The organism is Asticcacaulis sp. SL142 (genome assembly GCF_026625745.1).
Classification (GTDB): Bacteria; Pseudomonadota; Alphaproteobacteria; order Caulobacterales; family Caulobacteraceae; genus Asticcacaulis.
This window is the reverse complement of record NZ_CP113061.1, coordinates 1-461,373: the sequence shown is the minus strand read 5'-3', so window position 1 is coordinate 461,373 and position 461,373 is coordinate 1. Positions and strand designations below refer to the sequence as shown.

Sequence of the window (461,373 nt, the reverse complement as noted above, 5' to 3'; positions counted from 1 at the left end):
CCAGATGCAGCAAAGGATGCTCCAGCCCCGCTGAAAACCGGATAGACTTTATGCCATAAGCCTCCGGCAGCAGATCCAGATCCGGCACATCACAATTGGCCATCCAACGCACCCCAAGTTCAGGGTAGGTTTGCCGGTAAATATCCTGCCAGCCATATCGCGCACCCCACTGCCCCCGTGCGGGTTTTAGCTTTTTGCCGACATAACTCAGTATACCCTTCGTGGTCGCCAATCCCCGCTCGGCCTTCTGGCCCGGACTGATGCCGTACATCATTGTTTCTATCACAGCGAACTGGCTTCGGTAGCGCTCAACCACGGCCGACGACAGCCCCGGCACCGTGCTGGCCCCACTGATAACACAAAGATTTTCGGCCTTGGCCTGATCATCAAGGCGGGCAATGCCCGTGACAAACTCACGGCCATCGGCCAGATCGATATAGTGAATACCGGCAGCGATACAGGCGCGGGCGACATGGTAATCCTGCCCCTGGAACGGCCCGACCGTATTGACCACAATCTTTGGCGACAGATTTTTTAGCGCCTCAATCAGTCCATCGTCAATATTGACAAAAGCCGACCCCACCTCCGCATTAGGCACCATAGCCTTAAGCCGATCCGCTAGCGACTGCGCCTTAATCAGATCCCGTCCGGCGATAATCACTGGCACATTTGACCGGATCAGCGCCTCGGCAATCCGCTTACCGAAATTGCCGTATCCCCCAAGGATCAGAACCTTACCCATCAGCTTAAACGCATGTCCGTGACCGTGAATGTACCGCTATAGGCATAGATGCGGCCAAACCAAACGTGACGCAGATCCATATACATCTCAAACTGCGCGTCATCTATGGCCCGCTCTTCGGCATAGCCGCGGCCGATCAGCCATTCCAGCGGAAACGGCAATAACACCCCAAATACACGCACTTTGTAACCCCTATGGTGCATCGTCACCTTTTCACCATCAAAGCCATATCGCGCGTGCCAGCCTATGCCCGACGGCATCCATTCAATAATATCGCCTTCCCCCGCGGCCACCATGCGCGAGCGAAAATGATAGGGTTTACGCTCGGGAAATCTGAATTCCCGATCAAAGCGAAAGCCATCGCCATCAGGTTCGCTGCTGAAAATCACCGTCACCGGAATATTCTCGCCCGATTGCGGCACCAGGGCCTTGGTTAGCCGCATTAACGGCGACAGTGCTTTTGCCAGGGCCGACAACTCAACCTTCATAAGGCCATCAACCTGCACCTTGTCGTTACTGAACGGACGGTTGGCATAATGTGCTTTGAAAACCGGCGGCAAATGGGGCCACGCGCCTCCGAACACAGCTTCAAAAATAGGCTTATCGGTCACGCGGGTTCACCTTAATATCAATCGGACGCCTTCGGGATCAGGATCATCACGCACGTCCAGGCTTCCTCGCTATCGCAATCTGTTTGATATAGCGTATTAAACCTGCCATCTCCAGCCACTTGGCAGGTAAAGGAAAACCATGAGCTACGAGCTGATCAAATGGGTGCATATCTTAAGCTCGACCATACTGTTTGGCACAGGCATAGGCAGCGCCTTTTACATGTTCGTGGCGAATCGAAGCAAAGACACGCGTGATATTTATTTCGCGGTGCGTCATGTGGTCATTGCTGATTGGCTATTCACGACGCCTGCGGTGATCGTGCAGCTTTTGTCGGGATTATATATGGTTCACATGGCGGGCTACAGCCTGATGGATGTCTGGATATTGTGGGGGCTTTTACTCTACGTCTTCGCGGGCGCGTGCTGGGTGCCGGTGGTGTGGATGCAAATCAAGATGCGCGATATGGCCCGGATTGCCGTTGATACCGGCACGCCATTACCTGAGCATTATTGGAGATTAGATCGCTGGTGGATTACCCTGGGCAGCCTCGCCTTTCCGGCGATTGTCGTCGTATTCTGGCTGATGGTCTCTAAGCCGGTTTAGTTGGCCGAAGCGTAGCGACTAGCGACCAAGTGGGAGCGCAGGCTGCGCGCCGCCGAGCGGCCTTGCCGCTGAGCGCTATTAGAAGTCCATATTTATCGGAGAGAAATTTGGTGCGGTCGAGAGGACTCGAACCTCCACGCCTCTCGGCGCTGGAACCTAAACCCAGTGCGTCTACCAGTTCCGCCACGACCGCATTGGCACTGGCGATAGACGGATCAGATGCGCTTGACAAGGGCTTTGTTGCGACCGTTCACAACAAAGAGCCACAAAACCTTCGCAGAGACGGTGTAAAGCAACATCATTCGACGGAGTGTGCTCCGGGTATGGCCCGGATCGCAAAAATGATTTCAAAAGCAATCACTTCGCTCAATTTATATCATTTCAGAGGCGGTTTTCAGGTAGAAAACGCCTATTCTGACTTAAAATGATCGCCAAAGCGATTTTGCGTTTGAAATCTGTTGGCTTTGCATCTTATTGCCTTGCCACATCATTTCACGCAAAGTAATGAATTCTTTCAGTCATGTGAGCCGGACTTTTGTAAAACTTTCTTGCATTCTTGCGCAATGCAAACAAGTTACGCGATTGAACGGTCGCTCGTTTCAGGATTGCTCATGAAAAAGATCGAAGCTGTCATTAAGCCCTTTAAACTCGATGAAGTGAAGGAAGCCCTTCAGGAAATCGGGGTCCAAGGTATGACCGTGCTGGAAGCCAAGGGATACGGCCGCCAGAAGGGCCATTCCGAACTCTACCGGGGTGCGGAATATGTCGTTGATTTTCTGCCGAAGATCAAAATCGAACTTGTCGTGGCCGACGATCTGGCGCCCGCAGCCCTGGAAGCCATCCAGACCGCTGCCCGCACTGGCAAAATCGGTGATGGCAAAATTTTTGTAAGCGACATTATCGATGTCGTGCGCATTAGAACCGGAGAATCCGGCCCACAGGCCGTCTAATTTCTCTTCATTATTAAACTCAAGGTTTCGGGGCGTCTCAAATGACTGCAAATGAAATTCTAAACCTCATCAAGGAAAAGGACGTCAAATATGTTGACGTTCGCTTCACTGATGTCCGCGGCAAAATGCAACACGTCACTTTTGACATCGGTCTGGTCGACGAAGAGTTCCTCGAAGACGGCACCATGTTTGACGGTTCGTCCATCGCAGGCTGGAAGGCGATCAACGAGTCGGACATGAAGCTGCGTCCCGACCTGAAAACCGCCTACATCGATCCGTTCTATCAGCAGACCACCCTGTTCCTGTTCTGCGACGTTGTGAACCCTGACACCAACGAGCCCTACAACCGCGATCCGCGTTCGATGGCGAAAAAGGCTCTGGCCTATCTGGCATCGTCCGGCATTGGCGATATCGCCTTCTTCGGCCCGGAAGCTGAATTCTTCATCTTTGATGACGTGCGCTGGTCGATTTCGCCGGACAACACCGGCTATGCGTTCGATTCGACCGAACTGCCGCACAACTCGGCTAAGGTTTACCCAGAAGGCAATATGGGCCATCGCCCGGGTCCAAAGGGTGGCTACTTCCCGGTCAACCCTATCGACTCCTGCCAGGATCTGCGCGGCGAAATGCTGGCCGTGATGGAAGAACTCGGTATGGAAACCGAAAAGCACCACCACGAAGTGGCTCCGGCTCAGCACGAACTGGGCCTGAAGTTCTCGGACATGCTGACCATGGCTGACCGTCTGCAGCTCTATAAGTACGTCGTTCAAAACGTAGCCCATGCCTACGGCAAATCGGCCACCTTCATGGCCAAGCCGATGTTTGGTGACAACGGTTCGGGCATGCACGTTCACATGTCGATCTGGAAAGGCGGCAAGCCGTCGTTCGCGGGCGATAAGTATGCTGGCCTGTCGGACATGTGCCTGTGGTACATCGGCGGCATCATTAAGCACGCCAAAGCCATCAACGCTTTCGCCAACTCGACCACCAACTCTTACAAGCGTTTGGTTCCAGGCTACGAAGCGCCAGTTAAGCTGGCCTATTCGGCCCGCAACCGTTCGGCCTCGATCCGTATTCCATGGGTATCTTCGCCGAAGGGCAAACGCCTCGAAGCCCGCTTCCCCGATCCGATGGGCAACCCATACCTGACCTTCGTGGCTCTGCTTATGGCTGGTCTTGACGGCATTGAAAACCGTATCGATCCGGGCGCACCTGCCGATAAGAACCTGTACGACCTGCCACCTCAAGAGCAAAAACTGGTGCCGGAGGTTTGTGGTTCGCTGCGTGAAGCCCTCAACAGCCTCGACGCTGACCGCTCCTTCCTCAAAAAAGGCGGCGTGATGGATGACGATTTCATCGACTCCTACATTGAGCTTAAGATGGAAGAAGTGATGAACATGGAACTGCGTCCACACCCGGTCGAGTTTGAAATGTACTACAAGTGCTAAGATAAAGGTCGTAACCTTTTGAATTAGTTGAATAAGCCGCCCCAAAAGGGCGGCTTATTTTTTGCCGGAAAACGCGAAGTCATTTAATTTCAAATGATACATATTTAATTTCAAAAGATACCATTTCCAAAACATGCCTTTCCATACCAATTAGGCCCAAATTGACACATAAATGACGCAATTGCCCCACCCGTGTCCCTTTACGTATCTTTAACATAATAAAAACCCTTTGAGTTGAAGGCATAAGGCGGCACTGTTCGCCTGTGCAACATCCGCTTAACCAAGGGGGATACTTTGAAAACGTGGATTAAATTATCGAGAGCCGCAGCCTGCGCTGCCGCACTCATGCTGGCGGCACCCGTCGCTGGCACGGCTATGGCAGCGGCCCCCGTCGCTGCCGAAATGGCCTCTGAAGCAACAGAAACCATGTCTGAAGCGGCTTCGGCGGTCGAAGCTGCAGTCGCTCCTGAAGCTGAAGCGGCCCCCACCCTGTCTTCACATCAGGCGCCGCTGGAAATAAACGAAGCCGCTACGGCTTGGATCATTGTCGCCACGGCCCTTGTGCTGATGATGACGCTTCCGGGCCTAGCTCTCTTCTACGGTGGCATGGTTCGTAAGAAAAATGTCATCGCTACGGTAACCCAGTCGGTTGCCGTGACATGTGTTGTTGCGGTGCTTTGGTACGTTATCGGCTACAGCATATCTTTCGGCGTGCCTACAACGGACATCTTTGGCATTCCGGCCAAAACCGCCCACATGTTCATGGGTGGGTTTGATGTTCTCATGCTTAAGGGTGTGACGACCTCAACAGCCTATTCAGCAGCACCCTACCTGCCTGAAATGCTGTGGATCGCCTATCAGATGACGTTCGCCATTATTACACCGGCTCTGATAACCGGCGCTTTTGCTGAGCGTATTAAACTGTCTGGGCTCATTCTTTTTATGTCCCTGTGGACCGTCTTTGTTTACGCACCCATCTGTCACCAGGTCTGGGGCGGCGGCTACATGTTCGATATGGGCGTACTTGACTTTGCCGGTGGCGCAGTCGTTCACGTTAATTCCGGCGTGGCCGGTCTGGTCGCGGCCCTGTTCCTTGGCCGTCGTAAGGGCTATGGCACCGAAGAAATGCCCGCCAATAACCTAGTCTTCGTGATGATCGGCGCTTCTCTGCTGTTCGTCGGCTGGATAGGTTTCAACGCGGGTTCGGCGTGGGTAGCTGATGGCATAGCCTCGGCAGCGCTCCTCAACACCATGCTGGCCGCCTGTGCTTCAGGTCTGACCTGGAAGCTTGTTGAATGGACTATCCGCCGTAAGCCGTCTTTGCTGGGCATCTTGTCGGGCATTGTGGCCGGTCTTGTGGCTATCACTCCGGCGGCAGGCTTTGTAAACCCGACTGGTGCTCTGATTATCGGTCTTGCCGCTGGTCCATTCTGCTACATGTTCTCAGTATGGATCAAAAAGATGCTGGGCTACGACGACTCTCTCGACGCTTTCGGCATCCATGGTGCAGGTGGGGTTCTGGGAGCGATCCTGACGGGGCTTCTGGCTGATCCGGCTATCAATGCCCTCGGCGAGGGAGCGAATGTCATCACACAATTGAAAGGCCTCGGCTTTACTATTGCGTGGTCGGCCATCGGCACTCTGATCATCCTGATCATCTGTAAGTTCACGACCGGCCTGCGGGTTTCGGAAGCGGACGAAGAAGCGGGTCTCGACTCGTCACTGCACGACGAAGCCCTTCATCACTAAGCCTATCCACATCTGATTTCAGATGAGCTTATAAGGCGTCCGGTAACGGGCGCCTTATTTGCGTTTACAGCACTGACTTATTTATCACGTCACGCACCGCAACAACCCGTTAAAAAGTAGCAATCGAAACCAAATAATTGCATAATTGCCACATAGTGCGTGTTTAAACATACACACTCTTGGCAGGAACGGTTAATTCTGTATGGTCATATTGCAAAGTCACAAAAACTACATAAATGACGCAAAGCAGGAAACGCCCTCGGTAACGGGACTTATAAAAACAACCCATCTGAGGATATGGATATGAAAAAGATTTTGTTTGCTGCCGCCGCTTCGGCTGCGCTTCTGGCTTCGGGTTCGGCAATGGCCGAAGGCGAGTTCAGCTATAATGTTGCCGCCACCACCGACTATGTATGGCGCGGTGTTTCGCAAACCGACGAAAACCCAGCCATCTCTGGCGGCATCGACTACAGCAACGGCATCTTCTATGCTGGCACCTGGGCGTCTAACGTCGATTTTGGCTCGGACGCTGATTACGAACTGGACCTGTACTCTGGCGTGAAGCCAACGGTGGGTAACTTCTCCTTCGATCTAGGCGTCCTGTACTATGCCTACCCGCAGGAAGACGACATCAACTTCACTGAAGTTAAGGCCGCCGTCAGCTACCCGCTGGGTAAGGGTTCGATCGGCGCTGCCGCTTACCTGAACACCGACGATGATTTCGAAGACTACTTCGAAGTTAACGGCGCTTACCCGCTGACCGACAAGATCAGCGTTTCGGGCGCTTACGGCGACTACGGCAACTATAATACCTGGAACCTCGGCGGTAGCTACGCCCTGACAGACATTCTGTCGGTTGACCTGCGTTATCATGACACCGACGTCGACACCCCGATCTCGGACGAGCGCGTTGCCCTGACCCTTAAGGCCGCTTTCTAATCAAGCGCCCTTAATCAGGTAATTTTTAAGAAGACAGCTCCATTTCGGGGCGGTCTTTTTTATTTACCTTTGCTCTGCTTACACTACGGGAACGGCATAGCAAAATCCCTTATCTCATAATGTTTATAGCTAACAATCTCCCGCAAACCTGCCCGTTAACATTGCGTTGCAAAATTGCACCAAGCCGTGGCAAACAATGATCATCAGGATCGCTGGCACTAGGCTTGCGACAAAAAAATGTTACATTCGCTAAGGTTTTCTAACACTAACTACGTAACCGCGCGTGCTTTCTGACGACCTCCTTGGAAAACGCGTTAACAACACAACAGGATTAAAAAATGAAAAAGTCCCTCCTCGCCGCTGCTACCGCTATGGGTCTGGTAATCGCCGGTGGCACGATGGCCGAAGGTGCCCTCAGCTACAACATTGCGGTCACCAATGACTACGTATGGCGCGGCGTTTCGCAAACCGGTCGTCAAGAAGCAGTTCAAGGCGGCATCGATTATGCCAACGGCATTTTCTACGCAGGCGCCTGGGCGTCGAACGTAGATTTCGGCGACGACGAAACCGATCTTGAAGTTGACGTCTACGCTGGCGTAAAGCCGACCTATAAGGACTTTTCGTTTGATTTCGGCGGCGTCTACTACGGCTACCCCAACCAGCCCGATGACACCAACCTGTCGTTCGGTGAGCTGAAGGCCGCTGTCAGCCACCCGATCGGCGCGGGTGCCATCGGCGCGGCCGCCTACTATTCGATGGATTTCGGTGGCGCAGGTGAGTCGCTCTACTCGGAACTGAATGCCTCTTATCCGATCACGGAAAAGCTGTCGGTTTCCGGCGCTATGGGCAAGCAATATATCGAGGACGGCAATGACTACACCGCTTGGAACCTTGGCGCAGGCTATGCCCTGACCGAAGCTCTGTCGGTTGACGTCCGTTACTGGGACACCGGCGACCACGACCTTGGTTCAAACTACAAGGACCGTGTTGCCGTAACGCTTAAGGCCGCTTTCTAAGCCCACGCCTTATGTGCTAAGTTTAAAGGCCGCAAGCCCACAGGGTTTGCGGCCTTTTTCTTTCTAATATCCCGAATCACAGCAATATAGGGTTTATGTCCACATCTGTACCCCAGCCGAATCTATTCGATAACGGAGCCGCACCCGCGTCACAGGATGCTGCCCAGCCTCAACCTGCCGCTAATCCGGCCTTAAGTCCGGCCAATGACGCGCCGCCTGAAAAAGCGGTTAAAGCCAAAGCCCCCGCCACGTCCCAACCCGACGCCATGACGGCCGAAGGCTATGGTGCCAATGCTATCGAAGTACTGGAAGGGCTGGAACCTGTCCGCAAACGCCCCGGTATGTATATCGGCGGGACCGATGAAAAAGCGATGCACCATCTGTTCGCCGAAGTCCTTGATAACTCTATGGATGAAGCCGTGGCGGGTCACGCCAAGGCGATCTGGGTGGAACTTGATGCGGACGGCTATCTGAGTGTGCGTGATGATGGTCGCGGCATCCCCGTCGACCCGCACCCCAAATATCCCGGCAAATCGGCCCTCGAAGTCGTTATGACGGTTCTGCACTCCGGCGGAAAATTTTCGGGCAAGGCCTATGAAACCTCCGGCGGTCTGCACGGGGTCGGGGTATCGGTGGTGAACGCCCTGTCAGAGCGTCTGGAAGTCACTGTCTGGCGCGACGGTTATGAGTGGCAGCAGGTGTTCTCCAGAGGCTTGCCCCAAGGGCCAATTGCCCAATTGGGCCCCTCGAAAAAACGCGGCACACGCGAACGCTTTATTCCTGATCCGGAGATCTTTGGCGAAAACGCCCACTTCCGACCTGCACGTCTATACCGCATGGCCAAGGCCAAGGCCTATCTGTTCCGCGGCGTCCAGATTTACTGGAAATGCGCACCGTCCCTGATCCACGATACGACGCCCGCTGAAGACAAGTTTTACTTCCCGAACGGCTTGGCCGATTACCTGGCTGAGCGGGTGGTCGATACCGAAACGGTCAGCGAAATCTTTTCGGGCCGCGTCGAGCGTAAAGGCGAAGGCGGAGCCGTCGAATGGGCTGTGGTCTGGTCCGCCGCAGGGTTTGGCGAGCATGACGGCTTTGCCCAGTCTTACTGTAACACCATCCCCACACCCGATGGCGGCACCCACGAAGCGGGCTTAAGAGCCGCCCTCACCCGCTCCCTGAAATCCTATGCCGAAATGACCGGCGATAAGCGCGGCGCTATCGTCACCGCCGAAGATGTCGCGGCTCAGGCCGGCATCGTCATTTCCGTATTTATCAAGAATCCGGAATTTCAGGGCCAGACCAAGGATCGCCTGTCCTCATCCGAAGCCCAAAAACTGGTGGAAAAGGCTCTGGCCGATCCGTTCGACCACTGGCTGACCTCATCGCCTAAGCAGGCCGACAAGCTGCTGCAATTCATCGTCGAACGCGCCGAGGAACGCCTCAAAAAGCGCAAAGACAAGGAAGTCCAGCGCGCCTCAGCGACCCGTAAGCTGCGCCTGCCCGGTAAGCTTGCCGACTGTGCCCGCCAGGACGCTAAGGACACTGAACTGTTTCTGGTCGAAGGGGATTCGGCTGGCGGTTCAGCTAAACAAGCGCGTAACCGTAATACTCAGGCCATTCTGCCGCTGCGTGGTAAAATCCTCAACGTGGCCTCGGCCACCGGCGATAAGGCTAAGGCCAATCAGGAACTGTCTGATCTGGGGCTGGCGTTGGGCGTACAACCCGGTGCGCGCTTTAAGGAAGAAGACCTGCGCTATGAACGCATCGTCATAATGACCGATGCCGACGTCGACGGCGCCCATATCGCGTCCCTGCTGATCACCTACTTCTACCGGACCATGCCCGCCATGATCCGCAACGGAAACCTGTTCCTGGCCATGCCGCCACTCTACCGCATCAGCCATGGTTCCAAGACCGTGTATGCGCGTGATGACGCCCATCGCACTGAGATTCTCGAAAAAGAATTCAAGGGCAAGAAACCTGAAATCGGCCGATTTAAGGGTCTGGGTGAAATGATGCCGGCTCAGCTCAAAGAAACCACCATGGACCCCAAAACCCGCACCCTGGCGCGGGTGGTTCTGCCTGAGAGCGAGGATGCGGTCGAAAGTCTGGTCGAGACCCTGATGGGCCGCAAACCTGAATTGCGCTTTCGCTATATTCAGGAAAATGCAGAGTTCGTCAGCGAGGATCTTGACGTTTAAGCGGTCTGAATTTGCTCGCAAAGCTTTAAACTTCAAAGAAACCGGCTTTTTCACAGAATAGCTGTTACACCAAACGGCTATTCTGTGTATAAGGCCGGTTTATCGCGTACGCCCCCGGTTAAAGAGTTTCATGACAAAGTTCACCGATCTTGGATTAAGCCCCGAAGTTTTAAAGGCCATAGCTGAGACCGGCTATGACACGCCGACGGCTATTCAGGAACAGGCGATCCCCGTAGCCCTGACCGGCCTTGATGTCCTTGGCATTGCGCAAACCGGAACGGGTAAGACCGCCGCCTTCACTCTGCCCATGATCGAACGACTGGCCGCGGGCCGGTCGCGCGCCCGTATGCCACGCGCCATCGTTCTGGCCCCTACCCGCGAACTGGCCGATCAGGTATCCGAAGCTTTTGAAAAATATGCCAAGTATCATAAACTTAACTGGGCGCTGCTGATTGGCGGCGTGTCGATGGCCGATCAGGTGTCTAAGCTTGATAAGGGCGTGGACGTTCTGATTGCTACACCGGGCCGTTTGCTCGATCTGTTTGAGCGCTCAAAAGTCATGCTCAATGGTGTGCAAATCATGGTGGTTGACGAAGCTGACCGGATGCTGGACATGGGCTTCATTCCTGACATTGAGCGTATTTTTAAGCTCACCCCGCCAACGCGCCAGACCCTGTTCTTTTCGGCGACTATGGCCCCGGAAATCACTCGTATCACTCAGGCTTTCTTGAAAAACCCTGTCCGTATCGAGGTCTCGCGCCCAGCAACCACGGCTGAAAATATCCGCCAGTTTGTGTACCGTGTCCCCGGCAACAATGCCCTGAATGCAGCCAAGGCCAAGCGCATCGCGTTGCGCGCTATTATTTCAACACTGGAAATCAAGAACGGTATCGTGTTCTGCAACCGCAAAACCGACGTTGACATCGTAGCCAAATCCTTATCGGTTCACGGCTTTAACGCAGCCCCAATACACGGCGACCTTGACCAAGCCCTGCGTATGAAGACGCTTGATTCCTTCCGCAAAGGCGATTTGACCTTGCTGGTAGCGTCCGATGTGGCCGCGCGCGGGCTTGATATTCCTGATGTCGGTCATGTGTTTAACTTTGATGTGCCCCATCATGCCGACGATTATGTTCACCGCATTGGTCGTACCGGTCGCGCAGGCCGCTCCGGGGAAGCCTACCTTCTGCTCTCCGGCGCCGATGAGAAGAACTACGATAAAGTTCTGAAACTCACCAAAAAAGAGCCGGAAACGCTTTCACTTGAGGTAGATTTCAGCGCACTATCTGAGGACGATACCCGACAATCCAGTCGTGACCGTAAACCGCGTCGCGGCGAAAAGGAAAAACCTGCCAAAGCGGCCCTCAAAGCCGCGCCTGTGGCGGAATCTCCGCCTGTGGACAATGACAGCGTACTTGTTAGTATCGAAGACGCGCCCAAGCGTTCAAGACGCCGCTCTAAGACCGAGAAACCCGCTGATACGCTCGAGCCTGTGACTCAAGTCGAAGCCGAGAACTACGGTTGGCACGTACCGGCCTTTCTGTTACGCAGCGTCAATCAGAAATAATAAAAATTTAGAAAAATTCTCAATCGCGTTAACCGCCTGTCAGAGAAGTTGGGCTAAAGTCGCTCCTGTCACATAGAATCAGGTGACGCAAGGAAGACCAAATGAACAACGACATAGAAGTAAGTGTCCGTGGTCCAAACTCATACGCCTTAGCGCAGGACGCGCTGAAGCTTATGGAAGAACATGGTGTGTGGCCGACGCCACTCAACTATGAAATCTGGCTCTATGTTGCCGGTGACCCGCAGTGCGCTTTGGCTCAGGAAGTCCTGAGACTGGTTGCCAGCGGTGAGAAAATTACTGAAGAAATCAGCGACAGTCTGGCCTCCAAGTTCATCGCACGCCTGAAACTCAATGATGAAGTTCGTGATGCGGGCTTGAAATTGTCCAAGGAACTGCACACCATCACCGAAGTGATCAGTGATGTGCAATCCACTCAACTAAGCTATTCGACCACCCTTGAAAGCGCGCGTAAGTCATTGACGCTAGCCGATACCGGAGTGTTGAAAAATCTGGTCGACAATTTATCGGCGGCAACTAATGTGGTACTTGACCACCACCAATCTCTGCAAAGTCGCTTGAGCGATTCATCCCGCGAAATCAACCGCCTGCGTAAACACCTTGATCAGGTGCGTATGGAGGCGATGACAGATGCCCTGACCAATCTGGCCAACCGTAAAGCCTTTGATGAACAACTCGACAAGCAGTGCGAGAGCGATGATATTTCAAAGCCGATGACCCTGGCGGTCATTGATATCGACCATTTCAAGCGTTTTAATGATACATGGGGCCATCAAACTGGCGATCAGGTTCTGCGCTATGTCGCCAGCGTTCTGGCGCGTATTGGACGTCCGCCAGCCCTTGCTGCGCGCTATGGTGGCGAAGAATTCGGGATGCTGTTTCCAGGTCAGACGGCTTTGGAAACCTCCCGAATCCTAGATGAAGCACGCCAGGAAATTTCTACCCGCGTGCTTAAACGCCGCTCGACCAACGAAGATTTAGGTACCGTGTCGATATCGATCGGCATCGCGCAACGTGAATATGGCGAAGATCCGTTCGATCTGATGGATCGTGCCGATAAGGCGCTTTATATGTCCAAAAACAATGGTCGCAACATGGTGACCATCGCTGACGCCACTCAGGTCAAGGATTTTAATGTCGCCTGACGTTCGTTAAGGGACGCTCGCAAAACGGGTCAAAGTCCTGTACCTCTTTGCGGATTATGTCTCTAAGGCTTGACCATGCGCAGTTTCCTGTTCGCAGCCGCCTACTGGCTGTTTTCACTATTCTACAGCCTGCTGGCGCTGGTTTTTACTATTTTACCCGGTCGACGCCCGGTGCTTTGGGTTATTCAGCGCTATACACGCCGTATGGTCTGGGCGATGGAGCACCTGGCCGGTATCCGGCTTGAGGTCAGAGGCCGCGAGCATATACCGTCACAGCCCGTCATCTTTGCCGCCAAGCATCAATCATGGGGCGATGGCTATTGCATCTATTCCCAATTTAACGATCTGGCATTTGTGACCGGCGATCACCTCGAAAAATTTCCGTTCATGTCGACCATTCTGCGTAAGCTGGGGGCGATTGTCGTCAATAATTGCGGTGGCATCGAAGCCCGCAAGGCGCTGGCCGACCGTTCACAAAAAGCCAATGATGATGGCCGTCATATACTGATATACCCGGAAGGCCATTTGTCCGCCCCCGGCACCTATCACCGCTATCGCTCAGGCGTATGGCACATGTACCGGAATTTCAATCGACCGGTTGTGCCGGTGGCGACCAATCTGGGGCTATTCTGGCAGGAAGAACGCTACGAGAAATCACCGGGAACCACCGTGCTGCAGTTTATGGAACCGGTCCCAACCGGCCTTGATAAGGCGGAGTTTATGGCGCGTCTGCAGCAAGTGATTGAGACCCAGACCCAAACCCTGATCAGCGAAGCCACCGACAACCCGTATCAACCATCTAAACTAGTTCCTGATTAAAACCACTTGGGAAACAATAGGTTTTGAGACTTTGTTAAGGCTGGAAAACGATTGGCGTTCAGACGGCCGTTAATAGGCACCTAACCGCTAATCCGCCTTTACAGGCGTGATTGTCACACTCTCACCACACCCGCAGGCATCGGTTTCATTCGGGTTATTAAACACGAATTTCGAGGACAATTTCGTCGTCTCATAATCAATGACTGTACCGACCAGATAAAGCACGGCTTTAGGCTCGATCAAAATAGTAACGTCCTTATCGGTCACAACCTCATCCAACGGATCAGCCGCTTCGGCATAGCTTAAAACATATTCCTGCCCTGCACAGCCGCCCGCCTTAACCCCTACACGCAGGCCCGCGTAAGGCTTATCGGCTTTCGCCATAATCGCCTTGACTTGCTTCGCCGCCGCGTCCGTCAGACTGACGATCGCGGGTCTTGGGCGGCGGGGATGAAAAGAAACAGCGGTTTCCATGACTTAACTTTCTGTAGCGTAAGGGGGCACATGGGGGAAAAACGGTTTTCCCCCATGACATCAAAACACATTAAGCTGAAGCTTGGCTTCGTCGCTCATTTTCGATGAATCCCACGGCGGCTCAAAGATCAGATTAACATTGACACTGTTAACGCCTTGCACGCCCATGACGGCCTGCTCGACCCAGCCCGGCATCTCACCGGCCACAGGGCAACCAGGCGCCGTCAGGGTCATGTCCACGGCCACATCGCGGTCATCGGACACATCGACGCGGTAGATTAGCCCCAACTCATAAATATCAACCGGAATTTCCGGATCATAAACGCTTTTGAAAGCCGCAATAAGATCTTCGGTCAGGCGCGACAGTTCGTCCTCAGACAAACCGGACGGGGACTCGCGCGCGAACAGTTCCGCCTGCGGATGCTCCGGTTCCTCATGAAGATTGATGATGTGGTCGTTCATATAGGTAACCTTACTCAAAAAAACTTTGGGCTTTTTGGACCGCCGCAATCAGAGCGTCGATCTCATCTTCGGTATTATAAAGCGCAATCGACGCCCGCACGGTTGAGGTCACCCCAAGGCGCGCCATCAGCGGTTCGGCGCAATGTGTACCGGCCCTAACCGCTATATTGTAGCGATCAAGGATTTGTGCAACGTCATGAGCGTGCGCCTGCCCCAAAGAAAAGGTCAGGATCGAACCTTTATGAGCCGCATGGCCATGGACCTGCAGGCTATTAATGCCCCGCAAACCCTCATAGGCGCGATCATATAGCGCCATTTCATGGGCAATAGTCGCGTCACGATCAAACTGCGACAACCATTCTATCGCGGCCGTCAAACCGATGACCTCAAGGATCGCCGGCGTGCCCGCTTCAAACCGATGGGGCGGTTCAGTGTAGGTGATGCGATCTTTGCTGACATGGGCAATCATCTCGCCCCCCCCCTGATAAGGCGGCATAGAAGCCAGCAGATCGTACCTGCCGTACAGCACACCTAAGCCCGTCGGGCCGTAAAGCTTATGCGCCGAAAAGACATAGAAATCACAATCCAGCGCCTGAACATCAACCGGCAAATGGACCACGCCCTGACAACCATCAATCAGAACCTTGGCGCCCACCGCATGAGCCTTAGATACAATCTCTGACACCGGATTGATGGTGCCCAAAACATTCGACATATGGGCGATGGCGACCAGCTTGACCTTATCCGTCAACAGTTGATCAAAGGCCGCTATATCGAGGCTGCCGTCATCCAAAATTGGCACCCATTTCAGTATAGCACCGGTGCGCTCCGCCAGCATATGCCACGGTACGATATTGGCGTGATGCTCCATTTCGGAGATTAGGATTTTATCGCCGGCTTTGATGAAAGTGCCAAAACTAAAGGCAACCAGATTGATGGATTCAGTCGCTGACTTGGTAAAGATGACCTCCTCATTGTGCGCGGCATTGATAAAATGCGCCACGGTCTCACGGCCTTTTTCAAAGGCATCGGTCGTTTCATTCGCCAGCGTATGCAAGCCCCGGTGGACGTTAGCGTAGGAGGTCGCCGCATGCGCGCTCATCGCCTCAAGCACCTGACGCGGCTTTTGCGCGCTGGCTCCGCTGTCGAGATAGATCAGGGGCTTACCCTTGATCTCACGCTTAAGGATCGGAAAATCGGCGCGAGCGAGATTGACGTCAAACGCCATAAAAGCCTCCGGCCTTGGCTTCAACGAACTCCAGCACGGCCGCGCGTAGTTGATCGTCGTCAATGGCCTCGATCACCGGCACAATAAAGGCCTGCATCAAAAGACCGCGAGCCGTCGCTTCATCCATGCCGCGCGACATGCAGAAAAACAGCGCATTTTCGTCGAGATTACCGATGGTGTTGCCGTGCGCGCATTGCACGTCATCGGCATAGATTTCCAGTTCCGGCTTGGCACGCACCCGCGCCCCGTCGTTCAAAATCAGGGCCTGATGACGCATACGGGCATCGGTGCCGTCGGCACCCTTTTGCACTAAGATACGCCCTTGAAATACGACCTGAGCCTGATCCTTGACCAGCCCCTTAATGGCCTGCGTCGTCACACCATTGATATATTGATGGTCAAGACGCGTGGTATAATCGAAATGGGTTTTATTCTTCAAAAGGTACGCGCCGTCCATACGCACTTGCGCCCCATGCCCCGCGTGGGTGACATGGCTTTCAAAACGCTGAAAGGCAGCCCCGGTCGATACCACGGTCTGCACATAGTGAGTGTTCGGCGCTGTATCAATTGTTGATTGACGCACAGAGGTGGCCGTTTCTGGCTCATCCATGACCACGACCCGTTCAAGACGTGCACCGTCAGCCAGAGTGAACTCAAGCTCACTGTGAACGGCGTAGTTACCTTTACCTTCGTAGGTCTCAAACAAGATCAGATGCTCACCAGCCGCAAGTTCGATCCGGCCTGTGTTCTGGAACCCGGCTACACCGTCCAGACGCCCGCGCGCCCAGTGCCGCAGCCACAACTTGCCATTCGCCGCCTTAACCGCCGCCTCAAGGCCGCTATAGTCTGCCCCAAAGACATTATGGATATGAAACCCATCCAGCGTCAGGGCGGGGGCCGCGATATCCGTTGAAACCTCAAGCGCGCGCGGCGTGATGCGCAGATGACGCGCCAGATCGGAATATTTCCATTCCTCGTCCCGTCTCGTCGGCCAGGTTATGGGATCGAACAGATCGAACGCCATTATGCCGCCTCACCTAAGTACTCGTCATAACCGCGCGCTTCTAACTCATGCGCCAGTTCCGGCCCGCCGGAATGGACAATGCGGCCATCGACCAGAATATGAATCCGGTCCGGCGTGATATGATCGAGCAAGCGCTGATAATGGGTGATGACCAGCATCCCGCGATCGGGGGCGCGCAAAGCATTGACGCCCTCAGACACGACCTTAAGCGCGTCAATATCGAGGCCGGAGTCGGTTTCATCAAGGATCAGAAACTTCGGCTTGAGCAGCGCCATTTGCAGCACTTCCATGCGCTTCTTTTCGCCGCCCGAGAAGCCCACATTGAGCGGACGCTTAAGCATGTCCATGTCGATTTTCAGCGACTTAGCCACTTCGCGGGTGGTTTTCAGGAACTCAGGCGCCGACATTTCGTCTTCACCGCGTAGTTTACGCTGAGCGTTCAAAGCCGTGCGGATAAAGGTCAGGGCTGGGACACCGGGGATTTCGAGCGGATACTGAAACGACAGATAAAGCCCGGCGGCAGCGCGTTCATGCACGTCCTTATCCAGCAGATCTTCGCCGTTGAGCGTGGCTGTTCCGGCCGTCACCTCATAGCTGGAACGGCCTGCCAGTGTATAGCCGAGCGTCGATTTACCGGCACCGTTAGGCCCCATGATAGCATGGACTTCGCCTGCGGGCACATCGAGCGTCAGGCCCTTAAGGATGGTTTTGTCGTCAACGCTGACGGTGAGGTTTTCAATATTAAGCATTGTCATTATTCTCTTTTTAGCCGACCGAGCCTTCAAGGCTGATGGCCACCAGTTTTTGCGCCTCAACGGCAAATTCCATAGGCAGTTCCTGCAACACATCGCGCACGAAGCCATTGACCAGGAGAGCCACCGCCTCTTCCTGTGACAACCCGCGCTGCATGGCGTAGAACAATTGATCCTCAGACAGCCGCGTGGTCGTGGCTTCGTGTTCAAACTGCGCCTTGGCGGTATCGGCTTCGACATAGGGCACGGTGTGCGCCGCGCAGGTCTTACCGATCAGCAGACTATCGCATTGGGTGAAGTTACGCGCCCCCGCCGCCCGCGCATGGGCAGAGACCAGACCGCGATAGGTGTTAGACGACTTGCCCGCCGATATGCCTTTGGAGATAATGCGTGAGCGGGTATTTTTGCCCAAATGGATCATCTTGGTGCCGGTATCGGCCTGCTGCATACCGTTAGTAACCGCGATCGAATAGAACTCACCGACGCTGTCGTCACCGCGCAGAATGCACGACGGATATTTCCAGGTAATGGCCGATCCGGTCTCAACCTGCGTCCACGACACCTTGGCGCGTGGTTCACGGCAATCAGCGCGCTTGGTGACGAAGTTATAGATGCCACCGCGCCCGTCAGCATCACCGGGATACCAGTTCTGCACGGTCGAATATTTAATCGACGCGTCCTCTAAGATAACCAGTTCAACGACGGCGGCATGAAGCTGATTTTCATCGCGCATAGGGGCGGTGCAACCCTCTAGGTATGAGACGTAAGACCCTTTATCCGCGATAATCAACGTGCGTTCAAACTGACCGGTTTCCGATGCATTGATGCGGAAATAGGTCGACAACTCCATTGGGCAACGCACACCCGGCGGAATATAGACAAACGATCCGTCCGAAAACACCGCTGAATTAAGGGCCGCGAAATAGTTATCTGACTGCGGCACCACGCTGCCCAGATATTTACGCACCAGTTCAGGATGTTCGCGCAATGCTTCTGAAATCGAACAGAAAATCACGCCTGACTTACTCAGTTCATCCTTAAAGGTCGTCACAACCGACACCGAGTCAAACACGGCATCTACGGCATAGCGCGGCGCACCTTCGACACCGGCCAGAACCATCTGCTCTTTGAGTGGAATCCCCAGTTTCTCATAAACGCGCAGCAGTTCCGGATCGATCTCATCCAGCGATTTGGGTGCGACTTTTTGCTTGGGCGCTGCGTAATAATAGAGATCCTGATAATCGACGCGTTTGTAGTTTAGCTTGGCCCAATCGGGCTCATCCATCGACTGCCAGCGCTCAAACGCTTCCAGACGCCATTGCAGCATCCATTCCGGCTCATTCTTTTTCGCAGAAATGAAACGCACGATATCGGCATTGAGACCCTTCGGCGCAAATTCCATCTCGATATCCGAGACGAAACCGTGCTCATAGGTCTCAAGTTTTTGAACCGTATCAATGGTTTCCTTAACGGCAGCCATCAGGCTTGTTCCTTTATATTCAACTTAGTCGACTGGCGGGCGCGAAACGCTTTGTAGCCGCCCGACCACACTTCAAAAAACCGATCCCAGTCCGCAGGCTGGCTAGACCAACCGGTCGATATACGCAAGACCCCGCCCGACAGGTTTTCCAGCCCCATAGCGTTCAGGACACGGCTGTGTTTGACCTTGCCGGATGAACAGGCCGAGCCTGAACTGACGCAAATCCCGGCCATATCCATATGGATCAACTGCAATTGTGACGACCAGTCCGGCACCGCCAGACAGGTGATACCCGGCACCCGCGCCACGTCCCCGCCGATGATACGCGCGTCAAGCTCTTTTAGAGCCGCCTCAACTGCGGTTTGTTGAGGCAACCGCTCACAAAGCTGCACCGCCAAAGCTGCCGCCCCAAAGGCTGCCAGCCCCGCAACATTTTCAGTCCCGGCTCGCAAGCCCTGCTCCTGACCGCCGCCGGTGATCATAGGGATAATGGTATGGTCGCCATTATACACCAAGGCGCCGACACCAACCGGGCCACCAATTTTGTGCCCCGTTAAGGTCAGGCTATCAGCGCCCAACACATCAAAATCAATATTGATTTTTCCCGCCGCCTGCACGGCATCAACGTGCAACCAACCGCCAGCGGCACGGACAATCTCAGCAGCATCAGCCACCGGCTGAATAATGCCGGTTTCGTTGTTGACCAACATCAGCGCCACAAAGGCCCTACCCTCGACCTGCGCCAGCAGCGTTCTTAAGGCCTCAAGATCGGCCAACCCCGATGGCAACAGCGGCCATTTTAGAACCGGCTTACCCACGTAATTCGCAGCGGTGTAAATGCTGTCGTGTTCACCGTCGCTGATGATCAGATGAGTGATGTCCTCACGAACCCGCGCCTGATGCAGCGCCATATTGTTGGCTTCAGTGCCGCCAGATGTGAATATCAGCTTGGCGCCATAACCGCCGACCAGATCAAGCACCTGTGCGCGCGCCTCTTCGACGATCATCTTCGCCCTGCGCCCCAGGCTATGCACGGAGGAGGCATTGGCTCCAAGTTCAAGTGCCGTAAGCATGGCCTCACGCGCCTGCGGCCTGAGCGGCGAGGTGGCGGCATGATCCATATAAAGCACGGTTGAGGCGGACATAGCTTAAGACACCATCTCCTGATCGCGGGCGATCTTATCAATATTGATTTTAACGCCTGCAAATGACGATGGCATATTTAAAGCATCGCCATCCGTCGTTTTACGGGTGCGCTTGAGGATCACGTCGCTCAACGACACCTTCGCCAGATAGTCATGGATGGCGAGGCCCAGATCTTCCCACAGATTATGGGTAAGGCAACGCTGACCGCCAGGCATACAACCGATCTCGCGCGCCGCATTTTCTTTGGAAAGCCGCTTATTAGCCCCAAGCTTATTGGACGTCAGGGCGCAGCGTGTGGCCTTAATCGGCTCATCAACCGCCACCACGATTTCGGCAACAAACAAGGCATCCGATGACCGGGCCAGCGAATAGCCACCACCGGGGCCGCGCGCGCTTTTGACCAGTCCGGCTTTGCGTAAACGGGCAAACAATTGCTCAAGGTAGGACAGCGAAATCTGCTGGCGTTCCGAAATCTCAGACAACGATATGGGCTTACCCTGACCATGCAGCGCCAGATCCGTCATCGCCATCACGGCATAACGCCCCTTGGTTGACAAACGCATATGAAATCCTTCGCCAAAAGCCTGAACCGGACTGTCATTTGCACAAATAGGCGGTGACGGACGGCCACTGACTAAAAATCTGCGCAAACTGAAAACTTTGTGCTATGACCCGCGCAGATAGCGGACAAAATGCCCGACTAATGCGCTAGGTTATTTGGACTTAATAATTCCGACCGCGTTAGTCAAGTAATTTGGCCGTCAAGTTTCGTATATTTGTCACAAGGTGAATTAATGCCCGAAGTCATTCTGGCCGGAGCCGCAGGTCGCATCGAAGCCCGCTATACGCAAGGCAAGACGGAAAACGCCCCGATCGCCCTCATCCTGCATCCGCACCCCAAGGCGGGCGGCCACATGAATAATCCGGTCACGGTGCAATTATTCCACCTGTTCATGACGCGCGGATTTTCGGTTCTGCGCTTTAATTTCCGCGGCGTCGGCAAATCCCAGGGCGAATTTGATGCGGGCATTGGTGAACTGGCCGATGCGGCCACCGCACTCGACTGGCTGCAGGCCAAGAACCCGACGGCGGCGCAATTCTGGGTCGCCGGCTATTCGTTCGGCGCCTATATTGGTATGCAGCTTTTGATGCGTCGGCCTGAGACCGATGGCTTTATTTCAGTATCGCCTCCAACCAATGCCTATGATTTTAGCTTTTTGGCCCCCTGCCCGGCCTCTGGCCTGTTCGTCAATGGCGCCAATGACAGCGTGGTGCCGCCGTCTGAAGTTGACCGCGTGGTGGCCAAGTTGCGCAGTCAAAAAGGCATCGTGATTGATCATGAACTGGTGCCGGACGCGACGCACTTCTGGGTCGATCAGTTGCCTGAAATCGAGCAGCGCGTCGGATCTTACCTCGATAAGCGCCTGTCGGACGCCTGACAACCTTCAGCGGGCGGAGGGTAGATTCAGCCGCCCGCCCGTTAAAGCTTGAGGCACACCGGTCGTTGTGGGGAACGAGATAGGCAAAGACCGCAGTGAGCGCACGGCCATATAGGCAAAGGCCTCGGCCTCGATCGCCCCGCCACGCCAACCGAGGTCTTCGGATAGATAAATCTGGGTTTTCAGATCAAGTTTTGCGCGTAATCTGTTGACCAGATACGTATTTTGCCGACCACCACCGGCCAAAGCAACAGCCTTGGGAGCGACACCCGACATCCGAATGGCGAGCAAAAGACTTTCCAGCGTAAATTCGCACAAGGTTGCCAAACCGTCTTCGAACCCTAAACCCTCGACACCGGCGAGCGTAAAATCATAGCGATCCAGCGATTTTGGGGCAGGTGCTGAAAAATACGGATGGCTGAGATAGGCTGTGACCCGCTCCGGATCCACCGTCCCAAGTGCTGCCCACACACCACCCGCATCATAGTGCCCCCGGCCATGCTTTTGCACCCACTGGTCCATCAGGCCATTGGCCGGCCCCGTATCCATGGCCGATATATCGCCCGCCTCATCAATGACCGTGATATTGGCAACCCCGCCCAGATTGACGATGACCACCGGCAATTCAAGGCCCGCCTGCGCCACCAGAGCGCGGTGATAGACGGGGGCCAGAGGCGCGCCTTCTCCACCTGCGGCCACATCGTTGATGCGGAAATCGGACACCACCGACACATCGGTCAGGTCGGCAAAGGCTTGCCCGTCAAACAGTTGCACGGTACGCCCGGACACACCTGCTTTAGGGCGCTCATGCAGCACGGTTTGGCCATGCACTCCCAGCAGATCGAAATCGCTAAAGCTCAGGCCCTGTGCAGCCAGAAACCCTTGCGCCGAAGCGAAATGGTAATCCGTAATGACCTTACGGGCTTCGTTGAAAATCTCAGGTTCCGGCACACCGCGCGGCCACCCCAGAGCGGTCTTTACCGTGGCTTGGAGCATAGACCGCACATCATCTGGCATGGGGTACTCGGCCCACGGCCCGAAGGTCAGGCGCTGCTCACCATCGGTCTCCAGCACCGCCATGTCTATGCCATCCAAAGATGTGCCGGTCATGAAGCCCAGAACCTTAAACACACCCGTCCCTGACATACGATTCTTCCCTATGGTTTTCGCGCAGGTCTATGTTATGACGCCTTTCCCTTAAGGTCGAGGCCCATTAGTCCCGCTCTTTTTCTCCAACCATTCGATAGAGATATGACCGCAACCAGCTTCAAATCCGATTTCCTCAAAGTCTTGAGCGAGCGTGGCTTCATCCACCAGTGCACCGACGCAGAGGCCCTTGATACGCTCCTTCTTGCGGGGCCGATCACGGGGTATATCGGCTATGATGCTACGGCGTCGTCGCTGCACGCCGGCCATCTGGTGCAGATCATGATGCTCTATTGGCTGCAAAAGACCGGCAATAAGCCGATCGTGCTCATGGGCGGCGGCACCACCAAGGTTGGCGACCCGACATTCAAGGACACTCAGCGCCCGCTTTTGACCGATGAGCATATCCAGTCGAACATGGACGGAATCAAAAGCGTGTTCAACAATTTCCTGACCTTTGGGGACGGCAAAACCGACGCCATCATGGTCAATAATGACGACTGGCTTTCGGGCTTTGGCTATATCGAGTTCCTGCGTAAGTTCGGCACGCACTTCACCATCAACCGGATGCTGACCTTTGATTCGGTCAAGCTGCGCTTAGAGCGTGAACAGCCGATGACCTTCCTTGAGTTCAACTACATGCTGATGCAGGCGGTCGATTTCCGCGAACTGAACTCAAACTATAACTGTACCTTACAAATGGGCGGCTCCGATCAGTGGGGCAATATCATTAACGGCGTTGAACTGACGCGCCGGATAAATCAGTCGGCCGCGTTTGGGCTGACGACACCGCTGCTGACGACTGCATCAGGCGCCAAGATGGGTAAAACGGTTGGCGGGGCTGTGTGGCTCAATGCCGATGCGCTGAGCCCCTATGATTACTGGCAGTACTGGCGCAATGCCGAAGACGCCGACGTCGGTAAGTTCATGCGTCTGTTCACCGACCTGCCCATGGATGAGATCGCCCGCCTTGAAAAGCTGGAGGGTGCCGAAATCAACGAAGCCAAGAAAATCCTGGCCGATGCCGCCACCCGCATGGTTCACGGCGAAGCGGCGGCAGCTACCGCCCGCGACACCGCCCAGAAAGCGTTTGAGCAAGGTGTGCTGTCCGCAGACCTGCCGACGGTTGAGGTGGAAAACTCAACCCTTGAGGCCGGGATCATGCTGGCGGCCTTGACGACTCAAATCGGGCTTACCCAATCCAACGGCGAGGCCCGCCGTCTGGCTCAAGGCGGGGGCCTGCGCGTCAATGACATCGCCATCACCGATGGCAACCAGAACATCACTTTGGCCGACCTAAATCCGGACGGGGTTATCAAGATCAGTCAGGGTAAGAAAAAGATCATTCTGGTTAAGCCTGTCTGATCAAATTTCGGGGTTTGGGGGCATTGCCCCCAAGCCTTTTTAGAACGCGCATTTGGTTCCAAAAACCGCTGCACACTTTTTGGAATGCGCTCTAATCTTTCTTTTTTCGCTCATCCGGCAGGTTGAGCGAAGGGATTTCGTCCTCAAAATCCTTATCAAACCACTGCCGCAAGAAACCAGGTATGACCAGCGAGAACGGATCGACCTCGACCTGCGGCGTCGGCGGACGCCCCCGGACGCGGTATCTTAAGCCCACCAGCCCCTGCCCCTTTTTTGCTACGTCCCCAAACATGGAATTGACGGCATAGACCGGCAGCAGGCTGCCACGATAGTCGATATAGTTATTATCGCGATCGAACGTGCCCCAGACATTGATGCCAACAGCCTCGCCCTTGGCGTAACCGTCCTTAATGAACAAAAGCTGGTCGCTTACCCGATAACGCACAGGCAGTTCATACTCATCAAAGGTAATGCCTTCGCCGGTCAGGGTATTGGCCAGCCCCTGCAATGACCCTACCGTCAGCAATTGCGCCAGTATAGGGATCTGGCGCACCTGAATATGCTCACCGCTGATCGTGGCATCGACCTGGCCGCAGGTAAATACCCCCTTGATCTCGGTTTCACCCTGATGAACCTGAGTGGTCGCAAAGGCCGTTTTCAGAGCGTCACCGGTATCGGCAATTTCCCCCTCAAAGCGGCTATAGGCGGGCTGCCCCGCCGTATCGGCCTTAGCTTCAAATCGAATAAGGCTGTTGTTTTCTGTACGCGTGTTTAAGCTTCCATCAAGGCTATTAGCCCCATCCCAATCCATATTGATTTTAACGTCATGAAACGCGCCGTCGCGTGAGAGTTTCAGCGTTTGCACATCCGCCACCAGACGGGTCGGCACTGCCGGAGACGGCGAGGCCGGCACGTCCGTCGGCTGATCGTGGGGAATATCGGCCACTATGGGCGGAGTCTGGTCTTTGGCCTTCGGCATAAGCCAGGGGCGCAGGTCAAAGTAACGGCCGCTTGCCGATATCAATCTTGGCCCGCCCTGCGACGCCTCATAATATTTGACTGAACCCTCCGCTAAGTTTTTCAGATAAACCTCTGACAAATCAGCAAATTCAATCTTGCCATCGCCATCCAAAGAGGCGCGCCCCTCCAGTTTTACCGACGCCCCATTGCCATAGATGCGCGCGATGTTCATACCTTGCCCAGCACCCTTATCGTCAATCTCAAAGGCGAAATCGGCAGCCTCTCCGGCGGGCTTAACCCAATCACTACCCAACACCTTAAGCTCGGCGTCCTGAGCATAGACATTGACCACGGTTACGTTGCGGTCGCCGCGCCGGTAAAGACTGGTGACCACATCGGCCTGCCCCGTCAGTGTCAGACGATCATGGGTATAGCCCAGCAGCGTCAAAAGCCCGTCATTGACGCGGGTGCGTATCTGGGCCTGATAACCGTTCGATCCGACAATACTGTCCGGCACCGTAAAGTCGATAATATGGCCTTTCAGATCGATCTGCCCGCTCATGGCCGCCCCGGTTTGCAGCCACTGAGCCTTGGCATCGATAGTTTCCGACGGCTTGAAAAAGGCTTCGGGCAGCCCAAGTGATGCCCAATCCTGCGGCGCAATTTTGGCGGTCAGGGTGCGCGCAATATCGTCGCTGGCATCGCGCTTGGCCCAACCGAGTTTCGCCTCAAACTGATCAATCCGGATAAGCGCCTCACGGGTTTGATCGTCGAGACCGATGTTAAGACTAAGCCGCCTTTGGGTTCTAAACAGCGGTAATCCGTTCAGCCCCAGATCGCGGGCGTCATCCGGTGTAATCACAGACTGATAAACCAGCCGAGGCTTTGCGCCCTCGATATAAGCCAGATCCCCGGAGAACGCCTGCGCCTGAATTTCACCGCTCCAGATATCGCCGGACCGGATGAGCGATACCTGGGTGGGCACTTTCGGGCCCAGGTGCTGAATGAACGGCAGGCCTTGCGCGGCCATGCCTTTAGCGTCCGTTTCACCGCGAATAGTTACATGGTTCGGGCGTTCATCCGTGCCTTCCCACGCCACATCGCCGTCAAATATGCCTGAGCGTATGTGACCTGAACCTTGCGTGCCCTCATCGCTTCCGCCGGTCAGGATGAACTCGCCTTCAATCGGCACCGGCTTATCCGGCGCACCGCCGAACGGCTCAGCATCAAACTGCCCTTTGAAAGTCACCTTGGGGTCGGTCTTGTCAAAGGCCGTGTGATAGGCGATTTCGCCCCGGTATGGGCCAAGCACGCCCGGCCCCGACGCTACAATCCGGTTAGCGCGCAAATCACCGTCAACACGGATCGTCGCGTCCGTCAGATCCCACCCCAGCGCGGCCTGCTTCAGGGACGCATCGGTCAGGTCGGCATTGAAGGTCAGATCAAACGTGTCTGTACTCAGGTTCTGAAAGGTCGGGAAGCGGATATCAACGCGCACATCCGCCTGACCGCTAAGACGTTCACGGTTAAGACCGTTCTTCGCCAGATCGCCACCGGCGATAGGATCAACCGCTTCGATCACATCGACAGCATCAGCCTGCGCTTTGATCCAGATGTGGGTCAGGCTGCCTCTGCCTGAGCGACTGGAGTGGAAGCTCGGCACCAGCACCTGCCCGTCCGTGATCGCCGCCTTATCCAGCCAGCCGGATTCAACATCCAGATCAAACCGGCTGCCCATCAGCACAGCATGGCCCTTGAGGCCCGTTCCGTCCTTAAGGCGCGGATCAAATTCGATCGTCGCATCCCGAAAATCAAAATCGAGCCGCAAGTCCTCATTGCGCAGATTATCAGCCGTCAGATATCCTGGCGGTGCTGACAAGGTGAAATCAGCGTTAGATAAGGTGCCAACCTTAATCCGATCGATCAGGTTCAGCCGCATTTCACGCGTCAGACCTTCGGGCCAAAACGCAAAGACGGTTTCTTTGGTAAAATCACCGTCGATTCGGGCCGTCAGATTGGCCCCCAGTCCCTTATCGTCCGCATAAAGCCGCCCTTTGGTGGTCACAATTGCCCGGTCGAGGCGACCGCGGCCGGACTTGATGAACAATTCTTCCGTTTCCGGCGAATAGGCGCCGACAAAATGTACATCGTTTAAGGTCTGAACCCTAAAATCGTCAGCCAGTTTTCCGGTCGCCTTTGGCCCCTTGAAATCAAAATCTATCAGAAGTTTCCGGCCGACCTTCGCATCAGACGGCCAGATCTTGACATGACCAAACAGGTCCGCTTCCAGCATTGGCGACACCACTCGAAAGCGCTTGAAATCGATGCGTTTCGTGCGGCGGGCATAGGTGGCCACGACATTCATGGCCTCAAACGATTGTTTGGATTTTCCGAAATCGTAATAGCCCTTACCGGCTGAGATATCGAGATCGGTCGTCTCAAAGCCGTGGCGGGCGCTGTATTTCACGGTGCCAGTGCCGTTGACCGGCGCATGAAATCCGGCCATCGGTCGGGTCATGCCTACCGACGGAAATACAGCCGACGGGATAAGATTGCTGATCTGGGCCTCAATGGCTGCGGTTTTCAGGCCTTCGGTCGCACTGGCCCGCGCCGTCAGTTTCGATATTTGATTTCCACTTTTGATCGATAGCCCCAGATTGGCACGGATACGGCCTTTATGCTTTGTATAGTCGATACTGCCAATATCCGCCGACCAGGCCAGATTGGAATTGACCTGACGCAGATCAAGGCGACCCTGACGCAGGGCAAACTGGCGGGTATAGCTGATGGGTGAGCCTAGCTTCTCCGGCCCGACCAGTTCACGGAACAGCCGATCAAGCGCTACACCACCGCGCGCCTGCGGCTGCCCCTTAGCCTCATATCCCAATTCATAACGCCCGCGCTCAGATACCGTCGCCGCCAGAAAAAAATCTCTGGCCGTCAGACGCGCGGGCGCGATATGCAAGGCAAACAGACTATCGATCGCAAGGGCCGCTTCAAGGGATTTAGCCGACGCCACGACACGCTTCTTACTGTCGCGAATAGTCAGCCCTTCAAAACGCCACCCCAACGCATTGGCATCATGAAACCACACCAGATCCATGTGACCGATATCGGCCTTATGTCCCGGCAAGGCATTTTCCAGTCGCGAAATAATGATCGGCTTAAAATTATCAAGTCTGACCGGCGCCGAATATATACGCAATCCACCCGCGATCAGGCACAGGCCCGACAAAACGGCAAGACTTAACCGCCAGCGCTTTTTCACAAGGCGGGTTAAAGGCATCACAAAACTTGAAACTTCACGAGTAATCAGCAGAACCCTGCGGCGAAAATTTTTTAAGGATTTAGGGGTGTCAGCAGAACCAATTTGGCACACAAACGTACCTGAATCGATTATGTCATCCTTACGCATCCATAAAGGCTATGTCATGGCAAAAGCACAGATAAATCAAAACGAATTTGAACCTTTTACAGCGCCGGATTTCACTCTGCCCTCATCTAAGGGCGGCGAGGTTAGTTTGCGCGACCTCAAAGGCCAGTGGGTGGTGCTGTTTTTCTACCCCAAGGACAATACCGAAGGCTGCACCATCGAGGCCCGCGACTTTTCAGCTTTGGCTGATGAGTTTGGGGCGCTGAACACCGCTCTGTTTGGCATTTCAAAAGACAACCTCAAAAAACATGCCAATTTTATCAATAAGTTCGATCTCAATCTTACACTGTTGGCTGATGAAAGCACGCAGACCATTCAAGCCTATGGGCTATGGGCCGAAAAGACGCTGTACGGCAAAAAATATATGGGCACGGAACGAGCGACCTTTTTGATCGATCCGGATGGAAGGGTGCGCAAAGTCTGGCGCAACGTCAAGGTGGGTGGCCACGCCATCGAGGTATTATCGGCCCTGAAAGGCTTCAAGCCCTGACGCCCTTTTGCGGCACCGATTTTGATACTCAAGGTACAGCCTTCTCAAAACGGGACGAAACATCACAGAAGTGACATAAATTCCTTAATTTCAGACGGTTTTGGATGAAATTTCATCCAAAGCCAAAGAAACGCGGATTTATGGTCTTGCGCAATGGCGATGTTAAGGCATAGTTAACCAAGCTATCGGGTGCTGGCGGTGATGAGTAAGAAAAGCTTTGGACGCCTTCATGACGTGCTGGAACAAACCTTTCCAGAGCGTCATCTCTATATTCGCTCAAACGGCGAAACCCGTGGCTATGTCCTGAGCACAGGCAAGCAATTTGGGTTTACCGTGCTAGCTTCGGTCGCGGTGACATGGCTTGCCATATCCACAGGCGCCGTGATCTTCATTGCCCTGTCTGAGAGCGCCTCCGAGCGACAAATCAGTCTGATGAAGGCCCAATCTGAACGCTGGGTGGCCGACCGTCAGGCCCGCCTCGACAGCGCCACCAAGCAACTGACGCAGGCATCAGGATCGCTTGATGAACTGGCGTCAACCGTTGAAAAACGCCACGGCGCATTGATCCATATTCTGAAAGATTTCAAAAACGTACCGGGCGCTTCTGCCACCCTGTCTCCGGCACCCGTCGATGAGACCTTGCCGCCTATCGAGCGTATTTACGCCGTCCGTGCCGAGCAGGAACGCATGGTGGGTAAGGCCGAGAATTTTGCCAAATCCCGCGCCGAACGATTAAGACTGGCCTTCCGTCTGGCCGGGCTTAATCCCGCCGCCTATGCGCAGGGCGGCTCAAACGCCAATCCGCTGCTGGAAGCCAAGGATTCCAAAGAACTGGCCCAATATCTTGAAGTCGACGAAGGTTTTGCCTCACGCATACGCAATGCCGCCATTAACCTGAATGATATGCGCGGCTTGCAAAAGTCATCTGAGGCCCTGCCCTTTAACCGTCCAGCTTACAATATTCGCACCACATCGGGCTTTGGCGTACGCTTTGATCCCTTTACGGGACGGCCCAATCGCCATCTTGGCCTCGATTTTGCAGGCCCATACCTTACCCCCATCTACTCAACGGCTCCCGGCATAGTAGCATTTTCGGGTGTGCGCAGTGGCTACGGGAACGCGGTCGAAATCGACCACGGCAATGGATTTAAAACTCGCTACGCCCATATGCAGTCTTTATCTGTGCGCACCGGCCAACGTGTGGCGGTCGGTCAAAGACTAGGCGCTATGGGTTCTACTGGTCGCTCGACCGGCGTCCACCTTCATTACGAAGTGTGGCTCAATGGTCGTCCTCAAAACCCTGCACGCTTTGTAAAGGCTGGAGACTATGTTCAACAAAACTAAACCCACCCGCGCCCAACAACCCGAAGCGGCTGTAGCTCCTCCGCTGGACCTCAATTCGGTCAATATGAATTCATCGAAATCAACGCCGATGGCAGCTCCTGCCCCTAAGGTGGGTTCGGTGTTGTCATCAACCCTGATTATCGAAGGCAACATCACCGGCTCCGGCGATCTGCACCTGGAAGGCACTGTACGCGGCGACGTTAAGGCCGGTCATCTGGTCGTTGGCGAAGCGGGCAATGTCGAAGGTTCGATCGAAGCCGAAACCATCGAAATCCGCGGCCGTGTGGTCGGCGGCATTTCAGGTAAGCAGGTTCGCTTATCGGCCACGGCCTATGTCGAAGGCGACATCACCCATGAACAGTTGTCGATTGATGTCGGCGCTTACTTCGTCGGCCGTTGCCTGCAATCGCGCGCCCGCCCGGAAACCGTTCATACGGCCCCAGCCCCGGCTCAACCCGCAGCCGCCCAGTATGCAACCACGCCTGACTACGGCACACCGTCGCTGAGCAGCTATGATATGAATGCCCTGTCAGACCTTAAGCCGTCTTACTAAGCCGTCCACGCTAAGACATTGATGCATTAATGACCGCAGGGAATTTAATTTTCCTGCGGTCTTTTTTATGGAGATTTAATCGCACAATCGTCAACGGCACCTGTATGATGAGACATTAAATCACGGACTCTCATGCCTGAAGCTTCATCTGACAAACCCGAACTTACCCTTAAATTCATGTGGCGATTGCTGCGTGAGACCTTTCTTGAATGGCTGGATGACAAAGCGCCGCGTCTGGGGGCAGCGCTTGCCTTTTACAGCGTCCTGTCGATCGGCCCGCTATTGCTGATCGTCGTCTCCGTAGCCGGGCTGGCGTTTGGCGAAGACTCCGTGCGTCTTCAGCTTGTCGGTGAAATAAGAAACCTGATTGGCGACACCGGGGCGCAGGCTATCGAAACCATCATGACCAGCTCCAAAGACCGGGACGCCGGCATTGTGGCCACTGTGATCGGGTTTGCCACGCTGATTATCTCGGCTACCGGGTTTTTTGCTCAGCTACAGGACGCTCTAAATGCGATCTGGAATGTCGAAAGTAAGGAAAATGATCATTGGACGTGGTTTTTAAAAAAACGCGTCCTGTCGTTTGCCCTGATTGTGGGCATTGGGTTTTTGCTGTTGATATCGCTTGTCATTTCGGCAGCGCTGGCGGCTTTTAGCGGGATGTTTGCCGATGTGCTGCCCGCTTTTGTGTTGTACCTACTCAACCTGGTCATATCATTTGCCGTGACCACATTCCTGTTTGCCATGACGTTCAAGATGCTGCCCGATGCTCACATAGAATGGCGGGATGTGTGGGTGGGGGCCGTCATCACCGCCTTGCTGTTCTCAGTGGGCAAGCTGTTAATCGGGATATATCTGGGACAAAGCGCCCTCAGCTCTACCTACGGCGCCGCCGGATCGCTGATGGTTGTGCTGGTCTGGATCTATTATTCGACCCAGATTTTCTTTTTCGGTGCCGAGTTTACGCAAGTGTACAGCCGCTATTTTGGCTCGCAGATTACAATCAAATACCGGCGCAAGAAAAAAATACCCAAAACCCCTGAGATGTAATCTCAGGGGTTTTGATTCCAAATTTAGGCTTCAGCAGCATCTCGCGTTGCCCCGACCCTTTGAGCCAGCGATGCGGCCATGAAGGGATCGAGATCACCATCCAGCACAGCTTGCGAATCCGAAGTCTCGACATCGGTGCGCAGATCCTTGACCATCTGGTAGGGGTGCAGAACATAGGATCGGATCTGGTGCCCCCAACCGATATCGGTTTTCTGATCTTCCAGCGCTTGCTGCGCCGCTTCGCGCTTTTGCAACTCGACCTCATAAAGCCGCGCCCGCAGCATCTTCCAGGCTTCATCGCGGTTGGCGTGCTGAGAGCGTCCGGCCTGACAGGCAACGGCAATACCGGTCGGAATGTGCGTCAAACGCACCGCCGAGTCGGTCTTGTTGATGTGCTGTCCACCTGCCCCTGACGCGCGGTAAGTATCGGTGCGCACATCCGCCGGGTTGATATCGATGACGATGGCATCATCGACCACCGGATAGACCCAGACTGAGGCAAATGAGGTATGACGGCGCGCATTGGAATCGAACGGTGAAATCCGCACCAGACGATGCACCCCGCCTTCGGTCTTGAGCCAGCCATAGGCGTTAGTGCCCTTGACGGTCAGAGTCACCGACTTGATGCCCGCCTGCTCACCCGGCGTTTCTTCCTCGACCGATACCGTCATGCCGTGCGCGGTCGCCCAGCGCATATACATTCGCATCAAAATACCGGCCCAGTCGCAGGATTCCGTCCCGCCTGCGCCGGAATTGATTTCGAGATAGGCGTCATTGCCATCGGCTTCACCTGACAGCAGGGCCTCAAGCTCGGCACGGCCCGCATAGTCCTTGAGGGTCTTCAGCATGGCGCGCGCCTCTTCCAGAAGGTCTTCGTCGCCTTCCATATCGGCCAGTTCAGCGTAATCGAGCGCGTCTTTGAGTTCCTGCTCCAGCTTTTTGACGGCATCCACAGAATTGCCAAGCCGGGTACGCTCACGCATGACGCTCTGCGCCATTTCAGGATTGTCCCACAGCGTCGGGTCTTCGACGCGCGCATTCAACTCATCGAGACGTCTTAAAGCGACATCCCAGTCAAAGACGCCTCCTGAGCAATCCAATGGATTGCTCGATGTCGCGGGCCTGAGCCTCAACATCCAGTCGCATACCAGTATCCTTATGAAATTAAGAGGGCGGGATACATCCCCGCCGTCCTCAAGGCAAGTTAATAAAGAATGGGCTCAGCCTCATCCACATAGGGCTTGCGCTCAGGAGCGGCGTCCTGAGACGGCACCTCTTCGGTCAGGCCATCGCGCCAAACCTCGGTATAGGGCTTGGGCCCTTCGATGTCGGAAGGTGCCGCCGTCACGACCGGCTTGGGCTCAGTACCCGGCCGGAACGCTTCTTCATAGCCGCGCACCGAAACAAAGACCGCATCCTTGGGCTTCATGAACGGTTTAACGGGCTTGTTCTTCAATGCCTGCTGCATGAAATCGACGAAGATAGGCAAGGCCGAAGCTCCGCCTGTCTCCCCCTCACCCAGTGAGCGGTTATCGTCAAAACCGACAAAGACGCCGACCACCAAATCGGGTGAATAGCCAACAAACCAGGCGCTGCGGTATTCATTGGTGGTGCCGGTCTTACCCGCAATCGGGCGCCCCAGAACCGAGGCCCGTGCGGCTGTACCACGCTGAACCACACCCTCAAGATAAGAGGTGATCTGATAGGCTGTTATCGGGTCAATAACGGGGGAACCATCAGGCAACAGCTTAGGCGATTCCGTGCCGTCAAAGGCGCGCTTACAGGCGCCGGGGCATTTACGGGCTTCGGCCTTATAGACCACACCGCCCTCACGGTCCTGCACCACCTCTATTAGGTGCGGGCGAATTTTACGACCGCCATTGGCAAACATCGAATAGGCCGCGGTCAGTTTATAGGGCGTGGTCTCGCCTGCCCCAAGTGCTATCGGCAAGACGGCGGGCAGGTTATCGGAAATGCCATATTCGGCGATCTTTTGCGAGACGGTCTTGATGCCGACCTTTTGTGCCAGCCGCACGGTCATGGCGTTGCGTGAGTATTCGAGGCCCTTGCGCAGGGTCTGCGCGCCGTAATAACGGCGGGTATAGTTTTGCGGAGACCATTTCGCGCCATTGGCACCGGCCATTGAAATAGGCGCATCCATAACAATCGACGCGGGCGTAAACTCATTCTCCAGAGCGACCGCATAGACAAACGGCTTGATGGCGGAACCCGGTTGACGCTTGGCCTGAACGGCGCGGTTAAATTTCGACAGAGAGTAACTATAGCCGCCCACCATAGCCACGATCCGCCCGGTCCACGGATCCACCGCCACTAGCGCGCCATTGACCGCAGGCACCTGATGCAGCCTGAAAAGCCCTTTGGATTGTTCAGACACGAAGATCAAATCACCGGACTTCAGACCCTTACCCGCGAACGCCCAAATCACATCATTGTCGGCCAGACGTCCACGCGTGCCATCGATCGCGGTGATTATGCTGACCGAAGACGAAGACGCCTTTTCAACAATGGCATGTTGCCAATCTTCGCGTTCAGCCGGTGCCGCGCGTTTCAGAGCCTCAACCTTCCAGCCGTCTTCCAGCTTAATATTGTCCCAACCGCCGCGCCAGCCGTGGCGGCGGTCATATTGCTCCAGACCGTCCATCAGCGCGATCCGCGCTACGGTTTGCAGCTTTGGGTCAAGCGTGGTTCTGAGGTAGTAACCGCTCGAATAAATCTCATCGCCGAAAATATTCTGGGCACGGCGCTCCACCTCACCGACGAAATAGTCAGCATCGCGGTATTTGGCGCGTGCCGGGGCTGCCTGCACCACAAGGTCTTCTTTGGACGCCGCCAGTGCTTCTGCCGGGGTAACCCAGCCGACCTTGGCCATTTCACCCAAAATCCAGTTGCGGCGGTCGATGGCCTGTTCTTTACGGCGGGTTGGGTGGTAATTGGACGGTCCCTTGGGCAAGGCGGCCAGATAGGCCATTTCACTCAAAGACAACTCATCAACCGACTTACCGAAATAGTTATAGGCGGCGGTGCCGACCCCGTTGGAGCGGTAGCCCAGAAAGATTTCGTTGAGATAGAGCTCAAGGATTTGCTTCTTATCCAGCGAGGCTTCAAGCCGACGGGCCAGAATAACTTCCTTAAGCTTACGGCCCAGAGTCTGCTCATTGGTCAAAAGGACGTTCTTGGCGACCTGCTGCGTTATGGTCGAGCCGCCTTCAAGGCGATTGCCCTCGGCAAAGTTGACGACGTTTTTGGCAGCCGCTCGGCTTAAGCCGCCGACATCAACCCCTGAGTGCGCAAAGAAATTACGGTCTTCGGCGGCCAGAAAGGCCTGCGCCAGACGCGGCGGGATGCGATCATAGGGCACATAGATGCGCCGCTCCTTGGCAAATTCCCCGATCAGGGTGCCGTCCCAGGCAAAGACGCGCGTCGAGGTCGCCGGACGATAATCCGCCAGTTCCGTACCATCGGGCAGGTCATGAAACAGCCACGCGGCATAGATTGCGATCGCAAAGCCCGCGACGGCGATCACCGTCATGAGCACGACCCCTGCCATGGCAAACCATCGTTCGGCTGATTTCAACTTGCTGCGCCTCCGATCCTGACCGTTCAAGGCCGGCTGACAAAAACGCCGTCACGCCCCCCGCCTGAAGCCAGGATCACCTTAATTAAGGCTACGTATTTATCAAACCTGCCAACTTAGGCAATCGCATTTCGCGCGAATGGCGTCAAAGGCGCCTCAGCCTGACAATTCCGCCACAAGCTTGCGGGCATTGAGAAGGCCCCGCGCTAACCGCAGGGCCTTTGGGTTGATAGCTTAAGCTTAGCTCCCCGTCTTTGGTTTAGCGGCCAGACTTGGGCATCATGACAAATGAGGCATAGCGCACATCATTTTCAAAATACTGATCAATCGATTTGGCGACCGACGTCATCATGCGATTACGTTGCGCCAAATCGTTGAGAAGTTTTTCATCCATCGCATTGGTAATAAAGCCCATTTCCAGCAAAACCGCAGGCACATCTGGCGCCAGAAGCACCACAAAACCGGCCTGACGGTGGCTGGTTTTCAGCAAGGGCGTCGTATCGCCAATGTTATTGAGTAGGACCTGAGCAAAGGTTGCCGAGCGGTTCTTGGTGGCGCGTTGCGTCAGATCAATGAGGATACGATTGACCATTTGATCAGCCGGACGCTCGGCCAAAGACCAGTCACCACGCACTAAGGCTTTACGCGCTGCCCGCTCAGTGCCCGAATCAGACAGGGTATAGATACTGGCGCCACGAGTCGTTTTGTTTGGCCCCGAATCGGAATGGAGCGAAATAAACAGATCGGCATAGGCACTGCGGGCAATCCGGACTCGTGCCGACAGATCGACAAACCCATCGGTTTCACGCGTCATGATGACCTTATAGCGCCCGGTCGATTCGAGCTTGGCCTTCAAGGCCTTAGCCGCCGCCAGATTGACGTCTTTTTCATAAGAAAACGCCCCCAAAGCGCCGGAATCTTTACCGCCGTGTCCCGCATCAATGACCACAATCTTTTTCAATGAGCGGCGCAGCGGCACTTCGGCCTTTAACTGGGTCGCCGCAGAGGCTTTGGTGGTGTCCGGTATCAAAAGGCGCGTGGCCTCATCACCCGGAGGCGTGACCGCAGCAGGCACCACATCAATCACATAGCGATAGACACCCACGCCATCGGCGGGCGGCAGAATGAACCGGCGCGCTATCCTAGCCTGCCCTTGATAGCTGAGTTTAAGGCGCACAGCCCCGCCCTGATTTTCAACACGCCAGCCGGAAACCAGACCCCGGCCCTCACCGCTCAATGGGCCATCCATGCGCACATCGCTCAAATCCAGCACCGCCGATGAGGCCGTATCTGCCGATAAAAGCTTACCCTTGGCGGCGCGATTAAGCTCAAGCACGATCCGGGTCTGAGCCTTATCACCGCCCAGACGCACCTTGACCACATCGCCGGAAGCGGTCGCATCCGTGGCCGCTCGCACGGAGGTCACTTCGGACACACCGATGCAGATCACGGCGGCCAGAACCGACGCGGTCGCTATTTTTACGGCCTTATGAAAATCATAGCCGACCAAATGCCTGAGCACCCGGATCATTCAAAACTCCACACATCTTATTTTTTATGTTGGAGCGACTATAACCCCGCACGGGTAGCCATTGCGTTAACACAAGAAAATAATTGACGACGATGCGATTTTAGAGCCATGTTGCATTGTGGCTTCACATGAACCCGAAATGTCTTTTAGCTGAGACTTAAGGCAATTTTCGGTCATGAATAGCGCCAGTCTTTCAAAAAATCCGGATGCACCGGGTTTAAACCAAAGTCAGGCAAACACACATTTCAAGGTTGAACCGCTATTGCGGCGGAACATCCTACCGGCGAGCGTCAGGCGATTTTTAAGGTGCTATCACCTTCAATCCCTGAATGAGCGCCCCCTAAAAAAGATTCCGCGTAGGCCCGTATGGGCGTTTACGCAAAAGTACAACGGAATAACACCCTATGGGCTGTGCCTTATTCAATCCATCCCGGTCGTTAAACGACCAGCGCGCCCGAAAGCGCGCCGCAGATGGATATGCACGCCTTAATCACCCCAACCAAAAGCGCCCCCTGACAACACTCAAAGGCTTGAGCCTTGGGTCATCAGGGCCTGTGCGCTTCGGAGAGTCTATTAATGTCGAAAACTATGTTGATCGACGCGACCCACTCGGAAGAGACTCGCGTCGTCGTAATGAACGGAAGCCAGGTCGAAGAATTTGATTTCGAAAGCCATTCCAGAAAACAACTCCGCGGCAACATCTATCTGGCCAAGGTCACACGGGTAGAACCCAGCCTTCAGGCCGCATTTGTCGAATACGGTGGCAATCGTCACGGCTTTCTGGCCTTCAACGAAATTCACCCGGACTATTACCAAATTCCGGTGGCCGACCGTGAAAAGCTCATGGCCGAACTGGCAGCGCAAGCCGCCGCCAATAACCACCACGATGATGATCTCGAAGACGAAGACGATGGCGACGATCTGCCGGACGAAGAGCGCCGCCTGCGCGCCCACCTGATCAAGCGCTATAAGATTCAGGAAGTCATCAAGCGTCGTCAGATCCTGCTGGTTCAGGTCGTCAAGGAAGAACGCGGCCAATAAGGGGGCAGCGCTCACCACCTATATGTCGCTGGCCGGACGCTATTGCGTACTGATGCCCAATACCGCCCGCGGTGGTGGCATCAGCCGCAAAATCACCAACTCAGCCGACCGTAAGCGCCTGAAAGTCGTCGCCCAAAGCCTTGACGTGCCGCAGGGCATGGGCCTGATTGTCCGCACTGCCGGGGCCAAGCGCACCAAGCAGGAAATCAAGCGCGACTATGACTATCTGCTGCGCGTGTGGGAAAACATTCGCGAAACTACGCTGAAATCCAATGCGCCGTCGCTGATCTACGAAGAAGAAGATCTGGTCAAACGCGCCATCCGCGACCTGTTCGATAAGGATTTCGAGCATGTCATGGTCGAAGGCGAGGAAGGTTACCGCTCGGCGCGCGACTTCATGCGCATGATCATGCCGTCTCAGGCCAAGAAGATTCAGCTTTACCGTGCCAATGCGCCCCTCTTTGCCCGTCATGGCATTGAGGACATGCTGCAAAAGATTTATTCCCCGACGGTTCCTCTGCGCTCCGGCGGTTATCTGGTGATCAACCAGACCGAAGCGCTGGTCGCTATCGACGTCAACTCCGGCAAGTCGACCAAAGAGCGCAATATTGAAAATACCGCGCTCAAGACCAACCTCGAAGCGGCCGAAGAAGCCGCCCGTCAGATGCGTTTGCGCGATCTGGCCGGCCTGGTGGTCATCGACTTCATTGACATGGATGAGCCGAAAAACAACCGTGCGGTTGAAAAGAAGCTCAAAGACGCCCTCGAAAACGATCGTGCCCGCATCCAGATGGGTAAGATTTCCGGCTTTGGCCTGATGGAAATTTCGCGTCAGCGCCGCCGTACCGGCTTCCTTGAAGGCACCACCTCGCCCTGCCCGCACTGTGAAGGCACGGGCCGCATCCGCTCAGTCGATTCATCGGCACTGGGTGCCATGCGCGCTATTGATCTTGAGGCCATGCAAAATGGTGCCGGGGCTGTCATCATTAAGCTGCCGCAGCCTGTGGCGCTTTATGTGCTCAACGAAAAGCAGGGCCATCTGGCCAAGCTGCGTGAGGAATGGGGCCTTAAGGTCACCGTCGAAATCGAAAACCACCTCTCCCACGCTGAGTTTGAAATCACACGCACCGTTCATGCTGACGAAGTTGAATTCGTGCCGCCGGTTCGTTCTATGCCTGCGGCCGACCTTCTGCTCGATGCCGCCGACGAAGTGTTTGAGGATGAAGAGCTCGACGCTGAAGACGAAGAGGCCATTGCCCGCGAAGACACCGACGATGATGGTGCCGCTGAGCGTGCGCAGTCTCGTGAAGATGGCCGTGACGGCGGACGTGATGGTCGTGGCCGTGGCCGCAACCGCCGCCGCCGCCGCAAGGGTGAAAACGGCAACCGCGAACCGGATGGCGAAGCTGAGGCCGATGCTGAAACCGCTGAAGCGGCTGACACTGAGGCCGATGACGATAGTGACGGCAGCGATGGCGACAGTGATGACCGCCGCAACCGTCGTCGCCGTCGTGGCCGTCGTGGGGGTCGTCGCACGGGTCAGGAAAACCGTCCGCGCGAACCTTATGGCTGGGTGCGCGCTCGCACGCCGTCGCTTGAAGAACCCTATGTCTGGATTGATGCCTTCGATGAGCAGCAAAAACGCGTAGACCCGCAGGTATCCGACGCGATCGCGGCGAGTTCATCGGCTGATAGTCAGCAAACACCCTTGCCAGAGGGGGTTCCTAAAGACGTCCGACGTGAGCGTTCGCGTAATCGCCGCAACCGGTCGTCAGCCGCTGAGGCTGTGTCATCAACAGCTATGGATGTCATCACGCCGGTTGGTTCTGTTGAGGTCGCTCCGCGCGCCCTGACTGAGCCGGTAGATGGTTCGGCACCGACGTCGCTCGTACCCGAAGACATGGTTAGTGACGCGCCGGTTCGCCGTAAACGCCCAACCCGTTCCCGCAAGGTTGCGGTTGCGGCTGAGGCTGAGACCGTGGCCGATGATACCGCGACTATATCCGTCGAAGTTGAACCGGCGGTCGCGCCCGAAGTTGTTGAGGTGGCACCTGAGCCGGTGGCTGCCGAAGACGCCGGGAAAACCACGCGTAAGCCCCGCGCCCGTCGCAAGAAAACGGATGTGGTGGCGGAAAGCTTAACCGAAACGGTTACGGCCCCCATGACTGAGGCGACAGACCAAGCCGAGGTAATCGAGGCCCCGGCCCCGGTTGACACAACGGTATCCGTGTTGGAGAGGCCTTTGGTTGAGGTTCAATCTTTTGAACCGGCGCCGTCCGTGGTCGATCCGGCGGAAATCACCACACCACCGGAAAAGCCCAAACGTGGCTGGTGGCGCAAATAATCATTGACTTCAGGCGTCGGAAACCTCTCCGGCGCCTGAGTTTTTTAAAGCCGCCCCCTTAACTTAGCCGCAAATAGATCATAATTTAGGTTTGGAATGATTTTGCTTTAAATCATTCCGTTCAACCGCCATTGCGGCGGTGGCCAAGGCGGCGGATTCCGCCGCCCGGCGAGGGACTAAGATAAAGCTGGGGCAACAGGTTTTCGGTGAAGGTCGCAAGGATGACACCACAGGCATTTAAAGGCATAGGCAAGGCGGCCATAGCGGCTGTCGCGCTGCTGGCCGTATGCGTGCCCGGTCTTGGTCAGGCTCAGGCCGTCATTCGCGACACTGAGATCGAAGCCTTCCTGAAAAAAGAATCCCGCACGGTTCTTGAGGCCTCTTATCTAAACCCCGATCAGGTGCAGTTCCTGATTGTTGCCTCCAATGATCTCAACGCCTTTGCCACCTCACGTCAGCGTATCGGCCTGAACACCGGCCTGATCATGGAAGCCGAGACGCCGAACCAGCTTTTGGGTGTTATCGCGCACGAAGCCGGCCACCAAAGTGCGGGCCATACCGTGCGTTCGGACGAAATCTATCAGGCCGCCAAGACTCCGATGGCCATATCGCTGGGCCTTGGCATCATCAGTATTCTGGCCGGTGCGCCGGATGCGGGGGTGGCGTTGCTGGGGTCATCCTCGACCTTCGGTACATTGGGCGCTTTGCGGTATATGCAGACGCAGGAATCGGCGGCTGATCTGGCCGGGATTGCCGCGTTAGAGCGTGCGGGTATGTCCGGTGAAGGCATGGTCGAATTTTTCGATAAATTCCGCCAGTCGGAAACCTTCTCCAATGCCGAACGCTACAAATATTTCCGCAGCCACCCTTTGTCGCGCGAACGCATCCAAACCCTGCGGGCGCTGGTATCAAAGCAGTCGCACTATAATGCCAAGGATAGTCAGTCGACGATTAATGAGTTTGCCATCGTGCGCGCCAAGCTGTCAGGCTTTCTTGATCCCGCGCAGTTCGTGTTTCAGAAATATCCTGAAACGGATACGTCCTACCCGGCCCGTTATGCCCGCGTGATTGCCTATTATAAGCAGACTGAGGTGCAAAAGGCGCTGACGGAACTGGATAAGCTCCTCGCTGAACAGCCGAATAATCCCTATCTGTGGGAGCTTAAGGGCCAGATTTATTTCGAGACCGGTCAGGCGGAACTATCCAAGCCCGCCCATTTGAAATCGGTTGAACTAATGCCGGGGGCGCCCTTGCTGCACCTCAATCTTGGCCAGACCCTGATTGCGACCGGCACTAAGGACGACGCAGAGGAAGCCATCCGGCAGCTTAAACTGTCGCTGCAAGCCGAAGACGACAACAGCTTTGCCTGGCGACTTTTGGCGCAGGCCTATGACGGCTTGGGCCGTGCCGGTGAGGCGCGCCTTGCCTCAGCCGAAGCCGAGTTCTTCAACGGCAATTTCCGTCAGGCGCGCACCTTTGCGGTATGGTCTCAAAAGAATCTCGATAAGAACTCCCCTGAGTTCCGTCGCGCCCGCGATATCGTCATCACCACCTCTGCGGCCATGGGCATTGACCCGGTCGAAGAGGTTACAAAAACCAAAAAATAAGAAGTCCCGCCCGTGACCGACACGCCTCCTGAGACGAAACCCGCCACCGCATCCGTGGCTTCATGGTTCAGCAAACCCAACATCGCCATAGCGCTGGGCGTTGTGGCCGTCATTCTGGCCGGTGCGCCCTATGTGGTGCCGGGCGTCCAGAGCCTTCAGGTGCGTCAGGGCCTCGCCAACCAGCCCAAAATCCTCGAAGACACCATTAAAAAGCTGGACGAAGTTAAGGCCGCGGAAAAGCAAAAAGCCGCTGATATCGCTATTAAGGCCAATCATGAGGCTCTCTACAGCGATGCCCGCGATCCGGTCATGGGCAACCCGAACGGGCCGATCACCATCGTGGAATTCCTCGATTACAACTGCGCCTATTGTAAGTTGTCGACGCCGCAGGTCGAGCAGCTTCTGGCGGAAAACAAGGACGTGCGGGTGGTCGTGAAGGAGTATCCGATCATCGCCGAATCCTCGCGCGCGCTTGCGTCTTATGCACTGGCGACCAAGGACAGCGGCCGCTACGCCGAAGTCCATCACGCCTTTATGGCATCGAAATTCACCACCGAAGCCGAGGTCGCACAGGCTTTGACTCAGATGGGTTTCGACGCTCAGACCATAGCCGCCAAGGCTAAATCCGAAGCGGTGCAGGATCACATTAACGCCGTCGAAAAGCTGGGCACCCAACTGGAAATCAATGGCACGCCGACCTTTATCGTCGGCGGCGTGGTCGTCAATGGCGCCGATATGAACGGCCTCAAAACTGCCATCGAAGCGCAGCGGGCCAAGCTCACCACCAAATAGGCTTTGTTGCACCGCGACAATTCAGTGGTTTTTAAGACCGGCTATGGTAAGGTTAGCGAAAGCAATCATTGATTGCGTCTTACGCCAAACCCTCGGACCGATCTTGACCCAATCTGCCGCAACGCCTTTGTTCGATGTCGAATTTTCCCTGTCCATCTATAATCGGACAGGTAAATATTTCATCGGCAAGGACATTATCGACGCGTGCGGTGATCTGCTGGGGGAAACCTACTACGGTTATTACCACAGCAAGACCCCGCCTCAGCGCCTGTTTGGTAAGGCTTTGGGCCGCATCCAGCACCTTCAGGTGACGGGTAAGGCTTTGGGCGGGCCGTTCGGGCTGTTGCCACCGCACCGACCGGCGCGGCCCCTGCTGCATATGGACCCGTTCAGCATCCCCTCAACCCGGCTGACCGCGGCGGATGCGGTCATCTGCCACGATGTCGGCCCGATCACGCATCCCGATCTGTTCGATCCCAACACCCGCCCGATTTACGACCATATCTATAAACAGATTGCCGCGGTCGGCCCGCACGTCATCTTCGTCAGTCAGGCCACGCAAAAGGCGTTTGCCGCCTGTTATCCGGGTGCCAAACTGGCCAGTGAACGGGTGATCTATCCCGCCATCCGGCAGGATGTCTCCGGCGGCGAGGCGGAGCCGGTCGAAGGCGTCAAAGGCCCATTTTTGCTCACCGTGGGCGCTTTGGGCACCCGTAAGAACCAGATCCGGTCGATGAAAGCGTTTACGCAGTCGGGCCTCGCCAAACGCGGCGTCAACTATGTGCTGTGCGGCTCAAAAGAACCGGGGTTTGAGGCTGTCCAAAAGGCCGCCCTTGAGACCGAAGGCGTGGTCATGCTGAAATATGTCTCGGACGCCCAACTGGCGTGGCTGTATCAGAACGCTTCGGGCTTTGTCCTGCCGAGCTTGCTCGAAGGGTTTGGGATGCCGGTGGCTGAGGCCATTCGTTATGGTCTGGTGCCGCTGGTCACCAAGGATAGCGTCCTCGAAGAAGTGGCGGGCGATGGCGCGCTGGGTGTTGACGCCGAAAACGAGTCTGAGATCGCCGCCGCCATGATCCGGCTGATCGATATGCCAGACGCTGAGCGCCAAGACCGCCGCGCCCAAATGACCGCCGCTATGTCGCGCTTTGTCCCCGCTGCCATCGCCCAGCAATGGCGCGAGGCGCTGACAGATATGGCTAAATAAGCCCCGCCAGCGGCGATGACGGATCGGCATAAAGCTTTTTCGGCATACGCCCGGCCAGGTAGGCTTCGCGACCGGCAATGACGGCGTGCTTCATGGCCACGGCCATGCGGATCGGATCTTTGGCCTCAGCAATGGCGGTGTTCATCAGGATGGCATCACAGCCCAGTTCCATACCGACCGCCGCATCCGACGCCGTACCGACACCAGCATCGACCAGCACCGGCACTTTGGCGTTCTCAATAATAATGCGCAGGGTGACCTTATTCTGGATACCTAAGCCCGATCCGATCGGCGCGCCCAAGGGCATTATGGCAACCGCACCCGCTTCCTCCAGCTTTTTGGCGTAGACCGGATCGTCCGAACAATAGACCATGACGTCAAACCCGTCTGTGACCAGCAGTTTTAACGACCGCAGGGTTTCTTCCATATCGGGATAGAGGGTTTTGGGGTCGGACAGCACCTCAAGCTTGACCAGGTTCCAGCCCCCAGCCTCACGCGCCAGACGTAAGGTTCTGACCGCGTCTTCGCCGGTAAAACATCCGGCGGTGTTAGGCAGATAGGTGAACTCGTCCTGTTTCACGTAATCCATCAGCATCGGCTGGTTCGGATCGGTCAGATTGACCCTGCGGACGGCGACCGTGACGATCTCAGCACCCGACGCCCGCGCGGCTGCCGCGTTCTGGGCATAGTCCTTGTACTTGCCGGTGCCGACGATCAGGCGAGATGAAAACGTCCGCCCCGCCACGATCCATGTGTCGTCTGTTTTCGTCACAATCTGATCCAAAGCCATGATAACTACCTTAATTAAAGCAAGTCTCAAACGAAGGGCCGCCCCGAGTTTGAGATTTTCGATATTGAGCCGCTCAAAATATATTTGGCGGCTTATGCCGCCGAAACTTTTGAGCGAAGTCCCTTATCCACCGCCGACAAAATGGACGATCTCTATCCGGTCGCCGTCATGAATAGCCGTCTCATGATATTGTGAACGTGGCACGATTTCGAGATTCTGCTCGACCGCCAGCTTACGGGCTTCGATTCCGATCTCTTCGATCAGGGCCAGAATATTCGCCGCGCCAACCTCTCTGGATTCGCCATTCAGCAGGATTTTTACCATTTTTCGCCGCTTTTCGGCCCATTTTGGCCACTTTTCACGCCGTTTCACCGATGTTCGGCTTGTGGACGTGAGTTTCACACGATACAAGAACCGTCCAGTCAATTGGCGGTGTCATGTCTAAGTCCATATATGTCCTTAATGGCCCCAACCTCAACCTTCTTGGGGTCAGGGAGCCGGAAATTTATGGGTATATTCGCCTTGACGACATCAAGGCGTCCTGTGAAGCCCTGACGACGGCAGCCGGTTACACGCTGATATTCCTTCAATCGAATCACGAAGGTCAGTTGATCGACTGGATACATGAGGCCCGCACAGATGCGGCGGCACTCATTATCAATCCTGCCGGTTACGGTCACACCTCTGTGGCGTTGCTGGATGCGCTGAAAACCCTGACCGTGCCAATCATCGAATGTCACCTGTCCAATCCGGCGTCGCGCGAAGCGTTTCGCCATCACACCTATGTGTCTCATGTGGCCAAAGGGGTGATTGCAGGTTTCGGCCCCATTGGTTATGAACTGGCCATATCGGCAGTTCTACGCCTTATTGAACAACCATAAGAATTAACAAGCTTTTAGGTAAAAAAATGTCTTCTCCCAAAGGTTCCTCCGACCCCATCGATCCGCGTCTGGTACGCAAACTTGCGGATATCCTCAAGGAAACGGATCTGTCCGAAATCGAAGTCGAACAGGGTGAGTTGAAGATCCGCGTCGCGCGTCAACTGACCGCCGCACCGACCGCGACCTACGCTGTGGCGCACGCACCCGTGGCGGCACCGCAAGCCGCAGCCCCGGCTGCCGCACCCGCCGCTGAGGCCCCCAAAGCTGCCGCCAAGGATGTGGTATCTTCGCCTATGGTCGGCACGGCTTACCTGTCGCCGCAACCCGGCGCGCCGGTGTTTATCAAGGTCGGCGATCGTGTTAAGGCCGGTCAGACCATCATGATCGTCGAAGCCATGAAAACCATGAACCCGATCCCGTCGCCCAAGGACGGTGTGGTGGCCGAAATTCTGGTGGCGGATGCCGCACCCGTCGAATTTGGCGCGCCTCTGATCGCGTTCGAGTAAACACAAAATGTTTGATAAGATTCTCATTGCCAATCGTGGCGAAATCGCCCTTCGCGTCATTCGTGCGTGTAAGGAAATGGGCATTGCGACCGTCGCCGTGCACAGTGAAGCCGACCGCCATGCCATGCATGTCCATCTGGCCGACGAAAGCGTTTGCATCGGCCCGCCCGCAGCCTCCAAAAGCTATCTGAATATCCCGTCGATCATTGCCGCGGCCGAAATCACCGGCGCACAGGCGATCCATCCGGGCTATGGCTTTCTGTCGGAAAATGCCCGCTTTGCCGAAATCGTCGGTGCTCACGGCATGACCTTTATTGGCCCAAAGCCTGAGCATATCCGCCTGATGGGCGATAAGATCACCGCCAAGCAGGCCTCAAAGGATTCCGGCATCCCGGTTGTTCCGGGCTCAGACGGTGGCGTCGCCACGGTCGAGGAAGCTCTGGCGGCCGCCGAACACATCGGCTTCCCGCTGATCATCAAGGCTGCTGCCGGTGGCGGCGGTCGCGGCATGAAGGTCGCCAAAGATCGCGAATCCCTGTCCGAAGCGGTCATGAGCGCGCAATCCGAAGCCGCTGCCGCTTTTGGTGATGGCACGGTCTATATGGAGCGCTACCTCCAGAAGCCGCGTCACATTGAAATTCAGGTTATCGCCGACAGCCACGGCAATGTCGTGCATCTCGGCGAGCGTGATTGCTCCCTGCAACGCCGCCACCAAAAGGTACTCGAAGAAGCGCCCTCGCCCGCTATTGACGATGCTGCCCGCGACAAAATCGGTAAGGTCGTCGTCGATGCTATCCGCAAAATCGGCTATCTCGGCGTCGGTACGATTGAGTTCCTGTATGAGGACGGCGAGTTCTTCTTTATCGAGATGAACACCCGTCTTCAGGTCGAGCATCCGGTGACTGAGTTTGTCACTGGGGTTGATCTGGTGCGTGAGCAGATCCGCATCGCTGCGGGTTTGCCGTTGTCGTTCACGCAGGACGACATCACCATCAAAGGCCACTCGATCGAGGTGCGCGTTAATGCTGAAAACGCCCGCACCTTTGTGCCCTCACCCGGCACGATCACCGATTATCACGCCCCCGGCGGCTTAGGCGTGCGTATGGATTCGGCCATCTATAACGGCTATGCGATCCCGCCCTATTATGACTCGATGGTGGGCAAGCTGATCGTGCATGGCCGCGACCGCCCCGAAGCCCTGGCCCGCCTCAAGCGCGCTCTGTCGGAAATCGTGGTCGCCGGTATAGACACAACGATCCCGTTGTTTGTCGACCTGCTGAATGAAAAAGACATCCAAAGTGGTGACTACAACATTCACTGGCTGGAAAACTGGATCAAGGCTCAGGAAGCAGGGGCGTAAAGCCCCTGCACCCGTACTTTAGCGGGGCAAAGTGCCAAGCTTCACCTTAGACGACCTGATCGACAGCTATCGCAACGGCATATTCCCTATGTCGGATGCGCGTGATGACGACTATCTGTTTTTGGTTGATCCGCCCAAGCGCGGAATATTGCCGCTTGATGGCTTCCATATCCCATCTCGCTTAAGACGCACAGTGCGCACTACACCATTTGAAGTGCGCGTCGATACGGCCTTCAGTCAGGTCATCGAACTGTGCGCCGAAAGCGCTAATGACCGACCAAATACCTGGATCAGTCATCCGATCCAGAGCCTTTATCAGGCCCTGTTCGCGCGCGGCCTTGCCCACAGTATTGAGGTCTGGCATGACAACCAGCTGGTTGGCGGGCTTTATGGTGTCGCCATCGGCGGGGCCTTCTTTGGCGAAAGTATGGTCTCACGCGCCACGGATGCGTCCAAAATCGCCCTCGTCCATCTTGTGGCCCGCCTAAAAAGCGGCGGTTACAGCTTGCTGGATTGCCAGTTTCAGACCGATCATCTCAAACAGTTTGGCACAGAGGAAATCGATCGGGATGATTATCACACCCGCCTCAAACAGGCCTTGACGATTGAAGCCGACTTTTACGATCTGCCCGCCCGCACAGACGGTCGAACCGCACTGAAAGTTCTAGGATTTGCGGACTAAGGGCGCGCGGCAGGAAATCACCCAGGCGTCATAAACCGGGTGCTGAAGCCCGTTAATGCCCGGTGACGACGCATAGGTCCAGCCGCGAAAAATCGACCTGGGCTTGGGCATGATCTTAGTGGTTTCGGTGATCTGCGGCGAGGATTGGACTTCCATATAGGCGATGATGTCCCCTTGCGCCTCTTCGTCAGTGGTCGTTTCACACGCCTTGACGGTATAGATCAGGCCCTTATAGCGCACAGGTTTGCCGACCCGCGCCTCAAAGCGCACGGTCTCCGCCGTGACCTTATCCAGCGCCTGTATGATGGCCGCCCCATGACGTTGGCGCTTGGCCGGCACCTTGGGGGCTTCAACAGTCTCAGACGCCTCTTCACCGTCCCCGACGGCGCCCTTTAAGCTTGGCGCTGCGGCGACAGTCGCCGACGCAGCCGCATCAGATGACGTTGCCGGCACAGGCTGACCACTGGCGATGCCGCGTGTCGCCGGTGGTGTTTGCGGGGCTACCGGTCGCGTGTCTGTGCGGCTCGTCACCTTGCGCGCGCCTTCCGGGACATAGGGCTTAAACTCAACCCCATCAACATAATAGGGCTCAGGGTCGTAGTTCTGGGAATCGACATACCGTCCCTGACGTGCGGGCGGTTCTTCATCGGGCGGGATCTGGGCAATCGCCACGCCTGCCACAGCCATAACCGGCACAAGCCCCCACAGGAGCCTTGTTTTTAACATACCGGTTTTGGGTTTATTGACCATGTCGCTCTGCGCCTACGGTTTCCAGGCTTCGTAATCGCCGGTCGATTTCTGACGTTCGGTCTGCGCGTTGAGCGAGCCCTTTGGGTATTGCGCCAAGGGTGTGCCGCTCATGTTCGGCAAATGCGGCTGCTCCCAGCTTTTACGCGGCAGCGGCGTATCCGACGGCGGCGTATCGTAGACATAGTGCATCCAGCCGTGCCAATCGGGTGGAATTTTTGAGGCATCGGCATAGCCTTTGTAGATCACGAACCGGCGCTTTTTGTCGCCATAGCTTTCCTTGGTGTCGCGGGCTTCGTAGTATTTGTTGCCGAACTCATCGGAACCGACAAATTTGCCCAGACGGCCAATCGTCCATAAGGTTCCGATTGTAGCACTGCTCCACCAGGTAAACATATTAGCTAACACGGCAAACATCCTGTAACTGATCCGAAAATCCCCATTCACACCCGTGAATCACAGACCCGGCAGATCATAAAAACTTGCAGTTACTATAGTGATCCCCGATGCCGAGGTAAAGCCACAGTCCCTGAAATTTCCTAACATCGCGCCGGTGGCCACAATTATCCACACCCGCTCACCCGATCAATATATTGTGGATATAAGCACCAAACCAACTACATTTATTGATAAGTGGTTAATGCAGCCCTAAGATTACCCCCTAGCCCACATTGAACGGGACACGACGCCATGCGCTTAGAGTCGGATTTTTCCAACCGCCTGATCTATGACATCAGTCTCGAAGACCGCTTTATCGAACGGCCCGACGGTTACGATGAAATTTTAGCGCCGCGCGACTGGTCAAACGTCCGCCTGGAGGCGTGGCTGGACTGGGCCGATATCCTGCCCGAAGATCAGCCGCAACTGGCCCCCGATATCGATCACCGCATCGTTCATGACGATCCGTTCGATCTGGCGTTGGGTGGCGCGGTCGAGCGGTATGCGCAGCGTCTGACGGCCTGGGGCTATGCGCTGGGTTATTTCGAAGATTCCCAAAGCGCGGCCCATTTCCTGCGTGAACTGCGCGCCAGCATCCTGCTGGGCTATGCCGCGCCAGCCTTATCCCTGAAAAGCGGTCATCGCATCCACCCATTGGCCGGTGACCGTGTGCCGGAACCGCCTGAGACCAAGTTTTGGCAACTAGATGATCCGGCCTGCGACCGTGATCTGCGCCAGTTTTTGATAGCCTATCGCTCAGACCAGATTTCACGCACCACCCGCACCCATTTACACGACGCGCTGAACGAGATTACCACCGCCATCGCCCGCGCCGAAGGTGACCACCGCACAAGCCTGCGCCATAATCCGGCCCTGGCCCGCGCCGCCCAGGCCGCGCGTAAGCTCGGCGCCAGCGATCATTTGATCTCACTGACCATTCAATCGGCGCAAAATGCCGCCACTGATGCCGTTTTGCCGCCTTGGTCGCAGCAGACCATCGACGCCAATTCCCCCCCGCATGAACCCAAAATCGCTCTGGCTTCACGCGCCCTGATCGCGGCCGGTGATCCGTCCGCGCGTCTGGCGGCGCAGGTCGCTCAGGAAACCGGGCAGTTATATCTGACCTTTGATCCGTTGGATGCGCAAGCCTTGGCCGGACAGGCGCTCGCGCCCAAGGCCGCGATTAATGTGTTCGGTTTTTACGATGCGGATAAGGGCTTTGACGCTACCGCCTTTAGTCAGTGCGTGGCGTTGTGGACCCTAGCGCTTGATATCGAAACCGCCACCGCTTTCAGTGCGACCGAGGACCACGCGCTGAGGCGTTGCTTTGACCGCCCTCTGGCCCTGACGATCGGCGGGGTGTCTGAGTTATTGATGGCTTTGAACCTCAGTCCTGCAGATGCGGATGGGCTTGATTTTGCCGCAGGTCTGATGGCCGCCATGCAAGCCCAAAGTCTATACATATCGGCGCAACTGGCCACATCGCATGGGGCCTATAAGACCTTCAGCGCGGATAAAGACCAGATTTTACATAGCCTGTCGCAGCAAATCTATCGAATTTCCAGCCTAAAGGGCCACGCGGACCTTAAGGCCCATAGTCTGACGCTCATTCAGGACGCGTTGAAAACGGCCAAGAAATCAGGTTTGCGCCACGCTCAGACCACGGCCCTGTTTGACGATCCGGAACTGACGTTGCGACTGGGGGTTAGCCTGCATGATCAGCCACTTTCGGGTCTGACGTCGGTACTGGAAACCGAAGACGGTGAGATTATTGAAACCCTGTCTGAGGCCACCATCGCGGGCCTGATACGGGCGGGTGCGTCATTGGCCGATGCGCGTCGGCATGTTTTGGGGGCACGCTCCCTGTTTGAGGCGCCCTATCTGTCGCCGCCCCAGCTTAAGGCGCGGGGTTTGACCGATTTTGAGATTGGGCGGCTTGAGGCGGCACTTCTGACCGCCCGTAACCTGACCGACGTTTTCAACACTATCGATAAGGATTTCGTGCGCGACATCTGGGGCGTCAGCGATGAGGACATTTTAAGTCCTGACTATAACCTGTTAACCGTTATGGGCTTTACCGCCGCGCAAATCGCCGAAGCCGAAGCCTTCATCTTTGGTCATCAAACATTAGCTGATTTTGACAACTTAACCGAAAACCAGCGTGCCATCTTTACGGCCCCCGGTTTAAAGGCGCGGCTATTGATGCGACAAAAGCTTGAGAGTTTCTCAAGCGCGCCGTCGGCCGCGCGCATCCATATTCCGTTTGGCCAGAACCTGCCCGACAGCCTGAAACTGTTGTCGATGGCGGCCAATATGGATTTGCGCGCCATAAGCCTGCAACCGACCACGCCGCCGGATGATTTCCATCTCGATATTCCGGTCATTGAGGATGCGCCTAAGCGTAATCTGCTTGAGGCCCGCCCACAACCGGAACCTGCGCAGGCAAAGGTGGTGGAAAAGATCGTTGAACGTGACCGCTCGCGCCAAAAGCTGCCTGATCGTCGTAAGGGCTATATCCAGAAAGCTTCGGTTGGCGGCCATAAGGTCTATCTGCACACCGGTGAATATGACGATGGCAGCGTCGGGGAAATCTTCATCGACATGCATAAGGAAGGCGCTGCCTTCCGTTCAATGATGAACAATTTCGCCATCGCCGTATCTATCGGCCTGCAGTACGGCGTGCCGCTCGATGAATTTGTCGATGCGTTCGTGTTCACCCGTTTTGAACCGGCCGGCCCGGTCAGCGGCAATGACTCCATCAAATCATCGACCTCCATTCTGGATTATCTGTTCCGGGAACTGGCGATTTCGTACCTTGATCGCACGGACCTTGCCAATGCTGATCCGGATGCGCTCAATGCCGATGGTCTGGGGGACGGGGAACAGACCAACGACTCCGAAGGCATCCGCGCATCTCAGTTGATATCCAAAGGTTTTGCGCGCGGGGCCAATACCGATAATCTGGTGGTCATACCCTTCGCCAAAAAAGCGTCAAATGATGATATCGGCATGGATTTACCGCCTGACAGTTGATTTTTGGCACCGGTCTTGCTTAGTCACGACGAAACAGATTGAGGTGTCTTAAGATGAAACGCTTGTTGTCGCTATTGGCAGTTATGGCCGTACTCGCTTCCCCCGTCGCCGCACAAAATGCCGGTCAGATCGGGAGGGCCCAAAGCGGAACATCGTGCGCGGGCTGCAACCTGTTTCAGGCCGATTTCAGCAATCGTGAGCTTAAGGGCAAGAACTTCGCCGGGGCGCGTTTGCGTCAAGCGGACTTAAGCCTGGGGTCGTTTAACCGCACGTCGTTTGCGGGTGGCGATCTGCGTGATCTGAACGGCTTTGGCGCGTTGTTCTCTAATGCTAATTTCGCCAAGGCCAACCTGACCAATGCGACCTTTGTGGGGGCCTATCTTGAGGGCGCGAACTTCTCAGGCGCCACTCTGACGGGCGTGAACTTTTCCGGTGCTGAGATGTCTTCCGCGCGTGGCCTAACACAGCGTCAGCTTGACGGCGCGTGTGGGGATCGCGAAACGCAATTGCCGCGGGGTTTGCGCATCCCGGTATGCTGATTTACGGGGCGTGGGGTCTGTGACCCCACAAACCTGCTGTTTCAATAAAAAACCCGGTCAATATGACCGGGTTTTTTATTGAATTAGAAGACTTGGGGCCATTGGCCCCAAACCCCATAAGTTAGCTAACCTTGATCGGCAACGCCGTCCGGATCGACAATTCCTTCAACTGCTTATCAAGCGCTTCCGAAGGGGCCGACATCATCACGTCCTGCCCCTGCTGATTCAGCGGGAAGGCGATGATTTCGCGGATTGCCGTCTGGCCGGCCAGCAGCATCACGATACGGTCGATACCCGGTGCCAGACCGCCGTGCGGAGGTGCGCCATATTTAAACGCATTGAGCATCCCGCCGAACTGCGCTTCGACAAACGCTTCGTCATAGCCCGCGATCTCAAACGCCTTAAGCATGATGTCCTGCTTGTGGTTACGGATCGCCCCTGAGCACAGTTCATAACCGTTACAGACGATGTCATATTGATACGCGAGGATATCGAGCGGGTCTTTGGTGAGCAAAGCCTCCATCTCGCCCTGCGGCATCGAGAACGGGTTGTGCGAGAAATCGACCTTCTTTTCATCGTCATTCCACTCAAACATCGGAAAATCAACGATCCAGCAGAAACGGAACTGATCTTCGTCAACCAGCCCTAAATCCGTGCCGACCTTGGTCCGCGCCAACCCTGCAAACTTATAGAACTCGTCCGGGTTACCCGCGACAAAGAATACCGCGTCACCCGCGTCAAGGCCCAATTGGCCACGCAGAGCTTCGGTACGCTCGTCGCCAATGTTCTTAGCCACCGGGCCCGACGGTTCAATGCCCTCAGACGCCCCTTCCGGCGTGCGCCAGAAGATATAGCCCAGACCCTTTTGGCCCTCGCCCTGCGCCCATGAGTTCATTCGGTCGCAAAACGCCCGCGAACCACCGGTCTTAGCCGGAATTGCCCAGACCTTGTTTTTAGCATCAGCCTCTAGGATCGACGCAAACACCTTAAAGCCCGAACCTCGGAAATGCTCGGACACGTCCTGCATCTCGATGGGGTTGCGCAGGTCCGGCTTATCGGAACCATATTTGGCGATCGATTCACGATACGGGATGCGCTGGAATGGATAGTTTGATACGCGCTTACCTTCGCCAAACTCGGTAAACAGGCCGTGCATCAGCGGCTCAATGGCCGCGAACACATCTTCCTGCGTCACAAAACTCATCTCAACGTCGAGTTGGTAGAATTCCAAAGAACGGTCAGCGCGCAGGTCTTCGTCACGGAAGCAAGGCGCAATCTGGAAATAGCGGTCAAAGCCCGACACCATCAGCAACTGCTTGAACTGCTGCGGCGCTTGCGGCAGGGCGTAGAACTTGCCGGGGTGCATACGCGACGGCACCAGGAAGTCACGCGCCCCTTCCGGCGATGAGGCCGTTAGGATCGGGGTCTGGTACTCAAGAAAGCCCTGCTCGACCATGCGGTTGCGGATCGACTGGATCACGCGCGAGCGCAACACAATGTTCTTATGCAGGGTCTCACGACGCAGGTCGAGGAAGCGGTTTTTCAGGCGGATTTCTTCGGGGTATTCCGGCTCACCAAACACCGGCAGCGGCAGTTCGGCAGCCTCACTCAGGATTTCAACCGATGTGACCTGCACTTCGACTTCGCCGGTCGGCAGGTTAGCATTGATGGTATCGCTGGTGCGCTTCACGACCTTGCCGTCGATGCGAATGACGCTTTCGGCGCGCACGCGTTCGACCTTATCAAAGCCCGGTGTCGCCGGATCGAACACCAATTGCGTCAGGCCGTAATGGTCGCGCAAATCGATGAACAGCAAGCCCCCATGATCGCGCTTGCGGTGAACCCAGCCCGAAAGACGAACAGCGGCCTGATCATCGGTGGCGCGCAGGGCGCCGCAGGTATGTGAGCGGTAGATGTGCATGGAAAACTCTGAAAAAAGCGGTCGTTTCTGACAAAATTATGAGGGCCGTAGGGACATGACCCGCCTTGAATTGTCAAGCCTTAATGCACGCTCACCCTTGCGCACATTAGCGATGCCGCAGACGATCCGTCGTGCTAGTCTTTGTGCAAAGGAGACCGCTATGGCTGATGTTACCCTGATTGATCACCCGCTGGTGCAGCACAAACTCACGCTGATGCGGCGCAAAGACACTCCGACGGCGGTGTTCCGGCAATTGCTTCGCGAAATTTCGACCCTGATGTGCTATGAGATTACCCGCGACCTGAACATGACGCTGGAAGCGATTGAGACGCCGGTCGCCGCAATGCAGGCACCCGTAATTGCCGGTAAAAAGCTAGTGTTTGCCTCAATTCTTAGGGCCGGAAATGGGCTGCTTGAAGGGATGCTCGATCTGGTCCCGTCCGCGCGCGTGGCCCATATCGGCGTGTACCGCGACCACGATACGCTTGAGGCGGTTGAGTATTACTTTAAGGCACCCGAAGATATTTCTGAGCGGCTAGTGATCGTGGTCGATCCAATGCTGGCCACCGGCAATTCATCCATTGCCGCTACCTCCCAACTCAAGGCCCGCGGGGCACGGAACATCCGGTTTCTATGCCTGCTGGCCGCCCCCGAAGGTATTCGTCACTTTACCACCGCCCATCCGGACGTGCCGGTGTTTACCGCTGCCATCGACAGTCACCTGAACGATAAGGGCTACATCGTGCCGGGCCTGGGCGATGCCGGCGACCGGATGTACGGCACGAAATAACGGCCCTACCCGTTTTCCCCGTTATCAACAGGCGCACGGCCATTGCCTCCGCCACCGCAGCGCTCTAAACTCTAGCCAACCATGTCCCACCAGATTCCCCTGAAGCTTGAGCGGCCCGAAAGCTACGGCCTGACCGACCTGATTGTGTCGGAAACCAATCAGGGTTTGATCGATCTGTTGCGCACGCCCAAAGACTGGATCAACCCACATCTGATACTTATTGGCCCCTCCGGCAGTGGTAAAACGCATCTGGGCCACATATTCGCCGATATCAATCATGGGCAGTTTCTGAGCGCGCTTGAGACTCAATATATGGAACCCTCAAGCCTGCCTGAATGCGCCGTCGCTGTAGATGATGCCGAACAGGCCGACGAAGAGTTGTTGTTCCACCTGTTTAACCACAGCCTTCAGACCGCGCAGCCGTTAGTATTGTTGTCGAAAACCCATCCTTTGAACTGGCAAACCGCCCTGCCCGATCTGGCGTCGCGGCTAAAGGCCATGCGGGTCGTCGATATTCCGGAGCCGGATGAAGTGATACTGAGCGGGGTTTTGAAAAAACTGTTCGCCCATCATGCTATTACGCCCTCAGCGGATTTTTTTGATTATATCAGCCGACGGATGGAACGCTCTGTACCCAAGGCCCAAAAAATCGTCACAGAAATCGAAGATTATGCCAATGGCCGCGCCTTTACCCGCACTTTGGCCAAAGATTTTCTCGAAAAAAGCGAAAATTTGTCTTGGTTAACTGATCAGGATGACTTTTAATTTACACCATAAGCGCTGTTTTACCCTTTAAGGTTCCATAGATGTCTGACGCAGAACTCGTTCAAAAACCCCAGACACCCGCACGCGCGCAGGCCGCAGCGCCGGTTATGCCTGCGGACATCGAACCCCTTGGGACCGATGATACCTTAAGCGTTGACCTCAACAGCGACGATCCACTGGGTTATGAGCTTTATATCAACCGCGAACTGTCGTGGCTGGCCTTTAATCAGAGGGTGATCGAAGAGGCTGAGAACCCGCGCCACCCGCTGCTGGAGCGCTTAAGGTTTTTGTCGATTTCGGCCAACAACCTCGATGAATTTTTCATGGTACGCGTCGCGGGCCTTCAGGGGCAGGTGCGCGAAGGCGTGCGCGTCATGTCGCAGGATGGCCACACCCCGGCTGAACAGCTTGAAATGGTCAATAAGGCCGCGTTTGACCTGATGGCCAAGCAGCAACTGATCTGGTCGCGCCTGCGTGAAGAGATGACCCATGCCGGTGTGGCTCTGATTGACCACCGCGAAATCAATAAAACGGATGCCGCCTGGCTTGAGACCCAGTTTGATAATCAGGTCTTCCCGGTTCTGACGCCTCTGGCGATCGACCCGGCCCACCCGTTTCCATTTATCCCGAACCTTGGCTTTTCGATCGCCATCAAACTGACGCGCCGATCGGACAATAAGGCCATGTACGCGCTGGTGCCGATACCGACGCAGGTCAAACGCTTCTGGGAGATCGGCACGGCCGCCGCGCGACGCGGCACCGGCCCGGTCAAGCGCAAGTTCATCACCCTCGAAGGGCTGGTGCTGCTGTTTCTGGATAAGCTGTTTCCGGGCTTTGATATCCACGCCCGCGGTGTGTTCCGCATCATCCGCGACTCCGACATCGAAATGGAAGAAGAAGCTGAGGATCTGGTGCGGGAGTTCGAAGCGCTTTTGAAACAGCGCCGTCTGGGCTCGGTCGTGCGTGTCAAGATCAACGCCAACATGCCCGAAGACCTGCGCGAATTTATCATTGAGCAGCTTCATGCCGAACCGGAACATGTGGTGGTGGTCAAAGGCATCCTTGGGATGTCGGAACTGTCGCAACTTATCCCCGCCGACCGCAACGATCTGAAATTCAAACCATATGAGCCGCGCTTCCCTGAGCGTATTCGTGACAATGGCGGCGATGTCTTTTCCGCCATCCGCGAAAAAGACATTCTGGTTCACCACCCGTTTGAAAGCTTTGACGCGGTCGTGCAGTTCCTGCGGCAAGCCGCGCGTGACCCGAATGTCATCGCCATCAAGCAGACCCTCTACCGAACCTCAAAAGACAGCCCCATTGTCGCGGCCCTGATTGAGGCGGCTGAGCAAGGCAAAAACGTCACGGCTCTGGTCGAAATCAAGGCCCGCTTTGACGAAGAAGCCAATATGCGCTGGGCACGCGCTATGGAACGGGCGGGCGTGCATGTCGTCTACGGGTTTGTGGAATATAAGACCCATGCCAAGCTGTCGGTCGTGGTCCGCCGCGAAGGTGAGTCTCTGCGCACCTATTGTCACTTCGGCACCGGAAATTACCACCCCATCACGGCCAAGATCTATACCGACCTGTCGCTGTTTAGCGCCGATCCAGCCCTGGGTCGCGACGCCATGCGGGTGTTCAACTTCATCACCGGCTATGCCCGCCCGGACAAGATGGATAAGCTCTATTTCTCGCCGGTGACTCTAAAACAAGGCCTTGTCAGCCTGATTGATCAGGAAATCGCCAATTCGCGCGCGGGTAAGCCCGCACAAATCTGGGCCAAGCTCAATTCGCTGGTCGATCCTGTCATCATCAAAAAGCTATATCAGGCCTCGCAGGCCGGGGTTCAGGTTGATCTGATCGTGCGCGGCATCTGCTGCCTGCGGCCGGGGGTGAAGGGTTATTCCGAAAACATCCGCGTCAAATCAATTGTGGGCCGGTTCCTGGAGCATACCCGCATTGTCTGCTTTGCCAATGGTCACGCCATGCCGTCCGATCAGGCGCGAGTGTTTATATCCTCCGCTGACTGGATGAGCCGTAATCTCGATCGTCGTGTCGAAGTGCTGATCCCGGTTGAAAACCCGACGGTTCACCGTCAGGTTCTGGATCAGATTATGGTCGCCAACTTCAATGACGAAGCCCAGAGCTGGCAATTAGCTATTGACGGCAGCTATAAACGCATAGATGTAAGTCACCTCGATAACCCCTTCTCGGCTCACGATTATTTCATGACCAACCCTTCACTATCGGGGCGCGGTCGCGGGGTTAAGGACTTGCCTCAAGCCTTTGATCATGTTGGTTCCAGAAAATAATCATAACACCGCCGTTATCGACATCGGCTCGAACTCCGTTCGTCTGGTCATCTACCGGATCGAAGGCCGTTCGATCTGGCCGTTGTTTAACGAAAAGATTTTGGCCGGGCTGGGTCGTGACCTGCGCCAGACAGAATGTCTGCATCCGCAGGGCAAGAAGGATACGCTGATTGCCCTGAGACGCTTCAAGGCCATTCTGGAATCCTATACGCTATCAAAGGTTCATGTGGTCGCCACCGCTGCCATGCGTGACGCCGCCGATGGCCCTGAATTTGCCCATGAGATTGAGCGCCTGACCGGCTTTAAAATCCGCACGCTGTCCGGTCGCGAAGAGGCCCATTATGCGGGTCAGGGTGTGCGCTGCGGCCAGTTGGAGGCCGAGGGTTTTGTTGGTGATCTGGGGGGCTCCAGCCTTGAGCTGATCAATCTTGATCCGCAATCGACCTTTAAGGGCCTGACCCTGCCGCTGGGGCCGTTTGCGCTTGGGGCGCCCAAGCCGATGGATGTGGAAAAAACTTACGCCCTTATCCGCGCCCAGCTTGATCCCCTAAGATCGCAATTCAGAGCCAAAACCTTTCATGCGGTGGGCGGGGCGTGGCGCAATCTGGCCCTGATCTGGATGATGAAGGTCAATTATCCGCTTCAGATTGTTCAGCAGTTTGAACTGTCCGCCCGTGACGCCCTGACCATTGCCCGTCTGGTGGCCATTCAGTCCCCCACATCGCTTGAGAAATTCCCCGGCGTTTCCAAACGGCGCATGGAAAATATCTCCTATGCCGCGCTGGTGCTTCAAGGGCTGATTGAGTGCTTTGAGATTGAAACCATCTGTTTCTCGGCCAATGGTCTGCGCGAAGGTCTGTTGTTTGATGACCTGCCCTATGCCTATAAAAGCCTTGATCCGCTGATCGAAGGGTGCGCCAATTTCGGCGCCCGCCACGGCATCAGCGAAAATTTAGGCCCCGCTCTGGCGGCCTGGGCCACCGAATTTTACGACAGCGTCGATGTCGACCGCCCCTCGGAAAAGCTAATCAAGGCGGCGGCCAAACTGGCTGATATTGGCGCGCGCCTGCATCCGGACCACCGCGCCGATCTGGTCTGCGATCAGGTGCTGCGCGCCCCTATCCCCGGCCAAAACCACGCCGAGCGTGTCTTTCTGGCCTGCGCGCTCTACACCCGCTACAGCGGTGATGCCTACACTAAGGAGCCGGTACTGGTCAGCCGGATACTGGGCGATGAACGCCATCTTCAGGCTACCCAACTGGGCCTTACCTTAAGACTCGGATGCGATCTGTCCGCCAAATCAGCTACGCTGTTGAAAATGGCGCATATTCGTCAAGACGACAAAACCCTGATCGTCAGCGCTAAGGCCGGCTGGGATGACCTGCTGCTGGGCGAACAAACCCGCAAACGCGCCCGCGCTCTGGCGAACGCGCTGAAACTAAGCCTGCGCACCGAGAGCTACTAATCCAGTTCGACCAGTTCGACCTTGGGACCATTGAGCACCAGCGCCAGTTCACCGCGCTTAAGCCGCAACGCATCTTCACCAAACACCTTGCGACGCCACCCTTGCAGGGACGGCACATCGGCATTGTCATCCAGCGCGATCTTTTCAAGTTCGGCAACGGTCGCGATAAGCTTCGGGGCCACGCCTTCTTCTTCGCAGCGGATGCGAAGCAGGACTTTGAGCAACTCCACCACCGACGCGGGCACCTGAACCGGAGGGGCCGACTTATCCATCTTGGGCGCGAATTTTTCAGGCTCTTTGATCGCCGCCTGAATGATCTCGATCAGCTCAACCCCGAATTTCGACGCGCCAAAGCCTTTGGGGGTCGAGCGCATCCGGTCAAAGGCCGCCGGATCGGTCGGCAGTTGGGTGGCGATTTCGTCAATGCCCTCGTCTTTCAGAATACGACCACGCGGCTGATCCCGCTCCTGCGCTGTGCGTTCCCGCCACGCCGCCGTCTGAGCAAACACCGCCAGATATTTGGATGACGATTTACGTGGCCGCAACCGCTTCCATGCATCGAGCGGATCGGTATTATAGAGTGACGGATCGATCAGACCCTTCATTTCCTCAGACACCCATTCGAATCGCTCAACCTTTTCCAGTGACGTTTTGAGCTTGGGGTAGACCTTGGCCAGATGGGTGACATCGCCTAGCGCATAGGTCAGTTGCTGCTCACTTAAGGGGCGGCGCGACCAGTCGGTAAAGCGCGACCCCTTGTCGATTTCGACCTTTAACACCTGCCGCACCAGCGAATCATAAGCGACCTGATCGCCATACCCTGCCGCCATGGCTGCCACCTGTGTATCAAACACAGGGGCTGGCAAAACACCCAGATTATAAAAGATTTCAATGTCCTGACGGCAGGCGTGAAACACTTTGAGTATGTTCGGATTGGCCAGCACATCCAGAAACGGCTGAAGGTCCAGGTCTTTCGCCAGCGGATCAATGATCGCGGCATGATCGGCACTGGCCGCCTGAATCAGGCACAGCTTCGGCCAATAGGTGGTTTCGCGCATAAATTCGGTATCAACCGTGATAAATGGCGCTTTGGAAATCAGCTCACAGAAGCTAATAAGCTCATCAGTGTTTGTAATTGGACTCATTTTGTAGCTATAGCAAACCGCAATGGGCTTTAGGCAAGCCCTATAATAGAATCGAAGGTAAGTTTTTATGTCGGAACCGGCGAATAAGACACACACGAACGGTCTTACATACGCACAGTCGGGCGTGGATATTGATGCAGGCGAAGCCCTTGTCGACGCCATCAAGCCTCTGGCTAAGGCCACGCGCCGCTCTGGTGCCGAAGCCAGTCTGGGCGGATTTGGCGCCTTGTTCGACCTGAAAGCTGCCGGTTACGATGATCCTTTGCTGGTGACAACCACCGATGGCGTCGGTACCAAGCTTAAGATCGCCATCGAAACCCACCGCCATGATACGGTCGGCATCGACCTTGTCGCCATGTGCGTTAACGACCTGCTGGCGCAGGGTGCGGAACCGCTGATGTTCCTTGATTATTACGCCACGTCTAAACTCGATGTCGATACCGCCCGCCGTGTGGTGGCCGGTATCGCTGAAGGCTGCAAGCGCGCGGGCTGTGCGCTGGTCGGTGGTGAGACGGCGGAAATGCCCGGCATGTACGGCGAAAACGATTATGATCTGGCCGGTTTCAGCGTCGGCGCGGTCGATCGTGATAAGGTTTTGCCAAAGCTTGACACCCAAAAAGCCGGAGATGTCATCATCGCCCTGGGCTCATCAGGCCCGCACTCCAACGGTTACTCGCTGGTGCGCAAGGTCATTGAGGTGGCTGGTCTGTCGTGGTCGTCTCCGGCCCCGTTCGCCAAGGACCTGACACTGGCGCAGGCCCTGCTGGAGCCGACCAAAATCTATATCAAATCCGTCCTGCCCCTGATGAAAGCGGGCCTGATCAAGGGCGGCGCGCACATTACCGGCGGCGGCCTGATTGAGAACCCCGGTCGCGCTATCCGCGAAGGTTTGGTGGCCGATTTTGATTATAGCTCATGGGGGTTCCCGCCGGTCTTTAGCTGGCTGATGGAAACCGGCGGCATCGAGCATCATGAGATGCTGCGGACCTTCAACTGCGGTATCGGGTTTGTGCTTTATGTCGACCCAGCCAATGCCGATGCGGTTTTGGCGGCCCTGTTGAATGCCGGTGAAGATGCCTTTGTCTGCGGTCAACTGGCGGACGCGTAAATGACCTCGAAGCCCAAAGCCGCGATCTTTATTTCCGGTCGCGGCTCTAACATGATGGCGCTGGTCGAAGCCTCACGCGCCGCCGATTTTCCGATCGAGTTTACGCTGGTGGTGTCCAACGATCCGATGGCGGCGGGTCTTGAGTGGGCGGAATCCCAAGGCATTGCCACGCTGGCTGTCGATCATAAGCCCTACGGCAAGGACCGCGAAGCTCATGAGCGCGAGATTGATACAGCTCTCAAAGCCGCGGGCATCGAACTGATCTGTCTGGCTGGCTATATGCGCATCCTGACGCCTTATCTGGTCGGGCAATGGGCGGGTAAGATGATCAATATCCACCCGTCTCTGCTGCCGAAATATAAGGGTCTGCACACCCATGAACGCGCCATTGCCGCCGGTGACGGCTTTGGTGGCTGCACAGTTCACTGGGTATCCGAAGGCGTGGATGACGGCGATATCATCCTTCAGGCACAGGTGCCGATCCTTAAGGGCGACACACCCGATGATCTGGCCGCCCGCGTGCTGATCGAGGAGCATAAGCTGTACCCCGCCGCCGTGCGCCGCGTCTATGCGGGTTAATCTCCGCGCTTGTTAAAAAAGTTTCATAATTAACATAAAGCGGTTGCCACACGCGGCACATTCGGTATCAATTCTGGCAATTGTAACTGCATGGACTGCTGATAATGGCTCGATTTAAGCTGGCGCTTGCCGCCACCACCGCCTTCACCCTCATGGCCGCCTCTGGTGCGCAGGCCGAAGAAGGCATGTGGACCTTCGACAACTTCCCTGCCGCTAAGGTCAATGAAACCTACGGCACCAAGATCGACGCCAAATGGCTTAATCACATCCAGTCAGCCGCCGTACGGTTATCGAACTGTTCGGCCTCAGTCGTTTCCTCCGAAGGGCTGGTGCTGACCAATGCTCACTGCGTCATCGCTTGCGCGCAGGATTTGTCATCGCCTGAAAATGACTATACCCAGAACGGCTTTTTCACCGCGGCCCGCACCGAAGAAAAGACCTGCCCCGGTCAATCAGCGGAAATCCTGACCGGCATCAGCGACGTGACCAAAGAGATCAACGCCGCAACGACAGGCCTGACCGGCGAGGCCTTCGTCAAAGCGATGAACGCCAAGGCGTCGGAACTGGAAAAAGCCGGGTGCGGCACCGATCAGACCATTCGCTGTCAGGTCATCAGCTTTTATCAAGGCGGCGAATATAAGCTCTATAAGTACCGCCGCTATTCAGACGTGCGGCTGGTGTTCTATCCGGAATATAAGTCCGGCTTCTTCGGCGGCGATCCGGATAATTTCAACTTCCCGCGCTATAACCTTGATGCCGCGTTTCTGCGCGTCTATGAAAACGGCAAGGTCGTTAAAACGCCGAACCACCTGAAATTTAACCCGAATGCGCCCAAGGAAAATGATGTCACCTTCGTCGCGGGCAATCCGGGATCAACCCAACGCCTGATGACGGTGGCCCAGCTTGAGACCAACCGCGATCTGATGATTCCGGTATCTCAGCTTCAGCGTTCGGAACTGCGCGGGCGGATCATTCAGTTCATGGCCCAAAGCCCGGAAAACAAGCGCATCGGCACAGATGTCCTGACCTCGCTTGAGAACGGTTTCAAGGTCTTTTACGGCCAGCAACTGGCTCTGAATAACCCTGCCGTGATGGATGCCAAGCGCGCCGAGGAAGCCGCGTTGAAGGCTGGCATGACGGCTGAGGACAAGGCCGCCTTTGGTGATCCGTGGGCCGATATTGCTGCGGCTCAAAAAGAGGTGGGCGATCTCTATTTCCCGTATTTTTTCCTGGAGTCTGCACCGACCAGTTCGTCCTTGTTTGCCACGGCCCGCACGATTGTACGCCTGGCCAAGGAAAAGCCAAAACCGTCAACTGAACGCCTGCCGGAGTTTGCCGACACCCGCCTGCCCGCGCTGGAAAAGCGCTTGCTTAACCCCTCGCCGGTTGAAAAGCCGCTCGATCAGATTCAGCTTGAGTTCCGTCTGTTGAAAGCCCGCGAATATCTGACCGCCGATTCACCTGTGACCAAGCTTTTGCTGGGTAAGGAATCGCCAGAGGCTCTGGCCAAGCGCCTGATTGATGGCACAAAACTGACCGATATTGCCTATCGCAAACAACTGATGGATGGCGGCTTGGCCGCGGTTCATGCGTCTGATGACCCTATGATCCAATGGGCGCTGAAAATCGACGACGAAGCACTTGCCATTCGCAAGCAATATGAAGCGCGTGTGACCGGCCCGACCCGCATTGCGTCAGAAAAAATCGCCAAGATCCGTTTCAAGGCTTACGGTACTTCGACCTATCCGGACGCGACCTTCTCGCTTCGCCTGTCCTACGGCAAGGTCACCGGCTGGGAGCATCGCGGGGTTAAGGTGACGCCGTTTACCGATATCGCGGGGCTCTATGAGCGCGCCACCGGACTTGAGCCTTATGAACTGGCAGCATCATGGAAAGCGGCCGAGCCCAAGGTCGATAAGTCTAAGGTATTCAACTATGTGACCACCAATGACATCATCGGCGGCAATTCCGGTTCTCCGGTCATCAACGCTAAGGGCGAAGTGATTGGGGCGGCGTTTGACGGCAATATCCACTCTTTGGGCGGGGCCTATTACTATGACGGGACGGTCAACCGCACGGTCGTGGTGTCGTCTTCGGCCATCGCGGAGGCGTTAAAGACGGTTTATGACCGTAAGGCGCTGCTGGCGGAATTGACGGGGAAATAGTTCCGGGGCGTGGGGTCTGTGACCCCACAAACCTTAATTTGTTCAATAAAAAACCCCTGCCACTTTGGCAGGGGTTTTTTATTGAATAGACAAGTCTTGGGGCCATTGGCCCCAAACCCTGGAACTATTAGCCAACGATTTCAGCGTCCGTAAAGAACTGCGCGATTTCAATCGCGGCGTTCTCATCCGAATCCGAACCGTGGACCGAGTTTTCACCAATCGACAGAGCAAACAGCTTGCGGATCGTGCCGTCAGCGGCCTGCTCAGGGTTGGTGGCGCCCATGACTTCGCGGTACTTTGGCACAGCGTCGTCAGCTTCCAGAACTTGAACCACAACCGGTTCCGCCGTCATTTGACCGACCAGTTCACCAAAGAACGGACGCTCTTTGTGCACGCCGTAGAAAGCTTCAGCCTGAGCCGTCGACAGCTTAACGCGCTTTTGCGCCACAATGCGCAGACCAGCCTCTTCGATGACGGCGTTGATCTTGCCGGTCAGGTTGCGGCGGGTGGCGTCGGGCTTAAGGATAGAAAAGGTGCGTGACATATGTAGGTTCCGTTTTGGGCCAAATTCGTTTGGCGTTTAGAATTGCGTGGCTTATAGCGATGCAAGCCTCGTTCGCCAAGCCCTATAACCTGTTTAAGTATCCGTTTTATGTTGCAGATCACTAACCTGACTTTTGACGCCTACGGGCGCCGTTTTTTTGACGGCGCTACCCTGACCCTGACGCCGGGGACCAAGGCCGGTCTGGTGGGATTGAACGGCGTGGGCAAATCGACCCTGTTTAAGCTGATCCAGGGTCATTATCAGGCCGGCGGCGGTGACATCACCACGCCCAAGGCCTGGCGCGTGGCATCCGTTGAGCAGGAAATGGCCGCCTCCCCGCAGCATCTGATTGATGCAGTTTTGTCGATCGATACCCGTCGCGAAAACCTGCTGAAAGCGCTGGAAACCGCCGACCCGATCCATCAGGCTGAAATTCACGCCGATCTTTATGCGGTTAGCGCCGATCGTGCGCCGTCGCGGGCCGCGGAAATTCTGGCGGGGCTGGGCTTTTCGACCGCCGATCTGACGCGCCCAATCGCAGCCTTCTCAGGTGGCTGGCGAATGCGGGCGGCCCTTGCCGGGGCGCTGCTGGCCGAGCCCGATCTGCTGCTGCTAGATGAGCCGACCAACTATCTCGATCTCGAAGGTGCCCTGTGGCTTGAGGCGCGTCTGAAACGCTATCCCAATGCGGCCCTGATCATTTCCCACGACCGCGACCTGTTGAACGAATCCGTCGATGCCATCGTCCATGTCGCCGGTCAAAAGCTCGAACTTTATACCGGCGGCTATGACGATTTCGAGCGGATGCGCGCCGAAAAAGCCCGCCTGCAAGCCGCCAGCCGCGTCAAGCAGGAAGCCGAACGCGCCCATCTGCAAAGCTTTGTGGATCGTTTCCGCGCCAAGGCGTCAAAGGCTGCGCAGGCCCAGTCGCGCATGAAGCGGCTGGAAAAACTGCCGCCGATTGCCGATACGATTGAGGATCGGGTCGCCCCGTTCATTCTGCCTTCGCCGGAAAAACCGCTGGCGCCGCCAATCCTGCGCCTGGAAGAGGTCAGCGTCGGCTATGATGACAAAATCATCCTGCGCGATATTACCCTGCGGCTCGATCTCGATGACCGGATCGGTATTTTGGGCGTCAATGGCGCCGGTAAATCGACCTTCGCCAAGATGATCGCCGGCGCGTTGAAAGAAAAGCACGGCACCCACTGGCGTGACCGTCGCCTGACCGTCGGCTGGTTCCATCAGCATCAGATCGAAGCGCTTGATCCCGAAGACACGCCACTGGAGATGATGCGCCGTGCGAGACCGGATGAGACAGAATCCAAGCGACGTGCGCGATTGGGCTCATTCGGTATGCGCGTCGACAAGGTTGAGACCAAGTGTAAGGATCTGTCCGGGGGTGAACGCGCCCGCCTGCTGCTGAATATGGTGGCGATGGATGCCCCGCACCTGCTGATCCTCGATGAGCCGACCAACCACCTGGATATCGATTCGCGCCGCGCGTTGTTAGAGGCGCTTAACGACTACGAAGGCGCTGTGTTGATCATCACCCACGACCGCTCGCTGATCGAAATGGTTGCTGACCGGCTGTGGCTGGTCAATGACGGTACAGTAAAGCCCTATACCGGGACGATGGATGAATATTCCAAGCTAGTCATTGAGCGCGCCAAAACCGCCACGCAAGGCGATGAACCGGTTGAGAAAAAACAGGCCGGGGTCAATTCAAAAGACGCGCGTAAAGCCGCCGCGGCCGCCCGCAATGCCATCGCCCCGCTCAAGAAAACTGCCGATGAGCTGGAGCGCCAGATTGAGACCATCAGCAATAAAATCAAGCTGCTGGATCTTAAGCTGGGTGATGCCGATCTTTATGTAAAAGATCAGGCCAAGGCCATATCTTACGGAAAAGAAAAAGCTAAGCTCGAAGAAGATATGGTGGCGTTAGAATCCAAATGGATGATCGCCGCCGAAACCTATGAAACCGCCAAGGCCGAAGCGGGAATTTAATACTGACTGTAAAATTGACAGCTTTGAGCCCAGTAGCAGGAGGTAAGCGCCCGCGGGTATTCAAAATACCCGCAAGCGAGACCGACGCCCTAATGGGTCAAAGATGAAAATTTTACCCGCAGCGTATGGATTGGATGATCCCGGTATTCACATCAAAGGTAATCGTCTGACGGTCTTCACGGTAATCCATGGTCGCGGCACAGGTTGAACACAGCACACGGCGCTTTGAAGGGTGGACGGGCACCGGTATTTCGGTACGCGGCTTACCGATCAGATACTGTAGCGGCTTGGCGCCACACTGATCATCATTATTGGCGCGCGGACGCTCCGGTTTAGACTCAGGCGGATTAGGGATCGGCTTCATGGTCTGGTTGGGCACAGGTGCGGGAGCCGGCGCAGGTGACGGACTGGCACAGGACACCAACGCAAATGCCGCCGCAGTCATAATGATTTTCAGTTTGAGTGTCATTGCATCTTCTCCCAGCGGCCCAGATCATTCTGTTTCCAGTAGGCCATGTCAAAATTCTGCGTTTTCAACTGCTTCCACTGCGCCCGCGCCCACCCGATATGGGCGTCATCGCGGCCTTCAAACACAATCAGGCAGCGCTGATATGCCGTCAAGTCCGGCAGATCGTCGGGCGTGACCGAAAATAATACCTCAGCCTTGTTGGCCCGGCCACCTGACTTACCCAGTAAAATCGGCTGACGATCCGCGAACTCTGCGGTTTCCAGACCGTGGCCAAGAAACGCCTCATCGCGGTACGCCCACAGGTGCGTGTTCAGTTCCTCCAGCAGATCATCATCCTGCCCCAACACATAGGCGCGCCACCCGCGTTGCAAGGTTTTTTCCAGCAAATCGGGCAGCGCCGCCTTAAGCGCCGTGGTTTCCAGATGATAGAACCAAACTTCTGTCATTAATTAGACTTCGTAATGCGCCTTAACCAGCGCATCGAGCGTGCGGACACCCCAGCCGGTGGCGCCTTCCGGCACGGTCGGCAGGCGCTGTTCATTGGTCCAGGCGGTCGGCGCGATATCGAGGTGCGCCCACGGTACATTATTGACGAAGCGTTGCAGGAACAGAGCCGCGGTAATCGAACCGCCCGGACGCCCGCCGATATTACGAATGTCGGCGATCTTGGAATCGATTTGCTTTTCATACTGGGTCGGCAATGGCATCCGCCAGGTGTTTTCCGACACCGACTTCGACGCCTCAGCTATTTTCTCAGCTAAATCATCGTTATTGCTGAAAACACCGGCATAATCCATGCCCAAGGCTATGATCATAGCCCCTGTCAAAGTCGCCAGATCAATCATGAACTGCGGTTTGAAGCGATCCTGAGTATACCACAGCGCATCAGCCAGAACGAGGCGGCCTTCGGCATCGGTATTGATGACCTCAATGGTCGTGCCGGACATGGCCGTGACCACATCGCCGGGGCGCTGGGCATTGCCATCCGGCATGTTTTCGACAAGGCCTACGACCCCGATCGCATTGACCTTGGCCTTGCGGCCAGCAAGTGCTACCATAGTGCCGACGACCGTGGCCGATCCGCCCATGTCCCACTTCATGTCTTCCATGCCTTCGGCGGGCTTGATCGAAATGCCGCCGGTATCGAAGGTGACGCCCTTGCCGACAAAAGCCACCGGTTGAGCGGCTTTGTCGTCCGCGCCCAGCCATTGCATGACCACCAGCTTAGACTCTTTGCGCGAGCCTAAACCCACGCCCAAAAGCGAGAACATACCGAGCTTTGTCATCTCCTCTTCACCCAGCACTTCAACCTTCAGGCCCAGAGCTTCAAAGCCCTTGATGCGGTCAGCATAGGATTGCGGGTAAAGCACATTGGCGGGCTCCGAGACCAGATCACGCGCTACAATCACACCGTCAGCAATGGCTTTCAGCGGCGCAAAGGCGGCCTCAACTTCGGCCACATCATCACAGATCAGGGTCACAGATTTAAGTGTCGGGGCCTTTTCAAGCTTGGCGGCACCAAAATATTTATCAAACCGGTAGCTGGCCAGAGTCAGGGCAAACATGGCATGGGCGACCTGCTCAGCCGGAAAACCACCCATATCAATCGCCAGATCCGCAAAGCCCGCCGATTTGGTGGCGTGATAAAGGCTGGCGACCACCGACTCAACATCAGCCCCCTTGAGGCCCGCCAGATCGCCCGCCGCCAGTACGGCCAGCGCCGTGTAGGGTTGATCCGGCAGGGCACTTAAAATCTGCACCTTGCCTTTGGCGGATTTGAAACCGAGCTTTTTCAGACTGCCCAGAATATAGCCCGAAGAGATAGTATTAAGTTTTTCAGCCCCGGCGCTCAGCGCATCGCCATCACCGATCAGCACGGCCAAGGCATGGTTTTCGGGATATTGGGTGGCCAGTTGAATGTGCATTATATGTACTCCGGTATCCAGAATCTGGGCGTAAAACAGCGCGGCATCTGCGCTCTAACACCCTTATGTGAGGGTTTATGCCCACAAACGCCCGCAAAGGTTAAGTGTTTTTTCGTGCATAAATGCTCCTTACCTGACGATAATCAGGCAAGCTCAGGTTTTGGGTGCGTTTTTTGGTTTTCAGCTTGATATTAGTGTCCGAAGTCGTCAAAAAAGCGTCTGTTTTAAAGCTTTTAGTCTCATCAAACATTTTATCCGGATATCCCCACCCGATGCGCACCGTTGAACGGTACATTTCCCGTCAACTAAGGTTCCCTGTGATCGCCGCCATTCTGGCGCTCACGGCGGTGGCTATGTTGTCGCAAAGCCTCAACCAGCTCGACGTCATCGTTGAGCGGGGGCAAAGCGCGTGGGTGCTGTTGAAAATCAGCTTTCTGGCCCTACCTCAGCTTACCAGCCTGGTATTTCCGATCGCGATTTTCGTCGGCACACTGGTGTCGCTCAACCGGCTGCATAATGAGCATGAAATCGTAGCGTGCTATGCCTCTGGCATGAGCCTGTGGCGGATCGCCTCGCCGATCTTACGCCTCGGCGTCTATATCACCATGCTGAGTCTGGCGATGAATCTGTTTATTCAACCCGCCGCCTCGCGCCTGATGCGGCAGGAGCTTTACAATGTCAAAACCGATCTGGCGTCATCCCTGATCCGGGAAGGCGATTTCTCGACCACACAGTCGGGTCTGACCATCTATGTGCAGCGCATCGACCAGAACGGGCTGCTGCGCCAGATATTTATCCGCACCCCCGGCGGCGACGGCATGGACCGCACCTACAGCGCCAAGGAGGGCCGCATCCTGCGCAAAGACGGCACCTCAAGCCTTGTCATGCGCAAAGGCTCGATGCAGCAGGTCTCGGACAAAGGTGTGTTGAACCACCTGACGTTCGAAGAATATGCGTTTGATATCACGAACTATTTCTCTTCAGATGATTTCCTGCATTACAAGGAATCTGACCGCTGGATGCACGAATTATTTTATCCCAACATGGCGATGGGCTGGGAACGCGGTAACTGGAAAAAGCTGTTTGCTGAAGGTCACAGCCGCCTCGCCTCGCCGCTCTACAATATCGCCTTTGTCCTGCTGGCGACCCTAGGGGTCTTGGGTGGCCGGTTCAGCCGCTCAGGCTACACCAAGCGGATTATGATCGTCTCATCCATTGCCGCCGGGGTGCGTATATTGGGCTTTGGGGTTGAAGCCGCCTGCAATAATTCAGCGGGCATGAACTTCATGCAATATGTAATACCGCTGACGTTGATCTTCCTGTGCGCCAAAGCGATTTATAAAAACGACCGGGTCAAGGGTACTAAGTCATCAATACAACTGTTTGAACTAACACCGCTTTCATCGGGAGGCCAATCGCGATGAGTACGGGCATGATCGGCATGAACTGGCTGCGCTACCTTAACCCCATTAAGCGCGGGCGACTGGAAAACTACGTCATGATGCGCTGCATCATCATGGCGGGTGTCGCGCTGGCGGTAATTTCCAGCATTATTTTCCTGATCGATTTTGTGGAAATTTCAAAATCTCTCGGCGTCAGAACGGAATTATCGAGCCTTCAGATTTTGGGCCTGATGCTGCTGAAATCACCCAATGTCATCTTGGTTCTGCTGCCGTTCGCCTTTTTGTTTGGCACCTTGGCCGCCTTTGTGAACCTGAACCGCCGCTCAGAACTGATCGCCATGCGGGCCGCCGGCATGTCAGCCTGGCGGTTCGTGACCCCGGCATCGGTCACCGCCTTCATGATCGGCGTGATTACGGTTACCGCGCTTAATCCGTTGGCGACATATTTGTCCGATAACTATGAGCGGGTGCGCGCCCGTATCGAAGGCACCGCCATGGCCAGAGAAGGCGACATTTATCTGCGTCAAGGCGATACTGAGGGTAAGACCCAGACCGTTATCCGGGCAGCCTCACAAAAAAGCATCGGCCACCTGATTGATGCGACCTTCTGGGTCTATAATATTGACTCGACCGGCGTGCCCAGCTTCACCAAGCGCATCGATGCCCGCGAAGCCATTCTGCGCCCCGGCATGTGGGACCTAAAGAACGCCCGCGAAGCCTCAGCGGGGGAACCTGCCTTGTTTTACAATGTCTTGTCGATCGATTCTAATTTGAACCCACAGACGGCGTTTGAGAAATATATCTCCGCCCAATCGACACCGTTCTGGTCGCTGGCGCCCACTATTGCCGAGATTGAACGCTCAGGCTTTTCTGCCACGTCGTATCGTCTGAGGCTGCATCAATTGCTGGCGACACCGCTGATGTTTGCGGCCATGTCCGCGCTGGGGGCGGTGTTTTCGCTGCGGCTGATGCGTTTGGGTGGTATGGCGAAACTGGCGATATACGGCGTCAGTCTGGGGTTTGCAGTCTTTTTCTTTAACCAGCTTTGCTCAGCCATGGGTAAGGCCGAAGTCATTCCAGCGTTTATGGCGGGCTGGGCGACCCCGATTATTGCCCTTCTGGCGGCCATGTCGTTGCTGGTTTACACTGAAGACGGATAAGCTGCCGTAATCAGGCCATATTGCCTTGTCACGCTTTGCGCTTTAAATATTAAGTTCCTGTTGATCATATTTCTCTATGCCGAGTATCCGTAATTCCACGGCCTTTCGCGTCTTTAAGCGCCGCGCCGACAGCCTGAAAGGTAACGCCTTAGCGTCCGACATGCACAAGCCCGCGCTGAAAAAATTCGTTTATTTCCTGACGGTTGGCATAAGCCCGCTGCTGGCGGCGGGTGTGCTGGGCAGCACCGCCAACGCTCAGAACGTCGCAACGCCGGAAGCCTCCCCGCTGCTGAAAAGCGCACCGTCTGAGCGTCCCGTGACCACACCGGCTGAACCCTATGTTGTTGGCGAAGACGGCCTGCCGCAGGACGGGGCCTATGTCGAGGCCGACGAAGTGGTGACTGAAAGCGAAAATGTCATCGTCGCCCGAGGCAATGTCGAAGTCCGCCATCATGGCCGTATCATCCGTGCTGACGAAGTGCGCTACGACAAAACGACGGGTAAGACCCTGGCGCGGGGTAATGCCGTCATGATCAATCCTGATGGCTCGACCCAATATGCCGACACACTGGAGGTCAACGAAGACCTGACCGCCGGTTATGGCACCAATTTCGCCTCGGTCCAGCCCGACAATACCAAGATATTTGCTGAGCGGGTCGAACGACGCGATGAGGACACCAACGTCCTAAACAACGCGCTTTATACGCCGTGTGAAATCTGCGTGAAGCCCGGTGAGCCCACCAAGGGACCGACCTGGTCGTTTCAGGCCGGCGAAATCATTCAAAATAAAAAACGCAACGTCGTGATCTATAAAAACGCCATCTTCAAGATGCGCGGCGTACCGCTGTTTTATACCCCGATCCTGTGGCACGCCGACCCCAGCGCTAAGGCCTCATCAGGCCTGTTGATGCCCAAGATCGGCTCGTCACAACGGCGCGGTATGTCCTATGAGCAGCCCTATCTGTGGGTCATTTCTCCCTATCAGGACCTGGTTATCTCGCCGCAGTTCAATGAAAAAGTGGCCCCGCTGCTGAACACGACCTGGCGGCGGCGGTTCTATTCCGGCGATGTCACGGTCCGCGCCGGTTACACTCGTGAGGCCTTCTTCGATAACTACGGCAATAAGTGGGGTGAGAAAGCCGACCGCTCTTACATTCTGGCGGACGGTGCCTTCAAGATTAACCCGGACTGGCGCTGGAGCTTCACGGCTGAGCGCGTGTCCGATTCCGGCAGCGCGAACTTCTTTGAACGCTATAAGGTCGGTGATGTCTACGAATATCGCGGCGTCTTTACGCCTGGATCGCGTCAGCTCATCAGTCAGGTCAACCTGACCCGTCAGACTGATACCGCGTTTTTATCGGCGACCATGGCGACCTTCCAGAACCTGCGCATTGCCGCCTTGCAGGACATTGGTACCTCCAGCAACCGACCGGTGGCAGGCTCAAACAAGCGCTATCCGCTGGTGGCCCCCGTGATCGAGGCTCAGTGGAACCCGATCAACGAATTCGCCGGTGGCCGCTTCAAGTTCAACGCATCCGGCGTGGCCCTGTTCCGCGAAGATTATGTTGGCGATCCGATTGCGCCTGACGATTCCGACGGCACTAACGGTTACGATTCGGCCCGTCTGACACTGGGGGCGGAATGGCGCCGGGATTTCGTGACCAACCATGGCATAAAGGCCGCCCCCTTCCTGTCGGCACGCCATGATCAATACCGCATCGACGGCCTTGATTCGACCGGCAGCAGCGCCAATGTTTCGCGCAGTCTGGCGACCGCCGGTCTCGACCTCAGCTACCCGATGATTCGTAAATTCGATGGCTTTGACGTGGTGCTGACGCCGATCGCCCAACTGGCGGTGTCACCCAAATCCAAATCGTCGAGCCTGATCCCTAATGAGGATAGTCAGGTTTTTGAATATGACGAAACCACCCTGTTCAAGGCCAATAAATCACCGGGTTATGACCTTTACGAAGGCGGTGCCCGCGCCAGCCTTGGCCTAAAGGCTCAGGTTCAGCTTGATAGTGGCACCACCCTCAAAACCCTGGTCGGGCGCACCTTCCGCAACGAAGTCGAAGACACTTATCTTTTGACCGCCACCTCTCCCGCAGGCGTCAAAGTGTCTTACGATCCGTCGGGCCTTGCCAAAACCTCATCTGACTGGGTGGTGACCTCTGACTTCAAAACCGGCGACGGCGGCTATTACGGTTATTCCAAGCTGCGTCTGGATTCTGAGGACGGTGGCATCCGCCGCGGCGAAGTCGGCTTTACTGTCAACCGCCCCAACACGGTCGCCACGGTTCGCTACATCGTCGACAACACCGCCGTCCAATGGAACACGACCAACACGGTAGTTACGAGTTTTGAAGGTAACCGCTACGAGGATGTTCAGCTTTACGCCCGCCATTTCTTCACCAAGAACTGGGGTGCGTCGATGCGGATCAACCGCGATCTGAAAACCGATTCCTGGCGTCGGTCTGAAATCAGCGCCATTTATCGTGACGACTGCACCTGGGTCGAAGTCGTCTATGAGCGCGACGAAACGGCGATTTTGGGCAACACCAATGGAAAAGCGTCAAGCGGAATATCTTTGCGCCTTAACCTTGCCATATTAGGGTCATCAGGTTCAGACTTTAATGATATTCGCTGATGGCCGTGGCTTCACATTCATGACCAACTACGCTATCGGTCACCATGAGAAGACTGCCCATGCCTTTTGCCTGCCGTGCGGATACAACCCGACTGATGATCATGAGCCTGAAAAAAATGATGTTTAAGACGACTGCTCTGGCTATGAGCGCAGGCTTGATGATGGTGAGTGCCGCCCCAGCCGTCATGGCTCAGGCCGAGACACCACAGGCGCAACCGGCACCGGCTCAACCCGCTCCGGCACAGCGTCCGTCCCTGCGCGAAGGCATTATCGCCGTAGTTAATGATGAACTGATATCATCCTACGATCTTCGCCAACGTATGCTGTTGCTCATCGTGACCTCCGGCGTTCAGGTTACCGAGCAAAACTATGAAGCCTTTCAGCAGCAGGCACTACGCAGCCTGATTGACGAACGCCTCGAACTTCAGGAAGCCAAGCGCTGGGATCTGAAGGTTGAAGATGCCGAGATCACTGACGAAATCACCCGCATGGCGGCCCAGAGCAATCTGAGCTACGACCAGTTGGTGGCCGAACTGCAACGGGCAGGCGTTGATCCGGAAACCCTGCGAAATCAGATCCGCGCCGAAACCGGCTGGCAGCGTCTGGTCGGTGGCCGTTTTAATTCCAAGGCCCGCGTCGGTAAGGATCAGGTAGATTCGTACATGGCCCGCGTCGGTAAGGATCAGGTAGATTCGTACATGGCCAAGATCACGGCCGATAGTCAAAAACCGCAATATCTGGTCGCTGAAATCTTTCTCGACCCCAATCTGGCCGGGGGTGTGGCTGAGGCCCAGGCCGGAGCCCAGCAACTGTTTCAACAAATTGCTTCCGGCGCGGCACCGTTCCAGAGCGTCGCGCGTCAGTTTTCCAACGCCCCGTCTGCGGCTAATGGCGGTGATGCCGGCTGGCTGATTTCCGGCACGATCGATCCCAAGATCGAAACCGTCCTGCAAACCATGAGCGGCGGTCAGATGACCCAGCCCATCACCACGGACGAAGGGGTCTATATCTATTATCTGCGTGAAAAAACCGATGGCAATTCTGACTCGGTGATGGCGCTGAAACAGGCCGCTATATCGCTGGGTGCAGACGCCCCCGCCTCACGGGTTGAAGCTGCGCAAAAGGCCTTGGAATCGTTCCGCAACAGCCAAAAAGGCTGTGGTGCCCTGACGGATACGACCATTGACGGCAATGTCGTGGTGACCGACCTTGGGGAAACTCCCTTAAGCGAACTGCGTGACGACTATGCCGCCGCCTTGAAGCCGCTCAATGTCGGCCAAATGACCGCACCGATGCGTAATGATGTCAATATGAACGTCCTGGTCGTCTGCGACAAGCGCCTGGCGGGTGAGAACGCCCCCACGCGTGAGCAGATTGAAGACCGCCTCGTCAATCAACGCCTGTCGATGCTGGGTCGCCGATATCTGCGCGATGTCCGCAATCAGGCGACCATTGAAAACAAATAAGTTTTAAAGGATTGAGATCATTCTCAAACCGCTTGTTATCACTATGGGCGACCCGTGCGGTATCGGCCCTGAGATTATTCTCAAAGCTTGGGAGGCCTTAAAACGGGTTCCTGAGCTTTGTTTTTGCGTGGTTGGTGATGCCGCGGCCCTCAAAGTCAGCGGGGCTGATGTCGCCGTGATTCAGGACATATCTGACGCCCACAAAGTGTTTGCGGCCAGCCTGCCGGTGCTTGACCGCCCCCTGACCGCCCCCGCCATTCCGGGCCACCCCGACAGCCTGCACGGCCCGCATATTGTGCGCTGGATCGAAGAGGCGGTGACGCTTTGTCTTGAAGGTGCGGCGCGCGGGCTGATCACGGCCCCCATTGCCAAATCCGTGCTTTATGCCACGGGGTTCAGTTTTCCCGGCCATACTGAGTATCTGGGCAACCTTACCGCTGCCGCGCCATATGACGGTGCGCGCGGCCCTATTATGATGCTGACGGCCAAGGATTTGCGGGTAGTGCTGGCGACGATCCACATCCCGCTTTGCGATGTAAAAAAGCGCCTGAACGCCGATGATCTGACCCATACAGTGCGCGTCACCCATCAGGCTCTGAAAACTGATTTTGGGATTACATCGCCGCGTCTGGTCATGGCGGGCCTCAACCCCCATGCGGGCGAGGATGGCGCCATCGGCCGCGAAGAAATCGACCTGCTTAAGCCGGTGATCGCGGATTTACAGGCACAGGGCATCGATATCAAAGGCCCCTTTCCCGCCGATAGCCTGTTCCACGATGTAGCCCGCCTGACCTATGACGCCTGTATCTGCCTCTACCATGATCAGGGCCTGATCCCGCTCAAGACGCTCGATTTTTGGGGCGGTGTTAATATTACGCTGGGTCTGCCAATTGTGCGCACTTCACCTGACCACGGCACCGGCTTTGGGATTGCGGGCCAGGGCATTGCCCGCCCCGACAGCCTGATTGCGGCTATCCGTACCGCCCACGATTTGAGTATGAAGCGCCATGACGCCTAAAACGCAAAATGAGTTACCGAGTTTGCGCGAAAGCCTTGAACAGCATGGACTGATGGCCAAGAAAAGCTTCGGCCAGCACTTCCTGCTCGACCTCAACATAACGCGCAAGATTGTGCGGTTAGGTGGTCCGTTTGACGGTGATGTGGTGATTGAGGTCGGCCCCGGCCCCGGAGGCCTTACCCGCGCCCTGCTGGAATCTGAGGCCCGATCGGTGCTAGCCATCGAAAAAGACGCCCGCTTTATCGAGCTTTTGACGGAGCTTAATGATACCTACGGTCCACGCTTTGACGTGATCGAAGCCGATGCGGTTAAGGCCGATGAACGCGCCTTGCTGGCCGAACGAGATCTGGGTGAGGCCGCCCATCTGGTGTCCAACCTGCCCTATAATGTCGGCACACCACTTTTGATAAAGTGGCTGACCGGCCCGTGGCAGCCACTCAGCATGACCCTGATGTTTCAGCTTGAGGTCGCCCTGCGCGTCGTGGCCCCGGTCGATGATAATGACTATGGCCGTTTATCGGTCATTGCGCAGGTGCTCTGTGATTGTGAAAAGCTGATGGACCTGCCTGCCCGCGCCTTTACCCCGCCGCCCAAGGTCGACAGCGCCGTGGTGAAACTGAAGCCCAAGGCCAACCGGCCGGATACGCAACTGATCAGAAACCTGGAAAAAGTCACCGCCGCCGCCTTTGGCCAGCGTCGCAAGATGTTGCGCGCCTCGCTTAAACCGTTGGGCGGTGAAGCTTTGCTGGAAAAAGCCGGGATCGATCCGACCGCCCGCGCCGAGACGGTATCTCCAGAGCGCTTTCTGACACTGGCACGCCTGCTATAGAGGCTCCGACATGAGTTCATCGACAAACGGTGCAATCCACAAACCGCGCGACCGGCGGGCCGCTTCGGCATGATAGATGTGCGCCAGTTCGGCATAGGACCGATCAAAATCATCATTGAGAATGACATAGTCATATTCGGCCCAATGGGCGATTTCGCCCTTGGCGCGGCTTAGGCGGCGCTCAATGACATCCATGCCGTCCTGAGCGCGCGCCACCAGCCGGCGCTTAAGTTCAGACATTGACGGCGGCAGGATGAATACCCGCACGACATCCGACGGGGCTTTGACCGAAATACGCTGCGCCCCTTGCCAGTCAATATCAAACAGGACGTTTTTACCTTGTGACAGCGCCTTATCGACCGGCTCACGCGGCGTACCGTAGCGGTGGTCGTGGACCGAAGCGGTCTCAAGCAACGCATCATTTGCGACCAGTTCATCCATGCGCGTATCATCAATGAAATGGTATTCGCGACCATCCTCTTCGCCCGGACGTGGGGCACGAGTAGTCACCGAAATCGACAAATCCAGATCTTCGTGATCAGCCATCAATCGTCGACACAGGGACGTTTTACCCGCGCCTGACGGGGCGACGACGATCAGCATAAGGCCACGACGGATGCGGGGATTATTCAACATTCTGGATTTGCTCGCGAAACTGATCAATCGTTGATTTTAAATTCAAGCCAATAGCTGTAAGTTCGGTCAGGGTCGATTTGGAACACAAAGTATTGGCTTCGCGCATAAATTCCTGCGCCAGAAAATCGAGCTTGCGTCCCTGTGATGTATCGGCCCCCAATAAGGCATGGGCCGCCTCAATATGGGCCCGCAAACGGTCCAGTTCTTCGGTGACATCAGCCTTGACGCCGAGCACGGCCGCTTCCTGCAGGATACGATCCTGAAACTCAGCCGTGTCGCCCATAATCTCCGTCAGGCGACGCTCAAAGCGTTCGCGGATATGCGTCAACTGTTGTCCAGCGAGCGCCTCGGCGTTATGGCGCGAAATGGTTAGGGTTTCCAGATGGTGGTTGAGGATATGCAGCAGCGCCTCGCCCTCATGGCCACGCGCGGCTTTCAGGTCTTCAAGCACGTTATTCAGATCGTCAATCAGACTGGCCTCAAACGCCCGTCCCTCATCAACCGTATCGTCATCCGCCGCCGTTTCCAACACCCCGCGCAGAGATAATAATCCATCCCAGCGCGGCGGCTCGACGCGGCCACTTTTGATCAGGCCATCGCCAGCCCGAAGATAGAAATCAATCATTGATTCATTGATAGTCACCACGGCTCTGAGGGCATCTGTGATGATCTGAAAATTCACAGCAATCTGTCCACGCTGAAACTTAACCTTACATAGTTCTTTGGCCAGCCGGTCGAGATGCTCATAGCCCGCCGGGTAGCGGCATTTGACATCAAGGCTGCGGCCATTGACGGAGCGCACCTCAATCGTCCAGCGCGTTTCACCCAAATCATCGCTATGGCGGCCATCGCGTCTGGCAAAGCCAGTCATGCTATAAAGCGCCATGCGCAAAATCCTTTTTAGTTGGCTTTGCTGCTCAGGGCCGTAACGGCGGAATCGCGCGGCTGGTTCTCGATCTTGCGCCAGTTGGCGACATTGACCAGATGCTGATCATAGGTTTCGGCAAACACATGCCCGCCCGTGCCATCGGCGACAAAGAATATATCATTGGTCTGAGCCGGATTAAGCACGGCCTCAATAGATGCTTTGCCCGGATTGGCAATCGGCGTGATCGGCAGACGCGAAATCAGATAGGTGTTCCACGGTGTCGCCGTATCCAGTTCCGAGCGGCGCAGACCTCTGCCCAGCGGTTCACCTTTGGAGACGCCGTAAACCACGGTCGGATCAGACTCCAGCCGCATACCTTTGCGCAGACGATTGACAAAAACAGCGGCGACGCGCGGGCGCTCAGTCGCAATACCGGTTTCTTTTTCGACCACAGACGCCAGTATCAGCGCTTCTTCAGGTGTATTGATCGGCAGGCCCGACTGACGCTTGGCCCACAGATCGTTCAAAGTTTTACGGCCCGCATCCAGCATCCGGTCAAGCACGGCCTGACGGGTTTCACCGGGTTCATACTGATAGGTCTCCGGCAAGATTGAACCTTCGGGCGGGATGTCGACATCGCCTTTCAACGCCTCAACCGCCATGAGAATCCGCACGGCCTGAGCCGAGGTGCGGCCTTCGGGGATGGTGACGAAGTGCTGCACGACCTTGCCGTCCTGAATCTGTTTCAGGACACTGAACAAGGGCTGGCGGCTGTCAAATTCATAGGTGCCCGCGCGCATGGCATTATCGCGGCCGCTGACCTTGGCGGCCAGACGAAAGGCCGTCTCGGAGCGGATAACGCCCGCACTTTTGAGCGTTTTGGCAATGGCGATAACGCCCATACCCTGCTTGAGCGACACCGAGGTCAGCTCAGCATTGTCACGCGCCACCGGTCCCGGCCCGAACGCCTGAGCATAGACGCCCAGCAGCACGGCCAGAAACAGCAGAAACAAACCCGACAACAGGCCCGCAACCGGCGCAATCAAACGCTTGGTCTTACGCGGTTTGGCCGGCCTGCCTTTTTTCGTCATGGTTAGTCGACCTTACCCAGAATGAGCGCGGCGTTAGTGCCCCCGAATCCAAAGGAGTTTGACATAACCTTATCGATCTTCATAGGCTTGGCCTTATTGGGCACCAGATCGATGGGGGTTTCAACATCCGGATTGTCGAGGTTGATGGTCGGCGGGGCGATCTGATCGCGGATGGCCAGCGCACAGAACGCGGCCTCGACCGCACCGGCAGCACCCAACAGGTGGCCGATCGCTGATTTGGTCGACGACACAGTGCCCGTGGCCGCGCGTTCACCCAGGAATTTCTCGATCGCTTTCAACTCAATGCCATCAGCCATAGTCGATGTGCCGTGCGAATTGACATAGTCGATTTCGGTAGCTGAAATTCCCGCATCTTTGAGTGCCAGGGACATGGCCCGGAAACCGCCATCACCATCTTCGGACGGGGCGGTGATGTGATAGGCGTCGCCCGAAAGGCCATAGCCCAACACCTCGGCATAGATCTTGGCACCGCGCGCCTTAGCATGTTCATATTCTTCGAGCACCAGAATACCCGCGCCCTCCCCCATCACAAAGCCATCGCGGTCTTTGTCATAGGGACGCGAGGCCTTTTCCGGCGCATCGTTAAAGGCGGTACACAGAGCGCGGCAGGCAATGAAACCGGCAATGCCCACCGGCACAATGGCCGATTCAGCGCCACCGGCCACCATGACATCGGCATCGCCATATTTGATAAGTCGGGCCGCATCACCAATGGCATGGGCACCCGTGGCGCAGGCCGTGACGACCGAATGGTTCGGCCCCTTAAGGCCGTAACGGATCGACACCTGCCCCGACGCCAGATTGATCAGGGATGACGGAATAAAGAACGGCGAAATCCGCTTGGGGCCTTTTTCCTTAAGCTCCAGCGCGGTGGCGGCGATAACGCCCAGCCCCCCAATGCCGGAGCCGATCATCACGCCGGTGCGGACCTGATCCTCTTCGGTTTCAGGGTGCCAGTTGGCATCGCTCAGCGCTTCATCGGCGGCGGCAATCGCATACAGGATAAAATCGTCAACCTTGCGGCGCTCTTTGTTGGACAGGACTTTCGAGGCATCAAAAGAGCCTTCGATGTCCGGGCCACCACCACCGCGACCATCTACGGTAGGTATTTCACAGGCGACAGTGCAGGCATAATCGGTCGTATCAAAAGCGGTGATCGGGCCTGCGCCGGATTTGCCTTCCAGCAGACGCTTCCACGAAATTTCGGTCCCATGCCCCAGCGGGGTCAACAGACCAACGCCAGTAATCACGACGCGACGAGCCATATGCGTATCCTTAGAACTTTGGGCAAAGCCATGCCCGATAGACATGACGCGGCCCTGCACCTAAGCAGAGCCGCGCCCTATTTCACCTTAACAGGATTAAGCGGAGAGCTTTTCCTGAATATAGCTCACCGCATCACCGACCGTAAGGATGTGCTCAGCGGAATCGTCAGGAATTTCGATGTCGAACTCTTCTTCGAAAGCCATGACCAGCTCGACGATGTCGAGGCTGTCGGCTTCCAGATCGTCGATAAAGCTCGCCTTATCCGTGACCTTGTCCGGATCGGCATCCAGATGGTCGATTACGATCTTACGAACACGTTCAAGAACTTCAGACATTTTAGGCCCTCTAGAGGTTTAAAAACTTGGCCGCGGGGGCCCTTTCAGAAACTTAACTAAGATTCTAGGCGTTGCTTGTAGCCATACATGGGGTAAGGATTCAAGCAAATTTAACTGCGCTGCCTACCACACTCTTTTGCCATGCAAAAGCTTTTGATGAAATAGGCGGTTAAACACCGCCTAAATCATCGCCATACCGCCGTTGACGTGCAGGGTCTGGCCGGTGACGTAACCGGCCTCCTCACTGGCCAGATAGACGCAGGCCGCGGCAATATCGCTGCCCTCGCCCAGCTTTCCGGCGGGAATTTTGGTCAGAATCGCGTCGCGCTGCGTGTCATTCAAAACATCCGTCATCGGAGAGGCGATAAAGCCAGGGGCGACCGTATTGACCGTAATATTACGCGAAGCCACTTCCTGAGCCAAGGCCTTGGAAAAGCCGATCATACCGGCCTTGGACGCCGCATAGTTGGCTTGGCCCGGATTGCCGGTCACGCCCACCACCGAGGCAATGCCGATGATACGGCCAAAGCGGCGCTTCATCATGCCCTTCATGGCCGAACGCGACAGACGGAAATAGGCTTCCAGGTTCACCTTTATAACCGTCTCCCAGTCCTCGTCCTTCATGCGCATCAACAGGCCATCGCGCGTCAGACCGGCATTGGAGATCAGTATATCGACCGGTGCTCCGGCGGCCGCTTCGGCCTTGGCCATCAGGCCATCAACTTCGGCAGAATCAGACAGATTGCACGCCGCCACAAAGGCGCGCTCGTCCAGTTCAGACGCCAGTTCCTGCAAAACGGCCTCACGGGTGCCGGACAGCACCACATTAGCGCCCTGGCTATGCAAAGCTTTAGCAATTGAGGCCCCAAGGCCGCCCGTAGCGCCGGTGACCAGCGCGGTTTTGTTAGACAGATCAAACATGCGGTTCCTCACAAAATTTTAAAGCGAAGCCGCAAAGGCTTCAAAATCGGCAGCAGTGTTGAGCGCTACGGCGGTCGCGTCAGGGGCAATGCGCTTAATCATGCCGGTCAAAACCTTGCCTGCGCCCAGTTCCGCAAACTGCGTCACCGCCCCCTCACCAGCCAGCCACTGTACGCTTTCGCGCCAGCGCACCCGGCCCGTAACCTGCTCAACCAGCAAAGGTGCGATCTGTGCCACATCGCTGACCGGGCGGGCGGTGACATTGGCGACCAGAGTCGATTTTGGTTGCACGATCGTGACCTTGCCAAGTGCTATCTGCATTTCATCGGCAGCCGGTTGCATCAGCGGACAATGGAATGGTGCCGACACATTGAGCAGCATCGCCTTGGCGCCCAGTTCCTTGGCTTTTTCGATGGCCAGTTCCACAGCCGCCTTGGCACCCGATATCACAATCTGACCGGCATTGTTGTCATTGGCGACCACCACCACGCCCGCCGACGATCCGGCCTGACAGGCCGCTTCAGCCAGTTCGAGATCAGCCTTGCCGATCAAAGCCGCCATGGCCCCGACGCCGACCGGCACGGCACGCTGCATGGCCTGACCGCGCAGCTTCAAAAGACGGGCCGCATCGGTCAGGCTAAAGGCCTCTGCTGCGGCAAGGGCCGAATATTCGCCCAAAGAGTGCCCCGCCACGAACGCGGCCTTGGAAATATCCACGCCAAAATCAGCTTTCAGCACGCGCACCACCGCCATAGAGACAGCCATCAGGGCTGGCTGGGCATTTTCGGTCAGGGTCAGATCGCTTTCAGGCCCTTCACGCATCAATTGGGACAGCTTTTGCCCCAAAGCGTCATCGACCTCAGCGAAAACCTCGCGCGCGGCCTGAAAGTTATCGGCAAGATCTGATCCCATGCCGACGGTCTGGCTGCCCTGACCGGGAAATACAAAGGCAAGTGTCATGAATAATAAGGCCCGTTTTAGAGTCTGTTTGTGGGGCCTTGGGTTAGGTCAAATAAACGGACGGAGCAAGCAAAAAGGCAAACCCACACATCGGCTTTCCCAAATGGCGGTTTCGGGACATAGTGCCGCATCTTACGGATACACCGATGCTGAACCTTGCCGCCTTTGCGTTTACCGCCCTTTTGATTGAACTGACCCCAGGGCCGAACATGGGCTACATAGCCATAACCGCTCTGTCGCGCGGGCGGGCCGCAGGGTTTGCGTTGATCTTTGGCATAGCTTTGGGTCTGTTGCTGGCCGGTCTGTTGGCGGCGACGGGGCTTGCGGTGTTTATCCAGTCGAACGACAGCGCATATCAGGCCCTGCGCTGGGCCGGCGTTCTTTATCTCTTATGGCTGGCATGGGACGGATGGCGCTCAGCGAATGAGACCTCGCCGCATATTACCGATACCAAATCCACCGGAGCGACCTATTTCCGGCGTGGTCTGATCACCAACCTGCTTAACCCCAAGGCCGCCGTCTTTTATATAGCGACCCTGCCCCAGTTTATTGATCCCGGCCGCGAAACCTTGCCGCAAAGCCTCACCCTGACACTGATCTATGTGGCCATCGCCACAGCTATCCATGCGGTCATCGTCATTACCGGCACACAGGCCGGATCGTTCCTCGCCAATGAGGCCCGTATGGTAAAAATCCGGCGCGCCCTGTCAGGCTTGCTGGCGGTGACCGCCATCTGGCTGGCATTTTCCACAGCCAGATAAGCGCTGATAAAAAGCTATCTGAAACTTCAAAATTGCGATTAAATGTAACCCAAATGTCGTCGGCAACGTATTTATTATTGTCAGACGACCTCATGAGGAGTTTTCCATGTCCAAATTGCGCCCCGCTGCCCTGATAGCGATCCTTATCGCCGCGGCCTCAGCCTCACCGGCTTTAGCGGCCCTTAAGGCGGGCGACAAAGCGCCTGACTTCAAGCTGCAAACCGCTACAAACGGTAAGGTCAGCGCGTTCTCCCTGAAAGACCACCTGAAAAAAGGCCCCGTGGTGGTCTATTTCTACCCCAAGGCCTTTACCGGCACTTGCTCACTGGAAGCGCGCACCTTTGCCGACAATATGGCGAAGTTCAAAGCGCTCAATGTCACGGTACTCGGCGTGTCTACCGACACCATCCAGAAAGTGACCGAGTTTTCCAAGGCTGACTGTCAGGGCAAATTCCCGGTCGCGGCAGACACGGACGCCAAGGTTGCCAAGGCCTATGATACTAAGATGGCGGCCGTGAATATGGCGGCGCGCGTGTCCTATCTGATTACCCCCGATCATAAGGTAGCCGCCGTACACCAAGCCGGTGACGGTGTATCCCATCCGATGAAGATGCTGGAAGCCGCTCAGAAACTGAAAAAATAAGCGGTTGTTTTAAGTCAGTTTCGCTGCAAAGGCGGCGGCGGGCGGTCGCCCTTGCCAAACTCAAAATTTGAGTTTGGAGGTTTTACCTTGCCAAACCGAGCCTTATGCAGTAAAGCCCGCGCTCCCTGAGAGGTGGTCATAAGCCGTATGCGGCTATGAACCGTCGCGAGGGGCGGAACCTTCCGTCCGCCCTGCGTGCCACCCCTCGCCCCTACGGAAGAGGATAGATATGGCCTATTACGAACATGTCGTCATGGCACGACAAGATATTTCGCCTCAGCAGGCGGAAGCTCTCAACGACACCCTGAAAGCTTTTATCGAAGAAGGTGGCGGTTCCGTCGCTAAGATCGAATACTGGGGTCTTCGCAACCTGACCTACCGCGTCAAAAAGAACCGCAAAGCGCATTACTCGCTGCTGGCGATCGACGCACCGGCGCCTGCCGTCAAGGAAATGGAACGTCAGTTGTCGATCAACGAAGACGTCATCCGCTTCCTGACCATTCGCGTCGAGGAACTTGACCTCGAACTGTCGCCCGTCCTGTCCCGTCGTGACCGTCCGGAGCGCCCTGAGCGTTCTGACCGCGCCCCGGCCGGCGAATTCGCAGAATAAGGGAGCTTGACAGATGTCTGATGATACCAACCCAACTATCGGCACGCCCGTCGGCAACGCTCCGGCCCGCCGTCCGTTCTTCCGCCGCCGCAAGGTTTGCCCGTTCTCGGGTGAAAACGCGCCGAAGATCGACTACAAAGACGTTAAGCTGATGCAACGCTATATCTCTGAGCGTGGCAAGATCGTCCCTTCGCGTATCACCGCGGTATCGCAAAAGAAGCAACGTGAACTGGCCAAGGCCATCAAGCGCGCCCGCTTCCTTGCCCTGCTGCCCTACGTTGTGAAGTAAGGAGCGCCCCACATGAAAGTAGTTCTGCTGGAACGCGTTGAAAACCTTGGCCATATCGGTGACGTTGTCGCCGTTAAGGACGGTTTTGCCCGTAACTTCCTCCTCCCCCGCCACAAGGCTCTGCGCGCCACCTCTGCCAACCTGAAGGTCTTTGAGGCCCAAAAGGAACAGATCGTTGCCCGTAACGCCGCTGCCAAGGCCGCTGCTGAAAAGCAAGGCTCTGAGCTTGATGGTTCGCAATACATCCTGATCCGTCAGGCTGGCGAAACCGGTCAGCTTTATGGTTCGGTCACCGCCCGCGACGTGGCTGATGCCATCGCCGAAAACGGCGGTAAGGTCGAGCGCAGCCAGATCAGCCTCGATACCCCGATCAAGACTCTGGGTATCCATGCGATCAAGGTGCGCCTGCACTCCGAAGTGTCGATCACCGTCACCGTCAATATTGCGCGTTCGGCTGATGAGGCCGAGCGTCAGGCCGCTGGCGAAAACGTCATCGCTGCGCAATTTGAAGAAGACCGTCTGGCTGATGAAGCCGCTGCGGCCGACATGATCGAAGGCGGTGCCGGTCAGGCTGGTGCCGACGCCGATTACGACGCTTAAGTCTTAGGTCTAAGACGTACTAAATCACCCCTGAAGCCTTGCGGTTTCAGGGGTTTTTTATATTCTGGGACAAAATCCGCAGCAAAATCGAATCGACGCTTATCCCCATGACTAACAGGCTGTGGAAAGTCGCCCGGTGGATGGGGGTGCTATCGTCTCAAAAAGTTAATGCCGGTGCAGGCCACCCCCAGTTAGATGCGTACCATGTCTTCAGATATTTTAGCCCTCGCTTACCCGCCGATCGATCAGTCCGCCGATACTGTCGGCGCGATCTCAACCATGCCGCACAACCTTGATGCCGAACAGGCGCTTCTGGGGTGTCTGATGTTCGACAACGGGGCCTATGAGCGGCTCTATGACGGCCTGCAGGGTCGGCATTTCTATGAGCCGTTTCATGCCAAGCTGTTTGGGGTGATCGAAGACAATATCCGTGTCGGGCACCTGGCCGATCCCCTTGTTTTAGTTGATAAATTCAAAAACGATCAGGCTTTTCAGGATCTGGGCGGCATCCGCTATCTGGCCGATCTGGTCGATCGCGCCCCACCGGCAGCCAATGCCTCAGATTATGCCCGCATCATCTATGATCTGGCCCTGCGCCGTGACCTGATCCGTCTGGGCGGTGAAATCGCCAAGGCCGCCATCGACGAACAAAACGCCCGCGATCAGATCGAAGCCGCCGAAGCCCGCCTCTATGACATGGCTGAAAAAGGCACCTCCTCAACCGGCTTTAAGACCTTTGGCGAAGCGGTCTCCGGCGCACTGGAACATGCCGAAGAAGCCTTCCACCGTGACGGCGGCCTGTCGGGGATATCCACAGGCCTCATTGATATGGATAAGAAAATCGGCGGCCTGCACAAATCCGACCTGATCATTCTGGCGGGTCGTCCATCGATGGGTAAGACGGCGCTGGCCACCAACATCGCCATGAACGTCGCCAAAAAATACCGCATGGAAATGCAGCCCGACGGAGAGCGCAAAACCGTCGATGGCGGGGTTGTGGCTTTTTATTCGCTTGAAATGTCAGCGGATCAGTTGGCGACCCGTCTTCTGGCCGATGCGTCGGGCGTGTCCGGCGACCGCCTGCGCAAAGGTGAAATTGATGCATCTGAATTCGCCCGCCTCAAAGACGCGGCCATGGATATCGCGTCTTTTCCGCTCTATATCGATGACACCGGCGGTATTTCTCTGGCCAAGCTGACCGCCCGAGCGCGTCGGCTGAAACGCACGGCGGGCCTTGACTGCCTGATCGTTGACTACCTTCAGCTTGTAACGCTGGGTGAAACCGGGGCGACCATGAACCGTGTTCAGGAAGTCTCGACCATCACCATGGGCCTGAAATCGCTGGCCAAGGAACTGCAAATCCCGGTCATCGCCCTGTCGCAGCTCTCGCGTCAGGTCGAAAGCCGCGACGATAAGCGCCCCATGCTGTCCGACCTTCGCGAATCCGGTTCTATTGAACAAGACGCCGACATGGTCATGTTCGTGTACCGCGAAAGCTATTATCTCGGCCGTTCTGAGCCCAAGGAAGGCACTGCCGAACATTTACAGTGGCAAGAGGATATGGATCGTACTCGCGGCACTGCCGAAGTCATTCTGGCCAAGCAACGTCACGGCCCGATCGGCACGGTGCGGCTGGCGTTCGATGAAAATGTTACCCGTTTCGGCAATCTACCGCCTGAGCATTATTACAACGATTATTCTGCGACATCTCATATTGCCCATAACAAACAAAAGTTTATAGGCGGAGAATAATCAAAGTCATAAAAGATCAAATTAAAGGTCAAGGGGCTTGCCCCTTGTTCTTTTTTTGTTCTTTTTCTGGCCAATACATTCAGATCGCGCTAGGCTTACCCAAAATCAACTAAGGGTGACTCGTGGCGAAAGATCAGGCGGTATTCATATGTCAATCATGCGGCTCGGTGCATTCCAAATGGAATGGCCAATGCACCGGTTGCGGTCTGTGGAATACGCTGGTTCAGGAAAGTTTTTCGACGCCGCCTGGCGGGTTAAAGCCGGAAACCTCACCGTCAAAAATCTCAAGACTTACAAAGCTTAATTTCCAAACGCTTGAAGCCGAAGATAAGACGCCGCCGCGTATGGAAACCGGCATCGCCGAGTTCGATCGCGTCTGTGGCGGGGGGATTGTGCCCGGATCAGCCATATTGCTGGCCGGTGATCCGGGCGTCGGCAAATCCACCCTGCTGCTGCAAGTGACCGCGCAGGCGGCCAGCGGCGGGTTGCGGGTCGCCTATATCTCCGGCGAAGAATCGGCTGAGCAAATCAGAGGCCGCGCCTACCGGATGGGATTATCGAAAGCGCCCGTCGAACTGGCGGCAGAAACGTCCCTGCGCACGATACTGGATGCCCTTAAACGTGAAAAGTTTGATCTGGTTATCATAGATTCCATCCAGACCCTGTGGAGCGACGCGATTGATGCCGCGCAAGGATCGGTGTCGCAGGTACGTGCCTGCGCCGGTGAACTGGTACGGCTGGCCAAAAAACAGAATATTGCCATGATCTTAGTCGGCCATGTGACCAAAGAAGGTCAGGTTGCAGGCCCGCGCGTGGTTGAACACATGGTTGATGCGGTCTTGTCGTTTGAGGGCGAACGCGGCTACCCCTTCCGTATTCTGCGTGGCTCCAAAAACCGTTTTGGGGCCACCGATGAAATCGGCGTGTTTGAAATGGGCGACATCGGTCTGCGCGAAGTCCCCAACCCTTCGGCGCTGTTCCTGACATCGGGGGAGCGCACGGCAGGCTCAGCGGTCTTTGCGGGGATCGAAGGTACGCGTCCGGTGCTGGTAGAGTTTCAAGCACTGGTGGCCCCCTCAGCCTATGGCACCCCGCGACGGGCTGTGGTTGGCTGGGATTCCGGTCGATTGGCCATGCTGCTGGCGGTGCTTGAATCCCGCTGCGGCGTCGGTTTTGGCCAAAAAGACGTTTATCTCAATGTCGCCGGTGGCCTGAAAATCAATGAACCTGCCGCCGATCTGGCCGCCGCTATGGCCTTGATGTCGTCCCTGCTGGATGTCGCCTTGCCCAAGGACTGCGTTGTGTTTGGTGAAATCAGTCTGTCGGGGGATATCAGATCCGTATCGCGCATGGATTCGCGCCTGAAAGAAGCGCTGAAACTCGGCTTTGGCTCAGCCATCGCCCCCAAGGCCGCCGCCGATAATGCCCCGTTCGAGGTCAAATCTTACGACTATCTGCTGGAGGCCATCAAAGGACTGGAGACCACAGACTAAGACGCTTATTGACCTCTGGCGCACGGGTTAAGGTTAATGTATGGTGCCGCCACAAATACACATCCGGCCATTTCTACGGGGGCCCTCTTAGCTGAGGGAAAATGACCATGACCTTGTATGACCTGATCTTTCTGGGCGTTTTACTGTTTTCAGTTATTGTTGGCCTGATGCGCGGGGGTACGCGCGAACTGGTCACTCTGGTGTCCTTCATCGCCTCATTCCTGATCGCGATCTGGATCATGCCATGGCTAAAGGACGTGTTTAATCTTAAGAACATGACCGCCTTCATCGCGTTCGGCATCATCTTCGTCATTATATATCTCAGCATCCGCATGTTCGGGAATAACCTGTCGGAAAAGATGCATAAGCAAAAGGCGCTCGATTATATCGACCGCGCTTTAGGGTTTGGGTTTGGAATTGTCCGTGCACTGGTGTTTTTAGGTGTATTCCATTTGCTTTTTGCCGCCATCTTCCCTATTGGGAGCCGTGCAGAATGGTTCACTGAGGCCAAGGTTTACCCCTTGGGCGTTACGGCCGCCAAAACCCTGCAAGCCGTGGCCCCAAAATTGGCGGTGTTTGCGGATCAGGTGGCGCCATCCGTGGAAGATTCGACTAGCTGACGCCTCTTTAAGTTCAGGGCGCGCCAACTATATATGGGCCAGGTTTAACAGCTAAACCCATCGTAAATCATAAGGCCTTATAGTGATGTCTGGCCTTTTCGCGTAACCTTAATGCAGAGCCCCCATATGCGCCCCACCGGTCCGAAGCACACTTATCATGAAGTTGATAATTGGGTGGAACGCGATCCAGACGATGACACGCCGCGCCTTGAGTGCGGCGTTTTTGGTATCTACGGCATGGAAGACGCCAGTGCGGTGACTGTGCTGGGGCTGCACGCCCTGCAACACCGCGGTCAGGAAGCCTGCGGCATCGCCTCCTGCGACGGCAAGCGGTTTTACACCGAACGCTCCCACGGTCTGGTGGGCGATGTCTTCACCGGCCCGGATCTGACCCAGCGCCTTCAGGGCAACGCCGCCATCGGCCACACCCGTTATTCAACGGCGGGCGGTGCCTTTATCCGCAACGTCCAGCCGATGTTTGCTGATCTCGACACCGGCGGTATCGCCATTGCCCACAATGGCAACCTGACCAACTTCATGCACCTGCGCACCAAACTGGTCGCCGGCGGCTCGATTTTCCAGTCCACCTCGGACTCCGAAGTCATCCTGCATCTGATCGCGCGCTCACGCGGCATCAAGATCATGGACCGCTTCATCGAGACCATGAGCCATATCGAAGGCGGATTTGCCCTCGTGGCCCTTACACGGACCATGATGATCGGGGCGCGAGATCCGCTCGGCATCCGTCCACTGGTCATCGGACGGCTCGGTAATGCCTATGTCCTGGCGTCGGAAACCTGCGCGCTCGATATGATCGGCGCCACCTTCGTGCGCGACGTCGAACATGGCGAAGTCGTGCAAATCGACCAGGACGGCCTGAAATCCTTTAAGCCGTTTGAACGCAAAGCCGCCCGTCCGTGCCTGTTTGAATATGTTTACTTCGCCCGCCCCGACTCGGTTGTGAACGGCAAATCGATCTATGAAGTCCGTAAGGCGATGGGCCGGCAACTGGCGATCGAACATGCCGCCGATGCCGACATTATCGTGCCGGTTCCCGATTCCGGTGTACCGGCGGCTCTGGGTTTTTCCGAACAATCGGGACTGCCGTTTGAGTTGGGCATCATCCGCAATCACTATGTTGGCCGTACGTTCATTCAGCCTACCCAAAATATCCGCGATCTGGGCGTGCGTAAAAAGCACTCACCTAACCGGGTTGTGTTGGAAGGCAAGCGCGTCATCCTGATCGACGACTCCATCGTGCGCGGCACCACTTCGGTCAAGATCGTGCGTATGGTGCGCGCGGCAGGCGCTAAGGAAGTCCACCTGCGTTCAGCCTCCCCGCCGATCATGTGGCCCGATTACTACGGCATCGACATGCCGGATCGCGATAAGCTGATGGCCGCAACCCATACTATGGAAGAGATGCGCAAGAAGCTGGAGTGCGATTCCTTGGGCTTCCTGTCGGTCGATGGCCTCTATAAGGCTATGGGGCATAACGGCCGCAACCCCGACACCCCACAATATACCGACCACTATTTCACCGGCGATTACCCGACCCGTCTGACCGATAAGGAAGACGCCGTGAATGAAAAAGAAGGCAACGGCCAGTTATCGCTTCTGGTCAACGTCTAGGAAAATCAAAAATATGCAGACGTCCCCTGTCGGCCCTCAGCACGGGCGCGTGGCCCTTGTCACGGGCGCTTCACGCGGCATTGGTCGGGCCAGTGCGTTGGGTCTGGCTAAGGCCGGCGCGCATGTCATCGCCTGCGCGCGTACTCAGGGTGCGCTTGAAGAGCTGGATGACGAAATTTTTCAGGCAACCGGTCAGCACGCCACGCTCATTCCGTTTGACCTGATCGACGGGGCCGCTCTGACCCGATTGTCCAACGCCCTGGCGCAGCGCTTTGCTAAAATTGATGTCTTTGTCCATGCCGCAGCGACGCTGGGCACACTTAGTCCCGTTTCGCACTACGAACCCAAGGATTTCAGCCGCCTGATAGCACTTAATCTGGGGGCCACTCACCGGCTGATCGGGGCGCTGGAACCGATGATGCGTTTGTCCGAAGCGGCACGCGGCATATTCTTCACCTCCGGCGTGGCCACCAAACCGCGCGCCTTCTGGGGGCCTTATGCGGCCTCGAAAGCCGCACTCGAAGCGCTGGTGCGCACCTGGGCAGATGAGTTAGAGATCACCAATATTCGCCCGGCCATCGTCAATCCCGGTGCTATGCGCACGCGTATGCGCGCCGAGGCCTATCCAGGCGAAGACCCAAACACCCTGCCCGCACCGGAAGAGATTGTGCCGTTGATTCTGGAACTGGCTGACCCGGCCAAAGTGCCGACGCTGGATACGATCCATTTCCGTGAATGGGCGCAAATTAAGCACTAAACCTCAATCAATTTGTCATAAATTGCCATCATTTTGTAAATTTTTATTTTCAAAATGATTTTTTCGGCGCACATTTGGGATATGAGCACCTATCCCAAACCTGCCAGTGCGGCCATGCTTGATGAGCTGGGCCGCTACGTCATCGCCGAACCCTTTCCATTTTGCGTCGATATCAAGGCCTCACGCGGGCTTAAGCTTTCGACAGTCGATGGCGGCACGATCACCGACTGGAGCGGGCTCTATGGGTCACGCCTGCTCGGCTATAATCACCCTCGCCTTTATGAGCCGGAATATGTCGCAAATCTTGTGGCCGCGGCCAATAATAAGATGGCGAACCCAGACTTTCTCACACCGGAGTGCCTGAGTTATTACCGCCTGCTGCACCGGCTGCACCCGATCTGCATGAAGGGCGAGCGCGTCGAGGTCTATGCCGTTAATTCCGGTGCCGAAGCCGTTGAAAATATGATGAAATACTTCATCAACCTGCACCAGAAAAAGAAGGGCGCCAAAGGGGTTCACCGCTTCATCTATTTCGAGCAGGCCTTTCATGGCCGCACGGTTTACGCGCTCAATATCACCAATCTGAGCCATGATCCGGTGGCCACGCGCGACTATCGCGGCATCATTCCCGGCAATCTTCAGGTGCCGTTCCCCGAATATGATGAGCGCCGCAGCGAAGATGAGAACCTGAAAATCGCCGAAGATTGCCTCGCCAACCTCGAATATCTGATGCGCACCTACGGCGATGACATTGCGGGCGTCATCATGGAACCGCTGCAAGGTGCGGGCGGACATCGCATGGCCCTGCCCTATTTTTATCGTGAACTGTCACGGCTATGTCAGCGTTATGACATCTGCTGGGGGCTGGATGAAGTGCAAACCGCCGGTGGCCAGACCGGCACCGTGTTTGCGATCGATCAGTTCGATGTCCCCTATCCGCCCCAAGCCATTGCGGTGGCTAAAAAATTCGGCAATGGCGCGGTCTACATGCTTAATCCGATGGACGATATTGGTGTGCTCGATTCGACCTGGGGCGGCAGTCTGACCGACATGGTGCGCTTTGTTCAGGAATGGAAAATCGTTGAGGACGAAGGGTTGCTGGCTGCTGTGCCCGCCAAAACCGAGTATCTCATCGCGGGCCTACAGGGGCTGGTCGCGCAGTATCCTCGCCTGATCGGCAATGTGCGCGGCCTTGGCCTTTATCAGGGTTTTAGCCTGTGTACCCCCGCCCACAAAGGCCAACTGGTCGATCTGGCCCTTGAGCAAGAAGACCTGTTGCTGCTGGGGGCCGGTACGGATTCTATCCGTCTGCGCCCGCCACTGGATGTCACACTGGCTGATATAGATCAGTTGATCGGGACGTTGGAGCGGCTTCTGGCCCGCCTCAGCCAGTCCGATATGACTGAGGCGGTTATTAGCAGCGTTAGTGTTTAGCGCTTACCCCGCCCCGCAGGCTTAGCCGAACGCCCGCCCGGACCTGCGGCACCCGGCTTGGTGCTGGGGCCCGCCGCCTTGGCCTTAAAGGTTTTCAGCTTGGCGGCTTCGGTGCGAGGCTTGGCTTTTACCTTTGGAGCCACGACGGTGCCCTTGGGCTTTTGCTTGACGCGGTTGGGGTGCGCGGGCTTCTCACCCGGTTTTTTCACCTTAGCCTTCGCGCGCGCCCGTGCCGGACCGCTGGTGCCGGTCGCGCCACTGCTGTCGTCATAGGGGTTGACGCTGGAATTGGCCTTAACCGTCAGGCGAATAGGCACACCCGGCATATCAAAAGATTCACGCAAGCTATTGATAAGATAGCGTTGATAGTGCGCGGGCATGGCGTAGGCGCGTGAGGCAAACAGCACGAAGGTCGGCGGACGTCCCTTGGTCTGCGCCATATATTTCGGGCGAATGCGTTTACCGTCAACGGCGGGGGGCGGATGCCGTTGGATAGCTAAAGCCAGCCAGTCATTGAGGTCACGGGTCTTCACCTTGGCCGACCAGTTGCGATAGGTCTTAAGGATGGTCGGCATCAACCGCTCGATCCCGCGCCCTGTTGCCCCCGACAGGGCCACAATCTGCGTGCCTTTAAGCTGCGGCAGGATGCGGTCAGATTCGTCCATGATCTCTTTGAGCTTGGCCTGCGGTTCCTCGACCGTATCCCACTTGGAGATGACGTAAATCAGGGCGCGGCCTTCGCGTTCCACAAGATCTGCGATCTGCAAATCCTGCGTTTCAAAAGCATTGGCGTGGTCCATTACCAGCACCACGACCTCAGCAAAGGTAATGGCGCGGATGGTGTCGGCGGTCGACAGCTTCTCCAGCTTTTCCTGCACGCGGGCTTTGCGGCGCAGACCGGCGGTATCGACCAGACGGATCTGGCGGCCTTCATATTCCCAGTCGACCGAAATCGAATCGCGGGTAATCCCGGCTTCCGGCCCGGTCAGCAGGCGGTCTTCGCCCAGCATTTTATTGATCAGGGTCGACTTACCGGCATTGGGACGGCCAATAATGGCGATGCGGATGGGTTTGGTCTCATCATCTTCACTATCGTCATCGCCTTCGACATGATCGCCCTCGATAAGCTGGCGGTATTTCTCGATCGATTCATAAAGGTCGGACATCCCCTCGCCGTGCTCAGCCGACAGGTGCAGCGGCTCGCCAAAGCCCAGCGAATAGGCCTCTTCGGCCAGGGCCTGCGCCCCGTGGCCTTCGGCCTTATTGGCGATCAACAGCACCGGCACATCGCGGTGACGCAGCAGGTCAGCGAAAATCTTATCGAGCGGCAAAACCCCGTCGCGGGCATCGACCATGAACAGGGCGACATCGGCCTCATCCAGCGCTTTTTCGGTCTGCTGGCGCATACGCGATTCTAAGGATTCATCGTCGGCATATTCAAAGCCGGCCGTATCGATCAGCATCAGGTCGATATCGCCGATGCGGCCAGTGGCATAGCGGCGGTCACGGGTAACCCCCGGCTGATCGTCAACGATCGCCAGTTTCTTGCCCGCCAAACGGTTAAACAGGGTGGATTTGCCGACGTTCGGACGTCCGACAATAGCAATTTTAAGTGTCATGGCCCGTCTTTACAGACAGACGGGCCTAAATGCCAGTATTTACTGTATCGCGACCAGCTTGGCATCATTGGTGACAACGAACAGCTTATCGCCGACCGGGATCGGCGCGATGAAGGCCGCTCCATCAATCTTAAGCTCATCGGTTTTCTTGCCGGTCTTTGGATCAAACGCCACAGCCTTACCATCCGAATTGACCAGTATCAGACGCCCGGACGCCAAAATAGGCCCGGTCCAGACGGTGCGAATACCGATTTTCTTTTCCTTACCCAGACCAAAGAAACTTTTCTTGGTCTTCGGCTCGCCTTCATTCAGGTCGGCCAGCCAGTAGACCTGACCGGAATCGCGGTTGACAGCCATCAGTTCGCCCTGAACGGTCGCCAGATAAACCACATCCCCGGCGGGCAGAGGTGTGTTTATGCTGTCGGCATTGACGGTCCAGCGCGGCTGACCGGTCTTGAGATCCATGGCCGCAAACACGCCCGAATGGGAGGCCGCGAACACTTCGTTGCGATAGATCACCGGGTGACCGGAAATATCGCGGATTTCAGACAGGGCGTTGGTACGGCTGGTACGGGCCAGAACCTGCTGCCACACCGGACTGCCGGTATTGGTATCCAGCGCAATTAATTCACCGGATGAAAACGGCGCATAGAGCACATTACCGCCGATAACCGGAGAGGACGCTTTCAGAATACGGGCCGGCTCCACAATGGCCTGATAGGTCCACATCGGATCGCCGGTCGTGACATCAAAGGCCATCAACTGGTTATCGACATCGGTCACAAACACATATTTGGCATTATAGACTGGGGCGGCATGCGCGGGCGAATCCAGCGTCTTTTCCCACTCGCGCGCGCCGGTTTGAGCGTTCAGGGCGACCACCAGACGATAGCCAGACGTCACGAACAGCTTATCGCCATTCAGGGCCAGACCGCCGCCAAAGGCATCCTTGTCACGCTTGATGTCAGGGTTGAGGTTTTGCTCCCATACCCGCTCACCGGAATTGACGTCAAAAGCGCTGACGTGGGCATTGCCGTCCATGACATAGATCAGCTTACCGTCCGAGACAGGCGGTGCCAGAACCTGCGACAGGCCCTTGGACTTTTCACCGATCGATTTCGTCCACGCGACTTTGAAATCCTTGGCAGCATCAACATGATCGATTTCAACCCCATCCGGGCCACCGGCCTTGGGCCACGAGGATACCGTCTTGGCTTCCGGAATATAGAAATCAATGCCCGCCAGACTTTCCGAAGGTGCCATCTTCTGATCGAAAGCAACGATAGAAATCCGCTCACCCTGTGTCGCCACAGCTTCGGGGCCTTCGTCCCCCTTGTTCAGGGGATTAAGGCGGCTGATCGTCGAGCAGCCGGAAAGTCCCACGGCCAAGGCCAAAGCCATAACGCTGGCGGTCTTTATGTAAGCCTTAGAATGCATCATTGGGGTTTCCGTCTCGGATATATCTGGAGTTTATAGTGTGTCGGTTAGCGTTATTGCGGCGCAGGTGCCTGACCTTGTACCGCCGCCTGAGCCTGCATCTGGGCTTGCATTTGCGCCTGCTGCATCGCCTGAAGCTTCATGACCTGTGCGCGCAGTTGCTCATCCGACGGCTTGGGCAGGGCGACAATCTTGCGCGCCAGATCAGCCGCCCCGGAATCAATCGCCTGAACCGCCTGCTGGGCACGTTCCTTAACACCATCAGGGGTGCCAAGCGTAATCGCCAGCGTCTCAAGATCAGCGCGCGCCCCCTTGAGGTCACCGTTCTGAATCTTGGCCATGGCCAGCGCTTCCTTGGCGAGAGCCTGATAGGGCCGCCCGTCCTTGGTCAGCGGGGTCAGACGCTTTTCAAGGTCGGCAAAAGTCGCTTTCTCATCAAAGTCAATGTACGCGGCTTTGAGCGACGCCAGATCTTTCAGCAGTGGATCGCCGGTTACCTTGGCCGCTTCGTCCAGCTTGGCCAGAGCGTCTGCGGGCTTATCGTCACTGAGCGCAATGGCGGCAAGCTGGGTCAACGCCATGGACTCATAAGCCTCGGCGCCGATCTTGACGGTCGCATCGAAATCCTTGGCGGCCTTAGCCTTATCGCCCGATTGCAGGGCCTCAAGACCCGCGGCGTAAGACTCAGATGCCTTGGCTGCATCCTTGGATTGCATATGGGTAAAGCCCCAGACACCGAGGGCGGCCAGCAGCGCCAATCCCAGACCACCGCCCACCCAGGGCGCGCTCTTTTTAGCGATGCTGGTCCATTTTTCCGTGCGAAGCCCTTCTTCGGCTTCTTCAAAAATATCGCTCACGAATAATCCTCAATAATCTCAGGCCTCGCAATATGCCGAGGTGTTTTAACCCTGTTTTGCGCGCGAACCTAGCGACAAGCACGAGGTTGCGCAACGAATTTAGCCGGGGATTTAGCGGTTAAGCCCCCACACCCATCGATTTGGGCTATTTATTTGGCAAAATATGTCTCTTGTGGGGCGGGAAAGCTGCGATCGCGGACATCTTTGGCATAATCCTCAGCCGCCTTTGAAATCGCCCCACGCATATCGGCATACCGGCGCACAAACTTGGGCGACCAGTCGAACAGCCCCAGCATGTCATCGGTCACCAACACCTGCCCGTCACAGCCCGCCGAAGCCCCGATTCCAATGGTCGGCGCCTTGACCAATCCGGTGATTTCGCGCGCCAGATCCTCAGCCACGCCTTCAATCACGATAGCAAAGGCCCCGGCCGCATCGGTATCCAGCGCTTCCTGAATGACTTTTTTGCGCTCAAGTTCAGTGCGCCCCTTGGCCTTGAACCCGCCATCGACGTTGACCGCCTGCGGGCGCAAACCGACATGGCCCATGACCGGAATACCGCGCTGAACCAGATAGGCGACGGTTTCATGCACGGTCGGCCCGCTTTCGATCTTAACGGCCTGAGCGCCCGTCTCTTTCAGCAGTCGCGCGGCATTATGAAAGGCCTGTTCCTGTCCCGCCTCATAGGAACCAAACGGCATATCAACCACCACGAACGCCCGCTCAGACCCGCGCATAACCGCCTGCGCATGGAGGATCATCATGTCCATAGTGACCCCGATGGTCGACGGCAGGCCGTGGACCACCATGCCGACACTGTCGCCGACCAGCAGCACATCGCAGTGTTCATCAAGAATTTCAGCGACCGGCGCCGTATAGGCCGTCAGGCACACCAGCGGCACCTGCCCTTTGCGGGCGTAGATTTCAGGGGCGGTCAGGCGCTTGACCTTGGCATGAATACTCACAGTCGAACCTCTTAATGCGCGCCGGGAACTGGCGGCGCTGAGGACTTATATGCGTTCCTGAGCATCATTCAACAAGTAGAGCACCAGAATGCACGAACAGAGCGCAAAGCTTACCCAGAAAAACTGCGGCGTCTGCATCCACTGCACATAGCCGCCCACGGCAAACAAACTGTCAGCCAGTCCGCGGGCCATGATGTCAATAAACTCAACCCCGGCCTCAACCGTGGCATCGGTACGGCGGGTCGCCATCTGAAGTGAGCCGGTGTAAAGCCCCCCCCCTTTGAGCGACCATTCCGGCATACGTACAAACTGCGTCAGGGCATAAAGCCCGCCGATCAGCCCCGAAATCACCACCAGCCCCTGCCTGAGCCACGATTTGAGCGTCAGCCCCATCATGACCTTTTGCTGGAAAGCCGGCGCATCGTCATAGGTCGGACTTATGTCAAAGAGCGCACGGATATAAGGATCTTTGTCGTCGGTCATCTTCGTTCGTCCATGAATGTCGGCGTCGCAGAAACGGTCGCGGCGTCTTGAGAGGGAGAATTTGGTTGAGCTGAAGAATTTGGTTGAGCTGAAGCGTTTGGCACCGTGAGCGCGGATTTAAGCTGATCCAGCCCACGTTTAATATGGCTTTTTACCGTCCCCAGCGGCAGACCGGTCTCAGCGGCCACGTCACCATGAGACAACCCGGCACTGAAGTTAAGCGTCACGCACACCCGCTCTATCGGCTTAAGCTGTGAGAGCGCACTATCCAGATCATGCAATCGCATATCAGCCGGGGGCGGTGCCTGATCCGGTGTCTCAAACAGGGTAATATCATCGGTAAACAGGTACTTTTGGGCGGCTTTCAGCTTTTTCAGATACCGGCGCGAGGCGATCATCTTCAACCAAGCAATAAACGGCCCTTCAAAGCGGAACTCAGACAGGCGCTCAAATGCGGCCATGAAGGCTTCCTGCGCGATATCGTCAGCATCTGAGCTTTGCGCCCCCATCCGCCGCAAATGCGTGCGCAAGGCCCCGCTGTGGCGGCGGACAAGTTCGCCGAAAGCGGTGTGCGATCCGGTAACCGCCCGACCGATGAGGTCGATATCGGACTGATCCTGCGCAGAGTTGTGACTGGGTGACTGTGGCATGAAAGGGTCGCGTGCTTAAGCCCGCTTAATCCTTTGTCTTTTGAGCCAGACCAAACAGACCGATGATGACCAGCGCCAGGCCGATAAAACCCGGAATAGCCCCAATACCGATTAGCGGATAAAGGGCGTCACCTTTCTCAAAACTCAGGAAATACCCGAACACGCAGATACCTATGCCCACGAACATAGTGATCAGTCCGTTGCGGATATCGTTCATCGGCGATTTGACCTTCACATTATTGCGCAGAATGTCGAAGTCCTCTTTCGACAGGTTCTGGCCCTTTTCAATAGCCATGCGCAAGGTCTTGTGGATTTCTTCCTGCTCCTTGTTTTTATAAATCTTTGACACCACAACGATGGTAATCACCATGATGAATGGTGCCAGGGGCACCAGAATTCCCAGTTCCATAGTCATACTCCTCAGTAAAAAGTTGCGGGCCCCTATAACCGGCCCTGTGATGACTAGAGCCTTTGACACGGCCATTTGGATGCAGATTCCGACATTAAATAAAATTCATGCACTGCATCTTGATTTAGTTGCGTTTTAGATATATCTAAATATTGTCTAAAATTAAGAAAGATATAGAAATGCAGAAATTTGCACACATGCGCCATGGCGGCGCACACATCCTGCGGCAACGCGACGACATCTTTGGCGGCATGGGTAAAGGTCGTCAGGGTCGCGGTTTTGGCGACTCTCCTGAAGGCAGAGACGGTAAACGGCGCGGTGGCGGGCGCATTTTCGGCCATGGCGGCCTGCGTCTGGTGCTATTGACCTACATCAGTGAAAAACCAAGCCATGGCTACGAACTGATCAAGGCGATCGAAGATAAACTCGACGGCGCCTATAGCCCAAGCCCCGGCGTGGTCTATCCGATCCTGAGCTGGATCGAGGAACTCGGCTATGCCACCATTGCCGCCACCGAAGACGGCCGCAAGCTTTATACCATCACGCCTGCTGGTCTGGATTTCCTGACACAAAACGCCGAGGCGGTCGCGGACGCCATGGGCCGCCTTGAACGCGGCAAGGACCGACTGGGCGAACGCCCGCCCCAGATTGTGCGGGCGATTGAAAACTTTAAAACCGCTCTTCATCTGCGCCTCAACCGTGAGCCCCTGACCCTGACCGAAATCGAAGCCATTGCCGACATTCTGGATGACGCCGCCAAAAAGGTGGAGCGTATCTGAATGACCGATGCCGATCCACACGCGCCGGTACGCGTACGCCATAATCTGGGCCCGGCCCGCCACCTGAAAGTTGTGTCAAAACATCATCTATCGCCAAACATGATCCGGATCGTATTAGGCGGCGATGACCTGACCGGCTTTACCAGTCTGGGCTTCGACGACCATGTAAAGGTCTTTTTCCCTGATCCCGCGACCGGTGAGATTGCCACACCTGTGCTGGGCCCCGACGGTATAAGGCAGATGCCGGAAGGCCAGACCGTCATCGCCCGCGACTATACCCCGCGCGCCTATGACCGCACAAACAACCACCTCACGCTCGACTTCGCCGTCCATGAGGCGGGGCCAGCGACCACATGGGCACAGACCGCCAAAGTCGGCGATGAACTTAGGGTCGGCGGGCCGCGCTGCTCGTTTGTAATTCCTCTGGCCTTTGACGGCTATATTCTGATTGGCGATGAGACCGCCCTGCCCGCAATCGGCCGCCGTTTGGAAGAATTGCCGGTTGGTGCCAAAGCTGTGGTGCTGGTCGAAGTCGAGTCTGAGACCGACCAACTCAGCTTCGATACCCCCGCCGATGTCACTATACACTGGATTTATCGCCGTGAAGGTCAGACGCTAAGCGAAGTCTTAAAGACCATCCACCTCCCGGCGGGCGACTGCTACGCCTGGGTTGCCTGCGAGTCCGCCACCGCCAAAGCCTTGCGCACTCAACTCATTAGAGACCACGGCATCAATCCGAAATGGCTGAAAGCCGCAGGCTACTGGCGGCGCGGCGCGGTTGCCACCCACGATACCATTGAGGACTGACTCGGAGAAATTCGTCTTACTTTTCCCGACGGCCCCAACAGTCAGACCCATATGATAAGACTAAGCCTGCAAAGCATCGGTAGTTAATTGCGCCCGTGTCTTTGATGCGTCTCCAGGTGATCGCCACCAGCCCAGACAGGGCGAAACGCCGTGTGCGATGCCTCGGCCTGCGGGCGACCAAAGTAGTACCCCTGAAACTCATCCACTCCGATTTCATAAAGTGCCTTGGCTTGTTCCACCGTTTCAACGCCCTCAGCGATGATTTCAAAGCCGAATTGGCGCGCGATCATAACGGTACTTTCAATGACAACGCGCCCCTTACCGGAGAGCTCATTCACGAAGCACCGATCTATTTTTACAGCCCCAACCTGGAAGCGGTGAAGCCGCGACAGCGATGAATATCCGGTTCCAAAATCGTCGATATGAACGTCGACACCAAGGTCCCGAAGATTTTTCACGCAGGACAGCACCATTTCCATATGCTCATCATCAAAGACTGACTCAGTGACTTCAAGTTGAAGCCGGCTTGGGCTGAGGCCCGTGGCATTCAAAATTTGAACAACCTTTAAATCGAAATGCCCCCGCACCATTTGTTTAATGGAAACATTGACGGCAATTTTCACATGCGACGCGTCAGAGCTCCAGCTTTTTGCATAACGGCAGGCTTCAGTAAGGGTCCATTCCCCTAAGGCATTAATTCTATCCGTATCTTCTGCAAGTCTGATGAATTCGTCGGGACTGATCTGACCCAGGAGGGGATGGTTCCAGCGGGCCAGTGCTTCCTGGGCTACGACACGCCCGGTTTTTGCACTCACAATTGGCTGATACACTAAACTCAGCTCGTTCGTGCCAATCGCCTTGGCGAGGGCTCGACTGAGATCATAGCGCCGGCGCTGCACCTCGGCGTAGGTTTCACTATAAGCCAGAACGCCGCCGCGTTCGGTACGTTTGACCTCCGCGACCGCCAGATCAGCCGCCTGGATGATATTTGTAAAAGACGGGTCATCATCCGGGTAAATTGCGTAACCTATACTAACCCCTAATTTAATTTCTTCGCCATTCAGCATAACAGGCATACCTGCCGCCTCGATAATCAATGACGGGAGGTGCTGAAGATGCTCGGTATCCCCCGACTTCAGAGGCACCGCAATCACAAACTCGTCGCCGCCCCAACGGGCCATCACACTATCTGAAAACAACTGCTCATGGATCCGCCTGGACACACATGCGAGCACATGGTCACCCACATCATGACCCAGAGCGTCATTGACCTGTTTGAACCGATCAAGATCAAGAAACAAGACAGCCAGGCGCAAACCGGGGTTTTCATCTAAGGTTTGATGTGCCCACTCCATCAAGCCTCGGCGATTTAGCAGGTTCGTGAGTGCATCCTTGTGCGCAATTTCCTTCAAAGCCACAGTGCGTTCGACCACCTTAGCTTCCAGCGAACTGTTTAAGGTACGTAGGCTATGAATGAGGTTCGAGTTTTCGTGCTGAAGTTCATAGCTCTGGCGGAGGATATGATGGTTATTCTTGTGGCCCACAAGCATAACGACCCAGAACACAATACCAAGCCCCGCGATAACAATATCGCCGGAATTTGCAACCGCCAGAGCCACCGAAGCTGGCAGCAAAAGTATGCTAATATATAGACGCCCTTCCCGCTTCAGGGCTGCCGTTACGCCTGTGGCACCACCCGCCAGGGAGGATATGATGATGATAAGTGTATATTTTGCGGACACGCTGGCCGTTCCGCTCACACCCAGTACAACGTCACATGCCAGGATCACCCACAATAACCCTGATGAACACAGCCCTACGCCATAGTATTTCTTCCACTGGGTAAGGTCACTTTTCTTGGTTATCAATGCCCTTCGAAGCAGGGCGTTAAATCTCTGCAAACCTGCTAATCGAAGCAGACTTAAGAAAATCATGCCGCCAAACCAGTATATTGCCGCAGCAAAGCCCGCGTGCATTAATACCCACGTCGCCCCAAGCGCAGCCGCCACATTCACAAACAGCATTGGTAACAAATTACCATAGGCGCTTTTTACCAGTTTAAAGTAAACCGCGTCCCCTATATAGTATTCACGTACCATTATTACATTAAACCCATACCGCCTGAGCTTTTATTGTAACAAATCTGAATTAATTTATCGTAATGGCCATGAAACATGGATCGACATCGCGTTAAATAATGATACCTACGCGACTGAAATCATTTATTAAATAGGCAAAAATTCAATTATCTTGAAAAGAAAAATTCTCGCCAGTAACGAGTGGCAATACATGGCTGAATTAGCCAGAGGCGGAACCAGGCCCAGCCTATGTGTGGGTAAGTCACGGGGTGCAAAAAAGCCGCAGGTTTTATTCCCACTCGATCGTGCCGGGGGGCTTTGAGGTTACGTCATAAACGACGCGGTTGACCCCTCTGACTTCATTCACGATACGGGTGGCGCAGCGCCCCAGCACGGCCCATGGGAACTCATAGAAGTCCGCCGTCATGCCGTCCGATGAGGTCACGGCCCTGAGCGCCAGCACATCCTCGTAGGTACGGGCATCGCCCATGACGCCGACGGTTTTCACCGGCAGCAACACCGCAAAGGCCTGCCAGATCTGGTCATAAAGCCCTGCCTTGCGAATTTCATCAAGATAGATGGCGTCAGCGTCTTGCAGGGTTTTGACCTTTTCCGGCGTCACTTCACCGGGGATACGGATGGCCAGCCCCGGCCCAGGGAACGGGTGGCGACCGACAAAGGCATCGGTCAGGCCCAGTTCTTTGCCCAAGGCGCGCACTTCGTCCTTGAACAGTTCACGCAAGGGCTCGACCAGTTTCAGCTTCATATAGTCGGGCAAACCGCCGACATTATGGTGCGATTTGATGACGGTTGATGGCCCACCGTGCGGCGAGACGCTCTCGACCACGTCGGGATAAAGCGTGCCCTGCGCGAGGAATTCTGCGCCGTCTATTTTCGCCGCTTCTTCGTCAAACACCTCGATGAAAAGGCGGCCAATGGTCTTGCGCTTTTTCTCAGGATCGAATTCACCGGCCAGCGCACCAAGGAATTTGTCTTGTGCTTGAACATGGATCAGCGGGATATTGTAGTGGTCACGGAACAGGGTCACAACCTGCTCACCCTCGTTTTTGCGCAACAAGCCGGTATCGACGAACACGCAGGCCAGTTGCTCACCGATAGCTTCGTGGATCAGCACCGCCGCCACGGAGGAATCCACCCCGCCCGACAGCCCGCAAATAACCTTACCGGTGCCAACTTGCTTGCGAATCTTCTCGATCATTTCCTGACGGAAAGCCGCCATCGTCCAGTCGCCTTTGAGGCCCGCGATTTCAAACAGGAAGTTGCGGATCATGTCGGTGCCGCGCTTAGTGTGGACCACTTCCGGGTGGAACTGCACCGCGTAAAAACGCTTGTCTTCATGGGCAATCGCGGCAAAAGGCGCGCCTTCGGACGTAGCAATAACCTCAAAGCCTTCGGGGATGGCGGTCACGCGGTCGCCGTGGCTCATCCACACGGTCTCTTTGGTGTCCAAGCCTTTGAAAATCGGTGATGCTTTGGTGATCTCGATCTCGGCGCGTCCAAATTCCCGGTGATGACCGCTTTCGACCCTACCGCCCAGAAGCTCGCACATCAGTTGCTCGCCATAGCAGATGCCAAATACCGGCAGATCCTTCATGAAAAGGGTCGCGTCGATGCGTGGGCCTTCGTCGATGACGCTGTGCGGACTGCCGGACAGGATGACCGCGTTGGGCCGCAAGGCTTCAAGCGCATCAACCGCCTTGGTGAAGGGGTGGATTTCGCAATAGACGCCACATTCACGCACCCGGCGGGCGATCAACTGGGTCACTTGCGAACCGAAATCTATGATCAGAACCTTTTCATGGTGCATGGGCTTTAAGCTTTCCGTTGATAGAGGGCGACGAAGAAACCGTCAGTATTGGATGTGCCCGGCGACAGGCGTAAGCGGTGGCTGGTACCCGCGATTTTGGCAAGTTCGGCAGCACCTTCGGTCGTGATGTGCGGCACCTGTACGGCCTCAGAAATCGGGCGCGGCTCAAATTGCGGATGATCGGCCTCAAACCGGTCCGCCGTCATGTCATTTTCATCCGGCAGGATCGAACAGGTGGCATAGGCCAACAGTCCGCCTGGTTTGACCAGACGCGACGCGCGATGAAGAATGGCGGTTTGCAAGTCATGCAGCCGCGCCACTTCCTCCTCGGTCAGTTTATGGGCGGTTTCGGGCCGTCTGCGCCACACGCCGGAACCGGAACAGGGCGCATCGACCAGCACCAGATCGGCCACCCCGATTAGGTCTTCCAGCCCCTCACCGTCCTTCGTCAACTGGCGGAACTCGGCCTCAAGGCCTGCGCGGGCCAAGCGTGGTTTGATATTGTTCAGGCGCGTTTTTTCGACATCCGAGGCCACCAGACGCCCCGATGTTTTGCCCTCCGGCGTCTGCATCGCCTGCAGCAGCCCCAGCGTCTTACCGCCGCCGCCAGCACAATAATCAATCACCGTCATACCGGCTTTAGCACCGGCCAGAAACGCCGCCAGTTGCGAGCCTTCGTCCTGAATTTCGATGATGCCCTGTCGAAACGCAGGCAATGCGCGCACATTGGGCGGCGGATCGGCGGGCAGGCGCAAACCAAAGGCCGAAAACGGCGTCAGTTCCGGCTTATAGCCCAGCATTTCCAAGCCCTGACGGATCGGTTCGCGGTCGCCATTGACGCGCAGATCAATCGGCGCGCGCGGCAGCATTAGCGCCTCCGCCTCTTTCAACCAGTCATCGCCATAGACGGCTTTGAGGCGTTCAGACACAAAGGCGGGCAGCCCCGCTTCCAGCCACTGCGGAGCCTCGCCCTCACCCGCTGACAGCCGATTGCGCTCCGCAAGTGATAGCTTGGGCGGCGCATAACCTTCGCCGGTATAAAGCTGGTCAATCTCATCAATCGTGACACCATCCAGCAGATGTAAAGCGCCTAAAATCAACGACCTGCCAGAATCGGAATCCATGGCAAAAGACAAGCGTTCGCGCGCCCGCAGGCATTGATAGACCTTATCGGCGATGGCACGGCGGTCTTTTGAGCCCGCATAGCGATGATTGCGGCCCCAGTCTTTCAGTATCTCTTCGGCGGCTTTGCGCGTACCTTTGAGGATGTCGAGAATGTCGGCAGCGGCAGCTAATCGGGCGGCAGGGGTCATCGTGTCCTAAATCAACAGGGCGATCAGGCAGGTGACGATTCCAAACATCGACACGCCCCAGATCGCGAAACGAAACGGCCAGCCAAAGGCGTAGGCCGGAATGTATAAAATGCGCGCCACCAGATAGACGGTGGCGCCCAATTGGGATAGCTCATTTGTGCGTCCACGCAACGCCAGACAGATGATAATCACCGCAAAGAAAACGAAGGTTTCCTTGAAATTGGCAAATGACCGCTGCAACCGGCCAGCCATGCCAGTATGTACCACCGGTTCATCACGCGGACCGGCCGCCCATTTCAGATTGCCTTCCTGACGGCGCGCCGCCGCAGCCGTGATCACCAGATGGATCAGGCCTAAGATAACAGCATAGACAAGTATGAACACTTCATGGGTCATGGACGGCTCCGGTGCAGATCAGCGCCGCCGGTATTAGCGGCGCTCTCTGTTACGCTACTGGCGGTAGTTTGGAGCTTCGCGGGTGATCATCACATCGTGGACATGGCTTTCGCGCAGGCCCGCATTGGTGATGCGCACAAACCGCGCCCGCTTCTGGAACTCAGCGATATCGGGAGCGCCAACATAGCCCATTGACGCGCGCAAACCACCGACCAGTTGGTGAACCACCGGCGCGATCGGGCCTTTGTAGGGCACCTGACCTTCGATGCCTTCGGGCACCAGTTTCATGGTGTCCTGCACGTCCTTTTGGAAGTAGCGATCGGCCGAGCCGCGCGCCATAGCCCCGACCGAGCCCATGCCACGATAGGATTTGTAGGAGCGACCCTGATAAAGAATGACCTCACCGGGCGCCTCTTCGGTGCCCGCAAACATCGATCCCAGCATGGCGGTTGAAGCGCCCGCCGCAATGGCCTTGGCCAGATCTCCCGACAGCTTGATGCCGCCATCGGCGATGATCGGCACGCCAGTGCCCTCAGCGGCCCGCACACAGTCGATAATGGCGGTGAGCTGCGGCACACCGACACCGGCGACGACGCGGGTGGTGCAGATTGAGCCCGGCCCGATGCCGACCTTAACCGCATCAGCCCCGGCATCAATCAGGGCGCGGGTCGCGTCATAGGTCGCGACATTACCGGCCACGATCTGAACGTGGTTATAGGCTTTTTTGATGCGCTCAACGGCCTGAGAGACCAGAATCGAATGGCCGTGGGCGGTGTCGATCACGACCACATCCACGCCCGCTTCGATCAGCCCAACCGAACGCTCAAAACCCGCATCGCCGACCGTGGACGCCGCGCCCACCAAAAGCCGACCGGCGTCGTCCTTGGCCGCGCTGGGGTAGGCTTGCGATTTTTCCATGTCCTTGACGGTGACGAGGCCAACGGCGCGGTAAGCGTCATCGACCACAATGATGCGCTCAATGCGGTGCTCAGCCATCAGGTGGCGGGCCACCGATTGCTGAACGCTGCCGTCTTTCAGGGTAATCAGCCCTTCGCGCACCATCAGTTGCGCGGCGGTTTTGGAATTATCACTTTCAAAGCGGATATCGCGGTTGGTCAGGATACCGACCAGCTTGCCCGTGCCGCGCTCGACCACCGGAAAGCCGGAAATACCGCGACGGGCGATGATTTCACGAACCTCAGCCAGCGTCGTTTCAGGATTGATGGTGATCGGGTTGATGACCATGCCCGACTCAAAACGCTTAACTTCGCGGATTTCTTCGGCCTGACGCTCAATGCTTAAGTTGCGGTGAATGATCCCCAGCCCGCCAACCTGCGCCATGGCGACCGCCAGACGCGCTTCGGTCACCGTATCCATCGCGGATGACACCAGCGGGATGTTGAGATTGATCGAGCGGGTGAATTTAGATTTCGTATCGACTTGAGTGGGAATGACCTCTGACGGGCCGGGTTCCAGCAAAACGTCGTCGAAGGTTAAGCCTTCGCGTATTTCCATTACGGACTCTCCATTTTGCGGGTTGTTCCTAAGCCAAGCGGGTCTCTGCGTAAAGGGGCCGGTACGAAAAAATTGTTTCACATTCTGCTAAATCGGAGCAGTCTCGTGATTTAGGTTACCATGGGGGATATCCGGAATGACGATGATGCAACGTGTACTCTGGGCATGGTTTGCGGCGGCGTTGATGCCGGGCATCGCCCTTAGCCTTTATCTGCTCATAATGAGCGGGGGCTTTGACTTATCTCTTTTTATATTGATTACGCTGCTTACAACCCCGATTACATTTATAATTGCGTCGCTGCATATTTTGATTTTGGGATTGCCGCTATTTTACAAACTGGAGACACTAGGTCGCCTCAATCTGTGGACGTCAGCGCTTAGCGGACTGATAATAGCAGGCGCGCCTTTTTTACTGCTGAGTTTAATGAACACGCCTGGCTCTCAGTGGCCACCCATGATTATGAGCATCTACAGCGTCTCAGGCTTCTTCGGTATTATTGGTGGGATCAGTGCGTGGTGCGTCTGGCGATATACTGCGCCCAAGGAAATCGCGACAGAAACCATACCTTAACCACGCTTGTAACGGCGACCTTAATCACTTCGGGGTAATATGAACTATCCCCTCTCTCGATAAGGCGACGCCATGAGCCATTCCACGCAGTACCAAATCGCCAAAGGCCTTGTCTGGCTGTCGTATCGCCTGCGCCCGCTGTTTGCTGGTCGGGTGTTTGGCGCCATGATGGAGCGCCACCGGGCACGGTTGAAGATCGCGGGGATTGTGCCCGTGATTCAGAAAGCCTAACCCTTAAACCCCATCGCCACGATAAAAGTCTCGGATGAGCCCTGACGGCTGGCCTTGGGTTTGATGTGCTTCACGTCGGTGAAATTGCGCTTGAGGATATCCAGCACAGCATGGGTTTCACCGCCCTGAAAGGCCTTGGCCACAAAGGTGCCGCCGGGTTTCAGGTTCAAAATGGCAAAATCAGCGGCCATCTCGATCAGACCGACGATCTTAAGGTGATCGGTCTGCTTATGGCCGACCGTATTGTGCGCCAGATCCGACAGCACCAGATCAGGTTTACCGCCCAGCATCTCCATCAGACGCGGGCCGACCTCAGGGTCGGTAAAATCAGCCTGAATGATCTCCGCCCCCGGCACCGGATCGACCGGCAGCAGATCAACCCCGACCACATGGGCCGCGCCGCGTTTCTTGGCGACCTGAACCCAACCGCCGGGCGCACAGCCCAGATCAACCACTCTCACCCCGCGGTGCAGCAGCTTAAAGCGGTCATCAATCTCGGTCAGCTTGAATGCTGCGCGTGAGCGCCAGCCTTCGGCCTTGGCCCGCGCCACAAACGGGTCATTTAATTGCCGCTCCAGCCATTTGGCCGAGGATTCCGTGCGCTGCTTGGCGGTTTTGACGGCGGTGTGGCCCTTGTTACGGCCAGACAGATTGCCACCGGTCGGGGGCTTGACCATTTTACGGCGCGCTTCGGGGGCGTCTTCAGGCGTTTTTTTATCGTTCATGTCAGGGCTATAGCGCTTTTTAGCCTTTCGCAAAATGACCTGACGTTAAATTACTTTTTGAAATACGGGGCGCGATGGCCTAAGAGGGGCGCAATTGTATACTCCAAGAGGACGCACCATGTCGGCTGATCCCGAAAACACCATCATTCTGACCCTCGAATCCGGCGAAGTCGTCATTGAACTTCGCCCTGATCTGGCACCGAACCACGTCGCCCGCATCAAGGAACTGGCCCGCGAAGGCTTTTACGACGGCATCGTCTTCCACCGCGTTATCCCCGGCTTCATGGCTCAGGGCGGCGATCCCGAAGGTCAGGGCTATGGCGGTTCCGGCAAAAAGCTTAAGGCTGAGTTTTCTAATGAGGCCCATGTGCGCGGCGTCTGCTCGATGGCCCGCTCGATGAACCCGGATTCCGCCGACAGCCAGTTCTTCATCTGCTTTGACGATGCCAATTTCCTTGACCGCCAATATACGGTCTGGGGGCAGGTCACGTCGGGCATGGAACACGTAGACGCCCTGCCCAAGGGTGAGCCGCCGCGCGCACCGGGCAAGATCGTGTCCTTCCGCGTCGCCGCCGACGTCGCTTAAATTCATATTGCGTCAATCCCTTTAGCGCATCGCCCTACGGCGTTGCGCTTTTTGGCGTTTTTCCGCAGTTACCCTTAAGTCAATCATTCGTTAAACGTCGAAAGGTATAGTTTAGAAAACCAAGGATTAAGCCAAAGGGCAATCGGTCATGGCGATCAGATCGCGAATTACGGTTAGGTTAGACGAAGACCGCAAGATCATTGTGTTCAGAGTCCTTGGGGATGTCGACGGTGCTGAAATCGTTGATACCCTGATGAAGACCTACGCGGTGCTCAATGAACCTTGGCATTATCATCTTGTTTTGGACATATCTCGTCACGATGGCCTGATGCATGTCAGTCATATCGATGATCTCAGACAACGCTGGCAGGCTCTGGCCGGGGATTATCACAACACTGTGCGCGGCGCCATCATCACCCACAACCCGGTCAGTTTTGCGCGTATCGGCAATGTTCGGACGTCATTCAAAAACAAAAATATATATACTTTCCGAGAATTCAAAGACGGTATGGCCTGGGTCGAAAAGGGCGAACTGCCGAACTATGAAATGGTTGATGCGTTGAAATCGGTTGCCAATTTTTAGGCCTATAAAGACGGCTTGTTTCTATTAGCATTGGTCAGTACCAGCCTTAAGCGTCTTCAGGAAAAAACACCATTATGGCCATTCGTGCGCGCCTTGTGTTTGACGTTGATAATGACCGCCGGATGATCACCGTGAAATATTTTGGTGATCTGGACTCAAAAACGATAGCCGAAACACTTGCGGCCCAGTTTCAAGCCCTCGAACAGCCCTGGCTTTACGATTCTTTGTTCGATATGCGACGGTTCGAAGGCGTTGTCGTTCTGGATGATCTGGCGCAGATGGCACGGGCCTGGAATCAGGCCGCCCGCGGTCGTGATGCGGGCAGGCTTACCGCTATCGTCAGTGCAGACCCCCTGACCCATGCCCGCCAAAAAGCCTATGAGGCGGGCTTACCTCTGCGGATCGTGCGCACCTTCAATGAACTGACCGAGGCGACACACTGGCTGGAGGCCATGCGAAACGCTACGGACCCCAAGCTGGCCTCTTGACCTTTGGCCGCTTTGCCTGTTTGAAGCGGGCATGCTGGTATCCCAATTTGATTTCGACCTGCCCGACAGCGCCATAGCCCTGCGCCCTGCCACGCCGCGGGAGAGCGCGCGCCTGATGACCGTGGACGAAAACGGCGAGATCGGCGATCATCATGTCGGTGATCTGACGCGCCTCATTCGCCCCGGCGACATACTGGTGGTCAATGACACCAGGGTTCTGCCCGTGCAGTTGCATGGCCAGCGCGACCGTGACGGCCAATACGTTACGATTGAGGCAACCCTGATCAAATCCCTGTCGCCCGTCATGTGGCAAGCCTTCATCAAACCGGGCCGTCGCGTGCGGGTTGGAGATATAGTCAGCTTTGGCCATGAGGGCAGCGCGTCGATCTTAAACGCCATCGCCACGGCCAAGGACGACGACGGCCTTTACACCCTGTCGTTCGACCACGGCGCCGAAGACATGAGCACCCGCCTGCATGAGATCGGCGGCATGCCCCTGCCCCCCTATATTCGCTCAAAGCGCAGCGAGGATGAGCAGGATAAGACCGATTACCAGACCATTTTCGCCGCCGCCGAGGGCTCCGTAGCCGCCCCTACCGCCGGTCTGCATTTCACGCCCGCCATCCTTGAGGCCCTCGTCGCCAAAGGGGTTGAGATCGCGCAGGTCACCCTGCATGTCGGCGCGGGCACGTTTTTGCCGGTCAAGGTAGACGACACCCGCGACCACAAAATGCACGCCGAATATGGTGAGGTCACCCAAGCGGTTGCGGACAAAATCAATGCCGCCCGCGCATCAGGTGGCCGCGTAATCTGCGTCGGCACCACCGCGCTGCGGTTGATCGAAAGCGCCTGCGACGATGACGGTGTGATCCATCCGTTTGCCGATGAAACCTCGATCTTTATCACCCCCGGCGTACGGGTCAGGTCAGCGGACATTCTCATGACCAATTTCCACCTGCCGAAATCGACCCTGTTCATGCTGGTCTGCGCCTTTTCAGGCTATGACACCATGAAAGCCGCCTATGACCATGCCGTGGAAACAGGCTACCGCTTTTTCTCTTATGGCGATGCCTCGCTTTTGGCCAATCGTTCTGCTAAATCGCCGCGATGACAGCTTTTCCCTTTGAATTGACCGCACATGATGGTCAGGCCCGCACCGGCGTCTTAAAAACCCCGCGCGGTGATATCCCGACCCCGATCTTTATGCCCGTCGGCACCGCCGCGACTGTGAAGGCCCTGACGCTCGATATGGTGCGCCAGAGCCATGCCAAGATCATCCTCGGCAACACCTACCACCTGATGCTGCGCCCGACGGCAGAGCGCGTAAAGCGTCTGGGTGGCCTGCATAAATTCATGGGCTGGGATGGCCCTATCCTGACCGATTCCGGCGGGTTTCAGGTCATGAGCCTGTCGCAGATTTCCAAGGTCACCGAAGATAACGTCACCTTTCAGAGCCATATCGACGGTTCGCGCCACATCTTATCGCCCGAACGCTCGATTGAAATTCAGGCCGATCTGCTGGGCTCCGATATCGTCATGCAGCTTGACGAGTGCGTGTCCTACCCCGTCGATGAAGCCCGCGCTCAAAAGGCGCTGCAACTGTCCGCCCGCTGGGGCCAGCGGTCAAAGGCTGCGTTCGGCACCCGCGACCGTCAGGCGCTGTTTGGCATTCAGCAGGGTTCGACCTTTGAGGCCCTGCGCCGCGAATCGACGGATCGGTTGCTTGAGATCGGTTTCGACGGCTATGCTATCGGCGGTCTGGCCGTCGGCGAAGGCCATGAGGCCATGTGCGATACGCTCGATTACTGCGCCCCGATCCTGCCGTGGGATCGCCCGCGCTATCTGATGGGGGTGGGTAAGCCGATCGATCTGGTCGAGGCGGTGGCGCGCGGCGTCGATATGTTCGATTGCGTCCTGCCAACCCGCTCCGGTCGTCACGGTCAAGTCTGGACGTGGGAAGGGCCGATCAATATCAAAAACGCCCGTTTTGCAGAGGACGACACGCCGCTCAATCCGACCAGCGATTGCCCGGCCAGTCGCGATTATTCAAAGGCTTATCTGCATCACCTGATGCGGTCTGAGGAAATTCTGGGGCAGGTTTTGCTGTCATGGCACAACATCGCCTTTTTCCAGGCGCTGATGATCCGGATACGCGCGGCCATTGCTGCAGGCGAATTCGCGCAGTTCAGGTCATGGTTTCGCGAAACCCACCTGCGCGACAAGGCATAGCCTATTTATTCGAGCGCCGTGCCGTCGGTGAGGTGCGCACAACGTCCGACGCCTCAATGACATCGGCGCGACGACCACGCGGGGCGGCATCCTCGGCCATTTGCGGCATAACTGCGGGCACAAACCACGAAGGGGCGGCTGGCGGGGCGCAGTTCTTGTTCAGGCCAATACCTTTGAGATAGGCACGGCGGACGATCCCGGCTTGCTCGGCACGATCAATAGATTTCTGGTGCTTTTCCGCGCCCGTAATCTTGCGCACCAGCCCGCGCATCGGGATGATATCGCGCGCGGCAGATCTTACGGCCCCCAAAGTATAGTTGGTGGCCGCACGACCGCTCTTTTCCGTCATATCGGTCTCAGGGGGGGGCGGTTCATCAAAGTCGTCGCCCAGGACTTCATCGAGACGCTTAACCTCAGCCGCTATGCCTTCACAGCGCTCCATGCCAGTTAGGTCATAGGTTTTGGTGGAAGCGCGTATCAAAATAGCCGGAATATCGTCACGGCGCAGATTGAGGTCTTCGAGCGGGGCCGCCAGCGCATCGCCAAAACCATCCCCCACATCCATGGCGCTCTTTTTCATGGTCGAGCCGATTTTGCCTTTTTTCTCAGGTTCAGCCTGAGCATAGACAGGTTTTGATTCGACGAGAGACATCTCTCCCGCCTTGGGCTTGGACGCACATGCCGTCATACCCAACGACGTAAAGCCCATGCAAACCAGGGAAATGATCCCTATTTTGCGGCCTGCGCCCAAGGAAAATTCAGTGCTCACTGAAAAGCCTCCACACCTTTTACGCCATAAACCAATAAAACTGCGTCAAAAGAAAGATGATGTGCTTGCGTAATCAGTCACACCTCTCTATGTAGTCCCTCTCGCTGACCGGTACTTGGTCGGCCATGAGGAGAGTGAGCTCTTAGCTCAGCCGGCTAGAGCATCTGACTTTTAATCAGAGGGTCCTGGGTTCGAGTCCCAGAGAGCTCACCAACTCACAAAATCTCCGCAGCAAAAAACCCGTAGTCCGATACGATCCGGTAGCGCCACCGCGCCCCCCAAAGGGCTCCGCCGTTGCCCGCGATTGCAAGGTATTTTCTGCCTTGAAACACTGTTGCAACATCGCATCACCCAAAAATCGCAAATCAATCACTGTGGTAGCATTGACACGATTTTAAATAGGGTCAACTGCGCAGATGAGTCTAACCATTCTCTTCTGCTATTATATGACGGCATTTATAGGAATTCGATGGGGGCCGCAGGACACAAAATAAACCTGATCTAATTCGGTTAATCCAGCGCTTAATTGGCCAGCCGCATCTTGGGCAGGTAGCGGCCATTTTCAAACCGATCGAAAATCAGATCGGTCTGCGGGTGGCGCAAAGGCTCACCCGTATCATCGGCGTCCAGATTGCCTTCTGAAGCATAGGCGACGTAACAGCTTTCACCGTTTTCAGCGAGCAGATGGTAAAAGGGCTGGTTCTTTTCCGGACGCACCGCTTCGGGGATCGCCTGCCACCATTCTTCGTCATCCAGATATTGCGGATCGACATCAAACACGACGCCGCGAAAATCGAACAGACGATGCACGACAACCTGACCTATATCAAATTTTGCGCTTCGCTGATACGTCATCGGTTCACCGCCCTGATCCGGATTTCCGGAGAAATGCATAATTGAATTAGCCCCTGTTCATAAGCGCGATTCGTCCGTGGTCGCCTCATGCCGCCTTCATGTTTTAGCGCGAATATTCAAAAAGACCTTTCCCCTTCTCCCCTTGGTTGATAGTGTTTTCGCGAAGTGGGTGCATGTGGAGATGATGTAACAATATCGCGTCATTTCGACCTCACCCGAAACATAAAATAACAATAAAAAAGCGGGGTATGAGCCATATGACAAAGGCTCCCTCTGAACCACACGGACGGCCAGCGGCCTCCGGCAAAGCCTTGCCCCCCGCCTCGGAAAGTCCGGGTGCGGCGCGACGTTCTGAGGGGTTGAAACGCAGGCGCCGAGGCTCAGCGCAACAAGCGGCGGCATCCGATATAGCTAATTATGCGGCGCTTGATCTGGGCACCAATAATTGCCGGCTGATGATTGCGTCTTTTCAGAACGGCCAGTTCAAAATTGTCGAAGCCTTCTCCCGCATCGTCCGCCTTGGCGAAGGTGTATCCTCCACCGGCAACCTGCAACCGGCGGCGATGGAGCGGGCGATGGCCTCCCTCCGGCAATGCGCCGAGAAGATCAAACGCCGCAATGTCGTAAAAATCCGGGCCGTCGCCACTCAGGCATGCCGCGCGGCTGGCAATGGGGCCGACTTTATCGCCCGTGTCGAGCGTGAAACCGGCCTTAAGCTGACCATCATCACCCCCGAAGAAGAAGCCCGGCTGGCGGTCGTTGGGTGTGCCTCCCTGCTCGATACCCCTGCCAAGGCTGCCATTGTGATGGATGTCGGCGGGGGATCGACCGAGATTTCCTGGCTGGACCTCAGCCAGTACACACCGCCCAAAGATATAGCGACTACCGGCAATCTGAAACTGATCAAAAATCACCCGCTGCCGAAATGCTGGCTGTCGATCCCCAAGGGTGTGGTCAATCTGGCCGAGCGGTTTCCGGAGCCCAAGGACGGCGACCCCAAGGTCTGGTTTCAGGCCATGGTGGCGGATGTTCAGGTCGAACTGGAAAAATTCCGCGATGCCGACGGCATGACCGAGCATTTTTTCAACGGCGAGACCTATATGATCGGCACGTCGGGCGCGATCACCTCTCTAGCCGGGATGCATCTGGGGCTGGAGCGCTATGACCGGTCGCGCGTGGACGGCCTGTGGATGACCCATGACGACTGCAAGGCCGTGATTAATCGGTTGCTGGACTTGGGTCAAAAAGGCCGGGAATATGAGCCGTGTATCGGCAAGGACCGCGCCGATCTGGTGCTGGCCGGGGCGGCATTGCTTGAGGCTGTGCAGAATTTGTGGCCGTCGCAGCGCCTGCGGGTGGCTGACCGGGGCCTGCGCGAAGGGCTGTTGCTGTCGATGATCAAAAAGAAAACACGCCGCAGACGCCGCCGCAAACCGGGCACAAATAAAACGACATAAAAAAAGCCCCTTCACCTGAGTGAAGGGGCTTTTAAATTACTCAACTTTGGTTGGCACCGTAATATCGCAGGCGGAGAAATCAGCACCCTTTTCCTTGCGGGTTTTTTCGATCAGGTCGGCAAAGGCTTTTGAGCTGGTGTTCATGACCTTGACCTTGGGCCGATCGGCTTCGGGGATGTCGGCCATGATCTGCACCTTGGTCATGGTATCAGGGTCAACCGGTGGCTCCCCAATTTTAAGTTTGCGCACCACATCCAGCCCCTGCACCGTCATGCCAAAGGCAGTATATCGCTTTTCGAGCGCCGCATTATAGGAGCGCATCAGGAAGAACTGCGAATTGGCCGAATTATTGTCACCGGCCCGCGCCATACCCAGCACGCCGGAGCAATAAAGCCCCCACGCGTGGACTTTACCGTCCTTGGCAATCGGGATCAGTTCCTGAACCTGCGACTGCACCGGCATGACACCCAGATAGCCGATCTGCGATCCGCGCGGACGCGACGCGGTGACCATCGGGAAATCAGCGCCGTGACGGATAGTAAATTCGCCGGGGACGTTGGGCAGGGTTGAACCGCCCTCACCCGTGCCTTGCGGGTCACCGGTCTGAGCCATAAAGCCCTCGATCACGCGGTGGAATTTCTGACCGTTGTAGAAACCCTGACGCGTCAGCGTCTTCATGCGCTCGACGTGCTGCGGGGCCAGTTCGGGATACATTTCAACGACCACGCGGCCTTTGTTTGTATCAATCACCAGCGTGTTTTCCGCATTAAGATCGCGCCATTCCGAAGCCGCCTGCGCCAGAGCCGCACTGATGGGTGCAAACGCCGTTGCCACCACCGTTAACCCCAGAATGGCGGATTTTAGGGCCGCGGACTTATATTTCAGAACAGACATCATGTCTTATTTTCCCACCTTCGCCAAAAGCCGTGTCGCCACGCTTTCCGATACAAACGGCGCAATATTGCCGCCCAATTGGGCTATTTCTTTGACCAAGCGCGACGCAATCGCCTGATGGCGCGGGTCAGCCATTAAAAAAACCGTCTCAAGCTCACGATTAAGCTGTTGGTTCATGGCTGTCATCTGAAATTCGTACTCAAAGTCGGCCACCGCCCGCAAACCGCGGATAATCATGCTGGCACCGACCTCCTGGGCATAGTGCATCAGCAGGCTGTCAAAGGCAGCCACCTCAACCATGTCACCGAGGTGGCGGGTTTCCTCGCGCACCATTTCCACCCGTTCTTCGAGGGTGAACATAGGTGTCTTACCGATATTACGCGCCACGCCAATGACTAGTCTGTCGACCAGCTTAACCGCCCGCCCGATGATATCGGAATGGCCATTGGTGATCGGATCGAACGTGCCCGGATAAAGACCGATACGCATGGGCTGCCCCCTCTTTTTTATCTATTCGGTCGCGGTTCCGGCATCAGCCTCTGGCTCTCCCGCAACATCACCTTCGTCCTCAGCGCTTTCGGCCAGACGCTCCACCGACACGACCTTTTCCCCCGACGTGCGGAAGATGGTCACGCCTTGGGTGTTGCGGCTAGCGATGCGCACCTGCGAGACGCGCGTCCGGGTCAGTTGCCCGCCGTCGGTAACCAGCAGAAGCTGATCAGAATCTTCAACCGGGAAGGACGCCACCAGCTTTCCGCCGCGTTTTGAGAGGTCGATGGCGACGATACCCTGCCCGCCCCGGCCCGTGCGGCGATAGTCATAACTCGATGTCCGCTTGCCAAAACCGGTGTCGGCAATGGTCAGGATAAATTCCTCCGCAGCCCCCAGTTCGGCAATGCGTTCCGGTGTCAGCGAGGCTTCATCTACCGAGTCTTCGCCGTCCTCTTCAACGGCCACAGACACATCTTCGCCCTCGCCGCTGACGGCGGCGCGCATGGCGGCGGCATGCTTCAGATAGGCGGTCCGCTCCGCAGGCGTTGCCGCTACACGGCGTAAGATCGCCATCGAAATCACACTGTCGTCAGCCCCAAGGCGTACGCCACGCACGCCGGTTGAACTGCGGCCCGCAAAGACGCGCACTTCATCGACCGCAAAGCGGATCGAACGACCCGATGCGGTCGACAGCAGCACGTCCTGATCTTCGGTGCAGATGGCCACGCCGACGATCGCATCACCCTCTTCCAGCTTCATAGCGATCTTGCCGGCACGGTTGACGTTGACAAAATCCGACAACTTGTTACGACGCACATCGCCGGAGCGGGTCGCAAAAATGATGTCGAGTTTATCCCACGCCGCTTCTTCTTCCGGCAGGGCCAGAATATTGGTGACGACTTCGCCCTTATCGAGCGGCAGCAAGTTCACAAACGCCTTGCCCTTGGACTGCGGATTGCCGAGCGGCAGCTTCCAGACCTTAAGCTTATAGGCCTTACCCGCGGAGGAGAAGAACAGCATCGGTTGGTGGGTGGAGGCCGCGAAAATGCCGGTGATGGCGTCTTCGTCCTTCATCGCCATGCCGGAACGGCCCTTGCCGCCGCGATGCTGAGTGCGATAGGCGGTCAGCGCTGTGCGCTTGACGTAGCCGGAATGGGTGACGGTCACGACCATGTCCTCACGCGGGATCAGGTCTTCGTCTTCGATATCGCCTTCGCCGTCCACAATCTCGGTGCGACGCGGGATGGCAAACTGGTCACGTACCTCAATAAGTTCATCGCGCACGATGCCAAGGATACGCTCACGCGACGACAGAATCTCCAGGAACCCGGCAATCGCACCGGCCAGGGTGCGGGCTTCGCCAAAGATTTCGTCCTGCCCCAGACCGGTCAGACGCGACAGGGTCAGCGCCAGAATGGCCCGCGCCTGCTCATCGGTCAGGCGGACATTGGAGCCATCCAGTACGATTGAGCGCGGATCGGCAATCAGGTCGATCAGCGGCGACATTTCACCGGCCGGCCAATCGCGCGCCGTTAAGCGCTCACGCGCTTCGGTCGGGTCGGCAGAGGAGCGGATAATATGAATGACTTCGTCGATATTGGCGACCGCAATAGCCAGACCGACCAGGACGTGACCGCGATCGCGGGCTTTGTTCAGTTCAAACTTGGTACGGCGGATTACGACATCTTCGCGGAACTCAAGGAACAGTTCCAAAAGTTTACGCAGGCCCATCTGCTGCGGACGGCCATGATTAAGCGCCAGCATGTTGACGCCAAAGCTGGTTTGCAGTGCCGTGTAGCGGAAAAGCTGATTAAGGATCACATCGCCCGACGCATCGCGCTTAAGCTCAACAACAATGCGCATCCCCTGACGGTCGCTTTCGTCGCGGATGTCGGAAATGCCTTCGATGCGCTTATCGCGCACCAGTTCAGCGATGTGCTCGATCAGGGAGGCTTTGTTGACCTGATACGGAATTTCAGTGACGACAATGGCTTCGCGGTCTTTGCGGATCGTCTCAACGGTAGCTTTAGAGCGCATGATCACCGAACCGCGCCCGGTCATCAGCGCCTGACGCGCACCGGATCGACCCAAGATTTCACCGCCGGTCGGGAAATCAGGCCCGGGAACAAACTCCAGCAGTTCTTCAAGCGAAATATCAGGGGTCTCCAGCAAGGCCAGACAGGCATTGACGATTTCACCCAGATTGTGCGGCGGAATATTGGTCGCCATACCGACCGCGATGCCGCCCGCGCCATTGACGAGCAGGTTGGGTATACGCGACGGCAAGACGGTCGGTTCTTCTTCCTTACCGTCATAGTTGGGCTGGAAGTCGACTGTGTCTTTGTCAATGTCAGCCAGAATAGGCATGGCCGCCTTGGCCAGACGGCATTCGGTGTAACGCATGGCGGCGGGCATATCGCCGTCAACCGAGCCGAAATTACCCTGCCCGTCGATCAGCACCAGGCCCATAGAGAACGGCTGCGCCATCCGCACCAGCGCCATATAGATGGCCGAATCGCCGTGCGGGTGCAGGCGCCCCATGACGTCGCCGACCGGACGGGCGCATTTCACATAGGATTTCTCAGGCGTATAGCCCGATTGCTGCATCATATAGAGGATACGGCGGTGTACCGGCTTCAAACCGTCACGGGCGTCCGGCAGAGCGCGCGAGACAATCACGCTCATGGCATAGTCGAGATAGGAGCGTTTCAGCTCATCTTCGATGGCGATATGGGCAATGCCGCCAGAGGGAATACCGGGAAGATTGGTAACAGTCATAAGGCTGTGGTCTTTGCGTTACGGATACGATGGGGGAATCACTTAGGCCCTAAGTTAGCACGGCCCAAAGCGATCATCAAAACAGGCGTTAACCTCTAAACGGTAACGCGCCCCAAAGCAAATAACCGCCGCCATCAGATGTGGATAGGCTCCCCTCCCCCAAATAAAACCGGCCCAAATAAAAAAGGCGGCCCGAGGACCGCCTTTTTTCCGTTACTGATTGGCCGCCGCCACGTCGGCCCCGGCCTCAGACACCAGACCGCCGCCCAGAGCGCGATAAAGATCGACCAGATTGGCCGAGCGATTATAGCGCGCCTGAATGAGGCCCTGCTGAGACTGATACAGGGTGCGTTGTGAATCCAGCTGGGTGATATAGCTGTCCACGCCGCGATCAAAGCGGGCCTGAGCCAGTCTTTGGCTGTCGGTTGCCGCCGCCACGACCCGCTCAGACGCGCTGATCTGCTGATCGATCGTCGATTTGGTAGCCAACGCATCGGCTACATCACGGAACGCGCTCTGGATCGCCTTTTCATAGGCCGCGACCAGAATATCACGTTGAACTTTGGCCCCGCGCAGATTAGCCAGATTGGCACCACCGGCAAAGATCGGCACTGACACCTGCGGCGTAAAACTCCAGGTCGATGTCCCGCTTGAGAACAGGTCCCCAAATTCCGGGCTGACCGATCCCGTAGACCCCGTCAGCGAAATACGCGGGAAAAAGGCCGCGCGCGCCGCACCGATATTGGCATTTTGCGATTTGAGATCGTGTTCAGCCGCCACGACATCCGGACGATTGATCAGCACCTCAGACGGCAAACCGACCGATAGGTCAGAGCGCACCGCACCGGTTTGCGGGAATGACGTCGGCAGATAGTCCGCCGGAATTTCCGAACCGACCAGCAGGGTCAGGGCGTTTTTATCGCGCTCAACCTGCGCCGTCAGCGTGGCGACATCAGACCGCGCCTGCTCCGTCAGGATTTCAAGCTGACGCAACTGAAGCTGATCGGCCACGCCCAGATCAAAGCTGCGCTTGGTCAGGTTATAGCCGTCCTCGCGCGCCTTGAGCGTATCACGCGACAAACGCAGGAGATCCTGATCCGCCGCCAGCGCCAGCCAGGCATTGGCTGTTTCCGCCATGAGGGAAATCTGGGCCGCGCGACGGGCTTCGTCGGTGGCAAAATAGCTTTCTAACGCCGCCCGGCTGAGCGAACGCACCCGGCCAAACAGGTCAAGCTCGTAGGAAAGCCCCAGATTGGCGCTATAGCTTTCGGTCTCGCCCGAAGCCGGTGTGTCCGCCTTGGTGCCCGATACCGCGGCATCAAGGGCGGGCACCAGCGATGCCCGCTGAATACGGTACTGGGCGCGGGCCAGCTCAACATTAAGCACCGCCTGACGTAAGTCGCGGTTATTTTTTAGCGCCAGATCAATCGTGCTTTGAAGCGCCGGATCAAGGAAGACATCCTTCCACGGCAGGCTTTCGGCCGAAGCCGTACCGGTCGTATCCGGTGCGATCGGCCAGCTTTGGGCGACCGGCATGAGCGGACGCTCATATTTCGGTGCCAGGGTGCAGGCGCTGAGGGCTAAAGCCCCCAGCACGCTGGTTGTCGTGAGCCGGACAACAGATTTTGTACGCGTCATTATTTTAGTCTCCGTGCTCAATTAATGCCCGCCATGATCGCGCGGATCATCGGTGGTCGGCGGCAGGCCCGTCGCTTCACGCTCACGCATAAGCTTGGCCATGTGTTTTTCGTCAGCCTTGAATATTTTTTGTACGAGAACAAAGAACAAGGGGATGAAGAATATCCCCAAAATAGTCGCGGCGATAACTCCACCCAGCAGGCCCGTACCGATGGCGTGCTGCGCCCCCGACCCTGCCCCGTTCGAGATAACCAACGGCGTGATCCCGAAGGAGAAAGCCAGCGACGTCATGATTATCGGACGCAGACGGATACGGACGGCCTCAAGCGTCGCCTCGACCAGTCCTTTGCCCTGCTCATGCAGTTGCTTGGCGAACTCCACAATCAGAATGGCATTCTTTGACGACAGGCCAATGGTGGTCAGCAATCCGACCTGGAAGTAGATATCGTTCGATCCGCCGCGCAGCATGGTGGCCAAAAGCGCCCCCAAAACACCAAGTGGAATGACCATAATGACTGACAGCGGGATCGACCAGCTTTCATAAAGCGCCGCCAGCAACAGGAACACCACTACAATAGAGATGGCATAAAGGGCTGGGGCCTGATTGCCGGATTCGCGTTCCTGAGCCGACAGACCGGTCCACTCATAGCCAATACCCGCAGGCAGTTTAGAGGCGATATCTTCCATGGCCGCCATGGCTGTACCGGTCGAGTTGCCGGGCGATGCCGTGCCTTGAATGTTCATCGACGAGACACCGTTATAGCGTTCCAGACGTTGAGCCCCGAAAGCCCAGTCGGCCGTGGCAAAGGCCGTAAACGGCACCATCTGACCGGATGCGTTACGCACATACCAGTTGTTCAGGTCTTCCGGACGCATGCGGTAAGGCGCATCCGCCTGCACATAGACCTTCTTGACCCGGCCACGATCGACGAAATCGTTGACGTAAGAACCACCCCACGCTGACGACAGCGCCGAATTGATATCAGCGATGCTGATGCCCATAGCGCCCGCCTTGGCGTGGTCGATAGTGACTTTTAATTGAGGCGTATCTTCCTGACCGTTAGGACGCACGCCCGCAAGCACTGGATTTTGCGCCGCCATGCCGAGCACCTGATTACGCGCAGCCAGCAGGGTATCATGCCCCACACCGCCGACATCCTTAAGCTGAAAATCAAAGCCCGTTGAGTTCCCAAGCTCAGACACAGCCGGAGGGATAACCGCAAACACCATCGCATCGCGGATACTGGCAAAGGCACCCATGGCGCGTCCGGCGACAGCCTGCGCCTTGAGGTTAGGGGCTTTACGCTCATCAAAATCCTTCAGGCGTACAAAGGCCAAACCGGCGTTTTGACCGGCACCGGAGAAGCTGAAGCCCGATATGGTAAAGGTCGACAAGACAGCTTCATCCTTGGAGAAATGATTTTGTATCTGCTTTAGAACGCCCTGAGTACGATCTTCCGTCGCACCGGCAGGCAATTGAACCAGCGTAAAGATAATCCCCTGATCTTCATCGGGCAGAAATGACGAGGGCACACGGGTGAATAGGAAGCCCACCAGCGCCACAACGACGGCAAACACCACCATGTAGCGGCCGCTTTGGCCCAGAATTTTGCCAACCATACCCTGATACTTATGGGAGGCAGAATTGAACGATTTGTTGAACCAGCCGAAGAAACCGCGCTCCGTCAGGCCGTGGCCTTTGGCCACCGGCTTAAGCAGGGTCGCACACAGCGCCGGCGTCAGCACCAGTGCCACGATGACCGACAAAGTCATGGCCGAGACGATGGTGATTGAGAACTGGCGATAGATCACGCCCTGCGAGCCACCAAAGAAGGCCATAGGCACAAACACCGCCGACAGCACCAGACCGATACCGACCAGAGCGCCGGTGATTTCATCCATAGATTTACGCGTGGCGGCAACCGGCGATAGCCCTTCCTCCGCCATCACCCGCTCTACGTTTTCAACGACCACGATGGCGTCATCGACCAGCAGACCGATAGCCAGAACCATGCCGAACATAGTCAGGGTGTTGATCGAATAGCCAAAGGCTGCCAGAATTGCAAACGTCCCCAGCAGAACCACCGGCACCGCGATGGTTGGAATGATCGTCGCGCGCCAGTTCTGCAGGAACAGGAACATAACGATGAACACCAGCACAACCGCCTCGACCAGGGTCTTTACGACTTCATGGATCGACAGTTCGATGAACGGCGAGGAATCGTAAGGCACAACATATTGGTAGCCCGCCGGGAAATTGCCTTTCAGTTCATCCATGCGGTGCTTGACCGCTTCGGCAGTCTCTAGCGCATTACCGCCCGGGGCCAGACGAATAGCCATACCCGCGGCAGGCTTACCGTTATAGAGCGCTTTTGATCCATAGCTTTCCGAACCCAGTTCGACGCGCGCTACATCGCGCAGATGAACGATCGCGCCATCGGTCGCATTCTTGACGATGATATTGTTAAACTGCTCCACCGTCTGAAGGCGAGACTGGGCGGTAATGGTGGCGTTCAGAGCCACGCCTTCTGTGGCGGGCAGTCCACCGATCTGACCGGCGGAGACCTGAGCATTCTGGGCCTGAATGGCATTGATAACATCATTTGGCGTCAGGCTATAGTTTGTCAGTTGGCCAGGATTAAGCCAGATACGCATAGCGTACTGCGCCCCGAACAACTGCACTTCGCCCACCCCCTGAACCCGGCTGAGCGGGTCCTGAAGATTTGACGCCATATAATCGCCAAGGTCAGAATTGGTGACATTGGGGTCATCGGAATACATGGCCACAACCATCAGGAAGTTCCGTGCCGATTTGTTGACGCGAACCCCCTGCTGCTGCACTTCCTGCGGTAACAGGGCCAGAGCCGATTGCAGTTTATTTTGCACCTGCACCTGAGCGATATCGATGTCTGTGCCCGCATCAAAGGTCAGGGTGACGGTGGCCGAACCCGACGCATCCGAGGTCGAATTCATATATTCCAGGCCATCAAGGCCTTGCATCCGCTGCTCGATAATCTGAGTAACGCTGTCTTCAACCGTCTGGGCCGAAGCACCTGGATAGGTCGCCGACACCGACACCTGCGGCAGGGCAATCTCAGGATACTGCGATATCGGCAGCGTACGAATAGCCAGCAAACCCGCCAGCATGATGACAATGGCAACGACCCACGCAAAGACGGGCCTGTCGATAAAGAAACGCGATAACATGTGACAGGTTCCCTATTGCTTGGCCGGAGCGGCAGCGGCATTAGTCGCCGGGGCTTTGGCTGCCGAAGCGGGTGCATCGGATTCCGTAGCCCCCACCACGACCGGTTTGACCGGCGCATCACCACGCACCTTCATCAGGCCGTCAACCACCACGCGGTCATTGGATTGCAGACCGCTGGTGACGACCCACTTGTCGCCCATCATCTGAGCGATCTGAACCGGACGCGGCTCAATCTTATTGTCTTTACCGACAACCATGACCGAGGCATTACCCTTCGGGTCACGCTGCACGGCGGCTTGCGGCACCAGAATGCCCTGCCCCACCACACCCTTGGTCAGGCGAGCACGCACATACATCCCCGGCAGAAGCGTACCGTTGGGGTTATTGAAAATGGCGCGCAGGTTAACGGACCCGGTTTCCGGATCGACCGTCACATCGGAAAATTCCAGCCGACCCTTTTGCGGATAGACACTGCCGTCTTCGAGGATAAGCTCGACATCGGCACTGCCTGACGCCCCCAGCGATCCGTCTGCCACAGCTTTTTGCAGACTGAGCAGTTCCGCCGTCGTCTGATTAATATCGACGTAAATTTTATCGGTCGCCTGAATGGTCGCCAGCGGGGTCGCCTGCGATGCCGTCACCAGCGCACCTGAGGTCACGCTCGACTTACCGATACGGCCGGAGATTGGCGCCAAAACCTTTGTGTAGCCCAGATTGATGCGCGCATTATCCACAGCCGCCTTTTGAGCCGCGACATTGGCCTCGGCCTGTTGCAAAGCGGCCTGAGCGTCGTCATTGGCCTGCTGAGAGACCGCGTTAATCTTGACCAGTTCGGTATAGCGTCCGGCCAGAAGCCTGGCCGAAGTCAGGCTGGCATTGGCCTGGGCGAGCCCTGCGGCCGCACTGTTATAGGCTGCCTGATAGGTAGCCGGATCGATCTGATACAGCGACTGACCGGCGCTGACGACCGAGCCTTCTTCAAACAGACGCGACTTGACGATACCACCAACCTGCGGGCGTACTTCCGAGACCAGAAAGGCCGAGGTGCGACCGGATAATTCCGTAGTCAGGGTGACGGGTTCGCTCTGGACGACAACGATACCGACCTCAGTCGGACCGCCTGCCCCCATGCCTTGCGCTGCGTTCTTATTGCCACAGGCGACGAGTAGCACACCCGCGGCCCCGACGATCAGCGCAGTACGACCGGTTTGGCCCAAAAGGGTGCGTATATAAACGCGCATGAAAAACTCCATATCTAAAAATATCTGGCGCAAATTCCACAAGTGGAAATGAGCCCCACCTTTTGGATGACGCAGGCCAAAATATTGAGAATGAACGATCATTCTCATTTTGACTGGATTTATGCTGTCGTGTGTACTAAAGTCAAGTCTACAATAGCTTACAAACGTGTAATTTTGTACAAACACAAAACTAAGCGTACACTACCGTATCCTTATCAGAGGTAAATTCACGTAAAAATGAACACGTCAGTGTCACCTAAGACCGCTTCCAAACCCCGTCAGAACCGGGAAGCCCGTCAGCAACACATACTGGATGCGACCGCGCGTTGCGTGCGTCAGTCGGGTTTTCATGGTGCCAGTATGGCCAGTATCGCTCAGGAAGCCGGCATGAGCGTCGGCGTCATCTATCGCTACTTTGCCAACAAAGAAGCGATCATAGAGGCTATTGTCGCCAACGATCTGGCGGAAATGCGTGAAAAATTCGCTGAATTTGATAACGTCGCCGATAAAGACCTGATTGACCGTCTGGTCGATATCATCCCGATGGCGATCGAACATAAGTATAATAGTGAAAAAACTGCCCTCGCCCTTGAGGTGCTGGCTGAAGCGGCGCGCAACCCCAATGTCGCCGCGATCATAAAGAAATCAGAGGCTCAGGAACGGGAGTTGGTTCTGCCTCTGTTACGGCGTATCTACGGCGACGATATCGATGCCTCAACCCTTCTGACCCGTAACGAAGTGATCGTCATGATATTTGATGGCATGCTGGTCCGCAGCGTCTGCGCCCCGGATATAGATCGTGACCAAATGATCAAATGGCTGCGCAAGGTCGTGCGCTATGCTTTTGAGATGAAAGACGCCTAAAGCCCTACCAGATTTTGCAGCCCACCCGTACCCAGCGACAAGCAGGTCGGCATGGCCAGCGAAATAGGCACGCTCACCATCCGAATCAGGCGGCTAAAGGGCCGCCGCAGGGCCTCCGTGACCATTCCGATGTTAAACGCCAGGCGCAGGTCAATTTCCCGTCGCACCGGCAGTAGTGGCGAGGTCAGCATCAGCGGCAGCGATTTCATACCCGCCGTGATAGCCGACCTGGTCAATTTACCCGGTTGCGTCACGGTCATGATGCGCGCCGTTGAAATCCCTTCCCAGTAGGACCTCCGACGGGCCCAACTCCGGTCAAGGCGATCAGGTTCGATGTCATGCCATACCCGGATGCGGTCAGAATGCCATATCCGCCAGCCGCGCGCTTCTAACTGGATCAGCAACAAAACCTCTTCGCCGCTCAGCAAGCTGCGGCCATCCCGCCCAAGGCCGCGATTGAATCCGCCGACTTGCTCCAGTGCACAGACGCGCACCAGCGAATGTCCGATCCCGAATTGCGGGCGCTGTGTCTGGTCGAATTCCCCCTCGGCCATAATCTCACCCAGAAAGGCGCGCCAACGCGGCCCAATACGGCCCATGTCCGGCGCCAGTTCATATGCCGGGATCACCACGCCCCCGCAGGCCGCGCAGTCTTCGGGCAGACGTCGGATCAGCGTCACGGCTTCATCCAGCCAGTCTTCTGATGGGACTTCATCGTCATCGATAAAGCCAATCCATTCGGCACGGGCATGTGTCACGCCGGTGTTGCGCGCCAGGGAGACCCCTTTTTCTTCAACCCGGATGAGTCGAACGTCCGCAAACTCCGCCACGATATCGATCAGCGCCTGGCTATGATCATCGCGACTTGCGCTATCAATCACCAGAATTTCGGCCGCATGGGCTTTTAACTGCGGTGTCAGGGCTTTGAGCAGCCTTGCCGTGAGGGCAGAGCGGTTATGGGTGCAGATAATGATGCTTAAATCCGGGCATACCGTCGCAAACGGCGGCTTCGGACCTTTGACTTCGCGGGCTTTATCAGCCTGCGGTATTTTGGCATGTTTCACATGCTACTCCATGTAGACCGTTCTGACGTAACGGTTGACAAGCTTCTGCCTGACTGGAAGCATTTCCGTTACCGCCACACCTTTTGCCTGTGCGGTCAGCAAGATCCGTTCCAAAAGAAGGGAAGCGACGTCCCCGACATAGCGCGCGGGCACTCCGATCGGGTCTTCGTGCATAAGGATGGTTGATCCTAAGAATGCCGGATCAGCGAAGGCGGCATCGACCGCCGCGTCGCATTTACGCCCGACCTCATCAAGCGTTTCGCACCCATCAGCGAGGGCAAAATCCTTGAAATCATAACGCCAGTGGCCAATCTGGCAGCCCGGATGCCAGGTCTTCAGCAGACGGTGCATGTCAGGCGATCGATGCCCCGAACCATAGGGCAGACGCACGATATAATCCTGCGGCGTAGGCCGGGCCTTCGCCAGAATCGCTTCGGTGCGCTTTAATTCATTGAGGGCGGCTTGCGATGGCATCCGGTCAAGCCGCACATGGGAATAGCCGTGGGCATAGATCGCATTGCCACTATCCACGATCGCCTGTACCAATTCGGGATATTGCTCGGCCCGTTCTCCCGACAGGAAAAACGTCGCCCTGGTGTCATAGGTTTTCAGCAGTTCAAGCACCTTAAGCGTGGTGCGCGGCGACGGGCCGTCATCAAGGCTTAAGGCAATACGCGACGGCCCTGTTGGTGCCTTATGCACAATCGGCAGCCATGCCCCATTTGACACGCCAAACTGCTGCCTCAGATAGCCGAACATATTACCTGCGCTCCTGCGATGAACCTTAACCGGCTCGCTTTAAGGGCGCACTCTAGCGGATAACCGTTAAATCGCCGTAAGACGACACGGTTAAGAAACGTAAAAAGCCACGTTAAATCAATAACGTGGCCTTAAGATTTCACATGGCTTCATCAAAGCTTTAGAACGGAATTTCGTCATCCAGATCAAAGTTTTGGGCCGGGCCGGAGCCTTGCTGACGCGGGCCGGAACTGGCCGGGGCCCCGCCGCCGTAGCCGCCGTCATCACCATAGCCGCCCTGATCGTAGCCGCCGCCCGATGACTGGCTGCTTTGCCCGCCGCCATCGCCGCGCCCGCCCAGAAGGGTCAGTTCACCGCGGAATTTTTGCAACACGACTTCGGTGGAGTATTTTTCAACGCCCTGCTGATCCGTCCATTTACGGGTTTGCAGCGAGCCCTCAAGGTAAACGGTCGAGCCCTTACGCAGGTATTGCTCGGCAATCTTGGCCAGATTGTCATTAAAGATCACCACGCGGTGCCATTCAGTCTTTTCCTTACGCTCACCCGACATCTTGTCGCGCCAGCTTTCCGAGGTGGCGACCGTCAGATTGGCAACCCGGTCACCGGAATTGAGCGTGCGGATTTCCGGGTCTTTGCCCAGATTCCCGACCAGAATAACCTTATTAACACTGCCCGCCATCACGAATACCTTTCTGTCACAGGCCCCGCGACCAAAGCGCTCAGGGGCCGGAGGGTTCGCCCCTCTGATTCCAAGCCCCGACACTATGATGAAGCCGCCCGCCCGCCAAGCGCAGAGTTTGCACCATTAACACTTAATTAAAGCGGCCAACTACTGCGGCAAGTTAGCCGGTTCGCGGATCGGCCCTGAGGGCTGGGGCGACGGGGCTTCTACGATTGATCCCGGCACGACCAGACGGTCTTCGCTGGGGTGCTTGACCAGCAAGGTCATGCGCCGCCCATCGAGTGCCTGCGAGAACTTCACGTAGCGCGCATCCACAAACAGAAAATTGCCCTGATAAGCCCCGTAGACAATCTTGCGGCTGACGCCTTGCTTCAGGAATTCCAGACGCAGCTTGTAAAGCTGTGCCGCGCAATATTCGATCGACGGCTGATTTCGGGCCACGACATTGTATTTGATGTCACCCGATTCCGGAAAGCCAACCTGATAGCAAATGCCTTTATCAAGGGGCGCTTTGACACCGGGCTTTTCACATGACGCCAAGCCTATGGTCGCCGCCAGCATCAGGCTAAGACCGGCAATCCGTTTCATCCCATTTGACATATTATTCACCTGATTTCTATTTCACCAGCGGGACGCTGCAGCCCTTGCCCTGATCAACAAACGTGCGGAAATTCTTGTTATCGTTAGAGATTTCAACGCGCCCAGGTACAAGACGCAGGCTCTGATCACCCCAACGCCCATAGGATGCAGATCCCGGACGCTCGCAGCGGCCATCATACAACAACTGCACGCAGGTGCCGAGGCTCAAACCTTCGGACAGCCGACGCCATTCGCCCCCCGCATAGCGCAGACAGGCCGTAACCGGCCCACCCGCCTGATCCAGATTTTCCGGCATGACCTCACCACCGGTAGCATCAGGTGTAACAGGTGTCGCCACAACCGGCTCGGCCGGCGGCGGGGCCAGAGAGGCCGTGGGGGCCGCAGACAATTCACCGCTTTCGTCAACACCGACATCCAGCGCCTGAGCGGCCACACCGTTTTTCTGAGCACATTCGGCCAGCGTAAAGGTGCCGACATATTCGCCGCTAACGAAGCAGCGCAGGGTGCGTGATGAATTAATGGCGGGCGCTTCGGCGATGTCCAGTTGCAGTCCCGGCGGCGCGTCATTCATACGCTCCCCGTCCTTTTGACCGGACGACATCGCAAAGGCCAGCACTATGCCGACCAGAAGCGCTGCCCCCGCACCAATGCCCAGATAAATCATCTGCTGTTTCTGCATGCGACCTGTTTCCCCCACCTTCAAGGCCTTTTCGCGGCCAAAGGTTAAGCTACACCAATAATTATGGCGCACACTAAAGCGCAATCGCCAAGCTGTGAAGCGTTTTTAGGTTAATGCGGTTATGTGAAATTTATGCCGCTTGCGGGCAGCTTATCCGCCGCCGAGACGGTTCAGCGCGTCCTGATAATTGGCCAGTTGCTTGGTCAGGTAGGCCGGAACCGTGCCGCCGGTCTTGCCTTTTTTATCGGCCTCTTCGGACGAATCGCCATAGCGCAGGTAACGATAGGCGCTGCGGACGTTTTTCATCGCGTCTTCCAGCACTTTTTTGACGGCATCAATAGTGTCTTCGTCAGAGATATTAAGATTGCTGTCGAGGTTAAGACCGAACATCTTCACGTCCTTACCCGACGACTTGCTGGCCTCGGACGATGACTGGGTGGCAGCCTTGGTCACCAGACCTTCGCTCAGGCCCAGACTGTCGAGCGCATCCTTACCATCGGCCCCGCGTATGATTTCGACCTCAGCATTGCCGTATTTGGGCGTGATGGTCAGGACAGATTCAGGCTTGCCCGTCACCTTGGCAACCTTGACATCCATCTTATAACCCGCGGCGCGATTGATCTTGGTCGCCAGAGTTTCCAGCGTGTCCTTGGCCTCGATCACGATTTTTTTCTTGGTGCCCGTCTTTGGGTCGCGGACATAAAACTCATCGCCGGGACGGGCTGTGGTGTTGGCCACCAGACTGGACGAATCTTTGTACTGCAAGGTCCCGGTCGGCAAACCCAGCTTATCGAGCACGCTTGATGAGTTCTTGGAAATAGCAATCGCGTTGGGATTAACCTCACCGTTTTTGCCGGTATAGCGGGTCTGCCATTCGACCTCGCCCGTTTCGACATCCACACGCGACAGCACAGCATCTTTTTCGCCGATTTTAGTGGTGCCATCAACCGCGCCCTTGGTCTGGAAGGCAATCCAGGCCTTACCATCGCTGAAGGTCACTTTCGCGTTCGCTTCGCTTTCGGTAGAACCGTAGAATGACACCGCATCGGCTGACGTATTCGTCAGGTCTTTATCGACAGATAAGGCAAAGGCATCCTGGCCGCCGGTATAGGCATGACCTGCGCTCACCCCATCCATGAGCTTTGTGTTCGCCCCCGTCGCCGTCGCACTCTGGTTGGCGCTGCCGCCCACATAGACCTTGCCGTCATAAACCGACACTGAACTGATCGAGCCGCCGCCCAGATTACCAAGATTACGCATCTCAGACAAAACCGGCTTACCCGACGTCAGATCATAGGACCTCAAGACGGCATTACCGTTTTCGTTAGCCGCCACATAAAGCGTATTGCCATCAACCGTCATGGCGTTGGCTGCGTCGGTGGCGCTGGTGCCGAACTGGGTCGTTGACTGATAGCCACCGGTGGCCGAAAACTTCATGACGTAGGCATCCCAGCCCCCGGCGCTGGTGACGCCCTGAGCAGAGGCTGCGGCATCAGTCGCCCCGCTCATCGTGCCCTGAGCACGCCCGCCGACATAGACCGAACCGTCCGTACCAAAGGACACCGACAGGGCTTCGTCCATCCCGATTGAGCCGCGGCGCTGGGTCCACAACTCATCACCCGCGGCATCAAAAACCGTGACGAAACTATCTGAAATGCTTTCGTTATAGCCCTTGGTGGTCTCATAGGTCGAGGTCGTATAGGTCTTGCCGTTGGCGCTGGTGAAGGTCTTGGTGGTTTGAACACCCAGTTCGCCGGTCACAGAACCAGCAATCGCCACCTTACCATCCGCGCTTACCGTCATGGCCAAACCTGACGCCTGATCGGCGGCCCCTAGGGTGCGGGTATAAAGCATCTTACCGGCGGAGTCGTATTTGATCAGGGCCACATCCTTGGTGCCTTTGATCTCCTGCCCATCGACATCGCCATCCACATCGGCCAGCACATAGACGGAGCCGTCCGGCCCCGATACGGTCTGGCGAACATTAGTAATGTTTTCTTCCAGTACCGCCTGCCCGGTTCGTCCTTCGGACCAGTAGGTGTCGGTCACGCCGGCTGTGGCGGTTGACGGGTTGGTGCCGGAAATATCGGCCTGAAATTTGACCAACTGGGTCGACAGATCATCCAGAGTTTCCGGCTCGTCTTCGTCATCATTATCGGTATCACCCGTGGTTTGAACCACATAGACCGAGTCCGACATCTGAGCTGCCGAAAAGTTTATCAGTTCGGTCGTCGTGCCCTGAACCTTAAGCGAATAGGTATCTAGGCCGTTATTAACCTTTACTTCCTTTTCACCAACCTTGATGGTTTCGGCCTTGGCCGGCGTGCGCTCGACCGCAAAACGGGTTGTGGCACCGACCTCTTTGAGTTTGGAATTGATGAAATTGACGACATTGCCCATCGAGCGGGTCGTCGTGCCCATATCTGACAAGTCGATCTCAACATTTTTAGGGGTATAAAGCCCCGCACTTGGCGGACTGATGGCAATGTTGAACTTCACATCGCCTTCAAACGCCTTGACCGATGCGGTGGGCGAGCCCTTATGGATATCCTTAGCCACATAGTTCGTATCGGTGCGCGCCACGCCGGTCGTGCTTTTCAGCTTTTCCGTAAGCGCGCCCTGCACCAGACTAACGTGGTCGAGTTCAGCATCCGACACATAGTCCTGAATTTCAGACATGCCGCTGGTAAACAGGCGCTGTAAGGTGCGCATGACGGTCGAGGTCGTGGTATTTTCCTGCGCCTTATTGGCGATCCCCATCAGGGTGTTCAGCCCCTGATACAGGGTAAACAGCTTTTTATAGTCCTGCGAGGCCCCGGCCAGATCAAGCGAGACATTGCCTTCCTTGATGAATTTGGAGCCAGCCATGACCTTGCGCACCAGTTCATCTGAACTGGCCGCACCGGATTTGGTTTCCCACGGCGCGCTTGGGGCCTTGGTGGTACCGGTCGGAGAATTTGTCGCGGTTGATGTGGTCGTTGACGAAGACACACCGCTATTAACGCCAGCTTTGGCGTTATAGTAGCTTTGCAGAAAGCTGGCATCCAGTCCGATCACGAGATCTCAATCCTTGAGTCACAATTACGAATTTCGAGGATGCCCGAACAAAGCTTAAGATTCGTAAACTTTTGGGCGTTTCCTTTACAAATAAGCAAAATAAAACCGGCCAAAGCATGTTTGGCCGGTATAAAATTACAGATCACTAGGCTGATTAACCGCCCTGGAACAGACTTAAGATAACCTGCGGTCCGGAGTTGGCAATTGACAGAGCCTGCGTCCCCAACTGCTGCTGAACCTGCAAGGCCTGAAGCTTGGCGCTTTCCTTGGCCATGTCCGCATCGACAAGATTACCAATACCCGAATTCAGCGAATCGGTCAGCTTGGACACGAAACTCAGATGACCATCGATTTGCTTGGATTGCGACCCCAGCGCGCCTAGGGCAGCGTTAACATTCTGAATCGAGGCATCAAGCCGCACCAGCATCCCAGATGCAATGGTGGCACTCATGATGGTAGAGCCGGATGTTAAGGTAATCGTTGAACCACCAAGCGACAGATCGCGCGTCGACAGCGTAATATTTGAGGTCGCATCCGCATCGGCAATGAACTGAATACCGTTCGGCAGACTGCCGTCCAATATATTGGCACCATCGAAATTAGCGCTGGTGGTCGTCTGCTTGATCTGATTGAGCAAGGCGCGGAAATCCGAGTTCAACGCATTGCGCGACGCCGTATCAATCGACGGGTCCATGGCCGAAACGACTTTTTCGCGTAACTCAACCAGCAAATCCGAAACCGTTTCGCCCGCCGCCAGAGACACATCTGAAATCGATGCCGCCCGGTTAAGGCTGGACGTTACCGCTGCCAGCGAACTGACGTCTGCGCGCTGCCCTTGGGCGATAGCGTAGACTGAGGCATTATCTTTGGCGCTGTTGACATTTAAGCCGGTCGAAATCCGGTTCTGAACCCCGTTGAGATTACTCGTCGTGTTGTTCAGATTCTGCAACGCGATCATGGCAGACTTATTCGTATGCACACTGACCGTCATGACCTAACCTCCATAATTCTGCGCCCCGTGATCCAATAGCTGAACCCTAATCTGCCGTTATTTTCGGCAAAGGGAATCGGCGCGACTCACAGTCTTAATAATTATGGTAAGCAAAAGGTTAATATTAACCAACGACTTTATCCGCACGCAAACCTGCGTACGGCGAATATTACTCAATTTACATACTTAAGATAGTCTCTTAAATATCTGTTTTTATGACAGAACCGGCGCGATAGCTCGCGTCATTTTTCATGTCCAATAATTCTTTACGCGGCAACTGGCTGACGACCTGACCGGTGAGACGATTTATGGCTTTATAGATAAAATCGCCGGTATCGGGGTCGATATCGATCACGAGCTTCAATTGATAGGCCAAGGGCTTGGCCATGGAATCGCTCTTGGAGTCCTTTGAAGCGCCTTTATTATCCGCAGCATTCTTACCGGCACTGGCCAGAACAGTCTGCGGCATTTCCCTGGCTACATCAGGAACAGCTTTGACGGGAGTTACGTCTGAAACCTGAGGTACGCCTGATACATTGTTGATCATCTCCTGCTACGCTTCACCTTGGGAGGTCCGAAAACGACGGAACTGAGTGAAACGCCCTCTGTTGGATTTGGACCGCACGCGGCGATCAAATGAGAGAGGAAGGCGGGATTTCAGGCCCCGCCTCCCCTTCCGGATTAACGGAACAAGCTCAAAACAGTCGAGGTCGACTGGTTGGCGATCGAGAGCGCCTGAATGCCGAGCTGCTGCTTGGTTTGCAGAGCTTGCAGTTTAGCACTTTCCTTAGCCATGTCGGCATCGACAAGGTTACCAATACCGGCTTCCATGGCATCCTGAAGCTTCGATACGAAGCCTGCATGGTTTTCAAGAGCCTTGGAGGATGTACCCAGCTTTGACAGAGAGGTTGATACGTTTTTGATGGACGTATCAATCGTGGCCAGCAAGTTGCTAGCCGACGTGGCCGTTGCGAAGGTCGCATTGGTCGCCAACGTGATGACAGAACCGCCCAGAGACATGTTCTGGCCAGCGACCGTCAGCGTGCTCGTACCGCTGGCATTGGCCAGGGCCTTGATGTTGGCATCCGAGCCGTCAATCAGGTTGATCCCGTTGAAAGTGGCGTTGGTGAGGGTTTTTTTGATCTGATCGCGGATAGACGCAAAGTCTTCCTTCAGAGCGTTACGGCTGGTTGTGTCAAGGCCGGTGTCCGAAGCCGCCAGAGCCTTTTCCTTGAGCTGAGTGAGCATGTCGGAAACCGACTCACCGGCAGCCATGGACACGTCAACGACCGACTGGCCGCGTGACAGGGACTCAGATACCGCGTTCAGCGCACTGACTTCCGAACGCTGGCTTTGCGCGATAGCAAAGATAGCGCCGTTGTCCTTAGCCGAACCCACTTTCAGGCCCGTATTAATACGCTCCTGAGTGGTAGACAGCATAGCATTGGTTTTATTGAGGTTTTGCAGAGCAATCGCTGCACCGACGTTCGTGTTTACGCTATTGAGCGCCATGATTCTATTCCTTCTAATAGATGTAACCAGCGACATTTTGTCTGCTGGCGGCATTTTGCCTGAGCCGAAGGATGCAAAGGCCGCGCCAGAGAACGCGAAGGAAGAAAATTTACGCAACCATATGAAATATAAGCGTTATAGCTTTGTTAATTATAGATTTTTGTCGGCAATTTTTGCCGATTAAGCCCGGCAAATAGGCAATATCTGCCCATGGCGGCAAAATATGCCACCTGAAAAAGGCTGCCGGAGGAGGCGGTAAAGCCACCCCGCTCCGGCCAATGCGATTAGCCCTGGAACAGGCTTAGGATCGTCTGCGGCGCCTGATTGGCAATAGAAAGAGCCTGAATACCCAACTGCTGCTTGGTTTGCAGCGCGGTGAGCTTGGCGCTTTCCTTGGCCATGTCAGCATCCACGAGGTTTCCGATACCCGCTTCCATGGAATCGACAAGTTTTGAAACGAACGTAGAATGAGCCTCCAGAGACTTTGACGACGTCCCTAAACGCGAGAGCGCCAGGGAAACGTTCTTAACGGAGCTATCCAGGGTGGACAGCAAACCACTCGCCGACGTTGCCGTCGAGAAGGTCGCATTCGACGCCAGAGACAGAATAGTTCCCCCAAGGGAAAGATCCTGCGCCGCCACCGTCATCTTGTTCACCCCATCCGCCGAAGCCAACGCATTAATACCGTCAGCGCCCGCCTCGATCAGATTGATGCCGTTAAAGACCGCATTCGAAATCGTCTTCTTGATCTGATCGCGTAACGACTGAAAATCTTCCTTCAGGGCGTCACGACTGACCGTATCAAGACCGGTATCCGAAGCTGATAGAGCTAACTCCTTCATTTGAGTAAGGATATCCGAAATCCCCTCACCCGCCGCCATAGCCACATCGACTGCGGACATGGCCCGGTTAAGCGAGTCTGAAACCGCTCCGAGCGCTGCGACGTCGGCGCGCTGACTTTGAGCAATCGCATAGACCGCACCATTGTCCTTCGCGCTGGCGACCTTCAGGCCGGTATTAATGCGGTTCTGGGCTTCAGAAAGATCCTTGTTCGTTTTGTTCAGGTTCTGGAGCGCGATCATTGCGCCCACGTTGGTATTGACCGATACGTTTGCCATCGGGTGTTCCTTTCCATTCTGGTCGGGGATTTTGCGCGGCGATTTTGCCGAAAAGCCATTTTGGCTTGGGTAAGACATAGCAATGCCGATGCCAGCGCATGACGCTGCCGTTAATTATTTATTCTATTGAATTTTATGGATATTTTTAAATTGAAAACGGCGAGAATCATATAACTCCCGCCGTTCAAATTTTAATGCCTAGGCAAAATCATCCTAAAGGCAATATTAACCTCGCAGGAGACCGGCTAAATCAGCCTAGGGAGCCGCGTACACGGTTGGCAAAGGTTGCATCGGCGGGATTAACCGCCGCTCCCGCCTGAACTTGCGGCATCAAACCCTGCATAATGATACGGTTGACCTCAATCAGAGGGGCGATGTCTTCTTTATTGCGCATGACCAGCGACGTGTGCTTCGACACCCAGATCGACAAAGAAATTATTTGGGCCCGCAAGGCTTCGGGCAGGCCATTAGTCGGTGACGCACAGTCCATACCGAATACCGACCACATACGCCGGTTCCAGTCGAGGGCATGGATGCGCACCTGAAAATTAGACGTATCGGCAGCCTCGGCTTCCAAAAGCGCGCGCGTTACCTGACCAAACAGCCGGTATTCGGTTTGACGAGGATCTTCCGCGCGTGCGGCCGTTCTCTGATACGCCTGAAGTGACATATATTTACTCTTTTGCCCTTAAAAGTGCATCCTCAAAGTCGACCAGCTTACGGCAGCCCATCAGGGCCTTGTAATACTCGCGCGCCATAATGCTTTTGGAAATCGCCACACATTCCGCCAGTACCGGCGCCTGAGAGACAACCCCCATGAATTCGGTCATGCGGCGCAGAAACTCATCATAATAACGATCAGCACCCGCCTCATCGAGGTACATCATCATGACCGGGAAATAGATGTGACGGGCCGGAGACGTAGCCTCATGCTCCTGCATGATGTCCTTTTCACGCAAAACCGAGGCTTTATTTTGCAGGATCAGCGAACAGCGGCGATCCCCGTTTTGCACGACGGCGCCATTTAAAACGAACTTCTCTCCGGGCTTCAGAGACAGTTTCAAAGGCATGAAAGGCTTTCCTTAAATCTGGTTTGACGCAATATTTATTGTGAAAAACCCCAAAATTTATCTTGGCACTTTTTCACATATTGCTCTGAAGCCGGTGCGAATCTTTTCAGATTCTACCCCCGACCGGGTTAATATCAGGTTCACGCTGTCCCAAAATCGTAATTTAAAGACGGGCTTAAGGCGAATCCCTGTAACCACACTGCCATGACAAACCCCGCGGAGCTAGTATCGTGAATTCGAAGTTCGCCTGATTTCGATATCCAGGTGCTACAGCGAACTTAGAATTCAGAACGATACTAGGTTTATTAATTTCTAGTGTCCTGTTGAATCTGAAATTCGCTTGAGGTTGATATAGGCATGAGGCGAATTTCAGATTCAGGACACTAGTCATGGTTAAGCGCAGCTTTGAGCAAAACCCGCCATCACAGCCAAATCCACTGGCGGCAAGTGGTATAGCTGATGAAGTGCCTGCGTTTGTTCCGGCGTTCGATATGCGCCCGTCATCAACCCTTCTGGGCGATGCCAGTTCGCGCACCGCTCTGGCGCGGCTTGATGTCGCCGCCGATCATGCCCGTCTGAAGCAAACCCTGACGCTGCTCAAGGCCGCCTTGACCGCCCTGAAACAGAGCGATTGGAAACGCGGCGCGGAACTGGCGATTGAAGCGCTGGAGGTCGATGAAAAAAGCGGCGAAGCCTGGCACATCTTAGCCATATCGCGCGAAAAATCCGGCGATCTGGCCGGAGCGTTCGCCTGTTACGAAGCCGCCCTTAAGCTGATGCCTGATAATGTGCCGGTCACCAATGATCTGGGCCGGCTGGCGGTGCGGATGGAATATCCGGATATCGCTGAGAAATTTTTTAACTTCGTGCTTCGGATAGAGCCCGATAATACCGAAGCCGCCAACAATCTGGCGACAGCCCTGCGCGAAGCCAGCCGTTATGAGGACGCCATCGAGGTCTTACGGGCCGCCATTGGCCTCAACCCGAAGGACCCGCAACTGTGGAATGCGCTGGGCACGGTCGTCAACACTCAGGGCGATGTCGATACCTCGATCATCTTCTATCAGGAAGCGTTGAAGTTCGACCCCAATCACGTCCACGCCCTCTATAATCTGGGTAATTCGCTCAGCCTTCTGGGCCATTACGATGAGGCGCTGGACTATCTGATGCGCGCCTTGCCGCTGTTTGATGACCCGCTTAATCTCTACACCTGTCGGCTGTCGATTGCCTTCGTTAATGCGGTGCTCAATAATTTCGATGCGGCCTGGGATTATTATGACGGTCGCATCAAGGAAGGCACGGCGGAAAAGATTATCTTTCTGATCGACCGGCCTAAATGGACACCTGATACCGATGTGGCGGGTAAGCACGTCTTTGTCTCCGCCGAACAGGGGCTTGGGGATGAGGTGTTGTTTGCCTCGCTCCTGACCGATCTGATCCGCGATATCGGCCCGGACGGAAAACTGACCATTGCGGTTGAGCCGCGCCTAGTCAGCCTGTTTGCGCGATCATTCCCCAAGGCCAACGTCATTAAACATCACACCACCAAGCATCAAGGCCGGGTGGTGCGCCTGTTCCCTGACCTTACTGACACGGGCAGCATTGATTGCTGGACCATTATGGGGGATCTGCTGAAACGCTACCGCCGGTCACTGAGTGATTTTCCCAAGGCCAATATTTTCCTGACCCCAGATCCGGAGCGGCTCGCCTTCTGGCGCGCTGAACTGGATAAGCTGGGACCTGAGCCCAAGGCGGGCATACTATGGAAATCATTGATCAAACACTCCCGCCGTGATCGCTACTACTCGCCGTTTGAGACTTGGAAAGAGGTCATCGCTACTGAAGGCGTCTACTTTGTCAATCTGCAGTACGGCGATGTGACCGCCGAACTGGCGGAGGCTGAAGCGGCGGGCTTACGCATCTGGAACCCGCCCGGCATCGACCTGAAGCAGGATCTGGATGATCTGTGTGCCCTGTGTTGTGCGCTCGATACCGTCATGGGGCCGTCCAACGCCACCAGCAATATCGCCGCGGCCGCCGGGGCGACGATCTGGATGTCGATACCGTTCCGCAGCGCCTGGCTGTGTCTGGGCACCGACTATTATCCGTTCTATCCCACCGCCCGCGTGTTTGCCCCGGCCGTGCTGAATAACTGGGGAGACGCGCTCGGCCAGATGAAACAGGCTCTGATCAATGATCTGATCCCAGCCAAGGCACATGTTCAACCCGCATGAGCCCGGACGCCTTAACCGCCAGCATCGCCACCGGAGATTGGGCCAAGGCCGAGGCTCTGGCGCGGGTGCATCTGTCGCTTAAACCCAATGATACCGATGTTTGGCGCTATCTGGCGCTGGCACTGGAGCGGCAAAATCGCCTGCCCGAAGCTTTTGATACCTATCAGGCTTTGCTGGCGCGCCTGCCGTCACCCCCGCCGTCAGATGTTGTTCATGATCTGGCACGACTGGCCTTTAGGCTGGACCAGATGGACATGGCTGAAAAGCTGTACCGCTTTGTGGTGCTGGCCGAGCCGGATAATGTGATAGCCATCGCCGGTCTGGCCGCAAGCCAGCGCCAGCAGATGAAATATGACGCCGCTATCGACGGGCTGAAAGCCGCACTAAGTACCCACCCCGAAGACAGCGAACTGTGGAATGTGCTGGGCACCGTGGTCAACGCCAAGAACGATCCGCATACCGCCCTGACCTTTTTCGATGAGGCCCTGCGCCTTGATCCGTACAACCTTCAGGCCCGCTTTCACCGCGGCATTGCTTATGCTGAATTGGGTGAGTTCGATCCTGCCCTTGCCGATTTGTTTGCCTGTATCGACGGTTTTTCCGATCCGTCCAATATCGCCAGCGTCCGCTTGACGACGGCTCAGATTGCCCTGTGCGCCGGGAAAACCGACATCGCCTGGCCACTGTATGAAGCCCGCCACAAAACCGGCACGGCGATGGAAGTGCATTACCCGTTCAAGGCCTCACGCTGGCAACCCGGCCAAGCTTTGGCGGGAAAGCGTCTGTTTGTGTCGGCAGAACAGGGCCTGGGTGATGAAATCCTGTTCGGCACGTTTTTGCCGGATGTCATCCGCGATCTGGGTAATGAAAGCCGCTTAAGCCTTGGGGTCGAACCTCGTCTGGTCAGCCTGTTTGCGCGCTCATTCCCCAAAGCCCATGTCTATGCCCACCGCACCCGGCGCGAAGATGGCCGCATCATCCGCCATTTTGACGGCTTCGATGAAGCGCAAACGCCGGTCGATCACTGGGCACTGATGGCCGATTTTTGCGCTACTTATCGTCCGACACCTGCTGATTTTCCGGCACACAACGCCTATCTTAAGCCCGATCCGGCACGCGTCGAGCACTGGCGGGCATGGCTGGACAGTCTGGATAACCGCCCCAAGGTCGGCATTTTGTGGAAAAGCTTAAAAACCGATATCATCCGTGAACGCTATTACTCGCCGTTCGATGACTGGGAAATCCTTCTGCAGCGAGAAGATATTACCGTCATCAACCTGCAATATGGCGATGCCCGCGCGGAACTTGACGCTGCTGCCGCCCGCGGGTTTCAGATCATCACGCCGCCCGGCATCGACCTTAAGGACGATCTGGATGATTTGTGCGCGCTGACCTGTGCGCTTGACCTGACCTTGGGACCGGCTAATGCTACAACCAATATCGCTGCGGCGGCGGGGGCACGGACATGGATAATAACCTCACCGAATAACTGGGTTCAGATGGGGCAGGGCCATTATCCGTGGTATCCGGCGGCCACGGCCTTTATGCCGCGCGACCTGACCTCATGGGATGAGGTCATGGCCCGCGTCGATCAGGCTCTAAGCCAACTGATTAATGCGCCATATAGAGATTAAGCGTCGTATTCTGCAACAGGGCGCGGGTCGTGCCGCCAAAAGCAAATTCGCGTAAGCGTGAATGACCAAACGCCCCCGCCACCAAGTAGCTGGCCCCAAAGCGCGTATAGGCGTCAACCAAGGCGCCCACCACATCGCCGCCCTTAGGCAGAACTTCGACTTCAGCGGTTATACCATGCGCCGCATAATAATTGGCCAGACGGTTCAGATCGACCGGCCGATCGCCAATTGGCGCCCCGATAACCACGACCTTTCGGGCCTGTTTCAGCAACGGCACCGCCCGACGCGCGGCCCGCGACGAAGGCTCCTTGCCGTCCCAGGCGACGATAGCCGTCCCTTTAAGATCCAGCGCCTGACGGGCGATGAATACGCCGGTGCGCTCTTCCATCAGCACCTGCGTAAAGGCTTCGGCCAGCAGCCCCTGACCTTTGGCGCTGTCGGCCCCGAAGACCATCAGATCGGACAGGCGCGTCTCGCAGGCCAAGTCCTGCCACACCGGTGATTTCAGGGCATAAAACGACTTAGCGACATAGTCGAGAGCGGAAAATTGCGCCCGCGCCACAGCTTCTGAGTCTTCGGCGATGGATTTCAAGCTTTCCATAGCCGATACCTGCACCGTCCCCATAAACCCTTCGCCCAACCACGGCGCCAGTTCCGCCGGATCGGGCGGCGCAAACAGGGCATTTAGCTGCGCATCAAAGGATTTCGCGATCTCAAGCCCCACCTCAAGCGGTAAACGCTCCGCCTCAGCCCCCGACAACAATACGCTGATGCGGGCCCAGCCTGAGTGACCTGTGTTGGCATTTGTCATAGCAAACTCCTTTTATGTGCACAGTTTCAACTTTATGCTCCGATTATAAACCTTTAGCCCTAAAAAGGCGATGCGACAGTTTCACCCCATGATCCGTTTTCCCCGAACACGTCTCTACTCCTTGACATGACCAAAGCCCGTAAAACCGCCACGAAATTACCGCCCCGTGCCTGGCAGCGCATGTTGTCCGGCCGCAGGCTCGACCTGCTCGATCCGGCGGCGATTGACATCGAAATCGAAGATATCGCGCTGGGCCTTGCGCGCGTGGCCCGCTGGAACGGCCAGACCCTGGGCGATCATGGCTTCAGCGTGGCTCAGCATAGTCTGATTGTCGAAGATATTTGCGCCCATATTGTCCCGGATCTTGAGGCCAAATGGCGGCTGATGGCCCTGCTGCACGACGCGCCCGAATATGTTATCGGCGATATGATTTCACCGTTCAAAGCGGCCCTTGGTTTTGACTATCGCCGGTTTGAAGACCATCTGGAACAGGCCATACATATCCGCTTCGGCTTGCCCGCCCTAATGCCCAAAGAGATCAAGGTCCTGATCAAGCAGGCCGATCACGCCTGCGCCTATTTCGAGGCCACGCAACTGGTCGGATTCTCACCCGATGAGGCGCGAACCTTTTTCGGTCATCCGCCGGAGGGTTATGCGTTGAGCTTAAATGCGTGGGACTGCCTGACCGCCAAGACCCGCTTCATTGACAGGTTCAACCAGCTTAGTGCTATGCTGAACGCCTGACCGGAGGTTTTCAGTGTCCCTCGTCATCGAACTGTCCGCCGTTGTCGTCACCATCCGGGATCATCAGGCGTTTGTCCTGTGTCTGCCCTATGACGGCCTGCGTCAGGATGGGCCGCAACTGGCCCTGCCGTCAGGGCCGTTCCTGCCCCATAACCATCGCACCTTTGATCTGGCACTGCGGGCCTTTGTGACGGAACAGACCGGCTTCACCATCGGCTATGTCGAGCAGCTCTATACGTTCGGTGATGATGGCCGCTATGGCCCGATTATTACTGAAGGTCATGCCGTTGCCGATCAGCAGGCCGAGCGGATTATATCGCTTGGTTATCTGGCCCTGACGCCGGATCAGACCTTTCACACCGGTCTGAAAACCGAGTGGGTGGCGTTTAGCGAACTCTTTCCGTGGGAAGACTGGCGTGAGGGCCAACCCGCCTGCCTTAAACAGCTTAAACCGCTGCTGGATCAGTGGGCAAATACGGTCGCAGGCCCGGAACAGGCCGTGCGTCAGATGCGCGTCCAGACGCTGTTTCCCGAAGATTTCGATCACTGGAATGAAGAGCGTGTCCTTGATCGCTATGAACTTTTGTACGACGCCGGTCTGATCCCCGAAGCCCACCGCCATCAGGGCAAGGCACCTGATCCGCGCACCGGCGGTCATGAAATGATGTCGGATCATCGCCGTATCATTGCCACAGGCCTTTCCAGACTTCGCGGCAAGATCAAATATCGCCCGGTGATTTTTGAATTGATGCCGGCGCGGTTTACCCTGCTGGAGTTGCAGCGGGCGCTGGAGGCTATCACCGGCCTGAACCTGCATAAGCAAAACTTCCGACGCGCATTGGATCGCACCGGCTTTGTCACGCCGCTGGGGGTCTATAAGGATGACACCGGCGGACGACCGGCTGAGCTTTATAGTTATAACCGCGATCAGTTCCGCTTTAGTCCGTCGCAGGGCTTAAGTTTGCCTACCTTGCGTTAAGCCTGTTTCGCCAGTCGCGATTGCCTGCAAACGGGCGGCTTGCGCCATCCAGTTTTCACGGGCGATACGGTCGCCATTGTCGATCCGGTGGGCCAGCCAGGCGACATTTTCCGGTGTCCAGCTTGCAACCTGCCAGAAATGGTAAATCCCCAAAACATTCAGGGTCTTTTCCAGCGCCGGACTGATGCCGGAAATGATATGCAGGTCATCAGGCATCCCCTGCGAGGTCGATAACCGCATGGGCTCTAGGCCGGTGCCCGCCTGAACCACCGCCGCGGCCACACTGTCCGGCGTCATGACCGCTAAGGTCGATATGGGTGTCGATTCGGCGGTTGCTAATCTGGCCCGATCGCTGCGGTCTTCATAAGCGATTTCGGTCTCTACAGCCACTTCGGGTACGCTGGTGGGCGATACTATTGGCGTAGACACCTGTTCTTCAAATACTTGCGCGGCAGATGGGGTTTCAAACAGCGCAACTACGGGTGCCGCGGCTCTGAGCGGTTCGGCCACTGGTTCCGCGGCAATCTGCGGCTCAGTTTCGGCTTTCGCGGGCGTTTCCCACGCCCAGTTATGGGCGTCAAACGGTTGGGCGACCGGCTGAGGTGTTGACGCTTTTTTCGCCGCCTTGTCCAAGCCGGCCACGAGCCAGCCAATGGCGCCCCCCAGCGCAAACCCGATAAGGCATAACACCGCCGCCTGTAACATCATGACCTGCATCACATCCCCCTACCTGGCTTTACGGGCCAGAAACCCGGTCAGGAAGCCAATCATCACCGCCCCCACTATAAACCAGCGTAACTCTGAAATCAGATAAAGCATCCCGCCCCCTATGAATTGCCCGGTGACGATATATCGTCGCCGTGGTAGTCGGTTTTGGTTACCTTGCCCTTGTTCTCACTGGGCGGCAAATCCTGCATATAGGCTGGCACAGCAGGCTTTTTCGGTGCCGGGCCATAGGTATCCGTGGCCACATCCGCTGCCGACACAGCCCTGTGTGCCGGATGAGGCGCATCCTGTGTCACCACTGTTGCGACCCGCCCTAGCGCCGCCGGTAAGGCCTCAGTCGTCACCTCAGCCGCCGCTTCATCCGTCGCGGTCATAACCGCAGGGGCATGTTCACGCGCTGATACCGGCGTCAGGGTCACCCGCGTCACCGGCCCGAATATCGGCCCGCCCTGCCCTTTCAGGCTGACGCGCTGCGGCCCAAGCTCAGGCAGATTAATGTCGGCATAGTTGGCGGGCAAACCGTTATCGAGGCTCATCACCACGGATTTAGCATCACGCAGTCTTTGGCGGCCATCGGGCGGTGTCGCCCCGTCTTTAAGTTTAAGGGTTACGGCCTGACCGTCAACCACGGCCTCGATATCGTCGATACCTTCGGCTTTCAGCGCCGTATCAACCTGCGTCCGGATACCGGTCTCAATCGTGATCAGCCGCTCACGCACGCCAAAAGCGCCCATGATACTCATGGCGATCAGCCCAAGCCCCCAGACCTTAAGTGATGACATATAACCCCCGTATTATGTCCGCGCGTCGTTAACCCTAATGATGTAGGGCCAAACCTGTGACAAGACAACCGACCTTTGCGGCAGGGATGTGTAATTTTCCAGACTTTACCCCAGTAGCGCGAACGTCTTTTGGCCGATATGGTAAATGCGCCACGCCTAAGAAGAACTCCCCCTGTTGCAGGGGGAGCGTTCATTTGAGGCCCCCTCAAATGAATGAGGGGGTAAAAGCGGCTACTAAATCAGGCGTTCCGGATCGCCGCCTGTGCCGCCGCAAGCCTTGCGACCGGCACGCGGTAAGGCGAACACGACACATAGTTCAGCCCAGCCTTATGGCAGAACTCGATCGAGGCTGGATCACCACCATGCTCACCGCAGATGCCAAGCTTGATGTCAGGGCGCGTCGCCTTGCCCTTTTCAGCGGCCATCTTGATCAAGGCACCGACACCGTCCTGATCCAGACTGACGAACGGGTCTTTGTCAAAGATACCGGCTTCGATGTACGGATTAAGGAACCGGCCCGAATCGTCACGGCTGATGCCGTAAGTCGTCTGGGTCAGGTCGTTGGTCCCAAAGGAGAAGAACTCCGCCGTTTCCGCCAACCGGTCAGCCAGCAGTGCGGCGCGCGGCAGTTCGATCATGGTACCGACCTTGTATTCCAAGGCCACGCCCGACGCTTCGATCACTTCGCGGGCGATCGCATGGGTCATGGTCGTCAGCTTGGCCATTTCCTCACGGGTGGCCACCAGCGGGTGCATGATGTCAGGCTTGGGTGATTTGCCCTGCTTGACCAGATCGCACGCGGCTTCAAACAGCGCCCGAAGCTGGCTCTCATAGATTTCCGGGAAGGTGATCCCCAGACGACAGCCGCGCCAGCCCAGCATAGGATTGGTTTCCGATAGTTCCTTGGTGCGCTTATAGAGCTTTTCCTCGGACACTTCGGTCACTTCGGCGACGTGCTTGATGTCTTCCGGCGTGTGCGGCAGGAATTCATGCAGCGGCGGATCAAGCAGACGAATGGTCACCGGCAGACCGTCCATGATGGACAAAAGCTCGACAAAATCGGCCTTTTGCATCGGCTGGATTTTCGCCAGCGCCTTGCGGCGACCGGCTTCGTCATCAGCCAGGATCATTTCCCGAACGGCGGTGATGCGCTCATCATCAAAAAACATATGCTCGGTGCGGCACAGGCCGATACCTTCCGCGCCAAAACCCTTGGCCGTATGGGCATCGGTCGGCGTTTCGGCATTGGCCAGAACCTTGAGCGTGCGGAACTCATCGGCCCATGTCATGATCTGATGGAAATCATCTGAAAATTCCGGCTCGATCATTCGGATCGAGCCTTTGTAGATTTCGCCGGTCGAGCCATCGAGCGTGACGATATCGCCGTACTTGAAGGTCTGACCGCGCGTCGAAAACTCACCGCGCTCGGTATAAATCTGCAATTCGCCTGCCCCCGACACGCACGGACGGCCCATGCCCCGCGCCACAACCGCCGCGTGGGAAGTCATACCGCCGCGCGCCGTCACAATGGCGCGGGCCGCGTGCATGCCGTGGATGTCTTCGGGTGAGGTCTCATCTCGCACCAGAATGACCTCTTCGCCCGCCGCCGCCAGACGCACCGCGTCATCGGCCGTGAACACGATCTTGCCCGAAGCCGCTCCCGGCGATGCCGGCAGACCCTTGGCAATAATCGTCCGCTCGGCCTTGGGGTCGAGCATCGGGTGCAACAGTTGATCGAAGCTCGAAGGCTCGATGCGCATCAAGGCTTCCTGCGGCGTGATCAAACCCTCGCGCGCCATATCAACCGCGATCTTGAGTGCGGCTTTTGACGTGCGTTTGGCGTTACGGGTTTGCAGCATGAACAGCTTGCCCTGCTCAACCGTGAACTCCACGTCCTGCACATCGCGGTAGTGCTTTTCCAGAGTATCAACCGTTGATTCAAACTGCGCAAACACTTCCGGCAGCGCTTCCTGCATCGACGGCTGGCGATCACCCATTTCTTCGCGGGCGCGCCGGGTCAGGGCCTGCGGCGTGCGGATACCCGCCACCACGTCTTCGCCCTGGGCGTTCAGCAGGAACTCACCATAAAGATTGGCATCACCATTCGACGGGTTGCGCGTAAAGGCCACACCGGTCGCCGAGGTGTCGCCCATATTGCCAAACACCATCGACTGAATATTGACCGCGGTGCCCCAGTCTTCGGGGATGTCGTGCATCTTGCGATAGAACTTGGCACGGTCATTCATCCACGACCCGAATACAGCCTTAACCGCCCCCCAGAGCTGATCTTGCGGGTCCTGCGGGAAGTCGTGGCCCAGATCGGCCTTAACCTTGGCCTTGTAGTCGGCAATCACCCGCGTCCAGTCTTCGGCGGTCAGGTCGGTGTCGATCGTAATGCCCAGACGATCTTTGTGGTCGTCCAGAATATCTTCAAAGCCGTGGTGAGAGACACCTAACACCACGTTGGAATACATGGTGATAAAGCGGCGGTAGCAATCCAGCGCAAAACGGCGATCACCGGTCAGCTTGGCCAGCCCGTCAATGGTCGCATCGTTCAGCCCCAGGTTCAGAACCGTGTCCATCATGCCCGGCATCGAGGCGCGTGCACCGGAACGCACCGACACCAGCAGCGGATTATCGACACTGCCAAAGCCCTTGCCGGTCGTCGCCTCAAGCCGCTTCAGCGCCTGCGCCACCTCGGCTTCCAGCCCGTCCGGAAAGGTCTGGCTGTTCTTATAATAGTGGACGCAGGCCTCGGTCGTGATGGTAAAGCCTGGCGGCACTGGCAGTCCCAGCGATGACATCTCGGCGAGGTTGGCACCCTTGCCGCCGAGAAGATTTTTCATACCGGCATTGCCGTCGGCCGCCCCTGCTGCGAAGGCATAGACCCAGTGATGTGACATGATATTCCCTTTTTTGCCTTGCCACAGGTTTAAAAACACGCCCGTGGCAACTTGTCTGACCAAGTTGATTTATTAAACGTCCCACTTGAGCATGGGATCATTTGTAGTATTTATTTGTTGCCGTTGTGCCGGAATGAAGCATCCGGACTACTCATTTATAAAAATTACGCTTTAAACTGACTCGATATGCGTTGCGTTGCAAAAACTGCGCATCCTACGGCGATATAATCCTAAAACCCGTTATGTTTGAATAAGTAATTACAACATATTTTTTCAGTGCCGCCAACCCGCCACAGATATGACGGGTCGAGCTTAAGCGGCTGCATCATAAATTTTCCATTATTGGGTAATCTTGGACAGGTCGGCCACGCTTTCCACCAAGCCGCGAATGTCACCCAATAGCGCCAGACGGTTCTGACGCACCGACGCATCCTCGGCATTGACCAGCACACCATCAAGGAAAGCATCGACCGCGCCGCGTAAAGTCGACAGGGCTTTGAGGCCCTCAAGATAGGCCTCGCCCTCGATATGCTGACGCACCGTGGCGCCCACACCCGACATACGCGCGATCAGGTCGGTTTCGACCTCGGGCGCACCGGCTATGATACGCACATGGCCGGTCGGCAACTCACCCTTTTTGGCCTCGGCATTGAGAATATTGGCGACGCGCTTATAGAGCGCCAGAACGTCCTGGCCTTCTGAGGTATCAATGATGGATTCCAAGGCACGGATACGCTCGATCATACGGATGACATCGTCATCTTTGAGGGCAAACACGGCCTCAATCAGATCAAAGCGCACCCCCTCGTCACGTAACTGCACCTTGAGACGATCGGCGAAAAACTCAAGAAACTCAGCCTTGACCACCTCAAACGGCCGGAAGGTCAGGATCGCGTTCTTAATCTCCTGCTTGTTGGTGACATGCTCAAACAGGATATCCAGATCATAGTCGCGCGTATTCGGCACCACCCAGATCGGGCTTTCCAGCAGGCCCTGCTTGAAGTCGCGCAGATAGTTGTCGTAGGTATCGGTCGTGCCCTTATCCCAGCGCGGCCCGGCTGATCCGCGCCAGTTCTCCGTATCGACATGGACCGCACGGTCAGCATTGGCATAGGTCAGGGTTGATTTGTACCAGGCCGCGACCAGATCGCTCAAAGACGCCCGCACGCAATGCTCACGTAAAATTCGCAAGACCCCAAGGGCGGCGCGGCGCAGGGCATAGGGGTCTTTCGACCCTGTCGGCTTTTCATCAATGGCGAAAAAGCCAACCAGAGTATCGATCTTATCCGCCAGAGCCACGGTCGCCGCCACCACATGGGCCGGCACCGTATCGGACGGCCCCTGCGGCTTATAGTGGTCACGCACAGCCTCAGAAATTTCCGGGCGATGACCGGCGGCCACACTATAATATCCGCCCATAACCCCTTGAAGTTCAGGGAATTCCCCAACCATGTAGGACGCCAGGTCAGCCTTGGCCAGACGTGCGGCCTCACCGGATGCCGCCACATCGGCGCGCATCAGAGGGGCGATATCTTCGGCGATCAGTTTCAATCGCTGCACACGCTCATAAAGCGTGCCCAGTTTAGCGTGGAAGGTCACGCCTTTCAGCTTTTCCAGCCACGCGTCGAAATTACCAGCGCGGTTATCTTCTGACCAGAAGAACACCCCGTCCGATAGGCGCGCCGACAAGACCTTGGCATTGCCGCGCTTGATTTCTTCGCCACCATCAGCCGCCGCCATGTTCGACACGATGACGAAATTCGCCGCCATTTTACCCGACTTATTGTCCTTAACGGCAAAATACTTCTGGTGGGTTTTCATCGAGGTCTTGATGACTTCCGGCGGCAAGGTCAGGAACTTCGGGTCCATATTGCCGAGCAGCGGCGTCGGCCATTCGCTTAGGCCCGCCACCTCTTCCAGCAGGCCCTGATCATCAATCAGCGTCAGCCCTGCCTTGGTGCAGGCCTCACGCGCCTTGCTGAGGATGATATTCTGGCGCTCATAGTGATCCAGAATGACAAAATTACCCGCTAAATTATTCTTATAGCTGTCAAAATCGTAAACCGGAAATGACTTTTTAGACCCTAAAAACCGGTGCCCTTCGGTGACATTGGACGCCACAACGTCTCCCAATTTGAACGGAATGACCTTGCCGTTAAACAGGAAGATGATGCGCTTCAATGGCCGCACCCAACGGAAGGTCGAGGTGCCCGACCGCATCGACTTCGGCCACGGGAAGTTGAGGATCACATCCTCAAGGATCGGCCCCAGAACCTCGGTCGTCTTGCGCGCCGCCTTCTCAATCCGAGCAATGTAGACCCCGTTTTCAATCACCAGCTTATCGACTGTCAGGCCGGTTTTACGCAGAAAGCCTTCCAGTGCCTGGGGCGGGGCCCCTTCGCGCGGTCCCTTGACCTCTTCCGATACCGCCGCCTGTTCCAGCGGCAGCCCTTCGATATGCAGCACCAGACGACGCGGCCCGACATAGGCTTTCAGGGTCTCATAGCTAAGTCCGGAGGCTTTGAGTTTGGCATCAAACAGACGCTCGAAATCCCGCGCCGCACTTAGCTGCATACGGGCGGGAATTTCTTCGGAAAACAGCTCGATCAATAGTTGAGGCATGGGATATTCTTAATCTGAAATCTTAAATAGTGGCCGAAACGGCCTCGGATCGGGCTTCTTCCTGCGCGGCCCATTCGAGCGCGCAGGCCTTACACAGGTCACGGATGCGGCCTATGTAGGACTGCCGCTCGGCTACCGCGATCGCCCCGCGCGCATCCATCAGGTTAAACAGATGCGACGCCTTAAGCACATGGTCATAGGCCGGCAGTACCAACTTATAACCCAAGGAATTTTCGGTGTTCAGAATGCGCGTCACATTGCGCTCCATGTCCTCGAACTGACGCTTTAAGGTGTCAACATCCGACGCCTCAAAGTTAAAGGCCGAGAACTGGCGCTCCTGCTCTTTGAAGACATCGCCGTAGGTCGTGCCGGCGTTGTTGAATTTCAGATCATAGACGTTATCGACGTTCTGCACATACATGGCCAGACGTTCCAGACCATAGGTCAACTCACCCGACACCACATCGACCTCGATACCGCCAACGCCCTGAAAATAGGTGTATTGCGTGACTTCCATGCCATCGCACCACACTTCCCAACCCAGGCCCCAGGCCCCAACAGTAGGGTTTTCCCAGTCATCCTCAACAAAGCGGATATCGTGCAGATCGGGATCAAGACCAATGGCCTTTAACGAGCCCAGATAAAGCTCCTGAAGGTTTTCAGGATTAGGTTTCAGGATGACCTGATACTGGTAATAGTGCTGCAAGCGGTTGGGGTTTTCACCATAGCGACCATCGACCGGGCGGCGCGACGGCTGCACATAGGCGGCCTTCCACGGCTTTTTGCCGAGGGCGCGCAACACCGTCGCCGGATGCAGCGTTCCGGCCCCCACTTCAACATCGTAGGGCTGGAGAATCGCACACCCCTGCTGGCTCCAATAGGCATGCAGAGTAAGGATTAGGTCTTGGAAACTTAACGGCTCGGCAGTTTTAACGGTCATGGGTAAGTCAGCTCTTACTTATAATGGCCGGAACATAGAGGCTGTGTTCAGCCCTGTGAAGCGCTTTGTGCGTGGCCCCTCATGAAAACCTGTTGTTTTCACGCAGAATCGGCTTTCCTGATGTTCCCTCTCCCCGCCTGCGGGGAGAGGGTTAGGGTGAGGGGCATCCCCCTCCGTCCGCTTCGCGTCCACCTCCCCCGTAAACAGGGGAGGAGAAAGAGTCCCATGCCCACCCTCGCTGCCGCTCAAACCCGCATCGCGCCCGTGCTTGAAGCGCTGAAAAACCCCGCCGCCTGGCTGATGCTGGCGTTTGGATTTTCAGCCGGATTGCCGTTTCTTTTGACAGGCACGACGCTGGGCCTATGGCTGCGGCAGGACGGCCAGAGCCTGACCATCGCCAGTTTCGTGCAATGGGTCAGTCTTATTTACGGCCTGAAATTTCTGTGGGCGCCGGTGATGGATAAGGTGCGCCTGCCGATATTGCATAGCCTGCTGGGGCAACGGCGATCCTATATGCTGCTTAGTCAGTTGGGTGTCGTGGCAGGACTGTGCCTTATGGCCGCGATTGGCCCAGGCGGCGGCTTAGGCTGGTTTATCACCTCGGCAGCACTTGTGGCCTTTTCGTCAGCGTCCCAGAACGCGGCCATCGACGGCTGGCGCATCGAGCAAACTAAAACCCAGGCCGACGAAGCGCTCAATCCGGCTTTTTACGCCTTTGGCTATAAGATCGCCGTGCTGATCAGCGGCTCCCTTATCCTGATTCCGGCAGAGCACTGGGGCTGGCCCACTGCGTTTTTCCTGTTGGCCGCGACCATGATCATAGGGATCACCGCCACGCTCATAGCGCCCCGCCCGTTAGATGACGGCACGATCCACGCCGAGCGCAAAACCATTACAAGCCTTTATGTGGAACCGCTAAAAAGCTTTTTTGGTACCCATGGTAAGTCGGCGGTGCTGATACTGGTCACGGTCGGGCTTTATCGTTTGCCCGACTACCTGATCGGGCCGGTTGCCCTGCCGCTTTATAATGACACGGGCATCAGCAATACCGAAATCGCGGCCATGCGCTCGACCGTGGGCCTTGCGGCCTCATTCGTCGGCATCGCCATCGGGGGCGCGTTGATTCTGGGGATTGGGGTAACACGGGCGTTCTGGATTGGCGCGCTTGTCGGGCCGCTGTCCAATATTTGTTTCGCCGTGATGGCGACCTACCCCGGCAATCTCAATGTATTTGGTACCACGCTGTTCGTTGATAACATCGCCAATGGCGTGGCCGAGGCCGCGTTCGTGGCATTTCTGACGCGGCTGTGCGTGCGGGAATTTTCGCTGACGCACTATGCCTTGCTCTATTCGATTGCCGATTTCAGCGGCAAGTTGCTCAAAGGCTTTGCCGGTCAGATCGTCGATGGCCTGACGCCGGATTTGGGGTTGTTTGGGGCCTATCAGGCGTTTTTTATTGGCACGGCCGTGATGGGCATCCCCGCCATGCTGTGCTGTTTGTGGCTTGCCCGAACGCAAGCCATTAAACCCACTGCCTCGTAAGCCCGCTCCAAAAACGGGTGCAGGGGCCGTGCCCCTGCTACATCTGATCGGGGGCGGTTAGCCCCATTAAATCAAGGCCTTGTTCGAGTTGTTTAAGGGTCAACTCGACCAGCGCCAGACGCGAAGATTTGACGGCAGCCTCTTCGGCAATCAGCACCGGACAGGCGGCATAGAACTTGGAAAAAGTCTGGGCCAGACGATAGACATGATCGGCCAGAATATTGGGCGCGCGCTTGAGGTAGCTTTCCTTGAGGGCCACATCAAACCCATCGAGCAACAACACCAGTTCGCGCTCGGCAGGTTCGTTGACATTGACCGTACCCGCGCTGACGCCCTGATCGGCGGCTTTGCGTAGGATCGATTTCATGCGCACGGCCTGATACAAAAGGTACGGCCCGGTCTTGCCTTCAAAGCTCATAAAGCGATCAAGATCAAAGATATAGTTGGTCAGGCGATGATTGGACAACTCCGCAAATTTGAGCGCGGCAATAGCGACCTTATGGGCGGTATCGGCGAAATCGGCATCAGATAAATCCTTGCCCAGACCGGCTTCCTCCAGACGGATTTTCGCTTTCTCAAGCGCGCTGTCGATCAGGTCATAGAGCTTGAGCACCCCACCTTCGCGGGTCTTGAACGGCTTACCATCCGGCCCGTTGACGGTGCCGTTGGCGGCGTGTTCCAACTGCCCTTCAATCGCATAACCGGCCAGGTAAGCCGCGCGGAAGACCTGCACGAAATGGGTCGCCTGACGCTGATCGACGCAATAGAGCACCAGATCAGGCGCGAACTCGACGGTGCGCTGCTTGATCGTGGCCAAGTCGGTCGTGCCGTACATGGCCGAACCTTCGGAGGAGACCACCAGCATGGGCGGGATTTCGGATTTATCGTCGTCGCGGGCGACACGGATGATCTGCGCCCCCTGATCCGGCACCACTAAGCCCTTGGCCGTCAGTTCCTCAACCATTGGTGCTACATAAGGGTCAGCATCGGATTCGCCGTACCACAGGTCAAATTCGACGCCCAAGGCACCATAATCGCGGATCAGAGCTTCGCGACTGACGGTGACGAAGTGCTGCCACAGGGCGCGGTAACCCTTGCGGCCATCCTGCAATGCCTTGGTCGCCTTGCGCGCCCGGTCGCGGTAATCGGGGTCTTCTTTGCCCTTGCCTGACGCCAGCGGATAAAGCCGTTCCAGATCGGCCAGAGTCACCGGCGATTGCGTGGGATAGTCGCCGTCAAAACCTTCATCGAAATAGGGCAAATCCGGCTGTTCATCGGACACAGCCGTGATCAGCAGGCCCATCTGATAGCCCCAGTCGCCGAAATGAGCGTCGCCAATGACCTCATCGCCCATAAAACGCATAATGCGTTTCAGGCTTTCACCAATCACGGCGGTACGCAGATGGCCGACGTGCATGGGCTTGGCGACATTAGGGCCGCCGTAATCGATAATGACCTTGCGGCGGGTATCAACCGTCGATGCGCCCAGCCGCTCATCTTCACACAACGCATTGGCCCGCGCACTTAACGCACTGTCGGAAATCACAAAATTCAGGAAACCGGGCCCGGCGATCTCCAGAGATTTGATGTGGGCATCGCCCGACAAATGCCCTGAAATCCGGCCAGCCACATCACGCGGATTAGCCTTGGCCGCCTTGGCCACAGCCAGCGCGCCATTGCACTGAAAATCGGCGAGATCAGGCCGGTCGGAGACATTGACCTGCCCAAAGCGCGCCACAAACCCTTCACGCACAAAAGCACCGGCGGTCAAATCCCCCAGAACGGTTTTGAAATCGTGCGCGCCCTTAAAGGCTTCGGGTTTCAGTTCAGTCATCGTCATACCTATAAACAATAAGCGCCTCCGTTACCGGAAGCGCTTATAAAAGTCATCATCAAATAGAGTGTGATTACTGCGCCGAAGTCACATAACGGAAACGCTTGCCCTCGCGGTTAAACTCCGCCATTTCCGGCGTCACGTCAAAGCCGACCAGAACCTCAAAATTCGAGCCCGCCACAGAGGCGGCAGCGCGCGGGATAACAATATTTTCCAGCTTGGTCGCCACATCGACGCGGCTCTGGCCAGCGGCAAAAGTCACCGGCAGATCGAAATATTCCTTGGCCAGCACGGCGGCATCCTTATCGGTCACCGCGACCCAATAGCGATAGGTATTACTCTGGCCTTGCGCTGCCGGCCCGCGGCCCAGCGAAAACCCGACCATCATCTCAAGCTCAATCGGCTCACCGCCCTTATAGGCACAGTCGGAAACGACCCCGTTGATTTCGCCGGTCCATTTGGCCGCCGCGGTTGAGACCTTGCCGCCTTCAAAATCCTGATAGCGGGCAGCGTCATACAGCACCTTAACGAACGGGCATGGGCCGTCAGCACGGCGCTTATCCAGGCGCAGGTCGCGACCTTCCCATTCTTCTTTCTCTTTTTCCTTATCGGCGGCGGACTTTTCGGTGTTTTCACGGCCCGAATCGCGGTCGCCGCGGCGCGATTGCGCAAAGCTGTCGGTCGGCACAGCGCTCACAGCTACGGCGGCCAAAGCCATACCGGCTAATAATTGACGCAGAGGAATAGACGAAATCAGCGACATATGGCGTGTGCGCCCCTAAAATGATGTTACCCAAGGCATAGCCAAGCCCGGTTACGTTGTATAGAGGTTTTTAGAGAGGGATAAAGGCCAAATCACGGCGGATATGTTTGCGCACCGCCATAGCCAAAGCGCCCATAAGCCCTTATGTTGAGCCCATGTCGAACCTTGCTGCTTCCAAATCGCCCCTGAAAGTTTATCTGGCCACACCGCGCGGCTTTTGCGCCGGCGTTGACCGCGCCATTCAGATTGTGGAGCGCGCCATCGAACTTTATGGCGCCCCCGTCTATGTGCGCCACGAAATCGTGCATAATAAGCATGTGGTTGACCGACTGAAAGCGCTGGGGGCTGTGTTCGTCAAAGAGCTGGATCAGTGCCCGACCGACCGGCCTGTGGTGTTTTCAGCGCACGGTGTCCCGAAATCCGTGCCCGCCGCCGCCCAGAACCGGCAGATGTTCTTTCTGGACGCCACCTGCCCGCTGGTGTCCAAGGTCCATGTTGAAGCAGAGCGCCACCACCGCGAAGGCCGCGAAATCATCCTGATCGGTCACGCCGGTCACCCCGAAGTCGTCGGCACCATGGGCCAGCTTCCGGACGGCGTGGTCAGATTAATTGAAACCGCCGACGAAGCCCGCGTGTTCACGCCAGTTGATCCGAAAAATCTGGCCTTCGTGACCCAGACGACCCTGTCGGTCGATGATACCTCTGAGATCGTCGGCATCCTGAAAAGCCGGTTTCCCAATATCTCGATGCCCTACAAAGAAGACATCTGCTACGCCACCACCAACCGGCAGGACGCCGTCAAAAACGTCAGCGCCGATTGCGATCTGTTCCTAGTGATCGGCTCGAAGGCCTCCTCCAATTCCCAACGTCTGGTCGAAGTCGCCCTGCGTGGTGGCGCCAGAACCGCCCATCTGATTGATGATGCCAGCCATATCGACTGGTCATGGTTTGAGGGCGTTTCAACCGTGGGAGTCTCGGCGGGGGCATCAGCACCGGAAAACCTGATCTCTGACCTGATCAAAGCCATTGGCGATGTCTATGACGCCGAGGTGATCGAGAGCAACGGCGTGCAGGAGACGGTGACCTTCAAACTGCCGCGCGTGCTTACGGAAGTTTAGGTCAGATGAAGCGCGTAACTATCTACACTGACGGCGCCTGCAAGGGTAATCCGGGCAAGGGCGGCTGGGGCGCTGTGCTGATGTTCGGCCCGCACGAAAAAGACCTCTATGGTTATGAGGCCGAGACCACCAACAACCGCATGGAGTTGATGGCCGTCATCATGGCGCTGGAGACCCTTAAAGAGCCCTGCGAAATCGAGCTACACGCCGACAGCCAGTATGTCCTCAAGGGCATCAAGGAATGGATTCACGGCTGGAAAGCGCGCGGCTGGAAAACCGCTGATAAAAAGCCGGTTAAGAACGAGGATCTTTGGAGACGGCTCGATGCCGCCCGTCAGCGCCACAAAATCCACTGGCACTGGGTCAAGGGCCACGCCGGTCATGAATATAATGAACGCGCCGATCAACTGGCAAATCGCGGGATCATAGAGGCGGCGCAAGCCGCCTCCTGATGGCTAGAAATCAAAGATATCCATAATGCCTTCCAGCTTGGACTTCTTTTTGCGCTTATTGCCGTACTTATCGACATAATAGTCGTCGTCTTTTTTGTAGTACGGGTCCTTGCCGTAGTGTCCGCGGCGGCGATCATCATCGTCATCATCGCGGCGGTATTGAGGTTGCGGCTGAGGCTGACGGTATTCCGGCTCCGGACGATATTCAGGCCGCTGCTGTGGCGGCGGATTATCGCGGTAAGCGCGCTGCTCCTGCGGGGCCGGTGCGGGGCCATCGCCGTCGCGCGCCAGTTCCAGCAACTTATCCAGTTCGCCGCGATCCAGCCACACACCCCGGCATTGGGTGCAGACATCAATCAGTATCCCTTCGCGCAGCACTTCACGAAACGCACTCTTGCAGACGGGGCAGCTTAGATCGGACATGGAGCCTCCTTCAATTTTTTCATATTTATTTGAGATTGGGTCTCAAACCGATATGTCAAGGCACACGATCACGAAATCTTAGCCAGATCAGCTTTAAATCTTTGCCCATTGGCAACATAGTGGGCCGCCGATCCTTTTAGGCCCTCGATCTGTTCGGGCGTCAGTTCGCGCGCCACCCGCGCTGGCTGGCCCAGCAGCAGCACCCCATCGGGATAGACCTTACCTTCCGGCACCAGCGCCCCCGCCCCGACGATCGAGTTTTTCCCGATCACCGCCCGGTTCAGCACCACCGCACCAATCCCAACCAGGCTGTTATCCCCGATCGTGCAGCCATGCAGCATGGCCTTATGGCCGATCGTTACCCCCTCACCGATCGTCAGAGGCGATCCGGGGTCGGAATGCAGCACCGATCCGTCCTGCACATTGGTGCGCGCCCCGATGGTCAAAGGCTCATTATCAGCCCGCACCACAGCATTAAACCAGATGCTGACATCCTCACCGACATGGACATCGCCAATCACCTGAGCGCCAGGGGCCACCCAAAAGCGCTGATTATCCGGTAACTTAGGCGATCTATCGCCCAGACGATAAAGGCTCATTTTGGGTACCCTCCTACAGTGTGACAAAAACTATCCACAGGCTTTGTTATTTCGCGCCTGCGGTAAAATTAACTTATCGGTAACGAGACTCAGCGAATCTGTTAGCGTGCGTTTACGGCGTTAGAACAACGTGCGGCAGTTTGGTTGACTATAGGCCATCTGCGACTAAAGACCCAAAATGTTCCTGTCTTTTTGACTGAGGTTCTCAAAGTGGCTTTTAAGGTTGCGTCATCTGTCAGCCCCCCGATCTCCGCCCCGGCGGCACATGGGCCTGACTCGCGCTTCATATCGCCGCCGCCCGCACCACCCCCTGCGTATGAGGCCTGTGATTTTCAAAGTGATTTTCACACAGCCTCGCCCTCCTCCCTGATACTTTTGCCGCAGACGAGCCTTTTCGGGTCTCGTCTTTTTTTATGCCCTTAAAGGAGCCATGATTATGACCAAGCGCACTGCCAAACGCTTTTTACGCGAAGGCCAGTTGGATACGGAAGCTTTTGCCACCCCTGATGCAAAAGTCCGCCGCATCCATGTCAATCATGGTAGCTGGTCGCCCATGGGGGCCAACGAAGACCGCGATCAGTCCTACGTCAAAACCATTAAGCCCAAGTCCGAAGGCCAGGCCGCGCTCATCAGCGCCATCGACGAAAAAAATCTGGTGCTGGCACTCGGCCCCGCAGGCACGGGCAAAACCTATCTGGCCATAGCCAAGGCTGTCGAAGCGCTTGAGGCCGGTCAGGTCGGGCGGATCGTCTTGTCACGCCCAGCCGTCGATGCCGGTGAGTCGATCGGCTATCTGCCCGGCGATATGGAAGACAAGCTGGCGCCATACCTGCGCCCGCTCTATGACGCCCTAACCGACCGACTCAGCATGAAGCGCGTCAAGGCCCTGATGCAGGAAGGGTTGATCGAAATCGCACCCGTAGGGTTCATGCGGGGCCGGACCCTCAACAATGCCTTTGTTGTCATCGATGAAGCCCAAAACTGCACCTATACCCAGCTTAAGATGCTGCTGACCCGTCTGGGCTGGAACTCGACCATGGTGGTAACGGGCGATCCGCAGCAGTCCGATCTGCTGCCCGGCCTGTCAGGCCTTGGGGATGTGGCGGATAAGTTCGAGGCGGTTGAGACCATCAAGGTCGTGCGCCTGGCCGACCGCGATATCGTCCGCCATCCGCTGGTCGCCCAGATGCTGGGCGTGCTCTGATTTAAAAGAATAAAGTCGCGTACCCATTTAAGCGGTCGGTCATTCCGGCCGCTTTTTTATGGCGTAATGCTAGCGATTTTCGTGAACAATCGATCAAATTACGCAGATGGAATGTCTGCTTAAGATGAAATATCATAGCTTGTTCGTCAAAAATTAAGGGTGCAGGGTCTGCGACCCTGCTGGTGCGGGCGGCCGGACTCGAACCGGCATGGGATTGCTCCCGACGGATTTTAAGTCCGTTGCGTCTACCGATTCCGCCACGCCCGCTTAAAACCAGCGGCCCTTATACTTAAGGGGCATGGCGGCGTCGAGACTAAATGCGCGCCAAATGGATAAAGCGGGAAAGGATTGCTGAGATTATCAACATCTTCTCCGATTTGGGTTACTTCGGATTGGGCGCGAAGGTGACGCTGGTGTTGGCTATCATCCATACCGTGGCAGCCCAGGCGGCGACGTTTTGGTCCATCTTTTTCGGATCGATGCGCTCAAGCACATCATCGACCGTATGGTGGACATCGAAATAGTCGGTGCCGTTCTGCTGAAGATCGAACACCGGCACGCCCTTATTTTTCAATGGCCCGGTGTCCGGCCCGCCACCGGTGGAATCGGCGCGGTCGGTATAGATATTCAGCGGATAAAGCACATTACCGAGCTTAGCCTTAAACGCCTCATCACTGGCCTTGGGCAGGCTGAGGCTATAGACGACATCAGCGCCGAAATCAGATTCGGCCGCGGCGATGTGGGTCTCATTCGATCCGGCGACCGCATATTTTTCAGCATAGGCCGTAGCCCCCGACAGGCCCTTATCCCCCGGTTGGGAGACCTCTTCGGAGCCCCAGAACACCACGCGGACGGTGCGTTCAGGGCGCATTTTGTTATCAATCATGACCTTGGCCGCCGCCATGGTGATGGCCACACCCGCGCCATCATCGATGGCACCGGTGCCCAGATCCCAGCTATCTAGGTGACCGCCAATCGTGATAATCTCATTCGGACGGGTGCGGCCCTTGAGTTCGGCGATCACGTTCTGCGACGTGCCATTGCCCAGAAATTTCGGCGTCGAGACCATCTTAAGGTGCAGCGGTTCGGCCTTGCCATCCCGTTGCAGTTTCAGCAAACGCTCGAACTGCTCCGCATCGGGCGGAGAGATCGCCAGCGCAGCTAAGCCTTCGTCGCCTAAGAACCGCGTCGCCCCGGTGTGCGCAAAGCGGTGATCTTCGGTGCCCAATGAGCGCATGACATAGCCCACAGCCCCGCGCGCCTTGGCCGCTTCCGGCCCCTGACGACGGATTGAACCGGAATTGACGCCGTAGCCCACCCCGGTCTGGGTGCGCACCGTCGGTTGCAGAATAACGACGATCTTACCCGTCAAATCAGCGGTTGAGGTTGTGAAATCCTGATAGGTCTCAAAAATGGCCGCTTCGCCTGTTACACCTTCGGGCGGCGTGGCCCCTGATCCGCCCAGAGCCGAGACCACCATCTTTTGCGCAAACGGCCCGGTAATCTCAAGGCTTTCCGCCCCGCGTTGCCACAGTGCCAGCGGGAACGTATCGATGCGGACGTTATCAAAGCCCATTTTTTTTAGTTCTTCGGCGGCCCAGACGGCTGAGTTTCGCTCAGACTCCGACCCAGCCGGACGCGCGCCGAACCGGGTCGTCAGTTGCGACACTAATGCATAGCCTTCGTTATGTTTTAGCGCCGCATCGCGCAGTTTGGCGGCCTCGACTTCGGGGGTCAGCTTGATATCGGGCGTCACCCGCTCCACCTTGGACTTAGGCTTGGCTTGCGCCCACACCGGCGACACGCCAAAAGACACCAAAGACAGGCCCATCAGGGCCGACACACACACGGTTTTCGTTTTCATCGTCACTCTTCTCAAAAACTTTACGCTGTAATTTCTTCAAACGTGGCTTCGGGGAAGCGCACCTTTGCCTTTTCGACCACCTCTGGCATACCCGCAATCAGACGCCCAAACGCCTGATCGAGATTATCCTTATTACGCCCGCGGATCACCAGTTGGGTGCCAAACGTATCCGGGAACATGCCATAGGGATAACTGCCGAGGCTAAGATCGCTGTAAGCCTTGTCAAGTTCTGTCAGTATGTCGGCGGCGAGGCTCTCCGGCACATAATGGGCCTTGAGCGTGCGCGACAGAACCTGACGGCCCTGACGCAGGCGGTACGGAATATCACCCAGCATCCCCGCCATAATGCGCGGCACACCGGCCATGACAAAGACATTGCCAAGCTGAAAGCCCGGTGCGCCGGAAACCGGGTTAAGGATCAGGCTGGCCCCTTCCGGCACCCGCGCCATGCGTCGGCTGTTGACATTGAGTTTATCAAGGCCGCCGTAGCGATCGATCAGCACCTGCAGGGCATCGGCTCGCTCAGCGATCGGCACGCCAAAGGCCTTGGCGACACAATCGGCGGTAATATCATCATGGGTTGGGCCAATGCCGCCGGTCGTAAACACATAGTCATAATCCGCCCGCAAAGCGTTGACGGTGCGCACCACCTGGGCTTCATCGTCATGGATCATACGCACTTCCATCAGGTCGATCCCCAGCGATCCTAAGAATTTGGCGATGGTGTTAACGTTGGTATCCTGCGTCCGTCCCGACAGAATTTCATCGCCAATAATAACAATGGCGGCGGTGGGGTTAGACTCATCGTTTAAATTTTGGGCATTGACCGTCATGCGCTCGGCTCCTTATGGACACATAAGCCATATAGGAAATACGTGTCGATCATGTCATCGGGCCACATACACATCACCCCTTTTGAACATCGCGTGGATGGGCTCATAAAAGGGCGATTGGTGTCAAGATACAAACGCTTCTTTACCGACATAAGGCTGGAATCCGGTGGGATCATCACCGCCCATTGCCCTAATCCGGGCCGGATGTTGGGGCTTTTGGTCGAGGATACCCCGGCCCTGATCACCGAATCAAAAAACCCGAAGGCCAAGCTAAGATATCGGCTAGAGGCCATGAAAGAGGGTGATCAATGGGTGGGCGTCAATACCGGCTGGCCCAACCTGTTGATAAAGGAAGCGATTGTCGCGGGCCTTATTCCGTCTTTGAGCGGCTATCCCGTTATTCGACCCGAAGTCAGATATGGTCATAATTCGCGCATCGACCTTAAACTTGAGGATCATCCGGTGCATGTTGATGCCTATGTCGAGGTGAAAAACGTCCACCTGTCACGCACGCCGGGGCTGGCTGAATTTCCTGACTGCGTGACGGAACGCGGCGCCAAACATCTTTATGAGTTAATCAACATGGTCGCCGCCGGATACCGCGCGGTCGTCGTCTTTTGCGTGCAGCGTGACGATGTGGAGCGCTTTGACGTTTGCGCTGATCTTGATCCGAAATTCGCCGCCGCCTACGGCGCCGCCCGCAACGCAGGCGTTGAGATCGTGGCTTTGAGTTTCGGGTTTGATGAAAAAGGCCTCAGTTTTAAGCGAACGCTGGAAATCCTTTAGCCTCACGTCTATATTGGCTGCATGACCACAGATTCAGATTACCTCGTCCGCTCACAGTCGATCCGCATCCATACGGCGGACGATTTCGAAGGCATGCGCAAAGCCGGACGGCTGGCCGCCGATTGCCTTGACATGCTGATCCCCTATGTCGTGCCGGGGGTGAAGACCTCCTATCTGGATGATCTGGCTCGGCAGTTCATTTTCGATCACGACGGCCTACCCGCCTGTCTCTATTATCGCGGCTATTATCATACCGTCTGCATTTCGCCGAACCACATCGTCTGTCACGGCATTCCCGGTGAAAAGACCCTGCGTGACGGCGATATCGTCAATATTGACGTGACGGCGATTATTGACGGCTGGCACGGCGATACCTCGCGCATGTATGAGGTCGGTCAGGTCAATGCCAAGGCTAAGCGTCTGGTCGATATAACTTACGAATCCCTGCGTCTGGGGCTTGAACAGATCAAGCCCGGCAACACCTTTGGCGACATCGCCGCGGCCATTCAAAAATATGCGGAAGCGCAGCGCTGCTCGGTCGTGCGCGATTTCTGCGGCCACGGTGTCGGTCAGATTTTCCACGACACTCCGAATGTTCTGCACTTCGGCAAGGCCGGCACCGGCCCTAAGCTTGAAGAAGGCATGTTCTTTACCGTTGAGCCGATGATCAACCTCGGCAAACCGGACGTGAAGGTTCTGAACGACGGCTGGACCGCCGTGACCCGCGATAAGTCCCTGACCGCGCAGTGTGAGCACAGCGTCGGTGTGACCAAAGATGGCGTCGAAATCTTCACCGCCTCACGCACCGATCAGTTCCGCCCCTTGCCGGTTTTGTAAGATCTCATCTTTTGGGGGGCATGATGATATCTGAAGTGTTTACCACAGCAGATGGTGAGATTTCAGTTTGGTTAGATGGTGGCATTCATGTGAGGATGGATAGCCTTCGCAAAGACCCCGTTGAACTCTCTGAAGATGATGCCCTGGCCCTTTCAGAAGCTTTATTGAAACTTGTAAATACGGCGCGTGAATAATGGCAGACGCTGAGGACTTTGATTTGGCGGCGGGACCATTCCGCCCTGAGCATGGCGGCCATCGTAATCGCTTGCGTGATCGGGCGCGTAAGGCCGGGGTGTCCACCCTGCCCGACTATGAACTTCTGGAACTGTTCCTGTTCCGCTCGATCCCCCAACGCGATGTTAAACCGCTGGCCAAGGCGCTGATTGCCCGTTTTGGCAGCCTGCCTGCGGCTTTGTCCGCACCGATTGAAGATATGCTTCAGGTGTCATCGCTTGATAATGCCGGTCGGGTGCTCAAGATCACACCGGAAATTGCGCTTGATCTGCAACTGATGTTTGAAGCGACGCGCAGGCTGTTGGCCGAACCGCTGAAACGCACGACGGTTTTGTCATCCTGGTCGCAACTGATCGCTTATTTGCGGGTGACGCTGGCCTATGAGCCGCGCGAGCAGTTTCGTATTATATTCCTCGATAAGAAAAACCAGCTTATTGCCGATGAAATTATGGGCCATGGCACGGTCGATCACGCCCCGGCTTACCCCCGCGAAGTCATGCGGCGGGCGCTGGAATTGTCGGCCAGTAATGTGGTCTTAGTCCACAATCACCCAAGTGGCGACCCCATGCCGTCGCAGGGCGATATCGACATGACCAAGGCGATCATCGCCGCCGGAAAACCGCTCAAGATCACCGTCCACGACCACCTGATTGTGGGCCGCGAAGGCGTTGCCAGTATGAAGCAGATTGGGTCTATCTAACGCGGCCCACACATTTTAGTTGCCCTAACGCTACGCTTTTTGAGGGCTGGGCCGCGAAGGCGTCGCCAGTATGAAGCAGATCGGCTCAATCTAAACTTTGCAAAAACTCAAATTCAGGCGCGAAGCCGCCTTAAGCCTGAATTTGTCGATATTGAACCGTGAAAAAGTACACTGAGCACAGCGAAGGACTTTTTCACGATCATTGCCGGTAGCCCCAGGTGATCATCCAGCGATCCAGTTCAACCAGCGAGGTCAGATCCTTGCCGCGATCATACTCAAGGCCAAACGCGAAATGGCTGGTGTCAGTCGGATAATACATGGCCCGCGCCCCCAGCCGGTCGGCACTGGCGCGGTTTGAGGTAACATCCTCACGCGCACTGTACTGCACATTCATACCAAAGGTCGGCAAACCGGCTGGACGCTTGAGGCGCACCCCCCATTCCATATCATAGCCCAGACGGCCATATTGCTTGACGTTGTTCAGCGTCACCTTCTCGCCCGGATCATCAATGCCGACATAGTCCGCCACAATGGTCATGTTGGCGTTCTGGCACCACACACAGTATTCGCGCTTGGGGTCTGCGTCGCCATATAGCCAATACTGCACCGGCGGCTTGAGCGAGGCCTCAAAGCGCGTCAGAGCCGACTTAAACTCATCATCCGTCTGCCAGGCCGCCGTCAGATTGCCGATATAGGCATGTTCGGCTTCATCATCAGCAAAGCGGAACCGGCTGCGGATACCAAAATCAAGGTTATTGACTTCGCTATACTGGTTCCAGTGCGTGACCCGCTCATAGGCCACGAACGGGCGGATATTGCCTGAGGTTTTGGTCGAATCGGTGTCATCACCCCATTGCACGATATCGGGCGCAGCTATGGCGGCCCTGATGTTAACGATCGCTGACTTATCCGAAGCGCTTTTGTAATATGAGATTCTGGCCGGATCGCGCTGAGAATATTTATCTTTTTCAGTCTGACTGACGTTAGATGCAATTCTGAACCGTGACAGGAAGCTACGCTTTTCCTGAATGGCCGGCAGGGTCTTTTCCGTGACCACCGGCGGCGTGACCTCAGCCACAACCGGCGCCGGCGGGGCCGTGCAGGTCAGGACATAGCCCGGATTATTGGGGTCATAAAAGGCGGCGATGCGGGCAATATCGCCTTCGGGCTCCGGCCAGTTGGCCTTCCACTCCAGCTTAAGCCCCCGTCCCTCGCGCACGCTCAGCATCCGGGCGGCGGCATTGCGAAGTTGCGCCAAAGATACCTGAGATGGGGACGCTTCGGCGGGCTGGCAGGCCGTGCCGTCACAGATGGTCGTGGCAATCCGTTCCCCCAGCGGCACCGACTGCGGCCCCATAAAGCTCACATCCAGCGTCACCGGATAGCGCGACAAAAGCTGGGCAATGGCCAGATCGCGCGACAGGACGCGCTCATCACCGCTGGGCTCACAGGCCTTGGAATCCAGTTCGACAAAGGCCGCATCGGCAAAATTGACGGTACGCACCGGCATTTCGGCGCTGGCCGTCGTAGCACTCATCATCAAGGCGGCGATCAGACTTCCCAAAGACAAATTCCGTAATCGTGTGTTTGGCGGTGAGTTTGCATTGCAATAGTTTTCAAACTTTTACCGTCCAAGCCAGCATTTGCAAGCGCTGAGGGATAAACTCCGCTTGAGCAGGCGTATTAACGGCGTCGCTTTGCCGCCTCAAACAGCCGCCATCCCAACAGAACCATCAGGATCGCGCCATAAATCAGCGGCATGGTTTTATCGGCCTTGGCCAGCAGAAAATAATGCAAAACCCCCAGCGGCACGATGATATAAATCAGCTTATGCAGGTTACGCCACACCCGTCCGCCTATGGCCTTGATGGCCGCATTGAACGAGGTGACCGCCAGCGGGATCAGCAGCACAAACCCGATCATGCCAAAGGTGATGTAAGGTCGTTTGACAATATCTTTCCAGATCGCGTCCCAGTCGAAATACTGATCGATGCCGATATAGCTGGTCAGGTGGAGCAAAATATAGGCAAACGCAAACAACCCGATAGGCCTGCGCCAGCGGATCAGGCGCGGCTGCTTAAAAATACGCACCACTGGCGTAATGGCCAAGCCCACGATCAACAGCCGTAGTCCCCACACCCCAAGCTGACGGATAATCGTCTCGATCGGATTGACGCCCAGATCACCGTTATAGCCGCGCCAAATCAGCCAGAACAAAGGCAATAGGCACAGCAAACAGATAAACACGATATCTAAGGTAAAGCCTTTTTTATTTGATTTTACCATGACTTAGAAAAACTTCTTCAAGTCCATATTGCGGTACATGCCCGCCACCTGATCGCCATAGCCGTTGAACATCAGGGTATCACGGCGGCGGAACTCACCGATGCGACGCTCAGTGGCCTGCGACCAGCGCGGATGATCGACATTCGGGTTAACATTGGAATAAAAGCCGTATTCATTGGCGCCGTACCTCTGCCACGAAGTCGGCGGCTGACGTTCGGTGAAGGTGATATCGGTGATCGACTTGATCGACTTAAAACCGTATTTCCACGGCACGACCAGTCGGATCGGCGCGCCGTTCTGATTGGGTAAAAGATCGCCGTACAGCCCCACCGCCAGAAATGCCAGCGGGTTAAGGGCTTCGTCCATGCGCAAACCCTCCACATAAGGCCAGTCGAGAACATTTGAGCGCAAACCGCGCATTTCTTTGGGTTTATTAGCCGTTTGAAAAGCGACATATTTAGCTTTTGAGGTCGGTTCAGCCAACTTGATCAGGTTAGCCAGCGGAAACCCTACCCAGGGTATAACCATCGACCAGCCTTCGACACAGCGCAGGCGGTAGATGCGTTCTTCGAGGGCATTTTTCAGCAGGGTTTCAATGGCAATCGTTTGCGGCTTACCGCAAAGCCCGCCGACCTTTACCGTCCACGGCCGGGTGTTTAAACTGGCGGCATATTTGGCTGGATCGAGCTTATCGGTGCCAAACTCATAGAAATTATTGTAGCCGGTGACCGCATCATATTCAGTCTTTTTCTCGGCTGTCGAAAATGGCCCCGGCCTATAGGCCAGCTTGCCCTTGACTTGTGCTGCCTCAGCATCCGTGCCGTCCATCATATCGCAACCGGCAACCGCAGCCGTTACACCAAAGCCCAAACCCAGTTTCATAATCTGGCGGCGCTGATCATAGACGTCTTTGGGCGTGACGTCATTTTCGCTGATGTCGCCATTACCGGGACGGATGCGTTTGATAAACACGGTAACCTCCTGCACTCACGTAATACATACACTGACTTCTGTAAGTGTATACGCCCGTCGCCGGATTCAGGTTACCACGTCACCGGATTTAATGCAGCGATACGCCCAATTCTTTGGCCGCATCGACCGAAATCTGCCCCTGCGCCAGCCCCTGATCAGCCTGGAATTTCTGCATGGCGGTCACGGTCTTGGTGCCCAGCACCCCGTCAATGGCGCCCGGATCATAGCCGCGCTTTTTTAGCGCCGTCTGGATTTCACGCACCTTCGCCGGGGTGGCATTGCGTTCACATAAGACCTCGGACCAGACCGGTTCAGCATCTTTGACCGTGCGGGTTTTGGTCACCATCTTATAGGTCGCGGGGATGACAATCTTTTCCGTACGGGCGTCTTCGACTACTTCTTTGACCTTGGTCTTGCCATAAACCGCCGGAATGACGCGCTCCTCAAACCGTTCAGGTTCAACGATCTCAGTGCGGGGAACCTCACGCGTCACCGCCGGGATCTTGATTTTACGGATACGTTCTGGCTCGATCTCGACCTTGCGCTCGACGATATCATATTCCGCCGGGATCAGTTCCAGGCAATAGACATCCTGCGTGCGGGCATCCGTGCGGTATTTACGGCCATCATTGTGGTGACCGTCATGGCTGCGGGTCGCCTGAGAATAACCAGATTCTTTTCCGGGCCAGGTAAGCTTACCATCCTGACGATAAGCCACCGGGCGGTAATCCCCGGCGGAGACCACCGCCACCTGCGGGGCTATGGATTTTTGCAGCACCCATTCTTCGCGCGCTTCACGCACCATGACCCGCTCCTTGCGGTACTCATAGCGGGCGGGGATGACCTCTTCACGGTAGTGGGCCGCTTCGACCACTTCGGTGTCGCGCACCTGACGGGTAACCGCGGCGATGCGCACGCGCTCGACCCGCTCAGGTTTGATAACGGTTTCTTTTTCGACCCAGCGCGTGACCGCTGGTATGGTGCGCGTCTCATAGCGCTCAGGCGTCGCCTCAACCTTGGCCTGATAGGTCTCGGTCACTGGCGGCTTGATCAGGCGGGTATAGCACTGACCGGCGCGCGCCATCTTGCGCACATCGGCCGGCAAGGCATGGTGCTCCTCGGTGCCTTCGGGGCACGGTTCTTTTAGCTCAGCACGTACCTTGGCCGGCTCAGGTGCCGGAGCGGGCGGCATAGGGCCGGACGTGACCTTGACATTTTCAGTCACATCCGCCGCACGCACCGGCTTCTTGGCCTGTTTTTCAACCTTTTTGACGACGGGACGGGTCTTATTAGTCGCTTGGGCCGGCGGCGCATCATCGCCACCGGCAAAGGCAGGCATCGACGGGACAGACAGGGCCAGAACGGCGGCGACCGCCACCGAAATTTTCAAACCGCGCATGCTTAATCTCCTAAACCGTAACGCCTCGCCCGCGGCTTATCCTACCACGAATAACACGGCACAGTTTAGAATATTAACACAAATTTAACCAACATTAATCTCCCGCAGACGGGTAAATTAACGATATTATTCAGCCTGTTTTCCAATATAAGCCGAAAGCCAGAACAGAGGCGCGTTCCAGTTAATCGCCACTTCGTTGGTTGAATAGCTGTCGATATGGTCGATGTAGCAGGTCTGCGGCTTGCAGTTGGCAAAGATTTCTTTCAGCGCCGGATCAGCCGGATTGCGGTTTTGCGGCCCACCGGCCAACACGCCCGGCGGCGGTGGCGGCAGGGTTTTGTCCTTTGATGGCGCCCAAAACCGGTGATGCGGATGCTGCATCGCGTTTAAGCCATAGCCAGACACGTAGGAGATCATATTGGGATTACGCCCCAACAAATAGTCCATCAAATGAACGGATTGATCGAAATACTTCTGATTTTGCGTGAAGCTGTGGGCATAGCTTAAAATCATGCCACGATTGGCGAAATCGGCATTCGATCCCCACACATAGGGTCGGGTCATCGGGATCATATAGCCCTCGCCCGCCGTCTGGGCGGCGTAGGCGTCGGCGGTTTTGATGATCGCCTGACGCGCCCCGTCACGCATATCGGCAGGGATGTTGGGCGCAATGCTTAAGGACAAGGTGCCGAGCGCCTGTACCGAGCCCCAGGAGATATCGCCGCCCCCTTGGGCATCACCGGAGGGCGAGGACAGATAGTCGGGTGAGGCGCGCACGAAGGTTTCAAACTCCGCCTCTCCCGTCGTGATGAACAGTTCGGCGGCGGCCCAGTAGAATTCATCGGTCGCTTTCGGGTCGCCATAGCCGCCGCCCCCGCCTTGCAGCACGTCGATCGCCAGCACATCCGGCAGTCTTTGCGCCGCCGCAAAGGCGCGCCTGGCCGCCGTCAGACATTTGGCGGCATAGGCATCATCGACACCTTTGAACAGACGCGCACATTGCGCCGCTGAGGCCGCCAGATTAAGCGTCGCCGTGGTTGTCGGATAGCTCAGATAGCGCTTTTCTGTGTCCAGATGGGGCGGCATGGGCACGGCGGTCCAGTGCTCATCGTGCATCTTATGGTGGGCCATGCCCGACGCATCAACTGTGCTGAATTGTAGTTTATCCACCGACTTCATCTGATTGCCGCGCGGCAGTTTCAGGGTCGTGCCGTCCGGCACCTGCATGGCCATCATGAAGTCCATTTCAAAGCGAACTTCGTCCAAAAGATCATTGATGCCATTGGCATTTTCGGGAATGGCGACCTTGCCATCGGCGTAATCGGCAGCCCCTTTCGAGAACTCGTACCAGTTCATCAGCGTCCAGACGGCGATCCCACCATTGACGACATATTTGCCCTGATCGCCCGCGTCGTACCAGCCCTTGGAGACATCAAGCGTATAGGGGCATCCGCCCCAGTCATTGCCGCGAAAATCCTTGGGGCCGTAGCAGGTGGCGGTATCGGGATTATGGGCCACGGGCCGCGCCCAGCGTTCACCGACATATTTGACCTCAATCGGCACGCTGGCGCGCTGATGATAAAAGAAGGCCAGCGCATCGTAACGCAAGCGGTCATAGACATCTGAACCGATATCGAAGGGCGAACTGCCGGTTTGATTCAAGACCAGCACATAATCTTTACCGACCGTTTTCAGTTCGGAAAAATCGATCTGATGCACCAGACGGCCAGAGCCTTCATTCATGCCGAAATACTGGCTCTGACCGCGCGCGACAACCTTGCCGTTAGCGTCTTTTACCTGCCACGGCACAGGCTTGGTATCCGTAGCGGACACAATAGCCATTTTCGGTGAGGACGGCAGAAATCCCGTCTGATTCAAAGCTATCGGCGCTCCACTCTCGCCCACCGCGCCGCCGCCGTAAAAACCGGCGCAGGCCGACACCATAAGGGCTAACCCCATACCGATGACCGGCTTCAAAACACACTTAGCCATGACTGATCTTCCCTGATGTTAGCGTTATCGTTAGTTAGCCCTAACAAATCCCACACCGCCTAAAAAGTACATTTAAATCTTGACTCCCGGCCCGCATCCGCCCAACAGAACCGCATATTTTCTGTCCCCCAAAATCGGATGCCGCCATGATCCCCCGTTACGCCCGCAAAGACGCCACCATCATCTGGGACCCGGCCACCAAGTACAAAATCTGGTTCGAGATTGAGGCCCATGCCGCCACCAAGATGGCGGAACTGGGCGTGATCCCGGTTGAGGCCGCCGAAACCCTGTGGGCCAAGGGCAAGGACGCCGCATTTGATTCAGACCGTATTGATGAGATCGAGCGCACCGTAAAGCACGATGTTATCGCGTTCCTGACCCACGTCTCTGAAATCGTCGGCCCCGAAGCCCGCTTCCTGCATCAGGGCATGACGTCATCGGACGTTCTGGACACCTGCTTTGCGGTTCAGCTTCAGCGTTCCGCCGATCTTCTGATTGAGGATGTCGATCTGCTGCTGGCCGCCATCAAAAAGCGCGCGCTGGAGCATAAGTTCACCCCGACCGTGGGCCGCTCGCACGGCATCCACGCTGAACCGGTGACCTTTGGCCTGAAACTGGCCGGTTACTACGCTGAGTTCGTGCGTGCCAAAAAGCGCCTTGAGGTCGCCCGCGAGGAAATCTCGACCTGCGCCATTTCGGGTGCGGTCGGTACCTTCGCCAATGTCTCCCCCGAAGTCGAAGCCTATGTGGCCGATAAGATGGGCCTCGCCATCGAGCCAGTGTCGACGCAGGTCATCCCGCGCGACCGCCATGCCGCCTTCTTTGCGGCTTTGGGCGTGGTTGCGTCCTCGGTTGAGCGCCTGGCGACAGAAATCCGCCACCTGCAACGCACCGAAGTGCTTGAGGTCGAAGAGTTTTTCTCGGCCGGCCAAAAGGGCTCATCGGCCATGCCGCATAAGCGTAACCCGGTGCTGACCGAAAATCTCACAGGTTTAGCCCGTCTGGTGCGCTCCGCCGTCGTCCCCGCCATGGAAAACGTCGCCCTGTGGCATGAGCGCGACATCAGCCATTCCTCGGTTGAGCGCGGCATAGCGCCGGATGCCTGCGTGCATCTGGATTTCGCCCTGCGCCGCCTGACCAATGTGGTCGATAACCTGCTGATCTATCCAGAAAATATGCAGAAGAACATCGATCGTCTGGGCGGTCTGGTCTACTCGCAGCGGGTGATGCTGGCCATGACCCAAAAGGGCATGTCGCGCGAAGATAGCTATTCGGCAGTCCAGCGCAACGCCATGAAGGTCTGGCGCGGCGAAGGCAACTTCCTCGATTTCCTGTCGGCAGACGAGGATGTCTCGAAATTCTTCACCCGCGAAGAATTGGAGCCGTTCTTTGATATTGGCTACCACACCAAGCACGTCGATACGATCTTCGCCCGCGTGTTTGGCGAATAAGGTCTGATGGCCCGGCTTCCGATCCGCTTTCAGCTTAACCCAGGGCTTGATCGTCAAGCCCTGGCGGAGGCTTATCAAACGCAAGGCTGGGTGCAGGCAGATAACCTGTTTGTGCCCGATGTGGCCGAGCAACTTTATGACATCCTTGAAAAACACACGCCCTGGCACCTGGCTGTGCATCAGCAAGGCGGCAAGCCCCGCCTGCTATCACAAAGCGACTGGCGCGCCCTTGCCCCCGGTGACCTCGAAGCCCTGATGCGGGACGCCACGACGCGGGCGGGCACGGGCTTTTCCTATGTCTATATGTGTTATCCGATGATCGATGCCTATGTTCAGGGGCGTGACGCCGGTCATCCCTTGCACAGCCTGACCGAGTTTTTGAACAGCAACGAAATGCTCAGCTTTGCTCGTGACATTTCCGGGCATGACGATGTCGTCAAAATAGACGCTCAGGCGACATTTTATCGACCCGGCGATTTTCTGACCCTGCATGATGATCGGGATAAGGGACAGCGGCTGGCGGCCTATACATTAGGGTTCAGCCGCAACTGGCGTCCCGATTGGGGCGGTCAGCTTATGTTCCATACGCCCTCAAATGATATCGAACGCGGCTTTATACCGCGTTTCAACACGCTAACTTTGTTCAGAGTTCCGACCCTGCATTCCGTTGCCCCCGTGGCCCCATACGCCCGCAACCCGCGCCTGAGCGTCACGGGTTGGCTGCGCAATGACCCGCCTGTGAAATGAGACACACCATGTCCCTCGCCCTTAACGACGCTTTCGATTTTGCCGGCTACCAGAGCCGCTTTGCCTCCAAGGGCCGTATTCGTCTCGAAGGCGGTCTCGACAGCGAAGACGCCCTGCAAGTTCATCACGCGCTGGAGCAACAGACGGCGTGGGAACTGCACCTGATGTCCGCCCAAGGTGAGCCAGATGTGATTTCGCGTACCGAATTGTCGGAACTGAACGACATGGCGATTCAGGATCGCCTGTCGGCGGCGGCGGAGCGCGCCCAGACCGGCCTTAGTTATCTGCATCTGGGATACGATCTGACCTCAAAAGCGGCGATTGAGAACCTTGGCGAAGGCCACCCGCTGCTTGGTCTCGCCCGCCTGATCTGGTCGGCTGAGTTCGCGGCATTTTGCGAAAATCTGACGGGCCTTAGTGGCCTGAAACTGCGCTCACTGATCGCCACCGCCTATCGCCCCGGTGACTTTTTCACCATGCATCAGGACTCAGGCGCGGCTTTGAGCTTTGACTGGAACTTCACCCACGACTGGCGCTCCGACTGGGGCGGTCAGATCCTGTTCCATTCCCCGTCCGGCGATATCGAAGGCGGCATCATGCCGCGCCTGAACGACCTCAGCCTCTACAGCGGCGAACAGCCCCGCTCGGTCAACAGCGTGGCCGCCTTTGCCGGTGCCCCTCGGTTTGCGGTATCCGGAAGGTTCGAGTAATCAGTCCGGATTTTTAGCCGCGCATCTTACCCAAAAACCGCGCACACTTTTTGGGATGCGCTTTAACCGGCACGCCTTTTGCTCTGGTTCCGCCCTCACCTTTTAGTTGAGCCGGAATAATACAGAAAAAGGCCTACACAGATGGAACCGCAATCCCCCACGCTGATGATGTGGAGCAAGCTTGTCGACCTTCATGTCTTTCATGATAACCTTAAGCAAGAGCGACTGCGCCGCTTCATGCCCTTCCAGCTTGGTCTGATGGCAGGCTTTGCTTTGTCGGTCATGCAACTGATTGCCCCGACCTATCCGTTCTCGGTGCCGGATGTCGGTTACCGGATCATCTGGTTCACGTTCGCGCTCGGCTTTTGCTATATGGGCTTTAACTATGCGCGCCGCACCATGGCGATCGATACGCGCAACGCCGAATATGCCCGCACCATCAAAAACCAGCTTCGTCACTTTGAGCAGCGCCTGAAACCCCTGTTCGGAGATATCGACTTCATGCCCTATGAAGGCCAGTACAAGGTGCTGAACGAGCACTCGGTGCATCTGGATTCCAACGGCGACTATATGATCCCACGCACCCGTCGCTCAGAGCCCGCCCGTATAGATCACCTGGGCGAGCACGAAGACGACGCGGTTGAGCATATGCCTTCCGAAGACGCCCCGCGCCGTCGCCGGTCTTCCAGCCGCCGCCGCTCGTCCGGCAAGTATTTCCTGAACTTCACCCATGTAGCCCGCCCGGCCGCTTTTCACGAAGCCCGCATCCTTCAGGTCGTCTCATGGACATGGGTGGCGTCGCTGATCCTGCCTGCTGATGACTTCGGCCTTTGTGTTCAATGTCATTCACTGGCGTGTGTAATCGCAAACAACAAAAAAGGCGGTGCCCGCAAGCACCGCCTTTTTTGTTGTGAAACTACTTGAGCCTATTGCTCGCCCTTGAGGGCCTCTCATCTTAGGTTATTGCTCGCCCTTAAGGGCTTCGCGGGCCTGAGCGTGATATTCGGCAACCCTGGTGCGAACTTCTGATTCGCTGACCGACAGGTTTGAGGCCTTGAGATCACCTAAAACCTTACGGATCACATCTTCTTCGCCGGGCTGCTCAAAGTCAGCACGCACGACCGCCTTGGCATAGTCTTCAAGGATTTGGCCCGTCAGGCCCATCTTTTCACCGGCCCAAAGACCCACCATGCGGTTGCGGCGGGCAGCAGCCTTAAATTCCAGTTCCTCACTGTGGGCGAACTGGTTTTCAAAGCCCTTGGAACGATCTTCAAACGTAGTCATCTGGTAAAAACCTCTATAGTGCTTTTAAGCTTTAATGCGGCTTATTCCGGCGTGCAATCGAAACCGTCATTTACATCGTAAAAGTTTTTGATTATTTGCAGCCACTACACGCATCAGATATGATGTATAGGCCTTATCCCAAGGTATCCGAAAGGCAGTTCCAGACGGCAAATCCTGTTCCGCCCCCTGATGTTTGCTATCATCGGGGTTTTAGTGTTTTTGCCGCCGCCCCGCTGGCTTTCCCCGTTTGACTGGAGATGGTGATGACCACCAAAAGCCGTAAGAAAATCTACGAAGGCAAGGCCAAGATCCTTTATGAGGGCCCTGAGCCCGGCACGCTGGTGCAGTATTTCAAGGATGACGCCACCGCCTTTAACGCCCAGAAAAAGGCGGTTCTGGACGGTAAGGGTGTCATTAATAACCGCATCTCCGAATTTGTGATGACCAAGCTGAACAACATCGGCGTTCAGAACCACTTCATCAAACGCCTCAACCTGCGTGAGCAACTGATCCGCGAAGTCGAGATCATCCCGCTTGAGGTCGTGTGCCGCAATGTGGTCGCGGGTTCTATGGCCAAGCGCTTTGGTTTGCCGGAAGGCCAGCAACTGCCGCGCTCGATCATCGAATTCTACTATAAGAACGACGCCCTCGAAGACCCGATGGTCACCGAAGAACATGTCACGGCTTTCAACTGGGCAAACACTCAGGAAATCGATGAGATCCTGGCCATGACCCTGCGCGTCAACGATTTCCTGTCGGGGATGTTCGCCGCGGTTGGCATTACGCTGGTCGATTTCAAGATCGAATATGGCCGCCTGTTTGAAGGTGAGTTCTCGCGCGTTATTCTGGCCGACGAAATCAGCCCCGATAGCTGCCGCCTGTGGGATTCGACCACCGGCGACAAGCTGGACAAAGACCGCTTCCGCCGCGACATGGGCAATGTCATCGAAAGCTACACCGAAGTCGCCAAACGCCTCGGCATCATGGGCGATATGCCCAAGGTGATCGAAGGCGGCATAGCTTGAGACTTCGCGAGAAAGTCCTTCGGCTGCGCCTCAGTGTACTTTCTCGCGGTTCATATTGAGAAAATTTTCTAGGGGCGGCCCTGCGAAAATTTTCGCTTTAGATTGATAGAAGTGAAAACAATGAAAGCTAAAGTTCACGTATTCCTGAAACCCGGCGTTCTGGACGTTCAGGGCAAGGCCGTTGAGGGTGCCCTCAATGGCCTGTCGACGGTTCAGGGCTGGGCGAATGTGTCCCACGTCCGCGTCGGCAAGGTGTTGGAGTTTGATGTTGCGGCCACCACCGCCGATGAGGCCAAGGCTCAGGTCAAGGACATGTGCGATAAGCTTTTGGCCAATACCGTGATCGAATCCTACACCATCGAGGTTGCGTAATATGTCGTTTAAGGCCGCCGTACTCGTATTCCCCGGCTCCAACTGCGACCGCGACTGCAAGGTGGCGGTTGAGCGCTCAACTGGCGGCCATGTCGACATGGTCTGGCATCAAGACACGGCCCTACCCTCTGGCCTTGATCTGATCGTGGTTCCGGGTGGTTTTTCCTATGGCGACTATCTGCGTTGCGGGGCTATGGCGTCGCTGTCGCCGGTAATGGCCGAAGTCGTCAAGGCGGCTGAGCGCGGCGTCAATGTCATCGGCATCTGCAACGGCTTTCAGATCCTGTGTGAATCGGGCCTTCTGCCCGGTGCCCTGATGCGCAACAACACCCTGAAATATATCTGCAAGCCGATCGAGCTTAAGGTCGAAAACCACAACACCGCCTTCACCCAAGGCTACCCCCCCGGCCAGAGCGTGTGGATGACCCAAGGCAATGCCGACGGCAATTTCGTCGCCGATGCCGACACACTGAATGCGATTGAGGGCAATGGTCAGGTCGTTTTCCGCTATGTCGAAAACCCGAACGGTTCGGCCAACGACATCGCCGGTCTGATGAACACACGCGGCAATGTTTTGGGCATGATGCCCCACCCTGACCGCGCGTTTGAAGCTGAACTGGGCTCAGGACGATGGCGCGACCCTGTTCAAAAGCCTGCTCAATTCAGCCTTGACCGTCGCTTAAATCCTTGCCGATCAGGTGATGGGCGCGCATTGTTTTTGAGCGGACAGCCCCTGAAGGCGCTTATTGCGTTCGTGCAGCGCTGTGACCTCGGTTTTCTGTGTTCCCGACAGATCAAGAAACAAGGGTGACACTAACAATAACCCGATGTTGTCACGTACCTTGTCCGACGATTCGCCGGTAAGCTCACCGACGCGCCGGATATTGTTATTGTATTCAGCCTGCAAGTGGTCGCACGTAAGCTGCGCATCGACATCCTTAAAGACCTGCACAGGTACGGCGACCCGTCCGCCACAGCCGGATAATACCACAGCCGCACTTAAGACAATCATCAATCTCATTGATTTCCCCCACATATAACTGCCCACCAATACTACAAAATCCGTGGCAAACAAGCTGCAAAATCGATTGACTCAACCCATATTTGGTGAGACTACATGGCCACCAATAATGGGGGCTATCATGAAAAAATTTATCGTTTTGGCGCTGGCTGGGCTGGCATTGACGGGGTGCGCCAGTGCCTCAAAACCGGGTGCAATGGCCGTGGCGGTCACGCCATCGACTCTGATTGAGCAGGAGTCCGTTCTTAAAAACGCCATCGCCCAGGCGACTGTGATCGGCGGCAAGGACACCAACCCTTTGTGGGTTTCCAATGTTTCAAATGCCGACTTTGCCGAGGCACTGCGTCAGTCCCTGTCCGCCAACACCATGCTGGCCACGGATACGGCCCGCTTTAATCTGTCTGCACAACTGGTTGAACTCAAACAACCTTTCATGGGCATCGATATGACCGTGACCGCCAAGGTACAATATACGCTGACGGACGCGGCATCAGGCAAGACCGTCTGGTCAAAAGAGATCGTAACCCCCTACACCGCCAAGATGAGCGATGCCTTAATGGGGGTTAAGCGCCTGCAACTGGCTAACGAAGGCGCCATCAAAACCAATATCGAACAACTGATCGCTGAACTGATCAAAGAAAGCAAAACCAACGCGGAATTAGGCGCGGTCGCATCGGCGGTCAATACACGGATTCTAGGCTAAAAAAAACTTATGGCCGGGGCGGGATTGTGCCTGTTAATTATGTCCCGCCCCGGCTTTTAAACCGATGACAGCGTGGCCTCAATCTGTTAAAGCCGCGCCTTATGAGCACGACACCCTCCCCCACCGCCGCCGCCCCGAAACCCACCTCCAAGTCGATGGCCGATTACGCCGCTGAATTCGGTCTGAAGCCTGATGAATATCAGGTCATTCTCGACCGACTGGGGCGTGAGCCGAACTATGTTGAGTTGGGCGTGTTTTCGGTCATGTGGTCGGAGCACTGCTCCTACAAATCCTCGCGCCTGCACCTGAAGAAGTTTCCGGTCACCGGCGATCGCGTCATCTGCGGGCCGGGTGAAAACGCTGGCGTCGTCGATATTGATGACGGTCAGGCGTGTATCTTCAAGATGGAATCGCACAACCACCCGTCCTATATCGAGCCCTATCAGGGGGCCGCAACCGGTGTGGGCGGCATCATGCGCGACGTGTTCACTATGGGCGCGCGCCCGGTCGCTCTGCTCAACGCTCTACGTTTCGGTGAACCCGATCACCCCAAGACCAAGCGCATCGTCGAAGGTGTCGTCGCCGGTATCGGCGGCTATGGCAATTGCGTCGGCGTGCCAACCGTAGCCGGTGAGACCAACTTCCATTCCGGCTATAACGGCAATGTGCTGGTCAACGCCATGTGCGTGGGTCTGGCCGATGCCGATAAGATTTTCTATTCCGCCGCCCCGGAACCCGGCCTGCCGGTCGTTTATTTCGGCTCCAAGACCGGCCGCGACGGCATCCACGGTGCGACCATGTCGTCGGCTGAGTTCACTGAGGACTCTGAGGAAAAACGCCCCACGGTTCAGGTCGGTGATCCGTTCGCCGAAAAGCTGCTGATCGAAGCCACGCTGGAGCTGATGGCCACGGGGGCCGTCGCCGCCATTCAGGACATGGGGGCTGCGGGCCTCACCTCATCCTCGGTCGAAATGGCCGGTAAGGGCGGGCTTGGGATCACCCTCGACCTCGATAAGGTGCCGCAGCGCGAAGAAAACATGTCGGCCTATGAGATGATGCTGTCGGAATCGCAGGAGCGTATGCTGGCCATCCTCAAGCCCGGCCGCGAAGCCGATGGTTACCGTGTCTTTGAAAAATGGGGCCTGGATGCCGCCGTGATCGGGGAAACCAACACCTCTGGCCGCATTGTCCTGACCCACAAGGGCGAGGTTGTGTGCGATCTGCCGCTGGCCCCATTATCGGACGATGCGCCACTCTATGACCGCCCGTGGGTTGAGCCCAAGTGCGAACCCGAACTGACGGCAGCGGATATCCCCGCTCCGGCGAACCTGAACGATGCCCTGTTGGCTATGATATCCTCGCCAGACATGTCGTCCAAGCGCTGGTTGTGGGAACAATATGACCGTCACGTCATGGCAGACACCCTGGCCGATTCCTCGACTGGCCACGATGCGGGTATGATCCGCGTCCACGGCACCAAAAAAGCGCTGGCGGTCACGTCTGACTGCACCCCGCGCTACGTCAAGGCTAATCCCTATGAAGGCGGCAAGCAGGCCGTGGCCGAAGCGTGGCGCAATCTGACGGCGGTTGGCGCTGACCCGATCGCCATCACCGACAATCTCAATTTCGGCAGCCCTGAAAAGCCTGAGACCATGGGCCAGATCGTGCGCGCCATCGACGGCATGGCCGAAGCCTGCCGTGAGTTAGTCTTCCCGGTCGTATCGGGCAATGTCTCGCTCTATAACGAAACCAATGGCGTCTCCATCCCGCCGACCCCAACTGTCGGTGCCGTCGGCCTGCTGAAAGACTATGATCAGCGCGCGGGCTACAACAGCCTCAAGGCCGGTCAGGTGCTAGTGCTGATCGGGGCGACCGTGGGTGAGATGGGGTCGTCCATTTACTTGCGTGAAGTCCACGGCATTGAAGCCGGTGCGCCGCCGAAAGTTGATTTAAAGGCTGAAAAGCGCAACGGCGATTTCGTGCGTGATTTGATCAAAACCAAAGCCGTCACCGCCGTTCATGACCTGAGTGATGGCGGCCTGCTGATTGCCGCACTCGAAATGGGACTGGCCTCAAAGGTCGGGGTTGAACTTAAAAATACGTCCGACCGCGATGACCACGTGTTCGCCTTTGCCGAAGATCAGGCCCGCTATCTGGTCGGCACCGACGAAGCCGCGGCCCACGCCCTGTTGGCGCGTGCGGCAGATGCTGGCGTCCCGGCGCAGGTGGTAGGTCTGGCGACCGGCAGTGATCTAATCTATGCGGGCCTGTCGCTTAGCCTGTCGTCGATCAAGGCTGCCCATGAAGCGTGGTTACCCGCCTATATGGGCGCGGCCTCCTAAGCTCACATAAACCAACAGCCGTCCAAAGTTACAAAAAAGGCTGCCATTGATTGAAATATCCGCCCGCAAACCCAATTAAGCGGTAACCCTAACGCCAGTGTTAACCTTCGGGTCATAACCATAGCGCTAAGGTTTACCCTGTCATAGCCTTTGAGTCTGTTCATGCCCATTGCCCAAAGCGATCTCGAAACCCTTCTGAAAACAGCCTTCCCACAGGCTGAGATTGAGGTTGTCGATCTGGCCGGTGATGGCGATCACTATAAGGCGATTATTGCTGACGCCTCGTTTGCGGGCCTCAGCAAGGTCAAGCAGCACCAGAGCGTCTATGCCGCATTAAAGGGTCGCGTCGGGGAGGAAATTCACGCCCTGGCGTTAGAGACCCGCGCCCCCTGACGGAGCGCCCGCGATGCGATACCGCCCTTTTGGACGTTCAGGTATGGCGCTATCGACCGTAGGCCTGCGCCTGAGCTGGGACACGTTCAATAAAAACCGTAATACAGCGGCGGCCCTGATGACCGCAGCGCTCGAAAACGGCATCAACACCTTCCATTTCGACACCACCGATCTTGAGTTGCTCAAACTGGCGGCTGAGGTGTTTTCGGTCGTCGATCGCAAGCTTTTGTTTATCGGCTGCACCGCGCATGGCCGCACCATTGACGGGCCTGCCACCAGCTATGAACTGGTCCCATTGCGCTCGCGCCTCAAGGGGGCGATCAAGGACTCCGGCCTGATGTGGCTCGACATGCTGGCGTTTGAGCGGCCCATCAACTACGTCCTGCCCGAAGACAGCCGCGCCTTTTTGAGAAGTCTCAAAGAAGCCCGTATGCTGCGTTACGCCTGCGCCACGGTCGATGTCGCCGACATGGACGAAGTGATCATGAGCGGGGATTTCAACGTCATCGACACGCGCTTTGACCTTGATACCTCATGGGATAAGCGCAACCTGATGGACAAGGCGGTCGCCAGCGACATGTCGATCATCGCCCGCGACTATTATCCCGATGCCTATAAAAAAGCCTCCGACCTCATGCCCGCGGACGGCAAGAAATCGTGGTTCTTTAAGAAACCTGAAAACCCACTGACCGGCGCTGGCACCTATGCCTTTCTGCACCAGACCCCGGACTGGACGGCGGAGGAACTGTGCCTGTCCTACGCCCTGCACCAGACCGCTATTTCCTGCGTGCTGATTGAGCCGAAATCGGTGGACCAACTGGAACTGCTGGCGCAGGTGCCGGAGCGCCATATGCCCTCCTCCGTCCCGGCCCAGATCGAAATGGCCCGCTTTACCGAGCATGGACCGAAAAACCGGGTTAAGGCCTAGATTTTATAGTCTGACGCGCCTATATCGAAGTCATACATTTATGCGGAGCCTGATACCGTGAGCACAGACATTAACACCGAAGCCCAGCAATTTATTGAGACGACGATCAAGACCAATCCGGTCGTCCTGTTCATGAAGGGCACGCCCGATGCGCCGCGCTGCGGGTTCTCCTCGCTGGTGGTGCAGGTTCTGGATCATCTGGGCGTCGAATTTGCCGGCGTAGACGTGCTTCAGGACGAGGCCATCCGCGATGGCATCAAGGCCTATACCGACTGGCCGACCATCCCTCAGCTTTATGTCGCCGAAGAATTTGTAGGCGGCGCTGATATCGTGCGCGAAATGTTCCAGTCCGGCGAGCTCAAGCAACTGATGACCGATAAGGGCATCGTCGCCGCTTAAGGGCATTTTATAACTCAATTTAAGGCCTGGCTTCGTGCCGGGCCTTTTTTATTGACGTTCCCATATCACAACCCTAACCTGAACGTTGAGGTAAGGCTTTATGGGGGACTAGGGGATGACGACAAAGACTTTAGCGGCGACGTGCGCGCTTTTGATGATGGCGAGCACACCTGCCATGGCCGACGACTGGCTGAAAGTTGAAACCGACCACTTCATCATCCATAGCAACGATGGCGCGGGCCAGACCCGAAACTATGCCCGTGAACTGGAAAACTTTCACTACACGCTTGGCCAGCTTTATAAAGCCAAGAACAGCGAAGAGAAGATAGGCCCCCAGTTTGAGCTTTTCCTGTTAAAGCGCCGTGAGGACATGAAGCAGGTGTGGCCAACTGTCGATGAAACCGTGGCCGGTTTCTACTCACACTGCAACGAAGGCGCTATCGCCTATTCCGCCACCGATTTGCGCGACGAGGCTGGTGGAAACTTCATGCGCACCGTTGCTGATCGCCCGGATGGATTTAAGACCGATATGGAGGTATTGTACCACGAGTATGCGCACCATTTCATGTTTGCGCACTATTCGACACCTTATCCGGCATGGTTCGTCGAAGGCTTCGCCGAGTATTTTAAGACCACCCGCTTCGATGGCAACCGCGTCAGCATCGGCTACGTCAGTCCCAGCCGTTACACGACCTTATTTACGTCCAACTGGTTTGACTACAGCGATATTCTGCGTGGTACGGCACGGCGCGAAACCGCCAATGACAGTTTTAAATTCTATGCCCAATCGTGGCTTCTGGCCCACTACATCCTGACGTCTCAGGAACGGGTCAAGGCTTTTAAGGCTTACGTCACCGACTATAATGCCGGTAAGGACCCGATTGTGGCGTTTGAGGCGCATATGGGCGTAAAGCCATCCGAACTACAAAAAACGCTGAAAGACTACCTCAGCAAGGGCACGCCGGTGATTTCGTTCACCTTTGATGACATACCCGATCCCTCGCTAAATCTGACACGATTACCTAAAAGCGCCAATAAGATGCTTCTGTGGCAGTCGGCGTTAAAGGTCTGTCCGCGCAAAGACTACCGGGCCAGTTTACTGGAAAACATCAGCACCGAATATAAGCTTTATCCCACCGACAGATTGGCGCAACTGACCTATGCGCGGGCGGAAATTCAGTTGGGAGACCCCCGGCTGGCCGAGCCGATACTGACCAAAATACTTGCCGAAGAGCCCGCCAATGCCGAGGCGCAATATCTGACCGGACGGCTTTATTTTGCCCTCGCCTCGACCGCTGGCAATGATTAGGTCGCGTCCTATTTCGTCAGGGCCCGTAATGCTTTGGGTGCCGCCTATAAGCTGTCCCCCCATGACGCGCCAACCCTGTACTATCTGTCTCGCGTCCAGATAAACCGGCCTGACTATCCCAATGATACCGCCCTTAACGCCGCGATTCAGGCATCAGATCTGTCACCGTCAACTGAAGCCTATGCTCTGCATGCGGCCTATATACTCATCCAGAAAGACCGGCCACAGGATGCTGTGACCCTGCTTACGCCGGTTGCGAACAACCCGCACGGTGGCAAAATGGCGCAACGCCTAGGGCTGGTCATAAAAGCTATAGAGGCTAATAAGCCCAAAGCCGATGTGATAGAGCTACTTAATGGTGGGGATACGGACTAAACCTTAAGTCCCCAGCATCTGTACGATATCCGACGACAGGAAATCGGCACCGTAGCCGTTCAGATGCAGGTTGTCGTAATAAAGCGGTTTACCGCCTTTTTCCGAGGCGCATCCCTCAGAACTGGTTGAGCACAACCTTTGGGCCGGATCGTAGAATGTCACCCCGCTCTTGATCACCTGACGGTCCAAAAGCCCGCGCGCTACCCGTGTGCGTTTGAGGTGGTCCTCCAGAGACAGCCCCGGCAGGTCATGATTGCGGCGCGCACTTTTGATAGAAGAGAACATGTAACGCGGCACATGATGGCTCATTTGCGGGATGGGATAAACCACAATGATCTTTTTGCCGGCCTTGAGGTAGGCGTCGAACTCACGGTCCATGACGGCGCCAATGGCCGCGGCGCGCTCAGGCTCCCGGCGCCCTCGTACCAGTTCCGGCCGCTCCGCCGAGGTATAGCACTGGCGGGCCTCCGGACAACTGAAGTAGTCGGCCCAGTTCGATACCACAATAACCGTGTCGATATTTTTCGATTCCAGAATATATTGATGGGCCTTGGTGTGAAACTTAGCGCATGGCTCCGGATCTTCGCGGCGGATGAGGCCAGCAAATGGCGGGCAACCGGTCCAGGTAAACTGCTGCATGCCGATCGGCTGCCCGGTCAGGTGCTCCGCCAGTTTCCACGATACCTCGGTCGACATACTGTCGCCCACCACCGCTACGGTTCGGCCCGACGTGTCGCCAAACTGGCAATAGCTGTCAAAAGAGGTCGGTATCCGGTTCAGGCAGTCCTTGCCATAGGGGCTGGTATATTCATTGCCGGCCGAAATCATGCGCTCTTCTGCGCTCAGGCGCTGCGGCAGGCCACCGGTGGCATGCAGAGTTAGCCCCACTGCCACCAGCCCCATCGCACAGGCCGCGGCACCGGCAAATAGCTGACGCTTAGGGAGCTTAAGCCCCTTGCGGAAGGGCTGTTCGATATACCGCCACGTCAGATAGGCCAACCCCAGCGACAACACAGTCAAGACAATGTAGCCCTTAGTCGACACCCCATCCGGCGACAGCAGGCGCGCGAACACGAATACCGGCTGATGCCACAGATAGGCGCTGTAGCTTATCAACCCGATGCCGACGAAAAAGGGCTGCGTCAAAATCCGGTAAGCCCACGTCCCGTCCCGCGCAAACCCGATAACCAGCATAGCGCCGCTCACCGGAATAAGGGTCAACAGGCCGGGCCAGGGGATAAAATGCTCAATCACCAGGATCGGGGTGATTATCATGGCCAGCCCTGCCAAGGACAGAACCTGACGCACGTCCGGTCGCATCATCAGTTGGAGCCCACGGGCGACTAGTGGTGGATAGCCCCTCTCACCGCCCTGATTTTGCATCCCCAGCGCCAGCAAGGCCCCCGCCAGCAACTCCCACGCCCGGCTTGGCAGCAGGTAAAAGGTCGCGTTGGGATCATGACGCCAGTTATATTCCGCCCAGATCAGGCTGATCAGCGCCGCCACGCCGAGAATAGCCATAAGGTAACGACGCGCAAACCGCCATATCGCAAACAACACGAGCGGGAACAGCAGGTAAAATTGCTCCTCAACCGCCAGAGACCAGGTATGGAGGAAGGGCTTATATTCCGCCGCCCCTTCGAAATAGCCGCTTTCGCCCAGAAAAAACACATTGGACAGGAACAGGTTGACGGCAATCAGGCTCTGGCCGAAGTCACGGAACTCTTCGGGCAGCATAGTAAACCAAGCAAACGGGATCGACACGACCATGACAAGGATCAGCGCCGGCGCAATGCGTCGCACGCGCCGTTCGTAAAACTTCAGCAACGAGAACCGCCCCTCGGCGATTTCATCGGCCAGTATGCGCGTGATCAGATAACCGCTGATCACAAAAAACACGTCCACGCCGACGAACCCGCCTGAAAACAGCGAAAATCCGGCATGACCGAAGATCACCGGCAGTATCGCCAGCGCTCTCAGCCCATCTATTTCGGGCCTGTATTTATCTCGTATATACGTCAAAGCCAGCCTCACGAACTGCTGCAGCGACGCGTCTGCGCCACCCGGGTTTTCTGCCCGTGCATTAGTCAAAAGCCAGTGCTGTTCGTTTCCCCGATACCGTTCAAAATGCGAACGGCCCCTCAAAAGCGCGCGGATTCAAAAGTTTCTGCCTTGCGCGCCCGGCCAGCCTTTTAAGCCGACCATAAGCGTTATGCTACCGTACAAACACGCAACGCTACATTTACCATAAAGTCGCAGAACCTTACGGATACACAATTTTATGGCCTGTGGATAGTTAAATAATGCACAGCAACAATTTCACAATCTGGGCGGTGCCATATTAGTTTTATTGCTCGCAACCCCGCCGCGTGATGACAATAAAAAAGGCTCCGGAAAACCCGGAGCCTTTTGATCTTTATCCTGACGGACAAACCTTACGACGAATAGTATTCGACGACCAGGTTCGGTTCCATCTTGACAGGATAAGGGACTTCCGACAGTTCCGGCATGCGGATGTAGGTTGCCTTCATACCCTTGGCGTCCAGCTCGATATAGTCCGGCACATCGCGCTCAGGCGATTGCAGGGCTTCGAGAACCAGAGCCATGTTGCGCGAACGCTCACGGACCTCAACCACATCGCCGACCTTGACGCGGTAGGACGCGATGTTGACGCGCTTACCGTTCACCAGAACGTGACCATGGTTGACGAACTGACGGGCCGCCCAAACGGTCGGCACGAACTTGGCGCGGTAAACCACGGCGTCCAGACGCGACTCAAGCAGCGAGATCAGGTTTTCAGAGGTGTTGCCCTTACGGCGATCGGCCTCTTCATAGGTCTTGGAGAATTGCTTTTCGGTGATGTTACCGTAGTAACCCTTCAACTTTTGCTTGGCGCGAAGCTGGATACCGAAATCGGAGATCTTTTGCTTGCGACGCTGACCGTGCTGGCCGGGGCCATAGGAGCGCTTGTTGACGGGAGACTTAGGACGGCCCCACAGGTTTTCACCCATGACGCGGTCGAGTTTGTACTTAGCGGCATGGCGCTTAGACATATCGTAGACCTTATCAAACCCTGACCGGCTTAAAGCCCTTATGCTTCAAGCGATTTCAACGGCGGCGCAGGATCAATCCGTACTAAATTCGAAATAATCCGAATTTGAAGCGGCGCTTATGACGGCTGAGGCCTTAAGAGTCAAGACCGCAGCCCACAGGGGTCATGGTTTTTACACTTAAGCCCGCCAAAACTATCGTTTATTGACCGGGCTTAGCGTCTAATGCGCACAAGGGCGGGCGCAATTCAAAAGGCGCGCACATTATGACACCACTGGACTATAAGGCCGAGGCCGAAGCCACGGCGCAAACCCATCAGGACATTCAGGCCAAAGCCGACAAAGCCGAACGCACGGCACCGGACAGCCCGTCATCGGGCGCCATGCAGGCCGGTGCCCGCGAATATCCCGTTCCGCCCCTGCCCGCCCAGCACCTGATGAAGCCGGGCCTTGAGTCCGATCTGCAACTTAAACCCATGTATGATGCACCCTATTATACAGGCTCCGGCAAGCTTAAGGGCAAGGCTGCCCTGATTACCGGCGGGGATTCCGGCATTGGGCGTTCGGTCGCCATTCTATATGCCCGCGAAGGGGCCGATGTGGCCATCGTCTACCTCAGTGAACACCGCGATGCCGAAGACACCAAGGCCATGGTCGAGGCCGAAGGCGGTCGCTGTCTGATCATTTCCGGCGACGTCGGCGAACGCGAGTTTTGTTTCGCCGCCGTCAAACAAACCGTCGAAGCGTTCGGCAGACTCGACATACTCGTCAACAACGCCGCTTTTCAGTTGCACGCCGAGGCGTTCGAGGACATCACCGAAGAGCGGCTGGATAAGACCCTGAAAACCAATCTTTACGGTTATTTCCATATGGCTCAGGCTGCCACTGAGCATCTGCCGAATGGCGGGGCGATCATCAATACCGGCTCGGTCACCGGTATTCAGGGCTCAAAACAATTGATCGATTATTCCCTAACCAAGGGCGGTATCCATGCCTTTACCCGTGCCTTGTCCGGCAACCTGATCCCCAAGGGCATCCGCGTCAACGCGGTGGCCCCCGGCCCGGTCTGGACGCCGCTTAATCCGGCCGACAAACGGGCCGAAGATGTCGCCCATTTTGGCGAAAGCGTGCCGATGAAACGTCCAGCCCAACCCGAAGAAATCGCGCCAGCCTATGTCTTTCTGGCCTCGCCCCAGATGTCGAGCTACATTACCGGCGAGATCCTGCCGGTGATAGGTGGATATTAAAAAAGCCGCCAGTGCGAACTGGCGGCTTTTTCCTATCTGTTTTCCGGATGAAACAGCACCTTATCGATGCGGCGTTCGTCCATATCGACGATTTCAATATCATAGGGCCCGACGCGGACGATCTCACCCTCTTTCGGGAACCGGCCCAGTTCGTTGAGAATAAGCCCCGCCACGGTATGAAAGCCCGCGCCGGATTCAAAATTCTCACCAATGGCGTCGCCCAGTTCCATAAGATCGGCCCGACCATCGACCAGAAATGATCCATCCTCACGGCGCACGATCATCAACCGACCATCGTCATGAGCCTCATCGAAATCACCGGCGATCATTTCCAGCAGGTCAGTCGGGGTCAGAACCCCTTCGATGGTGCCAAATTCATTGACGACCAATGCGATGTGCACCTTTGAGCCTTTAAACAGTTCCAGCGCGTGCAGCAGCGACGTGGTGTCCGGAATAAAGATCGGATCGTGGACCAGCGCCTCCAGATTGAACTTTTCCCCGCGCATAAAGGCATCGGCAATGTCGCGTTTATGGGCGACACCGACCGGATTTTCAAAGTCCTGACCGCGCACCACCACAAAGCGCGAATAGGGGCAGGCGCGGATATCATCGATCACCACCGCTTCGGGGTCGTCCAGCGACACCCAGTAAACTTCGGGGCGCGGCGTCATGGCCACACGCACCACCCGGTCGCCCAGTCGCATGACTTCGGTCATCATCTGCTGCTCGGCGGGTTCGATCAGGCCAGCCCCCATGCCTTCGGCAAGCGCCGTTTCGACCTCTTCCTGAGTGATGGTCTCACCCTTTTCGTCCTTGATGCCCAGCACCCGCAGCACCAGCGTCGTTGATCCGGTCAGCAGGGTCACAAACGGCCCCATCGCCATCGCCATCCATGATAAAGGCTGGGCCACGACGCCTGCGATCGTTTCAGGGAAAATCAGCGCCACCCGTTTGGGCACCAGTTCCCCCACAATCAGCGACAGATAGGTCAGGATAACGACCACGATGCCGGTGGATATACCCTCAGAATAGGGCGCCAAGGCCGGTACGCTGGTTTCCAGAATCTTATCCAGCTCACTGGCAATGGTCGCCTGACCATAGGCACCGGCCAGAATACCTATCAACGTAATCCCCACCTGAACGGCCGACAGAAACCGGGTTGGGTCATCCGACAGCTTCAGGGCGGCCTGTGCGCCCTTATCCCCCCGGTCAGCACGGCTTTGGAGTTTAGCACGGCGGGACGAAACAACCGCCAGTTCAGACATGGCAAATATGCCGTTCAGCACTACCAGCAGCAGCACAACAGCACAGGCAAAAAGTAACATTGAGGGAGAATTCCAGACGAAGCCTTATTCGGCTCCGCCTGTAAGGGTAATCATTAAGCTTAGCAGATGCAATAAATTACCCTGAAATTTTCAGGGGGTTGCAGCTAACAGTTTCGTTATTTCAGCCTGACTCAGGCTGAAATACAAATAAATCCGTGTGATCTTTCTCCTCCCCATTTTATGGGGAGGTGGCGAGTTTACGAGACGGAGGGGTATTGTCGATGATGGTATACCCCTCCGTCAGCCCTTCCGGACTGACACCTCCCCATAAAATGGGGAGGAGGTTGAGGCTTTTAAATTGTAATTATCCCTTGAGCCTTTCAGCATGGAACGCCAGATGGTCATCAATGAAGCTGGCGATAAAATAATAGCTGTGGTCATAGCCCGCGTGGCGGCGCACGGTGATCTTTTGACCCACGCCGGACGCGGCCTGCTCCAGCAGGTGTGGCTTTAACTGGGTTTCCAGAAACTGATCGCCAAGTCCCTGATCAATCAGGATATCATCAAAGCTGGATGCCCGCCCCTGCGCGATCAATGCCGCCGCGTCGTGGCGTTGCCATGCGATTCGGTCTTCCCCCAGATAGGCGGTGAGCGCCTTTTGCCCCCACGGACAGTTAAGGGGCGAAGCGATCGGCGCAAAGGCCGACACCGACTTGAAATGATGCGGGTGGTTCATGGCCAAGGTCAGCGCACCATGCCCGCCCATAGAATGGCCACTTAAGCCCACACGCGTCATATCCGCCGGAAAATGCTCAGATACCAAGGCCAGCACATCCTTGGTGACATAGGATTCCATCTGAAAATGCGCAGCCCACGGGGCCTCAGTGGCATCGACATAAAACCCCGCCCCCTGCCCCAGATCATAGCCCTCATCATTGGCCACATCGTCGCCGCGCGGAGAGGTATCTGGGGCGACAATCATCAACCCCAGTTCGGCGGCGCGTTTATAGGCTCCGGCCTTTTCGGTGAAATTATTGGCCGTACAGGTCAGGCCCGACAGCCACACCAGCACCGGATGCGGCCCATCACCGGATGGCACGAACACGCTTAAGGCCATCGACGTACCGGTAGAGGCAGAATCATGACGGACAAATTTGAGATCGCCGCCAAAAAGGCGGTGATGAGCCGTGACTTCCATGATTTAACTATCCTTTACCGGCCGACGCATATCGACCGACGGCAGGGACACCCCGCCCAGATCGATATCGACCGCACCCGCCCGCTCAAAGCCCAGCTTGGCGTAAAAGGCTTCGGCATTCAGGCCCGACAAGCAACGGATTTCCCGCACCCCGGCATTGGCAATCAGGCTGCGGCAATGGCGGAACAGCTTGCGCCCCAGACCAAAGCCCGAAAAATCAGGATGGACGGCGAAATGGCGGATATGGGCGACACCTTCAATGACCTCACCGCTAACCGGATCTTCCATCGTCCAGCCGCCCGATGCCACCACCTGACCGTCCATGTCGGCCAGCACATAAAATGTCCCGCTGGTCAAAAGCTTGGGGTTGATTTTCGATATGGTCGGCAAGACCGCATCGACCAGATCCGTGCCATAAGACCTGCGCAAGCCTTCGGCAAAGGCAGTCTCCAGCATGTCTTCGATCTCTTCGCGGTCTTCGGGCCGGGCGACACTGATCTCCAGCGACTGGGCGTATTCCTTATCGGCCCCAGCCTCAAAGCCATAGAGGATATGCTCCTCCCACGGCCATTGGCCTTTCCAGCCTTTTTCAAGGCAGGCTGAATGGGCCCAGAAATCCTGCGCCAGGGGGGCGAACTTATCGGCCCGCCAATGCGGCATCCAGGTCGCCGTCAGCATGACGGCTGAGCTTTCATCCTCAATCGCCACGCCGCAAAATACGCAGTGAAATTCGTGTGCGTCCACGATATCGTCGTCATCGTCCGTCATGTTCGTCTGTCGATTCCCTTAACTACTTAAAAGACTACGACAGAACGGATACTTTCGCCACGGTGCATCAGGTCAAAGGCCTCATTGATTTTCTCTAAGGGCAGTATGTGGGTTATCATCGGGTCGATCTCCGATCTTGCCGTCCATGTACCAGTCAACAATCTTTGGCACATCGGTACGCCCGCGCGCCCCGCCAAAGGCCGAGCCTTTCCACACGCGCCCCGTCACCAGTTGGAACGGACGGGTCTTGATCTCAGCGCCAGAGGGGGCCACGCCGATGATGATGCTTTCGCCCCAACCGCGGTGGCAGGCTTCCAGCGCCTGACGCATGACCTCGACATTGCCGGTGCAGTCAAAGGTGTAGTCTGCCCCGCCGCCGGTCAGTTCGACCAGATGGGCCACGATATCGCCGTCAATTTTCTTGGGGTTGACGAAATGGGTCATGCCAAAGCGCTTACCCCACTCGGCCTTATCGTCATTGATATCGACGCCAACAATCTTATCGGCGCCGACCATCTTAAGGCCCTGAATGACATTAAGCCCGATCCCGCCCAGACCAAAGACCACCGCATTGGCGCCCGGCTCAACCTGAGCCGTATTGGTCACCGCCCCCACCCCGGTCGTCACGCCGCAGCCGATATAGCAGACGCTTTGGAAGGGGGCATCAGTGCGGATCTTGGCCAGCGCGATTTCCGGCATGACCGTATGATTAGCAAAGGTAGAGCAGCCCATATAGTGGTGGATCGCCTGCCCTTTGTAGGAAAACCGTGACGTGCCGTCCGGCATGAGCCCCTTACCCTGAGTTGCGCGAATCGCCGTGCACAGATTCGTCTTACGCGACAGGCACGACTTACACTGGCGACATTCGGGCGTGTAAAGCGGGATAACATGGTCGCCCGGCTTTAAGGAAACGACGCCCGGACCGACCTCAACCACCACGCCCGCCCCTTCGTGACCGAGGATCGAGGGGAACAACCCTTCCGAATCCAGCCCATCCAGCGTGTAGGCATCAGTGTGGCAAATGCCGGTTGCTTTTATCTCGACCAGAACCTCACCGAATTTCGGACCTTCCAGATCAACCTCCACGATTTCTAAGGGCTTTTTGGCTTCAAAGGCAACGGCGGCGCGGGTCTTCATGGGGTATCCTTTTAAGGGCAAAATTCTAAGGGCATGGTAACATGTCACATGCCCGGCGCCAGTGTTTATATTTGAAATTATTTTCCAATGAAATCAGAATATTGATCTACCCCCACAACTGAACGTGATGGTCAAAACTCAGCTTTTGTTAACGATGATTGGCTATGTTAGCCACAGCCTTGAGTTTCGCTTAAACGGGACAAACCCATGACCATAAAGACCAGAATTCTCGCCCTAGTTGCAGCCTTTGCCCTGATGGCCAGCGCGATTACCGGCCTCGGCCTGATCACCATCGGCGATTACGATAAGATGATTGACGACTACGGCAGCGCCTATGAAAACGCCTATAATGGTGAACGCCTGAACCGCCTTGTGACGGCGGTCGTGATGGAGTCACGCGGCGTCTACATGGCCAAAGATACTGACGGCGCCAAAAAGTTCGCCGATGGCATTGACAGCAATCTGGATGAAATAACGGTGCTGCTCTCGACCTGGAAAACCAATCTGTACGGCGATGAACTACCGGAATTCACCAAGGTCGAAGCCCGCGCTCAGGAGTTCAATAAATTCCGCCGCGAAACCTCACGCCTTGGCCGCGAAGTCTCACCGCAGGCGGCGAACGAACAGGGCAATAACGAAGCCAACCGTGAAAACCGCAAAGCTTTCCAAAAGGAAATCGACGCTATGGTCAAGACCATCCGCGCCGATCTGGATCGCTCGGAAGCGGCCATCAATAAATATAACGACACCCGCGCCATGCTGTTTCTGCTGATGGCCGCGTCGGGCATTGTCTTTCTGGTGTGCGCCTCGCTGTGGGTGGCCATCAACTCGATTTCCCGTCCACTCCAGAACGTCACCGGCAGCGTCAATAAAATCTCCGACGGCGCTTATGATACGGTTATTCCCGAAGCTAAGGGCAAGGACGAAATCTCCAGCCTGTGGCGCTCGATCCGCGTTCTGCGCGATCGCGCTGTTGAAGCCGAAGCACTGAAAGGCGAACAGCAACTGGCCGAAAAACGCGCCTACGCTGAACTGATGCAAGAGCGCAATCGCATCGCGTCTGAGTTTGAAAAGCATATGGGTGAACTGGCAACCCGCTTCATCAACTCCTCCCGCACGGTGGCTGACGCCGCCCGCGGCCTGTCGGAAAACGCCGACGATACCAATCACCGCGCTGCGTCGGTGTCGTCGGCCGCGATCGAGGCCGCCAACAACGTCCAGAACGTCGCCGCCGCCACCGAAGAACTGTCGGCCAGCGTCGGTGAAATCAACCAGCAGGTCATTCGCACCTCAGAAGTCACCCGTCTGGCGGTTGATGAGGCCCAGAAGACCGAACAGGCCATCCAGACTCTTCAGGTCGCGGCCAATGAAATCGGTGAGGTCATCAACCTGATCCAGGCCATCGCCGCCCAGACCAACCTTTTGGCGCTCAACGCCACCATCGAGTCGGCCCGTGCCGGTGAGGCTGGCAAAGGCTTTGCGGTCGTGGCGTCCGAGGTCAAGCAACTGGCCCAGCAAACCGCCAAGGCTACCGATGATATCCGTACCAAGATCTCGGAAATCCAGTCGGCAACCACCATCACCGTGAGTTCCATTGACGCGATTGTCCGCACCATTGAAACCATCGGCCAGTTGACCTCATCGATCGCGGCTTCGGTTGAACAGCAAGGGGCTGCGACCAATGAAATCGCCAACAACACCAATCTGGCGGCCTCTGGCACCCGCGACGTGACCGGCCATATCACCGGTGTCGGCAAAGCCGCCCAATCGACCGGCGAAGCGGCACAATCCCTGCTCAGCCTGTCGTCTGACCTCGAAGGCCGTTCCGAAGACCTTCAGGCCGAGGTGGTCAGCTTCGTGACCCGCCTGCGCGCCGCGTAAAAAACCGTCGGCATCAAAGACCCGATCCCTCGCAGCCCCGGCTGCGGGGGATTTTTGTCCTGATATTTTCGGTAATCACTGTTGAGTGAGCATTTGAGGACGGCACACGCAATTGGCTTTACATTTTTAACCGATTGGTCATGTCTATCATCAGACTATAAGCGATCATAATTAAAGAGAGGACATGAGTTTTGAGTCCCGCGCCAACCTCCGAAGCCACCGCCCGCCATCTGCTGGTCGTCGATGACGACGACCGTATCCGCACCCTGCTCAAGGAATTTCTGACGCGGCAGGGCTTTCGCGTCACCGCCGCTGCCCACGCCGACGCCGCCAAGCGCATGTTGCAGTTGCTGGATTTCGACCTTTTGATTCTCGATGTCATGATGCCGGGCGAAGACGGTTTTTCGTTGTCGAAATGGGTGCGGGCCAATTCCAACGTGCCGATCCTGATCCTGACCGCGCGCGGTTTGCCTGACGACCGGATCATGGGACTGTCGCTGGGGGCCGATGATTATCTGTCCAAGCCGTTTGAACCACAGGAACTGCTGCTGCGGATCGAGGCGATCCTGCGCCGTACCGGTGTGAAGCCTGCTTTGCCGCGTGAGATTCACATCGGGGCCTTTACCTTTGATCTTGAGCGCTCGGAACTGACCAAAAGCGGCGCCCTGGTGCGCCTGACCGAGGCCGAGGCGCAGTTACTGAAATATCTGGCCGAACGGGCTAATGTGCCGGTCGATCGGATGGAACTGGCCAAGGACAGCGTCGATACCACCGGCCGCGCCGTTGATGTTCAGGTTACCCGCCTGCGCCGTAAGATTGAAAACGATCCTAAAAACCCGCGCTATCTGCAAACCGTGCGCGGCAAGGGCTATATGCTGGCGCCTGATTAAGTTATGAAACTGCGCCTGCCCAAACTCAGCCTGTGGCCCAAGTTCATTAAGCGCAGCATCCCCAAGACCTTGTGGGGGCGCGCCCTGCTAATCATCGTCCTGCCGATCGGACTGATGCAGTTTGCCGTGACCTGGGCATTTTTTGACATGCACTGGGAAACCGTGACGGCGCGCCTATCCGAAGGGCTGGTCGGCGATATCGTCTGGGCGGTCGATGCGTATGAAGCCGACCCCAAACCTGAGACCATGGCCCGGATATCCGAGCAGGCCCAAAAGGCCATGCAGTTGTCCATCGTCTACCAGCCGCGCAAAACTCTGCCTGATCGAAAGCGGCCTAATCCGTGGGCCGCCCTTGACCGCTCACTCAAGTACGCGTTGCAGAACCAGCTTGACGATCCGTTCTGGTTCGACACCACCCGCTATCCCGGCGCGGTCGATATCCGCGTTCAGGTCGATGGCGGGGTCATGCGCATTATCGCCCCCCGTGAGCGGGCCTTTGCCACGCGCGCCCATATCTTTATCCTGTGGATGGGCGGGGCGACCTTTATTCTGACCACGATTTCGATCCTGTTTATCCGCAATCAGGTCCGTGCCATTGAGCGCCTGTCCCACGCCGCCGAAGCCTTCGGTAAGGGTGAGGACGACCCCGGTTTCAAGCCCTATGGGGCGGCTGAGGTGCGCGCCGCCGCCCATGCCTTCCTTAAGATGAAGGCCCGTATCCAACGCCATATCGAACAGCGCACCACCCTGCTGGCGTCGGTGTCCCACGATTTGCGCACGCCGTTGACACGCCTGAAACTGGAACTGGCCATGGCCCCGCAGGATTCGGCGACTGAGCGCATGAAGCAGGATGTGTCGGAAATGGCCTACATGATCGACGAATATCTGGCCTTTGCCCGCGGTGAGATGCAGGATACGCAGGACGATGTTTCGATCAACGGTTTGCTGACCACGCTCAATGACAATATCGAACGCTCAGGCCATAAGCTGAAACTGTCGCCGCTCAGCGAAGATGTCACCCTGTCGGCTCGTGAAATGGGCCTTCAGCGCGCCTTGACCAATCTGGTCATGAACGGCTTTCACCACGCTGGGACCGTGGCGGTTAGCGCCGAGGTCGAGGTCAGAACCAATAACACCCGCATCCTGCATATCTATGTCGATGACGATGGCCCCGGTATTGCCCCCGATAAGCGCGACGACGCCATGAAGGCGTTTTCGCGTCTGGATGCCGCCCGCAACCAGAACATCAAGGGCGTGGGCCTTGGGCTGTCGATCGCGCAGGATATCATCCGCGGGCACGGCGGCGAATTGGTTCTGGATCAGAGCCCGCTGGGCGGGCTCCGGGCCGATATCAGATTACCAGTCGCCTAATCCTTGGGGTCAGCCACGCAGGCCCCGCCGTCCGGCCCAACGGTACCGGTGCATTTACGGGTCGCCAGCATGGGCTCTTTCAATTCAAGCAGACGGTTGGTACCGTCCTTGCGGCGCTCAAGATCAAAGCCGTCATAGAGCTTGCCTGACGCCGTATAGGTGCGGAACTTCAGCCGTGATGCCTCGACATCAACAATCTGATAAAGCTCGGTCGCCTCGGCCACCTTATCGGGCTGAGTACCGGAACGATTATTCAGACCGTACATCTTTGAGCCGGTGACGGAAACCAGATAGACCGGCCCCTGGGCCTTACCACCTTTGCGGGCGGTGATGCCCGCCGCACGACCGGCCTCAGAACTCAGGCGACTATAGCAATGGTCATGGCCTTGCAGCACCAGATCGACCTTATGCTTATCAAACACCGGCTTCCAGGCGGCCTTGAGCACTTCGGTATCGTTCGGACGCGCACAGGTAAAGATCGGCTGGTGGAACAGCACAAAGTTCCAGTTGGCTTTGCTGTCAGTCAGGGTCTTATCGAGCCACTGGGTTTGGGATTGAAGCTGCCCCATATCAAGCGCCGCCGTGCCATCCAGCACGATGAACCGCACGCCCTGATAATCCACAAAATAGGTGGTTTTATCAGCCCCCGCCGCGCCATTGGACGGCAAAGCAAATTGCACCGGCCAGTGCGGCCCCAATTTGCGCGATTCCGTGCCATCGGGCAGGATCAGGTCGGCATATTCGTGGTTTCCGGTCGCCGGAATCTGCGGCACCATAGAATAGTTATAGCCACCGGCCTGCGTCCACTCGCCCCACTCATCGTCGTGATCCAGATTATCGCGCTGGGCCACCAGATCGCCAGCATGGACTACCAGACTTATCTTCCCTTCATGGAAACCCTGACGAATCACGCGCGACGCAAAGGTCAGGATGCCGTTCTGGGTATCGCCCAGATACATGAACCGGAACGGCTCTGGCGTCGTTTTGGCCGTCTTGAACTGCTGCCATTCGCTCCAGCCCGCTGAGCCCTTGACCCGGTAGGCATAGACGGTATCGGGCATAAGCCCTGTAAAGCGCACCTGCTGATAGTGGGCCAGACCATTGGAGGACGGGAAATAGGTGGTAGTGCCGGTAACGATCTGCGCCTTTTCCTCAAGCGTCGGACCATCGACCGCCACCGCGATTTGGGCCTCCGCCGTGCGTTGCAGGCTGTCGGTGCGGAACGATACCGCCATCTCAGCCGCCGGATTAGCCCCCGGCGTCAGGACGATCCGGTCGGGGATCGATTTCACACCATAAGGCAGACCGGCGGTGCGGGGAATTTGCAGCGGCGGCAGATCGTCGGCAAAGGCTGCGAGCGGCGCAAACAGTACTGCCCCGCACAGGAGCGCGGACAGGATGGATTTCATGGCGATCTCTCCAAATAGACAAAGGCAGCGCCCTCACCTTTCGGTAAGGACACTGCCCCCACAGTTTCTACTTTGAATTTTAGTAGTTGAACTTCACACCGAACTTGGTGGTCCAGCTATATTCTTCGTACTGCAGCAGACGCTGACGGCCACCGAAGTTGTTATAGGCGGTGTAGGTCGCGTCATTGGCATTGACCAGCTCAGCAAAGACACGAACATTGTCGGTCACCTTGTACTTTGCCGACAGGTCAAGCTGGAAGTGATCCTTGATGTAGCGGTCTTCTTCAGCCGAACCGCCCAGTTCATCCAGATAACCCGAACGATAGGCACCGGCGGCACGCAGAGATAGCGGGCCTTTTTCATAGCCCAGCACCAGGTTGGCCGTTTGCTTGGCCGAAGCCGGCAGCGGAATGGTGCGACCATTCACGTCGCCTTCGGCATCCGTATAGGTGTAGTTGGCGCTGACCAGCAGGCCATCCCACGGCGAGGCTAAGAAGGTGAAGGCTTGCGAATAGGCCAGTTCCACCCCGAAGACATCAGCTTCACCGCCGTTGATGGCGTATTCAGCCTCATCATAAGCCACACCGTTATAGACACCGGCGTCATCCGTGCTGAAATCAACGATGAAGTCCTTGATCTTCTTAGCAAAGATTCCGCCCTGAATGACGCCTTCCTTAGCGAAGTAGTATTCCAGAGAGGCGTCGAAGTTGGTCGCCTTATACGGATCAAGATCCGGGTTCCCAAAGACCGCCGAGACTTCGTTGTCCTCTACGTTTTCTTCAAGCACGAAGCGCGGGGCCATCTTGCCGAAGCTTGGGCGCATCAGCGACTGAGACACGGCGGCGCGGGCGACCAGCTTGTCGTTGACATTATAGCGCACGTTCACGCTGGGCAAGACGTCGGTGTAATCCTTCTTGAAGGCCACCGGCGACACGACAAAGGTGACATCGCCATCATCATCGATCGTGCGGGCCGTTGTACCGCTCATGCTGAGCTTGGTTTGCTCGACGCGCACACCACCGATGACACGCAAAGCGCCGTTGTCATAGCGGCCCTGAACATAACCGGCATAGATGTCTTCGCTGCCGTCATAGTCTTCGACAGTCGAAGCGATTTCGCTGTCGATATCAGAACGCTCGAAATTAGCCGCATTAGCGCTGGCCAGATTGCGAACCTTACCGAGATCAGGCACGACGCCGATATCGGCCAGGCCATAGGTCGGCGTACCGGCGACATCGGCCAGGGTCAGGTCACCGTCGTAACCGTCATAGATGTCATAGGTCATGTCGAGCGACTTATCGCGCTGACGGACCTTACCACCGAACTTCACCTCGAACGTGCCTTGCGACAGGTTCATGGTGCGGGCCGCGTCGAAACGCAGCGCCAGTTCTTCGTCCTCGGCGCTTTCATCGCTGGTGCGCTCATAGGCCGTCATGGTGTAGCGGGTCGGATCGTTAAAGATCGCCGCGCCTGTGGTTACCGCATAGCTGGGGCGGGTCAGGTCGTTATAATCAAACGTCACGCCGATCTGGTTTGCGCCTTGCTGATAGCGGGCACGGAAGCGCATCGGATCGATCGAACCGTCCTCAGATTGTGAGGCGGTCGAATAGCTCAGGTCGTAGGTGAACTTCCAGGCATCCAGGAAGGTCTTGCCGCCAAATGCGATATTGCTGGTCTCCTGCCATTCGCGACGGTCCTTGATATCGCGGCGGATTTCGATGCGGCCCGCCGAACCGGAACCGGACAGGAAGGTCGCCTTGTTATCGGCAGCGGTCGGGTTCAGGTCGTCGATCTTGAAGATCAGGCGGTTACGCAGTTCGGTATCATCAAACTTCGAGTAGAAGCTGCGCAGATACAGTGAAGTATTTTCGCTGACGCGGTAATCGAAGTTCAGGGTGAAGCCGTAACGCTCGCGCTCAACATCATAATCGCGGTATTCCAGCGTGCGGGCGAAAGCGGCGTCGCCGCTGCCGTCCCAGTCTGCAGCTTCGATATTGTCGGTGGCGAACTTACGCTTATAGTAGCTCAGGCCACCGGCAACGCCGAGGTTGTCGGTCAGCTTCTTCGAGAAATCGAGACCGGCTTTGGGCGAGGTTTCTTCATTCTGGTCATTATAAGACCCTTCGAGCGTGGCCGAGAACATGTCTTTCTTGCGGTCGAACGCCGAAACCGTGTTGATTTCGATCGACGCGCCGATGGTGTCACCGTCCATGTCCGGGGTCAGCGACTTTTTGATGTCGATCGATTCGATCAGTTCAGCCGGGATAACGTCCATGGCTACCGAACGGTCATCGCCGCCGGTCGACAGGATACGGTTGCCGTTGATCGAGGCTGAGTTCAGGTTCGGGTCAAGGCCGCGCACCGACACAAAGCGGCCTTCGCCCTGATCGTTCAGGACGTTGACGCCCGTAGCGCGACGCATGGCTTCGGCGACGTTCTGGTCAGGGAACTGCCCCATGGAGTCTTTCGACAGGGTCGTCTGAACCGTATCGGAAGAGCGCTGACGCGAAATGGAGGACGACAGGTTAGCGCGCTGACCGACGATCAGAACCTCGACCACGTCACCATCAACGGCCTTAAGGGCGAACTGAGCGGATACGTCACCCGTTTCCGCAACCGTAATGCTCTGGGTCTGGTCTTCAGCGCCGGTGTAGCGGACGCGTAAGCTATAGGTGCCGGCGGGGACGCTGGCGAAACGGAAGGAACCGTCGGCCTGAACCGTGGCGGTCTGGCCCAGTTCGACCAGGACCACTTCAGCACCGCGCAGGGCGCTAGTGCCCGAAGCGTCGGTGACCGAACCGGACACGGTGCCCGCAACGGCCGATGATACGGCGACGGCCGAAACCAGAGCGGTCGATGCAAACAGCACCGCATTCAGGTTACGGGATGAGAATTTAAACGACATACATGCCCCCAATTGGCAAGTTAAACTTAACTGGGGCTAGTACTAAGGGGCCATGACAGATTTATTACAAAGGTCACTTTCAACGACATGCATGCCACCACTGTGACCAAATTACCAGACGCGTCCGGGCGTATTCCATGGAACCATCAGGCGTAATTTTACGGGTACATTTTCGAAAATAGCTGATAATAGGCCCGTTAAACTTGGAAAACGGAGCTTCTGGAATGGCCTTTTTACACCTCAATGACAGATTTAAGACAATCCTCCTAGGGGGGCTGTCGGCCATCGCTCTGTCGGGCTGCATCCACTCCGAACTGATTTCCGACTCCAAAAAAATGACGCAAGGCACAGGTACGCCGGTATTGGCCTCAGCAGAGACCATCGCGGTCGGCACCGGGGCTGCCGATGCCGCCGATGATCCCGAAATCTACGTCAACCGCTATCAGCCTGACACGCCCGTTATTCTGGGCACCGACAAGAAGGCCGGACTTTATGTCTATAATATCGACGGCAGCGTGCGTGATTTTGCGCCCGTCGGCCCGCTCAACAATGTTGATCTGCTGGAAATGGACGGTCAGGTTCTGATCGGCACGTCCGACCGTGTGAAGAACGGCGTCGCCCTGTTTGGTCTGGATAAAGACCTGAAACTGCGCAACCTCGGTTTTGTCAGTCTGCCGACGTCTGAGGCTTACGGCTTCTGCATGGCCGCCGTCAATTTCGGCGATAAGACTAGCCCGGTCGTTGTCGTGGTCGGTCAGCGCGGTGATGTCGCCGTCGCCCGCCTGAATGATGTGGGTGGCTATTCAATCATTGACACCCAGCGCTTTGAGGTCGGCTCCCAATCCGAAGGCTGCGTCATCGATGCCAAGACCGGCGCGCTCTATATCGGCGAAGAAGCCAAGGGCATCTGGCGCTATGACGTCAGATCGCCGTCTAATGCCACCCGCGTACACTTTGCCCCTGCGCCATCCGACATTCTTAAACCCGATGTTGAGGGTCTGACCCTGATGCATGAAGGCGACAAGACCTATCTGATTGCCTCGTCTCAGGGCGACTCGGCCTTTGCGGTATGGCAGGTCGATGGCGATCCGGTCTACAAAGGCCGCTTCTCGGTCATGGCCGGCAACGGTATCGATGCGGTTACCGGCACCGATGGCGTCGCGGCCCGCGGCGGTCCGGTTGGCCCCTACCCCAATGGCATTATTGTCATGCAGGATGACGTTGATTCCGATGGCGAAGCCGCCTCCACCACCCGCGTGAAGCAAAACTTCAAGATCGTGGACTGGAACAACGTCAAGGCCGCGCTCAACATTCAGTAAGGCCCTGACAGATCAAGCCGTGGCCGGTTGATCCGATACTCTGGCTGACATCATGGCGGTGGCCTTGATCGAGGCGTGAGTGACCCCGGCCATCCGCGCCACGGCCATCTGACGATAGTTGTCAAAGCCCTGCACCATGCACGCCCCGGCCGAGGCCTTGGCGGCGGCACTAAGGACGCCCAGATACTCGTTAAGGGCGGCATCTTCGCGTTTAACGCCGTCATATTCGACGCACACGCCTGACAGGCCGCATTTATGCAAGGTGGCTATGGATTTGCGATCTGCAGAGACTGACCCCACCACCGTCATGCAGAACGGCTTGATCATAGAGACAATCTCAAGGATCCGGTGCGGCGGCACCCCATCAAGGCCGCGCACTTCAAACAGCACCTTAAGCTGCATTTCGGCAGCAGCCTTTGAAACTTCCTGAGTGATACGCGCCCGCGCCCGGTTAGACGCAAAGGTCGAAAAGGCTGCCGGTACGACCATAAGCATTTTACGGGCGTCAGGTTCCTTGACCCGGATCAGCTTAATGCCCTGCTCGATATTGGCGACATCGGCCTGCTCGCGCAGATTCCAGTCCATATTGGCCAGAGCCTTACGATCCAGCAAGGTATTGTCCGCGCCTTCGATCACCATAGCCTCAAGGCGATGACCGATCATCACCATCTTGCGCATCTCAAACAGAGGCTCGGCGGATGAGGCCACCCGCACCGTGCGACCGGCATAGGCCACCGACTGGGCGACAATCATCGGGCGCTGGATCGCGCTCATCTGCGGGCCAGCCTCGGGGCCCTTTGCCGCACTTTCGGGCATGGCACCTGCGCGCGCCCGGACCGAGTGAGGCTCTTCTTCGTCACGCTCAAAAAAACTGTTCATACGGATACGCGCAATGGCAAACTTATCGACATCATAGGCTTCAACGGCATAGAGGGGGACATCTGTGCCGCTCAGGTCACCGACGAAGAAATTGGCCAGGTCCAGCCACATGTCGGTTACCGACATAGCCCCTTTGCGGGACGCTTCGGTCGGCATGACCGCCAGCCAGGTGTTTTCGGACACCTCTATGCACCAGTTGGGCTCAGGGAAGCGGCGTTCAAATCCGGTCTTTAGATGCTCAAACACCAGTTCGCGCTTACCTTCCCACTTGGCCCCAAGGCGGATGATCAGCGGCGTAATATCAAGTAGAAAGGCACGCCCGCGCCGATCATGATGGGTTTCGCGCAGACGTTCGATGATTTCGACCGCATCGTCACGCTCAAGCACCATAATCTCACGCTCCGTACCCGTCAGGGACGAAACTGTGGCCGTGGTTACACCTTCGGAAGTCTGGGACATTGCGCCCTGCGGTTCCTGTTTACTTATAGAGCCACTCTAAGGTCACACTGTTGAAACAAGATTAATGCGGCAATTAATCGCACCTCATGGCATAAAAATACCGCAGAACGATTGATTTCAAGCGATATTTACCCGCGCATCGCGGCTCCGATATTTCAAATATAACGTCACCAAAACGTAAAAATTAAACAATCATTCACCCTGTTTGCGCAGTCTGAGATCACTGATGATTCTCTAGGACCGGACGTATTCGTGGCGCAGCCCGCTTTAAACTCAGCCCCCTCAGCGCAGGACGCAGCCCCAAGCGAGGCCCGCGGTCAGGCAGGCTATGTTGGCCTGCTGGAAACGCTGATGGCGGCGACTCGCCCCGCGCCCGCCGTCGCACCAGCCCCCGCCCCTTCGCCCAGACCCGCAACTGGCGATCTGGATCATTTTACCCGCCTTTTGATTGACACCATCGTCAAAAGCCCACGCTCTGAGCAAAAAGCGCGCATCGCCCAGTTGGTTGACGCGCCGTGGCTGGCGCAAGCGGCCCTGCTTGAGCTGTGCGCCCTGCCCGCCGAGGTCAGCGAGCCGCTGCTGCGCCATGCGCACTTGAGCGATGCCAGCCTGTTCAACCTGCTCAACAACCATTCCGAAGGCCATCAGGTGGCGATTGCCCGCCGCCCCGGATTATCGAACAACCTCGTTAAGGCGATCCTCAACTTGCCGCCCTATCTGGTGCAACTGGCGCTTTTGAACAATGCTAACGCCCGTATAGAGCCCGAAGACATGCAGGGGCTTTGTCAACTGGCGCAGAACCATGCCGCCCTGCGCGGCGCCCTGATCCGCCACCCCCTGTTTACCGAAACCCACGCCAAGGCGCTGATGGCGTCGGTCGGGCCAGACTTACGTGACCTTCTGAGCGCGCGCTTCCCCTACCTGTCGGTGCCCGCGACGACCGTCACACCGGCGCAAGCGGTGGGCGACCTTAAGCTGTCGGCTCTGACCAATGGTCTGCTGCTGAACCTGCTGAATATCGGTCAGTTCGACGCCTTCCTTGAGGGCATGGCCCGTAAGCTGGCGGTTGACGCCGCCAAGCTACGCCATAGCCTCAATGGCCAAAGCTGTGTGTCATTAGCGCTTTCGATGACAGCACTTGGGATTGACCGCGCCGCCTTTGCGACCGTTCTGGAACAGATTCAGCGCCTGAACCATCAGCGCCCTAAGGTGACCAGCGCCCATCACCTGCTGGCGCGCCCGGTGTTTGATCTGCCGCCCGCCATGGCGCGGGAAAAGCTGGCGGCCATCTTATCTTAATCCATAAGACTTTGATTTCCCAAAATATCAGCGTATAAAGCCGCCCACCCCGCGCGCCAATGGTTGTTAGAGATGCCCCTGAAGCTGGCTTTTAAAGCGTCCGAACGGCCCGAAGCGCAGCAGGCCAGTGAGCGGTTGAGCGCTCGCTATGGCTCAAGCGACAGCCCCGACGTGGTGGTGGCGCTGGGCGGTGACGGGTTCCTGCTCGAATGTCTGCATGAGCACCTGAACGAACATGTGCCGATTTTTGGCATGAACCGCGGTTCGGTCGGGTTTCTGCTCAATGACTACGGCGAAGACGATCTGGTTCAGCGCATCTATGCCGCCGAACGGACCCTCATTCACCCCTTGCGGATGCGCGCGACCAATCGTGACGGCGAAAACTTTGAAGCCCTGGCGCTTAACGAAGTCTCCCTGCTGCGCCAGACGCACCAGAGCGCCAAGCTGAAAATCTATGTCGACGATAAGGTACGCCTCGAAGAACTGATCTGCGACGGCTGCATGTTGGCCACACCCGCCGGATCGACGGCCTACAACCTGTCGGCCCACGGCCCGATCCTGCCCCTGACGGCGCAGGCGCTGGCGCTGACCCCGATCAGCGCGTTCCGGCCCCGGCGCTGGCGCGGTGCGGTTCTGCCCCACACCAAACGCGTGCGCTTTGAGGTGCTGGAAGGCGATAAGCGCCCGGTCAGCGCCTCTGCGGATACGTTTGAAGTCCGGCATGTCCGGGATGTGCAGATCGAAGAATGTCGCGATATCTCCGCCACCATCCTGTTTGATGCGGGCAAGGGCTTTGATGAGCGCGTGCTGGCGGAAATGTTTACGGCGTAAGCGGGTGCGAACTCCCTATCAAGGATTGGGAGGCGAATGGTATCAATATGTCTTCGGATCGTTGAAATATCCCCCACCACCCCTTTGCTCCGCAAAGCGGTCCCCCTCCCCGGCGCATTTTAGTGCGCTACCGCCGGAAGGCCGGCCCCGTTCGCTCCTTGAGCGCAGTCGGGGAGGTATAAGTAAGAATTCTTCTCCTCCCCTGTTTACGGGGGAGGTGGATGGCTGAAAGCCAGACGGAGGGGGCTCTTGCGAACTTTTGGGACTTAACTGCTGTCGGTGATGACACTCGGAACACTTTCCGGCAGGACCAGCTTCACCTCACCGCGCGCGACACGCCAGTACATCTCGCCGCCTTCGGCTTCAAACCACGGCGGATGCTGGGTCGCCAGAATCGTCCGCTCATCCAGCCACAACAGGCCGGTTTTCGGATCGAGGCGCGGCGGGCTTTTTGGCGCATCCTCTGCCTCATCCTCAAGATCGTCATCGAAATCGTCCTCAAGTCCGAAATCGGGTTCCGACAGATCAAGGCCCTTGATGTGCTTGATCAACTCATCCGGCGTGAGCGTTTCTGCCTCTGAAATAGGACTCAGTTTCGGGGCCAGCTTCGCGCTCACCGCCTCATGGGTGGCGCGCAAGGCGGCCAGTTTCAGGCCGAACTCTTCGCGGCTGCGGGCGGCCTCTTCGGGGGTGAGTTGTTTAGAGGCCGTGCGCTCTGACGCATCGACGCGGGCGTAGATCCGCTCGATCAGTAACCCGGCCCGTGTCATTTGCTCCAGTTCCGGGGCATCATAGGGCGACGGCAGATCACCCAGCCGCTCCAGCATCCGGTCGGCAAAGGCCCGCAACCGCGCCCTGCGTTCTTCGGGCGTGAAGCGTTCCTGCTGGTCAAAAGATGTCGGCGCATCGGCAGTCATCCCCTAAGCATGGGGGAAACTCGCACGACGGGGATAAGTTGTCTTTCTCCTCCCCGTGCCATAGGCATGGGGAGGTGGCGCGGCGTAGTCCGCGACGGAGGGGGATGGCTGAGACGAGGTGGTCTGCACCGGCTTTAGGGCATCACGCAAAACTAAGGACGGTGGGTGGAAATCACAGCGGCGCAATCCCCCTCCGTCTCGTCGCTCACGCGCCGATCCACCTCCCCATCTTCGCCAAAGGCTCGATAGGGAGGAGAAAAAGGCACCGCCCTGTCCGCTGGCTCCAAGTTCCGGGTGCAGGGGCGAGCCCCTGTCTGCAAAAATGATAAATTATGGTGCTGTTTTAGGGGTTCTTAAATCTGTGCAGGTTATAGTGACGGTAAATTATCACCAAACCCACCCTCTGAGGACCTCTCCCCCATGTCGGAAAAAGCTCAAATCATTCAGGTTCCCAACACCTTACGCGCCAAGGTCGGCGGCAAGATGGGCGCCCTTGATCAGGCCGCTATCGCCAAGGCCGAAGCCGCTATTGCTGACCTGTCGTCCAATTTCGGGGAATGGCTGCTGGACGAAGTCAAGAAAATCGAAAACGCTCAGGCTGAAATTAAGCGCAGCGGCTTCACGCCTGCCAATGCCGATAAACTCTATTTCCACTGCCACGACCTGAAAGGGCTTGGCACGACCTACGGCTATCCGCTGGTGACCCGTATTGCCGGTTCGCTGTGTAAAATGATGGATGACGAAGCCATCCGCCTGCAAGCGCCGCGCGTCCTGATCGACGCCCACCTTGACGCCATCCGCGCCGCTGTGCGTGACAGCATCAAGGAAGACACCCACCCGGTCGGCAAGATTCTGGCCGATACGCTGGAGGCCCGCGTCAAGGAACACCTCAACTCCATTGGTCATAAAGAATAGGGCAAAGTCCCCAACCAACAATAAAAAAGCCGCCGGAGTGATTTCCGGCGGCTTTTTTTATTATGAAATGGGGAGCTCTTTTTGTTGTGTAACGCGCATCTTGATCCAAAAACCGCTGCACACTTTTTGGCTTCGCCGAACTTCGTTTGGGATGAGCTTAGGCCGCCTCAAATTCTGTTTTAGACTCAGTCTCGCCCTTGGGCAGATTGGCCCATGAATGGCCTTTGTGGTCAAAGTCCAGACGCTCCATCAGATAGGCGATATCTTCGCGTGACGCCGTTGGGGTCTGGGTCAGGAAGCGCTCGATCAGGCGTTCCTGCAAGCGGATGGGGTCGAGGTGCCCCTGCTCAGCCTTAAGCTCATGATAGGTCTCAACCGCTGCCTTGAAGGTTGCGAACATGCCCGCCGGCAGGCCCGCCCGGTCATATATGGCCCGCAGTCCCAGCGCCCCGGCATCATGGATCATCAGCCAGGTGCGTTCATGGGGCACGCCGGATAGCTCCGCCAGAGCATATTCAAAGAAGGTCATCTGCCCGCGTACCAGCGCCCTGAGCATAAGTGACGGCGTCATGCGGCCGAAATCGACCAGGTGGCGGGCCAGGGTCTTGGGATCATGGGCCTGCGGGCTGCGTCCGGCCATGTCGAGGGTCGCGCGCTCCTGCACCGCCTCGGAGATCCGCGCCGCCGTCTCCGGCGTCACCGCATGGCGGGCGACCAGTTGCTCGCGCAAGGCCCCGCTGACCAGATGCACCAGCTTTTCCGTCACCGTCACCGGCAAGGCCTGACGGTGAACCAGCACCGACTGCATGACCTCAGACTCACCAAAGCGGTCCATCACCCGCCCGAACGCACCGTCATCAAAACGGGCATTGTCGTTGGCGCAGGCAATTACCACCGCCTCTTCGACGCCGTGCTCAGCCAGAGCACCCGTCACGACTTCGGATAAGGTGTCACGTTTGGCAATCGCGATCTGACGCGCCGGATTACCGGCTTCGATCACCGCACGCAGATCGTCGTCGCTGAACACCGGTGAATAGTGCAGAACCGGCACGGCGACCGACACCACGTCCTGAGCCAGTTTCATGGCCACATCGTGCGGCAATAGTTCTGACGTGCGCATGGTCACCGACAGGGCCCGCCGGACCAGTTCCGCCGCATCGTGCGCCATCAGGCGAATGATTTCATGGGCGGCTTCGCGCTCAGCCTCACTGACCACCTGACGCTCCATGACACGGCAAATCTTGTGCGCGGCCACGGCGCGATCGTCGGCATTATCACTTTTCACCAGACGCTTAAGGTCTTCGTCGGACAAAACCAGTTTTGAGGTCATCATGGGTCGAAATCCTGAGAGCACGGATATGAGCCCTCAGTGTCGCGTCTTATCCCTAACGAAGCTTTACTTTTTGGTCATAAGTTCGCTTAAAGCGCTAAAAAGCGTTCACAATGTCTTGAGAATGCCCCTAAAACACAACCATGAGGCTACAGAGTGTACAATTTTCGCCCATAGTAACCTGACGGCAAGATGTTTGGATTACGATTTGCGCTCAGTACGGAGCCGTTATGTCCCCCCAGCATCAGCCATTGACGATCGATACCCCCGCCGTCGATGAGGCCGTTATCCTCGATTACGGCCTGCGGGCACAGGCGCGTATGCTGCCCTATGCGCTGGGGTTCTTTGGGGTGGGCCTGCCGCCGTATCTGTGGGCAGCGTCCTATTTCATGCCCCCGGCCTTTATCGTGCTGAGCCTGACCCTGTTTGCGGTCAACTGGGGCTTTTTTCATTATCTGCGTGCCAAGTCCCGCGCCCTGCTAACGCCCGAAGATCAGGTGCCGCCCCCGTCCCTGCTGACCCGCCGCATGGTCTATCAGGGTGTCAGCGGCGCCTTATGGGTCATGGGCCTGATGGTGCTCAGCTATGTGGCGGCCCGGTCAGGTCATAATGCCCACATATTTTTGCTAATTTGCGCGGGGGCTGCCGTCGGCATCATCTTCTTTTGCACGCCGGTGCTGCGGTTCCTGCTGACCCTGGGGCCACTGGCCGCGGCCGGGCCCGTGATTGGGCTTAAGTCCGTACCGGGGGGCCAGGACCTGAGTAATCTGGCCATAGGTGGCATGGCCCTGGCCCTGGCGCTAGGGTTCATTCTCAATCGCCATCTGCGTGAGCATTACCAACTGGCCCACGATCAGTTGCAACTGGCCAAAGAACGTAACGCCGCCGTCGATACCTCTGAGAGCTTAAGCGCCAGCAAGATCGCCCTGATGCACACCTTGTCGGACGAGTTGCGCGCCGGTCTAAAAGGGTTAAGCGCCAGCCTGCACACCAGCCTTACACAGGCCAGCCGCGCCCCGGCGATCCGCCAGCACATCTATTCGGCGCTAAACGAGGCCCAGCATCTGGAAAACATGCTGGTGACCACCCTTGATAATGACACGGCGGAACAAGGGTTGATGCAGATCACGCCCGAAGCGCTTGATATCGAGGCCATCTGCGTGCGGGTCATTGAGGATTTCAGCGCTCAGGCCACCGCCAAAGGCCTGGAACTGGCGCTCAATCTTGAGGCCGTACCGCATAAGGGCGCGGTCATGGCCGATGGGGCGCGGGTTACCCAGATCCTGTCCCACCTCGTCTCCAACGCCCTGGCCTATACCGCCCGCGGGCGGGTAGAGCTAAAAGTATCCATGTCGGCGCAAGATGTGTTGCGGGTCGATGTGCTTGATACCGGCCCCGGTCTTGATGCCGACGAACTGGATCAGGCTTTCAAAGCCCACACCCGCATTGCCCGCACCGCTGCCGGTCATTCCGGTGCCGGACTGGGCTTAAGTTTGTCAAAGCGGCTGATTGCCATGATGGGCGGCCGCATTGGCGCCGACAGTACGGTGGGGCTAGGCTCAAAGTTCTGGGTGGAACTGGTATTTGATCGTGAGGCCCGCCGCCCCCTAAAACCTGTTGAGGCAACCGCCCCACTCGACAGCCGTCACGGTTCCGGCGCCAGCCTGCGCGTCCTGCTTTTGTCCAATGACAGCTTAAGATCGGCTCAGTTGCGCGACAGCCTTGAGCGGCTGGGTCATAAGTGCCTGACCTCCACCACCCGCGAACGCGCGCTCAGCCTGGCGGGTAAGGCCGAGCTTGACGCCTGCCTGATTGCGACGGGTGCCCTCAACGAAGTGGCCGACGCCGATGGCCGGGAAACGCTGGAGACGTTTTTATATCGCCTGCGCACCAGTCAGTCAGAGGCCGCCATTCAGATTCTGGCCCTGCTGCCACAAGGCGATCACGCCGATACTTTGCGTGAGATGGGCGTAAAACCGCTGATCCTGCCGCAAAGCGAAGCCGACCTTAATCGCGCTCTATTGGGCTGATCCGGTGTCATAAACCGACATAAACATCACATATTTCACAAAATCGAGACACTCAAGGTTTTCAAGTATTCGTGAGCTGTGCAACTGCTCACATAATCGGCCTCACAAGCCCCAAAAAGCTTACGTCATCGTAAACTTTGATTTGTCTGGAATTTTTACGAATCCCCATACAAAACACAGTTATATCAACCCCCTGTTTCCTTTAGGTTAGGCGATGTTTCATTGTGCATCGCCGCATGAATTGCCCGTTGTGTTTCTTAAGCCTTGTGTCATACATTTTTGATAATTGTAGCGGGTTACTTAATTTTCTAAGTGCCCGCACATCGAATAACAAAAGTCTTACAGGTTACAGGAAACACAGCGAATGACTTTCAAATGCTCGCATCGCGAATATTTGACTCTCAAACCCTGATTTACCCAAGGGAAACGACATGCGCACCATGACATCTCATCGCGGCGGCAAATTTTTCAGCAAAATTTTACTGACGGGCACCTCGCTGGCCCTGCTGGGAACGGCCCTGCCGGCTCTGGCACAGACCGACGCGCCGCCCGCTGAAGAACCAGAGGAAATCTTAGAGATCGTCGTCACCGCCCAAAAGCGTGAGCAATCGCTGCAGGACGTGCCGATTGTGGTCACCACCCTGTCGGCCAAGCTGCTGCAGGATGCCGGTGTGCGCGACATCAAGGACATGCAGGTCTTAACCCCCGGCCTGACCGTGACCTCAACCCAGAACGAGAGCCTGACCACCGCCCGTATCCGCGGCGTCGGTACGGTCGGTGATAACCCCGGCATGGAATCGTCGGTCGGCGTGGTCATTGACGGCGTTTACCGCCCGCGCAACGGCGTGGGCTTTGGTGACCTCGGCGAACTGGAACGCATCGAAGTTCTGAAAGGCCCGCAAGGCACCCTGTTTGGCAAAAACACCTCGGCGGGTGTTATCAATATCATCTCCAAGAAACCTTCCAACGTCTTTGGTGCCGAAGCCGAAGTTACGGCCGGCAATTACGACGCGCGCGGTATTTCCGCCGCCGTCACCGGCCCGATCGCCGGGGATGAAGTGCTGGGCCGCCTCTATGTCGCCAAGCGCGAACGCGGTGGCTATTACGATGTCAAAACCGGCGACGGTCAGCGCACCACAACCGAAGATGCCACCCAGGATTTCACGACCGTGCGCGGGCAGTTGCTGTTCCTGCCCAACGAAGACCTGAGCATCCGCGTTATCGGTGACTGGTCCAGACGTGAGGAGCGCTGCTGCGTCACCGTTCAGACCCGCACTGGCCCGACCGGCGCGCTGATCAACGCCCTGACCGCCGGTGGCGAGGGTATTGACCTGACCGCCAGCCCCGAAGACATGACCGCCTATGCCAACCGTGATACCCGTCAGTTTATTGACGATAAGGGCATATCCATCGAGACCAATCTGAAACTGGCCTTTCTGGATTCGACCCTGACGTCGGTCACCGGCATCCGTAACTGGAAAAACGTCAACGGTCAGGACATTGACTACACCGGCGCGGACATTCTCTACCGCCGCGACAACGGTGACTTCTCGGCTGAGTTCAAGACCTTCTCGCAGGAGTTGCGACTGGCGGGCGCCACGGAGCGGCTGAACTGGCTGGTCGGCGTCTTCTATGCCGACGAAGATCTGGACCGTAACGATTCCTACGTCTACGGCACCAAGTACGAGTCTTACGTTAGTATGCTCTTATCCCAGCAGATCACCGGCACGCCGTCGCCGACCTTCCTGCAAAACCTGACAGGCCGCCCGACCGGCACCAATTTCGTCGCGGGTCAGGGCGCACTTGATCACTATACTCAAAACGCCAAATCCTTCGCCCTGTTCACCAACAATAACTATCAGGTGACCGATTCGCTCGAACTGACTCTGGGGCTGCGCTATACGGCAGAGACCAAGAAGATGACCGGCGTCTATACCAACAGCGACAATGGCGCGGCGTGTCTGGCTGCCCAGCAACGCTACGGCGGCGCGTTGGTTAATCCGGCCTCTAACCCATTGTGGGCGGGCCTGATCGCGGCGGGCCGTGCGCCCACGGTTCTGGGCGGTATCTGCGCCTTCTGGTCTAACCCGGCCTTCAATAACCGCCAAGTCGCCGATGAGCAGGAAGAAAAAGAATGGTCCGGCACCTTTAAGGGCGCTTACCGCTGGAATAACAACATCATGACCTACGCGTCCTATGCGCGCGGGTACAAAGGCGGCGGCTATAACCTTGACCGGGCGCTGACGGGCCTGACGCCCAACTCATCACTCTATTTCCCCGCCGAAACGGTCGACAGCTACGAACTGGGCATAAAGACGTCCCTGTTCGACAAAAAGGTGCTGTTCAACCTGACCGCCTTTGATCAGACCTTTAACGACTTCCAGCTCAACACATTCCTGGGCACGGCGTTTGTGGTCGAATCCATCCCGGAGCTGACCTCAAAGGGCTGGGACGCCGATCTTTACTGGTCGACACCGATCCGGGGCCTAAGCTTCCAGGGCGGCATCGCCTATGCCGACACAAAGTATGCCGAGTTTACGGCCTCTGATCTGAATAATCCGGGAAGCTTTGCTCAGTTGTCCCTGCTGCCGGGCGCTCAGATGTCGTTCGCGCCCAAGTGGACCTCGTCCGGGGCCGTAACCTATACCCGCTCGATTGCCGGCCTGCGCTGGCTGGCCAACCTGTCGGCCAAGCATACCTCCAGCTACAATACCGGCTCCGATCTGATCCCGTTCAAGATGCAGGAATCCTTCACCCTGCTCAATGGCCGCATCGGTATCGGGTCTGAGGATTCGCGCTGGATGGTCGAAATCTGGGGCCAGAACCTGACCGACGAAAGCTATAAGCAGGTGGTAATCAACGCCCCCCTGCAAGGGACCGGCTTCCAGTCGACGGTGCAATCCAACGGCACCTATTACAACCGCGGTCTGGACTCCAACACCTATGACGCCTTCATGGGCCAGCCCAGGACCTATGGCGTAACTTTACGCGTCAAGTATTAGACTTGTAATTTAAGATACGGCGCGCCATGTCAGGGGTATGACCTATACCCCTGATCCGCGCCTGCTCCATAGCGGCCTTGACCTGTTTGATCGGGTCAAGGCCGCTGACTTTCCGCAAACCACCTTACGCTACCGCAATGATCGGGCAGCGATTACTGTTGGCCTTGAGGGGCTTAACGATGACGCGTGGATCAGCCATTTTGGCCGGTTTACGCCTTTGCCCGACAACCAGCCTGAACCTCTGGCCCTGCGCTATCACGGCCATCAGTTTCGCCATTACAACCCTGACCTCGGTGACGGGCGCGGCTTTTTGTTTGCGCAACTTCGCGATGATCAGGGCCGTCTCCTCGACCTCGGCACCAAGGGCTCAGGCCGAACGCCCTGGTCGCGGGGTGGTGACGGACGGCTGACGCTCAAAGGCGGTGTGCGTGAGGTGCTGGCGACCGCCTATCTGGAGGCGCTGGGGGTGCCGACATCGCGGTCATTTTCACTGATCGAGACCGGTGAAGCGCTTCATCGCGGTGACGAACCGTCGCCCACGCGGTCATCGGTGCTGGTGCGGCTGTTGCACAGCCATATCCGCTTTGGCACGTTTGAGCGGCTGACCTATCTCAACGAGCTTGAGACCATGCGCGGCCTGATCGGGTTTGTGGCGGACAATTACTACCCTGATGCCGCCGGTCTTGAGGGCGAAGATCAGGTCGCGCGTGTGTTTGACCTGTGTGTGACGCGGACGGCGAACCTGGTGGCGCGCTGGATGATGGCGGGCTTTGTCCACGGTGTGCTCAATACCGACAATATGAATATCACGGGTGAGAGCTTTGACTACGGCCCCTACCGGTTTTTGCCCTATTACGACGCCTATTTCACCGCCGCCTATTTTGACGAAGGCGGGCTCTATGCCTATGGCCGTCAGGTCGATGCGGTGTTCTGGAACCTGACGCAACTGGCGCGCTGTCTGGCCCAGATTTGCGACGGCGCGCGGCTGATCGACAGCCTCAATGACTTCGGCCCGCGTTATGAGGCCGCCGCCCGTGAGGCTGTGCTCAACCGGTTGAACCTCAAACCGTTAAAGGCTGACAAAGACCAGGCACTGGTCGAGGCGACGTTTAAATTGCAAGCCGCTCTGCATCCGAATCCGGGTTCATTTGAGGGCGTATATTTCGACTGGTTCGGTGGCCTGATCAGTGAGGCCCGCGCCCTGTCTGGCCCGCGCGGTCAGTTCTATACTGGTGAAATCTTTGACACTTTCAAAAACTTGCTGAGTGATTTTGAACCGAAAGATGCGGACCGCCTGAAACATCCGCTGTTTGCCGCGCCTGAGCCCGTCAGCCTGCTGATTGACGATATCGAAGCCCTGTGGGCGGCCATTGACCGCGATGACGACTGGTCAGGTTTCCATGCCAAACTGGATGAGATCGAAACCTACCGGCAGGCGTTGGGGTTGGCGGCGAATTAAGCCCCCCTCCGGCGCTACGCGCCACCTCCCCCAAATGACACGTTGCGCATAGTCGTTAAGACTGTGCGTTGGGGGAGTAATAATTTCTTTTACTCCCCCAACGCATTGAGTTGCCAGTCTAAGTAGATTTATCCTTTGGGGGAGATGTCACGCAGTGACAGAGGGGGGCTAACACCAGCCCTGAGCCGCTCAACCGCCATCAACCACACCCCGTCGGCCACGTCATCCGGTCGCTCAAATATGTCCCTGGCCGGAATGCGCAAGGTCCCAATGCCCTTAGTTTGCAACCAAGCGATACGCACCTCATCATTTTGCGCCTTATCGGGCAGATTATGAACCTCACCATCGACCTCGACGGCTAACCGCGCCTTGATACAATAAAAATCAAGGACATAGGCGCCGATAGCATATTGCCTGCGAAAGGTCGGGCCGTCCGGTTGCCTGCGCTTTATCCGGTCCCACAGCATCAATTCAGGCGGTGTCAGGGCCTTGCGAAAGGTTCGGGCCAGTTGGTATTTCGGTTTCACAAGCCCCCCTCCGGCGCTGCGCGCCACCTCCCCCAAGTGACACGAGGAGTATAACCGTTAAGATTGTGCGTTGGGGGAGTAAAAAATACTATTACTCCCCCAACGCACTTTGTTTCAATTCTATATAAATGTTTCACTTGGGGGAGGTGGCGCAAAGCGCCGGAGGGGGGCTACACGCCCAAATCACAGCACCGAACAATTGGTCAGACGGCTGAAGTGTTCCAGCGCCGACACCCCGACCACCGACGTGCCGTAACGATCCAGCTCCGGCGACCAGACGGCAACCGCCGCCCGGCCGGGGATGACCGCGACAATCCCCCCGCCGACCCCGCTTTTGGCCGGCAAACCCACCCGGTACGCAAATGATCCGACCGAGTCATAAATCCCGCAGGTCAGCAACAAGGCATTTAGCCTTCGTGTCAGCCGCTCCGGGAAGATGCTTTCCTCCATCACCGGCGAATAGCCCGCCGCCGCCAAAGGTAAAGCTGCCTTGGCCAATTGCCGACAGGTGATCGACACCGCGCATTGACGGCAATAGGCCTCAATCACCGCCGAAGGGTCATGGCTGATCGTGCCCTGAGCGCGCATCAGATTGGCAATGGCGCGGTTCTTATAGGCGGTGTCCATCTCAGACCGTGCCACCGCATCGTCAATGCTAAGCGACTCCCCCGCCAACACCCCCATAAAATCACGCACCAGATTGGCGGGCTCCCTGACCACATCCAGCAGGATATCGGTAATCGCCAAAGCCCCGGCATTGATGAACGGATTGCGCGGCACACCGGCCTCTTGTTCCAACTGCGACAGGTAGTTGAACGGCGTTCCCGAAGGCTCCTTACCCACCCGCGTCCACACTTCATCGCCCAACCGGTTGAGCGCCAGCCCGAGCGCAAACAGCTTGGTGATCGACTGGGCCGAAAACGGCTCATCGGCATCGCCGACACCGTAATCATCCCCCTCGACGGTGGCGACCGCCATGCCAAATTTCATCGGATCGACAGCCGCCAGTTCGGGGATGTAGTCGGCGGGCCGCCCCTTGCCGAAGTGCGGCTTCACCAGCACCGACACCTCATGCAGTACATCGTCTAACGAGGTCACTTCCTTCGGGGGCGGCGGTCGGCGCATGGGGAGCCTTTGGGCGAATCAGGAATTCGCCTTAAGTGTAGCGCTTACTTCGTCTCCGCGGTGTTTTCTTTCAGCCAGTCAGTCACGGTCTGGTGCCACATCAGGGAATTTTGCGGCTTTAACACCCAGTGGTTTTCATCGGGGAAGCGCAGGAATTTCGACTTAATGCCCTGACGCTGCAAGGCGGTGAAGGTGCTGATGCCCTGCTCAGGCATCACGCGGAAATCCAGATCGGAATGGATGACCAGCATCGGCACCGACCAGTCCTTGGCGTGCAGGGCCGGATTGAACTTATCGTAATTGGCCGTGTGGTTATAGACATCGCCGCCGTTCTCATACTCCGTGAACCAGAGTTCTTCGGTGCCGTAACCCATCGAGCGGGTATCAAACAGGCCGTCATGATTGACCAGACACTTCCACGGTTGCTTCCATTGCGAGGCGATCCAGTTGACCATATAGCCGCCGTAAGACGCCCCCAGCGCACAGGCGCGGTCCTTGTCGATGAACGGATATTTGTCTAAGACCGCCGCATAGCCCTTTTGCAGGTCTTCGAGCGGGCGATCGCCCCAGTGTTCGGATACCGCGTCCGTGAACGCCTGCCCATAGCCGGTTGAGGCGTGGAAATCGATCATCACCGCCACAAAGCCTGCCCCCGTATAGGTTTGCGGGTTCCACCGATACGACCATGCGTCCGAGAACGAGCCTTGCGGCCCACCGTGGATCAGGAAGGCCAGCGGATATTTTTTGTTCGGATCGAAATCGGCAGGCTTTACGATGTAGCCATAGACCGTATCGTCGTTCCAGCCTTTGAATGAAAACTGCTCATACTGGCCGCGTAGGCGTAAATCGAGGCGGGCCTTATTGAACTCGGTCACCGGTTTGGCGGTGGTGTCGATCAGGGCTGAACGGTCGCGCCCTTGCAGATAAAGCTGTGCCGGAGCCGCCAGCGAATCCTTAAGGAAGACTGCGCCCTGCGGCGTAAAATCAAAGCCACCAATATGACCGTCCTTGGTCAGCGGCGATACCTTGCCCGTCGCCACATCAATCCTGAACAGGCGGGTTTTGCCGACATCGGCGGCGACGGCATAAAGCGCCTTACCGTCATCGGACCAGGTCAGGCTGTCGGGCGAGCGGTCCCAGTCGTGGGCCAGCGGCGTGACCTTACCGGTGGCGATGTCTTTCAGGTAAATCCAGTAGCGATCGGCCTCAAACTTTGGGCGCTTCATGGCCTTATAGGCCAGCGTCTTGCCATCGGGAGAGACACGCGGCTCGGCATCCCGCGCTTCGTTGTCGGGCGTCAGATTATGCGGTGCCGTGGCCCGCAGCAGTTCCGGTTTTTGGGCCACGTCCTGCGGGTACTGCATATCGACCTGCCAGACGTCGAAATTGGTGCTCCACGGCTCAGTCTTACCCGCCACCCGCGCCGAGAAATAAACCGTGCGGCCATTCGGCGCGATCTCATATTCGCCTTCGTCGCCAAAGGGTTTGGACGGCACATCGCCATCAAAACCGTCCGTCAGCGGCGTGGCAAAGGTCGCCGCTGTGCCCGCAGTCAGGCCGACATAAAACAGGTGATTGCGCTTGAAATCGAACCATGTGTCCCAGTGGCGCACGAACAGCTTATCATAGATCACGCCGCTTGATTTTTTAGCCTTCTGGGCCTCATCGGTTTTGAGCGTGCAGGCAATTTCCTCGCCCGCGCAGCCCTCAGTAATGGCCATCGACACCACAAAACCCTTGCCGTCGGGGCTGACCTTGAAACTGTCGATGCTGATCGGCAGTTTGGTGATTTGCGTGCGCTCAGTGCCCTTGGCATCGGTCATGTAAATCTGCCCGCCGGACAGGTAGAAAATCGACTTGCCGTCGGCACTCCAGGCGGGACTAGACGTGCCCTGATCCGAGATCGGCAGACGCCATTCTTTCAGGGTGGGATTGCTGAGATCCTTGACCCACAGGGATGTCACGCCCTTGTTTTTCTCTAAATCTGTGACCCGCACCGCCATGACCGCGAACCGGCCGGTCGGGTCAACTTTCAGGGAACTAACCCGGTTTAGCTCGATCAGATCATTGTAAGTGAAGGGTTTGGTTTCGGCATAAGCCATGCCCCCTGCCAAAGCCATTACCGATACCGTAGCCGCAAAAGCGGCCATTTTCAGCGATCTGATCATAATCTGCAAAACCCGTCACGTTTGAAACGAGCCGCACTTAAGACCGTTTTGCGGACACGATCAAGAGGTATAAATCCTGCGCCGTGAGCCATACGCCTTAACCGCGCGACGGCGCCATAGACAACCGGGTAGAGCCATGAGAAGATCGCTAAAAAGAGGAAATATATATGAGCGCCTTTTTTATTCGCTTTGTATCCTGGTGGTTCGCTTTCGCCGCTATAACCGTCGTTGTCTTTCTGATGGGCATAACGAAATACCGTCACGATGAATGGAAGCAGTTCCTGACGCCGGAGGCTTTACCCGGTTTCGCCCTTACACTGGCTGCAATTTTCACCGTGGCCGCTGCGGGTATAGCCTTTATAGCCGGCCTTAAGGACAAACCCACAATCCGGCATTAGCCGCTAACCACCACCAGAGGCTCAGGCTTTTTTGCAGGCTTTTTGCCTTTCAGATCGTCCGTGAATTTGATGCGCCAGCTTACGACATCGTCAGTCATTATGCCGTGGATCAGGCCTTCATAACGCGCCACGCGTTGTTTCAGCGGCATGGACAGGGCCTCATGGATGGCCTCGGACACCGCCTCACGGTCGAACGGATTGACGATCAGGGCATCGCTCATTTGTGCGGCGGCCCCGGCAAATTCCGACAGCACCAGCACACCCGGATCGGCCGGGTTTTGAGCCGCGATATATTCCTTGGCCACCAGATTCATACCGTCGCGCAGCGGCGTGACTAAGCCCACATGGGCGGCGCGGTAAATACCCGCCAGTTCATCACGCCTGTAGGCACGGTTGACGTAGCGCAGCGGCACCCAATCAATCGTTGAGTGCTCGCCATTGATGTGCCCCGACAGGGTATCGAGCTTGCCACGGATGTCCTGATAGGCATCGACTTCGCCGCGTGACGGCGTGGCGATCTGAAGCATAAAGACGTTGCGCTCGTACTGCGGATAGTCGCGCAGGAACTGATCATAGGCGACGAAGCGTTCCTCCAAACCCTTTGAATAGTCTAGCCTTTCGACACCTAAGACCATCTTGCGCCCGCCTTGGGAATCGCGCATCAGATCCCAATAATCCTTGGCGGTTTGCGAGCGGCTGGCCTCGACAAACTCCTGGGCATCAATGCCTATCGGATAGGTGCCGACCTGTATACTCTTGCCGTAGGCCCGGATCTGACCATCGCCTAAGTCTTCGCCGCCCGCCTGATTGATAACATAATCAATAAAGGCATTCATGCTGTCTTCGGTCTGAAACCCGACCAGATCATAGTCGAACATCGTCTCGACCAGTTCGCCGTGCTTGGGCAGGGTCATCAGTACCCGCATGGCCGGCCAGGGGATATGCAAAAAGAAGCCGATCCGGTTCTTGACGCCCTGTTCACGCAGTTTCGAGGCCAGCGGGATCAGGTGATAGTCCTGCACCCAGATCAGATCATCCTCAACGATCAGAGGTGATACCGTATCGGCAAAGCGTTGATTGACGCGCGAATAGCCCTCATCAAACGAGCGCTCAAACGCCACCAGATCGGGGCGGTAGTGAAACAGCGGCCACAGGGTCTTATTGGCGTAGCCGTTATAATATTCCTGAACGTCCTGTTCTTCGAGGTGGGTCAGGGCCACGGTCACGCCGCCGATCTTCTGGATCGATATCTGGCCGGAGCTTTCGGCCACCTCTCCGCTCCAGCCAAACCACATGCCGTTCTCTTCGCGCAGGGCCGCTGACAGGGCCATAGCCAATCCGCCGACCGAAGCGTTGCCGATTTCGGCGGGCGGACTGACCCGATTTGAAATAACAATTAGTCTGCTCATTTTTAGTCCTTCCCACAGCCAATGCAGACTGTGATTACCTTATGTCTTTCCAAGGCCGGCTCAACAGCACCGCACAGTTGATAATGCCGACCAGCGAATAGGTTTGCGGGAAATTGCCCCACAGGGTGCCATCGTGAAACGAGGTATCTTCGGACAACAGGCCCGACGGCGTGCGCTGATTAAGCATCCCCTCAAACAACTCCCGCGCCTCATCGGTACGCCCGGCATAGTGCAGGGCCTCAATCAGCCAGAAGGTGCAGAAATTAAAGGCGGTTTCCGGCTCACCGAAGTCATCGGGCAGTGCGTAGCGCAGCATGTGCGGCCCGCGCCGAAGCATTTTTTCGACCGCATTCAGCGTGCTCAGAAAACGCGGATCGTCCTTTGAGATATAGCGCAGGTCAATCATCTGCAGCAGACTGGCGTCGACCTCATCGACATCAAAGGCCGACGAGTACAGATTATCCTCCGCCCCGTCCCTGACGAACAGCGCACGCGAGTCAATCGTTGATTTTATGGTCGCCGCCCGCGCTTTCCACACCTCGGCCCGATCCGTCAGCCCCAGGATCAACGCGGCGTTTTCCAGCCGGTCGCAGGCGGCCCAGCACATCACCGCCGAATAGGTATGCACCTTGGCAAAGGTGCGAAATTCCCACAAACCGGCATCGGGCTGATCAAAGACTTCGAACGCTTTTTCACCGATTTTTTCAAGCTGCTCGAAATCGGCTACCGTGCCCGGCCGCAACAGGCGATGATCGAAAAACGCCTGCACCGATGACAGGATGATCTGGCCGTAAACATCATGCTGATGCTGAACATAGGCCAGATTGCCGACCCGCACCGGCCCCATGCCGCGATAGCCTTTCAGGTGTTCGGCAATAGATTCTGTCAATATTGATTCATAGCCAATACCATAGACGGGCTGCATCTTGCCATTTACAGCCCGGTCAACAATATTGCGCAGATATTTGAGATAGTTCTCCAAGGTCTGCATGGCCCCCAACCGCGTCAGGGCCTCAACGACATAATAGGCGTCCCGGATCCAGCAATAGCGATAATCCCAGTTGCGCTGTGACCCCGGCGCTTCGGGGATCGAGGTGGTCATGGCGGCGACAATCGCACCGGTTTCCTCATAGACGCAGAGCTTTAAGCCAATCGCGGCACGGATCACCGCTTCCTGATACTCCATCGGCAGGGCCAGACCCCGCACCCATTCACGCCAATGCAGATCGGTTTTTTCATACATATCGCGCACACCGGTGCGGATATCGACGGAAAAACTCTCATCCGGGCCTAAGAAAAACGCCAGTTCTTCTTCCAGCCGGAACTCACGCTCTTCCAGCACATGACTGACCGCGCAATTGGTTGACAGTCGCAGAATAGCTTCTGAACAATAGTAGCGGATATGGTTGGAGCCAGAGGTTGTCTGGGCTTCGCTTTCGCCGTAGTTACAGGCCGGCCGCAAGCGGATGCGAATACGCGCCGCACCTTTGACGGGCCGCACAATCCGGCAGAATGACACCGGGCTATAGAGCCGGTCATTGCGCTTAAAGCGCGGGCAGAAATCAATGACTTCAACCTCGGCCCCGTGGGTATCGGTCAGCCAGGTATGCAAGACCGCGCTGTTGCGACCATAACTTTGGCGCACATGGGCCAGATCCAGCACATCGATGGCCCACAGCCCCAGCGCCTGCGGATCGCTCGTGCCCACACCGGACACCAGATTGCAAAACGCCGGATCGGAATCAAAGCGTGGCACGCACCCCCACACCCATGTCCCGTTAGAATCGATCAGGGCCGACACCATGCAGTTGCCGATGGGCGACAGATTGAGGCTGTGGGTTTGCCAATGCTGAGCCAGAACGGTCTGGGTCGCATCAGCCGTCACAGGGGCCACCTCAGCGGCGGATGCGGTCATGTCAGGCATAACAGGCTCTCCTCCAGCCACGCCGTGACCGCCGCTACATCTTTCAGGCCATAATGCGCTACGGATGCCCCCGCCCCGACCCTCACGCCGAAGCCGCCGAGACTGTTGACCGCCTCGAAACCGACTTCATCGGTCAGATCATCCCCAACAAATACCGGCACATGGCCAATAAACGGCGCTTCGCACATGAAGGCGCGGATGGCGTCGCCCTTATTTGGGCCGGGGGTGCGCAGTTCGATCACCTCATGACCGGCCTGAAGCCGCAGGCCGTGGGTTTCCGCCATACGGGTAGCGAGTGCTATAATATTGGCCTTATGATCGGGTTCGTGACGGTAATGGACCGCGACACTTACGCCTTTATCCTCAACAATCAGCCCTTCCAGCACGCGGTTAAGGGCGCGAAATTCACTGACGACGCTATCCAGCGCGGCATGAGCCTCAGTATCCTCACGCTGGCCCGATGCCGTGCGCCGCTCTAAGCCGTGAGCCCCGGCCACCGACGCCACAGTTCCCTCGGTAATGCGATCAACCGCACTGACCGAACGGCCGGATACGACCGCCAAACGGCCCTCAAGCTTATCATTCAACGCTTTCAGCAGGCCATTGCGGGCGGCTTCGGGTTCGACATCATCCGGGCGCGGCATAATAGGCGCAATCGTACCATCCAGATCAAGGAACAGGGCGACCTTGAACAGATCTAAAGGCTCAGGTTTAGGCTTCATCTCATCCTCTTTGGCGCCCTATAGGGACGCCACAAATTGATATGAGTTTTAAGTGCAGCGCACAGATTAACTATTTGCCGCACTTACACGTAAGAAAACAATAAGGATTATGCCTATGATTTTGCTTGGGTTTTTACACAATCACATAACAATTGCGTTACCCCGCACTGCGACAGGACGAGATGAAGCTGAGTTTATGTGATTTTTATTTGCCTCCCAGCCGCCATGCCCATACCCTGAGATCACATGTGAACCCCTTGATTCATTTAAGCCTTATTTTCAGGAAGCCCTCTTGCTCAAAACCGTCAGCGCCAGCGCGATTGCCTTGGCTGCCGCCCTCACGGTTTGGGCGCCGCTGACCTATGCGCAAAGTGCGCCGCCGGTCGAAATAGCGCCCGCAGATGCCCCGATTATCACGGACCAGGATTTCGAATCCGCCCTGCCAGACCTTGATGACGCCCCAAATGAGGACACGCTGGTGCCCGGACTGCCGCCGCAGACCGCTGAGACTGATGATCTAGTCACCGAGACTGTGGCGGAAACCTTGCCAGACATTCCGCCCGCGACCGATGACGCCTTGACCGAGCCCCTGCCGTCGCTGGCCGATTTTGACAAGGCCCCGCCGCCCGCAGTGGTCGCTACCGCCGATGAGCAAGCGCCTGAAATCGCTTACGACACGACGCTGAATGGCCTGAAAGACCTGAACTTAGAGAAAACCTTCTGGGATCTCAGCGCCTTAAAAGAAGGCAAGGGTAAGGCCGCCAATGCCGTCATGCTGCGCGCGCGGCTTAAGCAGGATGAGGTGCTGGCCCTGCGGGTGCTGAAGGCCGAGGGCTATTATGACGCCACCGTCGTCACCTCAATGGAAAATGAACCGAACCAGCCCGGCCGAGTGCGGGCGACCCTGACCGTAGCTCCCGGCACCCCGTACCGGCTGGATGAGATTGTGATTACCGCCGGGCCGACCACGCCGCCCAACCTGATCCGCGACGCCCTGCCGCTGAAAACCGGCGATACCCTGATCGCTGACCGGGTAGTAGCGGCTGAGGCCAGTGTCAGCCTGAAACTGCCGGAAAACGGCTATCCGTTCGCTGAGGTGGGCGCACGCGATATTCTGCTCGATAACACCACCTATACGGCGGATTACACCCTGCCGGTCGAGACTGGTCCACGTGCCCGCATACGTAAGTTTACCACCGAAGGTCGTCAGGCGTTTGGCGTTGATCACATCGAAACCATTGCTCGCTTTGGTGAGGATGACCTGTACGACAGCCGCATGGTCGATGATCTGCGTCAGGCGCTGGTGGCCACCAACCTGTTCCGCGCCGTGTCAGTTGAGCCGGTGCGCACTAATGCCCCGGCCCCTGATGGTACGGAATATGTTGATATTCTGGTGCGCCAGCAAACCGGACGCCCGCGCAAACTGGCCGCCGATGTCGGCTTTTCGACCGGTCAGGGCGTGCTGTTGAAAGGGAGCTGGATTAACCGCAACTGGCGCCCGCCCGAAGGGGCGCTGATTGTAGAGACGACGCTGGGCAGCAATGAACAGACGCTGGGCGTAAGTCTGCGCCATTCCAATTACCGTAAGCGAGATCTGACCCGCCTGATTTCAACCGAACTGGCGCGTTCCGACTATGATACCTATGAGGCGCAGGGCTTACGGCTGGGCTACAGCCTATCGCGGTCCTCGACCCCCATCTGGCAAAAGCGCTGGACCTGGTCAGCGGGGGTTGAATTGAGTGCCATTCGGCTGAACTCAAAGCTGGATAAGATGCTTGGCGATAGCTGGATCAACTATTACACCGCCGATATGCCGCTTAAGCTGGCGCGCGATGTGACTGATGATTTACTAAACCCTACCAAAGGCTTCCGGGCCTCTATTGAGACAACACCGCAGGTTTCGTTGTCCGGCCTGTTCGGCAACAATATCAAAAACCAGTTCGATGTCTCAACCTACCGCCAAGTCAATGATCAGACGATCCTGGCCGCCCGTTTCAGGGTCGGCAGCATCGTCGGCAGTGACTATGTCGATGTGCCCCTGACCACGCGCTTTTATGCTGGCGGCGGCGGTAGTGTGCGCGGTTTTGGCTATCAGGAACTGGGGCCGCGTGACGTCAGCAACACGCCGACCGGAGGCTTAAGCCTGATTGAAATGGCCTTTGAGGCGCGATATCGTTTCAAGAACATCCTCGACGGTAATCTGGGGATCGTGCCGTTCATCGACGCCGGTCAGGTCTATCAGGACAAGGTACCGGGTTTTGACGATATCCGCTTTGGGATCGGTATTGGGGCACGCTATTACACCAATTTCGGGCCGATCCGCATTGATATCGCGACCCCTATCAGCCGGCGCGACGGCGAGTCACCCGTATCGCTCTATGTCGGGATTGGGCAGGCCTTCTGATGACCAACACACCCGAAACCTCACCAGAGCCCAAAGCCAAGCCCAAGCGCACGGCCACCATCGCCAAAATCGCGGGGCTCACCGTCGCGTTCATGGCCGCCCTGCTGTTGCTGGCGGTGTGGGGGCTGGATAGCGGCGCAGGCAAAGGCTTTCTGCTTGACCGGGTCAATAATCTCAAATTCGATAATGGCCTGAAAATCAGCGTCGGGCGCATTGAGGGTTCGCTGTATAAGCGTGCCGTTATCCGCGATATCAAACTCTCCGACCCTAAGGGCGTGTTTGCCCAAAGCCCGGCGGTGACGCTCGACTGGCGGCCGTTTGCCTACCTCAATAAGCATGTCGATGTCCGAGAATTGTCGTCGGCGCGGATTGATGTCCTCCGCCGCCCTGAGTTTAAACCGACACCGAAGAAGACCAGCGAGCCGTTCAAACTGCCTGACCTTAAGGTGGATATCGGTAAGTTATCAGTGGAGCGCCTTAACCTGGCGCAGGGTGTAGCCGGGAGTGCGCAAACCCTGACCTTATCGGGTGATGCCCATCTGAAAAAAGGCCAGATCCGGATCAATACGGCGGCCAATTCGACGCGCGCCGATCGGCTGGCGCTGAAGATTGATGCCACGCCTAAAGAAAACCGGCTGATTATCGACGGCCTGCTGATCGCGCCCAAAGGCGGCGCAGTCATGGCACTCATAGGGCTGGATGAGGCCCTGACCGTCACAGCAAATGGTCGCGGTAATTGGGACGTGTGGGATGGCCGGATTGAGGGGCATCTGGGCGATAACGGTCTGGCCGATGTGGCCCTGAACGGTCGCAACGGCACCTTTACCGCGAAGGGCAATCTACGGCCCGATTTGCTGCTGAGCGGCGTGACGCAAGCGCTGGTGACGCCCGCTGTCAATATTGATCTGACCACTAAAGTCAAAGATCGTGTGGCCGATGGAAGGCTCGCCCTGAAATCCGACGCGCTCGATATCAAGGCCGCCGGCATTATCGACCTGAAAAATGCCCGCTTCGGTAAGCTGAATATTGATGCCGAACTGACTAAGGCCGCCGCCATTGACAAAAACCTGTCGGGCAAAAATGTCCACCTGAAAGCCCTGATCGACGGTGATTTCAAACGTCCGCTGATCGATTACGACCTGTCCGCTGATTGGGTGAAATTCAATAAAATCACCGTCGAAGCGGCCCGCATCGAAGGCCGGTCGCGCATTGACGGCGACCACATCATCATTCCGGTCAAGGGCGGTGCTAAGCGCGTCTGGGGTGTCAATGCCGCTGCCGATGGCCTGCTGACCAATGTGCGACTGGACGGCGACCTGGCCTATAGCGACAACCGCCTGTTAAGCGACAATATGAAAATCCGTTCGGATAAGCTGAACGGCACGGCGCTTCTGGTGGCGGATTTCGGCACCGGCATCTATCAGGGCGCGCTCAAGGGCCGCATCAAAGATTACCGGGTTGAAGGCTTAGGGATCGTCAGCGTCGTCACCGACGCCGAACTGGTGCAGCGCCCGGTCGTGAATGGTCAAGGTGGCGGATTCGGCATTAAGGGCTCATTTCAGATCCAGTCAAAGCGGCTGTTCAATGACGGTCTGCAAAGTTTTCTGGGCGGCAATGCCAAAATATCCGGCGCGTTTTCGACCGCCGCCAATGGCGACATGATCCTCAATAGTTTCAAAGGTACATCGCCGTCTTTTAATATAACGGCTCAGGGCCGATATGCCCTCAAAGGCGGCGGGATTACCCTCAAGGCGCAGGCCACATCCAAGCAGTATGGCCCCCTCACCGCCAATGTGTCGGGCACGGCCAACAACCCGAAAGTGGTGCTGACCGCCGCAAGCCCCGGCCTTGGGCTTGAGTTGCGCGATGTGGTCGCGACCCTTACCACCTCCAAAGTGGGCTATGAGGTCAAGGCCGAAGGCGCCTCCGCCTATGGTCCGCTGCTGGCCGATGTCGATATCCGCTCAGGCGAAGGCCCGCTGACCCTCGACATCAATCAGGCGCGTGTGGCGGGTATCGACGCCAAAGGGACTATACAGCAAACACCCGGTGGCAAGTTCGCCGGCGATCTCAACCTTACCGGCTCAGGCATTACCGGCGTAGCGTCCCTGATGGAAATCAATGATGTACAGAGTGCGAAAATCAGCGCTCGCGCAAATGGTGCCGCCCTGCCCGGCGATTACAATATTCAGGTCGGACGCGCTTTGATTGACGCGACCATTGCGCTTTATGAACAGCCGGAAATCGTTGCCGATGTTCAGGCGCAGAACCTCAACTATAACGCCACTTTTGTGGAAAAAGGCCGCGTTAAAATCAACTATCGCAATAATCAAGGCACGGCGCAGGCGGTACTTAACGGCTCATCCGGCGTGCCGTTTAGGCTGGCCGTCAATGCCGATCTGTCGCCGCAACTTTACCGGGTTGCCGCCAACGGCGTCGTTAACGGTATCAATGTCAGAACCGAAGCCCCCGCCCGGATCGTCAAACGCGGCACTGGTTATCAACTCTTGCCGTCTACCCTTTCGACCAATCAGGGTAAGGTGCAACTGGCCGGACAGTTTGGCGACACGATCAAGGCTCAGGCCCGCTTTGACAGCTTCGATCTGGCCATCATCAATGCGATCGCCCCCGATGCGGGCATTGGCGGCACCGCGACGGGTAGCCTTGATTACACCCAGAACGGCGATGACATCCCCGATGTGCGCGCCCGTTTGACGATCGATGATTTCACCCGCTCCTCGATTGCCGCGGTATCTACGCCGGTCGATATCAATATTGACAGCACGCTTGACGCTGAGCGTGGCGACCTGCGCGCGGTGTTCCGCCAGAACGGCGCGAACCTGCTGGGCGGCGTCATTGGCCGGATGCAGGTTCAGCTTGATCCCGCCTCTGGCGGCACCTGGGTCGAACGCTTGCGTCAGGGCGGCATTACCGGCGGCATCCGCTATAACGGCCCGGCCAGTGTGCTGTTTTCACTGGCGGCTCAGGGCGATCAGAGCATGTCCGGCACTATTGCCGTAGCCGCCGATATTTCGGGTCAAGTCCGCGATCCGCGCCTCAGCGGCGTCATGCGCGGCAATGGGCTGGCGTATGAGCACTCAGGGTTTGGCACCCGCATCACCCGCATTAATCTTGAGGGTGAATTCAGCAATGACCGGCTGGAGATCCGTAAATTCGATGGACGCGCTGGTGACGGCACGGTGTCGGCTACCGGCTGGGTATCGCTGGCGGCGGACAATGCCTTCCCGCTGCAACTGAACGCCAAGCTTAACAATGCCCGTCTGGCGGCGTCGGATCAGATATCTTCAACTGTATCGGGTACGCTCGATATCACCGATGGCACTGACGGCGGCCTGATCAAGGGTGATCTGCGCCTGCCGCAAACGCGCTATAAGATCGTCACCCAAGGGGCTGCGGAAATCACGGAGTTAGAGGGTGTGCGCCGCCCGGCCATCACAACCGCAGGGCCTCCGCCGCGTCAAAAAGCACCACCCAAAGACTGGCGATTAGATGTGCGGGTACGCGCCGACAATCAGATTTTTGTGTCAGGCCTAGGACTGGAGTCGGAATGGCGGGCCAATATCACTGTCGGCGGCACAACCCGCGCGCCGCGCATCCTCGGCAACCTCAATGCTATTCGCGGCACCTATAATTTCGCCGGTCGTGAGTTCAGGCTCGATACCGGCGTGATCAGCTTTGAAGGCGGGCAACTGACCAATCCGGAGATTGAGATCGCCGCCTCTACGGTGGTTGAGGACATCACCGGGCAGATAAATGTCACCGGCACAGCCCAGCGACCGTCCATTGCGTTCTCATCCGACCCGTCCCTGCCACAGGATGAGGTGTTGTCGCGGATTCTGTTTGGCGAGAGTGTCACTAACCTTTCGGCGACCCAGGCCCTGCAACTGGCGGCGTCGCTCAATCAACTCAGCTCCGGTGGCGGCGGTGTCAATCCGCTCGGCACCCTGCGGGCTGCGACCGGCATAGACCGTCTGCGCGTGGTAGGTGAAGACAATACTGCCGGGCGTGGCACGGCGGTGGCGGCGGGCAAATACCTGACCAACAATGTCTATGTGGAAATTGTCACCGACACCAAGGGCTTTATGGCCACCCAGTTGGAAATCGCCCTGTCGCGCAGTTTGAGCATACTGTCGCAGACCGGCACGGCGGGCGGCACCGCCGTCAACGTGAGATATTCGCGCGATTACTGATTGCCAAGCTAACCGGATTAACCTTAATTACCATTGCAATGACTATGGGGGCTTAAGGTGATCGATCAGGGTCTGGGCTGGGTTAGCGCGCATACCGACTATCTGTGGGTGGCGGCGGGCTTAACTTTCCTGTTTATCGGCGGCGAAGGACTGGTGCGCGGGGCAACGGCCTTGGCGCGCAAGCTTAAGCTGTCAAATCTGATTATCGGCCTGACGGTGGTGGGCTTTGGCACTTCCATGCCGGAACTGATGGTCAGCCTACAGGCGGCGCTAAAAGATACGCCTGATATCGTCGTCGGCAATGTCGTCGGCTCCAACATCGCCAATATCCTGCTGACTATGGGTCTGGGTGCCCTGATTTACCCGATGAGCAGCAAAAGTGCCGGTATTCAACGCGACGTGGCGGTCATGATCGTCGCCACTATTGGGCTGTTGGTGTTGGCTTATCGCGGTGGCATTGACCGGCTGGATGCCCAGATCATGCTGGGCTGCCTGATCACCTATCTGGTGGTGGTTTACGTGCTGGAGCGCGGTAGCCCTGAACCGGAGCATGCCATCCATTCCACCGTGCCTGAGATGGGCATATTCATGGCCATGGCCTGGGTATCTATGGGTCTTCTGGCGCTGGTGGTGGGCGCCGACAGCCTGGTCAAGGGCGCAACTAACATCGCCCGCGACTTTGGCATCAGCGAAGCGGTGATCGGCCTGACCCTGGTGGCGGTTGGCACATCATTGCCCGAACTGGCCGTGACCCTGATTGCCGCCTTCAAGCGCCAGAGCGATATCGCGCTGGGCAATCTGATCGGCTCCAATATTTTCAATATATTGGGCATCTTAGGAATCACAGCCCTGATTACGCCCGTCCCTATCGACGCCCGCTTTACGCAGGTCGATATCCCAATTGCATTGGGTGTGGCTGTAGTGGCCGGTCTTTGTGTCTATATCTTTGGCAAGATAGGCCGCCTGATCGCGCTGGGCTTCTTGGCGGCCTATGCCGGTTACATGGCGTTTTTGTTTGTAGTCTGACTACTTCTTTTCGGTCAGAATATCATCGAGATAGGCCGGTTTGCCCGCAATGCGCTCAAGGCGCGGATAGCGCAGGCCGCCCTTATAGTCAATGGTGACCGTTTTATAGACTTTGCCCTTTTTAATCAGCAGTTTGATCGGCTTGGCGTCAGGTTTGGCGGCCTCTGTGATTGCCGCCTTGATGCCATCGGCCTCATAGGCCACGCCGTTCACCGCCACCACCGACATGCCCTGCCCAAGCCTGGCCTTGAACGCCGGACCGTCCCAGAGGGTCCCGGTAATATCGCCTGTGGCATTGAGCGTAAGCCCTAACGAATAGCTCAGGTCGGTGTTTTTCTGAACCTTTTCGCGCGACTTGATCCAGTCGGTCGGGGTTGAGGTATAGACCAGCTTATAACCGCCGCGCTCCAGCCCATCTAGCGGCGCGCCCGTCATCGGCTTATAGAGCCGGTCCTTCAGGAAGGTCTCCCAGTCATAGGCATAGACGCTGTTGAGGGTCGCCACCACATCCTTGAACTCGTAGGTTTCTGGCACCCATGAGCCGTCTTCAACGCCAAAAAATGCCCCCGCAAAGTCATCGAGCGATTTCTTATTGCCGGTCTTTTCGCGGATCAGGGTATCGGCATCGAGCCAGATCAGCAGGCCGACATTATAGTAATCCTCAGAGCGCTGCATCGACAGCCAGTTCTTAGGCGCGCGGCTGGAGATCACCGGATCATTGGTGGTGTCGACCGTCGGGCGCCATTCCGTGCCCTTGAAATTATCATAGATAGCGGCGATCAGGGCGATCGCCTCACGCGTTTGTTCCTTAGTGAACATGCCCGATCGCGCCGTCAGCATATAGCCCCAATACTGGGTTTGGCCTTCGTAGACCCACAACAGGCTGCCACGCATCGGCTCCTGAAAATCGGGGGTATAGAGATCGGCCCCACGCCGGAACTTGCCATCCCAGGAATGGGTAAACTCATGGGCCAGCAGGTCACGGCCGATATAGCCATTGGTCCAGTCGGTGAAATATTTGATATCGTGGCCGTTTTCGGAAGAGCGATGATGCTCTAAACCGATATCGCCCAGCTCTTCCGACAGATGCACCAAAAAGTCATAGTGGTCATAGTGTTCGGATTTAAACAGCTTAACCGACTGGGCCACCATCTTACGGTGCAGGTCGATGGCTTCGGGTTTGGCCTCCAGGTAGTCCGGCTTATCGGCAAAGACATTGAGGCGCACCGGCTTTTTGCCCGCCGGCGTCAGATCCCACTGCTTATAATATTTGCCCGCGAACATCGGCGAATCGATGAAGTTGTCGTAGGATATCGGCTTGAAGGTGACGGTATTATCTGCGGCCGTGGACTCGACCTCCAAAGCGCTGGCGTGCGACCAGCCTTGCGGCAGTTTCAGGCTCAACTGAACAGGGATGCGGCTGGTGAAATAGCCCGCCGGATACATGGACGCCAGTTCCCACTGGAAATTGGCCATCAGGTCGGTCTGAACGATCCGCCCCGCGGTTGGGGTCATGGGGGCCAGATATTCAAAGTCAGCCACCACTTCGGTCACCCCATCCGGCACTGTAAAGCGAAACGCATTGACGGCCACCGGATCACGCAGCCAGGTCAGGGGTTGCCCGCCCGCGCTAAAGCGGACATTGGCGATCTTATCGGAAAACTTTTGCGCCGAATGTTTACCCGGCAGCCACAGTGGCGTCATCAGCACCATCTCACCGGCCTTATCGACCGGTACGACCTGACGCACCACCCAGCGGCGATGATCCAGATCGGTGGCATCGACGGAGATCTTAAGCGTGCCGGGATAGGCAATATCACGCGCGGCGGGAATGGCGGGAGTTGGCGGGGCCTGATAGGGCGGCGGCGACGTGATTTGCGCGGACGCCGTTTGCGCCACTAAGGCCGCCAGAACCAAACTCACTGACGAGCTAAAGCTCGCCGCCGACACCCGTTTTTTCATAGAAACGCCCCTGCTTAACCAACGCAAAGACGACACTATTGAAAAGCGGTTCGGGTTTGTAAAGCCCTAAAAATTACAAATGAAACGGCTTAACCCGCCGACGGTACGGCGCGCAGACGCGTATCGCGCGTAATGATATCGCTGCGAACCTGCTGATGGCTAAGGTTCACGCTGGCATCAGCCATGGACGCATTGAACGCGCCGTTAAACGGCAGGTCAAACTTGGTGACCTGAAACAAAAGCAGACCCCAGACCACGAGGCTAAATGCAAAGGCGCAAGCATAGCCGCCAACTACATAACCATTCAGGACTTTTTTCTCATACATGGGTTTAACTCTTATACTTGTTACCGGTCTCGGCACCTACCGAGGGAGGAATCCGGCGCGTTTTTCGCCTGTGAGGCAATAAAGCGCATATTAACCCTAATGAAAAGCAAAAAATAAACATAGCGGTCAAAATTTTTACTTAAACCCACCACCAAAAGGTAAATTAATGATTAATTTTGCCATTTTATGGTTTAATTTCAGATAGTTAATTTTTTGACGAATCTGTTAAAAATTAGAAATAAAACGAGTTAAAATTTGTAAATTTTTAGTAAAAATACGTATTTGAAGTCTAAACGCGCCACTTAGGGCATAGAGATGGCCCCCCACCACTATGCTTACGTATATACTTGAATAGGGGATTTTGGCCCGCTATCAGGCCCGATTTTGCGCCGATACATCGATATCGGACACCGTCTCGATCGCCGTATCCGACGCCAGCAAGGTGCGCTGAACCGGGCATTTGGACGCAACCTCAATCAGCTTGGCCCGCTGATCATCACTCAACAGGTCGCCGGTGATGTGCACGGATTTGGTGAACACATCCTGCCATCCGCGCTTTTCGTGGGTGACACGTACCTCAATCTGATCGACCGGCCAGCCCTGACTGCGGGCATACCAACGCACGGTCATGGCCGTACATTCGCCTAAAGCAGAGGTCAAAAGATCATAAGGCGACGGCCCCAGATCCAGCCCGCCCTTATCGGCCGGTTCATCACCGATCAGGCTATGGGCACCGACCTCAATGGCGACACTGTAGGTACTGGCATGGGTCTCATATATGCGGACTTTGGTCATATGGTTTTCTATTCTGGTAGAGGGATAAATTCGATGTCGTCACCGGGCACCTTGGGGAACCGGCCCGCTTTCCAGTCGGCCTTGGCCTGCTCGATCCGCTCCGGCCGTGAGGAGATAAAGTTCCAGTAGATATGGCGCTCCGCCATGCCCTCGCCGCCAATAATGGCGATACGGGCATCGGTCGTCGCGGTCAGGGTTGCCGTCGTTCCGCGCTTAAGGATGGCCATATGGAACTCATCGACCGGAACGCCGTCAACTGACACGACTCCTGCCGCGACATAAACCGCCATCTCGTCCACCCCTTCCGGCAGATCAAGGGTTTGACCGGCGGTAAGTGCCGCCTCGGCATACAGGGTCGGGGAATAGGTCTTGACGGGCGAAGTCACCCCAAACGCCTGCCCCATCATGACGCGCACCGGCACGCTGGTAACCTCGGTTTTCGGCAGCACAGCGCTATCATAATGAAAAAAGACCGGATCAATTTCCTCATCGGCTTCGGGTAAGGCCAGCCACAATTGCAAACCATGCATCCGGCGCGGCTGATCCAGGGTTTCCGGCACTTCGCGCTCCGAGTGGACGATCCCGCGTCCGGCCACCATAAGATTGATATCGCCTGGCACGATCGTCGCGACCGACCCCACCGAATCGCGGTGCAGAATGGCCCCTTCAAACAGATAGGTCACGGTCGCCAGATTGATATGCGGATGCGGCCGGACGTTCGATCCGGCACCCGGCGCGAAATCAACCGTCCCCATGTGATCAAAAAATATCCACGGCCCGACCATGCGCCGCCTGGCAAACGGCAGCAGCCGGCGCACCTGAAACCCGCCCAGATCCTTGGCGCGCGGCGGCACGATCAGATCAATAACGCTGTCGGTCGCACCTGAATCTTCGGCAGACATGATTACCTCTTAAATGCTGGGGCTATTACGGACGGAACCTATGATTATTCCGGGCTAAGGTCACCCTGAAATATGGGGGGCAGTCTGTAATTTCACGACCAACCGAAATATTTTTTTATGATGTCACCCTCGCCGTTCGGGCGCGGCGTTTGTCGGCTGATTTGGGCTTGGTTTTTAGGGGAGTGGCGACTATGTTGACGCTATGGCCGCTTTTAAGACCTTTTTACGCCTGATCATGCCGCTGATCTTCTTGTTCAGTGCGCAGGTGTCGGTTGCGGCCACCACCCTGCCCTCGGCCCATGCCGCGCCCGCCGCGCAAATTGAGACCATGAGCGACTGCCATGATCGGACACAAAAAGAGGCCGCAAAATCGCACAAGGCACCTAAAAGCGAGTCAGACGATAGCTGCTGCGACAAAGCCTGCGCGTGCGCCCTCAGTCATTGCCAAACGCCTGCCCAAGCGGCCCCATCAAGCGACACTAAAATGCCCGCGCCGTCCGTCAACACCCGTTACGAGGCTTTTTCAAAGCGGCTGCTGTCAGCCATCCGCGAGCAGATCAAGCCCCCGCCCAAATCCTGAGTCCATTCCAGTTCTCTATTAAAATCCTCAGGAATTTTACCATGATCCGCAAATCTCTGCGGTGGATTTTGGCCCTGTGCGCGCTGTTGATGACGACGCCCGCCACGGCCAAGACCACCGAATATAATCTCACCATCGCGCGTGAGACGGTCATCGTGACCGGTCAGCCGACCCAAAAAATCACCGTCAACGGCACCATTCCCGGCCCGACGCTTATTTTTGACGAAGGCGATGAGGCCGTCGTCCACGTCACCAATCGCATGGATGAGGATACCTCCGTCCACTGGCATGGCCTATTGCTGCCACCCAATATGGACGGCGTGCCAGGATTGGGTGGTTTTACCGGCATCAAGCCAGGTGAGACCTTCACCTATCGCTTTAATATCCGTCAGAGCGGCACCTACTGGTATCACGCCCATTCCATGACCCAGGAACAGGACGGCCATTATGGCTCTATGGTCATCCGGCCCACAGGCGCTGATCCGGTCACATCCGATCGTGACTATGTGGTGTTACTATCTGATTTCACACCGGAAACCTCCGGCCAGATCATGAAAAACCTTAAAAGCAGCGCTGACTACTACCAGACCGCGCGCCCGACGGTGGGTGAGTTTGTCAAAAGCGCCCGCGACAAGGGTTTAGGTGCCGCATGGAAGGCGACTTCCGAATGGGGCAAAATGCGTATGTTACCGTCGGATCTGAGCGATGTCACCGGCTATACGTTTTTAGTCAATGGCAAGCGTCCTGATCAGAACTGGACCGGTCTGTTCACGCCGAATGAGCGGGTACGCCTGCGCCTGATTAACGCTTCGGCCATGACCGTGTTTGATGTGCGCATATCCGGCCTTAAGATGGAACTGGTCGCTGCCGACGGTCAGAATGTCGAGCCCGTCAATATTGACGAAATGCGCATGGGCCCGGCCGAAACCTATGATGTCATCGTCACCCCAACCGAGGACAAAGCCTATACGATTGCGGCGGAATCCATTGATCGGACAGGCTTTGCACTGGGCGCACTGGCCCCGCGTGAGGGGATGAGGGGTGAGATACCCACGCAACGACCCCGTGCCCGCCTGACCATGACCGATATGAACATGGCTATGATGATGCACGACGATCCGGATATGGATATGTCAGATATGCCCGACAGCGGCTGGGCTCAAACCGGTGCATCGGAAGGCACCAAGATTTTGGATTATAAGGATTTACGAAGCTTAACCTCACAGACTGATTTAAGAGCGCCGGAACGTACCCTGGAGTTGCGTCTGGGCGGCAATATGGAGCGCTATATCTGGACGCTGAATGGTAAAACCTATGCCGACAGCGACGGTCCGTTGCTACTGAAAGCGGGCGAACGCCTGCGATTGCGGTTCGTCAATGAAACCATGATGACCCACCCCATGCACCTGCACGGCATGTTCATGCAGCTTGAGAACGGTCAGGAGGCCGCCAAAGTGCCCAATAAGCACACGGTCGTGGTGCCGCCGGGGGCTACCTATTCGGTGCTGCTAACGGCTGATGAGGAAGGAGAATGGGCGTTCCATTGCCACCTGCTCTACCACATGATGTCAGGCATGATGACGACAGTTCTGGTGGCCGATCGTGATGTGCCTAACGCAAAAGCCGCGCCTGAGATGGATCACAGCCACCACGATCACGGAGGCCACCATGAATAGTCAATGGTTGATAATCTGCGGGATATTGGCGGCGTCGGACGCTGCTGCCGAAACCGATCATAAGCATCACCACGGCGGCATGATCTTTCACACGGTGGTGGCTGAAGTTGCCGCCTGTGACGATCGGCAGCATGTTGATATCGATGGCCGGGTTGGCGGCGATACCCATAAGTTTACCTATAAGATTGAAGGCGAGCGTCATGAAAGCGAATGGGAAACGGCTGAGGTCTGGGCGCTGTATAGCCGTAATGTCTCAACCTTCTGGGACGCGCAGGTCGGCATCCGGCAGGATATGGAGCCCAAATCTCATGCTTATTTGACTGCGGGGGCCTCTGGTCTTGCGCCCTATTTCTTTGAAACCGAAGCCCATCTGTTTGTGCGTGATGACGGCAAGGTAAGTGCGCGTCTGCGGCAGGAAAATGACCTGCTGCTGACCCAGAAATGGATCGTACAGCCGTTCATCGAAATCGAAGCCCACGCTCAGGACGATCTGAAAACCCATATCGGCGCGGGCTTCAGCTCAGCCGAAATCGGCCTGCAGACTCGCTATGAGATCACCCGCCGCTTCGCCCCCTTTATCGAGGTGAAGCATGAAACCAAACTGGGCGAAACCGCCGCCATCGCCCGCCGCTTGGGCGAAGACCAGTCGGAAACCGTCATCATGGCGGGTGTGCGGGCAATGTTTTAACTAACTCACCGGAAAACGCAGGTTTTCCGGTGATTAAAGGATTCCTTTGGACGCGAAATGAATCAACTTACTCTCCGCCATAATGGCTTTAGAGGATGTGATGGCAAATTTCCTAAAACTAACCCACCAGTGGTTTAGTAAAAATTGGTTCTGGTTGATTATAGGATGCCTATGCTCGATCATGTTATCTACTATGTATGGTGTGTCGCAGTGGATGCTTGTTCCATTAGGCGAGACTAACTCCATAGAGGAAAAACTAATACTGCGTGGCACGTTTGGAGATAAATTTGGGGCCGTGAATGCCCTTTTTTCAGGCTTAAGTTTGATCGGCATTTTAGTTGCGATTTACCTTCAGTGGAATGAATTGAAGGAAACCAAAAGCGCATTACAACGAGAAAAATTTGAGGCGATCTTTTTCCAAGCTATCACCCACCTCAATGATTGTGAAAAATCAATTTCATGCGACACGACCAATCATAGATTTGGCTCCGCTGGAATTAAAGCCAACATTATTAACGGTAAGAATGCATTCACATTTTTAATGGCGGCAGGCTTACCAGTGGAGCATTTCGTAGAGCAAAACGACATAATTCATACGTCTAATTTTTTCAATACAAACTACGGAAGTGTTAATGACGATTTGCACAATTATTTTTTAACGATTACAGCAACATCAGAGCTAATTTCAAGCTACAATGAAAAAACCAATGATGATACACAGACATACAAAAAATACTTCCGCTCTTACATTTCACCAACGCAAGCATTCATATTAGCCGTTACATCAATATATGAGGGAAATTTTGAATTGAAAAATGCTATTATTAATTTGGAAATTTTAAGACCTTTCAACAATAAATCGATAGACATACAAAAGTACTTCGGCACTATTTTCCCACCATCTGCGTACGGGCTGACCAAATTTCATGAGGGTTGGGGCCAATAAACTTCACTTTAGCCGGAGCGTCGCTTCGGCTAAAGAGGTGAGTCATGACCGACCTCCTTCCCCCGACCGAATCGACCCCAGAATCCACGAACGCTGCCCCCTATTCGGTATCCGAACTGGCCGGCGCGCTGAAACGCACCTTAGAGACCACCTATGACCATGTGCGGGTACGGGCGGAGATTTCCAAAGTCACGCGCCATTCGTCCGGCCATGTCTATCTGACCCTCAAGGACGACCGCGCCGCTATTGATGGCGTGATCTGGAAAGGCAATGTCAGCCGCCTGAAAGCCCAGCCGGAAATGGGGCTTGAGGTCATTGTGACCGGTAAGATCACGACCTTTCCGGCGTCTTCCAAGTACCAGATCGTCATCGAGTCGCTGGAAGCCGCCGGCATGGGCGCGCTGCTGGCCCAGCTTGAAAGGCTTAAAGGCAAACTCAGCGCGGAAGGCCTGTTCGATCCGTCGCGGAAAAAACCGTTGCCATTTGCGCCCAAAACCATCGGCGTTATTACTTCGCCCACCGGTGCGGTTATCCGCGATATCCTGCATCGCATCCGTGACCGTTGGCCGTGTCGGGTCATCGTCTGGCCGGTGGTGGTTCAGGGCGATGCCGCACCGGGTCAGGTGATCCGCGCCCTCAAAGGGTTCGAGAACGGCGAAGCCCCCAAACCTGACGTGATCATCATCGCCCGCGGCGGCGGCTCGGTCGAGGATCTGTGGCCGTTCAATGACGAAGCTCTGGCGCGGGCCGTTGCCGCCTGCCCCATCCCGATCATTTCCGCCGTCGGCCATGAAACCGACACCACCCTGATCGATTTTGTGTCTGACCGGCGCGCGCCCACCCCCACAGGGGCGGCTGAAATGGCGACACCGGTGTTGAGCGAACTCAAAGGTTTCTTGCTTGATCTGGAGCGCCGCCGCGTCGGCACGTTTGGGCGCTATATGGAATCCCGCCGCGAACGGGTGGCGCTGTTGAGCCGCGCCCTGCCCAAGCCGCAGGACCTGATCAACTCCGCCCAGCAGAGGCTCGATTATATCGCCCATCGCCTGGATGGGGGGCTGTTGAAAAACCTCAACCTGCATGAAACCGGCTTTGTACGGGTGGCGGGTCGGTTTAATCCGGCTTTGCTGGCCCGTCCGCAGGCGCTAAAACGCGATCAGGTGTCGCAATTATCAACCCGCGCCCTGGCCGCCTTGACCCGCCGCGTGGCGCTTGCTGAGTCACATGCGCGTCTGCCCGCATGGGCGCAGCGCATGGATGACGCCGTGCAGCGCCAATTCAAACAACGCAGCGACCGGCTGTCATCCCTTGAGCAATTACGCCAAAGCCTGAACCCCGACCGGCCCCTCAACCTCGGTTTTGCCCGCGTCCACCGTAAGGACGGGGCTCTGATCGCGTCAGCCGCCGCCGTGAACGCCAATGATGCGCTGGAACTGCATTTCAAGGACGGCATTGTCGATGTGGTCGCCACTACCGAAGCACCACCGCAAACGTCTTTGCCCAAGCCCGCGCCCAAAAAAGTCACACCACCTTCATCTTCGGATCAGGGGAGCTTGTTTTAAGCCGCCATCTGCGCCTATATTACGATAATGAATATGCACACCCCTTCCCCCCTGCCCGATCAGGCCGTTCTGCACTATGGCGACGGCGAATATGTCGTCATGAAGCCCGGTAAGTTCGTCATCTGCGCTGTATCGGGCAAGCACATCCCGCTGGAGGCCCTGCGCTACTGGAACCCCACCGCTCAGGAAGCCTATGCAGGCCCTGAAGAAGCCACGGCCCGATGGAAAGCCCAGAACCAGCGCTGAACCGCAGACATGTGTTAAAAGCCGCAGGCCTGATGGGCCTTGCGGCCAGGCCCGCCTATGCGGTCCCCCTGATCCCGCGCACCCTAAACCTTCGCGGTTGTTTTAAGCAGGGCGGCTATGCCATAGGCCAGGCCGATCCCCACGCTGACGTCTGGGTTGACGGCGAATGGCGCACCAAAGCCTCCGATATCGGCAGCTTTTTCATCGGCTTTGATCGCGACAGCCCGCCCCAGTGCCTGATTGAACTGAAAGGCCCGGTCTCAGGCCAGTACCAAAAGACGACCTGCGACGTTTATCCCGCCACCTATGACGTGCAGCGCGTCGATGGCCTGCCGCAAAATACCGTCACCCCCAGCGACCCGGCTTTGCTGGAGAGGATCGCGGCGGAGGTCGCGCTCAAAAACGAGGCTTTCGCCCACCGCGAAGATGCCGACTGGTTCCGGGATGGGTTTTCATGGCCGCTTGATATCTACCGCGTGTCCGGCACCTTCGGCAATCAGCGCATCTTAAATGGTGTCCCGTCGCGGCCGCACTATGGCTATGACATGGCCGCCCCCGTCGGCACGCCGGTGCATGCGCCTCAGACCGGGCGGGTGGTGCTGGCCGAACCCGATCTGCATTTTGAGGGCGGGCTGATACTGATCGACCACGGTCAGGGGGTGATTTCCATGTATCTGCACCTGTCACAACTGTTTGTCGCCAAAGGTCAGCTTGTCCCGAAAGGTCAGTTGATCGGCCACGTCGGGGCCAAGGGCCGCTCCACCGGCCCGCATCTGTGCTGGCGACTCAAATGGCGCGACCGGTCGCTTGACCCCAGCCTGATGGTCACCGACTGAGACCAATTGGCGTCAAATTCGCCATCAAGAGCGCATACTATTGCAAAATGCGTCACATTTCATGGAAATATTGCGTCCACCCTGTTCAATCAGCGACAATATTTGTGTGCCACACTTGATCTTTAAGGTAGGTTTGCTTAACCGCAGGCAGGGGCCAATCCTTCAGTTTTCAAAATGAACGGTGCCGATCCCATCAGTACCGCGTACCTCCTTTTAGATTTCAAGTTAAATCATCTGCCGTGTTGAGGCAGAACGGACTTATGTGTCATGACTGATTATAGTGCCCTTAAAATTCTGCTGGTCGAAGACAATCAGCACATGCGCTCAATCGTCATGGCCATCCTCAAAGGCACCGGTCTGCGTAACATTCGCGAAGCGCGCGACGGCGCCGAGGCCCTGGAGATACTGCGCCAGTATGACGCTGATATCGCCGTTGTCGATTTCAACATGCAGCCTATCGACGGGGTTGAATTTACCCGCATGCTGCGTAATTCCAGCGACAGCCCCAACCCTTACCTGCCGGTCGTGATGATCACCGGTCATTCTGAGAAGAGCCGCGTGATGGAAGCCCGTGACGCCGGGGTCAATGAATTTGTGGTCAAGCCGCTGACGGCGCGCGCGCTGTTGGGCCGTATCGACACCATCATCATGCGCCCGCGCCCGTTTATCCGCTGCTCGACCTATTTCGGGCCGGATCGCCGCCGAAAGACCGATGAGGGCTATAAAGGCCCGTATCGGCGCAATACCGACGGCATGTTTTAGGCTTAAAATCCAAAAGTTAACGCCGCGCTTTGCGTCAGAGGAAAATCACCCCATAGTGCGCTCTACGCGTATTAGTGATTCTTCAGGACCACGCATTCATGGCCAGAGCCACCCCTGCCCTATTGATGGGCACCTACATCTTTCTGTCGCTGACGGTAGCCGCCCTGTTGTGGCGCGGCGGCTCAGACGGCGGTGCGTGCGTGGCGGCGTTTCTGGGCACTATGGGCCTGTGTACCGGGTTCCATGTGTTTGTCGGCCAAAAGCTGATGGCCGCGCGCATCGACAAAGATATCGACCGGGTACGCGAAGCGCACCGCCTGATGATCGAAGCCATTGACGCCACCCAAAAAGACATGATCGATCTGGCCGACAGCGTGCAGCATCAGCGCACCACCCGCACCGAAGAATTGACATCTGAGGTTAAGATGCTGGAAGGGCTGGTGCTTAAGCTCGGCGAAAGCATCGAAGATCGCCTGAACGAATGGCAAAGCCGCACACCGGCACCCGCGCAGCCAAGCTATGCGCGCGGTCCGAACGCCGCCGAGGCCGTGCGCCAGATGTCGCGTCAGGAACAGCAAGCCATTGCTCTTATTGAGACCGTGCGCGAAGCCCTGATTGAGAACCGTGTTGATCTCTATCTGCAACCGGTCGTGTCCCTGCCACAGCGCAAGACGGTGTTTTACGAAAGCTTTTCCCGTCTGCGCGATGAGACCGGCCGCGTGATGATGCCGGCGGAATATCTGACCGTGGCTGAACCCGAAGGCTTACTGCCGTCGATCGACAATCTGTTGCTGTTCCGGTGCGTGCAGATTGTGCGAAAGCTGGCCAAGAACGACCGACGTATTGGCATTTTCTGCAATATCTCGCTCTCGACCCTGCGTGACGACAGCTTTTTCCCGCAGTTTCTGGAGTTCCTTAAGGAAAACAGAGACCTGTCCGGCGCGCTGATTTTTGAACTGGGTCAGGACGCCTTTATTGCCCGCGGGTCAGCCGAAGCCCGCAATATGGCCAAGCTGGCTGATCTCGGTTTCCGCTTCTCGATCGATAAGGTCACGACGATTGATTTCGACGTTCATGACCTGCAACGCTCAGACGTACGCTTCGTCAAGATTTCGGCCAAGCTGTTGATGGAGCAACTGCTCGACATCGACGGCCGCCCGGCCATGAAGTTCCTCAAAGATATTCACGCCGGTGATTATGCGTCGCTGCTGGCGCGTTACGGCATCGAAGTTATTGCCGAAAAGATCGAGTCTGAGCGGCAGGTCGTTGACGTGCTCGAAGCCGATATCGGCTATGGTCAGGGTCATTTGTTTGGTGAGCCACGCGCCATCAAGGAGCAGGTGCTGCTTGAAACCGCACCACCCGCCGGTTATGCCCGCTCAACCCTGCCGCCGTTGCGCCGCCGGGCTTAGAGCCGTTCACAGCAGACCCTTTTCGCGCGCCCACTGGTGAATAGCATCCACAACTCTGTCGGGCGCTTCTTCCAGCACCCAATGGGAAATGCCCTCCAACGATGCCAAAGTGAAGTCCGCCACCAAGGCTTCATTCCCATCCGTTAGGGCGCGGTCAAGGAATGGATCATTCATCCCCCAAACCATCTGTACCGGCACCTGTAAAGGTTTATGCATATAAGGCGCTACCAATCGCGTCATATTCGCCCGGTAATAGTTGATCATCGCCGTCGCGGCACCGGGCTGGCATATATTACGCGCATATACCGCCAGAGCCTCACCACTAAATGCAGATGACTGACGCCCCAAGGTTTCCATCAACCCCTTTCCTTTCCGGCGCGTCACATGCCATTCCGGCAGCAAAGGTAAAAGGAAGAACAAAACGTAGAGTGATCTCAACCTCTGTTTCAGGCCCGATTTTAGCAAGGTATCAAACACAATGGGATGCGGCGCATTAATGACCACCAGACCGTTAATTTTATCTGCATGATCTATGGCTGTACGCCATGCAATAACACCGCCCCAGTCATGGCCAATCACAATACGGCGCCTTGCCTTCAGGGCATCAAATAGCCCTACAACATCCCTGGTCAAGGCCTCAATGCGATAATCCTTAAGACGTGATGGGCGTTCTGTATCTCCATAACCTCGCATATCCGGCGCGACGATTCTCCAGCCAGTCGTAGCTAATGACGACATAAGGGGCGTCCACGCCAAACGGCTTTGTGGAAACCCATGTAACAACAACATGACATCTTCCCCTTCACCGGTTTCATCAACGGTAAAGTCCAGATTATTTGCTCGTATTTTATAGCTGCGCATAGCCCCCCTCCACCGCTCTTTACCGGTTACATTTTTCATATTCTCCCTGTATTTGATAGGATCATTCACGATCTTAGGATCATTTTTCAAACCGACCATTGCGCTCTCGAACACGCGCAATACAGCCACATGTGTAAAAAGGTACCGATAAATGCCCTCCCCTGAATTGATGACATCCCTTGCCTCGATCTCCGGTCGTTATGACGCTTTATTTTGCGATATCTGGGGGGTGATCCATAACGGCAAGTGGCATTTCCCGGCAGCCTATGCGGCACTAAAAACCTTCAAGGCCACGGTCGGGCCGGTGGTGCTGATTTCCAATTCGCCGCGTCCTAATGACGGGCTGGCCGCACAACTGGCTGAACTCGGCGTGTTTGAGGATGCCTACAGCGCCATCGTCTCCTCCGGCGATGCCACCCGCGCTTTCCTAAGCCAATATGCGCCGCTCGGTTCAGCCTGGATCGTAGGCCCCGCCCGTGACGCCAACCTCTATGACGGCCTTGACCTTGATGACAGAGGCACACCGCAAACCGCAGCCTTTATCAGTTGCACCGGCCTTTATGACGATGAAAACGACACTCTGGAGCAGTACCGCCCCGATTTCGAGATCGCCGCCAAACGCGGTATTCCGCTGATCTGCGCCAATCCTGACCGCATCGTTCAGCGCGGCGATAAGATCATCCTGTGCGCCGGATCGCTGGCCGATCTTTATACGGCACTGGGCGGTGAGGTCATCATGGCCGGTAAGCCCTACCCGCCGATCTATGACCTGTGTTATGCCGCGCTCGAAAACCTGACCGGCAAAGCGATTGATAAATCACGCATTCTGGCCATTGGCGACGGTCTTCCGACCGATGTGCTGGGGGCCAATGCGCAAGGGCTTGATCTGCTGTTTATCGCCGCCGGTATCCACGCGGTTGAGGCCACCGGCGCTGACGGTAAGCTTGATCCGCATCTTCTGACCGCCGTGCTGCAATCGCAGAACGCCCAGGCGAAGTATGTGGCGGCAGAACTGGCCTAAATCAATAAAAACCGGCCGCGAGGGGATTTCGCGGCCGGTTTTTCACCATCACCAGATCTTCGTCTGATTATTCTGCTTATTTTTTACGCGCATCTGAGTCCAAAAACCGCGTTACACTTTTTGGAAACGAAGTTCGGCGAAGCCAATGCGCTTGTCTTTAGTCAAACAGGGCGTCGATATCGTCCTGTGAGTTGGTCTTATTCAGGTCTTCGGGGCTCATGTCGAACAATGAGTCGATATCGTCCTGAGAATTGGTTTCCGCGGCCGCCGCGGGGGCTGGTGCAGGCGGTGCAGGCTTCGGAGCCGGTTGGGGCGCGGGCTTAGGCTCTGGCGCTTTGGCCACCGGAGCCGGAGCGGGTTGAGGCGTTACTGGCGCAGGTTTGGGTGCGGGCTGAGGTGCCGGTGTTGGCTCTGGCGCTTTAATTTCAGGGGCCTTAACTTCAGGCACAGGCACCTCGACGGGTGCTGGAGTTGGCGCCTCGACCACAGGTGCAGGGGCCGCCTCAACCTGATCAAAGCTGTCAAAACCACCGTCAAACAGGGCATCGATTGAGTCCTGTCCGGTTTCGGGGCCGCCAATCGCCGGACCATTGAGCAGAAGATCACGGTCGCGCTTTTCACGCTCAGTCAGTTCAACGCTCTTGTCTTCAATGCCCAGCTTATCGGCCAGACGCGTGACGCGGTCTTCGATTTGCTTTAAGACATTGACGACCTTAGAGACGCGCTGACCGGTGATATCCTGAAAGCTGCAGGCCTCAAAAATCATCATGACCTGATCATCGACCGCCGCCTTATAGGCCGCGGCATCACCATCAAAGTCCTTGATCGAATAGCCCATCATGGCTTCGGCGCAGTTCATGATCGTGTGGGTAGCGTTTTCTGTATCTCGGGTGATAGCCTCAAGCTCGGCCCCGGCGGTGGGGATACGTTCCTGCGACAGGTCGTAAGGCCGCAGCTCACGAATCTCTTCCTTAGCCTTGCCGATATAGCCGGCGATGATTTTGAATTCATCAGAGCGACGTTTATCAAGCTTTTGGAAAAAGCCGCGCATCAAAGCGACCAGCGCTTCGGATTGCTGCATCAGATTGATAAGCTTAGGCTCAAGTTCCTGAACCAGAGCGGGATCGAACCCGTCCATGTCAGTCTCTGCCTTTTGTGATGCCTGGGCCATTTGTAAACCTGTTATTTTAATAGTTTAAGGCTACTGAAGAAATCTAAGGCATTATCGCCCAATCAAAAATCACCGAGAACGGCGGTTATCTTTTGCTTCAGAGTGGCAGCGTTAAACGGCTTAACAATATAGTTGTTCACACCAGCTTTTTTCGCCGCAATCACGTTTTCCGTCTTGGACTCAGCCGTAACCATGATGAAGGGCGTGCGCTTAAGCGAATCGTCCGCGCGGACCTTCAGCAACAGTTCGTAGCCGGTCATCGGTTCCATGTTCCAGTCGGAAATGACCAAACCATAGGAGCCTTTTTTCATTTTATCGAGGGCTTCGGTGCCGTCCGAAGCTTCTTCGACATTTTCAAAGCCCAATTGCTTGAGCAGGTTGGAAATGATCCGTAGCATGGTTTTGTAATCATCTACGACCAGAACCGGCATGGACATATCGATGGCCATGTAAACGCCCCACCTATTATTTGGGCCCGCAACACGCGACGCCCTTCATTTGAAGACAGGGCCATCATGACAAAGACAGACAAAAATTCAGTTAAGAACCAATTTTAATTTTATCGTTTAAAAACAATGATATACCTTAAATTAACCACGATTATGGTGAAATTTTGGGACAGATGCAAAATTTTTTTGTCAGTTTGGGACATAATTTCAAGGATGAAATCGCAAAAAGATTTGGCATTTGGCCCCGTCACATAATAACGGTGACGCTCATTCTCTTAAGCCTGTAGCCCATATGTCCGATTCCGCCCACACTGTGTACCTCGAAGACCTGATGATCGATCAGGAAGTCAGCCGTGTCTTTCACGTCACCGACGCGGTGATCGCCGCGTTTGCCGAGGTATCAAACGATCATAACCCGATCCATGTCGATGAAGCCTATGCGGCGGCCTCACCTTTCAAGGGTAAGGTCGCCCACGGTATGCTGGCCGGGGCCTATATTTCCGCGACGGTTGCGGGCGGCTTGCCGGGCTGGGGTACTATATATGTCGGCCAGACCCTGAGTTTTAAGCGCGCCATCCGTCCGGGTGATGAGGCCACCGTCCATATCCGCGTCAAGGACATCAACCTGAAAACCGCCCACGTCCAGCTTCAGACCACGGTCAGGGTGCGCGGTAAAGTCTTTGTCGACGGTGTGGCCGAAGTCATCGCCCCCAAGAAACCAGCGCAGTAAAACGTGTCCCCGTTCACCGCCCATCATATCAAAGCCTTTCATCTGCGGCTCAATGCGCAGGGCCAGCTTGAGGCCTATGCCATCAATGAACCGGCACGAGGTATAGGTTTCTTGGGCGAAGGCATTCCGCCGCACCTGTGTGTGGCGATCGGCAGCTTTGACGGCGTGCACGAAGGCCACCACAGCGTGATTGCCGCGGCCACCGACACCGCCCATATCCGCGGCCACAAAAGTGCGGTCATCAGCTTCGATCCCCACCCGCAGCAGTATTTCCAAAACCTCAGAGGCATTGAGGCCGAACCGTTTCGCCTGATGCATGTCCCGCAGCAGTTACGCGCCTATGAGGCTTTGGGGGCGGACTATGCGCTGATCTGCGACTTCGATACGAACCTGCAGGCTTTGAGCGCTGAGGACTTTGCGCGCATTATCCTACATGAGCAACTCCGGGCCTCACACGTCAGTGCCGGGTTTGATTTCAGCTTCGGCAAGCGCGGCCCGAATCAGCCGGCAGGTAAAGCCGATGATCTGGTCGCGTTTGGAACGCAGTTCGGTTTTACGACCACCATTCTGGATCGCCAGGACGACGCCGACGGTAATAAGTTGTCGTCGTCTGCCGTGCGTGAGGCTTTGCAGGCGGGGGATTTTGCGCGCGCCACCACCATATTGGGCCACCCGCAGGCCTATATGGGCACGGTCATCAAGGGCGATCAGATCGGCCGGACGCTTGGCTTTCCAACCCTGAATGTTGATTTAGGCGATTATGTCCGACCGAAATACGGGGTCTATGTCACCCGCACCCGTTTTGAGGATGGGCAGGTGTTGGGCTCGGTCACCAATCTGGGGCGCCGTCCGACGATCGCTGAGGGTTTAAGCGAGCGGTTTGAGACCTATGTATTTGACCTGCACCATGAGGTTTACGGCCAGACGATCGAGGTCGAACTGCTGCACTATCTGCGTTCCGACATGAAGTTCTCATCGCTGGATGAGCTTAAGGCGCAAATCGCGACCGACACAGATCAGGCAAAGACGTGGTTAAGTGCGCCCCCGTCTAAGTAACACTACCGCAACTGCGAACACAGCCTTAGCAGACTCATTTTGAGTTGCATTGTCGACACGAGACACACGACCTAATAACATAGCGGTGATTAGCTATCACATTCGTTAGACGTACACGGTTTCGCCCTTATTTATCCACATCCTTGTACCTAAATAAGTACCTCACATGAGAGGAATATGCCGATGCCCGATAGACGGTTTAGTCGCCTCATGAGAGAGTAGGTCAATAAAGTACAGGGTTCGGAACATAAAAAGGCAAAAGCCATGTCGATCAGAGGCTATGGGTTTTTGAGCATCATCGCGTTTTGTGCCGCTATGTGGTGGCTTTTGTTCAGTGCGATTTTTGCACCGCGACAAGACTGCGCGTCATTTGGCACGCCAGCTGCGTCTCCATCTTTGGCCGGATATGAGTGCGAATATAACGCCATGAGCGTCAGATAACTCCCCGAAAGCGCTAGGCAATCAAAGTTCGCTCTGATAAACGCTGAGGCCATGTTTTTTGCCGGTGCGATGCCCTGTGCGCCCGCGTAACCCGGCCTGATGAGATTACCCCAATGGCTTCCGAAACTGACACGACGACTGAAACTACCGCACGCGATTATCGCGAAACGGTGTTCCTGCCCGAAACCGACTTTCCGATGCGTGGCGGCCTGCCCAAGGCCGAGCCGGAGATGCTCAAAAAATGGGCTGAGGCCGACCTCTATAACGAAGTGCGCAAGGCCCGTCAGGCCAAGAACGCGCCTTTGTTTGTCATGCACGACGGTCCGCCCTATGCCAACGGCAATATCCATATCGGTCATGCGCTCAATAAACTGCTGAAGGATTTCGTGGTTCGCTCAAAGTTCCTGATGGGCTATGACGTTGATTACGTTCCAGGCTGGGACTGTCATGGCCTGCCGATCGAATGGAAGATCGAAGAGGAATTCCGCGCCAAGGGCCGCAAGAAAGGCGATGTGCCGGCGGCTGAGTTCCGTAAGGCCTGCCGCGAATATGCCGCCAAATGGATCGACATTCAGCGCGAAGAGTTCAAGCGTCTGGGCGGCTTAGGCGACTGGGACAACCGCTATGCGACCATGGACTTCGATACCGAAGCTAAGGTGACCGAAGAATTCCACAAATTTATGATGTCGGGGCAGCTTTATCGCGGCTCAAAACCCGTCATGTGGTCGCCGGTCGAGCGCACCGCCCTGGCCGATGCCGAGGTCGAATATGCCGACCATGTCAGCCCGACCGTATGGGTGAAATTCCCGGTACGTGGGGCTATATTCAGTGATGGAATTTTTTGGGAATCTACCGTTGAGGCATCTCGGAATAAGAACCGCAACTTCACGGAATTTCATGACAGCATAAAAGATGCATCTGTGGTGATCTGGACGACTACCCCTTGGACAATTCCAGCCAACCGCGCTGTCAGCTTCAACCCGAAAGTCGCCTACGGTCTTTACAAAATCACCGAAGTGGCTTCCGAAGAAACACTCGGCTTCAAACCTTGGGTCAGCACTGGCGATCAATTAGTGTTAGCGGAAAAGCTGGCAGAAGATGTACTGAAAGCTGCAAATGCTACAAGCTTCATCAAACTTGAAACACTTGATGCTAGCTTTATAAGCAGCATCATCCTCTCCCACCCGCTAGCTGAACTTGATGATGGATATGGCTTCAATGTGCCGATGCTGGCAGGCGATCACGTCACCGACGATGCCGGTACAGGCTTTGTGCATACAGCCCCCGGGCACGGTGCGGATGACTATCAAGTTTGGTTAGGAAACACTCAGAATCTTTCCAGCAAAAATATTGACATCACAATTCCTAATACCGTTGACCCTGACGGTGCTTATTACTCCCACGTACCGCTGTTTGCAGGCCTTAAAGTTCTAGAAACCGAAGGCAAGAAAGCCGGTAAGTTCGGTGACGCCAATAAGATCGTCATGGAGAAACTGATCGAAACGGGCAACCTTTTGGCGCGCGGGCGAGTCGAGCATTCCTATCCCCATTCGTGGCGCTCTAAGGCTCCGGTTATCTTCCGCAATACGCCGCAGTGGTTCATAAAAATGGATCGACGTGGTGATGTGTCTATTGGAAGTAAAAATTTTGAAGCCGGTTCAATCCGGTCTTACAACCCAAATGTGCTGCCTAATGACCAAGACGTGAAAGGGCAAACACTCCGCCAGACCGCCCTCACCGCCATCGACCAAATCGCCTTCTACCCCGCACAGGGCAAAAACCGTATCCGCTCGATGGTCGAGACCCGCCCTGACTGGTTGATTAGCCGTCAGCGCAACTGGGGCACGCCGCTGGCCATGTATGTGGACAAAAAGACTGGCGAACCGCTGCGCGACGAAGCCGTCAATAAACGCATTATCGACCGCATCCGCGACGGCGGAGCCGATGCCTGGTTTACCCTGCCCGACGCCGAGTTTTTGGGTAACGGCTATAATCCGGACGACTATGAAAAGATCACGGATATCCTCGATGTCTGGTTCGATTCCGGCTCGACCCACGCCTTTACGCTGGAGGGCCGCGAAAACACGCGTAGCCCTGCTGACCTCTATCTCGAAGGCTCGGATCAGCACCGCGGCTGGTTCCAATCGTCGCTTTTGGAAAGTTGCGGCACGCGCGGTCATGCGCCGTTCAAAGGCGTCCTGACCCACGGTTTCGTCCTCGATGAACAGGGCGAGAAGATGTCAAAGTCCAAGGGCAATGTCGTCAGCCCCCAGGACGTGGCCAAGGAATCCGGTGTTGAAATCCTGCGACTGTGGGTCGCCCTCAGCGACTATTCTGAAGACCTGCGCATCGGTAAGCAGATCCTGCAAACCACGATAGATGCCTATCGTAAGCTGCGCAATTCGATCCGCTATCTGCTGGGCGCGCTCAACGGCTACAGCGAGGCCGAACAGGTTGCCTATAAGGACATGCCGTCACTGGAACGCTATATCCTGCACCGCGTTCACGCGCTGGATGCGCAGGTGCGTGACGCTTACGGTGCCTATGATTTCGCCGGTGTCATCCGTCCGGTCGCGGATTTCGCCTCCCAAACCCTGTCGGCGCTCTATTTCGATATCCGCAAGGATTGCCTCTATTGCGACCGCCCCGACAGCGTGAAGCGCCGCGCCACCCGCACGGTACTCAATATCCTGTTTGAGCGCCTGACGGCGTGGCTGGGGCCGATCATGAGCTTCACCACCGAAGAAGCGTGGAGCTATCGCTACCCTGACGCCGCTGAAAACGTCTTCCGCACGCTCAATCCCGTCCCGGCCGAATGGCACAATGAGGCCGAGGCTACGCGCTGGGAAAAGATCGAACATGTGTTGGATGTTGTCACCGGGGCGCTTGAGGAAAAACGCCGTGAAAAGGTCATCGGGGCCGCGTTAGAAGCCGCGCCCCATGTCTATATAGATAACGACGTGCTGATGGCGGCCTTTGACGGCATTGACGCATCTGAGGTGTTCCGCACCTCTCAGGCGGTTTTGTCCAACTCAATGGGGCCGGAACACGCCTTCCGCCTTGAGGACGTGAAAGACGTCAGCGTGGTGGTACTGCTGGCCCATGGTCAAAAGTGCCAGCGCTCATGGCGCATCCTGCCCGAAGTCGGCACCGATCCGCGCTACCCCGACCTGTCGCACCGTGATGCCGACGCCGTTGCCTATTGGGATAAAGTACATGGTTGATATATTGAGCGGGATTGAAACCCGCTTTAAGGGCCGTGTGAGCCGTTATGGTGCGTTGGGTCTGATCGTCGCCATCGTCGCCCTGATTCTCGATCAGATCTCAAAGCACTGGATTCTGTTCGGTATTAACCTGCCGGTGCAGCAGCAGATCGAGGTTTTGCCATTCTTTCACCTCAGCATGGTGTGGAATGACGGGGTCAGCTTCGGATTGTTAGGCGCGGACGGTCTGGGGCGCTGGCTTCTAGTGCTGTTCTCAATCGTGGTCTCGATCTTTCTGATCAACTGGGTGCGTAAGGCCGAACGTCCGTGGCTGGCCTGGTCGCTTGGCCTCGTTATCGGCGGCGCTATCGGTAACGCGATTGATCGTATTCGATTCGGGGCCGTGGTTGATTTTCTGGACTTTTCCGGCCTTTATTTCCCGTGGGTGTTCAATATTGCCGACGCCTGCATTTCGATCGGCGTGGTCATGCTGATCTGGGAAGTGTTCACCACCAAGGAAAGTGACGCGAAAGCTTAAGTACGGGCGAAAAAAAGGCTTAATTGCCGGTTAGGTTTCCTGATCTTTGGGGGCTTGGCATAGCCGCTTAAACACAGTAACGGTAAATTTGATAATTTTGGTGCCTCGCCATTACAGGCAGGTCTGGAGCGAAATATGAAGTCGGTTAAGGTCGTTTTGGGTTTAACGGTGCTGGCGGGTCTGGCCCTTACGGGGTGCGAATCCACCAAGTCCGCGCTGGGCCTCAACAAGGTTACCCCCGATGAATTCCGCGTGGTCACCAAGGCTCCGCTGATCGTACCGCCCGATTACGCCCTGCGCCCGCCCGCGCCCGGTGAGCCCCGTCCGCAGGAGCTTCAGCCCGAAAGTGCGGCCCGCGAAGCTTTGCTGGGCCAGCGTCAGGGCTTTACCCGCTCTGAGGGTGAAAAGATTTTTGCCTCAAAAACCGGCGCTGACCGCGCCGATCCGCTGGCCCGATATGTGGTTGACGATGAATTTGGCGACCTGACCTATAAGGAAAAGTCGTTTTCCGATTCGGTCATGTTCTGGAAAAAGCCGGAAACAAACGTGGTTGCTGGCTCTAACGCGGCTCTGGGGGCCGAAGTCGCCCCGCTGGATGCCGCCGCTGAAAAGGAACGCCTGACCAAGCTGGTCGGTGAACAGCCGATCATCATCGAGCAGAAAAAAGACGCTAAGTTCAAGCTACCGGGCCTGTAAGGCCAAGGATTTTAAGATTTAAAAGGCGGCTCTTAACGGGCCGCCTTTTTTGTTAACGCGGTTGTAACTTGCATCCCTGACGCCCTCGCCTATCCTCCCGCCACCTGACCGCAGGAGGAAAAATCATGCGCCTTTATAAAAGCCTTGCCTTAGCCCTTATTTTGACCGCCCCTATCGCAGGCGTCCCCGCGATAGCCCAGACTGTCACCGCCGAAGCGGCCATGGCAGCCCCCGACAGACCGCCTCAGCACACAGAACGCGATGCCGCCCGTAAACCCGAAATGGCGTTTCTGCTGCCCTATCTCAAGACGGGCGATACTGTGCTCGATTTGGGGGCCGGTGGCGGCTATACGTCCATGCTGATGTCAACCGCCGTCGGCGAGACCGGTAGAGTATTTGTGCAAAATCCGGCCAGTTGGGTCGAAAACTATAAGATTCAGCCCGCCCTTGATTATATGACCTCAAAACGGGCCAATATCACCGTGGTCGTCGCCCCGTTTGACGACATCCCCGCCCCGGCTAAGCCCTATGATATTGTGTTTGCGGGTATGATTTATCACGACACCTTCAATGATCCGAAGGTTGACGCCACCAAAATGAACACGGCTTTATTCAAGGATATGAAATCCGGCGGCTATTTCATCATTACCGACCATAAGGCGCCGGATGGGACAGGCTTACGCGATACTAACACCACCCACCGCATCGACAAGCAAACCGTGATTGAGGGCGTAACCTCGGCCGGTTTCAAGCTGGTGCTTGATTCCGACGCCCTCAGCCACCCCGAAGACGACCGCAGCCTCAATGTCTTTGATGTCAAAATCCGCGGCAAGACCGACCGCATGGCGCTAGTGTTCCAGAAACCTTAAAGGAATCACTACAAAATGCTCACCAGTTTCTGTATCGTGATTACTCAAGGCTTTAATCCGCCGTACCGAAAGCCTTCAGTTTGGATGAGATGCCAGGCGTCAAGCGCCGCAGGTACACATGGTACCTGCAAGCGATGACAACGCCGCAGATCGCCAAAATCAAGGCTTTCGCATGTCCGTCATCGCCCGCTTACCTGTTGAAACCATCAACCGCATCGCCGCTGGCGAGGTGGTCGAGCGCCCGTCATCCGCCATCAAGGAACTGGTCGAAAACGCCATTGATGCCGGGGCCCGCAGCATCGACATTCAGGCTGAAATGGGCGGTTTGTCGCGCATAATCATCGAAGACAATGGACGCGGCATGTCCGAGATCGATCTGCCGCTGGCGGTCGAACGGCACGCCACCTCAAAGCTGAAACCGCAGGCCGATGGCACCTGGGACCTGATGCATATCCAGACCCTTGGCTTTCGTGGCGAAGCTTTACCCTCGATGGGGTCGGTGGCGCGGCTCAACATCGTTTCCAAACCCGCCGATCAGGATGCAGCGTTTGCCATTGAAGTTGATGGCGGTCGGATCTCGCCCTTGCGCCCTGCCGCCTTTTCGCGCCCGCATGGCACGCGGGTTGAGCTGAAAGACCTGTTCTACGCCACCCCGGCCCGCCTTAAGTTTATGAAGACCGACCGGGCTGAAAACATGGCCATTACCGAAGAGGTCAAGCGCCAGGCCATGGCCCACGAAGATGTCGGCTTTACGCTGGAGCTGGACGGTAAACGCCAGTTGCGCCTGTTTCCAGAGACCGCCGGTTTCGAGGGCCGCCTGAAGCGATTGGCGGCCATATTGGGCGAGGATTTCGGACGCAATTCCCTGCTGATCGATCAGGGCCGCGAAGGGGTGCGCCTGACCGGCTATGCCGGTTTGCCGACCTTTTCACGCGGCAATGGCCAGCATCAGTATCTGTTCGTCAATGGCCGTCCGGTGCGCGATAAGCTGCTGCAAGGGGCGTTGCGCGGGGCCTATGCCGATTTTCTGGCTAGAGACCGCCACCCGATGGCGGTGCTTTATCTCGATATCGATCCGCAGGATTTGGACGTTAACGTCCATCCGGCCAAAACCGAAGTGCGTTTCCGCGACCCCAATCTGGTGCGCGGTTTGATTATTGGCGCGTTGAAACATGCACTGGCGTCTGCCGGTCACCGCGCCGCGACCACCGTGGCCGATCAGGCGCTTTCCGGTTTGCGCCCGCAGATTGCGCCGTTTCAGCCCAGCCTGGGATATCAGTATCCGGCCCCGCAGCGCCAGGCCTATACAGTTGATGCGCCGCATCCCAACTATATGCCAACGCCCGCCGCCTTTATGCCCCCCCCTGCCTTTATGCCATCCGCGCGAGTCGAGGCTGATGTGGTGCCGCAATACGGCGAACTGGCCGAAGCTATCGCCGATATTGAGTTGTCCGCGCCCCCCGCTGACACCGCTACTCAGCATCCGCTGGGCGCGGCGCGCGCGCAGATCCATGAAACCTATATCCTCGCCCAGACCAGCGATGGCCTGGTCATTGTCGATCAGCATGCCGCCCATGAACGGCTGGTCTATGAACAGATGAAGACGGCGATGGCGCAGGGCCATGTCGCCCGCCAAAGCCTGCTGATCCCGGAAATTGTCGATCTGGAACCCGCCGATGTATCGCGCCTGATGACCAAGCAGGCCGATCTCGATGTCATGGGACTGGCGATCGAAGCCTTTGGGCCATCATCCATATTGGTGCGCGAAATCCCTGCCCTGTTGGGCGATTGCGATGTCGGGGCTCTGATCCGCGATCTGGCCGATGATATCGCCGAACACGGCCAAGCGCTGGCGCTCAAAGAACGCATGGCCGAAATCTGCGGTAATATGGCCTGCCGTAATTCGGTTCGCGCCGGCAGACGCCTGACCGGCGAAGAGATGAACGCCCTGCTGCGCCAGATGGAGGCCACCCCCCACTCCGGCCAGTGCAATCACGGCCGCCCGACCTATGTTGAGTTAAAACTCAAGGATATCGAAAAGCTGTTCGGGCGGCGTTAAAGCCTATCGGGGCTTGACTCTTAAGACTAAAACGCGCAAAAGGCCCGACACATTGGCGCCCTCCAGCGCTTTTGACGACAAACCTTCGTCATCATGACCCCGGCACTGCGACCGGACAGGGATGGGAAGGCTCCCCGACAACGCGTGGCGTTCTCGGGGTCTTTTTGTTGTTCAAAATCACGGGTGCCAGATATGAGGATTTTGAGGTTTGACTCTCTACCATGTTTGATAGCTTAAATGAGCGCCTATCGGGACTGTTTGACCGACTGAGTGGCCGTGGCGTCCTTTCGGAAAAGGACGTTGACGAAGCCCTGCGCGAAGTGCGGGTCGCCCTGCTCGAAGCCGATGTCGCCCTGCCGGTCGTGCGCAAGTTTATGGACAAGGCCCGCGAACTGGCGACCCGGCGAAGCGATCATCAAGGCCGTCAAACCCGCCGATCAGGTGGTCAAGGTCGTCTATGATGGCCTGATCGACATGCTGGGCGGCGAAGAGCCGGAACCGCTCAATCTGGCCGCCGTGCCGCCAGTGGTCATCCTGATGGCCGGTCTGCAGGGGTCGGGTAAGACCACGACTTCCGCCAAGCTGGCGCTGCGCCTATCCAAATTTGATCGTAAAAAGGTCATGATGGCCTCGCTCGATACCCGCAGACCCGCGGCTATGGAGCAACTGAAATTGCTGGGCGACCAGGTCGGCGTCGATGTCCTGCCGATCGTGGCCGGTCAGTCCGCGATTGAAATCACCCGCCGCGCTTTGCAATCAGCCAAGCTTCAGGGCTTTGATGTCCTGATCCTCGATACCGCCGGCCGCACGACGCTCGATGAAACCCTGATGGCCGAGGCGGCTGAGATTGCCAAAATCTCATCGCCGACAGAGACGTTTCTGGTCGCCGATAGCCTGACCGGTCAGGATGCGGTGCGCACGGCGGAAGCCTTCCATGCCCGTCTGCCGCTGACCGGCCTGATCCTGACCCGCGCCGATGGTGATGCGCGCGGCGGGGCCATGCTGTCGATGCGCGCGACGACCGGACTGCCCATCAAGTTCCTCGGTGCCGGTGAAAAGATCGAAGCGCTCGATGTCTTTGATGCCAAGCGTATCGCCGGCCGGATTCTGGGCCAAGGCGATGTGGTGGCTCTGGTCGAAAAGGCCGCCCAGGAGCTCGATGCCGCCAAGGCTGAGCAGATGGCCAAAAAGCTGTCCAAGGGCCAGTTTGATCTTAACGATCTGGCCGATCAGCTTGGCCAGATGCAAAAAATGGGGGGTATGCAGGGGATCATGGGCCTGCTGCCCGGCGTGCAAAAGATTAAGAAGCAGATCAGCGATCTGGACATGTCCGATAAGATGTTCGCCCGTCAGGTGGCGATCATCTCGTCCATGACCAAGCTGGAGCGCAAGAAACCCGATATCCTCAATGCCTCACGCAAGCGCCGCGTCGCCGCCGGGGCCGGTGTCGATGTCGCCGAAATCAACCGCCTTTTGAAACAACACCGCCAGATGGCCGACGCCTTTAAGATGATGGCGCGCAATACCGGCGGGCGCGGTGGCGGCATGGGCGCTATGGCCAAGATGCTGGGCATGGGCGGCGGTCCAAACATGGCTCAGATGCAGCAAATGGGTAAGGCCCTCAAAGGCGACCCCAATCTCGCCATCGGTGAAAACGCCGCCGTTGATATGGAGCGGCTTAAGCAACTGGGCGCTGGCAAACTTCCTAATCTTCCCACCGGAGGCCTGCCCGGCCTCGGCGGGGGCGGACTTCCCGGATTGGGTGGGGGCAACCCCTTCGACCCGAAAAAGAAATAACTGAAACGCTTTAAATCTCTATCTCTCTAAAGGATCTTACATATGTTGAAAATTCGTCTGTCGCGCGGTGGCTCCAAGAAGCGCCCGTACTACCACATCGTCATCGCTGATGCCGCCGCCCCGCGCGACGGTAAGTTCATTGCCAAGGTTGGCGCCTACAACCCCATGCTGGGTAAGGACAATGAGGCCCGCGTGACGCTTAAGGTTGAGGCCATCGCTGACTGGCTGAAAAAAGGCGCACAGCCGACCGACCGCGTCGCACGCTTCCTGGCCAAAGAAGGTCTGGTAAAGTGGGAACATGGCAACAACCCGCAAAAGGGCACACCTGGCAAGAAGGCTCAGGAACGCGCCGCTGAACGTGCGCAACGTGAGCAGGACCGTCTCGACGCCGAAGCCGCTGCCAAGGAAGAAGCTGCCGCCGCTGCGGCCGCTCCGGCCCCGGCTGTTGAAGAAGCTCCCGCCGAAGAAGCCCCGGCTTCCGAAGAGTCGACCGAAGCTTAATTGCTTTATTTTATTCCCTCGCCGGGCGGCGGCATCCGCCGCCTTGGCCGCCGCCGCAATGGCGGCTTGAAGGGAATGATTCAAAGCTATATCATTCCGCTCTAAATAACGATAAGGCCGGGGCAAATATATGTTCCGGCCTTATCGCTTTGGGTATCCTCATGACCGAAAAATCCGACCTTATCTTTGTCGCTCAGGTGGCCGCATCATTCGGCGTTAAGGGTGAGTTCAAGCTGTTGAGCTACACCGCTGATCCCTTAAGCGTGCTGGAATATAACCCGCTCTGCAATGACAAGGGTGAACCGGCCCTAAGCCTGACGGGGGCCCGCGCCCACAAAGGCGCTCTGGTTGTGCGCGCCGAAGGTATTGATGATAAGGATAAGGCCGATAAGCTTAAAGGGCTTAAGCTCTATGTGCCGCGGTCGGACTTTGCCGAACCCGAAGATGAAGATGATTTCTACATCGCCGACCTGATCGGCTTAGAGGCTAGGGATGGCAGCGGCGACGTCGTGGGCAGGATCAAGAACGTCGATAATTTCGGCGCGGGCGATTTGCTGGACATCCAGCCGAAATCAGGCGCCAGTTTCTATCTGGCCTTCACGCGCGAAAACGTGCCCGAAGTCTCGGTCACCGGCGGCTATGTCGTGATCGAACTGCCGCCGGAAACTCAAGCCGAACCGTCGGATGCGGAACAGCACTAATCGTTAAATTTAGCGGGCGATATTCAGCACAATCAGGCTGAGGCCCATCAGCACGCCCCACGCCTGCACGCTCAAACCTGCGATCAGCAGCAGCTTAAGGGCGTCCGAACGACCCTTTACCGGCTTGGTATCCGCCGAGTTGATGTTTGCCGAGTTAATATTCATTGTCTGCGTAGTCATCACATAACCCCTTTAGTGATTTAACTTAGGACGCAGTTTTCCGGCCCGAAAAGAACTTAAGTTCAAAATCGGCGAAAATGCGCATGTACTATTCGAGTACTGCAAGGTATGTGCCGGACGGCCTGTCTCTCCCCATGGCCCCCTACCTCGCTTTTGACGCCTAAAAAAGCGCCGCCCCCGGCTCCCGACGGGGGTCATGACGGGCATTTAACCCCTCATTAAGCATATATTGGGGATAGATTTGGAAAGGCGTCAAGCCGCTATTTTGCCACTAGCGCCAATTATACAACAATGACGCGAAGCAGGCCTGAAATGGCCATATTTATCAATAATTTATTTATTAAGAATTTTTTGTTTCAGGAAGAAAACCTGCGCCGCACCATAGTTACGGGTGTCGATTATTTCCCACAGTTCGGACAAAAACGTCGCTTCATCGGCCCCTTTTTCGAGCACAGCGATGGCATTTTCACTTACCCATTTACCTTCGATGAGCTCGGTAAGGGCGACCTCCCCCAACCCCTTGTGGTAGGGCGGGTCCAGGAACACAAGATCAAAGGGCGCGCCCGCAGATGAGGGCCGAATCCCTAATTGGGTCGCATCGCGCCTATGCACGCGGGTCACGCCGAATTTGCCAAACGCTTCGATATTTTCGCGGATGGCCCCGCGCGCGTCATCATCGGTTTCAACAAACAGGCAAAAGGCCGCCCCGCGCGACAAGGCCTCAAACCCCAACGCGCCGGAGCCTGCGAACACATCCATAACCCGAAGGCCCGATAAGGCAGGCATCCAGTCGGCATGTTCAAGAATATTGAACACGGCCTGCCGCGCCCGATCAGACGTCGGGCGCGTCGTTTTACCTTCGGGTGTCGCTATGGCGCGGCCCTTCAAGTCTCCGCCGACGATCCGCATGAGGCCTATTCGCCTCTGGGCTTACGAGGCCCGTCAAAACGGGGGCCAGATGAACGGGGGGCCGAAGATCTGGGGCCCGCACCGCCTGGCTTGGAGAAAGACGGACGACCACCAGAAGGTTTACCACCAAATGAGGGCTTTCCGCCAAAGGAGGGTCGGCTACCTTCGGGGCGATCACCGCGAGGCTTGAAATCACCACGGGGCTTGTCGCCGAAACCACCACCAGCAGGACGGTCGCCACGGGGCTTGAAATCACCACGCGGCTTGTCGCCAAAACCACCACCAGCAGGACGTTCACCGCGAGGTTTGAAATCGCCACGAGGTTTGTCACCGAACCCACCACCAGCAGGACGGTCGCCACGAGGCTTGAAATCACCACGCGGTTTGTCCCCGAAACCGCCACGATCAGGACGGTCACCACGCGGTTTGAAGTCGCCACGAGGTTTGTCACCAAAACCGCCACGCTCCGGACGATCACCGGCGAGTCTATCAAATCTGGGTTTATCAAATCTGGGTTTATCAAACCGCGGCTTGTCGCCAAATCCGCTACGGTCAGGGCGATCACCCCGCGCGGAGAAACCTTCCCGCGGTTTGTCGAAGCGCGGACGTTCAGTCCCCGCGCCCTCCCCTCTGGGTTTGTCGAATCTGGGTTTATCAAAGCGTGGTTTATCGCCAAAATCGCGGCGTGGGCGATCCGAAAATTCCGGGCGCGGATTGCGGTCTTTGGCATCGCCGTCGCCTTCAAAGCGCGGGCGATGGTCGAAATCGCGTTCTTTGAAATCGCGGTCATCCGTGAACTTCGGACGCCAGCCAGCATTGTCGCCGCGTGGTTTATCTCCGAATGGCTTCTTGTCACCAAAGGATTTGCGGTCGCCAAAAGCCGGCTTATCCCCAAAGCCGCGTTTGTCGCTGAAACGATCGCCGCCACCGCGCCGACCATCAGAACGTCCGTCAGAGCGGGCGTCATCGCGGCCACGGCGCGGCGCATCGGCGGTCTGGGACGCGCCTTCCAGCGGCAGATTATTGAGCGGCACCACGCCACTCAGCATTTCGCGGATCACGCGCGGGCCGATTTCCTCAGCCTCTCCGGTCGGTAGATCACCCAACTGGAACGGGCCATAGGCCAAGCGGATCAGGCGGTTGACCTTCAACCCGATCGCTTCAAGCACCTTACGGACTTCGCGGTTCTTGCCTTCGGTCAGCGATACCGTCAGCCACAGATTGGCGCGGCCATCGGCCTTTTCCTGCGCCTTATCAAGCTTGGCATCCATCGAGCCATAGTGCACGCCCTCAACGGTCAGGCCGTCCTTCAGGCGATCCAGACGCTCCTGCGTCGTGCGCCCCAAAGCGCGGACGCGGTAGGTGCGAATCCAACCCGATGATGGCAATTCCAGCGCACGCGCCAGACCGCCATCATTAGTCAGCAGCAAAAGGCCTTCGGAATTCAGATCGAGGCGGCCAACCGAAATCACCCGTGGCAAACCTTCGGGCAGGTTGGCAAACACAGTCGGGCGGTCTTGGGGGTCAGAATGGGTGGTCACCAGGCCGACCGGCTTATGGTAGCGCCACACGCGCGTGGGCTCGGCCTTACCGACCGGTTTACCGTCGACGGTGACCTGATCGTCAGGTTTAATCAGGGTGGCCGGTGTATCGAGGATGCGGCCATTGACCTTGATCTTGCCCAGACCAATCAGGCGCTCAACTTCGCGGCGCGAGGCAATGCCGGCACGGGCCAGAACCTTGGCGATACGCTCACCCGAATGGGCGGCGGCAGCACCCTTTTTGTCACCCGCTTTTTTAGCGTCATGTTTTTTGAGGAAGGCGGCTTTACGGAAATTATCGCGCTTTTCCTCACGCGCGGCGTTACGGGCGTCATCACTCAGTTCAACGGGAGCGTCGGCAGGTACTTCATTTGAGTTTTCGGGCGTGTTTTGGTCATCGACCATGGTCGCTATCTTTCTAAGAGTGAGGGCCTAAACCACTTAGGTCCTTGAAATTGGTCAGCGGATCGTCTGTAAGAGCCTATGGATCATACGGACGAAACCCTGATGGCACTGGCATTGGACGCAGCACGCAAAGCGGGCCTTGCCGGTGAGGTGCCGATAGGCGCTTTAATCTACGATCCGTCAAGTCAAAAGGTGCTAACAACTGTATCAAATGCACCGATATCGACCCATGATGCCACCGCCCATGCTGAAATTCTGGCATTAAGAGCCGCAGGACAGATTGTCGGCAATTATCGCCTGACCGATTTGTGGCTCTATGTGACGCTGGAGCCATGCGCCATGTGCGCAGGTGCCATTTCCCATGCCCGCATAGGCCGGGTGATATACGGTGCCCCCGATCCCAAGGGCGGCGGGGTTGAATACGGTGGCCGGTTCTTTGAACAGCCGACCTGCCACTGGCGGCCAGATGTGCGCGCAGGGGTGCTGTCGGATGACAGCCGCGACCTGCTGAAAGCGTTCTTTAAAGACCGGCGTAAGCCCAAATCTGCCATTTAAGGGTTCACCCTGTCACAAATTTGGTCTTTAATTACCCTAACCAAAGACCAGAGGTTCAGATGATATTTGATTTCAAGGCCATGGAAGCGTTCGTCGGGCAATATTCCGCGCACGCCGAAAAGCAAATTCAGGGCCTGACCGCCAACGCCGACACGATCATTGGCAAAGTCATTGCGGTCGTGCTGATCCTGACGGTCACGCTGATTATCTCAGGCTGGCTGTCAGGCATGGTGCGCAAGATGGCGCGCCGACTGTCGCATAATCCGGCCGACCGGACCCTGCCTGAGTTTTTCTCTCAGGTCGTCAACTGGCTGATCATGGTCATCGGCATCGTGGCGATCCTGTCGCAGCTTGGGGTGCAGACGACCTCGATCATCGCGGTTCTGGGCGCGGCGTCACTGGCGATTGGTCTGGCCCTGCAAGGCACGTTAAGCAATGTCGCGTCCGGCATCATGCTGCTGGTCATCAAGCCCTATGTCATCGGCGATGTCGTGCGCATCAATGATATATCGGGTACGGTGTACCGGCTGGGGCTGTTCACTACGGAGTTAGTGGATGCCAACAATCTGCGCATCAATATCCCCAATTCCAAAATCATCAGCGACCAGATCACCAACTTCACCCACAACGGCACCCGCCGGATCGAGATGATGATCGGCGTCGATTACGACACCGACCTTGATCACGCGCTTAAGGTTCTGAAAACCATCGCGGAAAGCCACCCCAAAACCCTCGAAGCCCCGGTGACGTGGACGGGGGTGCGCGGTTTTGCGGACTCATCCGTGACCATTAGTCTTCAGACCTGGGTGCAGGCGGGGGATTATTTCCAGACGGAAACCGATCTTTATCTGATGATCAAGAAGGGTTTTGACGCCGAAGGGATCGTCTTCCCCTACCCGCATCAGGTGCAACTCGATAAGTATCCGAAGGCCGCCATGACGCCCGCGACAGACTAGCTAGAACTGCTCGACTATCTCTGTGTCAGTGGCAAGCTGTAAACGACAGATGTGCCCCATAACTTTTGTGAAAAATATGCTGGCAAGCAGCATAGGCAACAGAGTCCCCATATAAGCCACGGTCATTAGACTATAGGTCGCGGACATACCGTCTGCCCCCAACGTCACCAGCCCAACAAGCGCCAAGGCTAAAACCCCAGCGCCAAGGTTACATATCCACCACCATAAGATCAGGGGAGCCCCCAATTCTAGCTCACCCGCCTGGCTGGCACGGTTTATCGCCTGCATAATATAGAAAGGCCGGTAAAGACTCAGGATCGGGATGAAAAAACTGCTTACAAACTCAAAGCTGTGTGTGCGCACAGCAGAGGACATGTCGCGAGCATTCTTCAGCGCGCGAGACATCCACAAAAGGTTGATAAACCCAGAGATTACGAAGAAAACGACTTGGTTTACAGCCGCGATTCCGACCCCCATGGCAACTGTAGCCATATTGTCTTCATACCACATCTGCAAATTATCAGAGAATGGCCGGACGATAAGTACGATAAGAAATGCGCAAAATACCGTGGTCGATAAGATATTGATCCACGTTACAAATCTGGCGGTCGTGGTCAGCCTCTTAAATCGTTTCAGCCCCCCGCCTGATTTCATGTACGTCTATTCCAGCCCGATCTTGCCGATAGCATAAAACCGTTCGGCGCGTTGGGCGACCAGTTCCTCGGCGTTGAGGAAATTGAGGGCTTTCAGCTCCTCTTCCAGCACATTACCGACCGTGCGGATCATCAGTTCCGGATCGGAATGGGCGCCACCGGCCGGTTCTTCGATAATGCGGTCAACAATCCCGAATTTCAGCAGGTCAGGTGCCGTGATCTTCATGCGGTCGGCAGCATCCTGAGCGCGCGCACCGTCTTTCCACAGGATCGAGGCCGCCCCTTCGGGTGAAATCACCGAATAGATCGAGTGCTCCAGAATCAGCACGCGGTTGCCGGCGGCGATGGCAATAGCCCCGCCGGAGCCGCCTTCGCCGGTCACTGTCGTGATCATCGGCACTTTCAGGGTCAGGCTGCGCTCGGTCGAGCGGGCAATGGCTTCGGCCTGACCGCGCTCTTCGGCGCCGATACCGGGATAGGCGCCTGCGGTGTCCACAAACGTCAGGACAGGTAAGCCAAACTGTTCGGCCATATCCATCAGACGCACGGCCTTACGGTAGCCTTCGGGGCGGGCCATGCCGAAATTGTGCTTGAGCCGCGTGGTGGTGTCGTGGCCTTTTTCATGGCCCATAACGACCACGCTTTGACCGCGGAACCGGCCCAGACCGCCGATAATCGCCTGATCATCGCCGAATTTACGGTCACCGCGCAGTTCGACGAAATCCTCGATCAGCCCGGAAATATAATCAACAAAGTGCGGACGCTCAGGATGGCGGGCGACCTGCGTCTTCTGCCAGGGCTCCAGCTTTGAATAGGCTTCTTTGCGCATCACATGGGCGCGGAGACGCAGGGCATCCAGTTCCGGCACCATGTCCGTGCCGCCGCTTTCGGACAGGCTGGACAGTTCTTCGATCTTGGCTTCGAGATCAGCAATCGGACGCTCGAATTCGAGATAATGACGCATCAAAGGAATCCCACAACACCGCTTAAGGCGAGCAAATTATAAAGTCTGGCCTTATACAGCAAGCGATCATTCGGAAAAGCCGAAAAATGACGCCCATCTCCTCCCTACGCAGTGGGGAGGTGGCGGCAAGCGTAGCGAGACCGACGGAGGGGTAGCTTGTTGTACGACGCAAATACCCCTCCGCCTCGTAAACTCGGCACCTCCCCACTGCGTAGGGAGGAGAAATTTTAGCGCTTTCCGCATTGTTACTCCGCCCTAACGCTGCGCTTTTTGAGGGCCAACGGATGATGGGTTTCCACCACCTCACGCAGGCGCTCACCGGCGACATGGGTGTATATCTGGGTTGTCGAAATATCCGCATGACCAAGCAGGGTCTGCACCACCCGCAAATCCGCGCCACCTTCGAGCAGATGGGTTGCAAAGGCATGGCGCAGAACGTGCGGTGACACCCGCGCCGGATCAATACCTGCATTTGTGGCGGCTTCATCCAGCAATTGCCCGACCCGGCGGCGCGTCAGGTAACCATCGCCGCCCCGTGAGGCAAACAGAAAGCTGTTTCCCCTATCACCCTTGGCCAGAAACAGCTCGCGCACCCCCAGATAATCCTTGATCGCCACCCGCGCTGACGGATTAAGCGGCACCAGCCGCTCCACCCCGCCCTTGCCCTTAATGATCAGATAGGCCGGGTCTTTCATGACCGCATCCAGCGGCAGGGAGACAATCTCAGACACCCGCATCCCCGACGCATAGGCGATCTCAATCAGGCATTTCAGCCTCAACGCATGATGCGGGCCTTTCAGTTCGGCAGCCGAAATCAGTGATTCGACCTCGTCCCGGCTGATGATTTTGGGCAGGGTTTGGGCCTTTTTCGCCGCCGGTATTTTGCGGCTGGGGTCGGCCAGAATAAAACTCTCACCGACACAGAACCGGTAAAACTGCCGGATGGCCGAGCGCTTTCTTTGCAGGGTTGCCCCGGTTAGGCCCAGCGCATCCAGATGCTCGAAAAACCGCGCCAGAGCGGCCTCGCCCAAGGCCAGCAAGTCATTGCCTGCAAACGCCTCAAGGTCGCTTAAGTCCTGCCCGTAGGCCTCCAGCGTGCGTTTGGACGCATTGCGCTCCACCGCCATCATTTGCAAAAACTGCTTTACCGGATCACGCGCCATCACACTCTCCCACATCCCTTTGCGGGCGGTTCAGCATAAACACTGGAAAATACCCATGAATATACTGTAAACCCTATCAACATGAGCTGTTTTTTTCAACCGTGCCGCCCATGACCGGGCCGTCCGACATAACCGATTACGTGCGTCCGCGTTTTGACCTGCCCAAGCCCCTGGTTCTGGTCGGCTTAATGGGGGTGGGCAAAACCACGGTCGGGCGGCGTCTGGCCGACCATTTCAGCCTGCCCTTTCGCGATGCCGATGAAGAAATTGAAAAGGCGGCGGGCCAGTCTATTGCCAATATTTTCGCAAGTTTAGGTGAGGCCAATTTCCGCGACGGCGAACACCGCGTCATCCTGCGCCTGATTGACGAAGGCCCGCAGGTACTGGCGACCGGCGGAGGCGCGTTCATGCACGCCCAGACCCGCGCGGCCTTAAAAGACAAGGCGATTGTGGTCTGGCTCAAGACCGACCTTAAGGTGCTGGCGCGGCGGGTAGCCAATAAACCCCACCGCCCGCTGCTCAAGGATCGCGACCCGATGGACGTCTTGCGCGAACATGAAACCAACCGCTACCCCTATTATGCCGAGGCTCATCTGACGGTCGAAACCGGCGATCAGTCCCATGCCAAAAGCGTTGATCTGGTGCTTGAGGCCCTCAAAACCTATCTGGATACCCATAAATGACCACAATCCCTGTCGCCGGCGGCGCTTTCACCCCCTATGACGTTCTGGTCGATACCGGACTGGTCGGTGATGTGGTCAGCCATGTCGGCCCCTACCTGAAAAATAAGCGCGTGCTGATCGTCTGTGACGCCAATGTCGATGGGCTCCATGCCGATGGCGTCGTCGCGCAATTTGAGGCGGTGGGTTTTAAAACCTATAAGACCGTCGTGCCTGCCGGTGAGCAGACCAAGTCCTGGGAAGGGCTTGAGACCGTCACCGATGCGTTTGTCGATGCGGGCCTTGATCGCAAGGACGTGGTGGTAGCCCTGGGCGGCGGGGTGATCGGCGACCTGACCGGCTTTGCGGCCAGCATCTATATGCGCGGCATCGATTTCATCCAGATACCTACGACCGTTCTGGCGCAGGTCGATTCCAGCGTCGGCGGCAAGACGGCCATCGACCACCCGCGCGGCAAAAACCTGATCGGCGCGTTCCATCAGCCGCGCAAAGTCCTGTGCGACCTCGATGTGCTGGCGACCCTGCCCGCGCGGGAAATCAAGTGCGGCTATGCCGAAGTCATCAAATACGGTCTGCTGGGGGATAAGGCCTTCTTTGAATGGCTTGAGGTCAATGATCAGAAGGTGTTGGCGCTCGAAATCGACGCCATCAAATATGCCGTCGCCCGTTCGGTCGAAATGAAAGCCGAAATCGTCGCCGCCGATGAGCGCGAAGGCGGCAAGCGCGCCTTGCTCAACCTCGGTCACACCTTTGGCCATGCGCTGGAGGCCGAGGTTGGCTTTGGCGATACCCTGCTGCACGGTGAAGCGGTGGCGATCGGTATGGCCATGGCTTTCCGTTATTCTGCGCGTGCGGGGCTGTGTTCAAAAACCGATGCCGACCGCGCCGTCGCCGCCATTGCGCAGTCCGGCCTGCCGACCACGATTGCTGAAATTCGCAACGCGCCATTTGATGCGGATCGACTGATCGAACACATGGGCCACGACAAAAAAGCCGAAGGCGGCAAACTGGTGTTCGTACTGGCCCGCGCCATCGGTGAGGCGTTCGTGGCTAAAGACGTTCCCACCGCCGATATTTATGACTTCCTGCTGACTGAGGGCGCGCTGGCCCGCCTAGACGCATGATCGCCACCCTGCTCGTCCTCGCCCCAATCCTAATTGGGCTACTGTTTGTGTCGGCGCTGTTTTCGGCGGGGGAAACCTCCATGACGGCAGCCTCACGCGGACGGATGCATCAGCTTGAGCGCGACGGCGATAAGGCCGCCAAGCGGGTCAACCGCCTTCTGACCGATCAGGAAAAGATGATCGGGGCCATATTGCTGGGCAACAACCTAATCAATATCGGCGCGTCGGCGCTGACGACCTCGGTGCTGGCAGCCATGTTCCCCGGCGCCATGGGTATTGCTATCTCCACCGGCGTCATGACCGTGCTTATTCTGGTGTTCGGGGAAGTCCTGCCTAAGACCCTGGCGATCACCAAGCCCGATGATGTGGCGCGCGGTATGTCGCGGATGGTTTTGTGGGCCGTCTATATCTTCGGCCCCGTCGTGCAGGCCGTGCAGTGGTTTGTGCGAAAAACCCTGAAATTGTTCGGCGTCAATATGTCGATGGAAACCGACGTTCTGGCCGCCCATCAGGAAATCCGCGGGGCCATCGAATATCACCACGACGAAGGCTCAGTCGAAAAGCGCGACCGCAACATGTTCCGCGGGGTGCTGGATCTGTCTGAGCTTGATGTCAGCCAGATCATGGTTCACCGCAAGCAGATATTCATGATTGACGCCGACCTTGGCATTGAGCGCATCATCGATGAGGCGCTTAAAATCGGCCATACCCGCATCCCGCTTTATCGCGACAACCAGGAAAACATCGTCGGCGTCCTCCATGCCCGCGACCTGTTCGCCGCCATCACCAAGGCCAGAGGCGATGTCTTAAGCCTCGATATTGACGCCATAACGCGTGAGCCGTGGTTTATCCCCGACACCACCAACCTCAAAAGCCAGTTGAACGCGTTTCTAAAGCAAAAGCAGCACTTTGCGCTGGTGGTCGATGAATACGGCGCGCTGCAGGGCATGGTGACGCTGGAGGACATCTTAGAGGAAATCGTCGGTGATATCGAAGATGAACATGACACCGCCCAGACCGGCATCCGTAAGCAGGCCGATGGGTCGTTGATTGTTGATGGTGATGTACCGATCCGCGATCTGAACCGCTTTATGGACTGGGATCTGCCCGATGATGATGCGGTAACTATCGCGGGCCTTGTGATCTATGAGGCCCGCACCATCCCTCAGCCCGGTCAGACCTTCATCTTTTTTGACCGCAAGTTCCAGATCCTGCGCCGCCAGCGCAACCAGATCACGGCGCTAAAAATCACCCCGATAGTGATCGAGAACTAAAATACCTCCCTGAAATCAGAGATTTCAGGGAGGTATAGTTTACGCCCTAAACTGGGCGGTCATAGCCAGCCCCGGCGCCGAAAGACCCAGTAAGGCACCAGCACCGCCACACCCATCAACCCCAACGCCAACGGATACCCGATCACCCAGTGCAGTTCAGGCATGTGGTCGAAATTCATGCCATAAACACCGGCGACCAGTGCCGGTGGCAGGAAGAATACCGCTGTGGTCGAAAATATCTTGGATATTTGATTCTGCTCGACATTAATCATACCCAGAGCGGCGTCGAGCTGGAAGCTGATCTTGCCTGACAGAAAGGCAGATTGCTCGGTGACGGAAAATGCGTCAGAGCCCAGAGCTTTCAGAGCGCGAACATGGGCGTTTCCCTGTGGCAGGGTATTGACAAGGTAGGTGCAAAGGCGGTGCAGGCTCTGGGTGCTTTCGTGGATGCGCGAATTGAGGTCGGCATAGAAGCCGAGCGCCTTGAGCACCTCATGCATAATCTCCGAAGGCGTGCGTTTTTCGCCTTCGAAACCATGATCAGAAAAGATACGGCCTGAAAGGCTATCAAGGCCGTTAATCACCTCTTCGGCATGGGCTGCGGTACGTAGAATGAGCGTTTCCACCAGCGCCATCAGCACATCCGTACTGGTCTGAAAGTTCTTGGGGGATAAAAGCAGGCGTTCCTGAAGCTGCAAGAAGACAGGCGCATCAATATCGCGCAGGGTAATAAGAAAGTCGGGTGTAAGAATTAACGTAATCGTACCGCAGCTACGCGCTTCATCATCGTCTAGCAAAGTGGCCGTCATATAGGCAGTGCCATCACGCGTATACATGCGGTTCAGGGCATGATCGCGCCAGGTTTCTTCCCGCGACGGTAGGGCAATATTGAGGTACTGTGGCAAGCGCCACAGTTCTTCTTCGCTAGGCTGGATCAGATCGATCCATACGGGATCGTCCGGTACATTCTGATCGGCCTTTTGCTGTGTTTCCGCTATCCGTTCGCCCGTCCGGTGAAAAATGGTAATCATGAGGACACCCTGCTGCTTTCGACAGGCTACGCTCATAGACTTGCCTAATGTTTAAAAAGTCCCCCACAACCCGACCGTAAACGGTCGCGGCTCCCGGAACGCAAAGCACTCAGGAAGGTATAAACTTATGACCTGAATTGGGCGGTCATTGTCTGCCCCTGCCGGATGATGCTGATTTTCCACACCGCCGGACGGGTGTTGAGTATCTGCTCTAACTGCGCAGCCGACGTAATCGGCGTGCCGTTGACATCCTTAATGATGTCGCCGGGGCGGAAACCGGCGCGGGCCGCATAGGCGCGGTTCGATTCAATCCCGTATACCAGCACCCCGCGCGGGGCGGCAAAGATATCGATGCCCGCTTCTTCGGCCACGGCGGGCGACATATTGACAACCTTGGCCCCCAGCAGCGGGGTATTGGCCTTGATCAGGCGCTCATCCTTGGCGGGTGTGGCGATGGGCGGTTGCACCTTGACCTTAACCGATTGCGGTTTGCCGTCACGGATAATGCCCAGTTGCGCCGTCTCACCGGGGTTGCGTACACTCATCCGGTAGGCGATGGCGCGGGCGTCATTGACCGCCTGACCATCGACCGCGGTGATGACATCGCCGGTGCGCAAACCGGCCTGATCGGCCGGACTGCCCTTATAGATATCGCTGACCAGCACGCCTTCAGGGCGCGGCAGATTCATCGAACGGGCAATATCAGAGGTCACCGCATCGCCCTTGGCGCCCAGCCATGGCCTAACCAGCGTGGATTTCCCACCCAGCGCCGTATCAACCACCCGACGCACCATGGCCGACGGAATGGCAAACCCAACCCCCGCCGATGAGCCTGAGCGTGACAGAATAAAGCTGTTGATGCCGATCAGGTCGCCGTCCATATCGACCAGCGCCCCGCCGGAATTGCCAGGATTGATGGCGGCGTCGGTTTGAATGAAAGCCCCCTCACCCGGCCCGACATCGGTGCGGTCAAGGGCTGAAATAATGCCATTAGTCACCGTCTGGCCGACCCCAAATGGGTTGCCGATCGCCAGCACCAGATCACCGACCTCCAGATCGCGACCGTCATCCAGATTGAGCGTGGTGAACTTTTCGCCGCTTGTCTCAAGCTGAAGCACAGCCAAATCCGTGCGTTCATCAGCCAGCAGCAGCTTGGCCGGAAACTCACGCCGGTCATTGAGCACGACCATGAACTCCTGCCCGCCCTGAACGACGTGGTTATTGGTCACGACCACGCCGTCGCCGCGCACGATCACACCCGAACCGAGAGACTGCTCGACCTGCGGACGCGGATTGACGCCGCCGAACATCTGCCAGAACGGATCGACCTGACGGCGGGTGACGCGCTTGGCATAGACATTGACGACCGCGGGCGCTGTATCGCGCACGACCGGCGCAAAGGACGACTTCATGCCGATGGCGCTGTCAGGCACTTTACGATTGGGTGTGCCGAGCGGTTGCTGATGAAACCCCGAACCCTCGTAATTATCCTGCGGTTCGGTCTGGCCGGAACAGGCGCTCATCAAACCGGCCATAGTCAGGGCGATAATGGAGGCAGCTTTGCGTAAGGATGTCGTCATGGGTTCAGTCAGGCTCACAAAAGGAATAGTCATCCAATTATGTAGAGGTCTTTGCGGCGCTATCAAGGCCGCATGACGCCTGAAAAAAGCCGGATATCATTTGTTCAGCGCGGGCTTAAACGGCCGCGTCGTGCCGTCATAGGGTTCGGGCTTAAGGTCAAGCAGTTCCATGATCAAGCCATAGACATTAACATTATCGAAGGTTTTCAATCGCACGCCGGATTTAAACGCAGGTCCGCTGGCGATAAACACGGCTTGCATGTGCTGATCATAGGGGTCATAGCCGTGACTGCCACCCTCTGGTTTGGGCATCCAGCCGTCGCGGGAGGGGGCCACGATATAGCCGCCGACATCAGCCATGCAGACGATCGTGCGCACCCTGATGTGTTTCCCGAAATGGTAGCGGGCCGGGATCTTGCCTTTGCGCCAACAGGTCATGTGCGGTGGTTTATTGCGGATCAGAATCCGGTTCACCTCAGCCTCATGACCGGGCTTGGGGTCAAGCAGCACCACCTGCCCGCCCGCCACCAGATCATAGCTGTCATTCGGTAGTATATCGGCGATGCGGACAAAGGTTTCGGGTTGGTGTTTGGCCATGCCGTGATCCGACACGATGACGATATTGGCGGTGATGCCTCTCGATTTCAGACCATCGATAAGTTGCCCCACCGATTGATCGACATCAGCCAGAGCGGCATTAACCTGCGGGCTGTCGGGGCCAGAGTCATGGCCTTCGTGATCGACGGTCGAGTAATAGAGCGTGATAGCATCGGGCCGTTCAGCGGTCGGCATATCCAGCCAGTTGAGTACCTGCGCCACGCGCGCCGGGTGCGGCATCTCCTCATCATAGGTCATCCAGTATGTCGGTCGCACACCACGGATATCGGCTTCAGAGCCAGGCCAAAACATAGCCGCGACCTTAAGGCCGCGCGCCTGCGCGCTGACCCAGAACGGTTTGCCATCATCCCACCAGAAGCGATCAATGACCGCCTCGCGGTTGGACAGCCGGAACGTCACCTCCGGCTTACGCGGATCGCGCATGGTATTGCCGATAATACCGTGATGGTCAGGCCGCAGGCCGGTGACCAACGTATAGTGATTGGGAAAGGTCAGGCTGGGGAAACTGGGGCGCATGGTCGCACGCGCGCCACTATCGGCCAAGGCTTTGAGATTGGGGGCTATGCCACGATCCAGATAGTCGGCCCGAAAGCCATCAATGGAAATCAGGATCAGCGGGGCTGGTTTTTCACTGACCGCCTCAACGGGCACCACAGGCGCCTGCGGCTTGGAAACGCAAGCCCCCAAGCCCATCATGATCAGGGCGATGGCCCCCAAAATCTGTTTACGCATAGAACACCCGGCTTAACCCAACGATCACAACAGACTACATAAAAGATGCGTCAGAGCGGTGACAAGGGGGAGACGGCAGCGGCCCACAAAAAAGGCCCCCGCTAATGCGGAGGCTTTTGATATGTCTATCGTGTTGGCTTAGTCGCAGGTGCGGATGCGATCCAGAACGTCCATATCAGACGCTTCATTAAGCTCGGGCACATCATGACCGAAAAGAGTTTCACTCAGCAGCGCTTCCGAAAGGATCGGTGCGCCTGTAGCAGGGGTGTACGCATGGCTTTGTACGTCATTGGACATAGCAACCTCCTGAAAATGGGTGATGTAAGGTAGAAGACCTGACCCCGTGGTCTTAATCTTCACCTGAAGCGTAGGGTATAAACCACGACAGGGGAAGTCACAGTCCTTATGCGGACGATCACAGGCGCGTTAACTAAGCAGTAATAAATAATTATGTGATAAATATCACGCGCCGCACACCGTCGAATGTCTGCTGTGTAAGACGTCTAATGTGCCCCTGCCCGATTTTTACGCACCCGCAAACATAAAAAAGCTCCCCGCCATAGCGGGAAGCCTTTTTAGGTAATCTGCATCGGCAGGAGAGGTTTTTAGGCCTCTTCGGTCTCAACCGACAGCACCGTGCCGGAATCCTTGCCCTTTTCGCTTTCGTCACGCTCGACGAATTCGATGATGGCCATAGCGGCGTTGTCGCCGTGGCGGAAGCCAGCCTTCATGATGCGGATGTAGCCGCCGTTGCGGTCTTTGTAACGCGGGCCAAGCACTTCGAACAGCTTGCCGACCTGAGCGACGTCACGGACGCGCGAGATGGCGATACGGCGGTCGTGCAGGGTGCCCGACTTGGCCAGCGTCACCAGCTTTTCGACGAAGGGACGCAGTTCCTTGGCCTTCGGCAGGGTGGTGGTGATTTGTTCGTGCTTGATGATCGACGCCGCCATGTTGGCAAACATTGCCGTACGGTGGGCGCTGGTGCGACCGAGTTTGCGGTGGCCTGAACCGTGACGCATAATAAAATCTCCAAAAGACCGGCGGCACGCAGCCTGTCCGACCTCCCAAAAACGAGCCCATGATCTAAAGGCAAAGAAACCCGAATGGCCCCTGCCCGTCATAAGCGTCGACCCGAAACGGGTCGAAATTACCGGGACAAGGTTTTGGTCTTTCCCGATAAGTGATCCGGCAATTCACAGAATTGCCCTCTCATAAAAAGGGAAAGCCAAGCAGGGCTTTGCCCGTACTTGGCTTTCTCATTCTTGCCATACAACAAAAAGTACACTGAGGCCAGTTCTCAAAGAGCGAAGCGTTAGAACAACGCTTCAGGGCCGAAGGACTTTTTGTTGAGTGCCTTAGATCTGGTCTTCGAACTTCTTGGCCAGATCTTCAACGTTTTCAGGCGGCCAGTTCGGCACGTCCATGCCCAGGTTAAGGCTCATGGACGACAGAACTTCCTTGATCTCATTCAGCGACTTACGACCAAAGTTCGGGGTACGGAGCATTTCCGATTCCGTCTTCTGGATCAGGTCACCGATATAGACGATGTTGTCGTTCTTCAGGCAGTTCGCCGAACGGACCGAAAGCTCCAGCTCGTCGACCTTCTTGAGCAGAGCCGGGTTAAACGGCAGCTCAGGCTTGCCTTCTTCGACGACGGCTGGCTTAGGCTCTTCAAAGGTGATGAAGATTTGCAGTTGGTCCTGAAGGATACGCGCAGCAAACGCCACAGCATCGATCGGGGTCACCGCGGCGTTGGTTTCAACTTCCATCACCAGCTTATCGTAATCGAGCGACTGGCCCTGACGGGTCGGCTCGACGCGGTAAGCCACCTTCTTGACCGGCGAATAAAGCGCATCGACGGCGATCAGGCCAATCGGGGCATCTTCCGGACGCAAACGGTCAGCCGGGACATAGCCCTTGCCGGTCTGGACGGTGAATTCCATACGCACGGAGGCGCCTTCATCCAGCGTACAGATAATGTGATCCGGGTTCAGAACTTCGATATCGGCCGGGACATCAATCTGACCGGCGGTTACCGGGCCTGCACCTGATGCGCGAAGCACCATGCGCTTGGGGCCTTCGGCGTGCATACGCAGCGCCAGTTGCTTGATGTTGAGGATGATATCCACGACATCTTCACGTACGCCTTCGATAGATGAAAACTCGTGAACGACACCATCGATCTGCACAGCCGTAACAGCCGCACCCTGCAACGAAGACAGGAGAACACGTCTCAAAGCGTTACCGAGAGTTACCCCGAAACCGCGCTCCAGCGGCTCCGCGACCAGACGCATCTTGCGCGTAGAATCCACGCCGGACTCGATCTGGGGCTTCTCGGGACGAATTAGCTGTTGCCAGTTTCTTTCGATCATTGCGTCCCTCAAATTGTGGGAAAGGCCGCCGCTTCGCGATCAAACGAAACGGCGGCTGTTAAATAGAATTAGACGAAATTAAACGCGACGACGCTTCGGCGGACGGCAGCCGTTATGCGGGATCGGGGTGACGTCACGGATAGTCGTGATCGTGAAGCCCACCGCCTGCAGGGCGCGCAGAGCCGATTCACGGCCCGAACCCGGACCGGCAACGCTGACTTCCAGCGTCTTGACGCCATGTTCCATAGCCTTACGGCCTGCGTCTTCAGCGGCAACCTGAGCGGCGTAAGGGGTCGATTTACGCGAACCCTTAAAACCCATGTGGCCAGCCGACGACCACGAAATCGCATTGCCCTGCGCGTCCGTGATGGTGATCATGGTGTTGTTGAACGAAGCGTTGACATGTGCCACGCCCGAGGTGATGTTTTTACGTTCGCGCTTTTTAACGCGTGTAGGTTCCTTAGCCATTGCTCAGCGGTCCCGATTACTTCTTCTTGCCAGCGATAGGTTTCGCCGGACCTTTGCGCGTACGCGCATTTGTGTGAGTGCGTTGGCCACGCACCGGGAGGCCCTTACGGTGACGCAGGCCGCGGTAGCAGGCCAGGTCCATCAGGCGCTTGATATTCATCGAGACTTCGCGACGCAAATCGCCTTCGACCAGATAGTCACGGTCGATGGTTTCACGGATCTGCAGCACTTCGGCGTCAGACAGCGAATTGACACGACGGGCATCTTCAATGCCCACTTTTTCCACGATTTCCTTAGCCTTTTGCGGGCCAATGCCATGGATATATTGGAGCGCGATAAGGACGCGCTTGTTTGTCGGTATATTGACGCCTGCAATACGGGCCACGTCTAATTCTCCTCGGGGCACAACCTTACGGCGCGCCAAAAAACGAAAGGCGACACGTATGCCTTTAAGCGTGCCTGTTGTAAAGGCCAGCCCAAAAGAATACGCGTGTTATTTTCGCGGAAGCGACCCCTTATAATAAGGAATCATCATCCGTCAATGGTTTTTTGCCCAAAACCTTAAGGTTTAACGCCTTAAGCGATCTGGACGGCGAAGTTGCAGACTAAGACTTAAGCCCAGAGGTGAAAAAGCGGGGCCAGCATCTTTTGTCTTAATTGTAGAACCGGCTTTGGGGTGAAAATTCAAAACCGGCATTTAAGTCTCTCAGGCCTTCTAAGGGAGCCTGAAAGGAAATCTGTTAAGCAAGGGCCGCTTCGATACGGGCGGCGACCTCTTCCATTGAGCCCATGCCCTCAACCTCAGCAAGTTTGCCTTGCGCGGCATAGAAGGGCAAAAGCGGGGCGGTCTCGGCATTATATTTTGCCAGACGCTCCTTATAAACTTGCGGGTTATCGTCGCTACGGCCCTGCTCGGCAAAGCGCGTCTCGATCCGGTCAATAAGTGCTGCTTCATCGACATTCAGGCGCACGACCTTATCGATCTGGGTACCACGCTCGGCCAGCATGGTGTCCAGCGCCTCGGCCTGGGCCACAGTGCGCGGAAAGCCATCAAAGATCGCCCCACCGGCAGCTTCGGCCTCTGGCAAGCGCTCACGGATCAGGGCGATGACGATCTCATCAGCCACATAGCCGCCGCTGGCCAGAATATCCTTGACCTTGAGGCCCAGTTCGCTTTCGGCAGCAATAGCGGCCCTCAGCATGTCACCGGTCGACAGTTGCACCATGTTACGTGCCACCACCAGACGCTTGGCCTGAGTGCCTTTACCGGCCGCAGGCGGCCCGAAAAGTATTATATTCATCGGGCTCCCCCGCGGAGTCTTGGCGCTCCGCCTTTCATTTTCGATTTTTTGATCAGGCCATCATACTGATGGGCCAGAAGATGCGACTGGATCTGGGCAACCGTATCCATGGTTACCGACACCACGATCAGGATCGACGTACCGCCAAAGTAAAAGCTGTTGCCAAGGCTGGAGATCAACAGTTCCGGCAGCAAACAGACGATGGTGATATAGGCCGCACCAATCACGGTAATGCGCGTCAGAACGAAATCGAGATACTCAGCCGTGCGCTTGCCCGGACGGATACCCGGCAGGAAGCCGCCGTATTTACGCAGATTCTCAGCCGTTTCATCCGGATTGAACACCAGCGAGGTGTAAAGGAAACAGAAGAAGATGATCAGAGCGGCATAGATGGCCATGAACAGCGGCTGGCCGTGGGTCAGTTGCGTCGTAAGCGACGGCAACCAGCCCAGCCACGTTGGCATGGCATCCGGGTTAGAACCGGCAAATTGCAGGATCGTGGTCGGCAGCAGCAACAGCGACGAGGCAAAAATCGGCGGAATAACACCGGCGGTATTGACCTTAAGCGGCATGAACGAGGTATCGCCGCCCATGATACGGTTACCGACCTGACGTTTAGGGTATTGCACCAGCAGACGGCGTTGGGCGCGTTCCATGAACACGATAAAGACGATGGTGGCAATTAGCACCAGAACGACCAGCAGCAACACCAGCGGCGCAATCTGGCCTTCCTTGGCGAGCGCCAGAAGCTGGGCAATAGTTGACGGCAGAACCGCGACAATGCCGGTAAAGATGATCATAGACGAGCCGTTCCCGACGCCGCGCGCGGTGATCTGCTCACCCAGCCACATCAGGAACATGGTGCCGCCGGTAAGCGTCGTCACGGTCGAAATCAGGAAGAATGGCCCCGGATTGAGCGCCAGCCCCGACGCCTGCATACCTGCGGCGATCGAGAACGACTGAACGATGGCCAGAACGAGCGTCAGATAACGGGTGTACTGGTTAAGTTGCTTGCGGCCCGCCTCGCCGCCTTCCTTGCGCAGCTTTTCCCACGGGCCGTAGATCGAGCCCATGAGTTGCACAATGATCGACGCGGAAATGTACGGCATGATGTTCAGGGCGAATACAGCCATACGTTCCACGGCTCCGCCGGAGAACATGTTGAACATGCCCAAAATACCCTGAGACTGCCCCGAAAAGGCGCGGTCAAACGCGGCCATATCAATGCCGGGAACGGGTATATAGGTGCCCAGACGGCAGATAATCAGCGCGCCCAGCGTGAAAAGAAGACGCTTGTGAAGTTCGGTCGCCTTGGCAAAGGCGCCGAAATTCATATTCGCAGCAAGTTGTTCAGCAGCCGATGCCATCAACTATCCTTAAAAATCAGAAAGTCCCCAAAAAGTCTGATCATTCAGACTCAACGAACTCCGGCAGATATAGGCGGGTGAGCGCCAAAGGCCAAGAGGCAGGGTTAATCAAAGCGCCCTGCCCTTTGACGGATGATGCATCACCCGTGGATAACTTACTCAGCCGACTTTTTGGCCGGACGCTTTTGGGTCACGGTGCCACCAGCAGCTTCAACGGCCTTCACGGCCCCTGCGGTCGCCGAATAAACGTTCAAGGTAACCTTGGACTTAAGCTCGCCTTCGCCCAGCAGACGCACGCCATCGAGTTCACGACGGATAACGCCCGCAGCCTTAAGCACAGCACCGGTGATCTCAGCCTTGGCATCGATCTTACCGGCGTCGATGGCGTCTTGCAGGCGCCACAGGTTAACTTCAGCGAATTTCAGAGCGAACGGGTTGTTGAAACCGCGCTTAGGCATACGCATGTACAGCGGCATTTGACCGCCTTCAAAGCCCAGCAGCGAGACGCCCGAACGGGACTTCTGGCCCTTCACACCGCGACCTGCGGTCTTGCCCTTGCCGGAGCCAGGGCCGCGACCTACGCGCATACGGCCCTTGGTCGAGCCTTCGTTATCGCGGATTTCGTTCAATTTTGTCATTTTATGCCTCATATCTGAATGCGCCCGCACTGTGCGGACTCGGCGTTGATGGATTTCCCTCTCCCAGTTTGCGGGAAGAGGGTTAGGGTGAGAGGCAAAACCTGTTTGTAAGAGGCCCCTCATCCGGTTCTTCGAACCACCGTCTCCCCGCAAGCAGGGAGAAGGGAGCTTCTATAAATAGCAAATGCCCGGAGTTTCCTCCGGGCATTTGTTTAGTCTACGATTTCGATCAGGTGAGCCACCTTGGCGATCATGCCGCGAACCGAAGGCGTATCTTCCAGAGTGGAGACACGGCCCATCTTGTTCAGGCCCAGACCGGCGAGTGTTGCGCGCTGATCTTTGGTACGGCGGATGGGCGAACCCGTCTGCTTGACTGTGACTTGTGCCATGATGATTAGCCCTCAATCGCTTCCGGCGACGAAGCGCCGTCGTTACGGCGCGTCAGGATGTCGCCAACCTTTTTGCCGCGCTTGGAGGCGATCTGACGGGGCGAAGACTGCACCTTCAGCGCTTCAAACGTGGCGCGCACCATGTTGTAAGGGTTCGAAGACCCAAGCGACTTGCCGACCACGTCGGAAACGCCCAGGGTTTCAAGCACCGCACGCATAGGACCACCTGCGATCACGCCGGTGCCCGGAGGGGCCGCGCGAAGCTGGATCTTACCGGCGCCCCAACGGCCGTAGCCATCGTGGTGCAGGGTGCGGGATTCACGAAGCGGCACGCGAACGAGCGACTTCTTGGCTTCTTCGGTAGCCTTGCGGATAGCTTCCGGCACTTCACGGGCCTTACCGTGACCGTAGCCAACGCGGCCTTTTTGGTCACCAACGACCATCAGAGCGGCGAACGAGAAACGACGACCACCCTTAACGGTAGCGGCGACGCGGTTGATGGCGACGAGCTTTTCTACGAATTCCGAAGGTTCTTCGGTGCGATCGCGACGCTCATTGCGGTTTTCGCTAGGACGAGCCATGAACGTACCCCTTAGAAGTTGAGACCGGCTTCGCGCGCGGCATCTGCCAACGCCTTCACCCGGCCATGATAAATGTAACCACCACGATCAAAGACAACGTCTTTGATACCGGCTTCGATGGCGCGCTGGGCAACCAGCTTACCAACTTCGGTGGCGGCGGAGGCGTCCGAACCACGCTTGGTCGACGATTCCAGCGAGGACGCCGCAACGACGGTCACGCCTTTCAGATCGTCGATGATCTGAGCGTAGATGTTTTTATCCGAACGGAACACCGACAAACGCGGGCGGCCGTTGGAGAGCTTCTTGAGGCGCGTACGATTACGTTGCGCGCGACGAGCCAATTGTTCACGAGGAGACAGAGCCATGACTTACTTCTTCTTGCCTTCCTTGCGGCGAACCTTTTCGCCGGCATAACGAACACCCTTGGCCTTGTAGGGCTCAGGCGGACGAATTTTGCGGATCTTGGCGGCCAGTTCACCGACGACTTGCTTGTCGATGCCCTGGATCTTGATTTCGGTTTGCTTAGGCACCACGAAGGTGACGCCGGTAGGCGCCGGGACTTCGACCGGGTGCGAGAAACCGAGTTGCAGCTCAAGCGAGGTTCCCTTCATGGCGGCGCGGTAACCCACGCCGACCAGTTCCAGGTTTTGCTCGAAGCCATCGGTCACGCCCTTCACCATATTGGCGATCAGGGTGCGGCTGAGGCCCCACATAGACTTGTGACGCTTAGTATCACCACGCGGAGCGACAGTGATTTCGTCGCCCTCATACTTGACTTCGATTTCTTCAACGACAGTCCAGGCCAGTTGCCCCTTGGGGCCCTTAACCTGAATGTCCTGCCCGTTAAGCGTGATGGTCACGCCCTTCGAGACAGCAATAGCTTTTTTACCAATCCGAGACATGGTCTTAATTTCCTATCAGCCGGTCTTAGTAGACGCGGCAGAGGACTTCGCCGCCGACGTTGTTGTCGCGGGCTGCGTTGTCAGACATGACGCCCTTGGGCGTGGACAGGATCGAGATACCGAGGCCATTCTTGATAGGCTTCAGATCTTTGATCGACGAATAGACGCGACGGCCAGGCTTTGACACGCGGGCGATTTCCGCGATGACCGGCTCACCGTCGAAGTACTTCAGTTCAATCTGGAACTGAGGAAACTCGCCGGGAACTTCCAGAAGCTCGTAGCCGCGGATATAGCCCTCGTCCTTAAGGACGTCGAGCACGCGACCGCGCAGCTTGGAGGCCGGGGTCAGAACGCTGGAACGCTTACGCATGGCCGCATTCTTGATACGAGCGATCATGTCGCTCAGAGGATCGTTAACGAACATATTTCAATCCTCCCTTACCAGCTTGACTTGGTCAGACCGGGGACTTGTCCCTGGTTGCCAAGCTCACGCAAAGCGATACGGCTCATCTTAAGCTTACGATAGAAAGCTCTCGGACGACCGGTGATTTCGCAGCGGTTACGGATGCGGTTGGGCGCCGAGTTGCGAGGCAACTTGGCCAGTTTCAGACGGGCATCGAAGCGTTCTTCCAGCGGAAGAGACTCATCGACAGCGATCGCTTTGAGGGCTTCGCGCTTAGCGGCATATTGAGCCACCAGCTTCTTGACCATCTCGTTGCGGTTAATTGCGCTTTTCTTTGCCATGATATCTTTCTTTCCCCGCTTACGACGTGAACGGGAACTGGAAGTGCTTCAGGAGAGCCTTGGCTTCCTTGTCGCTCGAAGCCGTGGTGCAGACAACGATATCCATGCCCCACATCTGATCGATTTGGTCGTAGTTGATTTCCGGAAACACGATGTGTTCCTTCAGGCCCATGGCATAGTTGCCACGACCGTCGAAGGAGTTACCGTTCAAGCCGCGGAAATCCTTCACGCGCGGCAGCGCGATCGTGATCAGGCGGTCGAGGAATTCATACATGCGCTCCTTGCGCAGCGTCACCTTGGCGCCGATCACCATACCTTCGCGCAGCTTAAAGCCGGCGATGGATTGACGAGCCTTGGTTTCAGCCGGCTTTTGACCCGTGATAGCGGCCAGATCCTTGATCGCAGCCTTTACCTTCTTAGAGTCAGCCACGGCCTCGCCGATACCCATGTTGACAACGATCTTGTCAAGCTTAGGGACCTGCATTTCGTTCGTGTAACCGAACTCAGCCTTCATGGCCTCACGGATGGTCTCAAGATAAACCGTCTTGAGACGCGGTGTATACTTCGTATCAGCCCCAGAACTAACCATTGATGACCTCACCGGACTTCTTGGCGACGCGCACCTTCTTGTCGCCGTCAATCTTGAAACCAACGCGGGTTGGCTTGCCGGACTTAGGGTCGATGTGGGCGACGTTCGAAACGTGGATAGCGGCTTCTTTATTGATGATGCCGCCTTGCGGGTTCGTCTGGCTGGCGCGGGTGTGGCGTTGAACCACAGCAATGCCTTGCACGACGACGCGGTTTTCTTCAGTCAGTACCCGAAGGACCTTGCCTTGACGGCCCTTGTCCTTACCGGTCAACACAACAACGGTGTCGTTTTTCTTAATCTTCGCAGCCATATCAGATCACCTCCGGCGCCAGCGAAATGATCTTCATGTGGTTCTTGGCGCGCAATTCGCGCGGAACCGGGCCGAAGATACGAGTGCCAACGGGCTCGGACGACTTATTGACGATCACGGCAGCATTGGTGTCGAAACGGATCACCGATCCGTCTTTACGCTGGATGTCTTTCGCGGTGCGAACGACGATGGCGCGCAGCACATCACCCTTCTTCACGCGACCACGCGGAATCGCTTCCTTAACGGAAACGACGATCAGGTCACCCACCGAGGCGTAGCGGCGCTTAGAGCCACCCAACACCTTGATGCACATGACCCGGCGTGCGCCGGAATTATCGGCAACATCCAGGTTAGTTTGCATCTGAATCATGTTCAAACTTCCTTGAAACCCAAGCCAAAACCCTTCGCTGTTGCTTAAGGTGCCTTGGCTTGAAACGATACGAGCAAATCACGCGGTCAGGGCAGGCCCCTACTCATGATTTGAATTTCTTTTTCGGCAGGTTTTGCGGCCAAAGCAGACCACAACGCTATACCGACAAATATTCGCGGAATGAGGCATAAGCCTCATTCCGCGTTAGAAGTAAACTTAAAAATGTCCGAAGACCGGCTTCAAGAGCATTTTTCCTGAATTGACCCGCCAAAAACGTATTGAAAGCATAGCTTTCAAACTTTTTGGCGAAGCCATTAGGCTTCTTTAGGAAGCACTTCCCAGGTCTTCAGCTTCGACTTAGGCGCACATTCGATGATGCGTGCGGTTTCGCCAGCCTTATAGGTGTTAGCTTCGTCGTGGGCGTGGTAGCGCTTCGATACGCGAACCGTCTTTTTCAAGAGCGGGTGCAGAACGGTGCGTTCAACCTTAACAACGATGGTCTTGTCGCCCTTATCGGAAACAACCAGACCTTCCAGAATACGCTTGGGCATGGTCTCTCCTTAGGCTTTTTGGGCCGTCAAAAGGGTCTTAATGCGGGCGATGTCCTTACGGACTTCGTCTACACGGTGAGTCTTTTCCATCTGGCCAGTGGCCTTCTGGAAACGCAGGTTGAATTGCTCTTTCTTCAGATTGAGCAGTTCTTCGTGCAATTGGTCAGGGGTCTTGCCCCGCAGGTCAGCAATCTTGGTCATGATCCTACTCCGCAGCCTCAGCGACCGGCGCAATGCCGGCATCAAGGCGGGTCACGACGCGGGTACGAACCGGCAGCTTGGCCGCGCCGAGGCGCAGAGCTTCGCGAGCGATATCGTCCGGCACGCCGTCGATTTCAAACAGAATGCGACCCGGAGCCACGCGCGCGGCCCAGTAATCCACCGCACCCTTACCTTTACCCATACGGACTTCGGCAGGCTTACCCGTGACCGGCAGGTCAGGGAAAATACGGATCCAAACGCGGCCTTGGCGCTTCATTTGGCGGGTGATCGCACGACGGGCAGCTTCGATTTGACGAGCTGTCAGGCGCTCAGGCTCGACCGTCTTCAGGCCATACGAACCAAAGTTCAGCGTAAAGCCGCCCTTGGCGTTTCCATGAATACGGCCTTTGAAAGCCTTGCGGTATTTGGTGCGCTTAGGGAGCAACATGGCTCTTAAGCCTCCTTCTGATTACGATCGCGGCGCGGGCCGCGGTTACGGTCAGAGCGCTCAGGACGTTCGTTCGACGATGGGCCAGCCGCCTCAATCGCCCAACGCTTGTCCTGGGCCATCGGATCGTGCTCAAGGACTTCGCCCTTGAAGATCCACACCTTGATACCAATGATACCGTAGGTGGTCAGAGCTTCAGCGAAACCGAAGTCAATGTCAGCACGAATAGTATGCAAAGGCACGCGGCCTTCACGGTACCATTCCATACGCGCGATTTCAGCACCACCGAGACGGCCCGAAAGGTTCATACGGATGCCCTTGGCGCCCAGACGCATAGCCGACTGGATCGAACGCTTCATGGCGCGGCGGAAGGCGATACGGCGCTCAAGCTGCTGAGCGATAGACTCGGCAACCAGTTGAGCGTCAACTTCGGGCTTACGCACTTCGACCAGGTTCAGGAACACTTCGCCCTCAGTGAGGGTGGCGATGTCCTTACGCAGCTTGTCGATGTCCTGGCCTTTTTTACCAATCACGACGCCCGGACGGGCAGCGTAGATGGTGATGCGGCACTTCTTATGAGGACGCTCGATGATGATGCGCGACACACCGGCAGCGTTCAGCTTTTCCTTCAGTTCCTTACGGATCTTCAGGTCCTGATGAAGCAGCTTGGCATATTCCTGACGCGCCGCGAACCAGCGCGAGTCCCAGGTGCGGTTAACGCCGAGGCGCAGACCAATAGGATTAACTTTCTGACCCATTACGCAGCCCCTTTAGCAGCTTCGGCACCGAATTCGCGAACCACGATCGTGATTTCCGAAAACGGCTTGAGGATACGCGACGAACGGCCACGAGCCCGTGAAGCGAAACGCTTCATGACAATGCCCTTGCCCACATAAGCCTGAGCGACAAACAGGTTGTCGATGTCCAGGTTGTGGTTGTTTTCGGCGTTGGAGATAGCCGAATACAGAGCCTTGCGAACGTCTTTGGCGATGCGCTTGTGGCTGAATTCCAGTTCGTTGAGGGCGCGTTGCACCTTCAGACCCCGAATGGATTGAGCGACCAGATTGAGCTTACGCGGGCTGATGCGCACCGAAACCAGCTTAACGCGGGCTTCGTTGGCTTCAACGCGGCGAGGATTTTTTGTCTGAGACATAATTACTTCCTCTTCGCCTTCTTGTCAGCGGCGTGACCGGGGAAGTTCCGCGTAGGCGAAAATTCACCGAGCTTCATGCCGACCATGTCTTCCGACACGATTACGGGCACATGCTTTTGACCATTATATACGCCGATCGTCAGCCCAATGAACTGGGGCATGATGACCGAGCGACGCGACCAGGTCTTAATGACCTCTTTGCGACCGGAACCCTGCGCGGCGTCAGCCTTCTTAAGAAGGTGACCATCCACGAAAGGACCTTTCCATACGGAGCGTGCCATGGATTAGCGAGCCTTCTTAACGTGACGCGAGCGGATGATGAACTTATCCGTCGCTTTGTTGGTACGAGTCTTACGACCCTTGGTGGGCTTGCCCCAAGGTGTCACAGGGTTACGACCACCGGAGGTACGGCCTTCACCACCACCGTGCGGGTGGTCGATCGGGTTCATGGCGACACCGCGGACGTGTGGACGGCGGCCCTTATGGACAGCGCGACCGGCTTTACCGAGGTTTTCGTTCATGTGGTCCTGGTTGGACACAGCGCCGACGGTCGCCATGCAGGTGTCGAGCACCATGCGCAGCTCGCCCGAACCCAGACGGATCTGAGCGTAACCGGCGTCACGACCAACAAGCTGAGCATAGGCGCCGGCCGAGCGGGCCAACTGACCACCCTTAAGCGGCTTCAGCTCAACATTGTGGATGATCGTGCCGATCGGCAGGGCGCGCAGCGGAGCGGCATTACCAGGCTTCACGTCAACCTTTTCAGAGGCGATGATCTGGTCACCGGCCTTGAGGCGTTGCGGGGCCAGGATATAGGCCTTTTCGCCGTCGGCGTAGTTGATCAGAGCGATGAACGCGGTACGGTTAGGGTCATATTCCAGACGCTCAACCGTGCCAACCACATCAAACTTACGACGCTTGAAGTCGATGATGCGGTACAGGCGCTTGGCACCACCGCCGCGGAAGCGGACAGCGATACGGCCACCGGCACCACGACCGCCGGACTTGGTCAAGCCTTCGACGAGTGATTTCTCAGGGCGACCCTTGTGAAGTTCCGAGCGGTCAACCAGAACAAGCTGACGACGGCCGGGGGAGGTCGGATTATATTGCTTTAAAGCCATTGCTCAAACCTCTCCTTACAAGCCGGTTGTGATGTCTATGGATTGGCCCTCTTCGAGGGTAACAATCGCCTTTTTGACATCAATGCGGCGGCCCTTAATGCCCTTGAAGCGCTTGGTCTTGCCCTTTTGGACGATCGTGTTCACCTTAGTGACCTTCACGCCGTAAAGCGCTTCAACCGCCGAGGCGACTTCGTCCTTAGAGGAGTCCAGCGCCACCTTGAAGACAACCTTGTTCTGCTCGGAAAGCAGAGTGGCCTTTTCGGTGATGTGCGGCGACAGAAGAACGTCGTAATTGCGAATAGTAGCAGCCATCTCTTAAGCTCCCACAGCAAAGCGTGCTTCGATGGCTTCGACCGCAGACTTGGTCAGAACCAGCTTTTCACGACGCAGAATGTCATAGACATTGAGACCGGCGTTCGGCAGCACATCGATATTCGGGATGTTGCGCGAAGCCAGAGCGAAGTTGGTGTCGACTTCAGGACCCGCGATAAACAGCGCGTTCTTCAGGCCGAGCTTCTCAAAAGATGCCAGCAGGCTTTGGGTCTTCGGGGCATCCACAATCGCCTGATCAAGAATGATCAGCGAGCCGGACTTTACCTTGGACGACAGAGCATGACGCAGGCCGAGCGCACGAACCTTCTTAGGCAGGTCAAACGCATGAGAGCGAACGACCGGACCGAAAGCGCGCGAACCGCCAACGAACTGCGGGGCACGACGTGAGCCGTGACGCGCGCCGCCGGAGCCTTTTTGCTTATACATCTTCTTACCCGTACGAGAATTCTCGTTGCGGGTCTGAACCTTGTGCGTACCGGCGCGGCGCTTGGCCAACTGCCAGTTCACGACGCGGGCCAGAATGTCGGAGCGGATATCTTCGAGACCGAAGACGTTGTCCGAAAGTTCCAGCTCGCCCGCTTGATCAGCGTTCAGATTGGTGACTTGGATTTTCATAATTATTCAGCTCCCTCTTCTGCGGCAGGAGCCTCAGCCGGGGCTTCATTTGCAGCGACCGGAGCGGCAGCTACAGACTTAATACCAGCAGGGAACGGCAGACCTTGCGGAGCGGCCTTTTTCACGGCGTCACGGATCTTGACGAAAGACCCTTCCGAACCGGGAACAGCACCGCGAATATAAAGAAGGCCACGCTCGGCATCAACGCGAACCACTTCGAGGTTCAGGGTCGTAACGGTTTCAACACCGTAGTGACCGGCCATCTTCTTACCTGGGAAGGTACGGCCCGGGTCTTGACGCTGACCCGTTGAACCGTGCGCCCGGTGAGACACCGACACACCGTGAGTTGCACGCATACCACCGAAGTTCCAGCGCTTCATGGCGCCGGCAAAGCCCTTACCGATGGTCGTGCCCTGAATGTCGACCTTCTGCCCCTCAACGAAGTGGTCAGCCGACAGTTCAGCCCCGACGTCGACAAGCGCGTCTTCGGAAACACGGAACTCAGCGAGGATCGCCTTGGGCTCAACCTGAGCCTTGGCGAAGCGCTCACGCTCCGGCTTCGTGGTGTTCTTTGCTTTCGCCGATCCAGCACCGAGCTGGAGCGCGACATAGCCGTCCCTGTCCTTCGTACGCTGCGCCACAACCTGGCAGCCCTCTAGGGAGAGAACGGTAACTGGCACATGGACGCCATCGTTATCGAAATAACGCGTCATGCCCAGCTTTTTGGCAATCAAGCCCGTCCGCATGGTCAATATCCTCAGATCTTAATCTCGACATCGACACCCGCCGACAGGTCGAGCTTCATGAGCGCGTCCACGGTCTGAGGAGTCGGATCGACGATGTCGAGCACACGCTTGTGCGTGCGAATTTCAAACTGTTCGCGGGACTTCTTATCGACGTGCGGCGAACGGTTTACGGTGAAACGCTCAATGAGCGTAGGCAGGGGAATAGGCCCCCGAACGGTGGCGCCCGTTCTCTTGGCCGTGTTCACGATTTCGCGTGTGGAATGATCCAGCACGCGATGATCGAAGGCCTTGAGTCTGATGCGGATATTCTGACGATCCATATCGCTCGTATTCCAATAAAAGAGCTTGCGGGTTTAACGCGTGCAGTGAACCATTTCAAAGACCAACTCAGGCTCTAAAAAAGAGACTGAACGCATATTCCGCAACTACCACCCTCATCTATCGGTTTCCCTATAGATGAAAGCAAAAAAACAGACACCGTTTCGAGCCTTACGGTATAAGGCTCAATTCCGTGCCTGAACGTTTGATTTGCGAACCGCGTCTGACACCCCAATCACTTGAGGCACCACAGCCGATCCAACAGAGGTCGCGCTTATGCCCAAGGATTCCCTCCCCGTCAAGACCTGATGTCGGAAAAATCCAAAAACAATAAGGGGAAACGCGTTTCCGCAACGCCTTGGTTTGCCCACGGCTCCGACAGCGCCATTTCAGCCGCATAACACACCCATGGGTGATCAATTTTGATCACTACCTGATTGCAGTTGACGGCTCCACCAAAGCGGGCATTATGTACCGCAATAAACCGGCACCGCATTTAAGCTGCCGACAGGGAACACATTCAGGGGGACAGTCATGTCATTGAAATCCACAGCCGCCACAGGTGCGTTTGTCGCATATACATTTATTATAGGGGCGACTATCGGCGCGGCCTGCCCGGCTTGGGCTCAAAGCCCTGAAGCTAAAGCCGCTGCGGCTATCCCGGCAGAAACGACCGTAACCGTCGAAGGCAAGACTAAGCCCAAGACCGCCGAACGCGCCCTGCGGTTAAATCCCAGAACCGCCAGTTCCTGTAACTTCATGTCCTCCGGCATGGGCAATTCCGAGACCTATTTCATTCAGGATTACATCGCGGCGACCACCGGCAATGCCAGCCCCGAAGCTATGGCCTCAGCCGGCGTCACCTATAATGACGACGGCACTATGTCACAGGGTGACGGCAACACCTATTTCCGTGAGAACAGCCCGTTTGGCGACGCCTCAACATCGTCCAATGCGGCGGCGGGTTTTTTCAACCGAATGGAAAACGGCAGCGTTAGCGAATCCAATATAGCCCAGTACTGCTCACCCGGCGATCTGGCCTATGCGGCCGGACGCGCCCATATCGCCCGTCGCGACAAGACCCTGCCCGAAGCCTATGCCCTGTTCGATGCCAAGAAATACCCCGAAGCCTTGGAGATGGCGAAAAAGTCCTACGCCAAACTGACCGATGCCGAGGGCGGCGTTGAGGCCTCGCTGATGATCGGCAAAATCTATGTCTATGGCCTGCACGGCACCGCCGACGTCCCCGAAGGTCTGAAATGGCTGGAGCGTGCCGCCGGCACGGCCTTTGATATCACACAGCAGATGCCGCCGTTTGATCCCAAATACCCCGAAGACAGCCTCACCCCCATAAGCGAAGCCGCCATTCTGATGGCCAAGGTCTATATGATCGGTTTGGGCGTGCCCAAAAACCCCAAGGAAGCTCGCAAGTGGTTTGAGCGGGCCAACTATGTCGGCTATGTCCCGGCGGCCAAAACCCTGGGTGATATCTATTACTATGGCTATGACACCCCCAAGGATGTCAAAAAAGCCGTCGAATATTACACGCAAGCCGCCAAGCTTGGGTTCACGCCTGCGCAGTATTCGCTGGCGGAAATCTATTACTATGGCGACGATGGCACCAATGCCGACGTTAAAACCGCCGTCGCCTGGTATTATGAAGCATCCAAGCAAAACCATGCCGGCGCGCTTCATGCGGTCGCTCGTGCCTATGACGCTGGTGAAGGCGCCGATGCTGATCCGACCAAGGCGCTGGTCTATTATAAAGAGGCCGCCTTGGCCGGAAATGCCGATGCTCAGAACGCCATGGGCACCTATTTCTATCAGGGGGGCCAGATCGCCAAGGATGATGTCTCAGCCCGCAAATGGTTCGAAGCCGCCGCCCGTCAGGGGCAGGATGACGCCATGTTCAACCTCGCCGTCATGCTGATGAAGGGCGAAGGCGGCGACAAAGATCTGGTCAAGGCCTGGGTCTGGTTCCGCCTGGCGCAGGCCAAGGGCCACGAAAGCGCCAAAGCGGCCCTCACCGCCCTTGAGAAGCGCATGACCGATGCCGATAAGGCGCAGGCTCTGGCTATCCTGTCACCGCCAGCCAAGTCTTAAATTACAAGTATTATCGGGAGGGAAAAAATGACGGCGATTAAGAAAAACCACATCTGCATGTTTATGCTCACCGCTGCGGTTTTGTGTACGCCCCATGTTGCGAATACGCAGACTGAGACTGCTCAGAAAACGCCTTCAGAGGCCGTTAAACCAGCGAATCGGGCCGAAGGTGATATCACGACCGTTACGGTGTTTGGGAAACTCACCCCTCCAACCGACTCCCTGACGATTGATGTAAGTTCCGCATCCTCTTGCGGCTTTATGTCATCGACCGGTTCCACGTTCGACGGCTATGCGCGTCGCGCCATCCGTGAAGGCAGTGACGATTATAGATTCAGTACCAGCAGTCCCTATGGCGATGCCTCACGCGAATACAATGCGTTCTATCTTCGCGACACCAGCCGTTCACTAAATGGGCTCGCCGGTCGGGGACCGTACAACAGGGGATGCGGCCCCGCAGATTATGGTTTCGCTGCAGGGCGCGCTCATATACGCGCTCGCGACACCACTATGCGCGAAGCGGTTGATCTGTACAATGCCGGAAAATACCCAGAATCTCTGGCGATGTTCAAAAAGTCATATAGCAAGATAGGGTATCATGAGGCCGCACTCATGATCGCCAAAATGCACCTTTATGGTGTTGGCACTGAGAAGAATGTCCCCGAAGCCATAAAATGGTATGAAAAACTGGCGCTGCAACCCAACCGGTCAAGTTATAAGACGACCTCAGATTACATGACGCCCATGGTCGAAGCGTCTATGACACTGGCTAAGATCCATCTGATCGGTTTTGATGTCCCCAAAGACCCAAAGGCCGCCCGTAAATGGTTCGACCATGCCTATGACGTTGGTTACGCTCCGGCAGGTAAGACTCTGGGAGATATGTACTATTTCGGCTACGACACGCCGCGCGATCTGGGCAAGGCTGTAAAACACTACACGGATACCGCCAGCCACGGTTACGCGCCCGCCCAATACGCGCTGGCCAATATCCTCTATTCCGGCGAAGAAACGATAAAGGCTAATCCCAAAACCGCGCTGGACTGGTACTGGCACGCCGCCAGGCAAAAGCACCCCGGAGCGACCTATGCTGTGGCGCGGGCCTATGATCTGGGCGAGAACGTCAAGGCCGATCCAGATCGGGCTTTGAGCCTCTATAAGGAAGCGGCGATTGGTGGCGACGGTGACGCCCAGAACGCGCTGGGCACTTACTTTTACAACGGCCAGATATTGCCCAAGGATCAGGTCATGGCCCGCAAATGGTTTGAAGCCGCCGCCGTGCGCGGTCAGGCCGACGGCATGTTTAACCTGGGGGTCATGATGATGAAGGGCGAAGGCGGCGAGACTGACCACACCAAGGCTTATGCGTGGCTGACGCTGGCGCAGACAGCCGGTCACCCCAATGCCGAAGCCGTGCTCAAAATTCTGAAAGGTCGGATGACACCGGCTGAAAAAGCCGCTGCCGAGGCCCTGCTGGCCCCGCAAGTTTAGCCAAACAGCCCGCTCTTATCCTGTTGGTCTTCGTCCTTTTCCGGGCCGAAGGCCGACAGGAGTTGAGTCTGGAACAGCAGGCCCTTATCGCCGTTGTCTGAGCCGAACATCATGTCCAGCAACGCCTGATTGGCATCAACCCGCTGGGCGCGCGCCACCAGAAACCCGCTTAAGCTTTCCTCGATCGCATCGGGTTGCATATCCGGCATAGTCACCGCCCCACCCGCCTTGCTGGTCAGGTTGGCCATGACTTCGGCCACGGTCGCCGCCCGGCCCTGCTTATAGAATATCGAGCGATTAGCCGCGGCTGCCTGCGGGAACAGAGCTGCCGCCGATGCCCCCGGCCGGCTGTCATGGGCTTGCATCAATTGCGCAGCCCCCGCCGGCCCCAGAAAGTGCGCGGCATATAGCTCACCCGCCGACGGATTACGCCCCGTCCGGCCTTTCAGATAGGCGGCATTACCCGCCGTCAGTTCCGCGCCCATGGTTGAGGCGGCGGTGGCGTCATAGCGCAAACCCAGCACCTGCTTACGGGCGGCGCTATCGGGCACGCTGTAGCGGCCATTAGCGCCCTTGACGATCTGATTGGCATAGGCCCCATAGCCGTGCTTGGCCCCGTGGCTTTTGACCGTGGCCAGCCAGGTCTGTTCGATAAACTGAAACAGGCCCGCCGCCGAAGACGTTGGGGCCTTGGCGCGCGGATTAAGCGAGCTTTCGCGCTGGGCGGTCTTGACCAGATAGCTGAAATCCACGCCGGTCGTCTGCGAAGCCCGTTGCAGGGCTTGCATGACCGGATTGGTGTTTGCTGTCCCCTTAGTTTGGGCCGCAGCTTCACCGCCTGATGTGGGAATCAAACCGAATTTCATACGGCAAATTTTGCCGCCTTATGGTTAACTGGGGGTTAATTAAACCTATTCGGGTCATATAGCCCGGCATCGTCCGGCAAAGTTACACCGGTCAGACCCGCGATAATCGCTTCGGCGGCATAGGGTCCGTAGATCCAGCCATTGCGGCGCATCCCTGTGGCCACCCATACGCCAGACGCCGCATCCTGACCGATCAGCGGCCAGTGATCGGGACTGGCGGCCCGCACCCCTACCCGCGCCACCGCGTCATCATCAATCGCGGCCATAAGTCCGGATGTGAACTTCAGCGACTTGTCCTTCAGCGACGCGACCGCGTTATCTTCGATATCCAAATCGCTGCGTCCAGTCTGCATGGTCGCGCCGAACTTCGACAAGCCATCATAGAATACAAAATAACCCCATGGTGAGCGCACCATACGTCCCGCTAAAGCTGAATCGGATTTGCGCGCCATATCCAGCAAATGCCCTTTGATCGGCGACAGGGTCGACAGCGACGGCACATCCGTAGAAAAACGCGCCGAGCCAAAGCCTGCACACACCACCACATGACCGGCGCTTAAGTGTTCATCACCCGCGAGCACGACCTCATGAGCTGTGACCTTAAGGACATTCCCCTCACGCCACTGCCCGCCGCGCTCAAGGAACAGGTTCTTGAGATAGGCCAAAACCGGCTCAGGCGAAATCACCCAGTCACCGGAAATCTCAATCCCTAAAAACGGCGCATCATAGCCAATCGCCCCAAGGCTCGCGTCCGTCATCAGCTTGGCGCGCGCCCCCATGTCGGTAAAGCGTTTCAGCATGTCATCCGCCGTGGGCCCCGGCTCCCACAACCATATGCCGGGCTGCGCCATTTCAAGCACAGCGGTCAGCCCAATGCCGTCCGCAAAGGCCGTCCAGGATTTCTGCGCGGTCGCATAGCGCGCAAAACTCAAATGAGGATCGGCTTCGGTCATGGCCTCCAGCGTCGGCGCGACCATCCCCGCCGACATGGCCGAGGTCGTGGCCATCACGTCGTCCTTGGCCACAATCGTCGCCGACAGCCCCAGATCAAGCGCGCGCAAGCCCACACACAGGCCCACTATGCCGCCGCCGATTATGATTACGCTATAGGGTGATGCCGTCATCGCATATCCGCTTTGTATGGAATGGCGCCTGTTTAAACATTCGACATTACCTACGCCACACAAGAATGGCGGCTTGCGGCAATATGACCATTTACGGAAAGGTTGGTGATGGTACCGTCTGCTGGTTTCGAACCAGCTACCTCCAGAGCCACAATCTGGCGCTCTACCAAGTGAGCTAAGACGGCACGCTATCACAAGACATAGCTTACACGACACAATGTCAGGGCGCTGTCTCTAACCGAGGCCGCGTCCGTGATCAAGTGCGAAGTTATGCCAAAGGCACAATTATGCCCAGTAAAGACTTAAGGCCATCGGGATCAGCTATAGCCCTTCGACTTGATATAGGCTTGCAATTGGCTGATGCGGGTGTCATCCGATGGATGGGTCGATAAAAACTGTGGCTGAGCCCCGCCGGTGCGTTGCGCGGCCATATTGCGCCACAGGGCGATCGATTCAGACGGTTTGTAACCGGCCTTGGCCATCAGATCGACGCCGATCTTATCAGCCTCAAGTTCATGCTGGCGCGAGAACGGCAGTATAACGCCCAGTTGCGCCCCGATGCCGCCGTAGCTTGAGATCACCTGTTGGGTGCGGCCGGATGTGGCCCCGGCAGCGACCTGAATACCGACCGAGGTGGCCACCTGCTGGGAATAACGCTCAGCCGCATGTTGCGCGATATTGTGGCCGGTTTCGTGACCCAGAACCGCGGCCAGTTGATCATCGTTTTTGACGACCTTGAACAGGCCGGAATTGACACCGACCTTGTTGCCGGGAATGACAAACGCATTAGGTTGAGGGTTATCGAACACGACATATTCCCACGCCTGCCCCGACAAACCCGCGGCCTGAACGATGCGGGCACCAACGGTTTTCACCCGGCGGTTCATCTCGGCGTCATTGGAAATCTTGGAGGTCTTGAGCGTTTCCTGCCAGGCCGCCATGGCGGGCTCGGCCAATTGCGCATTGTCAACCAGCAGCAATTGTGACCGCCCAAGCGTTTCATTGGTAGTGCAGGCCGCAACCGACGCCAGCGCAAGGGCGGCTATGCCTGCGAATATATGCTTTGAGTTCATGAGCGATGTCACCTGATGCCTGTTCCAATTTTCGCGAAGTATCGCCCAGCCCGTATCAAATTACAATCAGCAATCTTCAGAGCCTTTAGCCCGAAGACTGCCTGTGTATTCCGCAGATCAGTCAAGCGACCAGCGATAACGGATCTTCATCTTGTCACCGTCACGTAACGCACCATTGGCCGTTTGCGGTTTGGCGCGGGCGTGCGCAACCAGCAGGTTCACGGTTGCCTGACCAAAGCCGTACTTGGCCGGATTTTCAGACAAAACCGCACAGGCCGTAATCTTGCCTAACGCGTTGAAGGTACATTCCACCAGCGCCTCGCCCTCAACTTCGCCGTCGAGGGCGCGTTTGGGGTAATAGCTCAGCGCTGCCTCCCCGGTCGGATAGCTGGCCCACTGCGCCTTGACATAGGGCGACGCAGCCGGTTGCGATGACGTGCCCGTAGTTTCAGTTGGCACACCGGTCGTTATCGTCACGGGCGGCGATGTCGTGACCACCGGGCCGGGATCAACCGTTGACGGCTCCACCGAGATCGGCGGCGAGGCCAGCGGGGTGATCGGGGATTTATGCAGATCGATGGGCGGTGATTTCGGTTGTGGCGTGGGCGGTGGCGGCGCAAACCTGACCATAACGCCCTTGGTTACGACTTCCGGCGGTTGCGGCGGCAGTTCAATCATCTGAAAATTCTGATTGATCAGATAGACCGCAATCCCCGCATGCAGCAGGGCTGCAACGCCCAGCCCGGCCAAAACGGACGGTGATAACCGGCGATGAACGGTCGTTGCAAACAGCGGATGATAAACATTATGCGCCACTTCGGACATGATAAACCCCTGTAAAAGGTCGTGACGCCCTTTGGTCGGTTGCGTCCGTCATGCCACATATCTGGGCCACCGGCATTAAGCGCAGCAAGCCCGAAAGGCCAAAATATCAAGCGGCTTTGGCCACGACATCGTGACACACAAAAGCTCATGAACCCTAAGAACGACAGGACTTATGGTTGTTGCGCCTCCCCAATCTGACGCTGGGGAATGCAGCATCAGAGTACCGCAGAATTTTGCGTCTCAAAGTCAATAAACTGTGATCACAAAAACTCGCGCCCCGCACGAACCACGTTGACATAGAAAAACACCCCGCAGTGGCCTGCGGGGTGTTTCTTTTAGTGGGGATCGAACGGATTAGTTCAAGGTCCAGCGATAGCGGATCTTAATCTTATCACCGTCTCGGATAGCACCGTCAGAGGTCTGAGGCTTAGCGCGCGCATAACGCACCAGAAGCTTCACGGTTTGCTCACCAAACTTATAGCCCGCAGGCTTTTCGCTGATGACTGTACAGGCCGTGACCTTACCATTGGTTGCCAAAGAACATTCAACGGTGGCTTCACCTTCGACTTCACCGTCTAAAGCGCGCGGTGGGTAGAAGTTGAGCGCGGCATCACCCGAAGGATAGTTTGCCCATTCCGCTTTCACGTAACGCGGTCCAGCAGGAACCACGGGTGCAGGCGGCGGCGGCGGTCCGGGGATGACTTGAGGGGGCCCCTCATATTCAACCCGGTCTTCCTTCTTGGTCGGCTCGATCCGGATAGGTTCCGGTGCCGGTACGTCCGTCACAACCGGCTCACGAATCTGGAGCTTGGGCGGTGGCGGCGGCAAGTCGGGTGGTGGTGGCGGAGGCGGCGGAGGCGGCGGCGGAGGTGGCAGAAGCTCCTCCAGCGTCGTATCTATCTTCTCATCCACATACTGGACTTCTTTGATCTCGAACTTTTCTTTGTAGATATAGTACCCGAGAGCAACGTGGAATACGGCGGCAACACCGACACCGATAAAGATAGCACCCTTGTTCTTATTAGGGGGCGGATCCAGAATCGGGTCGCGGCGTCTGTGGGGGGTCTCTTCCATAGTGTCTGGGCCCTCCTTACTTGTTACCGTCTTCGCCGACCAGAGCCACACTGTAGAAACCACTGTCCTGCAATGCGTTCATGACTTCCATGAAGGTGCCGTAGCGAACCTTCTTGTCAGCACGAATAAAGATGCGCTCTTCATCGGGATTACGCTTACCAATCAGACGCTTCAGATCTGCACCTAAGCCATCGACTGATGTGGGACCGTCACCGATAAACAAATCACCATCAGCTTGGATGGAGATGAATACCGGTTTGGGCGGGTTTTCTTGCGGTGGGGCGACGGCTGTTGGCATTTGAACTTCTACCGACACAGTGGCCATAGGGGCGGCCACCATGAAGATAATCAAAAGCACCAGCATGATGTCGACGAACGGCGTAACGTTAATTTCGCTGTTCTGCTCGATATGAAACTTCGAGCCGCCGCCACCTGATAGCTTGGCTCCCATCTAAATTACGCCCCTTTGTCGAGTTGACGCGACAGCGTATTCATCAGTTCCGAAACAAATTGCTCCGAACGGGTGCCGTAAGCAGCGATCATGGTGTTGAAGATGTTGTACATGGCAACGGCCGGAATAGCGGCAGCCAGACCAATACCCGTAGCCAGAAGAGCTTCAGCGATACCCGGCGCCACAACGGCCAGGTTGGTGGTGTTGGTGTTCGCGATACCGATGAAGGAGTTCATGATCCCGTAAACCGTACCGAACAGACCAATGAATGGCCCAAGCGACCCGGTCGAAGCCAGGAAGGTCAAGCCACCCGAAAGGCGCTTGGACAGACCGGCTTGAACGGCGTTGATCGAAGATTCAGCGCGGTGCAGGGTCGAGTCACGGTGTTCACCGGAGATCGACAGACCCGCGGACTTGGATATCTGAACTTCTTCGGTCGCCACAGCGGCCATATCGGCCATCGGGTTACCGGCAAATTCGTCAGACACCGAAACGCGGTTGATGTCAGCGATCGAGCGGGCGCCGCGGAAAGCTTCGAGGTAGTTGTTCGAGGCTTTGTTCAGGCTGCTGAATTCGATCATCTTGACGACCAGGATAATCCAGGACAGGACGGACATCAGCACGAGGCCGATCATCACGACCTTAACGACCGGCACGGCCATCATGAACATGCCGGCGACGGTCAGATCACCGTGACCAGCTTCGGCCGGAGCCGCAGCGTCATCAGCCGGAGCCGCAGCCGGTGCAGATTCTGGGGCCGGAGCCGCTTCAGCCGCCGGAGTAGCCGGAGCCGCGGCCACCAGGCTGGGGACACTCATGAACAGTGCAGCCGCACCGAGCAGAGCAATGAGAGGGTTGTGTTTCTTGTGTTCGAGCATTTTTCGCCAATTCCTGAATTAGGACGTGACCCGTAACGGGCTGACCAAGGACTAAAGGGGGAAGCGTTTACCCCGTGTTAAAACCAAATTCCCCTCAAAAAAATCCGGACCGTTTGGCCCGTCTTTGCCCTCTTGGGGAATCTTTTTGCGTTACAACGGCCCATACTGAGTTCTAAAACTGCTCTGTCAGGGCCTTATGCACACACAATGCGTAGCCATTATGAACCATTAAGGTACAAATGGCGATCACTTTGTTACTCCCAACAATGTGATTTGTGATTAAAAAAGCCGCGCTTGCGTTAAACGTCAAGCTGTTTAAAGCGACTTTTTGAGGCATTTCCTTCCCCATTTCGCAGACCGGCGCATAAGGAAATTATAAAAGATCAAATATGTCCGCAGCTTAACCGAATTGTGGCGAATGAAATTAATTAAGAACCTATTTGACTTTTTTTCGCATTGGCACTGTCACCTGCACAATTACACACGCATAAGGGGAAAACGGAACCGTCGTTACCGCTACCACGCGAGCGGCGAGGCGTGCAAAAGTGACACAAATATGTTACAAATGAGCAACTTGTCTGACTTTGCCCATTTCGGATGTGCGAATCTCAACGCACCCGTCTGGTCAACACCTATCGCGGTCGGCGTGATGGCTGATAGCATCTGTATAAACAGCTATACCGTTACAAAACCGTCAAACAGGCTCGCTATGGCAGGCTTATCTGGATAAGGACATCGCCATGCGCCCGTTATATGCCACCCTCACCTCAATTCTGGCTCTGATGGCGGCTACGGCCCACGCCGAGCCCATGCGTCAGTGGCTGGCCGGGGATCACCATGTCCACAGCCGCTTTTCGGGTAAGGTCAAGGATGGCCAGTATGTGCTGGGCACGGACGGTATCTACACCATCCCGAAAAATGCCGAGATGGCGCAAAAGTACGGGCTAAAGTGGTTTGTCTCGACCGATCACGGCGGGCTTGGGTTGTCGCAACTGCACTATGACCAGACCTGGCCGGAAGTGGTTGAAGCGCGTAAGTCGATGCCTGACCTTATTATCTTTTACGGCATGGAGTTCGATACGCCGGGTGGGGATCATTCGTCGATCATTCTGCCGATAGGTGCCGATGAGCGCGAACGCCTGCGCCGCTTGGAGCAAGCCTATTCCAAGCATGAGGTTGATGATCCCACGCGCGATTCAACCGAAAACATGCTGAAAGCCCTGCGCGACATGGACGGCTTGACACCCAAACCGCTGGTCTTTGCGCATCATCCGTCGCGTTCGGCAAAAGGCGCCTCCGACTATAATGGTCATACGCCGTGGGAACTGCGCGCGTGGCATGACACGGCCCCCAGCGTCGCCGTTGGCATGGAAGGCGCGCCGGGCCATCAGGGCACCTCGCTGAAGGCCACCGACAGTCCTCGTAAGCGTGGCTACTATGTCAATTCACCGACCTACGGCGGCTTTGATATTATGACGGCTAAGGTCGGCGGGGTGTGGGATTCGTTCCTCGGCGAAGGCCGCCGTTTCTGGATCACGCCCACGTCGGATTCTCACCGCAATATCGAAGACGGCGGCGAAGATTTTTGGCCCGGTCAGTACGCCAAGACATACGTGTGGGCAGCCCCTGATCAGGCCGACATTATGGATGGTCTGCGAAATGGCCGGATTTTTGTGGCGCCCGGCGACCTGATCAGCGAGCTGGATATGGATATCGCGGGTGCCAACGTCGGCGACACGGCCCTGGTCAAGGCCGGACAGACCGTGACGCTTAAGGTGCGTCTGCGCGATCCGGCGGGCCCCAATGCCAACGGCGACCGGCCAGAGCTTAAGCGCGTCGATGTGATCATGGGAGATATCACCGGCAAGGCGGATACAAAGGCCGACAGCAATCCGACCACGCGCGTTGTCAAGCGCTTTACCTCTGCCGACTGGACGCGCGACGGTGAGATCATCACCTTCAACTATTCATTCAAAGCTGAACGCGACGGCTATGTCCGCCTGCGTGGCACCGCGACCGACGAACTGGAACCGCAGGCCGATCCGCTGGGCGAAAACCCGTGGCCGGATTTGTGGTTTTATTCCAACCCAGTGTTTATTGAGGTGAAATAGTTAGCGCCCACCACCCCACTAAAATACCCCCGAAGCTGTAAGCTCCGGGGGTATTTTCTTGTTAAACCTCACCCCACCCGAAAGTATATTGACCAACGGCCAATAACTTTGGGGTGAGTTTAACTAGAACTGCATGCTGACGCCGACAAAGACCGTCTTGCCAGACGTGGTGGTATTCCACAGGCGCTTGGCACCCGTTTCACCCGCGCCCGGCCAGTAGCTATTGTACTGGATTTCTTTCTCGTCGGTCAGGTTAATACCATCCAGTGTCAGGCGGATTGATGGCGTGATCTGCCAGAAGGCCGCCGCATCCACATAGGTGGTCGAGGCAAACCCGCCGCCGTCGATCAGGTAATCCGAACGGAAATTCTCGGAAACCCGTGCGCCCCAGGTCGAGGTTTCGTAGTAGATCGTCAGGTTGTGGTTGACGTCCGACATACCATAGATCGATGTTTTTTCCGTCTTGGTGTAGAGCGAACCGTAAAGATTATTCGTCTCCATCTCCGACTTGATGAAGGTCATGTTGGCGACTACACCGAAGTTATTGAACGGTGCCGGCAGGAAGAAGAAATCCGTCTGACCGCTGATTTCAAGGCCGGTCAACTTGGCGTCCTTGGCATTGATAGGGCGGGTATAGGTCGTGACATTGCTGTCCGCGGTAAGCCCGTCCACCAGATCAGTCGGCAAGCCCGTTTGTGAGTACGGAATGTTGCTTTCAGTTTTATTGACGATAAAGCCGTCAATTTTCTTGTGGAACACGCCAGCCGTGACCATACCTACGCCCCCGAAATACCACTCACCTGCCAGATCGAATTCGTCCGAAGTATAGGGCTCAAGGTTCGGGTTACCGGTCGAAACCGTCAAGGTGTTGGCGGTTTCATCAAGGCTAACCGAGCCGTTTAGGGCATAGGATGTCAGGGATGGACGGTTGAGGTTCTGCGCCACGGCCGCACGTACCTGGAAGCTATCGCTGATTTCCATGACGGCGTTGAAGGACGGGAGGGTGCCAGAATAAGACTTTGATGACGTAACCGGTGTGGTGGCACCATTAACACTCATGAAGCCCTTAGAGGTCAGTTCGGTCTCATAACCGCGCATACCGACGTTACCACGCACCGGCTTACCGAACAGATCGCCCTTCCAATCCATTTGAATGTAAGCTGCGTTAGTGTCTTCGGTGACGCTGTAGTTTGACGACGCCACCAGATTAACCGTGCGGGTGATGTTATAGTTTTCCAGCGCCTTGTCGAAGTCGGCGATGACCCAGTCCTGATCATCGTGATCTGTGAAAACTTTATAGTAGTTGGTCACGCGGTCATCGACCGAGCCGTTCTGCCAGGACGACAGCAAAACGTTGTCATTGGTATATTGGCGGCCGGAATTGGTAAAGCCGCGGAATGACAGACCAGCCTTAATGGTCAGGTCATCTCTGACTTCATAAGCGCCGTTGAGCTCGGCATTTTCCAGTTCCGTCGATTGATAAGTCGATGAGAAGTCAATTTCATGGGCGCGGTAGTTGTTCGGGTCGGTCGTATCCCACTTATAGGTATTTTTGGCATAGAATTGATCGACGCGGTAATCGGTTATCAGGCCGCCAAAAGCTTCCATGTAGAACTTGTCCGATACCGGAATATCGTAGTCCGAGGTTTCCTTACCCAGATGGCCGTTGATATTCAGCTTATCAGATACCTGCCAGTTACCGGACAGGACAAACTGATCAAAGGTATTTTCGGTAGTCTGGCGACGTGTTTCCGTGGCGAATACCGTGTTTTCGACATCAGCATAGACGACCGAGTTATATTTGTCATACTGGATCGAATTGAGGACTGGTGCCGGACTGACCAAAGATCCGGAGTGCGGCGTAGAGTTACCCAGAATGGTCGAACCTACGCTGGCGCGGGTGGCCAGGTGCAGTTCATCGCGGTCATTGGTGAATTCACCATGCAGCGCATCCAGAGTAAAGGTCAGGTTTTCGATCGGGCGCCATTGCAGGGCCGCAGTAATACCGAGACGCTCCTGCTCCGAGCCCCAAACCGACAGGCGGTTGCCGCGTTGGAACACCAGTTGCCCTGCCCGTGCCTTGGTCTGATCTTCAGGACTCAGGTTGACGACGTTAGCCGCCGTGGCGACCTGACGACCCGCGCCGTAGGTATTGTATCCCTGTTCCTGCGTGTCGCGCTGACCGTAGGCGACCGAGATTAATGCGCCAAACTTGCCTTCATGATTCCACGACAGCATCCCTGCGCCACGCTTCTGGAAGTCTTCGGTGTTGGTATTGGTGCCGCCTTGCAGCGAGAACGCGCCTTTCAGACCGGTCTTGTAGTCGAACGGCTTGGCGGTATAGAGGCCAACGGTGCCAGCCATGCCGCCTTCATCCTGCTCAGCCGAGAAGGACTTCTTGACATCAACCTTGTTGAACAGGTCAGAGGCAAACAGGTTGAAGTCGAAAGCGCGGTCGCGTGACGTCTGACCGCGGCTGTCCATCGGCGAGTCAACATTGCCCAGCACTTCCATGCCGTTCAATTGTACGCGGGTAAAATCAGGACCCAGACCGCGCAGAGACACGCGGCGGCCCTCGCCACCTTCACGGTTGATCGCCACACCCGGCAGGCGTTGAAGCGATTCCGCCAGATTCAGATCCGGGAACTTAGCCATATCTTCGGCGACGATAACATCAGCGACCACGTCCGAATTGCGCTTTAAAGCGCGGGCCTGACCCAGAGACTTGCGGAAACCGCGCACGACCACTTCCTGAACATCGCTGTCATTGGTCTGAACGGCGGTTTCGGTTGCTTCCTGCGCATAGGCTGCACCACTAACCAGCGACAGGGCGAGCACGCTGAGCGCGGCACTCGACCACAGCGAAGAATTCGATTTTGACATATTAAGAACTCCATTATGCCGCGATCATGGGGAGGTGCGGCCTATGGAGCGCCCGTTATGGCTAAATTGTGAACGGGATTTTGCGGATTTATGGCAGATATATGAATTACCATTTTACCCAACGATATCGGGAGCGAATTTGCGTATTTGTCATGTTACCGTGGTACGGCGGACACATACCAATTTACAGCCAGCACGAGTTGACCCATGCGCCGCCCCCTCATAACACTGTTCTTTGCCTGCCTTGCCACATCAGCGATAGCGCGGGATTTAGAGCCTTCCGCCGCTTCACACCTGCGCATGAATGACCTGCAGGCGATTGGTACGCACAACAGTTACAAAGTTGCCATACCACCGGCGGAACTGGCCATGATTGCCACCCGCTCTGAGCAGGCGGCCCGCGCACTCGATTACGGCCATTTGCCGCTGAAAGATCAGCTTGATCTGGGGATGCGCCAGCTTGAGATCGACGTGCTCTACGACCCCGACGGTGGGCGCTATGCCCGCCCGCGCCTGCCGCAATTGAGCGGTGTGGCCTATGACGCGACCGGCATGGATAAGCCCGGCTATAAGGTGCTGCACATGCCCGATGCCGATGTCCGCAGCCAGTGCGCGACCTTTGTTCTGTGTCTTAAGCAGGTCAAGGCCTGGTCGGACGCGCACCCCAAACATGTGCCGATCCTGATCATGATGAACGCTAAGGACGGTAAATCAACCGTGGACGGCGGCACCAATGCGCTTGATTATGATGCCAAGGCCTTTGATGCGCTCGACGGTGAAATTCGCTCGGTGTTCGGCCCTGACAGGTTGATCACACCCGATGATGTGCGTGGCAATCATAAAACCCTGCGCGACGGGGTTCTGGCCAGTGGACCTAAAAGCGGTTGGCCGACACTGGAGGCGGCGCGAGGCAAGGTGTTCTTCGCCCTCGATGAAGGCCCCGCCAAGGTCGCCGTCTACATGCGCGACCACACGTCACTCGAAGGGCTGCCGGTGTTTGTCAATTCACTCAGCGAAACCGCCGACCACGCCGCCTATTTCACGATGAACGATCCGGCCAAGCAGTTCGCCCGGATCCAGGCCGCGGTTAAGGCAGGCTTTATCGTCCGCACTCGGGCCGATGACTCCACCACAGAGGCCCGCACTAATGATCTCAGTCGGTTTGAGGCCGCGCTTAAATCCGGCGCACACTATATCTCCACCGACTATCCGACGCCGCGGCCTGAGTTTGGCCCTTATAAGGTCGTTCTGCCCGACGGTGCCGCCGCCCGCGCTAATCCGGTTCGGGTTAAACCCTAAAGCGCCTTAGAGAGACGATCTGCCCAAGCCTCAACGCCCGCTGCATCGCTGATTAAGTCCTGCCGGATTTCAATCATAACGGCCTCAATGCCTCGGTCATCGCCGTGGATCGGTATACCATAATCATCGTCCCGGCCGGTCTGGTAAGGCACATTAGCCCCCAGGACCAGACCCGGATCGCTCAGCCGCGCCAGCACCGCGTCACCATAGGTTTGCGCCTTGTCGAACAGCACTCCGCCATGCCAGCGACGCGCCTCACCATGATAAACCGGTGTGAAGCTGTGGATGCTGACGATGCGGGTTGGTCGCCCGCTTGCCTGCCGGTCATCCAGATGCGCGCTCACAAACGCATGGAAGGGATTGAAGATGCCCTCAATGCGGCTCTGACGTTCAGCTTCATCAATATTGATATTGCCAGGGATGTCCGTAGCTTCGGAGCGGGTAACAATGCTGGCCGGACTATGCAAAGGCCGGTTCAGGTCGATCAACAACCGCGAATACCCGCCCAAAACCGCCACCGCCCCCAGGGCATCCGACAGTCTGCGCGCGACCTCGGCCGCCCCGATATCCCAGGCGATATGGCGGCCGAGGTCAATCGCAGACAGGCCCAAACCGTTATAGCGCTCAGGAATAAAGTGTGACGCATGTTCGCACAGCAGCACGATGTCTGATGCCCCTGCGCGATTGCGCACCTCTACGGCGTCTGGCCAGTCTATAGGCCTCACGCGTAGCTGGCCTCTTCTGTGACCACGCTGAACTTAGTCAGCACGCCCGGCCCGAACTGAGTAGAGATCGCTACGTCCGTCGCATCACGCCCGATCGCCATCAATATCCGGCCCACGCGCGGTTTATTATGCCGGGCATCGGCCGTATACCAGTGCCCGCCCAAAAAGACCTCAAACCAACCGGAAAAATCCATCGGTGACGAACTGTGCTCAACCTTGATGTCGCCCAGATAGCCTGTGCAGTACCGCGCCGGAATATTCAGGCACCGGCACAGGGTCAGGGCCAGATGGGCAAAGTCACGGCACACGCCGACCTGTTGCTGATAACCATCAAAGGCGCTGCGGGTCTTATCAGCCATCTGATAGTCAAATCGAATGTGGTTATGGACGAAATTCAGCACGGCTTGCACCCGCGGCCAGCCTAGCGGCGTATGGCCAAACAGGTTCCAGGCAATGTCCCCCAGCTTATCGGTTTCGCAGTAACGTGACCCCAGCAGATAAAGTAAGACCTCATCGGGCAGGTCACGCACGTCGTGCTGAATGGCATCCAGCGGCACATAGTCAGGCCGGCCGGTATCGTGGATAAGAAATTCAGTCGATACCGTCATCGACCCAACAGGGGCGGTCACCCGCGTGCAGACATTGCCGAAGCTGTCGAGATAGTTCCAGGATTCGACCGCGGGTGAGAACACCACGTTCTGCGGCGTCAGCAGGTCGGCCCGCCGCGACGGGTGGATGTTCAGGCACAGCAGCATGGGCGTCGGCTGCGGGCACTCATAGGTCAGCTCATAGCCGGCTTTGATTTTCATAGGCGCCTTTCAGGGCAAGGAGGGAGGTTCATTCGCGTCGGCGTCAGTCAACGTCGTGACATGAACCTGAACGTCCATGCCTAAAAAATCTATGCGGCTTCCGGTATGGGTGCCCCATAAAGGGATAGCCTGGCGCGGTGTGCGGGTCACGCCAATTCGGATCAGGTCGCGGTTGCCAATAATACCGTTGGTCGGATCAAACTCGACCCACCCGGCCCCCGGCAGATAGACCTGCACCCAGGCATGGGTCGCCCCCCCGCCCAGCAGTTCGCTGCCATCGCGCATCGGCACATATATGTAGCCGGTTACGAACCTCGCCGCAAATCCCAGCGACCGGACGGCTTCCATCATCAGCAGCGCATAGTCCCGGCAGGTGCCGCTTAAGCTATAAAGCGTCATTTCCGGGGTCTGGGTGCCGGGATTATTGCGCCGTGCATATTTGAAGTCGTCATGAATGGCGTGGGTCATGGCCTCCAGAAGGGCGGCGGTATCGGTTGGGCCATTCGGATTGATGAACTTACGCGCCCACGCCTCCGTCATGCCGCCATCGCTATATTGCCGCTGCATCGAGGGCATAAGGTCAGGCAGGTCTTCTTCGTCATACTCAAATGGCCAGTGACGCGCCCCTTCTTCGGTGCGGTAATGTAGCCCCAGCAAAGGGGTATGCTCCAGCACCACCGAGGTTTCAAAGCGCAGATGATCGGCGGCTTCCCCAAAGCGCGCCACCGCTATGGAATTATTGAAGGCATCATGTATCCAGAACAGGTCGCTCGGCACCGGCGAGATGGTCAGGGATGACGAAATCAGGCGCTGATCGTGGCTGATGCGCGGCCGGAACATCAGCCGATGCTCACCAAAACCAACCGGACGGCGGTAATTATACTGGGTGATATGATGCACCCGAAGCAGAGTCATGGTGCGTCTCCTTTATGTGTGAGCCGCACTATACACTCCCGCGTCTTCAGCGGTAACGATAAAGCCTGACCTTCTGGATCGAGAAGCGATCCGGCGGCAGGCGCAGATGGCGGCCCTGATGGGTCTGGTCGCCGTTCAGCCAGCGCCCGTCTTTCCAGACACTGTTCTCATAGCTGCCCTCGATCGCCTGCTCGATACCGACACGGTAGCCGGAACCGGCCGCAGCATCCGCAAAGGTCAGGATCACACCCGATCCGGCCACCAGAAACTCATCGCCCCCAATGTGAATGATCAACCCGCCGTGGGCCGCGATGTCCTGTTTGTCCTTCGGCGTCCACGGGTCAATCATGGCGGCCTTGACGCTGTAACCGCCCAGATCGAAGGTGCGGCGGCGTCTCATCAACCACGCCCTTGATGTCTACGGCTGCCTTGAAACCGCGCATTGCGCCCTTACCCTGATGGGCCAGCATGACCGGCGTCAATTGATGTAACACGCTATAGGCCTGCGTCAGGCGATTGCTTTCTGGATTGGGCAAATCCTCGATCGAGAACGGCGAAAAGCCCATGGCGTCGTGTTCGCCAAAAACGTAAAAGGCATTGCCGCCCGCCTCGGATTTCCCGGCCTGATTGGCTTCGGGCACGAATAGCGGGTTGTCATGGCGCTTGAACTTATCGGCCCAGCCAACGAAATCCGGCCAGTAGCTGTCGATAGCCAGCACATCGATCTGCGGCCCCGCCGCCTTCCAGACATCAAACAGGTGCGGCAAAGGCCCGGCACTGGGGTATTCGCCCGGCTTTTTGTCGGGATGATTAAGGGCAGCATTGACATACATCGGCAGCGGATAGGCCGCCTTACCGGCCTTAGTCAGTTCATTGGCAAAGGTCGCATAGCCCCAGGCCTGAAACACTTCCTGCCCTTCGATGCCGCTCCCGAACACTTCGGCCCAAGTGCCTTTGGTCTTAAAGCCATTGGCCGCCCACAGATCGCGCAGGAACGGATTGAGGCGCGCCTTATTGGCCGACATATATTTGAGCAATTGAGCGGGCACGGCTGTGCGATAGGCGGCCTCGGCCTGCGGGCTGTAATCGCGCACGGTCGGCAACATGCCAATCTCGTTTTCGACCTGCACCATGATAACGGTGCGCTCAGCATCCGTCGTTTTCAGATGGCCCATAAGCGCCGCAAACGCTGACCTGTCCGCCGCCAGCGTGTCGGGATCGTGGGCGCTTAAAATTTCCTGCGCCACGCCCTTGTCATCCTCAGCACGATCATAGGTTTTATAATCGCGCTTTACGTAAGGCGGCGCATAGGTAGACATGGAATTTTTCCAGGCCCCAAACCACAGGATAACGAGCTTTATGTCCTGCGCACGGGCCTGAGCGATCATGGCATCGACGACCTTGAAATCGTATCGCCCCTTTTCAGGTTCAACCTGATCCCACTCGACGGGGGCCAGTATGGTGTTGACGCCAATGGCTTTCAGGGCCGGCCAGTGGGTTTTCAGGTGCTCAGGGTCTGAGGCCGTTGAATTGCCCAGCTCGCCACCGATCATCAGAAACGGCTGGTTATCGACCATAAGCTGGGTCGCCGTGCCTTGCGTTTTCAGATGCGGCACCTCCGCGGCCATCACCGAACCACTGAGCGCGATCAGGCTTACGGCCATAAACCTATATAGTGAATTCCTATAAAACGGTGTCATTGGCGATGTCCCTGTGTTGTGCCGCTAACTTGTCATACCCGTTGCGGATTTTTGTCAGACCTTTGTATTGCGCCAGCACTTGCCTCGCAACACCAAAAGATTTGCCGCACGATTTGCCCCTGCGGTAACCAAACCCATGGATTTCTTATCGATCATCAGGCACACTCGTAAAACGTGAATCGGTCCGCCGATAGAACCTGAACAGGGAAAAACATGATCCGCGCTATACCCTTAAGATACTGGCTATTCGGAGCCGCCGCCCTCGCGATCGTGACTGTGTGGGCGCTGATGCCGGCGCAGGCCCATCATGGCTGGTCATGGGCGCAGGCCGAACAAAGCCAACTGAGTGGCAAGGTTGAGAAAATCTCCATGGCCCCGCCGCATCCGGTTTTACATGTCAAAGCGGCTGACGGCGTCCTGTGGCAGATCGACCTTGGCAATCCGACCCAGACCGAGCGTTCGGGCTTTACCGGCACTACCGCCAAGGTTGGCGATGACATCAGTATTCTGGGCAACCGTTCGCTCGATAAGGATAAGATGCACATGAAGGCCGTGCGCATCACCCTTGGCGACAAAAACTACGACATGTACCCGGAACGCCTTAAGGCCAACTAAGGTGGCGGCTGACGCTATCTGGTTTGGGGCGGCGTGGCTTCAGGCGTCGCCGGTCGCCTATATCTTCGTCAATGCCAGCCATATCTTAAGCATAGGCCTGATCCTTGGGGCCATACTGCCGCTTGATCTCAGGCTAATGGGCGCGTTCCGGTCAGTGCCACTGAGCCTTATTGGGCCATTCCTGTCACGCTGCGCCATGACAGGCGTGGCCTTGGCGGTTGTAACCGGGCTTTGGCTGTTTTCGGTAGCACCTGCCGATTATCTGGCCAACCCAGCCTTCCTGTGGAAAGTCGGATTACTGGCGGTGGCGATCCTCAATATAGGTTTTCAGCACCTCAAGCCGGCGTTTAAACGCGCGCTCAGAGGCGGCCCACTAACCGCAGGCGTCAAACTATCCGCCGTTGCGTCCTTCATCCTGTGGCTATCGGTGCTGCTTGCGGGACGGTGGATCGGGTTTCTTTAGAACTCCCCCTGATGTAGGGGGAGCTTGAAATCAAACGGAGTTTGAATTCAAGAGGGGGTTTATTCCACCCAATCGGCTGTCATCCGGCGCGAGGCCGCAAAGAACAGGCCAGACGCGACCACATAGAACGACAGCCCAATCAGAAACGCGTATTTCATCGAGTCATCCCCATACTGCGGGCGCAGATGATCGGACATAAAGCCGAAAAACCAGGTGCCGACTGCAATGCCTATCAGGTTGTTGATCAGCAAAAACAGGGACGACATCATCGTGCGGGAGTTTGCCGGCCCCAGATGCTGAACCGCCGTGATCACCGGCCCCATCCACACCAACCCCAGAGCCTGCGGGATCAGCAGCATGATAAATACAATCGCGGGCGTTTGCGCATTCACCCCTATGGCATAGAGCGGCACGCAGATCAGCAGCGCCACCGCCGGTATCAACGGATAGGCCGCCCGCGATTTTTGCCCCAAACGGTCACCCAAAGTCCCGCCGAGGATCATCCCGGCCATGCCCCCGATCAGCAGCAATGCGGCCAGAAACCACGACCGCGCCCCCAGATCCATCTCCAGCGAGCGTGCAAGGAACGTCGGCAACCAGTACATGAAGCCATAGCCGGTCATGGAGGTGAAGGCCGACCCCAGCGACAGCAACCAGAAACCGGGTTTTGTCGCCGCTAACCGCGCCGTGGCCAGAAATCCCATTGGTTTTTCGGCCTTAATCGCGCCGTCCATCCCGCCTCTGGGCGGGTCCTTGACCAGCCACCGGAATATCGGCGCAAATAGAACCCCCGCCAGCCCCACCACTACAAACGCGAACCGCCAGTCAACCTGCTGCGCCAAAAGCCCGCCAAACAACACCCCTGCCGCCGAGCCAATCGGGATACCAAAGGCAAAAATGGCCAGCGCCCGCGCGCGTTGCCTGGGCGGGAAATAGTCGGAAATTAAGCTGAAGGCCGGAGCGACTCCGCCCGCTTCGCCGACCCCTACCCCCATGCGCGCCAGAAACAATTGGCTGAAATTACCCGCCAATCCACATAACGCCGTAAAGCCTGACCACAGGGCCAAGGCCCCGGTCATGATCCATACTCGCGAGAAACGGTCCGCCAGCCAGGCCACCGGCACCGCCAGCGTGGTATATAATAATGCGAACGCCAGGCCGCCCATCAGCCCCAGTTGGGTGTCGCTTAAGCCCAACTCTTCGGCAATCGGGTCTTTGAGAATGCTGATGATCTGCCGATCCAGAAAGTTGAGCGCATAGACGACCACAAGCAGGGCCAGCGCCACATAGCGACCTTTTGGCGATGTGGGTTCGGTCATAGCGGTCTCCCCAAATTGCCTACCAAAATCACAAACGGCCCACGCTTTTGACGTGGGCCGCGCATCTTTTAGGTTAAACGCCGTTACTGATCAATGCTGCGTTTAAACGTCTCAGGCAGGAACAGCAACCCGATGATGACCGTGCCGACCGCCACCACAATCGGATACCACAGGCCGTAATAGATATTGCCCGTAGCGGCCACCATCGCAAAGGCCGTCGTCGGCAGGAATCCGCCGAACCAGCCATTGCCGATATGATAGGGCAGCGACATGGAGGTATAGCGGATCTTGGACGGGAACAGCTCAACCAGTAACGCCGCAATCGGCCCGTAGACCATCGTCACCAGGAACACGAGGTAGAACAATATCCCCACCACCAGCGGCTTATTCATCTGGGTCGTGTCGGCCTTGGCCGGATAGCCCGCCGCCGTCAACGCGCCTTTCAGATCAGCCTGATAGGTGGCGATGGCGGCTTTTTTAGCATCGCCGGTAAGGGCCGCCGGATCAGGGGCGGTAAAGGTCTGATCACCGACCTTTACGCTGGCGATCGTGCCCGCCGGGGCCTCGATATTGGTGTAGTTGATGCCGCTTTTAGCCAGATAAGTCTTGGCGATATCGCAGCTCTTGGCATCGAATTTATTCTTGCCGACCGGATCGAACTGGAAGGAACAGTCGTCCTTGTGGGCGGTCACCATCACCGGAGCGCTGACCTGCGCCGCCGCCAGCGCCGGATTGGCCGCGTCGGTCAGCAGTTTAAAGGTCGGAAAATAGGTCGCCGCCGCCAGCGCACAGCCAAACAGGATGATCGGTTTACGCCCGATCTTATCCGACAGCCAACCAAAGAACACAAAGAACGGCGTGGCCAGAGCCAGCGAAATCGCAATCAGAATATTAGCCGTCGCGCCATCGACCATCAGGGTTTTCTCAAGGAAAAACAGCGCATAAAACTGACCGGTGTACCAGACCACGCCCTGACCGGCGACTGCCCCCAGAAGGGCGATAATCACCCATTTCAGGTTGCCCCATTTGCCGAACGCTTCGGACAGCGGCGCCTTGGAGGTCTTGCCCTCATCCTTCATTTTCTGGAAGACCGGGCTCTCATTAAGCTGCATCCGAATCCACAACGACACCATCAACAACAGAATTGAAACGATGAACGGCAGGCGCCAGCCCCATTCCTTGAACGCCTCTTCGCCAATGGCGGTGCGCGTGCCGATAACCACCAGCAGGGCTGCAAACAGGCCCATGGTCGCCGTGGTCTGAATCCAGGAGGTATAGAGCCCGCGCTTATTATTGGGCGCATGTTCGGCCACATAGGTCGCCGCCCCGCCATATTCGCCACCGAGCGCCAGCCCTTGAATCAGACGTAAACCCACCAGAATAATGGGCGCCGCCACACCAATCGACGCATAGGACGGCAGCAAACCAACCGCAAAGGTCGACAGCCCCATCAGGCCCATCGTCACCAGAAAGGTGTTCTTGCGCCCCACAAGGTCACCGATACGCCCGAACACCAGCGCCCCGAACGGCCGTACGGCAAAGCCAGCCGCAAACGCCGCCAGCGCAAAAATAAAGCCGGTCGTTTCATTGACGCCCGAAAAGAACTGAACAGAAATATAGGTGGCCAGCAGGCCATAAAGGTAAAAATCGTACCATTCAAACACCGTCCCCAACGACGATGCGGCGATGACCAGTTTTTCGTTCTGGGTCGCTTTATGGTGCTTTGGCGCACTTTCCCCTTGGGTTGCCATGCAATCTGTACTCCCTGATGTGGCATTTTCTTAATTAGGCGCAGGTTTGACCGACTATTTCCATTGGTCAAGCCTTAGTCTCACTCAGGGGAAAGTTTCTTTAGGACTACACGCCTCTGGTATTGACATAAAGGCTGAACAGCGACTGCCCCGCCACCATGAACAGGCGGTTTTTAGCCCTCCCCCCAAAGCACAGATTGGCGCAGCGGTTAGGCAGATGGATATGGCCGATCGCCACCCCATCAGGCGCAAATACCCTAACCCCGTTCAGGCCTACGCCGCCACCCCATCCGCACCACAGATTGCCGTCTTCGTCGCAGCGAAAGCCATCGGGCGCGCCATCGCCGCAATCAACGAATACCCGTCCGTTCGTCAGTGTCCGGCCATCCGCAGCCACATCATAGACGCGGATACGCTTAGGTTTTGCGTTAGATTCCGCGATATAGAGCCTTGTTTCATCAGGCGAAAAACAGATCCCGTTCGGATGATCAATATCAGCCGCCACCACCGCAGCCTCACCCGTGATCGGATCGAGCCTGTAAACATTTGTCGGCAGTTCCGGTGTCGCGCGATGGCCCTCATAATCACCGCCGATCCCAAAGGTCGGGTCGGTGAACCAGATCGAATCGTCAGATTTAACCGTGACATCATTGGGCGAATTGAGCCGCTTACCCTCGAACTGATCGATCAGGGTCGTGACCGTGCCGTCATATTCGGTGCGGGTGACGCTGCGGCTGCCGTGCTGACACGAAATCAGTCGCCCCTGCCGGTCGCGGGTATGGCCGTTGGCATAGTCGGAAGGCTTGCGGAAAGGGCTGACCGCGCCCGTTTCTTCGTCCCAGCGCAGGATGAGGTTGTTGGGGATATCGCTCCACAGCAGATAGCGCCCGTCGCCAAACCACACCGGCCCCTCACCCCAGCGCGTGCCCTCATAAAGCTTTTCGACCGCACTTAAGCTCAGGCGATAGCGCTCAAAGCGCGGATCTAGGATGTCTATGGAGGGGTCGGGATAGATTTCGCTGGGCTGCCACATGCCATGACTCACGGTTTCAGGTGATGCCGGTTTTAGGACAGCTTCGCCCTCTTGCCCACCCCGAACCTGTGGGTTAATACTGATCTGACGGGGGGCGATCAATCATGGACAGCGTAACGACGGGGACTGAGGCGGATTTTGCGCGCATCCTGCGGGAGACCCAAACCCGCATCAGCCATGCCCAGCACGCCCATTGGGAAGCGACCCAGGTTTTTGAATCCCTGTCCCGCACGCTGATGCTGTTCAACCTGATGGGCGGGTTTGTGGTATCGCTGCTGGCGGCCCTTCCGATCGTGGTGCCGGGTGGCTATGAGGCCAACAAAGACACGGTCAGCCTGCTGCTGTTTATCCTTGGCGGGCTGGTGTCCGTGACCTCGATCCTTCAGGCGTCTTTACGCTGGTCGGAGCGGTCGCAGCAGCATCTCAATGCCGCCAATGCCTATACCAGCCTGCGCCGCCAGCTAGAGATCGTGACCCTAAAATCACGCACCGAAGCGGGTTTGAGCGAGTTGATTGCCAAGCTGGCCGACCTGTCCGAAACCGCCCCGGCCGTGCCGCAAAACATCTGGGACCGCGCTATCAAAAAAGCGGCTCATAAACTCACGTAACCAGCCGCTTTTTCAAAAACGCCAACACCAGAATTTCTTCCGGCCTAAGTGGTCGGAATTCCTCGCGCCGGTCATAGCCTTGGTCCATGGCACCCGCCACAACGAAGTCGGCGCCCAACCCGCCCCCGACCGGAAGGGATGTTGAGGGTGATGGGAAACAAAAAGAAATCAGTAACGTCAAACACGTATGAGAATTTCACCAATATTGTTGACTGGACGAAATGTGCGTCGATATTCACTGCCATCTATCGATATGCTGAAGCGCTGACTAGCAACAAAATTACGCTCGGAACCTATAAAATCTATATATGTCCCACTGATTGTCATTACAGCACTTTCAATTTCAATACCTGCCCGAGCCCTCAGCAAGCCAGAAGTATTGATGAATGTATCAGTGTATTCGATGGCTTCGGGCCTACCATTATGAATCTGATTAGGACAAAAAACATCTCCAGTTACCGAGCTAGTTTGTCCAATAAAAACTGCTTCTGGCCGTCGCTGCGCCAACGTGACCATAAGAGAATAACTTCCTCTCAAGTTCCACGCCTCTGTCCGCCCATAGTTGGTAACCGTGATAGTAGGAATCGCAATATTGAATCCAACTTCGGTGAACTCGGCAAAATCAAATCTAAGATACGCCCTAAATTCCTGAATGTTCTGCCTTCGGGTATTATCCAGACTATGTCTGGATGCACTCAAGCTGCCCCAAATAAAATAGATGCTTACTGCGGTGACGATCAGCGTAATCATAGAGGTGATCGCCGTCACGATCGCCCAGTTAGCGCTGGTCGCGGCGGCATCTGCTGCTTTCCATTGTGCACAGAGCTCAGAGGTTCTTAGATCAACCTGCGGATCGCAGGGCACATCTCCCGGGGGCAATTGCTTTCCCCTGTAAACTTCCGTTATCGCCCATTCTTTCCAAGCGTTTTCACGCATCGCGTAAAAGCCGTTAACGTACAGAACCGATGCCGCGGTGATCGCGACACTTATCGCTATGCAAATCGCAATCGCGAGGTGGGTCTGTGTAATCTTGCCCTTCATATTTGGAATCACCCCTTGCCCGCTCGACCCAACCGTTTTGATACACGACGCGATTGCACGCGCCAAGCTGACCTTCGGCACATGCCGGTTATGGAGGTGGTGTAATGGCCTGGGAAGCTACCCATAAACGCCAAAAGCCCAAATCAGGAACGTAAAGTTACAAATATCGCCATCGGATTTGCAACAAATCCAATTTACCCCAATAAATTCAATATACTATTTTATGAGTGGTAGGCGAGGAGGGATAACCTTTCATACCTACCAAAAGCCTATATTTTTCACCAACATACTTATTTTACTATATTTTTTTCCAACCCACCTGCTACCACAAACGCCATTTTTTGCTACCATTAAGGTTTGACAGCGCATCAATTAACGCCATAACTAAAGGTTGATAGTAAAGCGCCGCCTTAATGGTCGCAAAATGGTGAAGTGATGCCCGCTAAATCTGATGAAATTTATAACCGTAACGGCACATATTACTATCGGGTCAGGGTTCCCAAGCCCCTTCAATCGATCATGAACCGACTGGAATTTCAAGGCTCATTGAAGACATCTAACCAGCGTGAAGCGTTCTCAAAGTCTGAACCGATCATCCGCGAATGTCACAACAGGATCGCCATTGCACAACATGCGGTCAACCTGAACCAACCGTTTCATGATGCTGATGTCAAAGACCCTGACGAACCGGTCACACAAGCGTTGGTTCAAGCGTTGGATGAATTGCGGACACGATTCACAGTCGCCCCACCGTTGCTAAATGATCCAACCATAGACGCTAAACACACGCTGGAATATCTAGCGTCTGGTGAAGCTGATTTGACGAATGAATTTAGACGCTGGTGCGCCAATCGTGGAATTCATATCAGCCCTAAAAGCCAGCTTTGGGATACGCTATACGCCACGGCTTTAGTGATCTTTAAGCGCGGCATTGACCGAACGGTGACGATCCACCGTGACCGCTTAATATCCAAACTCAGCGTCATGGATAGTCATGATTTTATTGAGCATGTGACACCAGCAGCCCCCCGCGCTGTGCTCAACCCAATGCTTGATCCATCTAAAAAGGCTGACACGCTAAATCAATATTTCACACGGATGGTAGCCAGCAGACCTAAGCTTGCCGCCGACAAAAATGAAATCCAGCGTTACGAACTGGTCATTTCAAACTTCAATCAATTCATCGGTGAAGCCAAACCCAATTCTTCTTCCACCTTTATCCTTAAGCGTTTTCAGGAAGGTCAAATGGCAGCCGCCGATGCCCTGAGCGCCTTGGAGCAGCAAGCCAAAGACCTCGAAGCCGAAGACGCCTCACATGCGACCAGTGGATTGAACGCGCGCGCCTACGCCATTCTCAGGCTCGTAGAGGGGCTTGAAGATGATGGGGACGCGATAACTATGAAAGCCTTCGCAGAGCGCGTAGACGGGTTGTATAGCGGCGATGACACAGCGCCTAAAGGCTGGCAGACCCGCGATCAGTTAAAAAAAGAACTACGCCAACAGGTTCGGCTTATTGCGCACGAACTTAAACTGAAATCCTTCAAAGAAATTTCTGTGCCCGTCGAGGAATATGCCACGAGGAATTATGCTAAATTCCAGTGATGAATCATATTCAAATCGGCAAGGTTACGATCCCCTATGATGTGCGCAGAAGTTCATCTGCTCAGAAAAAAAGCATCATAGTCCGTCCGCACCATGTGGAAGTGGTCGCGCCTGACACCGCACCTGAAAGTGATATATCAGCATTCGTTCATAAGAAGCGGCACTGGGTTTTCGACAAGCTGACCGAGATGAATGAGCGGTTGGCGTATCTTGAACGCCATAGTTATCACCGCCTTCAGTCTGGAGCAAAGATAAGGTTTCGCGGTCGGAACGCGAAACTAACCATAAGGCGCGCTGATGTCGCGGACTTTGACATCCAGTTTAATGGCGGATTCCAGATCACTGCGCCCAGCCACATTTCTGATGCCGATTTAGATGCCGCTCTCAGCAACCGCATGATTGAGTGGTTCAAAGCCTATCTGGAAAAAGACGCTTCCACACTCGTGCGCCGATATGAAAAAGCCCTGAGTCTAACCACAAAGGGCGTTCAGATCATACATTCTGATACATTATGGGGCAGCCTGACGCGCGGCGGTATCGTTAGGATCAATTGGCACCTTATAGAAGCTCCCCGCCCGGTTCTTGAGTATGTTGTGCTCCATGAGATGTGCCATCTCACCCACCGCAACCATACGAATGCCTTTTGGGCGCTTGTTACCCAGCACATGCCCGACTATCCGGTTCGCAAACGGTGGCTTGAAAACATGATGCCGAGCTTCAAGCTTTAGATTTTTTTTGCTACCATTTTGCTACCACTAAAGTCGCATTTTGCTACCGCATTGCTACCATCGCAAAATTTTATTCAATAAAAACTGAATAAAATCAATACTATATAATGATGAAAATGGGGTGGTAGGCGAGGAGGGACTCGAACCCCCAACCAGACCGTTATGAGCGGTCGGCTCTAACCATTGAGCTACTCGCCCCCGAAAACGCATAAAGCCAGCCGTTGCGGCCGGGCGCTTCAAAAGGCCTTAAAGACGCGGTGCGCCAAAAGGACGGCTTGCCTAACATGCCGCGTCCGCAATTTAAAGGCCTGATTTAGAATTTCAACAGGTGCCGCCACCTCACAACTCCCGCATAAATATCACAGGTGTGGACGGTCTTTGTCCCGTCACGCCCCAGACTTAATCGCGCCGTAATTGTGGTTTGTGATCACCATCGGGAATAAGGGATTTTTCAGGACCTCACTAAGATGACAAAACTAAACATAACCACGCTTTCCGCCGTTGCGGTGCTTATGGCAGGCTCCGCCGCCCTGCCCGCCGCGGCGCAAACCGCGCCTACCTTTAATTGCAACAAGGATGCCTCCTGTTTGTTCACACCGCAGGCGACCACCACGCTCAACCTCAGCGCTCAGGGCGAAGTCAAGGCCACGCCCGACACCGCGTCGATCAACTTCGGCGTCATGACCGAAGCCAAGACCGCCGAAGAGGCCATGAAGCTCAACCGTGACCGCATGAATGCTGTCTTTGCCGCGCTCAAAAAACTCGGCATCGCTGATAAAAACATCCAGACCTCGAACCTCAACCTCAACGCCCAGTACGACTATCCGCAAAATGCCCCGGCGGTGCTGCGCGGCTATCAGGCGTCGAACCGCGTGACGGTCAAGGTTGATGACCTTAACCGCCTAGGCACCAGCATCGATGCGGTCGTTAAGGCCGGCATCAATCAGATCGACGGCATCAACTTTGGCCTGAAAGACTCACAATCTGCCGAAGACACTGCCCGCAAAGCCGCCGTCGCTGCCCTCACCCAGCGCGCCAATCTCTATGCGTCGGCTATGGGTTATAAGGTCAAGCGCATCGTCACCCTGTCGGAATCCGGTGGCTACGCGCCGCAGCCGGTCTATAAAACCATGGCCCGCGCCGAGATGATGGATGCCACCCCGATCGCCGCCGGTGAGCTAAATATCGCCATCAACGTCAGCGCTGAGTTCGAACTGGAGAAATAATTCCGGCAAAATCTCTCGCAGCGCGAAAAAATTCATCAGGGTGCGGCCTTTCGATCACAGGCCGCACCCTTTTGTTTTTCAAGGGTTTACGCCGGATGACAAATCTGTCCACACCCGTTAACAACTTCTTAACGCAGCAAAAGGCAGTGTGTAGGGGCTAAAGCCAATGGCAGGGAAACGCACCAAAATCCGTCGCCGGATCATCCGAAAAATGGCCCATCCCTATGTGATGGTCACGGTGGGCATGGGGATCGTTATCCTGACTCCGGTCATTGGTCTTGGGTTGTCGCAACTGGCGGTCGCCCAAGTCGCCCCCGTTACCGCCACCCGCGCGCCGGTTGCCCAAACCCAGCAAACCCCCGCCCCTGCAACGCAACGCCCGCGTATCGACTGGCAGGCCGCCGCCGCCCGCCATCAGCGCGGCATCGTCGCCAAGACCACTGCCGCCATTGTGGCCCGCCTGCCCCGCCCGGAACTGGATAAAATTCGCCTGCCGATCCTGCTGCCGCGCAGTGGCGGTGCGTTGAAAACCGCTCAGGCGCGCCTGATCTCTTTCGGGGATGCCTATTCAATGAACCTGCCGCAGGGCGACGGCGTGCAGATCACCTTGTCCGGCAATGCCGCCGCTTTGCCGGTGCCATCCGGTGCCATCAGCCGTCTGGAAAAGCGCGCCGCCCGTATTCAGGGCGTGACCGAACCGGTGCAGATCGACCGCACCGAAGATGGCTGGACCGCCAGCTTCACACGCTTCAATGTGACCTACACCGCCGATCTGACCTGCGATGATAGTGAAGCCGCGGCCTGCAAGACCGATGGCTATCTGCGCACCGTGGTCGCTGATCTTACCGATGTGGTGATGGGTAATGCCGCCATTGCCGCCGCCCGCGCCGCCGGAGCGAACCTCGGAGACGCACAATGATCCGGGTCCTGTTTGCCGTCGCCGTCATTGGCTTTGCCGCCATCAGCCTGTGGGCCTGTGACAGCCCGCCTGAACCGGCCCCCGTGCCCGAAGTCGGCACCGAAACCGAAGTCGCGTCCGAAGCGGCTTCAGAGGTTGCCCATGAGACGTCATCGGAGGTCGCCTCATCAGGTGCCGCCACCTTTCCCTACGATCCCCCAACCCAACTGATCGCAGGCTCCGGTCCCAGCTATACCAACACCAAAAACTGGGCGCCGGGCATCTGTTTTCCGCTGGCCGATACTCCATCCTATGCCAATTCTCAGGTGTGGAAACCGGGCGGCTATGAGCGCCCCGACAACCCCAGCCAGTGCGCGCCGGAAAACTACGCCTATCCGTGGCAGGACAATTTCTGTGAGACCCGCACCGGCAGCAATGTCATGTGCAAGACCGGCACCAAGGGCCATCAGGGGCAGGATATCCGCCCCAAAACCTGCAAGACCAACACCTATTGGGCCGTGGCCGCCGAAGACGGCGTGGTCACTCAGGTGGCGTCCATGACGGTGGCGATCACCGGCAAATCCCCGCCCTACCGCATCTATCGCTATCTGCATATGCAGTCATCGACCCTTAAGGTGGCTTACGGCGATCATGTGGTGCGCGGGCAGAAACTGGGCCTTGTGTCCAACAATCTCGGCCTCAAAAACGGCGTTCAGCAGTACACGACCATCCACATGCATTTTGAGGTGCGGGTGGCGCAGGCCGAAACCCTGCCGGACGGGACGGTACTGTCGGCCAATACCTTTGTGCCGCCCTATGTGGCCCTGGTCGATGCCTATGAGCGCAAGCTGGGCGGCGACTGCCCGCCGGTAGGGTAAAAAATGCCAGCGGGTTAAATCCCTTTGGCACTGTGTCCCCCCTGCCATTGCGAAGTTGCAAAATAGTGGCATACTCGTGTTATCCGAAGGGGTAAGGGGGATTGATCATGGGGTTTCTGTTTTCGCTTAGCGGGCGGGTGGCGCGGCTGCCATTCATTGCCTTTGTTATTGGGGTTAAGCTGGCGATCGAAGCCATTGGCTATGCCCAGCGCCAGTATATGCCGCCGCTGCCGATTGACGACATGATGATCGCGGCCATACCGGGGGTGATTACATTAGTCCTGATGTGGCCGTTGTTTGCCGTGACGGTAAAGCGGCTGCATGACATCGAATGGCCAGCGGTGCTGGCACTGGTTCAGTTTATTCCGCTGATCGGGATCGTGATCTTTTTTACCCGTTCGCAGTACTACACGGCCGATGCCGAACATCTGGCGCGGATGTTTGAATGGGCGGGGATCGGGCTGAATATCATGGCCCTGATCAGCTTTGGGCTATTTCTGCTGCTGGCGGTTATACCAGGGGTTAACCGCACCAACCGCTTTGGCCCGCCGCCGGGTGTGGCACGCATGGCCGAGGAAGCGTACTAGAACTCCCCCTGCGGGGACGCCCGTGCGGTGTAGGGGGAGCTTGCAAGCAAAATCCTTTTTGATTGCAAGAGGGGGTTACTTAACAATGTCCGTTGTGTTTACCCCACCTCCGGCCTGACGGCCTCCCATGACTGACAAACGATTCACTGGATCGTTTGTTGGCGTCAAACCCCTGCAACAGGGGAGGCTCTTAAGGTATTTACAGACCATACTCCCCGCTCTAAGCTCACAAAAAATCAGGGGGGATAATTCATTGTCAGCGCTCAAATTTCTGTTCTCGACCCAAGGCCGCGTCACGCGCCTGCCGTTTATTTTATTTGTCGTTGGGTTAAATTTAATCCTCACCGGAAGCTATTTCCTGATCCAAACCTATTTTCCTAAAGAAGACATGATGCGCTATGGGCTAGCGCTTTCTATACCGGCCTTCGTCACCTTCATAACGCTTTGGCCCGCATTTGCGGTCACAGTAAAACGTCTGCATGATGTCAATTGGTCAGCATTCCCAGCGCTGGGCCTATTCATTCCAATCGTTGTTGGCATCGCAGGAACCAGTTTCATATCTTTCCAAAATTTCGATACTGATCAATTCGTGGCGGCTCATCAGAAAGTCTCATGGGTTACAAGTATATCTAGCTATTATGTTTACGCCCTTCTGCTCGTCCTCTCCCTAGTCAAAGGCACCAAGGGGCAGAACCGTTACGGCTCTGATCCTCTAAGCAAAGGCGGTGGGGCAGAAGCCGCTTTCTAAACACCGCTTGCCCGCGCCCCGTTATCGGCGCTAAACAGGCGTCATGAAAATACCCTCCCCCGCCACCATTACCCCTCTGTTTGTCACCGAAATCTACCGCGCCGACCTGACCGGTGAGGCCGGTTTTGCGACCTTCATCGAAGAAATCGACGACACTTGCCGGGCCTTTGCCGATGACGATGAGGCGGGCCATGACTGGTGCGAGAAAAACGCCTATCCGGGCTATACGTCCTATGGGTCGATGAGCAACCTCATCCACTATGCGCCGGTGTTTGCCGACCTTAAAAAACAGCTCGATGCCCACGTCCACGCCTTTGCTGAGGTTCTGGAATACGATCTGGCCGGCAAGAAGCTGAAAATCGACAATATCTGGATCAACATCCTGGAACCCGGCGGCTTTCATTCCGGCCACATCCACCCGCACAGCGTCATTTCCGGCACATTCTATGTCGCGGTGCCGGATAAGGCGTCAGCGCTCAAGTTCGAGGACCCGCGTCTGATGGGCTTTATGAACGCCCCGCCGCGCAAAACACCCCACCGCCGCGATCACGAAGTCTTTGCTTACGAAGCGCCATCTGCGGGCACTATACTGATGTGGGAAAGCTGGCTGCGCCACGAAGTGACGATGAACCAGAGCGATGATGTCCGCATAAGTGTGAGTTTTAATTATGGTTTCTAATGTGAATGCCGCCGTCGTTGGCTTTGGCAATGCCGGTCGCATCTTCCACACACCGCTGATCCGCGCGACCAAGGGCTTGCGGTTGCACACCATCGTCTCGTCACGCCCCGCCGATGTCGCAACTGCCGTGCCGGGTGTGCGGGTCGTCCCCGACTTAGAGACCGCGCTTAATGACCCTGAGATTGATCTGGTGGTCATTGCCACCCCCAACGCCCTGCACGCGCCGCAAGCGCTGGCGGCCTTACGCGCCGGTAAGCATGTTGTGGTCGATAAACCGTTTGCTATCAATCTTGATGAGGCCGAAGCCTTGATGGTTGAGGCCAAGGCGTCAGGCCGACTGCTGTCGGTGTTTCATAACCGGCGCTGGGACGCCGATTTTCTGACCGTGCAACGATTGATTGCCGATGACAAACTCGGCGAGATCACCCGACTTGTGTCGCGCTTTGATCGCTTTCGCCCCAAACTACGTAACCGCTGGCGCGAACAGGAAGGGCCCGGTTCAGGCCTGTGGTTTGATCTGGGGCCGCATCTGGTCGACCAGATGCTGTGCCTGTTCGGTAAGCCCATCTCCCTGATCGCTGACATGGCCAAGCAGCGTGACGGCAGTGTGGTTGATGATTACTTCAACATCACGCTGAAATATGAGCGCCTGCGGGTGACGTTGAGTGCCAGTGTGCTGACCCCCGCCGCCGGCCCGCGCTTTGAGATCCACGGCACCAAAGGCACCTTTGTTAAATACGGCCTCGATCCGCAGGAAGATGCGCTCAAAGCCGGCGGCGATCCGACCGATCCCAACTTTGGGATTGATCCCCACGAAGGCAGTTATTGGCCGGTGATCATCGACGACCATGTCGGCATCAATGAAAGCGTGATGTCTGAACGCGGCCGCCACCTCAGCTTTTATGAGGCCATTGCCGCCGCAATCATGGACGACGCGCCGAACCCCGTCCCCGCCGAAGAGGCCTATGAGGTCATGCGTATCCTGGAACTCGGCCAACTCAGCGCCCATGAGGGCACAGAAGTGCATCTGTGAAAAAAGAACTCCCCCTGCAGGGGGAGCTTTTATTTGGCGTGCCAAATGAAAGAGGGGGTGAGTTTACCCCACCACCGCTACGCTGACGCTTGCGGTCCCCCTCCCCTCCCAAGCACTTGGCAAGAGGGGAGGTTCTAAAGGTCTTAAAACCGCTTCTTGACCGTGATGAAGGCCATGCGCGGGGCTGCCGGCAGGATGGTCTGGGCTGTGCCCGCCACATCAGCATTTGTGAAGCCGCCCGAACCGATGGTCGAGATATAGTCTTCGTCCAGCAGGTTGGTGACGTTCAGTTGCACATCCAGATCATTGCCAAAGCGATAACCCGCCGTGAAGTCAGCCACCTTTGCGCTGTCAACCTTACCGCCGCGGTTTTCATAGGTGTAGTAGCGCTCACCCGTAAACTTCATGCCGAGCGTACCGAACAGCTTACCGTTGTCGTAAGCCACTTCGGCGTTGAACATGTGCTTAGGCGTATCAACGACGGTCTTGCCCTTGGTGTTGGCCTGGATCACACCCGCAGCATTGACGACATTATCCTGATACTGGGAGTCGTTATAGCTGTAGGACGAATAGATCTTCCATTCCGGCGTGATGCGGTAGGTACCGGCCACTTCCACGCCATTGGTTTCAACACCCCCGACGTTCGACAGCACGGTCGCATTGCCGACTATCGCCGCCCCCTGAGCCACACCCAGCAGACGGTTATCAAACTCGACATGGTAAAGCGCCAGCACGCCCTGGAAGGCCGAACCGGCGTTCAAGCGCAGGCCGCCCTCGATGGTCTTGGAGGTTTCCGGATCGATCGACGACTTCACATAGTCCAGCACGGCCTGAGACTGAGCGCCGAACGGGCCGGAGGTGGCCGCTGACACATAGGCTGCCATGTTTTCGGTATAGCCGCCGAACAGTTCGATATTGTCGTCAAGCTTATAAACAGCCCCGACCTGCGGCAGGAAACTATCCTTGGATTCGAGCGAGCCGTTCATTGGGGTGGCGGCCGTGACGGTCTTGACTTCGTTCTCGACCTTGACAGCCTTGAAGCCAAAATTGACCTTAAAGGCGTCGGTGACAGTCCAGACGTCCTGGACATAGCCGACCGTGGTCTTGGTGTTGAAGGCATATTCCCACTGGGTGAAGAAAGCGCCGGACTGGAAGTCGAGCGGATCACGCGACGGGGCCGACAGGGTTTCACCATAGAAGCGGCGGGCCTGATTGAAGTCGTTGTCTTCGATCCAGAACCCGGCCTCAACCTGATGCGCGCCCAGATCGAACATCAGCGACCCGAAGGCACCGGTACGATCAACGTCATATTCAGTCGTGCGGATCGACAGGGCAGCATTATTGCTGGTCGCACCCGACACACCGAAGTTCGGAGACGGCACGTAAGGCGTGTACCACAGGCCCTGCCCTTCGTTGGTGTGCTTATAGACACTGGCCTTGACGCTGATGATGTCGGTCAGCGGATAATTGATGCTCACGGCACCCAGATTGTCGTCACGGATGCCCGCACCGGCGTAGTAGGCATCATCGACCGTCGCCACCGGCGCTGGCAAGGGCTGATTTGTAAGGTAAGCAGCGGCGACCTGATTGGCCAGAGCCCAGTTTGGCTGGAAGTTATCCCAGTCGCGGCCCAGACGGCTGATCATGTCAAACGACATGTCCTGATAGTCCTGCTCACGGCGTTCTGAGCGGTTGATGAAACCGGTCAGTTCACCTTCGCCGATTGGCATGACGGCCTTGGCGCTGATCTGGCGCTGCTTTTGCTCAGAGCCGCCCTTCCACTTGTCGGTCTTTTGATCGGCAACCGACACATAGGCGCGCAGGTTGTTCAGTTGCGCGATCTCACCGGTTTCAAAGCGGCCATAAAGACGGTGCATGGCTTCGGAACCTACGGTACCCGCCACTTCGCCCCCCATATCATTGGACGGATCGCGCGAGAAGAACTGCAGCGTGCCGCCAAGGTTTGAGGTCGAGGCCGTCGACAGTGAACCCGCCCCTTGCGTCAGCTCAACGCGAGCCACGTCTTCGTTGGTGATGGCGCGCGAAATGTGCAGGCCATTGTGGTTGCCGTAGGACATGTCGCCCAGTGGCACGCCGTCCAGGGTAAAGCCCATCTGGTTCTGGTTAAAGCCGCGCACGCCGATCCGGGTTGACCACTCATAGGCCCCGAAAGGATCAGCGGACTGGAAAGTCACGCCCGGCAGTTTGTCGATGGCTTTCAGCGGGCTGGTACCCGGCGCTTCCAGCGCCAGTTCGCTCGCCTTGACGGCCTGAATCTGGCGGCTCTGGCCCTGACCGTAGACAATAACTTCGGTGATGGTTTCATCCGCAGCCGGATCGGCAGCAGCTACGGTGTCAGCAAAAGCGACCGGCGCAAACGTGGCGGCACTCAGAATGGCCACAACGGCCACGTTGGTAAATAAGGCTGTCTTCATTGTCGTATCCCCAAAGCCCACATGGCTTTAAGGCGCTCTTAGGCTCAGCAGACGACAGATTAGAGACGGATACATTACACGCACACGTCAGTCCTGCGACGACAGCATAACAACCGCTGTCAAATTTCTGAATTCATGGAATAATGTTTCAGAAAATTATGCCGTTACCGGATCATTGCCCCCGCGCGATCGCTTACGGCTGTGCCTGTTATGCCACGGCTAATAGCGTGCGCACAAAGAAAAACCCGGCACAGAGGCCTAAAACCTCCGTACTGGGCTTGATTCTTTAGGTGCCTGTGTTCGATCAGAACGGCAGGATATTGCGCTTTTTGGAATAGGACAGCCAGCCGACATTGGCCCCCAGACGGAAGCCGACACCGGCGCGGATCGGCGCCAGCACAATGCCTTCGGCGCGTTGATAGTTTACGCCTAAGCCCCCGATGAAATAGGCTGAGCCTTCGACGCCCGGAAAGCGGCGGAACACCTGCTCAGGATTATCGAGGAAGTAGGCCAATGTGAACACGCGCGACGCATTGGCGCCGGTGTCAAAGCCAATCGACGGCCCTTGCCAGTACACCGTCGTCGGGCGCTGAGCGGTTTTCATGTGCACCAGTCCCTTACCGTAGCGCAGACCAACCCCGATAGCCCCGGAGCCTTCTTCACCGGCAATATAGGCGGTCGGACGGTCACCGTAATCGCCAAAGATGCGCTCGATCGCGCCGCCCAGAGCCTCAACCGTCACCCCTAAGAAATTGGAGCCGGCATTGAGCACTTCGTCGCGCGAATAGGTGCTGTCTTCGGAGGCAGGATTGTTCTGATAGGTCGGCGTGGCTACCGGTGGGGCCGCCTGGGCCAGGCCGGGTAACAGCCCGCCGATCAGCGGGGCCGCCCCCAGTGCCAGACCAGAGGTGACGAATTGACGACGTTCTAACTGACGACGATCCATGAGGGCGGATACTCCTGAGAAAAAGGCTTTTGATAACCTGATATTAACCCTAGAGCTATGACCAAAGTCTTACCCGGGCGTTAATACTCAGTTCATCACCAGACTAATCACCGCTTGCGGCGCGATTGTGGCATGTGTAGCCGCATCTGCAACATTGACAGCCCCTTTAATCAGAGCCACCTTCATTTGCACGCACGAGATGCATGAAGGGGGCGGCGCGTGATCACTCTAAAATTACTGACAGAGGCTATATTGCTGCTGGCTCTGGTTCTGTCCTGGGGACAATGGCCAGAAACCAAAACCTATCGCCGTCAGCGTATAAAGGCTCTGAAAAACGGCGCGCCAGAGCAATATTTTGAGGAGCTTCGCGCCCTTGAAACCTATCCGGTCATTAAGGCTGAGCGGTGGGAGTATGCCGCCTTGAATATCGTAAGTGTAAGCGCGGTAATGTGTCTCTACCTTATGAACCGGTAGTTCAAAAACCGTCAATCACGCCAGTCCTTTAAGCAGTCTTTGTTGCCTTTGATCATGTTGCGCAGGCCCGGATAGGGGCCTGTGCCATCGCGGTAGCGTTTCCAGTCTTTTTCGCGCTCAGCAATACACAGTTTTGCCGCACGCTTCTCGGGCGGCTGAAGCGGCAGAGGCTTGGCGTCCTTGGCTATATCTTCCAAAGCGCAATCCTTATCCATCACCTTTCCGGCCAACCGCTGCTGCTGACACAGTTCGCGCTTGAGCAAAGCCTTGGTCAAAGCCCCGCGCGTGCCCCCGCCACCATAAGCCTTGGGCGTCACCACACCCGGCGCAGCACCTTGCGCCGCCGAGGTTGCGGATGGACCGGCGGCCGTTACGATAGCGGGTTTAGGGACCGGGGCGGGTGTCGTCGCTTTGGGTATTACACTGACGTCAGGCTCTCGCTCCGGTCGCGTTGCGGGCTTTGGCTTGGGTTGAACGGGGGCGGGCTCATCGGTGCTGTCTGCACCCTCCGGCGGAAGCGGTGGCGGCATCTCGACCATTACGGCCTCGATCGCCCGCACCTCCGGCAAATCGAATCTGGCCTGCGTCTGCCACAGCGCCCAGCCGGTCAGACCATGCACGATCACAGCGACGCCCAGACCCAGCAGGATCGTTTTTTTATCGTTAGGTTTGCGGGCCGCCATAACCGGAACTGAACCACCGCCCTGTGTCGCAATTGCGGCCTTTAGGTTACCGCAGGCGAGCATAGGCAAAATAAAATATCGGCAAAATCTGAGATCGCGGCAATCCGCGCTCCGCTCGGCGGCGTATTCCTGATCAGAAGCGCGCTTTGATTTTCCATGTCCCCTCCAAGTTTCATTCAAAAACCACTCAAGGAGCTACCATGTCACATCTGCGCCCGATGGGCCGTTTTGCCGCGTCCATCCTGATTGGAGCCAGCCTGATGGCCGCCCCGGCCATGGCGGATCATCATGCCAAAAAAGCCGATAAGACCATCGTCGAAACCGCCGCCGCCAACCCGGATTTTTCCACCCTGGTCGCCGCCGTTAAGGCCGCAGATCTGGCGGGCCCCCTGTCAGGCACTGGCCCATTCACCGTCTTTGCGCCCACCAATAACGCCTTTAACGCCCTGCCCGCCGGCACGGTTGATACCCTGCTCAAGCCTGAGAACAAGGCCCAACTGACCAAGGTCCTGACCTATCACGTCGTCGCCGGTAAGGTGTCGGCCAAAAAGCTCGGTGAACTGATCGCGGCGGGTGGCGGCAGCTACAAGATCACCACCGTCAGCGGCGACACCCTCACCGCCACTCAGGATATGGGTAAGATCAAACTGATCGATGAAACCGGCGCATCCGGCCATGTCACCGCGGCCGATCTTTGGCAATCGAACGGTGTGATCCATGTGATCGATAAGGTCGTATTACCCCAGTAGTTAGATAGTAGCGTTGCGTAAAGTGTTCGAAATACTTTAAGCCCTAATCCCTAATTAGGCCCCCTACTTCCCCCGGAGGATCCCCTTCTCCGGGGTCTTTTTTTTCGCCTATAGCTGCGCGAGGTCATAGGCTTTAATAGTCGCCTTCTTCGCCTGAGCCCGCCACACCCGTTCGATATTGGCGCGCACCCAGTCGATGTCGAGCCGCTCCGGCCGACCCAATATCAACGGCCAGGGTTTATGGTGATCGGTGGTGAAAAAGGTGTCCGGATCGACCTCCAGCAGGAAATCGCGTTCCTCAAACGCAACCTTAAATACCGGGCAATCATGCTTTGGGTTCCAGAACAGGATCGCCTTATTGCCCACCTTAAATGAGCGGGCATCCCACGACATGCCCTCGGTTGTGTCGGGAAAGCTTAAAATAATCGCGCGGATATCTTCAAACGTGACCATGCTTTTCTTGCCTCTGTGGTGGCTTTGGTTCTAGGCTACCACAAAAAGGGAGAAAGATATGAAACGCCATATGTGGGCCGTACTGGCCGCCGCTTTTGCCTTGTCGTCGCCTGCCGCGTTTGCGGAGAAGTGGATCGGGACATGGGGCTCATCGCAATATCTGGCCGAAGGCGACAACGCCCTGCCCGCCGAGGCTCAGGACATCACCTTGCGTCAGATCGTGCGCGTTTCGCGTGGCGGTGAGCGCTTTAAGGTGCGCATCTCCAACGCCTTTGGCACAGAAGCTCTGACCATAGGGGCGGCCCACATCGCCCCCGGCACACCCGGCACATCGCGTATTGATGCCGCCACCGGCACGTCCCTGACCTTTTCGGGCCGCACTTCGGTGACCATTCCGGCGGGCGCCGCTTACGAGTCCGATCCGGTCGATATGGCGCTCAAGCCCTTGTCCGATATGGCCATAAGCCTCTATCTGCCCAAAGTTCCGGCGCGTCAGACCGGCCATCCGGGGTCACGCACCACATCCTACCGCGTCTCCGGCAATCAGGTCGCCGCCGCTGATTTCACCAACCCAACCCCGGTCGATCGCTGGTATCACATCGCCGCCATCGAGGTTGAGGCTAAAAAAGGTGCAGCCATCGTCACAATCGGGGATTCGATCACCGATGGGCGCGGATCGACCACCAATGGCAATGACCGCTGGACGGATGTGCTGGCCAAACGGCTGCAGGCCGACCGTAAGTTAAAAGACCTCGGCGTACTCAATATGGGCATCGGCGGCAACCGTATCCTCAACGACGGCTCAGGCCCTAACGCCATGGCGCGGTTTGAGCGCGATGTCCTGTCACAAGCCGGGGTGAAGTATCTGATCGTCCTCGAAGGGGTCAATGACCTCGGCACCCTGACCCGCGAAGCGCCGGTAAGCGACGCCGCCCACAAAGCCCATGTTACCGACCTGATCACCGCCTATCAGCAGATGATCAGCCGCGCCCGCAGCCACGGCATCAAGGTCTACGGCGCCACCATCATGGCCTATATGGGCTTTGACTATTACCGCCCGACTGCGCTCAACGAAGCCGACCGTCAGGCGATCAATACCTGGATTCGTACGCCCGGCAATTTTGACGGCGTGATCGACTTTGACGCCGCTACCCGCGATCCGGCCGATCCGTCGCGCCTTAAGCCGGAATACGATATGGGCGACCATATCCACCCCTCACCGGCGGGCTTCAAAGCCATGGCCGATGCCATTGATCTGTCGTTGTTCAAGAAGTGATCACAAACCTTAACAGCGACAGCAAAGCACCGTTACACGATGTGTAGACCTGCGACATTTTCGCCCCTTAACTCTTTCGCACCCGCAACATATATACATCCTGTCAAACACACAGGAGATTTTATCATGCGTAGCGAAAGACTTGGGCAAGCGTCTGTATTTGCTATACCCGGCACTTTGCTGGTGGCATTTTTGATGGCCATTGCCGCTGCCGTGTAATTCGCACAGCGATTACATAAACCTATACTCAAAAGGGCGACCGGATTAAGTTCCGGCCGCCCTTTTGAGTTTTTTGGCCCCCGCCTGTAAGGTTTCCCCGGTCATAAGTGTCTAACCTTACAAACACACCACGATTGACAAAGGGCATGGCGTGACGGGCAACGCGCATTTCGATGACTGGATAAGGCCGCACATGGGCGCGCTGATGCGCATTGCCCGCGCCTTTGCCGAGCCCGCCGATCAGCATGATCTGATGCAGGAACTGATGATCAGCGCCTGGAAAGCCATGCCCGCCTTTCGCGGCGACGCAAAGCCCTCGACCTTCATCTACCGCGTCGCTCACAACCGCGCCCTGACGTGGAAAAAGCGCCAGTCGCTTAATCTGTTTCGCGCACACGCCGCTCAGACGGACATGGCGGCTTTAAACGACGGCGGCACCGACGGGGAGAGTGCGCGGCTTGAGGCGCTTTATGCGGCCCTGCGTCAGTTATCGCCTATCGACCGGTCGCTGATGCTGCTGTGGCTGGAAGAGACGTCCTATGCCGACATGGCCGCTTTGCATGGCCTGACTGAGACCAATATCGGCGCGCGCCTGACCCGCGCCCGCGCCCGTCTTTCGGCCCTGATCCATGAGGTATCCGATGAACACTGAAGCGTTTGCGCGCCTGTGGCGCACCCACAACAACGACCTTAATGCCACGGCTACGGCCTATCTGCTGGAGGATATGATGACGACCCTGAAACAACGCCGCGACCGCCAAAACCTGTTCTTCCTGTTAATGAGCGCCATTCTGGGGACCATAACCTTGGTGGCGGGTTATGACCTGATCAAAAACGACAGCCTCGATCCGGCGCGCGAATGGGCACCGCTTCTGATGCTGGCGGCACCTTGGGTAGCACTCCTGCTGGTGCGTCAGCGCTTTAACCGCCACCTTAGAGCCTTCCCCCACACCGAAGGCACCCTGCCCGACACTTTGCGCGTCATGGCCGATGAAAACCGCGCCGCACGCACCCAGGCCCTTATTTTGCTGGTGATTATGGCCATTTTCCCGGTCATTACCGGATTTGCCCTGTGGCAACTAATGCTCACGGGCAAGATGGAGTTGGCCCATGTACAGCAGGCCGCGCTGTTGTTTGGTGGGGCCTTGGGCGTGTCGGCCCTGTGGCAGGCCATCCGCTATGTCCGCGTCCTCAAACCCGAAGGCGCACGCCTCAAGGCCCTGCTGCAAGACTATCAAAGCTAGGGCATCGAACCCATGACTATGCCAGGCTGGCATCCTGGCAACCCTGCTGACAAAAACCGACAGCATCGACATGTACATTTCCGCTCATCACGGAGAGACATTATGGAAACCCAAAGCCTGCATCGCGGTCGCCTGATTGACCACATCCAACTGGTCGTCAAAGACCTGCCCGCCAGTCAGCGCTTTTATGAAGCGGTATTGGCCGCCCTCGATATCCCGATGGGCGGCACCGGCGCTGACTATTTCTGGGTCGATGAACTGTTTGTCTGCAGCGCCGACAGCCCCGCCGCCCACGGCCAGCTGACCGGCCGCCACCATCTGGCGTTTCAGGCCAAGGATGAGGCCATGGTCAAAGCGTTTTACGCGGCAGCCCTGAACAGCGGTGGCACGGATAATGGCGGCCCCGGTGAGCGCCCGTATCACCCCGGCTATTACGCTGGCTTTGTGATCGACCCCGACGGCAACAATATCGAAGCCGTCTATCACGGCCCCGCCCGCCGCTCCGCCGCCAGCGTGGTGGTTGAGTTTGATGAGTAGCCCTGCCGACTATATGGCCTTTGAAACGCCCGAACATCTGTCCGACTGGCTGGCCACACACCACGCCACGAAGCGCGAACTGTGGGTGCGGATATTCAAAAAACAGAGTGGCACGCCGTCCGTCACATGGGAAGACTGCGTCGTAGCATCCCTGACCTGGGGCTGGATCGACGGCCACAAAAAGTCGCTGGATGAGGTGTCGTTTCTGCAGCGCCTGTCGCCGCGCCGGCCGAAATCGAACTGGTCACAGAAAAACTGCGACCATGCCGAGCGCCTGATCACAGAGAGCCGTATGCAGCCGTCAGGCCTTGCGCATGTCGAGACCGCCAAGCAGGACGGGCGCTGGGACAAGGCCTATGCCGGGTCAGCGAACTTTGTCATTCCTGACGATTTTCTGGCGGCGCTGGCGGCAAGCCCGCAGGCCAAGGCAGGGTTTGAGGGCTTAAACCGCGCCCATCTGTTTGCCATCTATCACCGCCTGCACACCGCCGTCCGCCCCCAGACCCGCCAAAAGCGCATGGACGATATCCTCGTCAAACTGACCCGTGGTGAAGGGATTTCGTAAATCGCTAAAGGTTCGATTTGAATCGCTTAAGTTCGCGGTCATGCAGGCGTTGCAAAAAAGACGGAACCTCTTTCAACGTCTCAGGCAGCTTTTCCAAACCTCCGTAGCTATGGAATCTTACGCCAGCATTCCAAAGCATCTCGACCTTTTTCCACTGCTTCAAATCTGAGCTTTTGGGAGCCTTAAAAGATCGGGCCATCCATGCAAGCGGGCGACGACACATTGGACAAGCCGCTTCTCGTAATTCCAAAAAACCGGCATTGATTTTAAATGATCGTCGACACTTGAAACAGGCATGTGCCACCAAGTAGCTAGCAGCAGGAACTGTAGCAGTTAGCTGCGGTTGCTGCCGAAAACCGCTTACACGGCGCAGTTCCATACGTCTGGCTTTTTCTGATAGGTTCGTCATGAGAGTTTAAGGCTCTGGAGTTTCACTGATGATAGATTAAATCATCGACCATTAGAACACTACCCTTGCCACTCCGATAAAAACACGCCTTAATTCCGCTACATAGGCGATGCAGTGTGCCTATGTGGAGGTAGAGTTCATGCGTGCGTTTCCCGTTAGTCTTGCGATCCTGATGGCGACCTTAACCGGCAGCGCCTATGCTGACGCCAGCGAAGACGTGGTCGCCACCGCCCGCACCCTGCCCGCCGCGACGGAAACACAAAGTCCCCCCGCCCCTGAACCCATCTCCGCGCTGGATGCCACAAAATCCCAGTTTCTGGCCACGCTCGATGGCAGCGCCCAGATCGAGCGCACCTCAGACGATCCGATTGGCTACCGCGACGGGCCGGTTACCCTCGATGAAAACCCCTATAAGCGCCGCATCCAGACCGAGGTGAGCGTCAGCGTCGGCACCGGCGGTTACCGCAGCGGCTATATCGCTTCGCTGATCCCGGTCGGTGAGCACGGCACGCTCGGCATCGCCATTGGCAAGACCGACTATGGCCGCAACAGCGTCTATGGCTACGGCTACGATCCCTATGGTTACGGTTATGGGGGTTACAGCCCCTTTGGATACGATGGTTACGGGTACGACCCGCTAGGTTATGGCTATGGGGGCTTTGATCCGATTGGCTATGGCGGCTATGGCCACGCGGGCTATCGCGGCGGCAGGTACGGCCATCCTTACGGCTATGCGCGACGCGGCGGTGAGACCCAGAGCCTGGCGATATCCTACAGCTACGATGCGCGCAAATCCAACCGCTCACGCGCCGAAGATGCCTGCGACACCGGCTTTTATGATGGCGACCGCCTGATGGAGCCTTTGTGGGTCAGCCGTGTCCGCGCCCCCAGAACGTGTGAAGTCACGACGACAACGTCGGTGCCATAAGAGCCCCCCTCCGTCATTTTCGCTACGCTCAATGCCACCTCCCCCGGCACGCCGGGGGAGTATTAATCATACCTCCCCAACTTGTTGGGGAGGGGGACCGCGCCAATTTATTGGCGCGGTGGTGGGGGCAATAACAGGCATCTGCCCCCTCTCCCCTACGAGATTGACAGCGGAAGTATTCCCCCTCCGTCTGCTCGCCATGCTCGCATCCACCTCCCCATCTGCGATAGGGAGGAGATTCATTAAGCGATAAACCCGCCGTCGCGGTAAACCTGCTCCAGCACCTGCAGCGGCACAGGGCCGTTGACCAGACCGCGATCGTGGAAGGCCTTAATGTCGAACTTAGCGCCCTGATGCGCCTTCGATTTTTCGCGCAGTTCCTCCCACTTGATCTTACCGACCATATAGCTCAGGGCCTGACCCGGCCAGACGGCATAGCGCTCAACCTCGGTGGTGGCCGCCGATTCCGCATCGCCATTGGTGTCGACAAAATATTTGATCGCCTGTTCGCGCGTCCAGCGCTTGCTGTGCATGCCGGTATCGACCACCAGCCGGATCGCCCGGAACAGGGCCGACTGCAGATAGCCGATATAGCCCGTCGGATCGGTGTCATACATGCCCATTTCCGCAGCCACCAACTCCGTATACAGCGCCCAGCCTTCGGAATAGGCCGAGAACCCGCCGATCCGGCGCAGCATGGGCAGGCCTTGCGCTTCCATCTGGATCGAAATCTGCATGTGGTGGCCAGGCAAGGCTTCGTGATAGGTCAGCGTCGGCAACGACCATTTCGGCCATTCTTTGGTGTCGCGTAAGTTTATGTAATAGGCACCGGGGCGTGAACCATCCAGGGTTGGGCGCTGATAATAACCACCCGGTGCGCCCGCCTCGATTTCCTTCGGCACACGCCGCACCGTGACGGCGGTTTTGGGCAGGGTGCCGAACCAGTCGGGCAGCTTGGCCTCAACCGCGCGGATCTGCACGTTCAGATCTTCCAGCAGCTTTTCCTTGGCCGCATCGGTGTTGTCATAAAGGTATTTCGGATCATCGCCCAAGGCCTTCATGTGCTCAGCCACCGTGCCCTTGGTCATGCCGAGCGCCTTGAAGCGCGTATCGGCCTCGGCGGTCAGTTCCGCGACCATATCCAGACCGATTTTGTGAATCTCATCGGGCGTCAGGGTCGTGGTCGTGCCGGCCCGCGCGGCAAAAGTGTAATAAGCCTCACCGTCCGGCAGGCGCCACACACCGGCGTCATGCACAGCCTTCGGACGCACGGCCTTGACCGCGGCCATTTGCGCGTCCAGCGCCTTAGCAATCGCGCCGTCGACCCGTTTGGCCGCTTCACTGGCCCAATCACCGGTAATGCCCTTGGCGGTGGTTTTGGTGGCCAGAGTCTTGGCCATCGAACTGTCGGCGCCCTTAATGGCGCGAATGGCTTCCATCTGGCCCAAGGCGCGATCAAGCGCGAAATCCGGCGGGATCACGCCCTTGGCGACATCGGATTTAAAGCGTTCAGTTTCCTGCGCGATGACCACCGCAAAGCCGTCCATACGGCTCAGGAAGGCCTCGGCATCGGCCTTGGTTTCAATGGTGTGCTGGTTGTTGAGGAAATCCGGCACCGACCGGTACGCCCCGCCTAACTGGCTGAGCACATAGGGCTGGCCAGAGCCCCAGCTTCCGAATTTGAACTTATCATAGCCGGATTTCTGGTTCTCACCGCTCCACAGAACCGTGTCGTAATTGATGCGGTCCATGCCCGATAGTTTCGAGCGATCAATGGCCTTGAGCGCGGTGATATACTTATCATTGCGCGCCGCATCGCGGGCCTCTTCCGCCTCGGAGGCGTCACCCAACTTATATTTCAGTGCGGCGCGATCACCTTTGTCGAGGCCAAGCGAGGTCGCCAAGGTCGGCGAATTATCGACCACTTCGTTGAATATGCTATCAAACAGATCATTCAGCGTCTTGACCGTCGCCGGATCAGAAACCGTTTGCGCTCTGGCCTTCAACGGCAGTGCCGCCGCCCCCAAAACCGCGCCCGCACCCGTGAGTAATTGCCGTCTGTCCATGATCATCTCCCGCTATCTACCTTCCGTGAAAAAGTATTTTGGCTTTAGCCAAAAACTTTGTTCACGAGTTATATGAGTCCCTTATCCTTATAGACCTGCTCCAGCACGGCCAGCGGCACGGCACCGGCCAAAAGGCCCGTATCGTGGAAGGTCTTGATGTCGAACTTAGCCCCCTGCTTGGCCTGCATTTTGGCGCGCAGCTCCAGCCACTTGATCTTGCCGACCATGTAGCCCAGCGCCTGGCCCGGCCAGACGGCATAGCGTTCGATCTCGGTCTCGTTCGGGTCACCCAGATTGGTATCCATAAAGGCCATGGCCTGCTCACGGGTCCAGCGCTTGCTATGCATCCCGGTATCGACCACCAGACGGCAGGCGCGGAATAGGGCGTCGTGCAGATAGCCGATCCGGCCATAGGGGTCGGTGGCGTACATGCCCATGTCGTTGGCCGCGACTTCTTCGGAATAGAGCGCCCAGCCTTCGATATAGGCGTTAAAGCCCGAAATCTGACGCAGCATCGGCAGGTTCTTGTTCTCCTGCTGGATCGAAATCTGCATATGGTGACCCGGCACCGCTTCGTGATAGGTCAGGGTCGGCAGGGTCCAGCTTGGCACCTCAGCGGTGTCGCGCAGATTGATGTAATAGGCCCCCGGACGTGAGCCATCCAGCGACGCCGGCCAGTAATAGCCACCGGGTGCCCCAAGCTCCGTCGCCACCGGCACACGGCGCACCGTCACCGGCGATTTGGCATAGACCCCGAAATAGTCAGGGATCTTGGCCTCAACGACCTTAATTTGCGCGTTCAGGTCGTCCAGCAGCTTTTGCTTACCGGCATCCGTGTTGGGATAGATAAACTTCGGGTCTTTGGCCATGGCTTTCAGGCGCTCACCGGTCGTCCCCTGGGTCATGCCGAGCGGGCGCATAATCCGGTCGATCTCAGCGTTGATTTCCTTGACCTTATCCATGCCGATCTTGTGGATTTCATCCGGCGTCATGTCGGTCGAAGTGCCGCTTCGGGCCCCGAACACATAATAGGCCTCGCCGTTTGGAATATGCCACACGCCCGCATCATGGGTTGCCGTCGGCAGGGTCGCCTCAAGCGCCGCAATCTGACGATCCAGAGCCGCCACGACCTCGGTTTCATAGGCCATGGTGGCCGCCGTTTGCCAGTCACCGGCAATGGCTTTTTCCTTGGTGCGGCGGGTGATCGAGGTCACCAGCGTCGAATCCGCGGCCTTAGTGTCGCGCTGGCCTTTCAGTTGCGTAATCGCTTTTTGCAGGGCGAAATCAGGGGCCACTATGCCCTTGGCGACATCGGCCTTAAAGCGCGCGGTCTCCTGATCGAGCAGAGTCGCATAGCCGCTCAGGCGCGACATGTAGGCGTCGGCATCGGCCTTGGTTTCTATGCTGTGCTGGGAATCCAGAAAATCCGGCAGGCTCTGATAGCTGCCGGTCAGTTGGGTGATGGCATAGGGTGCCGGATAACCGGGCGCGCCAAAATCGAACGCCTTATAGCCGCTCAGCGTGTTGGAATAGTCCCACAGAACCGTGTCGTAATTGATCCGGTCCATGCCCTCAAGCTTAGAGCGATCAACCTTTTTTATGGACGCAATCGACTTTTCAAGGAAGGCCTGGCCGCGCGCGCGCTCTTCAGGCGTGGCCGGATCAAGCTTGGCCTTTAGCGGTGCCAGTTCGCCCTTATCGAGCCCAAGACCGGTCGCGGTCATCGGCGAGTTGGCGACCAGTTCCTTGAAGATGGATTCAAAGGTCGCATTGAGTTGAGCCGCAGGCGTGACCGCCGCCTGCGCACCGCCCCCCAGAGCTGTCGCCCCCACCAAAGCCCCCGCCCCCATCAGTACCGAACGCCGATCAACCATGTCACTCACTCCGTCATTAATCTGTTGCGGGGGAGCCTAGGACCATGTGTTTACATTCGCAACGGTTTTGCGACACGCTAAGATGAATTCCTTGTAATATTCGCACCCCGCCCCGCGCCCATAAAAAAGCCGCCGCCCTGATCAAACAGAGCGGCGGTAAAGTCATGGCACCAGGAGGACTAATCGAGGAGCCAATCTCGGGGAGGAGATGTAGGGTTGGTTAACGCTTGATCGTCACACCAACAAAGAAACGCTTACCGGAGTAGCCTTCGTTAATCAGACGGATATCACCTGCCGTCGTACGCTCACTTTCGCCGGTCAGGTTCTTACCTTCGGCGAAGAACGACAGACCTTCCGGGCCGGGCTTCCAGGTAATCTTACCGTCCAGATAGCCCGTCGCTTCGGCAAATACCGGGTTCTTGGTGTTGCTGCCAACCGTTAGAGCCGCCAGATATTCAGAGCGATAGTTATAGGCCAGACGGGCATTGATCGGCCCCTTGTCGTACCACAGGGTCAGGTTGGCGCTGTCCGACGACAGACCAGGATACGGCAAGGCCGAGCCGTCCAGCTCGCTATAGAGCTCCACGTTCTTGGCTTCCTGATAGGTGTAGTTGGCATCAACCCCAAAACCCGACCAGATACCCGGCAGGAAGGTAAAGGCCGTTTTGGCCGTCAGTTCAACACCTTCTATCTGCGCGCCTTCACCATTCACATATGTATTGTAATAGTAGAGCGTGCCATCATTAAATACGTCCTGGAGACCTAAAGATGTGCGACTGTCGATATAGAAGCTTTTGATATCTTTATAGAACAAACCCACCGAAAGCTGGGTGTCGCGGTTCGGATACCACTCACCGCTCAGATCGAACTGATCAGCACGATAAGGTTTCAGATCCGGATTGCCTGCGTTACAGGTGTCAGGTTCTTCTTCGGCGGCACTGGTCAGGTTGATATCACAGGTCATGTTGGGCTGGATGAAATTCAGCTTCGGACGCGCCATCAGCTTCGCCCAGCCCGCGCGAACATTCAGTTCACCCGGTTTGATCCACGCATTGATATTAAAGCTTGGCAGATAAACCGTATAATCACTTTTCATAGTGGTGAAGGTGTTGCCTACAACGACGTAGCCCGTAGTCGTGCCAAGATTAACATCAACATCACGGTTTTCGCGGCGGGTGTACTGCCCCGAGGACGTGACCTCGGTCGTAACGCGACGTAGACCAAAGTTACCCGCGACATCATAGGTGAAGGCCGGGAAAGCGTAGTTGACCCGTAAATATTGCGCGTTGGTCTTTTCCTGAATACGGTACGGAATTTGGTTATAGGGCTGCCCGTCACTGCCGACCGTAGTGTAGAGATTATCCAGGTTGAAATGCGACGTATCCAGATGCTGAGCAACCGAATTAAAATCTGGGTATAGCCACTGACTGGCGATAGCACCACCGCCGTAGTGGAACGCGGACGGCAATGGCGTCATAGCATCCTGGAAGACGCTACTGGCAAAGGCGCGTGACCAGGTTTCATTGCTGTTCCAGAAAGTCGTGGTGTACGGCGCCGTGCCTGCCGCATTGAGCTGATCGGCCAGTTGACTGTCTGTGATAACCGCCGTGGAATTGATGGAATTGGCGTAGACAACAATATCATCGGTATTGCTGGTCAGGTTATTTCCCTGGCTAACAATATAGCCACCGTAACCATAGCCGGAGTTGACCGCGTCTGAGTAACGCACACCAAACTGAACGCTCTCAATCGGGCCCCAGTTGGTGTCGTGTGTGAAGTCCAGCTTGTACTGATCTTCTGTATTGCCAGCCTGTGACGGGCGATACTGAATCTGGAACTGCCGCGCCGCACTTATATCTGACGGGCTGTACCCCTCAGCAAAGGTGAAGGTCGGCGCATTGTCGGCCCCCAGCGACACCACCATGCCCGGCACGTCGAAACCGATACTGACATTGTTAGACTTGCTCAGCGTCTCGGTCTCAGCATTGGCACCGATAAAGGCAATTTTCCAGCGGTCGCCATTATAGTTAAAGCCGTACGACACATACTCCGACGTCGCTTTGTAGCTGAAGTCACGCGACGAAATGCTGAACGCATTGTTGCCGCCGTTATTAGCCGAGGTCAGGCAGCTACCTGCCGTCCACAAGGTAACATTGTGATTTTCATCAACCACAATACCGGGAACCGTACCGGCGTTGTTCGCGTTAGTACCTGTACAGGTACCGCCGGTGTTTACATTATCAAGACGACGCAAGGACGTGAAGCTGGTGCCATAATTGATGTCGTTAAGTTGCTGACGGCGGGTGTTGTGCTGATAGCTGGCCCATACGTCGAAATTGTCGCTGACCCGGTATTGAGCGGTAAATTCCGCGGAAACGCGGTCATCATCACGCGTCCAGACACGGTAGCGCTGGTTCTGGGCCTGATAATCATGCCACTGGGTCAGACATTCGCTACGGAAGGTCGTCGTGCTGATTTGGCCAGAGTCGGGCGTTACGGCGGTGGCACAGTCAGCTTCTGAACCGATACCTGACAAAGCGCCATTGATCGTGTCATTGTAGGCCGAATTGTAATAATCAACCGTCTTTTCTTCCGAATTGTCAAAGTCGGCCAGGCGGCGCCAGGAATGGTTGTCGATATAGTCGCCGCGCGTCTTTACCTTATCGCGCGATACGCTGCCCATCAGCCCCAGCTTGCCATCAAACAATTGCGTGGCCCCAAACAGGCTGGCGCGTGGCGTCCAGCCATCAAGGGTATCAAGATTCTGCGCTGATGCCGTGATTGAGAAGGTCGGTTTCTTGAAATCGAGCGGGCGACGGGTTTGAACCGAAACCGTACCGCCGACGCCCCCCTCGGTCATGTCCGCCGTGAATCCCTTGAACACGTCGATCGACTTAACCATTTCCGAAGGCAGTTCGCGGAAATCATTACCGCGACCACCACCGCCGTAGACATTGATATTACCCGCAGTAGACATCAGGCTGACGCCGTTGATTTCAACACGGTTCAAGTCAGGCTCAACCCCGCGAATCGATACCTGATTGCCCTCACCCATATCTCGTGCCAACTGCACACCGGTGATACGGCCCAAAGCTTCGCCAACGTTTTTGTCGGGAAACTGGCCGATATCTTCAGCGACAATCGAATCCGACACCGTACCCGCGCGCTTCTTACGGTTCATGGCCGACTGAAGCGACGCGCGCGTGCCGACAACGACGACTTCCTGAACCTCATCAGCGGCCGCTTCGGCCGGCGCGGCCTCCTGAGCCATGGCGACGCCGGAGGCCGACATAACGGCTACCGCGACCATGGCGGTGCTCAGGTTCAGACTGCGGCGCAGACGCGCGCCAAATGTGTGCGTGATACGTGATTTCATAGCTATTGCGGGCTCCTGGCGTAGTGTTATTGCCGACGCGTTATCGCGCCGATCTGGTGTTTTAAAACTAACCCGGAAGCGTGCCTGAACGCTGAAACTGCGCCCTCAACCCCATCGCCCGACACGCCACCCCTTAAGGGCACCATTGCCGAACCTTCTCCCGTGTATGATCCTTTTTGATCGTTTTATCGATCTTATCTCATTCCATCATTAACAATCAATTACGATCAGTCAATCTATTTTGACAAAATTGCAAATACCAAAGCCCTTTTTGACATAACAAAGATATTCAATTTCAGGAAAATCACAGCACAGACATATAATCGCCATATTTTAGCCATCACAATTACTAATGTTACACATAGATAATACTGAGCTATACTCTCAATTATTGTCTAAAAATTCAAACAAAATTGAAACATAATGCAATTAATACTAAAACTAATAATAATATAAACTCATATTTTTACTTATAAAAAATTATGGTAGATTATTATTTTTCATTATTGAATATAAAATTACCCATGAAACCATGAAGTCAACTTCAAGCACGCTGACCAAATAGTGTCAGCCGCAACCACACCCCCGGCCTCGCGAAATCAAGGCCGCCGCAATATCATTCAATTGTGTCCGCTAAAATTCGCCCAGAGCGCCCTGAGGGGGCAATCAGCCCTGCCGCACTTCATGGGGATTGAAGGCCTTTAGCGCCTTATTCACCACATCAGGATGGTGATAGCACACCACCGATTCGCCTGAAGACGCGGATCATCGGGTAGCGATATCGCGCACCTCCGCCGCCATGAACCGCCCGCGCAGGGACCATTTGGCGTCAATCGCACCAGCACTTTCGGATATGCGCTTAACTTCACGCCACCGCCTCTTGATGATCAGGAGCTTCCGCTCATCACCCGGCCCCGCAAAAATGCAATGGGATTTGCGCGCTTCAACCCGCTTGACATTCATAGCCAAACGGATATTGATTAATTCATAGCCATTCAGGTATGAATTAATGACCGCCCCCGACCTTATCTTTCGCGCCCTCGCTGACCCGACCCGTCGGGCGATATTTGAGCGCCTGTGTCACGACGGCGAGCAGACGGTCAGGGCGCTTACCGCTCAGGCTGGCGTCTCTCAGCCGGTGGTGTCAAAGCATCTGGCCCAACTCAAGCACGCCGGACTGGTCGATGACCGCCCCGCAGGCCGTCAGACCCACTATAGCGCCAGGGTCGAGGCTCTGGCGCCCTTAACCGCATGGACGCAAGCCATGACCGGCTTTTGGGAGCGTCGGTTTGACGGCCTCGAAGCCCTGCTTAACAGGATGGATCAATGACCCCGAAAATGAACCTGAACCTATGGATACGCAAAAGTCACCGATGGATATCCATCATCTTTACCCTGACCGTCGCGGCCAATTTTGTGGCTCTGGGGCTGGGGCATAATATTTTGTGGCTGAATTACCTGCCGCTGCCGCCGTTGTTTTTGCTGCTGTTCAGCGGGCTTTACCTGTTCGCCCTGCCCTATATCAGCCGCCGCAAGCCGTCTTAAGAAAGTAAGCCCATGACCACCGACCATAAGGCCGAGACCGTTATTATTGAACGCGAATTTGCGCACCCGCCGGAAAAGCTGTGGCGCGCCCTGACCCAGCCGCATCTGATCGAGGACTGGCTGATGAAAAATGACTTTGCGCCGGTCGCAGGGCATAAGTTTAATCTGCGCGGCGAGTGGGGCGGCGTTCTGGACTGCGAAGTGCTGGCGGTCGAGCCACACACGACCTTGTCCTACACCTGGAACCATGTGCATGAGAACCCGGCCTATGACCTGCGCAGCGTGGTGACCTTTACCCTCACCCCCACGTCAGGCGGTACGCATCTGCGCATGGAACAGACCGGCTTCCGGCCCGATCAGACACAAGCCTCCGGCGGCGCCCGCTTCGGCTGGCAGGCCTTTTTCGACAAGTTGGAAACGGTTTTGTTGCGGTGACCTTAGATGAGCGGAATATAAAGCTAAGACTCACGGTGCAAAAAATTCTATTAATTACCGAGAAAGGTGAATGCACTAAAATTAAAAAGCCGCCGCAGGATAGTTCCCTGCGACGGCCAAGGCTATTAAGGTTGGTAGGGTTCGCCTAGTGCATCACGCTCAACAGCTAAACCCTAGGGCTGTGCGGGACTAACCGCAGCAGCGCCAGTGTCCGCAGACGTGTTCGATTTTGCCGAAGCGCAACCGGACGTATGCGGAGACCCAATGACAAGCTTTGCTTATCATGGAGCACCTCCATCTTTCGAGGCGTCCTTGCATCATCCGATTCGACATGTTAGTGTCAAAAGCGGAGCCCGGGGTTAAAGGACAGGTTAGAGCGTCCCCCGGAAGACCAAAAATCACTATAACGCTTGAGCCGCCGTGCCCCCTGCCAGGGGCCGTGCGGCTCAAATGGTTTTTGGGCCGAAGCAAATCCTTAATAACACATTGCCACATAACGTCAAGAAGCCGGAAGCGATTTCCATTCCATTTATGGAAGAAAGTATGGATAGCGTAGTTTATTTGTGGTATATAAACGGAAATGCAAACGGAGACGCTCCATGGCCAGAATGCGCAGCCCAAACTACCCGAGCCTATCATTGACACAATCCGTTGATATGGTTGCGAAAATTCACAGATTAAACCGAACAAATGTTATCACGCGCGAAGACGCTGCCCATGCGCTGGGGTATAGCGGTTTAACCGGTCGCTCAATGACTGTAATCGCAGCCTTGATACAATTTGGGTTACTTTCTCGCGTTGGAACGGGCGATGTTCGAGTAACTCAAACTGCTGTGGAGATTCTACATGCTGAGAATGAGCGAGAACGCAATGAGGCGTTGATTAAAGCAGCCTTCACACCACAATTATTTCGAGACATACATGAGCGATTTCCTGACGGCATACCATCCGAAGGGCCAATCAAGTCCTATCTAATAAAACAAGAGTTCTCCGATACAGCAGTAGGGCCCGCGATCAGTGCGTTTATGGAGACCTACCGTGAAGTGGAGAATTTAAAAGAAAACGAAAGTTATAGCCATCCTGATAGCTCGTCTTTAGAATCCACCGAGCAGTCAAAGGAGGTTCAAATGCAACAGCCCCCTTCCCTTACTCCAATGCCATTACTAGCAAGTCCTATATTGTCTTACCCAGTTTCAGCGCATGCCAATGGAGTGCAAGATTTAAACAAGGTGAATATGGATATCCGTGGAGATAAAGTTCAGATCAGTGGCATATTTGATATCAGGGGATTAAGCCTTCTGGAGAAGAAGGTTGCCGCGCTAAAGACCCTCTTAGCGCTCCAAGCCGAGGAAGAGTTACAGGAAGACGGTCGAGACGCAGACTACCTAGAGGCCAAGGATCGTATATAAAGGATAAGAGACCCGCTTCAGCGGGCCTTTTTACTTCCGGCTGTAGATTTGGAACTCGGTATCTCCCTCTAACAGAAAACGGCCCCGTTTCCGGAGCCGTTTTCATAACCAGTAAAGGGGGCACATGGGGGAACGTGTTCCCCCATGACTACAATCAGTCCGCCTTCACGCGCTTCTTGCGGAACGAAGGGTTCAGCTCGCGCTTGCGCAGACGGATGTTGAGTGGCGTCACTTCCACCAGTTCATCGTCTTCGATATAGGCAATCGCCTGCTCCAGCGTCGGGCGGCGCGGCGGCGTCAGGCGGATGGCTTCATCCTTACCCGAAGCGCGCACGTTGGTGAGTTGCTTGGCCTTCATCGGGTTGACATCGAGATCGTCCGAACGGGCATTTTCGCCGATGATCATGCCCTGATAGGTCTTTTCGCCCGCACCCACAAACATGGTGCCGCGGTCTTCGAGGTTCCACAGCGCAAAGGCCGCCGTTTCGCCGTCACCATTGGAGACCAGCACGCCCTTACGGTTCTGGTCGATGATGCCCTTATACGGTTCATAGTGCGAGAACACGCGGTTGAGCACGCCCGACCCGCGCGTATCGGTCAGGAACTCGCCCTGATAACCGATCAGCGAGCGCGACGGCGACTTGAGCTGGATGCGGGTCTTGCCACCACCGGACGGGCCCATGTCCTTAAGCTCAGCCTTACGGGCCGACAGCTTTTCAATGACGATGCCGGAGAACTCATCATCGACGTCAATCATGACGTCTTCGATCGGCTCCATGCGCTCGCCGGTTTCTTCGTTGATCTGATAGACCACGCGCGGACGCGAAATCGCCACTTCGAAGCCTTCGCGGCGCATGTTTTCAATCAGAACGCCCAGTTGAAGTTCACCCCGACCGGCAACTTCGTAGGCGTCTTTTTCAGCCGTTTCGGTCACGCGGATCGCCACGTTGGATTCGGCTTCTTTCAGCAGGCGGTCACGGATCACGCGCGACTGCACCTTGGAGCCTTCACGGCCGGCCAGAGGCGAATCGTTGACGGATACGGTCATCGAGATGGTCGGCGGATCGATCGGCTGTGCGGGCAGCGCCTCATTGAGCGACATATCGCACAGCGTATCGGCCACGGTCGCCTTGGACAAACCGGCAATCGCGCAGATGTCACCGGCTTCGGTGCCTTCGTCGATCGGCTGACGCTTCAGGCCGCGGAACGCCAGAACCTTGGTGATCCGGCCGCGCTCGATTTCAACGCCGTCACGGTTCAACGCCTTGATGGCCAGACCGGCAACAGCCTTACCCGCAGCGATACGGCCGGTCAGGATGCGGCCCAGGAACGGATCGGATTCGATCAGAACGCTCAGCATCTGGAACGGCTCATCCACACGCGATTGCGCGGCAGGCGGCGGGACGTGATCAACGATCAGGTCAAACAGCGGCGCCAGCGTTTCCGACGGCTCCTTCATATCCATCGTCGCCCAACCGGCCTTACCCGACGCATAGATGTGCGGGAAGTCGAGTTGTTCTTCGGTAGCGCCCATGATGGCAAACAGGTCGAACGCTTCGTTATGCACGCGGTCAGGATCGGCGTGCGGGCGGTCAACCTTGTTGATGCACAGGATCGGACGCAGTCCCAGTTTCAGCGCCTTACCCAGCACGAACTTGGTCTGCGGCATGACGCCTTCTTCGGCGTCCACCAGGATCACACAGCCGTCCACCATGCCGAGGATACGTTCAACTTCGCCGCCAAAGTCGGCGTGGCCCGGCGTGTCGATGATGTTGATGCGCGTCTCACCGGCCTTACCGTTCCACAGAACAGAGGTACATTTGGCAAGGATGGTGATGCCGCGTTCGCGTTCCTGGTCATTAGAGTCCATGGCGCGCTCAACCGTCGCCTCATTGGCGCGGAAGACGCCAGACTGTGCCAGCAGCGCATCCACCAGCGTTGTCTTGCCGTGGTCAACGTGAGCGATAATCGCGATATTTCTTAAGTTCATAAAAGGCCTTTAAACGCACAAAAGCCTCTCAGGCATCAGAGAGGCTGCGGGGTTGGGGCGCACCCCCAAACGGGTAAAAGATGCGCGTCAAATCGTGAGCCCGCTTAAGAGATATGGTCCCGGCACCGGCTCAGAATGTCTGAATCGCGCGCTGTATAACCGAAACTGAGCGCAAGCGCCACCCCCGCCTGTGCATATTTTTTCGCGGGTGCAGCGTGGAAGGGGTGTTGAGACGGTAAGAAAAGGTTCGCAAGGGGCAAGCCCCCTGCACCCGGAATGTTTGATCAAAGGTCGAAAAGATTACACAACAGCGACCACAACCAAAACTTGTTCCATCTTGAGACATATGATTAGTTTAGCTTAAAATACAGGAGATGCCCGTTGACTTCTAAACCTACTGCTTCGATCTCAAAATTAACTTTTTCAAGCGGACAAAGTTTTGACTTATCTCCAAGCGAGAAAATTATACTTGTTGGTGCAAATAACAGCGGAAAATCTCAATCCTTAAGAGAGATAATATCGATTGCGCATCAAGGCGAGAAATTCCGACCAATTGTAATTTCAAACATGGAAATCAACAAAACTGGAACAAAGGAAGATCTAAAACAATTTTTAGAAACTAATGGAGATTATTATAACGGAAAATATAGATTTAAAAGCTGGCAAATCAACTCTGAACAAATAGCATTTTGGTCTAATAAATATTTACAACATGATTTATTATATGGCTACATTAAAAATATAGCGGCAAACGACAGATTAACAATATGCAATCAACAAAACAGTATTTCTCCAGACGAGCAAAAATCAAAACCGCAACACGTCCTTTATGATGATCAGCATTTGATGTCCAAGGTGAGTGGTTTATTTCGCAAAGCCTTTGGAAAAGACATTATGTTTGACTTTAGAGGAGGGAATAAGCTCCCTATTCATGTTGGTGAACTACCGGCTTCCCAAATATTAGATCGTGTGAGTAACGAATACGTTGATTTAGTTCGCCAAAACCCTCTGTTAGATCAACAAGGAGACGGTATGAAAAGTTATGCCGGTATCCTTTTTGAAGCAGTCGTCACAGACTTAGATATCACATTAATTGATGAGCCAGAGGCTTTTTTGCACCCCCCTCAAATGCGCCGCTTAGGCGAAACATTGGCCGCTGAGGTAAAGGGGCAGTTACTCGTTGCAACGCATAGCAGTGACATTTTACGCGGATTTCTTGAAGGCACAAAAGGAAACGTACGAATTCTTAGAATCCGTAGAGAAGGAGACAAAAATTTTGTACAAGAAGCACCAGCAGCTACGATCCAAGAATTATGGGAAAAGCCAGAATTGCGTTATTCCAATGCTCTTGAAGGCATATTCCATGAACAAACTATAATATGTGAGGACGATAGCGACTGTAGATTGATAAATTCTGTCGCTGATCACTTGTCCAGCAACTCCACGGAACAGTGGCAAGACACCGCTTATGTCCCAACCGGAGGGAAACATGGTGTAGCCAAAATTGCCGGAGTTCTTCGTCAAATTGGTGTGCCCGTTAAAGCAATATTAGACCTAGATTTTCTTTCTGAATCTTCTTTAGTAAAGACAACAGTTGAAGCTTTTGGAGGAAACTGGGATGAAATTAACCCCCTATGGACTCGCTTAGATGCAGCTGTAAGAAAAGGGAAAAAGCCAAAATCTAACAGTGACATCAAAAAAGAAATTATCGCTGTAATTGAAAAATCCGAAGAAGAAAATCTACCCAAAAGCGAAATAACCGATGCAATGAAACAAGGTGCTTCATGGTATGAAGTTAAAAAATTCGGCAAGGCTGGAGTGCCAAAAGGTAAAGCACAATCTGATTTCAACGAGTTAATAGAGTCACTTGAAAAGATTGGAATATATTTGGTTCCAGTGGGTGAAATCGAAATGTTTTGCCCGGAAATTGGCAACCATGGGCCAAAATTTGTGATGAAGTTACTGTCTGATGTTCCGTTGCATGATGAAAAGCTTGGAGATCTTCGGACTTTTGTAGAGAGGGTTCACAAAGGGCCCCACAACAAATTGAGTGCATAAACTCAACCTCTACACTTCCTCCTCCCTATCGCAGATGGGGAGGTGGCATTGAGCGCAGCGAAATGACGGAGGGGGACAGCGCCGCCCTGATTTCCAGCCACCGTCCTTAGTTTGCGTGATGCCCTAATGCCGGTGCAAACCACCTCGTCTCAGCCGTCCCCCTCCGTCGCGGACTACGCCGCGCCACCTCCCCATTGCTCCGCAACAGGAAGTAGAAGGTATGCCGATTTGCCATACCCCGTCCGATCCGTTAAACTTACCTCATGAAACCGTCCGAAGCCCTTGATGCCAAACGTGTTCAACTGCGTGGCCTTGTCAGCCGTTACGGCCTGTCGCGCCCGCGCGTGTTCGGCTCGGTGCTGACGGGCACAGACACACCGCTAAGCGATCTGGATTTGCTGGTTGACCCGTCCGAGACGACGACGCTGTTTACGCTGGCTAAGCTACAGGACGAAGCCGAAGCCCTTCTGGGGTTCAATGTCTCCGTCATGACGCCCGATGCCCTGCCCGCATCCTTCCGCGCCAAGGTCTTGCGTGAGGCTAAGGCCCTTTGAGCAAACCTGAACGCACAACCGGCTATATTGGGCACATGATTGAGGCGATTGACCGCGCTTTGATCTACACAGCCCCTTTCGACACCGCCGTAGCCTTCGGCCAAAATTCGCAAGCACTGGACGCCGTGATCCGTACCATAGAAATTCTGGGGGAAGCCGCGAACAAGATCGGCCAGCATGATCCTGATTTCATCAGCACCCATCCCGACATCCCGTGGAAGTCCATGCGCACTATGCGTAATAAGATGATCCACGACTATTTCTCGGTTGACCCTATGGTCGTGTGGCAAACCGTCAAAACCGACCTGCCGCCCTTGCGCGACAGACTGAGCACGCTTTTAGGGTAACTTATCCCCGCCCCGTCGATTTCCCCCATGCTAAGGGGATGACATCCGACCCGCACACAGTTGAACGCTACACGCCGCAAGAACGGTGCGCGCGGTTGCGGGCCTTTGCCGACCGGATGCTGGATCACCTCGAAGACTTAGCCCCGCCGCAGGATGTGCCTGAGCTTGAGCGCACCGTGCGCGTCGGCCTTATGATCGAGCGGCTCTATGCCCGCGTCGATATAGCTGAACGCCGCGCGCCCCCGCCGCCGCTCACCCCTGAACAAGAAGCAGCCGAGGCGGCTGAGGCCGAGCAAAGACGCGCCGAACACCACGCCTACTGGGTGGACCGCGTCAACGGTTTGCGGCTTGCGCGTGAAGCCGAGGAAGCCAAAACACTTAAGCCCGCGCCTGCGCCGGTTCCGGCCCCCTCGCCGCCCGTTTATACGGACTGGACACAGATTTTCGAAGGCTACGGCGACGAAGACGACGACCTGATCGATGACCTGTCCGATGAGGTCGTGGCCCCTGCCTCCAAACCTGAGCCGCCCTTAGCGCGGGTTATTGATACGCAAGACCCTCTGCGCGCACCGGTTCAGTACTGGCGCCCTCCGGAACGACCGGATTACGGCGGCGGTTAAAGTAAGAGGCCCCCTCCGTCTGGCCTTCGGCCATCCACCTCCCCCGGTACACCGGGGGAGTATAAGAAAAATGCCACATCCCACCTTTGTTTATACCTCCCCGGCGTGCCGGGGAGGGGGACCATGAGCGATAGCGAAATGGTGGTGGGGGCTCTTTACCTTGCCTTACCCAAACAACTTAATCGCCGTCTGCGCGACCAGTTCGCCCTGGTGACGCGCGCCCGCAAGCTCGTTCTCCGACGGCTGACGTGACCCGTCGCCGCCGGCAATCGTCGTGGCCCCATAGGGTGAGCCGCCGGTGACTTCATCCAGGCGCATCTGCCCCTGAAAGCTGTAGGGCAGCCCCACGATCACCATCCCGAAATGCAGCAGATTGGTGATGATCGAAAACAGTGTCGTCTCCTGCCCGCCGTGCTGCGTGGCGGTTGAGGTGAACGCCGCCCCGACCTTGCCATTGAGCGCACCCTTGGCCCACAGCCCGCCCGCTTGATCCAGAAACGCCGCCATCTGCGATGTGATCCGCCCAAAGCGCGTGCCGGTGCCGATGATGATCGCATCATAATCGGCCAGTTCGGCTATGGTCGCAATGGGGGCCGCCTGATCCAGCTTGAAATGCGCGGCCTTGGCGACCTCTAAGGGGGCGCTTTCCGGCACGCGCTTGATATCGACCGTGGCCCCGGCCTTGCGCGCCCCTTCGGCGATCGCACCGGCCATGGTTTCAATATGGCCGTAGGACGAATAATAAAGTACCAATATCTTGGCCATGTAAATCTCCTGCTGTAGGGTCTGAAAATCGCCTCGACATTAGGTTCAACAGGTGGTTTAGCGTAGTGACAATTGCGTGATTTTTAGACCCATGAAGTGCCCGACCCCAGCATGAAACCGCCCCCTAACCGCCCCCTGAGTGATGCCGAAATCAAGGCCCTGCCCGGCCGGATGGCGGATATGATCGACCTTAAACGGGTGCGGCTGATCAATGGCCGCCACCCGGTCGGCTGGCTGGCGCGCTATATCCTGGGTCACCGCCATGTCATTGTGGTGCGCGGATCGAACATCTACTGGCCGCGCCTGCCCGATGATCTGTCGGCCAAGCCTGAACTGATCGGGCTTTTGGCCCATGAGCTGACCCATGTGTGGCAGTACCAAAGCGGCATGAACATCTTCAAGTACATGTTCCGTGAACGCGGGCGCTATAAGTATAAAATCTTGCCGGATCAGCCGTTCAAAAAATATGGCTATGAGCAGCAGGCCGCGATGGTCGAAGACTGGGCGCGCCTGAACCACCGCTGTATGGCCCGCTATAATCACAGATGCTCAGTCCGGGATTTGTCGGTTCTGGTGCCGTTTGCGGATGATACCGAACCGTTGATGCCAATCGTGATGGCCGCAGCACCCCCTGCTCTGGCCCCGGCCCCGGCCCCTAAAGCGCCCGCGAAAAAGAAACCGCCGAAGCCTAAAACAGAGGCGAAAACCGCCCCAACTAAAACTGCGGAGCCTAAAAAAGCGGCCCCTAAAATCGCAAAACCCAAAGCCCGCGCAAAAAAGCCTTCGGCGTCATCCGGAGCCAGCAATGCCTGATTCTCCAAGTTTTAAGAGGGGCGACAACAGCCCGGCCCTGTGGGCAGAGGCGCTCAACTGGCCGGAGCCGGACGGCAACAAATATGATCGCGGTCATGCGGTCGTGCTGGGCGGGCCTGTGGCGTCTACGGGGGCCGCACGGCTGTCGGCCCGGTCGGCGCTTAGGGCGGGTGCGGGCCTGGTCAGCATCGCCTGCGATCCGTCGGCCCTGATGGTCTATGCGGTGGCGTGTGAGGCGGTGATGACCAAGCCGGTCAAGGACGCGGAGGCATTTGCCGAATTGATCAGCGATCCGCGCATAACCGGCGTGCTGATGGGGCCTGCGGCGGGGGTCAATGACCGGACGCGGGCGTTTGCGCTGACCGCGTTACAGGCCGGTAAGCCCTGCGTGCTGGATGCCGATGCGTTGAGCGTGTTTGAAGGCGCACCCGATACGCTGTTTGAGGCCATCACAGCCCCAGTCATACTCACCCCGCACGAAGGCGAATTCGCCCGTCTGTTTGGCAAGGTCACCAACCGCGAAGCTGACGCTGTGGCCGCCGCCGACAAAAGCGGGGCGGTGGTTGTGCTCAAAGGCCGCGATACAGTCATTGCCGCTCCAGATGGCCGGGTGGTGGTCAACCGCAATGCCTCGGAATGGCTGGCGACTGCCGGATCAGGTGACGTGCTGGCGGGTTTATGCGTCAGTTTGCTGGTGCAAGGCATGCCCGCGTTTGAGGCCGCCTGTGCCGCCTGCTGGATGCACGCGGAAGCCGCCTATCTGTTCGGCCCCGGCCTGATCGCCGAAGACCTGCCCGATCAGCTTCCCCGCGTCTGGCAGGGCCTGTCGCTTGGCCACAATGGCTTTAATATGCATGGCTAACTTCCCTCTCCCCGCACGCGGGGGAGAGGGGCAGAAAGATAATGCCTTAAATCGCGCAGACCACGCCGGTGCCTTTGAGGCCGCAATAGCCGCCGGGGTTTTTCTCCAGATACCCCTGATGGTAATCCTCGGCGTAGTAAAAGGGCGTATCCTCATCGGGACCAAAGATTTCCGTGGTGATCTCACCCAAACCGCGGGCCTTAAGGTCCGTCTCAAACGCCGCTTTCGAGGCCAGCGCCGCCTGATACTGAGCGTCGGTGCGGGCAAAGATGGCTGATCGGTACTGAGTGCCAACATCATTGCCCTGACGGTGGCCTTGGGTCGGGTCATGCTCTTCCCAGAACAGTTTCAGCAACTGGTTGAAGCTGATTTTGGCCGGATCATAAACGATCTGCACGCCTTCGGTATGGCCGGTCTGACCGGAGCACACTTCTTTATAGGTCGGGTTCGGCGTATAGCCGCCAATGTAACCAGCCGCCGTCGAATAAACCCCGTCCTGCTTCCAGAACAGCCGCTCCACGCCCCAGAAACAGCCCATCGCCACCACGACCGTCTCTAAACCTTCCGGGAACGGCCCCTTGATCGGGGTGCCGAGCACAGCATGGATATCATCGGTAGGGATCGGATCAGGGCGGCCCGTCAGGGCCTGATCTTTTGAAATCATTTGGGTTTTCAAACCGAACATGGGAAAACAACCTCGAAGTTGGGGATAATGAACTCGGATTTCTTATATAGGACGGAAAAAACGAAACGCCATAGCCATTAGGACTTGCGCTTTCGCGATGGGTGGGTATAAACGCCGCCTTCCCGCGACAGTTCAGACCTGCGGGCATAATGCGGACAGGTGGCGGAGTGGTCGATCGCGCACGCTTGGAAAGCGTGTGTACGTGCAAGCGTACCGAGGGTTCGAATCCCTCTCTGTCCGCCATTAAAACAGCTCTCTCATGGAAGCTTTTTTAATGGCAGAAACGGATTTCAGAACCGCACTGTATATATGAAAATATGGGTTGGTTACACCGGCGTTAATCTACACAACCCCTTTACTCAATTCAGTGCGCCCTTTACATCTGTTGCCTGATTTACCCTCCGGGACGGCTGTATAGATGACTACCGACACCGTAACAGCCGACAAGCGTCCGCTTCACCTGCGCATCCGTCAGGACATAGAAGCGCAGATCAACGATGGCACCTTGCGTCCGGGCCACAAAATCCCGTTTGAGCATGAATTGATGCAGACCTACGGCTGCGCGCGCATGACCGTCAATCAGGCTTTATCGGCCCTCAGTGCTGCCGGGGTCATTGAGCGCCGTAAACGTGCAGGCAGTTTTGTCAAACTGCCAAGGGTAGATTCGACCGTGCTCGATGTGCCAGACATACAGATCGAAGTGGCTGCCCGTGGTGAAAGCTACAGGTTTGAGCTGACCTCCAAAACCGTCAGGCGCGCGTCTTCCGCAGATGAGATCGAACTGGCCGGTAAAGGCGGGCGTATCCTGCATCTCACCGGCGTGCATTTTGCGGCAGAGCGGCCAATGGGTCACGAGGACCGCCTGATCAATCTTAGGGCTGTCGCGGAGGCCGAACAGGCTGATTTCAGCACGCAATCCCCTGGTCACTGGCTGCTGGAGGCCGTGCCCTGGACGCAAGTGGAAAACCAAATCAGCGCCATTAATGCCGATGCAGACACGACGCGTTTATTGTGGGGCGACCGTAAGATGGTCTGCCTGATGGTTGAGCGGCGCACCTGGCGGGCCGATGAACGCATTACGACCGTGCGGCAAATATTCGATAGCAAAACCTATCGCCTGGTTGCGCGCTCAACCCGCGACGAGGTAGAAAAGGCTTAAGTAATCTGACGGCATATTAAACGCAAAACGGCGGCCCTCACGCTTCTGAGGGCCGCCGCTTCACACGCTATGCTTACTAACTGAGGCTTAGTCTACTTCGCGATTATTTTCCCTGTAGACCAGTTACTTATAAAAGCTGTTGAAGACGAACTTATAGGTGTTGTGGGTTTGCCCGCGCCATTGCGGTTCAAAGCCGTACAGTAGGATCTTGCCCTTACCGTATTCAACCTCAAGGGCCGCCGCCTTACCCTGAATGACTTCAGGGCCGTGGATCACGCCTGAGCGTAGCGGACTTGCATCCTTAGCGTAAGACGCCAGCACCTTGCCCTTAAAGCCGTCCTTGACCTCAAAGGCCGGACCGCCCTGGAACATGATGATCGGCTTGGCCGACAAACCGGCAGTAACCTCAGACGCTTCGCCCAATTCGACCTCAAGCAAGGCCCCGGCGCAGAAGAACACTTCCGGCTTTACGTCCTTGAGGACATTGGTGACCGGCAGGTCAAACAGCTCGATAATGGCGTCAGAGGTGTTGTTCATGACCACCAGGGTGCCGCCTTCGGAGACGAAGCTTTTGAGGGCCTCGGCACCCTCTTCGCCAATACCGCCAGCGTAGTCTGCGGGGGTATCTTCGGCGCTCAGGCCGTCCTTCATGGATTTAAGAACGCTGGCCGTGCGACGACCACCCATGTCGGGCAGGATGATGGTGTCGAACTTGTCATCCAGGGCGCCCGCCTTGACGTCGCCGTTATAGAGGCTGGTCAGGCCATAGTTGTACTGCTCCAGAATCCAGCGCGTCCAGCCTTCGTCCATGTTGGAACCCCATGGCCGATACATGCCGATACGGGCAGGCTTAAGCGAGTCGGTGCTGGTGCCAAACGCCGCAGTCGTGACCGCCAGCTTATGCTTTGAGGCAATGGTCTGCATGGCGGCGGGCTTCAGGCCGGTGACCACGAAATCACCGGTCGACTTGGCATAGGCCAGCTTGCCGCCTGCTTTGATGACATCATTGGTCGCCGCATAGGACGCATTGACCTTACGGCTAAGGACATAGCGGCTGCCCTTACCCGTGATAGCACCCGCCGGTGCCGAAGCTGTGGTGATCTTGGCCAGTTGAGCGCGTTCTGCCATACCCACCGGGGCGTTCACAGCCTCAGCGGTTACCCCCATCTGCAGCGGCAGGGTCCAGCCGGTTGTGTCATAAGGCAGTTCCGCCGCCGTGCCGTCACCGGCCAGAATGGCGTCCGGATATTTCTGGATACCCAGCAATTCAGGGATAAGCCCGGAGAACGGCTGATCGGTCAGCAGCACGAACGATCCGGCCGGATAGGTCTTGCCGCCCAAGGTGATCTCGGACTTGGCCTGATGAACTTCGACGCCAAGGTCGATGAACTTTTGCGTCAGTTCAGCGGCCTCACCCATATCGGTCTGACCGGCCGGAATGACATAGCCGTGCAAGCCTTCGGACGGGAACTTCTTGATATTGTCGCGTCCGGCCTGATAGCGGTTATAGAGCAGGACGTCCTTATAGCGCACACCGGTATCGAGCACTGACATCGACGCCGTCATCATGTAATCGACCGAGTCCTTAAGGCGCCACAGACCGCCCTTCCACGGGTTCGGATACATGATCTGGGCTTTGAAATCCTGTGTCTTCTTGGGGAAGTCCTTGGGGTCATAGACCTTGGGCGTGGCGGAATCGTGGGCGACTTCGGTGAAGAACGAGATCGTATTGCGGAAAACGTGGGTGTAGTCGAGGAAACCGGCATACCAGTTGTCAAAGCGCGCCTGAGCGATCGCGCCCGGCTTTTGCTCATATTCAAAGCGGGCCATCATGTTGGTGCCGATGGCGCTGGTCCAGATGCGCATATAGGGACTGATGTTTGACGATACCGGATCAGCAAACGGCGGCATCCAGATACGGGCCGGCATCGGCGCAGTCTGATGCTGAGAGTACCAGATGACCGGATCGTAATCACGCGCGGCTTTGGTTGCGACTTTCGTTTCCTTCATGTTCAGCATATAGCCGTCACGGTTGTTATCGTGACCGACATAATCCTGATAGAGATAGGGCATACGGCTGGTTTCATACTTGGTGCCGAGGTTCTTACGGTACCAGTCAACGACCATGTCCTGACCGTCCGGGTTGAGAGTCGGCCACAGCACCAGAATGACATTGTCAAGGATGGCCTGCACTTCGGTATCGTTCGGTGATGACAACAGCTTATAGGCCAGAGCCAGCGGCAACTGGTGATCAGCCACTTCCGAGGCGTGCATACCGCCGTCGATGTGGATTATGACCTTGCCTTCTTTGGCTAAGGCTTTCGCCTGATCGTCCGTCAGGCCGCGGGCCGAACTCAGCTTCTTGGAAATATCAATATAGTGATCAAGCTTGGCCAGATTGGCCGGTGAGGAAATCACCGCATACTGCATCACGCGGCCCTGAGTGGACTTGCCCGCCTCAACCATCTTGATGCTGTCGGAACTGGCGGCCAGCGCCTTAAAATACTTGATCGAGTCCTGATAGTTGGCGAGTTTGTAATCATCGCCCGGCGTAAAGCCGATCACGGAGACGGCGGTCGGCACGTCTGCCAGCGCTATCGGGGCAGTCGCCAGCGCCAACACGGAGGCAGCCAGCATCGCATAGGTTTTGAGTTTAACCCGCAGTAACATTTTGTAGATCCCTCTTACTTTTTATAAACAAGGCCCGCACGGTTCAAATCGTGCGGGCCTTAGTCAGATCAGAACTTCTTGGTCAGGCTGACGCCGACCGTGCGCGGCAGAGCCGAAACCGCCGAACCACCAATCGGGGTGGTCGAAGAATTGGTCAGACGGGTGATGGCGACATGATCGAACAGGTTATGGACGAACACTGACGCTTCCCAGTTACCGTCCTGCGGGCTGATACCGGCGCGCAGATTGGCCAGAGTATAGGCCGGGTTCTTCATACGGTAGACATTGGCCACCGACAGTTCCGAGTAGGAAATGCCGACATAGTTGACATCACCGCGCACAAAGCCCTTGAGCGAGGCAGTGATCGGACGGCTGTAATCCGCTGAGATCGCGCCCTTATGCTTGGGGATGAAGGTGATGCGATCGCCTTTGCGGCCAGCCGCAGTCACATATGAATTGATCTGGTCTTCGGTCAGTTGGGCGTCGTTGTAGCTATAGTTACCGCTCACCGTCAGGCCAGGAAGGGGCGTCCAGGTTGATTCCAGCTCAAAGCCCTTAACCTCAGCCGCACCCGCGTTTGAGATGAAGCTGAAGGCGCCATTGGGCGTGCGCCCAGAGACCTGCATATTCTCCCATTTGACCGTGTAGATGGCCGCATTGACGTAAAGCGTGCGATCAAACCAGCCCGTCTTGATACCGGCTTCGTAGTTGGTCAGGCTGTCGGATTCATAAGGGATTAGCGCGTCCGGCAAACCAAAGGTCTGGTTGACGCCGCCGGGGCGATAGCCTTCGGCGACATTGACATAAGCCATGATGTCTTCGTTGAAGTCGTAGCTGGCATTGAACTTTAGCAAGGTACCATCTTCTTTGGTACGGCGCACATAGTACGGACGATAGTTTGCCCCGATCAGATCCCACGGAATGTCGGTTTCACCGCCCACAGATTTTTCATATTCAAAGAAACGCCCGCCAACCGTGATCAGCAACTTGTCGGTTACGTCATAATTGACCTCACCGAAGATCGCCTTTTGCTCCAGATGATCATCGACATAGCGGTGATAGATGAACTTAATCGGCTTGATCAGCTCACCCGTGGCTTCATCAGCCAGAACGTCGGAACCGACCGTGTCCTGATCGCGGTTTTCATAATAGACGCCCGCCGTGAAATTGATCGGCCCGGAATAGTTGGAGCTGACGCGGATTTCGTTAGTCCAGTTGCGCACTTCGTCCGGATAGTAGATCGCGGCCGGATAGTAGGAATTCACATAGGCCAGATAGTCTGTGTATTGCTGGGTGCCTGCCACGCAGGTCACGCCCAGATAGGCCGAGCAGCGCGCCGGCGTGCGGTAGCTGGCCACATAGGTGGTATCGTCCGCCGCATAGATCGACTTAGCTACGAAATAGCTTGATGACCCGGTGATGGTGTAGTCGCCGATATCCCAGTTCGCCGATAGCGAATAGACCTTGGTGTCTTCTTCGTAAGGCAGCAGCAGCTTTGATTCCTGCACATAGTCGCCGTAGGCCGGGTTCCAGTTGTTGTTGGACACGGCATCTGTACTCTGAACAAAGGCGGCGGCATCGATGGTCAGGCTATCGATCGGGGTATAGCGCAGCAGTAACCGCCCGCCCTTGGTGGTGCTTTTGTTGATGTCTTCGCGGTCGAGGTAGCGGTTATCGATCCAGCCGCCCTGCTCACGCTCATACATGACCACACGGGCTGCCAGCTTATCCTCGATCAGCGGCACGTTCACCATGGCCGACGCCTGGTGATTTGCCTTACCGCCGTCAACGCTGGAATAGTTGCCGGAGACAAAGCCTTCATAGACCTGGCGCGGCTTTTTCATAATGATGCGCACCGCACCGCCCATGGCCGAGCCGCCGTACATGGTGCCTTGCGGGCCGCGCAGGACTTCGATGCGCTCAACGTCGGTCGCCGTGGTGTCCGGGTTACGGCCACCGGCATCCGAAGACACGCCGACTGAGCCGGTGATCGGGGCTTCGTCGTAGAACACGCCGACCAGAGCTTCGCCGGTGCCCTGAATACCGCGCAAGGATATCCGGCCACGGCCAGGACCGTCATCGGAGACTTTCAGCGACGGCACGAACTTGACATATTCGTCCATCGTCATGGCGCCAACCTTGGCCAGGGTATCACCGGTGACCGCCGAAATCGCCATCGGGGTTTTCTGAAGTTTGGTGTTGCGCTTGGTGGCGGTGACGACCACTTCGGCAACCGGTTCATCGGCGGCCGGGGCATCTGCCGCGTCAGCGGCCTCATTGGCATAGGCGAAACTTGCCGCCGCCATCATCGATGTGGTCAGCAGGGCCATCCGCAGAGAGCGGGTGCGCAAACCGTGAAATGCTTTGGTGTTGATAGCCATCTGAATATCCCCTTTCAGATATCTCACAGCCGCGACCTGATCGCCGGATCAGACAGCGCGAGAAATTATGTCTAGACATATTCACAACGACATTCAGATATCGTCAACTCTTTTTACGCACCTGCGAAGCCGTTTCCGTCGCAACAAATATTCTTTATTATGTATAGGTTGCGCAAATTAAATTATTTATTTTCAATTCACTACGACATTGATCGCCTTTCGCAATAACCTATTATTTCATATATTTACAAATGCGTGAACTGTAATTGTCACGCATCGCAACAATTAATTACATATAAGTGAAACTCATCGTCGTATTTTTTTCATAATGCGGAACCGTGACGTCATCGCGGCTCAACCCAGAGGCTAAATGACTCAACTCGCTCATGATGGGTTCTGTGAAACGGACACAAAAAAGGGCCGCAGATCGAAATCTGCGGCCCTTATTCGAGACTAAACATAGTTATTTCAGACGCTCAGTATATCGATGCGGATCAGCTCACCCGCGCCGTTCATCAAATCGTCGGTCGGCCACTCATCCAGCCACAACGCGTCATAGACCTTAAGCTTATGACTACACACGACCGTGGGCGCGCAGGCCAGCAAAACCGTCGCCCCCACAAAAGGCAAAAGTCTCGCCTGCGGTGCCACAACCGTAACCGTGGCCTTAAATCGCCCGCGCCGAGTCATGATGTTCAGGTCGGTAACCGGCCCGCCTAGCGGCTCACCTTGTGCCGGAACATCACCGGCAAAGGCCAGCCCCTGCCCCGCTGATAACGGATGCATGTTACCGTGCACCGTCAGGCGTAAATGCCCTTCCAGCACCGTCAAATGCCGGTCGATGCCCGCAAAGGCCGAAAACGGCCCCGCGACATCGACCGTGGCCATGCTGATGCGCCAGTCGAAATCGGTCATGGATGCACCGGGCGGCGACACGATGATCTCACGCGTGAACCCGCCGCCGTTTTTCCACGGCTGAGACACGCGCGCGCTGGCGGGCAGAAAGCGGATCACCCCAAAATTCCGGGCAGATCCAACCCCTTTTCGCGGGCGCAATCAAGGGCAATATCGTATCCGGCATCGGCATGGCGCATGACGCCGGTGGCCGGGTCGTTCCACAGCACACGCCCCAGACGCTGAGCCGCATCATCGGTGCCGTCAGCCACAATGACCATGCCCGAATGTTGTGAATAGCCCATACCGACCCCGCCACCGTGGTGCAGAGATACCCAGGTCGCCCCGGACGCCGTATTCAAAAGCGCATTGAGCAGCGGCCAGTCGGATACGGCATCCGATCCATCCTTCATGGCCTCAGTCTCACGGTTAGGCGACGCGACCGACCCTGAATCGAGGTGGTCGCGGCCAATGACGATTGGTGCCTTGAGTTCACCGCTTTTGACCATCTCATTGAAGGCCAGCCCCAGACGGTGACGGTCGCCCAGACCGACCCAGCAAATCCGCGCGGGCAGGCCCTGAAACTTAATCTTCTCGCGCGCCATATCCAGCCAGTTATGCAGGTGTGCGTTGTCGGGCAGCAATTCCTTGACCTTGGCATCGGTCTTATAGATGTCTTCGGGATCACCCGACAGGGCCACCCAACGGAACGGCCCGACCCCGCGGCAGAACAGCGGCCGGATATAGGCGGGGACAAAGCCAGGAAAATCAAAGGCATTCTCTACACCTTCGTCCTTGGCGACCTGACGGATATTGTTGCCGTAATCGGTGGTCGGCACTCCGGCCTTAGCGAAATCGAGCATGGCACGAACGTGCTGAGCCATCGATGCCTTAGCCGCCTTGGCGACCGATTCCGGATCGGTTTCACGCACGGTTTGCCACTGATCGACGCTCCAGCCCGACGGCAAATAGCCATTGATCGGGTCATGAGCCGAGGTCTGATCGGTCAGCAGATCAGGCCGCACCCCACGCTTAAATAATTCCGGCAAAATGTCGGCAGCGTTGCCGAGCAAGCCGACCGAAATCGGGGTCTTGGCCGCGCACGACTCTTCGATCCACGCCAACGCCTCATCAATCGACTCAGTCGAGCGATCCAGATAGCCGGTGCGCAGGCGCATATCGATGCGCGACGCCTGACACTCAATGGCCAGACACGACGCGCCGGCCATGACCGCCGCCAGAGGCTGGGCCCCACCCATGCCGCCCAGCCCTGCGGTCAGCAGCCACTTGCCCGCTAGAGATCCGTTATAATGCTGACGGCCCATCTCAACAAAGGTCTCATAGGTGCCCTGCACAATGCCTTGCGTGCCGATATAGATCCACGATCCGGCCGTCATCTGGCCGTACATCATCAAACCCTTTTTATCGAGTTCGTTGAAGTGTTCCCAGTTCGCCCATTTCGGTACCAGATTGGAGTTGGCGATCAGCACCCGTGGCGCATTGGCGTGGGTCTGGAACACGCCGACCGGTTTGCCGGATTGCACCAGCAGGGTCTGGTCATTTTCCAGACGGCGCAGGGTCTCAACGATCTTGTCAAAGCTGTCCCAATCGCGGGCGGCGCGGCCGATCCCGCCGTAAACCACCAGATCTTCGGGGCGTTCGGCGACATCGGGATGCAGGTTGTTCATCAGCATCCGCAAGGGCGCTTCGGTCAGCCAGCTTTTGGCGGACAGTTGCGTGCCGGTGGCGGGTTTGATGACTCGGACATTGCCCGGAAATGTAGGGTGCGGATTCATTTTATGCTCCTTTAGTTACGGGCAGCGAACACCAGAACGGCGGCGATGATATGTGAAAGTTGGGTTTGCACAGCGCGGGCGCGGTCTGCGTCAAAGGGCGTGGGCCAATTATCAAAATCAACTGTTGACGACTCATCCATATAGCCGCGACAGGCCAATTCCATCTGGATAGCGTGCACCCCAATAAGGGGCTGACCATAGTGGCGGGTGGTCCATCCACCCTTGAACCGACCATTCAGGACATGGCTAAAACTGCTCTGTTCACAAACGCTTTTTACCGCTTCGCTTAAAGCCGGATCGCAAGTTGTGTCGTTATTGGTGCCGATATTGAACTGCGGCAGTTCGCCGTCAAACAGGCGCGGCACGTTTGAGCGGATCGAATGGGCGTCATAGAGCACGACAGTGTCATGGACGGCTTTCAGACGCGCGATCTCGGCCTCAAGGGCAGCATGATAGGGATCAAACCAAACGGTACGGCGATGGCTGATTTCGGTTTCATCCGGTGCCCAGCCGTGCCGATACAGAGGCTCACCATCAAAGGTGGTGGTTGTGCACAGCTCTGTCGTCGCCTGCCCCGGATAGAGCGAGGCGCCGGACGGGTCACGATTTACGTCTATCACCGTGCGCGACATCGTGGTGCGGACGGTGGTCGCCCCCATATCGCGCACAAAGGCGTACAACTGATCAATCCACCAGTCGCAATCCTTGCGCGCCCGCCACGGATCAATCAGGCGCGCTTCGATATCCGGCGGAATGTCCGTGCCTGTATGCGGAAACGCGACAATCAAGGGGGCGTCGCCCCGATGGATTTCAAGGCCACTCATGCCGCGACATCCGGCAGTTTAAGTTCGGCCACTGCGGCAATCGCGCCGGAGCGCACCAGGGTGATTGCCTTTTGCATGTCAGGATGGAAATGGCGGTCGTGATCCAGCGACGGCACCGCCCGACGGGTCAGTTCGCGCACCCGCTCAAGCGCGTCCGATGAAGTCAGCGGGGCGTGAAAATCAACCCCTTGCGCCGCCGCCAGGAGCTCAATCCCAATTACCGCAAAAGCGTTTTCGCACATCTCCATCAATCGGCGCGCCCCGTGGGCGGCCATGGAGACATGGTCTTCCTGATTGGCTGAGGTCGGTATAGAATCAACCGAGGCCGGATAGGCGCGCTGCTTGTTTTCCGACACCAACGCCGCCGCGGTCACCTGCGGGATCATAAAGCCGGAATTGAGGCCCGGACGCGGCGTTAGAAACGCGGGTAATCCCGATAGCGCCGGATCGACCAGCATGGCAATGCGCCGTTCCGACAGAGATCCGATTTCACAGACGGCCATAGCGATCATGTCGGCGGCAAAGGCGACCGGCTCAGCATGGAAATTGCCACCGGACAGGGCCTCGTCTTCCTCCCCCCCCACCCCGATAAAGATCAGCGGATTATCTGACACGCCATTGGCTTCGGTCAAAAGCGTCTCCGCCGCCTGACGCAGGATATCCAAAATCGCCCCCATCACCTGTGGCTGGCAGCGCAGGCAGTACGGGTCCTGCACACGCTCATCGCCCTTGAGGTGGGAGGCGCGGATGGCCGACCCGTTCATTAACTCGCGCAAAGACGCCGCTGTATCGATCTGACCCTTATGGCGGCGCAGATTATGGATGCGTGGATCAAACGGCGCGTCCGAGCCCTTGGCCGCTTCGGTCGACAATGCGCCCGTCACCAGCGCCGTCTGCATCAATACTTCGGCTTCAAACAGTCCCGCCAGGGCATTGGCGGTCGAAAACTGCGTGCCATTAAGCAAGGCCAGACCTTCTTTTGGGCCGGGCGTGAGCGGCGACAGACCGGCTGAGGTCAGAGCCTCCATCGCGGGCATGATGACACCGGAGGCATCAATATCCCCCACCCCGATCATGGCGGCCGCCATGTGCGACAATGGCGCCAGATCGCCCGAAGCCCCAACGCTGCCTTGACACGGCACAATCGGGATCAGATCGTGATCGAGCATGGCCTGCATCAGCTCCAGCGTCTCAGGCCGGATGCCGGATGCGCCCTGCGCCAGACTGACCAGCTTGAGCGCCATCATCAGGCGCACCACCGATTTGGGCGACGGCGCACCAACACCAGCGGCATGGCTGAGGATGATATTACGCTGCAAGGTCGCAAGGTCCGCGTCGTCAATGCGCGTCGAGGCCAGCTTACCAAAGCCGGTATTGATGCCGTAGACTGGCTCACCTTTTGAGAGGATGCGGCTAACGGCAGCGGCACTTTCCGCGACCTTGGGCAGACACTCCGCATCCAGCCGGAACGTCGCCCCGCGATAGATGGCCCGCCACTCAGCTAATGATACCGCGCCCGCCGTCAGAACCAGATCACTCATAATGTACTCCATTGAAAACGCGCGCGAAAAGCGGGTTGAACCCGATGCGATAAACCAGCTCTTCAGGCCGTGCGACATCCCAGATCGCCAGATCACAGACCTTACCAGCCTCAAGACTGCCGGTTTCTGCGTGAAGGCCCAAGGCGCGGGCGGCATTGAGCGTCACCCCCAGCAGGCACTCATCAACCGTCATCCGAAACAGGGTCGCGGCCATATTCATGACCAGCAAAAGCGACGTCAGCGGCGATGTGCCGGGATTATTGTCGGTCGCCAGCGCCATAGGCACACGGGCGTCGCGCAGGGCCTGAATCGGCGGCAGCTTTGTCTCCCGCACAAAGTAAAACGCGCCGGGTAACAGGGTCGCCACCGTGCCCGACGCCTTCATGGCGGCGATGCCCGCCTCATCCAGATATTCAAGGTGGTCCGCCGACAATGCCCCATATTGCGCCGCCAAGGCTGATCCGTTCAGGTTTGACAACTGCTCGGCATGAAGCTTGATGCGCAAACCCTGCACCTGCGCCGCCTGAAATACACGCTCGGTCTGGGCGGGGCTAAACCCGATCCCTTCGCAGAATACGTCGACCGCATCAGCCAGCCCTTCGGCGGCCACGGCCGGGATCATGACCTCGCAAACCTCAGTGATATAGTCGTCAGCGCGACCGGCATATTCCGGCGGCAAAGCGTGCGCGCCCAGAAACGTCGTTTTGATACGCACGGGCCGCAATCCTTCGAGGGCTCGCGCCGCCCGCAACATCTTAAGTTCGTCATCCAGCGTCAGGCCGTATCCGGACTTGATCTCAAGGGTTGATACCCCCTCATTCAACAATGCATCGAGCCGTGGCAGGGCCTGAGCGATCAACCCCGCCTCACTGGCCGCGCGGGTCGCTGTCATGGTTGAGACGATACCGCCGCCCGCGCGGGAGATCTGTTCGTAGGACGCCCCCTCAAGCCGCAGCCGGAACTCATGGGCCCGATCGCCGCCATAGATAAGGTGCGTGTGCGGATCAATCAAGCCCGGCGAAATCAGCCGCCCATCAACATTAATTATTCTATCCGCCTGCACATGATCATGCCCCGGCCCTGCATAGACGATCCGCCCGTCACGGGCCGCGATAATGCCAGGCTCAACAATCGAAAGCGCGCCCTGCCCGTTCGTCATAAGCAGGCGGGCATTCGTCCATAAACAATCGCATTTGACGATATCGGGCATAGTGTGTGCCTATGGATTTTGGACAGAAACACGACTAAAATAAGTCTAGACATTTTTGATAATGTATAGACATATCCATTGGCAAGCGCCATTGTGCAGGTGCGCAAACTTTTTTTGGCAAACTTTTTTGAACGTCACTGAAAACCACTCAGGAAAATATGATGACCCGTTCACATCTGTGGTTTGAACAGGCCCGGCTCACCGAAGGCTGGGCGCACAAAGTCCGGCTGACTATCGAAGACGGACGGATCAGTACGGTCACTACCGACACTATGCCCGAATCCACGGATGAGCGCCATGCCATAGGCTTGGCCGGCATGCCCAATCTGCACAGCCACGCCTTTCAGCGGGTGATCGCGGGTCTTACCGAACGACGGGGCCCTTCCGCCGATTCCTTCTGGAGCTGGCGCGAACAGATGTACCGCCTTCAAGCGCGCATCGGGCCGGATGAACTGCAAACCATCGCGGCTCTGGCCTATATGGAAATGCTGGAGGCTGGCTTTACGCGGGTCGGTGAGTTCCACTACCTGCACCACGATCAAAGCGGTCAGGCCTTTGCCGACCCGGCCCAGATGTCGGCCATGATCTGCGCCGCGGCGGATCAGACTGGCATCGGCCTCACCTTACTGCCGGTTTTCTATGCTCATTCGGGTTTTAACGGACAGCTTCCGACGGCGGGACAGGCACGTTTCATTCACGATATCAGCGGGTTTACACGGTTACTTGAGGGCGCGCGGCGTCACGCCGCACACCTGCCGGATGCCGTGGTCGGCATTGCCCCCCATTCCTTGCGGGCTGTGACAGGTGATGAACTGACCGCCCTCATCCCTTTGGCCGAAGGCGCGCCGATCCATATTCACATTGCCGAACAAACGCGTGAGGTTGATGACTGCGTGGCCTATAGCGGTCAGCGTCCGGTCGAATGGCTGCTTAATCACGTTAGTGTCGATGCTCAGTGGTGCCTGGTCCATGCCACCCATATGACTGAGGATGAGACGCTGCGACTGGCCCGTTCGAAAGCCGTGGCTGGCCTGTGCCCGATTACCGAAGCCAATCTGGGCGACGGCATTTTTCCGGCGGCGGATTATTTCAGTCATGGTGGTCGGTTCGGGATTGGCTCAGATTCCAACGTCCTGATCAGCATGGTCGATGAACTGCGGATGCTGGAATATCCGCAGCGCCTGCACCACCGTGCGCGCAATGTTTTGGCGACGTCTGGTGGCTCGACCGGCGAGCGGTTGTTTTCCGGCGCCCTCTCCGGCGGGGGCCAAGCTTTGGGCACGGGCGCAGGCCTTGCCGAAGGCCACAGTGCGGATATAGTCAGCCTCAAGGCCCGCCATCCCTCACTGGTGGGTAAGGGGGACCATGAAGTGATCGACAGCCTGATTTTTGCGACCTCAACGGGAGCGATTGACGGCGTCTGGCGGCATGGGCGCAAATGGGTCAGCGACGGACGGCATGTGGCGCGTGATGCGATCACAGATGACTATGCCCGCCTGATGGAAAGGCTGTTGTCATGACCGCCCTCAGCGACCCTGGTAAGCCCGCCCTACCGCTGCATGTCCAGATCCGGCGCGACCTTGAGGATCAAATCCGTTCCGGCCGGCTGGTACCGGGGCAAAAGGTGGCTTTTGAGCACGAGTTGATGACGGTCTATAACTGCTCACGCATGACGGTCAATAAGGCCATGTCGGCCTTGAGCGCGGCGGGACTGATTGAGCGCCGTAAGCGGGCGGGCACCTTCGTTAAGCTGCCCCGCCTCGATTCGACCGTCATCGACATACCCGATATCCAGATCGACATTACCGCGCGCGGAGAGTCTTACGGCTTTGAACTGATTGAGCGGCGCGTCCGCACGGCCGTAACCGCAAAAGAGCGCGAACTGGCCGGAGAGGATGGCCGGGTCTTGAGCCTGACGGGCCTTCATCTGGCATCGGGAAAGCCTCTGGCGGTCGAAGAACGATTGATCAATCTGGCCGCTGTGCCGGAGGCCGAAGCCGTCGATTTCAGCCGCCTGTCACCCGGTCACTGGCTGCTGGAGGCCGTGCCGTGGACGCAGGTGGAAAATGAGATCAGCGCGACCGAGGCTGATGCCGAACTGACGCGGCGGCTGGGGATCGAAAAAGGTCAGGCTTGCCTCGTGCTCGACCGGCGCACCTGGCGCGGGCCAGAGCGCATCACCACAGTGCGTCAGACCTATGATGGCACGCGCTACAGGCTTATAGCTCACTTTGATGCCATGAGGCGCAACGCCATCACCAGACCTTAACATAGGCGGCGACGCCGTGGGTCGGCAGAGTGACCACAACCGTGCCGCCCTGCGCCGTCAGTTGCGTGCTATCCAGCGCGGATGTCCACACACCCGTCCCCGCCACAGACAGGGTTTGCGGCGCGCCGGTCAGGTTGATCAGCACCCGCGCCTGCACGCCGTCCTTTTCGCGGGCAAAGATCAGATGATCGTCACCGGCTTTGGAGATCAGGCTAAACTGCCCGTCGGCCAGCACTGGATAGCGTTGACGAGCCATGTAGAGCGCGCGGTAATATTCCAGCAAACTTGTTTTCACGCCGGTTTGAGCCGTCACATTGTGGGTATCCGCATTGACGGCATAGGGGCGATAGGGTTTGGCTGCGGTCGTAAAGCCGTGCCCCTGTGTGGCGTCCCACGACATCGGCGCGCGTAGGCCCGGATCATCATACTTGCCATTATTGGCCATGCCGATTTCTTCGCCATAGTAAGAAAACGGCGTATCGGAGGCCAATATAGAGATCGCCGCCGCCACACGGTAGGCACCCTCATTGCCGGCAAATTCATGGATCAGCCGGTCGCCGACGTAACTGTCATGGCTTTGCAGCACCAGCGGCATCAGCGGGCGTTTTTCACTGCTGAGCACTGCGGCCAGTTTTTCCGACAGGCGGCCTGATTTGGCGCTGTCCTTGATCTCTTTTTGGGTGCCGAACGCAAACGAATTGGTGCAGGCCTCACCGGCATAAAGGGCGGGCTGTTCCGACGCCTCACAGATCAGATAGCGGTTGCCATAGGATTTCACGACGGCGTTTAACTGTTTCAAAATCTCAAGATTTTCGGGCTGATCCATATAGGCGGTGGGCCCATTTTCGACCAGCATGGTCACGGCATCGATACGGAAGCCATCGACACCCTTATTCAGCCAGAAGCGGAAATTATCGGCATGATAGCCTAAAGCTTCGGGGTTTTTTAGGTTGAAATCCGGCATCTGATCATCGAACAGGCCGTAGAAATAACCGCCCCCGACCTTATTCTGACGCCACGGCCCCCAGGAAAAGCCCTGCCACTTCGGATCGGTATCTGCAAAAATATACCAGTCACGGTACGCGCTTAAGGTCGAGCGCGCCGCATCCACAAAGATCGGATTATCATTGGCTGAATGATTGACCACATAGTCGATGATGACGCCAATGCCGCGCTTATGGGCCTCGCTCAAAAAGCGCTCGAAATCGGCCATGGTGCCAAAATCAGGGTTGATGGCCCGGTAATCGGTGACCGCATAGTTATGATCCTTATCGGCCGACGGATGGATGGGCATCAGCCAGATACCGGTCACGCCCAAGTCTTTTAGGTAATCCAGCCGCGCGGTCAGGCCGTTGAAATCGCCAATACCGTCGCCGTCGCTGTCCTGATAGGAGCGCACAAAGATTTCCATAAAGGTCGCGCGCCTGTTCCAGCCGGCCCCAAGGCCGGTGTCTTTGGGTTGGGCCGCTACCGTTGAGACATCAACGGCGGGCGCAGCTTCGGCGCCAACAGCAAGGCACAGTGCGCCGATACAGGCGGCGAAGGTTTTGAGCGTCATTAGGTTTCTCCCTGAGTTTTAGGGAGCAAACCACACGGCGCACGGGCTGCCTACCTTGCGGGCCCATGAATACGTATCCAGCCTTTAATCAATTTTCGCCCGGCAATTCTGCGTCACATAGGCCCCGTGATCGGGCAAGCCCGCGACTGTGGCGCTGAGGAGTTGGCGGATATTTGCCATGTACTCCGCCAGTTTTTCGTCGCTGACCGTCAGGGTCAGGGGCGACGGTGATTTCGGGATAATCCCCTGCCCGATCAGTACCTGCGCCCAATTGCTGTCGCGGAACAGGTCGGCCTCTTCGATAATCAACCTGCCATGCTCTCGGAAATAGTCGATCTTGTGCGCCAGACTGTCGGGGATTGCCATAGTGCGGCAATGGTTCCAGAAATCGCTGTCGTCGCGCTGCGTCGCCTTATAGTGCAGCACCAGAAAATCGCGGATCAGTTCATATTCGTGGGCGGTCAAGCGGTTATATTCGGCGATTTCAAGCGGACTAAAGCCCTTATCCGGAAAGAATTTAAGGAACCGCGTCATGCCCGATTGCACCAGATGGATACTGGTCGATTCCAGCGGTTCCATAAAGCCGGACGACAGGCCAAAGGCGACGCAGTTTTTGACCCAACTGGCTTTGCGCCGGCCTGTGGTGAAGCTTAGGGTTCGGGGGTCGGCCAAGGCTTTGCCGTCCAGATTATTCATCAGGATTTGCCGCGCCTCATCCTCAGTCATGAAGGCACTTGAGAACACATGGCCGTTGCCGATACGGTGCTGCAAGGGAATGCGCCATTGCCAGCCCGCGCTATGGGCCGTGGCGCGCGTATAGGGCAATAGCATCTGCGTTGACGCGCACGGCACAGCAATCGCCCGGTCGCACGGCAAAAAATGCGTCCACTCCTCATATCCGGCCTTGAGAGCGCCCTCGATCAGCAGCCCCCGAAAACCGGAACAGTCGATAAACAGGTCGCCATTGATTACGGCCCCATCACTCAGGGTCAGGCTATCGATAAAGCCATCTTCACCGTGCAGATTGACACCGGCAACCATCCCTTCGCGCCGCGTGACACCTTGCGCCTCGCACACTCGCCGCAGATACTGAGCCAGCAGGCCCGCATCGAAATGCCAGGCATGGGTAAGGCCTGCCATCGGGGCATTTGGCAATTGTTTCAATGGCGCAAACCGGCCCGCCTGGGCGGCCAGATCATTGAGGCTATAGTCCCACAGCGATCCGCCCCGTCCGGCCAGATGTTCCTTCAGCCAGTATTCGTAAAACGGCACAATGCCCAGATCGCGGCCCGGACTGCCAAAGGCATGGGTGTAGCGATGGCCTTTCTGGTACCAGTCAACAAATTCGATGCCCAGCTTATAGGTGCCCTGAACCGCCGCCAGCATCTCATGCTCAGGGATACCCAGAAAGATAAACAGATTAGCCAGCGGCGGAATGGTCGCTTCCCCCACCCCGACCGTGCCGATCTCCTCAGACTCAACCAGCACAATCTCAATGGAGCGGTTGACCACTCGCGCCAGCATGGCCGCCGACAGCCAACCCGCCGTGCCGCCGCCGACAATCACTACCCGTTTAATCGCCTCAGACTTCATATGTATTTCCCTCCTCCCTATGCCTGCATGGGGAGGTGGATGAGCGCGAAGCGATCAGACGGAGGGGTAATTTCTTGTTCGGCACCAATACCCTCCCGTCTTTCGTCAGCAAGCTGTCGAAATCCACCCTCCCGCAGAGCAGGAGGGAGAAATTTTAGAACTTGTAGCTCAGGCCCACCAGATAGGTTGAGCCGTACTTTTCTTCCTTGACCACGTTGTTGCCCTTATAGAGGTAGAAGGGCTCATTGGTCAGGTTGGAGCCGGACACCGAAATGGCCAGATCCTTAAGCGGGCCATCCTGGAAGGTATAGCTCATCTGGGCATCAACGACGGTTTCTTCACGCACTGTCCGGTTTTGCAGAGCGTTGGTGAAGTCCGGCACTTCGCCGGTGAAGTCGCCGCGATAACGACTCGACACCCGTGCCGAGAAGCCATGCTTTTCGTAATAGACCGTGCTGTTGATGATCTTTTCAGACAGGCCCGGCACCGGAATAACGGCGCTGCCCGACGGATTGATCTCAGAATCGTTGAAGCTGGCGGTCAGGATGGCGCCGAAACCATCCAGAATCGGATGGATCATTTCCCCCGGCACGGAGACGGTGAACTCGGCGCCCTTGATCCAGCCGCCTTCGCCATTGGCCTGAGCCGAGGTGATGCCTGTGCGGAACTCATCCGCCAACGAACAGACCCAGATATTGGTCACCGGATCAATACGTTGCACTGTATTGTTGGAGCCGGACTCATAGCATTTGCTGGGTAGCGGCGCGCCGGTATAGTCCTTAAGCACGGTACGGTTATAGATAAAGGAGGTCAGGTCTTTATAGAACAGGGCCGCCGACACATAACCCTTGCGGCCGAAATACTTTTCGATCGACACGTCAAAGGCATTGGCCTTCCACGGGCGGATCTGGGCGTTGCCGCCGCTGCCGGACCATGCATAGGCATTGCCGCTGAACAGCACCGGTGTCTCCGTGTTCATCTTGGCATCGTAGGTGGTGCCCGCCGACATGTCGTCCATGCGCGGCCGCGCCAGTGTGGTGCCAGCGCCGACCCGCACCGTCATGTCCTCAGCCACCTGAAAGTTCAGGTTCAGGCTCGGTAAGGTTTCCATATAGTCGTCGCCATCGGTGACGATACGGTTTTCCGTGTCGCTTAGGAACAGTGAGGTCGCTTCCTGCTCGGCCTTCTGCACCTGAATACCGACATTGCCGGTGACGGGGATGCCAAAGAAAGTCGTGTCGATATCGCCCTTGAGGAAGACCACATCGATGGTTTCCGACACCGACCAGTCGCGCTTCAACTCACTGGCATCTGACGACTGAACCAGCGTAAACAGGCCGTCGCGATACATGGCCAGCGAGTCATAGGAAATCATGCCTGATGTATTGCCCAGGAAGGACGCATCGGTCGTGCCCAGACGGTATTTCTCCGGCACCACCAGTTGAGCGACTGTCCCTAAGCTCATATAGGCGGCATAGTCGTCCTTGGACTTGGTATGATCGTTGCGGCTGACGCCAAAGGTGACCTTATTGATCGGCCCGGCGCCAACGGTGCGCTCGACCGCCAGCTTGATGATATCCATTTCATCTTCGACGTGCGGTGCGCGGAAGAAGCCTGCGCGGTTGGTCACCCCGCCCCACCCGCCCGGATCGGTCAGGAAGATGGTGTTGAAGTCGGAATAGTCGAGGACGCCCGACAGCACATAGGCATTGTTCTCACCGGTATTGCGGAAATCGATAGTGTCGGTTGCGCCACTGCCCGAAGGGCCGGTGCCGGCGGTCGATTCAATGATAATGTCATCGCGTTCGACTTTTTGGGTCGAAATATCGGCGATCAGGGTCCACTGATCGTTCAGATTATAGATCGTATTGACCCCAAAGGCCTGCACGGTCGACTGGCGCTGGTTGGTGTAGTTTTCCACCACCGTCTTGACGCCGGTAAAGGTGCCGGAGGTCACATAACCGCCCTCGGTCGTATAGCCCGGTTGCAGGGCCGATGACGACCAGTACAGCGGATATTCAAGGCGGGCGATGCGCTGCAGTTCTTCGAATTCGGAATAGTAGGCATCAAAGGTCATGCGCAGGCGGTCATTGGGCCGCCACTCGACCACCGCCATATAGCCGTCACGCTCAAGGTTTGAGGACTGAACCGCGCTTTTCTGGCCGCCGGGGATGAACTCGCCGCTCGGCAGGGTCGGCAGATCGCCATCACCCCACGGCTCAAGGCGCGTAACCTGATAGGGCGAGGTCGTGCGGGCATAGCCCAGGGCCACACCTAAAGTCTTGTCAAAGAACTGATCGATATAGTTGATCGAATAGCGCTCACCTTCATTGCTGAGGCCCGCGACCGCCGCGTCTTCTGAGTTGTACTCCTTGCGCACATTGAGCGCGATGGCTTTGCGTCCATAGGCCAGCGGGCGCACGGTTTGCAGATCGGCGGTCCCGGCAATACCTTGCGTGGTCATGGCGGCGTTCGGGGTTTTGTAGATCAGCACCTGATTGATCAGTTCGGACGGGAACTGGTCAAATTCGACGGAGCGATTGTCATTGGTCGAGACCTGCTCACGCCCGTTCAGGGTGGTCACCGTATAGTCAGGGCCAAGGCCCCGGATCGACAGGGTCTGGGCGCGGCCATTGGTGCGCTGGGCCGCAATACCGGGCAGGCGCGCGATCGATTCGGCGATCGACTGGTCCGGCAGCTTGCCGATGTCTTCGGCAGAGACCACTTCGACGATATTGGCATTGCCCTTCTTGGTGGCGATGGCGTTCTGGATACCCCGGCGGATGCCGGTGACGACGACTTCGGTGACGTCAGAGTCAGCGGCCGTAGTGGGGGCGGCCTCTTGCGCAAAGGCGGGTGCGGAAAACCCGCAGGCCACGGTCAGCGCTATGGCGCTGACGGTCAGTCTTTTTTTACGGATGTGGGGGGATGCAGAGCCTGAGATATAGAACATGTGAGCCTTCCTGGTTGTTATTATAAAAGCTTTTCGCAACACAGACGACGACGCACCGCCTCCCGCACATAGGCGGAAACACTCGGCGGCACCGTAGAAAATCTGTGTCCCTGTATTTTTATTCTCAGCTTTTGTGAGGCTCTTGCGGCCCCATGAGGCATTTATCTACATGGTCGTCGAAAATTTGCAAGCATTTGCAAAATTACAGACAATTTAGGAAACGCTTTGCCATACCCTGTGGCTAACAGGATACAATTTTGGCCCATTTCGGCGCTTAAATCGTATATTTTGTTTAATTTATTGCATTGCAGCGCGAATTTTAGCCTTAGAATCCTTGAAATATTTTTTTCAATATAATGCAAATTTATGCAAATCCATGCAAAATTTCACGCCAGAAATGATGGTTGCGCTAACATTTTTGAGCTAAAAAAAAAGGGCTATCCGCCGCACGACTCACGCACCACCAGTTCGGTGGATAAACGCTCAGAGCGGATCTCGGTATTCGACAGGGCGCCAATCAGTTTGGAGACCATCAGCTTACCTGCCCGTCCCAGATCCTGAGAGATCGTCGTCAGCGCCGGATGGGTAAAACTGGAAAGCTGAATATTGTCATAGCCGACGACCGAGACATCGTGCGGCACCTGAAGTCCCGCCCGCGTCAGCCCCTTAATGGCCCCGACCGCAATGACATCGGAGGCGGCAAAGACGCCATCGATCTTTATGCCCTTGGCCAGCAAACCGGCGATGGCGCTTTCACCCGCCGCAATATCAAAATGGGCGGGCACGACCAGACGGGGATCAAAGGCGATATTATTTTCCGTTAGGGCCGCCACATAACCATCGTAGCGCTGCTTGATTTCAGGGGCATCGGTATCGCCCAGAAAGACGATTTTACGCCGCCCCAACCGCGCCAGATGGGCCGTAGCGCGCGCCCCACCCTGCACATTGTTGGACCCGATCGAACAATAGGTCTGCCCGTTCAGTTCAGCCCCCCAGACGATGAACTTATGCGGCCCTTTGGCCAGTTGGTTGAAGCGTTCGTGAAAATAGCTCTGGCCCAGAAAAATCACCCCATCGGCGCGGATATTCTGCATCAGCTTCGACAGGTCATGCTGGTTACGCGGCGTCAGATGCGACAGCAATAGATCGCAGCCCATATCACGGGCCGCTTCCCCCACGCCAGAGATCAACTCCAGATAAAACGGGTCATTAAAACGCCCGTCACGGCCCTGGGGCGGGGGAATAACAATGGCAATGGTCGCCTGAATACCGCTTAAGGAAATCGGCAGGTCATGGCCGGAAAAGTAGTGGTTTTCGCGGGCAATGTCCCAGATGCGCCGCTTAGTGACACGGTTGATCGCCGGTGAGTCATTGAGCGCCCGCGATACGGTCGCCACCGACACTCCGGCGATTTTGGCCAGATCTTCCAGACGGGTCTTGGTTTTATTCACGAAATTTACGCTCAATACTCAAAGGGGGAGTCGGTTCTTGCCGCTATAGAGTGGCAAGCCGCCAGTGGCGTCAAGAACCTTCCGAACCCATCCCTAACGGCCTATCTTGATTTTGCAGCCACAAACCGGATGGCCTGCCCTCCACCGGGTGCCAGCTTAAGCGTCAAGTGATCGGTGGCCGTCACGGTCTTTTGCTCGATGACATAGTGGTGGCGGGTATCGGTGCGGTAGTCAGTATCGTCCGCGTCACGATAGATTTGCGCTGTGTAGACCTTGCCCGGCTCAAGGAAACTGAGCGCCACCTCAAGCGTGCGCCCATCTTCATCGGTGGCCGCCCCCAGATACCAGTCGGCAGACGCCTTATCCTTGCGGACGATGGTGACATAATCCCCAACCTCGCCATTGAGGACTTTGGTGTCTGCCCAATCGGTCGGCACGTCCTTGATAAACTCAAACGGTTTCATGTGTTTGCGGTAGTTCTCGATCGTATCGGCCGCCATCTGAATGGGCGAATAGATCACCACATAGAGCGCCAGTTGCCGCGCTACGGTCGATTGCAAGGGCTGGCCCGCGCCCTCAAGGCTTAAGACCCCCGGCGCATAGTCCATGGGCCCGGACAACAGGCGCGTAAAGACCAGATTGATCTCATGCTCCGGCGGGTTGGGCGGCTGGCCCCAGGCATTATATTCCATACCGCGCGCGCCTTCGCGTGCCACCCAGTTGGGATAGGTACGCCGCAAGCCCGTATCCTTGATCGGCTCATGCGGATTGATGGCGATTTTGCGCTTGGCCGCTTCGGTGACGACTTTCAGGTGGTGGCGCGACATAACCTGACCGTCATGCCAGGTGTAGAAAATATTGCCGTCGGCATCGCGGGCCTTAACCCCGCCCGCATCCGCCACATAGCCGGTCTTGATGCTGTCGATGCCAAGGCGCTGATAAAGATCGAGCGCGGCCTCAAGCTGCGGCTCGTAAACCGCGATATTGCCCGCCGTTTCATGGTGGCCAACGATATGGACTTTCTTCTTTTTGGCATAGGCGGCCAGTCCTTCGATATCAAAATCGGGATAAGCCTTGGTGAAATCAAAGTCATCGCCATTGGCAAACCAGTCGCCATCCCAGCCCATGTTCCAGCCTTCGACCAGCACCCCGCGCAGGCCATTTTTGGCTGCAAAATCGATATAATCTTTGGCCTTCTTCGTGGTCGCGCCATGCTTAGGGCCGGAACCCCAAGTGCTGTTATTGAGGTGCATGTCCCACCAGATGCCGACATATTTGTAGGGCTTAACCCAACTCACGTCCCCCAGGGCATTGGGTTCATTGAGGTTCAGCACCAGATCATTTTCGACCAGCCCCCCGCCGGTATCAGCCATCTGCACGGTGCGCCACGGGGTATTGAACGGGGCGTTGCGGGTAACCTTGGGGCCATCGCCATGCGGTGACAGATTGGCCTTAAGCGTTTGCCCGCTCACCCGACGCAGCCACATGGCCGAATAGTCAACCAAGGCCGCCTCATGAAACGCCATATGCAGGCCAGACGTGGTTTTGAGCGTTATGGGCGTATGGGCCTGACTGACTTCATTAAGCGGGGTCTTGTTATAGAGATATTCATAGCGGTTCCATTCCCCCGCCGGGATCCACCAGGCGGTGGCCGGTTCCGTGACCGAAAACTCGGTCAGCTCCTCAACGATTTTCACCGTCTTTAACTGCGGCTGATCGGGGAACTCATAGCGAAAGCCAAAGCCATTGTCATAGAGCCGGAACACGACCGTCAACTGCCGCTTGAGGCCGGTCTTTTCAGTAAAACCTAAGCGCAGTTCAGTATAATCGTTGCGCACGAACTGCCGCTCCCCCCACGGCAGTTCCCAGGTCTCATCGTGGCGGGACTGCGCCTGCGAGGTCAGGGCCATGTTACGTTCGAGCTTAGGCTGATCAGCCAGAATGAAGCCGAGCTTTGAGGGCGAAATGACCTCAACACCCTTGCGATCAATGGCATAGGTGATGTGGCCTTCATTGCCGGTCATGATCCGAACGGCAAGCTGCCCGCCAGGTGACGTCGCGGTGGCGACCTGATCGGCGTAGGCGGCAATAGCTATCGCCAGACTAGCGATCAAGGTGAACACGAACATGAAGACGGCTTTTGATAAGCCCGTGACGAGTGATATGCGCATGACGTTTCCAACGATTACGCGCCCGTTAAACGGCGCTTTATGGCGGCGACCATAACCAGCTTTTGCGCAAACGCCGCCTGAATACGTATTCATGACCAGCAACCGCCTGTGAATACGTATTCGCGTTGCGCAATCCCCGCCTCAGTGAAATAGGCTTAACCCCAAGATGTGGTCGCATCGACGTGTGTAAAGGTTGTCCCTGACATTTGCGCGCTGTGTGCTCCCGCAGTCTTTAGTATTGGGATTGATCTGGCGGGTGCCGTTAACACCTGACAGGGGTCAGTCCTGCGGCTCATGGATGGCAACATTCATGAGTGCCTGTAGTTTACGGCTCAATTTGAGTGGTAAGCGTCTTCTCAGCACACCTGCCCCTTGTCCGCATGTAATGGACAGGGGGTATTTTTTTGTCGCAAAGCCCGCCTTAAGGTTTTGTAACCCGCCTGCATACGTATTCACATTGCCGGTAGGTTTCCAAATCCATATGAAGGCACATAAGGCGCGTTTTTTCAGGGACAACGCGACGGGTGACTTTCAGCACCCACCATAATTAAAAACAGTTCAAACACATGTCGCGCACAGCCCAAACCGGGCAACGGCGAACGGCAGGGAGCTTACCCATCATGACGTCCAAACTAACCAAAACCGTTGTCCTTTTGATGTGCAGTGCCGCCACCGGCGTATTGGCCATGACCGCCTCAGCGCAGGACACCGCGTCTAACGCCGCCCATACCCCGAACCAGGTCGTACAAAAGGAAGCCACAGACGGCCCCGGCGAGGTTTCGCCCTGGGCCTATTCGGCCAAGCAGGGGATCGGGGCATCTTACGAAGCCTATAAAGCCTTTCACTTCTCCGACGATGCCGCCACCGGCAAGGTCTCAAAGGTGTGGTTCTCAATGGCCGACGGGATCGTCACCGAAACCATGTCCGGTCTGATCCATGAGGCCCAGATCCGCGAATTGCAAATCGCGATTGCGGGTAAAGGGTATGTCGCACTGGAGACCTCTGACACGACCTCAAAGATCGAATATATCCATACCGATGCTGACGGCCGGCCGCTGTCGCCCGCCTACCGCCTGACCAATACCGATAAGCAGGGCCGGTTTGTGATCGTGAAAGACATCTTCACCGACCCGGACCATCAGACCCTGATGATGCGAGTGACGGTGACCGCGCTAAAGGGGCCGGTCACGCCCTATATCGTGCTTGACCCTTCGGTCGCCAACACCTCCGGCGATGATCAGGGCCAGGCCAGCACGACTGCCTTGCAGGCCTTTGAAGGCAAAGCCGCTTTGTCGCTCAAAGCCAGTGTCCCGTTCAAAAAAGCCACGGTCGGCTTTACCGGTAAAGATGGCCTGACCGACTTACTGGCGGGCAAAAAACTCGGCAAGCTGTCGTCAGACACCGGGGGCGTCAAAGGCAATATCCGCCTGATCGGTGAGTTGTCGCCGGTCACCTCCAGCGCGACCTTTGATGTGGCGCTGGGCTTTGGCGCGACCACCGCCGCCGCCGATGCGGAAGCCGCCGCAACCTTAAAGACCGGCTATGCTAAGGTTTTGGCCAATTATAATGGCGAAGGCTCGGCCATCGGATGGGAGGACTATCTGGCCTCTTTGAGCGAACTGAAGACCCTTATTCCCGTGTCTGAGGATAACGGCAAACTGCTCTATGCGTCGGCGCTGGCGCTTAAGGTTCAGGAAGACCGCACCTATTCCGGCGCCCTGATTGCGTCCCTGTCCAATCCGTGGGGGGAAACCGCCACGCCGAAAGTCAGCGCTACCGGCTATAAGGCGGTCTGGCCGCGCGACTTCTATCAGGTGGCGATGGCGATGGCCGCTCTGGGCGACAAGGAAACGCCGGTCGCCGCGTTCCGCTATCTACCCAAGGTTCAGGTCGGCGCGCACACACCGGGCAATAAAGGCGGCGGCGGCTGGTATCTGCAAAAAGCCCATGTTGACGGCACGCCCGAATGGGTCGGCGTTCAGCTTGATCAGACGGCCATGCCGATCATGCTCGGCTGGAAGCTGGAAAGCCTTGGCCTAATCTCGAAAGCCGAATTGGTCGGGTCCTATAAGGCGTCGCTGAAAAAGGCGGCCGATTTCTTAAGCTTTGGCGGCACGCCTAACCTCGGCTGGAACAACCAGAAAATCACTCCACCCTATAGCCAGCAGGAGCGTTGGGAGGAGCAGGAAGGCCATTCGCCGTCCACCACCGCCGCCGTGATCGCAGGCCTGCTGGTGGCGTCCGATATCGCCACACACGCGGGAGACGCGCCCTCAGCCGCAACCTACAAATCCAAAGCGCTCGACTATTCGGCCAAACTGGATCAGCGCCTCTATACCACCAAGGGCGAGGTTACCGGCAGCCCTAAGTCCTATTATCTGCGTATCAGCCGCTCAGACGATGCCAACACTCCCTGCGTGCAGGATGAGCGCAATGGACGGGTCGGCCTAAACAGCGATAAGGTCATTGATGCTGGGTTTCTGGAGTTAGTGCGCTACGGCGTGCGCCCGGCCAGTGATGCAAAGATCGCCCAGTCCCTGACCGTCATTGATGATGAAACCATCGCGGAAAACCTGCGGGTCAAATATACGTTCGAGGGCAAATATCCGGGTTTTCGTCGCTACGGCAATGACGGTTATGGCGAAGATCAGGTCACCGGCGGCAATTACGCCGTCTTTGGCCAAAGCTCCCCCAACCAGCGCGGGCGGGTGTGGCCGATCTTTACCGGTGAGCGCGGGCATTACGAACTGGCGCTGGCTGCCGCTAAGGGGGTCACGGATGCCGATATCGCCCGCATCCGCACAACCTATGTGGCCGCGATGGAATATTTCGCCAATGACGGCCTGATGCTGCCGGAACAGGTCTGGGACGGGGTGGGCGCGCCCTCACCCCACGGCTATGCCGTCGGCGAAGGCACCAACAGCGCCACCCCTCTGGCCTGGACCCACGCCGAATATGTCAAGCTGCTGCGCTCAGTTCGTGATCGAAAAGTGTGGGATCATTACCCGGTCGTGGCCGATCAGTTGACTAAATAGCAGGTTTAGAACTCCCCCTCTTGCCAAGAACTTGGGAGGGGGAGCTTTGTGGGTATCTTTGATACACGCAAAGAGGGGGTACATTCGAGTGCATTTTTAACCCCCTCCGTAATCAAGGCTATCGCCTTTCCCCGGCTCCCCCTGCATCAGGGGGAGTTCTTTTATCCCCCGCACGATTCCCGGATGATCAACTGGGTCGGGATGCGCTTAAGCTCCACCGGATGACCGCTGATCAGCACATCGAGCGCATCGACCAGCACATGGGCGGCCTCGGTCGTATCCTGACGCACCGTCGACAGCATCGGGCTGGTGCAGGTGCATACCCACAGGTCGTCAAAGCCCATCACCGACACGTCCTTTGGTACCGATAATCCGGCCCGCAGCAATTGCTGGATCGCCCCGACCGCCAGAAGATCGGCCACAGCAAACACCGCATCGAACACGACGCCGTCCGACATCAGGCGCTCAATCGCCGCCACGCCGTCCTCACGCGAAATAAAGCAGTCGATCATAAGCTCCGGGTCAGGCGTTATCCCGGCCTCAGTCAGGGCACGGACATAGCCTTCGAAGCGTTCCTTATATTCCAGATGACTGGCCGACGGCTCCCCCAGAAAGGCAATCCGCCGTCGCCCCAGACCGATCAGGTGCCTGACCGCTCTATAGGCCCCGCCTTCGTTGTCGGAGCCGATGACCAGATTGGGATGTTCAGGGATCACCGGCCCCCACAGCACCCACGGCTCCCCCATCTCGCCCAGCACCGCGACTTTTTTGGTATAGGTGTCGTAATCGTTATAGCCTAAGAAAATAATGCCATCGGCCCGCCGCGCATGGCCATAATCCGAGCCCCAGTTGTCGCTCTGCTTTTGCAGCGAAACCAGCACGTCATAGCCTTTTGATCCGGCATATTTCAGGATCGATCCGATCATAGGCATGAAGAACGGATTGATCGGGCTGTCGGATTTTTCCATGTCCTCGGAAATGAGCACCGCGATCGTGTTGATCTTTTTGGAGCGCAGCTTGCGGGCATTGACATCGACGGTGTAGTTCAATTGCGCGGCGGCATCGACCACGCGCTGGCGCACCGCCTCACTGACCACCCCGCCCTGACTGAGCGCACGCGACACCGTTGCCTGAGACACCCCTGCAAGGGCCGCAATATCAAAAGACGTCGGCCGTTTTCCGGTCATTATATATCCTTGTAACGCCCCTGGCGTCCCCACAGGATAGAGGAATTTGAGCCTTAGACAAGGCAGGCCTCATGCCCGCGCCCGCAAACCGTTTTTTACGCATGCTCAAAAAGATAATTTTACGGAACGGCCCGTCTCAGGCATCGTCTGAGTAGGAGGCTTTATGGTTTCTGCGCCGGGACACATTGTAAGCTGGGTTGGTACTCAGATTTTGCCGCATGAGGCGGACGTGCGCCGTTGGCTGCTGCGCGCCCGTTTGGGACGCGATGACATAGAGGACATACTTCAGGAATCCTACTGCCGGATGGCGGAACTGATAAGCATTGATCACATCTCGTCGCCACGGGCCTATTTCTTTACGGTCGCCCGCAACATCGCCCTGATGCGCTTAAGGCGCGCGCGGATCGTGAGCATGGAGTCGGTGGATGAGATCGACCGGCTGGAGATCAGCAGCGACCTGCCCTCGCCGGAGCAGGTGACCGTGGCCCGGTCGGATCTGGCTCGTCTTAAGCGGGTGATCGCGGGCCTGCCGACGCGTTGCCGCCAGATATTTGAGATGCGCCGGATTGAAGGTCTGCCCCAAAATGAAATCGCCCGGATCATGGGCCTGAGTGAACATATTGTTGAAAATGATGCGGCCAAGGCCCTTCGGCTTATCATGAAAGAGATAGCGTCCGAAGACAGCCGTTTCCAACCCCAAAAGGAGTTTAAGCGTGGCACCGACGCCGGTCGAAACTAGCGAGCAGATTGAGCACGCGGCCAGTCTATGGGCGGTGAAGGAGTATCCTTTGTCCCCTGATGATGAGGCGGTCTTGCAAGACTGGCTGGCGGGCGATCCACGCCGTCGGGGCGCGCTGTTGCGGGCGCAGGCGGGCTGGCACGCCCTGTCACGGGCGCGGGCGCTTGGGCCGTCGGCGGAGTGGCAGGGGGCCTCACGGTTGCCGACGCATAACCTGTCACGGCGTCGGGCTTTTGCCGTCGCGGGTGGGCTGGGGCTGGTGGCCGCCAGTGTGCTGGGCGTCATCGGTCTCAGGACGCATGAGACCATGACCCACACCGGCGAAATCCGTCGCTTGCCCATGAGTGACGGCTCGATCGCCGCTATGAACACCGAAAGCCGGTTGCGCATCGACATGGCCGAGGCTGAGCGCCGGATCGAACTGGTCAAGGGCGAAGCCTGGTTCAAGGTCGCCAAAAACAAAGAGCGCCCCTTCATCGTCGCGGCTGGCACGGCGCGCGTCAGAGCGGTTGGCACAGCCTTTTCGGTCAAGAAGCTTGAGGACGGCGTCGAGGTTCTGGTGACCGAAGGCACGGTGATGGCCTGGTCCACCCAGGATGGCGGCGATGAGCGGGCGATACGGCTGAATGCCGGGGACCGCACGATTATCAGCGATCATAAGCCTGCGCACATCCGCCACGCCCCCGACGATATCGATGACGATCTGGCGTGGCGCGAAGGCCAGATTGCCCTGAATGGCAAGAGCCTGTCGGAGGTGGCGGGCGAGTTTAATCGTTACAACCAGATCAAGATTGTCATTCAGGATGATGATCTGGCCAAAGAGCGCCTGATTGGCCGCTTAAGCGCCAATGATCCGGAGGCGTTTTCCAATGCGATCCAGCAAGCCTATGGTGCCAACATAAGCCGAAGCGAAAAAATAATCCTTATAGGCACAAAAAAATGAATAACAGCGTACGGAAGTGCGCGGGCAAGACATCGTAGTTAAAGAAGGCCTAAAGTCTTCGAAAATAAAAAAGCGCGACACAGCGCAAACCTACAGGGAATAATTTAATGACGAATGCATTCATGCGCGCGTTTAACGGCCCTTTGCTGCTCGCCAGTGGGACGTTGCTTATGGTTTCGGCTTCGCCTGTTCTGGCTCAGAACGCGGTCAAGTCATTTAGTGTACCGGCGCAAGCGGCTGAAAAAGGGATACCTCAGTTCGCCCAGCAGGCCAATATCCAGCTCATGGCTCCGGAAAAACTGGTCAAGGGCAAGCAGACCGCAGCGGTTGAGGGCAATATGCCGGTGCGCGAAGGCTTAGAGCGGCTTCTGGCAGGCACCAACCTGACACCGGTTACCCAGTCCAACAATATCATTGTTTTGGCCGAAAACACCCCGGCCCCCACTGCCCGCGCGCCGTCCGTCATCAAGACCGCCTATGAGGCGACCGCGACCGCTGCTGACGAGCCGGTCAGTGATGGCGATGTCACCGAAGTTATCGTCACCGGCATTCGCGGATCGCTCAGCAAGGCGCGCTCCATCAAGCGCCGGGCACCGAACGCCATTGAGAGCATCGTCGCCGAAGATATCGGTAAGATGCCGGATCTCAATCTGGCCGAATCCATCCAGCGCGTTCCGGGTGTGGCCATGTCGCGCGAAGGCGGTGAAGGCCGTAACATCACCCTGCGCGGTTTTGGCCCGGACTTTACCCGCACCACCTTAAACGGCATGGAAGTGCCCGCCAGCAGCGACGGCCTCGATACCGGCGGCGTTACCCTCAATGCCGGACGTGCCTTTGATTTTCATCTGTTTGCGTCGGAGCTTTTCAACCGCATCGACATCGAGAAAAGCCAGAAAGCCTCGACCGAAGAAGGCGGCATTGCCGGTACGGTCAATCTCTATTCGGCCCGCCCGTTCGATTTCCGCAAGGATTTCACCGTCTCGGCCTCGGCCCAAGGCAATTACAACACCCTGAACAAGAAGGTTGATCCGCGCGTCGCTTTACTGGTCAGCAAGACCTTTGCTGACGGAAAGTTCGGGGCTCTGGTCTCCATCGCCGCCTCTGAGCGTACCGTGCATCAGGAAGGTTATTCCAGCGTTCGCTGGACCTCACCGTTCGTCAACGGCGACTCCTGGGCTGATACCAATCCGACCGTCACCGGCACACCGTCCGGCGATTGCGGTGCCGCCGATCCGCTCGATTGCCTGTGGGCCCCGCGCCTGCCACGCGCCGACTATTTCGGCAATGACCAAAAACGGGTCGGCCTGACCGGCTCATTCCAGTACCGGCCTTCGGACGATCTGCTGATCACGCTGGATGTGCTCCATTCGGAACTGACTAATGATCGCCTAAGCTATAATTCGATGGAATGGCTGCTGACCCACGGTGTGGCAGGCAACTATACCGGCCAGACACCGCGGTCGTTTACGGTCGGGGCCGACGGCAAGACGCTGGTGGCCGCAGCTTTTGATGATGTCACCTCCTGGTACGAAAGCCGCCATCAGAAGTCAGAGTCCGCCTTTGATCAGGTCGTCCTGTCGGGCAAGTACAATGTCAATGACAGCCTGACGCTGGAGGCCATGATTGGTAAGGCGGTCGATGATGCCGATCGCTCGGAACTGCGGTTCTATTACCGCTCGGTGCCGCACTATTACGCCTATGACTACAGCGGCAATGAGTATGTGCCGGAAGTCAGCTTCGGCAGCTATGACCCCAATAATGCCGACAACTATATCAATGCCCAGACCGCTTCCAACCGCATCAATACCGTCAAGAAGGAAAACTTCACCTCACGGTTTGACGCCACCTATGCGGTGGATCGCCTGTCGCTCAAGGCGGGCCTGAGCTATAATGACCGCACGGTCAGCTATACCGAAGGCTTAGGTGCTGCCCCGACCTTTGATCCGTCGGACTATACCAAGCCGTTCCCGGTGTCCGACTTCGGTGACGGTCTGGACGGCCCCGGCCTCCTGCCGTTCCGGGTGGCTGATTTCGACGCTATCGCGGCGGCAGGCATTATACCGGCAGGCTATACCAACAATGCCGGTGCCGCCTGGAAAGTCGGCGAAGAAACCATCGGGGCTTACGGCGAGATCAATGCCGAGTTTGACATCGCCGGTATGCCGCTGCGCACCAATGCGGGCTTGCGGTACGTCAAGACCAATGTGACCTCTCAGGCCCTGGTCAGCGGCACGCCGGTTGAGGTCAATGTCTCCTATGACAACTACCTGCCGTCGATCAATGCCGCCCTTGATGTCCGCAGCGATCTGGTGGTGCGGGCCTCCTATGGCCGCAGCATGACCCGGCCGGGCCTGAGCACGCTAAATATCGCAGGACCTGTGTTTGGTTACACCACCCGCACGGTTGGCAATGTCGGCAACCCGTCGCTTAAGCCCTATGAGTCCAACGATCTTGATCTGGGTGTCGAGTGGTACTTCGGCAGCGAAGGCCTGCTGGCGCTTACTGTGTTCAACAAAGACATCGTGCGCTCATTGCGGACTGATGTTGTCACCCAGATGATCGACCCGTCCTTCTGGCCGGCCATCTATGCCGATCCGCTCTATGACACGTCCTATAATGCCGACCCCGCAACCGTACCCTATACCTTCACCATCCCGGTCAATAATGATGACGGCAATAACGTCAAGGGCTTTGAAATCACCTATAACCAGCCGTTCACCTTCCTGCCGGGGATATGGTCGAACTTTGGGGTCGCCTCCAACTACACCCATGTCGAGGCCGAAGATTCGACCGGCCTGTCGCCCAACTCCTACAACATGACGCTTTACTACGACACCGAGACCTTCGGGGCGCGGCTGTCGGTCAATAAGCGCGACGATTACCTGCTGAGTGAGCCGGGCGGCAATGGTCACGTTCAGGAGCGTAAATACGGCCCGACCCATGTTGATCTGGCGTCGTTCTACAATGTCACGCCCCGCCTGACCCTGACCTTTGAAGGCATCAACATTACTGATGAGGTCGAGCGCATCTATGGCACCGGCGATACCGGCAGCATGGATCTGACGCGCGAATATACCCACACCGGCGCCCAGTGGATCTTGGGCCTGCGTTATAAGTACTGATAGACTGAACGCGGCCTCTGGTGGATATCACCAGAGGCCGCAGCTTTCACGGGGTAAAACATGCGTTTGTTATGGTCGAAATTGGCTGTAGTTATGGCCCTATCCGGCCCCGCGCTGGCGGGAGAGCTTATCCCCGTTGACGACAGCTATACGATTTCCCAGCGTTATGAACGCTATAAGAATGAGTTTGCGGGCATCACCTGGCCCGTCTCCACGTTCCAGACCGGCCAGCAGGTTCTGTTTGACCGCCGCTATAAATCGGTGGGTGCGCGTGAACTGCATATCGATGTGTTCCTGCCTGCGCCCGAAGTCAAAACCGGCAAAGGCATTGTTCTGGTGCATGGCGGTGGCTGGCGTTCCGGCGGCAAATCCCACTTTTACGGCCTGGCCAACCGGTTGGCGCAAAAAGGTTACGCCGTTTTTCTGCCGGAGTTTCGCCTGTCGCCCGAAGCGCCCTATCCGGCGGGTCTGATGGATGTCAACGACGCCCTTGTGTGGGTAAAATCTCAGGCCGACACCTTTGGCATTGACCGCGATAAGCTGGCGATCGGCGGGGCATCATCGGGGGGCCAGATGGCGGCATTGCTGGCCTACACCGCCGATAAGCCCTTGTTTAAAACCACGCCCGGCGACGACACGCGGGTGAGCGCCCTGATTGATATCGACGGCGTGCTGGATTTCACCACACCTTTGGCCTTGCAGTTTGAAAACGCTGCCGGAAAGAGTTCCGCCGCCGGCTTGTGGCTGGGCGGTGCGATGGAAGATGTCCCCGACCGCTGGCGTGAGGCCAGTGCCGCCCAACATGCCGGGCCGCAGTCACCACCCACTCTGGTCATCAGCAGCGGCATCCCGCGTTTCACCGCCGGTCGTGAGATCGTTGAGGCCAAACTCAAAGCGCAAGCCGTGAAGTACCGCTACACGGCGTTTGAAAATGCCCCGCACGATATCTGGCTGTTCGACCCATGGTTCGGTCAGATCGTCGACCAGATCGATAGTTTTCTGACGGAACAATAAGGTTTCATATATGCTTCGCGCCGTTTGCCTTGCCCCGTTTTTTGCCATTCTGGCCCTTGCTGTTCCGGCAATGGCTGATGCTCACTATACCGTCAGCCCGTCTTGCGGCGACCAAAAGCACTGCTTTACCCGCCTGCAATCCGCACTGGATACCGCCAAGGCCGATACCAGCGATCAGTGGATTACCATCAAGGTCGCGGCGGGCGATTACTATGAAAAAGTCACGATCAGCCGCCACAAAATCCGCCTGCGCGGGGCTGGGCCTGATAAAACCCGCCTGCATTACGATGCTGTGGCCGAGACCGCAGGCAAATATCACCGCCGTAACTGGGGCACGCCCGGTTCGGCCACGCTCACCATCAATGCCGATCAGGTTACGGTCGAAGGCATCACGATTGAGAACACCTTCGATTACCTGTCGAACGACGCCCTGCTCGATGCCGATCCGAAGAAAATTTCCAATTCCCAGGGGGTCGCCGTTCTGCTCGATATCGACAGCGACCGGATACTGATCCGGGACGCGGCGCTGGTCGGCTATCAGGACACGCTGTTTGCCAATGGTAAGCGCGCCGTGATCCGCGACAGCCTGATCTCCGGCAATATCGACTTCATTTTCGGCAATGGTCAGGTTCTGATCGAAGGTAGCGAAATCCGCACGCGCAACCGCGCTGCGGCCATAGCGCCCGGTGAGTTTCATTCCTACCTGCTGGCCCCATCCACGCCGCTCAGCCAGCCGGTTGGCATTGTGGTCTATCGCTCAAAGCTAACCCGTGAAGCTGGTGTGCCTGATCATTCGGTGGCGCTGGCGCGGCCCTGGCATCCGACCACCACCTTTGCCGATGGCCGCTATGCCGACCCGGATGCCGTCGGACAGGCCTCGTTCATTGACTGCACCATGGACGCCCACATCCACCCCGACCACTGGACCAGCATGAACGGCACGGCCCGCGACGGCACCAAGACCGCTGTGTTTTATCCGCAGGACTCACGCTTTTTTGAAACCGGCTCAAGCGGCCCCGGTGCGGCCCGCCGCGACATAGGCATCACTTGGAGCATCACCTGGAAAGACGCGCTGGATATCACCGCCGTGCGCCGTCACCTGTCCCAAGACTGGCCCGCAGTGTCTGCCCCTTAAGCCACAACCCGATCCGACGCTTCTTCCCCGTTGACGCGTCCAGCCTTAACCGCTTTGTCCCCGTGACAAAGCGGTCTTTTCTTTCGGCGGGGCGCTTTCTTTAGTAAAATCATTGACCAATTTTCGTAACACCCGTTAATTGGATGACCACCGCACAGATCAATCCCGGAAGTATGACATGGCAGCATCAGATAGCGCATTTGACTGGACCGATGCTGAAAAGGACGTTCGCGCCTATCAGGTCGTCGGCAAGTCGCTGCTGGAACGCATAAGAAGCGGCGAATTTCGCACCATAGGCAAGTTGCCACCCGAACGTGAACTGGCCGAAGTCTATAACGTCGGTCGCGCCGTTATCCGCGACGCGCTGGTCATGCTGGAGGTCAAGGGGCTGGTGCAATCGCGGCAGGGCTCAGGCATCTATATCACCCGCAAAGCCTATGAGGCCGATGCGGTCGACCATGCCGCAAACCTTGGCAATGCCGCATTATCGCTTATTGGGCCCGCCAATCCGGTGCAATTACTGGAAGCGCAGCAGTGGCTGGAAAGCCATATTGCCCAGATCGCCGCTACCAAAATTACCGATGACGACCTGCGGATACTCGAAAAGGCCTATGATGATTACGTGCTGGCCCAGTTGCGCGAAGTCCGTGAGCGGCTGGATATGGCCTTTCACCTGGCCATAAGCCGCGGCGCCCAGAACCCGGAGTTTACCGGCATGGTGGCCGCCCTGTGGCACCGCCGCGACAACAACCCGCTGTGGATGAGCCTGATGGCGCGCACCCCGGACGACCCGCGTAAATCCACCCAGGCTGAAAATTACCGCAAAATCGTTGACGCCCTGAAACGGCGCGATCAGGGCGGGGCCTTCTTTGCCATGTGGCAGCATTTCGAGCATATTAAAACCATCGCCCTAGTGGATGAATAAGGCGGCATTTCGCACCATACCAAAGTGATTTTGGCGCTGAAAATTGGCCAACCAATTTCAAAACCCAACACGGCAGACCTTACCGCCAGACTCTTCCATTCAATTAAAGTTACATAATTATCACACACATCAACCAATAAAGCTGCGAATTTCATTCCCACAATCTGAAATATTTCAAATAATAGTCTGTATATAAATAATTATTTTTATAGACGATATCTCAAAGCTTTCGAAGCCGCAAAATTGGCTGACAAAAAAAGTTCACAGAATCGACATTGAAATTGACAGGCCAATTTTTCAAGCCATAGTCTAAACTCAGCAATTGGCCTTCCAATCCTACAAAGTGGTATTCACGGAAGGGCATTGCCCGCACAGCTAATATTTAACGGTGTCGAGTGATGGGACAACGCTGTCTCCATGTGAGCGGTCGTGTCCAGACGCCAAAAGGGGATAAATCTATGACTTTCAAGCACTATGTCTTAGTGAGTACCGCCCTGACCGGGCTTCTGGCGACCTCCGCAACCATGGCCCAGGATCAGGCAGCTACCACTGCCGATGAGCCCGTACAGGAAGTGGTGGTTACCGGCTTTAGAAAAAGCCTCGCCACCGCACTTCAGACTAAGAAAAACGACATTCGCGTTTCGGACGGCATATCTGCCGAAGATCTGGGTAAGTTCCCCAGCGATAACATCGCCGAAGCCATTCAACGCATTCCGGGCGTGCAGATTCAGAACGTCAACGGCCGCGGGGCAACCATCAGCGTGCGCGGCCTTGGGCCACAATACGCCAAGGTCACCATCAACGGCCAGGACTTTGCCAACCCGAACTTCATCGACGGCTTCCGCTTCGACATCATTCAAACCGAGCTGGCCAGCGGTGTTCAGGTCTATAAGTCACCGACCGCTGACATGGACATGGGCGGACTTGCCGGCACGATTGATATTTCGACTGCCAAGCCCCTCGACATCAAGGGCGAGAAGCTGATCGTTTCAGTAAAGGCGCAGCAAGCCACTCTGGCAGATGCAGGCGTTAACCCTGCCGTGGGCTTGACCTATGCGAACCAGTATCTGGATGGCAAGCTGGGCATCTATGCTGGCCTTAACTTTCAGCAGCTTGATGACCGCGCCGACTACCTGTTTATGGACCGTTGGTACACCGCCGCCGGTACGACCGGTGAATTCAATGGCGGTGTCGCTACCCCCGCAGGTACGCTGGTGCCACGCCGTTTCCGTTATCGCCGCATTGACCGCACCTCTGACCGCACACAGTTCAACTTCGGCCTGGAATACAAGGCTACCGAAGATCTGAAACTTGGGTTTGCGGGCGTGTACTCAAAGGATGAGACCAATTACGACGTCACGCAACTCGTGTTCGGCAACTTCTCCCAAAGCTCCATCACGCCCGTAGTGGTCGAAGACGGCGTGGCCAAGGTCGTCAACCTGACCAATTTCGCCTATGATAACAACCGTCAACTCGAAACCCGCGATTTATCAACCCAGGCCTATACCGCATATGCCCGCTGGAACCTGTCGCCAAGTCTGGTTTTAAACGCCGCCGTTCACTATACTAAGGGTGATGGCTATCTGACCGAAGAAGCGGCCATCACGGGTGCCGGAGAAGCCACCGGAACTCTGGATATCAGCGACTCCGATAATATCAAATTCAATGTATCCGGCGATCCCGCCAGCGCCAGCCAGTATGCAACATCCAATCTGACCTGGTCATCATACCCCAATGGCGCCCAGAACAGCCAGGTCACCGACTCTACGTCAGCTCAGATTGACTTGCTCTACAACGCTGATATCGGCATGCTGCAAAAGTTGAAATTCGGATATAAAACCAAGGAAGAAAACTTCGATCGATATGTTACACGCCGTGACTTCTTCGATGATAATTTCGCCTATATCCCGCCTTATACCAATAGCGGCCCAAAGGTCTCAGGCTTCCTTGATGGTAACGTCTCCGGCGTTTCAAGCTGGCTTACGCCAGACATCAATGCCTACCGCAAGGCACTGTCTGATGCAGGTATTGTGGTGCCCGCCCTGTACAACCCACAAGACTCATATTCGCTGACGCGTTCGATCGACTCGGTCTACGCTATGGCAGATTTCTCAGGTAACATCGGTGTTGTACCGTTCCGTGCTAACGTCGGTATTCGTCATGAAGTCACAAACCAGAGCGTGACCTCAAACCTGACGGATGGCTGTGATTGCGATATCCAGAACCTTATTGGCGTTCAAACCACAACATTTAAGTACAACAACACTTTGCCCAGCGCGAACGTCGTATTCGATCTGACCGATACGCTTATTCTGCGACTGGCCGCAGCCAAAACGCTTGTACGGCCGATTCTGGATAACAGTTCACGGTTGAATACGACCCAGTATCAGGCAACCGACACCTCTGGCATCACGACCGTGTTCGTAAATCAGGGCACGCCCTACTTAAAGCCGTTGACGGCCAAGAACTACGATATCAGTCTTGAATGGTACTATGGCCGCGATGCCGGTCTGAGCCTTGGTTTGTTCGCCAAGGACGTCAAAAACGGAACCTTTACGACCCTGACCTGTCCGGGTTCGTGGGATGGCACCAGCCTTTCGCTGGATGCCCAGACTAACGACTGTATGGGTACAGACGGCAAGATCTATGACATCAACATAACCCAGAATGACCCCTCTGTGGTTAAGTTGAAAGGGGCAGAAGTCAATTGGCAGCAGTCGCTGGATGCCATTTTACCGATCGAAGGTTTTGGCATCATTGCTAACTATACCTATGTTGATCCACAATATTCCAACACGGGCTTCTCGCTGCGTAACCTGTCGAAAAATTCCGGTAACGTCACAGGTTACTGGGAAAATGAAACCTTCAGTGCGCGCGTGTCGGCGAATTATAGAAGCGAATACGAGCAGACCAGTGTAGACAGCTTCTTCGCCCGTGAAGGACACACCATCAAAGCAGGTACTCAGGTTGATTTTTCACTCGGCTACACCGTCAATGATCATGCCAGCTTTACACTTACGGGTCAGAACATCTTCAATAAAAAAGAAGAAGCCTATAAGGACAACGAAAATATTTGGCAGGAACTGGGCGTATTCGGCCCAAGCTACCAGCTAAGCTTTACCTACAAAATGTAAACGTTTTCTGATAATAAGGCGGGCACGATCTCCCTCCCGAAAGCCCGCCTTACACTGGTGCGAGACCTGAACTTTACCCTCAAGATTTAAGTCTCGCACCTTTTTTACTATTACTCGTTGCCGGGTACTCATATGCAAAAAAAGGTTTTCATGTCTGCTGTATCCCGCCGTCAGGCCCTGATGCAATCACTGGCTGCCATGGCCTTTACCACGGCACCCGCCTTTGCGGCTGAGGACAAAACCACCGCCGCCCGCGCGGTTTTGGGCCGCCTGATGGGCACGCGCGCCAAGGACATAAAACTTAAGCTTACCGGCGGGGCGGAACCCTATTTTGCCGTTAAATCCGCCAAGGACACGGTCGCCATCGAAGGCTCATCGCCGGTGGCCCTGACCCGCGGTGCGTACAGCTACCTGACCTCTATCGGAGCGGCCAATGTAAGCTGGGAAGGCAACCGCGTCGCTCTGCTTAGCCCCCTGCCCGCCGCCGATACGGGAAAAGTGACCACCCCATTCGCCCACCGCGTCTATATGAACACCTGCACCTTTGGCTATACGACGCCGTTCTGGGGCTGGGCGCGCTGGCAGAAGGAACTCGACTGGATGGCCCTGCACGGCATCGACATGCCGCTGGCCATGGAAGGTCAGGAATTTGTCTGGCAATCGCTGTGGCGTGAACTGGGTCTTAGCGATACCGAACTGGGCGACTATTTCTCCGGCCCGGCGTTCACGCCCTGGCACCGCATGGGCAATATCGAAGGCTACATGCCCCCGGTGCCGCAAGCGTGGATCGAAAAGAAACGCGCCCTTCAGGTCAAGCTTTTGAAATCCATGCGTGATCTCGGCATGACGCCGATCCTGCCGGCCTTTGGCGGCTATGTCCCCAAGGCGTTTGCGCAAAAGCACCCGGAGGCCCGCATCTATCCCATGCGGCCGTGGGAAGGCTTTCATGAAACCTACTGGCTTGATCCGGCCGATCCCTTGTTTGCCGTGATCGCCAAGCGCTTTATCGAACTTTATACGGCGACCTACGGCGAGGGTCAGTATTATCTGGCCGACAGCTTCAATGAGATGCTGCCGCCGATTTCCAAAGACGGCTCGGACGTGAAAAACGCCAAATATGGCGACGGCACGGCCAATACCAAGGAAACCGAAACCGTCGTCGATCCGGCGCTGAAATCTGAGCGACTGGCCGCCTACGGGCAGGCGATTTACGACTCCATTCGCGGCGCTAACCCTGACGCCGTCTGGGTCATGCAGGGCTGGCTGTTCGGGGCCGATAAGCATTTCTGGTCGGCGGACGCCATTGGTGCGTTTTTAAGTAAAGTGCCGGACGATAAGCTGATGATCCTCGATATCGGCAATGACCGTTATCCGGGCGTGTGGCAAACGACCGACGCCTTTCAGGGCAAGCCGTGGATCTATGGATATGTTCATAATTATGGGGCCTCAAACCCGGTCTATGCCGATCTTGATTTCTATAAGGCCGACATTGGCGGGCTGGAGGGCAATCCGAAGACCGGCGCGCTCAAGGGCTTTGGCATGTTCCCCGAAGGCCTGCACAATAACTCGATCGCCTATGAATATTGCTATGACATCGCGTGGGGCGGCGGCAAGGGTTCCGTCGATGACTGGATCGCCACCTATCTGAAGGGCCGCTATGGCCGCGTGACACCTGCGCTTTTGAGTGCATGGAGTGATTATCGCAGGTCAGTTTATACCACTAAATACTGGACGCCGCGCTGGTGGAACAAGGCCGCCGGCGCCTACATGGTCTTTAAACGCCCGCAGGCCGCCATCACCAGCTTTGAGGGCCATCCCGGTGACCGCGCTTTGCTGCATAAGGCCGTGACGGAATTTTTGTCGCTCAAAGGCTTTGAAGGCTCACCGCTTTATCGCCACGACGTCATCGATGCCATCCGCCATCTGGCGTCAGAAGCAATCGACTATCTCCTGATGCGGGCCATCACCGACTACGAAAAGGGCGACCTTGCCGCCGGGGATGCCAAACGCGCCAAATTCACCGAGCTGATGCTCATGGTCGATAGCCTGCTGGGGGATCAGCCCGACACCCTGTCGAGTTGGATCGATGAGGCCCGCGCTTACGGCGACACCAAGCCTGAATCCGATTATTACGTCCTCAATGCCAAGGCGCAGGTCACCGTCTGGGGCGGGCTTGGCAATCTCAACGACTATGCCTCCAAGGCATGGCAGGGGATGTATAAGGATTTCTACCTGCCGCGCTGGACCAAGCTGTTGGCCGCTGTCCGCCACAGTGCGGTGACCGGCAAGGCCTTTGATCAGGTAGCCTTTACCCGCGACATTACGGCATGGGAGCAGGCCTGGGTCAAGACAAACGCGACCTTTACCCGTCGCCGCCCCAAGGATGCCTTTGCCCTGTCGCGCCAGATCCTTAAGCGCCTGAGTGAGGCGTGATGGACCGGATGCGCTTTACCGCTCTGGATGTGTTTCGCGGCCTGACCGTCTGCGTGATGATCGTCGTCAATACGTCAGGTGCTGGCGCTGAGCCGTTCTATCAGCTTCAGCACGCGGCTTGGTTTGGCTTTACGCTGGCTGATCTGGTGTTTCCATCGTTCCTGTTTGCGGTCGGCAATTCGATGGCGTTCGCGTCACGCCGTACCCTGCCGAATGATCAGTTTTTGCTTAAGGTCGCCAAGCGCACGGCCCTGATTTTTCTGCTCGGCTACCTGATGTACTGGTTCCCGTTCGTGCATCAGCTTCCCGACGGGTCGTGGGCGTTTAATGACATTGGCCAAACCCGCATCATGGGCGTGCTGCAACGGATTGCGCTCTGTTACGGTGCCGCAGCCCTTGCCGCACGTTATCTGCCAGTCAAGGGCATCATCGCCCTGTGTGTCGCCCTGTTGTTCGGTTATTGGGGCGCGCTGATGGCCTTTGGGCCTGCCAGTGAGCAACTCAGCATGGCCGGTAATATCGGCGCCCAGATCGACCGCGCCGTCCTCGGCCTCGATCACATGTACCGCGGCGGGGCCAAGGGCTATGAGCCCGAAGGGCTGTTTTCGACTGTGCCCGCCATCGTCAATGTGCTGGCCGGATATCTGGCGGGGCTGTTCATTACCCGAACCACCGATCACAGAACCGCCGTCTCGAAGATGCTGGTGGCGGGTATGGCCCTTGTGGCCGCGGGCCTGATCTGGAGCCTGTTCTTTCCGTTATCCAAGCGCATCTGGACGTCGTCGTTTGTGCTTTTGACCATCGGCATCGACTGCCTGATACTGGCGGCCCTGATCACCTATACCGAGCTTCAGAAACTCAATTTCGGCGTCAAATTCTTTGAGATTTTCGGCAAGAATCCGCTCGTTATCTATCTGTTTTCGGAACTGCTGGTCATCAGCTTGCAAACCTTCACCACACCGGCTGGCACCAAACTTTATGACTGGGTGGGCATCCACCTGTTTCAGGTTATTCTGCCCGGTGCCATCGGCTCACTGGTCTGCGCCATTGTCTACATGCTCGTCTGCTGGCTGCTGGGCTGGTGGATGGATCGTAAAAACATCATCATTAAGCTTTAGGGGATCACCATTATGTCGCCACCGTCTGAAACTACCCGATCTCCCTTACTCGCCATGAGCATTATTGGCGGCATGTTCTTTATCTTCGGCTTTGTCACCTGGCTGAACGGGCCGCTGATCACCTTTGTGCAACTGGCCTTCACCCTGTCGGATGTCGAAGCCTTTCTGGTGGTGACGGTCTTTTACATGTCCTATTTCTTTCTGGCCTTGCCGTCCGCGGCGATCCTGAAAAAGACCGGCATGAAAAAAGGCATGGCGCTGGGGCTTTTGGTCATGGCCGTAGGGGCGGCAATCTTCGGACAACTGGCCACCATGCGCATTTTTGAAGGCGCGCTGACCGGCCTGTTTATCATTGGCGCGGGTCTGGCCCTGCTGCAAACCGCGTCTAACCCCTATATCTCCATCCTTGGCCCCATCGATTCCGCCGCTCAACGCATCGCCTTCATGGGTATCTGCAATAAGATCGCGGGTATTTTGGCCCCCATCGTCGTCGGCGGTCTGGTGCTCAATGGCGTCGGGGAATTCGCAGCCCAGGTCGAAGCCGCCACCGATCCCGTTGCCCGCGAAGCCCTGCTTGATGCCTTTGCGCAAAAGATCCACCTGCCCTATCTCGGCATGGCGGCTTTGCTGGCCGTGCTAGCCTTTGCTGTCGCCAAATCGCCCCTGCCTGAAATCAGCGATCAAGCCAATGAGTCCAAAGCCTCCGACACGACGGGCAAGAGCATCTTTGCCTTTCCGCAACTGTGGCTCGGCTTCGTGGCGCTGTTTTGTTATGTCGGCGTCGAAGTCATGGCCGGTGACGCCATCGGCACCTATGGCGCGGCCTTTGGTATCCCGCTCGATATCACCAAATACTTCACCTCGTTCACTCTGGTCGGTATGCTGATCGGCTATGTCGTCGGTCTGATCATCATCCCGCGCCTTATCTCGCAGGAACGCTATCTGGCGATCTCAGCGGTCTTAGGCGTTGCGTTCTGTCTGGGTGCGTATCTGACCCACGGTCTGGTCTCGGTCGGGTTTGTGGCGGCGCTTGGCTTTGCCAATGCCATGATGTGGCCCGCGATCTTCCCGCTCGGCATCAAGGGGCTGGGTAAGTTTACCGAAACCGGCTCAGCCATCCTGATCATGGGCATTGCGGGCGGGGCCGTCCTGCCGCAACTGTTCGCCCACTTCAAAGGCAGCTTTGATTTTCAAGCCGTCTTTGCCGTCATTATGATCCCCGCCTATCTCTATATTCTGGTCTTTGCGCTGTTTGCCATCACACAGAGCGCCAAGGCCAAAGCCGCCTCAGTTAATTATTAGTCCTCTTATCGCGTTAGATTTCATGCAAGACCTTGCCCCCCCTCCTCTCTATTACATCGGCATCGACGGCGGCGGCACCCGCTGCCGGGCGCGTCTCAAGACCCGCGCGGGCCAAACCTTAAGCGAAGGCTATGGCGGTGCCAGCAATATCCGTCTGGGCCTTGGTCTGGTCTGGAGCAATATCATGGCCGCGGTCGATGAAGCCTTGGCTCTGGCAGAGCTTACCCATGCCGACCTGCCCGACATTCATATTGGTCTGGGGTTGGCGGGGATTTCCTCGCCCACCGGCGCGCAGGTCACCATCGATTCCGGTCCTAATTTCGGCGCGATCCGCGCCTCCAGCGACGCCCACGCCGCCTGCCTTGGGGCCTTTTCAGGTAAGGATGGCGCGATCCTGATTTCCGGCACCGGCTCGGCAGGCTATATCTTTAACAATGGCATCGGCCGCGGCATTGGCGGCTGGGGCTTTGAAGTCGGCGATGACGGTTCCGCCGCCGGTCTGGGGCGCGAAGCCCTGCGGGCCGCTCTGCGTGGCTATGATAAGATCGCGCCGTCCACCGATTTTACGCAGGAAATCATCGCCTCCTTCGGGGGCCATGCCGCCGATGTCATCGCCTTTGTCGATACCGCCACCCCCAGCGATTACGGCGCGCTGGCCCCGCTGATCATGAGCTATGCCGAACAGGGCGATCCGGTGGCGGTTGGCCTGGTCAAAACCGTGGCCAGCGAGATCGGCCTTTACCTGCAACGGCTGCATGCCCTGGGGGCTGCCAAGATCGCCCTCGTCGGCGGCCTGTCCGAACCGATCCGGCCGTGGCTGTCGGGCCGTGACGCTGCCCTGCTCAGTGAGCCCGAAAGCGACGCCGTCGAAGGCGCGCTGCTACTGGCGCAAGGGGCAGGCACCGGTCTCGGCTCTGCGCGTATTCCGGCATAACTCACATGATACATCATACACCCGCCGCCAGATTGCAGGTCGCCCGTCCCGCCTTCGCGCACCAGATCGGTACGCTGAATAAGGACGAGCCGACCCCGCTCTATCAGCAACTCCAAAAACGGCTGCGCACCGCAATCCATAGCCAGATCATTACCGCGTCTGAGGCCATTCCGCCGGAGCGAGATCTGGCCTATGATTTCGACGTGTCGCGCATCACCGTGCGCAAGGCCATTGACGGGCTGGTGTCCGAAGGTCTGCTGGTTCGCCGTCAGGGTTCCGGCACCTATGTCGCCAGCCGGTTTGAAAAAAGCCTGTCGCGCCTGTCGTCATTCTCTGAGGACATGATTTCGCGCGGGCGCAAGCCCCATTCGGAGTGGATCAGCAAGACCCACGGCGTCGTCACCCCCGAAGAATCCCTGTCGCTAGGCCTGTCACCGGGCTCTCAGGTCTGCCGCTTTCAGCGTCTGCGCTATGCCGATGCCGCGATCATGGCGCTGGAATATACCACCCTGCCCGCCTTTGCCCTGCCGACCCTCGATGAGGTCGGGGATTCACTCTATGAGGCCTTGAGCCGCACCGGCCACCGCCCCGTGCGCGCCTTGCAGCGTCTGCGCGCCGTCGCCCTGACCGGCGAACAGGCCGACCGCCTTCAGGTGCCCCCCGGCACCCCCGGTCTGTTTATCGAACGGCGCGGGTTCTTAAGCGATGGCCTGACCTGTGAGCTTAACCACTCCTATTATCGCGGCGACGCCTATGACGTGATCGCCGAAGTCAATGAACTGGGCAATCTGACCTACGGATTTTGACGGCGCGCCCACCTGTTTTTGAAGAGTTTAACATGATGAATACATCGATAGTTCAGCCCGCCAATACCACGCTTATGCACCGTGAGGCGGGCGAGGGTGGCGATGCGGTGGCGCGGTTTTTAGAGGCCAACGCGTCAACGCTTACGCGGATCGCGGATCGTTTGCGGGCCGATCCTCCCAAAGGGGTTACGACCTGCGCGCGCGGATCATCCGACCATGCCGCCACCTATGGCAAGTACCTGATCGAGACCCTGATCGGGGTGCCGACCTCAACGGCGGCGCTGTCGGTGGCGTCGATCTATGACGCCCCGGTCAAGGCTGCGCAGACCCTGTGCATCGCCATTTCCCAGTCTGGCCGCAGCCCGGACCTTTTGACTTCGGTCAAGGCCCATAAGGATTCCGGTGCGTTTGTGGTCGCCCTCGTCAATGACGTGACCTCGCCGCTGGCAGACCTTGCCGACGAAGCCCTGCCGTTGTGCGCGGGCCCGGAGCTGTCCGTGGCGGCGACCAAGTCCTATATCGTGTCGCTGGCGGCTCTGGCGGCCCTCGTGGCCGAATGGGCCGGTGATGACGGCCTGAAAGTCAGCGTCCACGCCCTGCCCGATCAGTTGCGTGCCGCCTTTGATCGGGATTGGTCCCACGCCCTGCCGCCCCTTGAAGACGCCACCAACCTGTTTGTCATCGGTCGTGGCTATGGCTTTGGCATCGCCCAGGAAGCCGCGCTTAAGCTCAAAGAAACCTGCGCCCTCCATGCCGAGGCGTTCTCCTCGGCTGAGGTCCGTCACGGCCCGATGGCCATTGTCCGCGAAGGCTTCCCCATTCTGGCCTTTGCCACCTCCGATACGGCTGGCGACGGGGTACGCGAGGTCGCCGCCGAGTTCCTGTCGCGGGGGGCGAAGGTCGAACTGGCTGATGCTGGTGGTGGCGCGACCTCAACCCTGCCTGCGGGCCGCTTTGAGCCCGCTCTGGAGCCGATCCTGATGATCCAGAGCTTCTACCGCTTCGCCAACGCCCTGTCCCTGCGCCGTGGCCTTAACCCCGACGCCCCGCCGAACCTCAACAAAGTGACCCGAACCGTATGAGTCCCAAGACCACCTTCCGCAACGGATCGATCCTCAGCCCCGAAGGCTTTGTCACTGATCATGTCCTGACCATAGCGGGCGACCGGATCGCAAGCCTTGAGGCGTCAAAATCCGCGTCTGCCGGTGAGGTCATTGACCTTGATGGGGGCTACCTGCTGCCGGGATTCATTGACACTCAGGTCAATGGCGGCGGCGGGGTTTTGTTCAATGACGACACCTCGTCTGAGGCCATTGCGGCTATTGGCGCCGCCCACAGACAATATGGCACAACCGGCTTTTTGCCGACCCTGATCTCTGATGAGCTTGAGGTCATTGATGCGGCCATGCGCGCGGTTGAACAGGCGATCGAGGACGGTGTGCCCGGCGTGCTCGGTATCCATATCGAAGGCCCGTTCATCAATGAGGCCCGCAAGGGTACCCACGATCCGGCCAAGTTCCGCACCCTGACCGAACAAAGCCTGAAACTGCTGTCCAGCCTGAAACACGGCAAGACGCTGGTTACCCTGGCACCTGAGACGGCCACGTCGGACGATATCCGTACCCTGACGCAGGCGGGCGTGATTGTTGCCGCCGGTCATACCGATGCCAGCTATGGCCGGATGCATCAGGCCTTTGATGAGGGGGTGACGGGGATCACCCACCTGTTCAACGCCATGTCGCCGTTCACCCACCGCGCGCCCGGTGTGGTCGGGGCGGCGCTGGAGAACCGATCCGTCTATTGCGGGCTGATCATCGATGGCCGCCATGTCGATCCGGTGGCGCTCAAAATCGCCGTGCGTTGCCGCCCCCACGACCGCTTCATGATCGTCACTGATGCCATGCCGACGGTCGGTTCCAAGACCAAAACCTTCATGCTGCAGGACAAGCTGATCCGGGTTGAGGACGGCGTCTGTGTCGGCCCTGACGGCACCTTGGCGGGCTCTGACCTCGACATGGCCACCGCCGTGAAGAACGCCGTGGAAATGGTCGGCTTGACGCTTGATGAGGCCGCCGTCATGGCCTCAAGCGCCCCCGCCCGGTTCTTAGGCCTTGATGCCCACTACGGCACCCTCACCGCGGGGGCCCGTGCTGACCTCGTTTGGCTGGATCGTGACCTGAATCTCAAAGGCGTGTGGCAGGAGGGCGCCTCTGCACAGTTTGTAACTCCGGCCTGAAGTCTCACGAAGCGTTTACCCCGTCACTCTCAGGGTTTTCGAGACCTCAGATCCTTGGCGCCTTTCCTTTTTGGGAAGGCGCTCTTTTTTTGTTATGGGATTACGTCTTTACCGACCCGCCCTCGCCCCACGGCCTTACGCATCATTCGATTCACTTATAAACTGCCGCGCGACATGGCCACGCACTATGTAGCGATACGCCAAAACACGTTCAATCTATTGAATTATAAGGCAAAAACAAATGGCGGAGACGCAGGGATTCGAACCCTGGGTACCCCTTACAGGGTACGACGATTTAGCAAACCGTTGCCTTCAGCCACTCGGCCACGTCTCCGTTATGGCTGATTTAGCGTGTCCGTTTCCAAAAGGCAACGCCTCGCGTCAAATTGTGCACAAGTCGCGTTTCAGTTTTCTCAAACTCAACACCTGTGCTATCACCTCAGCGCTTGGGGGCGGCGCAAAACAATCTCAAATTGCAGAAATTCCCCTGACGAATGTGCGTTAACGCCCCTCTAAGGGATGTATGTTACTGCGTTATATATAAAAAATACTTGTGATGGTTTCGCCCCCAGATGTTAATCGACCTTATTCGGCCCGATGCCGCCAGGACGGGCGATAGTTTACGTCACGACGACGGACTAAAGCCCGAACGCCCAGCCGCGCGGGCAGGCCTTGCGGAGGCGTTGCACGTCCGCCGTGGCCCGTTTCGCCCCCAGCGACTGGTCAGTTTACGCGAACGCAAAAGCGGGTACTGGGCGGCCTATATCTTTCGCATGGTTGATATTTGTGCCCTGGCGTTTTTCGGATTTCTGGGCGTAGGTGCCCATTCCGGCGGGCATATGCTGTCGCTGCCGGTCGGCGAGGTTTTGCCGTTTTTGTGCGCCACGGTCGCGGTCGCCATGACCCTTTCGGCCTTTGGGCTGTACCGGCTGAACCGTACCGAAAAGCTGTGGGAGCGACTGCTGAAGGTTGCGGGTTCAATTGGGATGGGCGCGGTGGCCGGCTTTGCGGTGACCTGCCTGATCAAGGGGACTTCCACCTTCCCGCCCGCGTTGGAAATGTGGTCCATGGCCTGTCTGGCCTTTTTCAGCCTGCTGCATCTGCTGTGGTTTACCACCGTGGCACGCTGGCGCAAGCAGGGTCGCCTGACGCCCAACATCGTGATTGTGGGCGCGACCAAACACGCCCAGCGCCTGATTGATGGGGCTCTGGCGCGGCGCGATGTCAATATTTTGGGCATTTTCGATGACCGATTGGCACGTAATCCTGATACCGTTCTGGGTGTGCCTGTGCTGGGCGACACCAAGGCCCTGCTCAGCCATAAGATCACCCCCTATGTCGATCAGATTGTCGTCGCCGTTGATCCCTCGGCCAAGGCCCGCGTCAAGGACATTATAACCCGCCTCAAAAGCCTGCCCAACGAAGTCTCTTTGCTGGTTGACATGCATAATGACGAAGGCCGGCAAGCCGCCCTGTCGCGCATGGCTGATCAGCCGCTGGCGCGCGTGTCTGGCATCACCGAAGACGACAAGCGTGCCTTTAATAAGCGTATTCAGGATATGATTATCGGCCTGATGGCCCTGATTGTATTTGCGCCGGTTATGGTGCTGATCGCCGGCCTGATCAAGCTAGACAGCCCCGGCCCGGTCTTCTTCCGTCAGCGCCGCCACGGCTTTAATAATGAGCCGATCATGGTGTGGAAATTCCGCTCGATGCGTCAGGATGCCGAAGATGCGACCGCGTCCCAGCAAGTGACTGCCGGTGATGAGCGCGTGACCCGCATCGGCCGCATTATTCGCAAGACCAGCCTGGATGAACTGCCGCAGTTGTTCAATGTGATTATGGGTGAAATGTCGCTGGTTGGCCCTCGCCCCCACGCCATTGGCATGAAGACCGGCCCGGACGAGTCGGCGCGTCTGGTGGCCGAATACGCCTGGCGCCACCGCATGAAACCCGGCATGACCGGCTGGGCCGCTGTTAATGGCTCCCGCGGTCCGCTGCATAATGCCGACGATGTGCGCCGGCGGATCAGCCTTGATGTCGATTACATTGAGCGGCAGTCGTTCTGGCTGGATCTCTATATCATGATGATGACCCTGCCGTGTATACTGGGCGACCGTAAGGCGATCCGATAATCAGTTACGGACTCTGGAGTGTGTCTGCGCCTCAAGTGCTGCACAATTGGCGTCACCGGCGTAGTCAAGATTGACGAACGGCAGGACGGTATTGAACGCCGCCGCCAGCCCGCCTTGAGCGATCGCGGTCTTTGCGTCTAAGCCAATCTTTGGCTGGGTCAGGTTGCCGCCGATAACGATCGGGACATCAACCCGCACCAGACGAAATGTCTTGGGCTTGCCCTCAAACACCAGATCAAGGCTTTCGTCCTTAAGGTTGATACGGCCTGAGCCGCTGACCCGCACGACTTCGGTATCAAAGACGATGTTCTGCGCCCGCATGACGCCGTCTGTGATCTTGAACCCGGCGATGGCGCAACGCACCGGCGTTTCCTTTGGGTCTTTTGAAATCAACATAAACAGCCCCTTAGTGGCATTGACGCCCATCAGTTCCGCAAAGCTTTGGCGGATGGTGCCCTGCGGCATGACCAGCGCGAAATCGCCATTAGCCGACGATGCCGCATCATGAACCGTGTGGCCGGTGCCGGTGGCGCGAATGCGGGCATCCAGCAGTCCTTCGACCGGCTCAGCACCGCCGATGGAGGGGGTGAAATCCTGTATGCGCAGGCCCGTCAGGCGCATGTCGATATGGTTGGTCTGAACGTCAGTGCGTGCGTCAATATCAGCCATACCGGTCAGGCGACCATGCGGAAAATTAAACTCAACCGGATTTAGCGTCAGACGGCCTTTGTCGAGCACAATCCCCAGATTAACCTGACGCAGCGGCCAATTGGGCCGCGTCTTAACTGACAGTGCCTTGTAGTTGACCTTGGCATCCATGCCGCGTACACGGGCGACATCAAGAGGTACATCGGGTAGCAAACGGCGCGCGGTGACCGCAGCCTCTTCGGGGGCTGCCGATAATTCAGGCGCGTCAGGCCGGTTAGCCGCCGTCGCCCCAAACAGTGAGCCCAGATCCTGAAAATCGAGCATTTTTGAACTGATGTCGCCGGTCAGATAGGGCCTCCCCTCATTATTCAGATTGACCTTGAGGTCGCCCGCCACATCGCTGCCGCCGACGCGGCCATTGATGCGATTGATATGATAGACCCGCTCATTACGATTTACATGGGCGGTGATTTTATAGGCCGGTGTATTGGGCAGGGTCAGGCCGGTGATCTCATAAAGCTCGGCCAGACTGCGCCCTGTGACCGAGACATCGCCGTCAAGCTGGCCCAGATTAAACGGTTTTAGCACGCGGCCTTTGGCGGTCAGCCGCGTTGGGCCTGCCCGCACCGTCAGATCAAACGGATAGGGCTTATCGGTGCGCACATTCAGCAGCGGCCCGCCGGTCGCGGCCATGTCAAACACCTGACCATTGAGCCGACCGTCGCCATCAAAATTGAAGGCATATTTACGGCCAGCACCTGCGCTTTCCTGAGCGCTGACCGTGCCTTTGAAATTCAGACCAAGGCTGACACTGTTATAGCTGATCTGGCCATCGCGGATGATAAAGGTCTTGATCGGCGGTAGCTTAAAGGCTTCAGCGGATTTGGCGCCCGTGCTGAAATTCCAGTTGGCGCGCCCGCCCTTATCCTGAAACAGCGTGACAACAGGTTTAGTAATCTCAACGTGCGGCAATACCACCCGCCCGATAAACAGCGGCATAAGCTCGGTTGAAATATTAAACTGCTGTGCCTCGGCCATGTGGGCGGTTTTGACAGCACTTTTTGCCCAATTCGGCTGACCGATTTTCAAGCCACCGACCCGGGCTTCGGGGGTGAAACTAAACAGCTTTACCCGCAAATCGCCGGTGATCTCGACCGGGCGGTTAAGCCGATCCGACACAATCGACGACAAGGTTGGCCGAAACCAGTTCCAGTTAGGTTGGGCCAGAAAGATGATGATCGCTAGCAGAGCGGCCAGCAGGGCACCAATCCCCCACAACACCTTGCGAGGCACATGCGAAACACGATTTTGCACCCGCACGGCCTGCACACCCGCCCATTGCCGAGACCACGCAGCACCTGTGGCTAGTCGGGTCTTGGTGGCCTTTATCATCTGGCCGAAGCGGTCTTTGTTCCAGACTGACATACTCCCGACTTAGACATACAGATCATCAGAAATCGATCCGGTTAGTTTTGCGTCATATAAACCCTTGCATATTCAAGTCTTTTAAACATCTCCGTGCCATAGTGGCGTGACCATTCACACGTAAGATCCCGCATGTTCCGCAAAGGCCTGATCGGCTATCTGCCCGCCAATATTCTGCAAGGTATAATCGGGTTCGCCACATTGATGGTGTTCACGCGCATCCTGTCGCCAGAGGATTATGGCCGCTATGCGCTGGCGTTCGGGGTATCGTCGCTGGCCCAGACGGTATGTTTCACCTGGCTGGAAGCGGCGATGGCGCGCTTTTATCCCGCCGAAGCCAGAGACGATGTAACCGCCCCGGCCCTGTACGGCAGCGTTTATCGGCTGTTCGCTGGGGTGACGGTCGTCTTTGCGGTCATAACCGCGATAGGCCTGTGGCTATGGCCGGCGGGCGATGATCCGGCGCTGAAAATCGCCGTCGGTTACGGACTTGGGGCCGTGGTCTTCCGCAGCCTGATCAAGCTGGTTCAGGAACAGCGCCGCTCAGAGGGCCGGGTCAGGGCCGCGTCGATCCTTGATATGCTGCAAACCGCAGGCGGGTTCGGCTTCGGGGTCGCGTTCGCGCTGCTCGGCACCGGCGGCGGATCGCCATTGTTAGGGGCTGCCGTTATCGCCCTGATCTGCTTGCCGTTTTTTGCGCGTGAGGACTGGGGCCGTGCCGTCCGTGGCCGGTTTGATGCCGAACGCGCCAGACAGTATGCCCATTACGGGTTTCCGATTGCCGCCTCTCTGGTGTTGACTCTGGCGCTCTACACCGCCGACCGTTTTTTGATCGCGCATTACTTAAGTGAAGCCGATGCCGGAGCCTACCATGCCGGTTATAGTCTGGCGTCGCGCATACTGGACGTGCTGTTCATTTGGTTCGGGGCGGCGGGCACACCCGCGATGGTACACGCGCTCGAATCCGACGGTGAAAAAGCGCTGAAAACCACCGCCACCGAACAGATCAAAACCATGAGCTTTATTCTGTTTCCGGCGGTCGGCGGTCTGATCATGGTGGCGCCTGCCTTTGGGGAACTGATGATCGGCGAAGACCTGCGCGCCAAAGCGGTAAGCATCACCACACTTGTCGCCTTGGGGGCACTGTTTTCGGGCCTGAATACCTATTACTTCCTTCAGGCCTTTACGCTGGCCAAGAAAACCCGCCTGCTGGTGGTCGCCATGCTGATCCCGGCGGTCGCCAATATCGCGCTCAATGTTATCCTCATCCCGCGCATGGGTTTAATCGGGGCGGCATGGGCGTGCGCTTTGAGTTTCGGGGCCGGTTTGATCGGCTCGTGGCTGTTGGGCCTGCGCACCCTGCCCTTGCCCGTACCGACCGCAGATCTGGCCAAAACCGGCCTCTGTACAGCCGCCATGATGGCAATGATTGCCGTCCTGCCGTCACATGGCGGTATCATCGAACTGATGCTGAAATCGGCAACAGGTGCGATTATCTACGGATTTTGCGCGTATTTTTGCAATTTACACGGTATTCGCGCACACTTACTAAGATTTTATAATCTATTTCGCGCTAAACTCGGCGTATGATCATGCAGGACACCCGCCTCGATATCGAAGCGACGCTGATTTTCAACAGCGTGCATGAGCGCGTGTCACCGCGCCTGTCGGTGCTGATCCCGTTTTTCCGTGAATCCCCCGCCGAACTGATGAAGGCGCTGAACGCCATCGCCACCGATGTGCGTGATGAGATCGAAGTCGTGGTGCTGGATGACGGGTCGCGCCGCCCGGAACTAAGCCTTGAGGTCATGGACCTGCTCGATACCTTAAATATCGCCATCTGCTTTATCGAGCTAAAGCACAATGTCGGGCGCGCCAAGGGCCGCAATCGCCTGGTTGATGCCGCGCGTGGGCCCTATGTGCTGTTTCTCGATGCCGACATGCTGCCGGATCAGGACAATTTTCTGGAACGCTGGGTCGATATGACCCGCGCCGAAGCCCCGGTCGTGTTTGGCGGTTTTTCGCTTTTGAAAGCGCCCAAATCGAAAGCCTTTGCCCTCCATGCCCAGATGGCCGGTTATAGTGACTGTTTAAGCGCCGCCCAACGGTTGGAAGCGCCTGAAAAATATGTGTTCACGTCGAACCTTTTGGTGCGCAAGGACGTGTTTAAAACCCACGACTTTGACCCGGAATTCCGTGGCTGGGGCTGGGAAGATGTTGAATGGGCCATGCGCGTCTCGGCCGATTTCGGCATTGACCATATCGACAATACCGCCACCCACATGGGCCTGGATACTGCTGATGTCCTGCTGTCGAAATATGAGCAATCCGGTGCTAATTTCGCCCGTGTCGTGCGCAAACACCCTGAGATCGTCACCCGCTACCCCAGCTATAAAATGGCCCGCCTGATCAAGGCATTACCGTTTGGTGGCTCCTTGCGCGGCGCACTAAAATCGACCGTGCAAAGCCAGAGCCTGCCGCTGAAAGCCCGCGCCTTTGCGCTTAGGCTTTACCGCGCCGCCATCTATGCCAATGCCTTATGAGTGAGCCGATCTATAGTGCCGACCGATCTGTGTACGGCAAACTAAGGCGGCGCGCCTCAAAGCTGATCTACCGCAAGCCCGGGCGGCTTGAGGGGCTGAAACGTCCCCTGATCACCTTCAGCTTTGATGATGCCCCGCAGTCGGCCTTGACGGAAGGAGCGCGGATTCTGGAAGCTTACGGCGCGCGCGGCACCTATTTTATCTCGACCGGTCTGATGGGTAATGAAAGCCATCTGGGAAAATACCTGACCGGCGATGAGGTGCGCGACCTGTCAGACCGCGGCCACGAAATCGCCTGCCACACCTATGAGCATCTCGATTGCGGGCGCGCCGACGCCATAACCATCGCCCAAAGCCTTGCGCGCAACCGCGCCGAACTGGCGGCCCTTGGCGTGACCGGCATCAGCACCTTCGCCTATCCCTATGGTGACGTCTCCCCGCAGGCCAAGTCAGTGTTAAGCCGCACCTACGCCTCCGCCCGCGCCCTGCATCACGGCCTGATCACCACCGGCACAGACCTCAATCAGGCCCCGGCCATTGGTATTGAAGGCGAAAACGGCGAAGCGGTGGGACTGAAATGGATCGAAGCCGCCCGCGCCACCAAAGACGCGTGGCTGGTGCTCTACACCCACGATGTCCGCGAAACCCCAAGCACCTGGGGCTGCACCATCAAAACGTTCGAGCGTCTGGTCAAAACCGCCCGCGACCATGACTTTGAGATCGTGACCTATGCTGAGGGTGTCAGTCGCGCGACCTACTGAATCTTGCGCATCTTGGCCAAAGGTTCAAAATCGAGCTTACCCTTGGCCGGCAACCACATCAGACCGCGTGAGCAGAACACTTCGGTCGCGAAACTGCGCTTGACCGTAGTGCCGCAATCAGCACCTGCCACATCGACCCACAGCTTGGCGCTGGCGGCGGATTTATCGAGGTTGGCCGCGTAGACATAGCCGCCCCACGCCTCTTTATAGCCCGAAGGCCCGGACACAAAAACCGTCAGCGGTGATCCGGCATTGCCACCATAAAGGGAGGCCGCGCCGTCGCAGATCAGCTCGCCCTGATAGACGCCGTAATCCGCCCGTCCGTCGCCGTTGAAATCGGCCACCCGCATGGCCGAGGCCGGATCAAGGAAGCGTCCGCCGACCTCCGCGCACATGAGCGACAGGGATTTGAGGTGATCCGCCACCGGCTTGGGGTATCCCTTGCCCCCTTGGGCCAGGGCGCCGCCCGCAAAGCTCAAAACGGCGGCGCACGCGACCACGGCGCCCATTACGCTTTTGACATTCAACATCGCAAATCCCCCTGATATTTTTGACATAAGACTATAGCCGATAAAGCCTTCATAGCATATCCACAGGAAATAACCGTAACGTATCGGCTACATATCTCAACCCTCTGTTGACTAAAGCCATATGTGATATATAAATGCCGCCGGGAGACTGTTGGGGGAACCTTATGAAATTGAACCGTTTTTTGGCCGCCGCCACTCTGGCGACCGCTGTAGCCGTGTGCGCGCCGCAGGCCTTTGCCGCCAAGGCCGAAACTTTTGTAAAAATCGAAAAACCGGCGGCGGGCACGCCCGTGTTGCTGATCAAGCCGGATGCGGATCTCAGCATGCTGACGGCATCCGGGGTGACTGAACCCAAGGTCGAATGGTCGGATAATGCCGAAAAATATCTGGCCGAAGCGCTAGAGACGGCCGTCAAGGCCCGCAGCTACACCACCCATGCCGTGCCGATCGAATCCTATCAGGAACCACGCGCCGTCCAACTGGTTAAGCTCAATACGGTCGTGACCTCTTCCATCGCCATGCAGGAATGGCCGATGATGCGCCTGCCCACCAAGACGGCGTTCGACTGGACGCTGGGCGAAGGCACACAGGTTCTGGATTCCGCAGGTCGCGGACGGTACCGCCGCCCCGCAATATGTGATTTTCCTGCGCGCTACGGGGTCTTACTCCAGCGGCGGACGCGCGGCCTTAGCCGTCGGTGCGGCCCTGTTGGGGGCAGGCGTGCCTCTGGGCGGGCAGTTCGTACAGGCGACACTGGTTGACCTCAAAACGGGGAAAGTCGTGTGGTACGAATTCGATAAGGTGCCGACCGGCGAAGACATTCGCACGCCTGAGGGGGCGACCGCGACGGTTACCCGCCTGTTCAAAAAGCTGCCGATCTAAGGTCGCGTCATGAAACGCTTAACCCTTAGCGCGCTGATGTCGGCGGTCGCCATTTGCGCGATCCTGCCCGCACCGGTGCTGGCCCAAACGGCTGCCAAACCGGCCAAAGACCTTGATGAGCGCACGCCCGGCCAAAAACCGGCTGATAACAGCCTGGAGCATAGCCTGTGGGACCAGTCAGAAAAGGCTGAATACAAGGCCCAAACCTCCGGCGAACGCAATCGCGATCCGGCGCTTAATGCCTATGTCGACAGCGTGGTTGATAAGGTCACCGGCCCTTACAGCGGCGATGTGCGGGTCTATGTCATGGACCGGCCGTTCTTTAACGCCTCCATGGCCCCCAACGGTTATACCGAAGTGTGGTCGGGCCTGCTGCTGCGGGCGGAAACCGAGGATGAACTGGCCTTCGTGCTGGGCCACGAATTCGCCCACTTTCGCCACACCCATTCGCTTCAGGCCTATAAGAACTTTAAGTCAAACCGCGATGCGGCACTGGCGGCCACCATGCTAATTGCCGTGGCCGGTGCGGCGGCCGCAGGCAATGCCGGCAGTTACGCCGCCGCCCGCGATATCTCAAACCTGACGCGTGGCCTGATCGACGTAGTTTATCTCGGATCGATCGCCGCCTATTTCGGCTATTCGCGTGAGACGGAAACCGAAGCTGACCGTTTCGGCAGCCAGTACGCCCATCAGGCCGGTTACACGTCTATGGCCGGCGCGCAATTGTGGCGCACCCTGTTGGATGAAACCGCCGCCTCTGATTACCGCCGGGTGCGCAATTCCCCGACCCGCATCAATATCTTTGGCTCTCATCCGCTGGAAACCGACCGGATCACCGCCATTCAGGGCTATGATAAGGCGCTGAATGGCGGTAAGGCCAGCGCCTTTGATGACGCGGCACTCAAGCCCGCCCGTGCCGCTTACCGCGCCCATATCCGCGCCCATCTGGGTGACTGGCTGAAGGACGATCTGCGCCGGATGGACTATGGCCAGACGCTGTTTACCATCAAGCGCTTAAGCCGCGACGGCGAGGATCTAGGCCTGCTCAACTTCTATGCCGGTGAAGCCTATCGTCTGCGGGTCAAGGAAGCCAAAACGACCGAGACCAATGCCGATAAGCTCGACCGGTTTGAGGTCGATAAGACGCAGAACCTGGAGGCCGCCGCCACGGCCTATAAAACCGCGCTGCAACATGCCGATGCGCCCGCTGAAACCTACCGCCAGCTTGGCGATGTCTATCGCAAGCTGGAGCGCAAAACCGATGCCATCGAGGCACTGACTAACTATATCAAGGCCCATCCCGACGCCGAAGACGCCTGGATGGTCGAAGACCAGATCGCGACATTAAATAAGGGGGGCGCGTGATATGAACCTTAACTCAACATTGAAAACTATGGCCGTAATCGGCGCATCCGTGGCGGTTTTGGCCGCCTGTGCGTCAGGCCCGAAACTGGTGCCAGCGGGCAAGCTGGCCGTCGGCAATGCCAGCGTAACCTTAAGCCGCGACTGGTCCGACATCGGGGTTTTGTCCTATCACAAGGCCAAGAAGGTCAAAATTCTGTCGATCGACGGGCCGGGCCTGAACCGGCTTTATGTGTCGGAAGGCCTGACCAGCGATGACCCGCTGATGGTGTCGCCCACCGCTGGCGACCGCAAAAACGCCCCCGCCCCGCGCGGCAAAAAGGACATGTCCCTGTCCGAGCAGATCGAGTTCGTGACCACCAGCCTGAATGTGCTTGAGTACCAAAAGGTCGAGACCGATAACCCCAAGCCGGTCACCGTCGGCGATTCCCGCGGCGTGCGCTTTGACTTCACCGCCAAGACCTCGGACGGGCTGGATATCAAGGGCGTCGCTCAGGCGGTCAGCAAGGGCGGTCTGAACTACTACATCATCTATCTGGCCCCGGCCGAGCACTATTTTGACGCCAGCCTGAAAGACGCCGTCGCCGTTATGGATGGGGCTAAGGTTTAAGTCGGCCAGACGGAGAGGGAAAGCCATGCTCAAAACCATTCAGCGTCTTGTTTTGAGCATGTTTACTGCCATTTGTGTCATGGCAGCCCTGCCCGCCCTGGCGCAAACCCATCAGGAGACTGTGGCCAAAGCTGAGGCCGGAGATATGTTTGCCCAGTTTCAAATGGGCCTGGACTATGAACTTGGTCAGGGCGTGGAAGTGGACAAAGCCCAGGCCGCAAAGTGGTATCAGAAATCCATAGATAGCGGCCTGCACTGGGCCTATGGCGGTCTGGCTAAGATGTACGAAACAGGCGAAGGTGTCCCCAAAGATGCCGAAAAAGCCAAACACTACGCAGCCATAGCCATGGAAAAAACTCTGGATGAGATGATCCATCCGGAAAAATACGGGCACATCAGAGCGCACTACAACAAAATCGAAGCCCGTGAACGTGACGAAAAGCTCAGATTAGCTGAAAATGGCGATCTGGATGCGCAAAACGAACTGGCACAAGCTTATCTCGAAGGCAGGAATGGTTTCGAGCAAAGCGATCAACAAGCGCTGTATTGGTTTAAAAAAGCAGCAGATCAGGGTGACAGCAGCGTTTTAGGTGCATGGCTGATCTTGGGTGGTGATCTGGACCTATCTCCCGAAGCCGCCAAAGCCAAAGCTATTGAATGGCACAAAGCTGCCCTGAAAAATGGGAATAGCGAAGCTGAGGCTGAGATTGAAGCCATCAGCCGCATGAGTCTTGATGAAGTTATTGATGAACAAAGGTTCCAAAAGTACAGGAAAGCGGAGGCCATTCTTTCTTGTGACCAGAACGAAACCCTTCCCTGTTCGGAATACTTGAAAAAAGCCGCACTTTTACAAATTAAAGCCTTGGCTGAATTAGGTGTGACCGCGGCTGAGGCTGGCTGGGGCATATCTCTGCTTGATGAAGGCGCCATGGCAAAACTAGATGCCAAGCCTGACCCAAACGCAGCCATCGCTTACCTTAACAAAGCCGCCGAAAAGAATGACGAAAATGCCATGCTGTTTCTGGCGCGGGTGTATGAGCATGGCCGGGGCGTACCCAAAGACACCGCCGCCGCACTGATGTGGTATGATCGGGTGATGGTCAAAATGACTACGGAAAGAGCCGAGGCGGCAAAGAACAATCATTATATCTCCGGCGGTAATGACACGCTTATTCAGTGCAAACTCTATTTCCTGCGCGGAGATAAGATCGCAGACCACACCCGTCAGGAATGTACCGCCTGGGATCGCGAAGCCTTTTACAGAGCCTATTAGGCTGCCCCTACGCCCGCGACCAAAGGCCACATAAACGCTAAGGTCATTCCGGTATAAAAGCCCGGCATCACAGGCGCGGAGCGAAGGCTATGGGTGTGCAGACCTTACAGAGATCATGGCAGGATCAGGACATTCTGCGCTACCTAGGCCGCGAGGCGCCGCGCTATACCAGCTATCCATCGGCCCATCATTTCAGTGATTTAAGCCCGCAGACCTACGGGTCATGGCTCGAAACACTCACACCCGACCAGAGCGTAGGTCTTTATCTGCATGTACCATTCTGCCCGCAGATGTGCTATTTCTGCGGTTGCAACACCCAGATCACAAAGCGCTATGATCCGGTGGCGTCCTATGTTGACTGCCTGATCCGGGAGATCAACATGGCTGGTCAGTGGATAGCGTTTAAGCCACGCGTCCATAGCGTCCATTTTGGCGGTGGCTCTCCGGGCATACTGGAACCGGCCGATATGGGCCGGATATTCGAGACCCTGCACGCGCGCTTTGAGATAGCCCCCGACGCGGAAGTCTCCATTGAGCTTGACCCGCGCCGGATCACGGCCGTCAAGGCTCAAACCTATGCCGCCCTGGGCTTTAACCGCGTCAGCATGGGCGTTCAGGACACCCAGACCGAGGTTCAGGTGGCTATCAACCGCGTCCAGCCGATCGAAGTCATCCAGCGCGCCGCCGACCTACTGCGCAGCTATGGTCTGAATGCACTCGGCATCGATTTGGTCTACGGCCTGCCGATGCAGACGCGCGCGGGCCTTGAGGCGACATTGAAAGATGTCAAAGGGCTGGACGCCGATCGCATCAGCGCCTTTTCCTACGCCCATGTGCCGTGGTTCAAAAAGCACCAGACCCTGATCCGTGATGAGGATATTCCGGGTGTGGAGGCCAAGGCCGACTATTTCCTGACCCTGAGCCACGCGCTGGAAGCCCAAGGCTATCAGAGCCTCGGCATCGATCATTTCGCCAAACCTGACGACGGCCTGTGCAAGGCCCAAGCCCACCGCACCCTGCGCCGGAATTTCATGGGCTATACCGACATGCCCAATGACCGGCTGATTGCCTTTGGGGCCTCATCAATCAGCGAACTGGATGACGGCATCGCCCAGAACATCCCCCAAAGCACCGCCTATCAGAACACTATCGGTCAGGGGACGCTGGCCACCAAACGCGGTTGGGCCTACCACGCGGATGACAAGCTGCGTAAGGCCGTGATCAGCGACCTGATGTGCTATTTCGAAGCCGATGTGGCGGCCATTCTGGCGCGTTTTGGCTATCCAGCCGACTATTTCGATGCCGAACTGACCGCCCTTTCGCCCTTTATCCGCGACGGTCTGGTCAGTGTTCGCGGGGGCCACGTCCGCTTTCATTCGCCGCTTAAAATGCTGGCGCGGTCAGTGGCGTGCATCTTTGATCTTTATGCGCAGGAGGGCGGCACCAACCGCTATTCGCGCGTGGCCTGAAGCCCCCTAAACCACCTTATGATAGGTGTAAAAGTCGGTGCGGGTGGCGACCTTATCGTACAGGGCCTGAGCGTTAGTATTGTGGGTATGGGTGACCCAGTAGACCCGCTCGGCACCCAGTTCACGGGCCTGAGCGGTGACGCCATCGATCAGGGCGCGGGCAATGCCTTTCCCCCGATGGCCCTCACTCACAAACAGATCTTCGAGGTAGACATAGCCCCCGCGCGCCCAAGTCGAGCGATGGAACATGAAGCTGACAAAACCGGTCACCTCATCCCCCGTCCGCGCGATCAGCAGATACATATGCTCATCCGGATTAAGAAAACGCCCCCAGGTCAGATCGGTGACCTCAGCCGGCAGATCCTGCTGATAAAACTCAAGATATTTGTGCCATAAAGGCAGCCACGCCGCTTTATCGGCGCCCTGCGCATAAGCGATATCAACCATGCCCCACCCCTTCAAAAGATCAGCATAGCGCGATAGCTGGGCCGCGCACAGTCCCCCATTTCACCCCCGTTTTCATAGATTTTGCTTATCCAAATTTCAATTATAATTGAATTTCTTTATTCGCTTAGCCGGCGCAATATCCACTCGCTGACCGGCTTAAGACAACCCATGTCTGAGATTGCGATCAGCAGAAACGACGGAGATACCCCCATGAGCGCAGATAATCCATCCCCTAAATGCCCGGTAACCGGCCTGACGACCACCGCTGGCGCGCCGGTATCCGACAACCAGAACAGCTTAACCGCTGGTGCGCGCGGGCCGGTTCTGCTGCAAGACTATCAGTTGCTGGAAAAGCTGGCCCACCAAAACCGTGAGCGTATCCCCGAACGGGTCGTGCATGCCAAGGGCTGGGGCGCCTATGGGACGCTTACCATCACCCACGACATTACCAAATATACCCGCGCCAGGGTGTTTGAGGTCGGCAAGCAGACCCCCATGCTGCTGCGTTTTTCGACCGTCGCCGGCGAACAAGGCGCTGCCGATGCCGAGCGCGACGTGCGCGGCTTTGCCATGAAATTCTATACCGAAGAAGGCAACTGGGATCTGGTTGGCAACAATACGCCGGTATTCTTCATTCGCGATCCCTATAAGTTCCCGGACTTCATCCGCACACAAAAGCGCCATCCGCGCACGAATTTACGGTCGCCTACTGCCATGTGGGATTTCTGGTCGCTCAGCCCCGAAAGCCTGCATCAGGTGACCATACTGATGTCAGACCGCGGTATTCCGGTCGATCCGACCCATATGAACGGCTACGGCTCCCATACCTATAGCTTTATCAATGCGCAGAATGAACGCTTCTGGGTCAAGTTTCACTTTAAGACGCAGCAAGGTCATAAGCACTATACCAATGCCGAATCCGCCGATGTAATCGCCCAGTCCCGTGAAAGCTATCAGGAAGCCCTGTTCGGCAAGATCGAGCGCGGCGCGTTCCCGCGCTGGGACGTGCAGGTGCAGATCATGCCGGAAGAGGACGCCGATAAGACGTCCTACAATCCGTTTGACCTGACCAAGGTGTGGCCGCACGACGAATATCCGGTCATTCCGGTGGGTACGCTGGAGCTTAACCGCAACGCTGATAACTATTTCGCGGAAATCGAACAGGCCGCGTTCTCGCCGTCCAACATCGTGCCGGGAATCGGTTTCTCTCCGGATAAGGTCTTGCAGGGCCGCATCTTTGCCTATGCCGATGCCCACCGCCACCGTCTGGGTACGCATTATGAGGCGCTGCCGGTCAATGCGCCGAAATGCCCGGTCCATCACTACCACAAGGACGGGGCCATGCGCTTCTTCCAGAACGATACCGGTAACCCGGATGTCTATTATGAGCCCAACAGCTTTGGTGGGCCGGTTCAGACGGAGGCCTATGCTGAGCCACCGCTGAAAATCTCAGGCGATGCCGACCGCTATAACCACCGCGACGGCAATGATGATTATGTGCAGCCACGGGCGCTGTTCAACCTGTTCGATGCTGACCAGAAAGCGCGCCTGTTTAGCAATATCGCGGCGGCCATGGACGGGGTGCCAGAGTTTATTATCGAGCGGGCTCTTGGTCACTTTGACAAGATTCACCCCGATTACGGTAATGGCATCCGCGCCGCCCTGAAACGGCCGGTGAAGAATGATACGGTAACCTTTGGGTCGGATGCTATTCCAACGCCGGCGCAATAATGTGAAATCCCCGCAGAGTCTTACTCTGCGGGAATTTAAATATTAGCCGATCAGGCTTTCTTCACAAACTCGGTCCGCAGCACCAGACCGCGCACCTTTTCGTGGTTGCACTCGATCTCGTCCTCATCGGGGGTCAGGCGGATATTCTTGATCAGCGTGCCGCGCTTCAATGTCACGCCGCCGGAACCCTTGACCTTAAGATCCTTGACCAGGGTTACACTGTCGCCATCGGACAGTTTGGTGCCATTGGCATCTTTTACTACGATATCGTCATCATCAGCCATGGGCGGCTCCTTTATTCAGCAGATGCCGCCCTGCTAACCGATCCGGCTAGCCACGGCAATAGCCTTCGCCGGTCATGACGATCAGGCAGTTGGTTTTATCCGCCAGCCACTTCATGCCGGTATCAGAACCGTTGCCGGCGCGGATGATATATTCCGCCCCATCGCGCGTGAAGGCCAGACCGCCTTCTTTGACCGCCCCCGGAAAGGTGCGCACCCCGTCAAGGTTCTGGATCGCCACTTCGAACCCACCGTTTAGGGGTTTAACCTCCAGCCACGTTCCTTCAGGCCCTGTCCATTTTCCAGTCCAGTCGGGCACAGATGGCAGTGCCGCCGTCGCAGATGCGGGCATTTCCGCACTGACTGGCGGTAATTCCGGCGGGTTTTGCGGTGGCTCCGGCGCGCGTGAGCAGGCGCTCATCGCCAGACCAAGTCCGAACATGACCGCGGCCATATTCGCGCGTTTGAGGGGTAATAGAGTCATGAAAAATCTCGTCCTGTTTGCGCAGCCTTGCCGACCATTCCCGCTTCAGTTTAGCATAATGCCACCGCCGCGATATGTTTTTTGAGCCTTTTGACTGGCGGAATTTTTGCAGTGGCGAAGACCAGATAGGTGTGGGCGATTTAAAACGACACATCAGATAACGCCGGTCTTTGTGGCGCACACGTTACAGTATCAGTGTATAAGGTGCGGCTGCCAATTTAAGGTTGCTGCCCGACCGCTTTAAAACTAACTTGCCTATGGCGCAGTGCACAAATTTTTATCGATTATTTATGTGCAAGAGGGGTTATTTATGAAATTTGATGCGCTTAAAGATATTTCTGCCGTGGTTCAGGCCCCGCCTCTGGTGGTCGATCTGGACGGCACCCTGGTCAAATCCGACCTGTTGATCGAGTCCGCCTTCGCCGCCCTCGGTAATAACCCTGCGTCATTATTTGGCATGTTAGGCGCTTACCTGCGTGGAAAACCGGCGCTCAAATCTTACATCGCCGAACGCACCGATATTGATGTCGCCCACCTGCCCTATGACGCCGAAGTGCTGGCCCTGATACAGCAGGCACGCAATGACGGCCGCGAGGTTTATTTGGCCTCGGCCACCCATAAGAAATATGTCGAAGCCGTCGCCAACCATCTGGGCGTATTTACCGGCTGGTTCGCCTCAGATGAAACCATCAACCTGTCAGGTTCAAAAAAAGCCGCCCGTCTGGTCGCAGAGTTTGGCGAAAAGGGCTTTGACTACATCGGCAACGACGCCATCGACCTTAAGGTCTGGCCGCAAGCGCGCGAATGTATCGCCGTCAATGCGCCGGGGGCCGTGCGCTCAAAGCTTAAAAAACTCAGCCCCAATGCGGTCGTCCTCAAGACCCTGCCCAAGCAGGGTAAGGCGTGGATCAAACTGCTGCGCGTCCACCAGTGGGCCAAAAACGGTCTGGTCATGGTGCCGGTCCTGACCTCGCAAAGCTTTAGCGTCACCTCGATCACCCAGGCGGTCGCGGCCTTTTTTGCCTTCTCGCTGGCAGCCTCCTCGATCTATATTATCAATGACTTAGTTGACATTGATGCGGATCGTCAGCATCCGTCGAAAAAGCGTCGACCGCTCGCCGCCGGCACCGTGCCGATCCTGCCTGCCATGATTGCCGCCCCCATACTTTTGCTGGCGTCACTCATCGGCGCGTTTCTGGTCAACCCGTTGTTTCTGGCAGTTCTGACCGGATATCTGGTGCTGACCACGCTCTACACCTTTAGCCTTAAGCGTAAACTGCTGGTTGATGTCGTGGCGCTGGCCGGACTTTACACCATTCGCGTCGTCGGCGGGGCAGCGGCGATTTCGGTCGTCGTGTCGGAATGGCTGCTGGCCTTTTCGGTATTTGTCTTTACCGCGCTGGCGCTCATTAAGCGCTATACCGAACTGACCGTGCGCTTCGATCAGGATCTGCCCGACCCGACCAACCGTAACTACCGTAAGGCCGATCTGCCGATTGTCGCCGCACTGGCCGCCGCCGCAGGCTTTAATGCCGTCACCGTGTTTGCGCTCTATGTGTCCGATGACAAGATCAGCCAGCTTTATGCCAACCCTAAGCTGCTGTGGCTGATCTGCCCGTTGCTGCTGTATTGGCTGGGCCGCTGCCTGATGCTGGCCCACCGCCGCGATATGAACGATGACCCGATTGTATTTGCCTTAAAAGACCGCAACAGCCTGCTGACGGTAGCGGCCTGCGGCGTGGTCATGCTGGCCGCCATGATCAGACTATAGAGATTTCAGGCCATCATGTTTTCAACATTTTCAAATATTTATAGCAAATATTACGACAAATATGTCGAACCTCACCCGGTCAATGCGCTGTGGGACCGGCTTGATCGCAAGGTCGCGGACGACGCCACAACCTTAAGCCGCGCCGATATCATTTTATGCGCCGTCATGGGCGTCATCGGCATCGTGATTTCACTGTGGGCCTTTGCCCAGACGCAGCGCGTGCCGGGTATTAACACCTATATGAGTATCTTCCTGCAATCGGACGTCGGGCGGGTCGCGGAAAATCTGGTCACCCCTTCGGGCAACCATTCGCGCACGGCGGTGCACCCGATTTCGTCAATTCTGCTGACCCCGATCGGCTATGTGCTGACCGCCATAGGCTTATCGCCCATCGCCGCCGCCAAGGCCATGACCGTGGCCATCTGCGGGGCCAATGTCGCCCTGTTTGCCGCCACCGTGCGACTGCTGGGCCTGCCCCGCTATGCGGTGGCTTTGTTTACCGCCCTGTTTATGGCCAGTGCCTGTTTCGTGTTCTGGAGTTCAGTAATTGAGCTGTTCCCGTTTGCAGGCTTTACCATCATCCTTAGCCTGTTTCTGCTGGCCTATACCCGCCCGCTTAAGGCGGTTTGGTGGGTGGTGCTGAATGTCCTGACGCTGGGGATCACCACCACCAACTGGACGGCAGGCCTGATCGCCACCGCCGCACGCCACCGGCTGAAATCTTTCTTTGCCATCGCCACCATCGCGCTGGGGGCCGTGGGCGTGTTGGCGGTTGTGCAGCATCCTCTGTTTGAAAAATCCGCCTATTTCTTCAATCCCATCCCGCTGATGCGCGAAACCAACTTCACCCAGCCGTCGATGCAGGCCAAGGGCGACTATAAGGCCGGCTGGAACCCGCTCACCAATCTGCGCAGCCTGTATGTGACCACGGTGGTCGCCATGCCGTCTGAGGTCGAGCAGCAAAACACCATAGAACTGGTCACCACCAACCAGACGTCAGGCTTCCCCAAGGGCGAAATCTCACCGGTTATCGCCACCGCCGCCTGGGTCGTATTGTTCGGTCTGGGGGTTTGGGGCGCCATCAGTCATCGGCCTTTGCGCACAGTGGCCATCGGGGTCGGCGTCATGCTGGCCTTTCAGACCCTGCTGCATTCGGTCTACGGCGAAGTCACCTTCCTCTATAGCTGGCACTTTATGCCTATGATTGTGCTGGTCGCGGCGTTTTCGTGGTTCAGCCGCTACCGCTGGGTCGCCGTCGGGCTGGCGGTCACCGTCATCATCTTTGGCGGCATCAACAATGTCCACCGCCTGCAAGCGACCGTGACTACTGCCGGATGCCTGTCGCAGCTTAATTCCGTTAAGACCTACCAGTCCTGGGACCTGATCAAGACCGAACCGTCACGCGATACCGCCAAGACCTATCCGCCCTTGCCCACGGCTGACATCGAACGCTGCCGCGCCCTCTGATAATCTGCCCTCTGATACCGTGAAAGACCCGCTTTGAACCTGCAACTTGTCGCCCCCATCCTGCTGAGCGTGGCCCTGTCCTCCGGCTCCCAGATCATCCTGAAAAAAGGCATGGTCGATCCGGCCATGCAATCCAGCCTGCAAAGCGGCAATATGTTGACGATTGCGCTGGCGATCATCTCCTCGCCGCTGGTAATCGGGGGCCTGTTCTGCTTTGGCCTCAGCGCCATTGTATGGTTATTTGTGCTGTCCAAAGTGCCGCTGTCGTCGGCCTATCCGTTCGTGGCCCTCGGTATCGTCGTCACGGTGGCGGCAGGCATGACCATGTTTGGCGAAACCATCAGCGTCGCCAAAGCGATAGGTGTCGGCTTTATCGTGCTGGGGATACTATGCGTGGCGGCCCCCGCAACCGCTTAAGCGCGTTTCACCTCACGGGCGCGGTTATAGACCATGCCCGCGAATTGCCCGCCCGCGGCTTCGATATCGGCCTTGAGCGCCAGCCGCGCCGACAGGTCGCCATCAGGTTCCGACACCACCATCACCACCGCGTCCATTAATGGCGCCAGCTTAAGGGCTGCGTCGGATCGCTCAATCGACGGCACATCGACAACAATCGTCTGGGCGTGCTGGCGCAAAGCCTGCCAGTAGGTCGTCTGCGGGAACAGCTTGACGGTTTGGCCGCGTGTGAGGTTTTGCTCCCGAAAGCGCGTCACCCACAGCTTGCCGTCAAAGAACGGACGGGCCACCAAAAACTTCGCATCCGGCACCATATGGCCATCACGGTCGCGGGCGGGCGGGGTAATGGCGAAAAAGGCCGAACCATCCGGGGTAGCCGCACATAGCGGCCCTGCCGGACCAAAGCGTTTGGGCTCTGTCCCCATCGCCACCAACTGGCCCTGCGCCTTGAGGTCGGCATCGACCAGCCAGACCGGACGCTTGGCAAAGGCGGCTTCGGTGCGGGCAAATTCACGCGCCACGGTCGATACGCCTTCACCGTCATAGGCCGACACAAACAGGATCGCTCGTCCCATCGTGGCCGATGGCTTACCCATCGCCCGATTAAGGCCCTGCATCAGTTCCGCCATTTCACGCGTCAGATCGACCATAGGCCCCGTACGATACGAATCACATCTGAGCTATCTTAGGGACTTTTGAGGCGATACGGAACGCCAAGCGCATTCCAAAAAGTGGATACCGGTTTTTGGAATCAAATGCGCGCCAAAAAACGCCTTACGCTCTTTTGGCGCCCGCCGTGGTCAGCACCGGCAGGTCGAGCATCCGTGAGGCTGAGCGCGCACTGACAAATCCTTTGCGGCTATAGGCCATGGCCAGGCCCGCACACAGGGCGGTAAAGCCAGCAAACAGGAACGACCCGATTAGCACCAGTTTTTTCAGGCTCTTACCCGTCAACGGCAGCTCAGCCCGATCGACCACGCGCACGGTTTCTTCGGAGACCTTGGCGATCTCGGCGGCGGCTTCGGTATCCTGAATGCGGTTGGTGAAGGCGCGGATATTGGTTTGCAGGGCCTCGCGCTCAGCCGACAGGCTGTTATATTCGCCTTCCAGCCCCATCAGGCTCTGCATCTTGGTGTTGACGTGATCGACCTGGGCCTTCAGTTGCGCACGCCTGCCACCCAACGACGCCAGTTCCGCCTCCAGCCGCAGCTTTTCGGTCAGCAGGTCCTGATAGATCGGGTTGATCCCAAGCCGATGCTCGCGCTCACCGACCCCGCGGCCAGAGGCCATCATCTGCTCATACTGGGCGATCTGGGCCTCGATATCCCTGACCGGCGGTGCCGAGGGTTGATAGCGCGCCAGCAGGTCCTCGCGCTGGGCCTTGAGCGCCAGAAGCTTTGACGGAATGGACAAATCAAGATCACGCGACAAACTGATTTCCGGCGCCAGACGCTGCACCCGCGCATTCAGCGCCGACAATCTCGCATTCCCCTCAGCGATGCGCGACTCGGCGTCATAAAGCTGGCCCAGCACGGTTTCATGCAGCTTGGCATAGGTCGTCTTAGCCGCCTGAAAATCACCGACACCGTTTTGGGTCAGAAAGTTTTCAAACGCCACATCGGCACTGTGTAGCCTACGGTCAAAAGCGTTTTTCTGTTCGGCCAGTACGGGGGCGGTCACATCCGAAAACACCTGCTGGCGATAGCTGACATATTCGTCAATCATGGTGTTAAGGATCAGCGCCGCCGTATTCGGGTTTTCGTGTTTGAAGCTTAAGCGCACCACATTGATCTGCGGCGTCGTGCCGGTCTCGAAGCCACCGTACAGAATCTTCATCGCCTGTTTATCGGCCTCAAGCTTATCGGCCTCGTTACGCGGCACCCAAGCGGACGGCAGGTCAGGAATGATCGCGCCGTAGCCCAGCTTTTCTATCACCCGGCGTTTAAGGCCGTTGGAGTTAAGGATTTCGACCTCGGACTGCACCACTTCGTCAATGGTCGCAATGGTGCCGCGCGATGGATCGCCGGTGCGCGGGACATAGGCATAGTCTTCGCCAACCTTCATCAACAGCGACGCGCCTGCGGTATAGGTCTGAGTCATGCGCAGGGCCACAAACACCCCGGCCCCAAAAATAACCGCAAACACAATCAGCATCAGCCAGATTTCCCGCCGCAGCAGGGCGAAAATATCGCTGACATCATATTGCATAAAGGCGTGGGACTGGATTTTGGACACACGGCGGCTATCGACGGTTTTAGCCGTCTGCATGCGCCCTGCCCTGTTGCCGGTATCTGCCACCATTTGCCTGTTCTTAGTTGCCTCAACGACTCAAATCTTGGTCGCATTTTAGGCTTTGGGTGAAGTTTGGCGGCAAGCCATTAACCAAACCTTACCTATTTCTAAAGATTGTTAATGCTAGTGTCCTGAATCTGAAATTCGTCTCAGGGCTATATCAAGCTTTAGCGAATTTCAGATTCAACAGGACACTAGAAACTAATAAATCTAGTATCGTTTTGAACTCGAAGTTCGCTTTGCGACTGATATCGAAATGGGGCGAACTTCGAATTCACGATACTAGTGAACTTTCGATTCATTTTAGTTTATCCGGGCGCTTTTAATGCTTTTACGTCGGCACATCCTCAAAGGCGCGTTAACCCTGCTGGCTGCGACACCGGCCCTGAACGCTTGTGCTACCGGCCCAGCCAGTAACCGCAGCCAAACGCAACCGCTGGCCGAACCCATCGCCTTTGCGGACTGGCAGGACAGCGATGCTGGTTATGCGTTTTACCCGACCGATAAGCTGGATATTCAGGTGCCCTCCGCCCCTGAATTAAACCGCCAAGCCACGGTCGGTCAGGATGGCCGCATTTCACTCCCTATGGCCGGTCAGGTCATGGCCGCCCACAAATCCGTGCCGCAGCTAGAGGCCGATATCGCCAAAGCCTATGCGCCGTATCTGCGCAACACTACCGTCAATGTGCTGCCGACCGATACCCCGATGCGGGTGATTGTCGGCGGTGAAGTCAAGGGTGGCGGCTGGATTGATATGTCCGGCGATATGGATGCGCTTCAGGCGGTGATGGCCGCCGGTGGCTTCACGCCCGCGGCGCGCCGCAAAGAGGTCGTCATCATCCGTCGCGGCCCCAGCGGGCAAGCCATGCGCCGGATCATCAACCTGCAAAACGTCATCGATGGGCGTGGAGGTGAGTTATTTGCCATTCGCCGCAACGACATCATCTTTGTGCCGCGCTCCAACATTGCCGAAGCCGGTATATGGGTGCAGCAGCACGTCAATGACCTGATCCCGTCGGGGATCATGACCTATCTGCTGTATAATTCTAACTGATGACAAATGTCGCCCGCCTTTGGGAGACGTTTTCAGTGTCCCTGCGGCTGGGTTTGACCTCGTTCGGCGGGCCGATTGCCCATCTGGGTTATTTTGAAAATACCTATGTGCGCCGCCTGAACTGGCTGACGCCGCAGACTTATGGCGAGATTGTCGCCCTTTGTCAGTTACTCCCCGGCCCGGCCAGTTCTCAGGCCAACTTCCTGATCGGCTGGCAGCGGGCGGGTGCGTGGGGTGCGATCCTGTCGTGGATCGGTTTTACCCTGCCGTCGGCGCTGTTGATGTACGGGCTGGCCGTCGCCGCCCCACATATGAACGGCCCGCTGGCTGAGCCGATCTTTCACGCCCTCAAACTGGTGGCGGTATGCGTGGTCGCGCAAGCCGTGTTGAGCATGGGTCGTAAGCTGTGTCCCGATGTTCAACGCCTGCTGATCGCAATCGTGTGCGGGCTTGGCGTGGTTATGATCGGCGGTGTCTGGGCGCAGGTTGGCGCTATTGCTGTGGCGGCCATTGCGGGCCTTATCCTTTGCCGCGCAACTGAAATCACCGCCACGGGCCTTAGCCTGCCTATCAGCCGCAGAACCGGCCTGATAGCACTTGGCGCATTTGCCATCTTTATGGTGGGATTGCCGCTTGTGGCGGGCCATGACCGGCTGCTCGGCCTGATCGACATTCATTACCGCGCCGGAGCCTTGGTTTTCGGCGGCGGCCATGTGGTGCTGCCACTACTGCATGAGCCGATGGTGGCCAAGGGTATGATCAGCGATGCCGATTTTCTGGCCGGATATGGCGGGGCTCAGGCTGTGCCGGGGCCGCTGTTTACGCTGGCCGCCTATCTTGGGGCGATGTCTGCGCCTGCGGGCGCTGCCCCTCTATGGGCGTTGAGCGCGCTAATTGCCCTGTCCCTGCCCGGACTGCTGCTGGCCATAGCCGGTGCGCCGCTGTGGACATGGATCAGGTCTCATTCGGCCGCGCAAACCGCCCTGATGGGGATCAATGCGGGCGTGGTCGGCATACTGGCCGCCGCCCTCTATAGTCCCGTCGGAACCTCAGCCATCTTAAGCCCACGCGATGCGCTGATCGCGGTCGCGGGCGTCTTCGCCTTGGAACGGCTTAAGACTCCGCCCCTCATGGTCGTGGGCGCCATCATTGCTGTCTATATGGCGAGTGCGCTCTTGCCGTTTTAGGCCACCAGACCAATACGGCCCTGATCCAGCCACTGACGGGCGCAGCGCTGAGCTTCGGCCACATCTTCGCGTTCCATCTCTTTTGACAGTTCACGGCGATAGACGCTGGCCTCCAGGCTGCCGCGCATGGCCGCCAGATTAAACATCATGTGCGCCGACACCAGATCAACCGGCGCACCGCCGGAGCCGGTGGAATACATCATGCCCAGGCGCATCAGGTCGTCAGACCCCATATCCGGGGTCGGCAGAGGCAGTGGAGCCATTTCATTAGCTGCGATCGTCATTGAACTTAAACCCGCGCATTTTGCGCGTTCCCTTGCTGTTGATAAGTCGAGTTTTCCATCAGCAAGTGAAGTTAAGGTTAATAGCGCATTTTTGAGCAAATATTTTATGTAAAAACAAAGTTAATTTTAATACATTCGTTCACAATTTGATACATAATCATTAAAAATTACAGAATTTCAAAATATATAATTAGATATATTCGTAAATATACCAGAAATTATCGTTAATAATTCATATTAAGCTTATTAACCTATCCAAATACACATTGAATTTCCCAACACACCAAAGCAAACACCGACGGCATCCCAAAGGTTTCATCCGCGATTCAGCTTGCGCGCGCGAAAAATAATACTGACGAAACCGTTCAGGTTCCATTCAGCCACGCCCTGCCATAGTGGTCTCAATCCGGAAAAATATTTCCGCAGAATTGGTTTTAAAGGCCCGAACCCGCAATCGCGCTGACACGGCTCCCTTTTTAACTCCGTAGTGAGTGAGGACTTTTGTTATGAAGACCCGCAAAACCGCCGCTGCGTTTGCCTTCCTCATGGGGGTAGGCTTTGCCGCCGACGCGCTGGCTGGCTCCGCCATCGGCCCGTCCGAGCGCCAGCAGCAGGAAGTGCGCCGCAATCAGAACCGTCAGGCACCGGTCACCGTCGCCCAACGCAGCGATAATCGTGACGATGATCGCGATAACCGCCGCGAGGCGCGTCCGCAACAGCGTCAGGAAAACCGCGGCCAACGCGCTGAAAACCGCCAGTCAGAGCCGCGCCCACAGATCGAGCGCCCGCAGGGCCGCCCCGGCACCCAGCCTTTGCGTCCGCAGATTCCGCAGGCGCAGCGACAAGATAATCGTCAGGATTTCAGGCAAGAGCGCCGCGATGACCGGCAGGACTTTCGTCAGGAACGTCGCGACGACCGTCAGGATTATCGCCGCGACCCGACCCCAAGCCGTCCCGACTATCGTCACGATCGTCGTGATGATCGTCAGGACTACCGCGCTGACCGCCGCGACGACCGCCGTGATTATGCCCGCCAGCAGCAGTGGACCCGTAACCACAACTGGTCGAGCTATCGCCGTCCCACCTATCGCAACGATCGTGACTGGCGCGACTATCAGGGCGTAAGACGTGGTTATTATTACGCACCGGGCTATGGCTACTACCGCCCGCCCGCCCAGTATTACGGCCACCGCTGGAACCGGGGTCAGCGTCTGCCGAGCTATTACTACAGCTACAGGGTCTATGATCCGTACTATTACGATCTGCCCGCCGCCCCTTATGGCTATGAATATGTCTATAGCGGCAGCGACATCATCCTGGTGGCTTTGACGACCGGCATTATTCTGGATGTGTTTTTCGACATATTCTGATCACCTGACTCTGAAGTTTTGCTTTAACGCGCATTTGAGTCCGAAACGAATTTCGGCGTAGCCAAAACCGTTTCAAACTTTTCGGAATGCGCTCCAATGGGCAGGTCATGGCCCTAAACTTGAGGCTCCCGCACATTGCGGGGGCCTTTTTATTATATGACGTAATCATCATCACATTTCAAAAATGCGAGTATTCGCAATTCCGCCCGATGTCTGTGGCTCAAAACCGCAAATGACGCCGACGTATTGAGTGACGAGGCGCTCCGTGAATACACAACGCTTTCAAAGAAAAAACTCACGATGAAGATGCCTTTGAGAACTACATCCATAAGTACCGAGTACCCAATCTTACGGTTTTGGCTTAAGGTAACCGTGCATGGCCAGCCAGCGCACGTAAGCGTCGAACCATCCGGTGCTGGTGGTGTCTTTGGGGTACATGCCAAAGCCATGGCCACCCTGTTCATAAAGATGGAACTCGACCGGGCGCTTGGCGGTGCGCCAGCTATCGATCAGCCCATAGCCAGCATTGGCGAAAAAGGGATCATCCGCCGCCAGGGCGATAAAAAGCGGCGGTGCCTCTGCCGGAACCTCAACGGCTGCCAGCGGACCGTAGATATTGGCGATGTGGGCCGGTTTGGCGTCCTGGCCGTAAAGCGTCGTGGCCATGGTCAGCATAGCCCCCGCCGAGAAACCCACCATGCCAATGCGGTCAGAATCCACTTTCCACTCTTTCGCTCGCGACCGCACCAGCGCAAACGCCGCGCGCGCATCGGCAATCTGAGGGGCTAGGGTCACCGAAGCATCCTGCGGGGCTGGCGGACGGCGGGCGGTACCTGAGAACATTTCGGCCATTGAGCGTTCAAACGCCGGCATATCCTGCGGCGTCTGATTGAGGCGGTACTTCAGCACGAACGCCGCCACACCCCGGTCAGCCAAGGCCTGCGCCACGTCCCAACCTTCATTATTCATCGACAGGGTGCGAAACCCGCCACCGGGGGCCACAATGACCGCCGCACCGGTCGCCTTGGTAGGATCAGGCAGGAACGGCGTCAAGGTGGCTACGGTCACATTGCGCGCAAAGACGCTGCCGTACTGGCTGTGCCAGGCTTCGGGTGCGGTCGCTCCCGGCAGAGGACCCGTGCCCAGCTCAATGGCGTTGGGTTGCGCCGGGATCGCAATCGGCGTCATGGTGTGATCCAGTTGCGCCAATGCGGGTGACCCGGCCAAACAGGCCAGAGCGGCCACACCGGCAGCCAGACTGCTTCGGACCAAACGGGCCAGGCGGTGTTTAAGGGTATGAGTCATATCTGTTTCCTTCCTGATTATTGATTATCCGGCTTAAAAACATGCCGGTTTTACGTCTACTTCTCTAACGGGTAACTTGTGGTTATGGTGATCGCGGCTGAGGTTCCAGCCGCTTGGGTCAGCCCCTCACGGCCAACGGGTTGCCCGCCGCCGATCCACAGATCGACCTTGCCCGGACGCACCGCACGAAGGCCCTGATCATCAACGATCGATAAGGCCCGGCTGTCCAATTCAAAGCGCACCGCTTTAGTCTCTCCGGCCTTAAGGTGAATTCGCTCAAAGCGGGTCAGGGTGCGGATAGGGCCGCCCTTCTGATCCGGGTGGCTAAGATAAAGCTGCACAACCTCATCACTGTCCGTTTTGCCGCTATTGGTGACATTGACTGTGGCGGTCAGTGTCTGGTTGCCACGTATGCGTTTGGACGACAGCTTCACCGGCCCATAGCTGAAGGTCGTATAGCTCAGGCCATAGCCAAAGGGATAAAGCGCTTCACCCGTGAAATAACGATAGGTGCGGCCCTTCAGGCTGTAGTCAAGGAACGGTGGCAGATCGTCAACTGAGCGATAAAAGGTCAGCGGCAGGCGACCGGCGGGGCTGTAGTCCCCGGCGATCAGGCGCGCAATGGCCGTCCCACCCTGCCCGCCCGGATACCAGGCCTCGATAATGGCCGGCACATGTTTATCGGCCCAGTTCACACTCAACGCGCTGCCGTTCATCAGCACCAGCACGACCGGCTTTCCGGCGGCATGAACCTGCTCCAGTACCTTTTGCTGGGCTGGCGGCAGGTCAAGGCTGGTGCGGTCACCACCGGAAAAACCGGGCGTTTCAACGCGCATTTCCTCGCCCTCAACCTCATAGGTCAGGCCCCCGACGAAGATAACCAGATCGGCTGATTTTGCCGCCGTCACCGCTTCAGACGCTCCCGTATCCGATGGCAATGCCCAGACCAGCTTTTCATCGCCCGATGTCTGGCGTTGAAACGCCTCGACACGGACGGCATTTCGGCTTCCGGCCTCAAGCGTGATCGCGCCGGTCGCGATAGAGGGCCGCCAATCGACGCCCCAGGCATCGACGACCAGCTTATCATTGATAAAGACGCGGTAGCCGCCATTGGCCTCATAGCGCAAACGGTATGCGCCGGTCTCAGGGGCGGTGATAAAGCCTTCAAAGCGGATAGCCCCGGCACGGTTTTCGCCCTCCCATTTCAGGGCCGCACTTGGGGATGTGCTGCGACTAACCGGATCACCGGTCATGGCCGGTGTGGCGAATTGAGTGACCTTAAGACCCTTTTGCGTGCAATTGGCATCCTGACACAAGGCATTGTCGGGGATCGCCCTCAGCACCGGATCAATCAGGCCTGAGCCCTGGGCATAAACCACCTTGGCGTCCGGATAGCGGGCGCGGATGCCGTCCAGCACCGTCACCGGATGAGACGGTTCACCATTGTAATTGCCTATAAGCGCCGCTTTGGTCGCCGCATTCGGACCAATGACGGCAATGGTGCGTGGCGCGGATTTCAGCGGCAGTAAATTATCGTTCTTCAGCAGCACCATCGACTTTTCGGCCACCTCTTGCGCAAAATCACGATTGGCAGGGGTGTCATAGTCGCGGGCAGTGATGCCAGGGAAAACACGCGCGGCCGGATCGAACTGCCCCAGACGGATGCGGGCTTCAAACAGACGGTTTAGCGCCGTATCCAATGCGCTTTCGGGCATCACCCCCTTTTTGACGGCACGGGTCAGATGGTCGGCCTCAACCGCATTGCCGCAGATCAGATCGGTGCCGACCGCCAGAGCGACCGCCACACCTTCTTCGGGCGTTTTCTTATAGTGGTGAGAGGTTTTATAGTAGATGTCGCCGACCGCATCGCAATCAGAGACTACAAACCCGTTGAATTTCCAATCCTGACGCAGATGCCTGATCAGTAAATCTTCGTTGGCGCAGGCCGGCTGGCCATTGATGGCATTATAGGCGCACATGATCGATGCCGCCTTGCCCTCGGTTATCGTGGCCCGAAAGGCCGGCAGATAGGTCTCCTCAAGGTCGCGCGCGGAGGGGATATAGTTATCCCTGTGCCGACTGACTTCGGGGCCGCTGTGGACAGCATAGTGCTTGGGCGTGGCGATCGTGCGGTAATAGGTCGGATCAGTGCCCTGAAGCCCTTTGACATAGGCCACTCCCATGCGCGCCGAAAGGTACGGGTCTTCGCCGTAAGTTTCCTGCCCCCGGCCCCAGCGCGGATCTCGAAAGATATTGATATTGGGCGACCATACGGTCAGCCCGCGGAACCAGTCGGAACCGCCGAACCGGTGCTGGCTTTCCAGATATTTGGCCCGGAACTCAATACTGACCATATCGGCCGTTTTATGGATCAGCGGCTCGTCCCAGGTCGCCGCCATACCAATAGCTTGCGGGAAAACGGTGGCATAGCCTGCCGCGGCCACGCCGTGCAGCCCCTCGTTCCACCAGTTATATTCGCGCACTCCAAGCCGCGGGATCGCCGGCGCATCATTGACCAGTTGAGCGGCTTTTTCCTCCAGGGTCATGCGCGACACCAGATCAGCGGCACGCTGTTCAGGGGGACGCGAGGTGTCCTGATAGCCTTGAGTTTCCAGTGGGTTCTGGGCGGCAGCAGGCTGTAACGATCCGGCCAGCATCAGCAGCACCGACGTTACCGTCAAGACAGCGCTGTGACCCGCACGGCATCCCAGCAGGTTCTGCACCCGCAAAAATATTGGCGTCATGGTCTCTTCCCTGGGCACGGCATACGAGGCCGCGTCTGTTCGACATTTTTCTGTCGCTATGATAGCGCTATCACAAAAATATTTGCCGGGAAAGATTATTGTCGGACTATTCTACCGTTCAGGGGTCCGTGGCAACGTCCTTGACCTGACGTCAAAGGCCTAACGCGGGTTCGGTTTCCAGCCAGTATTGTCACCTGAACGGTGGTGTTGACGCCATTGAGACACCAACACCACTTTATGATTTCTGCCGCTCGCTTACTGCGATACCGGCAGAACTTCGCGGTTGAAGGTCACGGTGCTCAACTTGGTATCCAGGGCCGCCACGACGCTGGCGGTGATGTCATTGGTGAGGTTGCCACCCAGCACGCTATTGCGATCCACCAGAAGCCCACAGCCCTTGGCCTTATAAACCGAAGCGATAACCGGTTGGGCTTCGGTACTGATCTTATCAAGGACTTTCTGACGGGTGGCCTCTATCTCACGCCCGCGATGCTCCGCCTGGATTTGAACGGTCTGAAGTTTTTGACCCAAAGCCTTTTGCCGGGTGGCCAGTTGCTCGGCCGAAAGCTTTGCCTGCTCTTTGCGCAGGGCTTCGGCCTCAAGCTCAACCGGCTTCCGTAAGTTCACGATTTCAGTCTGCGCTTCGGTGGTCAATTGCTGCAAGCGGGCTGTGGCCGCAACCCCGGCCTTGGAATTGACCAGCACCGCTTCACGCGACATCAGGCAAACCCCGGCAATAACGGGGCCGCCAAGCCCTGTCTGTGGCGCGGCGGGCGTTTGGGCGTGAGCAGGCAAGCCAGCCAGAGCTGCCAGAAACGACACCGCGATCAGGCTATGGATACGAAAGGTCATTGTGTTTTCCTAAAAATTAAGCGGCTTTGTCTTGTGTATCAGGTGAATTCGGGCGTCGTGACTGACGCTTCAGAAGATTCTGAAAGCGCTCCAGCGAGGCCAGATGGAAGTGAATCAGACCCAGCCAGCCTTTACGATGCCATTCCATGACAAGCTTTTCGTCCAAGGCTGAGAAGCGTTCAGGATCAATAACCAGAAAGCCATTGACGCCCAGCTTTTCGCCATTGGGCAGCACAACATCGGCGCGGCGCTCAATCAGGAGATCCTGCGCTTTCAGGGCCGCACTAAAGGCCTCGGTCATCAGGGCATCGGCGTGAAATTGCTCACAAAAAGCCAGAACCTGTTTGGTGTAAGCCGACGGTTCATCACCTTCAAACAGGGCTATGCCTTCGTCGGCATTATCGCTAACCCGTGGGCTGGCGATGTCGATGACCATGGCAAAGCCCTTGTCCTCTTCAAGGCGAAGGGTGCTGAACGGATACCTGCGGGCATAGGCCGGAATATAGGCGTCTTCGTCCCAGGCCCCGTCGCTTACGAACAGGTTTTGGTTTTTCAGTCCCATCAGGGCGACCGGTGCCAGGGTCTGCACCGCAAACAGAACCGGATAATCGCGCGCGGCAAAGGCAAATTCGCTGAGCATCAAAGGAATACAGGCGGTATCGGCGGCAAAGCCATAGTCGCCGTCCTTGATGCGCAACGCCCCGTGTATGCCGGACGCCAGCGGTTGCGGCTTTTGGTAAAACAGAGGCAGACCCGACGGATTGGTGACAGTATCAGACATAAAAAATTCCTACATAAACTTGAGATATCACCGGGGCCGCAAGACTGCGGCCACCGGCTTATTTTTCTTTTCAACCCTGAACCCGCTCCAGACGGATGGAGCGCGGCCCGACACGAATGGCGGTGAGCCCTTCATTTTTGAGCAGACGCTCCAGCGCTTCACCAGCGGTCATCTTGCCCGTTAAGGCAGGCGCCATACGGTTTCGTAAAACTGCCGAGTCGTAGATGATCGTCATTCCGGAAAACTGGCCCACGCTGCGGATGGCATCGTCCAGCATCAGGGCTGGCAGTTTGAAGTCGATGCGTGGTTCGACATAACGCACGGCGACCTTGACCGGTGTAAAGGCAGGCGCCTCACTGGAAACCGACGCTTGTGGCTGAACGTTGTTTTCATCGGGACATGGGTTTTCGTCAGTACCGCAGGCGTCTTCGTCATAGCCGGTCACCTTCACTTCGATCAGCGATGGCGGCACGATCGATTTGTCCTTCTGAACGTTTGAGATCGCATCCTTCAGAGACTTGGCCACAAGATCGTTTGTCGACGACAAACCGATATCAAGCGAGGTCGGCGGTGCGGCCGGCGGCACCGGCAGACCTGATGTTACCCCACCGACATCGATGTTATCGGCACCCAGAACTTCAATCGCGAAGACGTTGAAGTTGCCCGCGACACGGATACCGGCATCACCGGCATCCACCACCCCGGCCGGTGCGATCAAATCGACGTCGGCGGGCGGTGTGCCGTCCTGAGTGGACAAGGTGCCGATACCGGCCCCGGTCGGCAGACCTGCGGGCTCACGCTTCATCCGCGCCAGAAGGTCCAGGCCATAGTCAAAGAAGGCCGGGCTGAGCGAGGTCTGTGCGCCCTTACCCGCCGCGATATCGCCCCATGACGACCAGATCATGACATTGCCACCCTTTGCCGTAAGCAGGCGCGACTGATTTAGGGTCACACTGGAATGAGACAGAACATTGATCTCACCGCCATCGGTCGTCAGAATCCCGGCCCGTTGGGCGTTGCCCCGGTCGTCTTCATATATTCCGGTGTTCGGATTATAGACCTGCACTGGCTTGCCCGTCGCCGGGTCAAGGGTCGGCTGACCAGTCTCACTTGGCTGGGCCGAGACATTAGCCAGAGTCATAGCACCGCCAGGAATGACGAACTCTATCTTGCCGCCGCCGCTGGAGATGACCCGGCTGGCATAGGTTTCAAAGTCACCTTTCCAGAGCGATTCACCTTCAACCAGAGTTTCAATGGTCTCTTTTTGAGCACCGGGGAACAGGGTCTCAATCGCCTTATAACCGCGGAAGGTAGTGTTATAGCGTTCATTGTCCGCGTCATTGGCTTCGCGCCCAGTGGTGCGCAGTTCCAGGAACAGGACGCTGCGGAAGTACGGCGTCTTGTAGTCGGTCGGCAGAGCCTTCCAGTAGGTCCAGGCGGTGTCGAGGTACGCGACCTCTTCAGCCCGTGTTTTCAGCGGCGCAAGCCCTTGTAAACGACGGACATAGTTGACCAGACCCTCACGCGGTTCCGGAACGGCAAACTCACCGGTGGCCCCCTTGGCGCGGTCATAGTCGCGGTCAAACAGGTAGAGCGACTTGCCGCTGTCATCCTTGAGGTAATCCGCCATCTCACCGGCTTTTTCCGGATTGAGGTAGGCGTCCTCAAACGCGGCATAGGACGGCGTCTGGTTGAACCCGGTCGAGATAGCGATGTCGGCCGCCTTCTCTTCCGGCTTCCAGAACTGCGCACCCGGCTCTAAGGTAATACGTCGGCTGCTGATCCCGTAGCTGTTGCTCGGCAGATAGATGTCCGTGCCGGCTTCGACCTCAAGACGGCCGGGGCCGGAAACGGTCAGATGCCCGTATGAGTCCACAATCCTGTCATTTGAGTTTCCAAACTGGCCGGAGATATCAAAGTAGATCCCCTTACCGGCTCGCACCAGACTAAGGTCATTCGGGTTATTGTGCTGGATGTCATAAGACGGGAAGTAGATATTTCCACCCGCCTGGAACCAGGCCTGCTTGGGCAGGTTCATAACGGTGCGTCCGGCAGTAACGATATCGCCCTTGGCAGCATATATCCGCACAGGCTCATGATCACCGGCATGCAGATCCGGCAGGGCATCAACCGAGAACGGCCGTACGCCTAAGTAGGTATTGCCAACCCCGGCGCTGCGCAGATGTACCCGGTCTATATTTCTGACGAACGATACCGAATTGGTCGGCGTTGGCAGATAGGTCATATCGGCCTGGCTCATGAAGATGCCTTCATAAATGGTCGCCCCGCGCTGGTTTTTCTCCACGTCTCTTTGGCTGGTGAAGTACGCCCCATCAAGGCCACGCTCAGCATTTCGTCCCTGCTCCGACTGAGTGCCATAGCCAATGATGACGTTATTACCCGCCAAAAGCTCAAGATTACCCTTGGCCGATGGCATCAGCATCATGCCGCCCACAATCCGCACATCGCCGGTAGCCGCGATCGCGCTGAAACTGGAGGGGCGCAGATCCCAGGCCATGGAATCCCGACCGTCATCAATCGCATCAATACGACCGTAGTACCACAGGGGGTCCGCGCCCGGATTAGGCACATTGCTGCCGGAACTATAGAAAGCAATCGAGGTGTTGAGGCCGTTGTTCCAGACATTGACGTCACCGCCCGCTGAGAACAGGCGCACACTGGCTTCGTCGGTGTAGCTGAGGAAGTTAAAACCACGGTATTCAGACACTGAGCCTGCCAGCAGTGGGTCCATGACCCCGTCGATATTCAGATCGCCACCGCTCTTGATGTCGAACTGACCCGATGAGGTGAAGAACATCGAATAAACGTCGTATTCAGGGCTTTTGCCGCGCGGATCATAGTGCAGGTAACAGGTCGGGCTGTTGGAGAACGTGCAGGACGGATCGTAATAGACCTTGGCCTTTGAGCCCGCCGTAAAGCTGCCGCCCGCGGTGAGGTCACCCTTGCCGTCGGCGACATAGAAAACGCCGCCCTTGATATTACCGCCGGCTCTCAGGCTGAGATTGCCGCCGCCGGTCAAGGTCAAGGCAATGGCATCACCTGATCCGGTGTTGCCGGTCACGCGGCCGCTGTTGGGGATGCTGACGCCGAGATTATCGATGTCACCGCCCGCGTCGATGGCGATATTACCGCCACCCAAAGCGCCGATACCGCCCTGGAACAGACTGTAATCCACCCACCATGACGTCTGATCATACGCACGGTCAGGGGCAGACGCGAACAATCCGGTCGTCTCATCTAGGCTTCGACGCTGGAACAGATAGCCGGACGGCAATTGCGGAGTCTGCGAACTGGCGAGGATATCGCCACTGACCCGCAAGGTAACATCGCCGCCGCCTTCGCCGTACTGGACGGTTCGCAGCGTCAGGATCGGCGTGTCATTGCTGGTGGAAATACGCAAGGAACCCGTTGGCACATAAAAGCCTGCCAGAGGTGCGGCGTTTTTACCCGCTGTGTAGATGACCGACGCCCGTTCCTGAAGCACCAGATCACGCGCCGAGGCGACATTGATCGCACCCGTACCGGTGCGAACCACATAGCCCGTCGAATTATCCCATTGCTGATATTCGCGTGGATCAAAGCCGCCGCGTGGATTGCCATTGCCATCCAGACCGCCATTGCCCGATGAACCGTCGGCCCGGTAAATACCGAACAGCCACGGCAGCGGACGGCGGGCATAAATGCCTGTGTCAGCATAGTCGCCGGTGACCGGATCTTTTTCGATCAGTTCGCCCGTGATGGGGTGAATATATTTGCCCGTCGCGGCGTCGCGCTGAAGTTCAAGGAATTGTTCGCGACCACCGGAAGGATCATTTACGAACCGGCCATCTTCACCGATCACATACAGCCGGTTTTCATTGCCATAGGCCGGGTCATAGAAGTATTCGAGCGTATCAGCGGTGCCGCCGATCTTCACTGAGCCCTTACCCGCCGCCAGTTGACCGGCGCTAAGCACGGCCAGGGTGTCCGGGCTTTGGGTATTGGCACCCGCCGTCAGGTTAAAGGCCCAGCTTTCGCCGTCCAGTAAGCGGTCGCCATTGAACCCGTCACTCAGGTTGGCATTGATCAGCAAATCACCCGCCGCCCGCAGGGTCAGAACCCCGGCCGCACCGCCAAAGCGCAGACCCGACAGATCCCAGGCGTCTTTAAGCTCCATATCGCTGTCGCTGCGCAGTTCAATACCGGCCACCAGCGTAACGCCTGCCCCCAGACGATTGCGAATGGCCGTGCCGTTCGCCGTCATAAAGGCCGTGGCGTCATTAGACACCTGAGTGATCACACCCTGATCGATGATAGAAACTCCATCATAGACCTTGAAGCCTTCGGCCAGAACCGAACGCGCCCCGGTGATCGTCCCGGCCAGTTGACCGATGGCGACATCGTTGCCGACTTGCGGGGCGCGGAAACGGACCAGACGCCCGCCCTCACCCGTGCCGCTGACATTGATGACCGAACCGGTCTGAGTGCTGATCTGCCCGCCGTTACGTCCTGTGGTTTCAACAATGACCGTGCCGCCTGCACCGCCGGTCGCATTGGCGCTGGCCAGCAATTTACCGGTGCCGGATACGGTCACGTTCTCCGCCGCGGATACCTGAATGCGGCCACCATTATCACCGGTCGTCTTAACTGTGCCGGTGACATTGACGGAGCCGTCATTGGCGATGACCGCAAAGTCCTGCACATTGACGGTGCCATCAACCGTCACATCGCCTGAGTTGATCTCAAAGCGGCGCGACTGGCGGAAGCCACCCGTATCAAGCACCGTATTAAAGGTGCCGAAATTGGTCAGGGACTGCGTCAGCAGGTTGAACGAACCGCCGCGTGAACCCGCAGCCGATGTGCCTTTCAGCGTACCATTCAGGATCGCCTCGCCAACGCCGGTTTTGATTGTCAGCGTACCGGCATCACCGCCTGCGGCAGAGCCCGAAACGTCGATCAATGAGCCTGTGCCCAGATTGACATCGCCCAGATCAGCCACAAGATTGACCGAACCTGCACCCACACCCACCGTCTTATCGAAGAACTGGCTGGCATTAGAGGTGACATCCAATATCGCGCCCTGGGCCAGCACTACATCGCCGGTACGGGCCTGAAGGTTTATGGTGCCGCCCGTCAGGCGTGACTGACCGGCATAGGTGACCGAAGCCCCGGTCAGACCCAGTGTGCCGCCGAAGGACTGGAACGCCGGAAGGGTAGCATTGGCAGTTGACGTGACATTGATCGCCCCCGTGGCATCAAAGAACAGACGCGCGCCACTCTCGGTCGTCAGCCCCGCGGCCGTAACGGACAGTGCGCCGGGGATATAAAGCGTACCGTCGTCACGACCGATCACCCGCTCGCGCGCCGTGATGCTCAGATTATTAATACCCGACAGCCACTTATCATTGCCTTCGAAGTAGACATTGGTGGCATCAAGTATCAGTGACGCAGAGCCCGTCGTCGCAACTGACTTAGCGCTGCCGGTATGGGTCAGGGTCAGGGTTTGCGCCTTAAGGGTCGTCGGCTGATTGTTAGCGTCAATCACCCGCACCTCACCGGTATCAAGACGTAAAGCGCCCGTTGCCGCCAACGTAACACCGCCGTAAAGATCAAGTGTCGAATACGACTTGAGCGTCAGATCAGCGGCCTTAGCCAGAGCGCCCAGTGAGCCATCGGCAAAGATCAGCCCATCGACACCCGCCGGCACCGCCCCAATGCTGACCCGTGAGGCCGAGGCACTCAGTTGCTGGGTCTCAAGCGTCACCAGATTGCCCAGACGGGTATTGTTCGTCGCATCGAGGGCCACCGAGCGACTGCTCTTGAGTGACGCGCCATCGGCAATGGTCAATAGGCCCTGCCTGAGGTCGAGGGGTGCCAGCCCCTTGGCAACGCGTTGGCTGTTAACGATCGCAAGCGCTGCCGGATCATTACGAAGCGCATTGGCGGCATTAACCGCGTCGGTATCGCGCAGTATATCAACCTGATCGCCGGATGATAACCGCAGGACGGTGCCCTGATCCAGCACACCATGAATGGTTATGTCGTCATTGAGGTCCGTGGGTGTGCCGTTGTTATCGATGAGGGCCGCGATATTGGCCAGCACCCGCAGATCGCCGGACACACCACTGATCTTGCCGCGCGTTTCAAGCTTTGCGCCATCCTTGACGTCGATATTACCGGTAGAGGCAAACAACAGTTCCGGGCCAAACAGCACCGAGCCGGTATTATCGACAACGATGTCTGTCCCCGATACCGAAAGCTCCATATTGACGGCGCCCTGCTGGCGCGTGCCGCCGATCAAAAGGCTGTCCGCCCCGAAGGCCGACAACTGATCGCTTTTGAGCACCAGGTAGCCGTCATATTGCGACAGATCGGTATTTGTGCCCGCCACGACCACTTTGGATGAGGCGATGTCGGCGAAACCACCGCGACCACCACTGGCCGCACCCGAAATCAGTTTACCATCGAGGTTGAGGGTTTCGGCCACTTTGAAGACCACCGAGCCACCATCAAGCGGGATGCGCGGCACTTCGCCAACCGGACGGTTGGTGCGCAGAGCTTTCTTGAGGAACGCATCCGACACAAAGAAGGTATTGGCGCTGGTCTCGCGATAGAATGATCGTGTGCGCAGGGTCTGGCCTGACATCACATGAAAGCCCTGGGTGCGCTGATCACGCGCCCCGGAGGCCCCGGCGACCACATAGCCTACCTGCACCGATGAGCCATCCGTCAGTTGGCGGCTGGTGCCCAGGCTGGCATCGACGAAGCTGTTGCTGTAGCGGTGCTGGGCGGTGACCCGGTAAGCGCCCGGCATGAGCGCATACTCCGCCGGCAGAAGCGTATAGTAGCCCGCCTTAAGGCCGGAGCCACCAGACAGATAGACCTTGTCGCCTATGCCGATCTGCGATGAGCCAAAGCCCAGCGGCGCTATATTGCCCTCAAAATCAGGGATAACCGCATAGATACTGCCGGGGTCCGAAACCCAGTTGTAATCGACGTCGCGATAGCCGGTCAGCCAGTCAAGCGTACCGTTTACCCCGGGAACAAATTCGCGGGCAAACAGATCACCGCCACCGGAGACGTCGATTTCGGATCCGGCTTGCAGATCGACCTTATCTGCGGTCAGGTTTAGTGCCTTGGTCGGCAGGTTGGTCAGTTCAAGACCGGTAAACGGATCGGTCCAGCTATCGCCGTTAGCGGTATAACCATAAGGGATCGACTTGCCGTCACCCGACACCGAGGTCAGGCTGCCAGCCTTAAAGATCAGATCACCTGATCCTTGCGTGCCGTTATCATAGGCTTCCAGGGTCAGGGTGCCCAAAGGCGAGCGCAATGTGCCGCCCTGAATGATGGTGGGGGCCTTCAACGTCAGTTTGGCCGCCGCTTCGTAAGGGCTGTCATTGATCGGCCCGCCATCATCCTGAGCCAGAATTTCAATGGCGGTATCCGAGGTCACCGAAAAAATACGCCCCGTACCGGCATAGACCTGATCGGCTTTGAGCGTCAGTTTACCGGCTGAATAGAGCGACCCTGCCGGCGCCTGATTTGTCGCCAGTCTGAGACCCGCAAAGCGGATATCGCCACCGGAGTTCAGACGGGTATCTTCAAAGCCATGGAAGCTGGCATTGCCGACCTGAAGCAGAGTGCCTGCTGAGACGGTGATCGTCGTGCCCTGACCGGCCGGGTCTATGCCCAGCAGCGATCCATAGCTCGCCATGGGCAGGATGTTTTCGTTTTGACCCAGGCCCACGACGCCCGCTTCAAGCCGCACAGTTGAGCCAGTATTACCGACAATCTGGCTGGCGTTGATATTCAGCGTATCAAAGATATAGGAGCCGTCAGCTTTTTTACCGCCCAGATTGACATCGCCATTAAACACAACACCCGGAGAGGCGTTAATGGTCAGGGCCGAGAAGCCGCCCGCCGCAATCTTATCCGGTGACAGGGTGGTGATGATAGGCGCTTCGGTTGACGGCGTCGGTGGTTGATAACCGACCATTGTGAACAGTTCTAGCAAGGCACTCGGCATGTCCGGCGCACCGCCGCCGCCACCGGAGAATGTCTCGCCAATGATAAGCATCGGCGCGGGCCCGGCCGCCGCCGCACCATAGGCGTCAAACAGCGCCACGGCCTCTGCCCGGCTATTCAGCACATAGCCCGGCGGGAAATCGAGCGGCCCGACAAAATATTCCCAGCCTATGGTGCTCAGATCGATGCCATAAAGACTGGTGATTGGGTTAAAGTCTTTGTCGGTGACATAGCCCCACTCAACATACTGCTCCAGTTGCTCAAGCACCGATGTCGGTGTGGTGCCGCCCGTGTTACCTCCGCCGCCAAGTTGCACCGTCCAGTTCAGCGTCAGGCTGCCGCCGCGGGCACCGGCACCGCCCGCATTAGCCTTATAGGTCGTGTCATTGATCGCCAGGCGCTGACCATTGATTTCGATAGCGCCACCATTGGAGGCCAGCGTTACCGGGGTATACAGACCTCTGCGATTGCTGTCCTGCAGATCGAAGGTGGCCGCCGTGCCCGACACATCAAGCTTTGAGCCCTGGTCGAGCTTGATTTCATTGGCGGTCAGCGTGATTTTGCCGCCATCATAGATCTCACCATTAATCAGTTCACGTCCCGCGACCACATTGCGCGAGGTGATCATCGCCACGCCCGGCACCAAAAGGCTACCCGTCGGCGTCACATGAACAAAATTTCCTGTGGTTGCATTTGATGACAGGCTAATCGCGCCTGCCGGGGCCAGAATAGTCCCGGCGACCGTTGTATTGCCGCGCAGGGAAATCTTGCCGCCCACTTCAGTGGCCAACAGGCTGCCTTCACCGATACGGACGTCGCCCAGTTCTGCACCTGCAGTCACGCCCTGCGCACTAAGATTGATCGCCATGCCGCTACGCAGAGACGGGCTGCGCAATTCAGGCGCCAGATAACGGGCTTCGGCCACGTCATAGATATCAGTGCCCGACGGGGCCCAGAACGCGGGTGGCTTGCCGCTAAGCGGTGCCGGTTCTTTCAGTTGAAGCGACGCACTGGTGGCGTGAACCTGCACACCGTCCAGCACTTCAACCGACTTGCCGATCAGGTTGATCGCCGAGAACCCGCTGTTTTCAAAGAAATCCGGTGTAAACAAAAGTGGTGGCCGCCCGGTGGCCTCCTCATCAGCAACTGGCAGCGCTGCGCCAATAATGATGGCGTCACCAAAGGTCAGGCTGAACGCGCCGTTCCCACCCAGACCGTAAGCCCGTGCACTTGGCAAGCCGCTAAGATCCAGTTCATCCTTCTCAGCCAACAGAGCATTGATAGTGAGATTACCCCCCTTGCCGCCATTGAGTTTGCCGCTGCGCTCCACCCAGGCGCCGCCGCTCAAGTCCAGCACAACCGTGTCCGGCAGCACCAGTCCGACATTGTCGGCATTATTCAAAAGATCGCCGTTGGCCGATAGCGTGATATCCCCGCCATGAATACGTGGCAGGGTATCGAGGGCTATGTACTGATCGATTTCGTAATCACTGTACCATGATCCGCGTGTGTCGATCTTGGTGCTGCCGCCCAATGTCAGCGACATACCGCTTAAGGAAACGTCACCGCCTTCGGTGCGGATGGAGCCTAAAAACTCTATGCGCTGGTCTGCCGCCAGGCTAAACGAGGCCCCGTTTTTCAGGTTCAGGTTCACACCCTCTTCAACCTGAACCGCAACATGATCCCCTGAGACCCCGACCTGATTAAGGGCATAGCTGCCCATAGTGGAACGGTTGAAAAAGTCTGCCGACACCAGAGTGGTGTTGTCGCTACGTATCTTATCGCTGCTGATCGGATCCGTGGCCGCGTCAAACTCCACCCCGAACAGTTCGCCGTAGGTGTCGCTCAGCTTGTCTTTAAAGCCAAAATTGGCATTAAGGGCCGTTTCGCGTGCGGTGATCAGGATATTGTTGCTGACATACTCGCCCTCGGATTCCCCGGCATTATTAAGGATAAACGCCCCGCCAGTCGGTATGGTGCCCGCCTGACGCTGATACCGGCCCGTAACGGTTTCGCCTTTCAGCGTACCCTGCAGCACGCTGTCAGGAGCCATAATGTCAACCTTACCGCCTGTGCCACCGTGCTGATAGCTGGTCTCGAACTTGCCTTGGGTCGCCGTCATCAACGGAATATTGTAGGTGGTTTGCTTGCCCCACTTGGTGTCATAAACCGTCCATTGATTGGCCAGCCCCATATAGAGCTCATCCGGGTCAGCTTCGCGGATATCGATGATCGAGCCATCCAGACGACGCAGCAAGGTCGTGTAGACATAGCCGTCCTTATAGGTCGTCACCCCGCCCGACACGTCGATCACCGAGCCTGACTTCATGATGAAGTCATCGCCGATATCCATGTTGAGCGTACCGCCATTGGTCAGGAACTGACCCAGCGTGCCTTGTGACAAATTATCAAGACCCTGCCAGTTGGCCAGATTGGTCCCATAGCGGCGATCGACGGAGATTTCCTGACGATACAGCGCGCCGTCACGTTGCAGCGGCGAGTCAGCCAGTTGCGCGGCATAGAGCTTACCCGTTACCTGATGGTAACCCATCTCAAGCGTGGTTTCCCAACCAGACAGATCGATGGTCGCCCCGCGCTCCATCAAAAAGCGCGTGCCGTCTTCGTTGCCCTGATTGGCACCCGCGCCGAGATTGTTGTCAAAGATATGAGCCCCGGCATCGAGCAGGACATTCATATTGCCGCTTGGCATGTGAATGATCGAATCTTCCTGCATGTGGACGCTGCGGGCGTTGATCTTGACCTGGCCAACGCTTTGAGCCCCGGAAGAAACCGGGATCTTGTCTGTAGAGTCGAGGTCAGGCGTGATCTGGGTCAGGCTGCCCTCACCGAACACGACCGTACCGTGCCCCGGCACAGCATCGGCGCGGCCATCGGATTCGGTCCCCGGCCCGCCGCGCCAGTCCCAGACCGACGCGAACAGACTGATGTCACTGCGGAACAGAGCGGTGGAGGTCATGTCGATGGCCCCCATCTGCTCCAGATTCAGGCCGCGCATCACCACGCTGCCGCCACGTTTTGAAGTAATTATGCCTTCGTTGCGCGCGGTATAGGTTTGCGCACGCTGCGCCTGATTGTTGCGGACATAGGTCTCAATCAGGCTAGGCTGATAGACATATTGGCCATTTACGAAAACATAACCGGCGGCGTAAAGCTTGTTAAAGTCGGCCGTGCTCAGGTTTTGATTCAGCGCGATATTCCGGCCCAGAAGCAGCGAATAAAAGGCGCGCCACTCTTCTGTATTGGCCCGCTGCGGGCCACGATAATAGGGAATATTCCCCAAGGATACGCCCAGCGGATAAAAAGCCCCGACATAGGCATCCAGCCGGCCATTTCCGGCGGCCAACATCCCGGAACCCGCGGGTTGCAACCAGACGTTTTCACCGGCGGCCATAATGACCTGGCCCTCATCCTGTATGTTGATCTGGCCGAGATTGGTGACCTTCGGGCCGAACAGCATCACCTTACCGAACTTGCCCGTGGTGACCGAGCCGGTCTTGCCGATGGTGACATTGTACTTCAGCGGATCATTGGCATCGACAATTTCTGGTCCGGGCTTGGTTACGTTGTAGTAGGGACCGGCACCATACTGAGTCCCGTTGAAGCTTATAATCGTGTCTTTCCAACCCAGCGGATTATAGCCCTCGCCGTTTGGATTGAGGTCAAAACCGGCCAAATCAGTATTACTGAAGGTCGGGTTCATGTTTGAGCCCTGCTCCTGACGCCGGGTATAGGAAATCAACCCGCCGGTGGCCGACGCCTGATCAGGGTCACCAAGGAACTGATCGTTACGCATAAACAGCGACGAGAGAACGACTTGCTGAGCATTGATCTTGCCGTCAACCACAAGACCGCGGGGCGCGACCAGATAGATGTGGCCATCGGCTTTGACATCCCCGGCCAGAACGGTTTTGTCGGCATTATAAGACCTGTTGAGGGCGACCCAGTCTGATTTTTGCTGCTGGAACTTGAGGACTTCACCGGCCTGCAAGGACATGTCGGACCAGTCGAGGATGGCTTTTTCCCTGGACTGGACGAGGGTTGTGGTTTTGCCGTCGATCAGGACGTCAGAGACGCCCTGACCGGTGACGAGGGTGCGGGTGTTGATCTTGGCGTCTTTGCCGATGAGGACGCCGTTGTCGTTGAGGACAAAGACCTTACCGATGGCCCTGATTTCGCCATTGATTTCGGCCGCCTGATTGCCGTGGACGCGGTTGACGGCGATCCAGTCGGCCGACTGCTGCTGGAACTCCAGCACTTCATTGGTTTGCAGGCGGAAGTCTTCCCAGTCGAGCAGGGCCTTGGCCTGGGTCTGCTGGATGGTCATGAGCGCGCGGCCATCCACGTCCGTGCCGATGACCGGGGCGTTGGCGCCGGTCCACTGAGCGACCTGCGCATTAGGCCCGGTGCCGATGATCCGTCCGGCCTGGATGCCCACCATGTTGGCAAAGGGTTCCGCGGCAAGGGCGGGCGAGACACTGGCGGACGAGACGCTGGCAGCCAGAGCCAGAACCATCAGGCTGGCGCTGGCTTTAAGCCGGCGTGAACCGGTCAGACCGGTACGGGCGGAGGCGGCGATGCGGGACATGGAAGACTTCCTGTAATCAAAAATTATATGGCGAACATATCAGGGGTAGCGGCGCGGTTACTCAGAACCCGCGCCATCAGTTTTGGGTTTGGCCAGATCCTGTTCCATGCGGGCCTGAACGCTGGGTGGCAGGGTGGTGTCGTAGACACGCGCGGCCCGCAGACGATCCTCATAGGACTGCTTGAGGTTTTCCATCTTGACGCGTTGGGCCTGCACGAAGGGCTCTAACGAGTGCTTGCTCAGACCCTTGTCGGCGATCTCGGAGGCAATCGCATAGAGTTCAGCATTACGCTGAACCCCAAGGGCGATCAGTTCGTCCTTGAGAGCCAGTTCCGCCCGCAGGCGCTCGACTTCCTGACGGGCGTTACTGGCCACCGTGGTCTGCTGGCGCAGATCGGCCTCAAGCTGGGCCACGGTTTTGGGGGCCGGCGATGTCTGAGCGTAGGCGGGCGCGCCTGAGATCACCACAAGGGCCGACGATACCATGAGAAGTTTGGAGAGAAAGGTCATGATCATCCCTCCTTAAAAGCGGGTGTTGAAGTTGAGTTGCAGGACATCGACCGAGAACGGCAGGCCGTCGATCGAGTCCGACGACAGCCAGGTCGCGCTCACGCTTGAGTTTTTATAGACGCCGTATTCCCCCTCAAGGATGTAGCCTTCGCTGTCGGTGCCGCCGAGGCCGAAGTCGGAGTCGGTAAACACGTCCAGAACCGCATCGGCTTCGACATGCTTGAAGGCTGCCGCTACCCGCCACTGGTTACGCTCAGAGACAACCGGATAACCGGCATCAAAGCGGATCTGATAACCGGTATCGCCGGAGTCCTGCAGGCCCAGGGCCAGCAGTTCCGCCGTGTCGTGACCCTGGTTTTTGACCACTTCGCCGGAGAGGCGGTACTGACGCGGCCCTGTGCCGTAAGTAAGCTGACCGGTAAACGCCATCAGTTCATATTTGGAGGCCAGACCCGCGAGGAAGGTCGTGCCATCGGTGCGCAGATTGACCAGTGAGTTGCCCTTGGACAGGTACTTCGGCGCTGACCAGTCGGTCAGGCGCGAGTTCGGCGCATTGACCGTGCTCTGAACATTGCTGAAGTCGTAATAGCTGACGGCGGCCTTGTAGCCGAACTGGCTGGCAAACTGGCCGCCGACACCGGCCTGCGCGGCATAGAGGTAGCTGTCGTCGTAGATTTCGCGCTCCTGCAACGGCAGAACCGCCGCCGTGCCAAAGATCTTCAGGCTGTCATTAAAGCCATAGTCACCAGACACAGCCAGACCTTCAAGATTGATGTCCGCATCCCAGACCAGATCGGTCGCGTAGAACGGATTGGGCATCCGGCCCGCCGTCAGGGTCAGGCCCTTGATCGGCTTGACATTGACATAGGCCTGATCGATCCAGATTTCATCCTTGGAGAAGTAGTCGCCAAAGCTGGTGTTGGTCGTTACCGGATTGTTGTCATTGCCCGACGCCAGACGTAAGCCCACCGACACCTTGTCATTAATGTCCGCCTCGAACTTGAGACGGGCGCGGTAGTTGGAACGGCGACGGTCGATGGTTGAGTTCAACAAAGGAAAGCCGTCAGCGATATTAACGCCACCGGCGCGGTTGATAGCGGCGGCATTCGGGAATACCGGCGGGTTGCCTTCGACCACGATCCCGTTGGTGATGACCGAGGTCGGGAAGTCTTCATTCTGGAAGCGGGCGCGGAAGTCGCCGCTGATCTTGATGCGGTCCACCCAATCCGGCAGAGTGTTGGGTGCCACCCAACCTTCGGACTTGGCCTGAGCGACCACTTCCTGCTTGACCTCAGCCTTGATCTGCGCGCGCACGGTTTCCGGCACATAGGCGACGTCAATGGTCGTGGAGGCGGTCTTGGCGGCCTCAGTTTCGCGCTTGGCGGCATCAGCCTGGCGGGCCTTGGTCAGGATCTCCTGAGCCTTGGCATGAGGAATAACCCCCTCATCGACCAGCAACTGCAGGATTTCAATGCCGACATCGCTGGACTGAGCCAGGGCCGGTGTGGTGACCGCCAGCGACAGGAGCAAGGCGCTGCCGGCAAAAAGGGAGGTACGAAGAGACATGGTCAGGTTTCCTTTAAGTCGCGCGGCTTAACCGGCGGATCGTTTCAGATTGATAGTGAGATTGGTCGAACCGCTAATGCCGGGCGGACGCCCACGGCTCATGGGAGCGATCTCGGACAGGACCGCGCGGATGTGCGCATCAAGCTCCGGATCGCCTGTACTGGATAACAAACGCGCTGAGGTGAACTGGCCTTTCGCATCGATATTGACCGCCACCCTGACACTGCCTTTGGCGCTTCGGGTGCGCGGATCGCGTTGCAGGGCGCGGGTGATGTGGAGGGCCACCGCCGCATCCCAGTCACCGCCGCCCCCGCCGCCGCCGCGACCAAACAGGCCCCCGCCCTTGCCGGAGCTCAGGCGAAAGCTGTCAGATCCCGCATCCGCCAGCCGGTCGAGACCGGCGGCTTCTGTGGAGGGTGACGGTGGTGCGTCTGAAGGCTGCTCAGACGGCGTGGGCGACGGCGGTTGCGGCGAAGGCTGCTCAACCGGCGCAACTTCTTCGGGTTCCTCAATCACCTTTTCTTCCGGCTTGGGCGGCTCCGGCGGCGGTGGCGGGGTGGCCAGGGCAATTTCCTGGATCACCCGCTCCGTGCGCACCGCGTCGCCCTTGGGCCATAAGTACATGACGGCCAGAACCAGGGCGGCCAGAACAATCACGCCCAGCAGGATCACCGGCACGTTGTCCCGCAGCCTGAACTTGGGAGGTTCAATCATGACCTACGAACTCCGTACGCGTTCGCTGACCAGACCGATCTGGGTGATACCGACACGACCGCACACATCCAGAACTTCCATGATGCGGCCATATTGAGAGACACGGTCCCCCTTGATGACCACGGGAAACTCCGGCGTGGTGGACTTCAGGGTCGCAACTCGGATTCCAGCTCATCCAGCGTCACCGGAAAGGTGTCGAGATAGATCTGGCCGGCACTATCGACCGTGATCGCCTTGGTCGTCGGCTGGGCCAGACTAAACGAGCTTGACGCCTTGGGCAGGTTGACCTTGACGCCCTGGATGGCGGCCGTCGTCATCAGGATGAAGATCACCAGCAGCACGAAGGTCAGATCGACCATCGGCGTAATGTTGATGTCGTCGTAGGGTTTACGCTTGGATTGAAGTTTCATAAACGCGCCCCTTACCGGTCACTGTTGCGGTAGGTTTCGGCGATGCGCTTTTCCAGTTCGTCGACAAACACCTGATTGTCGGCGGAGATATTATCAAGCTGACTGGTCAGATAGTTGTAGCCAAACAGGGCCGGGATCGCGACCGCAAGACCGGCCACGGTCGCAAGCAAAGCGGCCGCAATACCCGGGGCGATGGCGGTGATATTGACTTCACCGGCCGCCGCCACACCCGCAAAGGTGATCATAACCCCCAAGACCGTCCCCAAAAGGCCCAGGAACGGACCGCCGGAGATCGCAATGGTCAACAGCACCATCCACTTGGCCAGGCGCTGTTCTTCGCGCACATGGCCGGCATCAAGGGCGGAGCGGATCGCCGCCACCGATTGCGGGGCAATGGCATATTTTGAGCCCAGATCTTTGGCCTCTGCCATCCGCTGGCGCAGTTCGTCCTGACCGATCGAGAACAGACGCGCCACAGAGGCGTTAGGGTGCTGCGACGACAGATCCTTATTGGTCAGGCCCGTATGAGCCCCCTGGCCGCGCGTCGCCGTCTGATAGATCTCAAGGAACTTGCGGTTGGCCCGGTTGGTGCGGCCAAACAATTGCCCCTTCATGACCATGATGATCCAGGAGAGCACCGACATGATCGTCAGCAGAATGATCACCACCCAGGCATCCGGGGTCAGGGCGCTGATCAGGATGCGCATGTAGTCGTGATTAGCCGCACCGGCATCCTCAGCCTCGGTCGCCACAGTGGCAAACCCGGACGAGCGTCCCTGAGACTGGGCCTGAAGGGCGATATAGGCCGCCGAGCGGGCGGCATTGGCACGATTAACTTCGTCGATATCGCCGCTAAAGCCCGTGACACCTGAGACTGTACCAATAACCTCTTCGCCGCCCAGTTCAGGTAAGGCCGCGGCAAACGATCCGGCGGGTGCGCCATTGACGTAAAGTGTCACCGTCTCGCCATCGGCCGTGGCCGCCACATGGGCCCAGGTGCCTTCCGGCAAAGGGGTTGCCGCGACCGCCTCATTGGCGCCCAGACGCACGAAAGGCGCACCGTCGCGAAGCCCGACGGTCAGGCGCGATGGTGCCCCTTCCCCACCCGCGCTCAGCTTGGTGTAGAGCACGGTATCTCCGGCCACGGCCACACCGGCCGCCGGTTTAACCCAGGCCGAGACCGTCATCTTGCCGCCCGCGGGCACATTGAGCGACGCACTGGGGGCCACTCGCACCTGGCTTTGGGCGTTAAGGCTCAACCCCCCGGCAATCAGGCCTTCCAGCGTTGGCTTGGTATTGGCCGCACTCAGGCGATTGGCATTGGCCGTCTGATCAACCGGCACCGCCGCATTCTCGTTCAGGTTCAGAACCAGGCTATATTCACCGTCATAGGTCTTGCCCGCATCCGACACCGGCTTGGCCGTTTCGTTACCGTAGTAAAGCCAGATCGTCTGGTTGGCACCGGGCGCCACTGTGGGCACGTCCACCCAGATCAGCGCCAGCTCTGCCAGAGGATCAAAGCGTTCGATGTGGTAGTTCAGCGGCGCCTTATCGTCGCCCGCCACAAAGCGCAAATCGCTGCCATCGGGCTTGGTTTGCGTAAAATCAAGCACCCCGCTGTGCAACCGCACCAGTACCGGCGCGCGCTTAACCTCAGAGGTCAGCCCCTTGATCGCACCGGCGTTCAGCGTGACCGAACGACGCTCAGCATAGCCCTCATCCCACCACGCCATCGCCGAGGTCGGCAATACCGCCGCCGCCACCGCCGCCACTAAAAACTTCTTGAAAGCCATATCAGCCGTCCTCATCACTCACTAAAAATTAGAATTCGCGTTGCTCAGAAAATTAGAATTAGAATTCGCTCCAGATGCGCGCCTGCACACGCAGGTTGTTTTCGATGTCTTCGATTACGGATTTACGGTTGGTCAGGGGTGCGCCAAAAGCACCGAGGCGTTAAGCCGCTCCAGCGCCCGCACGGTAATACCCGCCCCAATGCTCGACAGATCCGTGGTCTCAGCCTGACCGGCCAGCGGCTTATAAATGCGCAGCGCCGCATCGTCGGCAAACGCAAACGCCCGCGCCTCGTTCAGCCATGTCCCCGCTTTTTTATGGAAGGATGGTGTATCGACCTGAAACTGCACCGAGATGCCGTCGTCGCCTAAGTCCTGGCTTTCATAAAAGGCACGGACACTATCAAGACCGCCCGCCGAGAACTGCTCGTTCGAGATCACCGGACGACCCGCAAACTGCATCGCCACCTTGGCACCCGCGCGCCAGTCATTGTCAAACTTGTGCCGGTAGCCCACGTCAGAGCGCAAAACGACCCAGTTGGCCTTGGCACCATAACGCTTAAGCGCAAACTCATTGTTAGTAGCGTCAAGTCCGCGCAGACCCAGATTGACCCCGACGCTGAAGTCAAAATCAAAATCCTCAGTCCGCTGCGACTGCGTGTACTGTACAGTCAGCGGAATATAGTCGATCGGCGTTTTGCCTGTGCTGTCTCCAAGAACCAGATCTTCCTTGAAGCTCTTGTAGTCGATACCCATCGTAATCTGATGCACCCGCGCCGTCTCGGCCTCGCCGGTGATCTTGGTGTAGATACCCCGCAGACCAAAAATATCGCCCGACCCCAGAACATTGATCCCGCCCAGAGCGGCCACGTCGCTGTCTGAGTGAACGCCGTAGCCGACAATCGTCCACGGGGTGTCGCGGATAGGCGCCACATAGGAGGCCGATACCACCCACGATTCTTCCGGCTTCTCCGGTGTCACCTGGGCCTGCAGGTTCAGGCTATGGCCCATCTGGAACAGGTTGCCATAACTGATGCCGGCCGAAAGGCGCGCCCGCTTGGTGCGGCTTGACGCCCGGTCGTTGATCTCAATTGAGCCATGCAGCGGCAGCTTATCTTCGACATTGATATCGACATCGACCGTGCCGGGCGTATCACCCGCCCGCAGTGTCGGCGTAACCATACGATCCGCCGACTTGTTGGCCCCGGCGATCTCGCTGGCCACATTCTTGTAGTTCGGCACGCCGCCCTCAGCCAATGACGGCAGTTGCGCCTTGATATCTTCCGGCGAGAAGTAACGGCTGTCATTAACCCGCAGACGCCCGACCTTCAGTTCAACCACCTCAAACCGGATAATCCCGCCCCGCACGTCCTGCTCAGGGATGCGCACATCAACCGTCTCAAAGCCCTTGGCGTGATAGGCCTTCATCAGCGCCAGACGCGCGGCCTCAACATCAGATACCTTCCGCTGCGGGCCCAGATACGGCAAAACCGCACCCTCAATATCCATCCGCGTCAGAACCGTATTGCCTTCAATCCGGTAGTTCATAACGTCAAGACGACGATCATCATCTTCTGCAGAGGCCTCAGCTTCACCCACCGGCTCTGAAACCGCCTCCTGCGCCTGTACAGACACAGCCAAGCCACAGCCAAGCGCTATCGCACTGGCAAAAAGCCACTTATTCGAAAGCATTCAAGAACCCTCGGAGTAGAATTAAATAAAAAAGATGAGCGTCCTAAATGAAACCCCAACAGGACAACCCCAAACTCCGCTCAATTACAATATTACCTTGAAGTATTTATGACAACTCAAAAATATATTAAATAAATCAATAGTTTAAAATTAAACACGACAGATAAAATCCATGAA

400 protein-coding genes, 7 tRNA genes and 4 pseudogenes (1 of these 411 only partly in view) are annotated in these 461,373 nt (G+C 56.8%); 199 read left to right on the top strand and 212 right to left on the bottom strand.

Annotation, left to right across the window (positions count from 1 at the left end; all coding sequences use genetic code 11):
- Together OVA03_RS02045 and OVA03_RS02040 are read right to left on the bottom strand one after the other, a co-directional pair.
- Nucleotides 1-742 carry the 5' portion of a saccharopine dehydrogenase family protein gene (locus OVA03_RS02045; RefSeq protein ID WP_267526562.1) on the bottom strand. The gene continues 395 nt to the left of window position 1, outside the view, so the window shows 742 of its 1,137 coding nt (coding positions 1-742); it begins with the start codon at nt 740-742; its stop codon lies beyond the left edge, outside the window.
- Entirely contained in the window at nt 742-1,353 is a 612-nt protein-coding gene (locus OVA03_RS02040; RefSeq protein WP_267526561.1) for a DUF4166 domain-containing protein, read from the bottom strand. Before OVA03_RS02040 ends, OVA03_RS02045 begins: the two co-directional genes overlap by 1 nt.
- A 139-nt stretch (nt 1,354-1,492) precedes the next feature.
- Here OVA03_RS02040 and OVA03_RS02035 point away from each other — a divergent pair, with 139 nt between their 5' ends.
- Nucleotides 1,493-1,957 (top strand): DUF2269 family protein, encoded by a 465-nt coding sequence (locus OVA03_RS02035; RefSeq protein ID WP_267526560.1) that lies wholly within the window; start codon nt 1,493-1,495, stop codon nt 1,955-1,957.
- A 108-nt stretch (nt 1,958-2,065) separates the two neighbouring features.
- Here OVA03_RS02035 and OVA03_RS02030 read toward each other — a convergent pair.
- Nucleotides 2,066-2,150, bottom strand: a tRNA-Leu gene (locus OVA03_RS02030).
- 418 nt (nt 2,151-2,568) lie between these two features.
- On the opposite strand from OVA03_RS02030, the gene OVA03_RS02025 reads away from it, so the two are divergent.
- The 9 genes from OVA03_RS02025 to OVA03_RS01985 all read left to right on the top strand — a co-directional run bounded on the left by OVA03_RS02025 (nt 2,569) and on the right by OVA03_RS01985 (nt 13,812).
- Nucleotides 2,569-2,907: a P-II family nitrogen regulator gene (locus tag OVA03_RS02025; protein WP_107872337.1), complete on the top strand. Its 339-nt coding sequence runs from the start codon at nt 2,569-2,571 to the stop codon at nt 2,905-2,907.
- 41 nt (nt 2,908-2,948) lie between these two features.
- Entirely contained in the window at nt 2,949-4,355 is a 1,407-nt protein-coding gene (glnA, locus tag OVA03_RS02020; protein ID WP_267526559.1) for a type I glutamate--ammonia ligase, read from the top strand.
- A 294-nt stretch (nt 4,356-4,649) separates the two neighbouring features.
- Nucleotides 4,650-6,104, top strand: a complete 1,455-nt coding sequence (locus OVA03_RS02015) for an ammonium transporter (protein ID WP_267526558.1) — start codon at nt 4,650-4,652, stop codon at nt 6,102-6,104.
- A 303-nt stretch (nt 6,105-6,407) separates the two neighbouring features.
- Nucleotides 6,408-7,043: a TorF family putative porin gene (locus OVA03_RS02010; protein ID WP_267526557.1), complete on the top strand. Its 636-nt coding sequence runs from the start codon at nt 6,408-6,410 to the stop codon at nt 7,041-7,043.
- A gap of 338 nt (nt 7,044-7,381) precedes the next feature.
- A complete protein-coding gene (locus tag OVA03_RS02005) occupies nt 7,382-8,059 on the top strand; it encodes a TorF family putative porin (RefSeq protein ID WP_267526556.1) in 678 nt (225 codons plus the stop codon).
- A gap of 95 nt (nt 8,060-8,154) precedes the next feature.
- Nucleotides 8,155-10,263 carry a DNA topoisomerase IV subunit B gene (parE, locus tag OVA03_RS02000; RefSeq protein ID WP_267526555.1) on the top strand — a complete coding sequence of 703 codons (2,109 nt, stop codon included), beginning with the start codon at nt 8,155-8,157 and terminating at the stop codon, nt 10,261-10,263.
- Nucleotides 10,264-10,393: 130 nt separating this feature from the next.
- Entirely contained in the window at nt 10,394-11,830 is a 1,437-nt protein-coding gene (locus tag OVA03_RS01995) for a DEAD/DEAH box helicase (RefSeq protein ID WP_267526554.1), read from the top strand.
- Nucleotides 11,831-11,931: 101 nt separating this feature from the next.
- Nucleotides 11,932-12,993 (top strand): GGDEF domain-containing protein, encoded by a 1,062-nt coding sequence (locus tag OVA03_RS01990; RefSeq protein WP_267526553.1) that lies wholly within the window; start codon nt 11,932-11,934, stop codon nt 12,991-12,993.
- A gap of 75 nt (nt 12,994-13,068) precedes the next feature.
- Complete coding sequence (locus tag OVA03_RS01985; protein ID WP_267526552.1) at nt 13,069-13,812, top strand: lysophospholipid acyltransferase family protein; 744 nt, start codon at nt 13,069-13,071, stop codon at nt 13,810-13,812.
- Nucleotides 13,813-13,899: 87 nt separating this feature from the next.
- Here the strand turns inward: OVA03_RS01985 and OVA03_RS01980 are convergent, their stop codons facing one another.
- From OVA03_RS01980 to OVA03_RS01945, 8 genes are read right to left on the bottom strand one after another with little or no spacing between them, the layout of a single operon-like run.
- Complete coding sequence (locus OVA03_RS01980; protein ID WP_267526551.1) at nt 13,900-14,286, bottom strand: HesB/IscA family protein; 387 nt, start codon at nt 14,284-14,286, stop codon at nt 13,900-13,902.
- A 60-nt stretch (nt 14,287-14,346) separates the two neighbouring features.
- Nucleotides 14,347-14,748 carry an SUF system Fe-S cluster assembly protein gene (locus tag OVA03_RS01975; protein ID WP_267526550.1) on the bottom strand — a complete coding sequence of 134 codons (402 nt, stop codon included), beginning with the start codon at nt 14,746-14,748 and terminating at the stop codon, nt 14,347-14,349.
- A 10-nt stretch (nt 14,749-14,758) separates the two neighbouring features.
- Nucleotides 14,759-15,976, bottom strand: coding sequence for an aminotransferase class V-fold PLP-dependent enzyme (locus OVA03_RS01970; protein ID WP_267526549.1), 1,218 nt, complete (start codon nt 15,974-15,976; stop codon nt 14,759-14,761).
- Nucleotides 15,966-17,000 carry a SufB/SufD family protein gene (locus OVA03_RS01965; RefSeq protein ID WP_267526548.1) on the bottom strand — a complete coding sequence of 345 codons (1,035 nt, stop codon included), beginning with the start codon at nt 16,998-17,000 and terminating at the stop codon, nt 15,966-15,968. Before OVA03_RS01965 ends, OVA03_RS01970 begins: the two co-directional genes overlap by 11 nt.
- Nucleotides 17,000-17,749 (bottom strand): Fe-S cluster assembly ATPase SufC, encoded by a 750-nt coding sequence (gene sufC / locus OVA03_RS01960; protein ID WP_267527759.1) that lies wholly within the window; start codon nt 17,747-17,749, stop codon nt 17,000-17,002. The genes OVA03_RS01965 and sufC overlap by 1 nt, the downstream gene beginning before the upstream one ends.
- A 16-nt stretch (nt 17,750-17,765) precedes the next feature.
- Nucleotides 17,766-19,232 (bottom strand): Fe-S cluster assembly protein SufB, encoded by a 1,467-nt coding sequence (gene sufB / locus OVA03_RS01955; RefSeq protein WP_267526547.1) that lies wholly within the window; start codon nt 19,230-19,232, stop codon nt 17,766-17,768.
- Nucleotides 19,232-20,377: a cysteine desulfurase family protein gene (locus OVA03_RS01950; RefSeq protein ID WP_267526546.1), complete on the bottom strand. Its 1,146-nt coding sequence runs from the start codon at nt 20,375-20,377 to the stop codon at nt 19,232-19,234. Before OVA03_RS01950 ends, sufB begins: the two co-directional genes overlap by 1 nt.
- A 3-nt stretch (nt 20,378-20,380) precedes the next feature.
- Entirely contained in the window at nt 20,381-20,941 is a 561-nt protein-coding gene (locus OVA03_RS01945; RefSeq protein WP_267526545.1) for an Rrf2 family transcriptional regulator, read from the bottom strand.
- A 231-nt stretch (nt 20,942-21,172) separates the two neighbouring features.
- Between OVA03_RS01945 and OVA03_RS01940 the strand changes: the two genes are divergently transcribed.
- On the top strand, nt 21,173-21,817 hold the full coding sequence (locus tag OVA03_RS01940) for an alpha/beta hydrolase (RefSeq protein ID WP_267526544.1): 645 nt from the start codon (nt 21,173-21,175) through the stop codon (nt 21,815-21,817).
- A gap of 6 nt (nt 21,818-21,823) precedes the next feature.
- Here the strand turns inward: OVA03_RS01940 and OVA03_RS01935 are convergent, their stop codons facing one another.
- Entirely contained in the window at nt 21,824-22,963 is a 1,140-nt protein-coding gene (locus OVA03_RS01935; protein ID WP_267526543.1) for an anhydro-N-acetylmuramic acid kinase, read from the bottom strand.
- A gap of 105 nt (nt 22,964-23,068) precedes the next feature.
- Between OVA03_RS01935 and tyrS the strand changes: the two genes are divergently transcribed.
- Complete coding sequence (gene tyrS, locus OVA03_RS01930) at nt 23,069-24,328, top strand: tyrosine--tRNA ligase (protein ID WP_267526542.1); 1,260 nt, start codon at nt 23,069-23,071, stop codon at nt 24,326-24,328.
- A gap of 91 nt (nt 24,329-24,419) precedes the next feature.
- On the opposite strand, the gene OVA03_RS01925 is transcribed toward tyrS, so the two are convergent.
- A complete protein-coding gene (locus OVA03_RS01925; RefSeq protein WP_267526541.1) occupies nt 24,420-28,574 on the bottom strand; it encodes a DUF3971 domain-containing protein in 4,155 nt (1,384 codons plus the stop codon).
- Between the two features lie 112 nt (nt 28,575-28,686).
- On the opposite strand from OVA03_RS01925, the gene OVA03_RS01920 reads away from it, so the two are divergent.
- The 4 genes from OVA03_RS01920 (at nt 28,687) to OVA03_RS01905 (ending at nt 32,158) form a co-directional block, all read left to right on the top strand.
- Nucleotides 28,687-29,211, top strand: a complete 525-nt coding sequence (locus OVA03_RS01920; protein ID WP_324291017.1) for a peroxiredoxin — start codon at nt 28,687-28,689, stop codon at nt 29,209-29,211.
- Between the two features lie 201 nt (nt 29,212-29,412).
- The gene (locus tag OVA03_RS01915; protein ID WP_267526540.1) at nt 29,413-30,555 is read left to right on the top strand and encodes a M23 family metallopeptidase; all 1,143 of its coding nucleotides are present in this window, start codon (nt 29,413-29,415) and stop codon (nt 30,553-30,555) included.
- Complete coding sequence (locus OVA03_RS01910) at nt 30,539-31,108, top strand: bactofilin family protein (protein WP_267526539.1); 570 nt, start codon at nt 30,539-30,541, stop codon at nt 31,106-31,108. The genes OVA03_RS01915 and OVA03_RS01910 overlap by 17 nt, the downstream gene beginning before the upstream one ends.
- 132 nt (nt 31,109-31,240) lie before the next feature.
- Entirely contained in the window at nt 31,241-32,158 is a 918-nt protein-coding gene (locus tag OVA03_RS01905; protein WP_267526538.1) for a YihY/virulence factor BrkB family protein, read from the top strand.
- A 23-nt stretch (nt 32,159-32,181) separates the two neighbouring features.
- Here OVA03_RS01905 and prfB read toward each other — a convergent pair.
- From prfB to OVA03_RS01890, 3 genes are all read right to left on the bottom strand, one after another.
- Nucleotides 32,182-33,304 (bottom strand): peptide chain release factor 2 gene (gene prfB, locus OVA03_RS01900; protein ID WP_267526537.1). Its coding sequence is split into 2 segments (ribosomal slippage): nt 32,182-33,234 and nt 33,236-33,304, totalling 1,122 coding nucleotides; the frame shifts between segments, so codons are not numbered across the junction.
- 58 nt (nt 33,305-33,362) lie between these two features.
- Nucleotides 33,363-35,708, bottom strand: coding sequence for a penicillin-binding protein 1A (locus OVA03_RS01895; RefSeq protein WP_267526536.1), 2,346 nt, complete (start codon nt 35,706-35,708; stop codon nt 33,363-33,365).
- Nucleotides 35,709-36,012: 304 nt separating this feature from the next.
- Nucleotides 36,013-37,284: an N-acetylmuramoyl-L-alanine amidase family protein gene (locus tag OVA03_RS01890; protein WP_267526535.1), complete on the bottom strand. Its 1,272-nt coding sequence runs from the start codon at nt 37,282-37,284 to the stop codon at nt 36,013-36,015.
- Nucleotides 37,285-37,860: 576 nt separating this feature from the next.
- On the opposite strand from OVA03_RS01890, the gene OVA03_RS17020 reads away from it, so the two are divergent.
- From OVA03_RS17020 to OVA03_RS01870, 5 genes are all read left to right on the top strand, one after another.
- Nucleotides 37,861-38,325: a hypothetical protein gene (locus OVA03_RS17020; protein WP_420710459.1), complete on the top strand. Its 465-nt coding sequence runs from the start codon at nt 37,861-37,863 to the stop codon at nt 38,323-38,325.
- A gap of 22 nt (nt 38,326-38,347) precedes the next feature.
- Nucleotides 38,348-40,669: an Rne/Rng family ribonuclease gene (locus OVA03_RS01885; protein WP_420710458.1), complete on the top strand. Its 2,322-nt coding sequence runs from the start codon at nt 38,348-38,350 to the stop codon at nt 40,667-40,669.
- Between the two features lie 221 nt (nt 40,670-40,890).
- Nucleotides 40,891-42,276 (top strand): M48 family metalloprotease, encoded by a 1,386-nt coding sequence (locus OVA03_RS01880; protein ID WP_267526534.1) that lies wholly within the window; start codon nt 40,891-40,893, stop codon nt 42,274-42,276.
- 12 nt (nt 42,277-42,288) lie between these two features.
- Nucleotides 42,289-43,068: a DsbA family protein gene (locus OVA03_RS01875; RefSeq protein WP_267526533.1), complete on the top strand. Its 780-nt coding sequence runs from the start codon at nt 42,289-42,291 to the stop codon at nt 43,066-43,068.
- A gap of 103 nt (nt 43,069-43,171) precedes the next feature.
- Nucleotides 43,172-44,275: a glycosyltransferase family 4 protein gene (locus tag OVA03_RS01870; protein WP_267526532.1), complete on the top strand. Its 1,104-nt coding sequence runs from the start codon at nt 43,172-43,174 to the stop codon at nt 44,273-44,275.
- On the opposite strand, the gene OVA03_RS01865 is transcribed toward OVA03_RS01870, so the two are convergent.
- A complete protein-coding gene (locus OVA03_RS01865) occupies nt 44,268-45,065 on the bottom strand; it encodes a thiazole synthase (protein ID WP_267526531.1) in 798 nt (265 codons plus the stop codon). The two genes, OVA03_RS01870 and OVA03_RS01865, sit on opposite strands and share 8 nt — an antisense overlap.
- 123 nt (nt 45,066-45,188) lie before the next feature.
- Complete coding sequence (gene thiS, locus OVA03_RS01860) at nt 45,189-45,389, bottom strand: sulfur carrier protein ThiS (protein WP_267526530.1); 201 nt, start codon at nt 45,387-45,389, stop codon at nt 45,189-45,191.
- A gap of 113 nt (nt 45,390-45,502) precedes the next feature.
- Between thiS and aroQ the strand changes: the two genes are divergently transcribed.
- Genes aroQ through aat form a run of 4 tightly spaced genes read left to right on the top strand, consistent with a single transcriptional unit; the run spans nt 45,503 to nt 48,494 of the window.
- Nucleotides 45,503-45,946, top strand: a complete 444-nt coding sequence (gene aroQ, locus OVA03_RS01855; protein ID WP_267526529.1) for a type II 3-dehydroquinate dehydratase — start codon at nt 45,503-45,505, stop codon at nt 45,944-45,946.
- 26 nt (nt 45,947-45,972) lie between these two features.
- A complete protein-coding gene (gene accB, locus OVA03_RS01850; RefSeq protein WP_267526528.1) occupies nt 45,973-46,452 on the top strand; it encodes an acetyl-CoA carboxylase biotin carboxyl carrier protein in 480 nt (159 codons plus the stop codon).
- A gap of 7 nt (nt 46,453-46,459) precedes the next feature.
- Nucleotides 46,460-47,812, top strand: a complete 1,353-nt coding sequence (gene accC, locus OVA03_RS01845) for an acetyl-CoA carboxylase biotin carboxylase subunit (RefSeq protein WP_267526527.1) — start codon at nt 46,460-46,462, stop codon at nt 47,810-47,812.
- A gap of 31 nt (nt 47,813-47,843) precedes the next feature.
- A complete protein-coding gene (gene aat, locus OVA03_RS01840) occupies nt 47,844-48,494 on the top strand; it encodes a leucyl/phenylalanyl-tRNA--protein transferase (protein WP_267526526.1) in 651 nt (216 codons plus the stop codon).
- Here the strand turns inward: aat and OVA03_RS01835 are convergent.
- On the bottom strand, nt 48,477-49,244 hold the full coding sequence (locus OVA03_RS01835; RefSeq protein ID WP_267526525.1) for a DUF2155 domain-containing protein: 768 nt from the start codon (nt 49,242-49,244) through the stop codon (nt 48,477-48,479). The genes aat and OVA03_RS01835 overlap by 18 nt on opposite strands.
- 12 nt (nt 49,245-49,256) lie before the next feature.
- The gene (locus OVA03_RS01830; RefSeq protein WP_420710457.1) at nt 49,257-49,658 is read right to left on the bottom strand and encodes an NADH:ubiquinone oxidoreductase subunit NDUFA12; all 402 of its coding nucleotides are present in this window, start codon (nt 49,656-49,658) and stop codon (nt 49,257-49,259) included.
- A 273-nt stretch (nt 49,659-49,931) separates the two neighbouring features.
- On the opposite strand from OVA03_RS01830, the gene OVA03_RS01825 reads away from it, so the two are divergent.
- Both OVA03_RS01825 and OVA03_RS01820 read left to right on the top strand, forming a co-directional pair.
- Entirely contained in the window at nt 49,932-52,712 is a 2,781-nt protein-coding gene (locus OVA03_RS01825) for a ribonucleoside-diphosphate reductase (RefSeq protein WP_267526523.1), read from the top strand.
- Between the two features lie 53 nt (nt 52,713-52,765).
- Nucleotides 52,766-53,251 carry a pentapeptide repeat-containing protein gene (locus OVA03_RS01820; protein ID WP_267526522.1) on the top strand — a complete coding sequence of 162 codons (486 nt, stop codon included), beginning with the start codon at nt 52,766-52,768 and terminating at the stop codon, nt 53,249-53,251.
- A 121-nt stretch (nt 53,252-53,372) separates the two neighbouring features.
- Here OVA03_RS01820 and aspS read toward each other — a convergent pair whose 3' ends face one another.
- Nucleotides 53,373-55,172, bottom strand: a complete 1,800-nt coding sequence (gene aspS / locus OVA03_RS01815) for an aspartate--tRNA ligase (RefSeq protein ID WP_267526521.1) — start codon at nt 55,170-55,172, stop codon at nt 53,373-53,375.
- Between the two features lie 160 nt (nt 55,173-55,332).
- On the opposite strand from aspS, the gene upp reads away from it, so the two are divergent.
- The 4 genes from upp to OVA03_RS01795 all read left to right on the top strand — a co-directional run bounded on the left by upp (nt 55,333) and on the right by OVA03_RS01795 (nt 60,504).
- Entirely contained in the window at nt 55,333-55,962 is a 630-nt protein-coding gene (gene upp / locus OVA03_RS01810) for a uracil phosphoribosyltransferase (protein ID WP_267526520.1), read from the top strand.
- Nucleotides 55,963-56,043: 81 nt separating this feature from the next.
- Nucleotides 56,044-56,727 (top strand): DnaA ATPase domain-containing protein, encoded by a 684-nt coding sequence (locus OVA03_RS01805; RefSeq protein ID WP_267526519.1) that lies wholly within the window; start codon nt 56,044-56,046, stop codon nt 56,725-56,727.
- Between the two features lie 107 nt (nt 56,728-56,834).
- Nucleotides 56,835-59,039 (top strand): RNA degradosome polyphosphate kinase, encoded by a 2,205-nt coding sequence (locus tag OVA03_RS01800; protein ID WP_267527757.1) that lies wholly within the window; start codon nt 56,835-56,837, stop codon nt 59,037-59,039.
- Entirely contained in the window at nt 59,020-60,504 is a 1,485-nt protein-coding gene (locus OVA03_RS01795; RefSeq protein WP_267526518.1) for a Ppx/GppA family phosphatase, read from the top strand. The genes OVA03_RS01800 and OVA03_RS01795 overlap by 20 nt, the downstream gene beginning before the upstream one ends.
- On the opposite strand, the gene rnd is transcribed toward OVA03_RS01795, so the two are convergent.
- Nucleotides 60,501-61,649, bottom strand: a complete 1,149-nt coding sequence (gene rnd / locus OVA03_RS01790; protein WP_267526517.1) for a ribonuclease D — start codon at nt 61,647-61,649, stop codon at nt 60,501-60,503. The two genes, OVA03_RS01795 and rnd, sit on opposite strands and share 4 nt — an antisense overlap.
- A 67-nt stretch (nt 61,650-61,716) precedes the next feature.
- On the opposite strand from rnd, the gene purM reads away from it, so the two are divergent.
- The 3 genes from purM to OVA03_RS01775 all read left to right on the top strand — a co-directional run bounded on the left by purM (nt 61,717) and on the right by OVA03_RS01775 (nt 65,501).
- Nucleotides 61,717-62,757: a phosphoribosylformylglycinamidine cyclo-ligase gene (gene purM, locus OVA03_RS01785; RefSeq protein ID WP_267526516.1), complete on the top strand. Its 1,041-nt coding sequence runs from the start codon at nt 61,717-61,719 to the stop codon at nt 62,755-62,757.
- The gene (gene purN / locus OVA03_RS01780; RefSeq protein WP_267526515.1) at nt 62,758-63,336 is read left to right on the top strand and encodes a phosphoribosylglycinamide formyltransferase; all 579 of its coding nucleotides are present in this window, start codon (nt 62,758-62,760) and stop codon (nt 63,334-63,336) included.
- Nucleotides 63,337-63,440: 104 nt separating this feature from the next.
- Nucleotides 63,441-65,501 (top strand): S46 family peptidase, encoded by a 2,061-nt coding sequence (locus OVA03_RS01775; protein ID WP_267526514.1) that lies wholly within the window; start codon nt 63,441-63,443, stop codon nt 65,499-65,501.
- Between the two features lie 127 nt (nt 65,502-65,628).
- Here OVA03_RS01775 and ndk read toward each other — a convergent pair whose 3' ends face one another.
- Nucleotides 65,629-66,045 (bottom strand): nucleoside-diphosphate kinase, encoded by a 417-nt coding sequence (gene ndk, locus OVA03_RS01770; RefSeq protein WP_267526513.1) that lies wholly within the window; start codon nt 66,043-66,045, stop codon nt 65,629-65,631.
- Nucleotides 66,046-66,153: 108 nt separating this feature from the next.
- Here ndk and OVA03_RS01765 point away from each other — a divergent pair, with 108 nt between their 5' ends.
- Complete coding sequence (locus OVA03_RS01765) at nt 66,154-68,049, top strand: ABC-F family ATP-binding cassette domain-containing protein (protein WP_267526512.1); 1,896 nt, start codon at nt 66,154-66,156, stop codon at nt 68,047-68,049.
- A 112-nt stretch (nt 68,050-68,161) separates the two neighbouring features.
- Here OVA03_RS01765 and OVA03_RS01760 read toward each other — a convergent pair whose 3' ends face one another.
- Genes OVA03_RS01760 through OVA03_RS01750 form a run of 3 tightly spaced genes read right to left on the bottom strand, consistent with a single transcriptional unit; the run spans nt 68,162 to nt 70,443 of the window.
- Entirely contained in the window at nt 68,162-68,518 is a 357-nt protein-coding gene (locus tag OVA03_RS01760) for a proteinase inhibitor i78 (RefSeq protein WP_267526511.1), read from the bottom strand.
- Complete coding sequence (locus tag OVA03_RS01755; RefSeq protein WP_267526510.1) at nt 68,515-68,964, bottom strand: DNA polymerase III subunit chi; 450 nt, start codon at nt 68,962-68,964, stop codon at nt 68,515-68,517. Before OVA03_RS01755 ends, OVA03_RS01760 begins: the two co-directional genes overlap by 4 nt.
- Nucleotides 68,965-68,967: 3 nt before the next feature.
- Nucleotides 68,968-70,443 (bottom strand): leucyl aminopeptidase, encoded by a 1,476-nt coding sequence (locus tag OVA03_RS01750; protein ID WP_267526509.1) that lies wholly within the window; start codon nt 70,441-70,443, stop codon nt 68,968-68,970.
- A 272-nt stretch (nt 70,444-70,715) separates the two neighbouring features.
- Between OVA03_RS01750 and lptF the strand changes: the two genes are divergently transcribed.
- From lptF to rsmA, 6 genes are all read left to right on the top strand, one after another.
- Nucleotides 70,716-71,867 (top strand): LPS export ABC transporter permease LptF, encoded by a 1,152-nt coding sequence (lptF, locus tag OVA03_RS01745; RefSeq protein WP_267526508.1) that lies wholly within the window; start codon nt 70,716-70,718, stop codon nt 71,865-71,867.
- Nucleotides 71,864-73,006 (top strand): LptF/LptG family permease, encoded by a 1,143-nt coding sequence (locus OVA03_RS01740; RefSeq protein ID WP_267526507.1) that lies wholly within the window; start codon nt 71,864-71,866, stop codon nt 73,004-73,006. Before lptF ends, OVA03_RS01740 begins: the two co-directional genes overlap by 4 nt.
- Nucleotides 73,007-73,082: 76 nt before the next feature.
- Nucleotides 73,083-75,653: an LPS-assembly protein LptD gene (locus OVA03_RS01735; RefSeq protein ID WP_267526506.1), complete on the top strand. Its 2,571-nt coding sequence runs from the start codon at nt 73,083-73,085 to the stop codon at nt 75,651-75,653.
- A 101-nt stretch (nt 75,654-75,754) separates the two neighbouring features.
- Complete coding sequence (locus OVA03_RS01730; RefSeq protein ID WP_267526505.1) at nt 75,755-77,119, top strand: peptidylprolyl isomerase; 1,365 nt, start codon at nt 75,755-75,757, stop codon at nt 77,117-77,119.
- Between the two features lie 16 nt (nt 77,120-77,135).
- Nucleotides 77,136-78,137, top strand: a complete 1,002-nt coding sequence (pdxA, locus tag OVA03_RS01725; protein WP_267527756.1) for a 4-hydroxythreonine-4-phosphate dehydrogenase PdxA — start codon at nt 77,136-77,138, stop codon at nt 78,135-78,137.
- Nucleotides 78,127-78,966 carry a 16S rRNA (adenine(1518)-N(6)/adenine(1519)-N(6))-dimethyltransferase RsmA gene (gene rsmA, locus OVA03_RS01720; protein WP_267526504.1) on the top strand — a complete coding sequence of 280 codons (840 nt, stop codon included), beginning with the start codon at nt 78,127-78,129 and terminating at the stop codon, nt 78,964-78,966. Before pdxA ends, rsmA begins: the two co-directional genes overlap by 11 nt.
- Here rsmA and gmk read toward each other — a convergent pair.
- From gmk to fabD, 7 genes are all read right to left on the bottom strand, one after another.
- Nucleotides 78,961-79,602, bottom strand: a complete 642-nt coding sequence (gene gmk, locus OVA03_RS01715) for a guanylate kinase (protein ID WP_267526503.1) — start codon at nt 79,600-79,602, stop codon at nt 78,961-78,963. The two genes, rsmA and gmk, sit on opposite strands and share 6 nt — an antisense overlap.
- Nucleotides 79,592-80,488, bottom strand: coding sequence for a YicC/YloC family endoribonuclease (locus OVA03_RS01710; RefSeq protein ID WP_267526502.1), 897 nt, complete (start codon nt 80,486-80,488; stop codon nt 79,592-79,594). The genes gmk and OVA03_RS01710 overlap by 11 nt, the downstream gene beginning before the upstream one ends.
- A gap of 14 nt (nt 80,489-80,502) precedes the next feature.
- Nucleotides 80,503-81,561: an endolytic transglycosylase MltG gene (gene mltG, locus OVA03_RS01705; RefSeq protein WP_267526501.1), complete on the bottom strand. Its 1,059-nt coding sequence runs from the start codon at nt 81,559-81,561 to the stop codon at nt 80,503-80,505.
- 2 nt (nt 81,562-81,563) lie between these two features.
- On the bottom strand, nt 81,564-82,847 hold the full coding sequence (fabF, locus tag OVA03_RS01700; RefSeq protein ID WP_267527755.1) for a beta-ketoacyl-ACP synthase II: 1,284 nt from the start codon (nt 82,845-82,847) through the stop codon (nt 81,564-81,566).
- A gap of 96 nt (nt 82,848-82,943) precedes the next feature.
- Nucleotides 82,944-83,183, bottom strand: coding sequence for an acyl carrier protein (locus OVA03_RS01695; RefSeq protein WP_267526500.1), 240 nt, complete (start codon nt 83,181-83,183; stop codon nt 82,944-82,946).
- Nucleotides 83,184-83,363: 180 nt separating this feature from the next.
- Complete coding sequence (fabG, locus tag OVA03_RS01690; RefSeq protein WP_267526499.1) at nt 83,364-84,104, bottom strand: 3-oxoacyl-[acyl-carrier-protein] reductase; 741 nt, start codon at nt 84,102-84,104, stop codon at nt 83,364-83,366.
- Between the two features lie 18 nt (nt 84,105-84,122).
- Nucleotides 84,123-85,064, bottom strand: a complete 942-nt coding sequence (gene fabD, locus OVA03_RS01685; RefSeq protein ID WP_267526498.1) for an ACP S-malonyltransferase — start codon at nt 85,062-85,064, stop codon at nt 84,123-84,125.
- Nucleotides 85,065-85,210: 146 nt separating this feature from the next.
- On the opposite strand from fabD, the gene OVA03_RS01680 reads away from it, so the two are divergent.
- From OVA03_RS01680 to OVA03_RS01630, 11 genes are all read left to right on the top strand, one after another.
- Complete coding sequence (locus tag OVA03_RS01680) at nt 85,211-85,825, top strand: LysE family translocator (protein ID WP_267526497.1); 615 nt, start codon at nt 85,211-85,213, stop codon at nt 85,823-85,825.
- 106 nt (nt 85,826-85,931) lie between these two features.
- Nucleotides 85,932-86,468, top strand: a complete 537-nt coding sequence (locus tag OVA03_RS01675) for a peroxiredoxin (protein WP_267526496.1) — start codon at nt 85,932-85,934, stop codon at nt 86,466-86,468.
- A gap of 229 nt (nt 86,469-86,697) precedes the next feature.
- Nucleotides 86,698-87,078: a 30S ribosomal protein S6 gene (gene rpsF, locus OVA03_RS01670; protein WP_267526495.1), complete on the top strand. Its 381-nt coding sequence runs from the start codon at nt 86,698-86,700 to the stop codon at nt 87,076-87,078.
- Nucleotides 87,079-87,091: 13 nt separating this feature from the next.
- Nucleotides 87,092-87,367, top strand: coding sequence for a 30S ribosomal protein S18 (rpsR, locus tag OVA03_RS01665; protein ID WP_189487665.1), 276 nt, complete (start codon nt 87,092-87,094; stop codon nt 87,365-87,367).
- A 12-nt stretch (nt 87,368-87,379) separates the two neighbouring features.
- Entirely contained in the window at nt 87,380-87,967 is a 588-nt protein-coding gene (gene rplI, locus OVA03_RS01660; protein WP_267526494.1) for a 50S ribosomal protein L9, read from the top strand.
- 204 nt (nt 87,968-88,171) lie between these two features.
- Entirely contained in the window at nt 88,172-89,719 is a 1,548-nt protein-coding gene (locus tag OVA03_RS01655) for a replicative DNA helicase (RefSeq protein WP_267526493.1), read from the top strand.
- 122 nt (nt 89,720-89,841) lie between these two features.
- Nucleotides 89,842-91,212, top strand: a complete 1,371-nt coding sequence (gene radA, locus OVA03_RS01650; protein WP_267526492.1) for a DNA repair protein RadA — start codon at nt 89,842-89,844, stop codon at nt 91,210-91,212.
- A gap of 107 nt (nt 91,213-91,319) precedes the next feature.
- Nucleotides 91,320-91,832 (top strand): CvpA family protein, encoded by a 513-nt coding sequence (locus tag OVA03_RS01645; protein ID WP_267526491.1) that lies wholly within the window; start codon nt 91,320-91,322, stop codon nt 91,830-91,832.
- A 126-nt stretch (nt 91,833-91,958) separates the two neighbouring features.
- On the top strand, nt 91,959-93,464 hold the full coding sequence (purF, locus tag OVA03_RS01640) for an amidophosphoribosyltransferase (RefSeq protein WP_267526490.1): 1,506 nt from the start codon (nt 91,959-91,961) through the stop codon (nt 93,462-93,464).
- 13 nt (nt 93,465-93,477) lie between these two features.
- Entirely contained in the window at nt 93,478-94,221 is a 744-nt protein-coding gene (locus OVA03_RS01635) for an SDR family NAD(P)-dependent oxidoreductase (RefSeq protein ID WP_189487651.1), read from the top strand.
- 81 nt (nt 94,222-94,302) lie between these two features.
- Nucleotides 94,303-95,655: an aminotransferase class III-fold pyridoxal phosphate-dependent enzyme gene (locus OVA03_RS01630; RefSeq protein ID WP_267526489.1), complete on the top strand. Its 1,353-nt coding sequence runs from the start codon at nt 94,303-94,305 to the stop codon at nt 95,653-95,655.
- Here OVA03_RS01630 and der read toward each other — a convergent pair.
- The 7 genes from der to OVA03_RS01595 all read right to left on the bottom strand — a co-directional run bounded on the left by der (nt 95,652) and on the right by OVA03_RS01595 (nt 102,075).
- The gene (der, locus tag OVA03_RS01625) at nt 95,652-97,274 is read right to left on the bottom strand and encodes a ribosome biogenesis GTPase Der (protein ID WP_267526488.1); all 1,623 of its coding nucleotides are present in this window, start codon (nt 97,272-97,274) and stop codon (nt 95,652-95,654) included. The two genes, OVA03_RS01630 and der, sit on opposite strands and share 4 nt — an antisense overlap.
- Before the next feature lie 39 nt (nt 97,275-97,313).
- A complete protein-coding gene (locus OVA03_RS01620; RefSeq protein WP_267526487.1) occupies nt 97,314-98,714 on the bottom strand; it encodes a PQQ-like beta-propeller repeat protein in 1,401 nt (466 codons plus the stop codon).
- 50 nt (nt 98,715-98,764) lie between these two features.
- Nucleotides 98,765-99,568: a tetratricopeptide repeat protein gene (locus tag OVA03_RS01615; RefSeq protein WP_267526486.1), complete on the bottom strand. Its 804-nt coding sequence runs from the start codon at nt 99,566-99,568 to the stop codon at nt 98,765-98,767.
- Between the two features lie 149 nt (nt 99,569-99,717).
- On the bottom strand, nt 99,718-100,533 hold the full coding sequence (gene panB / locus OVA03_RS01610) for a 3-methyl-2-oxobutanoate hydroxymethyltransferase (RefSeq protein ID WP_267526485.1): 816 nt from the start codon (nt 100,531-100,533) through the stop codon (nt 99,718-99,720).
- A 45-nt stretch (nt 100,534-100,578) separates the two neighbouring features.
- The gene (locus OVA03_RS01605) at nt 100,579-101,016 is read right to left on the bottom strand and encodes a hypothetical protein (protein WP_267526484.1); all 438 of its coding nucleotides are present in this window, start codon (nt 101,014-101,016) and stop codon (nt 100,579-100,581) included.
- On the bottom strand, nt 101,013-101,666 hold the full coding sequence (locus tag OVA03_RS01600) for an RNA polymerase sigma factor (protein WP_267526483.1): 654 nt from the start codon (nt 101,664-101,666) through the stop codon (nt 101,013-101,015). Before OVA03_RS01600 ends, OVA03_RS01605 begins: the two co-directional genes overlap by 4 nt.
- 25 nt (nt 101,667-101,691) lie before the next feature.
- Nucleotides 101,692-102,075, bottom strand: a complete 384-nt coding sequence (locus OVA03_RS01595) for a DUF6249 domain-containing protein (protein ID WP_267526482.1) — start codon at nt 102,073-102,075, stop codon at nt 101,692-101,694.
- Between the two features lie 179 nt (nt 102,076-102,254).
- On the opposite strand from OVA03_RS01595, the gene OVA03_RS01590 reads away from it, so the two are divergent.
- Together OVA03_RS01590 and OVA03_RS01585 are read left to right on the top strand one after the other, a co-directional pair.
- The gene (locus tag OVA03_RS01590) at nt 102,255-102,854 is read left to right on the top strand and encodes a PadR family transcriptional regulator (RefSeq protein WP_267526481.1); all 600 of its coding nucleotides are present in this window, start codon (nt 102,255-102,257) and stop codon (nt 102,852-102,854) included.
- On the top strand, nt 102,855-103,661 hold the full coding sequence (locus OVA03_RS01585) for a siderophore-interacting protein (RefSeq protein ID WP_267526480.1): 807 nt from the start codon (nt 102,855-102,857) through the stop codon (nt 103,659-103,661).
- Between the two features lie 83 nt (nt 103,662-103,744).
- On the opposite strand, the gene OVA03_RS01580 is transcribed toward OVA03_RS01585, so the two are convergent.
- The 5 genes from OVA03_RS01580 to guaB form a co-directional block, all read right to left on the bottom strand.
- Nucleotides 103,745-105,760 (bottom strand): putative bifunctional diguanylate cyclase/phosphodiesterase, encoded by a 2,016-nt coding sequence (locus tag OVA03_RS01580; protein WP_267526479.1) that lies wholly within the window; start codon nt 105,758-105,760, stop codon nt 103,745-103,747.
- Between the two features lie 268 nt (nt 105,761-106,028).
- Complete coding sequence (gene guaA, locus OVA03_RS01575) at nt 106,029-107,567, bottom strand: glutamine-hydrolyzing GMP synthase (protein ID WP_267526478.1); 1,539 nt, start codon at nt 107,565-107,567, stop codon at nt 106,029-106,031.
- A gap of 5 nt (nt 107,568-107,572) precedes the next feature.
- Nucleotides 107,573-108,880, bottom strand: a complete 1,308-nt coding sequence (locus OVA03_RS01570; RefSeq protein WP_267526477.1) for an RsmB/NOP family class I SAM-dependent RNA methyltransferase — start codon at nt 108,878-108,880, stop codon at nt 107,573-107,575.
- A 6-nt stretch (nt 108,881-108,886) separates the two neighbouring features.
- Complete coding sequence (locus tag OVA03_RS01565) at nt 108,887-109,276, bottom strand: MAPEG family protein (protein ID WP_267526476.1); 390 nt, start codon at nt 109,274-109,276, stop codon at nt 108,887-108,889.
- Between the two features lie 54 nt (nt 109,277-109,330).
- On the bottom strand, nt 109,331-110,791 hold the full coding sequence (gene guaB / locus OVA03_RS01560; protein WP_267526475.1) for an IMP dehydrogenase: 1,461 nt from the start codon (nt 110,789-110,791) through the stop codon (nt 109,331-109,333).
- 136 nt (nt 110,792-110,927) lie between these two features.
- On the opposite strand from guaB, the gene OVA03_RS01555 reads away from it, so the two are divergent.
- Nucleotides 110,928-111,362, top strand: a complete 435-nt coding sequence (locus OVA03_RS01555) for a hypothetical protein (protein WP_267526474.1) — start codon at nt 110,928-110,930, stop codon at nt 111,360-111,362.
- Nucleotides 111,363-111,434: 72 nt separating this feature from the next.
- Nucleotides 111,435-111,593, top strand: a complete 159-nt coding sequence (locus OVA03_RS01550; RefSeq protein WP_267526473.1) for a hypothetical protein — start codon at nt 111,435-111,437, stop codon at nt 111,591-111,593.
- Here OVA03_RS01550 and OVA03_RS01545 read toward each other — a convergent pair.
- Nucleotides 111,590-112,318 carry an RlmE family RNA methyltransferase gene (locus OVA03_RS01545; RefSeq protein ID WP_267526472.1) on the bottom strand — a complete coding sequence of 243 codons (729 nt, stop codon included), beginning with the start codon at nt 112,316-112,318 and terminating at the stop codon, nt 111,590-111,592. The genes OVA03_RS01550 and OVA03_RS01545 overlap by 4 nt on opposite strands.
- A gap of 118 nt (nt 112,319-112,436) precedes the next feature.
- Here OVA03_RS01545 and OVA03_RS01540 point away from each other — a divergent pair, with 118 nt between their 5' ends.
- The 5 genes from OVA03_RS01540 (at nt 112,437) to tgt (ending at nt 116,204) form a co-directional block, all read left to right on the top strand.
- A complete protein-coding gene (locus OVA03_RS01540; RefSeq protein WP_267526471.1) occupies nt 112,437-112,904 on the top strand; it encodes a peptidylprolyl isomerase in 468 nt (155 codons plus the stop codon).
- Between the two features lie 148 nt (nt 112,905-113,052).
- The gene (locus OVA03_RS01535; protein ID WP_267526470.1) at nt 113,053-113,487 is read left to right on the top strand and encodes a hypothetical protein; all 435 of its coding nucleotides are present in this window, start codon (nt 113,053-113,055) and stop codon (nt 113,485-113,487) included.
- 74 nt (nt 113,488-113,561) lie between these two features.
- Nucleotides 113,562-113,975 carry a hypothetical protein gene (locus OVA03_RS01530; RefSeq protein WP_267526469.1) on the top strand — a complete coding sequence of 138 codons (414 nt, stop codon included), beginning with the start codon at nt 113,562-113,564 and terminating at the stop codon, nt 113,973-113,975.
- 31 nt (nt 113,976-114,006) lie between these two features.
- A complete protein-coding gene (queA, locus tag OVA03_RS01525) occupies nt 114,007-115,086 on the top strand; it encodes a tRNA preQ1(34) S-adenosylmethionine ribosyltransferase-isomerase QueA (protein WP_267526468.1) in 1,080 nt (359 codons plus the stop codon).
- Nucleotides 115,083-116,204, top strand: coding sequence for a tRNA guanosine(34) transglycosylase Tgt (tgt, locus tag OVA03_RS01520; RefSeq protein ID WP_267526467.1), 1,122 nt, complete (start codon nt 115,083-115,085; stop codon nt 116,202-116,204). The genes queA and tgt overlap by 4 nt, the downstream gene beginning before the upstream one ends.
- A gap of 1 nt (nt 116,205) precedes the next feature.
- On the opposite strand, the gene OVA03_RS01515 is transcribed toward tgt, so the two are convergent.
- On the bottom strand, nt 116,206-116,856 hold the full coding sequence (locus OVA03_RS01515) for a hypothetical protein (protein WP_267526466.1): 651 nt from the start codon (nt 116,854-116,856) through the stop codon (nt 116,206-116,208).
- A gap of 253 nt (nt 116,857-117,109) precedes the next feature.
- On the opposite strand from OVA03_RS01515, the gene OVA03_RS01510 reads away from it, so the two are divergent.
- Nucleotides 117,110-117,186: transfer RNA gene (locus OVA03_RS01510), tRNA-Lys, on the top strand.
- Between the two features lie 309 nt (nt 117,187-117,495).
- Here the strand turns inward: OVA03_RS01510 and hspQ are convergent.
- Nucleotides 117,496-117,828 (bottom strand): heat shock protein HspQ, encoded by a 333-nt coding sequence (gene hspQ, locus OVA03_RS01505; protein WP_267526465.1) that lies wholly within the window; start codon nt 117,826-117,828, stop codon nt 117,496-117,498.
- Between the two features lie 248 nt (nt 117,829-118,076).
- On the opposite strand from hspQ, the gene OVA03_RS01500 reads away from it, so the two are divergent.
- The gene (locus OVA03_RS01500) at nt 118,077-119,285 is read left to right on the top strand and encodes a Ppx/GppA phosphatase family protein (RefSeq protein WP_420710452.1); all 1,209 of its coding nucleotides are present in this window, start codon (nt 118,077-118,079) and stop codon (nt 119,283-119,285) included.
- A 36-nt stretch (nt 119,286-119,321) separates the two neighbouring features.
- Here OVA03_RS01500 and OVA03_RS01495 read toward each other — a convergent pair whose 3' ends face one another.
- The 6 genes from OVA03_RS01495 to OVA03_RS01470 all read right to left on the bottom strand — a co-directional run bounded on the left by OVA03_RS01495 (nt 119,322) and on the right by OVA03_RS01470 (nt 129,536).
- Entirely contained in the window at nt 119,322-120,182 is an 861-nt protein-coding gene (locus OVA03_RS01495) for a peptidylprolyl isomerase (protein ID WP_324291016.1), read from the bottom strand.
- A gap of 3 nt (nt 120,183-120,185) precedes the next feature.
- Nucleotides 120,186-120,668 carry a pantetheine-phosphate adenylyltransferase gene (gene coaD, locus OVA03_RS01490; RefSeq protein WP_267526464.1) on the bottom strand — a complete coding sequence of 161 codons (483 nt, stop codon included), beginning with the start codon at nt 120,666-120,668 and terminating at the stop codon, nt 120,186-120,188.
- A gap of 21 nt (nt 120,669-120,689) precedes the next feature.
- Entirely contained in the window at nt 120,690-123,449 is a 2,760-nt protein-coding gene (gene gyrA, locus OVA03_RS01485; RefSeq protein WP_267526463.1) for a DNA gyrase subunit A, read from the bottom strand.
- A 213-nt stretch (nt 123,450-123,662) separates the two neighbouring features.
- On the bottom strand, nt 123,663-125,087 hold the full coding sequence (locus tag OVA03_RS01480; protein WP_267526462.1) for an efflux transporter outer membrane subunit: 1,425 nt from the start codon (nt 125,085-125,087) through the stop codon (nt 123,663-123,665).
- Between the two features lie 21 nt (nt 125,088-125,108).
- Nucleotides 125,109-128,294, bottom strand: a complete 3,186-nt coding sequence (locus OVA03_RS01475; RefSeq protein ID WP_267526461.1) for an efflux RND transporter permease subunit — start codon at nt 128,292-128,294, stop codon at nt 125,109-125,111.
- Nucleotides 128,295-128,306: 12 nt separating this feature from the next.
- Nucleotides 128,307-129,536, bottom strand: a complete 1,230-nt coding sequence (locus OVA03_RS01470; RefSeq protein WP_267526460.1) for an efflux RND transporter periplasmic adaptor subunit — start codon at nt 129,534-129,536, stop codon at nt 128,307-128,309.
- A gap of 237 nt (nt 129,537-129,773) precedes the next feature.
- Between OVA03_RS01470 and OVA03_RS01465 the strand changes: the two genes are divergently transcribed.
- Entirely contained in the window at nt 129,774-130,400 is a 627-nt protein-coding gene (locus OVA03_RS01465; protein ID WP_267526459.1) for a TetR/AcrR family transcriptional regulator, read from the top strand.
- Here OVA03_RS01465 and OVA03_RS01460 read toward each other — a convergent pair.
- From OVA03_RS01460 to flbT, 12 genes are all read right to left on the bottom strand, one after another.
- Nucleotides 130,397-131,464, bottom strand: a complete 1,068-nt coding sequence (locus OVA03_RS01460; protein ID WP_267526458.1) for a glycosyltransferase family 2 protein — start codon at nt 131,462-131,464, stop codon at nt 130,397-130,399. The two genes, OVA03_RS01465 and OVA03_RS01460, sit on opposite strands and share 4 nt — an antisense overlap.
- Before the next feature lie 3 nt (nt 131,465-131,467).
- Complete coding sequence (locus OVA03_RS01455) at nt 131,468-132,223, bottom strand: polysaccharide deacetylase family protein (RefSeq protein ID WP_267526457.1); 756 nt, start codon at nt 132,221-132,223, stop codon at nt 131,468-131,470.
- Nucleotides 132,224-132,383: 160 nt separating this feature from the next.
- Nucleotides 132,384-132,902, bottom strand: a complete 519-nt coding sequence (gene ssb, locus OVA03_RS01450) for a single-stranded DNA-binding protein (RefSeq protein ID WP_267526456.1) — start codon at nt 132,900-132,902, stop codon at nt 132,384-132,386.
- A gap of 150 nt (nt 132,903-133,052) precedes the next feature.
- Nucleotides 133,053-133,505, bottom strand: a complete 453-nt coding sequence (locus OVA03_RS01445; protein ID WP_267526455.1) for a hypothetical protein — start codon at nt 133,503-133,505, stop codon at nt 133,053-133,055.
- 16 nt (nt 133,506-133,521) lie between these two features.
- Nucleotides 133,522-134,184, bottom strand: a complete 663-nt coding sequence (locus OVA03_RS01440; RefSeq protein WP_267526454.1) for a hypothetical protein — start codon at nt 134,182-134,184, stop codon at nt 133,522-133,524.
- Between the two features lie 150 nt (nt 134,185-134,334).
- A complete protein-coding gene (locus tag OVA03_RS01435; RefSeq protein WP_267526453.1) occupies nt 134,335-137,241 on the bottom strand; it encodes a transcriptional regulator in 2,907 nt (968 codons plus the stop codon).
- 154 nt (nt 137,242-137,395) lie between these two features.
- On the bottom strand, nt 137,396-138,232 hold the full coding sequence (locus OVA03_RS01430; RefSeq protein ID WP_267526452.1) for a flagellin: 837 nt from the start codon (nt 138,230-138,232) through the stop codon (nt 137,396-137,398).
- Between the two features lie 199 nt (nt 138,233-138,431).
- Nucleotides 138,432-138,779, bottom strand: a complete 348-nt coding sequence (locus OVA03_RS01425) for a flagellar protein FlaG (RefSeq protein WP_267526451.1) — start codon at nt 138,777-138,779, stop codon at nt 138,432-138,434.
- Between the two features lie 134 nt (nt 138,780-138,913).
- Nucleotides 138,914-139,744: a flagellin gene (locus tag OVA03_RS01420; RefSeq protein WP_267526450.1), complete on the bottom strand. Its 831-nt coding sequence runs from the start codon at nt 139,742-139,744 to the stop codon at nt 138,914-138,916.
- Between the two features lie 284 nt (nt 139,745-140,028).
- Nucleotides 140,029-140,862 carry a flagellin gene (locus OVA03_RS01415; RefSeq protein WP_267527752.1) on the bottom strand — a complete coding sequence of 278 codons (834 nt, stop codon included), beginning with the start codon at nt 140,860-140,862 and terminating at the stop codon, nt 140,029-140,031.
- A gap of 250 nt (nt 140,863-141,112) precedes the next feature.
- Nucleotides 141,113-141,532 carry a flagellar biosynthesis regulator FlaF gene (flaF, locus tag OVA03_RS01410; protein WP_267526449.1) on the bottom strand — a complete coding sequence of 140 codons (420 nt, stop codon included), beginning with the start codon at nt 141,530-141,532 and terminating at the stop codon, nt 141,113-141,115.
- A 4-nt stretch (nt 141,533-141,536) separates the two neighbouring features.
- Nucleotides 141,537-141,932, bottom strand: a complete 396-nt coding sequence (flbT, locus tag OVA03_RS01405; RefSeq protein WP_267526448.1) for a flagellar biosynthesis repressor FlbT — start codon at nt 141,930-141,932, stop codon at nt 141,537-141,539.
- A gap of 389 nt (nt 141,933-142,321) precedes the next feature.
- Here flbT and OVA03_RS01400 point away from each other — a divergent pair, with 389 nt between their 5' ends.
- Together OVA03_RS01400 and OVA03_RS01395 are read left to right on the top strand one after the other, a co-directional pair.
- Nucleotides 142,322-144,166 (top strand): tetratricopeptide repeat protein, encoded by a 1,845-nt coding sequence (locus OVA03_RS01400; protein ID WP_267526447.1) that lies wholly within the window; start codon nt 142,322-142,324, stop codon nt 144,164-144,166.
- Nucleotides 144,163-145,800 carry a tetratricopeptide repeat protein gene (locus tag OVA03_RS01395; protein WP_267526446.1) on the top strand — a complete coding sequence of 546 codons (1,638 nt, stop codon included), beginning with the start codon at nt 144,163-144,165 and terminating at the stop codon, nt 145,798-145,800. Before OVA03_RS01400 ends, OVA03_RS01395 begins: the two co-directional genes overlap by 4 nt.
- Here the strand turns inward: OVA03_RS01395 and OVA03_RS01390 are convergent.
- The gene (locus tag OVA03_RS01390) at nt 145,778-146,611 is read right to left on the bottom strand and encodes a universal stress protein (RefSeq protein WP_267526445.1); all 834 of its coding nucleotides are present in this window, start codon (nt 146,609-146,611) and stop codon (nt 145,778-145,780) included. The two genes, OVA03_RS01395 and OVA03_RS01390, sit on opposite strands and share 23 nt — an antisense overlap.
- Nucleotides 146,612-146,737: 126 nt before the next feature.
- On the opposite strand from OVA03_RS01390, the gene OVA03_RS01385 reads away from it, so the two are divergent.
- Nucleotides 146,738-147,355, top strand: coding sequence for an HD family hydrolase (locus OVA03_RS01385; RefSeq protein WP_267526444.1), 618 nt, complete (start codon nt 146,738-146,740; stop codon nt 147,353-147,355).
- A 13-nt stretch (nt 147,356-147,368) separates the two neighbouring features.
- Entirely contained in the window at nt 147,369-148,334 is a 966-nt protein-coding gene (locus tag OVA03_RS01380; RefSeq protein ID WP_267526443.1) for an NUDIX hydrolase, read from the top strand.
- Here the strand turns inward: OVA03_RS01380 and OVA03_RS01375 are convergent.
- The 5 genes from OVA03_RS01375 to OVA03_RS01355 form a co-directional block, all read right to left on the bottom strand.
- A complete protein-coding gene (locus OVA03_RS01375) occupies nt 148,311-149,051 on the bottom strand; it encodes a hypothetical protein (protein ID WP_267526442.1) in 741 nt (246 codons plus the stop codon). The two genes, OVA03_RS01380 and OVA03_RS01375, sit on opposite strands and share 24 nt — an antisense overlap.
- Before the next feature lie 110 nt (nt 149,052-149,161).
- Nucleotides 149,162-149,842, bottom strand: coding sequence for a hypothetical protein (locus OVA03_RS01370; RefSeq protein ID WP_267526441.1), 681 nt, complete (start codon nt 149,840-149,842; stop codon nt 149,162-149,164).
- 239 nt (nt 149,843-150,081) lie between these two features.
- Nucleotides 150,082-152,745 (bottom strand): pyruvate, phosphate dikinase, encoded by a 2,664-nt coding sequence (ppdK, locus tag OVA03_RS01365; protein WP_267526440.1) that lies wholly within the window; start codon nt 152,743-152,745, stop codon nt 150,082-150,084.
- Between the two features lie 339 nt (nt 152,746-153,084).
- Nucleotides 153,085-155,367, bottom strand: coding sequence for a glycine--tRNA ligase subunit beta (glyS, locus tag OVA03_RS01360; protein WP_267526439.1), 2,283 nt, complete (start codon nt 155,365-155,367; stop codon nt 153,085-153,087).
- 22 nt (nt 155,368-155,389) lie between these two features.
- Nucleotides 155,390-156,307: a glycine--tRNA ligase subunit alpha gene (locus OVA03_RS01355; RefSeq protein WP_267526438.1), complete on the bottom strand. Its 918-nt coding sequence runs from the start codon at nt 156,305-156,307 to the stop codon at nt 155,390-155,392.
- Between the two features lie 225 nt (nt 156,308-156,532).
- Between OVA03_RS01355 and OVA03_RS01350 the strand changes: the two genes are divergently transcribed.
- Complete coding sequence (locus OVA03_RS01350; RefSeq protein ID WP_267526437.1) at nt 156,533-157,849, top strand: AmpG family muropeptide MFS transporter; 1,317 nt, start codon at nt 156,533-156,535, stop codon at nt 157,847-157,849.
- Between the two features lie 37 nt (nt 157,850-157,886).
- Here OVA03_RS01350 and argS read toward each other — a convergent pair whose 3' ends face one another.
- Nucleotides 157,887-159,683, bottom strand: coding sequence for an arginine--tRNA ligase (argS, locus tag OVA03_RS01345; RefSeq protein WP_267526436.1), 1,797 nt, complete (start codon nt 159,681-159,683; stop codon nt 157,887-157,889).
- 73 nt (nt 159,684-159,756) lie between these two features.
- Nucleotides 159,757-160,446 carry a Tat pathway signal sequence domain protein gene (locus OVA03_RS01340; RefSeq protein WP_267526435.1) on the bottom strand — a complete coding sequence of 230 codons (690 nt, stop codon included), beginning with the start codon at nt 160,444-160,446 and terminating at the stop codon, nt 159,757-159,759.
- A gap of 155 nt (nt 160,447-160,601) precedes the next feature.
- Here OVA03_RS01340 and ispH point away from each other — a divergent pair, with 155 nt between their 5' ends.
- Together ispH and rnhA are read left to right on the top strand one after the other, a co-directional pair.
- Entirely contained in the window at nt 160,602-161,564 is a 963-nt protein-coding gene (ispH, locus tag OVA03_RS01335) for a 4-hydroxy-3-methylbut-2-enyl diphosphate reductase (protein ID WP_267526434.1), read from the top strand.
- Nucleotides 161,565-161,569: 5 nt separating this feature from the next.
- A complete protein-coding gene (rnhA, locus tag OVA03_RS01330; protein WP_267526433.1) occupies nt 161,570-162,016 on the top strand; it encodes a ribonuclease HI in 447 nt (148 codons plus the stop codon).
- Nucleotides 162,017-162,019: 3 nt separating this feature from the next.
- Here the strand turns inward: rnhA and OVA03_RS01325 are convergent, their stop codons facing one another.
- Nucleotides 162,020-162,439, bottom strand: a complete 420-nt coding sequence (locus OVA03_RS01325) for a zf-TFIIB domain-containing protein (RefSeq protein ID WP_267526432.1) — start codon at nt 162,437-162,439, stop codon at nt 162,020-162,022.
- 68 nt (nt 162,440-162,507) lie between these two features.
- Nucleotides 162,508-163,038, bottom strand: a complete 531-nt coding sequence (locus OVA03_RS01320; protein WP_267526431.1) for a gamma carbonic anhydrase family protein — start codon at nt 163,036-163,038, stop codon at nt 162,508-162,510.
- A gap of 430 nt (nt 163,039-163,468) precedes the next feature.
- On the opposite strand from OVA03_RS01320, the gene OVA03_RS01315 reads away from it, so the two are divergent.
- Nucleotides 163,469-164,242 carry a PhoH family protein gene (locus tag OVA03_RS01315; RefSeq protein ID WP_189487527.1) on the top strand — a complete coding sequence of 258 codons (774 nt, stop codon included), beginning with the start codon at nt 163,469-163,471 and terminating at the stop codon, nt 164,240-164,242.
- A gap of 180 nt (nt 164,243-164,422) precedes the next feature.
- Here OVA03_RS01315 and OVA03_RS01310 read toward each other — a convergent pair.
- The 3 genes from OVA03_RS01310 to OVA03_RS01300 form a co-directional block, all read right to left on the bottom strand.
- Nucleotides 164,423-164,509 (bottom strand) — tRNA-Leu (locus tag OVA03_RS01310).
- Between the two features lie 115 nt (nt 164,510-164,624).
- A complete protein-coding gene (locus OVA03_RS01305; protein WP_267526430.1) occupies nt 164,625-166,106 on the bottom strand; it encodes a M20/M25/M40 family metallo-hydrolase in 1,482 nt (493 codons plus the stop codon).
- A 20-nt stretch (nt 166,107-166,126) separates the two neighbouring features.
- Nucleotides 166,127-166,939 carry a competence/damage-inducible protein A gene (locus OVA03_RS01300; protein ID WP_267526429.1) on the bottom strand — a complete coding sequence of 271 codons (813 nt, stop codon included), beginning with the start codon at nt 166,937-166,939 and terminating at the stop codon, nt 166,127-166,129.
- A 51-nt stretch (nt 166,940-166,990) separates the two neighbouring features.
- Here OVA03_RS01300 and sfsA point away from each other — a divergent pair, with 51 nt between their 5' ends.
- Genes sfsA through radC form a run of 4 tightly spaced genes read left to right on the top strand, consistent with a single transcriptional unit; the run spans nt 166,991 to nt 169,496 of the window.
- Nucleotides 166,991-167,725, top strand: a complete 735-nt coding sequence (sfsA, locus tag OVA03_RS01295) for a DNA/RNA nuclease SfsA (RefSeq protein WP_267526428.1) — start codon at nt 166,991-166,993, stop codon at nt 167,723-167,725.
- Between the two features lie 21 nt (nt 167,726-167,746).
- Nucleotides 167,747-168,562 carry a type I methionyl aminopeptidase gene (gene map / locus OVA03_RS01290; protein WP_267526427.1) on the top strand — a complete coding sequence of 272 codons (816 nt, stop codon included), beginning with the start codon at nt 167,747-167,749 and terminating at the stop codon, nt 168,560-168,562.
- 20 nt (nt 168,563-168,582) lie between these two features.
- A complete protein-coding gene (locus OVA03_RS01285; RefSeq protein ID WP_267526426.1) occupies nt 168,583-168,756 on the top strand; it encodes a hypothetical protein in 174 nt (57 codons plus the stop codon).
- Entirely contained in the window at nt 168,756-169,496 is a 741-nt protein-coding gene (radC, locus tag OVA03_RS01280) for a RadC family protein (protein ID WP_267526425.1), read from the top strand. The genes OVA03_RS01285 and radC overlap by 1 nt, the downstream gene beginning before the upstream one ends.
- A 199-nt stretch (nt 169,497-169,695) precedes the next feature.
- Here radC and OVA03_RS01275 read toward each other — a convergent pair whose 3' ends face one another.
- The 5 genes from OVA03_RS01275 to OVA03_RS01255 form a co-directional block, all read right to left on the bottom strand.
- On the bottom strand, nt 169,696-171,060 hold the full coding sequence (locus tag OVA03_RS01275; protein WP_267526424.1) for a hypothetical protein: 1,365 nt from the start codon (nt 171,058-171,060) through the stop codon (nt 169,696-169,698).
- A 119-nt stretch (nt 171,061-171,179) separates the two neighbouring features.
- Nucleotides 171,180-171,782 (bottom strand): sulfite oxidase heme-binding subunit YedZ, encoded by a 603-nt coding sequence (locus OVA03_RS01270; protein ID WP_267526423.1) that lies wholly within the window; start codon nt 171,780-171,782, stop codon nt 171,180-171,182.
- Nucleotides 171,783-171,785: 3 nt separating this feature from the next.
- A complete protein-coding gene (msrP, locus tag OVA03_RS01265; RefSeq protein ID WP_267526422.1) occupies nt 171,786-172,754 on the bottom strand; it encodes a protein-methionine-sulfoxide reductase catalytic subunit MsrP in 969 nt (322 codons plus the stop codon).
- Nucleotides 172,755-172,842: 88 nt separating this feature from the next.
- A complete protein-coding gene (locus OVA03_RS01260; RefSeq protein ID WP_267526421.1) occupies nt 172,843-174,153 on the bottom strand; it encodes a peptidoglycan-binding domain-containing protein in 1,311 nt (436 codons plus the stop codon).
- Nucleotides 174,154-174,279: 126 nt separating this feature from the next.
- Nucleotides 174,280-176,145, bottom strand: a complete 1,866-nt coding sequence (locus OVA03_RS01255) for a glycoside hydrolase family 9 protein (RefSeq protein ID WP_267526420.1) — start codon at nt 176,143-176,145, stop codon at nt 174,280-174,282.
- Nucleotides 176,146-176,291: 146 nt separating this feature from the next.
- Here OVA03_RS01255 and purB point away from each other — a divergent pair, with 146 nt between their 5' ends.
- From purB to OVA03_RS01235, 4 genes are all read left to right on the top strand, one after another.
- Nucleotides 176,292-177,596, top strand: a complete 1,305-nt coding sequence (gene purB, locus OVA03_RS01250; RefSeq protein WP_267526419.1) for an adenylosuccinate lyase — start codon at nt 176,292-176,294, stop codon at nt 177,594-177,596.
- A 6-nt stretch (nt 177,597-177,602) separates the two neighbouring features.
- Entirely contained in the window at nt 177,603-178,343 is a 741-nt protein-coding gene (locus tag OVA03_RS01245) for a 2OG-Fe(II) oxygenase (protein WP_267526418.1), read from the top strand.
- Nucleotides 178,344-178,351: 8 nt separating this feature from the next.
- Entirely contained in the window at nt 178,352-179,053 is a 702-nt protein-coding gene (locus OVA03_RS01240) for a 2OG-Fe(II) oxygenase family protein (RefSeq protein WP_267526417.1), read from the top strand.
- Between the two features lie 141 nt (nt 179,054-179,194).
- Nucleotides 179,195-179,977 carry a hypothetical protein gene (locus OVA03_RS01235; RefSeq protein ID WP_267526416.1) on the top strand — a complete coding sequence of 261 codons (783 nt, stop codon included), beginning with the start codon at nt 179,195-179,197 and terminating at the stop codon, nt 179,975-179,977.
- A 36-nt stretch (nt 179,978-180,013) separates the two neighbouring features.
- Here OVA03_RS01235 and OVA03_RS01230 read toward each other — a convergent pair whose 3' ends face one another.
- Nucleotides 180,014-180,337 (bottom strand): DUF1476 domain-containing protein, encoded by a 324-nt coding sequence (locus OVA03_RS01230; RefSeq protein ID WP_189488399.1) that lies wholly within the window; start codon nt 180,335-180,337, stop codon nt 180,014-180,016.
- A 263-nt stretch (nt 180,338-180,600) separates the two neighbouring features.
- Between OVA03_RS01230 and purC the strand changes: the two genes are divergently transcribed.
- From purC to purQ, 3 genes and pseudogenes are all read left to right on the top strand, one after another.
- Entirely contained in the window at nt 180,601-181,362 is a 762-nt protein-coding gene (gene purC, locus OVA03_RS01225) for a phosphoribosylaminoimidazolesuccinocarboxamide synthase (protein ID WP_267526415.1), read from the top strand.
- Between the two features lie 120 nt (nt 181,363-181,482).
- The gene (gene purS / locus OVA03_RS01220) at nt 181,483-181,734 is read left to right on the top strand and encodes a phosphoribosylformylglycinamidine synthase subunit PurS (RefSeq protein ID WP_267526414.1); all 252 of its coding nucleotides are present in this window, start codon (nt 181,483-181,485) and stop codon (nt 181,732-181,734) included.
- A 1-nt stretch (nt 181,735) separates the two neighbouring features.
- A pseudogene (gene purQ / locus OVA03_RS01215) lies at nt 181,736-182,417 on the top strand (phosphoribosylformylglycinamidine synthase subunit PurQ).
- An 11-nt stretch (nt 182,418-182,428) separates the two neighbouring features.
- Here purQ and OVA03_RS01210 read toward each other — a convergent pair.
- Nucleotides 182,429-182,755: a hypothetical protein gene (locus OVA03_RS01210; RefSeq protein ID WP_267526413.1), complete on the bottom strand. Its 327-nt coding sequence runs from the start codon at nt 182,753-182,755 to the stop codon at nt 182,429-182,431.
- Between the two features lie 121 nt (nt 182,756-182,876).
- Between OVA03_RS01210 and OVA03_RS01205 the strand changes: the two genes are divergently transcribed.
- The 7 genes from OVA03_RS01205 to OVA03_RS01175 all read left to right on the top strand — a co-directional run bounded on the left by OVA03_RS01205 (nt 182,877) and on the right by OVA03_RS01175 (nt 189,204).
- Nucleotides 182,877-183,458, top strand: a complete 582-nt coding sequence (locus OVA03_RS01205) for a hypothetical protein (RefSeq protein ID WP_267526412.1) — start codon at nt 182,877-182,879, stop codon at nt 183,456-183,458.
- Between the two features lie 101 nt (nt 183,459-183,559).
- The gene (gene purL / locus OVA03_RS01200) at nt 183,560-185,800 is read left to right on the top strand and encodes a phosphoribosylformylglycinamidine synthase subunit PurL (protein WP_267526411.1); all 2,241 of its coding nucleotides are present in this window, start codon (nt 183,560-183,562) and stop codon (nt 185,798-185,800) included.
- Nucleotides 185,801-185,962: 162 nt separating this feature from the next.
- Complete coding sequence (locus OVA03_RS01195) at nt 185,963-186,193, top strand: BolA family transcriptional regulator (RefSeq protein WP_267526410.1); 231 nt, start codon at nt 185,963-185,965, stop codon at nt 186,191-186,193.
- A 13-nt stretch (nt 186,194-186,206) separates the two neighbouring features.
- Nucleotides 186,207-187,121 (top strand): aldo/keto reductase, encoded by a 915-nt coding sequence (locus OVA03_RS01190; protein WP_267526409.1) that lies wholly within the window; start codon nt 186,207-186,209, stop codon nt 187,119-187,121.
- A 57-nt stretch (nt 187,122-187,178) separates the two neighbouring features.
- Nucleotides 187,179-187,520, top strand: a complete 342-nt coding sequence (gene grxD / locus OVA03_RS01185) for a Grx4 family monothiol glutaredoxin (RefSeq protein ID WP_267526408.1) — start codon at nt 187,179-187,181, stop codon at nt 187,518-187,520.
- A gap of 115 nt (nt 187,521-187,635) precedes the next feature.
- On the top strand, nt 187,636-188,829 hold the full coding sequence (locus OVA03_RS01180; protein WP_267526407.1) for a tetratricopeptide repeat protein: 1,194 nt from the start codon (nt 187,636-187,638) through the stop codon (nt 188,827-188,829).
- Nucleotides 188,830-188,862: 33 nt separating this feature from the next.
- Nucleotides 188,863-189,204: a hypothetical protein gene (locus OVA03_RS01175; protein ID WP_267526406.1), complete on the top strand. Its 342-nt coding sequence runs from the start codon at nt 188,863-188,865 to the stop codon at nt 189,202-189,204.
- Between the two features lie 3 nt (nt 189,205-189,207).
- Here the strand turns inward: OVA03_RS01175 and OVA03_RS01170 are convergent, their stop codons facing one another.
- Entirely contained in the window at nt 189,208-191,226 is a 2,019-nt protein-coding gene (locus OVA03_RS01170; RefSeq protein WP_267526405.1) for an acyltransferase family protein, read from the bottom strand.
- Nucleotides 191,227-191,639: 413 nt separating this feature from the next.
- Nucleotides 191,640-192,257, bottom strand: coding sequence for a 30S ribosomal protein S4 (gene rpsD, locus OVA03_RS01165; protein ID WP_267526404.1), 618 nt, complete (start codon nt 192,255-192,257; stop codon nt 191,640-191,642).
- Nucleotides 192,258-192,520: 263 nt separating this feature from the next.
- Between rpsD and OVA03_RS01160 the strand changes: the two genes are divergently transcribed.
- The gene (locus OVA03_RS01160) at nt 192,521-193,501 is read left to right on the top strand and encodes an SDR family oxidoreductase (protein WP_267526403.1); all 981 of its coding nucleotides are present in this window, start codon (nt 192,521-192,523) and stop codon (nt 193,499-193,501) included.
- A gap of 32 nt (nt 193,502-193,533) precedes the next feature.
- Here OVA03_RS01160 and OVA03_RS01155 read toward each other — a convergent pair whose 3' ends face one another.
- From OVA03_RS01155 to OVA03_RS01140, 4 genes and pseudogenes are all read right to left on the bottom strand, one after another.
- The gene (locus tag OVA03_RS01155) at nt 193,534-194,826 is read right to left on the bottom strand and encodes a hemolysin family protein (protein WP_267526402.1); all 1,293 of its coding nucleotides are present in this window, start codon (nt 194,824-194,826) and stop codon (nt 193,534-193,536) included.
- A 304-nt stretch (nt 194,827-195,130) separates the two neighbouring features.
- A complete protein-coding gene (gene fghA, locus OVA03_RS01150; protein WP_267526401.1) occupies nt 195,131-195,964 on the bottom strand; it encodes an S-formylglutathione hydrolase in 834 nt (277 codons plus the stop codon).
- A 3-nt stretch (nt 195,965-195,967) separates the two neighbouring features.
- Entirely contained in the window at nt 195,968-196,732 is a 765-nt protein-coding gene (locus OVA03_RS01145; RefSeq protein WP_267526400.1) for a GNAT family N-acetyltransferase, read from the bottom strand.
- Nucleotides 196,733-196,758: 26 nt separating this feature from the next.
- Nucleotides 196,759-197,869: pseudogene (locus OVA03_RS01140) on the bottom strand (S-(hydroxymethyl)glutathione dehydrogenase/class III alcohol dehydrogenase).
- Between the two features lie 207 nt (nt 197,870-198,076).
- Here OVA03_RS01140 and OVA03_RS01135 point away from each other — a divergent pair.
- The 3 genes from OVA03_RS01135 to OVA03_RS01125 all read left to right on the top strand — a co-directional run bounded on the left by OVA03_RS01135 (nt 198,077) and on the right by OVA03_RS01125 (nt 202,011).
- Nucleotides 198,077-199,750: a methyl-accepting chemotaxis protein gene (locus OVA03_RS01135; protein WP_267526399.1), complete on the top strand. Its 1,674-nt coding sequence runs from the start codon at nt 198,077-198,079 to the stop codon at nt 199,748-199,750.
- 191 nt (nt 199,751-199,941) lie between these two features.
- A complete protein-coding gene (locus tag OVA03_RS01130) occupies nt 199,942-200,640 on the top strand; it encodes a response regulator (RefSeq protein ID WP_267526398.1) in 699 nt (232 codons plus the stop codon).
- Between the two features lie 3 nt (nt 200,641-200,643).
- Complete coding sequence (locus OVA03_RS01125) at nt 200,644-202,011, top strand: ATP-binding protein (RefSeq protein ID WP_420710450.1); 1,368 nt, start codon at nt 200,644-200,646, stop codon at nt 202,009-202,011.
- On the opposite strand, the gene OVA03_RS01120 is transcribed toward OVA03_RS01125, so the two are convergent.
- Both OVA03_RS01120 and OVA03_RS01115 read right to left on the bottom strand, forming a co-directional pair.
- Nucleotides 202,008-203,420, bottom strand: a complete 1,413-nt coding sequence (locus tag OVA03_RS01120) for a purple acid phosphatase family protein (protein ID WP_267526397.1) — start codon at nt 203,418-203,420, stop codon at nt 202,008-202,010. The genes OVA03_RS01125 and OVA03_RS01120 overlap by 4 nt on opposite strands.
- A gap of 79 nt (nt 203,421-203,499) precedes the next feature.
- Nucleotides 203,500-206,325: a TonB-dependent receptor gene (locus OVA03_RS01115; protein WP_267526396.1), complete on the bottom strand. Its 2,826-nt coding sequence runs from the start codon at nt 206,323-206,325 to the stop codon at nt 203,500-203,502.
- A gap of 224 nt (nt 206,326-206,549) precedes the next feature.
- On the opposite strand from OVA03_RS01115, the gene OVA03_RS01110 reads away from it, so the two are divergent.
- Nucleotides 206,550-207,644 (top strand): phytase, encoded by a 1,095-nt coding sequence (locus tag OVA03_RS01110; protein ID WP_267526395.1) that lies wholly within the window; start codon nt 206,550-206,552, stop codon nt 207,642-207,644.
- 12 nt (nt 207,645-207,656) lie between these two features.
- Here OVA03_RS01110 and OVA03_RS01105 read toward each other — a convergent pair whose 3' ends face one another.
- The gene (locus tag OVA03_RS01105) at nt 207,657-208,982 is read right to left on the bottom strand and encodes a hypothetical protein (RefSeq protein WP_267526394.1); all 1,326 of its coding nucleotides are present in this window, start codon (nt 208,980-208,982) and stop codon (nt 207,657-207,659) included.
- A gap of 252 nt (nt 208,983-209,234) precedes the next feature.
- Between OVA03_RS01105 and OVA03_RS01100 the strand changes: the two genes are divergently transcribed.
- Both OVA03_RS01100 and OVA03_RS01095 read left to right on the top strand, forming a co-directional pair.
- Nucleotides 209,235-210,281 (top strand): DUF2336 domain-containing protein, encoded by a 1,047-nt coding sequence (locus tag OVA03_RS01100; protein WP_267526393.1) that lies wholly within the window; start codon nt 209,235-209,237, stop codon nt 210,279-210,281.
- Nucleotides 210,282-210,353: 72 nt separating this feature from the next.
- A complete protein-coding gene (locus tag OVA03_RS01095) occupies nt 210,354-211,112 on the top strand; it encodes an NAD kinase (RefSeq protein WP_267526392.1) in 759 nt (252 codons plus the stop codon).
- Nucleotides 211,113-211,378: 266 nt separating this feature from the next.
- On the opposite strand, the gene OVA03_RS01090 is transcribed toward OVA03_RS01095, so the two are convergent.
- Entirely contained in the window at nt 211,379-212,029 is a 651-nt protein-coding gene (locus OVA03_RS01090) for a hypothetical protein (RefSeq protein ID WP_267526391.1), read from the bottom strand.
- Nucleotides 212,030-212,449: 420 nt separating this feature from the next.
- On the opposite strand from OVA03_RS01090, the gene OVA03_RS01085 reads away from it, so the two are divergent.
- Nucleotides 212,450-212,944, top strand: coding sequence for an Hpt domain-containing protein (locus tag OVA03_RS01085; RefSeq protein ID WP_267526390.1), 495 nt, complete (start codon nt 212,450-212,452; stop codon nt 212,942-212,944).
- Between the two features lie 157 nt (nt 212,945-213,101).
- Here the strand turns inward: OVA03_RS01085 and OVA03_RS01080 are convergent, their stop codons facing one another.
- Nucleotides 213,102-214,277: a DUF2336 domain-containing protein gene (locus OVA03_RS01080; protein WP_267526389.1), complete on the bottom strand. Its 1,176-nt coding sequence runs from the start codon at nt 214,275-214,277 to the stop codon at nt 213,102-213,104.
- A gap of 227 nt (nt 214,278-214,504) precedes the next feature.
- Here OVA03_RS01080 and OVA03_RS01075 point away from each other — a divergent pair, with 227 nt between their 5' ends.
- From OVA03_RS01075 to OVA03_RS01065, 3 genes are all read left to right on the top strand, one after another.
- A complete protein-coding gene (locus OVA03_RS01075; protein ID WP_267526388.1) occupies nt 214,505-216,304 on the top strand; it encodes a hybrid sensor histidine kinase/response regulator in 1,800 nt (599 codons plus the stop codon).
- A 431-nt stretch (nt 216,305-216,735) separates the two neighbouring features.
- Complete coding sequence (locus tag OVA03_RS01070) at nt 216,736-219,306, top strand: TonB-dependent receptor (RefSeq protein ID WP_267526387.1); 2,571 nt, start codon at nt 216,736-216,738, stop codon at nt 219,304-219,306.
- Nucleotides 219,307-219,343: 37 nt separating this feature from the next.
- Complete coding sequence (locus tag OVA03_RS01065) at nt 219,344-220,765, top strand: protein adenylyltransferase SelO family protein (protein ID WP_267526386.1); 1,422 nt, start codon at nt 219,344-219,346, stop codon at nt 220,763-220,765.
- A 128-nt stretch (nt 220,766-220,893) separates the two neighbouring features.
- Here OVA03_RS01065 and OVA03_RS01060 read toward each other — a convergent pair whose 3' ends face one another.
- The 3 genes from OVA03_RS01060 to OVA03_RS01050 all read right to left on the bottom strand — a co-directional run bounded on the left by OVA03_RS01060 (nt 220,894) and on the right by OVA03_RS01050 (nt 224,585).
- On the bottom strand, nt 220,894-221,292 hold the full coding sequence (locus OVA03_RS01060; protein ID WP_267526385.1) for an endonuclease domain-containing protein: 399 nt from the start codon (nt 221,290-221,292) through the stop codon (nt 220,894-220,896).
- A gap of 183 nt (nt 221,293-221,475) precedes the next feature.
- The gene (locus tag OVA03_RS01055) at nt 221,476-222,417 is read right to left on the bottom strand and encodes a glutaminase (protein WP_267526384.1); all 942 of its coding nucleotides are present in this window, start codon (nt 222,415-222,417) and stop codon (nt 221,476-221,478) included.
- Nucleotides 222,418-222,461: 44 nt separating this feature from the next.
- The gene (locus OVA03_RS01050; RefSeq protein WP_267526383.1) at nt 222,462-224,585 is read right to left on the bottom strand and encodes an alpha/beta hydrolase family protein; all 2,124 of its coding nucleotides are present in this window, start codon (nt 224,583-224,585) and stop codon (nt 222,462-222,464) included.
- A gap of 167 nt (nt 224,586-224,752) precedes the next feature.
- Between OVA03_RS01050 and OVA03_RS01045 the strand changes: the two genes are divergently transcribed.
- Nucleotides 224,753-224,983, top strand: coding sequence for a hypothetical protein (locus tag OVA03_RS01045; protein ID WP_267526382.1), 231 nt, complete (start codon nt 224,753-224,755; stop codon nt 224,981-224,983).
- Here OVA03_RS01045 and OVA03_RS01040 read toward each other — a convergent pair.
- The 3 genes from OVA03_RS01040 to otsB are packed head-to-tail and all read right to left on the bottom strand — an operon-like array spanning nt 224,980 to nt 229,038.
- Nucleotides 224,980-226,392, bottom strand: a complete 1,413-nt coding sequence (locus OVA03_RS01040; RefSeq protein WP_267526381.1) for an alpha,alpha-trehalose-phosphate synthase (UDP-forming) — start codon at nt 226,390-226,392, stop codon at nt 224,980-224,982. The two genes, OVA03_RS01045 and OVA03_RS01040, sit on opposite strands and share 4 nt — an antisense overlap.
- A 34-nt stretch (nt 226,393-226,426) precedes the next feature.
- Entirely contained in the window at nt 226,427-228,316 is a 1,890-nt protein-coding gene (locus tag OVA03_RS01035) for a glycoside hydrolase family 15 protein (RefSeq protein WP_267526380.1), read from the bottom strand.
- On the bottom strand, nt 228,304-229,038 hold the full coding sequence (otsB, locus tag OVA03_RS01030; RefSeq protein WP_267526379.1) for a trehalose-phosphatase: 735 nt from the start codon (nt 229,036-229,038) through the stop codon (nt 228,304-228,306). The genes OVA03_RS01035 and otsB overlap by 13 nt, the downstream gene beginning before the upstream one ends.
- A 292-nt stretch (nt 229,039-229,330) precedes the next feature.
- Between otsB and OVA03_RS01025 the strand changes: the two genes are divergently transcribed.
- Genes OVA03_RS01025 through OVA03_RS01015 form a run of 3 tightly spaced genes read left to right on the top strand, consistent with a single transcriptional unit; the run spans nt 229,331 to nt 236,679 of the window.
- On the top strand, nt 229,331-231,442 hold the full coding sequence (locus OVA03_RS01025; RefSeq protein WP_267526378.1) for an autotransporter assembly complex protein TamA: 2,112 nt from the start codon (nt 229,331-229,333) through the stop codon (nt 231,440-231,442).
- Nucleotides 231,442-235,653 (top strand): translocation/assembly module TamB domain-containing protein, encoded by a 4,212-nt coding sequence (locus OVA03_RS01020; protein ID WP_267526377.1) that lies wholly within the window; start codon nt 231,442-231,444, stop codon nt 235,651-235,653. The genes OVA03_RS01025 and OVA03_RS01020 overlap by 1 nt, the downstream gene beginning before the upstream one ends.
- A gap of 57 nt (nt 235,654-235,710) precedes the next feature.
- Entirely contained in the window at nt 235,711-236,679 is a 969-nt protein-coding gene (locus tag OVA03_RS01015) for a calcium/sodium antiporter (protein ID WP_267526376.1), read from the top strand.
- Here the strand turns inward: OVA03_RS01015 and OVA03_RS01010 are convergent, their stop codons facing one another.
- From OVA03_RS01010 to OVA03_RS00995, 4 genes are all read right to left on the bottom strand, one after another.
- Nucleotides 236,680-238,641 (bottom strand): M61 family metallopeptidase, encoded by a 1,962-nt coding sequence (locus OVA03_RS01010; RefSeq protein WP_267526375.1) that lies wholly within the window; start codon nt 238,639-238,641, stop codon nt 236,680-236,682. It lies immediately after the preceding gene.
- An 89-nt stretch (nt 238,642-238,730) separates the two neighbouring features.
- Nucleotides 238,731-238,967 carry a hypothetical protein gene (locus tag OVA03_RS01005; protein ID WP_267526374.1) on the bottom strand — a complete coding sequence of 79 codons (237 nt, stop codon included), beginning with the start codon at nt 238,965-238,967 and terminating at the stop codon, nt 238,731-238,733.
- Nucleotides 238,968-239,339: 372 nt separating this feature from the next.
- Nucleotides 239,340-239,762 (bottom strand): OsmC family protein, encoded by a 423-nt coding sequence (locus OVA03_RS01000; RefSeq protein ID WP_267526373.1) that lies wholly within the window; start codon nt 239,760-239,762, stop codon nt 239,340-239,342.
- An 8-nt stretch (nt 239,763-239,770) separates the two neighbouring features.
- Nucleotides 239,771-240,664 carry a pirin family protein gene (locus OVA03_RS00995; RefSeq protein WP_267526372.1) on the bottom strand — a complete coding sequence of 298 codons (894 nt, stop codon included), beginning with the start codon at nt 240,662-240,664 and terminating at the stop codon, nt 239,771-239,773.
- Between the two features lie 202 nt (nt 240,665-240,866).
- Between OVA03_RS00995 and OVA03_RS00990 the strand changes: the two genes are divergently transcribed.
- From OVA03_RS00990 to OVA03_RS00950, 9 genes are all read left to right on the top strand, one after another.
- Nucleotides 240,867-241,244: a hypothetical protein gene (locus OVA03_RS00990; RefSeq protein WP_267526371.1), complete on the top strand. Its 378-nt coding sequence runs from the start codon at nt 240,867-240,869 to the stop codon at nt 241,242-241,244.
- A 41-nt stretch (nt 241,245-241,285) separates the two neighbouring features.
- The gene (locus OVA03_RS00985; protein ID WP_267526370.1) at nt 241,286-242,920 is read left to right on the top strand and encodes a copper resistance system multicopper oxidase; all 1,635 of its coding nucleotides are present in this window, start codon (nt 241,286-241,288) and stop codon (nt 242,918-242,920) included.
- Nucleotides 242,913-243,608 (top strand): copper resistance protein B, encoded by a 696-nt coding sequence (locus tag OVA03_RS00980; protein ID WP_267526369.1) that lies wholly within the window; start codon nt 242,913-242,915, stop codon nt 243,606-243,608. The genes OVA03_RS00985 and OVA03_RS00980 overlap by 8 nt, the downstream gene beginning before the upstream one ends.
- A 181-nt stretch (nt 243,609-243,789) precedes the next feature.
- Nucleotides 243,790-244,554 carry a hypothetical protein gene (locus OVA03_RS00975; RefSeq protein ID WP_267526368.1) on the top strand — a complete coding sequence of 255 codons (765 nt, stop codon included), beginning with the start codon at nt 243,790-243,792 and terminating at the stop codon, nt 244,552-244,554.
- A 44-nt stretch (nt 244,555-244,598) separates the two neighbouring features.
- Nucleotides 244,599-246,116 carry an exodeoxyribonuclease VII large subunit gene (xseA, locus tag OVA03_RS00970; protein WP_267526367.1) on the top strand — a complete coding sequence of 506 codons (1,518 nt, stop codon included), beginning with the start codon at nt 244,599-244,601 and terminating at the stop codon, nt 246,114-246,116.
- Between the two features lie 27 nt (nt 246,117-246,143).
- The gene (locus tag OVA03_RS00965) at nt 246,144-246,362 is read left to right on the top strand and encodes a DUF2093 domain-containing protein (protein ID WP_189488301.1); all 219 of its coding nucleotides are present in this window, start codon (nt 246,144-246,146) and stop codon (nt 246,360-246,362) included.
- Nucleotides 246,338-247,198, top strand: coding sequence for a M23 family metallopeptidase (locus OVA03_RS00960; RefSeq protein WP_267526366.1), 861 nt, complete (start codon nt 246,338-246,340; stop codon nt 247,196-247,198). The genes OVA03_RS00965 and OVA03_RS00960 overlap by 25 nt, the downstream gene beginning before the upstream one ends.
- A gap of 267 nt (nt 247,199-247,465) precedes the next feature.
- Nucleotides 247,466-247,960: a response regulator gene (locus OVA03_RS00955; RefSeq protein ID WP_267526365.1), complete on the top strand. Its 495-nt coding sequence runs from the start codon at nt 247,466-247,468 to the stop codon at nt 247,958-247,960.
- A gap of 98 nt (nt 247,961-248,058) precedes the next feature.
- Nucleotides 248,059-249,372 (top strand): EAL domain-containing protein, encoded by a 1,314-nt coding sequence (locus OVA03_RS00950; protein WP_267526364.1) that lies wholly within the window; start codon nt 248,059-248,061, stop codon nt 249,370-249,372.
- Nucleotides 249,373-249,378: 6 nt separating this feature from the next.
- On the opposite strand, the gene OVA03_RS00945 is transcribed toward OVA03_RS00950, so the two are convergent.
- Complete coding sequence (locus OVA03_RS00945) at nt 249,379-250,332, bottom strand: alpha/beta fold hydrolase (protein WP_267526363.1); 954 nt, start codon at nt 250,330-250,332, stop codon at nt 249,379-249,381.
- Between the two features lie 52 nt (nt 250,333-250,384).
- Here OVA03_RS00945 and OVA03_RS00940 point away from each other — a divergent pair, with 52 nt between their 5' ends.
- Nucleotides 250,385-251,254, top strand: coding sequence for a TIGR01459 family HAD-type hydrolase (locus OVA03_RS00940; protein ID WP_267526362.1), 870 nt, complete (start codon nt 250,385-250,387; stop codon nt 251,252-251,254).
- A 157-nt stretch (nt 251,255-251,411) separates the two neighbouring features.
- Here OVA03_RS00940 and OVA03_RS00935 read toward each other — a convergent pair whose 3' ends face one another.
- Nucleotides 251,412-252,425: a protein phosphatase CheZ gene (locus OVA03_RS00935; protein WP_267526361.1), complete on the bottom strand. Its 1,014-nt coding sequence runs from the start codon at nt 252,423-252,425 to the stop codon at nt 251,412-251,414.
- Nucleotides 252,426-252,487: 62 nt separating this feature from the next.
- A complete protein-coding gene (locus OVA03_RS00930) occupies nt 252,488-252,868 on the bottom strand; it encodes a response regulator (RefSeq protein ID WP_367891446.1) in 381 nt (126 codons plus the stop codon).
- A 298-nt stretch (nt 252,869-253,166) separates the two neighbouring features.
- Between OVA03_RS00930 and OVA03_RS00925 the strand changes: the two genes are divergently transcribed.
- The 10 genes and pseudogenes from OVA03_RS00925 (at nt 253,167) to rimM (ending at nt 265,465) form a co-directional block, all read left to right on the top strand.
- Nucleotides 253,167-253,604: a MaoC family dehydratase gene (locus tag OVA03_RS00925; protein WP_267526359.1), complete on the top strand. Its 438-nt coding sequence runs from the start codon at nt 253,167-253,169 to the stop codon at nt 253,602-253,604.
- 3 nt (nt 253,605-253,607) lie between these two features.
- Nucleotides 253,608-254,660 carry a riboflavin biosynthesis protein RibF gene (gene ribF / locus OVA03_RS00920; RefSeq protein WP_267526358.1) on the top strand — a complete coding sequence of 351 codons (1,053 nt, stop codon included), beginning with the start codon at nt 253,608-253,610 and terminating at the stop codon, nt 254,658-254,660.
- Between the two features lie 554 nt (nt 254,661-255,214).
- Complete coding sequence (gene ileS / locus OVA03_RS00915) at nt 255,215-258,325, top strand: isoleucine--tRNA ligase (protein ID WP_267526357.1); 3,111 nt, start codon at nt 255,215-255,217, stop codon at nt 258,323-258,325.
- Nucleotides 258,318-258,842, top strand: coding sequence for a signal peptidase II (lspA, locus tag OVA03_RS00910; protein WP_267526356.1), 525 nt, complete (start codon nt 258,318-258,320; stop codon nt 258,840-258,842). Before ileS ends, lspA begins: the two co-directional genes overlap by 8 nt.
- A 135-nt stretch (nt 258,843-258,977) precedes the next feature.
- Nucleotides 258,978-259,538 (top strand): DUF3035 domain-containing protein, encoded by a 561-nt coding sequence (locus OVA03_RS00905; RefSeq protein WP_267526355.1) that lies wholly within the window; start codon nt 258,978-258,980, stop codon nt 259,536-259,538.
- A gap of 125 nt (nt 259,539-259,663) precedes the next feature.
- The gene (locus OVA03_RS00900; RefSeq protein WP_267526354.1) at nt 259,664-260,407 is read left to right on the top strand and encodes a class I SAM-dependent methyltransferase; all 744 of its coding nucleotides are present in this window, start codon (nt 259,664-259,666) and stop codon (nt 260,405-260,407) included.
- A gap of 172 nt (nt 260,408-260,579) precedes the next feature.
- Nucleotides 260,580-262,466 carry a DNA mismatch repair endonuclease MutL gene (mutL, locus tag OVA03_RS00895; RefSeq protein ID WP_267526353.1) on the top strand — a complete coding sequence of 629 codons (1,887 nt, stop codon included), beginning with the start codon at nt 260,580-260,582 and terminating at the stop codon, nt 262,464-262,466.
- Between the two features lie 221 nt (nt 262,467-262,687).
- A pseudogene (ffh, locus tag OVA03_RS00890) lies at nt 262,688-264,263 on the top strand (signal recognition particle protein).
- A gap of 42 nt (nt 264,264-264,305) precedes the next feature.
- Nucleotides 264,306-264,764, top strand: a complete 459-nt coding sequence (gene rpsP, locus OVA03_RS00885; RefSeq protein WP_267526352.1) for a 30S ribosomal protein S16 — start codon at nt 264,306-264,308, stop codon at nt 264,762-264,764.
- Nucleotides 264,765-264,925: 161 nt separating this feature from the next.
- Nucleotides 264,926-265,465 carry a ribosome maturation factor RimM gene (gene rimM, locus OVA03_RS00880; RefSeq protein ID WP_267526351.1) on the top strand — a complete coding sequence of 180 codons (540 nt, stop codon included), beginning with the start codon at nt 264,926-264,928 and terminating at the stop codon, nt 265,463-265,465.
- A gap of 9 nt (nt 265,466-265,474) precedes the next feature.
- On the opposite strand, the gene OVA03_RS00875 is transcribed toward rimM, so the two are convergent.
- The 3 genes and pseudogenes from OVA03_RS00875 to OVA03_RS17015 all read right to left on the bottom strand — a co-directional run.
- Nucleotides 265,475-265,645, bottom strand: a complete 171-nt coding sequence (locus OVA03_RS00875) for a hypothetical protein (protein WP_189488446.1) — start codon at nt 265,643-265,645, stop codon at nt 265,475-265,477.
- Between the two features lie 333 nt (nt 265,646-265,978).
- The gene (gene rsmD, locus OVA03_RS00870) at nt 265,979-266,554 is read right to left on the bottom strand and encodes a 16S rRNA (guanine(966)-N(2))-methyltransferase RsmD (protein WP_267526350.1); all 576 of its coding nucleotides are present in this window, start codon (nt 266,552-266,554) and stop codon (nt 265,979-265,981) included.
- 917 nt (nt 266,555-267,471) lie between these two features.
- Nucleotides 267,472-268,500 (bottom strand): annotated as a pseudogene (locus tag OVA03_RS17015) (pseudouridine synthase); the annotation flags it as partial.
- Between the two features lie 78 nt (nt 268,501-268,578).
- On the opposite strand from OVA03_RS17015, the gene OVA03_RS00860 reads away from it, so the two are divergent.
- Together OVA03_RS00860 and OVA03_RS00855 are read left to right on the top strand one after the other, a co-directional pair.
- Entirely contained in the window at nt 268,579-269,055 is a 477-nt protein-coding gene (locus OVA03_RS00860; protein WP_267526348.1) for a nucleoside deaminase, read from the top strand.
- Nucleotides 269,056-269,114: 59 nt separating this feature from the next.
- On the top strand, nt 269,115-270,011 hold the full coding sequence (locus OVA03_RS00855) for a mechanosensitive ion channel family protein (RefSeq protein WP_267526347.1): 897 nt from the start codon (nt 269,115-269,117) through the stop codon (nt 270,009-270,011).
- Here OVA03_RS00855 and OVA03_RS00850 read toward each other — a convergent pair whose 3' ends face one another.
- The 3 genes from OVA03_RS00850 to OVA03_RS00840 all read right to left on the bottom strand — a co-directional run bounded on the left by OVA03_RS00850 (nt 270,012) and on the right by OVA03_RS00840 (nt 272,791).
- Nucleotides 270,012-270,665 carry a DUF4328 domain-containing protein gene (locus OVA03_RS00850; protein ID WP_267526346.1) on the bottom strand — a complete coding sequence of 218 codons (654 nt, stop codon included), beginning with the start codon at nt 270,663-270,665 and terminating at the stop codon, nt 270,012-270,014.
- A gap of 6 nt (nt 270,666-270,671) precedes the next feature.
- Entirely contained in the window at nt 270,672-271,631 is a 960-nt protein-coding gene (locus OVA03_RS00845) for an acetyl-CoA carboxylase carboxyltransferase subunit alpha (protein ID WP_267526345.1), read from the bottom strand.
- A gap of 242 nt (nt 271,632-271,873) precedes the next feature.
- Nucleotides 271,874-272,791 (bottom strand): tyrosine recombinase, encoded by a 918-nt coding sequence (locus OVA03_RS00840; protein ID WP_267526344.1) that lies wholly within the window; start codon nt 272,789-272,791, stop codon nt 271,874-271,876.
- A 110-nt stretch (nt 272,792-272,901) separates the two neighbouring features.
- Here OVA03_RS00840 and OVA03_RS00835 point away from each other — a divergent pair, with 110 nt between their 5' ends.
- The 3 genes from OVA03_RS00835 to OVA03_RS00825 are packed head-to-tail and all read left to right on the top strand — an operon-like array spanning nt 272,902 to nt 275,869.
- The gene (locus tag OVA03_RS00835) at nt 272,902-273,474 is read left to right on the top strand and encodes a shikimate kinase (RefSeq protein WP_267526343.1); all 573 of its coding nucleotides are present in this window, start codon (nt 272,902-272,904) and stop codon (nt 273,472-273,474) included.
- Nucleotides 273,471-274,595 carry a 3-dehydroquinate synthase gene (gene aroB / locus OVA03_RS00830; protein WP_267526342.1) on the top strand — a complete coding sequence of 375 codons (1,125 nt, stop codon included), beginning with the start codon at nt 273,471-273,473 and terminating at the stop codon, nt 274,593-274,595. The genes OVA03_RS00835 and aroB overlap by 4 nt, the downstream gene beginning before the upstream one ends.
- On the top strand, nt 274,592-275,869 hold the full coding sequence (locus OVA03_RS00825; RefSeq protein ID WP_267526341.1) for an HlyC/CorC family transporter: 1,278 nt from the start codon (nt 274,592-274,594) through the stop codon (nt 275,867-275,869). Before aroB ends, OVA03_RS00825 begins: the two co-directional genes overlap by 4 nt.
- A 59-nt stretch (nt 275,870-275,928) precedes the next feature.
- Here the strand turns inward: OVA03_RS00825 and OVA03_RS00820 are convergent, their stop codons facing one another.
- The 31 genes from OVA03_RS00820 to rpsJ form a co-directional block, all read right to left on the bottom strand.
- On the bottom strand, nt 275,929-276,900 hold the full coding sequence (locus OVA03_RS00820; protein WP_267526340.1) for a magnesium transporter CorA family protein: 972 nt from the start codon (nt 276,898-276,900) through the stop codon (nt 275,929-275,931).
- A gap of 125 nt (nt 276,901-277,025) precedes the next feature.
- Nucleotides 277,026-278,513, bottom strand: a complete 1,488-nt coding sequence (locus OVA03_RS00815; protein WP_267526339.1) for a Do family serine endopeptidase — start codon at nt 278,511-278,513, stop codon at nt 277,026-277,028.
- 63 nt (nt 278,514-278,576) lie between these two features.
- Complete coding sequence (locus tag OVA03_RS00810; protein WP_267526338.1) at nt 278,577-279,830, bottom strand: ectonucleotide pyrophosphatase/phosphodiesterase; 1,254 nt, start codon at nt 279,828-279,830, stop codon at nt 278,577-278,579.
- 138 nt (nt 279,831-279,968) lie between these two features.
- Nucleotides 279,969-280,127, bottom strand: coding sequence for a hypothetical protein (locus OVA03_RS00805; RefSeq protein ID WP_267526337.1), 159 nt, complete (start codon nt 280,125-280,127; stop codon nt 279,969-279,971).
- A gap of 308 nt (nt 280,128-280,435) precedes the next feature.
- Nucleotides 280,436-280,852 carry a 50S ribosomal protein L17 gene (gene rplQ, locus OVA03_RS00800; protein ID WP_267526336.1) on the bottom strand — a complete coding sequence of 139 codons (417 nt, stop codon included), beginning with the start codon at nt 280,850-280,852 and terminating at the stop codon, nt 280,436-280,438.
- A 336-nt stretch (nt 280,853-281,188) separates the two neighbouring features.
- Nucleotides 281,189-282,205 carry a DNA-directed RNA polymerase subunit alpha gene (locus OVA03_RS00795; protein WP_267526335.1) on the bottom strand — a complete coding sequence of 339 codons (1,017 nt, stop codon included), beginning with the start codon at nt 282,203-282,205 and terminating at the stop codon, nt 281,189-281,191.
- 78 nt (nt 282,206-282,283) lie between these two features.
- Nucleotides 282,284-282,673 carry a 30S ribosomal protein S11 gene (gene rpsK / locus OVA03_RS00790; RefSeq protein ID WP_189488244.1) on the bottom strand — a complete coding sequence of 130 codons (390 nt, stop codon included), beginning with the start codon at nt 282,671-282,673 and terminating at the stop codon, nt 282,284-282,286.
- A 16-nt stretch (nt 282,674-282,689) separates the two neighbouring features.
- Nucleotides 282,690-283,058: a 30S ribosomal protein S13 gene (gene rpsM / locus OVA03_RS00785; protein WP_189488242.1), complete on the bottom strand. Its 369-nt coding sequence runs from the start codon at nt 283,056-283,058 to the stop codon at nt 282,690-282,692.
- A 355-nt stretch (nt 283,059-283,413) separates the two neighbouring features.
- On the bottom strand, nt 283,414-283,974 hold the full coding sequence (locus tag OVA03_RS00780) for an adenylate kinase (RefSeq protein ID WP_267526334.1): 561 nt from the start codon (nt 283,972-283,974) through the stop codon (nt 283,414-283,416).
- The gene (secY, locus tag OVA03_RS00775) at nt 283,971-285,341 is read right to left on the bottom strand and encodes a preprotein translocase subunit SecY (RefSeq protein ID WP_267526333.1); all 1,371 of its coding nucleotides are present in this window, start codon (nt 285,339-285,341) and stop codon (nt 283,971-283,973) included. Before secY ends, OVA03_RS00780 begins: the two co-directional genes overlap by 4 nt.
- A gap of 155 nt (nt 285,342-285,496) precedes the next feature.
- Nucleotides 285,497-285,979, bottom strand: a complete 483-nt coding sequence (gene rplO, locus OVA03_RS00770; protein ID WP_267526332.1) for a 50S ribosomal protein L15 — start codon at nt 285,977-285,979, stop codon at nt 285,497-285,499.
- Between the two features lie 212 nt (nt 285,980-286,191).
- A complete protein-coding gene (gene rpmD, locus OVA03_RS00765) occupies nt 286,192-286,368 on the bottom strand; it encodes a 50S ribosomal protein L30 (RefSeq protein ID WP_189488233.1) in 177 nt (58 codons plus the stop codon).
- A 5-nt stretch (nt 286,369-286,373) separates the two neighbouring features.
- The gene (rpsE, locus tag OVA03_RS00760; RefSeq protein WP_189488231.1) at nt 286,374-286,949 is read right to left on the bottom strand and encodes a 30S ribosomal protein S5; all 576 of its coding nucleotides are present in this window, start codon (nt 286,947-286,949) and stop codon (nt 286,374-286,376) included.
- Between the two features lie 11 nt (nt 286,950-286,960).
- The gene (rplR, locus tag OVA03_RS00755) at nt 286,961-287,314 is read right to left on the bottom strand and encodes a 50S ribosomal protein L18 (RefSeq protein WP_267526331.1); all 354 of its coding nucleotides are present in this window, start codon (nt 287,312-287,314) and stop codon (nt 286,961-286,963) included.
- A gap of 3 nt (nt 287,315-287,317) precedes the next feature.
- Nucleotides 287,318-287,851, bottom strand: coding sequence for a 50S ribosomal protein L6 (gene rplF / locus OVA03_RS00750; protein WP_267526330.1), 534 nt, complete (start codon nt 287,849-287,851; stop codon nt 287,318-287,320).
- Between the two features lie 25 nt (nt 287,852-287,876).
- Nucleotides 287,877-288,275 carry a 30S ribosomal protein S8 gene (gene rpsH / locus OVA03_RS00745; protein WP_189488225.1) on the bottom strand — a complete coding sequence of 133 codons (399 nt, stop codon included), beginning with the start codon at nt 288,273-288,275 and terminating at the stop codon, nt 287,877-287,879.
- 14 nt (nt 288,276-288,289) lie between these two features.
- Complete coding sequence (rpsN, locus tag OVA03_RS00740) at nt 288,290-288,595, bottom strand: 30S ribosomal protein S14 (RefSeq protein ID WP_267526329.1); 306 nt, start codon at nt 288,593-288,595, stop codon at nt 288,290-288,292.
- A gap of 19 nt (nt 288,596-288,614) precedes the next feature.
- Nucleotides 288,615-289,184 carry a 50S ribosomal protein L5 gene (gene rplE, locus OVA03_RS00735; RefSeq protein ID WP_267526328.1) on the bottom strand — a complete coding sequence of 190 codons (570 nt, stop codon included), beginning with the start codon at nt 289,182-289,184 and terminating at the stop codon, nt 288,615-288,617.
- Entirely contained in the window at nt 289,177-289,494 is a 318-nt protein-coding gene (gene rplX / locus OVA03_RS00730) for a 50S ribosomal protein L24 (protein WP_189488213.1), read from the bottom strand. Before rplX ends, rplE begins: the two co-directional genes overlap by 8 nt.
- 1 nt (nt 289,495) lies before the next feature.
- Nucleotides 289,496-289,864: a 50S ribosomal protein L14 gene (gene rplN, locus OVA03_RS00725; RefSeq protein WP_189488211.1), complete on the bottom strand. Its 369-nt coding sequence runs from the start codon at nt 289,862-289,864 to the stop codon at nt 289,496-289,498.
- Between the two features lie 314 nt (nt 289,865-290,178).
- Nucleotides 290,179-290,415 carry a 30S ribosomal protein S17 gene (rpsQ, locus tag OVA03_RS00720; RefSeq protein ID WP_189488209.1) on the bottom strand — a complete coding sequence of 79 codons (237 nt, stop codon included), beginning with the start codon at nt 290,413-290,415 and terminating at the stop codon, nt 290,179-290,181.
- Between the two features lie 9 nt (nt 290,416-290,424).
- Complete coding sequence (gene rpmC / locus OVA03_RS00715) at nt 290,425-290,616, bottom strand: 50S ribosomal protein L29 (RefSeq protein WP_189488207.1); 192 nt, start codon at nt 290,614-290,616, stop codon at nt 290,425-290,427.
- 4 nt (nt 290,617-290,620) lie between these two features.
- Complete coding sequence (rplP, locus tag OVA03_RS00710) at nt 290,621-291,064, bottom strand: 50S ribosomal protein L16 (RefSeq protein WP_189488205.1); 444 nt, start codon at nt 291,062-291,064, stop codon at nt 290,621-290,623.
- A 5-nt stretch (nt 291,065-291,069) separates the two neighbouring features.
- Complete coding sequence (rpsC, locus tag OVA03_RS00705; protein WP_189488203.1) at nt 291,070-291,822, bottom strand: 30S ribosomal protein S3; 753 nt, start codon at nt 291,820-291,822, stop codon at nt 291,070-291,072.
- Entirely contained in the window at nt 291,822-292,217 is a 396-nt protein-coding gene (gene rplV, locus OVA03_RS00700) for a 50S ribosomal protein L22 (RefSeq protein ID WP_189488201.1), read from the bottom strand. Before rplV ends, rpsC begins: the two co-directional genes overlap by 1 nt.
- A gap of 2 nt (nt 292,218-292,219) precedes the next feature.
- Entirely contained in the window at nt 292,220-292,498 is a 279-nt protein-coding gene (gene rpsS, locus OVA03_RS00695; RefSeq protein WP_189488193.1) for a 30S ribosomal protein S19, read from the bottom strand.
- A 3-nt stretch (nt 292,499-292,501) separates the two neighbouring features.
- On the bottom strand, nt 292,502-293,338 hold the full coding sequence (gene rplB, locus OVA03_RS00690; RefSeq protein WP_267526327.1) for a 50S ribosomal protein L2: 837 nt from the start codon (nt 293,336-293,338) through the stop codon (nt 292,502-292,504).
- Between the two features lie 15 nt (nt 293,339-293,353).
- Nucleotides 293,354-293,650, bottom strand: coding sequence for a 50S ribosomal protein L23 (locus OVA03_RS00685; protein WP_267526326.1), 297 nt, complete (start codon nt 293,648-293,650; stop codon nt 293,354-293,356).
- 3 nt (nt 293,651-293,653) lie between these two features.
- A complete protein-coding gene (rplD, locus tag OVA03_RS00680) occupies nt 293,654-294,286 on the bottom strand; it encodes a 50S ribosomal protein L4 (protein WP_189488187.1) in 633 nt (210 codons plus the stop codon).
- Nucleotides 294,287-294,288: 2 nt separating this feature from the next.
- On the bottom strand, nt 294,289-295,032 hold the full coding sequence (gene rplC, locus OVA03_RS00675; RefSeq protein WP_189488185.1) for a 50S ribosomal protein L3: 744 nt from the start codon (nt 295,030-295,032) through the stop codon (nt 294,289-294,291).
- Nucleotides 295,033-295,043: 11 nt separating this feature from the next.
- Nucleotides 295,044-295,352, bottom strand: a complete 309-nt coding sequence (gene rpsJ, locus OVA03_RS00670) for a 30S ribosomal protein S10 (RefSeq protein ID WP_006273890.1) — start codon at nt 295,350-295,352, stop codon at nt 295,044-295,046.
- Nucleotides 295,353-295,884: 532 nt separating this feature from the next.
- Here rpsJ and OVA03_RS00665 point away from each other — a divergent pair.
- Together OVA03_RS00665 and OVA03_RS00660 are read left to right on the top strand one after the other, a co-directional pair.
- Nucleotides 295,885-297,453: a tetratricopeptide repeat protein gene (locus OVA03_RS00665; RefSeq protein ID WP_267526325.1), complete on the top strand. Its 1,569-nt coding sequence runs from the start codon at nt 295,885-295,887 to the stop codon at nt 297,451-297,453.
- A gap of 261 nt (nt 297,454-297,714) precedes the next feature.
- Complete coding sequence (locus OVA03_RS00660) at nt 297,715-298,944, top strand: tetratricopeptide repeat protein (protein WP_267526324.1); 1,230 nt, start codon at nt 297,715-297,717, stop codon at nt 298,942-298,944.
- On the opposite strand, the gene OVA03_RS00655 is transcribed toward OVA03_RS00660, so the two are convergent.
- From OVA03_RS00655 to OVA03_RS00620, 8 genes are all read right to left on the bottom strand, one after another.
- Nucleotides 298,941-299,810 carry a transglycosylase SLT domain-containing protein gene (locus tag OVA03_RS00655; protein WP_420710448.1) on the bottom strand — a complete coding sequence of 290 codons (870 nt, stop codon included), beginning with the start codon at nt 299,808-299,810 and terminating at the stop codon, nt 298,941-298,943. The two genes, OVA03_RS00660 and OVA03_RS00655, sit on opposite strands and share 4 nt — an antisense overlap.
- A gap of 35 nt (nt 299,811-299,845) precedes the next feature.
- Nucleotides 299,846-300,934 carry an NAD(P)/FAD-dependent oxidoreductase gene (locus OVA03_RS00650; protein ID WP_267526323.1) on the bottom strand — a complete coding sequence of 363 codons (1,089 nt, stop codon included), beginning with the start codon at nt 300,932-300,934 and terminating at the stop codon, nt 299,846-299,848.
- Nucleotides 300,935-301,043: 109 nt separating this feature from the next.
- Nucleotides 301,044-301,119, bottom strand: a tRNA-His gene (locus tag OVA03_RS00645).
- A 132-nt stretch (nt 301,120-301,251) separates the two neighbouring features.
- Nucleotides 301,252-302,007, bottom strand: a complete 756-nt coding sequence (locus tag OVA03_RS00640; RefSeq protein WP_267526322.1) for a M48 family metallopeptidase — start codon at nt 302,005-302,007, stop codon at nt 301,252-301,254.
- 117 nt (nt 302,008-302,124) lie between these two features.
- Nucleotides 302,125-302,832 carry an energy transducer TonB gene (locus OVA03_RS00635; protein WP_267526321.1) on the bottom strand — a complete coding sequence of 236 codons (708 nt, stop codon included), beginning with the start codon at nt 302,830-302,832 and terminating at the stop codon, nt 302,125-302,127.
- Between the two features lie 354 nt (nt 302,833-303,186).
- Nucleotides 303,187-303,906 (bottom strand): TonB family protein, encoded by a 720-nt coding sequence (locus OVA03_RS00630; RefSeq protein ID WP_267526320.1) that lies wholly within the window; start codon nt 303,904-303,906, stop codon nt 303,187-303,189.
- Between the two features lie 16 nt (nt 303,907-303,922).
- Nucleotides 303,923-304,357 carry a biopolymer transporter ExbD gene (locus OVA03_RS00625; RefSeq protein WP_267526319.1) on the bottom strand — a complete coding sequence of 145 codons (435 nt, stop codon included), beginning with the start codon at nt 304,355-304,357 and terminating at the stop codon, nt 303,923-303,925.
- Nucleotides 304,358-304,362: 5 nt separating this feature from the next.
- Complete coding sequence (locus OVA03_RS00620) at nt 304,363-305,235, bottom strand: MotA/TolQ/ExbB proton channel family protein (RefSeq protein ID WP_267526318.1); 873 nt, start codon at nt 305,233-305,235, stop codon at nt 304,363-304,365.
- A 740-nt stretch (nt 305,236-305,975) separates the two neighbouring features.
- Here OVA03_RS00620 and OVA03_RS00615 point away from each other — a divergent pair.
- Complete coding sequence (locus OVA03_RS00615; protein ID WP_267526317.1) at nt 305,976-307,346, top strand: phosphoesterase; 1,371 nt, start codon at nt 305,976-305,978, stop codon at nt 307,344-307,346.
- Nucleotides 307,347-307,469: 123 nt separating this feature from the next.
- Here the strand turns inward: OVA03_RS00615 and OVA03_RS00610 are convergent, their stop codons facing one another.
- Entirely contained in the window at nt 307,470-310,229 is a 2,760-nt protein-coding gene (locus tag OVA03_RS00610; RefSeq protein WP_267526316.1) for a TonB-dependent receptor, read from the bottom strand.
- 207 nt (nt 310,230-310,436) lie between these two features.
- Between OVA03_RS00610 and OVA03_RS00605 the strand changes: the two genes are divergently transcribed.
- Nucleotides 310,437-311,528, top strand: coding sequence for a phosphatidylinositol-specific phospholipase C1-like protein (locus OVA03_RS00605; RefSeq protein ID WP_267526315.1), 1,092 nt, complete (start codon nt 310,437-310,439; stop codon nt 311,526-311,528).
- On the opposite strand, the gene OVA03_RS00600 is transcribed toward OVA03_RS00605, so the two are convergent.
- Genes OVA03_RS00600 through OVA03_RS00580 form a run of 5 tightly spaced genes read right to left on the bottom strand, consistent with a single transcriptional unit; the run spans nt 311,525 to nt 315,641 of the window.
- Nucleotides 311,525-312,253: an N-formylglutamate amidohydrolase gene (locus tag OVA03_RS00600; protein ID WP_267526314.1), complete on the bottom strand. Its 729-nt coding sequence runs from the start codon at nt 312,251-312,253 to the stop codon at nt 311,525-311,527. The two genes, OVA03_RS00605 and OVA03_RS00600, sit on opposite strands and share 4 nt — an antisense overlap.
- Nucleotides 312,250-313,062: a transglutaminase-like domain-containing protein gene (locus tag OVA03_RS00595; protein WP_267526313.1), complete on the bottom strand. Its 813-nt coding sequence runs from the start codon at nt 313,060-313,062 to the stop codon at nt 312,250-312,252. The genes OVA03_RS00600 and OVA03_RS00595 overlap by 4 nt, the downstream gene beginning before the upstream one ends.
- A gap of 9 nt (nt 313,063-313,071) precedes the next feature.
- Nucleotides 313,072-313,977, bottom strand: a complete 906-nt coding sequence (locus OVA03_RS00590; RefSeq protein WP_267526312.1) for a transglutaminase family protein — start codon at nt 313,975-313,977, stop codon at nt 313,072-313,074.
- 46 nt (nt 313,978-314,023) lie between these two features.
- Nucleotides 314,024-314,377, bottom strand: a complete 354-nt coding sequence (locus OVA03_RS00585) for a DUF5597 domain-containing protein (RefSeq protein WP_267526311.1) — start codon at nt 314,375-314,377, stop codon at nt 314,024-314,026.
- Nucleotides 314,319-315,641, bottom strand: a complete 1,323-nt coding sequence (locus OVA03_RS00580) for a beta-galactosidase (RefSeq protein WP_267526310.1) — start codon at nt 315,639-315,641, stop codon at nt 314,319-314,321. The genes OVA03_RS00585 and OVA03_RS00580 overlap by 59 nt, the downstream gene beginning before the upstream one ends.
- A gap of 249 nt (nt 315,642-315,890) precedes the next feature.
- On the opposite strand from OVA03_RS00580, the gene OVA03_RS00575 reads away from it, so the two are divergent.
- Together OVA03_RS00575 and OVA03_RS00570 are read left to right on the top strand one after the other, a co-directional pair.
- Nucleotides 315,891-316,292, top strand: a complete 402-nt coding sequence (locus tag OVA03_RS00575; RefSeq protein ID WP_267526309.1) for a DUF6152 family protein — start codon at nt 315,891-315,893, stop codon at nt 316,290-316,292.
- 1 nt (nt 316,293) lies between these two features.
- Nucleotides 316,294-316,755, top strand: a complete 462-nt coding sequence (locus tag OVA03_RS00570; RefSeq protein WP_267526308.1) for a DUF6644 family protein — start codon at nt 316,294-316,296, stop codon at nt 316,753-316,755.
- A gap of 59 nt (nt 316,756-316,814) precedes the next feature.
- Here the strand turns inward: OVA03_RS00570 and OVA03_RS00565 are convergent, their stop codons facing one another.
- The 3 genes from OVA03_RS00565 to OVA03_RS00555 form a co-directional block, all read right to left on the bottom strand.
- Nucleotides 316,815-318,074 (bottom strand): spinster family MFS transporter, encoded by a 1,260-nt coding sequence (locus tag OVA03_RS00565; protein ID WP_267526307.1) that lies wholly within the window; start codon nt 318,072-318,074, stop codon nt 316,815-316,817.
- An 83-nt stretch (nt 318,075-318,157) separates the two neighbouring features.
- The gene (locus OVA03_RS00560; RefSeq protein WP_267526306.1) at nt 318,158-319,825 is read right to left on the bottom strand and encodes an MFS transporter; all 1,668 of its coding nucleotides are present in this window, start codon (nt 319,823-319,825) and stop codon (nt 318,158-318,160) included.
- Between the two features lie 106 nt (nt 319,826-319,931).
- Nucleotides 319,932-320,858, bottom strand: a complete 927-nt coding sequence (locus tag OVA03_RS00555; protein WP_267526305.1) for an SMP-30/gluconolactonase/LRE family protein — start codon at nt 320,856-320,858, stop codon at nt 319,932-319,934.
- Nucleotides 320,859-320,962: 104 nt separating this feature from the next.
- Between OVA03_RS00555 and OVA03_RS00550 the strand changes: the two genes are divergently transcribed.
- The gene (locus OVA03_RS00550) at nt 320,963-321,466 is read left to right on the top strand and encodes an SLATT domain-containing protein (RefSeq protein ID WP_267526304.1); all 504 of its coding nucleotides are present in this window, start codon (nt 320,963-320,965) and stop codon (nt 321,464-321,466) included.
- Nucleotides 321,467-321,643: 177 nt separating this feature from the next.
- Here the strand turns inward: OVA03_RS00550 and OVA03_RS00545 are convergent, their stop codons facing one another.
- Nucleotides 321,644-322,507 (bottom strand): hypothetical protein, encoded by an 864-nt coding sequence (locus OVA03_RS00545; RefSeq protein ID WP_267526303.1) that lies wholly within the window; start codon nt 322,505-322,507, stop codon nt 321,644-321,646.
- 435 nt (nt 322,508-322,942) lie between these two features.
- Here OVA03_RS00545 and OVA03_RS00540 point away from each other — a divergent pair, with 435 nt between their 5' ends.
- Nucleotides 322,943-324,109, top strand: coding sequence for a DUF6538 domain-containing protein (locus tag OVA03_RS00540; protein ID WP_267526302.1), 1,167 nt, complete (start codon nt 322,943-322,945; stop codon nt 324,107-324,109).
- Entirely contained in the window at nt 324,109-324,837 is a 729-nt protein-coding gene (locus tag OVA03_RS00535; protein WP_267526301.1) for a M48 family metallopeptidase, read from the top strand. The genes OVA03_RS00540 and OVA03_RS00535 overlap by 1 nt, the downstream gene beginning before the upstream one ends.
- 122 nt (nt 324,838-324,959) lie before the next feature.
- On the opposite strand, the gene OVA03_RS00530 is transcribed toward OVA03_RS00535, so the two are convergent.
- Nucleotides 324,960-325,035, bottom strand: a tRNA-Ile gene (locus tag OVA03_RS00530).
- Nucleotides 325,036-325,304: 269 nt separating this feature from the next.
- On the opposite strand from OVA03_RS00530, the gene OVA03_RS00525 reads away from it, so the two are divergent.
- The 7 genes from OVA03_RS00525 (at nt 325,305) to OVA03_RS00495 (ending at nt 330,886) form a co-directional block, all read left to right on the top strand.
- On the top strand, nt 325,305-326,063 hold the full coding sequence (locus OVA03_RS00525; RefSeq protein WP_267526300.1) for an SIMPL domain-containing protein: 759 nt from the start codon (nt 325,305-325,307) through the stop codon (nt 326,061-326,063).
- 166 nt (nt 326,064-326,229) lie between these two features.
- Nucleotides 326,230-326,982, top strand: coding sequence for a hypothetical protein (locus OVA03_RS00520; protein WP_267526299.1), 753 nt, complete (start codon nt 326,230-326,232; stop codon nt 326,980-326,982).
- The gene (locus tag OVA03_RS00515) at nt 326,979-327,839 is read left to right on the top strand and encodes a M23 family metallopeptidase (RefSeq protein ID WP_267526298.1); all 861 of its coding nucleotides are present in this window, start codon (nt 326,979-326,981) and stop codon (nt 327,837-327,839) included. The genes OVA03_RS00520 and OVA03_RS00515 overlap by 4 nt, the downstream gene beginning before the upstream one ends.
- A gap of 107 nt (nt 327,840-327,946) precedes the next feature.
- On the top strand, nt 327,947-328,426 hold the full coding sequence (locus OVA03_RS00510; RefSeq protein ID WP_267526297.1) for a DUF805 domain-containing protein: 480 nt from the start codon (nt 327,947-327,949) through the stop codon (nt 328,424-328,426).
- Between the two features lie 127 nt (nt 328,427-328,553).
- Complete coding sequence (locus OVA03_RS00505; protein ID WP_267526296.1) at nt 328,554-329,174, top strand: DUF805 domain-containing protein; 621 nt, start codon at nt 328,554-328,556, stop codon at nt 329,172-329,174.
- Nucleotides 329,175-329,217: 43 nt separating this feature from the next.
- Nucleotides 329,218-329,853 carry a TIGR02466 family protein gene (locus OVA03_RS00500; protein WP_267526295.1) on the top strand — a complete coding sequence of 212 codons (636 nt, stop codon included), beginning with the start codon at nt 329,218-329,220 and terminating at the stop codon, nt 329,851-329,853.
- The gene (locus OVA03_RS00495; RefSeq protein ID WP_267526294.1) at nt 329,843-330,886 is read left to right on the top strand and encodes an oxidoreductase; all 1,044 of its coding nucleotides are present in this window, start codon (nt 329,843-329,845) and stop codon (nt 330,884-330,886) included. Before OVA03_RS00500 ends, OVA03_RS00495 begins: the two co-directional genes overlap by 11 nt.
- Before the next feature lie 143 nt (nt 330,887-331,029).
- Here the strand turns inward: OVA03_RS00495 and OVA03_RS00490 are convergent, their stop codons facing one another.
- Both OVA03_RS00490 and OVA03_RS00485 read right to left on the bottom strand, forming a co-directional pair.
- The gene (locus OVA03_RS00490; protein ID WP_267526293.1) at nt 331,030-333,321 is read right to left on the bottom strand and encodes a TonB-dependent receptor; all 2,292 of its coding nucleotides are present in this window, start codon (nt 333,319-333,321) and stop codon (nt 331,030-331,032) included.
- Nucleotides 333,322-333,625: 304 nt separating this feature from the next.
- Nucleotides 333,626-334,267, bottom strand: coding sequence for a DUF1134 domain-containing protein (locus OVA03_RS00485; protein ID WP_267526292.1), 642 nt, complete (start codon nt 334,265-334,267; stop codon nt 333,626-333,628).
- Nucleotides 334,268-334,486: 219 nt separating this feature from the next.
- Here OVA03_RS00485 and OVA03_RS00480 point away from each other — a divergent pair, with 219 nt between their 5' ends.
- Nucleotides 334,487-334,741 carry a hypothetical protein gene (locus tag OVA03_RS00480; RefSeq protein WP_267526291.1) on the top strand — a complete coding sequence of 85 codons (255 nt, stop codon included), beginning with the start codon at nt 334,487-334,489 and terminating at the stop codon, nt 334,739-334,741.
- 11 nt (nt 334,742-334,752) lie between these two features.
- Here OVA03_RS00480 and OVA03_RS00475 read toward each other — a convergent pair whose 3' ends face one another.
- Nucleotides 334,753-335,424, bottom strand: a complete 672-nt coding sequence (locus OVA03_RS00475) for a hypothetical protein (RefSeq protein ID WP_267526290.1) — start codon at nt 335,422-335,424, stop codon at nt 334,753-334,755.
- Between the two features lie 200 nt (nt 335,425-335,624).
- Between OVA03_RS00475 and OVA03_RS00470 the strand changes: the two genes are divergently transcribed.
- Nucleotides 335,625-336,173, top strand: coding sequence for a fasciclin domain-containing protein (locus tag OVA03_RS00470; RefSeq protein ID WP_267526289.1), 549 nt, complete (start codon nt 335,625-335,627; stop codon nt 336,171-336,173).
- Between the two features lie 108 nt (nt 336,174-336,281).
- On the opposite strand, the gene OVA03_RS00465 is transcribed toward OVA03_RS00470, so the two are convergent.
- The gene (locus tag OVA03_RS00465; protein ID WP_267526288.1) at nt 336,282-336,626 is read right to left on the bottom strand and encodes an MmcQ/YjbR family DNA-binding protein; all 345 of its coding nucleotides are present in this window, start codon (nt 336,624-336,626) and stop codon (nt 336,282-336,284) included.
- Nucleotides 336,627-336,684: 58 nt separating this feature from the next.
- On the opposite strand from OVA03_RS00465, the gene OVA03_RS00460 reads away from it, so the two are divergent.
- The 5 genes from OVA03_RS00460 (at nt 336,685) to OVA03_RS00440 (ending at nt 340,467) form a co-directional block, all read left to right on the top strand.
- Nucleotides 336,685-337,902, top strand: coding sequence for an SGNH/GDSL hydrolase family protein (locus OVA03_RS00460; RefSeq protein WP_267526287.1), 1,218 nt, complete (start codon nt 336,685-336,687; stop codon nt 337,900-337,902).
- Between the two features lie 370 nt (nt 337,903-338,272).
- On the top strand, nt 338,273-338,773 hold the full coding sequence (locus OVA03_RS00455) for an RNA polymerase sigma factor (RefSeq protein ID WP_267526286.1): 501 nt from the start codon (nt 338,273-338,275) through the stop codon (nt 338,771-338,773).
- A complete protein-coding gene (locus OVA03_RS00450) occupies nt 338,763-339,365 on the top strand; it encodes a hypothetical protein (protein WP_267526285.1) in 603 nt (200 codons plus the stop codon). The genes OVA03_RS00455 and OVA03_RS00450 overlap by 11 nt, the downstream gene beginning before the upstream one ends.
- 102 nt (nt 339,366-339,467) lie before the next feature.
- Nucleotides 339,468-339,902: a VOC family protein gene (locus tag OVA03_RS00445; protein WP_267526284.1), complete on the top strand. Its 435-nt coding sequence runs from the start codon at nt 339,468-339,470 to the stop codon at nt 339,900-339,902.
- On the top strand, nt 339,895-340,467 hold the full coding sequence (locus OVA03_RS00440) for a YdeI/OmpD-associated family protein (protein ID WP_267526283.1): 573 nt from the start codon (nt 339,895-339,897) through the stop codon (nt 340,465-340,467). The genes OVA03_RS00445 and OVA03_RS00440 overlap by 8 nt, the downstream gene beginning before the upstream one ends.
- Nucleotides 340,468-340,471: 4 nt before the next feature.
- Here the strand turns inward: OVA03_RS00440 and OVA03_RS00435 are convergent, their stop codons facing one another.
- Nucleotides 340,472-340,876, bottom strand: a complete 405-nt coding sequence (locus tag OVA03_RS00435) for a hypothetical protein (protein ID WP_267526282.1) — start codon at nt 340,874-340,876, stop codon at nt 340,472-340,474.
- 139 nt (nt 340,877-341,015) lie between these two features.
- On the opposite strand from OVA03_RS00435, the gene OVA03_RS00430 reads away from it, so the two are divergent.
- The gene (locus OVA03_RS00430) at nt 341,016-341,804 is read left to right on the top strand and encodes a hypothetical protein (RefSeq protein WP_267526281.1); all 789 of its coding nucleotides are present in this window, start codon (nt 341,016-341,018) and stop codon (nt 341,802-341,804) included.
- A gap of 242 nt (nt 341,805-342,046) precedes the next feature.
- Here OVA03_RS00430 and OVA03_RS00425 read toward each other — a convergent pair whose 3' ends face one another.
- The 4 genes from OVA03_RS00425 to OVA03_RS00410 all read right to left on the bottom strand — a co-directional run bounded on the left by OVA03_RS00425 (nt 342,047) and on the right by OVA03_RS00410 (nt 350,083).
- Complete coding sequence (locus OVA03_RS00425) at nt 342,047-343,870, bottom strand: DUF885 domain-containing protein (protein WP_324291015.1); 1,824 nt, start codon at nt 343,868-343,870, stop codon at nt 342,047-342,049.
- A 68-nt stretch (nt 343,871-343,938) separates the two neighbouring features.
- Nucleotides 343,939-345,744, bottom strand: a complete 1,806-nt coding sequence (locus OVA03_RS00420; RefSeq protein WP_267526279.1) for a DUF885 domain-containing protein — start codon at nt 345,742-345,744, stop codon at nt 343,939-343,941.
- Nucleotides 345,745-345,964: 220 nt separating this feature from the next.
- Complete coding sequence (locus OVA03_RS00415; protein ID WP_267526278.1) at nt 345,965-349,120, bottom strand: TonB-dependent receptor; 3,156 nt, start codon at nt 349,118-349,120, stop codon at nt 345,965-345,967.
- Between the two features lie 765 nt (nt 349,121-349,885).
- Nucleotides 349,886-350,083, bottom strand: a complete 198-nt coding sequence (locus tag OVA03_RS00410; protein ID WP_267526277.1) for a hypothetical protein — start codon at nt 350,081-350,083, stop codon at nt 349,886-349,888.
- A gap of 46 nt (nt 350,084-350,129) precedes the next feature.
- Here OVA03_RS00410 and OVA03_RS00405 point away from each other — a divergent pair, with 46 nt between their 5' ends.
- From OVA03_RS00405 to OVA03_RS00390, 4 genes are all read left to right on the top strand, one after another.
- Nucleotides 350,130-350,450 carry an ArsR/SmtB family transcription factor gene (locus tag OVA03_RS00405; protein ID WP_267526276.1) on the top strand — a complete coding sequence of 107 codons (321 nt, stop codon included), beginning with the start codon at nt 350,130-350,132 and terminating at the stop codon, nt 350,448-350,450.
- Nucleotides 350,447-350,665 carry a hypothetical protein gene (locus tag OVA03_RS00400; RefSeq protein WP_267526275.1) on the top strand — a complete coding sequence of 73 codons (219 nt, stop codon included), beginning with the start codon at nt 350,447-350,449 and terminating at the stop codon, nt 350,663-350,665. Before OVA03_RS00405 ends, OVA03_RS00400 begins: the two co-directional genes overlap by 4 nt.
- Nucleotides 350,666-350,677: 12 nt before the next feature.
- Entirely contained in the window at nt 350,678-351,100 is a 423-nt protein-coding gene (locus OVA03_RS00395) for an SRPBCC family protein (protein WP_267526274.1), read from the top strand.
- A 599-nt stretch (nt 351,101-351,699) separates the two neighbouring features.
- The gene (locus OVA03_RS00390; RefSeq protein WP_267526273.1) at nt 351,700-352,509 is read left to right on the top strand and encodes a hypothetical protein; all 810 of its coding nucleotides are present in this window, start codon (nt 351,700-351,702) and stop codon (nt 352,507-352,509) included.
- Nucleotides 352,510-352,663: 154 nt separating this feature from the next.
- On the opposite strand, the gene typA is transcribed toward OVA03_RS00390, so the two are convergent.
- Nucleotides 352,664-354,499: a translational GTPase TypA gene (gene typA, locus OVA03_RS00385; protein ID WP_189488071.1), complete on the bottom strand. Its 1,836-nt coding sequence runs from the start codon at nt 354,497-354,499 to the stop codon at nt 352,664-352,666.
- Nucleotides 354,500-354,880: 381 nt separating this feature from the next.
- On the opposite strand from typA, the gene OVA03_RS00380 reads away from it, so the two are divergent.
- From OVA03_RS00380 to OVA03_RS00365, 4 genes are all read left to right on the top strand, one after another.
- Complete coding sequence (locus OVA03_RS00380; protein ID WP_267526272.1) at nt 354,881-356,557, top strand: ATP-dependent nuclease; 1,677 nt, start codon at nt 354,881-354,883, stop codon at nt 356,555-356,557.
- A gap of 263 nt (nt 356,558-356,820) precedes the next feature.
- Nucleotides 356,821-357,111: a nucleotidyltransferase family protein gene (locus OVA03_RS00375; RefSeq protein WP_267526271.1), complete on the top strand. Its 291-nt coding sequence runs from the start codon at nt 356,821-356,823 to the stop codon at nt 357,109-357,111.
- Entirely contained in the window at nt 357,108-357,458 is a 351-nt protein-coding gene (locus OVA03_RS00370; protein WP_267526270.1) for a DUF86 domain-containing protein, read from the top strand. Before OVA03_RS00375 ends, OVA03_RS00370 begins: the two co-directional genes overlap by 4 nt.
- 38 nt (nt 357,459-357,496) lie before the next feature.
- Nucleotides 357,497-358,078: a hypothetical protein gene (locus OVA03_RS00365; RefSeq protein WP_267526269.1), complete on the top strand. Its 582-nt coding sequence runs from the start codon at nt 357,497-357,499 to the stop codon at nt 358,076-358,078.
- Between the two features lie 165 nt (nt 358,079-358,243).
- On the opposite strand, the gene wrbA is transcribed toward OVA03_RS00365, so the two are convergent.
- Nucleotides 358,244-358,843 (bottom strand): NAD(P)H:quinone oxidoreductase, encoded by a 600-nt coding sequence (wrbA, locus tag OVA03_RS00360; RefSeq protein ID WP_267526268.1) that lies wholly within the window; start codon nt 358,841-358,843, stop codon nt 358,244-358,246.
- 111 nt (nt 358,844-358,954) lie between these two features.
- On the opposite strand from wrbA, the gene OVA03_RS00355 reads away from it, so the two are divergent.
- Together OVA03_RS00355 and OVA03_RS00350 are read left to right on the top strand one after the other, a co-directional pair.
- Nucleotides 358,955-359,656 carry a hypothetical protein gene (locus OVA03_RS00355; protein WP_267526267.1) on the top strand — a complete coding sequence of 234 codons (702 nt, stop codon included), beginning with the start codon at nt 358,955-358,957 and terminating at the stop codon, nt 359,654-359,656.
- Nucleotides 359,649-360,518 carry an NAD(P)H-hydrate dehydratase gene (locus tag OVA03_RS00350; RefSeq protein WP_267526266.1) on the top strand — a complete coding sequence of 290 codons (870 nt, stop codon included), beginning with the start codon at nt 359,649-359,651 and terminating at the stop codon, nt 360,516-360,518. Before OVA03_RS00355 ends, OVA03_RS00350 begins: the two co-directional genes overlap by 8 nt.
- Before the next feature lie 46 nt (nt 360,519-360,564).
- Here the strand turns inward: OVA03_RS00350 and msrA are convergent, their stop codons facing one another.
- A complete protein-coding gene (msrA, locus tag OVA03_RS00345; RefSeq protein ID WP_267526265.1) occupies nt 360,565-361,203 on the bottom strand; it encodes a peptide-methionine (S)-S-oxide reductase MsrA in 639 nt (212 codons plus the stop codon).
- A gap of 153 nt (nt 361,204-361,356) precedes the next feature.
- Between msrA and OVA03_RS00340 the strand changes: the two genes are divergently transcribed.
- Together OVA03_RS00340 and hutC (OVA03_RS00335) are read left to right on the top strand one after the other, a co-directional pair.
- Nucleotides 361,357-361,446, top strand: a tRNA-Ser gene (locus OVA03_RS00340).
- Nucleotides 361,447-361,621: 175 nt separating this feature from the next.
- Nucleotides 361,622-362,362, top strand: a complete 741-nt coding sequence (gene hutC, locus OVA03_RS00335) for a histidine utilization repressor (protein WP_267526264.1) — start codon at nt 361,622-361,624, stop codon at nt 362,360-362,362.
- Between the two features lie 123 nt (nt 362,363-362,485).
- On the opposite strand, the gene OVA03_RS00330 is transcribed toward hutC (OVA03_RS00335), so the two are convergent.
- The 7 genes from OVA03_RS00330 to hutI form a co-directional block, all read right to left on the bottom strand.
- Nucleotides 362,486-365,032, bottom strand: a complete 2,547-nt coding sequence (locus OVA03_RS00330) for a M14 family metallopeptidase (protein WP_267526263.1) — start codon at nt 365,030-365,032, stop codon at nt 362,486-362,488.
- Between the two features lie 68 nt (nt 365,033-365,100).
- Complete coding sequence (locus OVA03_RS00325; RefSeq protein ID WP_267526262.1) at nt 365,101-367,413, bottom strand: TonB-dependent receptor; 2,313 nt, start codon at nt 367,411-367,413, stop codon at nt 365,101-365,103.
- A gap of 468 nt (nt 367,414-367,881) precedes the next feature.
- Nucleotides 367,882-368,427 carry a HutD family protein gene (locus tag OVA03_RS00320; RefSeq protein WP_267526261.1) on the bottom strand — a complete coding sequence of 182 codons (546 nt, stop codon included), beginning with the start codon at nt 368,425-368,427 and terminating at the stop codon, nt 367,882-367,884.
- Nucleotides 368,424-370,103, bottom strand: coding sequence for a urocanate hydratase (hutU, locus tag OVA03_RS00315; protein ID WP_267526260.1), 1,680 nt, complete (start codon nt 370,101-370,103; stop codon nt 368,424-368,426). Before hutU ends, OVA03_RS00320 begins: the two co-directional genes overlap by 4 nt.
- Nucleotides 370,104-370,114: 11 nt before the next feature.
- Entirely contained in the window at nt 370,115-370,927 is an 813-nt protein-coding gene (gene hutG, locus OVA03_RS00310; protein ID WP_267526259.1) for an N-formylglutamate deformylase, read from the bottom strand.
- Nucleotides 370,924-372,480 (bottom strand): histidine ammonia-lyase, encoded by a 1,557-nt coding sequence (gene hutH, locus OVA03_RS00305; RefSeq protein WP_267527749.1) that lies wholly within the window; start codon nt 372,478-372,480, stop codon nt 370,924-370,926. Before hutH ends, hutG begins: the two co-directional genes overlap by 4 nt.
- A complete protein-coding gene (gene hutI, locus OVA03_RS00300; RefSeq protein WP_267526258.1) occupies nt 372,461-373,678 on the bottom strand; it encodes an imidazolonepropionase in 1,218 nt (405 codons plus the stop codon). The genes hutH and hutI overlap by 20 nt, the downstream gene beginning before the upstream one ends.
- A 158-nt stretch (nt 373,679-373,836) precedes the next feature.
- Here hutI and OVA03_RS00295 point away from each other — a divergent pair, with 158 nt between their 5' ends.
- Together OVA03_RS00295 and hutC (OVA03_RS00290) are read left to right on the top strand one after the other, a co-directional pair.
- Entirely contained in the window at nt 373,837-375,198 is a 1,362-nt protein-coding gene (locus tag OVA03_RS00295; RefSeq protein WP_267526257.1) for a formimidoylglutamate deiminase, read from the top strand.
- The gene (gene hutC, locus OVA03_RS00290) at nt 375,195-375,947 is read left to right on the top strand and encodes a histidine utilization repressor (RefSeq protein WP_267526256.1); all 753 of its coding nucleotides are present in this window, start codon (nt 375,195-375,197) and stop codon (nt 375,945-375,947) included. The genes OVA03_RS00295 and hutC (OVA03_RS00290) overlap by 4 nt, the downstream gene beginning before the upstream one ends.
- On the opposite strand, the gene OVA03_RS00285 is transcribed toward hutC (OVA03_RS00290), so the two are convergent.
- The 5 genes from OVA03_RS00285 to OVA03_RS00265 all read right to left on the bottom strand — a co-directional run bounded on the left by OVA03_RS00285 (nt 375,934) and on the right by OVA03_RS00265 (nt 385,673).
- Nucleotides 375,934-377,505: an alpha-amylase family glycosyl hydrolase gene (locus OVA03_RS00285; protein ID WP_267526255.1), complete on the bottom strand. Its 1,572-nt coding sequence runs from the start codon at nt 377,503-377,505 to the stop codon at nt 375,934-375,936. The genes hutC (OVA03_RS00290) and OVA03_RS00285 overlap by 14 nt on opposite strands.
- A gap of 84 nt (nt 377,506-377,589) precedes the next feature.
- Nucleotides 377,590-379,098 (bottom strand): tryptophan halogenase family protein, encoded by a 1,509-nt coding sequence (locus OVA03_RS00280; RefSeq protein ID WP_267526254.1) that lies wholly within the window; start codon nt 379,096-379,098, stop codon nt 377,590-377,592.
- A 154-nt stretch (nt 379,099-379,252) separates the two neighbouring features.
- Nucleotides 379,253-382,051, bottom strand: a complete 2,799-nt coding sequence (locus OVA03_RS00275) for a TonB-dependent receptor (protein ID WP_267526253.1) — start codon at nt 382,049-382,051, stop codon at nt 379,253-379,255.
- A gap of 437 nt (nt 382,052-382,488) precedes the next feature.
- Nucleotides 382,489-383,502, bottom strand: a complete 1,014-nt coding sequence (locus tag OVA03_RS00270; RefSeq protein ID WP_267526252.1) for a LacI family DNA-binding transcriptional regulator — start codon at nt 383,500-383,502, stop codon at nt 382,489-382,491.
- Nucleotides 383,503-383,603: 101 nt separating this feature from the next.
- A complete protein-coding gene (locus tag OVA03_RS00265; protein WP_267526251.1) occupies nt 383,604-385,673 on the bottom strand; it encodes a glycoside hydrolase family 97 protein in 2,070 nt (689 codons plus the stop codon).
- Nucleotides 385,674-386,293: 620 nt separating this feature from the next.
- Between OVA03_RS00265 and OVA03_RS00260 the strand changes: the two genes are divergently transcribed.
- Nucleotides 386,294-388,708: a glucan 1,4-alpha-glucosidase gene (locus OVA03_RS00260; protein ID WP_267526250.1), complete on the top strand. Its 2,415-nt coding sequence runs from the start codon at nt 386,294-386,296 to the stop codon at nt 388,706-388,708.
- 161 nt (nt 388,709-388,869) lie between these two features.
- Here the strand turns inward: OVA03_RS00260 and OVA03_RS00255 are convergent, their stop codons facing one another.
- On the bottom strand, nt 388,870-389,895 hold the full coding sequence (locus OVA03_RS00255) for a LacI family DNA-binding transcriptional regulator (RefSeq protein ID WP_267526249.1): 1,026 nt from the start codon (nt 389,893-389,895) through the stop codon (nt 388,870-388,872).
- Between the two features lie 163 nt (nt 389,896-390,058).
- Between OVA03_RS00255 and OVA03_RS00250 the strand changes: the two genes are divergently transcribed.
- From OVA03_RS00250 to nagA, 14 genes are all read left to right on the top strand, one after another.
- Complete coding sequence (locus OVA03_RS00250) at nt 390,059-390,634, top strand: RNA polymerase sigma factor (protein ID WP_267526248.1); 576 nt, start codon at nt 390,059-390,061, stop codon at nt 390,632-390,634.
- Nucleotides 390,609-391,577: a FecR family protein gene (locus tag OVA03_RS00245; RefSeq protein WP_267526247.1), complete on the top strand. Its 969-nt coding sequence runs from the start codon at nt 390,609-390,611 to the stop codon at nt 391,575-391,577. The genes OVA03_RS00250 and OVA03_RS00245 overlap by 26 nt, the downstream gene beginning before the upstream one ends.
- 107 nt (nt 391,578-391,684) lie before the next feature.
- The gene (locus tag OVA03_RS00240; RefSeq protein ID WP_267526246.1) at nt 391,685-394,699 is read left to right on the top strand and encodes a TonB-dependent receptor; all 3,015 of its coding nucleotides are present in this window, start codon (nt 391,685-391,687) and stop codon (nt 394,697-394,699) included.
- Nucleotides 394,700-394,759: 60 nt separating this feature from the next.
- Nucleotides 394,760-395,713: an alpha/beta hydrolase gene (locus OVA03_RS00235; protein WP_267526245.1), complete on the top strand. Its 954-nt coding sequence runs from the start codon at nt 394,760-394,762 to the stop codon at nt 395,711-395,713.
- A gap of 10 nt (nt 395,714-395,723) precedes the next feature.
- Complete coding sequence (locus tag OVA03_RS00230; RefSeq protein ID WP_267526244.1) at nt 395,724-396,848, top strand: pectinesterase family protein; 1,125 nt, start codon at nt 395,724-395,726, stop codon at nt 396,846-396,848.
- A 178-nt stretch (nt 396,849-397,026) separates the two neighbouring features.
- Nucleotides 397,027-397,773 (top strand): FadR/GntR family transcriptional regulator, encoded by a 747-nt coding sequence (locus OVA03_RS00225; RefSeq protein ID WP_267526243.1) that lies wholly within the window; start codon nt 397,027-397,029, stop codon nt 397,771-397,773.
- Nucleotides 397,774-398,231: 458 nt separating this feature from the next.
- Complete coding sequence (locus OVA03_RS00220) at nt 398,232-400,907, top strand: TonB-dependent receptor (protein ID WP_267526242.1); 2,676 nt, start codon at nt 398,232-398,234, stop codon at nt 400,905-400,907.
- Nucleotides 400,908-401,057: 150 nt separating this feature from the next.
- Complete coding sequence (locus OVA03_RS00215) at nt 401,058-403,340, top strand: alpha-N-acetylglucosaminidase (protein WP_267526241.1); 2,283 nt, start codon at nt 401,058-401,060, stop codon at nt 403,338-403,340.
- Nucleotides 403,340-404,458 carry an acyltransferase family protein gene (locus OVA03_RS00210; protein WP_267527748.1) on the top strand — a complete coding sequence of 373 codons (1,119 nt, stop codon included), beginning with the start codon at nt 403,340-403,342 and terminating at the stop codon, nt 404,456-404,458. Before OVA03_RS00215 ends, OVA03_RS00210 begins: the two co-directional genes overlap by 1 nt.
- 12 nt (nt 404,459-404,470) lie before the next feature.
- Nucleotides 404,471-405,760 (top strand): sugar MFS transporter, encoded by a 1,290-nt coding sequence (locus OVA03_RS00205; protein WP_267526240.1) that lies wholly within the window; start codon nt 404,471-404,473, stop codon nt 405,758-405,760.
- A 22-nt stretch (nt 405,761-405,782) separates the two neighbouring features.
- The gene (locus OVA03_RS00200) at nt 405,783-406,694 is read left to right on the top strand and encodes a BadF/BadG/BcrA/BcrD ATPase family protein (protein ID WP_267526239.1); all 912 of its coding nucleotides are present in this window, start codon (nt 405,783-405,785) and stop codon (nt 406,692-406,694) included.
- Nucleotides 406,695-406,699: 5 nt separating this feature from the next.
- Nucleotides 406,700-407,500: a GntR family transcriptional regulator gene (locus OVA03_RS00195; protein ID WP_267526238.1), complete on the top strand. Its 801-nt coding sequence runs from the start codon at nt 406,700-406,702 to the stop codon at nt 407,498-407,500.
- Between the two features lie 32 nt (nt 407,501-407,532).
- Complete coding sequence (locus OVA03_RS00190) at nt 407,533-408,582, top strand: SIS domain-containing protein (RefSeq protein WP_267526237.1); 1,050 nt, start codon at nt 407,533-407,535, stop codon at nt 408,580-408,582.
- Nucleotides 408,579-409,736, top strand: a complete 1,158-nt coding sequence (gene nagA / locus OVA03_RS00185) for an N-acetylglucosamine-6-phosphate deacetylase (protein WP_267526236.1) — start codon at nt 408,579-408,581, stop codon at nt 409,734-409,736. Before OVA03_RS00190 ends, nagA begins: the two co-directional genes overlap by 4 nt.
- Nucleotides 409,737-409,978: 242 nt before the next feature.
- On the opposite strand, the gene OVA03_RS00180 is transcribed toward nagA, so the two are convergent.
- A tRNA-Ser gene (locus OVA03_RS00180) sits at nt 409,979-410,070 on the bottom strand.
- Between the two features lie 238 nt (nt 410,071-410,308).
- Between OVA03_RS00180 and OVA03_RS00175 the strand changes: the two genes are divergently transcribed.
- Nucleotides 410,309-411,871, top strand: coding sequence for an undecaprenyl-phosphate glucose phosphotransferase (locus tag OVA03_RS00175; protein ID WP_324291014.1), 1,563 nt, complete (start codon nt 410,309-410,311; stop codon nt 411,869-411,871).
- Here OVA03_RS00175 and OVA03_RS00170 read toward each other — a convergent pair whose 3' ends face one another.
- Entirely contained in the window at nt 411,872-413,944 is a 2,073-nt protein-coding gene (locus OVA03_RS00170) for an AsmA family protein (RefSeq protein WP_267526235.1), read from the bottom strand.
- Nucleotides 413,945-414,076: 132 nt separating this feature from the next.
- Here OVA03_RS00170 and OVA03_RS00165 point away from each other — a divergent pair, with 132 nt between their 5' ends.
- Genes OVA03_RS00165 through OVA03_RS00155 form a run of 3 tightly spaced genes read left to right on the top strand, consistent with a single transcriptional unit; the run spans nt 414,077 to nt 417,248 of the window.
- Nucleotides 414,077-415,534, top strand: coding sequence for a lipopolysaccharide biosynthesis protein (locus tag OVA03_RS00165; RefSeq protein WP_267526234.1), 1,458 nt, complete (start codon nt 414,077-414,079; stop codon nt 415,532-415,534).
- Nucleotides 415,535-415,536: 2 nt separating this feature from the next.
- A complete protein-coding gene (locus OVA03_RS00160; protein WP_267526233.1) occupies nt 415,537-416,487 on the top strand; it encodes a glycosyltransferase family 2 protein in 951 nt (316 codons plus the stop codon).
- Complete coding sequence (locus tag OVA03_RS00155; protein WP_267526232.1) at nt 416,484-417,248, top strand: polysaccharide deacetylase family protein; 765 nt, start codon at nt 416,484-416,486, stop codon at nt 417,246-417,248. Before OVA03_RS00160 ends, OVA03_RS00155 begins: the two co-directional genes overlap by 4 nt.
- On the opposite strand, the gene OVA03_RS00150 is transcribed toward OVA03_RS00155, so the two are convergent.
- The gene (locus OVA03_RS00150) at nt 417,242-417,778 is read right to left on the bottom strand and encodes a hypothetical protein (protein ID WP_267526231.1); all 537 of its coding nucleotides are present in this window, start codon (nt 417,776-417,778) and stop codon (nt 417,242-417,244) included. The genes OVA03_RS00155 and OVA03_RS00150 overlap by 7 nt on opposite strands.
- A gap of 164 nt (nt 417,779-417,942) precedes the next feature.
- Between OVA03_RS00150 and OVA03_RS00145 the strand changes: the two genes are divergently transcribed.
- The 5 genes from OVA03_RS00145 to hemN all read left to right on the top strand — a co-directional run bounded on the left by OVA03_RS00145 (nt 417,943) and on the right by hemN (nt 423,374).
- Nucleotides 417,943-418,539, top strand: coding sequence for a hypothetical protein (locus tag OVA03_RS00145; protein WP_267526230.1), 597 nt, complete (start codon nt 417,943-417,945; stop codon nt 418,537-418,539).
- 130 nt (nt 418,540-418,669) lie between these two features.
- Nucleotides 418,670-420,025, top strand: coding sequence for a M48 family metallopeptidase (locus tag OVA03_RS00140; protein ID WP_267526229.1), 1,356 nt, complete (start codon nt 418,670-418,672; stop codon nt 420,023-420,025).
- A 1-nt stretch (nt 420,026) separates the two neighbouring features.
- Nucleotides 420,027-420,632, top strand: a complete 606-nt coding sequence (locus OVA03_RS00135) for a hypothetical protein (RefSeq protein WP_267526228.1) — start codon at nt 420,027-420,029, stop codon at nt 420,630-420,632.
- A gap of 25 nt (nt 420,633-420,657) precedes the next feature.
- A complete protein-coding gene (locus OVA03_RS00130) occupies nt 420,658-421,905 on the top strand; it encodes an SEL1-like repeat protein (protein ID WP_267526227.1) in 1,248 nt (415 codons plus the stop codon).
- Between the two features lie 89 nt (nt 421,906-421,994).
- On the top strand, nt 421,995-423,374 hold the full coding sequence (hemN, locus tag OVA03_RS00125) for an oxygen-independent coproporphyrinogen III oxidase (protein WP_267526226.1): 1,380 nt from the start codon (nt 421,995-421,997) through the stop codon (nt 423,372-423,374).
- Nucleotides 423,375-423,380: 6 nt separating this feature from the next.
- On the opposite strand, the gene OVA03_RS00120 is transcribed toward hemN, so the two are convergent.
- The gene (locus OVA03_RS00120; protein WP_267526225.1) at nt 423,381-423,821 is read right to left on the bottom strand and encodes a GNAT family N-acetyltransferase; all 441 of its coding nucleotides are present in this window, start codon (nt 423,819-423,821) and stop codon (nt 423,381-423,383) included.
- A gap of 210 nt (nt 423,822-424,031) precedes the next feature.
- Here OVA03_RS00120 and OVA03_RS00115 point away from each other — a divergent pair, with 210 nt between their 5' ends.
- Nucleotides 424,032-425,552, top strand: coding sequence for a catalase (locus OVA03_RS00115; protein WP_267526224.1), 1,521 nt, complete (start codon nt 424,032-424,034; stop codon nt 425,550-425,552).
- A gap of 50 nt (nt 425,553-425,602) precedes the next feature.
- Here the strand turns inward: OVA03_RS00115 and OVA03_RS00110 are convergent, their stop codons facing one another.
- Complete coding sequence (locus tag OVA03_RS00110) at nt 425,603-425,836, bottom strand: alkylphosphonate utilization protein (RefSeq protein ID WP_267526223.1); 234 nt, start codon at nt 425,834-425,836, stop codon at nt 425,603-425,605.
- 46 nt (nt 425,837-425,882) lie between these two features.
- Entirely contained in the window at nt 425,883-426,317 is a 435-nt protein-coding gene (locus OVA03_RS00105; protein WP_267526222.1) for a hypothetical protein, read from the bottom strand.
- Nucleotides 426,318-426,627: 310 nt separating this feature from the next.
- On the opposite strand from OVA03_RS00105, the gene OVA03_RS00100 reads away from it, so the two are divergent.
- From OVA03_RS00100 to OVA03_RS00090, 3 genes are read left to right on the top strand one after another with little or no spacing between them, the layout of a single operon-like run.
- A complete protein-coding gene (locus OVA03_RS00100; RefSeq protein WP_267526221.1) occupies nt 426,628-428,088 on the top strand; it encodes a UbiA family prenyltransferase in 1,461 nt (486 codons plus the stop codon).
- A 15-nt stretch (nt 428,089-428,103) separates the two neighbouring features.
- The gene (locus OVA03_RS00095; RefSeq protein ID WP_267526220.1) at nt 428,104-429,555 is read left to right on the top strand and encodes a hypothetical protein; all 1,452 of its coding nucleotides are present in this window, start codon (nt 428,104-428,106) and stop codon (nt 429,553-429,555) included.
- Between the two features lie 33 nt (nt 429,556-429,588).
- A complete protein-coding gene (locus OVA03_RS00090; protein WP_267526219.1) occupies nt 429,589-429,972 on the top strand; it encodes an SMR family transporter in 384 nt (127 codons plus the stop codon).
- Here the strand turns inward: OVA03_RS00090 and OVA03_RS00085 are convergent.
- A complete protein-coding gene (locus OVA03_RS00085) occupies nt 429,969-430,661 on the bottom strand; it encodes a transcriptional regulator (RefSeq protein WP_267526218.1) in 693 nt (230 codons plus the stop codon). The genes OVA03_RS00090 and OVA03_RS00085 overlap by 4 nt on opposite strands.
- Nucleotides 430,662-430,785: 124 nt before the next feature.
- Nucleotides 430,786-432,279, bottom strand: coding sequence for a GumC family protein (locus OVA03_RS00080; RefSeq protein WP_267526217.1), 1,494 nt, complete (start codon nt 432,277-432,279; stop codon nt 430,786-430,788).
- Nucleotides 432,280-432,628: 349 nt separating this feature from the next.
- Between OVA03_RS00080 and OVA03_RS00075 the strand changes: the two genes are divergently transcribed.
- Nucleotides 432,629-433,357 carry a polysaccharide biosynthesis/export family protein gene (locus OVA03_RS00075; RefSeq protein ID WP_267526216.1) on the top strand — a complete coding sequence of 243 codons (729 nt, stop codon included), beginning with the start codon at nt 432,629-432,631 and terminating at the stop codon, nt 433,355-433,357.
- Nucleotides 433,357-434,544: a chromate efflux transporter gene (gene chrA, locus OVA03_RS00070; RefSeq protein WP_267526215.1), complete on the top strand. Its 1,188-nt coding sequence runs from the start codon at nt 433,357-433,359 to the stop codon at nt 434,542-434,544. The genes OVA03_RS00075 and chrA overlap by 1 nt, the downstream gene beginning before the upstream one ends.
- Here the strand turns inward: chrA and OVA03_RS00065 are convergent.
- Nucleotides 434,541-434,807: a sel1 repeat family protein gene (locus tag OVA03_RS00065; protein ID WP_267526214.1), complete on the bottom strand. Its 267-nt coding sequence runs from the start codon at nt 434,805-434,807 to the stop codon at nt 434,541-434,543. The two genes, chrA and OVA03_RS00065, sit on opposite strands and share 4 nt — an antisense overlap.
- Before the next feature lie 527 nt (nt 434,808-435,334).
- On the opposite strand from OVA03_RS00065, the gene OVA03_RS00060 reads away from it, so the two are divergent.
- Nucleotides 435,335-436,198: an RcnB family protein gene (locus OVA03_RS00060; protein ID WP_267526213.1), complete on the top strand. Its 864-nt coding sequence runs from the start codon at nt 435,335-435,337 to the stop codon at nt 436,196-436,198.
- A 348-nt stretch (nt 436,199-436,546) separates the two neighbouring features.
- On the opposite strand, the gene OVA03_RS00055 is transcribed toward OVA03_RS00060, so the two are convergent.
- The 12 genes from OVA03_RS00055 to OVA03_RS00005 all read right to left on the bottom strand — a co-directional run bounded on the left by OVA03_RS00055 (nt 436,547) and on the right by OVA03_RS00005 (nt 461,196).
- Nucleotides 436,547-437,503, bottom strand: a complete 957-nt coding sequence (locus OVA03_RS00055; protein ID WP_267526212.1) for an alpha/beta hydrolase — start codon at nt 437,501-437,503, stop codon at nt 436,547-436,549.
- A gap of 56 nt (nt 437,504-437,559) precedes the next feature.
- The gene (locus OVA03_RS00050; RefSeq protein ID WP_420710515.1) at nt 437,560-440,160 is read right to left on the bottom strand and encodes a glycoside hydrolase family 3 C-terminal domain-containing protein; all 2,601 of its coding nucleotides are present in this window, start codon (nt 440,158-440,160) and stop codon (nt 437,560-437,562) included.
- Between the two features lie 342 nt (nt 440,161-440,502).
- Nucleotides 440,503-441,099 (bottom strand): OmpH family outer membrane protein, encoded by a 597-nt coding sequence (locus OVA03_RS00045; RefSeq protein ID WP_267526210.1) that lies wholly within the window; start codon nt 441,097-441,099, stop codon nt 440,503-440,505.
- A 16-nt stretch (nt 441,100-441,115) separates the two neighbouring features.
- Entirely contained in the window at nt 441,116-441,880 is a 765-nt protein-coding gene (locus OVA03_RS00040) for a SapC family protein (RefSeq protein WP_267526209.1), read from the bottom strand.
- A 70-nt stretch (nt 441,881-441,950) separates the two neighbouring features.
- Nucleotides 441,951-454,514 carry a filamentous haemagglutinin family protein gene (locus tag OVA03_RS00035; protein ID WP_267526208.1) on the bottom strand — a complete coding sequence of 4,188 codons (12,564 nt, stop codon included), beginning with the start codon at nt 454,512-454,514 and terminating at the stop codon, nt 441,951-441,953.
- 57 nt (nt 454,515-454,571) lie between these two features.
- Entirely contained in the window at nt 454,572-455,024 is a 453-nt protein-coding gene (locus OVA03_RS00030; protein WP_267526207.1) for a hypothetical protein, read from the bottom strand.
- Between the two features lie 12 nt (nt 455,025-455,036).
- Complete coding sequence (locus tag OVA03_RS00025) at nt 455,037-456,590, bottom strand: putative porin (RefSeq protein ID WP_267526206.1); 1,554 nt, start codon at nt 456,588-456,590, stop codon at nt 455,037-455,039.
- A 27-nt stretch (nt 456,591-456,617) separates the two neighbouring features.
- Complete coding sequence (locus tag OVA03_RS00020; protein WP_267526205.1) at nt 456,618-457,304, bottom strand: energy transducer TonB family protein; 687 nt, start codon at nt 457,302-457,304, stop codon at nt 456,618-456,620.
- A gap of 3 nt (nt 457,305-457,307) precedes the next feature.
- A complete protein-coding gene (locus OVA03_RS17010) occupies nt 457,308-457,427 on the bottom strand; it encodes an ExbD/TolR family protein (RefSeq protein ID WP_420710446.1) in 120 nt (39 codons plus the stop codon).
- Nucleotides 457,428-457,450: 23 nt separating this feature from the next.
- Nucleotides 457,451-457,714, bottom strand: coding sequence for an ExbD/TolR family protein (locus OVA03_RS00015; RefSeq protein ID WP_267526204.1), 264 nt, complete (start codon nt 457,712-457,714; stop codon nt 457,451-457,453).
- Nucleotides 457,715-457,725: 11 nt separating this feature from the next.
- Nucleotides 457,726-459,507, bottom strand: a complete 1,782-nt coding sequence (locus OVA03_RS00010) for a MotA/TolQ/ExbB proton channel family protein (RefSeq protein ID WP_267526203.1) — start codon at nt 459,505-459,507, stop codon at nt 457,726-457,728.
- Between the two features lie 132 nt (nt 459,508-459,639).
- Nucleotides 459,640-461,196, bottom strand: a complete 1,557-nt coding sequence (locus tag OVA03_RS00005; protein WP_267526202.1) for a ShlB/FhaC/HecB family hemolysin secretion/activation protein — start codon at nt 461,194-461,196, stop codon at nt 459,640-459,642.
- Nucleotides 461,197-461,373: the final 177 nt, after the last annotated feature.

Excerpts from the sequence above, each read along its gene's own strand:
- OVA03_RS01880 (WP_267526534.1), top strand. The coding sequence starts at position 40,891 with ATGACACCACAGGCATTTAAAGGCATAGGCAAGGCGGCCATAGCGGCT.
- rplP (WP_189488205.1), bottom strand. The coding sequence starts at position 291,064 with ATGTTGCTCCCTAAGCGCACCAAATACCGCAAGGCTTTCAAAGGCCGT.
- OVA03_RS01155 (WP_267526402.1), bottom strand. The coding sequence starts at position 194,826 with ATGTTACTTTTTGCCTGTGCTGTTGTGCTGCTGCTGGTAGTGCTGAAC.
- OVA03_RS00065 (WP_267526214.1), bottom strand. The coding sequence starts at position 434,807 with ATGGCTCCACTGCCTCTGCCGACCCCGGATATGGGGTCTGACGACCTG.
- OVA03_RS00565 (WP_267526307.1), bottom strand. The coding sequence starts at position 318,074 with ATGACCGAACCCACATCGCCAAAAGGTCGCTATGTGGCGCTGGCCCTG.
- OVA03_RS01470 (WP_267526460.1), bottom strand. The coding sequence starts at position 129,536 with ATGCGCGTTTATATACGCACCCTTTTGGGCCAAACCGGTCGTACTGCG.
- OVA03_RS00330 (WP_267526263.1), bottom strand. The coding sequence starts at position 365,032 with ATGTTACTGCGGGTTAAACTCAAAACCTATGCGATGCTGGCTGCCTCC.
- OVA03_RS00490 (WP_267526293.1), bottom strand. The coding sequence starts at position 333,321 with ATGAAGACAGCCTTATTTACCAACGTGGCCGTTGTGGCCATTCTGAGT.
- OVA03_RS01075 (WP_267526388.1), top strand. The coding sequence starts at position 214,505 with ATGTCCCCCCAGCATCAGCCATTGACGATCGATACCCCCGCCGTCGAT.
- parE (WP_267526555.1), top strand. The coding sequence starts at position 8,155 with ATGTCCACATCTGTACCCCAGCCGAATCTATTCGATAACGGAGCCGCA.
- OVA03_RS00955 (WP_267526365.1), top strand. The coding sequence starts at position 247,466 with ATGACTGATTATAGTGCCCTTAAAATTCTGCTGGTCGAAGACAATCAG.
- OVA03_RS01605 (WP_267526484.1), bottom strand. The coding sequence starts at position 101,016 with ATGACCGACGACAAAGATCCTTATATCCGTGCGCTCTTTGACATAAGT.
- OVA03_RS01050 (WP_267526383.1), bottom strand. The coding sequence starts at position 224,585 with ATGATCAGATCGCTGAAAATGGCCGCTTTTGCGGCTACGGTATCGGTA.
- OVA03_RS00650 (WP_267526323.1), bottom strand. The coding sequence starts at position 300,934 with ATGACGGCATCACCCTATAGCGTAATCATAATCGGCGGCGGCATAGTG.
- OVA03_RS00980 (WP_267526369.1), top strand. The coding sequence starts at position 242,913 with ATGAATAGTCAATGGTTGATAATCTGCGGGATATTGGCGGCGTCGGAC.
- OVA03_RS01255 (WP_267526420.1), bottom strand. The coding sequence starts at position 176,145 with ATGGCTAAGTGTGTTTTGAAGCCGGTCATCGGTATGGGGTTAGCCCTT.
- ssb (WP_267526456.1), bottom strand. The coding sequence starts at position 132,902 with ATGGCGGGCAGTGTTAATAAGGTTATTCTGGTCGGGAATCTGGGCAAA.
- OVA03_RS00655 (WP_420710448.1), bottom strand. The coding sequence starts at position 299,810 with ATGAAATTCGGTTTGATTCCCACATCAGGCGGTGAAGCTGCGGCCCAA.
- OVA03_RS00440 (WP_267526283.1), top strand. The coding sequence starts at position 339,895 with ATGAGTAGCCCTGCCGACTATATGGCCTTTGAAACGCCCGAACATCTG.
- rpsR (WP_189487665.1), top strand. The coding sequence starts at position 87,092 with ATGTCTGATGATACCAACCCAACTATCGGCACGCCCGTCGGCAACGCT.
- OVA03_RS01270 (WP_267526423.1), bottom strand. The coding sequence starts at position 171,782 with ATGGTAAAATCAAATAAAAAAGGCTTTACCTTAGATATCGTGTTTATC.
- OVA03_RS01055 (WP_267526384.1), bottom strand. The coding sequence starts at position 222,417 with ATGCGCCGACCGCCGCCCCCGAAGGAAGTGACCTCGTTAGACGATGTA.
- OVA03_RS01230 (WP_189488399.1), bottom strand. The coding sequence starts at position 180,337 with ATGACTACGTTTGAAGATCGTTCCAAGGGCTTTGAAAACCAGTTCGCC.
- xseA (WP_267526367.1), top strand. The coding sequence starts at position 244,599 with ATGACCGACCTCCTTCCCCCGACCGAATCGACCCCAGAATCCACGAAC.
- fabG (WP_267526499.1), bottom strand. The coding sequence starts at position 84,104 with ATGTTTGATCTGTCTAACAAAACCGCGCTGGTCACCGGCGCTACGGGC.
- OVA03_RS01545 (WP_267526472.1), bottom strand. The coding sequence starts at position 112,318 with ATGAACGATAAAAAAACGCCTGAAGACGCCCCCGAAGCGCGCCGTAAA.
- OVA03_RS00155 (WP_267526232.1), top strand. The coding sequence starts at position 416,484 with ATGAGTGAGCCGATCTATAGTGCCGACCGATCTGTGTACGGCAAACTA.
- OVA03_RS00240 (WP_267526246.1), top strand. The coding sequence starts at position 391,685 with ATGACGAATGCATTCATGCGCGCGTTTAACGGCCCTTTGCTGCTCGCC.
- OVA03_RS01035 (WP_267526380.1), bottom strand. The coding sequence starts at position 228,316 with ATGCCTGACATGACCGCATCCGCCGCTGAGGTGGCCCCTGTGACGGCT.
- OVA03_RS01210 (WP_267526413.1), bottom strand. The coding sequence starts at position 182,755 with ATGAGATTGATGATTGTCTTAAGTGCGGCTGTGGTATTATCCGGCTGT.
- OVA03_RS00450 (WP_267526285.1), top strand. The coding sequence starts at position 338,763 with ATGAACACTGAAGCGTTTGCGCGCCTGTGGCGCACCCACAACAACGAC.
- OVA03_RS01805 (WP_267526519.1), top strand. The coding sequence starts at position 56,044 with ATGTCCCACCAGATTCCCCTGAAGCTTGAGCGGCCCGAAAGCTACGGC.
- rplX (WP_189488213.1), bottom strand. The coding sequence starts at position 289,494 with ATGGCTGCGAAGATTAAGAAAAACGACACCGTTGTTGTGTTGACCGGT.
- rpsS (WP_189488193.1), bottom strand. The coding sequence starts at position 292,498 with ATGGCACGCTCCGTATGGAAAGGTCCTTTCGTGGATGGTCACCTTCTT.
- OVA03_RS00540 (WP_267526302.1), top strand. The coding sequence starts at position 322,943 with ATGCCCGCTAAATCTGATGAAATTTATAACCGTAACGGCACATATTAC.
- purN (WP_267526515.1), top strand. The coding sequence starts at position 62,758 with ATGACCTCGAAGCCCAAAGCCGCGATCTTTATTTCCGGTCGCGGCTCT.
- OVA03_RS01765 (WP_267526512.1), top strand. The coding sequence starts at position 66,154 with ATGTTGCAGATCACTAACCTGACTTTTGACGCCTACGGGCGCCGTTTT.
- OVA03_RS01910 (WP_267526539.1), top strand. The coding sequence starts at position 30,539 with ATGTTCAACAAAACTAAACCCACCCGCGCCCAACAACCCGAAGCGGCT.
- rpsE (WP_189488231.1), bottom strand. The coding sequence starts at position 286,949 with ATGGCTCGTCCTAGCGAAAACCGCAATGAGCGTCGCGATCGCACCGAA.
- tyrS (WP_267526542.1), top strand. The coding sequence starts at position 23,069 with ATGACCGCAACCAGCTTCAAATCCGATTTCCTCAAAGTCTTGAGCGAG.
- OVA03_RS00415 (WP_267526278.1), bottom strand. The coding sequence starts at position 349,120 with ATGAAATCACGTATCACGCACACATTTGGCGCGCGTCTGCGCCGCAGT.
- OVA03_RS00640 (WP_267526322.1), bottom strand. The coding sequence starts at position 302,007 with ATGAACTCAAAGCATATATTCGCAGGCATAGCCGCCCTTGCGCTGGCG.
- OVA03_RS01350 (WP_267526437.1), top strand. The coding sequence starts at position 156,533 with ATGCCCACCCTCGCTGCCGCTCAAACCCGCATCGCGCCCGTGCTTGAA.
- ndk (WP_267526513.1), bottom strand. The coding sequence starts at position 66,045 with ATGTCACGCACCTTTTCTATCCTTAAGCCCGACGCCACCCGCCGCAAC.
- OVA03_RS00275 (WP_267526253.1), bottom strand. The coding sequence starts at position 382,051 with ATGTTCTATATCTCAGGCTCTGCATCCCCCCACATCCGTAAAAAAAGA.
- OVA03_RS01950 (WP_267526546.1), bottom strand. The coding sequence starts at position 20,377 with ATGTCCGCCTCAACCGTGCTTTATATGGATCATGCCGCCACCTCGCCG.
- OVA03_RS01095 (WP_267526392.1), top strand. The coding sequence starts at position 210,354 with ATGCCCCTGAAGCTGGCTTTTAAAGCGTCCGAACGGCCCGAAGCGCAG.
- OVA03_RS01530 (WP_267526469.1), top strand. The coding sequence starts at position 113,562 with ATGGCCATTCGTGCGCGCCTTGTGTTTGACGTTGATAATGACCGCCGG.
- OVA03_RS01580 (WP_267526479.1), bottom strand. The coding sequence starts at position 105,760 with ATGGTACGTGAATACTATATAGGGGACGCGGTTTACTTTAAACTGGTA.
- OVA03_RS00175 (WP_324291014.1), top strand. The coding sequence starts at position 410,309 with ATGTTAATCGACCTTATTCGGCCCGATGCCGCCAGGACGGGCGATAGT.
- OVA03_RS01500 (WP_420710452.1), top strand. The coding sequence starts at position 118,077 with ATGAGCCATATGACAAAGGCTCCCTCTGAACCACACGGACGGCCAGCG.
- OVA03_RS00590 (WP_267526312.1), bottom strand. The coding sequence starts at position 313,977 with ATGACTCTGCTTCGGGTGCATCATATCACCCAGTATAATTACCGCCGT.
- OVA03_RS00160 (WP_267526233.1), top strand. The coding sequence starts at position 415,537 with ATGCAGGACACCCGCCTCGATATCGAAGCGACGCTGATTTTCAACAGC.
- OVA03_RS01260 (WP_267526421.1), bottom strand. The coding sequence starts at position 174,153 with ATGCGCGGTTTGAAAATTTCGGTGGCGGTCGCCGCCGTTCTGGCCCTG.
- OVA03_RS01135 (WP_267526399.1), top strand. The coding sequence starts at position 198,077 with ATGACCATAAAGACCAGAATTCTCGCCCTAGTTGCAGCCTTTGCCCTG.
- OVA03_RS00780 (WP_267526334.1), bottom strand. The coding sequence starts at position 283,974 with ATGAATATAATACTTTTCGGGCCGCCTGCGGCCGGTAAAGGCACTCAG.
- OVA03_RS01695 (WP_267526500.1), bottom strand. The coding sequence starts at position 83,183 with ATGTCTGAAGTTCTTGAACGTGTTCGTAAGATCGTAATCGACCATCTG.
- OVA03_RS00935 (WP_267526361.1), bottom strand. The coding sequence starts at position 252,425 with ATGGCCCAGGCATCACAAAAGGCAGAGACTGACATGGACGGGTTCGAT.
- OVA03_RS01190 (WP_267526409.1), top strand. The coding sequence starts at position 186,207 with ATGCGATACCGCCCTTTTGGACGTTCAGGTATGGCGCTATCGACCGTA.
- otsB (WP_267526379.1), bottom strand. The coding sequence starts at position 229,038 with ATGAAGCCTAAACCTGAGCCTTTAGATCTGTTCAAGGTCGCCCTGTTC.
- OVA03_RS00810 (WP_267526338.1), bottom strand. The coding sequence starts at position 279,830 with ATGCGTAAACAGATTTTGGGGGCCATCGCCCTGATCATGATGGGCTTG.
- OVA03_RS01865 (WP_267526531.1), bottom strand. The coding sequence starts at position 45,065 with ATGGCTTTGGATCAGATTGTGACGAAAACAGACGACACATGGATCGTG.
- rpsK (WP_189488244.1), bottom strand. The coding sequence starts at position 282,673 with ATGGCTAAGGAACCTACACGCGTTAAAAAGCGCGAACGTAAAAACATC.
- OVA03_RS00075 (WP_267526216.1), top strand. The coding sequence starts at position 432,629 with ATGCTTTTACGTCGGCACATCCTCAAAGGCGCGTTAACCCTGCTGGCT.
- typA (WP_189488071.1), bottom strand. The coding sequence starts at position 354,499 with ATGAACTTAAGAAATATCGCGATTATCGCTCACGTTGACCACGGCAAG.
- OVA03_RS00105 (WP_267526222.1), bottom strand. The coding sequence starts at position 426,317 with ATGACTCTATTACCCCTCAAACGCGCGAATATGGCCGCGGTCATGTTC.
- OVA03_RS01315 (WP_189487527.1), top strand. The coding sequence starts at position 163,469 with ATGATTATGACCAAGCGCACTGCCAAACGCTTTTTACGCGAAGGCCAG.
- OVA03_RS00405 (WP_267526276.1), top strand. The coding sequence starts at position 350,130 with ATGACCGCCCCCGACCTTATCTTTCGCGCCCTCGCTGACCCGACCCGT.
- OVA03_RS00585 (WP_267526311.1), bottom strand. The coding sequence starts at position 314,377 with ATGAGACGCCGCCGCACCTTCGATCTGGGCGGTTACAGCGTCAAGGCC.
- OVA03_RS01890 (WP_267526535.1), bottom strand. The coding sequence starts at position 37,284 with ATGATCCGGGTGCTCAGGCATTTGGTCGGCTATGATTTTCATAAGGCC.
- hspQ (WP_267526465.1), bottom strand. The coding sequence starts at position 117,828 with ATGACGTATCAGCGAAGCGCAAAATTTGATATAGGTCAGGTTGTCGTG.
- gmk (WP_267526503.1), bottom strand. The coding sequence starts at position 79,602 with ATGTTGAATAATCCCCGCATCCGTCGTGGCCTTATGCTGATCGTCGTC.
- OVA03_RS00825 (WP_267526341.1), top strand. The coding sequence starts at position 274,592 with ATGATCGCCACCCTGCTCGTCCTCGCCCCAATCCTAATTGGGCTACTG.
- OVA03_RS00460 (WP_267526287.1), top strand. The coding sequence starts at position 336,685 with ATGAAACGCCATATGTGGGCCGTACTGGCCGCCGCTTTTGCCTTGTCG.
- OVA03_RS17020 (WP_420710459.1), top strand. The coding sequence starts at position 37,861 with ATGTCGAAAACTATGTTGATCGACGCGACCCACTCGGAAGAGACTCGC.
- OVA03_RS01010 (WP_267526375.1), bottom strand. The coding sequence starts at position 238,641 with ATGAAAAAACGGGTGTCGGCGGCGAGCTTTAGCTCGTCAGTGAGTTTG.
- OVA03_RS00015 (WP_267526204.1), bottom strand. The coding sequence starts at position 457,714 with ATGAAACTTCAATCCAAGCGTAAACCCTACGACGACATCAACATTACG.
- OVA03_RS01285 (WP_267526426.1), top strand. The coding sequence starts at position 168,583 with ATGATGATATCTGAAGTGTTTACCACAGCAGATGGTGAGATTTCAGTT.
- OVA03_RS01750 (WP_267526509.1), bottom strand. The coding sequence starts at position 70,443 with ATGCACATTCAACTGGCCACCCAATATCCCGAAAACCATGCCTTGGCC.
- OVA03_RS00355 (WP_267526267.1), top strand. The coding sequence starts at position 358,955 with ATGAAACCGCCCCCTAACCGCCCCCTGAGTGATGCCGAAATCAAGGCC.
- OVA03_RS01320 (WP_267526431.1), bottom strand. The coding sequence starts at position 163,038 with ATGAGCCTTTATCGTCTGGGCGATAGATCGCCTAAGTTACCGGATAAT.
- OVA03_RS01830 (WP_420710457.1), bottom strand. The coding sequence starts at position 49,658 with ATGTTTGCCGTGTTAGCTAATATGTTTACCTGGTGGAGCAGTGCTACA.
- OVA03_RS01465 (WP_267526459.1), top strand. The coding sequence starts at position 129,774 with ATGAACACGTCAGTGTCACCTAAGACCGCTTCCAAACCCCGTCAGAAC.
- OVA03_RS01820 (WP_267526522.1), top strand. The coding sequence starts at position 52,766 with ATGAAACGCTTGTTGTCGCTATTGGCAGTTATGGCCGTACTCGCTTCC.
- OVA03_RS00470 (WP_267526289.1), top strand. The coding sequence starts at position 335,625 with ATGTCACATCTGCGCCCGATGGGCCGTTTTGCCGCGTCCATCCTGATT.
- rplE (WP_267526328.1), bottom strand. The coding sequence starts at position 289,184 with ATGGTTAGTTCTGGGGCTGATACGAAGTATACACCGCGTCTCAAGACG.
- OVA03_RS01595 (WP_267526482.1), bottom strand. The coding sequence starts at position 102,075 with ATGGAACTGGGAATTCTGGTGCCCCTGGCACCATTCATCATGGTGATT.
- OVA03_RS00665 (WP_267526325.1), top strand. The coding sequence starts at position 295,885 with ATGTCATTGAAATCCACAGCCGCCACAGGTGCGTTTGTCGCATATACA.
- OVA03_RS00230 (WP_267526244.1), top strand. The coding sequence starts at position 395,724 with ATGCTTCGCGCCGTTTGCCTTGCCCCGTTTTTTGCCATTCTGGCCCTT.
- OVA03_RS01070 (WP_267526387.1), top strand. The coding sequence starts at position 216,736 with ATGCGCACCATGACATCTCATCGCGGCGGCAAATTTTTCAGCAAAATT.
- OVA03_RS00055 (WP_267526212.1), bottom strand. The coding sequence starts at position 437,503 with ATGACTCATACCCTTAAACACCGCCTGGCCCGTTTGGTCCGAAGCAGT.
- OVA03_RS00150 (WP_267526231.1), bottom strand. The coding sequence starts at position 417,778 with ATGTTGAATGTCAAAAGCGTAATGGGCGCCGTGGTCGCGTGCGCCGCC.
- OVA03_RS00840 (WP_267526344.1), bottom strand. The coding sequence starts at position 272,791 with ATGGCGCGTGATCCGGTAAAGCAGTTTTTGCAAATGATGGCGGTGGAG.
- OVA03_RS01370 (WP_267526441.1), bottom strand. The coding sequence starts at position 149,842 with ATGTCATCACTTAAGGTCTGGGGGCTTGGGCTGATCGCCATGAGTATC.
- OVA03_RS01245 (WP_267526418.1), top strand. The coding sequence starts at position 177,603 with ATGGCCCGGCTTCCGATCCGCTTTCAGCTTAACCCAGGGCTTGATCGT.
- OVA03_RS00200 (WP_267526239.1), top strand. The coding sequence starts at position 405,783 with ATGCAAGACCTTGCCCCCCCTCCTCTCTATTACATCGGCATCGACGGC.
- purB (WP_267526419.1), top strand. The coding sequence starts at position 176,292 with ATGATCCCCCGTTACGCCCGCAAAGACGCCACCATCATCTGGGACCCG.
- aroQ (WP_267526529.1), top strand. The coding sequence starts at position 45,503 with ATGTCTAAGTCCATATATGTCCTTAATGGCCCCAACCTCAACCTTCTT.
- OVA03_RS00960 (WP_267526366.1), top strand. The coding sequence starts at position 246,338 with ATGGAAAGCCCAGAACCAGCGCTGAACCGCAGACATGTGTTAAAAGCC.
- OVA03_RS00510 (WP_267526297.1), top strand. The coding sequence starts at position 327,947 with ATGGGGTTTCTGTTTTCGCTTAGCGGGCGGGTGGCGCGGCTGCCATTC.
- OVA03_RS00580 (WP_267526310.1), bottom strand. The coding sequence starts at position 315,641 with ATGGCCGTAAGCCTGATCGCGCTCAGTGGTTCGGTGATGGCCGCGGAG.
- OVA03_RS01635 (WP_189487651.1), top strand. The coding sequence starts at position 93,478 with ATGCAGACGTCCCCTGTCGGCCCTCAGCACGGGCGCGTGGCCCTTGTC.
- OVA03_RS00225 (WP_267526243.1), top strand. The coding sequence starts at position 397,027 with ATGGCAGCATCAGATAGCGCATTTGACTGGACCGATGCTGAAAAGGAC.
- OVA03_RS02010 (WP_267526557.1), top strand. The coding sequence starts at position 6,408 with ATGAAAAAGATTTTGTTTGCTGCCGCCGCTTCGGCTGCGCTTCTGGCT.
- OVA03_RS00940 (WP_267526362.1), top strand. The coding sequence starts at position 250,385 with ATGCCCTCCCCTGAATTGATGACATCCCTTGCCTCGATCTCCGGTCGT.
- OVA03_RS00110 (WP_267526223.1), bottom strand. The coding sequence starts at position 425,836 with ATGGCTGATGATGACGATATCGTAGTAAAAGATGCCAATGGCACCAAA.
- OVA03_RS00420 (WP_267526279.1), bottom strand. The coding sequence starts at position 345,744 with ATGGTTGATCGGCGTTCGGTACTGATGGGGGCGGGGGCTTTGGTGGGG.
- OVA03_RS01080 (WP_267526389.1), bottom strand. The coding sequence starts at position 214,277 with ATGATGACCTCAAAACTGGTTTTGTCCGACGAAGACCTTAAGCGTCTG.
- OVA03_RS00635 (WP_267526321.1), bottom strand. The coding sequence starts at position 302,832 with ATGTCCGAAGTGGCGCATAATGTTTATCATCCGCTGTTTGCAACGACC.
- purF (WP_267526490.1), top strand. The coding sequence starts at position 91,959 with ATGCGCCCCACCGGTCCGAAGCACACTTATCATGAAGTTGATAATTGG.
- OVA03_RS01795 (WP_267526518.1), top strand. The coding sequence starts at position 59,020 with ATGTTGGTTCCAGAAAATAATCATAACACCGCCGTTATCGACATCGGC.
- OVA03_RS01090 (WP_267526391.1), bottom strand. The coding sequence starts at position 212,029 with ATGACTGCCGATGCGCCGACATCTTTTGACCAGCAGGAACGCTTCACG.
- guaB (WP_267526475.1), bottom strand. The coding sequence starts at position 110,791 with ATGGAAATACGCGAAGGCTTAACCTTCGACGACGTTTTGCTGGAACCC.
- nagA (WP_267526236.1), top strand. The coding sequence starts at position 408,579 with ATGAGTCCCAAGACCACCTTCCGCAACGGATCGATCCTCAGCCCCGAA.
- OVA03_RS00560 (WP_267526306.1), bottom strand. The coding sequence starts at position 319,825 with ATGGCAACCCAAGGGGAAAGTGCGCCAAAGCACCATAAAGCGACCCAG.
- OVA03_RS00660 (WP_267526324.1), top strand. The coding sequence starts at position 297,715 with ATGTCATCGACCGGTTCCACGTTCGACGGCTATGCGCGTCGCGCCATC.
- argS (WP_267526436.1), bottom strand. The coding sequence starts at position 159,683 with ATGACTGAACTGAAACCCGAAGCCTTTAAGGGCGCGCACGATTTCAAA.
- OVA03_RS00860 (WP_267526348.1), top strand. The coding sequence starts at position 268,579 with ATGGATCATACGGACGAAACCCTGATGGCACTGGCATTGGACGCAGCA.
- OVA03_RS00350 (WP_267526266.1), top strand. The coding sequence starts at position 359,649 with ATGCCTGATTCTCCAAGTTTTAAGAGGGGCGACAACAGCCCGGCCCTG.
- OVA03_RS00430 (WP_267526281.1), top strand. The coding sequence starts at position 341,016 with ATGCGTGCGTTTCCCGTTAGTCTTGCGATCCTGATGGCGACCTTAACC.
- OVA03_RS01045 (WP_267526382.1), top strand. The coding sequence starts at position 224,753 with ATGAGCGCCTTTTTTATTCGCTTTGTATCCTGGTGGTTCGCTTTCGCC.
- purC (WP_267526415.1), top strand. The coding sequence starts at position 180,601 with ATGACCACCAAAAGCCGTAAGAAAATCTACGAAGGCAAGGCCAAGATC.
- OVA03_RS01040 (WP_267526381.1), bottom strand. The coding sequence starts at position 226,392 with ATGAGCAGACTAATTGTTATTTCAAATCGGGTCAGTCCGCCCGCCGAA.
- OVA03_RS00215 (WP_267526241.1), top strand. The coding sequence starts at position 401,058 with ATGTCTGCTGTATCCCGCCGTCAGGCCCTGATGCAATCACTGGCTGCC.
- OVA03_RS01145 (WP_267526400.1), bottom strand. The coding sequence starts at position 196,732 with ATGACGGACGATGACGACGATATCGTGGACGCACACGAATTTCACTGC.
- OVA03_RS00035 (WP_267526208.1), bottom strand. The coding sequence starts at position 454,514 with ATGTCCCGCATCGCCGCCTCCGCCCGTACCGGTCTGACCGGTTCACGC.
- rpsC (WP_189488203.1), bottom strand. The coding sequence starts at position 291,822 with ATGGGTCAGAAAGTTAATCCTATTGGTCTGCGCCTCGGCGTTAACCGC.
- rnd (WP_267526517.1), bottom strand. The coding sequence starts at position 61,649 with ATGAGTCCAATTACAAACACTGATGAGCTTATTAGCTTCTGTGAGCTG.
- glyS (WP_267526439.1), bottom strand. The coding sequence starts at position 155,367 with ATGCCTCAACTATTGATCGAGCTGTTTTCCGAAGAAATTCCCGCCCGT.
- OVA03_RS00595 (WP_267526313.1), bottom strand. The coding sequence starts at position 313,062 with ATGAAAATCAAAGCCGGCTATGAGCTGACCTATGAGTGCCCGCAGCCG.
- rpsN (WP_267526329.1), bottom strand. The coding sequence starts at position 288,595 with ATGGCAAAGAAAAGCGCAATTAACCGCAACGAGATGGTCAAGAAGCTG.
- rpsF (WP_267526495.1), top strand. The coding sequence starts at position 86,698 with ATGGCCTATTACGAACATGTCGTCATGGCACGACAAGATATTTCGCCT.
- OVA03_RS01430 (WP_267526452.1), bottom strand. The coding sequence starts at position 138,232 with ATGACGGTCAGTGTGCATACGAATAAGTCTGCCATGATCGCGTTGCAG.
- OVA03_RS00985 (WP_267526370.1), top strand. The coding sequence starts at position 241,286 with ATGATCCGCAAATCTCTGCGGTGGATTTTGGCCCTGTGCGCGCTGTTG.
- OVA03_RS01970 (WP_267526549.1), bottom strand. The coding sequence starts at position 15,976 with ATGGCGTTTGACGTCAATCTCGCTCGCGCCGATTTTCCGATCCTTAAG.
- OVA03_RS00620 (WP_267526318.1), bottom strand. The coding sequence starts at position 305,235 with ATGCTCGAACACAAGAAACACAACCCTCTCATTGCTCTGCTCGGTGCG.
- OVA03_RS01645 (WP_267526491.1), top strand. The coding sequence starts at position 91,320 with ATGACCTTGTATGACCTGATCTTTCTGGGCGTTTTACTGTTTTCAGTT.
- OVA03_RS00965 (WP_189488301.1), top strand. The coding sequence starts at position 246,144 with ATGAATATGCACACCCCTTCCCCCCTGCCCGATCAGGCCGTTCTGCAC.
- OVA03_RS01760 (WP_267526511.1), bottom strand. The coding sequence starts at position 68,518 with ATGACACTCAAACTGAAAATCATTATGACTGCGGCGGCATTTGCGTTG.
- queA (WP_267526468.1), top strand. The coding sequence starts at position 114,007 with ATGCTGGTATCCCAATTTGATTTCGACCTGCCCGACAGCGCCATAGCC.
- OVA03_RS01565 (WP_267526476.1), bottom strand. The coding sequence starts at position 109,276 with ATGACCCATGAAGTGTTCATACTTGTCTATGCTGTTATCTTAGGCCTG.
- OVA03_RS00235 (WP_267526245.1), top strand. The coding sequence starts at position 394,760 with ATGCGTTTGTTATGGTCGAAATTGGCTGTAGTTATGGCCCTATCCGGC.
- OVA03_RS02035 (WP_267526560.1), top strand. The coding sequence starts at position 1,493 with ATGAGCTACGAGCTGATCAAATGGGTGCATATCTTAAGCTCGACCATA.
- OVA03_RS00975 (WP_267526368.1), top strand. The coding sequence starts at position 243,790 with ATGTTATCTACTATGTATGGTGTGTCGCAGTGGATGCTTGTTCCATTA.
- guaA (WP_267526478.1), bottom strand. The coding sequence starts at position 107,567 with ATGCACCATGAAAAGGTTCTGATCATAGATTTCGGTTCGCAAGTGACC.
- OVA03_RS01885 (WP_420710458.1), top strand. The coding sequence starts at position 38,348 with ATGTCGCTGGCCGGACGCTATTGCGTACTGATGCCCAATACCGCCCGC.
- rplI (WP_267526494.1), top strand. The coding sequence starts at position 87,380 with ATGAAAGTAGTTCTGCTGGAACGCGTTGAAAACCTTGGCCATATCGGT.
- OVA03_RS01630 (WP_267526489.1), top strand. The coding sequence starts at position 94,303 with ATGAGCACCTATCCCAAACCTGCCAGTGCGGCCATGCTTGATGAGCTG.
- OVA03_RS00045 (WP_267526210.1), bottom strand. The coding sequence starts at position 441,099 with ATGACCTTTCGTATCCATAGCCTGATCGCGGTGTCGTTTCTGGCAGCT.
- OVA03_RS00025 (WP_267526206.1), bottom strand. The coding sequence starts at position 456,590 with ATGTCTCTTCGTACCTCCCTTTTTGCCGGCAGCGCCTTGCTCCTGTCG.
- OVA03_RS01105 (WP_267526394.1), bottom strand. The coding sequence starts at position 208,982 with ATGTCCCAGACTTCCGAAGGTGTAACCACGGCCACAGTTTCGTCCCTG.
- OVA03_RS01065 (WP_267526386.1), top strand. The coding sequence starts at position 219,344 with ATGACCTATACCCCTGATCCGCGCCTGCTCCATAGCGGCCTTGACCTG.
- OVA03_RS01980 (WP_267526551.1), bottom strand. The coding sequence starts at position 14,286 with ATGGAAACCGCTGTTTCTTTTCATCCCCGCCGCCCAAGACCCGCGATC.
- OVA03_RS00265 (WP_267526251.1), bottom strand. The coding sequence starts at position 385,673 with ATGCGCATATCACTCGTCACGGGCTTATCAAAAGCCGTCTTCATGTTC.
- OVA03_RS01425 (WP_267526451.1), bottom strand. The coding sequence starts at position 138,779 with ATGATCAACAATGTATCAGGCGTACCTCAGGTTTCAGACGTAACTCCC.
- OVA03_RS01990 (WP_267526553.1), top strand. The coding sequence starts at position 11,932 with ATGAACAACGACATAGAAGTAAGTGTCCGTGGTCCAAACTCATACGCC.
- OVA03_RS00060 (WP_267526213.1), top strand. The coding sequence starts at position 435,335 with ATGAAGACCCGCAAAACCGCCGCTGCGTTTGCCTTCCTCATGGGGGTA.
- OVA03_RS01710 (WP_267526502.1), bottom strand. The coding sequence starts at position 80,488 with ATGGCGCTTTATAGCATGACTGGCTTTGCCAGACGCGATGGCCGCCAT.
- OVA03_RS01305 (WP_267526430.1), bottom strand. The coding sequence starts at position 166,106 with ATGAAAACGAAAACCGTGTGTGTGTCGGCCCTGATGGGCCTGTCTTTG.
- OVA03_RS00535 (WP_267526301.1), top strand. The coding sequence starts at position 324,109 with ATGAATCATATTCAAATCGGCAAGGTTACGATCCCCTATGATGTGCGC.
- OVA03_RS01975 (WP_267526550.1), bottom strand. The coding sequence starts at position 14,748 with ATGAACGACCACATCATCAATCTTCATGAGGAACCGGAGCATCCGCAG.
- hutH (WP_267527749.1), bottom strand. The coding sequence starts at position 372,480 with ATGGAGTACATTATGAGTGATCTGGTTCTGACGGCGGGCGCGGTATCA.
- rpsP (WP_267526352.1), top strand. The coding sequence starts at position 264,306 with ATGTTGAAAATTCGTCTGTCGCGCGGTGGCTCCAAGAAGCGCCCGTAC.
- OVA03_RS01735 (WP_267526506.1), top strand. The coding sequence starts at position 73,083 with ATGCCGAGTATCCGTAATTCCACGGCCTTTCGCGTCTTTAAGCGCCGC.
- mutL (WP_267526353.1), top strand. The coding sequence starts at position 260,580 with ATGTCCGTCATCGCCCGCTTACCTGTTGAAACCATCAACCGCATCGCC.
- OVA03_RS01340 (WP_267526435.1), bottom strand. The coding sequence starts at position 160,446 with ATGTCGCTGATTTCGTCTATTCCTCTGCGTCAATTATTAGCCGGTATG.
- OVA03_RS01005 (WP_267526374.1), bottom strand. The coding sequence starts at position 238,967 with ATGTATGAGAAAAAAGTCCTGAATGGTTATGTAGTTGGCGGCTATGCT.
- OVA03_RS01120 (WP_267526397.1), bottom strand. The coding sequence starts at position 203,420 with ATGAAATCCATCCTGTCCGCGCTCCTGTGCGGGGCAGTACTGTTTGCG.
- OVA03_RS01675 (WP_267526496.1), top strand. The coding sequence starts at position 85,932 with ATGTCCAAATTGCGCCCCGCTGCCCTGATAGCGATCCTTATCGCCGCG.
- rplN (WP_189488211.1), bottom strand. The coding sequence starts at position 289,864 with ATGATTCAGATGCAAACTAACCTGGATGTTGCCGATAATTCCGGCGCA.
- rsmD (WP_267526350.1), bottom strand. The coding sequence starts at position 266,554 with ATGCGGATCGTCGGCGGAGACTTGAAGGGCCGCGCCATAGCGACACCC.
- OVA03_RS01475 (WP_267526461.1), bottom strand. The coding sequence starts at position 128,294 with ATGTTATCGCGTTTCTTTATCGACAGGCCCGTCTTTGCGTGGGTCGTT.
- OVA03_RS01110 (WP_267526395.1), top strand. The coding sequence starts at position 206,550 with ATGGCCTTTTTACACCTCAATGACAGATTTAAGACAATCCTCCTAGGG.
- OVA03_RS01540 (WP_267526471.1), top strand. The coding sequence starts at position 112,437 with ATGTCGGCTGATCCCGAAAACACCATCATTCTGACCCTCGAATCCGGC.
- OVA03_RS01935 (WP_267526543.1), bottom strand. The coding sequence starts at position 22,963 with ATGTCAGGGACGGGTGTGTTTAAGGTTCTGGGCTTCATGACCGGCACA.
- rpmD (WP_189488233.1), bottom strand. The coding sequence starts at position 286,368 with ATGGCACAAGTCACAGTCAAGCAGACGGGTTCGCCCATCCGCCGTACC.
- OVA03_RS01535 (WP_267526470.1), top strand. The coding sequence starts at position 113,053 with ATGGCGATCAGATCGCGAATTACGGTTAGGTTAGACGAAGACCGCAAG.
- OVA03_RS02005 (WP_267526556.1), top strand. The coding sequence starts at position 7,382 with ATGAAAAAGTCCCTCCTCGCCGCTGCTACCGCTATGGGTCTGGTAATC.
- OVA03_RS01920 (WP_324291017.1), top strand. The coding sequence starts at position 28,687 with ATGTCATCCTTACGCATCCATAAAGGCTATGTCATGGCAAAAGCACAG.
- OVA03_RS01905 (WP_267526538.1), top strand. The coding sequence starts at position 31,241 with ATGCCTGAAGCTTCATCTGACAAACCCGAACTTACCCTTAAATTCATG.
- OVA03_RS00905 (WP_267526355.1), top strand. The coding sequence starts at position 258,978 with ATGAAGTCGGTTAAGGTCGTTTTGGGTTTAACGGTGCTGGCGGGTCTG.
- OVA03_RS00255 (WP_267526249.1), bottom strand. The coding sequence starts at position 389,895 with ATGACCGGAAAACGGCCGACGTCTTTTGATATTGCGGCCCTTGCAGGG.
- accC (WP_267526527.1), top strand. The coding sequence starts at position 46,460 with ATGTTTGATAAGATTCTCATTGCCAATCGTGGCGAAATCGCCCTTCGC.
- secY (WP_267526333.1), bottom strand. The coding sequence starts at position 285,341 with ATGGCATCGGCTGCTGAACAACTTGCTGCGAATATGAATTTCGGCGCC.
- OVA03_RS01125 (WP_420710450.1), top strand. The coding sequence starts at position 200,644 with ATGAAACTGCGCCTGCCCAAACTCAGCCTGTGGCCCAAGTTCATTAAG.
- OVA03_RS01395 (WP_267526446.1), top strand. The coding sequence starts at position 144,163 with ATGAGCCCGGACGCCTTAACCGCCAGCATCGCCACCGGAGATTGGGCC.
- OVA03_RS00435 (WP_267526282.1), bottom strand. The coding sequence starts at position 340,876 with ATGACGAACCTATCAGAAAAAGCCAGACGTATGGAACTGCGCCGTGTA.
- der (WP_267526488.1), bottom strand. The coding sequence starts at position 97,274 with ATGACACTTAAAATTGCTATTGTCGGACGTCCGAACGTCGGCAAATCC.
- aspS (WP_267526521.1), bottom strand. The coding sequence starts at position 55,172 with ATGCACATCTACCGCTCACATACCTGCGGCGCCCTGCGCGCCACCGAT.
- hemN (WP_267526226.1), top strand. The coding sequence starts at position 421,995 with ATGGGTGTGCAGACCTTACAGAGATCATGGCAGGATCAGGACATTCTG.
- OVA03_RS00135 (WP_267526228.1), top strand. The coding sequence starts at position 420,027 with ATGAACCTTAACTCAACATTGAAAACTATGGCCGTAATCGGCGCATCC.
- OVA03_RS00630 (WP_267526320.1), bottom strand. The coding sequence starts at position 303,906 with ATGGAAGAGACCCCCCACAGACGCCGCGACCCGATTCTGGATCCGCCC.
- hutU (WP_267526260.1), bottom strand. The coding sequence starts at position 370,103 with ATGAATCCGCACCCTACATTTCCGGGCAATGTCCGAGTCATCAAACCC.
- rpsJ (WP_006273890.1), bottom strand. The coding sequence starts at position 295,352 with ATGGATCGTCAGAATATCCGCATCAGACTCAAGGCCTTCGATCATCGC.
- OVA03_RS00365 (WP_267526269.1), top strand. The coding sequence starts at position 357,497 with ATGACATCCGACCCGCACACAGTTGAACGCTACACGCCGCAAGAACGG.
- OVA03_RS01570 (WP_267526477.1), bottom strand. The coding sequence starts at position 108,880 with ATGACCCCTGCCGCCCGATTAGCTGCCGCTGCCGACATTCTCGACATC.
- OVA03_RS01965 (WP_267526548.1), bottom strand. The coding sequence starts at position 17,000 with ATGGCGTTCGATCTGTTCGATCCCATAACCTGGCCGACGAGACGGGAC.
- OVA03_RS00165 (WP_267526234.1), top strand. The coding sequence starts at position 414,077 with ATGTTCCGCAAAGGCCTGATCGGCTATCTGCCCGCCAATATTCTGCAA.
- OVA03_RS00815 (WP_267526339.1), bottom strand. The coding sequence starts at position 278,513 with ATGACTATTCCTTTTGTGAGCCTGACTGAACCCATGACGACATCCTTA.
- OVA03_RS01420 (WP_267526450.1), bottom strand. The coding sequence starts at position 139,744 with ATGGCGCTCAATAGCGTAAACACGAACGTCGGTGCAGCGATTGCTCTG.
- OVA03_RS01740 (WP_267526507.1), top strand. The coding sequence starts at position 71,864 with ATGAGTACGGGCATGATCGGCATGAACTGGCTGCGCTACCTTAACCCC.
- OVA03_RS00945 (WP_267526363.1), bottom strand. The coding sequence starts at position 250,332 with ATGGTCGGTTTGAAAAATGATCCTAAGATCGTGAATGATCCTATCAAA.
- lptF (WP_267526508.1), top strand. The coding sequence starts at position 70,716 with ATGCGCACCGTTGAACGGTACATTTCCCGTCAACTAAGGTTCCCTGTG.
- OVA03_RS01515 (WP_267526466.1), bottom strand. The coding sequence starts at position 116,856 with ATGTCTCTCGTCGAATCAAAACCTGTCTATGCTCAGGCTGAACCTGAG.
- OVA03_RS01400 (WP_267526447.1), top strand. The coding sequence starts at position 142,322 with ATGGTTAAGCGCAGCTTTGAGCAAAACCCGCCATCACAGCCAAATCCA.
- purS (WP_267526414.1), top strand. The coding sequence starts at position 181,483 with ATGAAAGCTAAAGTTCACGTATTCCTGAAACCCGGCGTTCTGGACGTT.
- flaF (WP_267526449.1), bottom strand. The coding sequence starts at position 141,532 with ATGTCACTTCAGGCGTATCAGAGAACGGCCGCACGCGCGGAAGATCCT.
- rpsH (WP_189488225.1), bottom strand. The coding sequence starts at position 288,275 with ATGTTCGTTAACGATCCTCTGAGCGACATGATCGCTCGTATCAAGAAT.
- hutC (WP_267526256.1), top strand. The coding sequence starts at position 375,195 with ATGACCGCCCTCAGCGACCCTGGTAAGCCCGCCCTACCGCTGCATGTC.
- OVA03_RS00220 (WP_267526242.1), top strand. The coding sequence starts at position 398,232 with ATGACTTTCAAGCACTATGTCTTAGTGAGTACCGCCCTGACCGGGCTT.
- OVA03_RS00100 (WP_267526221.1), top strand. The coding sequence starts at position 426,628 with ATGAAATTTGATGCGCTTAAAGATATTTCTGCCGTGGTTCAGGCCCCG.
- OVA03_RS01300 (WP_267526429.1), bottom strand. The coding sequence starts at position 166,939 with ATGACGGTCAATGCCCAAAATTTAAACGATGAGTCTAACCCCACCGCC.
- OVA03_RS01495 (WP_324291016.1), bottom strand. The coding sequence starts at position 120,182 with ATGATGTCTGTTCTGAAATATAAGTCCGCGGCCCTAAAATCCGCCATT.
- OVA03_RS00855 (WP_267526347.1), top strand. The coding sequence starts at position 269,115 with ATGATATTTGATTTCAAGGCCATGGAAGCGTTCGTCGGGCAATATTCC.
- OVA03_RS00495 (WP_267526294.1), top strand. The coding sequence starts at position 329,843 with ATGGTTTCTAATGTGAATGCCGCCGTCGTTGGCTTTGGCAATGCCGGT.
- rsmA (WP_267526504.1), top strand. The coding sequence starts at position 78,127 with ATGACGCCTAAAACGCAAAATGAGTTACCGAGTTTGCGCGAAAGCCTT.
- OVA03_RS00020 (WP_267526205.1), bottom strand. The coding sequence starts at position 457,304 with ATGATTGAACCTCCCAAGTTCAGGCTGCGGGACAACGTGCCGGTGATC.
- OVA03_RS01995 (WP_267526554.1), top strand. The coding sequence starts at position 10,394 with ATGACAAAGTTCACCGATCTTGGATTAAGCCCCGAAGTTTTAAAGGCC.
- OVA03_RS00395 (WP_267526274.1), top strand. The coding sequence starts at position 350,678 with ATGACCACCGACCATAAGGCCGAGACCGTTATTATTGAACGCGAATTT.
- OVA03_RS00465 (WP_267526288.1), bottom strand. The coding sequence starts at position 336,626 with ATGGTCACGTTTGAAGATATCCGCGCGATTATTTTAAGCTTTCCCGAC.
- OVA03_RS01325 (WP_267526432.1), bottom strand. The coding sequence starts at position 162,439 with ATGTCCGATCTAAGCTGCCCCGTCTGCAAGAGTGCGTTTCGTGAAGTG.
- OVA03_RS00280 (WP_267526254.1), bottom strand. The coding sequence starts at position 379,098 with ATGAAGTCTGAGGCGATTAAACGGGTAGTGATTGTCGGCGGCGGCACG.
- aroB (WP_267526342.1), top strand. The coding sequence starts at position 273,471 with ATGACCACAATCCCTGTCGCCGGCGGCGCTTTCACCCCCTATGACGTT.
- OVA03_RS01160 (WP_267526403.1), top strand. The coding sequence starts at position 192,521 with ATGACACCACTGGACTATAAGGCCGAGGCCGAAGCCACGGCGCAAACC.
- mltG (WP_267526501.1), bottom strand. The coding sequence starts at position 81,561 with ATGACGAAAAAAGGCAGGCCGGCCAAACCGCGTAAGACCAAGCGTTTG.
- OVA03_RS00500 (WP_267526295.1), top strand. The coding sequence starts at position 329,218 with ATGAAAATACCCTCCCCCGCCACCATTACCCCTCTGTTTGTCACCGAA.
- hutC (WP_267526264.1), top strand. The coding sequence starts at position 361,622 with ATGACTACCGACACCGTAACAGCCGACAAGCGTCCGCTTCACCTGCGC.
- glnA (WP_267526559.1), top strand. The coding sequence starts at position 2,949 with ATGACTGCAAATGAAATTCTAAACCTCATCAAGGAAAAGGACGTCAAA.
- OVA03_RS01020 (WP_267526377.1), top strand. The coding sequence starts at position 231,442 with ATGACCAACACACCCGAAACCTCACCAGAGCCCAAAGCCAAGCCCAAG.
- thiS (WP_267526530.1), bottom strand. The coding sequence starts at position 45,389 with ATGGTAAAAATCCTGCTGAATGGCGAATCCAGAGAGGTTGGCGCGGCG.
- OVA03_RS00140 (WP_267526229.1), top strand. The coding sequence starts at position 418,670 with ATGAAACGCTTAACCCTTAGCGCGCTGATGTCGGCGGTCGCCATTTGC.
- OVA03_RS00115 (WP_267526224.1), top strand. The coding sequence starts at position 424,032 with ATGAGCGCAGATAATCCATCCCCTAAATGCCCGGTAACCGGCCTGACG.
- ppdK (WP_267526440.1), bottom strand. The coding sequence starts at position 152,745 with ATGTCACATCACTGGGTCTATGCCTTCGCAGCAGGGGCGGCCGACGGC.
- OVA03_RS00925 (WP_267526359.1), top strand. The coding sequence starts at position 253,167 with ATGTCCGATTCCGCCCACACTGTGTACCTCGAAGACCTGATGATCGAT.
- rplD (WP_189488187.1), bottom strand. The coding sequence starts at position 294,286 with ATGAAAATCCAAGTCACCAATCTGAACGCTGATCAAGCGGGCGAGCTG.
- rplO (WP_267526332.1), bottom strand. The coding sequence starts at position 285,979 with ATGACAAAATTGAACGAAATCCGCGATAACGAAGGCTCGACCAAGGGC.
- OVA03_RS00210 (WP_267527748.1), top strand. The coding sequence starts at position 403,340 with ATGGACCGGATGCGCTTTACCGCTCTGGATGTGTTTCGCGGCCTGACC.
- OVA03_RS00625 (WP_267526319.1), bottom strand. The coding sequence starts at position 304,357 with ATGGGAGCCAAGCTATCAGGTGGCGGCGGCTCGAAGTTTCATATCGAG.
- OVA03_RS01000 (WP_267526373.1), bottom strand. The coding sequence starts at position 239,762 with ATGACCAAAGTCCGCATATATGAGACCCATGCCAGTACCTACAGTGTC.
- OVA03_RS00260 (WP_267526250.1), top strand. The coding sequence starts at position 386,294 with ATGACGTCCAAACTAACCAAAACCGTTGTCCTTTTGATGTGCAGTGCC.
- OVA03_RS01440 (WP_267526454.1), bottom strand. The coding sequence starts at position 134,184 with ATGCAGAAACAGCAGATGATTTATCTGGGCATTGGTGCGGGGGCAGCG.
- OVA03_RS01480 (WP_267526462.1), bottom strand. The coding sequence starts at position 125,087 with ATGACGCGTACAAAATCTGTTGTCCGGCTCACGACAACCAGCGTGCTG.
- OVA03_RS00520 (WP_267526299.1), top strand. The coding sequence starts at position 326,230 with ATGGCAGGGAAACGCACCAAAATCCGTCGCCGGATCATCCGAAAAATG.
- OVA03_RS01445 (WP_267526455.1), bottom strand. The coding sequence starts at position 133,505 with ATGTCAAATGGGATGAAACGGATTGCCGGTCTTAGCCTGATGCTGGCG.
- OVA03_RS01620 (WP_267526487.1), bottom strand. The coding sequence starts at position 98,714 with ATGATGCATTCTAAGGCTTACATAAAGACCGCCAGCGTTATGGCTTTG.
- sufC (WP_267527759.1), bottom strand. The coding sequence starts at position 17,749 with ATGCTTAATATTGAAAACCTCACCGTCAGCGTTGACGACAAAACCATC.
- chrA (WP_267526215.1), top strand. The coding sequence starts at position 433,357 with ATGACAAATGTCGCCCGCCTTTGGGAGACGTTTTCAGTGTCCCTGCGG.
- coaD (WP_267526464.1), bottom strand. The coding sequence starts at position 120,668 with ATGCGTATCGGTCTTTATCCGGGCACGTTCGATCCGATCACCAATGGC.
- OVA03_RS00990 (WP_267526371.1), top strand. The coding sequence starts at position 240,867 with ATGGCCGCTTTTAAGACCTTTTTACGCCTGATCATGCCGCTGATCTTC.
- rplR (WP_267526331.1), bottom strand. The coding sequence starts at position 287,314 with ATGGCTCTGTCTCCTCGTGAACAATTGGCTCGTCGCGCGCAACGTAAT.
- OVA03_RS00795 (WP_267526335.1), bottom strand. The coding sequence starts at position 282,205 with ATGATCGAAAGAAACTGGCAACAGCTAATTCGTCCCGAGAAGCCCCAG.
- OVA03_RS00805 (WP_267526337.1), bottom strand. The coding sequence starts at position 280,127 with ATGTCCAATGACGTACAAAGCCATGCGTACACCCCTGCTACAGGCGCA.
- OVA03_RS00475 (WP_267526290.1), bottom strand. The coding sequence starts at position 335,424 with ATGGCGGCCCGCAAACCTAACGATAAAAAAACGATCCTGCTGGGTCTG.
- OVA03_RS00040 (WP_267526209.1), bottom strand. The coding sequence starts at position 441,880 with ATGTCTGATACTGTCACCAATCCGTCGGGTCTGCCTCTGTTTTACCAA.
- OVA03_RS01755 (WP_267526510.1), bottom strand. The coding sequence starts at position 68,964 with ATGACAGAAGTTTGGTTCTATCATCTGGAAACCACGGCGCTTAAGGCG.
- purM (WP_267526516.1), top strand. The coding sequence starts at position 61,717 with ATGTCGGAACCGGCGAATAAGACACACACGAACGGTCTTACATACGCA.
- OVA03_RS01835 (WP_267526525.1), bottom strand. The coding sequence starts at position 49,244 with ATGGTCAATAAACCCAAAACCGGTATGTTAAAAACAAGGCTCCTGTGG.
- rplV (WP_189488201.1), bottom strand. The coding sequence starts at position 292,217 with ATGTCTCAGACAAAAAATCCTCGCCGCGTTGAAGCCAACGAAGCCCGC.
- OVA03_RS01825 (WP_267526523.1), top strand. The coding sequence starts at position 49,932 with ATGCGCTTAGAGTCGGATTTTTCCAACCGCCTGATCTATGACATCAGT.
- OVA03_RS00995 (WP_267526372.1), bottom strand. The coding sequence starts at position 240,664 with ATGTCTGCCGAAGATTCAGGTGCGACCGACAGCGTTATTGATCTGATC.
- lspA (WP_267526356.1), top strand. The coding sequence starts at position 258,318 with ATGGTTGATATATTGAGCGGGATTGAAACCCGCTTTAAGGGCCGTGTG.
- OVA03_RS00030 (WP_267526207.1), bottom strand. The coding sequence starts at position 455,024 with ATGACCTTTCTCTCCAAACTTCTCATGGTATCGTCGGCCCTTGTGGTG.
- OVA03_RS01180 (WP_267526407.1), top strand. The coding sequence starts at position 187,636 with ATGACGACAAAGACTTTAGCGGCGACGTGCGCGCTTTTGATGATGGCG.
- OVA03_RS00505 (WP_267526296.1), top strand. The coding sequence starts at position 328,554 with ATGACTGACAAACGATTCACTGGATCGTTTGTTGGCGTCAAACCCCTG.
- OVA03_RS00550 (WP_267526304.1), top strand. The coding sequence starts at position 320,963 with ATGGACAGCGTAACGACGGGGACTGAGGCGGATTTTGCGCGCATCCTG.
- fabF (WP_267527755.1), bottom strand. The coding sequence starts at position 82,847 with ATGGCTCGTCGCGTCGTGATTACTGGCGTTGGTCTGTTGACCCCGCTG.
- OVA03_RS00515 (WP_267526298.1), top strand. The coding sequence starts at position 326,979 with ATGATCCGGGTCCTGTTTGCCGTCGCCGTCATTGGCTTTGCCGCCATC.
- OVA03_RS01585 (WP_267526480.1), top strand. The coding sequence starts at position 102,855 with ATGACCGATGCCGATCCACACGCGCCGGTACGCGTACGCCATAATCTG.
- OVA03_RS01240 (WP_267526417.1), top strand. The coding sequence starts at position 178,352 with ATGTCCCTCGCCCTTAACGACGCTTTCGATTTTGCCGGCTACCAGAGC.
- OVA03_RS00120 (WP_267526225.1), bottom strand. The coding sequence starts at position 423,821 with ATGGTTGATATCGCTTATGCGCAGGGCGCCGATAAAGCGGCGTGGCTG.
- OVA03_RS00285 (WP_267526255.1), bottom strand. The coding sequence starts at position 377,505 with ATGACGCTCAAAACCTTCGCCGCCTGTATCGGCGCACTGTGCCTTGCT.
- rpsD (WP_267526404.1), bottom strand. The coding sequence starts at position 192,257 with ATGTCTAAGCGCCATGCCGCTAAGTACAAACTCGACCGCGTCATGGGT.
- OVA03_RS00525 (WP_267526300.1), top strand. The coding sequence starts at position 325,305 with ATGACAAAACTAAACATAACCACGCTTTCCGCCGTTGCGGTGCTTATG.
- OVA03_RS02025 (WP_107872337.1), top strand. The coding sequence starts at position 2,569 with ATGAAAAAGATCGAAGCTGTCATTAAGCCCTTTAAACTCGATGAAGTG.
- OVA03_RS01600 (WP_267526483.1), bottom strand. The coding sequence starts at position 101,666 with ATGCCACAGTCACCCAGTCACAACTCTGCGCAGGATCAGTCCGATATC.
- OVA03_RS01800 (WP_267527757.1), top strand. The coding sequence starts at position 56,835 with ATGCCTGCGGACATCGAACCCCTTGGGACCGATGATACCTTAAGCGTT.
- tgt (WP_267526467.1), top strand. The coding sequence starts at position 115,083 with ATGACAGCTTTTCCCTTTGAATTGACCGCACATGATGGTCAGGCCCGC.
- rplQ (WP_267526336.1), bottom strand. The coding sequence starts at position 280,852 with ATGCGTCACGGTTCAGGCCACCGCAAACTCGGTCGCACCAGCGCCCAC.
- fghA (WP_267526401.1), bottom strand. The coding sequence starts at position 195,964 with ATGGAAGTCACGGCTCATCACCGCCTTTTTGGCGGCGATCTCAAATTT.
- OVA03_RS00900 (WP_267526354.1), top strand. The coding sequence starts at position 259,664 with ATGCGCCTTTATAAAAGCCTTGCCTTAGCCCTTATTTTGACCGCCCCT.
- rimM (WP_267526351.1), top strand. The coding sequence starts at position 264,926 with ATGACCGAAAAATCCGACCTTATCTTTGTCGCTCAGGTGGCCGCATCA.
- OVA03_RS00950 (WP_267526364.1), top strand. The coding sequence starts at position 248,059 with ATGGCCAGAGCCACCCCTGCCCTATTGATGGGCACCTACATCTTTCTG.
- OVA03_RS01235 (WP_267526416.1), top strand. The coding sequence starts at position 179,195 with ATGGAACCGCAATCCCCCACGCTGATGATGTGGAGCAAGCTTGTCGAC.
- OVA03_RS00835 (WP_267526343.1), top strand. The coding sequence starts at position 272,902 with ATGACCGGGCCGTCCGACATAACCGATTACGTGCGTCCGCGTTTTGAC.
- OVA03_RS01895 (WP_267526536.1), bottom strand. The coding sequence starts at position 35,708 with ATGACGGTGATCGCCGTCGCGGGCTTTGCGATCGCAATCTATGCCGCG.
- OVA03_RS01195 (WP_267526410.1), top strand. The coding sequence starts at position 185,963 with ATGCCCATTGCCCAAAGCGATCTCGAAACCCTTCTGAAAACAGCCTTC.
- OVA03_RS01085 (WP_267526390.1), top strand. The coding sequence starts at position 212,450 with ATGTCGGAAAAAGCTCAAATCATTCAGGTTCCCAACACCTTACGCGCC.
- accB (WP_267526528.1), top strand. The coding sequence starts at position 45,973 with ATGTCTTCTCCCAAAGGTTCCTCCGACCCCATCGATCCGCGTCTGGTA.
- OVA03_RS00850 (WP_267526346.1), bottom strand. The coding sequence starts at position 270,665 with ATGAAATCAGGCGGGGGGCTGAAACGATTTAAGAGGCTGACCACGACC.
- OVA03_RS00575 (WP_267526309.1), top strand. The coding sequence starts at position 315,891 with ATGATCCGCGCTATACCCTTAAGATACTGGCTATTCGGAGCCGCCGCC.
- rplB (WP_267526327.1), bottom strand. The coding sequence starts at position 293,338 with ATGGCTTTAAAGCAATATAATCCGACCTCCCCCGGCCGTCGTCAGCTT.
- upp (WP_267526520.1), top strand. The coding sequence starts at position 55,333 with ATGGCTGATGTTACCCTGATTGATCACCCGCTGGTGCAGCACAAACTC.
- OVA03_RS00615 (WP_267526317.1), top strand. The coding sequence starts at position 305,976 with ATGCGCCCGTTATATGCCACCCTCACCTCAATTCTGGCTCTGATGGCG.
- sufB (WP_267526547.1), bottom strand. The coding sequence starts at position 19,232 with ATGGCTGCCGTTAAGGAAACCATTGATACGGTTCAAAAACTTGAGACC.
- OVA03_RS00095 (WP_267526220.1), top strand. The coding sequence starts at position 428,104 with ATGTTTTCAACATTTTCAAATATTTATAGCAAATATTACGACAAATAT.
- OVA03_RS00145 (WP_267526230.1), top strand. The coding sequence starts at position 417,943 with ATGAAATTGAACCGTTTTTTGGCCGCCGCCACTCTGGCGACCGCTGTA.
- OVA03_RS01915 (WP_267526540.1), top strand. The coding sequence starts at position 29,413 with ATGAGTAAGAAAAGCTTTGGACGCCTTCATGACGTGCTGGAACAAACC.
- ileS (WP_267526357.1), top strand. The coding sequence starts at position 255,215 with ATGGCTTCCGAAACTGACACGACGACTGAAACTACCGCACGCGATTAT.
- rnhA (WP_267526433.1), top strand. The coding sequence starts at position 161,570 with ATGAAGCGCGTAACTATCTACACTGACGGCGCCTGCAAGGGTAATCCG.
- OVA03_RS01940 (WP_267526544.1), top strand. The coding sequence starts at position 21,173 with ATGCCCGAAGTCATTCTGGCCGGAGCCGCAGGTCGCATCGAAGCCCGC.
- OVA03_RS01555 (WP_267526474.1), top strand. The coding sequence starts at position 110,928 with ATGACGATGATGCAACGTGTACTCTGGGCATGGTTTGCGGCGGCGTTG.
- OVA03_RS01775 (WP_267526514.1), top strand. The coding sequence starts at position 63,441 with ATGGCTCGATTTAAGCTGGCGCTTGCCGCCACCACCGCCTTCACCCTC.
- OVA03_RS00375 (WP_267526271.1), top strand. The coding sequence starts at position 356,821 with ATGAAACCGTCCGAAGCCCTTGATGCCAAACGTGTTCAACTGCGTGGC.
- OVA03_RS01115 (WP_267526396.1), bottom strand. The coding sequence starts at position 206,325 with ATGTCGTTTAAATTCTCATCCCGTAACCTGAATGCGGTGCTGTTTGCA.
- OVA03_RS01680 (WP_267526497.1), top strand. The coding sequence starts at position 85,211 with ATGCTGAACCTTGCCGCCTTTGCGTTTACCGCCCTTTTGATTGAACTG.
- OVA03_RS00610 (WP_267526316.1), bottom strand. The coding sequence starts at position 310,229 with ATGTCAAAATCGAATTCTTCGCTGTGGTCGAGTGCCGCGCTCAGCGTG.
- wrbA (WP_267526268.1), bottom strand. The coding sequence starts at position 358,843 with ATGGCCAAGATATTGGTACTTTATTATTCGTCCTACGGCCATATTGAA.
- msrA (WP_267526265.1), bottom strand. The coding sequence starts at position 361,203 with ATGTTCGGTTTGAAAACCCAAATGATTTCAAAAGATCAGGCCCTGACG.
- rpsQ (WP_189488209.1), bottom strand. The coding sequence starts at position 290,415 with ATGCCCAAGCGTATTCTGGAAGGTCTGGTTGTTTCCGATAAGGGCGAC.
- OVA03_RS01415 (WP_267527752.1), bottom strand. The coding sequence starts at position 140,862 with ATGGCAAACGTATCGGTCAATACCAACGTGGGCGCAATGATCGCGCTC.
- rplF (WP_267526330.1), bottom strand. The coding sequence starts at position 287,851 with ATGTCTCGGATTGGTAAAAAAGCTATTGCTGTCTCGAAGGGCGTGACC.
- OVA03_RS00400 (WP_267526275.1), top strand. The coding sequence starts at position 350,447 with ATGACCCCGAAAATGAACCTGAACCTATGGATACGCAAAAGTCACCGA.
- OVA03_RS01355 (WP_267526438.1), bottom strand. The coding sequence starts at position 156,307 with ATGACCGTTAAAACTGCCGAGCCGTTAAGTTTCCAAGACCTAATCCTT.
- OVA03_RS01375 (WP_267526442.1), bottom strand. The coding sequence starts at position 149,051 with ATGCAGGTCATGATGTTACAGGCGGCGGTGTTATGCCTTATCGGGTTT.
- OVA03_RS00820 (WP_267526340.1), bottom strand. The coding sequence starts at position 276,900 with ATGATTACCATTTTTCACCGGACGGGCGAACGGATAGCGGAAACACAG.
- OVA03_RS00195 (WP_267526238.1), top strand. The coding sequence starts at position 406,700 with ATGATACATCATACACCCGCCGCCAGATTGCAGGTCGCCCGTCCCGCC.
- OVA03_RS00390 (WP_267526273.1), top strand. The coding sequence starts at position 351,700 with ATGGCCAGAATGCGCAGCCCAAACTACCCGAGCCTATCATTGACACAA.
- rplC (WP_189488185.1), bottom strand. The coding sequence starts at position 295,032 with ATGCGGACGGGCTTGATTGCCAAAAAGCTGGGCATGACGCGTTATTTC.
- OVA03_RS00445 (WP_267526284.1), top strand. The coding sequence starts at position 339,468 with ATGGAAACCCAAAGCCTGCATCGCGGTCGCCTGATTGACCACATCCAA.
- sfsA (WP_267526428.1), top strand. The coding sequence starts at position 166,991 with ATGTCATCGGGCCACATACACATCACCCCTTTTGAACATCGCGTGGAT.
- OVA03_RS00205 (WP_267526240.1), top strand. The coding sequence starts at position 404,471 with ATGTCGCCACCGTCTGAAACTACCCGATCTCCCTTACTCGCCATGAGC.
- flbT (WP_267526448.1), bottom strand. The coding sequence starts at position 141,932 with ATGCCTTTGAAACTGTCTCTGAAGCCCGGAGAGAAGTTCGTTTTAAAT.
- OVA03_RS00555 (WP_267526305.1), bottom strand. The coding sequence starts at position 320,858 with ATGTGGCAGCCCAGCGAAATCTATCCCGACCCCTCCATAGACATCCTA.
- OVA03_RS01550 (WP_267526473.1), top strand. The coding sequence starts at position 111,435 with ATGAGCCATTCCACGCAGTACCAAATCGCCAAAGGCCTTGTCTGGCTG.
- OVA03_RS01385 (WP_267526444.1), top strand. The coding sequence starts at position 146,738 with ATGACCAAAGCCCGTAAAACCGCCACGAAATTACCGCCCCGTGCCTGG.
- OVA03_RS00685 (WP_267526326.1), bottom strand. The coding sequence starts at position 293,650 with ATGGCTGCTACTATTCGCAATTACGACGTTCTTCTGTCGCCGCACATC.
- OVA03_RS00545 (WP_267526303.1), bottom strand. The coding sequence starts at position 322,507 with ATGAAGGGCAAGATTACACAGACCCACCTCGCGATTGCGATTTGCATA.
- OVA03_RS00325 (WP_267526262.1), bottom strand. The coding sequence starts at position 367,413 with ATGGCTATCAACACCAAAGCATTTCACGGTTTGCGCACCCGCTCTCTG.
- OVA03_RS01455 (WP_267526457.1), bottom strand. The coding sequence starts at position 132,223 with ATGTTCGGCTATCTGAGGCAGCAGTTTGGCGTGTCAAATGGGGCATGG.
- gyrA (WP_267526463.1), bottom strand. The coding sequence starts at position 123,449 with ATGACTGTTACCAATCTTCCCGGTATTCCCTCTGGCGGCATTGCCCAT.
- OVA03_RS00050 (WP_420710515.1), bottom strand. The coding sequence starts at position 440,160 with ATGCTGGCCGGATCGTTACAGCCTGCTGCCGCCCAGAACCCACTGGAA.
- purL (WP_267526411.1), top strand. The coding sequence starts at position 183,560 with ATGAGCACGACACCCTCCCCCACCGCCGCCGCCCCGAAACCCACCTCC.
- OVA03_RS00190 (WP_267526237.1), top strand. The coding sequence starts at position 407,533 with ATGATGAATACATCGATAGTTCAGCCCGCCAATACCACGCTTATGCAC.
- OVA03_RS01655 (WP_267526493.1), top strand. The coding sequence starts at position 88,172 with ATGTCTTCAGATATTTTAGCCCTCGCTTACCCGCCGATCGATCAGTCC.
- OVA03_RS01945 (WP_267526545.1), bottom strand. The coding sequence starts at position 20,941 with ATGCGTTTGTCAACCAAGGGGCGTTATGCCGTGATGGCGATGACGGAT.
- hutI (WP_267526258.1), bottom strand. The coding sequence starts at position 373,678 with ATGCCCGATATCGTCAAATGCGATTGTTTATGGACGAATGCCCGCCTG.
- OVA03_RS00170 (WP_267526235.1), bottom strand. The coding sequence starts at position 413,944 with ATGTCAGTCTGGAACAAAGACCGCTTCGGCCAGATGATAAAGGCCACC.
- OVA03_RS00085 (WP_267526218.1), bottom strand. The coding sequence starts at position 430,661 with ATGGTCGATCTGACGCGTGAAATGGCGGAACTGATGCAGGGCCTTAAT.
- OVA03_RS01390 (WP_267526445.1), bottom strand. The coding sequence starts at position 146,611 with ATGACAAATGCCAACACAGGTCACTCAGGCTGGGCCCGCATCAGCGTA.
- ispH (WP_267526434.1), top strand. The coding sequence starts at position 160,602 with ATGTCGAACCTTGCTGCTTCCAAATCGCCCCTGAAAGTTTATCTGGCC.
- OVA03_RS00130 (WP_267526227.1), top strand. The coding sequence starts at position 420,658 with ATGCTCAAAACCATTCAGCGTCTTGTTTTGAGCATGTTTACTGCCATT.
- OVA03_RS00605 (WP_267526315.1), top strand. The coding sequence starts at position 310,437 with ATGCGCCGCCCCCTCATAACACTGTTCTTTGCCTGCCTTGCCACATCA.
- radC (WP_267526425.1), top strand. The coding sequence starts at position 168,756 with ATGGCAGACGCTGAGGACTTTGATTTGGCGGCGGGACCATTCCGCCCT.
- OVA03_RS00410 (WP_267526277.1), bottom strand. The coding sequence starts at position 350,083 with ATGAATGTCAAGCGGGTTGAAGCGCGCAAATCCCATTGCATTTTTGCG.
- OVA03_RS01205 (WP_267526412.1), top strand. The coding sequence starts at position 182,877 with ATGAAAAAATTTATCGTTTTGGCGCTGGCTGGGCTGGCATTGACGGGG.
- fabD (WP_267526498.1), bottom strand. The coding sequence starts at position 85,064 with ATGACACTTGCCTTTGTATTTCCCGGTCAGGGCAGCCAGACCGTCGGC.
- OVA03_RS00080 (WP_267526217.1), bottom strand. The coding sequence starts at position 432,279 with ATGCAGACGGCTAAAACCGTCGATAGCCGCCGTGTGTCCAAAATCCAG.
- OVA03_RS01985 (WP_267526552.1), top strand. The coding sequence starts at position 13,069 with ATGCGCAGTTTCCTGTTCGCAGCCGCCTACTGGCTGTTTTCACTATTC.
- hutG (WP_267526259.1), bottom strand. The coding sequence starts at position 370,927 with ATGAGTGGCCTTGAAATCCATCGGGGCGACGCCCCCTTGATTGTCGCG.
- OVA03_RS00295 (WP_267526257.1), top strand. The coding sequence starts at position 373,837 with ATGATGACCCGTTCACATCTGTGGTTTGAACAGGCCCGGCTCACCGAA.
- OVA03_RS00425 (WP_324291015.1), bottom strand. The coding sequence starts at position 343,870 with ATGGACAGACGGCAATTACTCACGGGTGCGGGCGCGGTTTTGGGGGCG.
- map (WP_267526427.1), top strand. The coding sequence starts at position 167,747 with ATGACCACAGATTCAGATTACCTCGTCCGCTCACAGTCGATCCGCATC.
- OVA03_RS00005 (WP_267526202.1), bottom strand. The coding sequence starts at position 461,196 with ATGCTTTCGAATAAGTGGCTTTTTGCCAGTGCGATAGCGCTTGGCTGT.
- rpmC (WP_189488207.1), bottom strand. The coding sequence starts at position 290,616 with ATGACCAAGATTGCTGACCTGCGGGGCAAGACCCCTGACCAATTGCAC.
- OVA03_RS01925 (WP_267526541.1), bottom strand. The coding sequence starts at position 28,574 with ATGCCTTTAACCCGCCTTGTGAAAAAGCGCTGGCGGTTAAGTCTTGCC.
- OVA03_RS00010 (WP_267526203.1), bottom strand. The coding sequence starts at position 459,507 with ATGGCTTTCAAGAAGTTTTTAGTGGCGGCGGTGGCGGCGGCGGTATTG.
- OVA03_RS00485 (WP_267526292.1), bottom strand. The coding sequence starts at position 334,267 with ATGGATCGTCGTCAGTTAGAACGTCGTCAATTCGTCACCTCTGGTCTG.
- OVA03_RS00250 (WP_267526248.1), top strand. The coding sequence starts at position 390,059 with ATGGTTTCTGCGCCGGGACACATTGTAAGCTGGGTTGGTACTCAGATT.
- OVA03_RS01730 (WP_267526505.1), top strand. The coding sequence starts at position 75,755 with ATGAGCCTGAAAAAAATGATGTTTAAGACGACTGCTCTGGCTATGAGC.
- OVA03_RS01590 (WP_267526481.1), top strand. The coding sequence starts at position 102,255 with ATGCAGAAATTTGCACACATGCGCCATGGCGGCGCACACATCCTGCGG.
- OVA03_RS00875 (WP_189488446.1), bottom strand. The coding sequence starts at position 265,645 with ATGACTACGCAGACAATGAATATTAACTCGGCAAACATCAACTCGGCG.